The organism is Priestia sp. TGN 0903 (assembly GCF_050846855.1).
Classification (GTDB): domain Bacteria; phylum Bacillota; class Bacilli; order Bacillales; family Bacillaceae_H; genus Priestia; species Priestia zanthoxyli.
Genome location: NZ_JBOZGL010000003.1, coordinates 275,600 through 695,498, shown reverse-complemented (window position 1 = coordinate 695,498; position 419,899 = coordinate 275,600). Strand labels below are relative to the sequence as shown.

Annotated in this window: 430 protein-coding genes, 6 pseudogenes, 3 riboswitches and 5 other annotated features (1 of these 444 only partly in view); of the genes and pseudogenes, 109 read left to right on the top strand and 327 right to left on the bottom strand. The window is 37.8% G+C overall.

Features of this window, described 5'->3' with window-relative positions; genetic code table 11:
- Positions 1-60: 60 nt before the first annotated feature.
- The gene (locus ACRPLY_RS14485) at positions 61-321 is read right to left on the bottom strand and encodes a hypothetical protein (RefSeq protein ID WP_432231921.1); all 261 of its coding nucleotides are present in this window, start codon (positions 319-321) and stop codon (positions 61-63) included.
- 230 nt (positions 322-551) lie between these two features.
- Between ACRPLY_RS14485 and ACRPLY_RS14480 the strand changes: the two genes are divergently transcribed.
- A complete protein-coding gene (locus tag ACRPLY_RS14480) occupies positions 552-1,217 on the top strand; it encodes a cupin domain-containing protein (protein WP_116740393.1) in 666 nt (221 codons plus the stop codon).
- Between the two features lie 56 nt (positions 1,218-1,273).
- On the opposite strand, the gene ACRPLY_RS14475 is transcribed toward ACRPLY_RS14480, so the two are convergent.
- The 3 genes from ACRPLY_RS14475 to ACRPLY_RS14465 all read right to left on the bottom strand — a co-directional run bounded on the left by ACRPLY_RS14475 (position 1,274) and on the right by ACRPLY_RS14465 (position 2,942).
- Positions 1,274-1,510 carry a hypothetical protein gene (locus tag ACRPLY_RS14475; RefSeq protein WP_328141870.1) on the bottom strand — a complete coding sequence of 79 codons (237 nt, stop codon included), beginning with the start codon at positions 1,508-1,510 and terminating at the stop codon, positions 1,274-1,276.
- Between the two features lie 55 nt (positions 1,511-1,565).
- Positions 1,566-2,150 carry a hypothetical protein gene (locus ACRPLY_RS14470; RefSeq protein WP_432231920.1) on the bottom strand — a complete coding sequence of 195 codons (585 nt, stop codon included), beginning with the start codon at positions 2,148-2,150 and terminating at the stop codon, positions 1,566-1,568.
- Positions 2,151-2,234: 84 nt separating this feature from the next.
- The gene (locus tag ACRPLY_RS14465; protein ID WP_432231919.1) at positions 2,235-2,942 is read right to left on the bottom strand and encodes a Type 1 glutamine amidotransferase-like domain-containing protein; all 708 of its coding nucleotides are present in this window, start codon (positions 2,940-2,942) and stop codon (positions 2,235-2,237) included.
- Positions 2,943-3,050: 108 nt separating this feature from the next.
- Here ACRPLY_RS14465 and ACRPLY_RS14460 point away from each other — a divergent pair, with 108 nt between their 5' ends.
- Positions 3,051-3,560 (top strand): immunoglobulin-like domain-containing protein, encoded by a 510-nt coding sequence (locus tag ACRPLY_RS14460; protein ID WP_432231918.1) that lies wholly within the window; start codon positions 3,051-3,053, stop codon positions 3,558-3,560.
- A gap of 313 nt (positions 3,561-3,873) precedes the next feature.
- On the opposite strand, the gene ileS is transcribed toward ACRPLY_RS14460, so the two are convergent.
- From ileS to ACRPLY_RS14440, 4 genes are all read right to left on the bottom strand, one after another.
- Positions 3,874-6,972, bottom strand: coding sequence for an isoleucine--tRNA ligase (gene ileS, locus ACRPLY_RS14455; RefSeq protein WP_432231917.1), 3,099 nt, complete (start codon positions 6,970-6,972; stop codon positions 3,874-3,876).
- Positions 6,973-7,024: 52 nt separating this feature from the next.
- Positions 7,025-7,266 (bottom strand) — a binding site (T-box leader).
- 89 nt (positions 7,267-7,355) lie between these two features.
- On the bottom strand, positions 7,356-8,342 hold the full coding sequence (locus ACRPLY_RS14450; RefSeq protein ID WP_432231916.1) for a GIY-YIG nuclease family protein: 987 nt from the start codon (positions 8,340-8,342) through the stop codon (positions 7,356-7,358).
- A 102-nt stretch (positions 8,343-8,444) separates the two neighbouring features.
- Positions 8,445-9,326: a phosphorothioated DNA-binding restriction endonuclease gene (locus ACRPLY_RS14445; RefSeq protein ID WP_432231915.1), complete on the bottom strand. Its 882-nt coding sequence runs from the start codon at positions 9,324-9,326 to the stop codon at positions 8,445-8,447.
- Between the two features lie 335 nt (positions 9,327-9,661).
- Complete coding sequence (locus ACRPLY_RS14440; RefSeq protein ID WP_432231914.1) at positions 9,662-11,083, bottom strand: calcium-binding protein; 1,422 nt, start codon at positions 11,081-11,083, stop codon at positions 9,662-9,664.
- A gap of 509 nt (positions 11,084-11,592) precedes the next feature.
- On the opposite strand from ACRPLY_RS14440, the gene ACRPLY_RS14435 reads away from it, so the two are divergent.
- A complete protein-coding gene (locus ACRPLY_RS14435; protein ID WP_432231913.1) occupies positions 11,593-12,549 on the top strand; it encodes a patatin-like phospholipase family protein in 957 nt (318 codons plus the stop codon).
- A gap of 589 nt (positions 12,550-13,138) precedes the next feature.
- On the opposite strand, the gene ACRPLY_RS14430 is transcribed toward ACRPLY_RS14435, so the two are convergent.
- The 13 genes from ACRPLY_RS14430 to dgt all read right to left on the bottom strand — a co-directional run bounded on the left by ACRPLY_RS14430 (position 13,139) and on the right by dgt (position 36,803).
- Complete coding sequence (locus ACRPLY_RS14430; RefSeq protein WP_432231912.1) at positions 13,139-18,787, bottom strand: DEAD/DEAH box helicase; 5,649 nt, start codon at positions 18,785-18,787, stop codon at positions 13,139-13,141.
- Positions 18,780-21,560, bottom strand: a complete 2,781-nt coding sequence (locus ACRPLY_RS14425) for a hypothetical protein (protein ID WP_432231911.1) — start codon at positions 21,558-21,560, stop codon at positions 18,780-18,782. Before ACRPLY_RS14425 ends, ACRPLY_RS14430 begins: the two co-directional genes overlap by 8 nt.
- Before the next feature lie 322 nt (positions 21,561-21,882).
- Positions 21,883-22,629, bottom strand: coding sequence for a cold-shock protein (locus ACRPLY_RS14420; protein WP_432231910.1), 747 nt, complete (start codon positions 22,627-22,629; stop codon positions 21,883-21,885).
- Between the two features lie 407 nt (positions 22,630-23,036).
- Positions 23,037-24,041 carry a PmeII family type II restriction endonuclease gene (locus ACRPLY_RS14415; RefSeq protein ID WP_131887676.1) on the bottom strand — a complete coding sequence of 335 codons (1,005 nt, stop codon included), beginning with the start codon at positions 24,039-24,041 and terminating at the stop codon, positions 23,037-23,039.
- A 74-nt stretch (positions 24,042-24,115) separates the two neighbouring features.
- Positions 24,116-25,360 (bottom strand): DNA cytosine methyltransferase, encoded by a 1,245-nt coding sequence (locus tag ACRPLY_RS14410; protein WP_432231909.1) that lies wholly within the window; start codon positions 25,358-25,360, stop codon positions 24,116-24,118.
- A 274-nt stretch (positions 25,361-25,634) separates the two neighbouring features.
- The gene (locus tag ACRPLY_RS14405; RefSeq protein ID WP_432231908.1) at positions 25,635-27,611 is read right to left on the bottom strand and encodes a hypothetical protein; all 1,977 of its coding nucleotides are present in this window, start codon (positions 27,609-27,611) and stop codon (positions 25,635-25,637) included.
- 2 nt (positions 27,612-27,613) lie between these two features.
- Complete coding sequence (locus tag ACRPLY_RS14400; RefSeq protein ID WP_432231907.1) at positions 27,614-28,168, bottom strand: hypothetical protein; 555 nt, start codon at positions 28,166-28,168, stop codon at positions 27,614-27,616.
- A gap of 1,176 nt (positions 28,169-29,344) precedes the next feature.
- Complete coding sequence (locus tag ACRPLY_RS14395) at positions 29,345-30,025, bottom strand: hypothetical protein (RefSeq protein WP_432231906.1); 681 nt, start codon at positions 30,023-30,025, stop codon at positions 29,345-29,347.
- A 525-nt stretch (positions 30,026-30,550) separates the two neighbouring features.
- Positions 30,551-32,011: a 5-methylcytosine restriction system specificity protein McrC gene (locus ACRPLY_RS14390; RefSeq protein WP_432231905.1), complete on the bottom strand. Its 1,461-nt coding sequence runs from the start codon at positions 32,009-32,011 to the stop codon at positions 30,551-30,553.
- Complete coding sequence (locus tag ACRPLY_RS14385; protein WP_432231904.1) at positions 31,998-33,515, bottom strand: McrB family protein; 1,518 nt, start codon at positions 33,513-33,515, stop codon at positions 31,998-32,000. The genes ACRPLY_RS14390 and ACRPLY_RS14385 overlap by 14 nt, the downstream gene beginning before the upstream one ends.
- A gap of 456 nt (positions 33,516-33,971) precedes the next feature.
- Positions 33,972-34,157 carry a hypothetical protein gene (locus ACRPLY_RS14380; protein ID WP_432231903.1) on the bottom strand — a complete coding sequence of 62 codons (186 nt, stop codon included), beginning with the start codon at positions 34,155-34,157 and terminating at the stop codon, positions 33,972-33,974.
- A gap of 458 nt (positions 34,158-34,615) precedes the next feature.
- Positions 34,616-35,344, bottom strand: coding sequence for a hypothetical protein (locus ACRPLY_RS14375; protein ID WP_432231902.1), 729 nt, complete (start codon positions 35,342-35,344; stop codon positions 34,616-34,618).
- A 25-nt stretch (positions 35,345-35,369) separates the two neighbouring features.
- A complete protein-coding gene (gene dgt, locus ACRPLY_RS14370) occupies positions 35,370-36,803 on the bottom strand; it encodes a dGTP triphosphohydrolase (RefSeq protein WP_432231901.1) in 1,434 nt (477 codons plus the stop codon).
- A gap of 1,147 nt (positions 36,804-37,950) precedes the next feature.
- On the opposite strand from dgt, the gene ACRPLY_RS14365 reads away from it, so the two are divergent.
- The gene (locus tag ACRPLY_RS14365; protein ID WP_432231900.1) at positions 37,951-39,495 is read left to right on the top strand and encodes a DUF4041 domain-containing protein; all 1,545 of its coding nucleotides are present in this window, start codon (positions 37,951-37,953) and stop codon (positions 39,493-39,495) included.
- A gap of 108 nt (positions 39,496-39,603) precedes the next feature.
- Here ACRPLY_RS14365 and ACRPLY_RS14360 read toward each other — a convergent pair whose 3' ends face one another.
- The 11 genes from ACRPLY_RS14360 to ACRPLY_RS14310 form a co-directional block, all read right to left on the bottom strand.
- Positions 39,604-41,103 (bottom strand): hypothetical protein, encoded by a 1,500-nt coding sequence (locus ACRPLY_RS14360; protein WP_432231899.1) that lies wholly within the window; start codon positions 41,101-41,103, stop codon positions 39,604-39,606.
- Between the two features lie 14 nt (positions 41,104-41,117).
- A complete protein-coding gene (dndD, locus tag ACRPLY_RS14355) occupies positions 41,118-43,127 on the bottom strand; it encodes a DNA sulfur modification protein DndD (protein ID WP_432231898.1) in 2,010 nt (669 codons plus the stop codon).
- On the bottom strand, positions 43,127-43,354 hold the full coding sequence (locus tag ACRPLY_RS14350) for a hypothetical protein (RefSeq protein ID WP_168760919.1): 228 nt from the start codon (positions 43,352-43,354) through the stop codon (positions 43,127-43,129). Before ACRPLY_RS14350 ends, dndD begins: the two co-directional genes overlap by 1 nt.
- A 524-nt stretch (positions 43,355-43,878) precedes the next feature.
- Entirely contained in the window at positions 43,879-44,313 is a 435-nt protein-coding gene (locus ACRPLY_RS14345; protein ID WP_432231897.1) for an SMI1/KNR4 family protein, read from the bottom strand.
- Between the two features lie 3 nt (positions 44,314-44,316).
- Positions 44,317-46,455, bottom strand: a complete 2,139-nt coding sequence (locus ACRPLY_RS14340) for a T7SS effector LXG polymorphic toxin (protein WP_432231896.1) — start codon at positions 46,453-46,455, stop codon at positions 44,317-44,319.
- 621 nt (positions 46,456-47,076) lie between these two features.
- Complete coding sequence (locus tag ACRPLY_RS14335) at positions 47,077-48,789, bottom strand: TcaA NTF2-like domain-containing protein (protein ID WP_432231895.1); 1,713 nt, start codon at positions 48,787-48,789, stop codon at positions 47,077-47,079.
- 79 nt (positions 48,790-48,868) lie between these two features.
- Positions 48,869-49,777: a phosphotransferase gene (locus ACRPLY_RS14330; protein WP_182421817.1), complete on the bottom strand. Its 909-nt coding sequence runs from the start codon at positions 49,775-49,777 to the stop codon at positions 48,869-48,871.
- Positions 49,778-49,875: 98 nt separating this feature from the next.
- Positions 49,876-51,204, bottom strand: a complete 1,329-nt coding sequence (locus ACRPLY_RS14325) for a 6-phospho-beta-glucosidase (RefSeq protein WP_432231894.1) — start codon at positions 51,202-51,204, stop codon at positions 49,876-49,878.
- 39 nt (positions 51,205-51,243) lie between these two features.
- Entirely contained in the window at positions 51,244-52,596 is a 1,353-nt protein-coding gene (celB, locus tag ACRPLY_RS14320) for a PTS cellobiose transporter subunit IIC (protein WP_325077930.1), read from the bottom strand.
- Between the two features lie 11 nt (positions 52,597-52,607).
- Complete coding sequence (locus ACRPLY_RS14315) at positions 52,608-52,913, bottom strand: PTS sugar transporter subunit IIB (RefSeq protein WP_025751577.1); 306 nt, start codon at positions 52,911-52,913, stop codon at positions 52,608-52,610.
- Positions 52,914-53,523: 610 nt separating this feature from the next.
- Positions 53,524-54,456 carry an ADP-ribosylglycohydrolase family protein gene (locus tag ACRPLY_RS14310; protein WP_325077931.1) on the bottom strand — a complete coding sequence of 311 codons (933 nt, stop codon included), beginning with the start codon at positions 54,454-54,456 and terminating at the stop codon, positions 53,524-53,526.
- 167 nt (positions 54,457-54,623) lie between these two features.
- On the opposite strand from ACRPLY_RS14310, the gene ACRPLY_RS14305 reads away from it, so the two are divergent.
- Positions 54,624-55,190, top strand: coding sequence for a DUF6434 domain-containing protein (locus ACRPLY_RS14305; RefSeq protein WP_325077932.1), 567 nt, complete (start codon positions 54,624-54,626; stop codon positions 55,188-55,190).
- Positions 55,191-55,306: 116 nt separating this feature from the next.
- Here ACRPLY_RS14305 and ACRPLY_RS14300 read toward each other — a convergent pair whose 3' ends face one another.
- The 22 genes and pseudogenes from ACRPLY_RS14300 to ACRPLY_RS14195 form a co-directional block, all read right to left on the bottom strand.
- Positions 55,307-56,809, bottom strand: coding sequence for a malate:quinone oxidoreductase (locus tag ACRPLY_RS14300; RefSeq protein WP_013083523.1), 1,503 nt, complete (start codon positions 56,807-56,809; stop codon positions 55,307-55,309).
- An 810-nt stretch (positions 56,810-57,619) separates the two neighbouring features.
- Positions 57,620-58,135, bottom strand: a complete 516-nt coding sequence (locus ACRPLY_RS14295) for a SecY-interacting protein Syd (RefSeq protein WP_176551726.1) — start codon at positions 58,133-58,135, stop codon at positions 57,620-57,622.
- An 87-nt stretch (positions 58,136-58,222) separates the two neighbouring features.
- Entirely contained in the window at positions 58,223-58,666 is a 444-nt protein-coding gene (locus ACRPLY_RS14290; protein WP_221818147.1) for an SMI1/KNR4 family protein, read from the bottom strand.
- Positions 58,667-58,855: 189 nt separating this feature from the next.
- On the bottom strand, positions 58,856-59,278 hold the full coding sequence (locus tag ACRPLY_RS14285; RefSeq protein WP_260506539.1) for an SMI1/KNR4 family protein: 423 nt from the start codon (positions 59,276-59,278) through the stop codon (positions 58,856-58,858).
- A gap of 290 nt (positions 59,279-59,568) precedes the next feature.
- Complete coding sequence (locus tag ACRPLY_RS14280) at positions 59,569-60,015, bottom strand: hypothetical protein (RefSeq protein ID WP_098999526.1); 447 nt, start codon at positions 60,013-60,015, stop codon at positions 59,569-59,571.
- 394 nt (positions 60,016-60,409) lie between these two features.
- A complete protein-coding gene (cdiI, locus tag ACRPLY_RS14275) occupies positions 60,410-60,811 on the bottom strand; it encodes a ribonuclease toxin immunity protein CdiI (protein WP_098999525.1) in 402 nt (133 codons plus the stop codon).
- A gap of 27 nt (positions 60,812-60,838) precedes the next feature.
- Complete coding sequence (locus tag ACRPLY_RS14270; protein WP_098999524.1) at positions 60,839-61,231, bottom strand: immunity 50 family protein; 393 nt, start codon at positions 61,229-61,231, stop codon at positions 60,839-60,841.
- Positions 61,232-61,357: 126 nt separating this feature from the next.
- Positions 61,358-61,825 (bottom strand): annotated as a pseudogene (locus ACRPLY_RS14265) (DUF6985 domain-containing protein).
- Positions 61,826-62,723: 898 nt separating this feature from the next.
- Complete coding sequence (gene imm48, locus ACRPLY_RS14260; RefSeq protein WP_325077810.1) at positions 62,724-62,981, bottom strand: Imm48 family immunity protein; 258 nt, start codon at positions 62,979-62,981, stop codon at positions 62,724-62,726.
- Between the two features lie 373 nt (positions 62,982-63,354).
- Positions 63,355-63,834 carry an Imm30 family immunity protein gene (locus ACRPLY_RS14255; protein ID WP_098999522.1) on the bottom strand — a complete coding sequence of 160 codons (480 nt, stop codon included), beginning with the start codon at positions 63,832-63,834 and terminating at the stop codon, positions 63,355-63,357.
- Between the two features lie 410 nt (positions 63,835-64,244).
- Positions 64,245-64,634 carry a hypothetical protein gene (locus ACRPLY_RS14250; protein ID WP_098113107.1) on the bottom strand — a complete coding sequence of 130 codons (390 nt, stop codon included), beginning with the start codon at positions 64,632-64,634 and terminating at the stop codon, positions 64,245-64,247.
- Between the two features lie 380 nt (positions 64,635-65,014).
- Positions 65,015-65,482 carry a DUF6985 domain-containing protein gene (locus ACRPLY_RS14245; RefSeq protein ID WP_325077811.1) on the bottom strand — a complete coding sequence of 156 codons (468 nt, stop codon included), beginning with the start codon at positions 65,480-65,482 and terminating at the stop codon, positions 65,015-65,017.
- 430 nt (positions 65,483-65,912) lie between these two features.
- Positions 65,913-66,644 (bottom strand): PoNi-like cognate immunity protein, encoded by a 732-nt coding sequence (locus ACRPLY_RS14240; protein ID WP_325075341.1) that lies wholly within the window; start codon positions 66,642-66,644, stop codon positions 65,913-65,915.
- Between the two features lie 17 nt (positions 66,645-66,661).
- Positions 66,662-68,206 carry a pre-toxin TG domain-containing protein gene (locus ACRPLY_RS14235; RefSeq protein WP_432231893.1) on the bottom strand — a complete coding sequence of 515 codons (1,545 nt, stop codon included), beginning with the start codon at positions 68,204-68,206 and terminating at the stop codon, positions 66,662-66,664.
- Between the two features lie 553 nt (positions 68,207-68,759).
- A complete protein-coding gene (locus ACRPLY_RS14230; protein ID WP_098999518.1) occupies positions 68,760-69,227 on the bottom strand; it encodes a DUF2004 domain-containing protein in 468 nt (155 codons plus the stop codon).
- A 212-nt stretch (positions 69,228-69,439) separates the two neighbouring features.
- Positions 69,440-69,640: pseudogene (locus tag ACRPLY_RS14225) on the bottom strand (tetratricopeptide repeat protein); the annotation flags it as partial.
- Positions 69,641-69,775: 135 nt separating this feature from the next.
- Entirely contained in the window at positions 69,776-70,048 is a 273-nt protein-coding gene (locus ACRPLY_RS14220; protein WP_157774333.1) for a DUF4261 domain-containing protein, read from the bottom strand.
- A 153-nt stretch (positions 70,049-70,201) separates the two neighbouring features.
- Positions 70,202-70,513, bottom strand: a complete 312-nt coding sequence (locus ACRPLY_RS14215; protein WP_098999516.1) for a hypothetical protein — start codon at positions 70,511-70,513, stop codon at positions 70,202-70,204.
- 269 nt (positions 70,514-70,782) lie between these two features.
- Positions 70,783-71,184 (bottom strand): ribonuclease toxin immunity protein CdiI, encoded by a 402-nt coding sequence (cdiI, locus tag ACRPLY_RS14210; RefSeq protein ID WP_098999515.1) that lies wholly within the window; start codon positions 71,182-71,184, stop codon positions 70,783-70,785.
- Positions 71,185-71,196: 12 nt separating this feature from the next.
- Complete coding sequence (locus ACRPLY_RS14205) at positions 71,197-73,605, bottom strand: T7SS effector LXG polymorphic toxin (protein WP_432231892.1); 2,409 nt, start codon at positions 73,603-73,605, stop codon at positions 71,197-71,199.
- 200 nt (positions 73,606-73,805) lie between these two features.
- On the bottom strand, positions 73,806-74,078 hold the full coding sequence (locus tag ACRPLY_RS14200) for a DUF5344 family protein (protein WP_028412986.1): 273 nt from the start codon (positions 74,076-74,078) through the stop codon (positions 73,806-73,808).
- Positions 74,079-74,084: 6 nt separating this feature from the next.
- On the bottom strand, positions 74,085-74,438 hold the full coding sequence (locus tag ACRPLY_RS14195; protein WP_014459697.1) for a YwqH-like family protein: 354 nt from the start codon (positions 74,436-74,438) through the stop codon (positions 74,085-74,087).
- A gap of 336 nt (positions 74,439-74,774) precedes the next feature.
- Between ACRPLY_RS14195 and ACRPLY_RS14190 the strand changes: the two genes are divergently transcribed.
- The gene (locus ACRPLY_RS14190) at positions 74,775-76,907 is read left to right on the top strand and encodes a GDYXXLXY domain-containing protein (protein WP_432231891.1); all 2,133 of its coding nucleotides are present in this window, start codon (positions 74,775-74,777) and stop codon (positions 76,905-76,907) included.
- A 221-nt stretch (positions 76,908-77,128) separates the two neighbouring features.
- On the opposite strand, the gene abc-f is transcribed toward ACRPLY_RS14190, so the two are convergent.
- From abc-f to ACRPLY_RS14160, 6 genes are all read right to left on the bottom strand, one after another.
- Entirely contained in the window at positions 77,129-78,757 is a 1,629-nt protein-coding gene (abc-f, locus tag ACRPLY_RS14185; protein WP_325077815.1) for a ribosomal protection-like ABC-F family protein, read from the bottom strand.
- 370 nt (positions 78,758-79,127) lie between these two features.
- Positions 79,128-80,450 carry an alpha-glucosidase/alpha-galactosidase gene (locus ACRPLY_RS14180; RefSeq protein ID WP_014459694.1) on the bottom strand — a complete coding sequence of 441 codons (1,323 nt, stop codon included), beginning with the start codon at positions 80,448-80,450 and terminating at the stop codon, positions 79,128-79,130.
- A 26-nt stretch (positions 80,451-80,476) separates the two neighbouring features.
- A complete protein-coding gene (locus tag ACRPLY_RS14175) occupies positions 80,477-81,307 on the bottom strand; it encodes a carbohydrate ABC transporter permease (protein ID WP_028412981.1) in 831 nt (276 codons plus the stop codon).
- Entirely contained in the window at positions 81,307-82,239 is a 933-nt protein-coding gene (locus ACRPLY_RS14170; protein WP_325077816.1) for a carbohydrate ABC transporter permease, read from the bottom strand. Before ACRPLY_RS14170 ends, ACRPLY_RS14175 begins: the two co-directional genes overlap by 1 nt.
- Positions 82,240-82,328: 89 nt before the next feature.
- Entirely contained in the window at positions 82,329-83,588 is a 1,260-nt protein-coding gene (locus ACRPLY_RS14165) for an ABC transporter substrate-binding protein (protein WP_325077817.1), read from the bottom strand.
- Between the two features lie 304 nt (positions 83,589-83,892).
- Entirely contained in the window at positions 83,893-84,927 is a 1,035-nt protein-coding gene (locus ACRPLY_RS14160) for a LacI family DNA-binding transcriptional regulator (RefSeq protein ID WP_154992434.1), read from the bottom strand.
- Between the two features lie 333 nt (positions 84,928-85,260).
- Here ACRPLY_RS14160 and ACRPLY_RS14155 point away from each other — a divergent pair, with 333 nt between their 5' ends.
- Positions 85,261-86,016, top strand: coding sequence for a hypothetical protein (locus ACRPLY_RS14155; protein WP_432231890.1), 756 nt, complete (start codon positions 85,261-85,263; stop codon positions 86,014-86,016).
- A gap of 65 nt (positions 86,017-86,081) precedes the next feature.
- Positions 86,082-86,861 (top strand): class I SAM-dependent methyltransferase, encoded by a 780-nt coding sequence (locus ACRPLY_RS14150; RefSeq protein ID WP_432231889.1) that lies wholly within the window; start codon positions 86,082-86,084, stop codon positions 86,859-86,861.
- 75 nt (positions 86,862-86,936) lie between these two features.
- On the opposite strand, the gene ACRPLY_RS14145 is transcribed toward ACRPLY_RS14150, so the two are convergent.
- The 5 genes from ACRPLY_RS14145 to ACRPLY_RS14125 form a co-directional block, all read right to left on the bottom strand.
- Positions 86,937-87,830 carry an alpha/beta fold hydrolase gene (locus ACRPLY_RS14145; RefSeq protein ID WP_325077833.1) on the bottom strand — a complete coding sequence of 298 codons (894 nt, stop codon included), beginning with the start codon at positions 87,828-87,830 and terminating at the stop codon, positions 86,937-86,939.
- 324 nt (positions 87,831-88,154) lie between these two features.
- Entirely contained in the window at positions 88,155-89,291 is a 1,137-nt protein-coding gene (locus tag ACRPLY_RS14140) for a glycerate kinase (protein WP_325077821.1), read from the bottom strand.
- A 20-nt stretch (positions 89,292-89,311) separates the two neighbouring features.
- Positions 89,312-90,580 carry a GntP family permease gene (locus ACRPLY_RS14135; RefSeq protein WP_325077822.1) on the bottom strand — a complete coding sequence of 423 codons (1,269 nt, stop codon included), beginning with the start codon at positions 90,578-90,580 and terminating at the stop codon, positions 89,312-89,314.
- A 126-nt stretch (positions 90,581-90,706) separates the two neighbouring features.
- Positions 90,707-91,804: a sugar diacid recognition domain-containing protein gene (locus ACRPLY_RS14130; protein WP_325077823.1), complete on the bottom strand. Its 1,098-nt coding sequence runs from the start codon at positions 91,802-91,804 to the stop codon at positions 90,707-90,709.
- Positions 91,801-93,189 carry a sigma-54 interaction domain-containing protein gene (locus ACRPLY_RS14125; RefSeq protein ID WP_098999504.1) on the bottom strand — a complete coding sequence of 463 codons (1,389 nt, stop codon included), beginning with the start codon at positions 93,187-93,189 and terminating at the stop codon, positions 91,801-91,803. Before ACRPLY_RS14125 ends, ACRPLY_RS14130 begins: the two co-directional genes overlap by 4 nt.
- 321 nt (positions 93,190-93,510) lie before the next feature.
- Here ACRPLY_RS14125 and ahlS point away from each other — a divergent pair, with 321 nt between their 5' ends.
- Both ahlS and ACRPLY_RS14115 read left to right on the top strand, forming a co-directional pair.
- Positions 93,511-94,359 (top strand): AhlS family quorum-quenching N-acyl homoserine lactonase, encoded by an 849-nt coding sequence (gene ahlS / locus ACRPLY_RS14120; RefSeq protein ID WP_098999503.1) that lies wholly within the window; start codon positions 93,511-93,513, stop codon positions 94,357-94,359.
- Between the two features lie 54 nt (positions 94,360-94,413).
- Positions 94,414-95,598, top strand: coding sequence for an iron-containing alcohol dehydrogenase (locus tag ACRPLY_RS14115; protein WP_432231888.1), 1,185 nt, complete (start codon positions 94,414-94,416; stop codon positions 95,596-95,598).
- A 32-nt stretch (positions 95,599-95,630) separates the two neighbouring features.
- Here the strand turns inward: ACRPLY_RS14115 and ACRPLY_RS14110 are convergent, their stop codons facing one another.
- The 6 genes from ACRPLY_RS14110 to ACRPLY_RS14085 all read right to left on the bottom strand — a co-directional run bounded on the left by ACRPLY_RS14110 (position 95,631) and on the right by ACRPLY_RS14085 (position 100,655).
- Positions 95,631-95,978, bottom strand: coding sequence for a DUF805 domain-containing protein (locus tag ACRPLY_RS14110; protein WP_063247793.1), 348 nt, complete (start codon positions 95,976-95,978; stop codon positions 95,631-95,633).
- Positions 95,979-96,139: 161 nt separating this feature from the next.
- Positions 96,140-97,141, bottom strand: a complete 1,002-nt coding sequence (locus ACRPLY_RS14105) for a DUF3231 family protein (protein ID WP_325077826.1) — start codon at positions 97,139-97,141, stop codon at positions 96,140-96,142.
- A 252-nt stretch (positions 97,142-97,393) separates the two neighbouring features.
- Positions 97,394-97,672: a hypothetical protein gene (locus ACRPLY_RS14100; RefSeq protein ID WP_028412968.1), complete on the bottom strand. Its 279-nt coding sequence runs from the start codon at positions 97,670-97,672 to the stop codon at positions 97,394-97,396.
- A gap of 115 nt (positions 97,673-97,787) precedes the next feature.
- The gene (locus tag ACRPLY_RS14095; protein WP_325077827.1) at positions 97,788-98,699 is read right to left on the bottom strand and encodes an NAD(P)/FAD-dependent oxidoreductase; all 912 of its coding nucleotides are present in this window, start codon (positions 98,697-98,699) and stop codon (positions 97,788-97,790) included.
- A 180-nt stretch (positions 98,700-98,879) separates the two neighbouring features.
- Entirely contained in the window at positions 98,880-99,689 is an 810-nt protein-coding gene (locus tag ACRPLY_RS14090; protein WP_028412966.1) for a hypothetical protein, read from the bottom strand.
- A 153-nt stretch (positions 99,690-99,842) separates the two neighbouring features.
- Positions 99,843-100,655 (bottom strand): amino acid ABC transporter substrate-binding protein, encoded by an 813-nt coding sequence (locus tag ACRPLY_RS14085; RefSeq protein ID WP_033579330.1) that lies wholly within the window; start codon positions 100,653-100,655, stop codon positions 99,843-99,845.
- A gap of 320 nt (positions 100,656-100,975) precedes the next feature.
- Here ACRPLY_RS14085 and ACRPLY_RS14080 point away from each other — a divergent pair, with 320 nt between their 5' ends.
- On the top strand, positions 100,976-102,046 hold the full coding sequence (locus ACRPLY_RS14080) for an LLM class flavin-dependent oxidoreductase (protein WP_221816697.1): 1,071 nt from the start codon (positions 100,976-100,978) through the stop codon (positions 102,044-102,046).
- Positions 102,047-102,339: 293 nt separating this feature from the next.
- On the opposite strand, the gene ACRPLY_RS14075 is transcribed toward ACRPLY_RS14080, so the two are convergent.
- From ACRPLY_RS14075 to ACRPLY_RS13995, 17 genes are all read right to left on the bottom strand, one after another.
- Positions 102,340-102,696: a DUF805 domain-containing protein gene (locus ACRPLY_RS14075; protein ID WP_221816696.1), complete on the bottom strand. Its 357-nt coding sequence runs from the start codon at positions 102,694-102,696 to the stop codon at positions 102,340-102,342.
- Between the two features lie 51 nt (positions 102,697-102,747).
- Entirely contained in the window at positions 102,748-103,095 is a 348-nt protein-coding gene (locus ACRPLY_RS14070; protein WP_221816695.1) for a DUF805 domain-containing protein, read from the bottom strand.
- Between the two features lie 274 nt (positions 103,096-103,369).
- Complete coding sequence (locus ACRPLY_RS14065; RefSeq protein WP_308124272.1) at positions 103,370-103,444, bottom strand: DUF4275 family protein; 75 nt, start codon at positions 103,442-103,444, stop codon at positions 103,370-103,372.
- Positions 103,414-103,779 carry a DUF4275 family protein gene (locus ACRPLY_RS14060; protein WP_325077836.1) on the bottom strand — a complete coding sequence of 122 codons (366 nt, stop codon included), beginning with the start codon at positions 103,777-103,779 and terminating at the stop codon, positions 103,414-103,416. Before ACRPLY_RS14060 ends, ACRPLY_RS14065 begins: the two co-directional genes overlap by 31 nt.
- A gap of 84 nt (positions 103,780-103,863) precedes the next feature.
- A complete protein-coding gene (locus ACRPLY_RS14055; protein ID WP_325077830.1) occupies positions 103,864-105,093 on the bottom strand; it encodes an MFS transporter in 1,230 nt (409 codons plus the stop codon).
- A gap of 67 nt (positions 105,094-105,160) precedes the next feature.
- Positions 105,161-105,405: a binding site (T-box leader), on the bottom strand.
- A 42-nt stretch (positions 105,406-105,447) separates the two neighbouring features.
- A complete protein-coding gene (locus ACRPLY_RS14050; protein ID WP_013057473.1) occupies positions 105,448-106,062 on the bottom strand; it encodes an AmiS/UreI family transporter in 615 nt (204 codons plus the stop codon).
- Positions 106,063-106,210: 148 nt separating this feature from the next.
- Positions 106,211-107,392, bottom strand: a complete 1,182-nt coding sequence (locus ACRPLY_RS14045; protein WP_028412960.1) for a NupC/NupG family nucleoside CNT transporter — start codon at positions 107,390-107,392, stop codon at positions 106,211-106,213.
- Between the two features lie 19 nt (positions 107,393-107,411).
- Positions 107,412-107,810 (bottom strand): cytidine deaminase, encoded by a 399-nt coding sequence (locus ACRPLY_RS14040; protein ID WP_013057475.1) that lies wholly within the window; start codon positions 107,808-107,810, stop codon positions 107,412-107,414.
- Between the two features lie 59 nt (positions 107,811-107,869).
- The gene (deoC, locus tag ACRPLY_RS14035; RefSeq protein ID WP_014459662.1) at positions 107,870-108,544 is read right to left on the bottom strand and encodes a deoxyribose-phosphate aldolase; all 675 of its coding nucleotides are present in this window, start codon (positions 108,542-108,544) and stop codon (positions 107,870-107,872) included.
- 21 nt (positions 108,545-108,565) lie between these two features.
- On the bottom strand, positions 108,566-109,867 hold the full coding sequence (locus ACRPLY_RS14030; RefSeq protein ID WP_016764541.1) for a pyrimidine-nucleoside phosphorylase: 1,302 nt from the start codon (positions 109,865-109,867) through the stop codon (positions 108,566-108,568).
- A gap of 182 nt (positions 109,868-110,049) precedes the next feature.
- A complete protein-coding gene (locus ACRPLY_RS14025) occupies positions 110,050-110,373 on the bottom strand; it encodes a hypothetical protein (RefSeq protein WP_140451470.1) in 324 nt (107 codons plus the stop codon).
- Positions 110,374-110,378: 5 nt separating this feature from the next.
- Positions 110,379-111,323: a sugar-binding transcriptional regulator gene (locus ACRPLY_RS14020; protein WP_026106623.1), complete on the bottom strand. Its 945-nt coding sequence runs from the start codon at positions 111,321-111,323 to the stop codon at positions 110,379-110,381.
- 138 nt (positions 111,324-111,461) lie between these two features.
- The gene (locus ACRPLY_RS14015) at positions 111,462-111,836 is read right to left on the bottom strand and encodes an HNH endonuclease domain-containing protein (RefSeq protein WP_223546674.1); all 375 of its coding nucleotides are present in this window, start codon (positions 111,834-111,836) and stop codon (positions 111,462-111,464) included.
- A 71-nt stretch (positions 111,837-111,907) separates the two neighbouring features.
- On the bottom strand, positions 111,908-112,435 hold the full coding sequence (locus tag ACRPLY_RS14010; RefSeq protein WP_235907350.1) for a hypothetical protein: 528 nt from the start codon (positions 112,433-112,435) through the stop codon (positions 111,908-111,910).
- 38 nt (positions 112,436-112,473) lie between these two features.
- Entirely contained in the window at positions 112,474-112,800 is a 327-nt protein-coding gene (locus tag ACRPLY_RS14005) for a nucleoside triphosphate pyrophosphohydrolase (protein ID WP_155010074.1), read from the bottom strand.
- Positions 112,801-113,164: 364 nt separating this feature from the next.
- Positions 113,165-113,476, bottom strand: coding sequence for a hypothetical protein (locus tag ACRPLY_RS14000; RefSeq protein ID WP_028412954.1), 312 nt, complete (start codon positions 113,474-113,476; stop codon positions 113,165-113,167).
- Positions 113,477-113,782: 306 nt separating this feature from the next.
- On the bottom strand, positions 113,783-113,971 hold the full coding sequence (locus tag ACRPLY_RS13995; RefSeq protein ID WP_016764545.1) for a hypothetical protein: 189 nt from the start codon (positions 113,969-113,971) through the stop codon (positions 113,783-113,785).
- Positions 113,972-114,437: 466 nt separating this feature from the next.
- On the opposite strand from ACRPLY_RS13995, the gene plsY reads away from it, so the two are divergent.
- Together plsY and htpX are read left to right on the top strand one after the other, a co-directional pair.
- Positions 114,438-115,025 (top strand): glycerol-3-phosphate 1-O-acyltransferase PlsY, encoded by a 588-nt coding sequence (gene plsY, locus ACRPLY_RS13990; protein WP_028412953.1) that lies wholly within the window; start codon positions 114,438-114,440, stop codon positions 115,023-115,025.
- 296 nt (positions 115,026-115,321) lie between these two features.
- The gene (gene htpX / locus ACRPLY_RS13985; RefSeq protein WP_014459652.1) at positions 115,322-116,194 is read left to right on the top strand and encodes a protease HtpX; all 873 of its coding nucleotides are present in this window, start codon (positions 115,322-115,324) and stop codon (positions 116,192-116,194) included.
- A 42-nt stretch (positions 116,195-116,236) separates the two neighbouring features.
- Here htpX and ACRPLY_RS13980 read toward each other — a convergent pair whose 3' ends face one another.
- On the bottom strand, positions 116,237-117,223 hold the full coding sequence (locus ACRPLY_RS13980) for an MBL fold metallo-hydrolase (RefSeq protein ID WP_325077980.1): 987 nt from the start codon (positions 117,221-117,223) through the stop codon (positions 116,237-116,239).
- Between the two features lie 308 nt (positions 117,224-117,531).
- Here ACRPLY_RS13980 and ACRPLY_RS13975 point away from each other — a divergent pair, with 308 nt between their 5' ends.
- The gene (locus ACRPLY_RS13975) at positions 117,532-117,855 is read left to right on the top strand and encodes a YnfA family protein (protein ID WP_014459650.1); all 324 of its coding nucleotides are present in this window, start codon (positions 117,532-117,534) and stop codon (positions 117,853-117,855) included.
- Between the two features lie 64 nt (positions 117,856-117,919).
- Here the strand turns inward: ACRPLY_RS13975 and ACRPLY_RS13970 are convergent, their stop codons facing one another.
- The 6 genes from ACRPLY_RS13970 to ACRPLY_RS13945 all read right to left on the bottom strand — a co-directional run bounded on the left by ACRPLY_RS13970 (position 117,920) and on the right by ACRPLY_RS13945 (position 125,216).
- Positions 117,920-118,120: a hypothetical protein gene (locus ACRPLY_RS13970; RefSeq protein WP_325076378.1), complete on the bottom strand. Its 201-nt coding sequence runs from the start codon at positions 118,118-118,120 to the stop codon at positions 117,920-117,922.
- 134 nt (positions 118,121-118,254) lie between these two features.
- Positions 118,255-119,568 carry a suppressor of fused domain protein gene (locus ACRPLY_RS13965; protein WP_325076379.1) on the bottom strand — a complete coding sequence of 438 codons (1,314 nt, stop codon included), beginning with the start codon at positions 119,566-119,568 and terminating at the stop codon, positions 118,255-118,257.
- 11 nt (positions 119,569-119,579) lie between these two features.
- Entirely contained in the window at positions 119,580-121,853 is a 2,274-nt protein-coding gene (locus tag ACRPLY_RS13960) for a T7SS effector LXG polymorphic toxin (protein WP_325076380.1), read from the bottom strand.
- 219 nt (positions 121,854-122,072) lie between these two features.
- Positions 122,073-123,356 (bottom strand): ABC transporter substrate-binding protein, encoded by a 1,284-nt coding sequence (locus tag ACRPLY_RS13955; protein ID WP_028412948.1) that lies wholly within the window; start codon positions 123,354-123,356, stop codon positions 122,073-122,075.
- Positions 123,357-123,426: 70 nt separating this feature from the next.
- Complete coding sequence (locus ACRPLY_RS13950; RefSeq protein ID WP_013057493.1) at positions 123,427-124,254, bottom strand: carbohydrate ABC transporter permease; 828 nt, start codon at positions 124,252-124,254, stop codon at positions 123,427-123,429.
- Positions 124,254-125,216, bottom strand: coding sequence for a carbohydrate ABC transporter permease (locus ACRPLY_RS13945; protein WP_028412947.1), 963 nt, complete (start codon positions 125,214-125,216; stop codon positions 124,254-124,256). The genes ACRPLY_RS13950 and ACRPLY_RS13945 overlap by 1 nt, the downstream gene beginning before the upstream one ends.
- 230 nt (positions 125,217-125,446) lie before the next feature.
- On the opposite strand from ACRPLY_RS13945, the gene ACRPLY_RS13940 reads away from it, so the two are divergent.
- Positions 125,447-126,286, top strand: coding sequence for an SDR family oxidoreductase (locus tag ACRPLY_RS13940; protein ID WP_098999492.1), 840 nt, complete (start codon positions 125,447-125,449; stop codon positions 126,284-126,286).
- A 69-nt stretch (positions 126,287-126,355) separates the two neighbouring features.
- On the opposite strand, the gene ACRPLY_RS13935 is transcribed toward ACRPLY_RS13940, so the two are convergent.
- The 7 genes from ACRPLY_RS13935 to ACRPLY_RS13905 all read right to left on the bottom strand — a co-directional run bounded on the left by ACRPLY_RS13935 (position 126,356) and on the right by ACRPLY_RS13905 (position 132,888).
- Positions 126,356-127,687, bottom strand: a complete 1,332-nt coding sequence (locus ACRPLY_RS13935; protein ID WP_014459643.1) for a TIGR00366 family protein — start codon at positions 127,685-127,687, stop codon at positions 126,356-126,358.
- Positions 127,688-127,812: 125 nt separating this feature from the next.
- Entirely contained in the window at positions 127,813-128,298 is a 486-nt protein-coding gene (locus tag ACRPLY_RS13930; RefSeq protein ID WP_028412945.1) for a GNAT family N-acetyltransferase, read from the bottom strand.
- A 103-nt stretch (positions 128,299-128,401) separates the two neighbouring features.
- The gene (locus tag ACRPLY_RS13925) at positions 128,402-128,635 is read right to left on the bottom strand and encodes a hypothetical protein (protein WP_063247778.1); all 234 of its coding nucleotides are present in this window, start codon (positions 128,633-128,635) and stop codon (positions 128,402-128,404) included.
- 100 nt (positions 128,636-128,735) lie between these two features.
- On the bottom strand, positions 128,736-128,921 hold the full coding sequence (locus ACRPLY_RS13920) for a DUF4083 family protein (RefSeq protein ID WP_013057499.1): 186 nt from the start codon (positions 128,919-128,921) through the stop codon (positions 128,736-128,738).
- Positions 128,922-129,013: 92 nt separating this feature from the next.
- On the bottom strand, positions 129,014-130,120 hold the full coding sequence (locus ACRPLY_RS13915; RefSeq protein WP_014459640.1) for a CapA family protein: 1,107 nt from the start codon (positions 130,118-130,120) through the stop codon (positions 129,014-129,016).
- A gap of 313 nt (positions 130,121-130,433) precedes the next feature.
- Positions 130,434-131,678 carry a YeeE/YedE family protein gene (locus tag ACRPLY_RS13910; protein ID WP_165635317.1) on the bottom strand — a complete coding sequence of 415 codons (1,245 nt, stop codon included), beginning with the start codon at positions 131,676-131,678 and terminating at the stop codon, positions 130,434-130,436.
- A gap of 172 nt (positions 131,679-131,850) precedes the next feature.
- The gene (locus ACRPLY_RS13905) at positions 131,851-132,888 is read right to left on the bottom strand and encodes an EAL domain-containing protein (RefSeq protein ID WP_165635318.1); all 1,038 of its coding nucleotides are present in this window, start codon (positions 132,886-132,888) and stop codon (positions 131,851-131,853) included.
- 199 nt (positions 132,889-133,087) lie between these two features.
- Here ACRPLY_RS13905 and ACRPLY_RS13900 point away from each other — a divergent pair, with 199 nt between their 5' ends.
- On the top strand, positions 133,088-133,420 hold the full coding sequence (locus ACRPLY_RS13900; protein ID WP_033579345.1) for a hypothetical protein: 333 nt from the start codon (positions 133,088-133,090) through the stop codon (positions 133,418-133,420).
- A 36-nt stretch (positions 133,421-133,456) separates the two neighbouring features.
- Here the strand turns inward: ACRPLY_RS13900 and ACRPLY_RS13895 are convergent, their stop codons facing one another.
- Both ACRPLY_RS13895 and ACRPLY_RS13890 read right to left on the bottom strand, forming a co-directional pair.
- The gene (locus ACRPLY_RS13895; RefSeq protein WP_098113144.1) at positions 133,457-134,629 is read right to left on the bottom strand and encodes an iron-containing alcohol dehydrogenase; all 1,173 of its coding nucleotides are present in this window, start codon (positions 134,627-134,629) and stop codon (positions 133,457-133,459) included.
- A gap of 85 nt (positions 134,630-134,714) precedes the next feature.
- Positions 134,715-135,605: a LysR family transcriptional regulator gene (locus ACRPLY_RS13890; protein WP_034268834.1), complete on the bottom strand. Its 891-nt coding sequence runs from the start codon at positions 135,603-135,605 to the stop codon at positions 134,715-134,717.
- A 218-nt stretch (positions 135,606-135,823) separates the two neighbouring features.
- Between ACRPLY_RS13890 and ACRPLY_RS13885 the strand changes: the two genes are divergently transcribed.
- Positions 135,824-135,970, top strand: a complete 147-nt coding sequence (locus ACRPLY_RS13885; RefSeq protein WP_013057506.1) for a hypothetical protein — start codon at positions 135,824-135,826, stop codon at positions 135,968-135,970.
- Positions 135,971-136,137: 167 nt separating this feature from the next.
- Complete coding sequence (locus ACRPLY_RS13880) at positions 136,138-137,049, top strand: DMT family transporter (protein ID WP_325076381.1); 912 nt, start codon at positions 136,138-136,140, stop codon at positions 137,047-137,049.
- 186 nt (positions 137,050-137,235) lie between these two features.
- Here the strand turns inward: ACRPLY_RS13880 and ACRPLY_RS13875 are convergent, their stop codons facing one another.
- The 3 genes from ACRPLY_RS13875 to ACRPLY_RS13865 all read right to left on the bottom strand — a co-directional run bounded on the left by ACRPLY_RS13875 (position 137,236) and on the right by ACRPLY_RS13865 (position 139,737).
- Positions 137,236-137,973, bottom strand: a complete 738-nt coding sequence (locus tag ACRPLY_RS13875) for a hypothetical protein (RefSeq protein WP_182028923.1) — start codon at positions 137,971-137,973, stop codon at positions 137,236-137,238.
- An 85-nt stretch (positions 137,974-138,058) separates the two neighbouring features.
- Positions 138,059-138,508 carry a GNAT family N-acetyltransferase gene (locus ACRPLY_RS13870; protein WP_155010064.1) on the bottom strand — a complete coding sequence of 150 codons (450 nt, stop codon included), beginning with the start codon at positions 138,506-138,508 and terminating at the stop codon, positions 138,059-138,061.
- Complete coding sequence (locus ACRPLY_RS13865; RefSeq protein WP_432231887.1) at positions 138,505-139,737, bottom strand: MFS transporter; 1,233 nt, start codon at positions 139,735-139,737, stop codon at positions 138,505-138,507. The genes ACRPLY_RS13870 and ACRPLY_RS13865 overlap by 4 nt, the downstream gene beginning before the upstream one ends.
- A 128-nt stretch (positions 139,738-139,865) precedes the next feature.
- On the opposite strand from ACRPLY_RS13865, the gene ACRPLY_RS13860 reads away from it, so the two are divergent.
- Positions 139,866-140,270 carry a hypothetical protein gene (locus ACRPLY_RS13860; RefSeq protein ID WP_028412934.1) on the top strand — a complete coding sequence of 135 codons (405 nt, stop codon included), beginning with the start codon at positions 139,866-139,868 and terminating at the stop codon, positions 140,268-140,270.
- A 43-nt stretch (positions 140,271-140,313) separates the two neighbouring features.
- Positions 140,314-140,985 (top strand): VOC family protein, encoded by a 672-nt coding sequence (locus tag ACRPLY_RS13855; protein WP_155010062.1) that lies wholly within the window; start codon positions 140,314-140,316, stop codon positions 140,983-140,985.
- 77 nt (positions 140,986-141,062) lie between these two features.
- On the opposite strand, the gene ACRPLY_RS13850 is transcribed toward ACRPLY_RS13855, so the two are convergent.
- Positions 141,063-141,575, bottom strand: coding sequence for a topology modulation protein (locus ACRPLY_RS13850; RefSeq protein ID WP_028412932.1), 513 nt, complete (start codon positions 141,573-141,575; stop codon positions 141,063-141,065).
- Positions 141,576-141,828: 253 nt separating this feature from the next.
- Here ACRPLY_RS13850 and ACRPLY_RS13845 point away from each other — a divergent pair, with 253 nt between their 5' ends.
- The gene (locus ACRPLY_RS13845; RefSeq protein WP_033579352.1) at positions 141,829-142,059 is read left to right on the top strand and encodes a hypothetical protein; all 231 of its coding nucleotides are present in this window, start codon (positions 141,829-141,831) and stop codon (positions 142,057-142,059) included.
- 42 nt (positions 142,060-142,101) lie between these two features.
- Here ACRPLY_RS13845 and ACRPLY_RS13840 read toward each other — a convergent pair whose 3' ends face one another.
- The 4 genes from ACRPLY_RS13840 to ACRPLY_RS13825 form a co-directional block, all read right to left on the bottom strand.
- A complete protein-coding gene (locus tag ACRPLY_RS13840) occupies positions 142,102-142,461 on the bottom strand; it encodes a hypothetical protein (protein ID WP_155017333.1) in 360 nt (119 codons plus the stop codon).
- A gap of 62 nt (positions 142,462-142,523) precedes the next feature.
- Positions 142,524-143,285 carry a glucose 1-dehydrogenase gene (locus ACRPLY_RS13835; protein ID WP_013083640.1) on the bottom strand — a complete coding sequence of 254 codons (762 nt, stop codon included), beginning with the start codon at positions 143,283-143,285 and terminating at the stop codon, positions 142,524-142,526.
- On the bottom strand, positions 143,282-144,313 hold the full coding sequence (locus ACRPLY_RS13830) for a zinc-dependent alcohol dehydrogenase (RefSeq protein WP_205664127.1): 1,032 nt from the start codon (positions 144,311-144,313) through the stop codon (positions 143,282-143,284). The genes ACRPLY_RS13835 and ACRPLY_RS13830 overlap by 4 nt, the downstream gene beginning before the upstream one ends.
- Positions 144,314-144,394: 81 nt before the next feature.
- Positions 144,395-145,027 (bottom strand): GntR family transcriptional regulator, encoded by a 633-nt coding sequence (locus ACRPLY_RS13825; protein WP_223546119.1) that lies wholly within the window; start codon positions 145,025-145,027, stop codon positions 144,395-144,397.
- Positions 145,028-145,238: 211 nt separating this feature from the next.
- Here ACRPLY_RS13825 and ACRPLY_RS13820 point away from each other — a divergent pair, with 211 nt between their 5' ends.
- A complete protein-coding gene (locus ACRPLY_RS13820) occupies positions 145,239-145,697 on the top strand; it encodes a hypothetical protein (RefSeq protein ID WP_098113156.1) in 459 nt (152 codons plus the stop codon).
- Between the two features lie 29 nt (positions 145,698-145,726).
- Here ACRPLY_RS13820 and ACRPLY_RS13815 read toward each other — a convergent pair whose 3' ends face one another.
- Both ACRPLY_RS13815 and ACRPLY_RS13810 read right to left on the bottom strand, forming a co-directional pair.
- Positions 145,727-146,026: a M23 family metallopeptidase gene (locus ACRPLY_RS13815; protein WP_432231886.1), complete on the bottom strand. Its 300-nt coding sequence runs from the start codon at positions 146,024-146,026 to the stop codon at positions 145,727-145,729.
- Positions 145,977-146,609 (bottom strand): hypothetical protein, encoded by a 633-nt coding sequence (locus ACRPLY_RS13810; RefSeq protein ID WP_432231885.1) that lies wholly within the window; start codon positions 146,607-146,609, stop codon positions 145,977-145,979. Before ACRPLY_RS13810 ends, ACRPLY_RS13815 begins: the two co-directional genes overlap by 50 nt.
- A gap of 263 nt (positions 146,610-146,872) precedes the next feature.
- Here ACRPLY_RS13810 and ACRPLY_RS13805 point away from each other — a divergent pair, with 263 nt between their 5' ends.
- Positions 146,873-147,409 (top strand): histidine phosphatase family protein, encoded by a 537-nt coding sequence (locus ACRPLY_RS13805; RefSeq protein WP_325076384.1) that lies wholly within the window; start codon positions 146,873-146,875, stop codon positions 147,407-147,409.
- A gap of 47 nt (positions 147,410-147,456) precedes the next feature.
- On the opposite strand, the gene ACRPLY_RS13800 is transcribed toward ACRPLY_RS13805, so the two are convergent.
- On the bottom strand, positions 147,457-149,490 hold the full coding sequence (locus ACRPLY_RS13800; protein ID WP_028412925.1) for a Na+/H+ antiporter: 2,034 nt from the start codon (positions 149,488-149,490) through the stop codon (positions 147,457-147,459).
- 269 nt (positions 149,491-149,759) lie between these two features.
- On the opposite strand from ACRPLY_RS13800, the gene ACRPLY_RS13795 reads away from it, so the two are divergent.
- Positions 149,760-151,073 carry a hemolysin family protein gene (locus ACRPLY_RS13795; protein ID WP_028412924.1) on the top strand — a complete coding sequence of 438 codons (1,314 nt, stop codon included), beginning with the start codon at positions 149,760-149,762 and terminating at the stop codon, positions 151,071-151,073.
- Here ACRPLY_RS13795 and ACRPLY_RS13790 read toward each other — a convergent pair whose 3' ends face one another.
- Complete coding sequence (locus tag ACRPLY_RS13790) at positions 151,074-151,520, bottom strand: DUF4385 domain-containing protein (RefSeq protein ID WP_028412923.1); 447 nt, start codon at positions 151,518-151,520, stop codon at positions 151,074-151,076.
- Between the two features lie 173 nt (positions 151,521-151,693).
- Between ACRPLY_RS13790 and ACRPLY_RS13785 the strand changes: the two genes are divergently transcribed.
- A complete protein-coding gene (locus ACRPLY_RS13785) occupies positions 151,694-153,013 on the top strand; it encodes a DUF2254 domain-containing protein (protein ID WP_228307261.1) in 1,320 nt (439 codons plus the stop codon).
- 46 nt (positions 153,014-153,059) lie between these two features.
- Here the strand turns inward: ACRPLY_RS13785 and ACRPLY_RS13780 are convergent.
- Positions 153,060-153,161, bottom strand: a pseudogene (locus tag ACRPLY_RS13780) (DNA topology modulation protein FlaR); the annotation flags it as partial.
- 134 nt (positions 153,162-153,295) lie between these two features.
- Here ACRPLY_RS13780 and ACRPLY_RS13775 point away from each other — a divergent pair.
- Positions 153,296-153,592: a hypothetical protein gene (locus tag ACRPLY_RS13775; protein WP_028412920.1), complete on the top strand. Its 297-nt coding sequence runs from the start codon at positions 153,296-153,298 to the stop codon at positions 153,590-153,592.
- A 65-nt stretch (positions 153,593-153,657) separates the two neighbouring features.
- Here the strand turns inward: ACRPLY_RS13775 and ACRPLY_RS13770 are convergent, their stop codons facing one another.
- From ACRPLY_RS13770 to ACRPLY_RS13730, 9 genes are all read right to left on the bottom strand, one after another.
- Positions 153,658-154,428: an ABC transporter ATP-binding protein gene (locus ACRPLY_RS13770; RefSeq protein WP_325076386.1), complete on the bottom strand. Its 771-nt coding sequence runs from the start codon at positions 154,426-154,428 to the stop codon at positions 153,658-153,660.
- Between the two features lie 9 nt (positions 154,429-154,437).
- Positions 154,438-155,235, bottom strand: coding sequence for an ABC transporter ATP-binding protein (locus tag ACRPLY_RS13765; RefSeq protein ID WP_325076387.1), 798 nt, complete (start codon positions 155,233-155,235; stop codon positions 154,438-154,440).
- Between the two features lie 5 nt (positions 155,236-155,240).
- Positions 155,241-156,047: a nickel transporter permease gene (gene nikC / locus ACRPLY_RS13760; RefSeq protein WP_325076388.1), complete on the bottom strand. Its 807-nt coding sequence runs from the start codon at positions 156,045-156,047 to the stop codon at positions 155,241-155,243.
- Positions 156,044-156,985 carry a nickel ABC transporter permease gene (gene nikB / locus ACRPLY_RS13755; RefSeq protein ID WP_033579366.1) on the bottom strand — a complete coding sequence of 314 codons (942 nt, stop codon included), beginning with the start codon at positions 156,983-156,985 and terminating at the stop codon, positions 156,044-156,046. The genes nikC and nikB overlap by 4 nt, the downstream gene beginning before the upstream one ends.
- 2 nt (positions 156,986-156,987) lie before the next feature.
- Positions 156,988-158,511 (bottom strand): nickel ABC transporter substrate-binding protein, encoded by a 1,524-nt coding sequence (nikA, locus tag ACRPLY_RS13750; protein WP_325076389.1) that lies wholly within the window; start codon positions 158,509-158,511, stop codon positions 156,988-156,990.
- A gap of 244 nt (positions 158,512-158,755) precedes the next feature.
- Complete coding sequence (locus ACRPLY_RS13745; RefSeq protein WP_325076390.1) at positions 158,756-159,169, bottom strand: DUF4395 domain-containing protein; 414 nt, start codon at positions 159,167-159,169, stop codon at positions 158,756-158,758.
- A 312-nt stretch (positions 159,170-159,481) separates the two neighbouring features.
- Positions 159,482-160,312 (bottom strand): YitT family protein, encoded by an 831-nt coding sequence (locus ACRPLY_RS13740; protein ID WP_098113166.1) that lies wholly within the window; start codon positions 160,310-160,312, stop codon positions 159,482-159,484.
- 199 nt (positions 160,313-160,511) lie between these two features.
- Positions 160,512-161,072, bottom strand: a complete 561-nt coding sequence (locus ACRPLY_RS13735; protein WP_028412912.1) for a hypothetical protein — start codon at positions 161,070-161,072, stop codon at positions 160,512-160,514.
- A 197-nt stretch (positions 161,073-161,269) separates the two neighbouring features.
- Entirely contained in the window at positions 161,270-161,824 is a 555-nt protein-coding gene (locus tag ACRPLY_RS13730) for a GNAT family N-acetyltransferase (RefSeq protein WP_325076391.1), read from the bottom strand.
- A gap of 159 nt (positions 161,825-161,983) precedes the next feature.
- Here ACRPLY_RS13730 and ACRPLY_RS13725 point away from each other — a divergent pair, with 159 nt between their 5' ends.
- Positions 161,984-162,127, top strand: a complete 144-nt coding sequence (locus tag ACRPLY_RS13725; protein WP_181170502.1) for a hypothetical protein — start codon at positions 161,984-161,986, stop codon at positions 162,125-162,127.
- Positions 162,128-162,193: 66 nt separating this feature from the next.
- Here the strand turns inward: ACRPLY_RS13725 and ACRPLY_RS13720 are convergent, their stop codons facing one another.
- The 5 genes from ACRPLY_RS13720 to ACRPLY_RS13700 form a co-directional block, all read right to left on the bottom strand.
- A complete protein-coding gene (locus ACRPLY_RS13720) occupies positions 162,194-163,018 on the bottom strand; it encodes a thermonuclease family protein (RefSeq protein WP_028412910.1) in 825 nt (274 codons plus the stop codon).
- Between the two features lie 400 nt (positions 163,019-163,418).
- On the bottom strand, positions 163,419-164,078 hold the full coding sequence (locus ACRPLY_RS13715) for a 2OG-Fe(II) oxygenase (protein ID WP_033579371.1): 660 nt from the start codon (positions 164,076-164,078) through the stop codon (positions 163,419-163,421).
- Between the two features lie 251 nt (positions 164,079-164,329).
- Positions 164,330-165,832, bottom strand: a complete 1,503-nt coding sequence (locus ACRPLY_RS13710) for a malate:quinone oxidoreductase (RefSeq protein WP_034268903.1) — start codon at positions 165,830-165,832, stop codon at positions 164,330-164,332.
- A gap of 120 nt (positions 165,833-165,952) precedes the next feature.
- A complete protein-coding gene (locus ACRPLY_RS13705; protein WP_325076392.1) occupies positions 165,953-166,777 on the bottom strand; it encodes a pyruvate, water dikinase regulatory protein in 825 nt (274 codons plus the stop codon).
- Between the two features lie 504 nt (positions 166,778-167,281).
- On the bottom strand, positions 167,282-168,163 hold the full coding sequence (locus ACRPLY_RS13700) for an HAD family hydrolase (RefSeq protein WP_099331105.1): 882 nt from the start codon (positions 168,161-168,163) through the stop codon (positions 167,282-167,284).
- A 313-nt stretch (positions 168,164-168,476) separates the two neighbouring features.
- Between ACRPLY_RS13700 and ACRPLY_RS13695 the strand changes: the two genes are divergently transcribed.
- The 3 genes from ACRPLY_RS13695 (at position 168,477) to ACRPLY_RS13685 (ending at position 173,371) form a co-directional block, all read left to right on the top strand.
- Positions 168,477-169,940: a hypothetical protein gene (locus ACRPLY_RS13695; protein WP_013083667.1), complete on the top strand. Its 1,464-nt coding sequence runs from the start codon at positions 168,477-168,479 to the stop codon at positions 169,938-169,940.
- A 969-nt stretch (positions 169,941-170,909) separates the two neighbouring features.
- Positions 170,910-171,932: a hypothetical protein gene (locus tag ACRPLY_RS13690; protein ID WP_033579375.1), complete on the top strand. Its 1,023-nt coding sequence runs from the start codon at positions 170,910-170,912 to the stop codon at positions 171,930-171,932.
- Positions 171,933-172,774: 842 nt separating this feature from the next.
- Entirely contained in the window at positions 172,775-173,371 is a 597-nt protein-coding gene (locus tag ACRPLY_RS13685; protein ID WP_028412904.1) for a mechanosensitive ion channel family protein, read from the top strand.
- 2 nt (positions 173,372-173,373) lie between these two features.
- Here ACRPLY_RS13685 and ACRPLY_RS13680 read toward each other — a convergent pair whose 3' ends face one another.
- From ACRPLY_RS13680 to ACRPLY_RS13670, 3 genes are all read right to left on the bottom strand, one after another.
- A complete protein-coding gene (locus ACRPLY_RS13680; protein WP_325077504.1) occupies positions 173,374-173,952 on the bottom strand; it encodes an HAD-IA family hydrolase in 579 nt (192 codons plus the stop codon).
- A 127-nt stretch (positions 173,953-174,079) separates the two neighbouring features.
- Entirely contained in the window at positions 174,080-175,096 is a 1,017-nt protein-coding gene (locus tag ACRPLY_RS13675) for a hypothetical protein (RefSeq protein WP_325077505.1), read from the bottom strand.
- A 72-nt stretch (positions 175,097-175,168) separates the two neighbouring features.
- On the bottom strand, positions 175,169-175,588 hold the full coding sequence (locus ACRPLY_RS13670; protein ID WP_028412901.1) for a hypothetical protein: 420 nt from the start codon (positions 175,586-175,588) through the stop codon (positions 175,169-175,171).
- 407 nt (positions 175,589-175,995) lie between these two features.
- Between ACRPLY_RS13670 and ACRPLY_RS13665 the strand changes: the two genes are divergently transcribed.
- Positions 175,996-176,487 (top strand): hypothetical protein, encoded by a 492-nt coding sequence (locus ACRPLY_RS13665; protein WP_028409022.1) that lies wholly within the window; start codon positions 175,996-175,998, stop codon positions 176,485-176,487.
- 80 nt (positions 176,488-176,567) lie between these two features.
- Positions 176,568-176,702 (top strand): hypothetical protein, encoded by a 135-nt coding sequence (locus ACRPLY_RS13660; RefSeq protein WP_014459590.1) that lies wholly within the window; start codon positions 176,568-176,570, stop codon positions 176,700-176,702.
- Positions 176,703-176,731: 29 nt separating this feature from the next.
- Here ACRPLY_RS13660 and ACRPLY_RS13655 read toward each other — a convergent pair whose 3' ends face one another.
- The 8 genes from ACRPLY_RS13655 to ACRPLY_RS13620 form a co-directional block, all read right to left on the bottom strand.
- Positions 176,732-177,568 carry a hypothetical protein gene (locus ACRPLY_RS13655; RefSeq protein WP_325077506.1) on the bottom strand — a complete coding sequence of 279 codons (837 nt, stop codon included), beginning with the start codon at positions 177,566-177,568 and terminating at the stop codon, positions 176,732-176,734.
- A gap of 118 nt (positions 177,569-177,686) precedes the next feature.
- Entirely contained in the window at positions 177,687-178,919 is a 1,233-nt protein-coding gene (locus ACRPLY_RS13650) for an aminopeptidase (protein WP_033579379.1), read from the bottom strand.
- Between the two features lie 143 nt (positions 178,920-179,062).
- Positions 179,063-179,857: an IclR family transcriptional regulator gene (locus tag ACRPLY_RS13645; RefSeq protein WP_034268928.1), complete on the bottom strand. Its 795-nt coding sequence runs from the start codon at positions 179,855-179,857 to the stop codon at positions 179,063-179,065.
- Positions 179,858-179,909: 52 nt separating this feature from the next.
- The gene (locus tag ACRPLY_RS13640) at positions 179,910-180,686 is read right to left on the bottom strand and encodes a fumarylacetoacetate hydrolase family protein (protein ID WP_325077507.1); all 777 of its coding nucleotides are present in this window, start codon (positions 180,684-180,686) and stop codon (positions 179,910-179,912) included.
- 106 nt (positions 180,687-180,792) lie between these two features.
- Positions 180,793-182,970 carry a malate synthase G gene (locus tag ACRPLY_RS13635; RefSeq protein ID WP_325077508.1) on the bottom strand — a complete coding sequence of 726 codons (2,178 nt, stop codon included), beginning with the start codon at positions 182,968-182,970 and terminating at the stop codon, positions 180,793-180,795.
- Between the two features lie 171 nt (positions 182,971-183,141).
- Positions 183,142-184,593, bottom strand: coding sequence for an FAD-linked oxidase C-terminal domain-containing protein (locus ACRPLY_RS13630; protein ID WP_325077509.1), 1,452 nt, complete (start codon positions 184,591-184,593; stop codon positions 183,142-183,144).
- Positions 184,577-185,938, bottom strand: coding sequence for a (Fe-S)-binding protein (locus ACRPLY_RS13625; protein WP_154990394.1), 1,362 nt, complete (start codon positions 185,936-185,938; stop codon positions 184,577-184,579). The genes ACRPLY_RS13630 and ACRPLY_RS13625 overlap by 17 nt, the downstream gene beginning before the upstream one ends.
- Complete coding sequence (locus tag ACRPLY_RS13620) at positions 185,939-187,264, bottom strand: FAD-binding oxidoreductase (protein WP_325077510.1); 1,326 nt, start codon at positions 187,262-187,264, stop codon at positions 185,939-185,941. It abuts the gene before it with no gap.
- Positions 187,265-187,647: 383 nt separating this feature from the next.
- On the opposite strand from ACRPLY_RS13620, the gene ACRPLY_RS13615 reads away from it, so the two are divergent.
- Positions 187,648-189,348 (top strand): L-lactate permease, encoded by a 1,701-nt coding sequence (locus ACRPLY_RS13615; protein WP_325077511.1) that lies wholly within the window; start codon positions 187,648-187,650, stop codon positions 189,346-189,348.
- Between the two features lie 57 nt (positions 189,349-189,405).
- On the opposite strand, the gene ACRPLY_RS13610 is transcribed toward ACRPLY_RS13615, so the two are convergent.
- Positions 189,406-189,678: a hypothetical protein gene (locus ACRPLY_RS13610; RefSeq protein ID WP_325077512.1), complete on the bottom strand. Its 273-nt coding sequence runs from the start codon at positions 189,676-189,678 to the stop codon at positions 189,406-189,408.
- Between the two features lie 135 nt (positions 189,679-189,813).
- Positions 189,814-190,461 carry a VC0807 family protein gene (locus tag ACRPLY_RS13605; protein ID WP_013057564.1) on the bottom strand — a complete coding sequence of 216 codons (648 nt, stop codon included), beginning with the start codon at positions 190,459-190,461 and terminating at the stop codon, positions 189,814-189,816.
- Positions 190,462-190,712: 251 nt separating this feature from the next.
- Between ACRPLY_RS13605 and ACRPLY_RS13600 the strand changes: the two genes are divergently transcribed.
- The gene (locus ACRPLY_RS13600) at positions 190,713-190,859 is read left to right on the top strand and encodes a hypothetical protein (protein WP_014459567.1); all 147 of its coding nucleotides are present in this window, start codon (positions 190,713-190,715) and stop codon (positions 190,857-190,859) included.
- A gap of 108 nt (positions 190,860-190,967) precedes the next feature.
- Complete coding sequence (locus tag ACRPLY_RS13595; protein WP_063247755.1) at positions 190,968-191,771, top strand: lipid II flippase Amj family protein; 804 nt, start codon at positions 190,968-190,970, stop codon at positions 191,769-191,771.
- Positions 191,772-191,798: 27 nt separating this feature from the next.
- On the opposite strand, the gene ACRPLY_RS13590 is transcribed toward ACRPLY_RS13595, so the two are convergent.
- From ACRPLY_RS13590 to ACRPLY_RS13520, 15 genes are all read right to left on the bottom strand, one after another.
- Positions 191,799-192,575, bottom strand: coding sequence for an ABC transporter permease (locus tag ACRPLY_RS13590; protein ID WP_028412887.1), 777 nt, complete (start codon positions 192,573-192,575; stop codon positions 191,799-191,801).
- Positions 192,572-193,462 (bottom strand): ABC transporter ATP-binding protein, encoded by an 891-nt coding sequence (locus tag ACRPLY_RS13585; RefSeq protein ID WP_274862489.1) that lies wholly within the window; start codon positions 193,460-193,462, stop codon positions 192,572-192,574. Before ACRPLY_RS13585 ends, ACRPLY_RS13590 begins: the two co-directional genes overlap by 4 nt.
- A gap of 12 nt (positions 193,463-193,474) precedes the next feature.
- Positions 193,475-193,666: a PLD nuclease N-terminal domain-containing protein gene (locus ACRPLY_RS13580; protein WP_325077513.1), complete on the bottom strand. Its 192-nt coding sequence runs from the start codon at positions 193,664-193,666 to the stop codon at positions 193,475-193,477.
- Positions 193,667-193,867 (bottom strand): transcriptional regulator, encoded by a 201-nt coding sequence (locus tag ACRPLY_RS13575; RefSeq protein WP_325077514.1) that lies wholly within the window; start codon positions 193,865-193,867, stop codon positions 193,667-193,669. It abuts the gene before it with no gap.
- Positions 193,867-194,187: a YxlC family protein gene (locus tag ACRPLY_RS13570; protein ID WP_325077515.1), complete on the bottom strand. Its 321-nt coding sequence runs from the start codon at positions 194,185-194,187 to the stop codon at positions 193,867-193,869. The genes ACRPLY_RS13575 and ACRPLY_RS13570 overlap by 1 nt, the downstream gene beginning before the upstream one ends.
- Complete coding sequence (gene sigY, locus ACRPLY_RS13565) at positions 194,184-194,741, bottom strand: RNA polymerase sigma factor SigY (RefSeq protein WP_223260193.1); 558 nt, start codon at positions 194,739-194,741, stop codon at positions 194,184-194,186. The genes ACRPLY_RS13570 and sigY overlap by 4 nt, the downstream gene beginning before the upstream one ends.
- Before the next feature lie 70 nt (positions 194,742-194,811).
- Positions 194,812-195,153 carry a DUF1033 family protein gene (locus ACRPLY_RS13560; RefSeq protein WP_013057574.1) on the bottom strand — a complete coding sequence of 114 codons (342 nt, stop codon included), beginning with the start codon at positions 195,151-195,153 and terminating at the stop codon, positions 194,812-194,814.
- A gap of 155 nt (positions 195,154-195,308) precedes the next feature.
- A complete protein-coding gene (locus ACRPLY_RS13555) occupies positions 195,309-195,542 on the bottom strand; it encodes a hypothetical protein (RefSeq protein ID WP_155010041.1) in 234 nt (77 codons plus the stop codon).
- Positions 195,543-195,550: 8 nt separating this feature from the next.
- Entirely contained in the window at positions 195,551-195,769 is a 219-nt protein-coding gene (locus ACRPLY_RS13550; RefSeq protein ID WP_013083687.1) for a spore germination protein, read from the bottom strand.
- A gap of 109 nt (positions 195,770-195,878) precedes the next feature.
- Positions 195,879-196,400: a hypothetical protein gene (locus tag ACRPLY_RS13545; RefSeq protein ID WP_028412881.1), complete on the bottom strand. Its 522-nt coding sequence runs from the start codon at positions 196,398-196,400 to the stop codon at positions 195,879-195,881.
- 124 nt (positions 196,401-196,524) lie between these two features.
- Entirely contained in the window at positions 196,525-196,764 is a 240-nt protein-coding gene (locus ACRPLY_RS13540; RefSeq protein ID WP_013057577.1) for a YiaA/YiaB family inner membrane protein, read from the bottom strand.
- Between the two features lie 279 nt (positions 196,765-197,043).
- Positions 197,044-197,244 (bottom strand): DUF6501 family protein, encoded by a 201-nt coding sequence (locus tag ACRPLY_RS13535; protein WP_013057578.1) that lies wholly within the window; start codon positions 197,242-197,244, stop codon positions 197,044-197,046.
- Positions 197,245-197,323: 79 nt separating this feature from the next.
- Complete coding sequence (locus ACRPLY_RS13530; protein WP_325077516.1) at positions 197,324-198,097, bottom strand: alpha/beta hydrolase; 774 nt, start codon at positions 198,095-198,097, stop codon at positions 197,324-197,326.
- 121 nt (positions 198,098-198,218) lie between these two features.
- Positions 198,219-199,289 (bottom strand): FMNH2-dependent alkanesulfonate monooxygenase, encoded by a 1,071-nt coding sequence (gene ssuD, locus ACRPLY_RS13525; RefSeq protein WP_325077517.1) that lies wholly within the window; start codon positions 199,287-199,289, stop codon positions 198,219-198,221.
- 217 nt (positions 199,290-199,506) lie between these two features.
- Positions 199,507-200,382: an STAS domain-containing protein gene (locus ACRPLY_RS13520; RefSeq protein ID WP_049165233.1), complete on the bottom strand. Its 876-nt coding sequence runs from the start codon at positions 200,380-200,382 to the stop codon at positions 199,507-199,509.
- Between the two features lie 130 nt (positions 200,383-200,512).
- Between ACRPLY_RS13520 and corA the strand changes: the two genes are divergently transcribed.
- The 3 genes from corA (at position 200,513) to ACRPLY_RS13505 (ending at position 204,002) form a co-directional block, all read left to right on the top strand.
- A complete protein-coding gene (gene corA, locus ACRPLY_RS13515) occupies positions 200,513-201,475 on the top strand; it encodes a magnesium/cobalt transporter CorA (protein ID WP_028412877.1) in 963 nt (320 codons plus the stop codon).
- Between the two features lie 431 nt (positions 201,476-201,906).
- Positions 201,907-203,184, top strand: a complete 1,278-nt coding sequence (locus ACRPLY_RS13510) for a polyamine aminopropyltransferase (protein ID WP_028412876.1) — start codon at positions 201,907-201,909, stop codon at positions 203,182-203,184.
- An 83-nt stretch (positions 203,185-203,267) separates the two neighbouring features.
- Positions 203,268-204,002, top strand: a complete 735-nt coding sequence (locus ACRPLY_RS13505; RefSeq protein WP_099000462.1) for a polysaccharide deacetylase family protein — start codon at positions 203,268-203,270, stop codon at positions 204,000-204,002.
- Positions 204,003-204,030: 28 nt separating this feature from the next.
- Here ACRPLY_RS13505 and ACRPLY_RS13500 read toward each other — a convergent pair whose 3' ends face one another.
- The 8 genes from ACRPLY_RS13500 to ACRPLY_RS13465 form a co-directional block, all read right to left on the bottom strand.
- Complete coding sequence (locus ACRPLY_RS13500) at positions 204,031-204,702, bottom strand: DUF421 domain-containing protein (protein WP_028412875.1); 672 nt, start codon at positions 204,700-204,702, stop codon at positions 204,031-204,033.
- Positions 204,703-204,817: 115 nt separating this feature from the next.
- Positions 204,818-205,579 (bottom strand): M15 family metallopeptidase, encoded by a 762-nt coding sequence (locus ACRPLY_RS13495; protein ID WP_367077075.1) that lies wholly within the window; start codon positions 205,577-205,579, stop codon positions 204,818-204,820.
- A gap of 156 nt (positions 205,580-205,735) precedes the next feature.
- Positions 205,736-206,803 carry a TolB family protein gene (locus ACRPLY_RS13490; RefSeq protein ID WP_325077519.1) on the bottom strand — a complete coding sequence of 356 codons (1,068 nt, stop codon included), beginning with the start codon at positions 206,801-206,803 and terminating at the stop codon, positions 205,736-205,738.
- 25 nt (positions 206,804-206,828) lie between these two features.
- Positions 206,829-208,298, bottom strand: a complete 1,470-nt coding sequence (locus ACRPLY_RS13485) for a sensor histidine kinase (protein WP_028412872.1) — start codon at positions 208,296-208,298, stop codon at positions 206,829-206,831.
- The gene (locus ACRPLY_RS13480) at positions 208,295-208,987 is read right to left on the bottom strand and encodes a response regulator transcription factor (RefSeq protein WP_028412871.1); all 693 of its coding nucleotides are present in this window, start codon (positions 208,985-208,987) and stop codon (positions 208,295-208,297) included. The genes ACRPLY_RS13485 and ACRPLY_RS13480 overlap by 4 nt, the downstream gene beginning before the upstream one ends.
- A 121-nt stretch (positions 208,988-209,108) precedes the next feature.
- Complete coding sequence (locus ACRPLY_RS13475; protein WP_165573212.1) at positions 209,109-209,300, bottom strand: hypothetical protein; 192 nt, start codon at positions 209,298-209,300, stop codon at positions 209,109-209,111.
- Positions 209,301-209,448: 148 nt separating this feature from the next.
- A complete protein-coding gene (locus ACRPLY_RS13470) occupies positions 209,449-210,960 on the bottom strand; it encodes an FAD-dependent monooxygenase (protein ID WP_228123010.1) in 1,512 nt (503 codons plus the stop codon).
- Positions 210,961-210,995: 35 nt separating this feature from the next.
- Positions 210,996-212,171, bottom strand: coding sequence for a YhgE/Pip domain-containing protein (locus ACRPLY_RS13465; protein WP_028412869.1), 1,176 nt, complete (start codon positions 212,169-212,171; stop codon positions 210,996-210,998).
- A gap of 193 nt (positions 212,172-212,364) precedes the next feature.
- On the opposite strand from ACRPLY_RS13465, the gene ACRPLY_RS13460 reads away from it, so the two are divergent.
- Positions 212,365-212,973 carry a TetR/AcrR family transcriptional regulator gene (locus tag ACRPLY_RS13460; RefSeq protein ID WP_325077520.1) on the top strand — a complete coding sequence of 203 codons (609 nt, stop codon included), beginning with the start codon at positions 212,365-212,367 and terminating at the stop codon, positions 212,971-212,973.
- A gap of 41 nt (positions 212,974-213,014) precedes the next feature.
- Here ACRPLY_RS13460 and odhB read toward each other — a convergent pair whose 3' ends face one another.
- The 6 genes from odhB to ACRPLY_RS13430 form a co-directional block, all read right to left on the bottom strand.
- Entirely contained in the window at positions 213,015-214,310 is a 1,296-nt protein-coding gene (odhB, locus tag ACRPLY_RS13455; RefSeq protein ID WP_014459542.1) for a 2-oxoglutarate dehydrogenase complex dihydrolipoyllysine-residue succinyltransferase, read from the bottom strand.
- A gap of 16 nt (positions 214,311-214,326) precedes the next feature.
- Complete coding sequence (gene sucA, locus ACRPLY_RS13450) at positions 214,327-217,188, bottom strand: 2-oxoglutarate dehydrogenase E1 component (RefSeq protein WP_033579402.1); 2,862 nt, start codon at positions 217,186-217,188, stop codon at positions 214,327-214,329.
- A gap of 364 nt (positions 217,189-217,552) precedes the next feature.
- Positions 217,553-218,140, bottom strand: a complete 588-nt coding sequence (locus ACRPLY_RS13445; RefSeq protein ID WP_028412866.1) for a PadR family transcriptional regulator — start codon at positions 218,138-218,140, stop codon at positions 217,553-217,555.
- A 66-nt stretch (positions 218,141-218,206) separates the two neighbouring features.
- Positions 218,207-219,751 carry an MDR family MFS transporter gene (locus ACRPLY_RS13440; RefSeq protein WP_325077521.1) on the bottom strand — a complete coding sequence of 515 codons (1,545 nt, stop codon included), beginning with the start codon at positions 219,749-219,751 and terminating at the stop codon, positions 218,207-218,209.
- Between the two features lie 139 nt (positions 219,752-219,890).
- Complete coding sequence (locus ACRPLY_RS13435; RefSeq protein WP_325077522.1) at positions 219,891-220,337, bottom strand: OsmC family protein; 447 nt, start codon at positions 220,335-220,337, stop codon at positions 219,891-219,893.
- 121 nt (positions 220,338-220,458) lie between these two features.
- Positions 220,459-221,355 (bottom strand): NAD-dependent epimerase/dehydratase family protein, encoded by an 897-nt coding sequence (locus ACRPLY_RS13430; protein ID WP_028412863.1) that lies wholly within the window; start codon positions 221,353-221,355, stop codon positions 220,459-220,461.
- A 165-nt stretch (positions 221,356-221,520) separates the two neighbouring features.
- Between ACRPLY_RS13430 and ACRPLY_RS13425 the strand changes: the two genes are divergently transcribed.
- Positions 221,521-222,741 (top strand): DUF418 domain-containing protein, encoded by a 1,221-nt coding sequence (locus tag ACRPLY_RS13425; RefSeq protein WP_325077523.1) that lies wholly within the window; start codon positions 221,521-221,523, stop codon positions 222,739-222,741.
- Between the two features lie 41 nt (positions 222,742-222,782).
- Here the strand turns inward: ACRPLY_RS13425 and ACRPLY_RS13420 are convergent, their stop codons facing one another.
- The 3 genes from ACRPLY_RS13420 to ACRPLY_RS13410 all read right to left on the bottom strand — a co-directional run bounded on the left by ACRPLY_RS13420 (position 222,783) and on the right by ACRPLY_RS13410 (position 224,438).
- On the bottom strand, positions 222,783-223,241 hold the full coding sequence (locus tag ACRPLY_RS13420) for a hypothetical protein (protein WP_033579407.1): 459 nt from the start codon (positions 223,239-223,241) through the stop codon (positions 222,783-222,785).
- Positions 223,242-223,565: 324 nt separating this feature from the next.
- Positions 223,566-223,856 (bottom strand): hypothetical protein, encoded by a 291-nt coding sequence (locus ACRPLY_RS13415; protein ID WP_013057601.1) that lies wholly within the window; start codon positions 223,854-223,856, stop codon positions 223,566-223,568.
- Between the two features lie 93 nt (positions 223,857-223,949).
- Entirely contained in the window at positions 223,950-224,438 is a 489-nt protein-coding gene (locus ACRPLY_RS13410) for a GyrI-like domain-containing protein (protein ID WP_325077524.1), read from the bottom strand.
- 222 nt (positions 224,439-224,660) lie between these two features.
- On the opposite strand from ACRPLY_RS13410, the gene ACRPLY_RS13405 reads away from it, so the two are divergent.
- Positions 224,661-224,948, top strand: a complete 288-nt coding sequence (locus tag ACRPLY_RS13405) for a hypothetical protein (RefSeq protein ID WP_028412858.1) — start codon at positions 224,661-224,663, stop codon at positions 224,946-224,948.
- Between the two features lie 10 nt (positions 224,949-224,958).
- Here ACRPLY_RS13405 and ACRPLY_RS13400 read toward each other — a convergent pair whose 3' ends face one another.
- The 12 genes and pseudogenes from ACRPLY_RS13400 to ACRPLY_RS13345 form a co-directional block, all read right to left on the bottom strand.
- Complete coding sequence (locus ACRPLY_RS13400; protein WP_033579409.1) at positions 224,959-226,233, bottom strand: FtsW/RodA/SpoVE family cell cycle protein; 1,275 nt, start codon at positions 226,231-226,233, stop codon at positions 224,959-224,961.
- On the bottom strand, positions 226,230-226,628 hold the full coding sequence (locus ACRPLY_RS13395) for a PadR family transcriptional regulator (protein ID WP_325077525.1): 399 nt from the start codon (positions 226,626-226,628) through the stop codon (positions 226,230-226,232). The genes ACRPLY_RS13400 and ACRPLY_RS13395 overlap by 4 nt, the downstream gene beginning before the upstream one ends.
- Before the next feature lies 1 nt (position 226,629).
- Positions 226,630-227,166 carry a sigma-70 family RNA polymerase sigma factor gene (locus ACRPLY_RS13390; protein ID WP_325077526.1) on the bottom strand — a complete coding sequence of 179 codons (537 nt, stop codon included), beginning with the start codon at positions 227,164-227,166 and terminating at the stop codon, positions 226,630-226,632.
- A gap of 121 nt (positions 227,167-227,287) precedes the next feature.
- A complete protein-coding gene (locus ACRPLY_RS13385) occupies positions 227,288-228,385 on the bottom strand; it encodes an acyltransferase (protein WP_028412857.1) in 1,098 nt (365 codons plus the stop codon).
- Between the two features lie 216 nt (positions 228,386-228,601).
- Positions 228,602-229,282: a hypothetical protein gene (locus ACRPLY_RS13380; RefSeq protein WP_223546143.1), complete on the bottom strand. Its 681-nt coding sequence runs from the start codon at positions 229,280-229,282 to the stop codon at positions 228,602-228,604.
- A 527-nt stretch (positions 229,283-229,809) separates the two neighbouring features.
- Positions 229,810-229,998 (bottom strand): annotated as a pseudogene (locus ACRPLY_RS13375) (ABC transporter ATP-binding protein); the annotation flags it as partial.
- Positions 229,999-230,270: 272 nt separating this feature from the next.
- Entirely contained in the window at positions 230,271-230,633 is a 363-nt protein-coding gene (locus ACRPLY_RS13370) for a P-II family nitrogen regulator (protein ID WP_013057611.1), read from the bottom strand.
- 14 nt (positions 230,634-230,647) lie between these two features.
- Positions 230,648-231,874, bottom strand: a complete 1,227-nt coding sequence (locus ACRPLY_RS13365; RefSeq protein WP_028412855.1) for an ammonium transporter — start codon at positions 231,872-231,874, stop codon at positions 230,648-230,650.
- A gap of 266 nt (positions 231,875-232,140) precedes the next feature.
- The gene (locus ACRPLY_RS13360) at positions 232,141-233,679 is read right to left on the bottom strand and encodes an AbgT family transporter (protein WP_432231884.1); all 1,539 of its coding nucleotides are present in this window, start codon (positions 233,677-233,679) and stop codon (positions 232,141-232,143) included.
- A gap of 230 nt (positions 233,680-233,909) precedes the next feature.
- A complete protein-coding gene (locus ACRPLY_RS13355; protein WP_325077528.1) occupies positions 233,910-234,872 on the bottom strand; it encodes a class F sortase in 963 nt (320 codons plus the stop codon).
- 106 nt (positions 234,873-234,978) lie between these two features.
- Positions 234,979-236,322 (bottom strand): hypothetical protein, encoded by a 1,344-nt coding sequence (locus ACRPLY_RS13350; RefSeq protein ID WP_033579419.1) that lies wholly within the window; start codon positions 236,320-236,322, stop codon positions 234,979-234,981.
- A 422-nt stretch (positions 236,323-236,744) separates the two neighbouring features.
- Positions 236,745-237,608 (bottom strand): alpha/beta fold hydrolase, encoded by an 864-nt coding sequence (locus ACRPLY_RS13345; RefSeq protein ID WP_432231883.1) that lies wholly within the window; start codon positions 237,606-237,608, stop codon positions 236,745-236,747.
- A 149-nt stretch (positions 237,609-237,757) separates the two neighbouring features.
- On the opposite strand from ACRPLY_RS13345, the gene ACRPLY_RS13340 reads away from it, so the two are divergent.
- The gene (locus ACRPLY_RS13340; protein ID WP_080743170.1) at positions 237,758-237,910 is read left to right on the top strand and encodes a YflJ family protein; all 153 of its coding nucleotides are present in this window, start codon (positions 237,758-237,760) and stop codon (positions 237,908-237,910) included.
- Between the two features lie 128 nt (positions 237,911-238,038).
- Here ACRPLY_RS13340 and ACRPLY_RS13335 read toward each other — a convergent pair whose 3' ends face one another.
- The 3 genes from ACRPLY_RS13335 to ACRPLY_RS13325 all read right to left on the bottom strand — a co-directional run bounded on the left by ACRPLY_RS13335 (position 238,039) and on the right by ACRPLY_RS13325 (position 240,777).
- The gene (locus ACRPLY_RS13335) at positions 238,039-238,971 is read right to left on the bottom strand and encodes an alpha/beta hydrolase (protein ID WP_049165282.1); all 933 of its coding nucleotides are present in this window, start codon (positions 238,969-238,971) and stop codon (positions 238,039-238,041) included.
- Between the two features lie 15 nt (positions 238,972-238,986).
- Complete coding sequence (locus ACRPLY_RS13330; RefSeq protein WP_274862505.1) at positions 238,987-239,541, bottom strand: GrpB family protein; 555 nt, start codon at positions 239,539-239,541, stop codon at positions 238,987-238,989.
- Positions 239,542-239,631: 90 nt separating this feature from the next.
- Positions 239,632-240,777, bottom strand: coding sequence for an acyl-CoA dehydrogenase family protein (locus ACRPLY_RS13325; protein WP_274862506.1), 1,146 nt, complete (start codon positions 240,775-240,777; stop codon positions 239,632-239,634).
- Positions 240,778-240,975: 198 nt separating this feature from the next.
- On the opposite strand from ACRPLY_RS13325, the gene ACRPLY_RS13320 reads away from it, so the two are divergent.
- The 7 genes from ACRPLY_RS13320 to ACRPLY_RS13290 all read left to right on the top strand — a co-directional run bounded on the left by ACRPLY_RS13320 (position 240,976) and on the right by ACRPLY_RS13290 (position 245,812).
- Entirely contained in the window at positions 240,976-242,181 is a 1,206-nt protein-coding gene (locus ACRPLY_RS13320; RefSeq protein WP_274862507.1) for a TcaA 3rd/4th domain-containing protein, read from the top strand.
- A gap of 182 nt (positions 242,182-242,363) precedes the next feature.
- Positions 242,364-243,143: an STAS domain-containing protein gene (locus ACRPLY_RS13315; protein WP_028412846.1), complete on the top strand. Its 780-nt coding sequence runs from the start codon at positions 242,364-242,366 to the stop codon at positions 243,141-243,143.
- Positions 243,144-243,286: 143 nt separating this feature from the next.
- A complete protein-coding gene (locus ACRPLY_RS13310) occupies positions 243,287-243,529 on the top strand; it encodes a spore germination protein (RefSeq protein ID WP_013057625.1) in 243 nt (80 codons plus the stop codon).
- Positions 243,530-243,636: 107 nt separating this feature from the next.
- On the top strand, positions 243,637-243,879 hold the full coding sequence (locus ACRPLY_RS13305; protein ID WP_013057626.1) for a spore germination protein: 243 nt from the start codon (positions 243,637-243,639) through the stop codon (positions 243,877-243,879).
- A 51-nt stretch (positions 243,880-243,930) separates the two neighbouring features.
- Positions 243,931-244,434, top strand: a complete 504-nt coding sequence (locus ACRPLY_RS13300; RefSeq protein WP_028412845.1) for an Hsp20/alpha crystallin family protein — start codon at positions 243,931-243,933, stop codon at positions 244,432-244,434.
- An 89-nt stretch (positions 244,435-244,523) separates the two neighbouring features.
- Positions 244,524-244,949, top strand: a complete 426-nt coding sequence (locus ACRPLY_RS13295; RefSeq protein WP_028412844.1) for an Hsp20/alpha crystallin family protein — start codon at positions 244,524-244,526, stop codon at positions 244,947-244,949.
- Between the two features lie 44 nt (positions 244,950-244,993).
- A complete protein-coding gene (locus tag ACRPLY_RS13290; protein ID WP_028412843.1) occupies positions 244,994-245,812 on the top strand; it encodes a hypothetical protein in 819 nt (272 codons plus the stop codon).
- A gap of 17 nt (positions 245,813-245,829) precedes the next feature.
- Here ACRPLY_RS13290 and ACRPLY_RS13285 read toward each other — a convergent pair whose 3' ends face one another.
- From ACRPLY_RS13285 to ACRPLY_RS13275, 3 genes are all read right to left on the bottom strand, one after another.
- Complete coding sequence (locus ACRPLY_RS13285) at positions 245,830-247,113, bottom strand: ABC transporter ATP-binding protein (RefSeq protein ID WP_033579427.1); 1,284 nt, start codon at positions 247,111-247,113, stop codon at positions 245,830-245,832.
- Positions 247,110-248,168 (bottom strand): FecCD family ABC transporter permease, encoded by a 1,059-nt coding sequence (locus ACRPLY_RS13280; protein WP_028412841.1) that lies wholly within the window; start codon positions 248,166-248,168, stop codon positions 247,110-247,112. Before ACRPLY_RS13280 ends, ACRPLY_RS13285 begins: the two co-directional genes overlap by 4 nt.
- Before the next feature lie 205 nt (positions 248,169-248,373).
- The gene (locus ACRPLY_RS13275; protein WP_432231882.1) at positions 248,374-249,900 is read right to left on the bottom strand and encodes a cobyric acid synthase; all 1,527 of its coding nucleotides are present in this window, start codon (positions 249,898-249,900) and stop codon (positions 248,374-248,376) included.
- Positions 249,901-249,992: 92 nt separating this feature from the next.
- A riboswitch (cobalamin riboswitch) is annotated at positions 249,993-250,172 on the bottom strand.
- A 147-nt stretch (positions 250,173-250,319) separates the two neighbouring features.
- Between ACRPLY_RS13275 and ACRPLY_RS13270 the strand changes: the two genes are divergently transcribed.
- The gene (locus ACRPLY_RS13270; protein ID WP_028412839.1) at positions 250,320-250,883 is read left to right on the top strand and encodes a YdcF family protein; all 564 of its coding nucleotides are present in this window, start codon (positions 250,320-250,322) and stop codon (positions 250,881-250,883) included.
- Positions 250,884-250,941: 58 nt separating this feature from the next.
- Here the strand turns inward: ACRPLY_RS13270 and ACRPLY_RS13265 are convergent, their stop codons facing one another.
- From ACRPLY_RS13265 to ACRPLY_RS13180, 18 genes are all read right to left on the bottom strand, one after another.
- Positions 250,942-252,513 (bottom strand): APC family permease, encoded by a 1,572-nt coding sequence (locus ACRPLY_RS13265; RefSeq protein WP_028412838.1) that lies wholly within the window; start codon positions 252,511-252,513, stop codon positions 250,942-250,944.
- A 424-nt stretch (positions 252,514-252,937) separates the two neighbouring features.
- The gene (locus ACRPLY_RS13260) at positions 252,938-253,585 is read right to left on the bottom strand and encodes a nitroreductase family protein (RefSeq protein ID WP_154973687.1); all 648 of its coding nucleotides are present in this window, start codon (positions 253,583-253,585) and stop codon (positions 252,938-252,940) included.
- 200 nt (positions 253,586-253,785) lie between these two features.
- Positions 253,786-254,022, bottom strand: coding sequence for a hypothetical protein (locus tag ACRPLY_RS13255; RefSeq protein WP_325077530.1), 237 nt, complete (start codon positions 254,020-254,022; stop codon positions 253,786-253,788).
- 136 nt (positions 254,023-254,158) lie between these two features.
- A complete protein-coding gene (locus ACRPLY_RS13250; RefSeq protein ID WP_328170731.1) occupies positions 254,159-254,908 on the bottom strand; it encodes a glucose 1-dehydrogenase in 750 nt (249 codons plus the stop codon).
- A gap of 21 nt (positions 254,909-254,929) precedes the next feature.
- Positions 254,930-255,901 (bottom strand): DHH family phosphoesterase, encoded by a 972-nt coding sequence (locus tag ACRPLY_RS13245; RefSeq protein ID WP_098113318.1) that lies wholly within the window; start codon positions 255,899-255,901, stop codon positions 254,930-254,932.
- 336 nt (positions 255,902-256,237) lie between these two features.
- Complete coding sequence (hxlB, locus tag ACRPLY_RS13240; protein ID WP_154973691.1) at positions 256,238-256,786, bottom strand: 6-phospho-3-hexuloisomerase; 549 nt, start codon at positions 256,784-256,786, stop codon at positions 256,238-256,240.
- Positions 256,786-257,421 carry a 3-hexulose-6-phosphate synthase gene (hxlA, locus tag ACRPLY_RS13235; protein ID WP_328170730.1) on the bottom strand — a complete coding sequence of 212 codons (636 nt, stop codon included), beginning with the start codon at positions 257,419-257,421 and terminating at the stop codon, positions 256,786-256,788. The genes hxlB and hxlA overlap by 1 nt, the downstream gene beginning before the upstream one ends.
- 102 nt (positions 257,422-257,523) lie before the next feature.
- On the bottom strand, positions 257,524-258,534 hold the full coding sequence (locus ACRPLY_RS13230; RefSeq protein WP_034266759.1) for a LacI family DNA-binding transcriptional regulator: 1,011 nt from the start codon (positions 258,532-258,534) through the stop codon (positions 257,524-257,526).
- A gap of 101 nt (positions 258,535-258,635) precedes the next feature.
- A complete protein-coding gene (locus ACRPLY_RS13225) occupies positions 258,636-259,280 on the bottom strand; it encodes a bifunctional 4-hydroxy-2-oxoglutarate aldolase/2-dehydro-3-deoxy-phosphogluconate aldolase (protein WP_014459503.1) in 645 nt (214 codons plus the stop codon).
- Between the two features lie 26 nt (positions 259,281-259,306).
- A complete protein-coding gene (locus ACRPLY_RS13220; protein WP_367077069.1) occupies positions 259,307-260,587 on the bottom strand; it encodes an MFS transporter in 1,281 nt (426 codons plus the stop codon).
- Between the two features lie 2 nt (positions 260,588-260,589).
- Positions 260,590-261,549 (bottom strand): sugar kinase, encoded by a 960-nt coding sequence (locus ACRPLY_RS13215; RefSeq protein ID WP_367077068.1) that lies wholly within the window; start codon positions 261,547-261,549, stop codon positions 260,590-260,592.
- Positions 261,546-262,289 carry a sugar phosphate isomerase/epimerase family protein gene (locus ACRPLY_RS13210; protein WP_098113315.1) on the bottom strand — a complete coding sequence of 248 codons (744 nt, stop codon included), beginning with the start codon at positions 262,287-262,289 and terminating at the stop codon, positions 261,546-261,548. Before ACRPLY_RS13210 ends, ACRPLY_RS13215 begins: the two co-directional genes overlap by 4 nt.
- A 158-nt stretch (positions 262,290-262,447) precedes the next feature.
- Positions 262,448-263,176: a hypothetical protein gene (locus tag ACRPLY_RS13205; protein WP_367077067.1), complete on the bottom strand. Its 729-nt coding sequence runs from the start codon at positions 263,174-263,176 to the stop codon at positions 262,448-262,450.
- A 132-nt stretch (positions 263,177-263,308) separates the two neighbouring features.
- The gene (locus tag ACRPLY_RS13200) at positions 263,309-264,769 is read right to left on the bottom strand and encodes a phytoene desaturase family protein (protein WP_432231881.1); all 1,461 of its coding nucleotides are present in this window, start codon (positions 264,767-264,769) and stop codon (positions 263,309-263,311) included.
- Positions 264,766-265,872 carry a glycosyltransferase gene (locus ACRPLY_RS13195; RefSeq protein ID WP_432231880.1) on the bottom strand — a complete coding sequence of 369 codons (1,107 nt, stop codon included), beginning with the start codon at positions 265,870-265,872 and terminating at the stop codon, positions 264,766-264,768. The genes ACRPLY_RS13200 and ACRPLY_RS13195 overlap by 4 nt, the downstream gene beginning before the upstream one ends.
- Complete coding sequence (locus ACRPLY_RS13190) at positions 265,869-266,582, bottom strand: lysophospholipid acyltransferase family protein (protein ID WP_432231879.1); 714 nt, start codon at positions 266,580-266,582, stop codon at positions 265,869-265,871. Before ACRPLY_RS13190 ends, ACRPLY_RS13195 begins: the two co-directional genes overlap by 4 nt.
- On the bottom strand, positions 266,579-267,346 hold the full coding sequence (locus ACRPLY_RS13185) for a carotenoid biosynthesis protein (RefSeq protein ID WP_432231878.1): 768 nt from the start codon (positions 267,344-267,346) through the stop codon (positions 266,579-266,581). Before ACRPLY_RS13185 ends, ACRPLY_RS13190 begins: the two co-directional genes overlap by 4 nt.
- 232 nt (positions 267,347-267,578) lie before the next feature.
- The gene (locus tag ACRPLY_RS13180) at positions 267,579-268,040 is read right to left on the bottom strand and encodes a hypothetical protein (protein ID WP_028412824.1); all 462 of its coding nucleotides are present in this window, start codon (positions 268,038-268,040) and stop codon (positions 267,579-267,581) included.
- Positions 268,041-268,312: 272 nt separating this feature from the next.
- Here ACRPLY_RS13180 and ACRPLY_RS13175 point away from each other — a divergent pair, with 272 nt between their 5' ends.
- A complete protein-coding gene (locus tag ACRPLY_RS13175; protein ID WP_033579443.1) occupies positions 268,313-268,951 on the top strand; it encodes an urease accessory protein UreH in 639 nt (212 codons plus the stop codon).
- Between the two features lie 255 nt (positions 268,952-269,206).
- Here the strand turns inward: ACRPLY_RS13175 and ACRPLY_RS13170 are convergent, their stop codons facing one another.
- The 8 genes from ACRPLY_RS13170 to ACRPLY_RS13135 form a co-directional block, all read right to left on the bottom strand.
- On the bottom strand, positions 269,207-270,016 hold the full coding sequence (locus tag ACRPLY_RS13170; protein ID WP_432231877.1) for an urease accessory protein UreD: 810 nt from the start codon (positions 270,014-270,016) through the stop codon (positions 269,207-269,209).
- A complete protein-coding gene (ureG, locus tag ACRPLY_RS13165) occupies positions 270,013-270,627 on the bottom strand; it encodes an urease accessory protein UreG (protein ID WP_328170725.1) in 615 nt (204 codons plus the stop codon). The genes ACRPLY_RS13170 and ureG overlap by 4 nt, the downstream gene beginning before the upstream one ends.
- 38 nt (positions 270,628-270,665) lie before the next feature.
- Entirely contained in the window at positions 270,666-271,352 is a 687-nt protein-coding gene (locus ACRPLY_RS13160; protein ID WP_432231876.1) for an urease accessory protein UreF, read from the bottom strand.
- Positions 271,345-271,791 (bottom strand): urease accessory protein UreE, encoded by a 447-nt coding sequence (gene ureE / locus ACRPLY_RS13155; protein ID WP_325077535.1) that lies wholly within the window; start codon positions 271,789-271,791, stop codon positions 271,345-271,347. The genes ACRPLY_RS13160 and ureE overlap by 8 nt, the downstream gene beginning before the upstream one ends.
- A gap of 9 nt (positions 271,792-271,800) precedes the next feature.
- Positions 271,801-273,510, bottom strand: a complete 1,710-nt coding sequence (ureC, locus tag ACRPLY_RS13150; protein ID WP_028412818.1) for an urease subunit alpha — start codon at positions 273,508-273,510, stop codon at positions 271,801-271,803.
- Between the two features lies 1 nt (position 273,511).
- Positions 273,512-273,838: an urease subunit beta gene (locus tag ACRPLY_RS13145; protein WP_432231875.1), complete on the bottom strand. Its 327-nt coding sequence runs from the start codon at positions 273,836-273,838 to the stop codon at positions 273,512-273,514.
- 14 nt (positions 273,839-273,852) lie between these two features.
- Complete coding sequence (locus ACRPLY_RS13140; protein ID WP_013057659.1) at positions 273,853-274,155, bottom strand: urease subunit gamma; 303 nt, start codon at positions 274,153-274,155, stop codon at positions 273,853-273,855.
- Positions 274,156-274,307: 152 nt separating this feature from the next.
- Positions 274,308-275,357 carry an anthranilate phosphoribosyltransferase gene (locus ACRPLY_RS13135; RefSeq protein ID WP_154992080.1) on the bottom strand — a complete coding sequence of 350 codons (1,050 nt, stop codon included), beginning with the start codon at positions 275,355-275,357 and terminating at the stop codon, positions 274,308-274,310.
- Positions 275,358-275,551: 194 nt separating this feature from the next.
- Here ACRPLY_RS13135 and ACRPLY_RS13130 point away from each other — a divergent pair, with 194 nt between their 5' ends.
- On the top strand, positions 275,552-276,694 hold the full coding sequence (locus ACRPLY_RS13130) for a C40 family peptidase (RefSeq protein WP_028412815.1): 1,143 nt from the start codon (positions 275,552-275,554) through the stop codon (positions 276,692-276,694).
- Between the two features lie 80 nt (positions 276,695-276,774).
- On the opposite strand, the gene ACRPLY_RS13125 is transcribed toward ACRPLY_RS13130, so the two are convergent.
- The 6 genes from ACRPLY_RS13125 to ACRPLY_RS13100 all read right to left on the bottom strand — a co-directional run bounded on the left by ACRPLY_RS13125 (position 276,775) and on the right by ACRPLY_RS13100 (position 282,355).
- Positions 276,775-277,740 (bottom strand): 3D domain-containing protein, encoded by a 966-nt coding sequence (locus ACRPLY_RS13125; protein ID WP_080974263.1) that lies wholly within the window; start codon positions 277,738-277,740, stop codon positions 276,775-276,777.
- 430 nt (positions 277,741-278,170) lie between these two features.
- Entirely contained in the window at positions 278,171-278,920 is a 750-nt protein-coding gene (gene nfsA / locus ACRPLY_RS13120; protein ID WP_028412813.1) for an oxygen-insensitive NADPH nitroreductase, read from the bottom strand.
- Between the two features lie 92 nt (positions 278,921-279,012).
- A complete protein-coding gene (locus ACRPLY_RS13115; RefSeq protein ID WP_028412812.1) occupies positions 279,013-280,146 on the bottom strand; it encodes an MGDG synthase family glycosyltransferase in 1,134 nt (377 codons plus the stop codon).
- Positions 280,143-280,736, bottom strand: a complete 594-nt coding sequence (locus ACRPLY_RS13110; RefSeq protein WP_028412811.1) for a DedA family protein — start codon at positions 280,734-280,736, stop codon at positions 280,143-280,145. Before ACRPLY_RS13110 ends, ACRPLY_RS13115 begins: the two co-directional genes overlap by 4 nt.
- Positions 280,737-280,751: 15 nt before the next feature.
- Positions 280,752-281,462: a polysaccharide deacetylase family protein gene (locus ACRPLY_RS13105; RefSeq protein WP_034270087.1), complete on the bottom strand. Its 711-nt coding sequence runs from the start codon at positions 281,460-281,462 to the stop codon at positions 280,752-280,754.
- Between the two features lie 290 nt (positions 281,463-281,752).
- Positions 281,753-282,355 carry an alpha/beta hydrolase gene (locus ACRPLY_RS13100; RefSeq protein WP_274862517.1) on the bottom strand — a complete coding sequence of 201 codons (603 nt, stop codon included), beginning with the start codon at positions 282,353-282,355 and terminating at the stop codon, positions 281,753-281,755.
- A gap of 822 nt (positions 282,356-283,177) precedes the next feature.
- Here ACRPLY_RS13100 and ACRPLY_RS13095 point away from each other — a divergent pair.
- Positions 283,178-284,968: a transglycosylase domain-containing protein gene (locus ACRPLY_RS13095; RefSeq protein WP_325077724.1), complete on the top strand. Its 1,791-nt coding sequence runs from the start codon at positions 283,178-283,180 to the stop codon at positions 284,966-284,968.
- 35 nt (positions 284,969-285,003) lie between these two features.
- Here the strand turns inward: ACRPLY_RS13095 and ACRPLY_RS13090 are convergent, their stop codons facing one another.
- Together ACRPLY_RS13090 and ACRPLY_RS13085 are read right to left on the bottom strand one after the other, a co-directional pair.
- A complete protein-coding gene (locus ACRPLY_RS13090; RefSeq protein WP_013057669.1) occupies positions 285,004-286,335 on the bottom strand; it encodes a polysaccharide biosynthesis protein in 1,332 nt (443 codons plus the stop codon).
- Positions 286,336-286,629: 294 nt separating this feature from the next.
- Positions 286,630-287,547 (bottom strand): DMT family transporter, encoded by a 918-nt coding sequence (locus ACRPLY_RS13085; protein ID WP_325077725.1) that lies wholly within the window; start codon positions 287,545-287,547, stop codon positions 286,630-286,632.
- 150 nt (positions 287,548-287,697) lie between these two features.
- On the opposite strand from ACRPLY_RS13085, the gene ACRPLY_RS13080 reads away from it, so the two are divergent.
- Entirely contained in the window at positions 287,698-289,074 is a 1,377-nt protein-coding gene (locus ACRPLY_RS13080; protein ID WP_048019011.1) for a PLP-dependent aminotransferase family protein, read from the top strand.
- Positions 289,075-289,137: 63 nt separating this feature from the next.
- Here the strand turns inward: ACRPLY_RS13080 and ACRPLY_RS13075 are convergent, their stop codons facing one another.
- Positions 289,138-289,536, bottom strand: a complete 399-nt coding sequence (locus ACRPLY_RS13075; protein ID WP_028412805.1) for a FixH family protein — start codon at positions 289,534-289,536, stop codon at positions 289,138-289,140.
- Between the two features lie 150 nt (positions 289,537-289,686).
- Here ACRPLY_RS13075 and ACRPLY_RS13070 point away from each other — a divergent pair, with 150 nt between their 5' ends.
- Positions 289,687-290,265, top strand: coding sequence for a hypothetical protein (locus tag ACRPLY_RS13070; RefSeq protein ID WP_325077726.1), 579 nt, complete (start codon positions 289,687-289,689; stop codon positions 290,263-290,265).
- 97 nt (positions 290,266-290,362) lie between these two features.
- The gene (locus tag ACRPLY_RS13065; protein WP_325077727.1) at positions 290,363-291,028 is read left to right on the top strand and encodes a type 1 glutamine amidotransferase domain-containing protein; all 666 of its coding nucleotides are present in this window, start codon (positions 290,363-290,365) and stop codon (positions 291,026-291,028) included.
- 42 nt (positions 291,029-291,070) lie between these two features.
- Here ACRPLY_RS13065 and ACRPLY_RS13060 read toward each other — a convergent pair whose 3' ends face one another.
- Positions 291,071-292,798, bottom strand: a complete 1,728-nt coding sequence (locus ACRPLY_RS13060; protein WP_034270099.1) for an ABC transporter ATP-binding protein — start codon at positions 292,796-292,798, stop codon at positions 291,071-291,073.
- Between the two features lie 200 nt (positions 292,799-292,998).
- Here ACRPLY_RS13060 and ACRPLY_RS13055 point away from each other — a divergent pair, with 200 nt between their 5' ends.
- Entirely contained in the window at positions 292,999-293,181 is a 183-nt protein-coding gene (locus ACRPLY_RS13055) for a hypothetical protein (RefSeq protein WP_430079146.1), read from the top strand.
- A 31-nt stretch (positions 293,182-293,212) separates the two neighbouring features.
- Here ACRPLY_RS13055 and ACRPLY_RS13050 read toward each other — a convergent pair whose 3' ends face one another.
- The gene (locus tag ACRPLY_RS13050; protein ID WP_232217049.1) at positions 293,213-294,274 is read right to left on the bottom strand and encodes a copper resistance D family protein; all 1,062 of its coding nucleotides are present in this window, start codon (positions 294,272-294,274) and stop codon (positions 293,213-293,215) included.
- 4 nt (positions 294,275-294,278) lie between these two features.
- The gene (locus tag ACRPLY_RS13045; RefSeq protein WP_049165347.1) at positions 294,279-294,839 is read right to left on the bottom strand and encodes a copper resistance CopC family protein; all 561 of its coding nucleotides are present in this window, start codon (positions 294,837-294,839) and stop codon (positions 294,279-294,281) included.
- 287 nt (positions 294,840-295,126) lie between these two features.
- On the opposite strand from ACRPLY_RS13045, the gene ACRPLY_RS13040 reads away from it, so the two are divergent.
- Positions 295,127-295,396, top strand: coding sequence for a CPCC family cysteine-rich protein (locus ACRPLY_RS13040; protein WP_098113301.1), 270 nt, complete (start codon positions 295,127-295,129; stop codon positions 295,394-295,396).
- 51 nt (positions 295,397-295,447) lie between these two features.
- Here the strand turns inward: ACRPLY_RS13040 and ACRPLY_RS13035 are convergent, their stop codons facing one another.
- From ACRPLY_RS13035 to ACRPLY_RS13025, 3 genes are all read right to left on the bottom strand, one after another.
- On the bottom strand, positions 295,448-296,149 hold the full coding sequence (locus ACRPLY_RS13035) for a poly-gamma-glutamate hydrolase family protein (protein ID WP_098113300.1): 702 nt from the start codon (positions 296,147-296,149) through the stop codon (positions 295,448-295,450).
- A gap of 553 nt (positions 296,150-296,702) precedes the next feature.
- Positions 296,703-296,876, bottom strand: coding sequence for a hypothetical protein (locus ACRPLY_RS13030; RefSeq protein ID WP_013057683.1), 174 nt, complete (start codon positions 296,874-296,876; stop codon positions 296,703-296,705).
- A gap of 93 nt (positions 296,877-296,969) precedes the next feature.
- A complete protein-coding gene (locus ACRPLY_RS13025; RefSeq protein WP_013057684.1) occupies positions 296,970-297,251 on the bottom strand; it encodes a hypothetical protein in 282 nt (93 codons plus the stop codon).
- Between the two features lie 192 nt (positions 297,252-297,443).
- Between ACRPLY_RS13025 and ACRPLY_RS13020 the strand changes: the two genes are divergently transcribed.
- Positions 297,444-297,896, top strand: a complete 453-nt coding sequence (locus ACRPLY_RS13020; RefSeq protein ID WP_028412796.1) for a Dps family protein — start codon at positions 297,444-297,446, stop codon at positions 297,894-297,896.
- A gap of 23 nt (positions 297,897-297,919) precedes the next feature.
- On the opposite strand, the gene ACRPLY_RS13015 is transcribed toward ACRPLY_RS13020, so the two are convergent.
- Positions 297,920-298,471 carry a hypothetical protein gene (locus ACRPLY_RS13015; RefSeq protein WP_033579460.1) on the bottom strand — a complete coding sequence of 184 codons (552 nt, stop codon included), beginning with the start codon at positions 298,469-298,471 and terminating at the stop codon, positions 297,920-297,922.
- Between the two features lie 208 nt (positions 298,472-298,679).
- Between ACRPLY_RS13015 and ACRPLY_RS13010 the strand changes: the two genes are divergently transcribed.
- Positions 298,680-299,312, top strand: coding sequence for a spore coat protein (locus tag ACRPLY_RS13010; RefSeq protein ID WP_432231874.1), 633 nt, complete (start codon positions 298,680-298,682; stop codon positions 299,310-299,312).
- Positions 299,313-299,980: 668 nt separating this feature from the next.
- Positions 299,981-301,306 carry a hemolysin family protein gene (locus ACRPLY_RS13005; RefSeq protein WP_047750563.1) on the top strand — a complete coding sequence of 442 codons (1,326 nt, stop codon included), beginning with the start codon at positions 299,981-299,983 and terminating at the stop codon, positions 301,304-301,306.
- A gap of 29 nt (positions 301,307-301,335) precedes the next feature.
- Here the strand turns inward: ACRPLY_RS13005 and ACRPLY_RS13000 are convergent, their stop codons facing one another.
- From ACRPLY_RS13000 to ACRPLY_RS12980, 5 genes are all read right to left on the bottom strand, one after another.
- Positions 301,336-302,289, bottom strand: coding sequence for a sporulation protein (locus ACRPLY_RS13000; protein ID WP_274862519.1), 954 nt, complete (start codon positions 302,287-302,289; stop codon positions 301,336-301,338).
- 123 nt (positions 302,290-302,412) lie between these two features.
- Complete coding sequence (locus ACRPLY_RS12995; protein WP_432231873.1) at positions 302,413-302,748, bottom strand: hypothetical protein; 336 nt, start codon at positions 302,746-302,748, stop codon at positions 302,413-302,415.
- 262 nt (positions 302,749-303,010) lie between these two features.
- A complete protein-coding gene (locus ACRPLY_RS12990) occupies positions 303,011-303,430 on the bottom strand; it encodes a CBS domain-containing protein (protein ID WP_013057690.1) in 420 nt (139 codons plus the stop codon).
- A gap of 339 nt (positions 303,431-303,769) precedes the next feature.
- Complete coding sequence (locus tag ACRPLY_RS12985; RefSeq protein ID WP_016764703.1) at positions 303,770-304,741, bottom strand: extracellular catalytic domain type 1 short-chain-length polyhydroxyalkanoate depolymerase; 972 nt, start codon at positions 304,739-304,741, stop codon at positions 303,770-303,772.
- A 367-nt stretch (positions 304,742-305,108) separates the two neighbouring features.
- Entirely contained in the window at positions 305,109-305,267 is a 159-nt protein-coding gene (locus tag ACRPLY_RS12980; protein WP_155404191.1) for a hypothetical protein, read from the bottom strand.
- Between the two features lie 127 nt (positions 305,268-305,394).
- Here ACRPLY_RS12980 and ACRPLY_RS12975 point away from each other — a divergent pair, with 127 nt between their 5' ends.
- Positions 305,395-306,939, top strand: coding sequence for an FAD-dependent oxidoreductase (locus ACRPLY_RS12975; RefSeq protein ID WP_080754504.1), 1,545 nt, complete (start codon positions 305,395-305,397; stop codon positions 306,937-306,939).
- A gap of 42 nt (positions 306,940-306,981) precedes the next feature.
- Here the strand turns inward: ACRPLY_RS12975 and ACRPLY_RS12970 are convergent, their stop codons facing one another.
- From ACRPLY_RS12970 to allC, 11 genes are all read right to left on the bottom strand, one after another.
- Entirely contained in the window at positions 306,982-307,227 is a 246-nt protein-coding gene (locus ACRPLY_RS12970) for a hypothetical protein (RefSeq protein ID WP_013057694.1), read from the bottom strand.
- 141 nt (positions 307,228-307,368) lie between these two features.
- The gene (gene aroA, locus ACRPLY_RS12965; RefSeq protein ID WP_432231872.1) at positions 307,369-308,640 is read right to left on the bottom strand and encodes a 3-phosphoshikimate 1-carboxyvinyltransferase; all 1,272 of its coding nucleotides are present in this window, start codon (positions 308,638-308,640) and stop codon (positions 307,369-307,371) included.
- A 15-nt stretch (positions 308,641-308,655) separates the two neighbouring features.
- Positions 308,656-309,513, bottom strand: a complete 858-nt coding sequence (locus tag ACRPLY_RS12960; RefSeq protein ID WP_033580624.1) for a prephenate dehydrogenase — start codon at positions 309,511-309,513, stop codon at positions 308,656-308,658.
- Between the two features lie 20 nt (positions 309,514-309,533).
- Positions 309,534-310,700, bottom strand: coding sequence for a chorismate synthase (aroC, locus tag ACRPLY_RS12955; protein ID WP_028412787.1), 1,167 nt, complete (start codon positions 310,698-310,700; stop codon positions 309,534-309,536).
- Between the two features lie 48 nt (positions 310,701-310,748).
- Positions 310,749-310,949 (bottom strand) — a binding site (T-box leader).
- A gap of 6 nt (positions 310,950-310,955) precedes the next feature.
- Positions 310,956-312,029 (bottom strand): bifunctional 3-deoxy-7-phosphoheptulonate synthase/chorismate mutase, encoded by a 1,074-nt coding sequence (locus ACRPLY_RS12950; protein ID WP_013057698.1) that lies wholly within the window; start codon positions 312,027-312,029, stop codon positions 310,956-310,958.
- A gap of 126 nt (positions 312,030-312,155) precedes the next feature.
- Positions 312,156-312,362 (bottom strand) — a binding site (T-box leader).
- Between the two features lie 70 nt (positions 312,363-312,432).
- Positions 312,433-312,638, bottom strand: a binding site (T-box leader).
- A gap of 210 nt (positions 312,639-312,848) precedes the next feature.
- A complete protein-coding gene (locus tag ACRPLY_RS12945) occupies positions 312,849-313,307 on the bottom strand; it encodes a GNAT family N-acetyltransferase (RefSeq protein WP_116739006.1) in 459 nt (152 codons plus the stop codon).
- 59 nt (positions 313,308-313,366) lie between these two features.
- Positions 313,367-313,897 carry a chromate transporter gene (locus tag ACRPLY_RS12940; protein ID WP_115654274.1) on the bottom strand — a complete coding sequence of 177 codons (531 nt, stop codon included), beginning with the start codon at positions 313,895-313,897 and terminating at the stop codon, positions 313,367-313,369.
- Positions 313,894-314,478, bottom strand: coding sequence for a chromate transporter (locus ACRPLY_RS12935; RefSeq protein ID WP_028412785.1), 585 nt, complete (start codon positions 314,476-314,478; stop codon positions 313,894-313,896). The genes ACRPLY_RS12940 and ACRPLY_RS12935 overlap by 4 nt, the downstream gene beginning before the upstream one ends.
- A gap of 24 nt (positions 314,479-314,502) precedes the next feature.
- Entirely contained in the window at positions 314,503-316,113 is a 1,611-nt protein-coding gene (gene ggt / locus ACRPLY_RS12930; RefSeq protein WP_048019000.1) for a gamma-glutamyltransferase, read from the bottom strand.
- A gap of 41 nt (positions 316,114-316,154) precedes the next feature.
- Positions 316,155-317,405, bottom strand: coding sequence for a pyridoxal-phosphate-dependent aminotransferase family protein (locus ACRPLY_RS12925; protein ID WP_028412783.1), 1,251 nt, complete (start codon positions 317,403-317,405; stop codon positions 316,155-316,157).
- Between the two features lie 12 nt (positions 317,406-317,417).
- The gene (gene allC, locus ACRPLY_RS12920; protein ID WP_321201882.1) at positions 317,418-318,659 is read right to left on the bottom strand and encodes an allantoate deiminase; all 1,242 of its coding nucleotides are present in this window, start codon (positions 318,657-318,659) and stop codon (positions 317,418-317,420) included.
- Positions 318,660-318,965: 306 nt separating this feature from the next.
- On the opposite strand from allC, the gene ACRPLY_RS12915 reads away from it, so the two are divergent.
- Positions 318,966-320,549, top strand: a complete 1,584-nt coding sequence (locus ACRPLY_RS12915) for a PucR family transcriptional regulator (protein ID WP_432231871.1) — start codon at positions 318,966-318,968, stop codon at positions 320,547-320,549.
- A 64-nt stretch (positions 320,550-320,613) separates the two neighbouring features.
- On the opposite strand, the gene ACRPLY_RS12910 is transcribed toward ACRPLY_RS12915, so the two are convergent.
- Positions 320,614-320,928: an MTH1187 family thiamine-binding protein gene (locus ACRPLY_RS12910; RefSeq protein ID WP_013057706.1), complete on the bottom strand. Its 315-nt coding sequence runs from the start codon at positions 320,926-320,928 to the stop codon at positions 320,614-320,616.
- Positions 320,929-321,053: 125 nt separating this feature from the next.
- On the bottom strand, positions 321,054-322,235 hold the full coding sequence (locus ACRPLY_RS12905) for a peptidoglycan-binding protein (RefSeq protein ID WP_432231870.1): 1,182 nt from the start codon (positions 322,233-322,235) through the stop codon (positions 321,054-321,056).
- A gap of 453 nt (positions 322,236-322,688) precedes the next feature.
- Between ACRPLY_RS12905 and ACRPLY_RS12900 the strand changes: the two are divergent.
- Positions 322,689-324,213: pseudogene (locus ACRPLY_RS12900) on the top strand (catalase); the annotation flags it as partial.
- 217 nt (positions 324,214-324,430) lie between these two features.
- Here the strand turns inward: ACRPLY_RS12900 and ACRPLY_RS12895 are convergent.
- Positions 324,431-324,832 (bottom strand): hypothetical protein, encoded by a 402-nt coding sequence (locus ACRPLY_RS12895; protein ID WP_224980258.1) that lies wholly within the window; start codon positions 324,830-324,832, stop codon positions 324,431-324,433.
- Positions 324,833-325,136: 304 nt separating this feature from the next.
- On the bottom strand, positions 325,137-326,474 hold the full coding sequence (locus tag ACRPLY_RS12890) for a sodium-dependent transporter (RefSeq protein ID WP_028412777.1): 1,338 nt from the start codon (positions 326,472-326,474) through the stop codon (positions 325,137-325,139).
- 172 nt (positions 326,475-326,646) lie between these two features.
- Between ACRPLY_RS12890 and ACRPLY_RS12885 the strand changes: the two genes are divergently transcribed.
- A complete protein-coding gene (locus tag ACRPLY_RS12885; protein ID WP_028412776.1) occupies positions 326,647-327,099 on the top strand; it encodes a hypothetical protein in 453 nt (150 codons plus the stop codon).
- Positions 327,100-327,140: 41 nt separating this feature from the next.
- On the opposite strand, the gene ACRPLY_RS12880 is transcribed toward ACRPLY_RS12885, so the two are convergent.
- The gene (locus tag ACRPLY_RS12880; RefSeq protein ID WP_033580617.1) at positions 327,141-327,566 is read right to left on the bottom strand and encodes a DUF6843 domain-containing protein; all 426 of its coding nucleotides are present in this window, start codon (positions 327,564-327,566) and stop codon (positions 327,141-327,143) included.
- A gap of 189 nt (positions 327,567-327,755) precedes the next feature.
- On the opposite strand from ACRPLY_RS12880, the gene ACRPLY_RS12875 reads away from it, so the two are divergent.
- Complete coding sequence (locus tag ACRPLY_RS12875; protein ID WP_165351762.1) at positions 327,756-327,902, top strand: hypothetical protein; 147 nt, start codon at positions 327,756-327,758, stop codon at positions 327,900-327,902.
- A gap of 18 nt (positions 327,903-327,920) precedes the next feature.
- On the opposite strand, the gene ACRPLY_RS12870 is transcribed toward ACRPLY_RS12875, so the two are convergent.
- From ACRPLY_RS12870 to ACRPLY_RS12795, 16 genes are all read right to left on the bottom strand, one after another.
- The gene (locus ACRPLY_RS12870) at positions 327,921-328,337 is read right to left on the bottom strand and encodes a DUF350 domain-containing protein (RefSeq protein WP_034327662.1); all 417 of its coding nucleotides are present in this window, start codon (positions 328,335-328,337) and stop codon (positions 327,921-327,923) included.
- 15 nt (positions 328,338-328,352) lie between these two features.
- A complete protein-coding gene (locus tag ACRPLY_RS12865) occupies positions 328,353-329,612 on the bottom strand; it encodes a glutathionylspermidine synthase family protein (RefSeq protein ID WP_034270136.1) in 1,260 nt (419 codons plus the stop codon).
- A complete protein-coding gene (locus ACRPLY_RS12860; protein ID WP_028412772.1) occupies positions 329,612-329,932 on the bottom strand; it encodes a hypothetical protein in 321 nt (106 codons plus the stop codon). Before ACRPLY_RS12860 ends, ACRPLY_RS12865 begins: the two co-directional genes overlap by 1 nt.
- Positions 329,932-330,390, bottom strand: coding sequence for a hypothetical protein (locus ACRPLY_RS12855; RefSeq protein WP_165635384.1), 459 nt, complete (start codon positions 330,388-330,390; stop codon positions 329,932-329,934). Before ACRPLY_RS12855 ends, ACRPLY_RS12860 begins: the two co-directional genes overlap by 1 nt.
- Before the next feature lie 116 nt (positions 330,391-330,506).
- Positions 330,507-330,968: a hypothetical protein gene (locus tag ACRPLY_RS12850; protein WP_033580613.1), complete on the bottom strand. Its 462-nt coding sequence runs from the start codon at positions 330,966-330,968 to the stop codon at positions 330,507-330,509.
- A 461-nt stretch (positions 330,969-331,429) separates the two neighbouring features.
- Positions 331,430-332,317: a sulfite exporter TauE/SafE family protein gene (locus tag ACRPLY_RS12845; RefSeq protein WP_014459435.1), complete on the bottom strand. Its 888-nt coding sequence runs from the start codon at positions 332,315-332,317 to the stop codon at positions 331,430-331,432.
- Between the two features lie 246 nt (positions 332,318-332,563).
- On the bottom strand, positions 332,564-333,658 hold the full coding sequence (locus ACRPLY_RS12840) for an NADH-dependent flavin oxidoreductase (protein ID WP_182420930.1): 1,095 nt from the start codon (positions 333,656-333,658) through the stop codon (positions 332,564-332,566).
- Between the two features lie 90 nt (positions 333,659-333,748).
- The gene (lepB, locus tag ACRPLY_RS12835) at positions 333,749-334,303 is read right to left on the bottom strand and encodes a signal peptidase I (protein WP_014459433.1); all 555 of its coding nucleotides are present in this window, start codon (positions 334,301-334,303) and stop codon (positions 333,749-333,751) included.
- A gap of 254 nt (positions 334,304-334,557) precedes the next feature.
- Positions 334,558-334,992: a CBS domain-containing protein gene (locus ACRPLY_RS12830; RefSeq protein WP_014459432.1), complete on the bottom strand. Its 435-nt coding sequence runs from the start codon at positions 334,990-334,992 to the stop codon at positions 334,558-334,560.
- Between the two features lie 29 nt (positions 334,993-335,021).
- The gene (kdpDN, locus tag ACRPLY_RS12825; protein WP_432231869.1) at positions 335,022-336,170 is read right to left on the bottom strand and encodes a KdpD-like non-kinase potassium sensor; all 1,149 of its coding nucleotides are present in this window, start codon (positions 336,168-336,170) and stop codon (positions 335,022-335,024) included.
- Between the two features lie 53 nt (positions 336,171-336,223).
- The gene (gene kdpC, locus ACRPLY_RS12820) at positions 336,224-336,790 is read right to left on the bottom strand and encodes a potassium-transporting ATPase subunit KdpC (protein ID WP_430079173.1); all 567 of its coding nucleotides are present in this window, start codon (positions 336,788-336,790) and stop codon (positions 336,224-336,226) included.
- Positions 336,791-336,803: 13 nt separating this feature from the next.
- Positions 336,804-338,879: a potassium-transporting ATPase subunit KdpB gene (kdpB, locus tag ACRPLY_RS12815; RefSeq protein WP_432231868.1), complete on the bottom strand. Its 2,076-nt coding sequence runs from the start codon at positions 338,877-338,879 to the stop codon at positions 336,804-336,806.
- Positions 338,880-338,900: 21 nt separating this feature from the next.
- The gene (gene kdpA / locus ACRPLY_RS12810) at positions 338,901-340,562 is read right to left on the bottom strand and encodes a potassium-transporting ATPase subunit KdpA (protein WP_432231922.1); all 1,662 of its coding nucleotides are present in this window, start codon (positions 340,560-340,562) and stop codon (positions 338,901-338,903) included.
- A 24-nt stretch (positions 340,563-340,586) separates the two neighbouring features.
- Positions 340,587-340,667 (bottom strand): potassium-transporting ATPase subunit F, encoded by an 81-nt coding sequence (locus ACRPLY_RS12805; protein WP_080564759.1) that lies wholly within the window; start codon positions 340,665-340,667, stop codon positions 340,587-340,589.
- 297 nt (positions 340,668-340,964) lie between these two features.
- Positions 340,965-341,105: riboswitch (cyclic di-AMP (ydaO/yuaA leader) on the bottom strand.
- Between the two features lie 15 nt (positions 341,106-341,120).
- On the bottom strand, positions 341,121-341,258 hold the full coding sequence (locus tag ACRPLY_RS12800; RefSeq protein ID WP_014459426.1) for a hypothetical protein: 138 nt from the start codon (positions 341,256-341,258) through the stop codon (positions 341,121-341,123).
- A gap of 72 nt (positions 341,259-341,330) precedes the next feature.
- Positions 341,331-341,473: riboswitch (cyclic di-AMP (ydaO/yuaA leader) on the bottom strand.
- Between the two features lie 159 nt (positions 341,474-341,632).
- On the bottom strand, positions 341,633-342,700 hold the full coding sequence (locus tag ACRPLY_RS12795; protein ID WP_432231867.1) for an undecaprenyldiphospho-muramoylpentapeptide beta-N-acetylglucosaminyltransferase: 1,068 nt from the start codon (positions 342,698-342,700) through the stop codon (positions 341,633-341,635).
- Positions 342,701-342,877: 177 nt separating this feature from the next.
- Here ACRPLY_RS12795 and ACRPLY_RS12790 point away from each other — a divergent pair, with 177 nt between their 5' ends.
- On the top strand, positions 342,878-343,213 hold the full coding sequence (locus tag ACRPLY_RS12790; RefSeq protein ID WP_034270168.1) for a CHY zinc finger protein: 336 nt from the start codon (positions 342,878-342,880) through the stop codon (positions 343,211-343,213).
- 19 nt (positions 343,214-343,232) lie between these two features.
- On the opposite strand, the gene ACRPLY_RS12785 is transcribed toward ACRPLY_RS12790, so the two are convergent.
- Positions 343,233-343,547, bottom strand: a complete 315-nt coding sequence (locus ACRPLY_RS12785) for an ArsR/SmtB family transcription factor (protein ID WP_013083811.1) — start codon at positions 343,545-343,547, stop codon at positions 343,233-343,235.
- 204 nt (positions 343,548-343,751) lie between these two features.
- On the opposite strand from ACRPLY_RS12785, the gene ACRPLY_RS12780 reads away from it, so the two are divergent.
- From ACRPLY_RS12780 to ACRPLY_RS12765, 4 genes are all read left to right on the top strand, one after another.
- On the top strand, positions 343,752-344,036 hold the full coding sequence (locus ACRPLY_RS12780; RefSeq protein WP_013057729.1) for a putative quinol monooxygenase: 285 nt from the start codon (positions 343,752-343,754) through the stop codon (positions 344,034-344,036).
- Between the two features lie 29 nt (positions 344,037-344,065).
- Positions 344,066-344,803, top strand: a complete 738-nt coding sequence (gene nfsA / locus ACRPLY_RS12775; RefSeq protein ID WP_028412760.1) for an oxygen-insensitive NADPH nitroreductase — start codon at positions 344,066-344,068, stop codon at positions 344,801-344,803.
- Positions 344,804-344,896: 93 nt separating this feature from the next.
- A complete protein-coding gene (locus ACRPLY_RS12770; RefSeq protein WP_165635387.1) occupies positions 344,897-345,334 on the top strand; it encodes a hypothetical protein in 438 nt (145 codons plus the stop codon).
- A 115-nt stretch (positions 345,335-345,449) separates the two neighbouring features.
- Positions 345,450-346,130, top strand: a complete 681-nt coding sequence (locus ACRPLY_RS12765) for a DUF4397 domain-containing protein (protein WP_165635388.1) — start codon at positions 345,450-345,452, stop codon at positions 346,128-346,130.
- A gap of 35 nt (positions 346,131-346,165) precedes the next feature.
- On the opposite strand, the gene ACRPLY_RS12760 is transcribed toward ACRPLY_RS12765, so the two are convergent.
- On the bottom strand, positions 346,166-346,699 hold the full coding sequence (locus tag ACRPLY_RS12760; RefSeq protein WP_028412757.1) for a GrpB family protein: 534 nt from the start codon (positions 346,697-346,699) through the stop codon (positions 346,166-346,168).
- Between the two features lie 571 nt (positions 346,700-347,270).
- Here ACRPLY_RS12760 and ACRPLY_RS12755 point away from each other — a divergent pair.
- Positions 347,271-349,253 (top strand): SH3 domain-containing protein, encoded by a 1,983-nt coding sequence (locus ACRPLY_RS12755; RefSeq protein WP_432231866.1) that lies wholly within the window; start codon positions 347,271-347,273, stop codon positions 349,251-349,253.
- 29 nt (positions 349,254-349,282) lie between these two features.
- On the opposite strand, the gene rpsN is transcribed toward ACRPLY_RS12755, so the two are convergent.
- The gene (gene rpsN, locus ACRPLY_RS12750) at positions 349,283-349,552 is read right to left on the bottom strand and encodes a 30S ribosomal protein S14 (protein ID WP_028414364.1); all 270 of its coding nucleotides are present in this window, start codon (positions 349,550-349,552) and stop codon (positions 349,283-349,285) included.
- Positions 349,553-349,971: 419 nt separating this feature from the next.
- Here rpsN and ACRPLY_RS12745 point away from each other — a divergent pair, with 419 nt between their 5' ends.
- The 3 genes from ACRPLY_RS12745 to ACRPLY_RS12735 all read left to right on the top strand — a co-directional run bounded on the left by ACRPLY_RS12745 (position 349,972) and on the right by ACRPLY_RS12735 (position 351,784).
- Positions 349,972-350,247, top strand: coding sequence for an AbrB/MazE/SpoVT family DNA-binding domain-containing protein (locus tag ACRPLY_RS12745; RefSeq protein ID WP_013057736.1), 276 nt, complete (start codon positions 349,972-349,974; stop codon positions 350,245-350,247).
- A gap of 120 nt (positions 350,248-350,367) precedes the next feature.
- Complete coding sequence (locus ACRPLY_RS12740; protein ID WP_325077736.1) at positions 350,368-350,829, top strand: DinB family protein; 462 nt, start codon at positions 350,368-350,370, stop codon at positions 350,827-350,829.
- Positions 350,830-351,016: 187 nt separating this feature from the next.
- The gene (locus tag ACRPLY_RS12735) at positions 351,017-351,784 is read left to right on the top strand and encodes a class I SAM-dependent methyltransferase (RefSeq protein WP_028414366.1); all 768 of its coding nucleotides are present in this window, start codon (positions 351,017-351,019) and stop codon (positions 351,782-351,784) included.
- 15 nt (positions 351,785-351,799) lie between these two features.
- On the opposite strand, the gene ACRPLY_RS12730 is transcribed toward ACRPLY_RS12735, so the two are convergent.
- Positions 351,800-352,480, bottom strand: coding sequence for an FHA domain-containing protein (locus tag ACRPLY_RS12730; RefSeq protein WP_274862531.1), 681 nt, complete (start codon positions 352,478-352,480; stop codon positions 351,800-351,802).
- Positions 352,481-352,768: 288 nt separating this feature from the next.
- On the opposite strand from ACRPLY_RS12730, the gene ACRPLY_RS12725 reads away from it, so the two are divergent.
- The gene (locus ACRPLY_RS12725) at positions 352,769-352,933 is read left to right on the top strand and encodes a hypothetical protein (RefSeq protein ID WP_155017376.1); all 165 of its coding nucleotides are present in this window, start codon (positions 352,769-352,771) and stop codon (positions 352,931-352,933) included.
- 74 nt (positions 352,934-353,007) lie between these two features.
- Here the strand turns inward: ACRPLY_RS12725 and cobT are convergent, their stop codons facing one another.
- On the bottom strand, positions 353,008-354,045 hold the full coding sequence (gene cobT, locus ACRPLY_RS12720) for a nicotinate-nucleotide--dimethylbenzimidazole phosphoribosyltransferase (RefSeq protein ID WP_033580600.1): 1,038 nt from the start codon (positions 354,043-354,045) through the stop codon (positions 353,008-353,010).
- Positions 354,046-354,207: 162 nt separating this feature from the next.
- Here cobT and ACRPLY_RS12715 point away from each other — a divergent pair, with 162 nt between their 5' ends.
- Both ACRPLY_RS12715 and ACRPLY_RS12710 read left to right on the top strand, forming a co-directional pair.
- The gene (locus ACRPLY_RS12715; RefSeq protein WP_033580599.1) at positions 354,208-355,074 is read left to right on the top strand and encodes a YitT family protein; all 867 of its coding nucleotides are present in this window, start codon (positions 354,208-354,210) and stop codon (positions 355,072-355,074) included.
- Between the two features lie 66 nt (positions 355,075-355,140).
- The gene (locus tag ACRPLY_RS12710; RefSeq protein WP_033580598.1) at positions 355,141-355,497 is read left to right on the top strand and encodes a hypothetical protein; all 357 of its coding nucleotides are present in this window, start codon (positions 355,141-355,143) and stop codon (positions 355,495-355,497) included.
- Between the two features lie 328 nt (positions 355,498-355,825).
- Here the strand turns inward: ACRPLY_RS12710 and ACRPLY_RS12705 are convergent, their stop codons facing one another.
- Both ACRPLY_RS12705 and ACRPLY_RS12700 read right to left on the bottom strand, forming a co-directional pair.
- Positions 355,826-356,272, bottom strand: a complete 447-nt coding sequence (locus ACRPLY_RS12705) for a GNAT family N-acetyltransferase (protein WP_033580597.1) — start codon at positions 356,270-356,272, stop codon at positions 355,826-355,828.
- Between the two features lie 186 nt (positions 356,273-356,458).
- The gene (locus ACRPLY_RS12700) at positions 356,459-357,628 is read right to left on the bottom strand and encodes an MFS transporter (RefSeq protein ID WP_033580596.1); all 1,170 of its coding nucleotides are present in this window, start codon (positions 357,626-357,628) and stop codon (positions 356,459-356,461) included.
- A 360-nt stretch (positions 357,629-357,988) separates the two neighbouring features.
- On the opposite strand from ACRPLY_RS12700, the gene ACRPLY_RS12695 reads away from it, so the two are divergent.
- Positions 357,989-358,552, top strand: a complete 564-nt coding sequence (locus ACRPLY_RS12695) for a YitT family protein (protein WP_033580595.1) — start codon at positions 357,989-357,991, stop codon at positions 358,550-358,552.
- Between the two features lie 29 nt (positions 358,553-358,581).
- On the opposite strand, the gene ACRPLY_RS12690 is transcribed toward ACRPLY_RS12695, so the two are convergent.
- Positions 358,582-359,466, bottom strand: a complete 885-nt coding sequence (locus ACRPLY_RS12690; protein ID WP_028414373.1) for a diacylglycerol/lipid kinase family protein — start codon at positions 359,464-359,466, stop codon at positions 358,582-358,584.
- A gap of 188 nt (positions 359,467-359,654) precedes the next feature.
- On the opposite strand from ACRPLY_RS12690, the gene ACRPLY_RS12685 reads away from it, so the two are divergent.
- The gene (locus ACRPLY_RS12685) at positions 359,655-360,119 is read left to right on the top strand and encodes a DUF4306 domain-containing protein (RefSeq protein ID WP_223260182.1); all 465 of its coding nucleotides are present in this window, start codon (positions 359,655-359,657) and stop codon (positions 360,117-360,119) included.
- Between the two features lie 54 nt (positions 360,120-360,173).
- On the opposite strand, the gene ACRPLY_RS12680 is transcribed toward ACRPLY_RS12685, so the two are convergent.
- Complete coding sequence (locus ACRPLY_RS12680) at positions 360,174-361,277, bottom strand: citrate synthase/methylcitrate synthase (RefSeq protein ID WP_028414374.1); 1,104 nt, start codon at positions 361,275-361,277, stop codon at positions 360,174-360,176.
- A gap of 409 nt (positions 361,278-361,686) precedes the next feature.
- Here ACRPLY_RS12680 and ACRPLY_RS12675 point away from each other — a divergent pair, with 409 nt between their 5' ends.
- The gene (locus ACRPLY_RS12675; RefSeq protein WP_013083830.1) at positions 361,687-362,601 is read left to right on the top strand and encodes a LysR family transcriptional regulator; all 915 of its coding nucleotides are present in this window, start codon (positions 361,687-361,689) and stop codon (positions 362,599-362,601) included.
- Between the two features lie 239 nt (positions 362,602-362,840).
- Here ACRPLY_RS12675 and ACRPLY_RS12670 read toward each other — a convergent pair whose 3' ends face one another.
- From ACRPLY_RS12670 to ACRPLY_RS12660, 3 genes are all read right to left on the bottom strand, one after another.
- Entirely contained in the window at positions 362,841-363,665 is an 825-nt protein-coding gene (locus tag ACRPLY_RS12670; protein ID WP_029714452.1) for an STAS domain-containing protein, read from the bottom strand.
- Positions 363,652-364,317, bottom strand: a complete 666-nt coding sequence (locus tag ACRPLY_RS12665; RefSeq protein ID WP_028414375.1) for a cobalamin B12-binding domain-containing protein — start codon at positions 364,315-364,317, stop codon at positions 363,652-363,654. Before ACRPLY_RS12665 ends, ACRPLY_RS12670 begins: the two co-directional genes overlap by 14 nt.
- Before the next feature lie 352 nt (positions 364,318-364,669).
- The gene (locus ACRPLY_RS12660) at positions 364,670-364,933 is read right to left on the bottom strand and encodes a hypothetical protein (RefSeq protein ID WP_081732902.1); all 264 of its coding nucleotides are present in this window, start codon (positions 364,931-364,933) and stop codon (positions 364,670-364,672) included.
- 153 nt (positions 364,934-365,086) lie between these two features.
- Here ACRPLY_RS12660 and ACRPLY_RS12655 point away from each other — a divergent pair, with 153 nt between their 5' ends.
- Both ACRPLY_RS12655 and ACRPLY_RS12650 read left to right on the top strand, forming a co-directional pair.
- Positions 365,087-365,869: a PAS domain-containing protein gene (locus ACRPLY_RS12655; RefSeq protein ID WP_325077738.1), complete on the top strand. Its 783-nt coding sequence runs from the start codon at positions 365,087-365,089 to the stop codon at positions 365,867-365,869.
- Between the two features lie 238 nt (positions 365,870-366,107).
- A complete protein-coding gene (locus ACRPLY_RS12650) occupies positions 366,108-366,941 on the top strand; it encodes an STAS domain-containing protein (RefSeq protein ID WP_154973712.1) in 834 nt (277 codons plus the stop codon).
- Between the two features lie 36 nt (positions 366,942-366,977).
- Here the strand turns inward: ACRPLY_RS12650 and ACRPLY_RS12645 are convergent, their stop codons facing one another.
- The 3 genes from ACRPLY_RS12645 to ACRPLY_RS12635 form a co-directional block, all read right to left on the bottom strand.
- Positions 366,978-367,454, bottom strand: coding sequence for a hypothetical protein (locus tag ACRPLY_RS12645; protein ID WP_325077740.1), 477 nt, complete (start codon positions 367,452-367,454; stop codon positions 366,978-366,980).
- 138 nt (positions 367,455-367,592) lie between these two features.
- On the bottom strand, positions 367,593-368,069 hold the full coding sequence (locus tag ACRPLY_RS12640) for a hypothetical protein (protein WP_014459392.1): 477 nt from the start codon (positions 368,067-368,069) through the stop codon (positions 367,593-367,595).
- A 142-nt stretch (positions 368,070-368,211) separates the two neighbouring features.
- Positions 368,212-368,976, bottom strand: coding sequence for a GNAT family N-acetyltransferase (locus tag ACRPLY_RS12635; RefSeq protein ID WP_325077744.1), 765 nt, complete (start codon positions 368,974-368,976; stop codon positions 368,212-368,214).
- 196 nt (positions 368,977-369,172) lie between these two features.
- Here ACRPLY_RS12635 and ACRPLY_RS12630 point away from each other — a divergent pair, with 196 nt between their 5' ends.
- Positions 369,173-369,436 carry a GlsB/YeaQ/YmgE family stress response membrane protein gene (locus ACRPLY_RS12630; RefSeq protein ID WP_013083841.1) on the top strand — a complete coding sequence of 88 codons (264 nt, stop codon included), beginning with the start codon at positions 369,173-369,175 and terminating at the stop codon, positions 369,434-369,436.
- A gap of 157 nt (positions 369,437-369,593) precedes the next feature.
- Complete coding sequence (locus tag ACRPLY_RS12625; protein WP_028414380.1) at positions 369,594-369,779, top strand: aspartyl-phosphate phosphatase Spo0E family protein; 186 nt, start codon at positions 369,594-369,596, stop codon at positions 369,777-369,779.
- Positions 369,780-369,822: 43 nt separating this feature from the next.
- Here ACRPLY_RS12625 and ACRPLY_RS12620 read toward each other — a convergent pair whose 3' ends face one another.
- Positions 369,823-370,638, bottom strand: coding sequence for an STAS domain-containing protein (locus ACRPLY_RS12620; RefSeq protein ID WP_325077746.1), 816 nt, complete (start codon positions 370,636-370,638; stop codon positions 369,823-369,825).
- A gap of 350 nt (positions 370,639-370,988) precedes the next feature.
- On the opposite strand from ACRPLY_RS12620, the gene ACRPLY_RS12615 reads away from it, so the two are divergent.
- Entirely contained in the window at positions 370,989-371,258 is a 270-nt protein-coding gene (locus tag ACRPLY_RS12615) for a GlsB/YeaQ/YmgE family stress response membrane protein (protein WP_013083843.1), read from the top strand.
- A gap of 280 nt (positions 371,259-371,538) precedes the next feature.
- Here ACRPLY_RS12615 and ACRPLY_RS12610 read toward each other — a convergent pair whose 3' ends face one another.
- The 4 genes from ACRPLY_RS12610 to ACRPLY_RS12595 form a co-directional block, all read right to left on the bottom strand.
- Positions 371,539-371,955, bottom strand: a complete 417-nt coding sequence (locus ACRPLY_RS12610) for a hypothetical protein (protein WP_028414382.1) — start codon at positions 371,953-371,955, stop codon at positions 371,539-371,541.
- Between the two features lie 161 nt (positions 371,956-372,116).
- A complete protein-coding gene (locus tag ACRPLY_RS12605) occupies positions 372,117-372,281 on the bottom strand; it encodes a hypothetical protein (RefSeq protein WP_165573521.1) in 165 nt (54 codons plus the stop codon).
- Positions 372,282-372,293: 12 nt separating this feature from the next.
- A complete protein-coding gene (clpP, locus tag ACRPLY_RS12600; RefSeq protein WP_328172743.1) occupies positions 372,294-372,875 on the bottom strand; it encodes an ATP-dependent Clp endopeptidase proteolytic subunit ClpP in 582 nt (193 codons plus the stop codon).
- 427 nt (positions 372,876-373,302) lie between these two features.
- Complete coding sequence (locus tag ACRPLY_RS12595; RefSeq protein WP_028414384.1) at positions 373,303-373,725, bottom strand: MerR family transcriptional regulator; 423 nt, start codon at positions 373,723-373,725, stop codon at positions 373,303-373,305.
- 258 nt (positions 373,726-373,983) lie between these two features.
- Between ACRPLY_RS12595 and ACRPLY_RS12590 the strand changes: the two genes are divergently transcribed.
- Positions 373,984-374,340: an HIT family protein gene (locus tag ACRPLY_RS12590; protein WP_432231865.1), complete on the top strand. Its 357-nt coding sequence runs from the start codon at positions 373,984-373,986 to the stop codon at positions 374,338-374,340.
- A gap of 116 nt (positions 374,341-374,456) precedes the next feature.
- Here the strand turns inward: ACRPLY_RS12590 and aspA are convergent, their stop codons facing one another.
- Positions 374,457-375,887, bottom strand: a complete 1,431-nt coding sequence (gene aspA / locus ACRPLY_RS12585) for an aspartate ammonia-lyase (RefSeq protein ID WP_014459383.1) — start codon at positions 375,885-375,887, stop codon at positions 374,457-374,459.
- 20 nt (positions 375,888-375,907) lie between these two features.
- Entirely contained in the window at positions 375,908-376,891 is a 984-nt protein-coding gene (locus tag ACRPLY_RS12580) for an asparaginase (RefSeq protein ID WP_165636525.1), read from the bottom strand.
- 267 nt (positions 376,892-377,158) lie between these two features.
- On the opposite strand from ACRPLY_RS12580, the gene ACRPLY_RS12575 reads away from it, so the two are divergent.
- Positions 377,159-377,515: a helix-turn-helix domain-containing protein gene (locus ACRPLY_RS12575; protein WP_028414387.1), complete on the top strand. Its 357-nt coding sequence runs from the start codon at positions 377,159-377,161 to the stop codon at positions 377,513-377,515.
- A 23-nt stretch (positions 377,516-377,538) separates the two neighbouring features.
- Here the strand turns inward: ACRPLY_RS12575 and ACRPLY_RS12570 are convergent, their stop codons facing one another.
- The 3 genes from ACRPLY_RS12570 to ACRPLY_RS12560 all read right to left on the bottom strand — a co-directional run bounded on the left by ACRPLY_RS12570 (position 377,539) and on the right by ACRPLY_RS12560 (position 380,010).
- A complete protein-coding gene (locus ACRPLY_RS12570) occupies positions 377,539-377,931 on the bottom strand; it encodes a hypothetical protein (RefSeq protein WP_028414388.1) in 393 nt (130 codons plus the stop codon).
- 131 nt (positions 377,932-378,062) lie between these two features.
- The gene (locus ACRPLY_RS12565; protein ID WP_013083852.1) at positions 378,063-378,233 is read right to left on the bottom strand and encodes a hypothetical protein; all 171 of its coding nucleotides are present in this window, start codon (positions 378,231-378,233) and stop codon (positions 378,063-378,065) included.
- Between the two features lie 286 nt (positions 378,234-378,519).
- Positions 378,520-380,010, bottom strand: coding sequence for an MFS transporter (locus ACRPLY_RS12560; protein WP_028414389.1), 1,491 nt, complete (start codon positions 380,008-380,010; stop codon positions 378,520-378,522).
- A 295-nt stretch (positions 380,011-380,305) separates the two neighbouring features.
- On the opposite strand from ACRPLY_RS12560, the gene ACRPLY_RS12555 reads away from it, so the two are divergent.
- The 5 genes from ACRPLY_RS12555 (at position 380,306) to ACRPLY_RS12535 (ending at position 384,303) form a co-directional block, all read left to right on the top strand.
- Positions 380,306-380,620: an ArsR/SmtB family transcription factor gene (locus tag ACRPLY_RS12555; RefSeq protein WP_013083854.1), complete on the top strand. Its 315-nt coding sequence runs from the start codon at positions 380,306-380,308 to the stop codon at positions 380,618-380,620.
- 70 nt (positions 380,621-380,690) lie between these two features.
- Positions 380,691-381,119, top strand: a complete 429-nt coding sequence (locus tag ACRPLY_RS12550) for a DMT family transporter (RefSeq protein ID WP_028409192.1) — start codon at positions 380,691-380,693, stop codon at positions 381,117-381,119.
- A 12-nt stretch (positions 381,120-381,131) separates the two neighbouring features.
- Positions 381,132-381,584, top strand: a complete 453-nt coding sequence (locus ACRPLY_RS12545; protein ID WP_013057779.1) for a DMT family transporter — start codon at positions 381,132-381,134, stop codon at positions 381,582-381,584.
- A 239-nt stretch (positions 381,585-381,823) separates the two neighbouring features.
- On the top strand, positions 381,824-382,279 hold the full coding sequence (locus ACRPLY_RS12540; RefSeq protein WP_028414391.1) for a hypothetical protein: 456 nt from the start codon (positions 381,824-381,826) through the stop codon (positions 382,277-382,279).
- Positions 382,280-382,680: 401 nt separating this feature from the next.
- Positions 382,681-384,303: an APC family permease gene (locus ACRPLY_RS12535; RefSeq protein ID WP_028414392.1), complete on the top strand. Its 1,623-nt coding sequence runs from the start codon at positions 382,681-382,683 to the stop codon at positions 384,301-384,303.
- A gap of 30 nt (positions 384,304-384,333) precedes the next feature.
- Here ACRPLY_RS12535 and ACRPLY_RS12530 read toward each other — a convergent pair whose 3' ends face one another.
- The 6 genes from ACRPLY_RS12530 to ACRPLY_RS12505 all read right to left on the bottom strand — a co-directional run bounded on the left by ACRPLY_RS12530 (position 384,334) and on the right by ACRPLY_RS12505 (position 388,815).
- A complete protein-coding gene (locus ACRPLY_RS12530) occupies positions 384,334-384,753 on the bottom strand; it encodes an Rrf2 family transcriptional regulator (protein WP_028414393.1) in 420 nt (139 codons plus the stop codon).
- Between the two features lie 99 nt (positions 384,754-384,852).
- Positions 384,853-385,497 (bottom strand): hypothetical protein, encoded by a 645-nt coding sequence (locus tag ACRPLY_RS12525; protein WP_154973727.1) that lies wholly within the window; start codon positions 385,495-385,497, stop codon positions 384,853-384,855.
- Positions 385,498-385,686: 189 nt separating this feature from the next.
- Positions 385,687-386,052, bottom strand: coding sequence for a hypothetical protein (locus tag ACRPLY_RS12520; RefSeq protein ID WP_025751140.1), 366 nt, complete (start codon positions 386,050-386,052; stop codon positions 385,687-385,689).
- Positions 386,049-386,354, bottom strand: a complete 306-nt coding sequence (locus tag ACRPLY_RS12515; RefSeq protein WP_013057785.1) for an antibiotic biosynthesis monooxygenase family protein — start codon at positions 386,352-386,354, stop codon at positions 386,049-386,051. Before ACRPLY_RS12515 ends, ACRPLY_RS12520 begins: the two co-directional genes overlap by 4 nt.
- Positions 386,355-386,517: 163 nt before the next feature.
- Positions 386,518-387,750, bottom strand: coding sequence for an NAD(P)-dependent malic enzyme (locus ACRPLY_RS12510; protein WP_014459372.1), 1,233 nt, complete (start codon positions 387,748-387,750; stop codon positions 386,518-386,520).
- Between the two features lie 270 nt (positions 387,751-388,020).
- Entirely contained in the window at positions 388,021-388,815 is a 795-nt protein-coding gene (locus tag ACRPLY_RS12505) for an aminoglycoside N(3)-acetyltransferase (RefSeq protein ID WP_205664183.1), read from the bottom strand.
- Positions 388,816-389,132: 317 nt separating this feature from the next.
- On the opposite strand from ACRPLY_RS12505, the gene ACRPLY_RS12500 reads away from it, so the two are divergent.
- Positions 389,133-390,137, top strand: a complete 1,005-nt coding sequence (locus ACRPLY_RS12500; protein WP_034270240.1) for a DUF3231 family protein — start codon at positions 389,133-389,135, stop codon at positions 390,135-390,137.
- Between the two features lie 231 nt (positions 390,138-390,368).
- Positions 390,369-390,899, top strand: a complete 531-nt coding sequence (locus ACRPLY_RS12495; protein WP_154973730.1) for a GNAT family N-acetyltransferase — start codon at positions 390,369-390,371, stop codon at positions 390,897-390,899.
- Positions 390,900-390,940: 41 nt separating this feature from the next.
- On the opposite strand, the gene ACRPLY_RS12490 is transcribed toward ACRPLY_RS12495, so the two are convergent.
- Entirely contained in the window at positions 390,941-391,690 is a 750-nt protein-coding gene (locus ACRPLY_RS12490; RefSeq protein WP_205664185.1) for an SDR family NAD(P)-dependent oxidoreductase, read from the bottom strand.
- 199 nt (positions 391,691-391,889) lie between these two features.
- Between ACRPLY_RS12490 and ACRPLY_RS12485 the strand changes: the two genes are divergently transcribed.
- Positions 391,890-392,156, top strand: coding sequence for a hypothetical protein (locus ACRPLY_RS12485; RefSeq protein ID WP_033580575.1), 267 nt, complete (start codon positions 391,890-391,892; stop codon positions 392,154-392,156).
- A 49-nt stretch (positions 392,157-392,205) separates the two neighbouring features.
- On the opposite strand, the gene cysI is transcribed toward ACRPLY_RS12485, so the two are convergent.
- Entirely contained in the window at positions 392,206-393,927 is a 1,722-nt protein-coding gene (gene cysI, locus ACRPLY_RS12480; protein WP_028414400.1) for an assimilatory sulfite reductase (NADPH) hemoprotein subunit, read from the bottom strand.
- A gap of 22 nt (positions 393,928-393,949) precedes the next feature.
- Positions 393,950-395,758: an assimilatory sulfite reductase (NADPH) flavoprotein subunit gene (locus ACRPLY_RS12475; RefSeq protein WP_154990302.1), complete on the bottom strand. Its 1,809-nt coding sequence runs from the start codon at positions 395,756-395,758 to the stop codon at positions 393,950-393,952.
- Positions 395,759-396,372: 614 nt separating this feature from the next.
- Between ACRPLY_RS12475 and ACRPLY_RS12470 the strand changes: the two genes are divergently transcribed.
- Positions 396,373-396,555 carry a YolD-like family protein gene (locus ACRPLY_RS12470; protein ID WP_013083869.1) on the top strand — a complete coding sequence of 61 codons (183 nt, stop codon included), beginning with the start codon at positions 396,373-396,375 and terminating at the stop codon, positions 396,553-396,555.
- Between the two features lie 25 nt (positions 396,556-396,580).
- On the top strand, positions 396,581-396,733 hold the full coding sequence (locus ACRPLY_RS12465; protein ID WP_165573525.1) for a hypothetical protein: 153 nt from the start codon (positions 396,581-396,583) through the stop codon (positions 396,731-396,733).
- A 35-nt stretch (positions 396,734-396,768) separates the two neighbouring features.
- Here the strand turns inward: ACRPLY_RS12465 and ACRPLY_RS12460 are convergent, their stop codons facing one another.
- On the bottom strand, positions 396,769-398,376 hold the full coding sequence (locus ACRPLY_RS12460) for an MDR family MFS transporter (protein ID WP_155010020.1): 1,608 nt from the start codon (positions 398,374-398,376) through the stop codon (positions 396,769-396,771).
- 22 nt (positions 398,377-398,398) lie between these two features.
- Positions 398,399-398,851 carry a MarR family winged helix-turn-helix transcriptional regulator gene (locus ACRPLY_RS12455; protein WP_013057798.1) on the bottom strand — a complete coding sequence of 151 codons (453 nt, stop codon included), beginning with the start codon at positions 398,849-398,851 and terminating at the stop codon, positions 398,399-398,401.
- A gap of 158 nt (positions 398,852-399,009) precedes the next feature.
- Between ACRPLY_RS12455 and ACRPLY_RS12450 the strand changes: the two genes are divergently transcribed.
- Entirely contained in the window at positions 399,010-399,759 is a 750-nt protein-coding gene (locus ACRPLY_RS12450) for a MerR family transcriptional regulator (protein WP_165636519.1), read from the top strand.
- Positions 399,760-399,887: 128 nt separating this feature from the next.
- Here ACRPLY_RS12450 and ACRPLY_RS12445 read toward each other — a convergent pair whose 3' ends face one another.
- From ACRPLY_RS12445 to ACRPLY_RS12430, 4 genes are all read right to left on the bottom strand, one after another.
- Entirely contained in the window at positions 399,888-400,421 is a 534-nt protein-coding gene (locus ACRPLY_RS12445) for a GNAT family N-acetyltransferase (protein WP_048018958.1), read from the bottom strand.
- Between the two features lie 44 nt (positions 400,422-400,465).
- On the bottom strand, positions 400,466-400,837 hold the full coding sequence (locus ACRPLY_RS12440) for a hypothetical protein (RefSeq protein ID WP_013083874.1): 372 nt from the start codon (positions 400,835-400,837) through the stop codon (positions 400,466-400,468).
- 42 nt (positions 400,838-400,879) lie between these two features.
- Entirely contained in the window at positions 400,880-401,071 is a 192-nt protein-coding gene (locus ACRPLY_RS12435) for a hypothetical protein (protein WP_014459359.1), read from the bottom strand.
- An 84-nt stretch (positions 401,072-401,155) separates the two neighbouring features.
- Positions 401,156-401,428: a hypothetical protein gene (locus ACRPLY_RS12430; RefSeq protein ID WP_028414407.1), complete on the bottom strand. Its 273-nt coding sequence runs from the start codon at positions 401,426-401,428 to the stop codon at positions 401,156-401,158.
- Positions 401,429-401,650: 222 nt separating this feature from the next.
- Here ACRPLY_RS12430 and ACRPLY_RS12425 point away from each other — a divergent pair, with 222 nt between their 5' ends.
- Together ACRPLY_RS12425 and ACRPLY_RS12420 are read left to right on the top strand one after the other, a co-directional pair.
- Entirely contained in the window at positions 401,651-401,884 is a 234-nt protein-coding gene (locus tag ACRPLY_RS12425) for a hypothetical protein (protein ID WP_028414408.1), read from the top strand.
- 15 nt (positions 401,885-401,899) lie between these two features.
- Positions 401,900-403,009 carry a GerAB/ArcD/ProY family transporter gene (locus ACRPLY_RS12420; RefSeq protein ID WP_028414409.1) on the top strand — a complete coding sequence of 370 codons (1,110 nt, stop codon included), beginning with the start codon at positions 401,900-401,902 and terminating at the stop codon, positions 403,007-403,009.
- A gap of 149 nt (positions 403,010-403,158) precedes the next feature.
- On the opposite strand, the gene ACRPLY_RS12415 is transcribed toward ACRPLY_RS12420, so the two are convergent.
- Positions 403,159-403,875 carry a CPBP family intramembrane glutamic endopeptidase gene (locus ACRPLY_RS12415; RefSeq protein WP_028414410.1) on the bottom strand — a complete coding sequence of 239 codons (717 nt, stop codon included), beginning with the start codon at positions 403,873-403,875 and terminating at the stop codon, positions 403,159-403,161.
- A gap of 219 nt (positions 403,876-404,094) precedes the next feature.
- Between ACRPLY_RS12415 and ACRPLY_RS12410 the strand changes: the two genes are divergently transcribed.
- On the top strand, positions 404,095-405,282 hold the full coding sequence (locus ACRPLY_RS12410; RefSeq protein ID WP_049165460.1) for a macrolide family glycosyltransferase: 1,188 nt from the start codon (positions 404,095-404,097) through the stop codon (positions 405,280-405,282).
- A gap of 113 nt (positions 405,283-405,395) precedes the next feature.
- Here ACRPLY_RS12410 and ACRPLY_RS12405 read toward each other — a convergent pair whose 3' ends face one another.
- Complete coding sequence (locus ACRPLY_RS12405) at positions 405,396-405,527, bottom strand: hypothetical protein (protein ID WP_255287201.1); 132 nt, start codon at positions 405,525-405,527, stop codon at positions 405,396-405,398.
- An 80-nt stretch (positions 405,528-405,607) separates the two neighbouring features.
- Between ACRPLY_RS12405 and ACRPLY_RS12400 the strand changes: the two genes are divergently transcribed.
- Positions 405,608-405,886 (top strand): RNA polymerase sigma factor, encoded by a 279-nt coding sequence (locus ACRPLY_RS12400; protein WP_028414412.1) that lies wholly within the window; start codon positions 405,608-405,610, stop codon positions 405,884-405,886.
- Between the two features lie 21 nt (positions 405,887-405,907).
- Here the strand turns inward: ACRPLY_RS12400 and ACRPLY_RS12395 are convergent, their stop codons facing one another.
- Entirely contained in the window at positions 405,908-406,225 is a 318-nt protein-coding gene (locus ACRPLY_RS12395; protein WP_028414413.1) for a hypothetical protein, read from the bottom strand.
- Between the two features lie 206 nt (positions 406,226-406,431).
- On the opposite strand from ACRPLY_RS12395, the gene ACRPLY_RS12390 reads away from it, so the two are divergent.
- Together ACRPLY_RS12390 and ACRPLY_RS12385 are read left to right on the top strand one after the other, a co-directional pair.
- On the top strand, positions 406,432-406,551 hold the full coding sequence (locus ACRPLY_RS12390) for a DUF4023 domain-containing protein (protein WP_080754499.1): 120 nt from the start codon (positions 406,432-406,434) through the stop codon (positions 406,549-406,551).
- A gap of 173 nt (positions 406,552-406,724) precedes the next feature.
- Positions 406,725-407,765 (top strand): annotated as a pseudogene (locus ACRPLY_RS12385) (alkene reductase); the annotation flags it as partial.
- A 135-nt stretch (positions 407,766-407,900) separates the two neighbouring features.
- Here ACRPLY_RS12385 and ACRPLY_RS12380 read toward each other — a convergent pair.
- From ACRPLY_RS12380 to ACRPLY_RS12365, 4 genes are all read right to left on the bottom strand, one after another.
- Positions 407,901-408,623, bottom strand: coding sequence for a GDSL-type esterase/lipase family protein (locus ACRPLY_RS12380; protein ID WP_028414415.1), 723 nt, complete (start codon positions 408,621-408,623; stop codon positions 407,901-407,903).
- A 245-nt stretch (positions 408,624-408,868) separates the two neighbouring features.
- On the bottom strand, positions 408,869-411,907 hold the full coding sequence (locus ACRPLY_RS12375; RefSeq protein WP_028414416.1) for an efflux RND transporter permease subunit: 3,039 nt from the start codon (positions 411,905-411,907) through the stop codon (positions 408,869-408,871).
- 122 nt (positions 411,908-412,029) lie between these two features.
- Positions 412,030-412,479 carry a DUF6188 family protein gene (locus ACRPLY_RS12370; protein ID WP_028414417.1) on the bottom strand — a complete coding sequence of 150 codons (450 nt, stop codon included), beginning with the start codon at positions 412,477-412,479 and terminating at the stop codon, positions 412,030-412,032.
- Positions 412,480-412,512: 33 nt separating this feature from the next.
- Entirely contained in the window at positions 412,513-413,088 is a 576-nt protein-coding gene (locus tag ACRPLY_RS12365; RefSeq protein WP_028414418.1) for a TetR/AcrR family transcriptional regulator, read from the bottom strand.
- Positions 413,089-413,347: 259 nt separating this feature from the next.
- Here ACRPLY_RS12365 and ACRPLY_RS12360 point away from each other — a divergent pair, with 259 nt between their 5' ends.
- Entirely contained in the window at positions 413,348-413,641 is a 294-nt protein-coding gene (locus ACRPLY_RS12360; protein ID WP_013083888.1) for a DUF3817 domain-containing protein, read from the top strand.
- Positions 413,642-413,688: 47 nt separating this feature from the next.
- Here ACRPLY_RS12360 and ACRPLY_RS12355 read toward each other — a convergent pair whose 3' ends face one another.
- Together ACRPLY_RS12355 and hutI are read right to left on the bottom strand one after the other, a co-directional pair.
- On the bottom strand, positions 413,689-414,063 hold the full coding sequence (locus tag ACRPLY_RS12355) for a DUF7674 family protein (RefSeq protein ID WP_028414419.1): 375 nt from the start codon (positions 414,061-414,063) through the stop codon (positions 413,689-413,691).
- A gap of 75 nt (positions 414,064-414,138) precedes the next feature.
- Positions 414,139-415,416, bottom strand: coding sequence for an imidazolonepropionase (gene hutI, locus ACRPLY_RS12350; RefSeq protein WP_028414420.1), 1,278 nt, complete (start codon positions 415,414-415,416; stop codon positions 414,139-414,141).
- A 414-nt stretch (positions 415,417-415,830) separates the two neighbouring features.
- Between hutI and ACRPLY_RS12345 the strand changes: the two genes are divergently transcribed.
- Positions 415,831-416,094, top strand: a complete 264-nt coding sequence (locus tag ACRPLY_RS12345) for a hypothetical protein (protein ID WP_013057818.1) — start codon at positions 415,831-415,833, stop codon at positions 416,092-416,094.
- Positions 416,095-416,128: 34 nt separating this feature from the next.
- Here ACRPLY_RS12345 and ACRPLY_RS12340 read toward each other — a convergent pair whose 3' ends face one another.
- The 3 genes from ACRPLY_RS12340 to ACRPLY_RS12330 all read right to left on the bottom strand — a co-directional run bounded on the left by ACRPLY_RS12340 (position 416,129) and on the right by ACRPLY_RS12330 (position 418,147).
- Positions 416,129-416,956 (bottom strand): LCP family protein, encoded by an 828-nt coding sequence (locus ACRPLY_RS12340; RefSeq protein ID WP_028414421.1) that lies wholly within the window; start codon positions 416,954-416,956, stop codon positions 416,129-416,131.
- 133 nt (positions 416,957-417,089) lie between these two features.
- Entirely contained in the window at positions 417,090-417,632 is a 543-nt protein-coding gene (locus tag ACRPLY_RS12335) for a GNAT family N-acetyltransferase (protein WP_028414422.1), read from the bottom strand.
- Between the two features lie 101 nt (positions 417,633-417,733).
- The gene (locus ACRPLY_RS12330; RefSeq protein WP_033580565.1) at positions 417,734-418,147 is read right to left on the bottom strand and encodes a hypothetical protein; all 414 of its coding nucleotides are present in this window, start codon (positions 418,145-418,147) and stop codon (positions 417,734-417,736) included.
- A 181-nt stretch (positions 418,148-418,328) separates the two neighbouring features.
- Here ACRPLY_RS12330 and ACRPLY_RS12325 point away from each other — a divergent pair, with 181 nt between their 5' ends.
- Positions 418,329-419,108 (top strand): undecaprenyl-diphosphate phosphatase, encoded by a 780-nt coding sequence (locus ACRPLY_RS12325; RefSeq protein WP_325077159.1) that lies wholly within the window; start codon positions 418,329-418,331, stop codon positions 419,106-419,108.
- Between the two features lies 1 nt (position 419,109).
- Entirely contained in the window at positions 419,110-419,448 is a 339-nt protein-coding gene (locus ACRPLY_RS12320) for a hypothetical protein (RefSeq protein WP_028414424.1), read from the top strand.
- A gap of 29 nt (positions 419,449-419,477) precedes the next feature.
- Here the strand turns inward: ACRPLY_RS12320 and qoxD are convergent, their stop codons facing one another.
- Together qoxD and qoxC are read right to left on the bottom strand one after the other, a co-directional pair.
- Positions 419,478-419,786 (bottom strand): cytochrome aa3 quinol oxidase subunit IV, encoded by a 309-nt coding sequence (gene qoxD, locus ACRPLY_RS12315; protein ID WP_013057824.1) that lies wholly within the window; start codon positions 419,784-419,786, stop codon positions 419,478-419,480.
- 3 nt (positions 419,787-419,789) lie between these two features.
- Positions 419,790-419,899 carry the final stretch of a cytochrome aa3 quinol oxidase subunit III gene (gene qoxC / locus ACRPLY_RS12310; protein ID WP_013057825.1) on the bottom strand. The gene runs 499 nt beyond the window's last position, so only the last 110 of its 609 coding nucleotides appear in the window; the start codon falls outside the window, past its right edge; the stop codon is at positions 419,790-419,792.

Genomic DNA, 419,899 nt, shown 5'->3' with positions numbered 1-419,899 from the left:
TCATTTGATTCTTCATGTGAATAGTTCTATCGAATAAAATTCGATGTCTAACCTTTTAAGTTAGAAACGTGTCGCACAATCTTGGAATTCATTCATCCACGAATGGCGCTGAAAATATGGAGGGCCTGCAGGCATTTCCTGACTTGCCCCTCCTCCTGAGCCAAACACAAGCAAATGAGAAGACTCTTTTTTTAACCTGATTAAAAACTCAAACAGCACTCCGTTCCACTCGATTCCTACTAAAACGGGCTTATCAAACGGCAGCTGAAGTTCATCCAGCTTTTCATACGTACTAGTTATCTTTTCATATTGATCAAGCAACAGCTCTGCAACTCACTTTCCTTAAAATGATCTGTCGTATGCGTCTGACATTGATCATGGCTCTGTAAAAAAGAACCTGTTACAGTGTATGAAAATCAGTGGACAAATGTTTGTACACGTTATCAAAAATAGGCCTTACCTACAGATCCTCCTAGGCTTCTGTCACGAAATAAAACTCTTCACATACGATACAGCATCATAAAAAATTCAAGGATAGGAGCTGGAGACCCTTGTCAACGCCCTATATGGATTACAATAATCCAAACGTACAATACTTTTCTGATGTGAATAAAAACAGACTTAATACGCGAAACGATCAAAATTACATTAACCGATTAGGCCGGGATGTGCTCAACACATTAGGAAACGTATCATTACTTGATATTTACTTAAGCAAAAGCCGCGTAGTCGAACCGCACTATCACCAAAATGCCGCTGAGCTAGTCTACTGCATTTCAGGCTCAGCCGTCGTTTCATTAATCAATCCGTTTAACAATGAAGTGACAAATATTCCGATTACTCCCGGTCAAGTAGCTAATATCCCTCAAGGCTGGTGGCACTGGGAAATTGCGTCTGAAGACAATACGCATTTACTTGCCATTTTTGACGCTCCTTATCCGGAATACATTTTTGGATCTGATATTTTAAATAAAACGCCTATTGAAGTCCTTGCTCACACGTACTGCTTAGATCCGGAGCAGCTAAAGAAAACGCTGGCTCCGTTAAAAAATCAAACCATCGTAATTGGGCCAACGGACGAATGTGGAGAAAAAGAACACTATAAAAAGAAAAAACAAGCCGGACCCCCTCACCACGAGACTCCTCCTTATACGTATCCTCCGCCTCAAAATTCTTATTACTCTCCTCAAAATCCCTATCACTATCGATATTGGTAGAGACAAAAAACCCCGTTGCCAGTGCAACGGGGTTTTTTAACGAATACATAACGTTATTAATCTGTATATGTACTATGAAAGGCTGCTTCAATATATGCAACTTGGAAATGATAATGTCCAATTAAATATTTCACAATGTCCACTTGATCAATTTTGCCAGGCTTATCGACCATCGCTTCTTTCACCATTTTTTCAAATGTAGCTTGATCAAACTGTTCTTCATGAATAACAATTGTCTCAGAGTACGTTTCATTTTGTCCTTCTGAAATGCGGTAGTAATACAATTTTTTCACCTCAATTTATCTTAAATATATGTATACCCCTAACTAATAATCTTCAAACATTTTTTCAACGTTCTTTTTCCGCTTTACGATAGGCTGCGGCTTTTGCTTTTACAAGCAGCCTTGTAAACCAATACGCTACTAACGTTATCCCTATATCAATCAGAAAAATATAGAACAAGCTCATTCCTTTTCCTGAATCAATAAATTTAAAATGGTGTTCAAGAGGCGCCAGTCCAAATGAAAAAACAGCGCTCAGCAGAATCGTATACAGATAAAAATTCTTTTGGTGATTCGTACAATATTGATAAAGCAGCAGAAAGCCTACTGGCAAAATAGAAGCGGTAATATTTGTTGCGTTTGGAAGCTGCGGCGTTAAGAAAAACGTGTGTGTTAAATAACCGGTTCTTCCAAGTGCAGTATCTGTATATGCCCAAAGCACGTGAACTGTATAACCGAAGAAAAACACCTCAAAGATCCTCGTCCGATCTACGGTAAAATACAACAACACAAGAGGAAGAACGAGCGAAGCAAGCACCACCCAAAACTGCCAGTTTCCAAAATCTGAATACTGATGCCAATACGCCGATAATAACTCCTGCAGCTTATCGCTTTGTTCATGTATGTTTCCCCAGTATTGTTTATAACTCACTGAAGCACCCTCCTATATAGAATCTCTGCTTATGTATGTACGAATAAGCTCGATTTTATGCAGAGAAACATCGAAAGCGGCAATTTATTGCTTGCGATTACCTAAATAGGTCATCGGAAGCTCACGTTCAATTACTTCCTTCTCTTTTTGATTAACAGCATACGCTTTTGCTGTTGCCCTTGAGCTAACTGACGCGGATAGCTTCTCATCTTTAAAATGCAGGGCAACTCCGTCATCTACAGCATAGCCTTCTTTCATTTCACCGCTTGCCATTAACTCATGATACGAAGGTCTTCGATTGCTTTCTCCGTCGTAGTGAGGACAGTTGCTGCCCGTTAAAAACCCTAAACAGTCTATTTTAGACAGGTTGTCGTTCATTGAATCAGTGACGCCTTCTTCAAACCAGCAAATCGAACCTGCGCTTATTCCTGCTAAGATTGTTCCTTTTTTATAAGCTTCTTTTAAAATTGTATCAAGTCCCCATTCTTTCCATAAAGAAAGCATATTCCTTGTATTACCGCCGCCTACATACAAAATGTCGTGCTGCAGCACATATGCTTTTAAATCTATAAAGTTTGGTGAAAACAGCGATAAATGAGACGGTTTGCATACCAACTTCTCAAACGCTTCATAAAACCTTTCTATATAATTATCCGCATCTCCGCTGGCTGTAGGGATAAAACAGATTTTCGGCACATCTGTATGAGCTTGTGAAAGTATGTATTGATCCAGCAGCAAGTTATCCGGTTCCATCGAAAAACCTCCGCCTCCCATGGCTATAATTTGTCTCATTTCTATCCTTCCTTTCAAAAAGGTTATAGATAAAAGGTAAATTCATACTATTTCTCATAGATGAATTTCCGTATAATGGAAGAGTAATACAAAGGTGGTGCAAAGCTCTTGAAAATAGTACGAACACTTTTACTAATACTAGGCATTTTTATTATTTTGTTTTGTATCTTTGGCTATATCGATTATAACGGTCAAAAAATGGAACTAGGAGCCAAACAAGAAAAAAACATTCCTTCTTCCATTAACACTAACGGGGGAACTATTAAGCTATCTGCTGCAAGCGAAAAATACGATAAAACGCAGTTTGGCTTTTTTGTTATCCAAAACAATTCGACGCATACCTTAACAATTCCTTATGAAAATACGGCGGATCACTTAAAAGACGGCAAGTGGTACGAAGTTGTGCTAAACGGATTAGAGTTTCCTGATAAAACCGTCACGCTAAAGCCAGGGAAATCACTCAAACTAGATATCGCAACTCCTAACTACAAGGTAGGAAAATACCGTTTTGTACAGCACTTTAAAGATGAAAACGGAAAAGAGTATGTGTTAGCTGCTCCTTTTGAAATCGTTTGGCCGAGTCTTAAAAATGTTCTCGAACAGTTTGATCAAAGGTAAAAAGAGAGATTTAGAAATACCGAAATTCATCTCACCTAAAGATGAACAAATCGGGTGAATGATTAGTATGAATCACTTGTTACCCCGCTGTTGATTTCCGTGCAAGACCTCGCTTTCCGCGGGCGGGCGGTGAGCTTCCTCGTCGCTTTCGCTTCTGCGGGGCCTCACCTGTTCTGCTTTTCTCGCAGGAGTCTTCGTCTTGCCCTCCAATCCACAGCTAGAAGCAGCTACATTCACTATAAAAACAGAAAAAACGAACGGTTAACAAATAAACCGTTCGTACATTACTTCAACTTATCTTTGCCTCTCTTTATCAGCTCTGATTTAAAACACGAAGCACAACTTGCTTTGTTCCGACTTTTACCGTCTCTCCGTTTTTGATGGCTTCTTTCACACTGAGACTGTGCAGCAGAAGATTTTCTTGAAGCAGCGTTTCAAACTTCGCAACGGCTTCCTTCACTTCTTCGTCTCCGCTAAGCTCCAAATCGATACGTAAATTCACGGGTAAATCCAGCTTTTTGCGATAGTCTTGAACCGCTCGAATTACTTCACGAGCGACTCCTTCCTGCACGAGTTCTTCAGTTAAAGCCGTATCCAACATCGCAGTATACGTGCCGTTTGATGCAACCGCAAAACCTTCTTTTGGCACTTTTTCAACGAGTACGTCTGCCGTTTCAAGCGTTAGATTTTCTCCTGAAGCAAGCGTAACACTCAGCTTGCCTCGTTCAACAAACTCTTTTCCTTGCTCTTCTGAAAGGTTTTTCAGCGCTTGGTTGACCTCATTAACTTGTTTCCCGAACTTTGGTCCAGCCTGTTTAAAATCAAGTTTTAACACGTACGAAACAAGCTTGGCGTCGTCTTGCTCCACGTTAAAGTTCTTTACATTAAGCTCATCTTTGATGACATCATGGTATGCTTCCCACTCTACATCTTCTTCCGTTACCACAAGCGAAAGACTTTGCAGAGGCTGCTTTACTTTTAACGAATGCGTATTTCGGATGCTTCGACCTAGTTCAACTACTTGCAGTACCGCTGCCATTTCTTTTTCCAGATTTTCATTCACTTTGGTTTGATCATACACAGGATAGTCTGCTAAATGAACGCTTTTCCCTGTGAGATTTTCATGAACGTCATCCGCAACGAAAGGAGTAAACGGTGCTAACAGCTGACTAAGCGTGACTAACACTTTATGAAGCGTATCGTAAGCCGCTGCTTTTTCTCCGTCCATCCCTTCTGACCAAAAACGATCGCGGGAACGTCGTACATACCAGTTGCTTAGCTCTTCAATAAATGCTGCGATTTCACGAGCGGCGCTTGTAAATCCGTAATCTTCAAGATGTGCTGTTGCTCGCTTAACCGTGCTGTGCAAACGCGAAAGAATCCATTCATCCAATTTTGTTTTTTTCAATTCATACGTTTGCTCAGGGTCATAGCCGTCAAGCTTGGCGTACAGAACGTAAAAGCCGTACACGTTCACAAGCGTATCAATCACTTTTGATTTCGCTTCTTGCACGACCCGCTCTGAAAATTTCTTCGGGTTCCAAGGTGCACTGTCTGCTAAAAGCGCCCATCTAAGCGCATCGGCACCAAATGTATGAATAAGATCAACAGGGTCCAGCGCATTTCCTTTACTTTTAGACATCTTTTGACCGTTTTCATCTAAGACGTGGCCAAGAGACAGAACGCGCTTATACGGTGCTTTTCCTGTAAACAGCGTTGAAACTGCCATCAAGCTGTAAAACCAGCCGCGCGTTTGATCAATTCCTTCTGCGATAACGTCTGCTGGAAACTGCTTTTGAAACAGTTCGCTGTTTTCAAACGGATAGTGATACTGCGCAAACGGCATCGAGCCGCTGTCAAACCAAACGTCAATCACTTCCGGCGTTCGCTTCATTTCTCCGCTGCAGACCGGACACGTCAGCTGCACATCATCTACATAAGGCTTATGCAGTTCAATGCTGTCATCCACGGAATGAGACGCATGTTTCTGAAGCTCTTTGATGCTTTTTGGCGCTACTTGATGCTGGCATTCTCCGCATTCCCATACGTTCAGCGGCGTTCCCCAGTAGCGTTTTCTGCTGATGTTCCAGTCCACCATATTTTCTAAAAAGTTGCCAAAGCGGCCGTGCTTGATATGATCCGGATACCACGTCACGCTTTCATTATTTTTCAAAAACTGTTCTTTCAACGCCGTCGTTTGGATAAACCAGCTTTCATTTGCGTAATAAAGAAGCGGCGAGTCGCATCGCCAGCAAAACGGATAGCTGTGCTCATGCTTTTCTTTATGATACAGCACGCCTTCATTTGCTAAATAACGAACGATATCAACGTCGCAGTCTTTTACAAAACGCCCTTTAAACGGCGGCACTTCAGATGTGTACTGCCCTTTTTCATCCACCACGTTCACAAATGAAAAGCCGTTTTCTTTTACAACTCTATAATCATCTTCCCCGTAAGCAGGTGCTAAATGAACAACCCCCGTTCCGCTTTGGTCCGTTACGTAATCAGCCGTTACGACTTCATGCCCTTTTTTAACGTTCACAAAATCAAACGGCGGCTCATACGACATCCCTTTTAACTCATTTCCTTTATGTTGAGATAAAACCGTATACTCTCCTTTTAACACTTTGTCTGCGAGCGCTTCTGCCACTATATACACGCTATCACCTTGCTCAGCGCGAACGTAGTTCATCTCTTCATGCACCGCAAGCGCCACGTTTGACGGAAGCGTCCAAGGCGTTGTCGTCCAGCCTAAAAAATACTCATTATCGCGGTTTTTCACTTTAAATTTCACCGTTACCGTTAAATCTTTTACATCTTTATACCCTTGCGCCACTTCATGCGAACTCAGCGACGTTTGACAGCTCGGGCAGTAAGGTGATACGCGATGGCCTTTATAAAGAAGTCCTTTATCATGAATCGTGCCAAGCACGTTCCATACGCTTTCAATGTATGAATTCTCCAAGGTGATGTAAGGGTCTTCCATATCAACCCAATAGCCAAGCTGCTCCGTGAACGTGCGCCACTGCTTTTCATACACAAACACACTTTCCTTACACTTGTTGATAAAAGCTTCTACGCCGTATTTTTCAATGTCATGCTTCCCTGAAATTCCGAGCTGCTTTTCGACACCGAGCTCTACCGGTAGTCCGTGCGTATCCCAGCCTGCTTTTCGAATCACTTGATGCCCCGTCATCGTTTTATAACGAGCCACCACGTCTTTAATCGTCCGGCCTAGCGCGTGCCCAACGTGAGGCAAACCGTTTGCTGTTGGAGGCCCTTCATAAAATACAAACGACGGATGTCCTTCTCGATTTTGAACCGACTGCTGAAACACATTTCCCTTTTGCCACTGCTGCTGGATACGCTGTTCGCGCTCTTGCGAAGACTCCCTTACATTCACTTCTTTCATGTGATACCACTCCTTTTAAAGTTAAAAGCACACAAAGAAACCCGTCCCTATGACTAGGGACGGGTTTTAACCGCGGTACCACCCTGGCTTCTATTGATCCGTTCATCAATAGCACTCAGCAACGTACAATCATACGCGTTCTTTTTAACGGTAGACTACCGTTCAAACTTACTTATCGTTCAGTTTGACTTCTCAGAGAGGATATTCCCCTGCAGCTTGAACACCGGCTTTCAGCTATCACCAGCTCTCTGTGGAACAAACTTGCAGCGTACTGATTCTCTTCAACGAATTTGTGTGCTTTTATTAGTAGCTATTGTATGCGCTTTGGAAGGGAATGTCAATGTTTTAAAATCCTTATTGAAATCCAAAGGTTTAGATCTAAGTTATTTTGTTTCTGCACTTAACATTTGATCGATTTTATTACGCGCTGTTATCCCGTTCTTATCTTTCCATTCAGAAGTTCCACTGCTTCTTCGCTGTGTCACAAACACTGCCGCAGCTGAGATAGAAGAAAAAATTTGATCTTGTACCAGCACGTATCTACCATCTTTTATTTCTAGTACACCGTTTTCTAGAAAAGTATTAATATGGTCTTGCTGCCTTTTAAGTTTAGCTCCTTCTAGCTGTTGTTCGCTCGCAAGCAAAGCTCCTTTATAGACAAGAAATTCATCGCTAACATATTTCCCGGTCGCATACGCATCTCGGCGCTTACAATATAGAACGTCCTCTACTATTACTGATTTTATATCTTTTGACAAATGTGTCTCAACTTGAACAATCTCTTCTATCGCTTGCTCTGCTTCAATCTTTGGTATGTCACCAGACTGTACAGCTTCGCTTTCATATTCTATTCCATTTGAAGCATCCGCAAAAATTGAAAAGCCTAACCCACCAAGTAAAACTTTAATAACATTAAAAATATCTGTCAGGTCGTCTCTTCTAAATTCACGCACAAACGGTTTTGTGGGAACGGTTTGATTAATATCATATGTACCAGAGCGCATGGCTGCTAGATAAGAAATATGTTCTAAGTATTTTACATCAACTTTATCTAATTGATCTTGAGAAGCATTAGAGACAATTAACACGGCCACATCCCAAAAACTTTTACCTGTTGATGGACTAGCATGCTGTCTTAAACGTTCATATCCCACTTCTGCCTCTCCAATATATGCCTCTTTATCTTCTCCAAATAAAAAATAAATGCCGGGCTTTTCTACTTCGCTTTCACCCTTTAAATCTTTCAAACTATTTCTGGGAATGAATACAGCCTGTATCGTTGTATTCGGCACCTCAGATACTTTAATCCCATTTGGATCTTCATCGTAAAACCAAGTCTGTATTCGTTTCGCACCGCTTTTTCGTAGCATCTTTCTTCCTCCGTTTATATCTTCTTGAACGTATTTTAACTGACATTACAATATGTAAATCACTTCCTAATTATAGACGCAGCAATCTATCATTCACAAAAATTAATTTATATCACCTGCTTGATATCTAGCAGGTCCCCTAAATACTTCTCTAACATGCCACCCAAGAAAATCTTCGCTCGGTTGATATGCCGGATGAATAGGATCTCTAAGCTTTTGCCCGTGAAACTTCATAAGCCATTCTTCAAATCCATTCGTCCCGTGCGCTTGAGTTGCCACTAACAGCTCATTATGATCTGAAAAAGTAAAAACTCCTCGATCAAATAATTTATGATGCATTGAACATAACGCGATTCCGTTACTTTCAATATCTGGCCCTCCCGCTTGATGCCACTTAATATGAGCGGCCTCTACACCAACTAAATTATGTCCAAGACGAACGTTAAACCCACAAACAGCGCAGCTATATCCGTAAGCTTGCAGAATTTTCTCTCGAAACTTTGGATCTCTTCTTCGCTTTAACTGTGTTTCAAAATCCAAGCCTACGGCTCTTAATATATCTTCATGAATTGTATCTGGAAAATGCTCATTTAATAAAAATTGTGCTGCGTCTTGAAGAAGCGTAGGATCATTATCAAAAAGGTTATAAACATCCTGTCTAAAACCGCCTACTATATTTGTACTCAGTAAATATTTATCTGTAAAGCTACGCTTATCCACTGCTTCGCTTAGCTCCCATATTCCATCTCCTGTCAAACGAACAAAAGGATGCTCGGGATGATAGGAACTCCGAGAAGGTCCAAACTCCATAAGCAGCTCTTTTAAAGGGATTTTCACCTCGCTATACGGCAGGTGTATTTGCTGCTTGGCCTGCAGCTGACCTAGGGCATACAGTATCAACAATGGTTTGTGCGGAGCTCTTTGATCCCTTTTTTTCCAGATGTTTAAGTTCTTTATTTTTTGTAGTACTTCTTCTCTGTTCATAAGCTTGCTTTAACTCCCATCTATAAAACTATTTAAAACCTTAGAGCTAAGACCGTTTTTGAAAAAGTATTAATAAATGTAAGTATAATAGCTAATTCTATTATATGACAGCATCAGATGAGCAAGGGAACTTTATTTGCAGACTCGTTTACAAAACGCTACTTTAAGCTTTCTTATCCAAGTTGTTTTATTCAAAGAATTCTTTTTTCATATCTTCTCTGCTTTTAAAACTTACTCGTTCTGTGCCTTTAATACCTACATTAAATAATCTCTCACAAAGAAAAAAGCTCTCCAAGAAACATATAGGAGAGCTTTTAAAGGTTGCATACATTTTTTTATCGTTGGGATTTTCTATACCCAGCTGCCTGTGCATCCGCTTCTGAACAGAACCAAACAATATTATCTTGAGTTCTGTCATAATAAGCTCCGCCAGGTACGTGGTAAATTTTCGAGTTTTTGTTACCTTTGATTTGTCCCGAACAAGACATATTAGACTGTTGATCATCACTCGGATCATTTTCAAATGGCTTATAATTTCCACTGCTGCTAGTAGAACTGCTAGTTGTAGCCTGTTGACTAGCTGCTTGTTGAGCTTTACGCTCTGCTTCTTGTTTTGCCGCTTGCTCCTCAGCTTGTCGTTCCGCTTCTTCTTTTGCCGCTTGCTCTTGAGCTTTTCTTTCTGCCTCTTCTTTTGCTGCTTGCTCTTGAGCTTTTCTTTCTGCCTCTTCTTTTGCCGCTTGCTCCTGAGCTTTTTGTTCTGCCTTTTCTTTTGCCGCTTGCTCCTCAGCTTTTTGTTTTGCTTCTTCTTTTGCTGCTTGCTCTTGAGCTTTTCTTTCTGCCTCTTCTTTTGCCGCTTGCTCCTCAGCTTTTTGTTTTGCTTCTTCTTTTGCTGCTTGCTCTTCAGCTTTTTGTTTTTTCTCTTCTTTTACTGCTTTATCACTATCATTCTTTTCAACTTTTTGCTTGCTGCTATCAGCACCATCTTTTTTAGATGCAACAGTGACGCTGTTTTGCGAAGAACTTATTTGAGTTGAAGCAGGAGTAGATGTTGATTCTTCATCACTAAAGATTCCAACAATAAATAAACAACTAAGAATTAAATATAGATAAGAAAATAATACACGTTTTCTTGTTTTGACTTTAAATTTAGGCAATACCCATTTTGGCTTTATTAATCCAACAAGGAAACCTATGATGCTTAGAAGGAAAAGGAATAAAGATAGTCCCGTAATAAAATTATGAGTAGATGCTGGTAACAAAGCATTTAAAATAAATAAAAGAATTAATGTATAAACAGTCGAAGCCACAAACATTTTCCAACTTGTCTGTGAACGATATCCTAATACCTTAGTCCAGACAGGTCTTTTTACTACGTTAACTTCCATAGAAGAGTGGTTACGAATAACTTGCTCTACTTCCTTTCCTTTTCCTTCTATTGTGATATCCCTATTTTCACCATGACCTACAAATGTAAATACTGATTTTGTAACGCTATGGTCAATTGTAACACTAGAGAAATCAGCCCATTCATACTGCTCAATTAACATTAAATTTCGTTCAGCGTTGTTGTTAAATTCATAAAAATTCATGCCTTTATCGTCTACTGACGAGTAACATACATTTGAACTTTTTTTCCCGTAATTAGCTTTTGATACTAGCAACAGCTTATTCTGACTATTTGTATAATCGTTCTCTATATAAGCTTTTGCAATTGCTTCATTGGATGCTTTTTGGTTCTTATACCTTGTCTTAGACATTTTGATCTTTCCCTCACTCTTTCTTGATTCCTTACACTAATAATAGGTAAGTTAGTGTGAACCTACTAATATTCGATTCATATGCAACTAATCTATCTTACAATAAAATGTTGTATAAACGGGCACTATATTTCCTTTAATTTCTTTAAAAGGGCTATTTTAGATTTGGCCTGCACTTATAAAGGGAGCGAAAAGATTAAAAGAAGGAACGAAATGTTATGAGTATAATATTTTCAGCTTCATTTCCATTTTCGTACTCTTTCTTGTTCTTATTTTTGTAATTGAGCAAGGAAATGTTCCCTATTAACAACATCTACTCAAATAAAACCATCGGCTAAGATTTAGCCCATGGTTTGGTTCGTTGGAGTCTTTATTTATTCCTAAGAATGTTCATCTACATAACCTGGCTTCTAAAGGAGCGGTAAAAGAGATACTCATACCTCTGCAACACATCAAATAAACATATACAGAATGATACCTCTGATGGGATTCGAAAGGAGAAATCACCTTTGACAAAATATCGGATTATGACCTTTGATGGAGGCGGTACTTTAGGTGCTTTAAGTTTACAGCTTTTGAATAGATTGGCTTATCAAAATCCCAAGTTAATTAGTGAAACCAACGTTTTTTCAGGAAATTCGATCGGTTCATTCACTGCTCTTTCACTAGCAAGCGGAAGATCACCAGAGGAGACATTTCAGTTTTTCAAAGATCACATCTTACCGGCGTTCAGCGTTTCCCGACCGGGCGGACCTGTTTTTAACCAACAACTACCCTATTCTGGTTTTATTAAAGCCATACGAACGTTTTTCCCCCGAGACCTTCGCCTTAGAGACTTAAAGAAACGAATTGTTGTGCCATCCTTTCACTTATTTTCACCGGAGCTGAACCGTTGGAATCCTGTGTTATTTCATAACTTTCCTGGTTCTCCTTATCTTAATGAAAAAGCGAGTGACGTAATACTTAGGAGCAGCGCTGCTCCCGCAACGCAAAGAGCTTATCAAAACTACGTGGATGGGTATACAGTAGCAACTAACACCAGTACAGCTAGTATCGCGTTTGCAGTAGGGAAAGCAAAACAGCCGTTGGATCAAATTTCTGTATTATCCATTGGAACAGGTGAGCAGCCAACTCAATTAAGAAGAGATACGAAAGGATGGGGAATGGTAAGTGCGGATAACATACGTCCTGACGATATGGAGGATCTGCCGCCGAATTGGGGAGTACTTTTAGACCGATCGCCTAATGAACCGTTGCTGCCGTTTCTTCAGATTATCTCCGGTGGATCAAGCTACTATGAATCAATGGTCAGTTCTGAGCTTCTAGGCGATCAGTTTTTTAGATTAAATCCCCGGATCCCTAATTTCTCTAAAACAGACCCTTCTGTGGTTCCCGCTCTTATTTCAATTGCTAATAAAACTAACTTACGGCCTGTATTTCATTTTATTGAAAAAAACTGGAATTAATATGATTGTACTTTAGATTAATTTCTTGTTTCTATTGGAAGTGTTTAATGGAAGTATTTAAAATTTTATATAACAAGATATCCACGTTGGCAGCGTAGCGGTCAGAGGTTCACCCCTCTCTTTTCTATCTTCAAAGATTTATTTGAAGCAGCTTATTTCTTTTTAACACTATCTATATACAGCAATGCTGAAATACGAATTTGCGAAAACTGTGGCATCTCTTTGAAGTTACTCATAAGCGACAATGTTTCTGTTCTGTACTTCCTGGACGGAAAAGATTTAGTTGTGAAATGGCCTATACCAATCGGTTAAAAAAGAAAAGAAAATTGAACAGAAAAGAGATAAATAAACCATCTAATGAATATATTCTGCTTGCTCTTCTTTAAAATAAAAACAACCTTAATTCACTAAGGAATTAAGGTTGTTTTTATTTTAAAGATATTCATGACTTTTCTTTTTTTATTCCATATCTCAAAATTACAAATGTCTAATTTTTCTCCTTATTCGCCTTCAGAAATATAACATCAAGATAAATTACAGTTAAAGCATTTATAGCTAAGAGAGCTATAATAATAGTGCCAATTATCTTTTAAATCAACAAATTAAATGGATCAGTGTCATTTATTTTATTAGCTATATCTTGAATTAACCAGCTTGGTCTGCGTATTAGATCAAAAATATCATAGTCTGTTAGCACAGTATAGTTTTCCATACTATATTTCTCCACAGCCCGCTTCATTCTTGGCAATAATAAACCATTATCTTCTTTAGCCCACAATGGATGTCTCAATATAACACAAGTATTATTTGACATCTCGATAATAGGAATACCTTCATGCCACATTGCTTTTAATCCCTCACCAGCATAATTTGATGTTAAAGTACTTAACGCTCTAACAATCAAGTCTTTCCATTTGTTATCTAATTCAGGGATAAAAGATGAGTCATTTAATATACCAGCAACATCTAATGCAAGTCTCCAATCTAACAAACCGTGAAACGCCATGTTCTCATACCCTCTAAGACATGTATAGCAAGATGAATCACAATCATGTGTTTTTAAATTTGGCATAAAAGACAAGTCATTTCCCATGTCGTTCACTATATTCTGCAAGATACTTGCACGTCCTAAATATTTTACATAACCTGCCCCGTTTATAAGTTGATCAGCTATAAAAACCTGGCCTATTGTATTCCCCTTATTTACTTTTGACCTAATACCCACTTGAATTTCTTGTGCATCAATGTCCATTAGAGTAGCTGCAACTCTTCTTATTAAGTAACCAAAAGAAATTAAACCAGCACGTACGCCTAAATACATTGGATTTAAATTAACATATTCACTCACATGACTTGGTTCTAAAACAAGTACCTCAGTATTCTTGATTGAAGCAAGAGCTACAGTTACCTCTTTATCAGTTAACGCAGGCTTATAATCATCTAAATTTGTGTACTTTTTCTCAATCCAGCCCTCAAAGTTATTTTTTGCTTTCACAAAAGTAAATAATTCACTGTTATTATCGTTTAATGAGTATACATTTCCTTCTTGGACTTTGTATTTAGTATTATTTACAGTAGCCTCCTCTAGACTGTCCTTAATACTGTCTGCTAAACGTGGAATAGAGCTTCTAGAAGACCATTCAAAGTCTTCTCTATAATCTCTTTCTATCCAATCACTTCGAAATCCCTGTGGTTCAGCAATTGGTAAAGTAGCAAATGAGCCTCCGTTCCCATCATTAAGCTGACTCTTACATGAAGGACAATGTGATGGAAATTGTTCTTCATTATCATAAAGAATATGACAATTCTTGCAGAAAGCAATTGTCTTAATTTTTCCTAGCGGATTTTCTTCAGGAATAATATCATTTCCTTGAACCCAATAATGAGCTATTCCAACAGCTTTATGTTTTACCTTATCTTTAATAATCTCAGATCCAGGAGAATACTCACTAATAGCTATTTCTAAATCCCTATCAACTGTAGCAATATCTAACTTTGCAGCCCTCATACCATACTTTTTCTCCCCATGATGGAATTTTCGAGTTCTTGTTGGAAACCCGAACATAGGTAAAAGTCCTGCCGTTGCTAAGTTCTCGCTTAGTGCATTTGAAGAATATTTAGAATCCTTAGCAATATCTGAGATCTGCTCAATAATTTTTCTGTTAAAGAAACTTTGTCTTATTTCTATAACTTCCTTAGCTATCAAGTGTGAGTTGAAAGCCAAAGTTTTAATTGTATCTTCCAACCTTAAGACACCTTTTTCAGACTTAAAGTAATGATCAACCCTATCTTTTATATTTTCCCAGTCACGTTTTAGCCCAAACTCACCATGAACGCTCTCTCCACCACTAGTTTCTAAAGCCAATTCTGTATCTCGGAAAGCATAAAAAAGCATCTCTTTTAGAACCACACGTTTAAATATCTTACTTGACTTCAAATCAATGTATGGTTGTGGTGAAGGGTCGCCTGTCATCTTGTCAAGGTTATGGAAATACCAATCGTCATGACTTCTGCCTCTACATAATGTTAAACTTACGGACAAAGGAGATCCACGTCGCCCACATCGACCTACACGTTGCTGATAGTTAAAGCGTTGGGGGGGCATGTTTGACATAGCTACAATTTTCAGTGAACCTATATCTACGCCGGCTTCCATAGTTGTTGTTACACTAAGGATATCAATTTCATCTACAAGTGGTACATCAGTTTCATCAAATATCCCCTGAAAAAGTTGTTGTCTTTTAGATGCATCGTTCGCATCAGTTTGACCTGTCATTTCCTCTGAGTGAAATCTTCTATACGCACTTGGCTCTTGTGATAGGAACCTGTAGTAATCATTAATTTCCAATTCAGTTATTTGTTTCTGTTCAAGTCTTGCATAGCAGTCTGTGCATACATTACAGGATGGATGTAAATGGTGTCTGTTACACTTTACGCAAGTATATATATAGCTGTCAGCAGGGATTAGATATATGTTATCTGACTGGATCTTATATCCATTAATACTCTTAAAATTGTTGAATATTTCATTGGCATAATTAACAAAGTCTATTTCATTTATAGTATAAGACCTCGCTACAGCCTTCCAATAATCCTTTAGTTTAGCTGGTGGATCAGCTTGATGGCTTCTCCGTTCATTTTCCTCATATCTTCTCATTCCACCTAGTATCCTTATTGAACTGTCAACAAGCTGTCTCCATTCTTTCCCACTAATCCCCAAATAATCTTTGAAGTCTTTATCAATATCTATAGTCAACCTAGCTATAGATAAAGATTCTAAATCTCTTTTCCTCTGTGAGAATAAAACATTGACAATTACATTTTCCCTCAGCATCTCCTCTATTTTGCTACGTAGAACTTTTTCATTTTCATTATTAGGATTAAGCTCTATACGGGTTGGATTTTCAAGGTTAGACCAATCGTAGAGATCCTTCCAATGTGTATTTTTCTCAAGCATAACCCCTTTTTCTGGACCAGCAGAATTCATCCCTAACTTTATAAATGCCTTCTCAATATCCCACCATAGATCTCCTAAACGTACAGGTCTGTTAATATTATCTATGATTTTTGCTGCTTCTTCCAGCTTATGTGGAGGCAACCTACTATTAGAAAGATATGAGTCTAACAACATAGCTTTATCGTATTCCTCATTCCAAAATAATTCTGCAATTTCTTCTTCCTGAGGACTAAGCAGTTCATTCCTTAACTTCTTTAAAAATATACGAATAGAATGGTTTTTCCCATTTAAAGCTTTTACTACAATATGACGAAGTAAATGATAATAATGGTTCATTTCAATTTTAGCTGAGAGTTTTGCTGCATCTTGTCTACTATCCGAAAATAGTACAGCTTTTGGTTTTTCATTCTCAGGTAGTTCCCTCATTAATGCATCAAGCATAATTTGGGCAATCGTATCAAAGCCAGTGCGTTGTCCTCTAATAGGTGAACGAGTTCGTTTTATACTTTCTAATGGTTCATCTTTTACAAACCTACCACTTATCTCCCAATCATCTGCACAATGAGGGCAACGAATTGGAAATGCAGGCATCCTATTTTTCCGTTCTTCATCTCCTGTAACCATATATACATAAGCATTTGAGTTCTCAAAATTATCAACAGTAAGCTTCCCTAGCTTATGATCATATGTTCCTTTTATCCATTCAAATGTTAGTTTTTTGTCTTGATCCGGATAATCCAACTTCCTCTTCCACTTCTTTTTAATATCCTCATCAATATTTAAAGATGGCCAGAACAAAGCATAATGTCCATATTTTTTTACAGGCGGCAACTTGTCTGGTAGTTTCTCTAAATCATCATATTCTGCACTTAGATGATAACTATGCTTGAGTCCATCTTGATTCACAGACTTGTACCCACCTAAAAATAAATCTCCACAATTCTGACAATAATAAAGATCTAGCACTTTAGAACCGCAATTACATTGTATTTTTGGTTGCGAATAGAGTTTCCCCACAGTACGATCCTTAAACTGAAACCTTGGATCAACCTCGGTACAGCTCTTATTTGTACAAGCCCAGAGCCCTTGAAAGTTCCTAAAGAAAAGATGTGCACGGATAGGTACAACCACTTGATCATTTTTACGTGAATTAATAATTGCATGTAGTAAACCTGCTACTGTTTCAATATTTTCTACTGTTCCAAACATGCGTTTGCTCAACTCTAGTATCGAAACCGGCTTTTTAGTATATTTAATAAATGCGTGCATTGCTCCTGTTTCATATAAAAGATTATACAAAGATTCTTCCAAAGACTCTGAAGAAAACGGTTTTCTAAACGATTCACACAGCATTTTTGCAGCTTCAGTAAAGTCTTCTTTACTTTTTACATAGTATTCTGCAAATTCTCTTTTAAGAGAGTTAAAATGAATTTCCTCAGGGTAGATGCTTTCTGATTGGCGTTCTCCATTTATAATTTCAAACTTGTCAATAGGAACTCCGAAAAAGTCCTCTAGAAACTGTTTTCCAGTTTCATCTAATGAAGCAGATGTAGCTAATATTCTAAGTTGAGGACTATCTGGAGTAAGTCCCAAGCGGTTTAAGAGAGATTTAATTACATAGGATACTTCAGTTCCTGCTGTTCCACGATATGTATGAAGCTCATCCAATACAAGATAGAAGACATTTGATGAATCTTCTTGTAACCAATCTTTTGTTTTCTCAAATATATTTTGTTCAATGCTTCTGGTAAGTATTATATTAAGCATACTGAAGTTAGTAATTAATATGTCTGGGGGATATTCTTGCATATCCCATCTTGATATAAGTTCTGCACCATTAGTTTGCGATATAAAAGCTAATTTTTCTCCTAACCTTATTTGTAATTGTTCTTTAATTGCTTGTAGTTTTTCATTATCCCATGGTTCATTGTTAAGATAATCCAAACCTAGCTCGTCTTGTAATTCTAGTGTAATCTTTCTTTTGACTTCAAAAGAAAGATTATCATCCAAAGAAGTTATTAAATCTCCAAAGTACTCTTTAAGTCCCTCCTGCTTCTTATAGCAATCTCGAATAAATTCCTTCATCTTCTTCACTTTATTACCATTTGGATGGCCTGCAACCGGAGTTTTCCCTGTATACCTACCAAAATAAATTTGGTTGCCTCCTCTATTTTCTTTTAGCCAGTCTCGGGCAGAATCACTGTCCAATGCTTTTCTTAAGCGTACCAATTGATCTTCAACCAACGCATTTAATGGATATAATATTAACCCTCTTACCGCCGCTGTCCTCTTTTCACCTTCACGCTTACTATGCCATTGATTAGACGTGTCCCATACATTGATATCTGATACTTTTTCAGAGTCATTCCATTTTTTAGCTTCCTCTAAAATAGATGCAATTAAAGGTAAAAGAAAACTTTCTGTTTTTCCCGATCCCGTTCCAGAAGTAACCACCACATTCTTTTTTTGCTTTAAAACTTGCGTAAAAGCTTCGTATTGGTGTAAATGTAATTTATGATCAGGATGAAATAAACCTTTTCCAGCAAATTGACCAAAATCGCTGTCCCAATCTATTTCTTCACACATCTGAGTAACATTATAATTTGATGAAATATAAGATGGCAGTGCTTCAATATAAGGAAATTGATATATATTTCCTGTTTTTCTCAATAACTCTTCCCTTTCTTCAGTTAATTTCTTATGACCGAGTGCAAAGGGACTATCCATGTATTTAATAAACGTATCTAACAAACTATTAAATATCTTATAAACATCATTCATTTATTCTACCTCTCTTCAAATAGTTAAGGTTAAACCCCAGTCTTACAGAAACGATCAACGCGATATCATATGGTACATTTCTATATATTCTATAGCCTCTCTCAATAACTGGACACTGTCCTATACAAGATGCAAGAACTCTTTCATAGAGATCAGGTAAGTGATACTCTTTTCTAACCTCAAGTATATAATTGCTATATTTAAATATGCTTAACGCTGGTTTATATTTGGAAGCATAATAAAGCTTTCCTAATTCCTTATCTATCTCTATCTCTTGTGTAGAATTCACTAAGAGAAAACATCTCTCTTGACCAAACAGATTTTCATACTTATTTATTTTACCTATTTCTCCATTGATCCATCTATGAAACCTCAGATCCCAAGAAGATACTTTCCATTCTTTGTTAAATTTCTGTCTTTCTCTGGTCTCTAGAGAGTGAACCATCCCTGACAAACTGGGCAAACATTTAAGTAGATCATGAGCAAAGTAATCCTCATCAATATTAAACCTTATATTAATTGAATCTAAAAACTCCCCTAAACGATCCATATTATTATTAATTTTATCTATGAAAATTATAGATAGGGGTTCAAAATTGCTCTTAGGAATGGACATAAGCATCTCTGTATTTACAGGTACTTGATTCTTAATATCACCTAAAAACGTTCTCGTCCTACCTCCAGTTAGATAAACCATTGGAGTTTCACAAGGAATAATGGCAGCAGATGGAGGTACGACCTTCCAATTGTAGCTTTTACTAAAAGGATTTCTCCCAAATTCAACTAACCCTAATGAAGTCAAATTTTTTCTAATTTTATAAGCGGTCAGATGATAGTTATCTTCACCAAATATTAATTTTACAGCTTCTAAGAACACCTTCCAATTTCCCATCTGTCTAATAGATAGGTATTCAAATAAGATATCTATCTTTCTTTCCAATCCCTGAGCATAGCCTACTAAATCAAGGTCGAGCTTTTTATAGCCTCTTCCAGATTTGAAAGGGGGTGCCTCGATCAATTTATTCAAAGGAACATCAAATATTTTTCCATCCGATGACAAATTAGCTCTTTCTCTTCCTTTATACTCAATTAAAGGAGGATATTGCTCTAAATTTTCATATATATACGTGCCCATAATATTTGGGTTTCTGTTTTTACCCATATATTTTTCTGGAGTAAAATAATCAAATGATAGTCTGTTTTTATAATCGTTTCTAAGTAGACATTTACTCTTCGTAGTATTGACTTCAAATTCATAAATTGTAGGTTTTTTAATATATAATTCTCTAAGATCTAAGCTAATTGTGTTCTCCAAAGTAGACAACAATGGACTCCCATTTAGAAAAATAGTACTTCCCCTTTTAGATTGCACAATTAAATTAGGGGGATATTCAAACAACCATTCATCATTTTGGATCTTTAGTCCGTCGTTAAATATGATTTTATCCTTTTCTTTTATAACATTAAATTCTCTGCCTATCATATTCACATTTATCGGGATTTTTTCTTCAGGATTGAATACGTAGAAAAACCAAGTGTTTGGCTGATTAGTAAATTTAACTTCCTTAAATTTATAATGATTTAATTTTAACCATTTCTCTATACTTTTAGAGTTTCTTGTAAGAATGAGATGGTTTTGACTTAACTGTATGTCATCCCTCTCTATCCATCCATTAATCCCTTTATCCAAACCATTCCGCAATATATATGTACCCATTGCTTTGAACCTAGCTCGTATCCCGAGATTTTCGGACTCAAAATTAAAATCACTACTAATATTTGTAAAACTAACGTTACGTTTAATAGCTCCTTCTAAAACTTCACATCCATCTAAAGTTGTGTAGTTAATGTCACCCTTATTGAGGTGTTCTATAATTCCAAATAAACTCAAATTCACTTTCCTTTGTAGCGTTCCTTCAACATCTACCTTCAGAAAAAGGTTGTATGACCTTACTCGGTGCTCCCAAGATCCTCCCAGTGTCTTGTTATGAAGTGGCTCAACTGTTCCGTCCCATTTTTCTAACTCAAAGAGTAGGAGATTTATTAATGATTCCTTAACTTTCAATTCATTACTAAAAAAGAATCTGGATAAACGGTTACTTTTATTATATAAGTACATTTCTAGTTGTTCTTCAAGATGCTTAGCGGTTATAGAATCCATTGGTTTTAAGCCTGCCCAATAAAAAAAGTCGTAGAGTAACTCTCTTTCGTTATCTCTAATTAAACATTGAGATCTTGCATATCCAATATACTCTGTTCCAAATTTAAATATATTAAAATAACCATATTTACCCTTGAATTTTTTTTGCCATTTTACAAGCATCTCCCAAAGTTCATTACATTTCTCAAAGCCTCTTGGCTTACCGCTTCCTTCTAATTGTATAAGATCTCGTAAACGCCGATAATAATTATTACCATGAATTCCTTCTTCTAAATCTGTATTCATCTTACTAGCTGCAAGTACCGTTACTGCTAAAACTGATAAAAATGGTGGAAAACCTATCATACCTTGGCTAAACCACCTTCTCCCATATATATAAGCAATCTCAAAAATTCTATTTATATCATTTCCGGAATAACTGATAACGCTTTCACAAAAAGATTTTAGACTATTTTCTTTCTTTAATCGTAACTTCTCACCTAACTCTATAATTAGATCATCATTTACATGAAGATACATGGTTCTATTTCGATTATCTTCAGAAAAAAAGTATTCGCACAAAGTATTATTCCAAAGTGTATAGTCAACAGTATTTTTTTTAACTGTTCCCATAGACAAAGCTCCCTCTTGTATGTGTGTGCCTTAATTTTGTTTGTAATTTGTCCTTCTATAAAACCATTTATATAATTAAGTTGTTGTAAATAAACCAAATATAATAGCCTTTATATTATTACAAGTTACACATGATCTAACATAAAAAATTGTATTACATATAATCATGAAACCCCAGATAGCATACCTGGAGTTTCGTAATCACAAACTGCATAAGTTATTTTAAAAGTTTGTTAGTGTTCTTTTCTTTTTATTAGTTAGATAAGATATCTAATTTATTTATCCTTAAACCTACATTTTTAATGACCGTAAAACTCTTAACTTAATTATCTCTTTTCCATAATAGATAACTATTAAACATTCTGAGATCTAACGCATAACTATCTCGTGCATTTAATACATCGTCTTTTCTATTCATGTAGGGATGTAAATATAATCGATCAGACTCTACTAAATTTTTAATTTCAGAGAAAGGAATTTCCCAAACTCCTTCTAAAGGTTCAACAGATATATCTCTGAACTTTAAACTTTCCCAACGTACCCAGAAATAAATAACCGCTTTTGGATATTTTTCAAGGTAGCTTTCATAATCTTTTCTATTGAATGTTACTGTAAATCTTGGGTCATACCTGTTGTCTCTAGAATTAATAGTAAAAAAAGGTTCTCTTTGAGATTTTAAATCTGCTAACTCACCTGTTTCAGTATTCAGTAAATCAATATAAGATTTGTTATATTTCTTTTCCGGGTGAATGATAAGTTTTCTATCAATAAGAGGAGTAATTTCATCTATAAACTCCCTCTCCTTTTCTTCACCATCATTGTACCAATAAGATTTATCTTCTGTATTATGTCGAACTTCATTTCTTTCTACTAAAACTATATTTTTAGCATTCATTCCATATTGATTTTCATAAATTTCAAATTTTACAGTGTCTCCTACTTTAATAGTTTCTCCACTTCTAATGTTACTAGAATGCATCTTAATATCATTTTTAAAACCAATATTTTCACCAGATATGTATCCATATCCTTTTTCTTCATTGAAATATTTCACAAAGCTTTTCATCATATATTTTCCTCCAAAACAAAATATAGGTAAATTAACCTATGATAAATTTAACACTATTTTACTTTCCTTTCAAGATACTATTAAGAAGAGAGAGATCCTTATGCCTTTATATTAATAATCCCCCTTATCTAAATATGTGGATAAGCTAAGGTTCTATATTCAATAATTGGTCTCCCATTCATATCAGATACAAGTCTTTAATGATTATGGAAGGTTGCTATTATAAAAACAGAAATTAATTCACTTAACAATATTTTATAAATTAATAATATTATAATATATAAACAAACAGTACTGATCATAAGCTTGTTCCTTATAATCAGTACTGTTATTTAGCTATTTACTGTAATAATTTTATGAGGGTTGTTAGTTACTTAATCACAGAAATGATTTTTTAAAAATCCTTATTAAGAATCAAACAAATTTCTTTTCGCTTTCTTTACTTTAATAGTTACAGTTCTCGATTTCCCCAAGCAAAAAATTATAATCTTAGCAATAGTTCCTCCTATTGCATTCTCTTTTACTTGTACAATTCCATATTCATCAACATTTATAAATTCCTCTCCACTTTTAACTAAATAATCAACTTCAGGTGATTGTGTCATATCAACTTCCTCTTCATCAAACATAAAGGCTTTGACGGATAACTGAAGTTCTTCGTGAATATCCATTGTCTTTGAAATTGGTGTTACAATTAATTGTTTGCATGCTCTTCCACTATTGAATTTAACTATTTTCTCCCAATTAATTGCACCGTCCTCGTTACAGAAATCATTAATAAACTCTTTTGTAAACCTATTGACTGCAGCATCAAAAGCTTTCCGGTATTCAACGAGATGTTGCTGAGGTCTATCTCCCATTACAGAAATAATTTTCAAATAAAATTCTGAATCTCCAGTTAGTTCTTCCCAGAAAGCTTGTCCTGCAACTTCTCTAAATCCCTGTTTATTTATTGCAGTTTCTTTCCTCCCATAGCCATATCCAACAATAGCATCAAAAAATTTCTTTCTTTTAGCTACTCTTTTTCTTAGAGAGTTAAAGTTGTCCGCTTGTTTTTTTCTACTATCAGCATTAAAAACATTGGTTCCACTTTTAACTGCAAATGCTTTATAAACATGCTCATCTTCAACAATTACGTCTACACCTTCTGTTTCTGCTACATGTCCCTTTCCTATTCTTTCTGCGAGTGGTTCGAAGAAGGCATCTCCAAAAATCCCCTCGTCACTGCTGGACATATAGGCTGTTAATATTTCACTTACGATATCTGAGGCCTTTTCCACACCTACAGCCTTATATAAGTAAGGGTTTTTGCGAGCTAATGTGTTTTTTAGTTCTAGCTTACTAATCTTTTCAATTCTCCTCTTATAAAAGTCATTTAAAAGTTCTTCAATAATTACACTTAAGTCTTCCATCAAACTTCCCCCTGTAAACATTTAACTGACAAGTTAATTATTTCACAGAAAAGCAAAAAAGCATAGGTTTTTTCCTATGCTTTCACCATTTCTATTTTTTTAGAATTATTTTTTTCTAAATAAGATATTTTCTTTAGTTTTAATCCGAAACTGCGTCTTCCCACAGTCTTTTTTAAACCCTTGTGTTTTTTTGAACGGTATCTAGCCTTGTTATATCTATTTTTCTTAGTAACAATTGCCTTTAAGATAGAATTACCAATTGTTTTTCCTAATTTAACAGGCACTGCATTACCAATTTGTGTGTACTGTTGAGCTAGACTTCCTGCTACTTTATATCCTGGGGGAAACTCTTGAATAGCCAAATATTCCTCAATACTTAATGGACGATCTTCAAATGGATGTCCAATATTTGTACTTTTTTGCACTGGGGATGTTAACAATGTTGGTGACGGACGATCATGGTGAATTCGTCTGAAGAATCCTACTTTTCCTCCTCCACTTTCGAAAGCACCACCCATAGCTTCTCTTACTACATCAACTGGTAAGTCGCGCCAGTTCCCACCACCAGAAGGAATCATCTTCATATATTTCAAACGGTCTTTTGAATAATTCATATGGTGATGTTCTATTTCTGTTAATTTCCAAAGTACTTCACTTACTGGTATCCATTTTTCTGTGCCATGCAGGCCATCTTTAGAGTGAGTTTGTATAGGGAATCTATAAATTCTTCTTCTTAAATCTTTTCTGATCCCTACAAAGAAAACACGCTCTCGTTTTTGTGGAACTCCATAGTCTGCAGAATTTATTAGTCTATACTCAATATGATAACCTTTAAATCGTCTTAACAAATAAGAAACAGCACTCCCTGCTTGTTCCTCTGATTCAAGGGGAGGAAAATCTTTTCCTCTTTGATTCAGCGGCCGATGTTTTAAAGCAGCAGAGAGAAGTCCCTTAACATTCTCCAGTAAAAAAGCCTGAGGTCTTATTTCTGTAACTAAATCCGCAAAGTGCAGCATTGCTTGTCCTCGAGGATCTGAAAATGCTTGACGTTTTCCCGCTGTACTAAAACTTTGACAAGGACTTCCTCCTACCATTAAATCAACAGTACTAGAGGGGGATAAACCAGCTGCCTTGTAGACTTTAGTTTTATTAAATTTCATTATATCACCTTGAATTATATTTAACCCAGGATGATTCATTCTTAAAGTTTCACAATACACTTTCTCTATTTCAACAGAGAGTTTAATATCAAATCCAGCTTCTTGAAGGCCTATATCCAGTCCTCCGGCGCCAGAAAAAAACGAAATAGCCGTAGCCATAAAATGCACCTCATTGCTTATATAAATCCTATTTGATACAGTATAACATTATTTTAAGAGTTGGTCCACCGTTAATTTGAGGGAAAGTCATTTGTTTTAGCAACTCACAGATAAATTGTTTTCTTTGCTTTCCCTCTGATTTATTATCAGTATAGTTTAAGCTCTAAATGAATTCAAACATATGGAAAGTGTACGTCTTTATATCTCTGAGCTAGACCTCTTTCTGAGTAATTAAAGGAGTAAATACAGCTCAGATAGCTTCAGATTCCACTTTTTAAATGTTCAATTTAAGTATAAATCCTGACCCTGGTGTGAGATGTAAACTTATTTCTACTTCAATTTCTATAACTTTATAACCTAGTAAAACGTACTCTATAGCTTCCTCCTTTTCAAAGAAAACAGCTATATCATTTACAATATTAATTTTATATTGATTTTCATTATTTATAAATGTAGTTAATAGTTCCTCTACTTCTTTGTTTCGAAGACCTCGTATCTGTACATTAACATTACCTATTTTGCAGCTATTTAATTGCTTATCTAAACCAACAATTACCGGTTCTTTGCTTTTCTCTAAAAACTCCAGGCTCTCAAGATAGTTATTAAACATTTTAATTTTTCCCTCTTCTTCAGTATAGAAAAAACCAGAATTACTAGTTAATCCGTCAATCAGAGAATTTATAGAAAAATCATTATCCTTTTCAACCTCTTTTACTAAATTGAAAAACTTCTCAATTTTTTTAGTCTCTCTAAACCTAATATCTTCTTTTATAAATCCACTTGTTTCAATACTTTGGAGTAAAAAATTTGTTAACCTTCTAACAAATATATTATCAAATAATTTCATCTGCTGTTCATCTTCTAAAAAATAGGATGTAGGATATGTACCTTTTAAAATAGTAATCTTTTTTAAATCACTACTGATTTCTTTATTTAAACCTTTAAGAAAGCTAATATCTTCTGCATTCCCTTTTAAATGTTTATACAGATATTGCGATTTATTCGATTTGGATTCTATTTTCTTTGATTCCTGTCTAACTTTACTAATATGAATATTCTTATATCTCGCTAATAAATATTCCTTCAATAAACTAAGCTCATCTTTATCCTTTTCCTGTTGACTTGAATACCCAAATACACTTTTAAATTTACGGTAATCTTCTAATACTCCCTCTTTTAGATTATTATCGTTTAATAAACTGCTTAGCATTGTAAAGAGTTCAGCTTCATTAGACACATACTCGTCAAAACTTTTGATATTATACGAAACTTCAGTGGCAGTTAAGAACAAGAAAAATTCTCTAACTACTGAGTTCATCATAAGCCATTTAGCATTGTCTTCATCTACAAATTGTTCCCACTTACTTAACTCATTTTTAATTTCTTTATAATATACCCACGAACTCTCAACTTCGTAATCCAGCAGAGATTGTAAATTAAAGTTAAGTTCAAGTAATAGATTCTTATACTTTTGTTTTTTCTCATTTAAAAAATTCTCTTTTAAGCCCAGATAGTAGATATATATAGACGTAGTTAAAAACAACTTTTTCAAATCTAATTCTTTTGAGGAATAAGGTCGGCTTTTTAATTTTTTCGTTAAAAAAATAATTCTGCTAATATCTCCCTGGTCAATCATCGCTTTTAGCAAATATAAAACTATCTTTTCTGTAAGCTTTATTTTAGATTCATCCTGTCTTATTTCTGAATGAAATGGTAAAAAAATACAGTCGGAAATAAGACTTCTAATAATTTCTTCCTTTTCTTCTTCAGTAAGGTGCCTGTTGTGGAAAATAGTGTAGTAGTATCTTGCAAAATAACTTGGAACATCATTGTCTTGATAATAACTATTATAAGTTCCAGTATTTTTAAGTGCATTATATAATATAGACTGAAAAGAAAGATCTCTTATTTTATTAGGGTTATCCATTTCCTTTATTATTCTTAAAAATTTATATAATATTGAGTCTACATTTAAATTGTGTTTCTTATATTTGTTACTAATATTAAATATTGAGTTAACCATATCACTTGTTTTATCTAATAAATCCACATCTAATAACTTTTCGCCAAGTTTGTTTATATATCTAGTCCACTCTTTTTGAATATTTGACTTTTCCGGATTATTACTATTTCTCAATATTTGTTCATATACTAACCTGAAAACTTCAATGTTTTCATCCAATTTATCAAGCTCATTTTTTTGAATGCTTTCTATAGTGTGTGAAAATAAATTTTGCAATTCCTTTTCCATTTTTATTTTTCCTCTTCTTTCAATTGCTTGTTTTCTTCTTCAATGCCAATACGACATTGATTAAGTATGTAATCTTTGAGTTCCGAATCAACCTTTTCATCAAACAAAACTACCTTAATACTTGTATAAACCATATTGACTATTAATACAGTACCTATAAAAAATATAAAAGCCACAGAAGAAAGTGCTCCATATGCTACGAAGAAATAACTAACAAATAACAAGATAATACTCAAAACTATCACGTCATGATATTTAAGGAATTTTGGTTTGGTTATTAATACGTGTTGTAAGATTTTGATACCATATCTTTTTTCTTTGTTTAATCCTACTATCAAAGCCAATATTGCAATTGTTAAGGTAGTTACACCTGCTTGAACTTGCCATATTGTATTTATTAGGCTATCACTCTCTTTTTGCCTAATAGTTAGAACTTTAATTAGAAAACTCTCATGGACATTATTAAAATAAGAAGCCTGCAAGATGCCTATAAGGATTACTGATATTACAAAAAATATTATTTTATTAACAGAAAACATCCACTTATCTTTTTTCATTTCTTTCCTACCTTCCAGATTTGTTCCACAACTACTAGTGTATTATAATTTATTTTGATATAGGTTGGTTAAAAAACAGAGAGGTTAAATTCTTTTTCATATTATACTATAAACAGAATTAAGAAGGTACGAATTTCCTAATTATGAAATATAAACTTATAAGGTTTCCCTACAGTCGACTTATCTTACGTTACATATAAAATATACACTTATAACCCTTTTCTTATATGGATATTGGAGGGATAGCACGTATGCCTGATTTCACCCATATAGGGCTTTAGCTCAAATATATAAGGACACTGTTACTTATTATTAAAAGGTATATAAACCTCTAGGTCTAAGTATTAACTATAAAATATCTAGCCATCTTTAAGTATTCTGACAGAGGAATTTATTGCGGTGGATAAAACTTCGAAAGCAAAGAAAAATAATATTATGAATTTAATTAAGTTATACTCTTATCTAGAAAATTTAATAGCTAAAGCTCCCTAGAAATAAAAGTAAGTTTTAGAAAAGTTGGTAACTCTTTGTTAGCGACACCTGACATTGTAGTCTAAATATATATTCATATTTATAGACTCATTCTTTTGACATACTTGTGATACCTATGGATACATACCTAACTTAATCAGATAAACTAGAGAAGAATCAGGCTAGAGATAAGAGCTTATAATCTTAACTAAATTGGTAATACTTCAGATATTCTTAGGGTTTGGGAATATAAAATAAGAGAAAATCTCAAGTGAACAACGGAAGACATTGTAACTTTTATTAAAAAAGCTAAAATTGAGAATAGTAGAAAAAACCTCTATAAAGGCTAGTGAACTATCAAAGTAAGATTACTTTAATTTTCATTAAAGTATAGGTTGGGCTCCCTTAATCAGAAGATAGATTCTTGCTATTGGGGCTTGTTGAAAGGCTAAAAGGACATTAAGAAGACTTTAGAATTATATTTCATTTAAGAATTTAACCATTTGAGTGCCCATGCTATTGCTAAAAGGACACCTCTGCAACCTGTTTATATGTCAAAGTTAAAATAATAATCAAAAACTCAACACTACTAGGTTCAGTAATAAAATTGAGAAAGCGATTTAATAAAGCTTTGACTATCCAAAGCTTTATTAAATGTGTTAAAACCGTTAACCTACCGTGAAAAATCCTTCACCAGAGAAAATATTAAATATGAGTATCAATTGACCGTATTACTTTTCCTATTTCAATTTCTAACAAAGTATATATAATATCTGTTTTATCCCAAAATTGTGCACCTACAAGTTTTGGAATTGTACCACTATAAGTCCATTTACAATGACAGTCAATACATGCAACAAAGTATGCATTACTAAAAGCGGCTAATTCCTCATCCGATCTATGGGACTGTGATCCTGTTAATGTATCCTTCTTTGTTTTTAATTGTGAATAATAAGGTATTTTGGTAGTTTTATCAACTAAAATAACATCTATGCCTTTTAATTTTAATCCTAATTCTTTCTCTGGCGAAATAACATTACTAGACAATACCGCTATACTCTCCCATAAGTTACCTATTTTTGTTGATAAACTTCTCGTAATTTGATTTGCAGCCCCACCAATAGGAGCTTTATATTTTGTAAACAAATTAGATGACCCTAATAAAGCTCTAGACTTTAACTTCGGTATTTCTGCAATAAAATTCTCCTCAAAGTTTCTCAAGATACGGCCAATCTGAGAAGTATTATTAGTTTTGCCCGCTAATATCGTTGGAATTTGACTATTTATAACAGGTTCCCACATGGTAGATAAAACAATTGGATCAGTTATACTATCTGGATTTTTACTATGAAGAGTTATAAATTCGTTATATAGAATATCTTTCATATTTCACACCCTCTAATAGCTTATTAGATTATTATGTTCAATATTTCTGTAATTTGATCAAATATCTCCTAATCGTTACGCAATTATTAATTAAAAAAATTCCAGAAGTTCAAAAAATAATAAAGAACCTTTTTTAAAAATCCATACCTATTTTATGGTAACTTACAAAATAATCCCCTCCCTCTACATTCTTTATTTTCTGGAATTACATGTAAAAAAGTTAAATGGATGGTATAAAGCAAAAAACAAACCAGCTTTAATTCAAGGGTTTTAAGGGGAAGATGTAGATATAATTTAGGCGAAAAGAAGGCGTTAAGCAGGTGGTCAGAATACGATTAAGACGCTTATAAATTCCTATACCCTCTAATAATCTACCTGAGAACCGCCGTTGTATAGCTCTCTCCCTAAAAGTAACCCCTGTAGAGTCCCAGAATATGCGACTAGCAAATTGCTGAAATTAATTATTATTTACGCGAGAAGAAGGTAACCCTAAGTTAATTCTTTTGAGATACCTTCTTCTGGTTATTATAATTTTCCTAGCATTTCAAAAATTTCACTGAAAGTATATCTTACATTTAATTCAAAGTTTCTTTTCCACTTGCTAAATGTATCTTCTACTTTTGGCACATATAACGCAAAACAATAGAATCTATTTCGAGTATTATAGGGGCTTAAATCAAAAGCATGTTTTGAAAGTAGGCCCTGATTGGTAGGAAAAATTACTCCTGCTGCGACCGTATTAAAGGAAATCATATAATTGATTACTTGTAAATAATCATCATATACAGAGCTTAACGACCCCCTATTTTCTGCAACTTCATACCACTTCGGTTTAAATTTGGCATCTAGAATAAAGAAAGGTGATCTATCATTTCTTCTGAATACGAAATCAGGACGTATTTCTTTTCGAAAACTATTATCACCACTTTCTTTAAAAATCCTTATTTTGTTAGATATATGTACAACAAATTGTTCATCTGAAGAATACTTTTTATAACTATGCAATAAGAACTTCTCCCAAAGGTCTGGGATATAAAATAACAACCCGCTTACCAATTCTTCTGTTCCATCAAAAACAGAAACACCTAAGTTTCGCATAATTTTAATACAGGTTTTTCGCAGTGCCTCGTATTTACTATAAAATGGGTGGGAAAGAGGTGTTAAACTTCTGACCATAACTTTACTAATATTACTTGTATAAAAGGATGGTACGGCTTCCTTTAATTTTTTTATAATTGTTCGTATTTTATTATCACTATCCATATGCCAAAAGGATTCATTTGGAAAACTCTGCTTCAAGTGATGATAGGTATGGAGAATCAGATTGTTAATAGTATTATCCACCGTATGTTCTTTTGTACTGTAAGCTACCTTTCCATTAAATATCATATTTTCTTTAATGTGTCTCCCAATATCAATTGTCCCTTTCAGCCTATCATTATTTAGCTCCTGTCGCTGATAAGTTTTAAACATCCCCTGCTTAAATGCTTCTTGGAGCTGTTTTTTAAAAAGATATAGCAATAGAATTGTAAATAGACTCTCTTTATTCGACTCTGTTTGATAATCATCACTAAAGTTTGGATTTTCATATGACAACATATAGGAAAGAAAATAAGGCTTTTCCTCATCGAAGCGAGATGTAACCATAATCTTTACATCAAAAAGAATCGATTCGTCTTCCTCCACTTTTACTGGTATATCCTTAACTTGAACTACACCTACTAATCCTTTTGTTTCAAACATGCTTGTGGAGGCGATAGGATCAAAATCAATGAACTTTAATTTATCTCCATCGTTATAACCTGTTTCAGTTAGATTGGCTGTTAATTTTGAGGGCTTGATTTTCTCATTTACTGCTATTTCAAAAGCTTGAAATTCAGGACTGCCTTGTTCAATGGGAACCAACTTACCCTCAATAACAGCTTCCAGTTTTTTATAGAAAGTATAATCTTTAAAATGAAAAAGAAGCTGTTTATTCTTTGTCATCCCTATCTCCTATAAATGCTGTATTACATTTATTTATAAATTGGTTCGTATCATTATATCCTCTACAGTACTCTTTCAAAATCGGCTCAATTCGATATTCCCAGATTTCTTTTTTCGCTCTAAGCGTATCTTCTAATTTAGTTTTTAAATATGCTGGACCAATATGGTAGGCATCAGATAATCCGAACTTTTTGCCCTCTTCACCACTAATAATATCATTCAACGCTATTGCACTTTCCACTAGATTGATCACATCTATATTGTCATGTATTTCTTTGCTAGATTGCATTTCCTCTAAAGCCTCTTTCATAACGTCATTTGCTTTTACTTCAATCCACTGAAATCGCCGTCGAAGGGCAAAGTCAAAGGCTTCAACGGAACGATCGATATCATTCATCGTTCCAATAATATAAACGTTCTTAGGAATAAAAAAGCCTTCTTCAAACACATCTTTTTCCATCTGTGTTGCTTTATTATTCTTAATTTCATATGTTGGCAAGTTGCTGTATTGGGTATTAAATGGCTTGTCTCGATAATTCTCCTCAAGCCCATACATAAGCTCCCCAAAAACTCTTGATAAATCAGCACGATTAATCTCATCTATAATAAAAAAATAGGCTTTTCCTTCATCAGATGTTTCTAGATTCTTATTATTTTCAACAACTTTGCGACAAAAACGTTTAAAAACACCATCAAGTTTTACAAATTCAGTCTTTCCGCTCTCAACTTGAGCAGGGCGGATCCCTTCTACAAAATCGGTATAGTCATAAGACGAATGAAATTGCACAAACTCATATTTTCTACCCTTCCCAATTTCACCTGCTGTAGCAAACTCCTTAGCAAACTTCTGTGAGTAAAATGTCTTTCCTGTTCCAGGTGCACCGGTTAAAATAATTTGGCGAACATCATTTTTTAGAAGCTTTTTCAATTTATCATGTATTATACTTGATTTTTTTACAGAAATACCACTCACCTTCTCACCTTCACCAGATTCAAAAATCCTACGAAATTGATCATAACAATTGTTCAACCTCTCTAATCGATCTTGCCGAACCGTGCTATTTAAAAATGTGCTATTTTTAATCTTCCCAATTAAATCTTGAGAAAAATCGTCTATACTATCATCTAGGTTTACATCCTTTTGAATAAAACTTTTCATCTCATCAGACATTTTTCGACCATCTTTGGTTTCAACTTTGTCACCGAATAATAGATTACAATAAAGTCCATCTGCATTCTTGTAATTCCAAAATTTATTTCCATTTTGCCTAAAGTTATTTTTAAATGAATGTCTACTAGGTGCACGCTCCCCTTTTACCATAATATCAAGATGACTTGATCCTGGCTCTTCACTTCCAATCAAGACCATTAAAAAAGCATCAAAGGCAAACTTATTTTCTATCTCACTCCTTATTTTTATAATATCATTCAGAAGCCTTTCGCATCCTTTTTGATTGTATAACTCACGGAACTCTCTAACCGTCGTTTTGCTTGTATTAATCACCTATAATTCTCTCCTTATTAAGCTCATCTTGAGTTCCTCACTTTTTCATGATTTCAGTTTCGTTTACAACCCTTATCCCTAACTCCATTATCCATCTCATATATTCTGATAAATTCTATGAATATAAAATAAACACTTTATTATGTGACTCCCTTATGAACTTTGACACTGAATTTTCTGTTATACAACACTTCAACACTACATAAGATTTAGACTTTCCTATAATATATTAAAAATTGAAGTCTATAAAAGTTCAACTTTGAATGCATAACTATTATAATTTACTCCATAAATATTTCGAAACGCATTAAAAGGGATCGAAATATAGTAGGTAGCTTTCAAACGGGAGAAAAAATAGAAAATAATTTATTTAATAAAGAAGAAATCTTTAAACTTTTGAGACTCCTGCTGAAGAAACATTCCATAATCTAGATATATATTGAAAACAATAGATATTTAAGATGCTTTAACTACTTTTATAGGAATGAATAGCAATAAAGCTAAGATTTCATTTAAAAATTCATATACTTCTTCTTCTTCCGTATATTCTTGCCCTTGATGTGTTATGTCTTCAGTAATAAATAAACAATCAATTTTATCCTTAAAACGCTGATTTAAATAATCAAAGAAACCTATTCTCATAACATCTATATCTTATTTTTTATAAATCAAATATAAAGCTGATAAATGTAACCATTCCATTATAAATCCCTTCCATAAAACCAAATAGTTCCATATCACTGAGATAATAGTAACAGAGTGTATTATATTATTCAATATTATAAATCTTTTAAACAATTTATTATTAAGATTTCCTTGTTAATATTTCTTATGCCTTCTTAAACGAACCTGCTAATAGGAGATTAAGTGCAACCATTCAACATATGCCTTAACCTTTCAAATTATTTTCACTTTATTTTTTGATTCTAACACTAACAAATAATGTCTTCATAAGTTCAACCACTTAAATAATTAATAGAAAACCCACATTTAAAGTAAGGCTTTCTTTTTACAATTTGAAATTTAAATGGAAACTAAGCTATAGGATGCTCTTTCTTTTTAAGAATAAAAAAAGCCCCTGCACTTTTGCAGGAGGCATACTATTGTACAACAAGCATATTTTCTTCACGAGCGGATTGTAATTTTAAATCCCGAGTTTCTTTATTCCAATCTATATTAGCTTCATGATATCTTTTATGTTCAATAACCTTTAAACTATTTATGGCATCTACGTAGTTATCATGATGTTCTAGCCATTTCCGAAGATAAAGGTTTAATTCATCAGAGAACTTTAAATTATACTTTTGTTTAAATTTAAAAGCCCTAGTTATATTTAAATCAGGATAAGGGTTTTCTTGTAGAACAATGTCTAATACCTTTTGTTTAATTGTATTCTCATAAATTTCATCAAATAGATATCCAGTTGTTAAATTATAAAATAAAGCATCAATATTTAAAAAAACAGTCTTAGCTAAGTCATTGACATCTTCAAAATCAACTTTACTTTCTTTAAAAGCCCAAGTGTTTTTAATATGCCATACATCAAACTTTAATCCATCAATGTAGAATTTATATCCACCAAATTTATTTTTTCTAAGATTATACTCTTTTGTATTAAAATAGCTTAAGTCGATATTACTATTATTATTAATAATAATATCGAAATCTCTAGGCATTATCGAAAACTTGTGCTCAATATAATCCCTTACACAACCTCCGAACAATAAAAGTTCACCCTGTTTTTCTAACTCAGTAACAAATTTAGCTGCACGAGGACGACTTGATAGAATGTTAAAAAAGCCACTTCTTATTTCTGGTAAAAAGTTCATTCTATCCCACTCCTTTAAAGAATCTTTATGGCATCTTAACTCCTTTTAGCTTTTGATGTAAATCTAAAGCATAAGAATCAGTCATACCTGAAACAAAATCAGTAATTAATAATAACTTATCATATAACGATAAAGATTGCATCGTTTTTTTAGACTTTCCCTCTTCATCTAAAGAATAAACAAATCTAAAATTATCCGATATCATTCTAAACAATTTTCCTTCTCTAGGTTTATGATCTTCTTCTAAAATAATGTCGGTAAAGATAATCGCGTTTACAAATGTATTTAATAAATCATTGATTACTGAATCTCCCACTAATTCTAAAGACAAAACTTCCTTATTAGGATAACAATAACCAGAGACTAACCTTTTCAAAATCTTTTTAATTTCTTTAGCTTTTTCAGTTTTATTTAATAAGTCTCCCGTAAAATTACCTGTCATAATATCATCGTAATTATCTCTAAAAACATCTATACACTCTTTAATCATTTGTCCTTGTGCCCATACTTTAAAGTTTTGAGCACTTGTAAAACAGTAATCAGGAAATTTTAATTCTTGAGCATCAGCATATTTTTTTTCTAACTTTTTCATACTTTCTTCATAATATGGGCTTAAACTCTCAATGATGTTAGGAAATTCTTTCTCCCAAGGAATAACTCCTTTTTTTACACTATCTTCAACATCTGCACCCAAATAAGCTATATCATCAGATGCTTCAAGAAAATAAGTTAAGGGGTTTCTTTTTCCCATAAACTCTTCTCCCACCGTCTTCTTGATAATATCTTCTGCAATGTTTTTATCCTTTTGAAAATAACCAAACTTTTTCTTTTCTACTGCTACTTCATGTGATGAATCCCAAGGATACTTCATTAAAATAGACAATGTAGCATATGTAAAGTTGATTCCATATTGATTATTTAAAAACTGTAAACTTGTTAAAATTCTAATTCCTTGAGCATTCCCGTCAAAATGAAGAAAATCATTTATTTCTTCTTGCGTTATTCCTATTTTATAATTTGGATGTTCCTCAACTTTTTTCATTTCCGCCTTATTTGAAAACCACTTTGCAAACCAACATTTTATTACATCTTCTCCGTAATGACCAAATGGTGGATTTCCAATATCATGAACTAATCCAGCAACAGCTAAAATATTCGGTATTTTACGATAATCATCCGTGGTTAGCTCTTTTTTATCATTAATTAGCCATTGTTCTAACCATGTTCCAAATGAACGAGCTATGGCTGATACTTCCATAGAGTGAGTAAGACGAGTTCTGATAAAATCATTATCTTGTAAGGGATAAACTTGCGCCTTATCCTGAAGTCTTCGAAGTGATGAAGAGGCAACTATTCTATCATAGTCCTTTTCAAATTCATTTCGATGATCAGTTTTTTTTTCTTTCTTATTTCTTCTATCATCATTTAGCAAATTTGCCCATAACATCCTATTACTCATTTTTTTCCTCCTAAAAATCTGTATCTTTTATACTATAAATTGTACCTACCATCCCAAAATTAGGCAACTAAAAATTTATTTTTTAAAAGTTTATTTTAAGTTAACAATAAACAACGAAATCAGATTAAAATTATTATCTTTTTAAAAGCCGCGTAAACAAAGCAGCAACCTTCTAACAGATAAGATTCAAAATTGAAATTGACTTCGACTCAGCCAAGGTAAACTTCCATTTTATAAGTAATGAGCATTTAGTAATATAGATCACTAATTCCTTGTCACAAAACTTTTTCTTAAACAAAGTAGAGTAATTATAAGCTATACGCTTTTCTTAATTCATAATACGTAAAATATATAATGAACGCTGTTCCACAATTTGATATTTTAGGAATGTTTATTACTATTGATTACCACAGTCCTTGTTACCTATAGATTTATAAGCGACATTCATTAGAATCATAAAAATTTCTGACTTATTGACCATAATTAAAAGCTTTCACTCAGCAGTACTCTTTAAAATCAAATTATTAAGTCTTTAATCACTAATTGATCAACTCTTACTTTATTAACAAAAAGTTAAAACTCATACTTGCATTTAAACTCACAATTTTTGCAACTTCTTTTTATATCTATTATTTCAATACATCTGCTTTTATAATGTCATGAAGGTGAAGTTAAATCATACATAAATTTCTATGCACCTTAAAAAACTTCCGTTTAAGTCATAAATTGACTGGAAATGTTCATCTAAGAAGTATCCACGTCGTTTAGATTGGTTATTAATATTACTGAATTAAATACATAATGGTTTGTACTATGATAGTTATTTTCTATTTCCATCGGCTTAAGTTTGAATGATGCGTTATACTTTGTCTAATCATTTTCAAACTCGAAATCAGCTCCTGGATAATAAGTTGAACTATATCCTTTTATACATTGAAACTATCTTAAAAAGTATTATAATGAAATCTGTATCGTTACAAAAATTACTAATTGGGGGATTCATAATGTAAAAGACACCGCTGTAAAAAGAAGTTATTCTTTAGTAGGCTCTTCTATTAGAAAGATAAATTTAAAAGATTAGTATTAACGCAAAATATAGTATCAAGAAATCATATCTTTGCTTTAACTTATTATAGGGGGATTAATCATGTACAAAGAAAAGTGGTATCATTCACCTTGGGTCATTGGCCTGTTATTCGGATTTTGGTTTTTTGTTATCCCTTTAATTCTTGGAATTATACTTATTATTCAACGTCACAAAGCTTTGAAAGAAGCTCAAAATAAATGGAAAGATAACAATATTGATGAAATACTATCTCTTCAATATCCTATAAAAGAGTTGAAGAAAGAACTTATTCAACTAGAGGAGACTAAGAAAGAAAAGCTTAATGAATTAAATGAGTTAGAAGTCATCTCAAATTTAGTTGAATATAAAAAGCAATTAAATGAAAAAGTTGAGGAATTGAAATCACAAAAAAATAACCTATTAACTGAGGTTGAAGAAATCACATCCGTTGCAAATGCAGTTGAGGATAAGAAAAAAGTCATTCAATCTATTGAAGAGTTAAATTCTAAGAAACTGGATGTTATAAATGAGATATCATTGGTACAAGAGGAATTAATTCTATTAAAAGATGAGCAACTTATGCAATCGTTTGGCTTTTATGAACCTAAATATGGTTTCGAAACTTCAGAAGCTTATCAAGTAAAACTAACCGAGATTCGTAAACAGCAACAACAATTAGTAAAAGCAAAAGAAGCTACGGATCACTTTTTAGATTGGGCTATTGGCAATGACAAGAAAAAAGGAAAAGAATTCATATTAGATACGATTAAATTAACACTAAGGGCCTTTAATAATGAATGTGATAACGCTATTTCCAAAGTTAAATTTAACAATATAGAATCAAATGAAAAACGAATAAAGAAAGTTTATGAAGATTTAAATAAACTTACAGATATGCAGCAAGTGTCCATTAGAAGAGAATATTTAGAATTAAAAATCGAAGAATTATATTTAAAATATGAATTTGAACAAAAGAAACAAGAGGAGAAAGAAGAGCAACAAGCCATCAAAGAGCGGATGCGTGAAGAGGCAAAAGCCTTGAAAGAACTAGAAAAAGCGAAAGAAAAAGTTGAAAAAGAAGAAAAACACTTTGTGCAAGCTATTGAAAAGATGAACGAGCAACTTTCAAACTCTAGCGATAATGAAAAAGAAAAATTGATAGCTAAGCTCAGAGAGCTAGAAAAACAGCTTGAAGAAACAAAGAAAAATAAAGAAGATGTTCTATATCGTGTGCAAAATACAAGAGCTGGTTACGTTTATATAATCTCAAATATAGGATCTTTTGGTGAAGATGTGTACAAAATCGGAATGACTAGACGTCTGGAACCAATGGATCGTGTAAAAGAATTAGGCGATGCATCTGTTCCTTTCACATTTGATGTCCATGCTATGATTTTTAGTGAAGATGCTCCAACGCTTGAAAATGCTATTCACAGAGCTTTAGCACATAGAAAAGTAAATAAAGTAAACGATAGAAAAGAATTTTTTAGAGTCAACCTACAGGAAATAGAGAATCTTGTTAAAAGCAATCACAATAAAACAGTGGAGTTTACAAAATTAGCACAAGCTGAGGATTACAGAAAAACATTAACCTTAGAAAAAGAGCTGTTACAAGAGATTTCATAATGATGAACCTATTATAAATTCAAACTGATAAGGGAGGGATAAACCCTCTCTTATTTATTTTACGTCACATTATCAATTTTTTCATTCAGAAAATAGTTTTATGATATTTTAAACTTTATTCCGATAAAAGAATAGATTTCCATCAAACATAGTGAAATCCTTATCTGCAAGGCTTAAACTTCGGGTGTACACTCTTCCCATTTTTGCATGGGCTAGTTCCGTAACAAGGTCTGATGCTACGTGTCTCCCAACTGCTAAAGCCTTTTCTAAGCTGGCCCGCTGATTATCACTTTTTAATAAAAACGTAAAATTCATCTGAGAACTATAGTCAAATTCCTGTTCGAGGTCTCCATATCCTTGGGAGAGGAGGAAAATAGCTACCCCACGGCTCCTTAATTCTCGAATCATCTTTTCAAGTACTGGATGTTTAGTATTTAAATATGCATGAGCCTCATCGATTACCACAATGGTTCGTATCTCCCTTGAGCCGGTTGCTTCATCGAACATTGCATCTGGTAGCTCTAGGGCTTCCTGGTAAAGTCGTTGTAGAACAAAGAATGCAAGGAGTTCCTTAATTTTCATGTGTCCCTGTATTTTATGAAGATCCAGTACAAAGGTCTTATCTAATAACCTTTTATATGACTCCTTCCCACTCCTTGGGAGATGTTGAGAAACGTTTAATTTATGGAACAATTCGTATAGCATGTCATAAGCAATACCTTCTTCTTCATAGGTGTGTGTCATATGACGAAATACAATCTCAGCATCCACTTGATTTCCATGTAAATTGTAAAGAGCCTGTAAGTAATGGAAAAGCCGAAGCGATTGCTTAGGCCCCATTTGGGATTGGAGACATGTAATACAGTCCTTTAGTTCTTCTAGGCTTCTGTCTGAAGTATCTGAAAGGGAGAAAGGATTAAAAGGTAACCCCTCTTCATCAACTTTACATACTTCTGCACCTATCGCTTTAATATATTCATCATTCGCAGCCACATCGCCTTTCGCAAAGTCGAGAAAGATTATGTTAGTAAGCGGTGATTGCTCTTTTGTCTGAACAGTCAGCTCCATACCAAGCTGTGTCTTACCACTATTGGACTTCCCGCAAATAGCCACGTGCTGGTTGGTCTGATGGTTATTGAAATGAATAGTTACAGGTATTTTATCTTCAGTAACACCAATGGTCCAGTTTATAGCGGGTACATTTGAAGAAGTAACTAGCTTTTGTGGCTGCTTTCCAATAGGGGCTTCTCCTATGTAGTCCCATATTAGTGGAGCATTTCCCTCTTCCTGCCGTAGTAATTCAATACCAAACTCCATAGCCTTTAAATACCATTCTTTTTTGGCTACCTGTTCAAGAATAGGAATGTTCATTTTCTCCCTAACAGCAGCCTCCAAAATTGGGTGATCAAATGTTTCAATACGAATTGCCATTTTCTTTCCTGGTAGTTTCGGGACTTCATACTCTGCTGGCAATTCCATAATTCCTTTTGCAATGGCAAAACGATAAAGGGATTTAGGGGTAATTTGCTGATGAAAACGGCGAACCCTTAAGTAATGCAGATATTCCCATGTCTCATGATTTACTAAAAAACGTTGATGTTCGGCCATCGATTTTTCTCCTTTTACATAAAGTATCCTTCTATTACATCGACCTGGTCATGTGTAGGATTATCAATCAGCAAATAGCTTCTTGCAATCTTTGGATTTAACATTGCTTTTTGTTGCGATGTTATCTCCGAATCCGTACTTAATAATATTGTTTGCTTTGAAGAGTACGGAAGGTAAATACTATGTAAGTGCCGTCTATGCGTTTGATCTAGCCTTCCCTCAACCGTATCAATTACTACTCCAAACTCGCGATCTGACGCTCGAGTTAAAGCGGATAATACGCACATAGCATATATCTGCTTTTGTCCTGAACTTAACATGTCTTTATGGATGATTTCCCCATATGGATCCTCAAATGTAATTTCAAAAGTGTCCTCATGAATTGAGAAATTCCGATAATAACCATTGGCTTTGTTAATCATCTCACAGAAACTTTCTCGAAAGAAATCAAGTACTTCATTGGCTTTAGCACGTTTTAACATTGTTAAATAGGAGCTAACGATATTCTGAATTTTTTCGATTTTTTCGATTTGTACAGTTAGACGTTCATTTCCGCTCACTTCTTTCTTGAGCTGATTTTCTTCTTCCTGGAGTGTTTTTATTTCATCTTTACACTCCTGTACCAATCCATTGATTTCCTCCAACTTCTGTTGCAATGATCCGTGTTTTTCCAATAAATTTTCTAGGGCCTTTTCTTGTTGGGTAAGTTGTGTACCAGTTGGTAATCCTTTTAATATCCGTTTTATTTCTTCGATCCTTATTTGGTTTTCTATATATGACTTCTTGAGATGAGCTAAAAGCGGATTATTCTGCCGAGCCTTTTCTATCTCCTCACCAATTTCCTCCGTTAAGTATTGGCGATCCACGTGAGATAACACTTCATAGTGAAGAGAAATGATTTTCTCCGATACCTTCTTGTCACATAAAATATCCATCAGCAATGAAGAAAGACAAGATTTCTGTTCGGGTAGTAACGGAGGTATAATAGATGAATCGTCAAGTATTTTTAAGGCTTTATTTGCTTGTTCTAACTTGTCTTCTCGTACTTTCTCTGACTTGGCCCTTTCCTCCTCTTCTCCTAATCGCTTTTCAATCTTTTGAAGTATAGGCATTAGTATCATAAAAGGTAGATGTTCGGTAGTGTTTTCTAATGCTTCTAACTCATTCTCTTCCAATCTCGCTCGGCATTCTTCAAGTTCCTTTTCAAGGAGCGGTCGTTCTTTAGTAGAAGGGAGTCCATATTCTGAAACCCACCTTGTAGCTGATTTTATTTCCTTTAAAAGAGATTCGTTTTCTGCCAACAGTTTTTTTCGATCCTTTTCAAACCTTTGCAAGGCTGCCTTGGAACGATGTTGTTTTCCAGATAACTCTAACAAATCGGCCATAGATTTAGAGCTTGTTTCTTTAGCCATCTGTTCTTTAATGGTCTCTAACGTATCATGTAATTTTTTGTGAATGTTAATATTCAACACATCACCAATAGCTTCGCCCATTGCTTCATTCATGTTGGAAGCTTCTGCGAGTCTGCGAACTTTTTCTCCGTCAAAAATAAAAAATTTACTCACATCAACAGGTATCAATCGATTTATAAAGTTTTGAAATTCAATCGAATCTTTGTATTGCTCCTGTTCAAAACCGTTAATGGTAACAGTTATATTTTCATCCATCACTCTCCGTTGCTGAAAGTGCCATTCACGTTTCACTGTAAGGGTGTCATGTCCACCTTTTCTCTTAAATAGAAGAAATGAGACTTTAACCGAAGATTTACGCTTTCCTTCAAAAAAAGCCCGGTTATTTAAGCGTTTTCCAATTATTTCATGATATTGGTTACGATTCTTTAGAGATGGTGCGTACTTACCAAATAAGACTAGGTTAATGCCATCTAAAAATGTTGACTTGCCAGCACCATTCTCTCCTCCGATCAAAATGATGTTTCTTCCAGACTCAAAGTCGACGGCTAATGGTATTTTTACATCTCCATAAAAACTACCGAAGTTTTGAAACTCTATTTCCGTGTAATACACTATATCTCTCCTTTTTCATAAGATTCAATTACAGCTAGCATTGCCTTAAAAATGCCACTTCTAGAACTTTTCAGTGTGTAAGAATGCTCAATGTCTAGCAGTTCCTCATACAAAGAAGATTCGATCCCAGACTTTTCACACATACCTTGCAAAAATTCTTTTTCAAGCGATATACTTGGTGACTCCCGCTCAAACCAGTTTTCTTCATATATATCATTTTGAGCCAAATGAATCACTCCTTAAATTAAGATTTAATGGTTATAATATCCAAATAATTGTATTTAGATACAATATCTTTGTAATAATCACCAAAAATATCTAATAAAAAAATCTTCTATAACTTTCTTAAATAAACTTTTGAAATATTTCTACAAGCTAATCTCGTAAACTGATGCTAAAAAATATGAAACCAAACTCTTTTTCATGTCGAAACTTATTTTCTAAATGCATAAAAAAAGCCTAAGGAATCTTAAACCCTAGGCGAATTACTCTTTATAATTATTTTAAAGATACCATCAAATCCTAAATCTCTTCTATTTCACATGTCATTAACCCATGTTCAAAGACTAAATTGATAAACTTAAAAATACATAAAAACCATACTAAGACCGACCCTTCTTAACAATGTCTACCTAAACAAAAAAACATTGACTAAGGCTTAGCCAATGTTTTTTACTTGTTGGGTTCTTTATTTTACCTATCGTTCATTCTTTAATATAAATAAAGTCTTTAATATTCAATAAATATTGTATTATTCTAAATCGATATAATACTTATCATCTTCAATGATTTTCTTTAAAAATTCTTCTAAGGAATCCGCGATTTTTATATCGTCATAATAAATAGCATTATTTTGCTCTTCACTTATTTCTATTAGTAGCAATGCGCTTTCATTAGCTTCAAAAAATATTAATTTATCCTCCTCCAGATCTTCGTAAACTTCTATATCAGGATAAAATTCAAAATCATTAACTTTTAATCTAGCATCTCTGATAGAAGAAGGCCCCATAATACGATTGATATTATATTCTGATCTTTGAAGGAAGCCATAACCAACCTCTAAAAGAAACTTCTTTAATTCAAAAGGGAACTTTAACCCTAATGTTCCTTCTACCTCTTCAATATCATTTTTACTTACAGGATAAAATTGATTATCTTTTTGATTCTTAACAAAATCGTATCTCATAATTTAATTATCTCCTTTAAATAATTCATTAGCGGGTGATCCAGTACCATGAATACCAGACTGATGTTCATTTGGAAATTTTGCAGGGTGTATATTCCACCATTCATGTTCTCCACGAAAGCTGTTTTCAATTATATGATGTGCATCATATTTATCGCCTTTTCTTCTAACTGGTTCACCTGTATTATCTGAAATAATATCTTCACTGTAAGTGGGCCATTTTTGCCCCGTTTTTATCTCCCATTCCTCAATAAGTTTATCTTTAATTTTATTAAAGGCCCGTCGATGCTTCCGCGTTTCTATAGGAGAAAGTTTTTGGTATTCCTTATTTCTTAACGCCTCTTTAAGCTTCTCTATTTGATTTTTTGAAAGTTTTCTCGATGTTCTCATTTCAACATCTTTAATATACCTCTTTATTAAGTCAGAATTAATTTTGACTCCAGTACCGCTATATCTGTTAGTATTATTTTCTACTACCGAAATCAAATGTGTTGTTTTATCAATTTTTGAATCTTCTTTTAAAGATTCAACCTGGCTATTTTCCATCTTACTAACATGGGTCGGATCCTTCTTTATAAACCTTCCTCTAGCATCACGCCAACGTTTTCCGTCAAAGTAGTCTTTCCCCATAAAATGCATTGTATCTTTAGCCGTACTCTTCAACACATCCCGTACAGTTTGCTGCGCAAAGTCTACACTCACACCCACTGGTGCTTCCTGCGGTAAAAACCTCGGTACTTTCGCATCTAATACCGCATCATACATCTTTTTGGCTTTATCAATACCAGCTGCTGGCATTTTTCGCATCGCCTGCTGAATGTCTTTTCCATATTGAGTCACTTTACTTGTACGAACTACGTTGCGCATATCATTGAACTTTTTCGTGACTGCCTGTGCACCTTTTTCGACAAGCTGAGTGGATGCTTTTGCAGCAAGTAAACCGCCTGCTGCAATCCCCAAGGATTGAAACAAACTAGCCTGCTGCTCTTCTTTAGTAAGCTTATTTCCTAGTAAGTCCTTCCCCATTGTATACTCATACATGCCATTTGTTAAGACAAGTCCATACAATCCTTTTTCTGTTTGTTCAAGTACTTTAAAAGCTTTAGGCGTTTGGTAAAAAGCCATTGCATGATGCGCGGCACTCATACCTTTTGCGGTTTTGTAGACGACGCTGCCGCCTTTTACAGCTCGTCCGGCCCATCCTACGAACGGAATAAATCCAGCTGCTGCCATCGCTCCAGCTGTCACTCTTTGCGTAGCAGAAAGTTTTTTATGTGTAACCGGATCGACTCCTTCCACCGCTCGCTTATAGTCATAGTATCCGGTAAGTTCTCCTGCAATGTCTAGACCTTTTTCATACCAAGGTTTATTGGCTTGAATTTGTCTTTGCTTTTCAGCTTCAATCGCTTCTTTTTGAACTTTAATTTGCCGCTTTTGTTCTGCTTTTCCTTCTACATAACCTGAAGCGACTTTATCAATTTGCTGCTGTGTTTTGTATGCTTCGCTATTTTTGTAAGCTTTGGTATCAAAAGTGAGCTGATAAGCGCTGCCGCCTTGAGAAGTCAGCTGTTCCAAACCATTTACGCTATATTGAACGGATTCATAGAAAGAATTTAACATTTCATATTCATTTGAAAGTTGATTATCTAATTCCTCTACTGCGGTAATAGTTTCTGTTCTTTTTTTCTCAGCAGCGCTTAACTCATCTTCAAAGCCCTCTGTTGAAAACGGTGTAATATGTATAATATCTTCAATATTGCTTAAAATCGCTTCAAGTTCAGTGTGCTGCTGTTCGACCATTTGCTTGGAGCGATCATTAGCAACAGCCAGCTCTTGCTCTAAAAATGATACGTCTACAACCGTATCACCTTTTAATTTAGCTTGTTCAGCATAATCTGCAATACTATTAAAATAGGATTGATGTGACGATACAAGGCTTTTCCAATGCTTGACCATATCTACTTGTGATGCATAAAAGCCTTTTATGCTGTCGGCACCTTTCCCTTGAAATTCATGATCCAGTGTAGCCACGGCATGAAGGGATTTTTTTAATGCATCTAGCTGTTCATCAAATGCTTTGTACGCCTGCACCCTGTCTTTTGCATAAGCTAAAAGCGTACTGCCTTCATATACTTTTCCCATTACATACCCTCTTTTATTTTATGATTAATATATCTCTGGTTTGAGATTTTCCTCTATTATCCATTATAAAACTGCTAATACACTATCTAAATAGGATAATAATCCCTTTTATAAGCTTGTTGATTCATTAAAAAGGATATAAATTCAAAATAAAAGAGAATAGTCATAGGCACAAATATTTATTTCTAGTTTATATCACGTATAAAAACACTATGCTTCATGGTCAGACTACATTATTCCTAATTGCTTTCTTGTAATTCCACCTAAGTGGAAAGGTAACTTACGGCATACTATCACATCTTAAAATCATATCATTCTACAAAAGAAAAGCTGCATTCACCCAAAAAATAATGGTCACACCCTGGTCATATTTTGGTCATATACTATAGAAAATCAAGGGGAACTATAGTTCATTTAAATTTTAAAAATCTCCTTGAATCCTTGATATAGAGGTATTTCTGAACATAATAGAAAACTACAGGAAATTTCATTTTCCACGCTGGCAGCGTAGAGGTCATCCTACGCTCAAGTAATTCAACCAAACCTCTTCTCTCTCCCAACCACAACAACCGCTAGCCCCCAAAAGGAACTAGCGGTTATTCATAGTCTCTCAGAAACCATTCACTCTTCCACCGGCGTCTGTTCATCTGTTAACGTATCAATTTTAGTAATTTGAAGTTTGTCTTTGCCAGAAGCTTTCACATGATAAATTCGTTCTTTTTTAAACTGCGTGCTTGCGTCATATGAGTCGGTGAACGTGTATACTTCGTTTGTATAAATGCTGTAGGTTCCATCATCATGTGACTCTGTTTTTGTCACTAAAAATTGATCGTTAGCAAACGATACGTTTTTTCCGGCTAGGGATGTAATATAGCTTTTTAGCTGTTTATACACTGGCTGACCCGAGTCGATATAGGGTGCCATCCCACTAAAGTCGCCGCTGTTTAAGCTTGAAAAGTAAGCAGCTTTATAAGAGATAAAAAAGTTTTCAAGATCCGTTTGGCTTACAGCAGCTAATTTAGTCTCTTCATTTTTTAACGACTTCGTGCTGGTCGTTTCTTTTATATTTGAGCTTGTTTCTGCCGTTTGATTGTCACGATTCATATATACAATTGTCAGTAATAAGACAAGGACGATAGCGGCTCCTATTAAAATAGGAAAAGTGCGTCGTGATGATTGCTGCTTTTTGAGCACGGGAAAGTCTGCGTAGGATGGCAGTGTAACAGGTTCTATATCTACCTTTAACCGAGCTAACGGCTTTGGCATCTCCGTGCTTTTTATACTATTAAGCGGCTGAAGTGCTAATAATTCTTCGTATGTAACAATAAACTCTTTTACTGCTATTCCTTTATGCATGCCGTAAATTCGGTTCCATAGCTCTTGACACCGAGTATCCTTTATATCTTCACTCAGTTCGTTGAAAAATGGTCGTGATTTTTTAATAAAAGCCGCTAACCACGTTTGATGAGCGTCGACTTTGTGGACTGCATGTAGGTCGGTAAGTGATTGCTTTAACTTGGCGTGTTCATTTGCATCGTTTTGGCTAATGACTTCCATACTGCGTTGCGTTTCTTTCAGCACAGTAGAAAGACTCTTACTCATTTTTTCTTGTAGCGCATCAAACTGGCTGCAAACATCAGGCCAGTGCAGTTCGAGTAACTGTTTTTGTGCAGTTGTGGCTTTTCGAATGTTTTCATTTAGCTCATGCTGCTTTGTGCGAAAGGCGGTCGCTTTTTGTTTGGTCACTACTTTATTTTTGCTTAGCTGATGCCACTCTTGCTTCAAGCTCTTGTCTTCTTCGAGTACTGTGGCTATCGCTTGTTTTACATGCTCATGCTTTTTTTGAAAGTCAACGAACGCGGGCAAATAAGCATTCCAGCTTTCCTTGATTTCTTTTAGCAATGACGTGTTAGCATGTCTTTCTGTTAGTTGAAAAAAGTCGTTTCTAAACGCTACCATATCCGCTTCAGAAAAAAGTTCTTTTCCGAAAAACTCTGTCACATTCCTATGTATGTTTGTTAACTGTTCAATCTGTCTCATATTGCTTTGACGCTTTTTTATGTACTCCGGATAGTCGCTCGAAAGAAACGTCACCATTGTATATTCACTGTTGTTCATGTTGTACTCTGTCCGTTCTTTTTCTAGTTCGTCATACACTTTCTGCAGATGACGTTCTACTATAGAGAGAAATTTTTCTTTATCCATACCGTCTACTTCTTCTTTTAGCATGTTTAAAGATTCCGTTTCTTCAATAAGAAATGTTTTTTCTTTATATAGCTGTATCCACCTTTCTAGTAAATGTGCTGCTGATTCATTCCAGTGGCTTGTATTCATCGTTTGCTTCACCTGTTGTTTTTATTTTTATCCTTTCTTAACTATACAGGAATTGAACAGAAATTCTATTACAGTTTTATTACTCTTGAAAAATCAGGTTTAAGCTTTCTATAGCCGCTTCTAACGTTTGTTTATCTCCTTGATCGTAGCTGTGTGCCACAAGCACTACGGTTGTAAATACGGCTTTCCATTTTGCCAGTCTGTGCGTTTCCTCGTCTACTTTTCCGTATTCTTTAAAAAAACGCGCTCTTCCTTTAGAAGGCAAAAAGCTATAGGCAATCGCTAGGTCGACTGCTGGGTGACCTATATGAACATCTCCCCAGTCAATGATGCCCGAAACCATATTGGTTTGATCAACAATCATGTTTTTAATATGAAGATCTCCGTGAACTAGTACATGTTTTTCTTGATACTTAATTTCTTGTATGTCATTTACATAGTCTTCAAGAATCTCTTGTTTTGAATAAAGATTACGCTCCTTCATTTGCTTGATATACTTCTCTAGCGCAGGCTTTCGCTTCATCATATCAAGCCGATTTAGCTCATCAGACGGCACGCCGAGCTCTTGCGCTTTTAAATGAGGATAGTGATGTAGCGTACGAAGAAACCTTGCTAGTACAGAAGCAGATTGTATGCGCTCTTCTTCTGTTAATCTTGCAGGTGGAGTTCCTTGAACGTAGTGATAGCCCGTAAACGGCCAAGGATAGCCTGCATTCGGCTTACCGAAAAAAATGGGCTCTGCAATGGATAGCGGCAGCTGAGAAGCAAGGCTTGGTAAAAGCTGATTTTCTGTTTTTAATAGTCCTACTGCGAGTTCTCTTCTTGGAAACCTGAAAACAAAGCGGTCGTTTACTTGATAAACCGTATTGTCAAAGCCGTAGCCAAGCAGCGAAATTACAGCGGGCGCAAGTTCTGGAAACTGCGTCTCGATTAGCGTTTTGGCAAGCGGTGCTGATACGATTTGTTCTGCATCCCATGCATTTGGCACTGTGATCACCTTTCTTTAACGTTTAGTTTGTATGTAAAGTATACTACAAAAGTGAAAAAACCTCTGACTCGTTGTCAAAGGTTTTTTCACTATACGTATTAGACATTCACCGAGTTAAAAAACTGCGGTAAATGAGATTTATGCGCGTCTAACATTTCGTCCAGGAGCTGCTTGGCAATAGTATCAGACGGGACTAACGGATTGATTGTCATTGCAACAAGCGCGGTATTGTAATCTCCCGTAACCGCTGCTTCGGCTGCAACGCGTTCAAAAGATTTGATTTGCTGAACAAGTCCTCGAACAGCTACAGGTAAATCACCAACTACAATTGGCTTTGGCCCTTCTTTTGTAATCACGCAGCTCACTTCAACAGCAGAATCATTTGGAATGCTGGCAATTGCCCCATTGTTAATGGTATTTACAGGCTGAATATCGCCTTTATCATTATAGATAGATGAAATTAAGCTGCAGGCTGCATCGCTGTAGTACGCGCCTCCTCGCTTTTGAAGCTGAGGCGGTTTAATTGCAAGATTAGGATCTTTATAGAGCTCAAATAAGTCTTTTTCTAACGCGCGCACTACTTCAGCTCGTGTGCCTTCGAGCTCAGCTGCATTTTGTTCTTCTTGCAGCATTTCGTTTGTTTTATAATAATAGCGGTGATAGCCACATGGAATAACTCCTAGGCCTTTAATAAAGTCAGGATCCCATGAAACTCCTTTGATATTTCGCATAGACATCGCATTCGTCGGGTCTGCCATAGCGTCAATCACTTGATCTTTTACGCTCACTCCGTCTAAAAAGACATCTAATCCAAAGACCATATGATTTAATCCGGCAAAGCTAACTTGTACCCGGCTTTCGTCTACTTCTAGCGCTTTAGCAATCCCTATACGAATACCGATTGGCACGTTGCATAAGCCCACTACTTTTTTATGATTGCTATAGCGTAAAATGGCTTCTGTCACAATACCAGCTGGATTCGTAAAGTTTACAAGCCACGCATTTGGACATAGTTCTTCTATATCTTTCACAATACTTAAAATCACAGGAATTGTGCGCAGCCCTTTAAATAAGCCGCCCGGTCCATTTGTTTCTTGCCCAATCACGCCGTATTTTAACGGAATTCGTTCATCTTTCATTCTGGCGTCTAACAATCCTACACGAAATTGTGTAGTGACAAAGTCGGCATCTTTTAACGCTTTTCTTCGATCCAAGGTAAGATGAATATCAATTGGGACTCCTGCTTTTTCGACCATTCGTTTTGCCAGGTTTCCAACAATCTCTAGCTTTTCTTTTCCTTCTTCTACATCTACTAGCCAAAGCTCTCGTACAGGCAGCTCGTCATAGCGCTTAATAAATCCTTCGACAAGCTCCGGCGTGTAGCTTGAACCTCCGCCAATGGTTACAATTTTAATTCCTTTTGTCATTTGAATCCCTCCGCTATAATGAATGATTTAAAAAATACGTTATACAATACTTTGCTGTTCTTCTTTTACCGGTGAACGATCACGATCTATAGAAGCTCCGATTTCTTCTATAAGCTTTTGTTTGTCCCACATTTTAAAGAATGGAAAATAGACACCAAACGATACCACCATTAGCACAAGCTGCAGAACAGCCCCTGATATGCTTCCTGTAATTAAGTAGCCGCTAATCACCGGCGGCATTGTAAACGGCGTGACAATTCCTATTGGCTTTGCAACGAGGCCGATATCCATCGATACATACGTAATAATGACCGATAGAAGTGGTGCTAAAATAAACGGAATAATCATAATCGGATTTAATACGATAGGCATTCCAAAAATAACAGGTTCGTTAATATTAAAGAAGCCTGGTCCGATGCTTAATCTTCCTAGCTGCTTCATTTGCTGGCTTTTTGCAAACAGCACCATCGCCAGCACAAGAGAAAGCGTAGTGCCGGACCCTCCCACAAACACAATATCGTTAAATTCATTCGTTACAATATGCTTTACTGGCTCACCAGAAGCAAGAGCGGTTGCGTTTTCCGTTGTTAGCGTAAGCCATACAGGCGTCATGACAGAACCAACAATCGTAGCACCGTGTAGCCCTGTACTCCACATAAGAGTAATTAAGATAAAAATCAGAATCGTACCGACTAAGCTTGTACCAATATGAGTTAAAGGCTGCTGCAGTAAAACCGTCACGACATTATGTAAATTCCCGAAGTCTCCGACGTTTTCTACAAGCAAACGCAGCCCCCATATAACCATTACAGCGCCAAATCCCGGTATTAAAGCTGAAAATGAACGAGCGACAGCTGGCGGAACGGTTTCTGGAAGCTTAATCACAATATTTTTTTGAATAATCTTCCGGTAAACTTCTGTTGCAATAATAGCTATAACCATCCCCACAAAAAGACCTTTACTTGTAAACATAGCCGTTTGGTAAGCTGTTTCGACCATAGCCGTTCCATCTGCGTTTTCTCCAATCGTATACGAAACAAAAGGTGTACCGACAAAGAAAGCAGCTAAAGACACTGCACCTGAAGCAAGTGCATCCACTTTATATGATTCTGCTAAGCGATAGGCAATCCCGAACGTAGCTACTAAAGCCATAATTTCAAACGTTCCTCTGTACGGGTATAAAATGCTTGCTTTTAGCTTAGGATGTTCTGTTAAAAAATCTGTGTAGGCTTGAAAAGGTAAATTGGCTAAAATTAAGAAAAGTGAACCGATAATAATAAGCGGCATCGTCAGGACCATACCGTCTCGTAATGCTTGAAGATGACGCTGCTGAGCAGCTTTGCCAGCAAGCGGCATAATATATGTTTCAAGTACACGATTCATTTTGCTCAATTGATTCCCTCCTATTTCGAAACTAACTGCTCAGCAGATTTTAGCACTTCTTCTCCGTTACACATTCCGTAATGAACCGGATTAATAACCTCTACCGGAATTCCTTTTTCCTCTCCTAACTTTTTCATTTGAGGAAGCAAGTAGCGCACTTGCGGACCTAAAAGTAAAATATCTGCATCATCAATATGGTTTCTAACCGCGTCTCCTGGTACTGCCCAGATTTTGCACGTTGTCTCTTTTTCTTTTGCGCTTTTTTCCATTTTAGTCACTAACAAACTCGTAGACATCCCTGCTGCGCAGCATAGTAAAATATTCATTTCCAATTCCCCCTTGATCAGTGATTGATTAACATCCATAAGTGAGATAAGTATCTTGCTAAGATGTTTTCTTGTTACCTTAACTATATATTGAAAACGCTTTCAATTAAACGCAATATTTTTCCGTTACCAAAGGAAAAATATTGTTTGAATATTCTTTTAATTCAAAGAAAAAGAGATTGTAAATCAAACTGAATTGTGGTAGCTTTTCAAAAAATAATAAGCAGCTCACCCATCTAGGTAAGCTGCTTAGCGCACTTTATTATAACCCCGTAGAAATTGTCTCCTGATGTGAGATTCCTAGGTGGCGGTATGAGATGGTTACTTCCTGTATACTTATATTATCTGCAAGAGAAAGCGCATATATCTGATCACTTTCTTTTCCTTTGTGCGATCTTTCTAGCTGTTCGTCAGGGCCTGTATGCGGCTGCAACTTCACACTTTGCAAGTTCTTAAACGTATAGCCTTTTGTTTTTTCGCTAGTAAAGTCTCCAAGAAGGAACCCTTTTTTATCATTGCTTACTTGTATTTTTACATATTCGGGCGTTTTGTTTCCGTTAATACGGATTTGTTTTATTTCGTGAAATACAGCTTCTTTTCATTGTCTTTTTCATACACACGCATCCGCAAATTTCTTACAAGCTCCTATCAACTCTTCTTTTTTAGCAAGCTGACAAACCCACTCTTCAGGAATGCCCTCCAGCTGATAATATGCTCCTGCCATAGTACCGGTAATAAAGCCTATTGTATCTGTGTCTTCTCCTAAATTCACAGCGGTAAGTACAGCTTCTTTGTAGTCATCACTTTGCAGAAAAGACCAAAGAGATGCTTCTAGCGAGCTGACGACGTATCCGGTTGACCCGATTTCCTTTCTCGCTGCGTGCCGCAAGCTTAGGTTTAACACTCGTTCATACGCAGAAAACTCTGCTTCATACTCCGTACCTGTTAACTGCTTTTGACAGAGATTTACCGCGTTTTCATATGCTTCAAAAGGCTCGTTGCCGTCAAGAAGACGAATAAGCAGCTCCACGTATATAATGCAGCCAAGCGTAGAGCGCACATGGCGGTGCGTGACGTGCGCAATTCTTTCTATTTCTTCTTTTCTTTTTGTAAAGCTAGGTTCGTCACATAATGTAAAAGCAAGCGGGGCAATACGCATAAGCGCTCCGTTTCCGTTGTCGTATTCAGCGCTTCCTCCCCACTCTTCTTTAGGAAGTCCGCTTTTATAGCGGCGAATCGCTTCGCTTGTTGCGATGCCAATATCAAACATTTCTCCGTACGGCGTCCAGTAGCCATCCGACCAATAGCTCTCAAACTTTTGCATCAAATCATATTCATCTTGTTTTTCTAGTAAATTATCAATCAAGCACATCGTTAAAGATGTATCATCTGACCACGTTCCTTTAGGCTGGTTGTATGTACCGTAGCCGGTCATAGCCGTAATCCGAAATGAATCGCGTTTTTTAAACTCAACTGGAACGCCTAAAGCGTCTCCCACAGCTCCTCCTAGAATTGTAGAAAGGACTTTTTTATGTAGCGTCATGCAATCAACTCCTTTCTATTATTGTAATTGTTTGATTTTGGAATTTGCAAGAGATCTCTTGCCTAGATGCTTTTTCTTCTTTATAAAAGACATTCCTTCGTACTTCTCTAAAAACAATTGACCAATAAGAACAAACGTTCTATAGTAAATATATGGAGGTGAAAACGATGCGACCTGAACTTACAAAAAATTTATCTATCAATGACTTTACGAATTTTTACTGGCTCAAAACCGAGCTGCAGCAATTTTGTCGAGAAAACAACATGAGCCCGTCTGGATCTAAAATGGAACTTTCAAAAAGAATTGAAGTGTTTTTAACAACCGGTAACACTCAATACTCAGGAGCACCTTCTAAAAGACGCTCGTCCTCTAAAACACAAGCGCCGCTAACATTAGATACCGTCATTGGGGAAAATCACCGCTGCAGTCAAGAAGTACGGGCTTTTTTTAAGAAAGCCATTCATCCTACGTTTCATTTTTCCACATATATTCAAAACTACTTTAAAGAAAATGTAGGGAAAACCTATCGAGATGTGGTAAAAGCGTGGCATGAAGAAGAAAAACGAAAAAAGCAGCCTTCTTATCAAAAAGAAATTGCGCCTCAGTTTGAGTACAACCGCTTTATTCGCGATTTTTTTAAGGATCCGAAAAACAAAGGAAAAAGCCGCGATGATGCAATTGCGGCGTGGAAGCATTTGAAACTTCAGCCTGGAAGCAATCAATACCGCTCTTAAATCAAACTCTACATAAATAAAGACCATTAAAACACCACCTCAAGAAAAGGTGGTGTTTGTGCACGCCTGTAGATTTCTTCACATACGCATGTGCTGTTTATTGCGGCGTAAAATCTTTAGCTATAAACAGACTCTTTTTTAATTAAACCAAGCGTCTGTGAAGTAGACGCATGAATTTCGTTAAAGAAGTCTGGATGATCAACTAATGACATGCCATAGGAAGGAATCATTTCTTTTATTTTTGGCTCCCACTTGTTCATGTTTTCTGGGAAGCATTTTTCCAATACTTCAAGCATAACGTGAACCGCCGTTGATGCACCAGGCGAAGCGCCAAGAAGTGCAGCAACAGAACCATCAGCCGCACTTACAACTTCTGTGCCAAACTGAAGCGTTCCTTTTCCTCCGGCTTCCGTGTCTTTGATTACCTGAACACGCTGGCCTGCTACAACGATATCCCAGTCTTCGCTTTTCGCGTTCGGGATAAACTCACGCAGTTCTTCCACACGTTTTTCATTTGATAACAGCACTTGCTGAATTAAATATTTTGTTAACGCCATTTCTTTGACGCCTGCTGCTAGCATGGTTAAAATATTATTCGGCTTTACAGAACTGATTAAGTCCAGGTTTGAACCTGTTTTTAAGAACTTCGGTGAAAAGCCGGCAAACGGACCAAACAACAGCGTCTTTTTGTTGTCAATATAGCGTGTATCAAGGTGCGGAACTGACATTGGCGGAGCTCCGACTTTGGCTTTTCCGTATACTTTCCCGTGGTGCTGCGCAATCACTTCAGGGTTATTGCATACCATAAATAATCCGCTTACCGGGAAGCCTCCAATATGCTTGGATTCAGGAATACCTGTTTTTTGAAGTAAAGGCAAGCTTCCGCCTCCACCACCGATAAAGATGAACTTTGCCGTGTGGTACTCAACTTTGCCGCTGTCTACATCTGCGACTTTTACTTCCCACATACCGTCACTTTTACGTTTAATATCTTTTACACTTCGTTTGTAATGAACGTGAACCCCTTTATTCTTCAGATGATCAAACAACATGCGTGTTAAAGCACCGAAGTTTACGTCTGTCCCCGAATCAATTTTAGTTGCGGCAATTGGTTCATTTGACGTGCGCCCCTTCATGATTAGCGGAATCCATTCTTTTAGTTTGTCAGGACTGTCGGAATACTCCATTCCTTGAAACAACGGATTGTTTGACAGCGCTTCAAAACGCTTTTTCAGAAACGATACATTTTTTTCCCCTTGTACCAAACTCATATGCGGAATTGGCATGATAAAATCTTGCGGATTGCGAATCAACTTGCTGCTTACCAGATAAGACCAAAACTGTCTTGATAGCTGAAACTGCTCGTTAATTCGGATCGCTTTTGTTATATCTATAGATCCATCAGCTTTTTCTGATGTATAGTTTAGTTCGCACAGCGCAGAATGGCCCGTCCCTGCATTATTCCATTCGTTCGAGCTTTCTTCCCCTGCGTCTGCGAGTTTTTCAAATACTTTAATGTCCCATTCAGGTGCTAACTCTTTGAGTAATGATCCCAAAGTTGCGCTCATGACTCCGGCACCAATTAAGATAACGTCTGTTTTTTTCTGTACGTTGCTCATTATAACCTTCCTCATCCCCTATATTTGTAAAAAGATGTAGGCGCTCCTGCTTACGTAGTAAAAAAATTCAGGTGCGACCTAAGAACACACCTTTTTCTGTCTCACTTATAACTATATCACAGTATAATTGTCTGATGATTATAAACTATTCAAAAATGATAAAAAAGTGAGAAAATCGCCCACAAATTCCAAAAAACTTATTAAATTCCGTCTGCATTTTCTTTTATTAGTAAACTTTTATACCTACTTCTAAGTGGCAAAGCATCGATCAATAAAATAACAAACTATTCCAAAAATTCAGCTTAAAAACCAAAATAACTGCCTTGAAAGTTTCACCTACTATAACTATACTCATTTGAAAGAACAAACAGCACTATAATTAGAAATGCCTTCATTCTTTTGACTAGTTATACGTAGATGTATTCATATATGTATAGAGCACCAGCTTATCCAGGTGCATTTTTAGAAAAATAAGTATATATTGCAATGGCTAATTTCCAGCCCATATTGCAAGTTACAATATCTATGTCATATAACATACCATGAAATAAGTGAATAAGTAAATGATTATTCAGAAATTTATGTTATAAAACCTAACATGTATGTTGACTTTTACATAGACTATATTTGAATATTTAAAAGAAAACCCTCCAAATTTGGACGAGTGACATATTGTTATACGCTCGAGCATTTTTTCGATGAAGCATTTCCACAAAAATACCCCTTAGAGACTTTAGCAAATCAACGTGCACTTACAAAAAGCTTTTCAATCATGTAATTTACTTAAAAAATCCATAAAAGTATCTTTTGTTATCTTTGTAAACGCAGGCTAGAAATTAAATCTTCTAAGGAGTTTGCAATTTCTTTAAAGCAACCTCGTTCAAAATCTTCTAATTCTACTCTGCCGCTGAGGTTATCAATCACAACTACCAAACCATTGCCTTCTATACCTATAGGAACCTTATCAAGCTTATCGCGATTTTTTTTATATCCCTTTAAGTTCCTTTCAAACGTATCCAATTCAATATTTGGTAATACAGCTTCTAACGTGATGTAATGGCTATCCAGAAAACCATCTAACTCCGCAAACCAGTAGGAATTAAAATAGCAGTCAATTGAAGAATGAAATTCAATATGAAACCTTTCTTCAAGTGGTTTTATATCGCTATGATTATTTTTTTGAACAGGGTTCCATAAAATTTCTTCGTCTTCATCCACTTCCCCTTGATAAATCATTGATTGAACATTTTCGTTGTAGGATGTTTTAAATAGGAAATCCAAACCTTTTTCAAAATATTCTCTTCTTACCTTAAAATAGTTGCTCATAGCATCTTTCATTACCAATAACATCACCTTCACTTAAGACTTTTTCTAATCGTTCAGCATATGTTAGTTCTGTTTCTTCACGCCCTGTTATCTCGGATGAATTAATTCGTTTAAAAAATCCTTAAAACTATGGGCTACTTTATATGTATTTTCTTCTTCACGAGATTGGGGGAAAGAAAGAGAGTGGTCCCAGTAATACACACCGTGCCTTTCCGTATCAGTAATAAGTACAATAAGTCCCGAACCAGGATCATCTCCTATTACCAAACTACACGGCAGCATATCTTCTTCAAACTCTTCATAGCATTCAATTAAATCAAACGTTCTTGTTACACCTATCCCATACAAAACATCTAAAGGAATTTCTTGCTTTAATTCTTCAACAAAAAATTTACTATATCTTACTTTCGAAGTTCCTCCGTTATATTCACCTAAAAATTTTTTATAATCTTCGGGAAGTAAAAACCCCAAAAGTTCTTCTAATTTGCCAATTGATTCTTCCGTTGCTTGACCAAAAGCATTTACATTCATTTGATAACTATCTGGCAAGTTTACGTTGATCGTATCTTCTCTCTTTTTTATTTCATCAATACTGACTCCATCAGTCAAAAAGACAGAATCATTATATTCGTTTGTAACCTCTATGTTTTTTTCTTTTTTCATGTTACTTCTCCTTTCGTGTCACCTGTTACAACCGTTCTTTTTTTATATGTAAAATGATCAGTCCTCATATAAACAATTAAGAAAATCGTTGAAGCTATTTGACAAAAAATATATATTTTCCATTTCTTCAGTTTCCTCACCATGAGCCCAATGATAGACTTGTCCGAAATACTGGTTGCTGATCCCAATACATATTTGATTCCCGCTTGGGTCATCTGCTATTGGCATAAACCCCGCTTCTACAATCTCGTCGAAAAGATCAAACTTTTTCTCTAAATTGTCATACATGGTTCCAATTCCATAAAAAATGTTTACTATACTTTCACCCAGCTTTTCAGATATCTTATAAACACTTGGATTTGGATAACCACCGTTATATTCCAGTAAAAAATCTCTATACTCTCTTGGAATTGTAATAGAATGACTATGCTCAAATCGTTCTAAATCTTCAATGGATAAACTTTCATGCATTCTTTCCATTTTCACTAAAACTCACTCCTTATTGATTAGCTTCTTCACCATTTCATTGCTATTTCTACTATATAGATAGTTTAAAATAACATTTACTAATAGGTAACTGAACGTTTAAAGGACAACGTTTTTAACCTTGTCCTTTGATTACTGATTTATTTTATTAAACTAGTAATTTAGAAAAACCGGAGCCTTAAAACCAGCACTAACAGTTTTTCAACAATAGCTTGATTTGCTGAGTTTGAGTAGCATTCACCCATTGTGGTTTCAGGCTTTAGTACACTTCACACTTCTTATGGCTAAGTGATGGATTCCATTTTTTCCTCAATCCAATTCATAGCTATTTCTGCATCTTCTTGAGAAATGACTCTTTTTTGGCTTTTATACTTATATGTTTCATAAGCCCAAACCAATATGATTTTAACAAACTCAACTGTTTCTAATTTACATACTGGTTCAACCTCATCTTCCTCTTCGTCGTAAAATGGATCTTCAATGATAGTGAAATCTTTATAGGCTACTATGCTAGAAGCATTTCCTCCGTGTTTATAGTGAGGTATGTTCCCTTTTAATAAATCAATAAAATGTTCAATATCATTTTTTAACTCGCTTAACCTCCAAGGTATATCAGATCCTAAAGGATCATTTATCATATTAGCAAATTCTAGAGACTTTTCTTCATCAAAATCCATTACCACCACATTAAATTCCTCTATATACTTAAATCTATAGTTATATTTAATCATCGCTACCTTTCCATCCACCTCAATGTTTGTACGATTATTCATACCTTTATTAACCCAATCAATAACCCATAAAAGCTGTAGACCAAATTACCGTTTTCATCACCATGACTCTATTTTGTTTTAACAGCTTCTTTTATTTGCTCAACTACTTCATAGAGCCACTGAAGTGGTTCTAATCCAAGAGCAGGAAAGTACACATCAAGCCAATTTTTCTCCTCCTTTGGGGGATACAAGAAACAGGGATATTGAGTGGTTTTATAATATAAGCTCCGCAACTCATTTTTTCTATCGTTAGCATAATTTATCACGAAACAACTTATTATTTTAAAGTTACAAAGCAAGAATAAAAATTCCTCCCTCTGCTTATAATGGCCCGTAAAAAAGCCTTTTCGAATTATTCTAAAGGGCTGTTACTATGATTATATTTGTCTTTTATTTGCAATAATAATTCTTTAATAATCTTTTCCTTTTCAAGGTGTTTCCTTATGTAAAATTCACATGCAGCACTGATATACGGATACAACTCCTCATCATTCACAATATCATAGTCTTCATCACCATTTCCTGAATAAAATAAAACGTGATGTTGTCCAAAATACCCATCATCATCTTGTTCATATTCATCGGAATAAATTACTCCACTATACTCCCGACGCTCTCCTTCTTTATTTTTAAAATCTTCTAAGCGTTGTAAAAAATCATGTCCATTTACATATCTATTCAAAACATCAATAACTGCTTCTTTATTCAAGTTATTCTGTTTCATAACCTCAATAAATTCTTCATATACATTCATACCAATCCACCCACTCTACCATCGTTCTTATGGTGTACCTATTAAACCAGGATTTATTTTCTCAACCCTTGCCCAGTCAAATAAACACGCAATAGACATTTTATTACTACACTGAATTTTTATAGATCCCTCTTCCCCAATGTCTTCCATTGCGAACTGTTTTATTTCATTCATAGTTCCAAATGAATTGATTTCTAAGTCTCTTACACCAAAAAACGACATCTCAACATATACTATGTCCCATTCATTCCATCGTTTAGGCTTATTTTTGACCATCTCTTTAGTAGATAATTCAATGAATAGTGTTGGACCATCTCTTTTTATTTGGACATTTAATAATTCAGAACCATTAAACGTTAGCATCCTTCCAAAAATGCCAGTAATGGCTTGAGCATTCATTATCCTACTTGAATTAATCATGCATACACTCCTTTAAGTCACAAAAGGATACTATTGTGTTGTTTTTGTTTTGGATGTATCAAATTTTTAATGTTGCATCAAAGCTTGATTTAATAACCTTATCATCTATACTTTCAAGAGCCTACTTTAGATGGCAACATCTTGATAACCTACTTCTTCTACTTTTTCATCTATAAGACGAATTCCTAAACCATTTTCCTGATTCCATGAACAATCAAATGAGATTCCTATATCACGTCCATCGCGAAGGAATTCATAGGGAACCGAAATGCCTACTAGTGTTATATGTTCTATTAATTGATCAACGGTTTCAATTAATGGATAGTCTTGGCTAAATGAAACATCTTAACCGAGCTCATGCCTTTTTTGCTTATAGTACTTTAGAATTCGCTGCAATATATTATGTTGGACATTGTTCCAATTATCCATTAACGAGCTGTATGCCACGTATTGACCTTCATCGAAGCTTCCATCATCTTCTCCACCTATTAATAATGCTACCTTCGTATCCTTTCCTAAAAATTTTATAGTTCTATACCCTACCCATTTATACTGGTAGTCAAGTTCTCCAAAAACTTTATCGTTTATTGTCATTTTATAATCCCCCCATTTTTCACAAAAACCCCTGGCATTTCTTTCTGTTGACACAAATTGCGTAGTAACTACCTTATCTGACTCATACTGTGTTAATTTATTTTTCTATTTCTAGTATCAAAGGTTCCAATTTCAAAATATCTTTATTATTTTCATGATTTAACGCTTTTAATTCTTTAATATATAAATTCGTTTTATCTTATATTTATTTCTGTAAAAATAGCTTCTAACAAAACTTCTATTCCTTCATACTCTTCCACCAATTTGTATTCCGTATCTTTCTCCTTTGTTGGAAACAGGATAAAAACGTTCTAATTCTTTTCTTATGAGATATTAAATAATATAAAACGTTGATTCTTGTATACACCTTAGGGAGCCCTTGTTTTTAAAAGCCCACCTAAAAGCACTACCATTTGTTAATATGACAGAGCGTAAATTCTATCGGTATTAGTATCTAACACGAAGTCAACCTTAATATCCTTCGAATAGGGGATTTGCTCAAAGTTGTGGAGCCTGCAAAATACGTTAGAAAAGTCTTTTGACTCAATGGTTATCTCTTTGGCTTGAAGATACATTTGCTTCAATTGTTGTTTTGAACACTTTTTACCCGTAAGTAGAACTTGATGAAAGAAACCGTCAATTTCAATAATTATAATCATCACCACTGTTTGCTCATTAGTCTAAGCTCGGCACCTAGCCTTGGCATATAATAGCCATCTTCACTAAATTTAAAAGCATATCCCATTTTCATTTCCGTCTCATATTTTTATTTTTGATAAAGGGGAAAAAGTTTCACAAGTCCACTACCGAACAGCAAGACTGTACGCCCTTCTCTTTTAATAATGCAGCCTGAAATTTAACTTCAACAAAGCGTACGAACAGCTTTTTACGTTGACTATTATTTCTTGTAACAAAGTTTAGCATTATCAGACTCTAAAGAACACTTTAGTTTTTCATTTGCAACCTGAATCATAGCACCCTGTATCTCAACAGGTGTACTATTTTCTTCATGCCCCAACACATTAAACATTCCAAAAAGGTACGCACCCAAGATTTGCTTTTCTTGTTCATCATTGCTGTCTATTTTAAAAACCTTATCTATAGTAGTGTTTGTAATACTTATACATTCATTGAGGAAATCTTTATTTTCTTCCAAAAATTTCACTCCTTATCATATAATTTTTATATCTCTTTTAGGATATTCTCCAGTTCATCCACATGGAATATAATCATCTATTAATTATACTTTCTGTAAACATTTCTTCCGTAAACACCGATTGTAAAATAATGAGGTTTCATTTAAATCCCCCTTAGTATCAAAAAGAATGCAGATGATTTATTCTCAAGTTGTATTTCTCCTAGTTTCTCTTAACACCAATTAATCATAACAGCCGTATGATGCTCCTTATGTAAATCTACTCCTACATATAACCCCGCTACCTTAACATCTTCAAGATCTTGCTGCTTTTGTGCTGATGACAGGTCCGATATCAAGTAATATTTTAGTTGCTTTATGTACAGATTCTGTTTTATTGATTTTCATTTAATTTCTCTAAGATTGAATTAACTTTTTCTGAATATACATCTGGATTGTCCTCTCTTATCTCAAGAAGAATTCCTTTAATTATTTGTTTTGTTGAGCTATCTACATCTTCTAACGCGTTAATATAAGATGCTACTAAACCTTCCGAATTTAAAAGTCTCCGATGAATTCTTTCCGCCCAGAATTCTGCATGAGGTAACATTTTAGGAATACCAATAGCCAAGTTGTATAGTCCTTCCTCCGTCCCAGAACGGTCAGCAATATAAAATATCGTTTCAATAAGGTAATCGCCAGCTGATGGCTCAGCAATATCTTCCTCAAAAACTGTACAAAGGTCAGGGATTATATCATTTGTTCCTCTGTGCGATAATTCATTAAGAATATTTTCAAACTCTTCAATGTTATCTCCTTCATTATCTAGAAAACGCATTTTGTATAAAATAGAAATATCCTCTTGAAATTTCATGGTGCTTTTCTCCCTTTCTATCCATTGGTAATTTAACTTGCCAAATATCTTCAAACCATTATGCCCATACTATTTATAGGAATAAATATATTCTTTACCTCTTATGTAAGGTGATGTTTGTTCAAGCATGTGAATGGCTTGTAACTGTTCAACAGGCGTCATTATCTGAAGTCGCATTAGTTTTTCAAGACCTGTTTCCTTTAACAGACACTACTACGATTTATGTTTTCAAAATATGGTGCTTGATCGCTGTGCTTCAATTGCTTTACTATATATTCAGGGGATCGTTACCAGTTTATAAAAGCTAGATTTTTATCATATATCCAAAACTCAGTAGTGAGTTTACAACGCTTTGTCACTTAATTCCCCATTCAGGTGATAGAGTGCCTTTTTAGGTAATGATAAAAAAATTATATACATAAACTACGTTTCACTTCTGCCAATAAATCTATCAGCTCAGTTTTCTCTGGTTTTTTCTCCATTTCCTTATGTACATTTATATCTAAATAATCATAAAATGTTTTAAAATCTAAAAAAGCTATTTGTTCAATTTTAACAGCTGGATATCCCAACTCTATCAAAACATGTTTTTCATCTAGTAGTCTAGGCAGTTGCGCCATATCATATTCATCTAAATCAGACTGAAAAAGAGCAAAGACAATCTCTTGTCCATAACCTTTTCTTTCAGCAAAGCTTTTTAATGCTTTTTCTAGATATTTTCCATTTATGAAATTAAAATAGATTACCATCAATTTATCAATCTCTTCTTTACTTTCATTTACTTGATATTCTCTACTCATTTTCGCCCTCCCGTAACATTATATCTTTAATTAATAATAGGGAATTCTTCTTCATAGGGTGAGACAATCTCCACTATGTCTTCTGGTCATAAATCTTCTTCATTAACAAAAATTGATTCAATAAGGGCTGGACAGGGAACATTCCATTCTAGAATTTCTATATATTCACTTTTCAAAAAACTTTGAAAAGAGTATATCAAGTTTTTTGTAATCGTTCGTCTTCTTCCTTTACAAATTATCACCATCTTCATTGTGTCTATTCATCACCCAGTAAAATGTCATCTCACCTAAGCTCGTACTCCGTTTTTCTATTTTATCATTACACACAGTACTCCCTGACCGTACAACCATCATGAGTTTTTACTTTTTAACACCCTATTTCAAATTGCAACATCCTGGTAACCTACTTCAGCTACTTTTTCATTTAATAAACGAATCCCTAGCCCATTTTCTATATCCCATGTACAATTAAATGTAAGTCCAATATCCCGACCGTCAAAAGAACCTACATAGGGAACAACTATTCCATCTAAACGTATCATCTCTGCTATTTCATCAGTTGTTTCAACGAATGGATAGTGTTCATTTACTTCAATATCATAACCTAGATCCTGACGCTCTTGTTTGTAGTAGTCTAATATTGATTGCAAAAGGCTTTGTTGTAACTGTTCCCAATTTTGCATAAGTGAAATATATGCTGCATATTGTCCCTTATCAAACTTGCTATCCTCAGCACCCTTTACCATTAACGCTATCTCAACTTCATGGCCTAAAAAGACAATGCTAGTATCCTTAGACCACACCAAATCATATTCAAGCTCACCAAAAACCGCATCATTTATTTTCATCTTATTTCTCCTTTTTATTTATTAGCAAATCCTCCCGGCTTAAACGCTGCCACATTTATCTCTCCTACTCCACCACTAATTGTGATTTCCACAACGTACTTTAAACGAATAGCAAGTATTAAATTAAAACTCCTTAATGGTATTACTCATGAGCTCTCGCTTCTCAAACTAACCATTTTCTTATTGTCTCACTACATTGTAAACGAATACCTTCTCATCACATCCAACTTTATAAAAAAACCTTGAAAGGCATTTAGCCAATCAAGGTTATAAAATTCGTTAGAACTATATAATCATCTTTTGTGATATTGATGGAAACCTTTGTAATCAAACTTTCAATTAGCTGTTGCTATCTCTTTCTTCTATGAATTCTAAAAACAAATCTTGTAGTTCTCCTAATGTAAAAATTTATCACTGTGGCGTATTACATTTATTTTTCTTGGAAATGTACCATATCATAAGGGTAGTACGGAGTATCTTTTAAAGCTGAGTCATCTAATTTTAAGATTTTTGCGATTGCTCCACTTTCAAAGCTCCAGTAACCACTATAAATATCATGTTTGTTTTCATGCGCATCGTACCATGCTTCATCTGAATGGCCCTCATACCAATATTTATTTATATATTCTTCCAGTTTTTCTATGGAATTCTCTTGTGAAATTTTATTGTTTTCGATTACTTCTTTTAATTTTACATATGGATTTTTCACATAAAATTCACTCTGCTCATAAAAATCTGAGGCCTCACCATTTCGAAAAGCAATAAGATAATTAATCAAATAATCATTTAACCCTTCTTTCCTAATCATTGTTACAAGTCTATTAAATTCTTTATCTTCAATATTTAGCATCACTGCTATGGAGGTCATCCATAGCATACGTATATACCCACTTTCTTTATTCCATACTTTCTCCATAATACCTATTACTTCAGGTAGAAACTCACGAATGTTTTGAACAGAGAAACCCGCAGAGTACATAGCCCTTAATTTATTAAAATAATAGCCTTGCAATGCTATGTATCCATTCTTTAAACCTTTATCATCTTTCCCTCTTTCTTCAATAACTTTTTCAATTAATAATAAAAATTTTTCTATTCGTTTTTCCTCATAATGAATAAACTCATCGAAATATATATTAGTTTTAATTTTATCCCGTAGCATACTCTCTCTCCCACCTTTTATTCTTCAAGGATTTTCTTTACTACTTTTCCATTAGGCATAACCTGTATAACAATCCTTTGAACATTTTCTGGATTGAGCAACATTTCCGTCACAATTTCGTCTGCTTTTTCCTTTGACAAAGTGCTATCTAACCTTTCATTTCCAAGAATCCAATCTTCACTCATTTGCTTCCCATCGTTTGTTTTTCCTAACCTGGATGTATTATACTTAGCCTCCGCTATTACATACTTAGGTGGTGGAGATGCATTTTCATATACACCATCTATTCCTTTAACAATTTTTTGATTCAACGTTAATACACGATCATCACTAATTCTTGTATAGGTTTGACTTTCAAAGAAGTCATCCATTTTAATTTCACCATAGTTCCCTTTATGCTTTGTTGTTTTTAAGACTACTTCGCCACTTTCTACTGATTGTATTACCGTTCGTTGTTGTACTCTAGCGGCTTCCAGTGTTTCAGCTGATTTTCCAGATTTATTGGCTACTTCACCCGTATCCTTATTCCCAATACTTCTATCTGGTTCCTTCGCCTTCCCTCTCTCTTCTACCTTCTCCACAGCTTTCGATTCGCCCTTGGAAACATCTTTAACCTTATGCTTTGTTACGGTCTTTTCTGCTTTGTTTACGCGAAGTACGTATTCTGCTCCTTCGCTTCCGTATTTCACCACTTTCCCTGGCACTCTCGCAAAGCCGCCAAAGAAAATTCCTGCTCCAGAAACAGAACGGTCAAAACTAGATAGTTCATTCCCCGTAATAGGGTCGTATCCTACACTTGCTTCCCATCCACCTTTTACATTGGAAACCACTGGCACCATATCCGCTACAAAAGAAACAGCTGCTAGACCATCCTGTTGTTGCTTTTTGGCTTCCTCCTCATATACACTTCTTGCGATTTCAGGCTTTTTGTAATTCTCATATAGATACGGATACTTTTTCAACTCTTTTTCTAATTTTGCTTTAGAATGAGCAAGCGCCGCAAGATCTCGCTGAACCTTTGGACTGTTTTCCTTTTGAATATGTTTAAAAACTTCTTTAACATGGGGAGCTTTTTTTTCAAGCTGTTCGAGCTTCTTTTTTTGATCCAGTGGATGCATCATTTCCAGCTCTTTTAGCTGTTTTAGTCCAACTGTTTTAATAACTTGCTTTTCTTTTTGTTGAATAGTCAGCTTTTTAGGACTTGTAGCTTCTTTTTTAGCCCCGACACTCCTAATCTGCCCCTGACTCATTACAGACTGCATAAGCATTCCCTCAACGCCCGTAGCGTTTTGAAGAATCTGTTGAGACGCTAGCATGCCCACAGTTGAAGAATCGTTGAGCGCCTGCAGGTATGGGCTTTTTTCAAGTTCCACTGCTTGCTCTGCAGGTGACAGTTCCGCTAGTTTTTTCATGTTAGCAGGTGCTGTATCCTGCTGAATTTGTGTTAGCACTTCTCTTATGTAAGGCGAGGTTTTTTCAAGCCTATGAATTTCTTTTAACTGTTCAGTAGGCGTCATTGCCTGAAGTTGAATCAGTTTTTCAAGACCTACTTCCTTTATCACGTTCTCTTGTTTTTCTTTTCGTGTCAAGACTTTTCAAATATAGCCTTACCCCTCATTACCTACTGTCATTAATTCTTGATTACTATCTCTACTCTTCCTTGAATACCTTCTCATCACATGCAACTTTATAAAAAACCCTTGAAAGGCATTTAGCCAATCAAGGAATAAATAATATATTCGTTAAATTTCCAATCTACTAATAAATCAAGGTAATACTTATCATTTTCTTCTATTTTCTTCAAAAATCAGCAACCTTACCTATAAATTTAAAGCTAACATAGAAATTTAGAAAACATATGTACTTAAAGCACTTGATTGTCTACGGTAGGCAACACATGCTTTTATTATTAGATTACATACAATATAGGATATAAATTTCGTAACGTTATAAAAACAGGATGGCACCTTTTGTATATCGGCCATGTGTCTATATTCATCACCCAGTAAAATGTCATCTCGCCTAAGCTCGTACTCCGTTTTTCTATTCTATCATTACGCTCAGTACTCCCTGACGGTACAACCATCATGAGTTTTTACTTTTTAACAGCCTATTTCAAATTGCAACATCCTGGTAACCCACTTCAGTTACTTTTTCATTTAATAGACGAAGCCCTAGTCCATTTTCTGTGTCCCATGTACAATCGAAGGTTATCCCAATATCTCGATCTTCATTAATATCTCCATACGGAACAACAATTCCAACTAAAGTTATCATCTCAAGTAATTGATTAGTCGTTTCGATTTGCGGATAATTTTCATTAACTTCAATGTCATACCCTAGTTCTTGGCGCTCTAGTTTGTAATAGTCTAATATTGCTTGTAAAAAACCTTGCTGTAATTGTTCCCAATTTTGCACTAATGAGTTATAAGCACTATATTGTTCTTCATCAAACTTACCGTCTTCTTCACCTTTAACCCTTAATGCTATTCCAGCTTCTTTTCCACAAAATTCAATGGTAGTGTACTTAACCCATCCATAATTATATTCAAGCTCACCAAAAACCGCATCATTTATTTTCATCTTATCTCTCCTACTCCACCACTAATTGTCATTTCCACAACGTACTTTAAACAAATAGCAAGTATTATAAAACTGTCTCTTGTAAAAATACAAAACGTCACCTCTCCTATTCTTGCTCTTATTACATTAGTATTAAAATAGCATCTCTTAATGGCTTTCCTTAATGAGCTATTAATTCAAATTCAAGGATATCTTTAACTGTAAACCAGTCACTCATACTTAGAAAAATAAGTATCTCCTAATGCTGTATAAATCCATGTACTTGTTTCCAAATTGTTCTTCGGTAACGAAACTAAATCTAGAGCAGCTATATAGCTCTCTATTGCTTTATTATCTTTTCCTTTTTCAACAAAAGCATTTCCTTCACTACATAACTTTACAATTTGGTCATACACTTGATCATTGAGTGCCAATACAAATCCCTCCCAATAATTATTTACCATCCACCTCAAATTGATATGGTAATACCACTGAACCATTAGTAGTACACTCTACATCTCCGATTAACGCTTAAAGGACAAAGTTTTTCAACCTTGTTCTTTAAATGACTAGCTTATTTTATTTAAACGCCAAACCCCATAAGGGTTATAAAAAGGGTCATCACTTTCAAACAGCACACACGATTCTTCCCTTAATTGAAAAACCGGAGCTTTAGGATCAACACTAAATGTTTCTCCACTATTAAATACAGGATTTTCGATCAACGTATATAGGCAAAAGGTTTGAAACAACTCTACTGTTTCAGCTGGATTGGTATTAGATGTAGATGTTAGTAAATCTTTATAGCCAAAAATTATGCATACCACAGGTGTAAAACACATCTTCTTCTCTAGACATTTGAACGAAAGCAGCAAATGCTCTGTTCTCTGTACCATTGTTAACGTATTCTAACCAATTATCTTTGGTAGTGGCCTTTCCAGATGACTCAACGTTCACTGCTAAACCGCCCGATTGAAGGACTGCCTTCCCGACACTTATAATTTCAAAAACTTGCTCAAGTGATCACCTTCTGCAATAATATATGCCATACTACGGTGATTTTGAAGGGTTTCAATATCATCTTTAGTAAATGTCCCATTTCCACAAAGCTCAAACGCTTCAGCTACATGAGGAATATGTTCATTAACAAATTCCACTTGATAAAAATATTCAGGCGTCTGTAATTTGCCTATATGTTCCCCTAGGTATACAAACTCTTGTTGACTTTCGTTAAATTTGTCTTTAAATGCTTGTCTATCTTTCCATGTGCCCGGTATTCCCAAAATAATTTTCGGATTATTTTCCACGCTCTCACCCACTTATAATAAATTAATTTATTGCTAGCTGTTCTTCAAAAATAGCTCAATTCGCTTAATTTGAATAGCATGCATAGATTCTTCTTTGAGTTTTTCAAAATTTTTTTGTAATTTGTCTAATGGTTTTTATAGTTTTCAAGAAAAAAGCACTTCTGGATTTATTCAGAAGTGCTTTTACTATCCCTTATTTAATAAGCATATTTGCCTTTAGTTTTCATCAACAACTCTTCAATAATCTCTTTTTTAAAGAGAGGAATCAATTAACCTTTTATATTATATTTATCTTTTATCTTAAAAAGAAGTTCTTTCACGTTTTCAGTACGCTCAGGATGTTTTTTAATGTAAAATTGGCATGCAGTTTGAAGATATTTACATAACTCTTCATAATCTACAATATTTTCTATTTCTTCATCTACACCATAGTAGAATAGAACTCTATTTTCTCCAAAAAATTCTTCATCATCTCTATCAAATTCATCTGAATATACTACACCCATATAATCCCGTCTTTCGACATATTCCTCCAAAAAGCCTTCTAGTATCCTAACAAAGTCATACTCCATTACAAAATCACCAAGCACATCAATAACTGAACCTTTATGGAGCCCTTGCTCCTCATACATTCGAATCAACTTATTTTTATCATCAAAAACAGTACTCATTGTATTATCTCCTTAGTTCTGTCCAAATTTCAATACTGGATAAAAATTTTCTATTTCCCCGGTATCAGTATTTTTAAATCCTTCAAACTTCAATCCATTACTTGAAACTCCCCGAATCATTTGTTTATTTGTCTGGCCTTTTAATTGTTTAACTCTTGACGATTCAATACCTTCCTCCATTGCTTCATTCCCCAATCGAACAATTTCGTCACTGGATATTAAAGCAGGGTCATAAACCGTTTTCTTATGAGGAGGTTTATCTTCCTTTGGTACAAATTTAAATTCTCCGGTTCCTTGTCCTCTATAATCTTTTATCTCAACTTTTAATCTATACTCTATATCGTATACCCCTTTAACATCTGGATGCTCATCCTTCTTAACTTCATCTAATTTATATTGATCACTATTATCAAAGTATTTTTTAAATTCATCATAGTTATGTCCGCCACTTACACCGTGACGTTTTGTACACTTTTCTACTTTCCCAGTTAAATGCTCAATATAGTAGCCTTCTTTATATCTTATATTCCCCTTAACCACCGCATCCTGATCATAAACCCCTTCAACATCCGCTTTACCACCAGGTTTTTCCACTTTCTCCAACGCTTTGGACTGACCTTTCGAAACATTCCCCATCTTATACGTCGTTAATCCATTTAACGCTTCACCAACGGTCTTTCCAGGTAACGCCTCTCCTATTCCTACCAGTTGAGGTCGAGGACGTAAAGTAGGTATCTCAGCATCTAATAAAGGTTGAAGCTTCTTCTGAACAGGTTCATATACCTTCTTCGACCAATTGCTTGCTGCTTTTGGGCTGACGACATTTCGCATATTGCTTAATGTTTTGGTTGCTTTATGTGCAGGTACACGCGGAACGTTTGTTACTTTTGGAACGGATTTTACGGCTCCTGCGGGTTTCGCTCCTCCAATTACGCTCGCAAACAGAAACATGCTGTTTTCCCAGTGCTCTTTTGAAAGAGGTTTGTCCGGATTAAGTGCCTGCTGCCCTACATCTAAAAGTCCCATCGTTGCGTGATTGACGAAGTCATACGGTGAATCAAACGATTTTTCTCCTCGCTCAATTAAGCCTTCTTTGAAGGAAACAGCGCCATCAAATCCGCCCATCGTTATATAGTTTCCAAAGTCATACAAGGAGTTGTACCGTTTATCTGCTCTCTCTCCCATACCGGCCCAAACGTCTTGTACTACGCCTTTAGTACCCGTAACTGTACCTTTTGCTAAAGTTATAGCACCTTCTCCTACGTCCTTGACTACAGCTTTTATACCGGTTTCTTCTTTTTTAGCTTTAGGATTTTCACAGATTTCTGTAAAGTCAAAGGATTCAGCTGTTTTTTTAGTCCCGACACTCCTAATCTGCCCCTGACTCATCACCGACTGCATAAGCATTCCCTCAACGCCCGTAGCGTTTTGAAGAACCTGTTGAGACGTTAGCATGCCTACAGTTGAAGAATCGTTGAGTGCCTGCAGGTATGGGCTTTTTTCAAGTTCCACTGCTTGCTCTGCAGGTGACAGTTCCGCTAGTTTTTTCATGTTAGCAGGTGCTGTATCCTGCTGAATTTGCGTTAGCACTTCTCTTATGTAAGGCGAGTTTTTTTCAAGCTTGTGAATTTCTTTTAACTGCTCAGCAGGCGTCATTGCCTGAAGTTGAATCAGTTTTTTAAGGCCTACTTCCTTTATCACTTTCTCCTGTTTTTCTTTTCTTGTCAAGGTTGTTGGAATACCTTCTTCAAAAACCGAGACGCCTCCTGAATCGGTCATCGCTTTTTTCGCCAACGCGCTCAGCTCACTTACATTGCCTGGCTGAATGGAACCATTTTGAAACCCAGCTTTCACTTTAGAAAGCAGCGAGTTTAAAGACGTCAGCTGATCTTGAATCGCTGAAAGGCTTTGCGTTTGCTGTTCGTCAAAACGGACTAAATCGTTCATCGTTTTGTCCGCTTTGTTTTTTGCTTGTTCTACTTCTGTTAGAAAACCTTGGTCGTTAAGCGCTGAAACAGAAGCAAGATGACTGACTTTTTGAATTGCTGCATTCGCTTGATCGACAAGCGAAACGGTTGTATTTCTTGTTTGATTTAAATGCGCGGGAATAGTGTCTTGTAGAAACGGCTGCGTGATGTAGCCGTCTTCGCTCGGTTCAAATGAGCGCAGCGCATGTGTGATCTGAGTTAGTCGATTTTCATAGGAAGTGAGTAATGAATGATACAGCGTTAAAAAAGAAGCATGTCCCGTTTCGTAAAAAGACCGAATCGCTTCTCCTCCTTTTCCTTTAAACGCATCATCTAAGCTTGAAAATGCCTGAACCTGTGAAATCAGGCCCTGAATTTGTTCTTTTTGACTTTTAATAGAGTCTAAGATAGCTTGAATATTTTCGTGAAAAGCATCGACATCAAGTGTTTTCAATAACCTGTAACCTCCTAGCTGTATCGATGTAGAAAAACAACAAACGGTTAATGAACAATCGCCCGTCATTTTTCTAAACCTAAGCGGATGCTCCTCTTTACAAGGCTTGCATCATCCGCTAAATAAAACCTTTTTATTTGAATGCCGAATCTATGCTGGTTGAAAGGTTGTTTTTGATAGCTTTATATAAAATATGAACATTATTTAGCGGCGTTTGCAGCTTTTTCATCTGCTTCTTTTATGGACTGCACGGATTTTTTGGTGGCGTTCAAATCATCGAGGAGCGTTTGCTTGTAGTCCACAATTAACGTTTGCAGCTGCTGGTTCAGCTGGTTTAATTCATCGAGCACCTCTAGTTCTTGTCCGCTTCCGACGTGAAACGGAAAAAGCGGCTGAAACTGCTGCGCAGCAGCGCTTAGGTCACTAAGCGTTCTATTAATTTCACCATCTATTACTTTAATTTCGTCTGCCATATTGCATCACACCTTATCTTTTGCTTCGTCTTCTTGCATTTTAATGGCGCGTTCCATCCCTTGTATATCTGATTGAAGCGCCGTAATTTTTGCATCAATTGTCGTGATGGCATCCGTCAGCTGACGGGTCAGCAAATCATCGTATTCGTCTAACATAGCGGTGCGGATGTCTTCAAACCCAACAGCAAGGCTGCCTGACCAAGTGGCGGAAGTGAGCTCTGGTTCTTTTACCTTTTCCTTTGCACGTTCAAGCTCGCCTTTGACTTCCGTTAACGTGTTTTTACTAGCCGTAAGCTGCTGGATATCTTCATGTGCCTGCTTCACTTGGGTATACAGATGAGCAACAAACATCTCATTCATATGATGACACTTCCTTTATATCTATCTCTTGGTTTCTCTAACAGTAATTCCCTTTTATAGCTTATCAAATAAAGAAAGAGAGCACATCGGCATGTTTTCTTATATTTTTTGGGAATAATGTAGGTTTTTAGTTCAATACCCACTCTTCAGGATAAAATAACCAAAACTATCTTACCATTGACAATTTATCAAGATTTTCGGACTACTTTGCTTGTTATTTCCACGCCACTAAAAGGCCTTTTTACACAATTTTTTTGTTAAAACGCATTCATTCTTTCTATTTCCAAATATTTAAACATGCGCTAGTATATACATAATATAAAGAGGAGGTTGAGTATGAGAGAAAAGCTCGTAAGACTCGGTTATTTACTGGGGTTGGCTCTTGTTTTGTCCGGCATTTTATATTTCTTTGCATCGAACTGGCAAGGCTTTGACCGCTACATTAAAATTGCGCTGAGCGTGGGGCTGATGCTGCTGTTTTACGGAAGTGCGTTTGTAGTGCGAAAGCTGCTTCCTCAGCAGGCGTTTTTAAGTCACTGGACTCTTTTGGCCGGCGCTCTTTCATTTGGATTAAGCATCGCGCTTCTTTCTCAAATTTACAACACGCACGCTGAATCGTACTGGCTGTTTTTAATTTGGCTTGTGCCGGTTATTTTGTTTAGCTTTTTTACAAAGTATCAGCCGTTTTACGTGTTATCGTTTGTTTTATTTCAATTCACCATGGCTTTTTTCATTTCACCAACAGGCGCAGTTTCACAGCGAGGCGAACACGAGACGCTTTTACTTTACGCAGGAATGGCGTTTGTGAACTTGATTATTTTTTGGATCATAAAAAAGAAACGGCGCTCGTCTCCTGTGATCATGTATGCGGCGTTTTGTTTGTTTCACTACATTTTTTTAACTGTTTCCCTGCCGGATTTCACAGGGAGCTCTAGCTTACGGATTGGTCTGATTATTTTTTATTTGCTGTTTTTACTAAGCTCCTTTTTTTATTTTTCAAAAGTGGAGCCGCAAAGGTCGTTTTTAGGGATTTCCATCGTAGCATTTGCTTTATTTGTTATTGAACAGTTTTTCTCTTTTATTTTTAAACACTACGCTGAATGGTCACTGTTCTTAGCTTTAGGATTTGTGATTTTATTTATTGGTGCAAGCGTATGGTTTGTCAAATGGCTCACTGCTAACACGGCAGCACAAAAAACCTCGCTCCGCGTAATCAAACGAATAGCGGTGATTGGGATTACGGCCATTGCATCGGTCATCGGCAGCAGCTCTTTAGGAGGACTTGTCACACTTATTACAGGAACGTACCCAACAAATGGAATGCTTGTGATTGGCGTTTTACTGATTGTGGCATGTTATTGGATTAAAGCAGATATTCCAACGGTAAAATATACGCTTTTAATGATGGGCGTATTAATTAGCGGCGGCGCTTCTTTTTTTGTGAACGACATTCTGTTTTTTATCTACGTCATCGCACTTGTAGCGCTTTTAGTATTCACAAAGCATACGCCCGTTCGCCTGCTGCTTTTTGTGCTAGTGCAAGGGCTTCTGTTAATAAAGGTTCCGACTGCTTACTATGACACTATCAAAATAGATTATGTGCTGCTCGCTTTGTTTCTATTAAATGCCGCTGTGTACGCGATAAACGTACACCACGCGTTTAAAAAAGCAGCGCTTCTTCTTGCTTTTATCTTTTTACTGTCGCTGACTGAATTAAGCGAACCGTCTTTTTTAAATATTATTTACTGTACGATGTTTTTTGTAATTTCGACCGTCTTTTTATTTGTGACGGTACGAAAAGAGCCAAAATACGATTTTATGGTCGGCATGATTTTCTGGTTTGTTTTTTTAGCGATGAAATATTACGACTTTGTGTGGGATTTATTTAATAAGTCACTTGTACTCGTTATTTTAGGTCTTATCTTTCTTTTCCTAAGCAGGAAATGGGACCTGTCAATGCCTGATCAGCCGCAGCCATCGTTTCTTGACCGCAGACGAACCGCTGTATGGATCATCATTCTTGTTCAGCTCATTATGCTGGGCGGCATTTTCACTAAAAACGAAGTGCTTCTTCAAAACGGAAAAGAAATTAAGCTCGCTTTACAGCCGATCGATCCGCGCTCGCTGCTGCAAGGCGATTATGTTGAGCTTAATTACGACATTGCGCACGTTACCTTACCTCATGTGAAAGACGGAGAAAAAGTGAAGCTCGTTCTTCGCCCTGACAAACAAGGCGTGTATGAATACGCAAAAATCTACCAAGCGGATGATGACTGGAATAAGCCGTATACTTCTAAAGAAAAAGACGTTGTCATTACGGGCAGCTATCACGAATGGGGAATTCAGTACGGAATTGAGCATTATTTTATTCCAGAAGGAACCGGCAGCAAAGTGGAAAGCGAAGCTCGTTTTGCTACTGTACGAGTTGGAAAAAATGGAGATGCGATCGTTACAAAAGTAGGCAAATAAAAAAGCAGCCGCTTCAACATTGAAGCGGCTGCTTTTTGTTTTAATTGATAAATACGCTGATGATCATCGTTAGAATAAGAATCACAAAGAAAATAATGATTCCATAGCCAATCCATTTTATTCTTTTGGGCGTTCCTTTTACATTCATATCCGTCATTTTTCCTTCAATACGCTTTTGATGTTCAGTAACATCATTGTATTCATTGTTAGGTGAAGTGATATTACCCTTCCTTTCTATTTAATCGTTTTCTTTCTTCTAAAAGCTCTTCGTATCTTTTTTCAAGACGCTGCTTGTCTTTTCCTTCTGGCGTGATAGAAAGCTCGCTAATCACTTTTGTTAATTCTAGTTGAAGCGCAAGTTTCTCCGCTTCATTTTGCTGCTGTGACGCTTTTTTGCTTTTACCCGTATCTTCAATCGCCGCAAGCTCCGCTTTGGACTGTTTTAACGTCAAAACATGCGTCGCAAGCTTTTTAACAAAATAGCGGTCGTGCGTCACAAATAAAATCGTCCCTGGATAAGCTTTTAACACTTCTTGAAGCGCTTCTTTTGTATGAAGATCAAGATAGTTGGTCGGTTCATCTAAAAGAAGAACGTTATAGTTTCCTAAAAAGACTTTTGCTAATGCCGTTTTGACTCGTTCTCCTCCGCTTAGCATCTCTACTTTTTTATACACGTCTTCACGTTTAAAAAGTAAGCGCGATAGCACCGTACGAATAAACTGCTCGGTGTACGGACTGTCTTCTTTGATGTTTTCTAAAATGCTTTTAGCGGGATCTAGATTTTCAAGGCGCTGATGAAAAAACCCAAGTTTTACAGGCTTCGCAACCGTGATTCCTTCTGTTCGCTGCTCAATCATATTCAGCAGCGTAGATTTTCCGGCGCCGTTTTTGCCGACAATCGCTACTTTCGCTCCTGGCTTCACACCGCCTTTTAGGTTTTGAAACAAGATATGATTACCAGCTGATGCTGAGACTTTGTCAAAGCTTAGTACCTGCTTGCTGTGCACTTGGTGAAACTGCGATAGGTCAAAATGAATTTCTTCCATTTCTTTTGGCTTTTCTTTTTTCTCCAGCTTTTCAATTCTTGTTTCAATCGCTTTTGCGCTTCTGTCTAGCTTCGCTTTTTGTTTTCCGACCGCTCGTTTATGAAGCCTCGCTTCAGAGTTGCCCATGCGGCTCGGCGCTTTTTTAAGCGACTTTGATTTTTGGCTTTTTTCTTCAGACGCCAGTTCAAGCCGCTGCTTTTCTTTTACATACTGTTCATATTCAAACTGCTGTCTTTCAACCGCGTGTTTTTTTTGCGTCACATATTCTTGATAATTGCCTTCATAACAGTGAATTTTGCCGCCTTCTACTTCCCAAATAGACGTACAAAGGCGGTTTAATAATTCTCGGTCATGTGAAATCAGCAGCAGACTGCCTGTAAAAGACTTCATTTCTTCTTCAAATTTCTCTACGCCTTTTACATCTAAGTGGCTCGTTGGCTCATCGGCTGCAAGCAGTTCCGCCCCGGATGAAAGAGCAGCAGCAATTTTCTTTCTTGTTTCTTCTCCTCCGCTAAGAAAGTCCGCTTCAGTTGGCACACTCCACTGACTTTTCATCTCAGGAGAAACGTCTCCTGTAGCTTGAACATCAAGCTGCGGAATCAGTGAGGAACGGCCATATGTTTGCACAATCCCTTGATCTGGACTCATTTTTTTCATTAAAATATGAAGCAACGTCGATTTGCCTTCTCCGTTTTTCCCCACAATTCCAATTCGCTCTCCGCGATGTACTTGAAGCTTCTCTGCTTGAAACAGCAGGCGATCTCCATAGCTTTTTTCAATATTTATAGCTTCTAACAATAACATAAAAAAACCTCCCTAGGATTTCTAGAGAGGATTAGAGGTCATAATTAGGCATACGCAAATATGCACCCTTTTATAGAGTAAAAAAAGGGAGAAATCACTTCATATAAGACATATAGAAATGGCACCTAAAAATGTACAGACTAATCCTATCTAGACAAATGTTCATTTAAAATAAAGTTTTAAAAGAATGTCTAAAAAAATAGGATTACTTATCCATTGTCTACGGTACCTTTCCTTTCTTAGTATAAAATGACTTGCTTCTTACAGTGTATGATGAACATTTTTAAATGTCAATATCCATTTGGATGATATTCCCTTCTTTTCCTAAGTACAAAAGATCCTCAGCTGATCTCAGCCGAGGATTCTTTTCTTACACGTATTGGTTCACTTTCCCTGTAAAATCAGGCAGCCACTCGCCGTGGGCTTCAATTAAATCATCGCACATACGAATGATGTCATCCATGGATAATTCCGCATTTGTATGAGGATCTAGCATCGCAGCTTGATAGATGTGCTCTCTTTTTCTAGTGACCGCTGCTTCAATAGTTAATAATTGCGTATTAATATTCGTGCGATTTAACGCCGCAAGCTGCTCTGGTAAGTCTCCTACATAAGTCGGCATAATACCGCTTCGGTCTACAACACATGGAACTTCTACACACGCTTTTGTCGGCAGGTTACTAATTAAGCCTCCGGTATTTAATACGTTACCCGCAAATTTAAACGGCACGTTTGTCTCCATTGCTTCAATAATTCTAGAGCCGTACTCATGTGAACGCGTATGAGTTAACTGACTGTTGTTAACCATTTCTTCTCTCATTGATTCCCAATTGCTGATTTGCTCTTCGCATCGGCGCGGATATTCATCAAGAGGGATGTTAAACTGATCAACAAGATTTGGATATTTATGTTTAATAAAGTATGGATGATATTCTGCGTTATGCTCAGACGATTCGGTAATATAATAACCGAACTTATCCATTAGCTCAAAACGCACCATATCATGATGCTTTGTTCTTTGTTTTTCTTTTGCCAGACGCTTGATTTCTGGGTATAAGTCTTGTCCATCTCTTTTTACTTCTAGCAGCCATGCCATATGGTTAATGCCTGCGATTTTCTCTTGTATTCCTTCATGATCCATTCCGAGAGAATCAAATAAATCTTTTGTACATACTTGAACACTGTGACAAAGGCCTACCGTCTTTACATTTGTATAGCGCAGCATTGCACCCGTTAGTGTTGCCATTGGATTGGTGTAATTTAAAAACAGCGCATCCGGACATACTTCTTCAATATCTTTTGCAAAATCAAACAGCACTGGAATCGTGCGCAGTGATCTGAAGATTCCTCCAATTCCTACTGTATCTCCAATCGTCTGACGCAAGCCGTATTTTTTAGGAATTTCAAAATCAATGACGGTGCTTGGTTTGTATCCGCCTACTTGAATCGCGTTAATCACATACTTTGCTCCTGTTAAAGCTTCTCTGCGGTTCAAATAGGCTTTAACCGTAATATTCACTTTGTAGTTTTCTTTTAGATTGTTTAGCATATTTTCCGAATCTCTTAAACGCTCAGCATCTATATCGTAAAGTGCAAACTCAAAGCCAGCTAAAGCAGGCACAAACATGCAGTCTCCTAAAATATTTTTTGCAAAAACTGTACTTCCCGCTCCGATAAATGTGATTTTAGACATTGTCATCTTCCTTCCTCATATTGGTTTTATCCTTTTACAGATCCTGATGAAAGCCCTGCAATAAAGTATTTTTGTAGCACTAAAAATAAAATGGTCATTGGAAGCATCGCAATAATCGCAGCTGCTCCTACTAAGCTAAGATTATTTTGATTTTCGGCAAAAAAGCTTGCTAGCGTAACGGTTAATGTATGCATTTCCTTATCTTGAAGGAAGAAAATCGCAAACTGATAGTCGTTCCAAATATAGACGCTTGCAATAATTAAAATAGACGCAGTGACAGGCTTTAGCAGTGGAAATACGATTTTAAAGAAAATCGTTAACGTGCCGGCCCCGTCAATTCTTGCTGCTTCCTCGAGCTCTTTAGAAATAGTGGAGCGAATGAAGCTCGCATATAAAAAGATCGTTAGCGGCAAAAATGCTGCGACATTATTTAAAATAGCAATTTGATACGTGTTCATCATCCCCATATTCACAACCATTTTGTACAGCGGAACTAGCGCTGTTAAAGGCGGTATTACCATCACGGCGATAAAGATAAAATAGACGTACTTATTTAGTTTCGTTTGGCGTCGCGCTAAAGGATACGCAGCCATTGATCCTAAAAAAATAAGCAGAATCGCCGAAACGAACGTAATGATAAATGTATTAACAAAAGAATTTCCTAAGTTGGCTTGCTCCCAAGCCGCTGTGAAATTTTCAAGGTGTATGCTTTTTGGAAATACCCATTTTGAACTAAAATCCCCGGTTGCCTTTAAAGAAGTCGTAACTAGAATATAAAAAGGGACAATATGAACGAGCGTTATACAAAGCGCTAGAAAGGTAAAAAATCGTTTTTTCCGTTTATTTGTATAGTCCATCACGCTTCTGTCTCCTTTCGCTTAAAGTACACAAGTGCTGATAAGCTAATGACTAAAATAATGAGCGCCATGCACACACCTTGAGTTGCAGCATAGCCGGCGTCCTGTCTTCTAAAATATAAATCATACATAAAAGTAGACATTGACTGCGATGCATCTCCAGGCCCTCCTCCTGTCAGCGCAACAATGACGTCAAACAGTTTTAAACCTCCGATAATATTTAAAACGACGTTAATTGTAATCGAAGGCATGAGCAGTGGAAGCGTAATGTTTTTAAACTGCTGAAGAGTCGATGCTCCGTCAAGCTGCGCCGCTTCGTAATAATCTTTTGAAATACTTTGCAGCCCCGCTAAATAAATAATCATCGCAATTCCAACGAATTGATACGTATTGACGAACACAATAATCCAAGAGTTAAGCTCCGGAGTCCCCAAAGCATTAATCTTCTCAAAGCCTAAAAATACAAGAAGGTCATTTAAAGCGCCTCCTTGGTAGGCAAAAAAGAAGTACCAGATATACCCCATAATAATTGGGCTGATAATAACTGGAAGGTAGACAATTGTTCTTGTTACAGCTTTCAATTTAATGCTTTGATTGAGAAGCAAAGCATACAACAAGCCAATAATGTTTTGGAAAATTGTACTGCCTATTCCGTAGAGCAGCGTATTTTTTATCACAAGCCAAGTCGTTGGGTCTGCAAGCAAACGTTTATACTGCTGGAGCCCAATCCAATCGTATGTTTGTGAAAATCCATTCCAATTAGTAAAGGAAAGTCTAATTCCGTTAATAAAAGGATAGATAATAAAAACGGTGATAATTACTAAGCCGGGAAGGTACATCCACCATAAAGAAGACTCTGTTTTTAATTTTTTCTTTCGTTTTTCCGTATCTCTTACTACGGAAACCGACTCTTTCCTGACTATTTCATTCATCGTGTTCACTCCTATTTCAGCTTGTGTTGAAAAGAAGCAGAAGACTATCTCCCTGCTTCTTAGCGAACAAGGAACTTTTGCACACTATTTTATTGTTTACTGAGACGCTTGTACTCTTTTTCCATCTCTTTTGATAATTGCTTTGGCGTTAAACTTCCCGCTAGCAATTCTTGACCTGTAGAAGACATCACTGCCCACATACCGCTCGGTAAATACTTTCGGTCGAAGTATGGCTCAACTTTAATATCGCTATACTTATCGTAGTATTCAGAGTAGTAGTTTTGGGTTTTATTGTTTGTCAGAGCCGATGCTGAAGACGTTCCTTCGGCAATCTTTTTGGCAACTTCCGGCTGTGACACAAATTCAATAAATTTCTTAGCTTCTTTAAGGTGCTTAGAATCCTTCCACGCAGCAAGGGTAAAGCGCTCTCCGCCAATCCAGCTTTGCGTGCCCCCTTTATGAATAGCAGGCACCGGTACAGTTCCTACTTTTACTTCAGGATTTAATTCTGTTGCATCCGCTCCAAGAGATCCGCCCACAAATGTGAAAGCAATTTTATTTTGAGCCATTAATTCCGTTGCTTGAGATACTTTTGCGGTTAATACATCTTCATTCAGCAGCCCTTTTTTCTTCATTTCTGCCATTGTTTCCGCTAGAAGCGTATAGTTTGACCAATTGAATGTCCCTTTTTCCAACTGCTTAGCATAGTTCTTATTTTTTGCTGTAATAAGCTGAGGTGTAGCCAGCTGATCAAACACTTGAGCAATATTGCCATTTTCCCCTCCTGGGATCCATAGAGGCGCTACTTCTCCTTTGCTTTTCTTTTTTACTGTTTCTAACGCTGTTATAAATTCATCCATTGTGTTAGGAGGCTTTATTCCGTACTTTTTTAATAACGTCGCATTATAGCTAATTCCGTCTTTTGCTTGATTTAAAGGATACGCATACACTTTGCCGCTTTTATCTTTTAAAATTTGATTTAGCGCCGGATCCAAATGCTGAACCCAATCCATATCTTTTAAATCTGCTACATACTCCCCGTAGCGAAGCTGAGACCAGCCGTGCGTATCAAATAAATCCGGCATATCATTTGCACCCATTTTCACACGAAGCATATCTTCATAGCCGTTACCCGGAAAATTCGCATCAATTTTAATATCTGGATTTTGTTTTTCAAATTCTGTAATCGCGTTTTGAAGCGCTTTTCTCTCGCCTTTATTACTCATCGTAGAAAAAAGCGTTAACGTTGTTTTCCCATTTCCGCCTGTTGCCGCTTCTTTATTTCCGCAGCCCGCTGCCACAACAGAAAAGACTAGTAATAGAACAAAAAGATACGTAAGCTTTTTCATTTATCTTTTTTCCTCCTTATACTCTATCAAGACAAAAATAACTGAATATTCAGTTATTTGTACATAGACAAATTCATTGCACAACGAAATAAAGTCACTTATAATTTAATCCTATACTTTTACAAAGGTTCAAAGAGTCCTAAAAAGCTTTTTCATCTACATACTTATCTGCCAATAAGTATGTAGTTTCTAGGGCTTTTTAACCTGCCTTTTTTATGATTTTTTCTATTTTTCTTCCCCCTTATCACTCTTTATGTATGAATTCTGCTTTTCTATCACCCCCTTTCAAGTTATAACTTTTAGGTTACTGCTTCTTGAGCAAAGCTCCGCAGCTTTCACGGTAAATTAGTTTGGTCGGCACCATGACTTTTAAAGGAATGGACCTGCCGCTTAACCGATCTACTAGCATTTTAACAGCCTGCCTTCCCATTTCTTCGGTATATACTTTAACTGTGGTGAGCGGCGTGCTCGCAAATGCTGCGACATCCACATCATCAAAGCTTACGATCGCTACGTCTTCAGGAACCTTTATATTTGATTGCTGCAGGGCACGCATCGCTCCTATCGCCATTGCATCACTTGCGATAAAAAATGCCTCAGGAAGATTTCCTTGCTTAATCGCTTGTCCCATCAGCTCATATCCTTCATTCATTGAATATTCGCCGACATAAACTTTCTCAGAATCGAACAGGCCTTTTTCATGCATAACGCGTTCAAAAACCGTTTGACGCTGATCTTCAATAATAGAACTTCCATTGATATAATGTTCTCTTTCTGTCCCTCCGATATAGCCAATTCTTTTATAACCGAGGTCAAATAAATGATTTAATGCATGTTTAGTAGCTTTCTCAAAATCAATCATGACCGAATCGTACAAATCCTCATCCGCTTTGTGATTGATAAAAACAATAGTATCTAAATGATTGCTCACTTCTTGAACCGTTTCTGGACTAACTCTTCCCACTACAATTACTCCATCAAGATCCTGCAGCAGCTCTTCTTGCTTCATGCCTTTTAGTCTAAATGACTTTACTGTAAAAATTTCTTTTTCTGCGCATTCACTCTCTATTCCATGGCGAATAGAAGAGAAAAAAGGGTCTACTAACTCTTCTTCAAGGGATTGAGCAAAAATGATACCTATCCTTGGAGCTTCTATGTCTTTTCCATTTGCCGTTCCTTTTCGTATCTTCACGGGCGTATATTGCAGCTCCTTGGCTGCATGAAGAATGCGCTCACGAGTAACCTCAGATACAGAAAGCGTATGATCATTATTTAGTACTCTGGATACGGTTGAACTGGAAACATTAGCGTACGCCGCTATATCTTTTAAAGTTGCCATCTTTTTACCTCTCTATTATAATCTTCTATTTTTACTAAATATTTATCTCTTATATTGGAAGAATAGCACATTAATAAAACGCTTTCAATAAATAATTTTAAAATTTCAGTAAATTTATTAAAATATCCTCCAAAATTCTTCATTTCTTTTGCTAGTTCCGCCGTTAAAGTGACAAAAAAGCCGCTACCACTGCCTTATTTTTATCAAACCGCACTAAAACTTAAGTAAACTTTTAGTAAATATTAATTTTTATAAGAATTTGTTCATATTTGATATAAAACGGTTTGTTGGGGAAAATAAAAGAAGAAATACTGATAAGGAAAGAGAGCGCATATGATTAGCAAACATTCTTATTTTCAACAATGTCTGCCTGCCCTTCAACAATTGCATAACATGAATTTCACGAAAGAACAGCTGTTGCAAAAAGACTTTTTAATCGGTCAAGAAAAGGAACTAAGCATGTACTACTCACCCCATAACGATTACATAAATCCAGACGCTCATATTTTCATTGCCGGCATCACACCAGGCTGGTTTCAAATGAAAACCGCTTTTAAACAATGCCTTTCCAGCCTGTCCCATCATCATCCGCTTGAACAAGTACTGTACGAAACAAAAAAATCCGCTAGCTTTAGCGGAACGATGAGAGTAAATTTAATAGACATGTTAGACAGGTGCGGCGTTCAAAAAGCGATCGATATAGACAGTGCCGCTGAGTTATTTGCTTCACAGCGAGATATGCTGCATACCACGTCCGTATTAAAGTATCCTGTGTTTTACAAAGGAAAAAACTATACGGGTCATCAGCCGCCAATTGAACGATCAGCGCTTCTTTCACACTATGCTTTTGAAGTGTTTCCACAGGAATTGAACGAAATAAAGAATCCATGCTTAATCATTCCGCTAGGAAAAGCAGTTGAAAATGTTTTAAGAAAACTTTCAAGTGAACCTTCGTTTTCTCGGCATACGTATTTATTTGGCTTTCCTCATCCATCCGGAGCAAACGGACATCGAAAACGGATATTTGAAGAACACCTAGGTGGATTTACGGAAATTGTGGAGGGGTGGGCTGTAAAAAAAAAGAGCTGAAACTAGTTTCAGCTCTTTTTTTGCTATAATTATGTAAAAATATACCTACACGGAGGTCCGCTTTTATGTTAACAAATTTAGAAGAATATAATAACCCTCTTTTATACGACGATGAAAATGAGCAGTATACAGAAGACGTTGCTTTTTTACTAACAGAAGCAGCTAAGGAAAGCGGAATAATCCTTGACTTAGCTTGTGGTACAGGACGTGCGACCATTCCATTAGCAAAAGCGGGACATTCACTGATTGGAGTAGATATTCACCCACCCATGCTGCAAGAAGCACAAAAGAAAGCAGAGGCTTTAAAGCTATCTGTTAAATGGGTAGAACAAGACTGTACCAAACTCGACTTAAAAATAAAAAGCGACTTTATTTATATCGTAGGAAATTCATTTCAGCATTTTCTAACAAATGAGGAGCAGCACGCCTTTTTAAGCGGCGTTTATACGCATTTGAACGACGGTGGAATCTTTATTGTTGGAATACGTTTTCCTTCTATAGAAGAGCTAACATCAACAGAAGCAGAAGAATATTGGAAAAGCTACCAAGATTCCGACACCGGATATACAACAGACGTCTACATAATCAGCCACTATGATGCCATCAAACAAATTCAGCATAATCTCACAACTAGAAAGATAAGAGATCACGAAACAATCATAAAAGAAATAACATCGAAAATAGATTTACGCTATACGTTCCCGCAAGAAATGGAACATCTTTTAGCACGTATCGGATTTATGATTACGAACGTCTACGGAGATTGGAAAAAGAGCGCTTTGACCAACCAAAGCACTCAAATGATTTACGTTTGTAAAAAACAAAGAGTTCATCCTACCCCTTAATGGCGGCTGCAATTTTTTATTTGCAGTGTCATAAAAAAGGAGACCCCTGGTTCGGACTCCTTTTTCTTAAAACCTTTATTTCTTTGTACTTGAATTAATAGATGTATCTATAAAATCATTCACATGTTTGCTCATTTCTCTGTACTTCGTCCAGTGTAAATAGTGATGACCTTGTAAAACAACTAGTTTTTGCGACGATACGTGACTTAATTGATTTTGGTAAAACGTAATATTTGATTTTCCTTCTTTTGCTTCTTTATCTATTTTTCTAGTAAAAATCATTACGGGTATTTTTGAAGGAAACGACATATCGAGAGTTTTATTTATATTGTTGTTCAGTTCTTTTGCTTCATCAATGACGTTTTTGTTGTAGCCTTTCCAGCTGGAGATTGCTTTTGTCATTTTTAAATTTTTTGCTGTATACGTTCCTTCTTCGGCTAGCGGTAGATACTGATTAGGACTAGTAAGCAGGGCTAAGCGAGCCACTCCACTTGGCGCTAAAACACTCATCAAACTTGGTATATTCGGCCCTTCTTCTTTAAAATAATCCAGCGCTTTTGGCAACGTAGGGTCTATTCCAATAATTGCTTTTACTTCATCTGGATATTTATTAGCGTAATACATGCTGTACACGCCAGAAACTGAATGCGGCATTAATATATACGGACCCTTTATATTCGATTTTTGCAAAGCTTCTCTCATTTCGCTTACACTATTTTCTACCGTACGTTTTTTATTCGTAGTATCACTCCATCCGTATCCAAATGGTTCTACTACCACAACTTTATTATCCTTCGACAGTTCATTTACTAAAGGTTCAAAATCCAGTGCAGGCGCAGTCGTTCCTAGGCCGGTTAGTAGTACAATCGTATTTTCCCCTTTACCTTTTGTATATACATGAATATCTCTGCCATTAACCTCTACTAATTGACCAATAGGCGGGTACTTTTTCTTTTCCACTGCCGTCATTACTTGATTCGTTACACTCCATATGATGCATATCCCCAATATAGCTACTATCACGTTTCGTAGAATCCTCAAGAACCTAAACTTTTTTTGCACGTTTACTTCTCCTTTCCGTAAGTAGCAATTAACAAGCAGATGCCAACCCTAGTGACTCTTTGTGACTGCTTACTTACTATGACGCTTCAGAAAACATTTAGTTCTATTTCCTATATAAAATTTAAAAGAATGATAGCAGCTTACTTCAGCACTAAACGAAAAAAAGGCCTCTTCTTATGGAAGAGACCTTTTACTATTTATTAAAAAAGAACAATAAAAACTGTAACTCCTTCACTTGATGCCTAAGCGTATAACTGACGCTACGTTTTTAGCCGTTCTTTCAATATTTTCATCAGCTTTTTCTAGTGCTTCTGACAGATCAACCGCTCCGGGCACGACGCTGAATAACGCAGAAATACCATGTTCATACACAGCTTCACTTCCCGCTCCAATGCTCCCTGCTATTGCTATCACGGGAACGCTATGCTTTTTTGCTGTTTTCGCTACTCCAATGGGGGTTTTCCCGTAAATGGTTTGACCATCTATTCTTCCTTCACCGGTAATGACAAGATCAGCATTCTTAATATAGCTTTCTAGCTGAGTTGCTTTAATGACTATGTCTACACCTGGCTTTAACTCCGCAGATAAAAATGCCAGCAGGCCGCCTCCTAGTCCTCCTGCCGCCCCGGCACCAGGAATACTTTGAATATGAATACCCATTTCTTTTCCAACAATCGCTGCGTAATGAGCTAAATTACGGTCAAGGTGTTTAACCATATCAGGAGTTGCACCTTTTTGAGGACCAAACACAGCGGATGCTCCGGTTTCACCCGTTAACGGATTGTCTACGTCGCACGCCACTTCTACTTTAACTTCAGCAAGCCGAGAATCCAAGTTTGTCAGATCGATAGAGGCTAACTGATCTAAACTGCCTCCTCCTTCTTTAATTTCTGCTCCGTTAGCATCAAGAAGCTTTGCCCCTAAAGCCTTTGCCATACCGGCTCCTCCATCATTTGTAGCACTTCCTCCGATGCCAATAATGATATGCTTCACTTTATGATCTAACGTTTTAAGAATGAGCTCGCCCGTTCCTCGCGTTGTTGTGATAAGCGGGTTTCGTTTATCGACAGGAACATGATGAAGGCCTGAAGCGGCTGCCATTTCAATAACAGCCGTGTTGCCGTCTCCAAGAATTCCGTAAAAAGCTTCCACCTCTTTATCTAAAGGTCCGGTTACTTTAGCTTGTATAATTTGTCCGCCCGTCGCGTCCACAAGCGACTGAACGGTTCCTTCTCCACCGTCTGCCATAGGTACTTTACTAATCTCCGCGTCTGGAAAATGAGCTTTTATTCCTTTTTCAACCGCTTCACAAACATGCAAAGCCGTTAAGCTTTCTTTAAATGAATCCGGTGCAATCACAATTTTCATAGAAACACTCCTTTTTGTTTTTACCCGTATAGCTTTAATACACCAAATATAAGCGTGGATACAATTGCCATAATGAGTCCAATCAGCGATTCATAAGGGATTAATTTTAAACGTTCTTTTATTTTCATATTTACACTTCCGCCCGTTGCGTGGAAAAAGCTTCCGTGCGGAAGGTGATCAAGTACGGTTGCTCCGGCATGAACCATAGCAGCCCCGGCTAAAGCAGAAACGCCTAGCTCTAAAATCGTCGAGCCAAAAACTTGGCTTGCGACTGCTGTTCCTGCAGTTGTCGAAGCGGTTGCGGCTGACATAAAAATACCTGAAACCGGAGCTAAAACATAAGCTGGCAATCCAATGGCAGACAAGCCTTGAATAATCACGTCTTTTAACTGAGAGTTAGCAATGATTCCTGCTAATGTCCCCGTTCCAAACAGCATAATGGCTACACCTGACATTTTCCCTAACCCTGAAATAGCGTATGTATTAAGCTGTTTTCCTTTTTTCATCACAATGGCACCAACAATCCCTCCTGCGGGAAGAGCAACCATCGGATCAACATTAATATCAAAAAGCGGACGCAGCGCCAGCAGGACGATGGTAACGATTGGCGCTATGATGGCTGTTAAAAACAGCGGCAAGCTGCTTGCATCCACTGTATCTATTTCTTCAGCTTGAACCATTGTTCCTTTTTTCACTAATCGTTTGGCTACTACATAAGTAGCTGCTACGCCGAATATAGCGGGAATAATCCCTGCGGCCATTACGGATGTAAGCGGAATATTAAATGCATCTGAAGCAGCAATGGCGTTAGGATTAGGAGACATTAAATTCCCTGCCTTTCCTCCTCCGATCATTGCTAGTAAAATAGCAGGCTTTGACATACCCGTACGTTTCGCAATAGCTAAAGCAATAGGCGCCACTGTGATCACAGCCACATCAACAAACACGCCTACTGTGGTTAGAATAAGTGTGGCTAGCGCTAGAGCTAAAAGTGCTTTTGTTTCCCCGAGTTTTTTCACAATGGTTTCTGCTATAACCGCTGCAGCACCTGATTCTATTAATACGCCGGCTAATACCCCAGCTGCAAGAATCCGCAGCACTGCAGGAATGATGCCTTGCGCTCCTTCAATCATTAAAGTAACGGTATCAGCAATATTAACTCCGCCTATCAGTCCTCCTATTAAAGCTCCGGCTATCATTCCGTATGCAGGAGCCACTTTCTTTAAGATTAATATAATGGCAATTACTAATGCACAAATCGCGCCTAATGCGCTTACTTGAACATCCATAAAGCATCCCCTTTCTTATTTCTTCTATCCCCAGTGCTAATTGTAAGCGCTACCTTTAATTCTTTCATTAGTCATTTCAACAAAAAAAGACCTTGCTATCGCAAGATCTTTTATGCACGTGCACAATTATGAAATTTTAGATAGCAGCATGGCTACATATAGTTCAAGAAGGTCTTTTACTTTCCTTGGATCTTTTCCCGTAATATCTTGAATTTTATCTAAACGGTAGCTTAGCGTATTTCGATGAATAAAAAGCTTTTTAGCTGCCGTGCTTCCTTCGCCATTTTCTTCTATGTAGATCGTTAACGTTTCGATAAGCTCTTTTTTCTTATCATATTCCTTAAGCTTTTCATAGTATTGCAACAGATCATGATTTTCTTGAAAACCGGCGCGTTGACGTAACAGTACGGGAATTTGATAATCCGAATAGCAGTAGAAATCAGCTTCTGGATGAAGCTTTGAACCAACCGAAAGCGTATCTTTTGCCTGCTGATACGATACATGAAGGCCTTTAAAGTCAGCTTGAACAGATCCTGCAGATAATTTATAAGGACAACCAGACGCACGAAGCTGCTTTTCCAGCTGTTCAGCATAGCTGCTAGCGCTGCCCGCTTCTATAGATTTTAATATGACTACTCCGTCTGGAAGCATAGCGTATAGATCATTATTAGCTATGTATTTCTTTACAACCTTCATAACTTCATGGCGATTTTCAGCTTTAATAATTAGTGCCATTCTTGGAAGGTATAAGTTAATATTAAACCGATTCGCTCGTTCAAAAAATAAGGAATCCAGCGGCTCTTCTTGTTGAAGAAGCTGATGAACCACCTCTTCTTTTAATCGTTCATCCCACTGAATTTCCTCTATTAAAATCATTTCTTGAAAAATCATTTCAGCAGCCATACGCACAAGCTCTCCGTAATTACTAATCTGTTCTGGCAGTCCTGTTAATCCCACGACTCCAACAATTTCTCCGTTAAAGAAAATAGGCAAATTCACGCCCGGTTTGGCTCCGCGCAGCGTGTCAGCCTGCTTCTGAGTAATTTCGTAGGAACTGCCGTTTTTTAATACCATCAACGCTCCTTCGTGGATTTGATCCATTCGATTTTTGTCACCAGACCCAATAATCACTCCTTTTTCGTTCATTACGTTAATGTTGCAATCAATAATCTCCATTGTTCTATACACAATTTTCTGAGCTAATTCTTTTGTTACGTATCTCAAGCCTGCTCCTCTCTTTCTTTACATTCCCATCTTTTTAGTTTCTTTATTAAAGTAGAATGATCGATACCTAATTCTTTCGCTGCCTGCCGGAGTGATGGACAATGTTGAATAGTCTCTTTAACGAGTCGCTGTTCAAACTGCTCCACTTTCTTTTTTAGAGGTAAATAATCACATTTTTCATCTTCATGATAAGTATGAAAAGGTAAATGATGGGCTTCGATTGTTTCTCCAGGAATAGACACAATCATATTCTCCACCATATTTCGAAGCTCTCTTACATTTCCTGGCCATTGGTAAGCTTCTAATACTTGCTTCGCTTTATTTGATATGCGCTTTTGGACGTAATACAAGCTGCAAAAGTAGGAAACATAATGATCAACCAGTAAACTGATATCCTCTTTACGTTGAGATAGAGGCGGAAGGCTGATTTCGACTACCTTTAAACGGTAGTATAAATCTTCACGAAACCTCCCCTTTTTAATAAGCTCTCCTAGATGTTGATTTGTTGCCGAAATGATTCGTATATCGATACTTTTTGTTTTAGTTCCTCCAATTTTCTGTACCTGCTTTTCCTGTAACACTCGAAGCAGTTTCACTTGCAAGGAAATCGGCATTTCACCAATTTCATCAAGCATCAAGGTTCCGCCATCAGCGAGTTCTAACAGTCCTATTTTCCCTTCTGTTCGAGCGCCAGTAAAAGCTCCCTTTTCATAGCCGAACAACTCCGATTCTAGCAACGGCTCAGGAATGGCTCCGCAGTTCACTTTAATAAATGGCTGATTGTTTCTATCGCTTGAATCGTGAATAAGGTTAGCGACTACTTCTTTTCCGGATCCTGAGGGACCTGATAGAAGAATACTTGTAGGAAACGGAGCTACTCGTTTGGCTTGCTGATAAACCAAGTTCATCCTATTGCTTTGAAACACTAGGGGCTGTTCCGAGCCATTCACTTTCACAGCGTATTTATTTGCATTCATATGCGAAAACTCTTTTACCTTTAACAGCTCTTTTTTAACTGCGTTTAACTGTGTAATATCCTGTACAGTGGTCACAACGAGCTCTATTTCACCTTGTTTGTTAAACACTGGATTTCCTGTTACCATAACGTCTCTTTCGCTTGAAATGGTTTGCATAATAGAGCGCTGCTGTTTTTCTACTAACACAAGTAGGGAAACAGATTGATCAATATATCCTTCATCGATAACGGTTTGCATATGCTTTCCTAATACGTCTCGTTTATTTGTTCCCGTGATTTTTTCATAAGCTTCATTTACATATATCGTTATTCCCTTTTTATTTACTACATATATTCCGTCCGTAGAGAATTCAATGATGGCCTGTAACGTTTCGTTCGTCAAATCTTTTTTCCCTTTAAAAGAAGTCATTGTTTCGCATTCCTTTCTTATGGTGAATTCCCGCCAACATATGTTGAAACTTTTCACCACTAACCATTCAATGCACAATAGCCTTTTTCCTTCTAAAAGCGGTGAATTTTTTCAGCACTTGGTTATAAGAACCGAGGAAAACGGCGCTAATATTTACTTTTCAAATACTGGCATAAAAATTGCAGTTTAGTATGTTGAAAGAATAGGAAAGAGTCTATCCATTTTAAAAAGGATTATTCTCTCCAGCATATAGGGTAAATGTAGTATAAAGCTATTTTGAAAGCGCAAACAAAAATCCAACTACGTTTAGGAGGCTATTATATGTGTAATATTATCAAACCTAACCCAAAGCTTTATGTGATGGACAACGGCTCGATGCAAATGGATAAAAACTGGATGCTTGCAATGCATAACCCAGCAACTGTTAAGAACCCTCAGGCACCTACGGAATTTGTAGAGTTTCCAATTTATACTGTATTAATTGATCATCCTGAAGGGAAAATTCTGTTTGATACAGCCTGCAACCCTGAATCAATGGGACCACAAGGGCGTTGGACTGAAACAACTCAACAAATGTTTCCTTACTCCGCTACAGAAGAATGTTATTTACCAAATCGATTAGAACAATTAGGGGTTGACCCTAAAGAAATTAAATTTGTTGTTGCCTCCCACCTTCATCTTGATCATGCCGGCTGCTTAGAATTGTTCACTAACGCCACTGTTATCGTTCATGAAGATGAGTTAAACGGCACTCTTCAGTCTTATGCACGCAATCAAAAAGAAGGTGCTTACATTTGGGCTGACATTGACGCCTGGATAAAAAATGACCTTCGTTGGAAAACGATTAAACGAAACGAAGATACCATCAAACTGGCGGAAGGAATTAATGTCTTGAATTTTGGAAGCGGACATGCTTGGGGTATGCTTGGTCTTCATGTTCATTTGCCTGAAACAGGTGGCATTATCTTAGCATCCGATACAATCTATACAGCTGAGAGCTATGGTCCTCCTGTTAAACCACCCGGTATTATCTATGACTCTCTTGGATATGCAAACACGGTTGAACGTATACGCCGTCTAGCCTACGAAACTAATTCGCAAGTTTGGTTTGGTCACGATGCAAATCAATTTCAGCAGTTCCGCAAATCTACTGAAGGTTATTACGAATGAAATCAAGCAGCTGCTTAATATAAAAAAATTTTCTATAAATCGGAGGGCAAACAAATGACCATTTCAAAACTAGTTTTCACCCCTCACAGCTACACAGGATGGGGATCACTTCAGCAACTGCTTCCGGAAGTAAAAAAATATGACCCTGCTCATATTTTAATCGTCACAGATCCAGTGTTAAAAGACATTGGACTTGTAGATAAAGTGAGTGCTCCTCTTATCCAAAATGGATACGAAGTAGATGTATATGCAGATACGGCACCAGAGCCGCCCTTAGCGCTTGGTGAAAAACTCGTATCTTACGCAAAAAGCCGAAAATTTGATTTAGTCATTGGAGTTGGCGGCGGTAGCGCATTAGATTTAGCAAAACTTACGGCCGTTTTAGCCGTTCACGACGGAGCTGTAGAAGAATACTTGAACTTAACTGGCACAAAACAAATTACGGAAAAAGGGCTTCCGAAAATTTTAATTCCCACCACTTCTGGCACAGGTTCAGAAGTAACGAATATCTCTGTGCTGTCTCTTGAAAGCAGCAAAGACGTCGTGACCCACGACCATTTGCTTGCGGACGCCGCCATTGTAGATCCCGAGCTTACGCTGAGCGTTCCTTCTAAAGTAACGGCGGCTACAGGGATTGATGCATTAACTCATGCCGTTGAGGCTTATGTATCGGTAAATGCAAATCCAGTAACGGACGCCTTAGCCCTAAAGGCTATACGCATGATCAGCTCTTCTTTAAGAACAGCTGTAGAAAATGGCGAAGATAAAGAAGCGCGAACTCAGATGAGCTACGGAAGCTATTTAGCAGGTCTCGCTTTTTTTAACGCTGGTGTTGCTGGTGTTCATGCACTTGCATATCCATTAGGTGGACAGTTTCATATTTCTCACGGTGAATCAAACGCCGTACTGCTTCCATACGTTATGGGCTATATCCGCAGCAGCTGCGTGACAAAGATGCGGGATATTTTTGAAGCACTAGGCGGAAACGCTACTTCTTTATCAGAAGAGAAAGCTTCTTATCAGTGTGTAAAACAACTGCAGTCACTTGTTAAAGACGTCGGCATTCCTCAAACCCTTCGCGGATTTGATATTCCAGAAAGTGCCCTTCAAAGGCTGACAGAAGATGGCGTCCAGCAAAAACGAATTCTTGCTCGCAGTCCTTTACCTCTTCATGAAAAAGACATACGAGCCATTTACCAATCGGCTTATGATGGAGCTATAGTGGAATCTGTGCACTAAAAAACTCCCCCTTATATAAGGGGGAGTTCTATTTATGCTGCTTTGGCCGTTGTACCAAAACGATTTTCTTTTGGATCGCTAGGCTGGCAGAATAACACAATTAGCCAAATACCGCCGATAAGTGGAACCAATGTAATAAGCTGCCACCATCCGCTTTTTCCCGTATCGTGGAGTCTTCTTGCTCCTACCGCTAACGATGGGACTGCAATCAATAACGAGTAGATAACCGGCAGAAAAAGAGGCTTATCAATAACGAACTGTATGAAAGACAGAATAAATGAAATAACAAAGTTAACTAACACAAACATCCAGTATTCAGTTCGGCTTGCTCGACCAGAAAATACCCCGTAATTTTTTAACACCTTTATGTACCATTTCAACTACAACATCCTCCTTTTTTATCATATAATTGTAAATTTATAGTTTATATATCCTTTTTATTCAAAAAACAAACCGTTAAATGAACAAATAACGACATTTTTTATCCAAAAGAAAAAACTTCTTTAAAAAAAAGAAGTTTTCTTCATATATTATGCTTTTTCTATTTAATCAAATCATTTCGGTCTTCCATACTTGGCGGTTCCTCAAGCCATCCGTTTTTGGCCATGATTTCCCCCCCGTCTTGCCCGTATGTTAAAATGTCTTTGGCCGTACTGACAAGTGTAAGAGGAAGATCTCCACGCAAACTAAAGGCAGTGCCTAAAGCGTTGCTTCCCAGCCCGAAACTGCAGAATAAACTCACGCAGTACATCATTAGTTTATCTGAAAAAGGCGCTATTTTTGACTCGGTCGCTTTCGCACCCCACGTCGCAGGCGTCTGGATATCGCTCTCTAGAAGAATTTTGCTATAATCACTTACAACTTTTTTAGCCAGCTCTTTTCCTTTTACAAAGTACTTCTTCACTTCAGGTTCATTTGCTACTTGAGCGAACCCTGTAATCATTTGCATGCCAAGAACGTTGCTTTCAATTGCATAATAAATATGTGCTACCTCTACAGTATTTAATGCCCGTTTACTCGAAAACAAATGGATTCCATTCATATAATCTGTGCCTTCAGCAAACTTCGCTGTTTTAGGTACTGAAACAGCTGGAGGTCTTGGAAGCACGTTTTTTTCCTGAAGATAATCTACACATTTGTCATAGCCACTTTGCGTGAAAGCGGTAAGCTCTTTATATAGTGAAATCATGTCTTTTCTGTAGGACATGGTTAAATGAAGCGTATGTAGCCCCATGCTAATTTCTTTTAAAAGGCGAAGAAACATAATATCAAACATCTTATCATAAAGCTTAGGAACACCGACATTTACGTCTTTTTCTGTGTATCCTACCGGTATGGCTGCCCCTTCATTCTGTAAAATTTTTTTGATATCTTCAATGTAGTTCACCACTTGCATATGCGTATCTTGCATAATTTCTTTTGCCCCGTCATCTTCTGCGTGCGCAATAAAATATTCTAAAATTCTTCGGATCATTGTCTTTTGCTGATAGGTCATCCAAAGAGTAGCAATTTCACTTGAACTTAAGGGTATTTCTTGACTCATACACTAAACCTCCTGCTAGGGATACATAGAGCTCTATTTATTCAAAAGTCGGCATCTGTACAAGTGAAGATTGTATTCTACTTTAACGTTCATTCACGTAATCAGATACAAAACTCTGTCTCTTCCTCAATTAATTCTGCTTCATTTACTATGCGCAAACTGGAAGAATTCTATGTATTTCCCCTTGCTTTTAAATGGAGGAAACAAAAAAAGCCCCTTTCCATTCAAGGCGCTTTTTCAAAGAAAACGGTTTTATTCCGTCGTATCAGAAATTCTTTTGTAACTTCCGCACTTTTTTAGATATTGAATAATATCTTGATCTTTTACACGCTGGATAGCTGTTCCGAACAGTTCTGCTGCTACCTGCATGCGTTCATGTTTATGTTCAATGGTCATAATATATCGAAGCGCATCCACAACCGGTGCATTGTGACGTGTACGACGAGTTATGTACTCGTGAATGGCTTCATTTAACCCTTCCGATTCCGCTTGTTGAAACTCAGGTTTTCTTACTGCTTGACTATATACCACTTTTTTGCCACTCCTTCTTCTCATTTTTAATCATTTTTTATCTCTCTTTTATTTCCAGTTCCCTAACAAAAAGGAAACAAAACATGCAATCTTAACTTTTTTTATAAAAAAACAATTATTTTTCATAAAGCTCTAACAAGCGTTTGTGTATCCAAATAGCGGCTTGTAAACCTTCTCCCATCGCTACTGTCACTTGTTCAGAATGAGCCACAATGTCTCCTGCTGCCCACACACTTGAAACATTTGTTTCTTTTGTACGCGGATTTACGATAATGTGCTGATTTTCTAGAAGTTCTACTCCCAGCTCATGCGCTAATTCTGTTCGAACTTTATTTCCTCCGAACGCTAAAAAACCTCTTTCTCCATAAATAAATTCATTGTTTTCGAGGATGACTCCTTTTAACATTTCTGCTTCAGTTATGACTTTTTTTATTGCCCCTTCTTTATAGGTAATTCCCTTTTGCATCAAAGTATCTGCTAAAGATCCAATCTCTTTTTTGTCATGATTAATGTACGTAATTTCATTTGTCCAATATGTTAACGTAAGAGATAAACTGGCTCCTGTTTTTCCCGACCCTAGTACTAATACCCTTCTATTATTTACTTCGTACCCATCGCAGTCGGGACATACATATACCGTTTTTCCCATACAGTGATGTAGCTCTTGCTGAAGTTCAGAAGGAATCCGATCTACGACTCCGGTCGCAAACAATAAAGTAGCTGCTTCGTAATTAGCAGATTTTGTGATGACGTTAAACCCTTCTATTTCTTTTTGACACTGTATGACACGATCTTCTGTAAATTGAATGCCGTAGCTTGTTGCTTGCTGCCTTCCCATTTCTCTTAGAGTTTGCCCGCTTATTCCCTCAGGCCATCCCAATATATTTTGATAATTTTTGCAGAGATTGGAACGTCCATCGTTTGAATCAATAACCAATACACTGCGCTTATATCTTCCAAGCTGAATAGCGGCTTGAAGTCCTGCAATTCCTCCACCTATAATGACGCAGTCATACTTGTCTGCCACAGCACATCACCCCAGCTTTTACTATTTTCTAAACGAAAGCTTCAGTTTTTCATTATCTGTTTTTCTATTATTTTTATACGCTTTATTGTCTTTATTTTTTGAAGTCATTCTACATACAAAAAACCGCCTCGGCAGCTGGCCTGCCTAGAGACGGTTTTTTATAAAATGAAAAAGACGCTATTACTCATTTTTCTTTCCTGCTTCTTTTTCATTAATTTTAGTAATCAAATCTTCTTTATATACTTCACTATCTTTCCCGTAGCGTAGACGACTATGACAGTTGGGACATAGTGCCGCAGCGTCCTTTGGTTTAGCGAGTCCGCTCTCTGAAAGCTTTGAAAGATAGTACATTTGCAAAAAGGAGCTTCCATCTTTTGCGATAAACGGCGCGCTTTCTCCGCAGGCTTCACAAATACCCGCTGCGCGTTTGTGAACATATTGTCCAAGAGCTGCCGTTTGTTCATAAATACTTGTCTTTTTTTCTTTCCCTAACGCCATATGACGAAGCTGTTCAGTTGAATAAGCTGAAACATCCAGCTGTGCTGCTTTTTCCTCAATCACGGAATTTCGTTCAAGTTCAAAAATAATGGCTTCACGCAGCTCTCCGTCTGAATCCCACATAATTTCTAATTGATGATTGATATACGTCACTTCATCAACAAACTCGACCACTCCTGGCTCCACGTAGTGAAACAAATAAACGGCTTTTCCTGATAAAAAATGTTCACGAAGCGCTTTATTGCCTTTAATGAGCTGCATCGATCCTCTTTGGCCTTCCCCCGTATAGAAAAAAGCGGTTTTATCTTTGTTCCATCCGTGCCCTGTACCGTATTCACTTCCGCTTTCTTTTGTGAAAATAAAAATATATGGATGCGCTTTCGGCGTTGATATTTCGCTTTGTTCCTGTCCTTTATAAAGCTTATGAATTTGTTTTCTGCGATAACGATGTCCTTTTTGAAAGAAATCTCCGCGCTGTAAATCCGTAATCAATGAATGGCCTCCTACTGCGGTTCTGCTTTTATAGTACTTATAGCTCTACTATACACTAATTTTTGTTTTCTTTGCAGATCGTTTCTTCTATCTATTGGATTTATATCATGCAAAAAAAGCAGCTGTATGGACAGCTGCTTTTTTTTGCTATAGTCAATTTTGCACCGTGTAGTCTTCTCCTAGCCATTTTGTGCTGAGTTTTTTTAACGTCCCGTCTTTTTTCAGCTTTTTAATCGCTTGGTCAACTTCTGACTTTAACTTTTCGTCCTTTTTGTTAAACATAAAATACACTTTTGAATTAATCACAATATCTCCAACCGTTTTTTGCTGAAATTTTAGCGCTTGATTGCTAAAATCGATGGAAAATGGCGTCGCAAGCGTAGCATCTGCTCGGCCTGTTTTTAATTGAGTGGTAGCATCATCCGCACCTTGACCGGCGTAAACTACATCGATTTTATTGCCGTGTTTTTTATTATATTTGTCTAGATAGACAGCCGCATTGCTTGTAGCTCCTACAATCATTTTTTTCCCTTCTAAATCTTTTAATGAATGAATATCATTTCGAGTTTTAGGAACTGTTACATAAAGCGGAGAATAATTATATGTTTCATCATTAAATAAAAACTTTTTCTTTCGCTCAGCGTTCTGAGCCATGTTATGAGCAATCATATCAATTTTATTACTTTCTAAGCTAAGAAGCAGATTTGAAAATTCCATCGTTTTAAATTCAAATTTATAATCCTTTAACTCTTTGTCGATCGCTCTTACTACTTCTACATCATAACCGGTCAGTTTGCCTTTATCATCAATAAAGCAAATGTTAGGAAACTGAGTGCCCGTTCCAACAACAATCGTTTGAACATCTTTTTCTTTCTTTTCTCCCGCACTTGAAGATGCGTTTGTTCCGCATCCTGCCACGCTCACAGCTACTACAATTGAAAGTAAAAACAGCCAATATTTTTTCATACGTTCCTCCCCTGAATCCCTCTATTATGTAATAAAAAGAGGCTCTTGATAAAGCATCTGCTTCATCAAGAGCCTCTGGTTAACCAGTGGGCTTACTTCGTGTAAGATTATTCACATCATAATACTAGTTAACCGATAAATCAAGTAGGTTTTAGAAAAAAGATTATCTTGACAGCTCAGTGTCTACCGCTTAAGATACAACTAATAAAACAATAAAACTACATATCTACCAGTCAACTGGAGGCAAATGGACACGACAATATGTGTACGTTTGCTTTTTTTATTGTCGTCCAGCATTTTATCTTTTGGAGGTAAAACGTATGAAATTTGCTTTATTTAGTCTTATTCAAAATATCCCGAACCCGGTTACTGGAGAAACATTAACTGCTCAAGAAAAATTTCAGCATGTGTTAAATCAAGCAGTGCTGGCCGAAAAATTAGGTTTTGATGCTTACGGAGTCGGCGAAAGACACGGAGCTCCTTTTTTGTCTTCTTCTCCTCCCGTTGTTTTAAGTGCAATCGCTGCTAAAACGTCACACATTCGTCTTCTTACTACCGTTACCGTTCTAAGCATTTTAGATCCTGTACGAGTAGCTGAAGATTACGCAACGCTTGATCACCTGTCGGGTGGACGGCTTGAACTGATTATCGGAAAAGGCAATGACCCGCGTCATTATCCGCTTTTTGGCATTACAGAAGAAGAACAATGGGAGTCTCTTGCTGAAAGATACGCTCTTTTGAAACAGCTTTGGACAGAAGAAAATGTCACGTGGAGCGGCCGTTATCGTCCGCCTTTAACTAACGTTACGACTCAGCCTCGGCCGTTTCAGCTTTCTATTCCCGTTTGGCATGGAAGCGCGTCAAGCCCGCTGTCTACAGAACTTGCAGCTAAATACGGAGAGCCTCTATTTTCATCCAATTCTTTTCACCCTCAGGCTAAATATAAAGCGCTGATTGACCATTACCGCGAACGTTTTGCTTATTATGGCCATGACCCACGCAAAGCCATCGTCGGTTCAGGGGCAAGCAGCCTATATATTTCTAATACAACGGAAGAAGCGATTCGCCGCTATCGTCCATACTATAACGCATTTAGCAATACAGAAGCAGCGAAGCATAATCAATCGCCATTCACGTCACTAGAAGACATTGTTCAACACGGCCCTGCTTTAGTAGGAAGCCCAGAGCAAATCATTGAAAAAATAATAGACTATCACCATGCTTATGGAAACGAAGTGCTGAGCATCAGCGTAGACGGTCTAAGCGAAGCAGAGCAGCGCGAACAGCTAGAGCGCTTCGCAAGTGATATTGCACCTGTTCTTCGAAAAGAAATTCCCGGCAGCGTGTGGGAAAATGAAAAAAGAGGCCAAGGCCAAGATATAACGAAATGAATCCAACCTAAAGACGAACAAATGAGATAAATGAGCTGAACCGCTTATGACACCGCCGTTGATTTCCGTGCAAGGCTTCGCTTTCCGCGGGCGGCGCTAGAAGAACCTATACACATAAAATTCACGTTCACCATCACACTATGAAAAAATCCGAACTAATTGGATTCTCCATCAAGAATCTCAATTAGTTCGGATTTCCCTTCAACTAAATTACTTTTGTACCAACCTCTTTTTAATTAGAAACAATTCGCACGTTTAGTTTACTAACTTTTTAAACTAATAAACTACTCTGGTCAAGAAGCCTGCGTGTCTGTGTCGTAAATATTGGCTGTTACTTCGCTTCTTTGACAAAGTAAGATGAGCAGCCAAATGCCTCCGATAACTGGAACAAAGTTAATTAAATACCACCAGCCGCTTCTTCCCGTATCATGCAGGCGGCGAACAGTAACTGCAAGTGAAGGCAGAATCATTGCTGCTCCGTAAAGTAATACTAAAATAACTCCAAATACTGCAAGTGAATCGATAAAAACCAAGATATATGGAATGATCATAAAGATATAAGCAAATAATGCAAACATCCAATACTCCGTACGCGTTGCTCTTCCTCGAAACGTCGCATAATTTTTTAACGCTTTTATATACCAGTACATTTTTAAACCCTCTCTTTGTTTATTAAATTAAACTACCTAACCGTTTAAGTCCTACGCAACTTTATTAGGTACATCAAAACGATTTAACTGCGACTCACTTCGTAGACAAAGAAGAATTAATAGACAAATACTTCCGGCAATCGGAATAATAGTAATGAGCTGCCACCAACCGCTTCTTCCTATGTCATGCAGGCGGCGCGCTGTCACAGCAAGTGATGGAATGAAGACTGCAACAAGATAAACTATACGCAAAAACGGAGGCATATCTGTTATAAGTTCAATAACTGAAAGCACACACCATATAATAAAATTAAATAAGACAAACATCCAATACTCTTTACGTGTTGCTCTTCCTCGAAACGTTGCATAATTTTTTAGCACATGTAAATACCATTTCATACAAAAACCTCCTTTTTAAACCGAATTTTGTAAGATAAGCTTACTAGCAGTAATTACCTTAGCATACAAAAAATTATTTTTATATCCTATTTTTTGAAAAAATCCCAAATGGTAATATAGATATAGGGGATAGATGGATAATAATTAGTAATAAATACCCAAAAATCCCGAAACAAAAACCATTTTATACTTATAATTACTTTTAATTAATAAAATGTTCTTTTATAACAAAAAAAACTGCCGTGTCAATAAACACGGCAGACGCTATCTTTACTTATGTTCGGTAAAAGTAAGGTCCACATGAACTTTCATGCGTAATCACATAAGTCCACGTAAAATCTTTATCCACCACGTATATAAATACATATTTGTATTTCCACTCAAATCAGTGGTTGATAAATGCTTACATTTAGATAGATGCAGCACTCGTTCATCATGCTCAAATAACAAATAACAGTCGTTCTTAACTTGGTGCTCAAACGTTTGGATCGCTTGTTCTCCTTGCAAGCAAGGAAGCTTTTCATAGCTAAACGCATGCCACAAAAATTCATCCATATAAATTTTCTTTTTTTGCGATGCGCTTAAAGCACTTGCAAATTCATGTTCCCACTGCTTTCGGAAGAGCTCACCTTGATTCGGTAATTTTTTAACAAACATTCCTTTTTTCTTTAACGCATCTTTCATTTTCACTATGCTTTCTCATCCTTTATTCTGTATTCATTTCTTTTTATCGGCTTCTTAGCTTATTTGTCCATTAGTACCTATGCGTTAGATTCCTTGTTTTTTGACTAAACTTATTTTATAAAACGCCGGCTTTAACGTGCACAAAAACAGTACAACCGTACTTAAAAGCATAACCAGGCTTCCACCAATTACAGCTCCTTGAATTGAAACAATGTGTGCAGCCATTCCGCATAGGAAGGTCATCATAATAATTAGCAGTGACTCAAGCAGTCCATAGATACTTCCTACTCTCCCCATCATGTCAACGGGAATGCTGTTTTGATAAAAGGTTTGAAAACCAGCACTTGCAAAAGCTAACGCAAAGGATAAGCTAAAAAATCCCGCTCCAATAGTTTGAAAAGAAGACGAACACGCATACAGCAAATAGCCAAGCGATACTCCTACACTGCCGGCGCCTATGAGAAAGTTCGTCGACAGCTTCTGAGCAAACAGTGTATTCACAACTGCGCCAATCATAATGCCAGCACCTGCTACGCTTACTAAAAATCCGTATTCGCTTTCGGATAAATGAATGACTCTTGTTGCAAATGAAACTTCAAGAGAATCAATTGCCGTGGCCATGACCATTAAGAAACTGAACAATACATAAATGGTGATAATGTATCTGTTGGCTCTACTGAAACGAAACACCGCTTTCCAATCTTCTCGAATGGTGTTTACAGAGAGTTTATTTTCTTTAGTTTTTGTTTTTATATCTAAGTTAGGCATTAATAAAGTAACCATTCCTGACAACACGAGCGCTGCAGCATTGGCATAGATAGCAAACGCGGGCGTTCCAACCATAAATAACGCACCTGCTGCGGCCGGACCAAGAAGAAAGCCTCCTGAGTCAATCAAACTGCGCAGCGAATTAAATCTTTTTCGCTTTTCAGTTGGAATAAGCTTTGTAATATAGACCATCGATACCGGACGAAACATCGAACTTGCCATACTGATGATAAATACCAGCACATAAATGATCAGTATGGATGAGAAGAGCGGAAGGCAAGCAATGACCCCGGCGCGCATCCAATCTAAAAACATCATAAGCTTCCGTTTGTTCATGCGGTCAATTAAGCTTCCAGACCATATATTTGTACATAGCGCAGCAAGCGGCTTTATCATGTATAGCCCTGAAATCGCAAGCGGCGAATTCGTCATATCAAGCATCATGACATTTAAAGCGATCAAATAAATCCAGTCGCCGATATTGCTAGTGCCAATTCCAAACAGCAATAAACACGGGTATTTCCAAGACAACAGCTTACTTTTCATAAAAGAAAGGCCTCCGCTTCACTATTGATTTTTGTCAATAAAAAAATCCCACCCCCAAGACATGTGTCTTAGGGGCGAGATTATGAATCGCGGTGCCACCCTAGTTTGTTCATATGTCGCCATATAAACCTTGTCGAGTACGGCTCTCGCTTATACTCTAGCTTTGTAACGGAAGCAGCCGTCGCACTATCACGTTAGATCCAATGCGCTGCTCAGAGGCTTGCTTCAACAGCGTTTTTCTTGCTCCTTTTCAGCTTCCGGAGCTCTCTGCTAAGAATACGCGCTGTCTACTTTTCTCTTCACGGCATTTAATTTCTAACACCTTACCATTATTATCTATTTTTTGTAAATACTTTATTTCAAAATCATTTTTTTCGGCTGAGAAAAGAATAGTCGGTATCCTACGTATACAAAATAAATGATGGAAGCTACCAGCACGATTCCCCACATATTGTACATATCTTTATTTCCCCATACGCCCGTTAGCGAAAACAGCGCTGGAATTGTTAAGGTAACCCACGACTGTACAATCGCCACTTTCCCTACATATGCAGATACATCTTTTTTGCTCGTATTAAGCACATAAAATAAAAACCATAAAAACGACCAAAGAATCCATGTAATGGCGTTTACGACGTCATGATAGTGAACAAGAGAAACCGTCACGTACACTAAAGCGATAATCGATACCCAAAGTGAATAGTAGCCCAGCCCCGTTCCCTGCATTCCTTTTAATACCGTCACGCCTACATATAAATACGTAAGGCCAAATAAAAAGATTGCCGTTCTTTCATATAAAATCCAGTTGCTTTGGTCTGACGTAATAATTAAATAAAACGGAACAATAACTTGAAAAGCTCCAACAAATAAGTTAAATACGCCTACGTTTTTTTCATCTGCTTTTCCAAGCAGCATGAGTCCGTTTAAAAATAAAGCTGCTCCTGACAGCAATAGTCCAATTTGATCCATTTTTCAGTAAGAAAAGCCCCCAGCTTTTCTTGTCCTCCTCTGTGTCGATGTTTTTCTTTAGGATGTGCGGAGTTACGGTTTACATGTAAAAAAGAAAAAGCACTTCCTTTTGAAAAGGAAACTGCTTTTCTTTCTGTTTCTATTACATTTATAAAATGAAGCTGACAACAATCGCTGACAGTACGCTTACAAGCGTAGCTCCGTACAGTAAACGAAGACCAAAGCGCGCTACTGTATTTCCTTGCTTTTCACTTAAGCCTTTAACCGCTCCTGACACGATTCCAATTGATGAGAAGTTAGCAAATGATACTAAGAATACGGATACAATTCCAAGCGTTTTAGCACTGAATGTTGAAGCCATATCTGAAAGACTCATCATTGCCACAAATTCATTTGTTACAAGTTTTGTTGCCATAATTCCGCCAGCTGCTACTACTTCTGAAGCAGGAACACCCATGATAAATGCGAACGGTGCAAACACATAGCCAAGCAGATGCTGGAACGACAGACCAAATAACATTTCAAACACGTTATCAATCGCAGCCATCAGCGCAACGAAACCAATTAGCATCGCACCTACGATAATTGCTACTTTAAATCCATCCATAATATATTCGCCAAGCATTTCGAAGAACGTTTGCTTATGACCAGTTTGTACTTCTAAAATATCTTCTTGATCCGTTACTGTGTAAGGGTTAATGATAGAAGAAATAATAAATCCGCCAAATAAGTTAATCACAATTGCTGTTACCACGTATTTTGGTTCAATCATTGTCATATAAGCACCGACAATAGACATTGAAACAGTCGACATAGCTGATGCACAAAGCGTATATAAACGGTTTGGCGGCAGTTTGTCTAGTTGCTTTTTAACGGTAATAAATACTTCTGACTGACCTACAATTGCAGAAGCTACTGCGTTATAAGACTCTAATTTTCCCATTCCGTTAATCTTACTGAGAACCAACCCAATCCATTTCATAATGAACGGAAGAATTTTAAAGTGCTGCAAAATCCCGATTAAGACAGAGATAAAAACGATTGGAAGCAGCACGTTTAAGAAAAACGGCATTGATCCTTTATTCGCGATTCCGCCAAATACGAACTCTACGCCTTCATTTGCGTATGAAAGCAGCTTTCCAAAAACGCTGGCAATCGCATTAATAATAATCAAGCCAAACTTTGTGTTTAGAAGTAAAGCTGATAAAAGAAGCTGAATCACAACCATAATAACGATTGGTCTATATTTGATTTCTTTACGGTTATTACTTGCAAGATACGCTAATCCAAAGACAACGAGTAATCCTAAGATGCCAATTAAATATTTCATAGTATCCTCCACTGCTTACTTATTTTTGTAAGTCTTTTGATGAAAAATAGCCTGGTAAGATTTCGTTAATGTTTGTAATCACAAAATCTCCTTTTAGGTTTGCTAAGATAATTTGTGTGTGATCATCACAGAACTCAGCTAATACTTGTCTGCATGCGCCGCAAGGAGAAATTGGGCCGTCCGTATCTCCTACAACTGCAATAGCTGAAAACTGCTTGTCCCCTTCTGAAACAGCTTTAAAAATAGCCGTTCGCTCAGCACAGTTCGTCAATCCATAGGAAGCGTTTTCAATATTGCATCCACGATAAATCTTCCCATCGGTTGTTAAAAGAGCTGCACCAACATGGAAGTGAGAATACGGTACATGTGCTTGTTTGCTTGCTGCGATTGCTTCATCTATTAATTGTTTTGGCTCCACCGTCATCATCCTTTGCTTAGTTTACAGCAGGTTAGCTAGTACTAACCTGCTGTCATTTATTAATAATCAGAGTTGCTTAATTGACCTTTTGCAATTGATACGCCAGAGCTTGCACCAATACGTGTTGCACCTGCTTCAATCATTGCTTTTGCATCTTCTAAGCCGCGAACGCCGCCAGAAGCTTTTACACCTACATCCGGTCCAACCGTTTTTCTCATAAGCGCTACGTCTTCTACCGTTGCGCCTCCTGTTGAGAAGCCCGTTGACGTTTTAACAAAATCAGCTCCAGCTTTTACAGCTAGCTCAGAAACTTTTGCTTTTTCTTCGTCAGTTAAAAGAGCTGTTTCAATAATTACTTTTACTAGCGCTTTTCCTTTTGCAGCATCTACTACTGCTTGAATGTCGCTTTGCACTAAGTCATAGTTTTTATCTTTTAATGCGCCGATGTTGATCACCATATCTACTTCATCTGCACCGTTTTCGATTGCATTTGTTGTTTCGAATGCTTTTACTGCTGAAGTCGTAGCTCCAAGAGGGAAACCGATTACCGTACACACTTTTACTTCTGGAGCATCTTTTAATAACTCAGCTGCTTTTTTTACCCACGTTGGATTTACGCAAACTGAAGCGAATGAATATTCTTTTGCTTCTTGTGCTAAAACCGTAACTTGCTCTTCTGTTGCATCTGCTTTTAATAATGTATGATCAATAATACCCGTAATGTTTTGACTCATTTTGTTCTTCCTCTCTCTTTCTTAATGAATTTCTTTATAAATTAACGTTGGAGCTTCTACTTTTTCAGCGACCGTGCTGTAAGAATCATAAACGATATCCATCACTTCTTGTACATCTTCGCTGTTGCTGTGGATTGTAACAAGAGAGTCGCCTTTTTTCACTTGGTCTCCAACTTTTTTATTAAGCATGATACCAACTGCTAAGTCGATTTCAGATTCTTTTGTTGCACGTCCTGCACCTAGCTTCATTGCTGCTACGCCAATTTTTTCTGCAACGATTTCTGAAATGTAGCCATCTTCTTTTGCTGGCACTTCAATTTTGTGCGCTGCATCCGGTAATTTAGACGGATCGTCTGCCACAGAAGCGTCTCCGCCCTGTGCGCTTAAGAATGTTTTAAATGATTCTAATGCTTTTCCGTTCTTAATTACTTCTTGAAGCATTGCACGCGCTTCGTCTAAGCTGCTTGCTTTTTCAGCAAGTACAACCATATGACTTCCTAATGTTAAGCAAAGCTCCGTTAAATCTTCAGGGCCTTCGCCTTTTAACGTGTCGATTGCTTCTTTCACTTCAAGCGCATTACCAACCGCAAAACCTAGAGGCTGGCTCATATCTGAAATGATTGCTTTTGTGTTTCGGCCTACGCCTTTTCCGATTTCAACCATTGCTTTTGCTAATTCTTCAGCGTCTTCAAGCTTCTTCATGAATGCGCCGTTCCCCGTTTTCACGTCCAAGCAAATGGCATCTGCTCCAGCCGCAATTTTCTTACTCATAATTGAGCTTGCAATTAACGGAATCGAATCAACCGTTGCTGTTACATCACGAAGCGCATAAAGTTTTTTATCCGCTGGCGTTAAGTCTCCGCTTTGACCGATAACGGCAATTTTATTTGTATTTACTAAACGAATGAATTCTTCGTTTGTAATTTCAACGTGGAAGCCAGGCACTGCTTCTAGTTTATCAATCGTACCGCCAGTGTGTCCTAAGCCGCGGCCAGACATTTTGGCAACCGGTACATCAACCGCAGCTACTAAAGGTCCTAATACAAGTGTTGTTGTATCACCTACGCCGCCTGTGCTGTGTTTGTCTACTTTAATACCTTCAATTTTTGATAAGTCAATTTGATCGCCTGATTCAACCATTGCTTGCGTTAAATTTACGCGTTCTTCCTGCGTCATTCCTTGAAAGTAAATCGCCATCGCAAATGCCGATAGCTGATAATCAGGTAAATCCCCTTTTGTATAACCTTCGATAATAAAATCGATTTCTGCTTTATTTAATTCATGTCCATTACGTTTTTTTTCAATTAAGTCAACCATTCTCATGACGTTTTCCCCCTAAAAGTATCTGCATATTGTGCATCCACTAAAACGTTTTCAACAACTTACACCCTTACTATATAATAGCTTTGAACAATTGTAAACAGATATATTTACATTTGTTCAAAAATATTTATAGCCGCTGTTTTAGTGAATAAAAAAAGACTTCCGCACTCGGAAGTCTTCCCTTATTTTTCAGCTTTTATCACAAATGACAATACGATTCTGTACTTATTCTTTACCTTTTTATAAGGAATTAATACATATGGCTGATCAGGGGGTGTAAATTGTTCAATTCCTTTTTGATTAGCATCAGGAGAAAAATACATTCTTCCCCACCGTTTAATGATATAGCCCGTGGTTCCTTTGGCAATCACTCCGTCTTTTGAAACGTCCCCTTGAAAAGGATACCGGTTTCGCTGTGCCTGCAGAGACGACACGGAATAAGATACAATATCTTCTACTATTTCAATTCGATGAAGCTTTTGCTCTTGAAAAAACAGCGTCTTCATCTCCTTTACTCTTGTTTATCTAATAAAAAGCGCGCCGTGAACTGATCAGTAACGAGTACATTTGCAAATTTCCCTTGCAGCGCTCCGTAAATGCTGTCGATTTTCTGATCCCCGCCAGCTACTAAAATGGCGTACTCTTTCTTCTTCAGCTCCTCCAAATCAAGTCCAAGCGTCCGTTCATCCAGGCTTTCATTGCAAATTTGTCCATCCTTATCAAAAAAGCGTGAACAAATGTCTCCTACTGCTCGCGAGGAAATCATCTCTACATCTTGTTCGGAAAAGTAGCCAAGCTGAAAAAGCAGCGAATCCGTTTTAATGGGGCCCGTAGTAAACACGGCAATGTTGGCTTGCTTGCCTAAATCTAAAATGCGCTTAATATGACGGTCTGTTTCCATTGCTTTTTTGACTACCACATGATCAACAATCACAGGCAACGGAAGATGCATAGGAGGCGTATTGTATGCCTTTCCAAATAAGTACATAATTTCAGAAGCATATGTGCTCGTTTCCGAATGGCTTACGCCGCCTTTTAACTGCACAACCTGCACGTCATTCACATACTTTTGTTTTAAATCGATGGCCACTTGATAAAGAGTTGTTCCCCACGTCACCCCAATAATATCTCCATCTTTTACGATGTCATAGAGATAGTCAGCTGCTGCCACGCCTAGATGACTTTTAATAATGTGATTTTCATATTGAGGCACCGGTGTGACGATTGCTTTTTTTAGATTGAATTTTTGTTCAAGCTGAGAAGACAATTTTTCACTATTGATAGATGAATCCACAATTTTAATTTGAACAATGCCTTCTTCTTTTGCTGTCTGCAGCAATCGAGAAACCGTAGGCCTCGATACACCAAGTTTTTTTGCAATTTCACTTTGATTATAATCAAGAATATAATACATCCTTGCCGCTTCAATCACCTTATTAAATTTCTCTTGATCCATCTCCATCGACTTGTTCTCCCTTACCTCATGAATTTCTTATCCCAATTTTACCAAACTTATGTCTTTAGTTTACTTGTTTGGTGAACAAAATTTCAAGAGGGGATTTTGTAACTGAGATGAAAAGAGAAATACTCGGGTTTAAGGAGACCAGTTTTCTACGTATCCATTCATTCCAGCATACTCATAAAGAGCTTCTAACTTACGCTCCGAATAATAGTTAAAATCATTGTGAACTGCTGTTAATTTAAGATTCTCATTACGAACAAACATCTTCTCAAGATATAAGCTCTTAGCAAGTTTATTGCTCTTTTTTGTGTTGCAGCTTTGACAGCTTAGCACCAAATTCCACATATTATCTGATTGGATATAACTCCATGGAATAAAATAATCTACATGAGTAGCGATGCGTTTATCAGAAAGAACTTTCCCACAATAAAAACATTCTTTTGTTTCATATTTCCAAAGGATGTTATAGAATGCATGCAGCGATTCGCGTTTTGATATATTTTCCACTTTCAACAAGACATCTTCCAACTTATTTTTGTCATTATGCTTTTCTAAAAATTTCGCCAAATGATAATTGGTTAAATGAGTAACAATTTGTCTATATTTTTGTAAAAAAAATATAGACTGCTATTAAACTTTATGTATTCTGTTCTTTTATCAAACTCATAAACAGAACCTTCCATATCTCCATATAACGCCCCTACTACATACCTTGCCCCCACTTTTTTAGTTCTTTCTACTAACTGCAATTGAAGATTACTTGGTAAACGATCAAATACTACTTTATTGGGGACACCATGCATTAACTGAAATTCCTTTAACTCTTTTTGAATTCCAGCTTGTCTGTTGGACGTATTTAATTGATTTAAATCATGATGAATAACCAAGTTCCAATATATTTTAGCAAATGAAAAATACACTTGATCAAACGTGAGGACTAACCGATTGTCAACATTATATAGGTTTTCAATTAAAGCTTTCATCAATCCATATTTATATGTTGTGGTAAAGTGACCATTAGCGAAAAATTGATTAATGATCTTCCAAATTTCTTGTTCTGTTAAATAAGTTTTTTTTATTTCTCCTACTTTTAAATTGAAACTCACCTGCCACCGCTCGCTCCTTCCACTATTGCACCACCAAACTACGCTTCTTCTGTTTCCACTAAATAAATTCGACCATCAAACTTCCCGCGCTCCTCCGCCTTCTCCTCACGCACTTTCTCAAGCTGTTCTGGCGTGGCCCCGTGCACAGCTGCTAGCGCGTGCATCACTTCCAGTAAATCTGCGAGTTCTTCAATGGCATCTTGATGCGTTTGGGCTTCTATGTATTCTTGAAGCTCTTCTTTTGCCTTTTTCTTCAGCTCATTTTGATACTCATCTCGCTGCAGCACGCGTGGTTTGAAGGTGTTTCCACTTTTTTCAATAATTGTGGGAATTTTATCTCGCACTAGCTTGTTATAAGTAGGCATTATTTTTTCCTCCCTCTCTTACCTTTCTAGTAAACTAGTATTTTTCAAATTCTGCTTGGTTTCCGTTAAACACATTTAAATCAATAAACGTTTCTTTACCTTTATAGCCGCTGGCACTCATTGCATTTGGAATTACCCAGCCTATACTCCATAGTAGAAATATAAAACTTACAAGAGCGGCTAATATAACTCCTACGGCAAGAAATCTGTTCTTCTTTTGATTTTCTTTATCTATTGTGTTTACCCCCTTTTTTAGAAAATACTTCTAATATTCTAACATAAAAAGGATTTTTCAAAGCAAAAGAGCCTACCAGTCTTTATTTGGAAATATAAAAAAACCACCTAAAATCAGGCGGCTCTTCTTTTATGCTGCGTCTTCAGATGGTTCATTATCTTTGGCTGCTTCTATAAGTAAGAAAATAGCCGTTAAGATGTGCATGATCATGCCGACAATTGGAATCCACGCAATAGCAGAACAGACAATTCCCATGATATGCCCTGTCCGAACTTTGTTTGTTTTAATCGCAAATACTAAACCTACAATATGCAATGCGAGCATTAGAATAAGCGGCGTGTAGGCTAGGCCAATAACCAAGGTGCCGCCTAGAATTGGAATCCCCCAAAGAGCCTCTAATCCTCCGCTGACCCATTTCAATATACGACTTGTTTTTCCCAATGTATCCTCCCCCTTTGTCTTCAATGTATGCACAGAAGTTCTGTTTCTGAACGGTTGTATATGAAAAAAGTGGCAAAAATACGTGTACTAAAAATAAATCGATAGTCCCATATAAAGATACGTCTTTATACGGGACTAGTGTAATAGTGGAAAATGAATGAGAGGAAAAGGCGTTGTTTTACATGTAATAACGAGGAGCTCTTCGTCGAGAGAATGAAGTAAACATCAACAAAGAAGCCGAACTCAAAATGTAAGCTCGGCTTTTTCTTATATGATAAATAGAAGTATTATAAAATGTTTTTTGTATTAGTGTTCTCGACTCTTCTCAAATTTTTCAACAGCTTCAAAATCAAGCTCGGCTGATATCCAATCGCCTTTTTCCGGGAATTCTAAATTTCGAACGACTATTTTATTCGGCCCTTTTTTTTCTAAAATTTTCGCCTGGCAGTTTTTGTACATAACTACTTCTCGTTCTTTGATATCTGTCCACAACAAGTGCAGAACCCCTTTCAATTTTAAGAAGTTAATATTTCGAAACACTGTTTTACATTTTATTATATTTTTTTGGATTTGTTAATTTTTTTGTCTTGTTTTTCATAAAAAATGATCAAAACGCTTTTTTCCACTACAATATACCCAAAATATCTTTTAACCTTTAAATATTTATGGTATATTTTTAAAATTGTATTACAAGTTTTTTGTTTTTGCCTTTTCGTTTCTCCTCTTTTCTTCTTTTTACATATTCATAATAGACATCTCAATCTATACTAATACGTATCAAGGTTTAAAAGTTCAAAAATATCTTAACATACTAAAAAAGCATTGGGTTGTCCCACTAGAAAGCCAATCGAATTTACAAAAACTCCACCGAAAAAACTAGAAGCCTTTAGCCATACAAAAGACTACTTTTACCGCATTTATATTTTAATGAATACTAACAACACAATTTGAGGTGCCAACAATGAACGTATTGACAAACGCTATAATTATCTTATTAGCTTATTTAATTGGGTCAATTCCTTTTGCTTTAGTGATTGGAAAGGGCTTTTACAAAACCGATGTTCGTAAGCACGGAAGCGGTAACTTAGGAGCTACTAATACCTTTCGCACTTTAGGAAAGAAAGCAGGTATTATAGTATTGATCGGCGATATAGCAAAAGGCTCGCTAGCCGTCTGTTTACCGCTTATGATGAATAGTCACTTGCATATGCTTGTCCCTGGATTTATTGCTATTCTTGGACATAGCTATCCGATTTTTGCAAAGTTTAAAGGAGGAAAATCTGTAGCGACTGCCGCTGGTGTATTCCTTGCATTTTCACCGTTAGCTTTCATTCTAGGGATTCTTGCTTTTTTAATTTCTCTCAAAATTTCTAAATACGTATCCTTATCTTCACCTATTGGCGCATTGGTTGCCTTTTTAGCATCAATTTATGTAGGTGATGTTGTACTAATCGTATTTGCAGCCGTTATTTTTGTTTTCATTACATGGAAGCATATTAAAAACTTCAAACGAATTAAATTGGGTACAGAGCCTAAGGTTAATTTTTAAACGTCATGAAGTTATTGACTAGTAATCTTTAAATATGTTTACCAAAAAGGTGTTCATGAGTTGAACACCTTTTTTTATTATTTTAGTACGCCTTGTCTCAAGATAGACGTAAATTATGAAATTTATTTTTAAAAAACGCTCTGGATTATAGAGTAAACAATGCATTCCATTTGATATTTACAATTTAACTACTTAACATAGTAATCTTTTTAGTAAATTTGAATAAATAAATGAAACCTTTCCTCTCTACTAACCGTATACCTATCATGCACGTATTAGTTAAAGGAGGAAGACTTGTGCTAAAACGAATTTCACTGTTTATTTTCGTTAATATTCTAGTATTAATTACAATCACAACGATTACATCTTTATTAGGTGTTCAAAGCTATATGGGAAGCGGCGGTTACGGCGGCCTGCTGGCATTTAGCGTCATTGCCGGCTTCAGCGGCGCGATTATTTCTCTTATGATGTCACGCTTAATGGCAAAGTGGATGATGGGTGTTCAAGTTATTGATGAACGTTCCCCTCAAGGTGAATACGAACGATTTGTTTTAGAAGAAACGCACCGACTTGCATCTGTGGCAGGATTAAGAAAAATGCCTCAGGTCGGAATTTATCACTCAGCCGAAGTTAACGCGTTTGCAACGGGGCCAAGTAAAAGACGCTCGCTTGTTGCCGTTTCAAGCGGAATGCTTGAACGAATGGACCGCGATGCGATCAGCGGCGTTATCGCTCACGAAATAGCGCATATTAAAAGCGGTGATATGGTCACAACTACGCTACTGCAAGGAGTATTAAATACATTCGTTATTTTCTTCTCTCGTTTAGTAGCCAAAGCGGTGTCAAACTTTGTGCGAGAAGAGTTTGCGATGGTTGTTTATTTCCTTACATCGATTGTATTTGAGATTCTCTTTAGTATTTTAAGCAGCCCAATTATTTTCTGGCATTCAAGAAGACGTGAATTCAAAGCCGATGAGCTTGCAGCTAAACTCGGCGGCAAGGAAAAAATGATTTATGCGTTAGAATCGCTTCGTCATACTACTTCATTAGTAGATGACCGTCAAAAATCAATTGCCGCTTTTAAAATTAGCGGTAAAGAAAAATTCTCACGCTTATTTTCTACTCATCCACCGCTTGAAAAACGCATTGAGCGCTTGCATTCACTGTAAGCAGACAAAACCAGCTTCTTTAAAGAAGCTGGTTTTTTTATGTTATGACTGAGGAGCAAGCACACGTGTAGCTTCCCACAGCAAGACGCCGTCTTTATTTTTTGTTAATTCCACGTAGCCTTCTTTTTCTAGATACGTAAGCTGGCCGTACACTTCTGAGAAAATAAAGTCAGGTGCTTTTTGATACATATCCGGGAAAAATGCAGCGCTGACTTCAAGCGTTGTTTTCTTTCCTTCCCCCATCGCTTGTAACACGCGCAGCGCCCATTTATGCTGCTTTTGAATACGTTCCATAATTAAAGAATGAATGTCACTAAGCGGTTCACCATGACCGCTGTAAATCAAATCAATGTCATAGTTCAACGTTTTTTCTAGAGACGCTAAGTAGTCCAGTAGCGGCGTTGGCTTGGGATTTTGAATGGTTGGCTCTAAATACGGGTTTGACGGTACTTTTGGCAAAATATGATCTCCGCCAAACGCAACTTTTTCTTTGCGATTGTAAAACATCAGCTGACTTAACGAATGTCCCGGCGCTTCAATTACTTCCCACTCACTCGCATACGGAAGTGTATCTCCTTCTTTTAAATAACCCGTTAGCTTCTGCCCTTTAGGTGAATATACTTGAATTGCAGCCGTTGCTTTACGAAGCCATTCTTCCATTACATCATCACTGACTCCAAACTCCATAAGGAAATTACGATATAGCTCATTATGCTGCTGAACAAACTCTTCATCTTGGAAAATCCAAGGCTCCACAAGCTTATGGCCGTAAACCGGTATATCACTCGGCAGCCACTCTAAAAATCCAGTGTGATCCGGATGCTGATGAGTCAGAATAACTTGTTCAATATCTGTTACTTTATATCCTTCTTTACGAAGCGCCTCTTCAAAAACGCTCCACGCTTCTTTGGTTTTCATACCTGCATCAATTAACGTTAACTTGTCTGCTTTTAATAAAAACACATTCACTGGTCCAATTGGAAATGGCGTAGGCAGTTCAATGCGTATCACTTTATGATCTAAACTCATTTTACCAAACCCCTATATCTGCATTCTTTTTACTTTTTTATACTGTTAAACGTCTTATTCTTTTAATTAGTCAATTTCCTGCTAACGTCTACTTGTAAAAGTACTCTGAGCAGAAGTCATTACATAGCTCTTTGCACTCGTACAAACAGTCACATAAACTCATACTATTAATAGTTTAGCAGGTTTGAAGACAAATTGATAAAGGAATGCTTTCCAGTGTACTTATTTAAAACAAACGAACGGTTCATCAAACGAAAAAAGTAAGATAGAATAAAAGAGACGAAATGATGATATAAGGAGTATAGGTTATGATTAAAGCGATTTTTCTTTTTATCTTAGCAGGTCTTGCTGAAATTGGCGGAGGCTATTTGATTTGGCAGTGGCTGCGCGAAGGAGCATCAAGCTGGTTAGGACTTCTGGGCGGTATTGCTTTGGTGCTGTACGGCGTCATTGCTACGTGGCAGTCGTTCCCTGACTTTGGACGTGTATATGCAGCTTACGGCGGTATTTTTATTGTTTTAAGCCTGTTTTGGGCGTGGTGGGTTGATAAAAAAATGCCCGATACATACGATTGGATTGGCGGACTTGTGTGTCTGATTGGCGTAGCGGTTATGCTTTGGCCAAGAAGTTAAGTAACCACACAGGAAAGAGCGCGCTTTCTCCCCTTTTTGTAAGAAGAAGCAAAATAAAAAGAGGCTAGGACATAACGAGTTGAATCCAATCTAAAGACGAACAAATGAGAGACATGAGCTGAACCGTTTGAGACACCGCCGTTGATTTCCGTGCAAGACTTCGCTTTCCGCGGGCGGACGCTGAGCCTCCTCGTCGCTTACACTCCTGCGGGGTCTCATCTGTTCCGCTTTTCCCGCAGGAGTCTTCGTCTTGCCCTCCAATCAACGGCTAGAAGAATCTCAACAGGTGAAACCTACGTTTACCCTAACAAAAAAAACGAACCACTCATCAACATGGTTGATAAATGGTTCGTTTTTCACTTCGTCTAACATACTTTTGTCCCAGCCTCTTTTTATTTATCACTTATTAAATCTGCCGAAAAAGCCTTTTCTTTTTTCCTTAAACGTATTAGGTCTATGTAAATTAAATAAGTGTTCGATGCCATTTTCCATCATCTTTTCTAGCAAAGCTTCTTGTCCATGCTGGAAATAGTACTCCATTTCTTCTTCGTACAAAGGGAGAAGCGTATGGAAATAGACTGGCCACTCTCCGTGGGTTTCTTTTCCGTTTTCAAGATACGGCATCATAAATGCCTCTTGGCACTGCGGCAAAGGAGGCACGACCATAACACCACAAAAGCCGCTTTCTGGTGAATACGGTTGAACCTGTAATGGCAGCTTCACTTTTTCACCTGTTAACGTTCGTTCATAGGTATCCACGTAGCGATCCAGCTCTTGATTTGGAAACACCATCCACTGACCAATCCAATTCATATTGTTAACCGCAAAGCTTCCTACTTGATGCATGACTTGAGGAATCCAGCTGTACTTTTCATCTTCAAACGGATCTTGATCTGCATGCATCACCAGTTCAACGTACGCGCTGTCTAATCCAGGGGGTGCCGGCAGGCGAAGCGTACTATAACCATGTGTTGCGACCGTATAAAACGGCACTGATTCTGTAGGAGCCATTTCATAAAAACCTGCCTCTGTCACCTCAGCTGATTCTGCTTCAACACGGCGGATAATTGGCCCATAATATGCTTGTAAGTGAGCTTCCACATCCTCATCGAGCGATTCACGAACAAATGGATTTAACTCTTCAACTGAAGCTTCTGCTTCCTGTGATGACCATACTTCATAGAAAGTAAAACCGGTTAGCCCGTTCTCAAACACTACCTCTCGAAATGCATCAGAAACATAAATTTCTGGAGAGATAATAGGAAAATCTCCTAGACTATGTTCGGTATACTTTATTCGAAAAATTGGCTGTCTCTGTACCTTATCCTCTATAAAGGATAGCTTGTCAAACCCTCCAAAATCATCAGGTATTGATTCTGAATAATTCACACATTCGTTTATCACATTAACAATATTAACAGCGTAGCACTTGTATTCAGGGTGAGTAAGAGGAACAAATTCTACAAACTCAGAAATTAGTTTTTCTAAGCTCTGAACAGCATATCCATCGATAATTGGAGGAGTTGCAAAACCTTTATAAGTTAAAAGGTTATTTAACTCTCCTTTTTCATATGTTTCAACTGGAAGATTTGTTTTACTATGTAGATACTCTCCTTGCTGCAGCAGATTTCTAAATAGTGTTTCGTCATCTTCCTTGTTAGCAGCGGCTATTTGCTCACTTTCTAAACTTGTACTTAATTTCCATATTTTCATAAACAACACCTCTAGTTTCTATATAGGAAGTCTATTTTGCCTGTTAATAAGTCTTTTCTAGTTTTATCTAATAAATTAACTATAAGCTCCGTCTTTTGTTCATGAGGTATAGGAGCGTTGTCGATTCTCAGTATGCTGTCCTTCAAGTAGTCTTTATAGACTTTCCCATGTCCCCAAAAACTCTTTCCAGTTAGCCAATAATCTCCATACAAATGGTGTACAACTTGTCCTGGCCAAAATTTAAACTCTTTTGCGGTGATAAAAACTCCATTAGCAGCAGAATTAATATCTATACCATATTTCTCTAAATACTCTCTCATCCCTCCATCGTTTACAGGAACGATATGATGAGCTTGAGAATTTTTCGGCCGTATAATACCGGCATTCTTTAATTCATCGCTTAGTATTACAGAATCTTGTTTGGATTTACTATGTGTTTTCTGAATAGTCCAAGCTTGATTTTTCCTCACTTGATTAGCGTATTGTTCTGCTTTTTTAGCAGCCATTAACCTTAATCGCTGAATTCTATCAGCATTCACCTTACGTTTTACCGGTATTATCTTTAATATTTTTTCTTTGCTTAAACGTAAATTAATCGCTTGAAGCTCCCGGTTAGTTAGGTGTGTAACATCTTTACTAGGAGCTACTAAGCTACCTTTCCAGCTTGCTGGGTCAACTAAACCCTCTTTTACAGCCGCTGCTAATTTGGCCTTACTAGCTTGATTAAACTCTAGTTTGTTAATAATATCTAAGTTCTTTGATAAAGTTTCAGCAGATCTAGTTTCTGAGTTAACAGCCTCAAGACTTTTTGAAGATTGAGAGCCTCTTCCACTACCTTTCGATGGCACATTCCAATCAGAAGTAGTTTTATAAATATTGTTTTCTAGATGAGATGAAGACTTGGAATATAAGCTTGACTCAGACACTGCACTTTCTCCAGCAAAAGCTAAGTGTCTTTGAACGCCTGTAGTATTGGCTAAATTAGAGGTTTCTTTAAACGTATGCTTTGCTTGTTCACCTAGCACTTTTGCTCCTTGAATGACTTCTTTCGTATCTTTGGCGACTTTCTGAGTAATTACTGCACCAGCTCCGCTTCCAAATAGCCCTCCAAATGCTCCTATTAACGCGCTTTTACGCTCATCTTCATCTAGCTTATTTCCAAGTACATCTTTTCCTGTTACATATTCGTACGTCCCATTCGTACCTACAAGTCCGTAAAGACCTTTTTCGGTGTTCTGAAGAACATGAAACGATTTAGGATTTTTATATGCAAGCAGTGCATCGTGAGCCGCATTCATTCCTTTACCAGCTTTATATACACCTTTTACTCCTTTTGCTCCTTTACCAATCCATCCTACTACTGGAATAAAACCAGCTGCAGCCATTGCCGCTGCAGTTGCTCGCTGAGTGGCAGAGAGCTTTTTACCCGTCACAGGATCTACACCTTCGGTTGCTCGCTTATAATCATAATATCCAGTCGCTTCTCCTGTAAAGGTTGAAACGACTTCCCATGTTTTTTCATACCATGGTTTATTTGCTTCAATTTCTGCTTGTCTTTTATTTTCATAGTATGTTTTTTCTTCTTTTTTTGCTTTTAAATAACTTTTTGTATTTTGGCTAATTTTTTGCTGTACTTTGTATTTTTCACTATTATGATAGGCTTTAGTGTCAAAAACAACTTGATAAGCTCCACTTCCTTGAGAAGTTAACGCTTCTAGCTCATCAACACTGCTTTTTACAGATTGATAATTTTCATCTAAACTTGCATATTCAGTAGACCAATTATGATCTAGTTTTTCTACTGCAGTAATAGTACTAGCCCTCTTTTTATCTGCGCTCTTTAGCTTCGATTGAACATCCTTTGTTGAAAAAGCGTCCAACGGCAAAATATCATGTATATCGTTCAAGATATCTTTCAAATCTTTATGTTGTGCTTCAATCATTTGTGTTGACTGATTATTAGCTACTTCGAGTTCATGTTCTAAAAAAGATACATCAACAATCGTATGACCATCTAACTTTTCTTCGTGTGCACGTTCTGATAATACAGAAAAATAGGCGTAGTGAGCGGAAACTAATGCTTCCCAATAGCCAACCACGTCTACCTGCATTTGATAAAATTTTTTAATTTGGTCTGCACCTTTCCCTTGAAATTCGGTATCTAAGTTTGCTACACCTTGTAATGCTTTTTTCAGTTCACCTAATTCTTCATTAAGCTTTTTATATGTACTTACACGCTCTTTTGCATAAGCAAGCAGCGAACTTGCTTCATACACTTTACCCATTAAATTCCCTCTTTTATCACTTTAATTAGAAAACCATCAAACTTTTTGTATTTAATCTAACTTTTCCCTATATTATCCATTATAAAGTTTCAGCTAACCTATCTAAATAGGAATATCTAACCTTTTATACACAATTAATTTCTATAAAAAGGATAAAGATACAAAAATATCATATCTTTGATTCCACAAAAAAAGACAACCAAAAGGTTGTCTTTTCAATTACTTCAACTCAGCCCATCTTTTATCTAATGATTTTAACAGCTCATCTTCAGATGTTTGGCCGCCGATGTATTCTTGTACATCTGCTCCAAATTTTTGCGTTACGCCTTCAGGGAACTTTGTCCATTCCCAAGGAATCGTTTTTTGATCTTTAGAATATTTAAGAAGCTCGTCACCTAAAGGTCCGATGTCTTTTGCTTCGATTGACTTAAAGGCTGGAATGTACTTGAAGTCTTCTACTAGCGCTTTTTGACCTTCTTTAGATGTAACCATCCAGTTTAAGAAGTCTTTGGCTGCTTTTTTATCTGCCGCTGGTGCTTGTTTGTGAATAACCCAGTTGCTTGGAACGTCAATTGCAAGCTTGTCAGATACAGCTGCATCATCGCTTAACGGCATAGGTAGAATACCTACATCCATGTTCGGCGTAATTTTATCAAGCATTGGCTGAATCCAGTTTCCTTGCTGAATCATCGCTGCTTCACCGGTCGCAAATTTCGTTACTTGCGTGTTGTAGTCCGTCGTTAACGGATTTTTGTTTCCATATTTCACTGTTAAATCAAGCAGCTTTACATACTGTTTGAACTGCTCGTTTCCTGCGATTTTCGTACTGCCGTCATTTAATCCTTTAATAAATGCATCCGGATCTTTTTGACTGGCAAATGGAATGTTTAAGCCGTGGTTTCCAAGCACCCACCACTCTCCGTAGCCGATAGAAAATGGCGTAATGCCGGCTGCTTTTAGCTTTTTAGCCGCTGCTTCTAATTCTGAATACGTTTTTGGAAGTTCTTTGATGCCTGCTTTTTTGAACAGTTTTTTGTTATATGTAAATCCATAGCCTTCAAGACTGATTGGCTGTCCATATACTTTACCGTCCATCGTCATTGGTGTAAGTGTGTTTTCATATGCGTCATCAACCCAAGGCTGATCTGATAAATCTTCTAATTTATTTTTCCACGTTTTCGCCTCTTGATATCCGCCGTTTGTGAAAAGGTCGGGTGCATTGCCCGACGCAAACTGCGCTTTTAAGGCTGCTGCACCGTCAGCTCCTCCACCAACCGTTTGGATATTGAACTTCACGTTTGGATGTTCTTTTGTATATTGATCAGTTAGAGCTTTTAGCTGATCTGCAATTTCTACTTTTCCTTGAAATACGTCTACTACTACTTGATCTCCGCCGCTTTTTTTATTACCAGATGCGCTTTCGTTTGAACATGCGGTTGAAAATAAAAGCGTAGCCGATAAAACACCTACTGCTAAAGGCCATTTTTTCATTTTGAATGCCATTTTCTGTTCCTCCCTATTTGCTGCTGGTTTTGATGCCTCAGCCTCAAAACCAGCCCTGTTGCCGCTTCTATTATTTAATTGAACCGCTTGTAATTCCTTTAACAATGTGTTTTTGCATTGCAAAGAAGAAGATTAATAGCGGGATAATACTGATTACAAGTGCTGCTAGTGCTAAATCCCACTGCTTTGTATACTGACCAAAGAAGAAGAATGTCGCAAGCGGAATCGTTCTTAGCTCAGGATCTTGCAAAACAAGAGACGGAAGTAAGAAGTCATTCCAAATCCATAGGCTGTTTAAGATGACGACAGTTACTGTAATTGGCTTTAATAATGGGAACACAATTCTCCAAAATACGCCTAGACGTGAGCATCCGTCGATGATTGCCGCTTCTTCTAGCTCAACTGGAATTCCTTTAATAAATCCGTGGTATAAGAAAATCGTCATACCTGAACCGAAGCCTAAGTACATGATCACAATACCCCAAATGCTGTTTAACAGATTTAAGTTTCCTGCTACTTTTACAAGTGGAATCATGATGGATTGAAATGGAATAACCATTGCCGCTACGAATGCCATAAAGATAATGCTGCTGATTTTTTTCTTTGTTCGAACCAGCATGTAAGCTGCCATTGAACAGAAGATGACTAGAACTGCGTTACTGATGACTGTAATGATCAGCGAGTTGCTAAGCACTTTTAAGTAGTTCATTTGGTTAAATGCATTAACAAAGTTTTGAAACTGAATCGTTGTTGGCAGTGCCGATGTGTTTGATAAAATTTCTGCAAATGACTTCAGGGAGTTTGAAAGCACGTAATAAAAGGGAACCAAGAACACCAGTCCAAGCAGGACTGCTAAAATTTCAACAATAAAGGTTTTGCTCGTATATTTGTTTCCCATTACGATTCAACCTCCTTCTTCTTCGTGTATGTTACTTGAATAATCGTAATCGCTGCTACGACGATGAAGAAAATTAAGGCTTTTGCTTCACCTAGACCGTATCTGTTATTCACAAATGCTTCTGTATAAATGTTAAGCGCTAACATTTCTGTTGATTTGAATGGACCACCGTTTGTTAATGATAAGTTGACATCAAATACTTTAAATGACCATGATATCGTTAAGAATAAACAAACCGTTACTGCCGGCGCTACCATTGGAATTGTAATGTGACGAAGAATTTGCCATCTGCTTGCTCCGTCAATTTTTGCTGCTTCAATCAGCTCTTGCGGTACGTTTTGCAGTGCTGCTGTGTAAATAAGCATGATATAACCTGCTCCTTGCCATACACTTACAATCACGATGCCCCAAAATGCTGTTTTTGCGTCTCCCAACCAAGGAAGTTCAAAAAGCGAGATTCCCGTGATTTGTCCGATAGATGCAAATCCTTTTACGAAAATGAACTGCCATACAAATCCTAGTAAAAGTCCGCCAATTAAATTCGGCATAAAGAAAACCGTACGTAAAATATTTCGTGTTTTTAACATTTGAGTAACAAGGATTGCTAACACGAACCCAACCACATTCGTTAAGATAATCGCAACGACCGTATATTTTGTTGTGATCCAAAACGACTGCTGAAACTGCTTATCTTCGGTGAACAAGTACTTGAAGTTATCAAGCCCCACCCAGTTAATCGTGCCGTTTACTCCGTTCCAGTCTGTAAATGAGTAATAAATCCCTGTAAAAAATGGTATAAGTACAATCACACAAAACGCTAAAAGTGCGGGCCCTACAAATAGAGCAAATAAACCTGCATTTTTCAAATTTTTACGTTTTTTCGTATTAACTGATGGTTCTCTTTTAAGTTCTTGCTCTAAAGGAACATATTCTGTCTCCTGTAATTTACTTTGGCTATTCATCTTACTAGCACCTCCCTATGTCTTATTTTAGCGAAATCCGCTATTTATGAAACCGCTTTAATTGACGAGTAGGGTGTAAAATATTGACCTTTGTGCAACATTTTCTCCCCTGTGCACATTTTACATACTTTTCTAAAGCATGAAAGAAATATAAGAAAAAGCTAGAAGTGGACGACATATCTTCTTATCTTATACACTAGAAAAAAGATGTAGTTGGGAGGAACATACTCATGACAGCAAAACGAGCGCTAATTACAGGTGCCAATTCAGGAATGGGGCTGGCCACAACGATTGAACTAGCTAAAAAAGGATTCGAAGTCATTATGGTATGCCGAAATGAAGAAAGAGGAAATGCCGCTTTAGAAGAAGCGAAACGCCAAAGCGGATCGGATTCCATATCTCTTATGACCTGTGACCTAGGTTCTCTTGACAGTATCCGGGCTTTCAGTGAAGACTTTACGTCTCGCTACAGTGTACTTGATGTGCTGATTAATAACGCGGGCGTCGTGACAATTAAGCGGGAAACAACACAAGACGGATTTGAAATGATGCTTGGTGTCAATCATTTGGGTCACTTTTTATTAACTAATTTACTTTTAGATCCGCTGAAAAAATCTCAACAGGGACGCATTATAAACGTTGGATCCGGTGCTCATAAAGCGGGAAAAATAGACCTCAACAACCCTCACTTAACAACAGGATTCGGAATATGGCGAGGATACTCTCAGTCTAAATTAGCAAATAACTTATTTACGGTTCATTTAAGTAAAAAGTTAAAAGACACCTCTGTAACCGTAAATTGCCTTCACCCCGGAGCCGTTTCTACCGCTATCGGCGTTAATCGTCAAACAGGTTTTGGAAAAAGCATTCACGCCGTGCTTCGCCCTTTCTTTTTAACACCTCTTCAAGGTGCCGAAACAGCTATTTATTTAGCTGACAGTCCTGAAGTGACGCATATTAGCGGCGCTTATTTTTATAAAAAACGCGTGACTCCTCCTTCTTCAAGAGCAAAAAATGAACGGCTTGCAGAAGAATTTTGGGACTGGAGTGCGCGCGAAGTTGGTTTATAAAGTAGATAGATACGCTTGGGAAAGAAAAAAGTAATGAAAAAGGTCAGCTTTTCAGCTGACCTTTTCGTATTAAAAAAACGTTAGTCCTATAGCAAAAATAAAGCCTGATACAATTAAGGTCGTCACGCAGTAGCCCATTATATCGCGTGCTCCGAGCCCTGCGATAGCTAGTGCAGGTAGTGCCCAAAACGGCTGCGCCATATTCATCCATGCTTCTCCGTAAGCAATGGCCATCGCAGCGACTCCCGGATCTACGCCGAGCTGTTCAGCTGCCGGCATAATAAAAGGTCCTTGTACAACCCAGTGTCCTCCTCCCGAGGGAACGAAAAAGTTCACAACGCCGGAACTTAAAAACGCGAGAAACGGAAATGTCGTTTCATTTGAAATCGAGATAAAGGCGTTCGTTAGCTTCCCGCCTAAACCTGATAGCTCCATCATGCCTTGTATACCTGCATAAAACGGAAACTGAATCACAATCCCAGCGGTGCCTTTCGCCGCATTAGAAACGGCATTCATATAGGATAAAGGGGTACGGTGAAGTAAAATACCCGTCGTGAAAAATAATAAATTCACTGTGTTAATATCCATTTTAAAGCCGTTTGTAGCAAAATAATAAATTAAATATGAATACCCAAGAAGTGCAATTGTTAGACTTAAAAACCTGCTGTTTTCCATGCGTACAGCAAATGTTGGCTTAGAAGAAGTTGTCTCAACAACTGTAGCCGGAGCCATTTCATCTTCCGCCAACAGTCTTGGATCAATTTCTACCACTTCTTTTCCCGTCGGCATCATCAGTCTTGTCATAATAGGAAGGACAATTAATAATCCGAGGGTAATAAATAAGTTGTAGCCTGTAAAAATCGTGTCTGACAGCGGAATAAGTCCAGCCGTTTTTTCCATTGGGTTTCCAGGTGTAGCAGCAACAAGAGGAATCGAACCCGACAAACCTCCGTGCCATGTTAAAAACCCTATGTAAGCACAGGCAATTAAAAACCGGTAATCAGATCCCGGCACGCGTTTCGCTACTTCTTTCGCAAACAGCGCACCTACAATTAAGCCAAACCCCCAGTTAATCATACAGGCCATAGCTGCGCCGAGCGTGACCAGAATTACCCCTTGCGCCGGAGTTTTGGCTAACAGCGCTATGTTCACAAGCCACTTCTTTACAAGCGGCGAGCTGGCAAGCGCATGTCCCGTGACAAGCACTAAGCTCATTTGCATCGCAAATGCAAGAAGGTTCCAAAAGCCGCTTCCCCAAAACTGAACCATCTCAATCGGCCCGTGAGGAGTAAAAACAATACCTGATACAAATAAAATCAGCGTCAGGATTAAAGCAAATACAAACGGATCAGGTAAAAAGCGCTGAACAAGCGCCGTGAAGAAATTAGATAACGCTTTCATTTTACTCCTCCTTTACAGGAATGCTCCTGTGAATAAATGTCGACAAGCATCTTTAATTATACATAATTTGTTGAAAATTGTTAATATTTAGTTTAATAAAAACCCTTCTGCTTTCCAGAAGGGTTTTACACACTAAACGTTTGAATAAGAGTTGGCTCTCCGTCAAGTTCAATTTTCTTTTCTTGAAAGGAAATATGTAAGCTTTCATAAATATGTTTCCAAAATGAAATAGCCCGCTTGTTGCCTGCAAGCTCAATAATCATATACGTTCCTTTTCGATGAGAGAAAATGTCTTTTACCGTTTCAGAAGCAATACCCTGCTTTCGGTATTTGTTTAAGATAAAAAAATCATTGATGCAGTAATCTGCTTCTTGCTGAAGTGCGGGCTGTTCAAGAAGTAAAAAAAAGCCCGTCAGCTTATCATCTACTTTAATAAAGTATGGCGAGAGGCCTTCTACTTTCCAAAACAAGGGCAGCTCTTCAAAATGAAAAGCTCCATCTTCGCGAATATCTAAAGAAGGTGTATACGCAGATAAATCATGGAGATAAAGAGAATACAAATTTTGCAAAACGCCCGCTTGGCTTTTAGGTACTTTTTCAATCGTAAGCATTCTTAGTTCATCTCCTTCTTTTCCTATCATAAGGGTTTTTTGTGAAAGTTTACAGTAAAAATGTTTGAGGCAAAGTGAAGATGGATAGTCAAAAAGCTTTTTTTCATTTTGTAGATGTATGAAACGCAATAAAAAAACGATCATCTCCGGTACTGTACGCTCCGTCTGATAATCGTTTTTTATGTTTTGTATGCTGATGCTGAAGTTTTTCCTTCTTTGTTTTGGTTTTGCGCGTTTCCATGTCTGCAAATATAAACAGGCTGCGGTTTAATTCTGGATTTCGTTTTCCTTCACGCGTCATTTTATCACGCATTTTTTTTGCTTTTGACTTTGCCATGTAACTTCCTCCCTATATAAACGATGTATACATATCTTACTGCTTTTTTATAAAATGTCAAGTTTAGAAGCACTGATGTGTTAACAGTGCTTCTGTATAGTCATGACTCTTTATTTTTCAGCATATCATCTAATTTTTGCTCCATTCTCTGAAGCCTTTTTTCATTTGCCCCCTGCTTTTGAATCAACCTTTTTAAGCCTATAATAAATGCAATTATTACTCCTGCTATTCCTATCAGGATCAGCAGCATAAGAATTTGAAAAATAATATCACCTATATTAACCATAGTTCCACCTTTTATCTATTTTTTTACATTATATCATTTTTTTAGTTATTTCTGCTTTATTTTATAAAAAAAAGCTCTCAGTGCTGAGAGCTTCATTTACTATCTTCATCGTAGACCGTCCACTTTTCCTGTTTGATTTGATTGGAAACATCAATCAGTTTATTTTTTACCCGGTCCTTTTCTGCTCCTGTTAAAGGCGTAGGTCGGTAGTCGTTTCGCGCCGTTGTGGAAGAAATGCGGAATGGAATCACATTGATGTCTTTGTTTGTCGTTAGCTTTCCATCTTTAATCGTAAACGTCTGCTGAAATACAAATGTATCCTTATCACTTGGATTTTTGTTTCCGCCAAACATAAAGTTTCCTAAGCTATAGACAATAAATTTATTTTTGTATTCTTCAATTCCTTGAACAACGTGAGGGTGATGACCTAAAATCAAATCTGCTCCGTTATCAATTGTATACTTCGCCAGTGCCTGCTGCGCTGTATCAGGAACATAGTGTCGTTCAGATCCCCAGTGGAAATGCACAATAATAATTTTAGCGCCTTTTTCTTTTAAAGACTTAATTCCGTCTTTAATCTGACTTCTTACTTCTTTTGTGTCATCCCAGCCCGGATATCCAAGCAATCCTACTTTGACTCCCTTTACCGTTGTAATATATGTATCTTCATAGCCAAAATAGCCTATTCCGCTTTTCTTTAAGTTTTCTCGTGTATCATCATATCCTTGCTGTAAATAATCATGCGTATGATTATTAGCCAAGTTAACGGTTTCAATACTTCCTTGTTTTAAAATATTTACAAACGAAGGATCACCTTTAAAACGAAATGTTTTACTTGCTTTTTCCGTCGCAGTTGTCAGCGTTGTTTCTAAATTAACCGTTGTTAAGTCATCTTGCTCAAAGATCGATTTTACATTTTGCGTAAAATACGGCAGGCCATTTCTTGCTGCTACGTCGTTAAAAGTAGAATCGTACCCAAAGCTTTCATCGTTTCCTAAGGTAAAATCTCCTGCTGCGCTAACTTTAATGGTTGTATTGATTGCGTCTTTTTTCTCTTTTTTACTCGCTTCTTCTTTAGACTTTACTGTTTCTTCTTTTTTCTGCGGCTCAGAAGAGGTTTGTTCTCCTGCTCCTCCGCACGCTCCTAATAAAAAACACAAACTTCCATAAATAACAGCTTTTTTTAAATACTTGTTCATGTAACGTTAAAACCCCTTTTTACGTTTTAATAACTGTGTCTGGACTTGGTGTTTACTGCTTATTTCGCCAAATACATACAATTCTCCTGTTTTATCGGCAAAATAAGTGAAATTTTTATAAAAAAAGGAAGTTTTTATATTCTTTTTGGGTTAGAACAAGAGGATTTGGCTAAGAGAAAAGCAGCGGAAACGATGCGCAGAAAGCCGATGAGCTGTACTAAACTTCAAGTGATTCACAAAATAGCAGAGCGATTCCAAACATCACCTAAAATAAAAACCTCCTTTGCTCATGCAAAGAAGGTTTTATCTAAACTTAACAAATCGAATCATTAGATTTAGGATTTTTGAGTCCAAATAACGGGCGGATAAATAGTGCTAAGCCTGTGCCTAGCATCGCCATAACCATCCATACCCATCCGTGAAGACTAAATGAAGCAATGCCGCCAAAGTAAGCGCCAATATTACAGCCAAAAGCAAGACGCGCACCATATCCCATTAAAAGGCCTCCAACAACAGCTGCTCCTGCAACGCCAGGTTTAATCTTTCCTGGTTTGAACGTTCCTTGCGCAGTCGCTGAAATGAAAGCGCCTAGTATGATCCCAAAATTCAATACGCTGGTAGAGTCTGCTAGCACACTTTGCGTTAGCGCTTCTCCATTTGCACCTTGGAAAAAGCCCCAGCTTGATACATCTATTCCAGCTGCCATCATTGCTTTTCCGCCCCATAAAGCAAAGGCAGAAGTAATACCCCAAGGATTTCCTCTTACAGCCAGCGTTAATGCATTTAATACAGCCAGCACAATCGCTGCAGTGAATAGAGGCCAAGAGCCGCGAATGATCTTTTTCCACCCTTTTGTCGTAGGAAGCTGCTTCATCATAGGCGGATTTTTCTTTTTGGCAATTTGAATCGTAATCCAGTAAATCGCTACAAACGCGATAAGCTGTACAATCCAAGCGCCAAAATAACCAAGGCCTGTCGATTCAGCTAATGAAATAGGAGGAAGCGAAGGTTGTTTTTGCCAAAATGGCAAATGATACGCCCCGAACATAGAGCCTACAATAAAGGCTAAAAGCGTTAAAATCATGGAAGAAGAGCCGCCGCCTAACGAATACAGCGTTCCTGAGGCACATCCATTTCCTAGCTGCATGCCAATTCCAAACATAAACGAACCAACTATCACGCTGACTCCTACAGGTGAAACATATCCTTTTGGCGTTACCCCTGTAAAGCTAAAGCCTGTACTTAAAATAATAGCAAACAGCGTTGACGCAATCGCTAGCATAAGCATATGCGCTTGCAAGCCTTGAACGTTGCCGACAGATACGAGTCGGCGAAATGCTGATGTAAAGCCAAAACGTGCGTACAGAAGCGTCATTCCTAGTGCTAGACCGATAATAAATAACACACCTTGCGTCCAATCAGTCGTTAGCACAATCGCTAGAAGTAAAATAACCGCTGCTATAACCCCTCCTGCAAATAACGGCTTTTGCATAGGGCTTAATTCTGTTACAACAGTAGTTGGCTTTGATTTATATGATGAGTGCAACGTTTGTGCCAAATCATCCACTCCTTTTCTGATAGAAATACTAAGAATTAATATTTATCATCTTATAGCACTTCCCTTTCTCTGTAAACTATTTAGCAAAATGAAAGTGAATTGTTTATTTTTTGAGTATTCTTACTTTCGTTCATACAAAAAGCAGAAGTTTCTGTTCTTCTGCTTTTGGCTGCTAAACGTAAATAGAATGAATCTCTTTTAAAGGTTTAGGATTAGGCTTTGCAAAATAATACCCTTGAAACAAATCATAACCCATCTCTATCAGGCATTTTAAATCTTCTTCTGTTTCTACACCTTCTGCAAGAGCCTGCGCCCCCATTCTATGGGTGATAGCTAACATCTCTTGAGCCACTTTTTTCTGTTTCTCATTCTTACTGACTCCGTTTGTGAATTCAAATGCCAATTTCACGACGTCAGGCTCCACTTCTAAAAGCCGATTCAGCGTATTATAGCCAACTCCTACGTCATCTAGCGCATATTTAAATCCGTGGGAGCGATAATAATTCAAAATGTTTTTCAAATGCTCAATATCTTGAACATCCTCCGTTTCAATCACTTCAAACACTATTTGCTCGGGCTTTATATTCAATTCTTTAATTAATGTAAATGTAGATGCTAAGCAATGCTCAGGGTTATATATTGCTGTAGGAATAAAGTTAATAAAAATCAGCTGATGATCAATAATACTAGCATTTTTTACAGCTTCTAAGCGGCAGGCTCGGTCAAGAGCGAAGGTTTTATTTCTTATTTGAGCAGCTTCAAACATTTTAAAAGGAGGTATAATACTTCCGTCTTCTTCTAATCCTCTTGATAAAATTTCGTGGCCAACGATATGCACGCGTTCGTGATTAACCGATACAATCGGCTGATAATATGAGCAAATTCGCTTGTCTTCAATCAGCTCATCAATCCACAAGGCATCTTTCATTTTTTGGAAAGCGGTGATTGGCTCCATACGCGGCAGGTTTTCAAACGGGCTCCGCTGCTTGGCTTCTACAGCCCGCACATGCCGAGGGTCTAAACGCTGATGAACATAATCCATAAAACTCCAAAAGATATCTTCCCTCATCCAGACCATATCTTCTCCAAGAGCCTTCCATTGGTTTTGAGAAATATCTTTAAAGTATTTTTCCAATTTCTTCACATCGCTTGATTGCTGAAAAGAAACCGTATATCCTGTCCTAATTGGCAGACACGCGTCGCACCCCATAGCTCATCTTCTCCCTCATTTATCATCAGTTTTTTGTATGTATACTTGGATAGTTCTTAAGAACTATACCACTTTTAAGAAACTTGCAAACCCTATTTTTTCGCTAAAATAGAATGTACCAAAAAGTTTTGGTAAAATGATAGACGTGTTTTATTGTCTACATCATAAGACGCACTTGATAAAAGGAAGTGAACCATACATGAGCAAAAACCGTTTTACGAAGTGGTTTTTATTTTCTTTACTACTCTTTGCCTTGAGTACTGGAGCAATGTATTATACGCTCTATATATCGTACTGGGCGTATTCTATTAAGCTGTTTTTAATTGTGGTGCCGCTCTTTACATTATTATCGGTTGCTTTTGGTTCGTTGGTAATCGTTCATGAGCGCAAAAGAAAACGCGTATTTCAGCTACAAAATGAAGGAGGCATTCCCAAAAATACGTTTATTCAAGGCTTTTCCGAAATAACGGTAGGAGCAGGCTGCATCTTGCTGTGCTTTTTTCTTTTTCTTTATTTTCTAATGGATTATTAAGTACATATAAAAAAGACGAGCAGGCAGCTCGTCTTTTTATTTGGATCTTTCTAGAATATCTCGAACGCTTGCATAATCAAGCTCTTTATAAGTACCAACACCTGGTTTTACAAAGGTCTTTTCAACAATCGCATCAAATTCAGAGTCATCAATATCATAGTCACGCAAGCTGTTCGGGGCTCCTAAGTCATTCCAGAAAGTGCGAAGCGCTTTTGCACCTTCCATTGCTGTTTCTTCATCGCTTTTTCCTTCTGGGTTGATGCCAAATACGTTTACAGCCAGTTGTTTTACACGAGAAGGATCTTCTTTTAGCACATGCTCCAGCCAGTTAGGGAACAAGATAGCAAGGCCGCCTCCGTGGGGAATATCATACACGGCCGACAGAGCATGTTCAATACGATGAGTAGCCCAGTCTCCTCCATCCGTTCCGTTTGCTAAGCTTCCGTTAAAAGCCGTCGTGCTGATATACATCATTGTTTCACGATACTGATAAGAAGTCAGGTTTGTAAGAAGCTTAGGACCTTCTTGTACAGCTGTTCTTAGCAATGATTCAATAAAGCCGTCGATCATCGGCGTATTTTCTGTGCGGTGAAAATAGTGTTCAAGCGCATGCGACATACTATCAACAATTCCATAGACTGTTTGGTCGCGCGGCACTGAAAACGTGTACGCCGGATCTAAGATAGAAAAGACGGGAAATACATGAGAAGACGTCCAACCTAGCTTTTCTTTTGTTTCCCAATTTGTAATAACAGAAGTTGAATTCATTTCAGATCCTGTTGCCGCAAGTGTTAAGACCGTTCCAAAAGGAAGAGCACCTGTAATCTCTACTTTGCGTGTAATTAAGTCCCATGTATTCCCTTCATATACGGCTCCAGCTGCGATAGCTTTTGTACAATCGATCACGCTTCCTCCCCCAACGGCTAAGAGAAAATCAATGTTTTCTTTTTTACATATGTCAACGCCTTTAGCTACCGTAGTCAAACGAGGGTTCGGTTCTACCCCAGACAGCTCGTGAACGACTGCGTTAATAGACTGAAGTTCAGCTTTCACTTCGTCGTATACGCCATTTTGTTTGATGCTTCCTCCTCCGTATACTAACAGAACGTTTACTTGTTTATGATAAGAAGCAAGCTCTTGCGATAGCTTCGTAATTTGATTTTTTCCAAAGTATAATTTGGTAGGATTGTGCTGCAAAAATATATTCATGTTCTACACCTCTAGTTTTCTTTTCTTGTAAAAAGTGTATCACGAAAGCAGCTTCATCATTATTGAAGATTCTCTATATCTATTATCAATATTTTTGATAACCTTCTTGTACAAGTGAAATGAAGTGTTGAATGGGTGCCGTCAGCCATTTTTTCTTTTTGAATATGAGCTGTGAATAAAGATAAAATTCTTCATGGTCAAACGGGATTTTAATCAGTTTTCCATTTTCAATCTCTTGTTTTACCGCTATTTCTGGCACAAGAGCAATACCTAAATTATCCGCTACGCACTGTTTAATTGCTTCAAGACTGCTAAATGAAATCACCGATTGCATATGAATACCCCTGCTGCGCATCATCTCTTCTAAAAGCGTACGATAAGGGCAGCCACTCTCGGTTAAAATGATGGTTTCACCTTCAAACTCTTCCATTACAACGTTGTTTTTTTCACTAAAAAAATGCGAAGGCGAAGCAATCATAACCATGTTTTCTTTTCGAATAGGAATCACTTCTAAACTTGAAGAGGTTTGAAGGCGATCAAGCAAAACGGCTACGTCATACTTTCCGTCAATAATCCCTTGTGTTAAATTTGGACATAAACCCGCTTCTAGCATAATCTTTAGAGAAGGGTGCTGCTTTTTTAATTCACGAATATACGGTGTAATAAAATAAGCGGCCAGCGACTCCACGGTTCCTATTGAAACTGTTCCTCTAGCATCTTCATTCGTAGTAAGGCGCTCTTTTGCTTCATTTAATAACTCGGTTACTTGATTCACATAATAAAGCAATTCTTCACCAGGCTGAGTCAGCTTCATTTTTTGTCCTGTTCGTTCAAATAGTTTTTGACCGTAATGATCCTCTAATTTTTTTATATGAGTGGTAACGCTTGACTGAGCATACCCTAATTCCTCGCCCGTTCGTGTATAGCTCCCCCACTTCGCTACTTCTTTAAATGTATATAAATAGTTAATATCCATGTGCTGCTCCTTATGTACTGCTGTTTTGTTTCGTTATCCATATGCTAAAGCTGTTCTTAATCAGAACCTATACGTAAATAGAATCACAGTACAGTATAAGCGAACTTGTTTTGCCAAGCAATTTTATCAACCTTAAAAATTCTTTTTATATTAGGCAATTACGTCGTTTTTTGTTCATAGAATGAAAAACAAACTTATGAAAAGAAAGGGTGTATCTCGTGACAGCCTACAAAGAAGTGCTATATAAAGGAAAACGCTTTGTACTGATTCACGTATATGATTCAGGGTACTGTGAAATTCGACCGATTGATCATGCTTTTAAAGTCGAACTTGTGCGATTAGATGAGATAGAACAATGTGGATAACAGTCATGAACGCAGCCATTGCAGCTGCGTTTTTGTTTATATTATAAACAAGTGGATGAGATAAAAATACCTGAATTGGCTGGCCTTTTACATAATTTCTTCCTGTATACTTTGTAACTAAGGATATCCGCACTTATTTAGTTTCTATACTTACTCGAGGTGATGACATGAAAAAAGGCTGGCTGGAATGGATATTATTATCCGTGGCGTTAATTTGGGGAGCCAATTATACAATCGGAAAATTTGGAGTTGCTCATATGTCTTCCATTCAATTTAGCGCACTGCGTTTTATAATGGTTGCTCCTATTCTTTTACTTATTACAGGAATAATAGAGCGAGGCATTCGTATCGAAAAAAAAGACTGGGGTCGTTTAATAGCGGTCAGCATAGTAGGCGTTACGCTCTATCAAACGCTGTTTATGGTATCTGTTAAGTATACGACAGCTACAAATGCTTCTTTACTTATTTCCATGTCTCCTATTTTCACAGGAATCTTAGCTATATTATATAAGCATGAAGCTTTTTCATTAAAAACACAGCTAGGCTCTATGCTTGCTTTTTTCGGGGCTGCGTTTGTCCTGCTGTTTGGTCACTCTAGTCATGCGCTGTCGCAGCTTGCATGGTTCGGAAATATCATGGGGATTGTAGCGGCCATTGCGTGGGGCTGGTACCCGATTTTAGCAAAACCTTTAGTCGTAAAATATTCTGCCTTGCGCGTGACTGCCTGGTCTGCTTTGATTGGAGCTATTCCACTTACTGTCTACTGTCTTTTCACCTATCAAACACTTACCTGGCCAACAGATATAGGCAGCTGGAGCTCTTTGGCATACTCTGTTTTGTTCGTGACGGTGTACGGGCTGGTAATGTGGTACGTAGGAATTGGAAAAATTGGATCTACAAAAGTAATGGTTTACATGTATGTTATTCCTTTATTTGCCGTTGTTTTTGCTGCTGTAGCCATTGGAGAAACCATTAATTCCATGCAGCTGCTTGGAGGACTTATTATTTTTAGCGGTTTGTATATTGTTAAAAAAAGCCCTGCTCCTAAAACAGCTCTCAAACTTAAAAAAGCAAACTAAAAAGAGTAACGGGTTCGGTTGATGCAAAAAAACAAGCTAAAAGCCATGTAATTAAAAGCCTCATTAGCATCTATTTTAATAGTGAATTAGCAATATGAATGGTAACGAATAACGCTCAGATTTTGTCTGAGCGTTATTCGTATATTATTTTAATGTCCTAATTGAATTAAGCCCCCGTTGGTTTTATTAATAAACATTTAGTATGTTGATTAATTTTATGATTTTTTTATCCTCACCTGGGTCAACGTGAACCAGCTTTGCATTTCGAATAATATCCTCTGTGTAATTTTTCATAAAATCCTTATCTACCTGAGCAGAACTGGACCAATGTGAAGGAACGTTGTACACGTTAATTGTACCATTTCCGTTACTACTATAAGTCACTGAACCATCAACAGAACGAGAACCCTCTAATGTAACAACGTCTTTTGGATAGCTAGCACTAGTATCGTCATAAATATTGACTAATTCTCCGGCTGAAATGTGGCGAACATTTAGCTCATCTATCTCTTGATTTGGTCCTAGCTGTAACCAAATTCGAGCATATTCAATTTGTTTGCTCGAATAATTAGATAGTGTTTTTTTGTCTTCCTTCTTACTAACCTTTGAATTACTATTTCCAGACGAAATGCTATCGGAATTTTCATCAACAGCTTTTTCTGAAGAGGCGTCATTTTTATCAGCTTTGTCTGATTGCTTCGACTCACTGCTTGAGGAACTTTCATCTGTTTTACTCGCAGCTTCTTTTGTTGAGGGGCTTCCATCCGTTTTGCCTGTAGCTTCTTTTACTGAGGAATTTATATTCATTTCACTTGTGGTTTCTTCTATGGATTTTTCGTCCTTGTTTCCAGCACACCCTACTAACGTTCCCACCAGCATAAATATAGCAGCATGAAAATAAACACGCTCGGTTCGTTTTTTCATTCGTCAAATCATTCCTTTCGTTTATTTGTTAATTTAAGCGAATGACAATATTTTCGTTTTATATCCAAACCTGTATAAAAAGCAGCTAGACTCTTTTTAAACTGTATTCATGAGTAATTTTATATTGATTATATACGCGTTTAAAACCGGTTCGTTCATAAAATAACGTCGCTTCCTCAGTATCTGTATAAAGAACGAGGCTGTCGTAGTAGTTCTCTGCATAGTGAATAATTTCTTTTAAAAGTCGTTTACCTATACCCTTTCTCCGAAACTGAGCTGAAACATAAAACCTTCTTACTCTTCCAACGTTAGCACACTTACTGTAAGGATCTTGATTAAGGCCCGCTACGGCGATTAATTGGTTTTGTTCACCGTAAACTCCCCACAGTCTTTCGCCTGTTTTATTAAATACGTTTTGCCCGTTTTTATACTCAGCTATTAGCTTGGTAAGAAAGAAAAAGCCTTCCTCCTGGCTTTCTATTAACAGCTCTTTTATATCATGCTCCATAAGATACGTTAGCGTGATGATCTTCATATATTCTCTCCCCGTTCAACAGGTGATGTTGTTTCCACAGACTGCTTGTTATGAACTAATACTGCAATACCTATGAGAGACGTTACCAGCAATAGGAAGCTTGCAAATAGATATACAATCCTCACCCCAAAGAAGTCCGCTACTGTACCTACAAACGCGATAGAAAGAATAAACGCACCCTGTACAAGAGTTGATTTTGCCGCTATTACTTTAGAAAGAACCCCACTGCTGCAGGCATTTTGATAAATGGTTTCCTGCGCTGCGTCTCGAAGCTGATAGGCAGGACCCATCATTACCAAAAGTGCTAAAGCTAAATACGGGTTCGTTACTAAGCCGTAAAAACCGGTTAAAACAGCATAACCGATTGAGCCTGCGAACATAAGAAGCAAAAGCCTTCCTTTTACCATAGAAGACATTCGGTACACAATAATTCCTCCGACTATGCTTCCAAAATAATACGCACCGTTTATATATCCCCACCATACTTCCCCTTTTCCAAGCACTTCTTTCACAAAAGAAAGAGTAATAGCCCCAATCCAAATGGTTCCAACGAGTGATTCAGTTATGTCCATTATAACGAGTGCTCTGATGCGTTTATGTATCCATAAAAAACGCCATCCTTCCATTAGTTTTGCCACGCTTCGCTTTTCTGGTTGTTTATATGTGCGGGCTTCTTTTATAAACAGCAAGCAAACAAACGAGAACAATAAAAGACCTGCCGTTATATATAAAGAATAAGTGAATCCTGTTAAAGACAAAACGAAACCACCAAGGGACCACCCTGCAAATAGAAAGGTTTGGTCAATTGTTGAAAGCAAACTATTCGCCTGCATTCTTTGACTATCACTTACTAAGCTGCGGACAACCGACGTTTTAAAAATAGTAAAAAAACCGTTAAAAAAAGAAATGATCCCAACAATGACAAAACACATCGCTAGTACTGTGACTGTAAATTTTTGTGTGAGTAGCATATACAATCCAGCGAGCATTCCTATTTGCATAACCTGTACAGCCCGCATAATATGAATAGATTTATATGTATCGGCTAGTAAAGGTACGCTAAGACCACTAAGGAGGCGAGCAAGTAAGCTCGTCATCGTAATCATTGATGCAAGAGCTGTTGAACCGGTGTTTTGATTTATATAGGAAGTCAGGGCCATTGTATAAAGAACAAAACCTAAATTTGTGGTTACTTGACTTGCTGCTAAAAAATAAAAACGCTGAGTCAATTTTTTCTCCTTTCCGTTAGGCGTAACATACAAAGGGATAATATTTTTTGTTAATTTTTCCCTTTTTAAACTATAACACTATTTGACGAAATCCAAAACTATCTATAATTTAGTAGATGGAGGTTTTTATGTTTAAATATAGTTTTCTTATTGTTCTTATTGCTTTTTTACTTATTAACTTTAACGGCCAGGAAAATCAAATTGTAGGTGGGAGAATAAAAAAAGAGCGAAGTGAGGTTTTCTTTGGAGAATATGACAGCTTTACAGGCCGCTACTCTCGGAGCATTAAACTCAAAAAAGGCGTAACCTACGTTTTCAGGCTATCTAAAAACACTAAAAGTGGAGACCTTTCTCTATATGTAGAAGATCCAAGACGTACACGTTTCTTTGAGATGACTAATAACTCTCTTTATCTAACACCCGAAAGAACGAGAAGATATCGTATTAACTTTATAGGCTCTGAGCATAAAGGATCTTTTCAGCTTCACTGGAAAAGCAGCGTTCAAAGGGATGATAATGAAACATCTGTTTAATGCCATGTGATTTAGACAACGTTTAAACGAGGAGGAATGGTTTATGATGATTAATCAAGCTGTCCTGTACACTCATCTACTGGACGAAATGAAGGCTTTTTATGTGAATTCCCTCAATTTCCCATTAACCGCCGCTTCACCGCGTTCTTTTTCCGTTGGAGTTGGTGAAAGTGAGCTAACCTTTAAAGAGACTTCTGTACATACAAAGCCCTTTTACCATTTTGCTTTTAATGTTCCAGCAAACCGCTTTATGGAAGCAAAGAAATGGGCTACTCAGAGAGTCTTCCTCAATACAGAAGAGAAGAAAGATGAGATTTATTTTGAAGCATTTGATGCTCATTCGTTTTATTTTAAAGATCCTGCTCATAATATTGTTGAATACATTTCAAGACATTCAGACTGCCCGCCATCCAACGACCCCTTTTCTTCTAAGTCGCTTTTAAGCATAGGAGAAATCAACTTGACAACGCCTCATGTCCGCTCTGTAGGGACACAGCTTATTAACTCGGGTATCAACGTGCGCAACAACAGGCCATTAAACGAGAACTTTAACTTTTTAGGAAGCGGCAGTGCGTTTTTTCTTGTAGGGGCGCCTAAAAGACGGTGGTTTTTTTCGGACCGAGACTCTGAAGTTCATCCATTAACGGTGAAGGTTAATCATTCTCTAGCAGTTGCGTTAGATAAAAAAGGAATGCTGAAGATTACGCAAGAATGATTGTTTTTTCAATAAAGCCATGTAACAAACGAACTTGTTACATGGCTGTTTTTGTTCAAAATTCAGCTCTACTCCACCTATAGGTTTTGTATATAGTTCTCGATGTCCTTTCTGTTCATCAGCATAAAAACCTTGCAATCCTCATCGTTTCTAAGCTTTTCAAACCGTTTTCTCATCTTTTTTTGCCGCTCTCTGTACGTCGTAAGAATAAATGTAAAAAATGACCAATCTACTTTTTCAGGACATCCTTTTGCCATATCTTCACGCGTTTTTCTTGCATATACAATCCTCCGCTTTATCACTCGGTACACACAAACGATTAGAGGAAGCTCTAAATAAATAATGGTATCTGCACGCTTCACTCGCAGGTCATACGAATTGCTGTAGTTCCCGTCGATAATCCAGCTGTCTTTTTTTACAATGTGCTCCTGCAATTCTCTAAAACTATCATTGTCTCTTTCCGTCCAGCCCGGCTGCCAATACAGGCTGTCTAAATGATGTACTTCTAGATCAAGCTTTTTCCCTAATTTCTTGGCAAATGTGGACTTTCCTACTCCTGGAGAAACGCCCATTACCAGCACTCTTTTCATCTCATCACCTTACCTTTTTAGAAAATAAAGCTAATTGAAGAGAAGGCAACTGTTTATACTGACTCGGTGTACTAAAAGCAGACTGCTGTATAAAGAAGCTTCATGTTAGCAGTTTTATTCGCATAATTTTCAGATAACATATAAACATTCATCATAAATTTCTGTATTCCTTCTTGCTTTGTAGTAAATAGGTTGCTTTTATTAATCGTTTCCTTTACCTTAAATGTGAGTATATAAAAGTAAGGTGAAAAAAATGAATGCATCTATGCTAAAGAGATTTTTACGAAACCTCGGGATTTTTATTTATATTGTCATCGCAGCTATTAATATTTACTTAACGAGAAATGACTTGAGCGATATGCTTACTCGCCTTGTGCTGCTGACTATTTTACTTCCTTTGTTTTTTAGTTTTGTGTATGCGTTAGGAAAATCACATTTTAAAAGACAAGAAGAGCTCGCTCAACAAGAGAAGAAAAAAGAGTAAAAAAAGCCTTTTATAGAGGGGATTCCCCTTTCTAAAAGGCTTTTACTTTTTTTCATATAACTGAACATTAACTACATCAGGATTAACGTGATACTGCTTGGCAAGTTGATTTACGACTTGCTGAATCTCCTTCTTTTTATAGAAAGAAAGTTGTTCGGCGGGCAGAAGAACGAGAACTTGAGCTTCCGCATAGTCATTCAGCACTCTAACCTCTTGAAAACCATACTGCGTCAAAGCTGATTTTAACTCTTTTTCAAAGTCGCTGCTTTCTTTTGGGACGGCTATGGAGAACCGATTGTAAGAAACTAGCGAAACCTCTTTCTCTTCAGGCTTTGTATACACCGCCCAAGCAGTTGTCAGTACTGTGACAGCAATACCAACATTCAATACCCACACTTTCATACCATGAACGCCCCTTTTAATCGAGTTTGTTCATGATATGAAAAAATTTATTGGTTCATGCGTTATCTTCCTAGCCATCCTCCGTCTACGGCAAGCAAGTGCCCGTGAATATAAGCAGACGCATCAGATGCTAAAAAGACGACCGCTCCCTTAAAATCATCTGCTTGTCCCCATCTTCCTGCGGGAATACGTTCAATAATTTGTCTGCTGCGCGTTTCATCGTTAATAAGTGCTTCATTCATATCAGTAGCAATGTACCCTGGTACAATTCCATTAACATTTACGCCTTTTGCTGCCCATTCATTAGATAAAGCCTTTGTAAGCTGAGCAACTCCGCCTTTTGCTGCGGCATAAGCTGGAACGGTAATACCTCCTTGGTAAGAAAGCAAAGATGCCATATTAATGATTTTTCCGCTTCCTTGTTTAAGCATTTGGCGGCCCGCCTGCTGACATAACAACCATACGGTTTTTAAATTAACGTTCATAACAGCGTCCCAATCTTCTTCTGCAAAGTCTACAGCGGGTGAACGTCTTTGAATGCCCGCGTTGTTCACTAAAATATCGAGCTTGCCAAAATAAGCAACAACCGATGAGATCGCTTCGCTTACTTCAGAAGCGTTTTCTAGATCACAATTAACAATAAAACATTTTCTTCCCAGACGTTCAATTTCTTCTTTTACTCCAAGAAATTCCTTTGATCTCTGCAGCAGAGCGATATCCGAACCTGCTTCTGCCAAAGCAATCGCCATTGATCTTCCAATTCCTCTTGTTGCTCCTGTAATCGCTGCCACTTTACCATCTAAAGAAAACAAATCTACTGTCATTGTTCATTCTCCTCTCCGTTTGGTGCAAATAAAACCTTAAGTGATTCATCAGGCCGCTGCATAAACTCAAACCCCGCTTGAATATCTTCAAGCTGCAGTTTATGAGAAATTAAAGAATCTGCTTCTATTTCACCGTTTGCCAGTAAATCAATAGCCGTCTGAAAATCTTCCCTTGTATAACATCTCGTTGTAGTTAATGAAATTTCTTTAAAGTGCATCGCTGCTAAATCTACTTCTGGAGCGCTTTTGTATACGCTCACCACTACAATCTCTCCTTGAATACGGCTTGTTTCAACCATTTGTTTTGCTGTAATTTGATTTCCGGCTACTTCAAATACAACGTCTGCACCGACTTCATTCGTAAGCAAACGCACTTCTTTTACTACGTCTCTTTTCGCTGCATCAATTGGTATAAAGCCAAGTTCTTTCGCTTTAGTTAAGCGATAAGAACTAATATCTGAGATCATTACTTTTTTTGCTCCTGCTCGTTTCGCAATCATCCCGATTAGCAGTCCAATAGGTCCTGCCCCTAAAATGACAGCTTGGTCTCCTACTTTCAAACGCGAGCGTCGCACTGTATGTACGGCAACCGCTACAGGTTCTGCAAGGGCTGCATGCTCGCTAGACAGTTTCTCTGGCAAGAGGTGAAGGCGGTTCACAGGAACAGCCACGTACTGCGCAAAACCTCCATCTTGATCAATGCCGATTAGTTTTAACTTTTTACAAACGTGAAACTGTCCTTTTACACAAGCTTCGCACGTTCCGCAGCTAAGCGTAGGCTCAACTGCTACGCGGTCACCTAAAGAAAATTCCGTTTCTCCTCGGATCTCCTCTATCACTCCGCTGAATTCATGTCCCATAGTGAGTGGCGCCTGTGCTCTAGGGTGTTTTCCAAAATAAATCATCATATCCGTTCCGCAAATTCCAGCATGAGATACCTTTACAAGCGCTTCTCCTTTTTTTATAACCGGTTTCGCTTTTTGCTGCATAACGGCTTTTGTTTCTGAAACGTAGACACCTGCTTTCATTTCTCCATCCCCTTTTGTATACTTGTCGACAAGTTGAAGAGAAAAATATTCAAAAATATTTCCAATATTTCATCCCTTTTTTTATGCTTCATTCAAAAGTGAAGCTGTTATGGTATTTCGCGTGTCTTCAAAGTGACGCTTCACTTCATCTTGAATGCGTTCTGTATTTTGAGACTTTAATGCCTTAATCATTTCATGATGCTGCTTAATCAGTGGGAGCACAGCTGCTTTATCATCTCGAAATCTTTTTTCAGTCGTAATTAAAAGAGCAGCTAAAATAATTTCACGGATGCTTTCCCACAATTTTAATATCCGCTTGTGGTCTGCTTCGATAATCACGAGCTCATGAAACCGCAAATCTTGATAAGCAAACTCTACATAGTCATCGTATTTAGCTGCCATCTTCATTTGATCAATGCTTTGCTCCAGCTTTTTAATAAGCGAATCATGGTTGACTTCAGATAAACGTTCTAAGACAAAGTGTTCTAAAAGCAGACGAACATCGTACAGCTCGTTTAAATCCCTAGTTGTTAAACCAATAACAACTGCTCCCATTCGCTGTAAATCAATGAGCCCTTCGTTTGAAAGGATCCGCAGCGCTTCTCTGATAGGAGATCGACTCATTCCAAACTCTGACGAGAGCTGATTTTCTGATAGTATGGTTCCTTTTTTCAGCTCGCCGCTCATAATTTGAATTCTTAATTTGTTTACCACTTGTTCTCCCAGCGAGGCTCCGCGAAGCCATCTTTCCGGGTAGGTTACTCTTTTAATGTGTCATCACTTCCTCAACCAACTTGTATACAAGTATTCAAGATTTAGTATATAGATAAGAAACCTGACTGTAAACGTTTTCTTTGCGAAATGTATATTTTTACAATTCTTTCTTACACTAAGAACTACTGATAAATAAAAGGTGGGAAGATGGATGAATCAAATTATATTATGGGGAATTCTTGTTATTCCATGGTTTTTACTGCTACTGCTTGATAAACAGCGGGTTAAACGATTTTTTACTGTAGGGTTGTTTGCTGCATTAATGATGACAATCGCCTATCAAGTAGCGGAAAAAATGCACTGGTGGACGGTTCAAGAAAACGTATTTTTTCTTACTAGCATGGGAGCAACGATTTATTGCCTTCATATTGTGATTACGATCTTTGTCTTTTACCTTACGTATCCCGGGTTTATCTTGTACATAATGGTTAACATTATTTTGGATTTGATTCATGGTTATGTTATTGTTCCTTTTCTCGCTAAAATCGGACTTTATAATTTGTATGATATCAGTCATTTTGGACTTTTCCTTGTCATGACTACCGTAGCTATTATCCTTTACTTGTTTCAACGGCTGCTTGACTTTATATTTGAGGAAATCCCTGCATAAAAAGCCACAGCAAACGCTATGGCTTTTAATCAATAGAAAAATGGAATAACTGTATCTCCGCGAATCGGTTCAATAGCCGCATGAAACTGAATTCGTAAACTTTTTGACGTTTCGATGTCAGAGGCATCCATGACGTGAAAATGAATGTGAGGTTCGGATGAATTCCCGGAATTTCCACATCTTCCAAGCAGCGTTCCTTTACGAACCACGTCTCCTTTTTTCACAGAAACCGACCCTTTCTTCAAATGTGCAAGCACACTGTATTCTTTCCCTTCATGTTCAATGATAACGTGATTTCCTAAAGGGATTTTCTTTATTCGTGTGCCCAATTTCATTGTCTTCTTGGCCGTCAGCTGCTGAAACGACAACTCCTTTTAGCGGTGCTACAACCTTTTTTCCATAGGCATAGTAATCTTCGTTTTTCATTCCATCATTTTTATAGCTTTTCTTTCCTTTTCGCACGACTAAATCATATGCATACCCTTGGCTTTCGACTGGATGGTGATAGTTTAACACCTCATGCTTTCCTCCCCAATAGACAAACCATTCACTTTGAATCGGCATCGTATATTTGTTTGCACTCCATCTCTCTCTCTCTGAAAATGATTCTATAGGAGCAAGCACAAGTGCTTGTATAATGTTATGTTCATCAAATATAACGCTGATGGCTTTTGTCTGGGTAGAATTTATCCAAATAAACTGCTCAATTTGAGGAGTTAAATAAAGATTTGTTTCTAGTCTGTAGAACTGTTCTCCTTGATTAAACAATTTGCTCTGCTCCAAAAATTGCTGAAGCGAAACTTGACGTTTAAATTCTTCGCTTACACAATCATAAAGCTTCTGAAAATCCCCTTGTGCAAATAAAGTTCCAAACTTTTCTCTGATATTTACTTTTCTCTCTGTCTCCATCATTGTAATCCACCCTTTTATATGTATTTCAATTTGTTTGAATTATCTATAAGTAATACGTTTTATCTTATAAAAAGGTTTCATTTTCCAATTATTCTATCTAAAAATCTTCTTCTATGCCGTATTTACAATTTTCTCAATCCATTTTATACTTATTTTACAAATATTTGAAAGGGGGTGCAGCATGATGAAAATAACGTTAAATAAAAAAATCAAGCTGCGCCGAGTAAGTATTTTTGGCGCTTAAATTTTAAGGAGATTTCACAATGAAAGTAGCATTAGTACGTCATTACAAAGTAAACAAAGGGCTTCCAGAAAACCACCGTTTATCCACCGATGAACTAGTGGCTTGGTTTCAGGAATATGATGAATCAGATATTACGTATGGGGAGACTGATTTAAATAATATTGAATGGAAACGCTGTTTTTCAAGCGATATGCCGCGAGCACACAAAACGGCAAAGCATATTTATAAACAAGAGATCACTCTCCTTCCGGAACTTAGAGAAATACCTATGCCTATTATTCCAGTAAAATTCAAACTTCCTTTTATTCTCTGGGCATTACTGTTTCGCATGTCCGGACTCAGCAACAAACAAGCTCGTAAAGATATGGCTGAGACTAAGAGAAAAGTAGCAGCAGTGCTAGATCGCGCTATTTCCGAGTCAGAAGATGATTTGCTGATTGTCAGCCACGGAGGCATTATGAAGTTTATGCGTAAAGAACTTATAAAACGCGGCTTTAAAGGGCCTCGGTTTGATATTGCTGTTAACGGAAAGCTTTATCTTTTTGAAAAGCAATAGAATGAAGCTTACTAGAAAAAGTCGCAGAGACTACTCTCTGCGACTTTTTAATAACCATTTTCTTCAATTGTTAATGCTTCACGCAAAGCGATATCTTTTCGGATATTATGAGCGATTTCACGCGTGATTTCTCCTTTTTCATAAAGTTCTTGCACCGTTTCCCGCTCGGTATGAAACGCTTTATAACATAAATCTCTCGTTGCTTTTTTACGTTTGCCTGAATTATACTCCGTACTCTCTTTTCTAAGTCTTGCCATGGATCTATGGTATTCACTAATGATAGCAAGTGAAATCATTCGATTTTCTTCGTTCATGTTTTCTTTAATGACCTTTATCGCTTCTTCAATCATTTGAATACGTACTTTGTTCACTTTACTTCTTCTGCGCAGGCTTTGTTTTCTTAAAGCCTGCTTATTCGGTGAAAAAATTCGGACTAGTAATAGCAAAACTTTTTTAAACCTCATCCAGCTCACCAATAATTTGTACCTTACACGATTGGTTACAGCCATTTCAAGCTTGTGCGTATGTTCCAAACAAATATACGCTGTCTCACGGTCTATTTTTTCCTCTTTTAATAGCTTTTCCACCAATTTCCCCTTGGCCTGAAGAGCCAGCAATCGAATTTCTTCTTCATACTGTTTGTTTTCAGAGGCTTCTAAAGGATGCGTTTTAACAATGATGTTATTAATCGTTGTATTATACGTTGAAATTAACGAAAGCGCTGCTCCACGATTTTCCTCGGTCATTTCTCTTTTTAACCGCTGAATAGCAGCTTTGTGCACTTTAATACGTGCTTTAACCTCTTTTGTATTGCGCTCAGGCTTCTTCGGCGCCTTTTCTGTTTTCGCAATAACAGGTAAAAGAATGCTTGCCGCAACTAAGGTTAACAATATAACGCCTGCTGCTAGAAAAATAATCAGAGAGCGTTCCGGGAAATCACTGCCGTTATCAAGCGTATAAGGAATCGAAAACGCTCCGGCTAACGTAACAGCTCCTCGTACACCTGAAACCGTAATAATACCAATAGACCGAGGCTCAGGTTTTAGATGCTTATTGTTTTTGTAATACCAGCCTACTGACCATGATACCATCACCCAAATAAATCGTAGTACAAGCAAAAAGACAGTAATAATCAAAATATAAAGAAGCACTTGTCCATTATTAAAGTTTGGATCTTGAATAATTGCTTTCGCCACTTTTGGTATTTGCAGACCAAGCAGCACAAAAACCAAGCCATTTAACAAATATAAAATCACCGTCCAAGTACTTTTTGATACCACTTTAAGCTGCTGGTTAGGTGATTCCTCTCGGTCGCGCTCAATCGCATGCACAATGCCGCCTGCTACAACTGCCAAGATTCCCGATAAATGAAAGTGTTCAGCAATGTAGAAGACAACAAATGGAGTTAGAATTTGTATTAACATATGAATCGTAATATCTTCCATTCCTAAACGTCGAACAAGTACACGCAGTCTGATAATCAGAAAAGCGATAAATGCTCCTACAAACAAACCGCCCAACGCTACCCAAAGGAACTGAAATGTAGCATCTACGATTGAAAAAACGCCCGTTACGGTAGCAGCTACTGCTACTTGAAACGCTACAAGACCAGAGGCATCATTCATCAGTCCTTCCCCTTCAAGCAAATGCATAATTCGCTTAGGCAGCTTTACTCGGCTCGCCATAGCTCCAACTGCCACTACATCTGTTGGTGACAAAATAGCGGCTAGTGCAAATGCCGCCGGTAACGGAATGGAAGGGATAAGCCAATTGATTAGATATCCCCCTACTGCCACCGTTACAAAAACCAGTCCCAGCGCTAGTAATAAAATAGGTGTACGAAGCTTCCAAAGAGCAGCTCTTGACACGTTTTTCCCATCATTAAATAATAGCGGGGCAATAAATAAAATAAAAAATAATTCAGGTTCCAAATGGACATCTCCGCCAAATGGCAATATAGCAAGCCCTGCTCCCAAAGCTATTTGAACTAACGGAACAGGAATAAATGGCACAAAATGATTAATGATATTAGATAGACCAATCAAAGCCAATAAGACTAATATCGTCAGAAAAAATTCCATAAAAACAATCGACTCCTACTTCTATTTACATCTCTTTAAAGGTATCACGTTGTCTCTTTTCGTTCATTTTATAATGTTTAGTTTACGCTTTTTCTGCCAAAAAATGTTGCGGGTTATTAAAAAGTGTTCTTTCTTTTCGATAAGTTTATTTCTACGGAGATTAAGGGAACAGTATACATGATATTCTTTATTTACCATATAAATCAGCTCATCAAACTTTTATAAAGGAGGTGTTCCCTTATCCGTTTCAACGGGGTAAGGAGATAAATTTGGAAACAGTAAATGTCATCTTATTCATCGTATTAATCATATTAACAGCCTTTTTTGTTGCAACGGAATTTGCCGTCATTAGGGTACGGTCGACTAGAATCGATCAGTTAATTGAAGAAGGAAACCGGAACGCTTTAGCAGCAAAAAAAGTAGTATCAAATTTAGATGGTTATCTTTCAGCCACACAGCTGGGCATTACGGTTACCGCATTGGGTCTAGGCTGGATAGGTGAACCTACTGTAGGTCATTTATTAGAGCCGCTTATTGACATGCTGCCTTTTGCTACATCACTTTCGCATGTTATATCTTTTGTTCTTGCTTTTTCGATTGTCACATTTTTAAATGTGGTAGCTGGAGAACTTGCGCCCAAAACGGTGGCGATTCAAAAAGCCGAACAAGTGACGCTGTTATTTTCCCGTCCTCTTATTCTTTTTTCTAAGTTACTTTATCCGTTTATTTGGCTTTTAAACCACTCAGCAAGAGGCGTTGTCGGATTATTCGGCCTGAAGCCAGCTTCTGAAAATGAAGTAGCTCATAGTGAAGAAGAACTTAGAATTATTTTATCTGAAAGCTATCAGAGCGGTGAAATTAATCAATCGGAATTTAAGTTCATGAATAATATCTTTGAGTTTGATAATCGTACGGCTAAAGAAATCATGGTGCCTCGTACAGAAATTGTTAGCGTATCAGCAGATGAAACGATAGAAGAATTCTTAAAAATGGCTAGAGTAGAGCAATATACTCGCTATCCAGTAGTTATAGATGGAAACAAAGATCAAGTGGTGGGATTAGTTAATATTAAAGAAATATTAGCGGATTACATAAAAGAAGATGATATCAAACCACGTCCCGTGCAAACGTATATGAAACCCATCATTCAAGTCATTGATTCCATCGCCATTTACGACTTATTGCTTAAAATTCAAAGGGACAGAATTCACATGGCCATCTTAATAGACGAGTATGGAGGAACAACCGGGCTTGTAACGGTAGAAGACATTTTAGAAGAAATTGTTGGTGAAATTCGTGATGAATTTGATGATGATGAAATACCGGACGTACACAAAATTAATGAAAATCACTACGTACTAGATGCGAAGGTGTTGATTGAAGAAGTAAATGATTTACTCGGAACAACTATTGAACAAGAAGACGTTGATACCATTGGCGGCTGGATGCTGACCGAAAAGTTTGATCTTGCTAAAGGTGATAGCATCAAAAACGAAGGTTTTTCATTTAAAGTCATTGATATTGAACATCACCATATTAAACGAATTGAAATAACAAAGGAAAAAAGTACGGATCCCAGCTGATTATCCGTACTTTTTTTGATGCTCTTTTTTCATTTTCAAGTACTCTTTATTCTCTCGTACCTCTTTCCATTTTTCCATAAAAATAGATGCCGATTCTGCTTTTTGTTCATCAATTTGCCGTTCGTTACGCTCGCCGTCTTTGTTGTATTTCTTTCCGCCTTTGTAGTTCGCGTAGCGCCTCGATCGCGTGTATCCCATTTGGAGAAATTTCCGGGCCATGTCCATTCCAACAAAATCGCTTTTTTCTTTGTAGGTTAAAAAAAGCTGATAGATGGCGGCGGCGGATTCCTCAGCAATGTCAGGTGTACGAAAACGCCAGTGAGGAAGAATTTCACTTTTGTATGGCTCAACAAGGAGAACTCCTTGTTCTCCTTTTCCTACTCTATACTTTTCAGGATGCTTTCTAAAATCGATATGTTCAAAGTCAAGTGAATAATCAAATGCCACGGTTCTTCCCTCCTTTTTGATCTCTACCCTTTACAAATGAATGATAAAACTTTTCTTAAAGAAGTTTTTCACATGCAGGTGAGGGTAATAATAGGTGGATAAGTATGGTTAACTTTTTTCTTCATACTAAAAGAAGTCCGAACTTATTAAATCATGATACGGGAGAGTTCGCTATGTCAATAAAGCTACAGCAAAATCGAATAAAAGCTAATTTTTGGATTACTCCTTCTATATACGGAATTGTTGCTTTTGTTTTAGCCACTATTAGTACATTTTTAGATCGATATTTGACAGCTCACAAACAGTGGTTAAAGTTAGTTCCTTCCGTGTTTCTAACGGATAAAGAGCTTGCTCATACTATTTTAAGTTCAGTATCAAATTCCTTATTAACGATGACGACAATTACGTTTTCTTCTGTGTTAGTGGTACTGACTACGTTTGTAGGTCAGTTTTCTCCTAGAACGATTCAGAACTTTAATACAGATGCCAAAACTCAGCGCGTGCTTGGCACTTTTATCGGTGGATACGTATACGTGCTTGTACTGCTCATTCAAGTTCGCAGCAACCAAGTCAGCAATACTTTTATTGTTCCTTCATTAGCCATCGTGGTAGCATTCATTTGCTTAGGGATGTTTGTGTTTTTGATTCACCACGTCATCAACTGGATTAAAGTCGGAAATTTAATTTCAAACATTGCAAAAAAAACGATGCTTACCATTGAAGAGAGACGGCTAGAACAACAAAAGCACCCCGAATCAAAGAATGAAATACAGGTTGATTTTGATAGTGAAAACACACTGCAAATTAAAAGTAATAGACAAGGATATATTCAATATATAGAACTCAACCATTTAACAGCACTAGCATCTAAATTAAATGTCATTGTTAAACTCGAAAAAGCACCCGGAGAGTATGTAGAAGCAGACACACCGTTATTAACTGTAATCACTCACAATCAATCGTTAGAACGTGAAAAATTTCTTCATTGCTTGTTTATTACAAATGACCAAGAATCGATCCAAGACGTAAAATTAGGTATTCAAAAACTAAGTGAAATTGCATTAAGAGCTATTTCACCAGCTATTAATGACCCTGAAACAGCTATTAACTGCATTGAACAGCTCACGCAAGTGTTTATCAAACTCGGACAAAGCTATTCTTCCTCTCCTTATTATTGCGATGAAGAAGGACGTATTCGAGTGCTGCTAGAAAAACCTTCTTTTACGGATTATTTGTACAAAGCGTTCTATCAAATTCGCCATTATGGAAAAGAAGATGTTTCCGTGATGTCTGCTGTCATTAAGGCATTAACTGTAATCGCTGAAACAAATCGCTCTGCCATCAAAAACGACGTGTGGGTTTTTTCTTCCTATATCGTAGAAGGACTGCAAAAGGAAGAGTGGCTTAAAATGGACAAAGAGTTTCTTAATCAGCTTCTCAAAAACCTTGCAAAAGCTTGTGAAAAAAAATGCGGGTCTATGTTGATAGAATAAAAACCAAAAAAAGCCGCTCATCAACTGAGCGGCTTTTTCTTACGATGTGAGGAACTTCTAATCTATGGGATAACAAACGGGCTAGAGTCGTTTTTCCACTTCCAACGGATCCAACGATATGTATTTTTTTACATGAAGCGCTTTGAATACTTCATCTCCTCCTACTTCAAACCTGTTCTTTTACACATATTGTATCATTCAAGTTCTTTTTCTCTAATGCAAACCAAAACGTTTTATGCTAGTATTTTATGGTACTTGACTGACAAAAGGAGTGAAAACACAGTGCCTAAAACCCTTTTTGGAAAACTTACGCTGTTTTGGATTGGACTATTTTTATTAATTACAGGTCTATTTTTTTATTATAAATATACAAACCAAGGGTTTACAGCTGCAGATTTATTCTTTCGCGCCTCTCCTCCTTTAGCTACTATTGGCTTTCTTTTAAGCGCAGCCGGACTATATGAAGAACGAGGAAAAAACAAGCTAATTCCTCTCGTTGTACTCACCATTAGTTTTATCATGCTCTGCCAAGCAGGCTATCACTTTATCCATATGCATACTCCACCGCCGCGTCCCTGACTTTGTCTCATTCTCATTTATAAAAAAGCTCTTCGTTTAGTATATTAAACGAAGAGCTTTATTTTCTATTCAAATAAATGCACAAGCTTTTTTGTATAGGGATGCCTGTTTTTATCAAATAGCTTTGCACGGTCAAATTGATCGATAACCTCGCCTTGCTGCATAACCATCATGCGACTGCTCATAAATTTTACTGCTGCTAAATCATGCGAAATGAAAAGATAAGACAGCTGAAAAGTCTCCTGCAAATCTTTTAATAAATTTAAAATCTTTGCTTGTACCGTAACATCAAGGCTCGCTGTTGGTTCGTCTAACAGTATCAGAGACGGACCTACACTAATGGCACGCGCAATCGCTACACGCTGAAGCTGTCCTCCGCTGAGTTCATGAGGATAACTCAGGGCATATTCCGAGCTGAGTCCGACTTTTTCTAACAAATAAAAAGCGATTTCTTTTTCATTTCTGCTCACATGAGATAAAAATGAAGGAACGGTTCGCTGCTGTCGCAAAGGCTCGAGCAAAGAATCGATGATTTTTACTTTCGGATTAAAAGAAGCCCCGGGATTTTGAAAGACAACTTGCAGGCCTAGACGAGCTTGCTGCAGTTTTTTCCCTTTTAACCGGTGAAGAGGTTTCTCTGCAAACCATACTTCTCCCTGCTGAGTCTCTGTTAACCTTAGCACGCTTTTTACAAGCGTACTTTTTCCGCTTCCACTTTCTCCGACAATCCCTACACATTCCCCTTTATCGATATGCAGGGAAACATTATTTAGCGCTTTAACGTCTTTATACTGTTTCACAAGCTGCGTGACGCGTAATATATTTTTTTCTTTCATATCTCACTCCTATATCAACACTTTTTTCTGCGTATCTAACAATCGATCAGGCGTTTTCCGTAAAGAAGGAATGGCGTTAAACAGTTTTTTTGTGTAAAAATGACGCGGAGTGTGAAGCAGAGATTCGATACTGTTTTCTTCCACGATTTCTCCTGCTAGCATAATGGCTGCGCGGTCCGCATATTTCCGCACATGACGCAAATCATGAGTAATAAACAGAATGGCACAGCCAGCTTCTTCTTTCAGCTTATACAGCAGCTGAAGAACTTCAGCTGCTGCCACGCTATCTAAAGCCGTAGTTGGTTCATCTGCGATAATCAAGGCAGGCTTCATCACCAGCGCTAAAGCAATCGCTGCTCGCTGAAGCTGTCCTCCGCTCAGCTGAGCAGCATAGCTTTTATACACGCGTTCATTAGGTAAATTCACCGCTTTTAAAGCCTGAAAAATGGCGGCTTTCCTGTCTTTTTTAGACAGCTCACTATGAGTACGAACCGTTTCATCAAACTGCTTTCCAATTGTTAAAAAAGGCGTAAAAGCGCTTCGATAATCTTGAAAGATATACGAAATATCTTTTCCAAGGATAGGAGCCTCTCCTTTCTGTTTAAAGGTGATAGAGCCTTCTTTAAGCGTTACACCTGAAGGCAGCAGTCCTCCTATCGAAGAAGCAGTGATGCTTTTCCCGCTTCCGCTTTCTCCAATGAGCGCCATCCACTGTCCTTGCTCGATTGTAAAAGAAACGTCTTTTATGATTTGTTTTGTTTTATTATGAATGGCTAGATGCTTTACTTCTAAAACGATGACGATCACCTCTTTTATCGATTAACTTGATATTTTCCTCGAATATATTCACCTAAAGCTGTAAACGTCAGCACAAATAAAATAATGGTCACACCTGGTATCAACATTAGCTGCGGAGCATTGTAAAAGTAAGCCCTGCCTTCATTTAGCATCGTTCCCCATTCCGGAGTAGGCGGCTGAGTCCCTAGTCCAATATAGGATAATGAGGCCATCATTAAAATGATTTTCCCTATATCCAGCGTAGCAAGAACAAGAATATGTCCCCCGACGTGAGGAAGAAAGTGGCGAAGGATTAAAGGCAGTGTTCCCACTCCGTTTAATTTAGCAATCAGCACATATTCTTTTGACTTTTCTTGAAGCACAATACTCCGCACTACCCTTGCATAACTAACCCACTTTACAATAACCATCGCAGCAATTAAGTTAAATAATCCAGGCCCTAACAGTCCGCTTAGGACAATGGCTGCAATATAATCAGGAAAAGCTAAAAAAGCATCTACAATTCTCATTAAAAAGCGATCTATCTTTCCTCCAATATACCCTGAAACTAAACCAACCGGGACTCCAATCAAAAGAGAGAGCGCTAAGACAAGACAACTAGTTCCAATCGTAGTCTGAGCTCCAGCTATGATTCGTGAAAAAAGATCTCTGCCTAAGTGATCAGTCCCTAGCCAGTGATCACTGTTGGCTTTTTGAAGCCGGTCTTGCATATTGACTTGTGTGGGGTCCATTGGTATTAGCTGACTTCCAAACAGACAAAATAAAATAAGCACAATACCACACATGCTTATTACTACAAAAAGAAGCTGCGGCTTTTTCACGTTTTATCCCCTCCCTTTACATAGAGCTGGGGATTTACATATTTGTAGCTCAAATCCACAAGTGAATTGATTAAAACAACAAACAGGCCCATCCACAAAATATACCCTTGAATCACAGGATAATCACGATTCATAATCGCATCAATAACTAGTTTTCCGATTCCAGGATAAGCAAAAAGCACTTCAATAATAACCGTTCCTCCAAGTAAACTCCCTAAGCTTGTCCCTAAAATGGTAAGAATGGGTGTTAAGCTATACCGAAACGCATGGAAAATAAAAATGCGGCTTTCACTTATTCCTCTTGCTCGAGCAGATCGTACAAAATCTTGTTTCAATCCTTCTAGCAGACTAGCTCTAATCATTCGCATATACACAGCGGACATGGCAAAACCAAGTGTTAAAGAAGGCAGCACAAGATGGGCTGCTGTGCCTGTACCCATTGAAGGAAGCCATTGAAGACGTACAGAGAACAGCTGTATAAACAAAAGACCGAGCCAAAAGCTTGGAATAGACGCTCCAATTAAAGAAATACTTCTGCTGAGATAATCAATCCACTTATTTGGATATAGTGCTGACAGCGTTCCGAGTGGCACAGCTATTAAAAGCATCACAACCAAAGATGCAACCGTCAAGCGCAGCGTAGCCGGAAACTTCTCAACTAATTCGTCGATGACAGGCTCTTTTGTCATATATGAAGATCCTAAATCAAACTGAAAAAAACGCTTCAGCCACTTTACATATTGAATATATACGGGTTCGTTAAACCCTAGCTCTGTTCGCAAACTATTTATTTGTTCCTCAGACACTGCCACGTCATCTACGCGAAGCATTTGCTTAACTGGGTCTCCTGGAGCCAGCTTCATTAAAACAAAGCTGAGAAACGATAGGATAACTAAAAAAATGAGTAATTCTATTATTCTTTTACCAATTAATTTCATATCTATTTCACATCTAAATCCTTTGTTATCACATAGTATTCACTTTTGGCTGTAACCCAATTTTTTACATTGTCTCTATAGGCTACAAAATTGTTCGGGTGAACAATCGAAGAATGCAGCGTTTCCTTTTCTGCTATTTCTCCGGCTTGTCTTGCTAACTTATTGCGCTGTTTTTGATCAACGGTTTTATTAAGCTCATCAATAATGGAAGCTAATGCTGGTTCATGAAAATGTCCAACATTAAATGCCCCTCCCTCCGTATAAAGAGCATTAAAGAAATATCCTGCATCTCCTCGCGGCGCGGTTACTAGGCTGTATGTAACGATTCCCCAATCATCTTTTGTTGTCATATACTCATCCATATTTTCCACTTGTTGAATGTTTATTTTTACACCAATCTTTTTGGCTTCTGACTGAAGCATTTGTGACATTAAAGGCAGTTCTGGACGATAAGGGTATGTAACAAGCTTAAAAGAAAGTTGTTTTCCATTTTTTATTGCTTTTCCATCCTTGAGTATATAACCGGCTTTTTCTAAATGTTTTTGAGCCTCACTTGGTCCGTAGGTTTTCGTTTTTTGATCGTTCGAAAAATCCAAACTATCTAAAAATGGACCTGCTGCTGGTGAACCTTGACCTGCGAGCGCTGTGTTGACAACATCCGTGGGATTTAATAATACATCAAACGCTTTTCTCACATTTTTATCTTTAAACGCTTCTTGCCTTGAATTATAGAAAAGCATTTGATTTCTGAGGCTCGGCTGTATATCTACTACAATAGATGAATCTTGTTTTAAAGTATTTAAGCTTTCAATTGCCGGACGATATACAATATCAGCTTCACCTGATTGTAAAGCAGACGTGCGTGCATTTTCATCATCATTAAATGTTAACACAACTTCATCCAATTTTGGTTCCCCGTCCCAGTATTCTTTATATTTTTTTACTTTCATTTCACTATCCGGTTTAAACGAAGCTACTTTAAATGGTCCCGTTCCCACTGGTTTACTTTTTATATCTGAAGTATCTACATCAATAATTGCCGTGTTTGGATGAACAAGTTCAGAAGGCAGCGTAGCAAGCGGCTCTGTTGTTGTAATGATCAAGATTTGGCCACTGGCTTTCATTTCTTTAATTTTAAGTGCACTTTTCATTGCTTCACTTTCTTTTATCGTTCTTTCTAACGAATGTTTCACGGCTTCAGCATTCAAATCCTTGCCATTTTGAAACGTAATTCCGTCTCTAATCTCAAATATCCAGGTCGTCCCATTATCTTCTGTTTTCCATTTCTTTGCGAGCCACGGTTCAATCTGTAATTGCTCATTCACTTTGACTAGTGTTTCCGCAATGCCGGCTCTTACAGTGGTGTAATTTAACTGTGGATCGAGCGTGTCACTTGGAAAATTCGATACAAAAGTAAGTGATTTTGTTTCCCTCTCTTGTCCGGTACTCGCGGATTTACTCGAACATGCCGCTAGCATACCTATCGTAGCAAGCGTTAAGCATAGCAGACTTATCTTTTTTCTCATATAAACCCTTCCTTTATTAAAAGCTATCCTTTTTTATGTACTGTCTCTAACTATAATTCCCCTCCTTTAAATCGTAACGATTATTATTATCATAAAAAGTTTAATTTGTTTACCTTACTTTGTCAACAAAGGTTTTTAAAGGATACAGGTGCTCTAACATCTGTTTTCATCCGTTATGATGATTAAATTTATTGATAACGTATACAAATGAGCAAAAAAAAACAAAGCCTTCTCGAGGCTTTGTTTATGCAGGGTATTTTTTTCTTTTATATTTCCACATCATATATCGATAACGAATCGTGCAGCCTATACAATACCCCATCAGCGCTACACCTGCAGCAAGAATCACCATTATACTAAATAAATAGCCGACAAGCGTATAACCCATTAAAAAGGAAATGAAAGCAACTCCCACACATATCGTTGCAATCCATTGGTTAAAAAGCTGCTGATCCCGGTCTTCCATTTGATAAGAAGAAATAGGTTTCTTGAGAAGCTTTTTACCTGCCATAATTACAGGATTACGCTTTGTTACAAGTGTGACTACTCCAACGAGAAAAGGCAAAAGTAAAAGCCACTTTGCCGCAAGTAAAGCGAGCAAAACCGTTATAACGATAAAGAGTTGATTAAGCTGAACTAATGGTTTGGGAATGCTCATGGAACTCCTCCTTCTTAAAACCTATTATACAAATTGGTTTACTAATTTAAAAGAAAAAGCACTCCAAATGAGCGATAAGACTCATATAAAAAAGTTACATAATTTCACTAACGTACTTTAAAATCAGTATCGTAAATAAAATCAAGACAACGTATCGTAAAGAACGGATTCGACGTTGAAGAAGACGTTTTACATGCCTTTTATTACGCATATGGGTTCTTCCTTTCGTATATTGAATTGTCTTTAGACACACTTATATCATACTTTTTCGGAAAACACCAACGTCAGAAAAAATTGCCAAGAACCACAGCTTTATGCGCTTAAAAAGCCTTTTCCAATTACGTCTCGTACATCGTGTACAATCACAAATGCTTCATCATCAATTTTTTTAATTAACTTTTTAAGTTTAAGAAGCTCTTGTTTATTAATGACAACGTACAAAATTTCTTTTGATTCTTTTGTATAGTTCCCTCGACCGTTTAGAATCGTTACCCCGCGATCAAGCTGTTCATTGATTTGGTCCGCTACCTCGTTTTTGTTGCTTGAAATAACGGTAACGGCCTTTTTGGCATCAAATCCTTCAATAACGAAGTCAATTACTTTTGTTGTAATGTAAAGCATGACGATCGTAAATAGTAACTTTTCGATTCCAATAATAAAATAAGAAGCCAATACCACTAGTAAATCAACAATTAAAAGTGCATGACTGACTTTCCAGTTTAAAAACTTATTTAGAATTCGAGCAATAATGGCTGACCCTGCTGTTGTTCCACCAACTCGCAAAATCATCCCAATTCCAACGCCTAGCAGTACACCGGCAAAAACCATGCCAATGAGCTCTTCGTGAAGATGAAGACCCCAGCCTTCAGTTACGTGAAGAAAAATAGATGTAGTAATAATCGTAATCATTGTATAGACGATAGTTTTTTTCTCTAAAAATTTATACCCTACGATAAGCAAGATACCGTTTAGAATAAAGTTAGTGACGCCTGTTGAAAGATGCGTTGTATAATATAAAATAATGGATATACCCGTAACGCCGCCTTCACCCAGTCCTATTGGAATGACGAACATGTTAACTGCAAGTGAAAATACAAACGAACCTATTAATAAAAAGATGACATCTTTTACTATTTTACTCATCGATTAAACCCTCCTCGGCATAAAAATTCACATAAAAAAGCCCCTTCTCCAAAAGAGAAGAGACGCTTATGTTTAGTTTTTATATTACGTATTCTTAAATTGCCATGTATGACTATAATATGTTCACATACGTTTGTCAAACGGAAAGTTTATGCATTATGTGTAACCAAGGCTATGAGTCATTTATCTTTTATGTATACTAGGAATGTTTTAATTTATTTAAGCAAAGACGGATGCAGGAATTAGTCGACTCAATTAATTCTTTATCGCCTTTTTTCAATCGAATTTCTAACGCGCGTTGAAAATAGTGATGTGCTCTGGAAACAACCCGCTGATCAAGTAAACATTTTCCATAATGCTGATAGACAAAGTCTTCATATATGTGAAGGTCTTCATCTGCTTTTAATTGTTCGATGAGTAGCTGAAACGTTTCATTCGCCTTATCCCACTGTTCTTGCCAGTGATATGTATGTCCAAGTCGGATTGTATTCAAAAATTCACCTATTGTATCAGCATGTCGGTCATATAGATAAATGGCCAGCTGCAAGTGTCTTTCACTGCTCGTTAATTCTCCAAGTATGCGCTCATATACACCAATATGTCCATATGTTTTAGCAGCGGCACACTCATCCTCTTCTTCAAGAGCTCGTTTCTTTAAATAGATAATTCCCTGCTTCATTTGGTGTGGGTTAACCGGAACTTCTCGAAGCTGTTCATTAAATCGATAACTCATATTAAACGGAAGATCTCTGATGTTCATGCACGCTCCTTTCATGTGGCACATCAGCAAACATACTTTCATGACCGCTTGCTTATGGTCCATTGGATGTAGGATTCTTTCCATTTTGATACGTTTACGCGATTTACAGGAAAGCTCAGCAAAAGTGCTGAGCTGTTGGTTCTTACTATTTTACTTATATATCCATTTTATCACAAAAAATACTACCGTAAAGATGATCAGGCAGTCTTCATATAAAAAAATGGTTTTTTATCAATAAAAATGGTTTTATGCTCTTGAAAGCCTATACGCTGATACAATTTTTTGGCTTCTACGTTATTGTATTCAACGTTTAACGATAAAAACATCTTACGCTTTTTGGCTTCTTGCTTGGCTACATTTAAAAGAGCCGTTCCTATCCCTTTTCCGCGGTAATCTTCGTCTACACATAGAGAATCAATATAATAATCTCCATGTTCAGTTTCTATATCAATTTCCCACGCTGGATTATTAAGTTTCGCACGCACAAAACGCTTAACTGGTTCATAAAGCGTTTGTAACATACTTCCTTCGTAGCAAAGCATAAGTCCAACTACCTTCTCATTGACTTCTGCGACTGTAATATGATGATAGCTATAGCGATTCTTCTCAGACAGAATAAACGCTTTAAGTCTTAAAAGCGCTTCTTCATTCGTTGTAGCCGCCGTGTGAGAGCGCGCAATACTGCCAAGCATGTCATAAAGTAATTCCGTTACAGCAGAAGCATCTTCTTTTCTTGCTTTCCTTATTTTCACGATTTTCAAACTCCCTTTATTCTCTTCGCTTGCGTTATTTGTAGCAAATCTTCTTACCTATCTACTTTAACACGAAAAAGAAAAGAAAGAAAAAATTAGCTCCTAACCTTCCTTTCATTGTATAATTAATGTATATTTTCAAATGAATGGATGATGACTATGAAAAAACCCCGTCAGCAGAAAGATAATACGATGAGCGGGAGAGAACTTATAGCGGAGGTTCTTTTACAAGTGCCTCAGTTGCTCATATGGCCCGTGCGTCTTCTTATACGAATTGGTCGTTCTTTGTTGGACGGTATTTAGCCAATCCTATACACATACTTACGGAACTCACAAAAAAAGAAACTCAGCAGCTACTGAATTTCTTTGTTAGTTTTTTGCTTTTTTGTATCCTGCTTCTTGTGCATCTTTTTCAGTACAGAACCAAATGACGTTGTTCATTGTTTGATTGTAGTGTGCCCCTGTTGGCACGTGATAAATTTTAGAGTTTTGATTTCCTTTTATTTTACCTTCGCAGCTTGTGGCAGATTGAGTATCTTTTTGATTAGAAGAGGACTGATTTTTTACAGCATCCGTATTATATCCTTTTTCTTGGGCATAGTTTTCAATACTCCAGATGCCTTTTTCGCTTTTTCGAGCCTGCTCCTGTATTTTCTTAAATTCGTCTACGTACTTTGTGTTAGGAGGAAATACCGCTACGCGGGCTAGCCCTTTTGCTAGCAGCTCTTCATTGTATAGCTCATTGTCTATCCATATATACGCAAGTAACCGTCCATATTGATCACGTTCTTGCACATCAAATTCAAGAGTGATTTCCTGCCCTTCTAGCCTTTTTTTCGTGTAAGCAGATGCTTCTGGACCAAAGGGCTGTACGCCTAGTTTGGGATGCTTTGTTTCTGGGGTATCGACAAGAAGTAGTCGTACGCGATCCGTCTTTCCGTTCAGCATTTTTACTTTAAGCGTATCGCCATCCACCACTCTTTCTACCGTAGCTGCCTCACCTACTACATCTTCACGACTTGCTTTAGAAGGACTATGGTCTTCTTCTTGATCTGATGAACCTTCTACTTGAACTTCTTGTTTTGTATCCGTAGAAGGTGTGCTTGAATGACTTGCCTGCTCATCACTGCATCCAGTAAGAAGCAGCATAAACATCGCGATCATGATGTAAATAATTGCTTTTATTTCTTTCAAAACCCGGGTCCTCCTTTAACACATTCCCTATCTACTATATAAAAGTAAAATGATTTTATAAATAGTGTAAATCACCTAAAAACAAAAACTCGTGAAAATACCTTTCACGAGTTTTTCGCGCAGCTTGTTTTAAAGTCATTATTTTAAATAGCATTTATTTTATTTTTATTTCACAAACACATTTTTCGTTTTTGTGTATCCAGATTTTTAATCATGAGGATATTTTACACTACAAATACATTTATCGTCTACCGGCTTATAAAAATAAGGAATAGCCGCACAAATAGAATAAGTGTGAATATTTCAATATCATAACTGACTACCATAATGACTATTTTTTTGTAACATAAATAAGAGCCCTTACTAACAATAGCTAATAGGGCTCTTCAAACCTTTGTTTTTACGATCGAATTTTTTGTTTGCGCATCCACTGGGTAGCGACCCACTTTTCTCCTTTTATAACAGGAGCTCCCCCGTGGAGAGTACGGTCATTAAGTTCAGCATCACTATAAAAATATTCAAAGTACACGGCCATTCCCTTTGTCGGAGATACGGAAAGACCCAGCTTAGGAAAATAAGTTTCTCCTCCTTCTTCCACATCATTTAAGTACATAACCAATGTACTAATACGGTTATTTTTAGATGCTTTACTTGCAGAAGTGAAATAGTCGTGATGCGCTTTGTATTCTTGATCAGGCAAGTATTTTAAAACTTGAAGGCCTTCAGCATATTCAATAGACGGTCCCATTATCTTAGAAAGTCTCTTTTCAATTTGATGTACAAGCTCGTTTTCACTTTCTTCAAAAAACATGCCGCTGCTCGTTCGAATACTGTTTACTTCACGTTCAGCTCCAATTTTTGATCGCTGCATTTTATCTTTGGATAGCTGTATAAGTTCGTCACATTCTTCGGTACTTAGGACATTTCCTAAAACTAGAACAAGAGGCTCTTCAAATCGAGCAACAATATTAATCTCTCTGTCTTCTAATTTAATTTTATTCCCTGAATGGCTAAAAATCGTTTGTTCTTTCGTTAGTAAAGATGTATTAGTTGTAATCATCTTTTATCGGCTCCTCAAAATAGCTATTTTCCAATTCTTCACTCCATTATATGTAAACGCTTACTAATAAGAATTATATCATGCATACGAAGTAAATTCTGCTAGCAAAGGAAATAAATAAAAAGAAGCCCGCAATATAACGGAGCTTCTTCATTTTTTCTTATAGATTTCACTTATATTTTAAACACTTTATAAAGTAGCCTAAAAAAATTCTTTTAATCTAAAGCATACGTGCCAAAGGCCGCCTAAAATCAGCGGTACGCAAGTTCTTTTTTACTTAAATTCAGCGTTTGTGCTGTAGAAGCATGAATTTCGTTAAAAAGCGCTGGATTTTTTACCAGTGACAAGCCGTAAGAAGGAATCATTTCTTTTATTTTTGGTTCCCAGTTCTTCATATGCTGCGGGAAACATTTTTCTAGCACTTCAAGCATAACATGAACGGCAGTCGAAGCACCTGGCGAAGCCCCGAGCAATGCAGCAACGGAACCATCCGCTGAACTCACAACTTCTGTACCAAATTGAAGAGTTCCTTTACCTCCGGCTTCCGTATCTTTGATTACCTGTACACGCTGACCCGCTACGACGATATCCCAGTCTTCGCTTTTTGCGTTTGGAATAAATTCGCGAAGTTCTTCCATACGCTTTTCATTTGACAATAGCACCTGTTGAATCAAGTATTTCGTTAAGCCCATCTCTTTGACGCCTGCTGCTAACATCGTTAAGATATTATTCGGTTTTACAGAATTGATTAAATCCAAATTTGAACCCGTTTTTAAGAACTTTGGTGAAAATCCGGCAAAAGGTCCAAACAGCAGTGTTTTGTTGCGGTCGATATAGCGTGTATCAAGATGTGGAACCGACATCGGCGGAGCGCCAACCTTTGCTTTTCCGTACACTTTCCCGTGATGCTGCGCTACAACTTCGGGATTATTGCATACCATAAATAATCCGCTTACCGGGAACCCTCCAATATGTTTGGACTCAGGAATACCCGTTTTTTGGAGTAAAGACAGACTTCCGCCTCCTCCTCCGATAAAAACAAAGTTCGCCGTGTGATATTCCTGTTTGCCGCTATGAATATCATGTACTTTTACTTCCCACGAGCCGTCTGCGGTACGTGTCAGATTTTCAACGCTGTGGTTATAGTTTATTTCTACGCTTTTACTTTTTAAATGTGTAAACAACATACGAGTTAAAGCTCCAAAGTTCACGTCCGTTCCTGAGTCAATTTTGGTTGCCGCAATTGCTTCAGTCGATGTACGGCCTTTCATAACAAGCGGCATCCATTCTTTTAACTTTTCAGGACGATCCGAATACTCCATCCCTTGAAACAACGGATTATTTGATAGCGCTTCAAAACGTTTTTTCAAAAAGGATACGTTCTTTTCTCCTTGTACGAAACTCATATGAGGGATTGGCATAATAAACTCTTGCGGAGGATGAATTAAATTACTGCTTACAAGATACGACCAAAATTGCCTTGAAAGCTGAAACTGTTCATTAATTCGCACTGCTTTCGTAATATCTATAGATCCGTCAGCTTGTTCAGATGTATAGTTCAACTCGCACAGGGCAGCATGCCCAGTCCCTGCATTATTCCATTCATTGGAGCTTTCTTCTCCTGCATCTGCGAGTTTCTCAAATACTTTGATTTCCCATTCCGGCACTAACTCTTTTAGTAAAGATCCCAGCGTTGCGCTCATCACTCCGGCCCCAATTAAGATAACGTCTGTTTTTTTATATACATTGCTCATCACAATCTTCCTTATCTTTTATATTTTAAAAAAGCACCTTTTAGCAACACGCCTGTTCTACTTGACTCTCTATAAATTAAGTATGTCTGACAAGTTGTCTGTCTTACATAATGGGAGTTTTTATACATACCCTTTCATCTTGTCCTTTTTTAACATGCTCAATATCACTTCAGCGGTTTCTTCAACTGCTTTACCTGAGACATTAACAATAGGACAACCAATGCGCTTCATAATTTTCTCAGCATAGTCCAGCTCTTCAAGGATTCGATCTACATTGGCATAATTGGCTTGAGACGCTAAACCTAAATTTTTTAATCGTTCTTTTCGGATTTCATTGAGCTTATCCGGTGTAATAACTAAACCAATACATTTATTTTTTGGAATAGTAAAAAGTTCATCAGGAGGCGTCACTTCTGGAACTAACGGTATATTCGCTACTTTAAGACTTTTATGAGCTAAATACATAGAAAGTGGCGTCTTAGATGTTCTCGAAACACCAATCAACACTAGATCAGCTTGCTTGATGCCTCTGAAGTCTTGTCCATCATCATATTTAACAGCGAATTCAACTGCTTCTACTCTTCGAAAATAGTTATCGTCTAATTTTCTTGTTAATCTCGGTTGAAGATTAGGTTCTTTATTAAAGGTTTGGCTAAAGGCACTCATAAGAGGGGTCATCAAATCAACAGCTACAATTCCTTCTTCTTGTGCCGTTTGGTCAAGATACTGTTTTAAAGGTGGGATGACGATAGTATACGCAATGATGGCTTCGTTACACCTTGCTTCGGCAATGATATTATCAATATTTTCCTCATTTTCTACGTAAGAAGTATTTTGAATTTCAATATCTTCTCCACTAAATTGAGTTAAAACTGCTTTTACCATCAGCTCAGCCGTTTCACCTACTGAGTCGGAAACTATATAGACAATTTTTCTTTTATTCACATTAAATCTTCCTATTCTTTGATTTTGATAGTTTAATAACGCTAATATTTTTATTTAGCAGCTTACAAGATACACAATTTAATAGTAATGAATAGATAAACATGCTGGTCACTGTGATTATAAACACTTTAACAAAACAATTAAATTAAGAATTTATGTCATACTAATTATGAAATAAAGATAAATATGTTATACTATTTTCATTAAATGTTATATTAGCATTAAATATACGGAGATACAATCCCTTTTCTGCGCATTTTATAAAAAGTTTGAAGAAAGAAAAAGTTTAGATTTTAAAATGTTTTATGCTTTGGCATGGTGGTACTCATCAGGGCTGAGAGGTGTTTTGCAGGGATAGGTACGAGGATAGTTATATAATTATGTTGTTTATAAATAAAAATAATGAACGGTTTACTTTTCACCTTATGTATACTAAAAACATCGCCTAAAAGACGATGTTTTGAAGAGCTGGTTATAATGCATTGTCGTGAAATAGATTCATTTTTATAAAACGGGATTACTTCTAGTAGATTTTTGTAATAAAAATTTAGAAAGATAATGAGATACGCCGTTTTCGTCACAGTTAAATTCCGTTATGTCATCGACAATTTCTTTAATATGATCCGGCGCGTTTTTCATCGCTACAGCGTAGCTGGCAAACTGAAACATTGGTAAATCATTGTTGCTGTCGCCAATTGCTAGAATGTCTTGCTCGGGCAAATTAAAATGTTTTAGCATTTGCTGAATTCCCGTTGCTTTATTTACGTTTGCCACCATCACTTCGACATTGTGTTTAGATGAAGTAGAAGTTGTAAAGTCTGTTTCTTGCTTGAGTTTTTCAAGCTCTTCTTTCCATTTATCGATATGCTCGTGCGTTCTTGCAAAGAAATAGAACTTTGAAAATTCACTTCCTTCTACGGAATCTTTCCAGTCAATTTCTTCTTTAATTGCTTGTTTACGAGAAAGCCATTCGTTAATTTCCACACTGTCTGGCTTTGGCTCTTTAATTTCATTTTCAACATACGGCTGATCTTGTTTTAACGTCACGCGAGGTGTGCCATACGGGAAAAGCTCGTAGTATACCTTGTTCGCTCTTGCTTTTTCAATAATAGTTTCCACCAATTGAAGTGAAAGCGAATGCTGAAAGACTGATTCTTTTCCTACGTATCCTGCCATACCATTTGATGTGATAAATCCATCTACTTGAAAGCCTTCAGGAACTAACTCTTCTATTTCATCAAACGCTCTTCCCGTAGCAATAAAAACAAAAATTCCCTGTTTTCGTAATTCGTCAATGGTTTCTTTTGTTTGAATACTTACTTTGTTGGAGCGATTTAATATCGTACCGTCCATATCTAAAAAAATTGCTTTAGGTTTTAACAACATATTTATTCCCCCTATTTGTAAAAAGAGTGTACTTGGCAAGTATAAACTTTTCCATTTTCAAACTCAATGAATGTACTTTGCTTTTCTCTTTTATAAAGCTACTATAATACTCTCCTTACATCTAAAATTGTACAAGCGCTATAAAGAAAGAATTTTATATTTGCAATAAGCCTTTATATACTAATAGCTGGTTAGGCTAATTTGATATAAAACAGCATTCACAAAAACGAATTTTCCTTTTAGCCTTTAGAGTATCGTTCAAAAAAGATATAATAAGAGTGTTACAGATTAAATACATACAGAGGAGGTCAACATGAACGAACCATCCAATTTTTCTCCTTACCTTATTAAACAAATCAGCGATGCGATCGATGACAATATCAAAGCAAAGTGCATAGACTTTTTATATGATTCTCATTCGTTTTTTTCGAATGAAAAAGATTTTATAGAAGACTACATTTTAAATATATTGCAAGATACGTTTGTTTTAGAGAATAAATTAATAAATCCTAAGGAAATACGAAACCCAGCCTACAAAAGAAGACAATCAAATAAGAAAAACTGGCTGCAAACATTAAAAAAAGATATTAAAGCAGAAAAGCCTAATCCTATTTTTGAAGACATTGAATTAGCCAAAAAAGTGATGGATAAAAAAGTGGATACCGAACACTTAAAAAAGCTGTTTGGCGTGGAAAAACCTGAAGATATTTTAAAGATAAAGTTAAAAGAAGTAGAGGCATGGGCTAAAAGTAAAAAAACAAATATTACCGATTTTCCTTATCTAGATTCAAAGATGAATTATCAAATAGAGAAAGCATTTCACACAGACTTTACTTTTTTAATTGCTGAAATCATACTGGAAAAATACAATGGAAATTTGAGTAACTGGATTGATAAAAGATTAAATTCGTGGGTAGAGGCCCCTATCTTCTCAAATGAAAGTCATTCTCTTAAAACCAATATGGAAGTTAAAACAAACTCCCAAGAAGTCGTTTTATATAATGACTATAAAGTTGATGAAGAATATTTCATTCGCACCATTATCCCTGTGAATGATAATCAAACGGTTCTTTCCAAACGAAATATGGTTTTAGACCCAAAAGATTCCCAAATTATCCAGTTTGCTCTTTCACAGCGCGACGAGATGTTTTATAAAGAAAAAACGGTGACTCTTGATTTAGCGGATATCGTGAAAGAAATTTATAATTCAAAAGGTGTAAAAAACTATGAAGCCGTTGAAGCCCGCATTATGAAAATTGCCAGATATCACGTAGAAGGTGTAGCAAAGAAGAAAAATTCCAGAGATACAAAATTTGCGATCAACTTCTTTCAAAAGGCTGTTATTGAAACCGATGAAGTAACGGGCAGACGATATGCAACGATTGTATTTAGCGATGATACGCATCAAGGCTTTTTAAATCAGCAGTTTGTACAAATTTACAGTGATGTTATTAAAAAGTTTAAAGATAACTCGCTGTCTTCTTTACTGCTTTATGCATTTCAAAAAGAGCGTTTAGACTGTTATTTACAAGAAAAGTCTTACACTCATTTTTACCCGTATCAATATTTTGCTTCAAAAGTTCGTTTTCGTTCAAAGAAAATTGATGTAAACCTAAAATTAATTAATGAATCTCTAGCAGAATTTGTTAGCAATCAAGTACTGATCCAAAGTTATCAGCAAAAACTTCAAGGATTTGAAATCTCTTTTATTCCTCTTCAAAATTATGAAATTCAAGATTATTTTGGAGGAGAACATAGAGAAACATTGGAAGGGTAAATCATTCCCTTCCTTTTTTATTTGACATTTTGCCATTTTCGTCTTTTTGATACAAAATCTCCCTCTATTTTCATTTCATAGTTTGGAAGTTTTGTCATTTTTAACGTACTACACAAAAGCTTTTGCCGTTTTTGACGTACTCCTCCGCTACTTTTGCCGTTTTCTGCGTACTAATTACTGTCTTTTGCTGTTTTTGACGTACTAATTACTGTCTTTTGCTGTTTTTGACGTACTAAATTCATTTTATTTACTCGTCATCACTTATTAAGTGTTAATTATTCTCTTTTTTTCGTAAAACAATCCTACCTTTTGCCATTTTTGACGTACTCCTTCACTACTTTTGCCGTTTTCTGCGTACTAAACATTGCTTTTCCCTTTGTTATGTCCTTTTCAAACCCTATTTTTTATTTTTTTCGCAGCATATATAAAGCTTTTGCCATTTTTGACGTACCAAACGATAACTTTTGCTGTTTTTAGCGTACTACCAGGTCGTTTTTGACGTTTTTCACGTACTAAAAATAGCTTTTGCCATTTTTGACGTACTATTGAAATTCATTGTGTTATTTACAGCGATCAGAGAAGTGATTTTTTTCCCTTTTTTTAGGTGAATCGAGATCACTTTTGCTGTTTTTGGCGTACCACTCTTCACTTTTGCTATTTTCGGCGTACTATATTGAGCCTTTTGCCGTTTTTTACGTACTAAAACGCATAAAGTTTTTTTTGATTTTTACTGATCGTAACAAACACTGTTCTACCGGCGCTTGCTTGCTTTTGCCGTTTTTGTCGTACTAAAAAACCTATACGCTGAACCCCTTGATATGACAGCATTCTTTGAACCTTTTGCCGTTTTTAGCGTACTACTCGTTCGTTTGCGATTCTGTTTCTTATTGATATAATTTTCACAAGGTATTCTTTGTTATTTTACCCTAATAAATTATTGTTGATATGAAATAGATTGGAGGGATTCTCATGATAAAAAAAGAATTTGCGAAAATTGGAAAACAAATTATTCGCCAATTGTCTAGCACCGTAGAAAAATATAAAGATATTGAAGATCACATGGACCTAGACGCTCATGGGAACCCTACAATCAAAACAGTGGCAGAACATCACCGTTTATCTAAATCTCAAATTTCACAATTAATTTTTTATCACTTCCTTCACGTTGATGAAAGAGGTATTATTTGTGATGTTTCTGAAAAAGAGATTGCAGCCGCTTTGAATTGTACAGTTCGAACAGTTCGCAACAACAATGTAGTATTAGCAGAAACAGAATTAATTTCCTACTCTCGCAGCGGCAAAGGAATCAATATTTGTATTGTTCCCTACCCTCAATATTTTGAAGAACACGGCTTTGGGTTTATGGAATTAGAATATACTCGCTTTGAAGAACTTATTCTAATTGAAAACGTAAATGCCCTTCGCTTAGAGCTGCGCAAAGAATTGGTTTATGACAACGATACGATTAAGCGTCAGTTTAATCCTGGAGAAAACACTTCAAAAATTAGCTTTAATGACTATAAAATTTTTACGCCGAAATATACTCACTACAAGGGTATGATGCAAAAAATAGCTGAAACGCAGGCGAGCGCATTTAAAACCGTTGTCCAAGGATCTACTATTTTCTTTGTTTTAAAAGACGGAGCTAAAAATGGCAAGATGTCAAAACAAGAAAAGAGAGATCAATACGATGCGGCGATTCGACGTACTATTGAAGAGACTTTTGTAAAATTATCTGGACACAGCACAGATTCTACAGGAATTGTTATGTCTTCATTCCAAAACGAAGACATCGCTGATTTGGTTCAGCTTTCTTTTGAATATGGTATTGAACGAGTGAAGTCTGCCCTTTATACATTGATTGAACAGGCCTTCTTCAGCCATGATGCTCAAGTCGTTGAAAATTACGGTGGGAAAATCCGTACGCTCATTCGAAAAGAGCTTTCAAAAAATCTTCAAGATCAAGTCCCTGCCGAACTTACAGCTTCATAAGGGGCTTCTTTGGCATGCCTTTTTTTTATTTTCTATCCCTTCTCCTCTCTTTTTGATACAAATAGTACAAACAAACACCCATTTTTTCAGCTCTCAAATTTCATTATCCTATCTATATAAACGTAATGAGTTTAAATAAATGATATTTCTTGTGTATAACTATGGAATATTACTAAAAAACACCTTCATACTTATCCACAAAAGAAAGAAAACATATTCAATGACTGTTATATCATCCTCTTTATTAATAAAAACATCCCTTTTATTTTTTTATTAACGATAATTTCCAGGTTATTTACTCTTTAACATAACTACTTTTATCCACAGTGGAAATAATTCATACTTTTAACAGCAATCTTCATACTATTGATTTTAAAATCCATCTATTGTAGAAGAAAAAACATAGTAAATAAAATAGATTCCATATCTACTACGATAAAAAACATCCTTTAGCCAAAGGATGCTGTTCACAAAAAAGGGCTATTTTCCACACAGTTATTTATTGAAAAGCTATTTTCTTTCTAAACCTTGATATCATTGGGTTTTTAGAGGATTTTTCTTTCTTTAATATCTATATATAATGTTTGCTAATAAGATCTATACTAATCTCTGCTATAAGATTTTATTTAATATTTGTATAAAGAAATGTTTTAAAAATATCTATACCTGAGGATTTTCACTTTTTCTAAATTAAGGAGTTTTCATTACATATACCAAATACAAATAAATTAAAATAAAACAATAGTTCAAACGCCTCTTAATAAATTCTAGTAGTATATTTTTTAAAATAAATTATACTATTCAGTAGAGAAAATTTTATAAAGCAAGAAAGGGACTTAGTCATGAAATACATACAGTGGGTACAGCAAACTTTATTTAATACCGGTAGGTGGATTGACATTAGTGAAGTAATCATAAAGATTATCCTCATTTTTATCATTGCTCAAATTGTCATCCGGTTTGCTCGCAGTGTCATTAATAAAATCTTTGATTTCAGATTTAAAACTAAACTGCTGAGGTACAACGAACGAAAAGAAATAACGCTGAAAAAACTTTGTCTGAGCATTGTCATGTACGTTGTGTATTTTATTGCACTTATTACGTCTTTAGAGGCAATCGGAATTAATATGAAAGCACTTTTAGCTGGTATTAGCGTAGCAGGGTTTATTACAGGCTTAGGTGCACAGAATTTGATTAAAGATATTTTAAATGGGTTTTTTATTCTATTTGAAGATCAATTCTCAGTAGGAGATCACGTATCTATAAATGATACGAAAGGAACTGTTGAAGAAATTGGATTGCGCACGACAAAAATTCGCGGAGTCGACGGAGAGTTTTATTTTTTTGCTAATAGTAACATTACAAAAGTAGCGAACTACACGCTCGGTGAAATCCCCGAAATACATACACCTGAACAAATAAAAACTCGTGAAGAATAGCTTCACGAGTTTTTATTTACGACCGTTGTAAAGAATTGATCATATGATGTAAGGTGATAATCTGCTTCAATATCGTTATTTTGAAATGCACATGTTTTAATTCCCAGTTCACGGGCAGGTTTTAAGTCGAGTTCGCGATCCCCAATTACTAAATCGAGCTGATACTTATCGTGAAGATAGGCATAAGCTCCGCTATCAGGCTTTCGTTTGTAGCCATCATCCTTTGTAATAATCTCCGTGAAGTAGTGCTCCATATTAAAAAATGCCAGGATATCAAGCGTAGATTGTCTAGACTTGTGCGTAACAATTACATTTGTATCCGCAAAGCTCAGTACGTCTTCTACGTGAGAAAAAGCAGACTTATCTTTAGGATTGATTTTTTGTTCGAGCACATGGAAGTGTTTATCAAACAAAGACTTTTCAATATCAAAATGCTTGATTGCTACGTCAGAAGATATTTTCATTTGTTTTAAAATATCATCTTCTGAAATCGTTTGATCTGTTAGTAATTCTTTGAATGCTTTCACGATAGTCGGATAGGTATCAAAGATGGTTCCATCAAAGTCCCATAAAATATTCATTTTCGCTGTCTCTCCTTTTTAAAAACGTAACGATTATACCAAATTTTTCACTGCTTGTCAGTGAATCATTTTGTCGTCGTTGCATTTAAAGTAAAAAAACTCGTATAAAACGAGTTTTTTTACTTTATTAGCTGCTGCTGCACCCGCTCCCGCAGCTAGAGCTTGAACAGCTTGAGCTGCTGCAGTTTGAACTCGAACAGCTGCTGCCGCTGTCATGATGGTGATGACCTCCATCGTTGTGGTGATGGTGGCGGTTATCTTCCCAGGGGCTTGAACAGCTATACCCACTGTAAGAGGCTGTCTCTCCCGCATACATCGTCTTTTTATATAGCAACAGTTCATTCATATGGCTTGAAAAGTTGGTGGCTTTGTAGAGAGAATAAAAAACAAAGCCTTGAAGAAGAAGTTCGTTTGATACATTTCCTTTTTTAGCCGCTTTTTTAAAATAAGTTGATCCGCCCGTTTTTTTTCTTTTTCGTGCAGCAGTGACTTCTTCTTTTAATGTTTGAATCAAATGCCTCTGTTGTGTTTCCCATTTGCCGTTTCTTAAAAAATAGCGATCTAGTAATTCATCTTCTGATAACCTTTGAAAATCTTGAAGCGTACTTTTATCAAGCGGATGCTGAAAAAACTTCCCCCAAAGCAGTCGGCTGTTACCCGTTATGTCAAACAAATGAGCATACATCCAATCGAAGAACGCTCGCTTATCCGGCTGTGGGGATGGAGCTGTTTCTACATTTGGCTGGTGATGCAAAAAGCGGTTGAAAAAACGGTCTGTAAAACGTTCATAATCTACTGTAAACATAATCATTTCATGCCATACTTCATCCACTTTTGCACTAAACATCGGTACGTCTTTGATGACTGCATTTAATAAAAAGTAGCGCTTCATCTCAAAAAACGTCCATTCCACTTCATCGTCTTTTGTATTTTTTCCTTTCATGCGCTGTTTCACTTGCTGAACATAGGCTGCCGGTAAAGAATCTTCTAGTGAATGAACAATATCTTCAAACCCTTGATTTTTATGTATTCCGAGATCATCTGGAAGCTCCTCTTTATACAAGCGAAATCTTCTCGACTTTACAATCCCTTTAATAATCAAAGCTAAAAGAATTACCGCTCCTACTATAATGGCTGCTATCATCTTCTTCCCCCTGTATCGTATCTATATATTCAATATTTTACCACATTCGTAAAACACAAAAAAAGAGCTCAATTAACTTGAGCTCTCGTCATCATCGGGTATCTCGTCTACCTTTTCTACTTTGACTAGACCTTTCGTGCTATATTCAAGATCAAAGTATGCTTTGACAATATCCCCTTTTTTCAAATTGCTTGGAATCGGTTCATTTAAATTTTTATCGGAAAATTTAATGCCTGTTCCTTCTTTTGTTGTTCCGCTGTATGTACCATTTTCGATTTTTTCAATAGTAATATAATACACTCGATATTTGTGCGCTTCCTCGTCGCCTTTCGCTTTTTCTTTAACGGTTTCTTGTTCAGGAAGCTTACTCAGTGTTTCTTGGGCCTGTCCAGAAGTCGGCTCTGCTGATCGATTTATGAATTGCATCACAACTAACACTAAACATATAACTACTAAAACTAATAATAATATCTTTTTTGCTGATAAAGACAATGAACTGTGCCTCCTTACACCTTTATGTATATCATGCTGCACACAAGAGATTATACACGATAAAGGATTAGAAATTGGGATAAATTCTATAAAAATAGTAAAAATATGAGAAAGTACCTAGAATTTTTTACGCTTTTCTGCACTTTTTTGAGATAGAAAAGAAATTTGGTACCTTATCCTTAAATTGTAACTGATTCACTTCATTTTCGGAAAGAGTTTTGCCCATTTTGTCGTAAAAAAGTCATAATAAGAAGGAATATCACACCATATTGTCGAACGTATGTATATACTTATAATGAACTGCCGAACTGCTTTTCTCTATCCTCATTGTTGAGGCAATATGGCAACTGAAACAGCTTGCTGTTAAATTCAGATTACACATCTATACTCAGGAGGTGGAATGCAAAATGATGTTTGCACTTATTGTTGTGGTTGGTATCGTAGCACTTGGCGTAGCTAGCTTCTACGTCATTAAGCGACCTCAAGGCGCTGTTGATCCTGAGGATCGCAAACCGCTTGTTTCTGTAAACGGGCATGTTAAATTTGCAGAAGGAATTAATCAAATTTCCATATCTAAAATTGACATGTACGATCAGCGTCTTGTTATCAATCAAGTAGCTATTATTCCATTTAACCGTATTCAACGAGCAGAATTTTCAAAGGTTGTCAAAAATGAAAAAGGCCTTCACGGAGCTCCTGTTCAACGCTATTTCGGTGAGTTAACCATTCATTTCACAGACAAGAACGGGCAAGAAACCTACATTCGCTGTGAAACACCGAAAAAAAATCAATTTCACCTCATCTACCAGTACGATTTAATGAAAAGACAATTAAATAAGCGTCTTGGTCTTGAAGATCAGCAGCCTTACCTTACTCTTCAAGAACCATACGAACTATAAGAGAAAACCTCCCTTTTTCACATATTATTTCACTTCCCTGTACATACTAGAAGCGAAACTGAAAATGGGAGGTCATTCCAATGGATTTCGTCCGTTTTTTGCAATATTTTTGTTCAATCGCCGGCGCTCTATGCTTGGGGTTTACCTACTATCACATGTTCAAGCGTGACGCTCCGGTAAAAAAAGAAGAATCACAGCAAGGTGGAACTGAGTGAAGTTCGCCTGCCGTGATTCTTCTTTTTATTTATATATTATTTATTTTTAGCCCAACAATAATTTTTGGTAAGTAAATTTTTAATAATATTCCGTAGCATACAAATAGAATTGTAGGAATAATAATGAATTTTGAAAAAAGTAAAAATGCAGTAATAGACAAAGTTATAAAAATAATAAGAAAAATAACTAAGTGTTTCATGCTAGACACCTTTTGGTTATTAATAATATCAGCGATACCAACTAATATCATTAAGAAACATATGTAATCTATTACACCTTGTATCAAATAATATTGTTTGACAACAGATTCAACAGTTGACATAGCAGACGTGAGATATAATAGCATAAATGAAACCACTACAGTTAATAAAGTCAACAAGAAAGGTATAAGCACAGGTGAAAGCATTGTTCTAAATAAGTGACCAAATGACCGAGATATACTTCTTTCATTTAAATAAGAGAAAGCATTAGGTTGGTTATATTTAAGGTTAGTTCTCTCTGTACTCAATTTTTCGACGAATTCCTCGACTTTTTTCTTTTCTATTCCAGTACTGAAGCTTCCAACCTCCTTACTTAGATCATAAGATAAATACGGATAAGCAGCCTTTAAATTCTCTTCTAATTGAGTAAACTCTACTTCATTTATTAAGAATCTATTTAGTGCATACTCCAATTCTAATAAAATTGTTAATACCTCACTGTACTTTTCTCTTTTATAGTTTTCACTATTTAGTAATTGAGTTCTGAACTCTTTGTACAACCATGTTCCAATTAATGCTATTAATAAATAAGTAATCAATTGCACATAATTTTTGCCAAATAATTGGTCTACGCTATTTAAAACAATTTTTACTAATTCATTCATTTAACGTATTACTCTCCTCTTTACATTAAAAAAACTTATAGCCACTTCTATAAATCGAGAAGTGGCTATAAGTTTATTACCTTGATTATTGTAGAGACTTCATAGATTAAACTGTTTATTAAAACGCCCAGTTCCCTTTTCTAAACACAGGCTCGCTTGTACCGTCAGCTTTGATGCCGTCGATGTCCATTTCAGCTGAGCCAATCATGAAGTCAACGTGGGTGATGCTGTCGTTTGCTCCGTTTTGTGATAGCTCTTCTTTAGACATCGTTTTTCCACCTTCTAAACAGAAGGAATACGAGCTGCCGATGGCTAAGTGGTTGGATGCATTTTCGTCAAACAGCGTGTTGTAGAAAATGATGTTTGACTGAGAAATTGGCGATTGATGCGGTACTAAGGCTACTTCTCCTAAGTATTTGGCACCTTCATCTGTTTCAATTAAGTGCTTTAACGTTTCTTCGCCTTCTTCTGCTTTTACATCAACAATTTTTCCGTTTTCAAATGTTAGCGTGAAGTTTTCAATTAAGTTTCCTGCGTAGCTAAGCGGTTTTGTGCTTGTTACTTGACCATTTACGCCGTCTTTTTTTGGAAGTGTAAATACTTCTTCTGTTGGCATATTGGCCATGAACGAGTTGCCGTCTTCATTAACACTGCCTGCGCCCACCCAAATATGTTTGTCAGGAAGTTCAATTGTTAAATCTGTTCCTGGCGCTTTATAGTGAAGCTTAGAAAATCTCTTTTCATTTAAAATGTCTACTTTTGTATGTAATGAAGCATTATGCTCTTCCCATGCGGCCACTGGATCTTCTTGGTCTACGCGCACAGATTTAAAAATAGCTTCCCATAGTTTTTCTTGCTGCTGTTCTTCTGGAACGTCAGGAAATACTTTAGCTGCCCAGTCTTTCGAAGGAACAGCTACGATGGACCAGCTGATTTTATCAGATTGGATCGCTTCACGGAATTTTTTCATTGCTTTTCCGCTTACTTTTTGGAACGCAGCAATACGTTTGCCGTCTACTCCTTTTAGTAAGTCAGGACCGCTTGAAATTACAGATAAAACAGCGCCTCCGTTTTTCACAAGCTCTTCTCTTGCCTGAGCTTTCCAAGCAGGAAATTCATTAAATACAGATTCATCCGCTTTTTCATATTTCAAACGAACTAAATGATCGTCATGCCAGTCTACATCAACAGACTTTGCTCCGGCTTCATACGCTTTTTTCGCAATTTCACGAACAAAATCAGCGGAAGAAATATCAGCATTAATGTTTAATACTTGCCCTTTTTGAATGTTTACACCGACTTTTACAGCTAGCTCGGCGTACTTTTCAATATTGCGCTCAAACTGTTCCATAATTTATCTCCTTTACGTATATATTCTAACAACTTTATTGTATCATGAATAAAACATCAATTAAAAATCCTAGCCTATAGTTTACATAATATAATTACGTTATTTTACAGATTATTATATAGAAAAAGTTTGTTCTCTAAGAATCAGAACAAACTTTTGTCTTTCACAGATTCCGTTTTGTAGCCGAGCCGCTCCGAAATGTTCTTGCCTATATCAACCATGCGTTCTTGAAGGTACGTTAATCGCTCATTGGTCATACGCATCGTAGCACCGGAAATGCTGACTGCAGCAACGACTTGACCAAGGTGATCAAAAATAGGGGCTGCGATGCAAGTAATTCCGTATTCATTTTCTTCTAAATCCAGCGCATATCCCTTTTGCTTCACTTCTGAAAGTTCCCGGAGAAAGCTTTCTTCATCTGTAATGGTGTGATCGGTATGAGCTGGTAAGCCTTTTCTTTCAAGAATGCTTGTTACCGTGTTAAGCGGTAAAAAAGCTAGGATAGCTTTACCGACAGACGTACAGTGCATAGGCGCTCTTTTCCCCACTTTTGAGTGCATGCGCAGCGTCTGATTTCCTTCTAGCTTTTCAATATACACTACTTCACCTTGATCGTAGACAACAAGATGAATAACTTCATTTGTCTCACTTTCAAGTTCTTGCAAAAACGGCTTTGCTTCCGTTCGTAGATCAATAGAATCTAAAAGCTTTGAACTTACTTCTAAAAACTTATACCCAAGCTTGTACCGCCCGCTTTCTTGATCTTGTTCAATATAGCCATACTGAGCAAGAGTAGTTAGAATACGGTATACGGAGCTTTTATTAATGTCCATTTGCTTTGCAATTTCTGTGACCCCTACCCCTTCTCTTTCCATGCTGACAATTGTGACAATGTCCAATGCCCGGCTTACAGACTTAACCATATTTTCTCGCTCCATTTTTCCTCTCTCCTCTATGTGTCATTTTACTGCCGGGCATTTTTTATCACTTTTATACGTTTACACGTTCTTTCTCTGCAACAAACGGATTTTGGAGAGTTCCAATTTCTCGGATGGTGCATGCAATAACATCGTTTGCGCTCACCAGCTCCGCGCCGACCGGACTTCCTGTTAAAACCACATCTCCCGGCTTAAGGGTCATAACAGTAGATAGGTAAGCAATCATTTCTCCAACCGAAATAATCATTAAATCTGTCGAGCTGTTTTGTTTTTCAACGCCATTTAAAAACGCTTTTACATGAATGGACTTAAGATCAAGCTCTGTTTCGATTACGGGGCCAAGAGGCGTAAATGAATCAAAGGATTTTCCAATGGTCCAGTGCCCGTCTTTATGAAAATAATCCGGAGCCGTTACATCGTTTCCAATTGTATACCCAAATATATAGTCCTGTACGTCTTCTACTGCGATGTTCTTCGCTTCTTTTCCAATAACAACTGCAAGCTCAGATTCAAACTTAACGTGCTTAATGGCAGTTGGAATGACAATGTCTTCGTTTGGACCAATCACAGAGGATGTGGGCTTAAAAAAGAAGACAGGAATAGAAGGCATTTCTTTTGGCAGCTCCGACTTTGCAGCTGCATAATTTGCGCCTATTCCAATAATTTGATTCGGCTCTAAAGGAGCCAAAAGCTTTACTTCATTTACTAAAAAAGTCTGCCCTGTATAGTCCCACTTCTCAAATATATTTCCTTCAATAACGCTGATCGTATCCTCTTTTAGTACACCTGTATGACGACTATCTTGTATAGCAAACCTTACAAATTTCATGACATAACTCCTTTTCCCATTTGCTTTGTTTTAATAAGGATCCTAGGTAGTCAGGTTCTTAAGATGTAAGTACAGCCTGCCATCTCTATGCTGACAGGCCGTTTTTTTACTGTTTTATAGCTGCTTTTGCCTTTGCTTCGATACGACGGCGGTGTAAAATGGGCTCCGTATAGCCGTTTGGCTGATCATAGCCTTGAAATACTAAATCGCAGGCTGCCTGAAAAGCAATGGATGCGCTGTAGTTCGATGACATTGGCTGATACAGAGGATCATTTTCATTTTGTTGATCCACTACTTTTGCCATTCGCTTTAGCGTTTCCGTTACTTGTTCTTTTGTACAAATCCCATGATGAAGCCAGTTGGCTACGTGCTGACTGGAAATACGAAGCGTTGCCCGGTCTTCCATTAGCCCTACATTATTAATATCCGGTACTTTTGAGCACCCTACTCCTTGGTCGACCCATCTTACTACATAGCCGAGTATTCCTTGAGCGTTGTTGTCTAGCTCCTGCTGGATTTCATCTTTGCTCCAATTTGGTTTTTCGGCCACAGGAATTTGCAAAATGTCATCTTGTAAATCAGTGGACTTAGTAAGCAATTCGTTTTGAACATCTCTTACATCAATTTGATGATAGTGAAGAGCATGAAGCGTTGCTGCGGTTGGTGAAGGCACCCATGCCGTATTCGCTCCTGCTTTTAAATGCCCCACTTTTTGTTTCAGCATTTCGGCCATCATATCCGGCATTGCCCACATTCCTTTTCCGATTTGAGCGCGGCCTTGGAACCCGCTTGCTAACCCTACATTTACATTAGACTGCTCGTAGCCTTGAAGCCATTTAGACGCCTTCATATCATTTTTACGAATAACAGCGCCTGCTTCCATAGAAGTGTGAATTTCGTCACCTGTTCGATCCAAGAATCCAGTATTAATAAACGCCACTCGGTCTTTTACTTCTTTGATGCACGCTTTTAAATTAAGCGTTGTGCGGCGCTCTTCGTCCATTACGCCAATTTTAATCGTATGACGCTCAAGCCCTAGCATATCTTCAATTGAATTAAATAACGTGTTGGCAAAAGCCACTTCTTTGGAGCCGTGCATTTTCGGTTTAACGATATAGATAGAGCTCTTTTTAGAATTTTGATACGTACCGTTTTTAAGCAAGGTGTGTTTGGCAATTAAACTAGTAATCACGCTATCTAAAATACCTTCATAGATTTCGTTGCCATTTCGATCTAAAACAGCGCTGTTTGTCATTAAATGCCCAACGTTTCGAACAAACATAAGCGAACGGCCAGACAGTGAAATCTTTTCCTTGTGGGGAGAAATATAGGTACGGTCTGGATTTAAACGCCTTGTCATGTTTTGACTTCCTTTTTTAAAAGTAGACGTCAAATCACCTTTCATTAATCCCAGCCAGTTGCGGTAAACGTCTACTTTGTCTTCTGCGTCTACTGCCGCTACTGAATCTTCACAGTCCATAATCGTCGTAAGAGCTGCTTCCATTAAAATATCTTTTACACCCGCATCGTCTGTTTTACCAATCGAATCCGTACGATCAATTTGAACTTCAAAATACAGGCCGTTGTTTTTGAATAAAAGAGCATCAGGGCTTTCTTCTTCTCCTTGATACCCTACAAATTTATCTTCTTCCTGTAACTCTGTTAAACTGCCATCGTTTAATTGAGCAACAAGCTTTCCATTTTCAAGACTGTACTGAACCACTTCTGCATGAGAAGACTGAACGAGCGGAATAACTTCATCAAGAAAATTCTTTGCAAACGCAATAACTTTTTCTCCTCGAATTGGATTATAAGAACTCGTGCGCGAAGCTCCATTTTCTTCACTGATTGCATCAGTGCCGTAAAGTGCATCATAGAGACTACCCCAGCGTGCATTAGCAGCGTTAATAGCATACCGAGCGTTATTCACTGGTACCACAAGCTGTGGTCCCGCTTGATAGGCAATTTCGCTGTCTACTCCTTCTGTACCAATAAGAAAATCTTCTGCCTTGTCTTCTAAATAGCCAATTCTCGTTAAAAACGATTTGTATTCGTTAAAGTCACCGTCAGGATTTTCTTGATGCCATGCATTAATTTGAGCTTGAAGCTGATCACGCTTTTCTAACAAACGTTTATTTACGGGTGTTAACTCAGTTACTAACGCTTCAAAATCAGACCAAAAATTTTCTGTACTTAGGCCGCTGCCCGGGAGAGCTTCCTCATTAATAAATTGATAGAGAACTGGAGCTACTTTCAGATTTCCAACTTGTTTGTAGTTTGTCACCGTCTGTTTCCTCCTCTTACTTCTTTACATTTTTAAATTTGGACGCGCTTTCAATTCTTTTTGCCAAAATGGTTAAGACGAACATATGCGGTACTGTTTCTTATTACAAAACAGCGTTTTATTTTTGTTAAAAAAATCATATCATCGAGCGAATGTATTTTCAAGAATTTTCTAAAAATAACCCACTTTTTTCTTTTCTTTTTTGACTTCAGCGCAGCGGCTGGGACTTGGAAAAAGCTTTCCTGCATTTAATAGATTTTTAGGATTAAATACTTCTCGTATATTCGTTTGTGCTTGAATTTCATCTTCATTAAAAACAAATCGCATTTCTTCTTTTTTTTCAATGCCCACGCCGTGTTCGCCGGTAATCGTTCCTCCTACTTCTGCACATACTTGCAAACATGCGCTTCCGGCTTCGAGTGCTTTTTCAGTTTCCCCCGGCTTTCTAGCATCAAATAATACAAGCGGATGCAAGTTCCCGTCTCCAGCGTGAAAAATATTGGCAATGCGAAGGCCAGATTCTTCGCTAATTTTGTTGATTCGCTTCAGCACTTGAGGCAGTTTACTTCTTGGAATAACGCCGTCTTGTACGAGGTAGTCAGGGGATATAGCTCCCATCGCTCCAAATCCTGTTTTGCGATTTGCCCACCACCTGGCGCGCTCTTCTTCACTTTCAGCTACTTTCACTTCCCGTACGTTCTGTTTTTTGCATATGTCTAAAATACGTATGATTTGCTCTTCGATACCGGCTGAAATGCCGTCTACTTCAATTAATAAAAGAGCTTCAATATCTCTGGGGTGTCCGACTGGAAACGCAGCAGCTTCCACTCCTTCAATGGCGGTTTTATCCATCATTTCAAGCGCAGCGGGCACAATGCCGGCTGATATAATGTCGGATACCGCTTGACTGCCGTCTTCTACGCGGTCGAAATAGGCAAGTACCGTTTGTTTGGCTTCGGGGTTTTTCAAAATGCGCACCGTAATTTTTGTAACGATTCCTAACGTCCCTTCTGATCCTGTTAAAAGTCCTAATAAATCATATCCCGGTTCATCTGGAATACCTTGCTTGCCAAGTTCAATCACATCTCCATTTGGAAGCACCACCTCTAGCCCTAAAATATGGTTGGTAGTTACGCCATATTTTAGACAGTGTGCCCCTCCCGCGTTTTCCGCTACATTTCCACCAATGGTGCAGCAATACTGACTCGAAGGATCGGGTGCATAATAATATCCTTTTTCAGAGATTGAATTAGTTAACTTAAGATTAATAAATCCGGGCTCTACAACGGCACGTCTGTTTTCATAGTCGACGCTAAGCAGCCGCTTCATTTTTACTAAACTAATAATCACTTCGTTATTAAGCGGAATCGCTCCTCCGCTCAGTCCTGTGCCTGCTCCTCTTGCAAGAAAAGGCAAGTCATGTTCACTGCAGTATTTAACAATGCTAGAAACTTCTTTCGTATTTTTAGGAAATAACACCGCTTTAGGCAAGTGTCTGTGAATAGTAAACCCATCGCAGTCGTACGCAAGTAAATCTTCTTTGTGATACAAAATAGAATGAGCATCTACTAGTTGAGAAAGATTTTTCACGTGAAGATCTTTTATTCTATTTTTCTTCAACACGATGCGCTTCCTCCTCTTCTTTTTGATAGGCCCACTCCAAAAGCTGTACCGTGTGAACAATTTGCTGACTTCGTCCATATTTTTTCACTCCTACTGCCATCTGCAGCATACATCCTGGGTTTCCCATTGAAATCATTTCTACGTCAGGGGGCACATTTTCCATTTTATTTTGAAGCACGGCTCCCGCCATGTCAGGGTTTGTTAAATTATAAATTCCTGCGCTTCCACAGCATCTGTCTGCGTTAGCCATATGAACCATTTCAACTCCCGGAATAGAAAGCAAAATATCTCTTGGTTCTTCTCTAACTCCTTGACCATGAGCTAAATGACAAGCGTCGTGATACGTAATGCGCGTATGCAGCTTCGCCTGCGGAGGGCGATATCCCGTATCGTGAAGGTATTTTGAAATATCCTGGACTTTTTTAGCAAAGACTTCGGCTTTTTCAAGCCACTCTTGCTCTTCTTCTCTAAATAGTTCAGGATACTCTTTTAACATGCAGCCGCATCCCGCAGCGTTTACAATAATGGTATCGGCATGCTGAAACGCCTCTATATTTTTTTTGGCAAGCTGCCTTCCCATGTCTCGGTCTCCTGCATGAACGTGCAAAGCACCACAGCACGTCTGAGAATGAGGAATAACAACGTCGTTTCCGTTTCTTCTTAATACATTAAGAGTCGCTTCGTTAATATCACTGAACATGACGTCCATAATGCAGCCCGTTAAAAAAGCAACTTCGGCTTTTCTTTCGGCTTTTGCTTTTAGAACGCGTTCTTTTTTATATTTTTTTCGAACAGAACGGGTAATTTTAGGCATTACATGTTCCATTTCTGCTAGATGTGTTGGCATCATATTTAACATGCCTGTTGTGCGAACCATTTTTTGCATCCCGCTTTTTTGATACAACTTTAATAGACTTCCTGCAGCTTCTAAGCGATGGGAATGAGGAAAAAGTTCCTTTAGAAAAAACTTGCTGATCATTCCTTTCCATCCCGTCAAAGGCATCGCCTGACGAATTTGGCCGCGAGCTTCTTCAATGAGTCCGCCAACGTCTACATTTGCAGGACAAGCAGTTGTACAGGCACGGCAGTCCAAACAAGCAAATACAGGATCTGTAAACTGTTCATTCACGCTTATCTTTCCTTCTGCTACCGATTTGATAAGGTGCACGCGTCCTCTTGGTGAATGCTGTTCTTGCCCCGTTATTTCGTAAGTAGGACAAGACTCCAAGCACATTCCGCAGTGTACACAATCCGCCCATTTTTTTTCGTCTGGCGCGTCTTTCCACAAATAATTGCTAACGCTTTGACATGGAGCATCTTTGATATCCGCTTTCGCTGAATTCACTTAGATTCCTCCTATAAATCGTTTATAGTTAAGCACATTTTTAGCGTCCACCTTTGCTTTAATTCCTGCTAGTAACGGAAAATGAGAAGGTTTTTCCCCCCACACATTTACTTTTTGACGCAGTATAAAAGGCAAATGTTTAACGACCACATATCCTCCGTACGTTTTAGCCGTTTCAGTAAATGAAGTGATAACGGAAAGAATGGCTTCTTCTGAGCCCTTTATGTAGACTGAGCAAAGACCGTGTCCAACTCCTCCATGTGCTTTTACCAGCATGGGAAGGGATGTTTTTAAAGCAGTACTTTTGTTTATCACGTCAAGTACATTCATATTTGGTACACCGACTTTTAAAGTGGCTTCCGTTTCCTCTTCGGAAGAACCGCATGCACCATTTGGACTAATGTTACTAAAAAATCCCCAAAATACTTCGGCTTCTTTTTCATGAAGCACTTTTAAAATCGTATCAGACGGCTGAATGCTTTTGATGTAATTCTCTTGATAATGAACGGAACTTTCCACATCTTCAAAGCTGATTACAAGCGTAAACAGATGCTGCCCTATTACATCTTCAGCTAGAGAAGGATTTAATAATTCCAAGGAAACGGGCTCTATCATGGAGTCTAAGACTTTGCTAACAAACGCATGAACTTCTTCGATATTGCCTGTTGAAAAAGAAAGAAAAAGAACGCTTTGATACTTGGGCAGCGGACGCAGCTTTAACGTTATTTCGGATATAACGCCGAGCGTTCCCATTGAACCAATAAACAGCTTATTCATATCATAGCCAGCCACGTTCTTGACGACTTTTCCCCCTGAACGAACAATGGTTCCATCTGAATATACAACTCTCATACCGATTACTGCATCTCGAGCTGATCCATAAGACAAGCGCTTTGGGCCACTTTCATTCGCTGCAATAACTCCGCCGATTGTAGCGTAGTCTCCTAGAGCTGGATCAAGTGAAACTTGCTGATTGTACGTTTTTAAATACGTTTGCAGCTCTCCAAACGGCGTACCAGCTTTTACAGTAACCGTCATATCGCCTACTGTATGTTCAACAATTCCGCTGTATTCAGTCAGCGAAAGCAAAAGATCTGCTGTGTCTATAAGCCCGCCAAAGCCTTTTTTGGTACCGTTCCCTTCAATGACGACTTTTTTTCCGTGTTCCGCCGCATACCTTAAAACGGCTGCTATTTCTTGTTCTGAAGTTGGCTTAACATGCACGGACCCGTTATTTCCAAGGAAGTGATTCATATGCTGTTCTTCAAGTGTGGAAGGATGAGATAAAATGGATTTTAAATGACCTGGAAGTTCTAACGTACTCAATAAATTGACTCCTCTCGTTTTGTAATAGCAAACAACGTTTCACTAATAACATACAGAAGTGCCATGTATAATACGACTGAAAGTAGTAGATTAATAAGAAGAATAATTAGTAGAATAGATGAAAAGATATATTTTAAGCGCTTACAATCATTTAATCACCTATTCTTGGGATTTTCAACCAGTATTTTCTTCTTATCAACAAAAAAAATGTCCGTTCTTTAGAAAAAAAGTTTCTTTTAGTACTTGCCTATCACGAAAGTATTAGAATATAATGTAAGCGAATTCATTTTTACATAAGTCATCAGATGACCTTATCATCGTAGTTTTAATGGTTTCGTTTTACTAAATTCGTAGTTCACTAATTTGAAAATGAGGTGTTAGTTATGACATGGACACAGCAGTTCACTCCTGTAGGAAACAGCGTCATTTGGTCTTCATTAATCGCTTTGATTCCTATTCTTTACTTCTTTTGGGCTCTGGCTATTAAACGAATGAAAGGTTATATGGCTGGGATTACAACCTTACTGGTCGCACTTGCCGTTGCGATGCTTGCCTATAAAATGCCGGCTAGCATGGCTTTTATGTCAGCTAGTCAAGGAGCTGTATACGGTATACTGCCGATTGGATGGATTATCATTACATCCGTTTTTCTTTACAAACTAACTGTAAAAACCGGTCAGTTTGATATTATTCGTACCTCTGTCGTATCTATTACAGAAGATCGCAGACTTCAAGCTTTGTTGGTTGCTTTTTCGTTTGGGGCTTTTCTTGAAGGTGCTGCTGGTTTTGGTGCACCTGTTGCGATTTCAGCAGCTTTGCTTGTAGGACTAGGTTTTAATCCGCTGTATGCCGCTGGCTTATGTTTATTAGCAAATACAGCACCCGTTGCTTTTGGTGCAATCGGTATTCCTATCACGGCTATGGAGGGTCCTACTGGAGTAGCGGCAATGGAAATCTCTAAAATGGTAGGCCGCCAGCTTCCTTTTATTTCTGTATTTATTCCGCTATATTTGGTTTTTGTAATGGCTGGATTTAAGAAAACAGTAGAAGTACTCCCTGCTATTTTAGTATCCGGCGTCTCTTTTGCTCTTACACAGTTTGTCAGCTCTAACTTTTTAGGACCTGAACTTCCCGATATTTTATCGGCACTCGTTTCACTTTTTGCGCTCGCTATTTTCTTAAAATTCTGGAAACCGAAAACAACGTTTCGCTTTCAATCTGAAAAAGCAGCACATGAAGTAGCTTCCGCTTCGGCTGAGCCAAGAGAAACTCAAGGTCAGCCCGCATTCACGGGGGCTCAAATTGCAAAGGCGTGGTCACCTTTTTTAATTTTAACGATCTTTATTTCCATATGGGGAATTCCTCAAATTAAAACCGCTCTGACGGGACATTATGAAGGAACTAACGCTTTTTTGAGCGCTATCAATTCCGTCGGACATTATTTAACGTTTATGCCAGAAGTACCTTGGTTAAATAATTTAATTTTAAATGGAAATGGAGAACCAATTGCGGCAGTGTATAAGTTAGAATTACTAGGCGCTGCGGGCACAGCTATCCTGTTGTCTGCTGTTGTCACAAAATTTATCGTCAACATCTCTTGGAAAGAATGGTTTATTACGTTTAACGAGACGTGCAAAGAATTAGCGTTGCCGCTGCTTACCATTATGTCCGTTGTAGCATTTGCTTACGTGACAAATGCTTCTGGAATGAGTACAACCTTAGGACTGCTGCTAGCTAAAACAGGCGCGTTATTTCCCTTTTTCTCTCCTGTACTCGGCTGGCTTGGTGTTTTTATTACAGGATCAGATACATCAGCCAACTTATTGTTCGGCAACTTGCAAAAAATCACGGCTACGTCTATTGGAATGAATCCGCTTCTTGCGCTTGCAGCAAACTCTTCTGGTGGAGTAACCGGTAAAATGATTTCACCGCAGTCCATCGCTGTTGCCTGTGCTGCGGTTGGGTTGGCTGGAAAAGAGTCCGATTTGCTTCGTTTTACGGTGAAGCACAGCTTATTTTTACTGCTGATTGTCTGCGTATTAACATTTTTACAATCTAGTGTATTATCGTGGATGATTCCTTAATCAAAAAAGCTTCCGCAGCTAGAGGTGAACCTCTGCACGGAAGCATTTTTCTTTTAGTTAAGATCGATTGATGGCATATACAACAAATAAAACTATATCTAGCAAAATCATGACAACACCGACAAGTAGCCAGATGTTTCCTTGAGTCTTTTTCTCTCCTTCTTGCATTTCAAGCGCTCGAATAGCAAATACAATTCCAAGCGTAAACACAAGGAAAAAAAGCTGACGGTAATCAAAAAACGACAGTACGACAAAAATTAAGGTAAAAAACACCATAATCATTTCTAAAATTCGATAAGGCTGCTTTTGACATGCTAATAATAGTTTCATTTCTTGACCTACTTTCATCCCGTTTCTAATAGCGTTATTTTACTATTAATTTTAAATGAGATGTTAGTGTTTCGGGCACTGTTCACTGTTTTGTAACAAAAAAAGCGTACGTTAGCTAAACGCACGCTTCTCCTTTTATTCATTTACATTTGGATTCATTGGATTATCCATCCCTGTTTTATCTTGAATTTTTTTATAGATAAAATACGTGTAGACGGCAATTAAAATGGAGAATGCCCACGTAACGGCTTGACGGAATACAATCATGTTCCCGTACCCTTCTACTCCGTACTTTTGAATCAATACGTATTTTACAATTGCTAAAAATACATAGCGACCTGCGAACAGTACTGTAAGCCAGTTCATCATTTTGAATAAATCAGGCTGGTGGAAGAGCTTAAGAGAATCTTCTCGCTTATAGCCCATTAAGTACGCCGTATCTACAAAAAAGTACAAACCAATTGGCTTTTTTATCACAATGGTAAAAAGGACAACTACAGCCAGTCCAATCATAAAGTATACTTGATTGTTTAACATCGTCGCTGCGTTTCCTGAAATTAAATCAATAATGGTACGTGCCAGCAGCGTAATGACAATAAACAATCCTGTTACGTTAAACTGGCGATCTTTAATAAATGTATAAATGGTATACACAAACGCTGGTGCTGTTGAAAGCAAAATGGCATAGTAATCACCAATAATGTCTTTTCCCTGATTCCATATTAGGTAAGGAATAGCGATATAAAAAAGTAAATCAAACCATACTCGTTTTGTATTGTTCATATATAACTCCTTTAAAAACGTTGTTCCTGCTATTATATGGGATACTACGCAAGAAAAAAAGGCTTTTACCTGGAATGTTATGAAATTTTAATCATTTATGTTTAGATCCAAAGCGACAGGGAAAACGATTTCTAGAAAGACTTCAAGAATTATAAACATCGAAACACTTGAGCAGCAATACATGTGCCACAAGTGAAAAATGCTGAAAGGATTGATTCATTATCGCACTTCACCTAACGTACACGTCAGAAATGGAAAAGGCCATGCAGCTTTCTCACGGCGTGGGGTATGCTGAATATAGCCGTAAACTAGACAAACGTCTACAGGTGGAAAAAGAACGGGAAAAAGATTATCAGGCTAGCAAAGATATACTTCGTGATATTAACCAGCATCGATAATAAAAAGCCGCTTGCTACTCTTGGTAGCAAGCGGCTTTTTATTTACAAATGAACCAAAATTATACATAATAAGGAAGTGCGTGTATCAAAGAAAGGAACTTACTTATTATGATGGAAAAATTACTGATTATTTGTGTATTTGTAGGAATTATTCACATGATTGAAACACTAGCCTACTCTGTGAGACTCGCGGGCTTGAAAACTGGAAAACTAGTCGTAGCCCTATCTCTTTTTAATATTATTGTCATCGTTTCAAGAACAGCTAATATGGTGCAAGCTCCGCTGACCGGCAAATTAGGAGATGCGGTCCAGTCTAAAGAAGATTTGCCCCTTCTGCTTCATCAGCTTCAAACCATTTTGCTCGCGGCCTCTATTGGGACAATCGCAGGTGCTCTTTTAATTCCTAGCTTTGTATCAATCTTCTCTCGCATGATTTCACACTTAGAAGTAGCAGGATCTGTACCCAAAATGATGAAAAACATTACTTCCATACATACCCTTGAGAAAGCAAAAAAACACGTGAAGCGTCCTAGGTGGATTATGCTGTCTCAGCTGCGAATAGGCGGAGTGCCCAAGCGATTGCTTCTTTTAAATTTAATGGCTACGACCATTTATACAGTAGGTGTTCTTTCCACTCTTTATGCTTCTACGCTCGAGCCTACTCTTTCTAAATCGATTCTGATGTCTTCTGGTCTTATTAACGGACTAGCGATGATTACCCTTGCAGTGTTTGTAGATCCGCAAGTAGCCATTCTAACTGAAAAGGTAATGAAAGGTGAATCGACCAAGCAATCTATGAATAAAATGGTTGGTACACTCGTCATCTCTCGTTTATGCGGGACAGTATGTGCCCAGATTCTCTTAGTCCCCGCTGCTCTTTATATTGCGTGGATTTGCAAATTAATTCCCTAGAAAAAAGACTTCGTTTCAGAAGTCTTTTTATACATATTCTACTTTTTTGTATCTATAAACAGCAGCAATTAAAAGAAGAAAACAGCTCACTAATGTAACAACTACGGTATAGGTGACACTTTGTGACCAGTGCAATTGTTCAAGTATACGGCCGGCGTATTGTGACAGCGCTGCAGGACTCCACTTTAATTGATTCGTAAACAAAGTACTTAAAAATGAAAGTGACGCAATAATCAAAATGCTTACTCCAGCAATTCCTCCGCTTTGTAAAAGAAAGGTTCCAGCTGCCACTAGCACGGACAAGATAAAAATCAGCCACAGGCTGTATAAAAGAAAGCTAACTATCATATGAGTCCAATCCACATGTGAAAATAAAAGATTTGTATAATACCACGCTGCTATATAGCTTATAAACATTGAGCCAATAACCAGTACGATTTGCGCAGCCCATTTACTCATAATGTATTGAATGACACTCACCGGTCTCATCATAACAAGTACAGCCGCATGATTTTGTCGTTCATTTGAAATCATATTCATGCTTGCTAGTACAATCAATAAGATTCCTATTGTGCTGTATTGTGAAAGGACACCTTGCAATACTTCTTGACCGGTGGGCGTAGGAAGTTGAATAATTGCTCCTTTTGGCAAATTTCCTGCCATGTCAATGATTTGTGGCATATAATAATTCGTTAAAGGCTGTGTGATGCCTAGCAAAATTAGGGAGATGGGCAGCCAAATTGCTTTGCCGTTCGCAAATAATTCATGCAGCTCCTTTTTAAATAAGACTCCAAATATATTCATTTATTCATCACCTCTAGATACACGTCTTCAAGAGAATGCTGTTTTCGTTTAAATAAAACAAGATTTGCTTGTTGATCAACAAGCAGTTGAAGCAGCTGCTGCTGCTGAGATGTATCTTTTACACTTACAGTGGCTTTATAAGGAGAATGAAACAGCACCTGTTCACTTGGCAGACTGCTAAATGATGCAGGGAGCCTTTCTTCTGTTTCAATCGTAAAAGCAGGATCCGCAAACTCTTGGCGCAGCGAACTCTTTGTTCCATTCCATTTCATACGTCCGTTTTTAATCATGATCATGTTATCGCATATTTGTTCTGCATCATGCAAAATGTGAGTTGAAAAAAGGATGGTCGTATCTTTTTTTAATGTTTCGATAATCATTAGGACATCTTTTCTGCCTTCAGGATCCAAAGCCGAAACGGGTTCATCTAAAATTAGCAGTTCAGGTTTATGTAACAAGGCTTGTGCTAAGCCCAAACGTTGTTTCATTCCTCCAGAAAAGCCTGCAATTTTCTGCTTTTCCTTTCCTTTTAAACCTACCGTTTCAAGTACTTCATCTATTCGTTGAGAAAGCACATTTTTTGAAATGTTAGATAAAAGGCCTAAAAAAGTTAAATACTGCTGAGGCGTCATCCAATTAAAAAACGTAGGATGCTGCGGCAGAAAGCCAATAAATGATCGTACGTCTTGATGCTGTTTATCTTCAAAAGAAATTTCCCCTTTATTAGGTGCAGTAAGACCTGCAATCATATGCAAAGTAGTCGTCTTACCTGCACCATTAGGGCCTAACAATGCTGCACATTTTCCTTTATCGAGATTAAATGAAAGGTTATCTACAACGGTTATATTACGGTACGTTTTTGTCAGTCCTTCTACTTGCATAAACATCTTCGCTCCACCTCACTGTTTTTTACGTCCTAAAACAAAATATAAAACGGGGCCAACTGTACTTACACATAAAATGATGAGTCCCCATAGCCATTTTGGTCCGTTTGTCTCTTCTTGCTTTATGCAGCTTATTAACGCTGGAATCATTAAAAATAATTGTAAGAATAGAATTGGAGCAATTAACAACCAGTTAATGTCCTTCATTTACATCCCCCTTTTTCTTCGTGCTGGAAGCCAAATAATAAAAAACCCATAAAACAGCGTTGGCATTGGAATTTGAATCAGCCCCCATATTCCCCAAAACCATGGATGAGCGCCGCGTTTTTTTGCATTGATAAAAAGTAGAAAGCTTTGAAGAAGGAGAAATGGTGAAATAAACAGCACAATAATCCATTTTTCATTCATTATAAAAACATCTCCTTTTTTCGTTTATAGTGAAAAACGATAAAAGAAAGAGGCGCAACAATGATGCCAATTACCTCAATGGCGATAAATAAGGCAGGTATTTGTAAAATAGCCGTCGCCATTACTGTTAAAATAACAAGTGCTGTTAATGTAAATAAGCATAACTCTTTCCGAAAAGCCTTTTTCTGCTTTTGTTTTTCAATAAGAAGTTGCTCTTTAATGACACGAAGAGAAATATGTTCATGACTTGCTAAACTCTCTAGCTGCTCCCAATCTTTTTTTAAAGAATGCAAGGACTGATTGTCATTTTCTTCTCTCATTCTTTCCACTCCTTTCTCAGTATGTTTACTCCTTTGTTTACTCTTGATTTGACCGTTCCTGCTCGCATATTCAGCATATGGGCAATCTCATCGTATGTATATCCGTAATAATGTCGAAGCAAGACAGGAATTCGAAAGCGTGAATCGAGTTCATTAAAATCGGAAAACATCTCGCTCCATTCCACTCCTTTGTATTTAGCTTTCCACTGAAGCTGATGCGATAAAGACTGCTTTATTCGCTGAAGACTGCTTTTTTCACGTTTTTGCTTGCGCAAATAGTCCATGTACAGTCTTGAAGCAATGGATATCATCCAAGTCGAAAACTTTGCTTCATTTTTGTATGAAGAAAGATTCACGTAACACTTCATCATTGCTTCCTGACACAATTCACTGCATAAGTCCTCATCTAATGTCAGCTTTAAAAGGTATTTATATAAAAATGAATGATAGCGCTGAAATAATAATGAAAAGGCATCATCATCACCTTGTAATGCTTTTTGGACAAGGATGAAATCATCTTGTTCCAAAGCGGTCACCCCTCCTTTTTGTTTCATCACCTATATGACGCTTGAGCGATTGAAATCGTTCATTTTTTATATAAAAAAAACGCCCCGCAGGACGTTTTTATTTAGTACGAAGCATTTTTAATCCTTCTTCATCTTCTTCTAATGAATAGACTTCATCGTTTTTAGCGAATAAAACACCGTGGAAGATTTGAAGGTCATCATCACAGGCCTCGCAAAATTCCTTTTCGCCTTCGTTCCAAAAGCTAAAGAGCGCTAGTTCATCACTTCGCACGCTTGCGTATTTTTGATGAAATTCATAAATCATCATCGCGTAGTAGCGAAGCGCTTCTTCTTTTTTTTCAAATTCAATGGTTTCAATAATATCTTTTTCCCAGCCTTCTAAAAACAGCCAAGGTTCACAATCACTTTTTATTTTATGAACTCTCCATTTATCTGTCATGATTGAACATCTCCTTACTTACAGCTTACTTCTAAAAATTCTCTTTTCCTTATTATTCAGCAAAAATAACTTTGAATCAAGTAAAACGGAAAAAAACGCCTATTTTTAGGAAATAGGCGCTAACAAGTTGGCTTAATCTGAACTTCTTTTTTATATTAGTAATAGGCCCTTAAACTATAAGGAACTAAACTGCCCGTATAATACTGGGTAACAGGAGGGAAAACGCCGGCTGAAGGCGTGATTTTCCCCCACCAAGATGGTTTTTTGCCCCACCAGTTATCCATCGCTCCATCAGGTGACACGACAAATCCAATTGGACGTGCAAAAGAAGGCATAAAATACGGATAAAACGAATACTGAAAAGGCGTGTAGAAAGAAGAGTAAAACATCTCTTTCCTTATCCGTTTCCGAAGCCGTTTTGGTCAGAACCATCCGGATCGAGCGTATTTGTATTAGAAAGTCCCGAATTTGTATTTACACAAATTCCTGTATTTGAAGACCCTGAACCTTGCGCAGTTTTACTGTTACTTTTTGGAGAAACATAGTACGTGTCGCCAAATGTAACGACTCCTCCTGTAACATTTGGAATCACTACATGATTAATAACAATCGGCATTATCCTCACCCTTTTTATTTTCATCGTGATGTAATATATGAATAATTTATCAAAAGGGTTATAAATTAATGGATATAAATAAAAAATCCCCCTGCAGAGTGGGGTATTTTTACGCTTTTACCTCTTTTTTAGAATGACTTAATTCATCTCGAAGAATATCAAAATCTCGTTCTGCTACTTCTTCAATTTTAGTATACAACTCATTCTCTGTTAAAAGTCCTTTTTCTTCAAGTATTTCGACAAGAGCCTTAAACTTTATTCTAGATAAAAGCATTTCGTTGACCGTGCTCTCTGTTGGACGTTCATTTTTCACTTGTTCTTTTTCTTTAACAGGTTCTTGCTGCAGCTTCACTCTGAAAACAATATTTGTATGATCTGTAATTTCAGGTGACTGATAAAATGTGCTATGCGAAATGTTTTTTAGTGTTAGCGTTTCTTTTGTCTCCATATTTGTTACTTCAAAGTACGGATCCTCAAAAAATGCATCATATTTATCATAAGCTGCTTTGCCTACAACCGAAAAAGAAAAGTTTAGCCTTTTCAACTCTTCACCTGTATTCGCATCAGTAATCATTTTTTCTTCAAACATATCAACGTGAAAATTTACGTTATTAATCATTAGTTGTGTCAATTCAATCGCCTCCTTCTTTATTAATACGACATGGAGTGACAAGTTCCCTGTTTTTTTATATAAAAAAACATCTCCCAAAAATGGGGATGTTTTTCAAAGAGCTAGAAAAATGCTTTTTTTAGCTCTACAATTCTTCTTCTGCTTTGTCATATTTGCGTTCGTGCGCCGTATCTTCTTCGTTATCACGAATGGTTTTTTGAAGCACAAAAGCGGACATCGTTAAGTATAATGTTCCAACAGCATAATAACCTTTTACCGGTAATGATGCATCTAAGGTATAAATTCCTATAAACATAGCTAATAGTGCTGTAATAAAAGCTGTCCATGCTAAAAATGTAAAAGCTGCTGTATTACGCTTTTTCATCGTATGACCTCCTCTTTTCCTTTTTCTGTTAAGCGTCGCTTTCATTTTACATTGTAAAATAATTGTTGTCATGGGTATTTATAGTCAGTTACCCTTTTAATCAGAACAAGAAACGGAAGAATTTAGGTCTTACATCCTATTTTTATCATAAAGCTTTTTTTCGAAATGATGAGATATATGGAATTTCTCTTTAAAAGAATGTTCATTCGTTTTCATTAAGGAAAGCTCCATTTAATTATTGCAATAAAAAAATCATCGCCGAGACGATGATTTTTTTGTTTAGCCTTCAAAGTATTCTTTATAAAAGCCGCCGACTTGGCCAGTGTTATCAACAACAAAATAAAATTCTTCTGTTTCGTTTTTTACATCATATGTTTTTCCTGCTGTTAAAACATTTTCAACCACGAATTTTTTTGCATCTGTATGTATGCATTTTACTTGTTTAATTGTTGGACGATCGTTCCATTCTAAATGAATCATGTATGTACACTCCTTTGTTTTCATTCAAGATTCATTTTATCTTACTTGAAGTAAAAAAGAAACGGAGCGAATTTAAAAATTAAAAAATTCGCTCATGCACTTTTTTTTTGGCAACTGTTGCTTGTACAAACTGTGCCGTTTGTGCAACAATTGTGTCTTTATCAAAATCCATCGACGCAACATGGTAAGAGTTTCGAAGCATGTACTGTCTTTTTTCTGCTGATTGAATATGGTTTAAGATATAAGCTGAATTCTCAGGCGGTACTACGTTATCAACGGTTGATGTTAGTACTAAAGCCGGGCATGTTACATAAGATAAGCGTTCTTTTGTTTCGTCCATTAAAGAAAGCAGCTCACGCATAGAGCGCACTGGTACTTTGTCGTACGTAATTTCATGTACGTTTGGATCCTTAATATCAGGATGATCTTCTTTTAAATAACGAGGCGTATGACGAGAGCGGTAAGGTTCCATTGAAGGAATGGACGTCATAGCCGGATTGATTGCAATAACTCCGTCAAGATCTAATCCTTGGCTTGCTGTATGAAAGGTGAGAGTGCCTCCCATGGACTGACCTAAGATAAATACATGACGGCATTCTTGCTTCAAACGCTGATACCCATTTAAAAAGTCCTGCTTCCATTCCTCGTACGTTGTTTGTTCAATATCATAGTAGTGAGTACCATGTCCCGTTAGTCGAAAACCGTACACAGTAAAACCTTTTTTAGCTAATTCTTTTCCGATATATTCCATACTTTGAGGAGTCCCCATAAATCCATGAGAAACAAGTATACCAATGTCGTTGCCTTTATAATAAAAAGATTCTGCGCCTTGAATTACGTCATAACGTTCCATTTTCTTCACCCTTTATCACAAATTTTCTGACTAAATGAACTACCTTTATAATACACCTATAATTCCTATAAGTCAACTGGGTTATTTATTTTTTTACGATTCAAAAAGAACGAAGCAAGAATTATCTCTTGCTTCGTTCTTTTTGAATATGTGGAAATACTAGCTCAGCAAACGTATATGCTTCTTCTAGATGCGGGTATCCCGATAAAATAAACGTATCAATTCCTAGCTCTTTGTACTCTTTTAAACGATCCGCTACAATTTCAGGACTTCCAACAAGAGCGGTTCCAGCTCCTTCTCGTGCTAAGCCGATTCCAGCCCATAGATTCGGAGCAATCTCCAGCGCACCTCGATCTTTTGTGCCGCTGTGCAAACTTGACTGTGTTTTTTGGGCAGTGGAGTCAAATGACGCAAACTTATCTTGAAACGCTTTGATCGTATCATCATTAACATGTTTAATTAATTTATCTGCAGATTCCCACGCTTCGTCTTCCGATTCTCTTACAATAACGTGCAGTCGAATACCAAAGCGAATGTCCCTGCCTTCATTTGCAGCTTTTTCTTTCATCTCATCAATTTTCGTCTTGATCACTGCAGGAGGTTCTCCCCATAACAAATATACATCTGCATGCTTTGCGCCTACTTCTTTGCCCGCTGGAGAAGACCCGCCAAAGTACAGCGGAGGATACGGTTTTTGGACAAGAGGCGACGGAATGTACGCACCTGTTACATCAAGATGTTCTCCTTTATAGTCCACTTTTTTTCCTTCCATTACATCTCGCCAAATCGTTAAAAATTCATCTGTTAACTCGTAGCGTTTATCATGGCTTAAATAGTTACCGTACGTTGCTTGCTCCACGGGATCTCCTCCCGTCACAATATTTAACATAAGTCGGCCGTTTGATATTTGATCGAATGTCGAAGCCATCCGTGCTGAAAGTGTGGGAGACATGACACCCGGGCGAAGTGCAATCAAAAACTTCAGTCGGTTTGTAACGGAAGCAAGTGCCGATGCAATCACCCACGAATCTTCACAATTTGAACCAGTAGGCAACAAAGCACCGTCATATCCTAGATAATCCAGCCCGTGTGCGATTTGCTTTAAGTAGTGAATATCACTTGTTCTACTTCCTTCGGTTGTGCCTAGATAATGTCCGTCGCCTGCTGTAGGGAAAAACCATAAGATGTTCATTTCCATTTCCTCCTAAATATTCTCGTATTCTATATAAAGCGTTTTCATATTATTTGTTCAATTCTTGTCCGCTAATTACAGAGATGCATTTGTATATTAGCGTATGTAATACGACTCTTTTTATTTATTAAATTAGTAAAATCATAATACCTGTTTAACCTATATGTCAAGTATGAATTGAAATAAAAAAACAAGAATTAAAAATAATTCTTGTTTTTTATTTCCTCATACGTGAAGCCATCGCATTAGCAAGAGTTGATTTTGTTGATATATTTTCAAACGATAAACCTAAATGAGAAGCGGTAATCGCGATTTCAGGACGTACCCCAGAGATAGTTGATTCTACGCCTATTAATTTTAAGGCATCAATCAGCTGGAAAATCTGATGAGCAACCATCGTATCAACAATAACTACTCCTGAAATATCAATATAAAGGTGATTCACTTGCTGTTCAGCACAGCGAGTTAACGTATTCTCTAAAATTCGTCGCGCTCTTGCCGTGTCGATATCCCCAACAAGCGGAAGAATCGCAATATGATCGCTCAATGGAATAACTGGGGAACTCAGTTCGTTAATCAGCTCTTTGTGTGCTTCAAGCAACCGTCTTGAATGCTGATGGTGCTCTTCAACAAATTTATAAACGGTGATATCAAACACGCGTACAATCAATTCGTTCCATTCGTCTAGTTCTTCTTGCGTAATATCTTGGTCATACGCTTCTACAAATTGATTTAAATATGTTAAATACTGTTTTCTAACTCGGAAAAATTCTCGAATAATATAATGAATAGGCGTTCTTACATGCTCTCCGTCTTCCGCAATCTTTAAAATCCACGTTTCAAATGAATCAAAAAATTCTTTTTCACTTTTTATAAATACATCGGCTATGTATAAATGAAATTCATTATTTTGACCTTTTAATACTGAAATGACTTCCGGATGAGTAGATGCATAAACCGATTCTGGGTCATTGTCTTCAAGGCTTTCATACCATTCTTCCGTTAGTTGATCTGCATGTTTTAAGAAAAACATTCGAAGTGCTTCATTTTTATTCAAAACAATTCCCCTTTCCATACGAGCTACTACTATCATTATAATTCAACTTTTTCCCCCTTACTAGTTTTATAAAAAGAGGAGAAAGAAAATTTTTTAAAAAATACGTTTAGTTTATTGATTTTATGCTACATTGAAAATGGCTATAAAAACACGAAGGAGTTTTCAAATGATACGAACGTTAGCTCTTATGAACGATAACAAACTTGTGAAACATATACAATTAGATCAGATTCACGACCCCTCTATTCAGTACTATTGGATTGACTTTAACTGCCCTTCTGAAGAAGAAGCGCTGCTGCTTCAATCATCCTTTCACTTTCATCCGTTAGCGATTGAAGATTGCTTTCATTTTCTGCAGCGTCCAAAACTCGATTATTATGAAGGATACAGTTTTTTTGTCCTTCATTCGTTAAATCGGCAAACGTTAGAAGCTGAAGAAGTTGATCTTTTTATCGGCGATAATTATATGGTTACTTTTCATTTTCACCCGTCAGCTGCAATTGATAAAGTATGGGAAAAGCTGCTTCATACACCTTCGATTCAAGAAAAAGGAATAAGCTACCTTGCGTATTCTGTGATGGATAAAGTGGTAGATGAATATTTTCCCACTGTATATCAAATTGAAGATGAGCTGAATGATATAGAAAACATAGACGCAAAAAAATCCATCTCTGTTTTAATGGAAGATGTATTTAAACTTCGAAGTGATTTGCTAAAAATCAGAAGAACCATTTTGCCTATGCGCGATTTATTGTACCGTGTTATAAATTCTGAACGCTTAGATGTTCATCCTGAACAAAAAAGGTATTTTAAAGATGTCTATGACCACTTATTAAAATTAGCCGATATGATTGAATCAAACCGGGAAATGACGTCTGATATGCGCGATAATTATCTTTCTCTTAATTCAAACCGGATGAATTCAATTATGATGACACTGACTGTTATTTCATCTATCTTTATTCCCCTTACCTTTATCGTTGGCGTATACGGAATGAATTTTGAAAATATGCCTGAGCTAAAGTGGCACTATGGCTATTTCTTTGTGCTTGGCTTCATGGGATTGATAACGCTTGGTTTAATTCTATGGTTCAAGCGAAAAGGCTGGTTTAATGCTGATAAAGAGTAGAAAGATTGAGACATACCGAAATCAATCCAATGTAAAGATGAATAAATTGGATAAGTGAGCTAGTGCTATCAATTTCCGCGGGCGGCCGATGAGTCTCCTCGTCGCTTACGCTCCTGTGGGGTCTCCCCTGTTCCGCTTTTCCTGCAGGAGTCTTCGCCTTGCTCTCCAATCAACCGCTAGAAATCCTGCATACATGAAGCCTACGTTCATCCTATCAATGAAAAAATTCGAAAGGTTTCGATTTCTACTAAGAGTATGGATTGATTGTTCGGCTCTTCCTTCAACGAAAATATGTTTGCCTAAACCGCCTTTCTATGTGATGATAACTAGTTATTTCCCGAAAATATTTATAAACTAACGTGCTTGCGTTTCCTTTTTCTGAAAAATTTCATAAGATAGTGAAAATAATGCTCAGAAAGGAGGCTGAAGTAGTGGATATTAAAGGCGAACACTTGCTAATGGATGCGTTCGAATGCGATGAAGTGATATTAAATGATCCCTCACTTTTAAGGCAAATTCTTATTGAAGCTGCACTAGATGCAGAGATGGAAGTTTTGCACTGTTATTTTCACCAGTTTACGCCCCACGGCATTACAGGCATTCTCGTATTAGCTACCTCTCACTTGTCTATTCATACTTGGCCGGAGGAAAACTACGCTTCATTAGATTTTTATACGTGCGGAGACAAAGAAATAATTGAAATTGGTTATGCGTTGCTGAAGCAATTAGCTTCAAAAAAAGCTGTTGTATATTCAATTTCTCGCGGAATTCAACACGTCGAAACGCCAACAAAAAATCGTCAGCATGCTGAAAGCACTCGTCTTCTCGATCGTGGAGATGACTCAGATCACGTTAGTCTACAGCAGATCTTATCAGGCCAGCATGACATTTTGTTTCATCAGAAAAACAGTATTCAAGATATTCAGCTGATTAAAGCATCTGATATTCGAATGTATTTGGATGAACAGCTGCAATTTAGTTCATTGGATGAACATGCGTACCATGAAGCTCTTGTACACCCTATCTTTGCAGCTTCCTTAAGTCCTCGCCGCATTCTTATTCTGGGCGGTGGAGATGGTTTAGCTTTACGAGAAGTCCTTAAATATAAGAAAGTTAAAGAAATAGACCTTGTGGAAATAGATGCTGACGTTGTAAATGCTGCGATGAATATAAAAGAATTAAAGAAGTTAAATCAACGCTCATTTGAAGATTCTCGTGTCACCGTTCATATTCAAGATGCTGTTGACTACCTCTCTTTGAATTCAGCGTTTTATGATATTATCATTGTCGACTTTCCAGATCCTACTAACAAAAAAATAAGTGCTCTTTATACAAAAGAATTTTACGAACTTCTCCAACGTTCACTATCGCGCAGCGGCTTGGTCGTGTGTCAGTCAAATTCTCCTAGAGACACACCTATCGTTTTTTGGAGCATTAATAAGACGATGAAAGCTTCTCAGTTTTATACGTTGAGCTACCACACCATTATTCCCTCTTTTGGAGATTGGGGTTTTCACATCGGCTCGAAAACATCTTTGTCTGCCCCTATACTCTCTACTGATGTTTCATCTACTACGCTGCCATCAGACTTTACTAAGTTAATGCGTTTTTCTCCTCATTCTCTTTCTAAAAAACAGTTTGCCGTTGTGAACTCTGCTGAGCACTTGGTTCTGCATAAAATATTTAAAAAAGAAGGCTTATATTTGTAAAAAAGAAAGCTTGGCTTATACATTCCTTTTCTTTTGACATACTAAGATAGTCTCGTCATCACTGCGCGTTAGAAAGGATTGTTATGAGAAAAATTTCGGTTTTTGTTATCTTATTGCTAACTGTTATTTTCCCTTCCCCCGCTTTTAGCCAAGTGAAAGTACCTATACTGATTTACCACTCTATTGATTCCTACACAGGCCACGGGGAAAAAGAACTGTATGTGACACCTGAAAATTTTGAGAAACAGCTTCTTTATCTTAAAAAGCAAGGATATACGCCGCTAACATTTGAAAAATGGCAGGAGCTGAAGCGTGTAAAAAAGCCTATATTTATCACATTTGACGATGGATATAAAAATAATCTTACTATCTTGCCTATTTTTCAAAGAGCAGCCAGCCCTCAGTTTCATCCAGCGGCTACAATTTTTGTGATTTCAGATTTTATTGGCCGTCCCAACCGTTTGTCTCCAGCGGATCTAAAAAAATTTGTTGATTCAGGATTTTTTTCTATTCAGTCTCATACCGCTACTCATCCGGATTTAACTAAGACGAAAAATTTATCCTATGAGCTAGCTGAATCAAAGCTGAAAATTGAAGCCATCACGAGCCAGCCCGTTATTGCTCTTGCTTACCCTTACGGAAAGGTCAATAGCCGCGTAGTCGAAGAAACAAAAAAGAATTATACATTTGGTCTTTCAACGATTCCAAAATTTTTTACTGAAAGTGGACAAAAAAATGAAAACTATCTTATTCCCCGTCTGTACGTCACGTATTCTACAACGATTGAGGATTTTGCTAAGCTATTAAAAGAAAGCTAAAAACCCTTTCCTTAAAAGGAAAGGGTTTTTAGAATTTTGTTATTTCTAGTCCTCGCTCTTGCTGCCATTCAGCATAAAAAACTTCGCTGTATTCCTTTATTTTCTTGATTGCCAGCTGTTTTTTTAACCACTTTTCATCTACGTTTGCTTCTTTCAAATTGCCAGGCACTACTTTTCCATCCATGATTAAAGCAATAGGTAAATTAGTTTGAGAATAAGGGATGTTTAAATCATTTTTCGTCGGAGGGCCGAATTCATGTTTAGGAGCGACGCTCACCTCTCCATTCGTTTCTAAAATGACATATTCTGCTTCATACAGTGAAAAATACCCTTGCTGTCTCATTAGATGCTGAAGCTGATTCAAATCCAAGTTGTTTTTCTTAAGCTCTTTATAATGAATTTTCCCTTTATAAATAATCATTGAAGGCTTGCCTTCAAGAACTCCCCTAAATCCTGTAAAGGTTTGAGATAGCTTTGTCACTGCGTAAATCAGAAGCCCCCAAATCAAAACACTATAAAGAATTTCAGTTAATTCTACTCCTTTTTCAAGAGCTGCATCCCCCACAATATTTCCCAGGACAAGCGTTGTAATAAAGTCAAACGGAGTAATTTGAGCAAACTGTGTCTTACCTAAAAGCTTCAGCATAATAAATAGCGCTAAAAATCCACATATCAGTTCAATCGCAATATCTTTATACATCGATACCCTTCCTCTATAGCAAGCATGTTATAGTATCAGTTTGTATCATATGTGAGAGTGATAAACCTGACTTTTCATTTTTCTTTCCTTCGTTTTCCAACTATAGAACTTTTGATTAAGCTTTTGTCTTACTTGCATAGGTTTCTAACGTTATATATTGATTAAAAATGGATGCGGCTGCTTTTTTTCCTACATATCTAAGGTGCCATGGTTCGTATTTATAACCGGTAACTTCTTCTTCACCTTGAGGATATCGAATAACGAATCCGTATTGATACGCATGTTTTGAAAGCCAATGAGCTTCTAGTGTATCAGCAAAGCAGTCTGCCGCAGCACATATTCCCTTTCCTCCTGTGACATCGATTGCTAGTCCCGTTTCGTGTTCACTCGTTCCTGGGTAGGCGCTATAAGTGCGTGCTTGTTCTTCACCGTCTCGCTTTGCGTAAAATGCAAAAAGCTCTTTTTGCCGCTCGTGAGATCGATAACCAGATACGCCAAGTAAGCTGATCCCCTCTTTTTCCGCGTCTCGAAAAAGTTCTTCAAGCGCTTGTGCCGCAGGCTTTCTAAGCATTCGTTTTTCTATTTTTTCGTTAAAGATAAACGGAACGTCGGCATAGACTAAATCGGAAGGCTGGTAAGATTCAGGAAGCTGATGCTTTTTATTAACTAAAGCCGTAACCGATTCTGGATTGGCTATTACCACTGTTTCGTCTACATTAGATTTCATTAAAGATGAAGAAGCTGATGAGCTTTCTAGTTTTTGAGCCTGTCCATTTTTTGTGAATTCTCCGGCAGGCTTTGATGAAGAATTGCTTGTGCCGCACCCTGTTATCATCAGCGCAAAAGCTAAAGAACAAATAAATAAAAAGTATTTCATGATGTCTTACTCCTTTCACATGGCTTTTGATACGCTATAAAAGCCTGTAAAGAAAGAATAAAACATAAATGTTTCTGTCTTTTATTCAGTTGTTTCAAACTTGTAAACACTCTTAAAGAAGTTTAGTATGCGTAAAAAAAAGACTGCCTAAGCAGTCTATTTCAAAAAGATAATATACGTATGAACTTGATTTTGCGTAAAGCTCGATGCAACTAGTTTATTTCCTGATTGACTCCAGGCAAGCTGATCAGCGGCATAGTCTAAATTTACGTTTAAGTGTGTAACATCTCCTGTTAATCCATCTGCTATGAATATCCCTTTATCTCCCTCTTTTTCAGAAATGAAATTATAAGCTAATTTCGAACCGTCGGGAGACCAGCTGACACCAAAAATTTGAGTGGACAGAGCAAGCTGAAAGGCCTCTGATCCTTTTAAATCTGTGATAGACAGCGTTCTCGTTTGAGCATCTTTTTGCTGAACGAGCGCTAATTGCTTTCCATTTGGAGACGGGATAATAGAAACCACATTATCTCGGATTTTTTCAGGGTCCGTCTGTTCGTTATGAAGAAAAAAAAGCTGGTTGTTTACACCAATATAATAAATGCCACCTATCCCTTTAACTGCATCTAAGATTCGATCGTCTCTGTGCAATAGAGGTTCTGCTTTTCCTTTTACATTTGCTTTAGAAAGCTTTCCTTCCATTGTAATAAACATTACTTCTGAATTATTAAGCCACTCTCCGCTTGATGGGTAGAGAAGAACATTCTTGATTTCAACTGTTTTTTTTGTTTGAACGTTCATTATATAACCAAATGTATCTTCGCCTTTTGCAACTTTATAAAAAAGATATTTGCCATTTGGAGAAAGCTTCGCCGCATGTTGAATTTCATTGCTTGGATGCAACACAAAAGTAGACTTTTTTTTTAGATTATAAGTAGCTAAATTCTGCGCATATACCTCTTTGGGACCGAAATCGTGCGACCGAAATTGTTTATTTTCTTGACTAACAATCACTGTGTTTTCATTCAAAAATTGAAACGCTCTTACTCCGTTAATATCTTGAACGTCTTTCACTTCTATTTTTCCATCTTGATCTACGTGGTCCAATACAGTAATTTTCTTGTCTGGTTTTTCAACCGTTTCTCTATGACCTTCTCCTTGGCCGCATGATGCTAAAATAAGAAAAGTGCTTGCGATATATATCATTAATCTATACCGTTTCAATAACGGTTCACTCCTTTTAGCTAACTCAGTTCTCGTTTTTTAAAGGAAACGACACTTTAAAAGTTGTCCATGTAGAGTCAGAATGATGCAGCTTGATAACACCGTTTTGTTTTTCAGTTAAATCTTTGGCTAATGCTAAGCCAAGACCTGTTCCTCCGGATAAACGCGACCGATCTTTATTTACGGTGAAAAATGGTTGGAATAATTTCTCTTCTGCTTCGGGTGGAATTCCTATTCCGGTGTTGGCTACATCTACAATGATAGAATTCTCTAAAGTATAAGATGCTACTTCCACTTTTCCTCCGGGTTCATTATATTTAATAGCATTGTCAATTAAATTAATAAAAATGTGTATTAAGCTTTCGCGATCAGCCCAAACAACCGCTTCTTTTATATTTGTATGAAGAGTCAAATCAAATTTAGCAGCTTTTCCTTTCATACGATCGCATATGTCTTCTAGAAGCCGTTTCAATTCAACTTGCTCTGGTCGCTGCTCGAAATCATATTTCTCAAGTGCTGAAAGCTTTAAGATTTTATCCACCATTTCATGGAGGCGATTCGTTTCTTTACGAATGTTTTGCACACCGTCTTCCATAAGCTGAGGATCATCTCGATACATATCAAGTAAGTCAACATAAGCTTTGATCGATGTTAAAGGCGTCTTAAATTCGTGGCTGATGTTACCGATAAACTGCTTTTGCTGCTGTTCGAGAGACTGCAGTTTCGAAATGGCGAACTCAAGCTTTCTTTTTTCTTTATTCATTTGATCGATGTTTTTTTCAATCGACGTACTCATAAAAAACAAGCCTTGACTGAGCTCTCCGAGTTCATCGCGCCGTTTGAAGGGCACATCAGTTAAATAATGGCCTTTTCGAATCTGCTGTGAAGTTTTTTGAAGCGTAGCGATGAGAGAAGCAATGCGATAAAAATAAGCATAGCCAATTAAAAAAGCTGCTGCCGCTGCAATCGTTCCCCCCATACGAAATAAGTGCCTAATGTCAGCTATAAACTGCTGATTATTTTTTAGGGAATGGTCAAAACGAAGGACTCCAATAAATTGATTCTCGATTGACACAGGTGCAAAGTAAATAAGGGAAGAACCCGAGATTTGATAGGCTATTTTTCCTTTCAAAGCATAGCTAAGCGTATCAGAAACATCCACATCTTTTTGGCCGATGGGAATAGAGCTTCCTGCTTCCTGTCCTTTTTGATTATATAGGACTGTTTGCATTCCGCTTTGTGATGCAATTGAAGATGCAAGGCGCTGTCCTTTTTGCTGAAGAAAGGAATCTGTATTCAGAGACGGGTCACCTGTTACATAACTTTGATGAATCGTTTGCTCCGCTGCTTTGCTTTTTTGAATAAGTTCACTTTCTAGCTGATCACGCTGATTGGTCTCAATTCCTTTTAATACAAGTACGCTCAGTACGGTTACTGTTAAAATAATTAAAAAAGCAAGAACGAGTCCCATCTTAGCTTTTAGGCTGATTTTCATTCATTGATTCCTGCAGTCGCTTTATATCCAACCCCGTATACCGTTTGAAGCAAATAAGGCTCTGCTTCTCCTACTTTTTTTCGAAGGCGCTGCATGTGAATATCTACCGTACGTGTACCGCCTGCATAATCCATTCCCCAGACAAGATCTAGTAAATCTTCTCGTGTGTACACTCTCTCTAAATTGGCAAGCAATAAAGCAATAAGATCAAACTCCTTTGGTGTAAGCTTAACTAACTCATTGGCAACATGTAACGTGCGCTGAATTAAGTTCACTTTCACTTTTCCCACCGTGATTTCTCCCACAGCTTCAGGCGCTTCATTTTTTTCTATTCGCCGAACAAGTGCTTTAGCTCTAGCTACAAGTTCTCTTACATCAAATGGCTTGGTCATGTAATCATCAGCGCCTAACTCTAAACCTAGAACTTTATCGACGATATCATTTTTAACCGTTAACAAGATAATCCCCATTCCTCTTCGATTCTCAAGTTTTCGGCATACTTCATAGCCGGTTAGTTTTGGCATCATCACATCTAATATCATCACGTCAGGTCGAAAGCTTTTTACTTTTTCAAGTGCTTCTTCACCGTCAGATGCTGTGTCTACAATATATCCTTCGCGCTTGAAAGCGTAAGATACCGCTGTGGCAATACTTTTTTCATCATCTACTACTAAAATCCTTTTATTCAATGTATCACGTACTTTCATTTGATATTTCTCTTCGTCTATCTTATCAAACAGCTTTAGCAAAAACATCTCCAAGTTGTTTCGAAATTGTAAACAAAAATAAAGAGATTGAGACATAACAAAATCAATTCAATCTAAAGACGCACAAATGAGATAAAGGAGGCTTAGTATGGAGCGCTTTTGACACCGCGGTTGATTTCCGTGCAAGGCTTCGCTTTCCGCGGGCGGCCGCTGAGCCTCCTCGTCGCTTGCGCTCCTGCGGGGTCTCACCTGTTCTGCTTTTCCTGCAGGAGTCTGCGCCTTGCCCTCCAATCAACCGCTTGAGTAAACTAAACAGATGAAATCTACGTTTACATGACCATAAAAAAATCCGAATAAAGTTGATTTTCCTTGAAGAGTCTCGATTCATCGATCCAATTTTCTTTCAGCTAAAATCATGTTGTCTTAGCTTTTTATTAGCGTTATTATTCATTTGTAAAAGGAAGGATTTTATGAGTATTCAAATATTGATAAAGAAGCTCTATACGCTGTTCGCTGCTAATAAAACCGATATACCCGTCCGGTCTAATAACATACAGTGCATCTTTTTGAAGCCCTGCTTTCTTCATATAGGGGTTCCAAGAAAACTCATGCAAAGAGAAGCCTTTTTCTCTCATGCTCTTTTTTAGCTTCTGTGCTGCTGTTCCATAGACGTGTATTTGCCAGTTTAAGGACCGTAAAGATTCAAAATTCCCTTCCACATAAGGTAACCGATCACCACTTTGCACATTTGTCCCTTGTCCGCTGCTTAGGTTACTATTTCGATATTTAATGCGGATTTGAGATAAAATTGTAAATGCTTTGTGACGGGGATAAGGAAAGCGAAATAAAAAGGATAGTACAGGCGGAAAGATATGCTTTCTAAAAAATTGACTCGTTTTATCTCTTGCCACCATTCGCTTGAAAGCGCGATCAGTTGTATTTACAAGCAGCTCTGCAAAAGGTAACCTTTCTTCTTCGTATGTATCTAATATGGAAAGTGCCGCTTTGTGTTGAAGGACAGCTGCTAATTTCCATGAAAGGTTGATTGCATCTCCAATTCCTGTGTTCATTCCTTGGCCGCCTGCAGGACTATGAATATGGGCTGCATCTCCACTTAGAAAAATACGCCCTTGTCGGAAACGACTTGCTACTCTGTGATGGATATTGTATGTTGAGAACCAATTTATATTTTCAATCTCAGCACCAAATGTTTGTTGAAGAAAAGTTTGAATATTTTCAGCTTTTATATCGTTTTGATCCAAAAGAGCTGAAGGAATAATGCCGATCATTCGATACGTTCCTTTACTTCTAACAGGCATACAAATCAAAAATTCTTCATTGCTAAATGAAATACTGATTTTTTGATCCTTCATCACTTCACCAGAGCCGTGAACATCCATCACATAAAAATGCTGTTTATATTTTTCTCCTTTAAACTCTATATTCATTTGTTTACGAACTGTACTGTGTGCTCCGTCACATCCACAAATATACTTAAAATAAGCGGTTTCCTCTTGCTGGGCTTTTAATAAAGTTTTTATCCCTTCTCCGTGTTCAGCTAGAGATAGTAACTCCGTCTTCCATTCTACTTCAATCCCAAGATTTTTTAATTTTTCAAGCAGAAACCGCTCGTGGTCGTCCTGTGGAAATGTAAGAACAAAAGGAAAAGGACTTAATCCTTCTCCTAAAGATCCTAGATGAACTTTTGCTTTTATTTTATTCTTTACTCGGACGTATACATCTTCCATCTTAATCCCGCGGTCTATGACTTCATCTGCAAAACCGAACTGCTGATAAAATTCAAGGGTTCGCGGTAAAATAGCCATTGCCCGGGAGGCTTGCCCAGGCCCTTCGTTTCTATCAATAATTCGAAAAGAAATGTTATGTCTTGCTAAATTATAGGCCATCACAAGGCCAGTAGGTCCGGCACCAACGATTAGGATTTGTGGCTTCATCATTATCTCTCCTTCTCATTCAGTTGCAGTATCTTTTATATTGAGCGAGACTTCTCTTTTTTTACAGAAGATGCAGGTAAAGCAGAAGCAAACAGAGCACACAAACTTATTAAAGAGATAAGAGCTAGAGCAGATACAGAATGATTCCATGTCAGATGTTCTCCAAAGAAAAATAGTTCTCTTACGCCATCTACCATAAACCTCATTGGCAGCCATGGATAAATCCACTCTCGATAAAAATCAGGCATAATTTCTGGGGCCATTGGAAGCAGCGGTGCGCCAAAAAATAGAATAATAACGAAAATCGGAAGTCCCTTTAGTCCTAACCATGAAAGTGCGGCTGATATCAAGGTGAAAAAACTGAAGTAAGCAATAGCTAAGAATAGTGCTGTATCCAAAAATGAAGGAACGCTTATTCCAACTACTTCAGCTAGCCACGCTAGCCCGAAACCTGCAGCTAAAGCAAGTGTAGCACCAATGATTACGAACCCTACTTGATTAACAATTTTCTCTTTGCGAGAAGAAAACGTGATTTTGTGGATGCTGAGGAAGACAACTGCTGCCCCTGCTATGCTTGCCATCCACAGCGGCTGAAATAATGAAACGGGGGCATTTCCGTTGACACTATGAGTCCCTGTTTTATTGACGTTTATCACTGTCTTTTGAATCGGTACAGCGAGTGCTAATGCTTGGTTTGCACTTAGTTGCGTTCCGCTTTGTTCAAATCTTTTCACTAGCTGCAAGCGCATATTTTCATTCATCTGATCAACTGCTCCGTTTAGCACCTGACTGGCTAGTGTTGAAGCAGCTGTATTCATTCCTTGATTCACTAACAATCTAATAGCAGGTGCCTCAGGCTGAGCCGTCTGAAGAGTCACCTGTTTTTTGGTGAAATCTTTTGGAATGATAAGCGCTCCGTAGTATTTTTGATTATTTAACCCTTTTTCAACTTCTTTAGTAGTTGATACAAAAATCCATTTAACCGAAGACTGTTCAGCGCTTGAACTCTTCATATTTTGTTTTATATGATCTCCTATATTTACCTTACCCTTTGCTGGAACTGTCATTCCTTCGTCGGCATTTACAAATGCGATTGGCAAATTCTTAGGTGCTTGGCTTACTGAAGGAATTAACGTTAGGGTAAAAATGAAAATAACTGCTACCACTATAATTGGTGAAAGATATATAAGCTTTTGATTACTTAATTTCATATAGATATCCCCTTCTTTAAGCATATACACGTTGACGGAAAGATAATGTACATGCTGTTGATTAGTGATCACTATGTAAATTATAATAAATTTACCTGCATTCTCAATATGCAATAATCATGGGAATGTCGCTTACTTAACACAAAACACATAACTGTTCATTATTAAAGAAAAAAGTAGGTGTTTAAAAACTGTGGGGAATTCAAAAACAGATCGTAGAATTATTCGAACGAAGAAATTTATCCGAGATGCTTTAACAGAATTAATGGAAGAGAAAGGATTTGAAGGCGTAACGGTCAGAGATCTGACGAAAAAAGCCGATATTAATCGAGGAACTTTTTATTTACACTACCAAGACAAATACGATTTGCTTGAAAAAAGTGAAAATGAAGTCATTCAAGAGATAAAAGAATTTATCAAAAAAGCAAATCCAAATGAGATTGTATCTGCTAATTTGAAAGAACAGCCTTTGCCGTTTATTATTGCGCTTTTTGAATATATTCAAGAGAATGCGCGTTTTATGCAGGTTATGCTTGGTCCAAAAGGCAACCCTGGCTTTCATCTTAAAATTAAAGAAGTTATGAAAACCAATATACTGGAAAAATTAGGGCTCATGGATAGTAAAACGCCTCCGCTTGTTCCACTTGAACATTTAATGTCTTATGTAACGTCAGCCCATCTTGGCGTCATTCAGCACTGGCTAGAACAAGATATGAAGCAGTCACCTAGAGAAATGGCTCTGACACTCGCTAGCATGACTTTTTTGGGTCCTGCTTATGTTGCAGGCATTAAGCGAACATAAAAGAACCTGCTATTCTCTCGGAGAATAGCAGGTTCTTTTTATTAACCTTCTAGTAATAAAGATTCTGGATCTTCTAATAGTTCTTTAACAGTAGCTAGGAAGCTTACGGCTTCTTTGCCGTCAACGATACGGTGATCATAAGAAAGTGCAATGTACATCATCGGACGATTTTCGATACGCTCTTCATCAATTGCTACCGGACGAAGCTGAACTTTGTGCATTCCTAAAATACCAACTTGAGGCCCGTTTAAAATTGGTGTAGACATTAATGAACCGAATACACCGCCGTTTGTAATTGTGAACGTTCCACCTTGTAAATCTTTTAATGCTAATTTGTTGTCGCGCGCTTTTTTCGCTAAATCAACGATAGATCCTTCGATACCAGCGAATGTTTTACGGTCAGCATCACGTACAACTGGAACAACAAGACCGTCTGGAGCTGACACAGCAATACCAATATCATAGAATTTTTTAATTAATAACTCGTTGCCTTGAATTTCAGCATTTAATAATGGGTATTTTTTAAGTGCTGCTACTACTGCTTTTGTGAAGAATGACATAAAGCCAAGTCTTACGTCGTGCTGTTCAAAGAATTTGTCTTTGCGTCGTTTGCGAAGAGCCATAACAGCCGTCATGTCTACTTCGTTAAACGTTGTCAACATAGCCGCTGTTTGCTGAACTTCAACAAGACGTTTGGCAATTGTTTGACGACGACGTGACATACGTTCGCGTTCAACAGGTTTGTCGCTATTTTCACTTGCCGCTGGAGACGGAGATACCGGGTTAGCTGGCTTACTTGCTTGTGCCTGCTGTTTTTGCTCATTTGATTTTTGATCTGCATATGAATCAATATCATGTTTACGCACACGGCCAAGAGGATCAGTAGTTGGTACTTGATCTAGCTTGATTCCACGTTCTCTTGCTGCTTTGCGAGCTGCAGGAGAAGCAATCAGCCATTGTTTTTGATTTCCTTGTTGAGGCGCTTCAGCTGCTGGCGCTACTTCTTCAACTGTTTTTTGCTGAGCTGGAGCAGCTTCTTGTTTTGGTGCTTCTTCTGCTGGTTTTTCTTCAGCTTTTGGTGCTGCTGGTGCTGAAGCTCCTTCTTTCGCTTCAAGACGTGCAATTGTTTCACCAACTTGCACTGTGTCGCCTTCGCCAGCAAGAAGTTCTGTTAGCACACCAGAGTCTTCAGCTGTAATTTCAACGTTAACTTTATCTGTTTCAAGTTCAACGATATAATCGCCTTTTTCAACGAAATCTCCTACTTGTTTTAGCCACTGTGCAACTGTTCCTTCAGAAATTGATTCTGCTAATTCCGGTACTTTAATCTCTCCCATGGTTCATTCCCCTTCCTTATCGTGTAACAACGTCGTTAGCAATTTCATTTTTAGTTAATGCATCTTGTAAAATACGTTCTTGTTCTTGTCTGTGAACTGTTGGATCTCCTTCAGCTGGACTTGAGCGTCTTGTGCGGCCGATGTAGTCAACAGTAGCTCCTTCTGGTGCTACTTCACGCAGTCGATCTTCTACATAGTTCCATGCGCCCATGTTTTCAGGCTCTTCTTGTAACCAGACAATCTCTTTTAAATTTTTATAGCGAGCAAAGATTTCAGCAATTACGCGTCTTGGGAACGGATAAATTTGTTCTAGACGAAGAACGTGTAGCCAATCTTTATCATCTTCTGCTTTGTTTAAGCGTTCCGTTAACTCACTGCTGATTTTTCCGCTGCACAGAACGATTCGTTCAACTGCATCTTCTTTTTTGCCTAATCCAGGCTGTTCTACTACTAAGCGGAAAGAGCCCTTTGTAAACTCTTCAAGGTTTGACACACTAAAAGCATTACGAAGCAAACTTTTTGGTGTCATAACTACTAGCGGTCTCACTTCTTCGCGCTGTAAAATGGCAGCTTGTCGTCGAAGTAAGTGGAAATATTGCGCAGCGCTTGTTACGTTTGCGATTGTCCAGTTGTTTTCTCCAGCTAGCTGTAAATAACGTTCTAGACGAGCGCTTGAGTGTTCTGGCCCTTGACCTTCATGGCCGTGTGGCAGCAATAAGACCATTCCAGATTTTTGTCCCCACTTAGCACGACCTGCTGCAATAAACTGGTCAATAATAACTTGACCTGCATTGGCAAAATCACCGAATTGTGCTTCCCAAAGAACAAGCGTTTCAGGAGCAAATACATTATAGCCGTATTCAAATCCAAGCACTGAACCTTCAGATAATGGACTGTTACGAATATCAAAGGAAGCGCTTACGTTCTTCATTGCGTGTAGTGGTGAGTAAACATCCCCTGTCTTATGATCATGAAGAACAAGATGTCTATGTGCAAACGTACCACGTTCAGAATCTTGGCCTGTAATACGAATTGGCGTGCCGTCTCTTAAAATCGTAGCAAATGCAAATGCCTCACCCAATGACCAATCTACGCTTTCATTTTCTTCAAACGCTTTGGCACGTTTAGATAAGATGCGATCAAGTTTTGGAAATACGTTAAATCCTTCAGGGTATTTCACTAGCTCTTGATTCACTTCAAACAGCTCTTCTTTTGTAACAGATGTATCAATATCTGAAATTCCTTTGAAGACTGCTTGTGGCATTTCCATAATTCTATGTTGTTTTTCAGCTTTTGGTGGTACTTTCTCATAAGCTGCTTTTAACTTCGCTTGTAACTCTTCATTAATTTGATCTGCTTGACCGCTTTGAATAACGTTTTGTTCTTCGAGCTGCTTTGCATACATAGCACGAACGGTTGGACGTTTTGTCACAATTTCATACATCTTCGGCTGCGTTACAGACGGTTCATCCATTTCATTGTGGCCAAATCGACGGTATCCAATTAAATCAATCAAGAAATCTTTGTTAAAACGTCTGCGATACTCATAAGCAAAGTAAGCAGCAGCTAGACAGGCTTCCGGATCATCCGCATTTACGTGAACGATTGGAATTTCAAACCCTTTTGCTAAGTCACTTGCATATTTTGTTGAACGAGAATCGACGCTTTCTGTTGTAAATCCAATCATATTGTTAGCAATAATGTGGATTGTTCCACCTGTTTGATAACCAGTCAATTGATTTAAGTTCAGCGTTTCTTGTACAATACCTTCACCAGGGAACGCAGCATCTCCGTGAATTAAAATCGCGAACGATTTTTTTACATCTTGTTTCGGGTATCCATTCACATCACGCTCATCTTGAGCCGCTCTTGTAAACCCTTCCACAACCGGATTAACAAACTCCAAGTGACTAGGGTTACTAGCCAATGTCAAACGAGCTCGAACTGTGTTCTCTGCTTTAATTTGTTTGTCGGCACCCAGGTGATATTTTACGTCTCCCGTCCAGCCGTAGTTGATACCGATTGAACCTTCTGAAGGAACTAATTCCTTGTTAGGCGCATGCTGGAATTCCGCAAAAATCATTTCATACGGCTTGCCTAATACGTGTGCTAATACATTTAAACGTCCACGGTGAGCCATACCGATATTAACCGTTTTTGGGCTTGTTTCCACTGAGCGTGCAATCAGTTCATCTACAAGTGGAATTAACATATCTACGCCTTCAATAGAAAAGCGTTTTTGTCCGACAAATGTACGATGTAAAAATTGTTCAAAGCCTTCTACTTCTGTTAAACGCTTTAATACAGAAGTTCTTTTCTCATTTGAAAGAGGTTGGAAAATAGCACCTGACTCGACCATATCAGTCAGCCACTTATTCTCTTCCATGTTATGTACGTGATGGAATTCAAACGCAATGGTTTTTGTGTAGACATCTGTTAAATAGTTAATTGCGTCTAAACCATTTTTGACGTGTGATGGCGCATTCGTACATAAAATATCAACCGGAATTGATTTTAAATCTTCTTGCGTTAAATTGTAATCTTCCAAGTGAAGCAAGACAGGATCTTTCTTCTCGCTTTCAAGAGGCTTAATTGACGCGTATAGATGACCATAAGCACGGATGTTTTCCGCTAGCTTAATAGCCGATGCAATTTTAGATGTGTTAGCTGAAGGTGCAGCCTGTGCGTATTCAGCTTGCTGAACCTGCTCACTTTCGTTTAATGGAGGAGCACCCCAATAATCAAATAATTCTTTTAAGTCTGGATCTACTAGATCTGACTGCTCTTCATATAACTCATACTGTTCTAATACATAGCCGTAGTTCGGACCCAAAAATCCTTGCCAAGGCTCCCCTCTATTCGACGTTTCGTTACCCATGATAAAACCCCCAACGAGTTATAATAATTGTCGTACTCAACAATCTTTCCATTTTGAATGTCGATTACCTTATCGTCTGACATCTTTACAACGAGTGATAAATCTCACTGCGTGTGTATCTGATATCTGCTTATATTTTACCACTCTTTTACTCGTCAATCAAAATGAAATCGCTATATTTCTTTAATTTTTTTTACTTTTTTAATAGTCTTACTACTTTTTGAAAGCGTTTTATAAGTAAAGCTGATTAAAGGTCGAATCAGGTGTTAATTAATTGTTATTGACCTAGCTTTTGGCAAAATTAAATTGCTTGAAATATATTTTATGACTATTTAAAAAAAGAAGCAGTGTTTTGCTTCTTTTTTTAAAACTCATCTACGATTTTTTCAACGTCTTTAAAATAACCATCATCTACTTCTGTAAGCTTGCTGCTTTTCGCCGCTTCGAGTAAATGAGTGAACCAAGTTAGTTCTACTTTCAAATGCATAATGGTGCGCATAATGATCGACAGATTTGCAATGGAATGATCCACCTTTTTAACTTGGTACAAATTTTGCATTTTTTCTAAATAAGCTGCCGTTTCCTCAATCTTTTTTTCTAAAGCAGAAGCCACTTTTTTTTGATCCACGTAAGAAGTAAATGAAAGAGCAGCATAAACAGGTCTATGCATATGCTCTTTTTTTAACAGCTGTTCAAAATAAAGGCGTTCAAATTCTTCTCTTCCTGCATCCGTGATAGAATAAACGGTCTTTTCAGGTCTGTTCGTCTCTCGAATCACATCGACTACTTTCACCAACTGATCTTTTTCGAGCGTATCAAAAGCGTAATATAAAGAACCGCTTGCAAGTTTAATATAGTGCTTCATTTGTCTTTCATTAATGGTTTGCTGAATTTCATAAGGGTGCTTATTTCCTTCCATTAATAAGCCCAGTATGACTAATTTAACACTCATAACACCTTTCACCTCTTGACATGCATCTTATTTAGTAAAAAAAGCACGAATAAATTCGTGCCTTTTCTATTTTTGAGCTGCCGGTTCCTTAGCTTCTACCCGCTTTTTAGGGGGAACTTCCACTCGTTCATTTCCCATTAAAAAGACAGTAATAATAGCTACTGCAATTGGAATAAGAGCAAGCATAAATGCATACGTGATCGATGTAGACATAGCATCAACAATCTTATCTAATATTTGAGGCGGAATGCTGTTTCGGGCACTTGATTGAAAAACTGCACTCGGATCTCCTATTTGAGAAAATGCTCCTTGTGATCCATTTCCCATACCTTGAAAATTGCGCTGCAGCTCATTTGTAAATGTATTGCTTTGAATCGTTCCAAAAATCGTAACTCCCAGCGTCATTCCTAAAGAACGAGCAAATGAGTTTGTTGAGTTGGCAGAACCTCTAAACTGTGGATCTAGCTTATGAGTTGACGACGTTGGTAAAAGAGAAAAGCTAAACCCTACGCCAAATCCAGTCAAAATCATAAATACCGTGAGCATCCAACGAGGTGTATCAGGTTCCATTGTTCCTAACAAGAACATTCCTACTGCAAATGAAAAAACGGACATAATCATCAAGTTTCGGAAGCTTGTTTTTGTGAGAAAAATCCCGCCGATCGCACTTCCTGCTACTGAGCCTAACATCATCGGAGTTAAAATTAAACCTGCATTTGTAGCAGAACCTCCGTAGACAGCTTGAACGAAAATAGGAATAAATACCGTTAAAATAATAAACGTTGCTCCGTATAAGAAAGCGAGAATTTGTGATGTTGCAAATAAACGGCGCTTGAACATCCAAAATGAAATAATCGGCTCTTGCGCGCGCTTTTCCACAAAAAAGAAGAGTGACAGCGCCACAGCAAAGATAGCAAAAAGAGATAAAATTTGCGGAGAAGACCACTCATACTCTTTTCCTCCAAGTTCAAGAGCAAACATTAAACTTACTACTGAAATGACAAGAGTGGCTGCACCAGCCCAGTCAATTTTTTGCTTTTTATGACTTTTTGACTCTTTATAAAAGCGCATAATAAAAAATAACGATAAAAGTCCAATTGGCACGTTCACGTAAAACACCCAGTGCCAGTTGATGTATTCCGTAATGTAAGCACCGAGAAGTGGACCAAATACGCTTGCTGAGCCAAAAACGGCACCTAATAATCCCGTCATTTTCCCTCGTTTTTCAGGAGGGAAAATATCAAATACGATGGTAAAAGCAATCGGAAGAAGCGCTCCTCCTCCAATTCCTTGAATCGCTCGGTAAATACTTAGCTGCACAATGCTTTGTGCTAAACCACACAATGCAGATCCAAGTAAGAATACGGTTAACCCAAAAATAAAAAACCGTTTACGGCCGTACATATCAGATAGTTTACCAAATATCGGCATACCTGCCATCACGGCAACCATATAAGCGGACGTAACCCAAACAAACTTATCTAATCCGCCTAGATCAGAAATGATTTTCCCCATAGCCGTCGCTACGATGGTATTATCCATGGCTGACATAAAAATACCGAGCAGCAATCCTGCTACGATAAAACGAATATGTTTTTCTGATGAAACCATTTCAGTTCCTCCTTTCGCGTCATCTTTTTGATGAACAGAAATGATAGCTACTTAAATTATTATATTCAAATTTGAGTATTTTACAATCTTAAATGTGCTATTTTTTAGAAATAAACATAACAAAAGCGTAATGGATTCATTACGCTTTTACTGTGAGCTGAGGTTCTAATTCGATCTCTACATTTCCTTGAATGGCTCTTGAAATCATACAGGACGTTTCTGCTTTTTTTATAAGTCGATTGATTTTCTCTTCTTGGGCCGCAAATTCAGGTGTGACGATCACGTGAGGTTTATGAATGATTTTTTCGTACGTAAACACACCATTCGTTACGTCCACGATAGCTTCTGATTCCATCGTTAAAGCCTCCTGATGGATTCCACTTCTTTCTAGCATCGCTGCAAGCGTGATAATGTAGCAGGTGGCTGCTGCTCCTAGCAGCATTTCATCTGGATTTGTCCCGGCTCCTGGCCCGTCCATTTCTGGTGGAATAGAAATGTTTGTTTTTAATTGCTCTGCTTCAATTGTTCCCACTTCATTTCGGCCTCCTGGCCAATTTGCTTGCAAATGAAAGTGATGTTTTGCCATAGTGTATCCTTCTTTCTTCTATATAATGATGTATACTTAGCGTACCTTTTTTGCTCATAAAATAAAAATGTTCTGCTTGTAACAGCAAAAAGACTGCTAAACGTGCAGTCTTTGTTGTTCTCTAACTTAAAGGTACTTTCTTTTCGCTTTCAACGACAGTTTTGATTAATGAAGGCAGCCAGTCCTGCAGGTTCGTAAATGAATATCCCCAAAAGCTAGCTTTTTCATTGCTCATCGTCCAAGAATGATCTACTCCGTACGGAGAACTATTTTCATCCGTTAAACGAGAGGTTGTTCTTGCTGTTTTATCCGCTGCTTGTTCAATATATGAAAATAAATTTTTGAGTGAAATGGTACCATTTGAACAAGCGTTAATCGGCCCTTTTAGCTTCTGTTCTGCACACCAAACTAAAAATTCACCTGCTTCTTCCTGTGAAATGAAGTTCATTTCTGCTTCAATAGCCGGTACACCAATTTCTTCTCCATGCATAATTTTTTCTATGTGAAAACGCAAGCGGTCCGTATAATCATCTTTTCCCATAACAATTGGAAAACGGACAGCTGTTACCGAAAACGGTGCTTTTTGAAAGAATACTGCCTCGGCTTGGCGTTTTCCTTCTTGATAGGAAATATTTTCACGGCGTGTATATGAAATAGGATACTTGTATGGATCAAAATCTTCTTCATAACACGTTTTTTCTAAAGAACCATATACTGAAAGAGTCGAGGTAAGTACATAGTGACTCGTACTATGACGAAAAGCTTCAACAGCAACAGCTGCGCCGTGTGAAGAATAGCATATTTGATCGAAGATAACATCCCATTTTCTTCCTCTTGTTGTTTCGATTACAGAATCTTTTTCTACACGATCAAGAAAAATTCGCTCAACTCGGTCGCCGAAATCATCCGGTGTTTTACCTCGCGTTGCTAACGTAACCTGTACTCCTTTAGAAAGCAATGTCTGAACTAAATTTTTTCCGAAAAAACGCGTTCCACCTAACACAAGTGCTGTTTTCATCTTTTTCTCCACCTTTCATATTTGATATGGGTGACCATACCATTATTATCCAACTTTTTCATCCATAAAGCTATGAATCTTTCCGCTTATTTTTTTGTACTTCCACCTATTTTTTCGCCACTGTCGTGTTAAGATGTACATATCTAACCAAAAGGAGCGACAGCGATGAATCCTTCTCCACTTCCCCTTAACGAACGTCTTGTTATTCTTGATATTATTCGGGGCATTGCTTTGCTGGGCATTTTTTTAGTGAATATACCGGCTTTTACTTCTCCGATATTTATTTTCCAGCTGTACAATGTTTCTTATAAGTATGAAGGAATAGATGCTTATATTGATTTATTCTTGCAGCTATTTGTCCAAGGGAAGTTTTTTACCATCTTTTCTTTTTTGTTTGGACTTGGATGCGGAATTTTTTTGCATAGAGCTGAAGAAAAGCAGTACTTTGCCGCTGCTTTATGGGCAAGAAGAATGGCTTCTTTGCTATTAATCGGGCTTTTTCATCTTGTCTTTTTCTGGTATGGAGACATTTTGCATGTGTATGCTATTGGCGGTTTTTTATTATTCTTTTTTTACAATCGAAAAGCTAAGACGATTTTGCTGTGGGCAATAGGCTTGCTATGCTTTTTTTATCTTTTGGCTTGTATGCAGTTTTTTACTCCAGCACACGTCTTGCAGGAGGCTCAGTGGGAGTATAAAGCTTTACATGAACATGTCTTAACCCAATATTTATCCACATACAGGCAAGCAGACTATTTATCTTGGCTGTTTTATCGTTTGAATGTTGAAGTGGTGCCTATGCTATTAAATCTACCGTTTTCTATCTTTCCCGTATTTTCTATGTTGTTATTTGGCTTATATACGGCTAAAAAAGGATCGGTACATAATATCGAACAAAATCGTTCTTTTTTCAAGAAAATTCAGTCAATAACAGGCGCAGCAGGTTTCACTTTAACTATTATTCTGGCCATGCTAAAAACAGAGATTTTAAGATACGAACTCTATCAGCAGGCGGCCATTCACCTTTTTACAAGTTTGAGCGGCATTTTTCTATGTTTTTTTTATCTTACCACCTTACTGTTATTCCTGCAATTTTCTCCTTACGCTTCAATGCTGGGTCTTTTTAAGTATAGTGGAACAATGGCATTAACAACTTACCTTAGCCAAACTTTAATTTGCCTGTGGATGGTTCGAGTCTTTGGTTTATACGGAACTCTTACCTTAATGGAAAGCACGGTTATTTGTCTCATCATCTATACACTCCAGCTTTTTCTTAATAAGTGGTGGCTTTATTATTTCTATTACGGTCCGTGTGAATGGTTATGGCGGAGCTTTACATACCGATCTCTCCCGCCTCTCAGGCGGAATAGAAAAGCTTCAGCTTAACAGCAAATCGGCCTTCAAGGTTGAAAGCCGATTTGTCTCCTTTACTGCAAAGGCGGTATAGTTATTCGTTTAATTCCATTTGTCTCAAACTCTCGTATATAATCCATTTCTCGATGAAAAATTTGCATAAAAACTTCATTTTTTATTTCTTTAGTGGGTCCTATTTGCTCTATCACATCTCGTTTAGCCATGCGATAGGCTAGCGCTTCCCAAAACACTTCGTTATCGTATTCTCCAATAATATCTTGAAGAGAATCTTCATGTTCTTCTGTAAACATAACCTCACTGTTTAGCGTGTGAAAAGGTCCTTTTTCAAGGAAAGGCTCTGCGTGTGAAAACATTTGTTTTTCTACATCCGTATATTCCTGTGCATGCTCATCTTCCACTCCAGAACATGCTGTGACCATCCAGTTACCTAAATAAATTAAATCAAGCAGTTGAAAAAAGTGCGTTTCAGATAGTTGAAGTTCAATATCGTTTTTTACAGGAGCTTTTGACATAAGCGCGGATCTCTCCTTTAATTTTGAGGGTAGTTGCTACTAAATAAAATAGCTAAAAGGGTTAATATGCAGGCTAGCAGGAAAACTGAAGAAATGGCTTCACCTCTTTTCTGTAGTGTAAAAATAGAGGTACTGACATCCAAAGAAGTGAATACGAAGGGTGTAAACTTATCATAATCGAAATAAAGACAAGATACAAGACTTTTTTACTAAATTTTCTGACTATTTTCGTCATAAATACCTATTTTTGTTTTGTTTATACTAGAAAGGTCCGAAATTTGTGTGCTGAGCTGTTCAAAATAAAAAAGCGCTGAACCAGGCGCTTTAACGGTGTAAAAAAATAGATAAACCAATAAAAAAAGCAGCTAAAATAAAATCAAAAATCCATTGCCACTTCTCACGTTTTAACAATACGTGCTCTACCCCTGATAACAGCGAACTTATACTAACCAAAACAAAAATAAAGCTTAATTGGTTAAACGAAAATTTAGTGACAAAATTTGATACAAGTATGACTGCTACGGTGATGAACAGTGCCATTTGACTTATAAGTACCCATTTAATTCTCTGTTTATATCCGTCTTTTAAAGCTTGTAATAAATCGTTGCTGATCACTCTCACTAAACCCCTTTTGTATTCCTATCGTCAAAAGTAAGAACGCAGCAAAAAACGCTTATCTGCATCTTAACTACTTAGCAAAACTAGCTATTAAATCGAAACATAAATATCAACTTGACTGCACTCAGGATCAATACAGCGTTCATCATATAATTCAAAGTCTATTTTATAGGCACGATGATTTTTTCTAGCCCACTCGCGAATATAAGCCCAAGCCTCTACTACTACCTGTCTAGCTGGCCCAACAGCTGTTGTAAACACCATATATTCACCTTCTGGGATGATGAACTCTCTCATATCATCTTTGAGTTCGCCGCCAGGTAAAACTTCATATCCTAGAGCAAATGTAAAATCCATTTTTTGATTATATTCAAATTCTGTATAAAGAGCAAATGTATTACCATTTACTTTATTGGCGATTTTATTAGCTAACTGTTGTTTATAAAAAGTCTGCCAGTGCTCAGGAATAAGACCTGTGCCCGTTTCTTCCACAGGTTCATCTGTTCGAATAGGCACTCCTACAACAGTAAATTCATTTACCTTGACTACTTTTTGACTTACGACTAAGTCAGTCAACATATTGAGCCCCCTTAATTCTTCTTTTTCTGTAGTTACAATGAGGGAAATACTTCTTAATATGCATTTTATTTGTATTCAAAGAAAACGTCAACCTTTTATGCAAATCCCTTAACGAAGGGGCTGAAGATCATTCTTCTAAACTATAAAAAAAACGATTCTATTTTCTTTGTACACATCATACGTATAAGATACCCCTAATTTACAATAGAGTGAGGTAAAAAAATGAAGATCATTGAACTTGCCGAATTCATTAAAACAAGTAAAAAAACAACTAAACTTGCTCTCTCCTCTTCTACAGTACAGTATACATTAGAAACAGATGATTTGAAAATTGAATTAAAAACAGGCGGCACGAATAAGCGAATCGTGTTTTTTCGCATCTTCTTAAAAGGAACGTACAAGGATTGGATTTGTTATCACCGGAACGAACATCATATTTACGAATTGTATCAAAATATTCCTTTATCTCCTAAAATGCAAAAGCAGCTTTTGTATGCTATTGCATCATAAAAGAGCTGGCTTAGTTAGCCAGCTCTTTTATCGGTATATCTTTTGTTTTATATATACTAAGCACAATGCCAATGAACACCGCATTTGCAATTGTGGGACCCATACCATAACTTATAAATGGCAACCATACACCCATAATTGGGAGGAGATTAAACGACATACCTAAATTATAAAGCAACTGAAATGCATACACGCTTACGCTTCCGGAAACAAGCATTTTTCCAAACGGATCGCGAATCTGTTTAATTAACAGTATCATTTTTACTAATAAAGCACTCAACACTAGCATAATAAAAATTGAAATTCCCCAGCCGTAGGCATAGGTCAAACCTGCATATACAAATTCTGTGTCGATTCCACCTATTCGGTATCCCTCTGATGGATTAGCTTGAGGAAGCCACTCAGCTTGATGGAACAGGCGAGAAAGATGTACAGGGACGTAGCCTGCCCCTGCTGGATCTTTCCCTAGATGCAACACAATTGATAGACGACTTAAGTAATAAGAGCTTCCTGAAAGGAGCAGCATAACGGCTATAATTATAAACAGTGTGAGCAGAAACAACAAAGTGATCTTTTTAGCATGTTTACGAGCACTAAATATAAACATAGAAGCGATCATGATGATGTACATCATCACATTAGGAATACTAGTTAAACGCCCGTATAAGACTATGGTTAAAATAAATAGTACTGCCATAATGGGAACGTTACATGACCTACGTTGTAAAATATATCCCCAACCTATTAAATAAAATATTAAAATGAAATTTAAATCTAGGCTAAAAAAAGATAGGTTTACTACGGTTGTACCTTGAACGTTTGGTTGAATCCTTTCTGGCAATATATGCAGATTAAATACTACAAGGAGGAGTGTAGGAGCTATAAATGCTACCCACCCCCACTCTCTCCACTTGCGGTAGTTTTGAAAAGCACATACTGCTGTCAGGGCTAGTCCAATTAATGCAGTAATAAGTTTGGTTTCCATTGATATAGATGAACCTAGCTTAATTGTCAACATTCCTAAGCCTAACGCTGCAACAAATAATGAAACTAAGATCCAATCAATCTTTGTGCGGTATAGCTTTTGAAAGCGTCTGCTTAGTTCCGCTGAACTGCCCATTTGTTCAACAGCTTTTTTTTCAGCTTCCTCTTGAGAAACACCGCGCTGAATAGATTCTCGTTCTAAGTTTTTAATATGGGTATCAAGCTCTTGATACACTGCTTCTTTTGCTTCTTTATGTTTTATTTCTTGAGTAATTGACTGTAAAAATTCTTCTTTTTTCATTGTCCTCCTCCTAATAACCCTTGAAGGACAAAAGCTGATCGTTGACTTCCATTTTCTAAGCTTTTCATTACCTTTTTACCTTTACTATTCAGCTGATAGTATTTCTTCTGATCATCTTTCCAGCGGCTTGTTACGTATGATTTTTGCTCAAGCTGATGCAGCAGAATGTACACAAACCCTTCTTGTTCATCAAACTCTTGAATTCCTCTACTCCGTAGTTTTTGAACAAGTTCTATTCCATTTTTTTCAACTGACAGAAGCTGTAGCGCTGGCAGTAAAATGTTTTCTTGTTTTATTTTTCGCTTAATAGCTTGCTTGTGCTTGTCAGTAAACTGCAGGTTTTGGAATACAGATTGCTTCATTGAGCCTTTTAGATGACGTAATCTTTCATCCATATTAGCCCTCCTCTATCATTTGTTTTAACAATTCTTTTCCACGCCGTAATCGTGTTTTAATCGTATTAGAATTAATAGATAAAAGCTCAGCTATTTCTTTAATTGTGTATTCTTCGAAATAATGCAGATAAATGAGTTCTCTATACTTTAATGGAAGACTCATTACAGTTTGAACCAATTCTTCAGACTCCTCTTTTTTTACCATTTCTTCTTCGATCATTTCTTTGCTTGATTCAAAAATCGTATGTATATGTTCTGTAAATTGCATTTTTCGCACGTACCAACTTTTTAAATAATCTTTGCAGTGATTAATAGCAATGCGCCATAACCAAGTTTTCAAACTAGATTGCTTAGAATACGTAGAAAGAGAATTATAAAACTTCACAAAAATTTCTTGTGTCAAATCCTCACTAACAGTAGAATTTCGCACGTAAGAATATACAAGCTCCAAGATGGATTGACCATATTCATTCATAGCCTCTTCTAAAAGAATTTCATACTCTTCTTGCTCTACTAATGCAAATAGCAAATCGTTCACTTCACTCACCTCTTTTTCAATACATTAGACGAAGCTCAAGCTAATTAGGTTTTAAATTACTCATTTTTTATCAAAAAAACACCGGAAGCTTTGGGGTCAGTCCCTTGCTCCGGTGCTTTTCTTATTTATGCTGTAGCTTTGTAAACGAATGTTTGTGCGGCTTTGCATGTAATTTTCCCTTTGTCCATTGAATCCCTCTGTATAAATAGTACGAGCACCAAAAAACTGCTGGGACGATAAGTACATATGCGACGATACTATTTGTAAAGAAAGAAGAATCTATGGAACGAAGCAATCGATAGGTCTCATTTAATATACATATATGCACGACATAAATGCCAACTGAATTTTTCCCAACCTTTGAGAAAAACGAGTTTTTGCCAAGGCTTGGACTGCTTAATACGAATAAAAACAATGATGCTGATAAAAAGATCGTAGAAATAAAATAGTCTCCGGGCTTGCTGTGCTGGATATTAACCAACCAGTAGCGCTCGGCGATCTCTAACGCTGAAAACACAAAAAAGCTGGCTAAATAAATCATGGGCCTTACGTTTAATACTGACAGAATTTGCTTACCATAAAGGGCAAACATAGCTCCTAATACTGTATAGAACAAACCAAAGAACAAGGCATCTCTTGTTTGAAAAGAAAGTGGAAAAAATAAAGAATAAGACTGTCCAAATAACCCAGTTACATATAATACGGTGCTGATAAGCATTAATAAACCGATCTTTTTCCATCTTTGAAATAAGAAAACGATAACAACAGCCCAAATTAACGCAATCAAGTACCAAAGCTGAAATCCACTTGTGTCACTTCCATAATAAAAGATATCTTTGAATGTGATGGATGATGTTAAATAATCAGCTACTGCATCTTTTCGCTCTGCTAATGTTCCGTGGTTTTGAAATAAGCGCAGAACTACACCAAACAATAAATAAAAGATGAACCAACATGCATAAAGCTTTGAAATATTCCACGTGTATTTTTTTAAGTATACAGAAGGTTTTGGATGTTTTTGAATTTTATTCGTAAACAAATACCCTGATACAATAAAGAAAAAAGGAACCGCGAATCGTGCAAATGTGTCAACAATGACATCTAGCACATTTTCCTGGTTCCCTAAAAAGAAATCGTCATGTGATGGATTAACATGAATACAAACCACAAACACTGTAGCAAAAAACTTAATAAAATCAATTGAATAATTACGTTCCATCTTGTTGTCAGCTCCTTAAAATAAACTCGAGCTCTATTTTAGCATAATTATCCAAACGAAAAAGACATTTTGGTAAAATTAACCTTATAGTCATGGAAAAATTTTCTTAACTTCCAATATTCTAGTCTTGTTTACTTGTATGATGTCTTTCAATATTCCAAATAAATGATTCTAAAGAACTACAAAACAAAAAACAGATTACCGGTAACCTGTTTTTTAAATTAACATTTTCCATGCAAACTTATTATCTTGTTTAATATCGATTTCTTTTTCATGCAAAGCCTGCACATGCTGTTTAATTTGTTTGAGAAACAGCATTACTTCTCCGCTTGATACGGCAGCTGAGTTGAGAGATAACGAATGTTTTTTAGCAATTTTTAATTCCTCTGTTTCCACTGAAATACTTACGTGGCGAAATAAGTGCCAAGGGTAATAAACTGTTTTAAAAGATTTTGAGAAATAAATTCCTTTAGAACAAACGGTAATCCCCTCGGTTTTTTGAAGAGGATATGTATTTAAATGAGCTACAATTTTTTCTTTTGCAGGTAAATAGAGCCTGTTTCGCATCTCTTTTTCAACTTCTTCACATAGTTGTCCTGCTACCGACAACACATCTTTTGGATCAGGTGTTTGATGAATTTGAAAAGATGAACAAATAGAAGTTAATTCTTTTGAGGATACACATGGATATATATAGTCTTGACACATATATTCATGGGAATGAGTGCGAATAAATTTCTTGATTTTTTTTAATAGAGATACTAGCTTTCTAGCTGAGTAATCGTTTTGATTGACTTGAAATTTCTCCACGTCATTAAAACAAATCATTTCTTCTTTTCGAATGGTAATGGATTGAATGTTAGCGAAATCTTCCCATAACATTTTTCCTTTTTTCATCCCCCTGCTTTTCCAGTAAATCCCCTTATTTGTAAAGCAAATTCCCCTTTTATCTAGGCCCGCTATAAAAGAGCTGTGTAAATACGCAATTATTTTTTCTTGGGGCTGAAACTGAAAGTATTTGCTAGCCATTTTTTTGTAGAAACTAGGTATTTGCATTACATAAAATTGACTTTCTCTATAGATTAAGCATAAGTCAGTCAAATAATTAGTTTTCAGCGTCGCCACGCTCTCACTTCCTTTTTGAGTGTAAATAACCGTACCCATTTTTTTCTATTACTTTATAAACGTTTTTTGATGAAAAAAGTTTCAACTTTTTTTGTTTTTTATGAAAAAGCTTTAAATTGAAGCATTCCTTTCATCTAGGAGGTTATCTAATTACTCACTTATTCAATAATCTTATTTTAAACGTTCCCTACTTAATTAAGAAACTAAACCAGATAATAGCAATGCTTCCCTGCTTTATCCAAATCATCCCCTGTGAACAAAAATAAACCGCAGCGTTAAAACGCGATGCGGTTTGTTTTTTAAGCTAAATAAGTTTCTTTTATTTTTTCATTGTGAATTAATTCTGGTCCTTTTCCTTGCAGAATAATTTCTCCAGTTTGAATCACGTAGCCTCGGTGCGCGATTTGCAGTGCTTGATAAGCGTTTTGTTCAACGAGCAAAATGGTCATTCCGCTTTTATTTAATTCCATAATAATCTCGAATATCTTTGTAAAAAATGTTATTTCTGGAAACGATGAAAAAGATTACTGTTTATGTACCCCTTTTTTCTCGCAATCTTTCATAATAGATTCAATCTCATATACAAAGAGAAGCTGAAAAAATAAAAATATAGTTATTTTCTACAATATACTCTTTGGCTGTATATATAACAAAAAAGCATGTCACCATAAGGAAACATGCCTTGTAACTACTCAACCTAAAAAAAAGGTGCATATTATGCACCTTTTTATGACCCTTTGTTTTCCGCTTCTCCCCGAGTTTAACTATTGTTTCGTAATGCCTGTGATCCCTCTTCCCCTGTTCGGATCTTAATCGCATTTTTTAATTCATAGATAAATATTTTCCCATCTCCAGGCTGACCTGTATTTAGTACTTTTCTTGCTTTATCAACAACGTCGGATACGGGAACTTCGCATACAACAATTTCCACTTTAATTCGGGCGTGCATATTGTCTTGTTTTTTGACCCCCCTGTAAAGTTCCGTAATGCCTTTTTGCAATCCGCATCCTAACGCATCTGTAACCGTAATACCGCTCACGCCAATTTTTGCTAGTTCTTGCTTAAGCTCTTCAAACTTTGAAGGGCGCGTAATAATTTCAATTTTTGTTAAAACATCACTCACTGTGCCCACCCCTTTTACATATTCGATTCGTGATACGCTCTTTCACCGTGTAGCGTAATATCAAGCCCGAGCGTTTCTTCTTCTTGTGTTGCGCGTAGAGATACTACCAACCCAACCACTTTAACAATAATGAAGGTAGCGATGCCGACAAATAGATACGTTGCTACGATAGCCACCAGCTGTTTCCATAGTAGACTTGGGTCTCCGTAGAATAAACCATTTGCGCCGGCATCATTTACAGAAGTTGTGGCAAATAAACCCGTTGCGATACCTCCCCATGTTCCCCCAATACCGTGAAGACCAAATGCATCTAACGCATCGTCGTAACCGATTTTCTTTTTAAGCGAGAAGATACCCCAGAAACAAACTGCTCCGCCGATAAAACCAATTACAATAGAAGCAAACGGTGTAACGAATCCACAAGCTGGTGTAATAGCTACAAGTCCAGCAATCGCTCCCGAAACGGCTCCAAGCAGCGTAGGCTTTTTATTAATAATCCACTCTACTACAAGCCAGCCGATAATTCCTGTTGCTGCCGCTGTATTCGTGTTAATGAAAGCCGTCATTGCAACGCTGTTAATAGTTAAGGAACTTCCAACGTTAAATCCAAACCACCCGAACCAAATCAGCATTCCGCCTAAAAGAGTTAGCGGTAAATTGTGAGGTGCTGCAGCATCGGCATTTTTTCGTTTTCCAACAACAAGAGCTAGAATTAATCCTGCTACACCTGATGAAATGTGAACGACGTTTCCGCCAGCAAAGTCAATAGCTCCTAGTTCACGAAGCCATCCGCCAACTCCCCAAACCCAGTGTGCAACGGGTGCATATACAAATAATGACCATAGGATAGCAAATAAGATAAATGCTGAAAACTTCATGCGCTCTGCAAAAGCACCCGAGATAATAGCTACTGTTAACACAGCAAATGTTAGTTGAAACATCATAAACATGTTATGCGGGATCGTTGCGCTGTAGTCCCCGTTTGGAGTGAATCCAACGCCTTTTAATCCCACCCAGTCCAAGTTTCCAATAAAAGCATTGCCACCGGTCGAAAATGCTAACGAATAGCCAGCTACTATCCAAAGAACAGATATGACAGCTAATGAACCTACGCTATACATCGCGGTACTTAACATGTTTTTACTTCGAACCATGCCTCCGTAAAACAATGCAATAGCTGGTGTCATAATCCAAACCAATAATGCTGAAAAAAACATAAATACTGAATCGCCCATTTGCATGATGATTTCCCCCTTAAGTACGAATAAATAACCCCTAAATTTAATGTTAGATTATATAACATGTTTTGTTATGTTTACTATCATATTTGATTTATATGTATTTAGCAACTACTTTTTGCAAATTTATTCAGAAAATTTTTGTTTTTTTATCCTCTTTTCTTTTTGTTATTTATTCTCCTATGTACACATAAGCTGAAATATCATTTATAAGTGTTAGAATTTCTAACATAAAAAATCCTCTTCTTGGAGTAGAAGAGGATTTTTCTTTACAAATACATATATACACCTGGTCCTAGAGGAATACCGAATACAGCAAAAACAATCAACATTATAATCCAAATTCCTAAGAAGGCTAAAGTATAAGGAAGCATAAGTGAAATGATGGTTCCAAGCCCTGCTTTTGGCTCGTATTCTTTCATAAAGGCTAAAATGACAATCATGTATGGATTTAAAGGAGTGATTACATTGGTAGACGAATCTGCTATTCGGTAAGCTGCTTGAATAAATCCAGGGTTGTACCCTAACAGCATGAACAATGGAATAAAAATAGGTGCTTCTAGTGCCCATTGAGCAGAGCCGCTGAAAATAAGAAGATTCAGCAGAGCTGTTAAAAATACAAAACCAATTACAACGGGAAAGCCTGTTAGATGTAATGCATTCAATATATCCGCTCCTTCTACTGCGATCCACGTTCCAAGATTCGTCCAATTAAAGTAGGCAATAAATTGAGCAGCCGCAAAAATAAGGACGATGTAGCTTGCCATATCTTTCATCGAATCGGTCATATAACCAGGTACATCTCTAGAACTTTTGATTTTCCCTACTGTTATTCCATAAACGGAGCCAACTACCACAAAAAACAGCAGCGTAATCGGAATGATACCATCTAAAAAAGGAGATGGAACAATTCCACCGTCTTCATTTCGTAGAGGAGAGTTGGGCCAAAATAAGAAAACAGCTAGTACAACGACATAAATACATGCAGCAACGATACTGTTTTTTAATCCTCTTGCTTCTACCTCACTAATTTCACCAAAATCATTGCGTTTTTTTCCTTTATAATTACCCAGTCTAGGTTCTACAATCTTTTCAGTGACGATCGCTCCTATAATAGTTAAAACAAATACAGAAGCCGCCATGAAGTACCAGTTCGCTGCAGGACTGACAGCAGCGCTTGGGTCAATTGTTTTAGCAGCTTCAGTAGAAATGCCCGATAACAATCCATCGGTTCCGGATATGATAAGATTCGCTGTAAAGCCTGATCCCACCCCAGCAAATCCTGCCGCTAATCCAGCAAGCGGGTGCCTTCCTACTGTATAAAATATCATTGCTGCAAGCGGAGGAACGATGACAAAAGCAGCATCTGCCGCTAAGTTGGCCATAATTCCTGTAAAAACGATGGCGTATGTAATAAGAGCTTTTGGAGCATTTAAAATCGTTTTCTTTATGGCCACTTCAAGCAGACCTACTTTTTCTGCAAGTCCGACTCCAAGCATCATAGCAAGTACAAGTCCTAGGGGCTTAAATTCAGTGAAATTGGTCAGCATCGATGTTAAGATATACTGAATACCTTCATGCGACAACAAACTGTTAATTGGAAGAGTCTTATTAGTACCAGGATGGACCACTGTTACTCCCATACTATTAATAGCAACAGACGCTAATACGATAATAAGCGCTAAGCATACAAACAAAATAAAAGGATCAGGTAGTTTGTTTCCGAATGCTTCTACTCTTCCTAATAGTTTGTCTAGAAAGGTTGTTGGATGTGGTTTTTGCTCTGTTTGCAAATTAGGTTGTGCCATACTTTCTCTCCCTTTTCTTTTAGATTCTTTTTGTTTTTTTCCTTTTAATTACCAAAAAGACTATTAGTACATAATAATCTGAATATTTATATTATTCAAGTATTATTTTTAAGGAATTTTTATTTATCTATTAAAACTAATAGCATTTAGATAAATAGAAAGCCAGAAGAGATCTTTTGAATCGACAATCAAAAATAACAAAAAGCTCTCCGTTTGAAGAGAGCTTTTTGTTATTTCGCTATACTAGATGGGGCAGACTCTTTTCCTGACTCGTTAACAGCTGTTACATAATAACGAGACTGAGATGCGTCGGAGTCGGCAAAGCTTTTTCGCTCAAATTCCGAAACGCTGCCAATATGGACAAATGTTCCGCCTGGGTTCTTTTTATAAATTCGGTAACCGATAATATTGCCTTCTCGTACCGCGTACCACGTAAGCAAATTACCGCTCATCTTTACATGTGTGGGAGGTTGTGGTGCAGTTGCTTCACGCTCCAATTCTTTTGCTTGGTCAGCTTTTAGTTCTGTATATACAACTAACCTCTCTTGATGGGTTCCTTCCCCACGGTCAAACGTGCCTGTACACGTAATTAGATTTAAATTACGTTTGTTGCTGTACCCAAAAATTTCGTTTAAAGGTGCCTTATCTCGCGGATAGCTTTTTGTACGTTTAACAACAAAGGTAAGCGTGGTCCCCTGTGCATCTCTTACGGTAATTTCATCGTCTTTTTTTAAGTTTTTTAGATTGTAAAAGACGGCAGGACCGGTTTTACTGTCTACGTGTCCTGCTAGTACAGCATTTCCTTTTACGCCAGGTTTAGCTCCTGGTTCAAACCAAGCAACTCCATTTTCTGTAGATGGCGCTGCCATTTCACCGCTGTCTAATAATCCTACTTGTTCAATTGAAGCCTCCACATGAATAGCTGGAATGGACACTTTTGCAGGAATGATTCCTTTGAATTCTTTGTTTAACTGTTTGGCTTCTGTTTTATGCTTTTTTAATACAGCAAATTCTTCTTCAAGCGTTACCCGGCTTTTTAAATCCTTTGATTGTGCTTCTTTTTCTTTTTGCTTAGCTGCATTCTGTTGCTTCATTTCTTTTGCTTCTACCATTTGTTCTTTAAAATATAGTCCGCCGCTAACAAGCAGGACTAAACTTAATATACAGTAGGCGAGAACAATCGCTTTTTTCACATCGTCACCTCGTTTCACAGCTGTTTATAAAAAAGAAGAGAGAACAACCTCTCTTCTTTTTTTAGGACTCTTGACTTGTAATTCATAAGGAAAAGGAGAAAAAATATTATTTGCTTACTGGTTTCTTGCGTAAAATAACTCCAGCTGTTAATACAGCTAACGAACCTAGTGCAATATAGATCGCTGTTAGTGGGTTCATCGTTGATTCAGATGCCCCGCCCATACCTGTTTTCGGCATATCTGTTGGCATAGCTGTCTCAGCAAACTTATCGGGATTTTGTTTTACAATCGCTTCACCTAAAGCTTGGCCGACACCAAACATTAATTTATACCCTTCACGGTACGTATCATAACTTCCAGCGTAGTCGCCGGATGCATATTGCTCAAATGTTTTAATAACCGTATCTTCATGTGCTTTTATAGCTGCCTGTGCGTCTGCAGTTGGAAGGTTTCCATCTGTTGCTGTTCCTAAGAATGTACCAAATTCTTGCGCGAATTTATGGAGCTTGTCTTTAGCAGCTTTTTCTCCTGCTTCATCCCCTTTTACTTGTGCACTTACTAGTTCAGCTTGGGCATTGATGTGATCTCCTTGCCAAATTTTTTCGAATTGTGCAGCCCCTTCATCGCCATATACTGAACCGATTGCAGCTTTAAAATCTGCTGTGTTAGCATTTTCTAACCAGCTAACATAGTCGTAATCTTTTGAACCGTTGAACCCTTTTTCCATTCCCATTGTTGCTAAAGCAAAATGTTCTGCTGCTAAGCTGTTTAATGAAGAACGTAAATCTGCTGCTGGTGTATCTACTTTGGTATTGTCGAATTTATCGGGCATTTGCGTTACGATTGCATTTGATAACGCTTTACTAATGGCAAACATTTGCTGATATCCTTCGCGGTATGTTTTAGCGGCCGCTTCGTAATCACCTGCTACATAATCTTCAAATGTTTCTTTTACTTGGTCTTCATGTACGCGAAGCGCTTCTTTTGCTGCATCTTCAGGTAGTTTGCCTTCCGTAGCAGTACTTAAGAACTTAGCAAATTCATTTACGAATTGATTTACTTCTTTATCTACTTCAGCCATGGCTTCTTTGTCATTTTCTTTTGTTGCTTTTACAAAATCATCTGTGTAATTGTTATGTTCTCTGAAAATTCTTTCAAATTCAGCTGCTCCTTTATCACCATAGACAGACGCAATAGCAGGCTCCATGTCAACGGCATTTTGGTCCAATGCTTTAAACGCAGCGTCAGCGTCTTTAGAACCGTCATAGGCTGTTGTCATAGCGGCAACGGCAAGCGTAAAGTGTTCAGATAATAAGTAGTCTAAGTTCGCTCGTAAATCTGCAGCTTTTGTTACTGCCGTTGGTTGTGCTTCCTCTGCGTTTGCAATTGTGGGCATCAATAGTGAAGCTCCTAGTACAGGGATCATTAACTTTTTGCTTAATTTCATCATTTTCCACTCTCCTCATTTTTAGTTGATGTACGCTACTTTTTTCATTCTTACTACATCTTAAATCGTTAAATAGATTGAACATTTTGAATATTATTTATATTTTACCTTCATGTTCTCCCGTATTTAATGACTCTTTTTAGGAAGTATTCTCTTTCTATCTACTAAACGATTGGCGAATGACCTTGGATCACTTTTTTAAGATGTCATTTTCGTCAAGAATTCCTTCCCTTTCTACTTATCTAACGAACGCTTTGTTCAGCTAGATCACTTTTTTTGAAAAAGTTTTTAACCGCTTTTTTCAAGAAGTACTTCCTTTTCTACTTACCTAACGATCACCTTATTCTGTTGGATCACTTTTTTTAAAATTATTTTAAATTCAAAAGAAAAAGAAAGGTTTCTAAAGGAAACCTTTCTTTTTCTCTTTACTTATTTAAAAAATTCCACATCACGTTGTTTACTTCTTGAGGCTTTTCATGCTGAGGGGCATGAGATGCTTCAGCTAATCGGTGAACAGATATGTTTGGCACATATTCTTCAATACCATCTAAGTTTTCAGGCATAAAAGTAGGATCTTGATTTCCCCAAATAATTTGTACCGGGATGTTTAACACTTCTTCTTCTAACGGAAACAAAGATTTTCTTCGAAGGTCTTCTTCCGTGAAAATCTTTAAATTGCGGTAATAACTTAGCATGGACAGCACAGAGCCATTTTCCCAAGAGTTCATGTATGCTTGAACATCATCAGCTGTTAGGTATCCTTTTTTTACACCTGGCTCGATCACAAGCTTACGCAAACCTGAGAAGTTGTCTCGTTCCATATAGTCCTGTGCTTCTTGTTTTTGAAACCATTTCATATACTCGCTTGCTTTTTGCTGATTTTTATTTGTTCTAAGCTCACGCATAAATGTATAAGGGTGCGGACCGTTAAAAGCAATTAATTTTTGTACATATTCCGGGTAGCGATAAGCGAATGTCCATCCGATTCCTGCTCCCCAGTCGTGTACAACTAGCGTGCAGGAGCTATATCCTAGGCCTTCAATCACTTGGCGAATATCTTCTACTAATACATCAATCTCGTATGATTTTAGTCCGCTTGGCTTTTCAGATAAGTTATATCCTCTTAAGTCCAGAGCAACTGTGTGAAAATCATTAGAAAATTCATCTATCTGGTGTCGCCAAATATGCGAAAAGTCAGGAAACCCATGAAGAAATAGCATAAGCTCTCCTTGTCCCTTGCTTATGTAGTGCAAATTAACGCCATTTACGTTTATATACTGTTTGCTCATTGTTCATTTCCTCCTTTTATGTAGCTGTAGAGCAGTATAACGCTGTAAAAAATGAACGTCAATTCATTTGCTTCGTTCACTTCTTTTTAGTTCTTTTTATGAATATAGTTACTTATTTAGAGTGGATTTTTTTGAAGGAGTGATTAACAATGGCTCATATCTATTCAAAGGGCTGGTTTGTTCAGCAGTTAAAAGCGGCCAATATATCTAAAATCGATGGAAGAAAGCTAGAAAGTTATAAAACCTACATTCTTCGTAATTTACATGCTGAGCTTATAGAACAAGGTAAAATCAACGGCTAAAAGAGGTTGAGACATAACGAAATGAAACCTACGTTTGTCCTAATAAAAAAACGAACCACTAATCAAAATTCTTGATTAATGGTTCGTTTTTCATTTCGTCTAACATATTTTTGTCCCATCCACTTTTTTTACAGCGATTGCTCAATAAAAGATAATACGCGCTTTACATATTCTTTTTTGTATACATGATAATTTTGAACGTGTTCTGCTTTATCAGTTTTCCAGAAGGAAAAAGCATCCGGGTGTGTTTTAGCCATTTTTTCACTTTCAGTGTAAGGGATTTTTGTATCTCCTGTGCTGTGTATAAATAAAATTGGTCGAGGGTAAATATGCTCGACTGCTTTAATAGGACTAGCTTCAGCAGGATTTACATCTGCAATAACAGGAAGAATAGCAATGGTTAGCGGTGTAAATGGGAAATTTGGTAAATGAGACCATACAGATAGATTTTCTTTTAAATAAGAGGTTAAATCACTAAAAGGACTATCGGCTACCACTGCTTTTACGTCGTCATCTTGAGAGGCTGCTAATAAAGAAGTGGCTGCTCCCATTGAAATGCCGTAGAGCACAATTGGCTCTTTTGTTGTTTCTTTCATTTTCTGAATAACGCCTAATAAATCGAGCTGTTCTTTTACACCAATCGTCGTTTGATTTCCTTCTGAGTCTCCTGAATCTCGAAAGTCAAACATGACTACTCGATATCCCGCTTTTACAAATTCTTTGCTCAGCGGCAGAAAGCCAGCTCCTTGTGCTTCACGGTTATTTCCGTATCCATGTGACATAATAATGGTCGCTTTTGGCTGTTCCGTTGGTTCAATCATCCATCCTTTTAAATGGGTTATTCCGTCTTTGCTCAAAAATACTTGATTGCTATAGTGCATGCCGTAATCACTAGGATTTTTCACAGCAGGATTTTTATCTAGTTTTGTCAGGCTTATGCCTACATAAAGAGAAATGGCCGTACAAAGTACAAAACAAAGAATAACAAAGGATATCAGGCTGATCCATATTGTTTTTTTCTTTTTACCTGTATTTGTCTGTCGATTTAGAACTGGAGTCAAGCTCGTTCCTCCTTTTTATCTAAGATCATCTTTCCTATTCTTATTGCTGCTTCCCTTTGTCCACTTTAAAGCTAGCCCATCTATTTTATGAATAAAATTCGTTTTATTTTCCACATATTTTTCCGGTTCAAAGCGATAGCGATGCGCTAGTTCTGTTTTCAACGTTTCGTATTCTTTTGCTGCATCAGGGTGAGTACGCAGATAATCTCGAAACCATATATGCCGATTAATTTCTGGGTGGCCTTTTTCATAAATATGAACGTGGTGGGTTCTTTCATTTCCACCTTTTTGGAAGTATCGTCTTCCTTTTATGCCGTTTTCACCTTTTGCTTCATATCCAAGCTGTTCCATCTTTTGATTATATGTATCTACTTTTTTTATATCTTTCACTTCAATAAGTAAATCAATAATCGGTTTTGCGCTTAAGCCGGGAACAGCAGTGCTTCCGATATGATGAACCTCTAAAACTTGAGCTGACATTATAGTTGTTAAGGTGGCAGCTTCTTTTGAAAATTCCTTTTCCCACGCGATATTATGAGGTGTCAGCTGAATTTCTCTTACGGACTTCATCTTCAATTCCTCCTTTTGTAACGAAAAAACTGCTTACTATAGAATAGCCTATAATAAGCAGTTTTTCATCATTTAACATGTTATTAAGTTTTATCTAGCAAACGCCTGCTTCGCTAAGTTAATAATCGTCATATCATCCATTGGAGGGTTGTGGAGCCCAGCACGCACGTCTCTATAATAGCGCTGCAGCGGATTACTGCGCTGCAAGCTACGCGCTCCTACTATGCGCATGGCTTTGTCAACAACCGTACAGGCACTATTGGTCACTACGTGTTTGACAGCTGCTAATTCTCCCGCTAATGCTGCTCGGTCGCTTGTTTCATCCCATTTGTTTGCCACGCTGTACATAAAGTGACGCGCCTGCATGAGTTCAAGTTCCATCTCTCCGACTAAACGCTGCACATTTGGCAACTCGCTAATCGTTCCTTCAATACTATTAGGCGAATATTCTGTAGCAAATGCGACAGCATAATCTCTTGCTGCGATGGCTGTACCCATGTAGCAAGCTGGTATATGAAGCAACCAGCCGCTTGGCTCATTCTTTTTAAAGCCACCTAGGCGTTCAACAAGAAAGTCTTGTTCAATATCGACATTTTCTAGCACAAGATCGTGACTTCCTGTCCCGCGCATTGCAATCATATCCCATGTTTCTTCTATTGAAAGTCCGCTTGTTTCACGAGGAATTAAAAATAAACCGATCTCTTCTTCACCTTCAATGCTTGCTTTTACTAAGAAGTAATTTAACACTGGAGACATCGTGGTGAATGTTTTTCGGCCATTGATTCGCCAGCCTTTTTTTGTTTTTACAGCTAGCGTTTCCGGTTTGCCTCCTCGAGTAGGACTTCCTGTCTTAGGTTCAGTAGCAGCGGTATTAATAAGTGCACCTTTTTCTATTTCTTTAAAAATAAAATCGAGCATTTGCTGACTCCAAGGCTGTTTTTCACGCAAGTCCATTGTAATCCCCATATGCCATCCAATACTAAGAGCCGTAGAAGCGTCCCCTTGAGCAATTAATTCTTGAAATAATAAAAAATCATAAAGGCGTAATTCATCTCCTCCATAGTTGCTTTCTAGAGAAAGACGTGTGTAGCCAGCTTCTTTTAACTCTTGAATATTTTCAAACGGAAACGTACCTTCTTCATCTATTTTAAAAGCTCGTTTCTTAAATTTTTCGACTAGAGGTAGCAGTTTTTCGTACGTAGACTTTTGATTTTTATTTACAAATGAAACACTCATTTGCTTCATCTCCTTTTTGTATGACAGAGTGTCCCTATCGGATTAATATATAGTTCTTATCATAGCATACCTCATCTTTTCTGTGCATGTTTGGTGTGTTTATCTTTCTCGTTAAATCTATTCTTTTTCCAATTTAATGGTCTGTTTTACCTACACGTTCCATACATTTAATGGAATAAAAAGAAGGGAATGGTGTGAATGAATCAATGTCCAAAATGCGGTGCCAGTGCAAGCACAGATCAATTATTTTGCAATAACTGCGGCTTTTCTTTCACCGTGTCGCCAGCTGCAGCTAAGCATAAAAAGAGCTGGTATATTGGCGGGGGTATTGTGCTTATACTTCTTTTAACTTTTGTATTTTATTTCTTTTTCTCTGGTTCAGAAGAAAAAACGGCTGACCGCTTTATTGAGGCATTGGAATCGAAAGATACAGCTGTGTTAAGAGAGTTATTAGACTCTTCGCAGTCTACTATAGTTATTAATGACACATCTATTCAAGCACTGTTGGATGCAACTTCCGATGGTTCTATTTTACGAGACGTTGAAAATGATTTGAAAAATAAATCGAGTATCTACTTTACAATAAAAGAACAGAAACATTCACTACTCTTCAAAAAACAGTACGTGGTTGTGCCGTCATCATATTATATCTCCCTCACCACGCCAGAGGATGCAACAGTTACAGTCAATGATACAAAACAATCCATATCCAAAAATCAAACGCAAAAAATAGGGCCTTTTATGATTGGAAATTACCCGCTTACAGCTTCTTATGAAAGCTCTTACGGAAAGCTTACAGACCAAACCACTGTAAATTTTCACCGTCAAAAAGAAGAAAATATATCTGTTGTATTTAAAGGGGCTTATGTTACAATCTCATCGAATAGAGATGACGCTATTTTATTCGTAAACGGAAAAAGCACGGGGCTTCAGGTGAATAGCTCATCACAAATAGGGCCTGTTGCCACGGATGGAAGCGTCACTGTTCATGCAGAAGTGCAAAAAGGCAGCACCACGTTCAAAAGCAGTCCTTACACCATTCAAAATGAAGAAAGTATTATATTAAATATACAAACGCCGCCCGTTGAAAAGGAAAAAACCGTCATAAAAGAACGAGAAGTAATCGTGCCTGGGCCGCGCTCTTATGCTACTTCAAGCTCTTATATTCTTCCGGGTTCGGATTCTTACAAATTAAGTTATGGTGATATTAGCAGTTTGAGCTCGAGTGAACGAAGGCTAGCTCGAAATGAAATCTATGCGCGGCATGGGTATGTATTTAAATCGAAAGATCTTCAAGCCTATTTTTATGAAAAGTCATGGTATACACCTGATTCATCATTTAGAGACTCCTACTTATCAAGCGTTGAAAAATATAACATTGATTTTATTAAATCATATGAATAAAGTGAACTCCCCTTTACCCAGGGGAGTTTTTTGATTGAAGCGAGTGCTTACTCCTACGTTTTTTTACATACCATGATCCCTACATACGTTAATAAATTTTTTATAGCCTTCTTCATTCTTTTCACTGTAAAATATAAAGTAGATGTACATAAACTTACTACACGCATAAGGAGAGATGGAGAATGAATGGAATTGGACGACTTCCACAAAAGCTTAATGGACATTTGATTTTAGAAAATATTCAAGAAACCATGATTATTGCGGATCAAGACTATCGTGTGCAGTGGATGAATGCAAGAGCAATTGAAACACTTCAGCCAGTACTCCCAATCTACCAGTTATCTCATATCGAAGAGTTAATTGGAAAGCATATGGACTTCTTTCATTCCAATTCTGAAGAAGCGGAAAATTTACTCACCTCTCTTCATACAACCTACAGAACGCGTATAACGATTGGCAGTCAATACGTAGCAGAAGCTGTGATTCACCCCATTGATACAAAAGACGGCGAGCGTTATGGCTACTTGCTTATGCTATTAGACTTTACAGATCAAGCCGAAGCAGAGCTTGAAAAAGAACGGTTAATTGAGGATTTGTCCACTCCTTTATTAAAGATATGGGACGAGGTTTTAGCTGTGCCCATTACCGGTAAGATGGATATAGAACGTGGAAAGAAGCTAACTGAAACGGTATTGGAGGCAGTTGTAAAAGAACAGGCGCGCTATTTGCTTATTGATTTATCTTCCCTTCATTCATTAGATGAAGAACACGGTTATTATATTAACACGCTCCACGATGCTTTGCGTTTGATTGGTACCACTTGCCTTATTGTTGGTCTTTCTTCAAAAATGGCTCTGTCGCTTGTAGATTCTCAGTTTAATTGGCGAACATTTTCCACTGTCCAACAAAGCATCTCTTACATTTTAGAAAAAAAGAATTGTCGTATTGCACCCATTTCATAAGCCCATCATATCATTAAGTAATCCTCTCTCAATCGCTTTTTCCTTCAATCGGAAAAGGCGATTTTAGTTATGAGGAATTGTGAACGTTTAGGCACTTATCATCATAGGATACATTAATCAACCATAGAAAAGGGTGAGAGCCTATGCCAAGTGTTATTAACATTTATAATTTAAAGATCAACAGTATCTCAAGCAACGGTTCTGTCAACATTGGCGAAGCACTCCATAACAGTCACACGGCTCATTCAAAATCCACTGGTACGAACTCTTCTTATGGCGATGTCTCACCTGCTTCCTCGAAAATGCGAAACATTTATATCGATCCTGATACAAATGACCAAACAGATATTGCAAACGTTGATCATGTCAATGGTTATCAGCAGTGATATAGGGCAATGCTTGTCAACAGCATGACGACAAACGGTGAATACATTCTCTCTGAACGCAATAGGCCGTTGGAGTAGAATGAATAAAAACAGTAAGGAGTCTCTTTATGCCTCTTCAAATTAACGTTTTTAATATCGTAACAAACGGTGTCACACAAAACGCAAATATTGATTTCGGTTCCACCATTCAAAACAGTCACACGGCGAACTCAAAGTTTAACGGCGCAAATTTCTCTTTAGGTAACTTCTCTCCTACTTGCTCTCAAATGAATACGGGCGTGTTAGATCCTGACGTAAGCGATCAAGATCAAATTGCAAACCCTTCAGCTCCAATTGGAAATCAAATTTAGATTTAACGATTTTGTCGTTTTACTTGGCACATTACAAGGAGGTGTGTAAATATGTTTCCATTTGGAAAGTCTCCGTTTAAAGGAATGATGGAAAATATCCCAAAAGGAATGGCATCTAAAGACATGAATAAATATATTCAGCAAATGATTTCTTCTACGATGTCCCATTCTTTTCCGGATTTTATGCAAGGAAATGAATTCTTTAAGCAGGCCCAAGACATGATGAAAGAACAGCAGGATGTGGGAAATGAAGGTCATGGACAACAGCTAAGAAGATTTGATTCAAACGTCATTAATACATTAGACGAATGCATTGTTCAGTTAAAAATTCCTAACCGCGATATTGTATCAAGCATTAAAGTCTATCATACTCCATACGTGTGTACGATTGAAGGAATAGATGGAGAAGAATCCTTCAAAGAAGAAATTCAGCTTCCTTGTTCGGTTCGCAAAAAAGGTACACGCGCCGTATATCGTTCCGGGGTGTTGGAAATCCGGATGCCTAAACATGTTAATATTCCTATGTCTCAAATAGACGTCCACGATTTAGATTAAAGTGGACGTTTTTTTCTGTTTTCATGCATACATATAAAATAGAAAGCGGCAAAAGGCCTTGTTTTATTTTTTTAAAGAAGGTGACAAATATGAATCATGGAAAGTTTAAAAAGTGGGCAGAAACGTTACAAGAAGAAAACCATACAAAATTTTGGGAAAAGATTTTTGACGATGATCCTGAAGAAAAGAATGATACGGAAGCAGATGCTTCTCCTCAAATTGTAAATGAGTATCGAGATTATCCTTTAATTGATGTATACGAATGGGCAAATCAACTGTTAGTTGTGATTGAAATACCCGGTGCTAAACGAACAGACGTCGAATTGACCATGCATGAAAATACTTTACACATATCCGGTTCATCTCTTTTAACGATGAAGGATGCAAATGTTCTTCACAAAGAAAGACGTGAAGGAACGTTTCAACGATCAATCATCCTTCCACCTGCTGTAGGGGAAGCGCCGTGTCACGCATCATTTAAAGATGGTCTATTGCACGTGAAATTTGATTTGTAATTTATTGTGCAGAACTATACGTAGCATGAAAGGCAGGGAATTTCATGTTTTCTAAGTGGTTTAAACAATCGCCTAAAATTGAAACAGTCCGCAAAATAAATCCGTCTTCCCTTCCAACCAAAAAAAAAGTAAGTCCCATAGACCAAAGCTCTAATCAAAAGCGGAAAGAATTACCCGAAAAGATGAAAACTAAAAAACAGTCTAATCTAAAGAAACCCCCTCAGCAGCCAAAGAAGTTGCCGAGCCAAACGGAGCCTAAGACATCTGATGAAGTTGAATTCACAAAACCTGTTCATTCGTCAGATTCAGCGCTGAACCTGCAGGGAATTATTGATCAAGTGACGCGTTTAACCGACGCGATTCCTAAAATAGAAGAGCTTCATCAGCAATTACATGAATCAGCTCATCTTATTCAATCATTGTCTCAACTGCACGAGCAAACAGCTCATTTACTTTCGGCTATGCAGTCAGCTCCTAATTTCGAAGACATTCAAAATCAGCTCTCTGCGTTAAAGGAAGAATCGTCCAATACAGCTTTATATGAGATGGTGAAAACTCTTGACAAAAAGATTGATGAAGTAACTCAGCCAAAGCAGTCCATTGTTGTTGAAAAAATTATGGTGGAAAAAGTATTGTTAGACAAAATTGACCTTAGTAATAATTTTGGCCAGCTAGGAATTAAAGATTTGACCGGCCACTTAAACATTGGTACAACTTACAGCGCTGACTCTGATCAAGTGGATGAAGAAGTCAAAGACTTATTCTCTGTTAAGCTAAAAGAAAAAAAGATTGATGAACATACAACTGAGACAACGATGAGTTCAGGAGGTGAAACAGAAAAGCCTGATCACTCCGAAGAATAAAAAATGACCGCTACTGCTTATTTAAAGCAATTGTCGGTCATTTTTGTTTCCATAAATAGTTGTAATTCTTTCTGTAGGCGTTCCATTAAGAACGCTGAAATTTCTTCTTGATTTTCTTCTTTATGATGAGATGATGCTACAACAATACGGCCTGTTTTTCCTAAGAAAGCCCGGTATTCAATTACCTTCATCGCAGCATGAAGTAGGTTCGCGTCCGAAAGCGGTGTATTTGTTAGTAGAACAATATTCATTTCATTCTCTTTTTGTCCATGTGTCAGTACAGTCAGCCACGAGTAACCTTTATCGTCTTTTAAGCGAACTTCATGACTAGATAAAGACGCAGATTTCCACGCCGTGTTAGAACTGCTTTGCTGTTGAACAATTTCTTGACACCAGTCTAGACCTGTTTCATTGGAACCCAGTGAAAGAGTTCTCAAAGGACGAGCAAAGGATAAACATAGCTTGCCCGGTTCCTTTTGCAACTGATACAACTCATGGAAGTCCGTCTCTGGATATTGATACGGCGGCACAAAAGCAATTTGCCGCTTGTTCACAGCGGGATGGTGAAATACATGCAAATCAACGCCATATACTCTTTTTAACGTAGCTGCATCCTGAAAAATGGCATCCATCCCCGTTTCTTCTACTCTTCCATCTTTCAATAATACGGCATTATCTGCAAACAGCGAGGCAATGTTGAGATCATGCAAAATGGCCAGAACCGTCAAGCTCATTTCCTGCTGTAACGTTTTTAACAGCTGAAGCAGTTCCATCGTATGTTTTACATCTAAGTGATTCGTTGGTTCATCAAGAAGTAAGTAGTCAGGTTCTTGCGCCAGTGCTTTAGCAAGTAAAACCCGCTGTTTTTCTCCACCGCTCAGCGATTGAAAGGTATGATTTCGATAGTGCCAGACGTTTGTTAATTTCATCACGCTTTCTACCACTTCTTCATCCTGTGCTGATACAGTGCTAAACAAACCTTTTGCCTGATAAGGATAACGTCCAAGTGAAACAATTTCTTGAACCGTAAATTCTAATCCAATTTGATTTTCTTGCGTCATGACTGCAACTTTTTGCGCCAGTTGTTTTGGTGAATAAGCCTTCACTGACTTCCCTTCTACCTTCACTTCTCCTGATTGAGTGGTTAATACATTCATAATTAAGCGAATAAGCGTTGTTTTTCCGCTTCCATTTGGTCCTAGTAAAGCAACAAAAGAACCTTTGTCTACGGTGAACGTGATGTCACGAACGGTCGGTTTCTGTTTATCGTATCCTCCCGTCACATTATATAGTTCAATCATGATATTCCTCTTTTCCGCATACGTTCTTTTACAAGCAGCAGCGTAAAAATTGGCGAACCAATTAAGGCGGTTACGACTCCAATCGGCAGTTCACGAGGTTCTAATATCGTTCTTGCTAATAAATCGGCTAAAACCAAATAACTTCCTCCGATTAAAATAGAAAGCGGCAGTACATGCTTATGATTAGCTCCCGCTACGAGACGCACTACGTGGGGAATAACTAAGCCAACAAATCCAATTGCCCCAGATACTGATACCGCAGCCCCGGTTAATACGGATGCACCTATTAAAATCATTCTTTTTTTCTTCTTTACGTCTATCCCCATAAATTGAGCGGATTGATCGCCAAATGCTAAGCCGTTCAGCTCTTTCACATGTAACAGCAGCATAATCGTACCGACTAAAAAGAACGGCCCTAAAATTTGAATATGCGACCATCCTCTCATTGATACGCTTCCCATTAGCCAATATAAAACCTGCCTTACATCTTCTTCAGGAGAAAGAGCTACAATTAATGAAATAAGCGCGCTCATAAAGGATGATAAAATAATCCCCGCTAAGATGATGGTTTCATTGGCCAAATTGCCGCTTGCGAGTTTCGTAATACCAAAAACTAAAAGAAGAGTAATAAAACCAGATACGATGCCGACTACAGGCAGCGTGAAGATAGACAAACCAAAAATACTCCAGTGAAAATAAATTGCCATGACAGAGCCAAGGGTTGCACCTGAGGAAACTCCGATCGTGTAAGGATCTGCAAGAGAGTTTCTTAATAGCCCTTGAAAGGCAGCTCCTGCTATTGAAAGCGAAGCTCCTACTAAAAATGCCACCAGTACTCTTGGAAAACGAATTTGCCAAATGATTAAATCCATGTTTTCCGGACCGTGATATAAGGATAGTCCGGTAAGGTGGCCAATAATAATTTTGATTGTATCTCCTACGGTTAACGAAACTGTACCAATAAATACTCCCATAATCACCGAAGTACATACAATAAATAAACTGACTATGTATAAAATAGATGCTTTGTTTAAAAAAATACGTTTAAAAATCAATACTTTCAGCTCCTCTAGGAAACGAGGCGTGATGTTTTACATTACATTAACCATTCATTTTCCTGTCCATAAACCATGTTTCCATCCTACATAGTATTGGAAACAATCATCTTTTATTTGTTACGAGTGCTAGACTGTTGAACTAGGCAACGTAGAATAGCGTACTAAAGTTCTCGGTGAAAAAACAAGCGAAAACCTCTACAAGCTACACTTTTTGTGCTTGCTCCGGGCTTTTATAGTTGTCTATTAAATGATACAGCTTTTCCATATCTACAGCTTCTCTCACATATGCTGCTGCTTTTGAAAAAGACTCCTCTTTTTGCAGGCGACTGTTGAATGTATCCGTAATAGGCGGCAATTTTTTAAGTTTACGAATTTGATTAAGCAAAGCTCTGCGCAAAGCATCGTTATGAAACACATCATGAACATACGTGCCAATGATGTTGTCTTTAACCGTTCCTTCTTTTTGATCATCTACCACCGCAAAGGCTTCCGTTATGCTTTTAGAAACCGTCTTTCCCATATGAATTTCATAGCCTTCAATCGAAACCTTCTCACTCTCTAACTGAACATATCCAGAAACTCTTTCTGTTTTTTTGCTGGTTGTCATAACGGTTTCCACTGGAAGCAAACCCAGCCCTTTAATAGATTCAATCCGGGACTCTACTGCATCGGGGTCCGTAATTGTCTCGCCTAACATTTGATATCCCCCGCAGATGCCAATAACGTGAGCGTTTGTTGCGTTCAAGACTTGATTAATGGCTAGAGCCAGGCCGCTTTCTTGTAAAAACTGCGCATCTTCAATCGTATTTTTGCTTCCTGGTAAAACAATTAAATCAGGCGTACCTAGTTGTGATGGCTTGGTTACAAGTCTCACATGACAGTCTTCTTCTAAGCTTAGAGGATCAATGTCCGTAAAATTTGAGATGCGAGGATACGAGATAACCGCAATATCGATTTCTTTTAACGGATTCACAAGCGTTGAGTAATTTCTGAGTGATAGCGAATCTTCAGCGTCAATTTCCACGTCGTGCATATAAGGAATCACTCCTAGTACCGGAACTCCCGTGTATTCTTCAAACCACTTCAACCCCGGTTTTAAAAGCTCTAAGTCTCCTCGGAATTTATTGATTAACACTCCAATTACTCTAGGTTTATGTTCATCTGGAAGCAATTGAAGAGTACCCACCAGACTCGCAAAAACCCCTCCTTTATCAATGTCTCCTACTAACACAACAGGGGCTTGGGCTATCTTTGCTACGCGCATATTTACCAGTTCCCGATCGTTCAAATTCACTTCAGCAGGACTTCCAGCACCTTCAATCACAATTCGATCATAATGATTGGCAAGCTCTTTATAAGACTCCGTGATAACGTTCAAACCTTCATTAAAAAATTCTTGCCGATACTGAAAAGCAAACATATTACGAAGCGGCTTTCCATGAACGACAATTTGAGATTCATGATCACGAGTTGGTTTAATTAAAATAGGATTCATATTGGTTGTTGCTTCTACTCCAGCCGCTTCAGCTTGAATTCCTTGCGCTCTTCCAATTTCTTTTCCATCCATTGTAATGTATGAATTAAGCGCCATATTTTGCGATTTAAACGGTGCAGTTTGATAGCCGTCTTCTTTAAAAATACGGCAAAACGCTGTAGCAATCATGCTTTTTCCAGCGTCTGAGTGCGTTCCTTGAATCATAAGAGGTTTTCCTTTTTTCACTTTTTCCACTCCCTATCACATAAAAAAACCTTAACTGTAAAAGTCAAGGTTTGGTCATGCGCTCATTAACACATTGTCTTGACTTATTTCTCCCACCGAAAAATAAGGGGTTTTTAAAAGCAGGTCTCCTGGCTTATGCTTCATTTTACTTCTGCATCCTTCCTAGTTTGACTAGTGGGTCTTTGCAGGTTCATCCACATTTACAGTAGCGGGGGCTGCACCGGATTTACACCGATTTCCCTATTATCCTCCTTAGAGGCACTTTTAAAATCATTTATTCTTTATTGTAACGAATTTTATAACCATTCACAATAACGATTTTCTTCTATTATTATATATTACTGTGTTTATACTTATTTGGGTCTCGTATGCTATAATAACAATTATTTTCCAAACATCTTATGAAATAGCTAGGAAGGTGCTCGTAGTTGAAGAAAAAAATCATTTATATCTTTATTAGTTTGCTTGTTCTTTATGCTGTAATCATGTCTTTTTGTATGTATCAAACCGCTCATCAGCCTGTTCCGCAAAAAGCAGATTATGTGCTCATTTTAGGTTCGAAAGTAGACGGAGATCAAATGTCTCCTAGTTTAAAAGAACGAGCAAAAACGGCTTTATCTTATTTAAAGACTCATAAACAAACAAAAGTTATCGTAACGGGTGGAAAAGGATCCGATGAAGAAATTTCTGAAGCAGAAGCAGCCTATCGTTTTCTACGAAAAGAAGGAATTAAAAAGAATCGAATGATAAAAGAGGATCAGTCAACTTCTACTTTTGAGAATTTCACTTTCACTAAAAAGAAAGTTGATATTCAACACAAAAAAGTCGTGCTTGTTAGCAGTGATTTTCATTTATTTCGCGCCTCTATTATTGCCAAGCGTCAAGGTTTTGACGTTTATCCTTTAGGTGCAAAGACACCAAATTCAATTAAACTTCAAGCCTACTTTCGTGAGTATGCTGCTATCTTAAAAACGTGGCTGTTTGATAAATAAATAGAGTACGCCCCTATACAAACGAAAAACACGGCATGAATTCATGCCGTGTTTTTTATTAATCATCCGTATCGATAACTGCTTTTGGCAAACCCGTGTATTTCGCCCAGTAGAAAATACCGATTGAAACAAGAGCAATTAAAATTAAGTCAAGCGGGTTGCTTAGCACACCTTGTCCTCCACCAAATGAGCCTAGGTAAGAGATAACAAGCATAATAATATAATAAGCAACTAGCCACCAAGCAGATTTAAGCTGCTGTGCAAATTTTACAACGTCAGTTGGTACGTATTTCTTAAATGCTACGTAGATAACAACCATTAGAAGCTGTGATCCTAGAAGCCAAGAAATTGTCGTCCATCCTGACCAATATACGATGTATGAACAGAAGATAAATGACACAGGAGCAATAACGCTCATGCCTTTTAATTTGAAAGGCTTTTTAAGGTCTTTTGCATTTACTCTGAATGCAGCAGCTGAAATTGGCGCAATCGCATAAGACAGAATAAGTGCTACTGAACATACGTTTACTAGCGCTTCCCAAGAAGGAAATGGCAGTGTCCAGAATACGGACATTCCAAACGATAGCCATAGTGACGCACGTGGAATTCCTGTTTTCTTATCTACTTTTGAGAAACGTTTAAATAGTGTTCCATTACGAGACCAAGCATAAACTAAACGAGAAGTTGTATTCATGAAGATGTTCCCGTTACCGCCTGGTGATAAAATAGCATCAAAAATAACAAGCGTTACTAACCAGCCAAGGCCTAAAATAAGTGCAATATCTTTAAATGGTAAAGAGAATTGCTCTTGAATTGTTCCCCATCCTCCTGATAGCATATCAGCCGGAATGTTACCAATGAACAATACTTGCAGTGCTGTGTAAATAATCGCTGAAAGTACAATACAGATAATGAGCGCGATTGGAATATTACGCTGCGGGTTTTTAACTTCACTGGCTACAGAAACAATAGGGTGAAGTCCTAGGTAAGCAAACATAACGCCACCTGTTGAAATGGCTGCTTGAATACCATTAAAACCAAACGGAGTAAAATCGCCAGTTGTAAAGTTAGCTGATTTAAAGTGATAAGCTAACACGACGATAATTGTAAGAGGAACCGCATATTTGAACACAGATATAATAACATTTGACTTAGCAAATGCTTTTACACTTACGTAGTTAATGATAAAAAATAGCGTTAATAACGCGAACTGAAATAACCAGCCGATTGTAGTAGGCGATTCAGAACCATGTTTAGTTAGACCAGGAAGCCAAAACGCAACATACTGACGTACAGCCGTTACCTCGATGGCAATCAAACTTGTGTAAGCAATAATGGTAATGAATGAAATTAAGTAACCCACTAAATGACCATGTGAGTAAACCGGATAACGGATAATTCCACCGGTACGCGGCAGCGCTGCTCCAAGTTCAGCATACACTAAACCGATAAGTAAAATAATGACTCCGCCAATCAGCCACGAAAAACTTCCGGCTGGACCAGCCTTTGACGCTACGTTACTAACCGCAAATAACCAGGCGGAACCAAAAATAGCTCCCATCCCAATTAACGTTAGGTCAAGTAACGATATTGATTTTTTAAACTTTCCTTGATTTCCTTGATCAGACATAATATCCTCCTTTAAAATTTCCACTCCACATATCTACGCCCTTGCGTCCGATATGGGATTCTTTACATCATCCTCCTCTTACTAAGACCTCACAAGTGGATATGTTAACAAATATTCTCTAAAAAACCAAGTTAAAAACTTTTTTTTTTGTAAAACATCGTTGAATTGCTTATGTATAGCGCATAAATTCCACAGAAGATTTGAGGACTACTCCTCTTATTTAACCGCATTTTTCTTAGGTTAAACATAAAAGAATATTCAAACTATTTACCGTAAAAAAGGGTCTGAGATATAACAAAATCAACCGCTAGAAGCAGCTACATACGCAACGCCTACGCTTGCCATACCAATAAAAAAATCCGAACGATGAATCGTTCGGATTTTGCTTCAACTAAAATAATTTTGTCCGTACCTCTTTTTTTGCTTATTTAAATACTTTTACACGTTCACTTAGTGGTTGAAATTCTTTTTCACCCGCTGGCGCCACAGGATTACCAAATGGCATTTGGGCAATTAATTTCCATGAACTCGGAATATTCCAAGCTGCTTTTACTTCATCGTCAATCAATGGATTGTAATGCTGCAATGTTGCTCCTAGGCCTTCGAGCTCAAGCGCTGTCCAAATCACATGCTGCAGCATGCCTGATGATTGGTTAGACCAAACCGGGAAATTTTCGCTGTAAGATGCGAACTGCTTTTGCAGCCCTTCAACTACTTCTTGATCTTCAAAGAAAAGAACTGTTCCATAGCCGCTTCCGAATAAGTTCATTTTTTGATCCGTATCTGAAAAATTTTCAGCTGGAACAATTTTACGAAGCGTTTCTCTCGTAATATTCCACACTTTATCATGCTGTTCGCCAAATAAAACGACTACGCGTGCGCTTTGGGAATTAAATGCTGAAGGAGTATGTTTCACCGCAAAGTTAATAATTTCTTCAATTTTTTCTTCTGACATTTTTACATTTTTATCAATTGCATAAATAGAACGTCGGTTTTTAATTGCTTCATAAAAATCTTTTCCAACCTGTTGTTGATCACTTGATTTATCAAATAATTTATCTAAAAAACCCATTTTCCACACTCCTAATTGTTTGTTTTTTTAAGCTTAAATTGCATGTTTATACCCTTCCCCCTGATAAAAGGAGATAAACAAGATATAATGAATTCTTATATCTCTAATTCGAGATATTAAACTAAAAAAATATTAATTGAAATTTAATTACTTTATGTAACTTACTTTACAATGATTATTATTACCTGTCAACAGAAAAATTATTTTTTTTTGTTGATCATCAAAAGAGGTTGAGACATAACGAAATGAATCCAATCTAAAATAAACAAATGGGATATATGAGCTGAACCGCTTTTGATACCGCAGTTGATTTCCGTGCACGACTTCGCTTTCCGCGGGCGGCCGCTGAGCCTCCTCGTCACTTGCGTTCCTGCGGCCTGCGGGGTCTCATCTGTTCCGCTTTTTCCGCAGGAGTCTTCGTCGTGCCCTTCAATCAACTGCTAGAAGGAATGAAACAGGTGAAACCTACGTTCACCGTAATAAAAAAACGAACCGCTAATCAAAAATTTTGATCAAGGGTTCATTTTTTCACTTCGTCTAAAATATTTTTATCTCAGCCTTTTTTATAGATACTTAATGTTCATAAATCATCTTTCGCGTCATTCCCCCGTCTACTACGAGGTTAGCTCCTGTTACAAAATCATTTTCGACGTTTGTTAAGTACATACACGCTCTTGAGATATCCGCTGGCGTTCCTACCCGATTAGACGGATGCTGCGTATGATCGATTTCACGAAGGCCATCGTAGTCAGATGTCTCAATCCATCCTGGAGAAATAGCATTTACCGTGATGTTGTCATCACCAAGCGAAACGGCAAGTGCATGAGTTAAAGCAACGATTCCTCCTTTTGTAGCAGCATAGGCTTCTGTATCTGGTTCAGACATTGAAGCTCTTGTAGAAGCTAAGTTTACAATGGAGCCTCCGCTTTCGTTTTTCCTCATCACTTTAGCTGCTTCGCGAGAACATAGAAACACGCTGCGCAGGTTCGTATTGATAATGTCATCCCATTCATCAATGGTTAGCTCATACGGTGATTTCCAGCGAGAAACGCCTGCATTATTAATCAAAATATGTATCGTTCCATACGTACTGACCGTTTTTTCAACGAGATGTAAAATGTCGCTTTCTTTTCGGACGTCTGTTTTTACAAAAATGGCTTCTCCGCCTTGTCTTTGAATAGCTTCTGCGTGACGCTCGCCTTCGGTTTCGTCCACATCTGCCAATACCACTTTTGCTCCTTGTTTTGCGTATGCGCGTGATACATCTTTTCCTATTCCATTCGCAGCTCCCGTAACAACAACAACTAAATCTTTAAATGACATATCATCTCCTCCTTATACGCTTTATTCACTTTTTTCTTCGTCTTTAAACAAGTGATCCGTGACGAAAAGAGCAAATGTTTCAGCCGTTAACTTGCATCCAGAAGCTTTTGGATGACCCCCTCCTCCAAGGTGCCCAACAATTTCGGCTAAGTTGATTTCGTCTTTTACTGCACGGAAGCCAATCTTTTGGCGTCCCATGTCCACCATAACGGAAAAGTCGATATCTTCGTTTTCTAGACACAGTGCATTTCCTAGCTCAGACTGATATGTATCTGCAAATACAATGCCTACGTTGTACGCTGTTTTAGCAATTTCAACACTTTCTTTTATGATTTGTTTTTGCTTGTCGTAAATATATTTTTCAATCTTTTTTTCTTCTGCTTCTAGTAAAATTTCGTGTTTGTCCGTAAACGTAAATTCTTGATTTTCAGTATGGTACGATTCACGAAGCGTTTCTAGAATGGTCTCTTTAAATTCTTCATGCGGGATTAGATAATATAGGTGATTGAGGCGCTTTGCTTTCAAATTATTTTCATGAAACCAGTCCCACGTATCAAATAAGCGCACAAGTTCTACATATTCATCAAGCAACTCCGTTTTTTGAAGCATGTTGTTGCGCACTAAGTAGTCGTAGAAAAGAGATGTAGCTGCTGTCTTTTTACCGTTTTCGTCTTCTGCAATAACATGAACCCAATCGTATTTCTCAGCTAGTGGAAGAGCAGAGATATGATGGTCAATAAGAGTGATTTTTTGTCCTTTTTTTACCAGTTCATTTAATTTTTCCGCTACTTCATCGTTTACGCTAATATCCGTTATGTATAAAGCTGTGTCTCCATCGTTTTCTTCTTCAATAAAATGCGTCACTGTGTCATTGATGCGGCCAATGCTTACCGTGCTGTAATCAAAGTTGTCGTCGCCAAACGCTAACCGACCCAACAGTGCTGGACTTACCCCGTCTAAATCGTTATGTGAAATTAATTTTATTTTTGTCATCAATCAAAACTCCTTTATTTTCAGTCGCCTTAGTATATGTACCGGCTTGTATATTATAGCAATTTCAACATAAAAATGCTGTTATTTACTTTGAAGAGAAGGAATATCTTCGCAATAAACAAAAGTGAAGTAAACGTTTAGACTTACCTGTATCAAAAGAGAGTGAGACATAACTACATCGATCCAATCAACAGCTAGAAGCAACTACACACATGAAACCTACGCTCACCAATACCAATAAAAAAATCCGAACGAATGTGATTCTCCATCAAGAATCTCGACTCATCGTTCGGATTTTCTTTTAACCAACCTACTTTTGTTTCAGCCTATTTCCACTTACTCTAAATTGCTGTGCTGTTTAAACGCCTGTTCATGATCCGTTTGGTTCAAATTCCCGTATTCTAAGCAAATCGTATCAAACACAACATGAGCACATTGATCAAACAATGAACCAAGCGGCTGAATAGAAGCGGCTTCATTTTCGCTTCGGTATTTGGTTGCAGCGGGAATGTGCAGCAGCTCATCAGTATGAGCAGTTAATGGTGATTCTGTACTAGCTGAAATGCCGATAACTGAACATCCTACTTCTTTGGCTTTTTTAGCTACGCTCACCACTTGCTGTGTTTTTCCTGAGCCTGATACAGCCACCAATACGTCACCTGCTGCAATCGAAGGAGTAATAGTCTCTCCTACAACGTATACTGTTGCACCTAAATGCATCAGTCTCATCGCAAATGATTTGCCCATTAACCCGGAGCGACCTTCGCCTATAACAAAAATTCGTTTCGCTTGGTAAAGTGAAAACGCTACTTCTTCTATTTGCGGTTCTTTTATGTGATTCATTACGGCTGTAATTTCATGTAAAATCGTTTGTGTTTTTGTCATTATACGTTCCCCCTGCTCATAAATAAGCCTTGAAATTCAGCAGATGCCTTTGCCACATCCGCACTTTTTGTAATTGCTGATCCAATAATCGCGACGTCCGCTTTCATTTGAAGTAATGATGCTGATGAGGCTGGATTAATTCCTCCTGCTACTGCTATTTGCGCATCTGAATGAAAATACTGCCGCAAATTTATTTGACTCAGCGATTTTCCTTCTTTTTCTTGCTCGTCTTTGCTGATATGATGGCAAAAAATAGCGCTTCTATAAATACTTACTTGCTTTTGCGAGCTGCTTGACGTGTTTAATAAATCAACCATCATTTTTTTATTCCATTTTTCGCTGACATTTGCACACGTCTCTATCGTGGGTAAAGGTGATACGCCCATTACTGTTGCTATATCTGCTCCTGCTTGATAGCACATGGTAAACTCATACTCTGCGTTATCGATCGTTTTGATATCTGCTACAATCGTTTTGTGCGGAAATGCCTGTTTGATTTTATAAATGCTTTCAATTCCATACTCTTTTATAAGAGATGTACCTACTTCAATCCAATCAACATAGGGTTCTGCCAGCTTGGCAAGGATAATAGCTTCTTCAATTGTGACGCGATCTAATGCTAATTGTATCTTCATCTTTCTTCTCCTCACTTTCTACTAAACCGGTTTAGTAACAGCGTAAAAAAAACGAATATTTTGATGAGCTAAAAAGAGCACGCCATAGGCGCTCTTTTTAGCTTAATGCGACAACGTTGTTTCTCGAATAATTAATTCACATTCATACTGGTACTCTTCATAAGCTATCTTTTCTTTCAAAATTTGTTTAATAAGTAAATCTGCTGCTTTTGTTCCCATGTCAAAAGCAGGCTGCGAAATCGTGGTAACGGCAGGCGTTGCTACATCTGCGTAAGGAATATTATCATAAACAATTAAAGATAAATCATTCGGGATATTAAATCCGTGTTGTTTAATAAATTTCTGCACTTCAATGAACACTAAATCGTTTCCAGCCAGCAGCGCTGTCGGCGGATTATCGGCTGCAAATAGCTTCTCCAGCGCTTTTTGCATGTCCGCTTTTTTGCAGTTAATAATCATAAATTCATTTACAGGCATATTGGCTGATGTTAACGCTTCTTTGTACCCTTCTACACGTTCAATCCGGGGTGTAATAGTTAATGGTTCTGTAATGATCGCTATATGCTTATGTCCAAGCTCGAGCAGATGCAAAATAGCCTGTTTTGTGGCTTCTTGGTTGTTCGCCACTACGGATGGAATTTTTCCTTTTACATCATGAATTTTACGATCCATAATAACAACCGGATATTCTTCTTTGATCATCTGCTCATAAAGAGAAGTATTGGCACCCGTTGGAAATAAAATAAGGCCATCTACTTGCTTTGCTTTTAACATATTAATATATTTCTTTTCTTTATCAGGGTCATCATCTGCGTTGCAAATGATGGCATGTATATCTTGCGAATGGCAATAGTCTTCAATGGCACGAATGACTTCAGTAGAAAATCTGTGCATAATATTTGCGACAATAATCCCGATCATCGACGTTCGCTTTTGTTTTAAGCTCCGTGCTAGATAGTTGGGCTGATAGCCCAGTGTATCAATCGCTTCTTTAATTTTCTTTCGCGTTTCTTCGCCCATATATTCGTATCGCTTGTTAATGTATTGTGATACGGTGCTTTTGGAGACATTTGCTGCTTTTGCAACGTCCAGCATAGTAACTTTTTGCATCATGATCCGTCCTTTTCATTCAATCCCTAAAATTATGCTACTCCTAGTGTAAACGAAAAAAACGAAAAAGGAAAAGCCTTCTTGCTAGCAGAAGGCTTTATTTATTAAGCGTACGCAAGCCTAGCTTCTTGAATTTCATGAGTAAAACGTTTCGCTTCCCTTGTTACTTGAAGTAAGTATTCGGGAGTTGGAAGCTGCTTTCCATCCACTAATGTGCTTCCTGCCCCAATAGCAGCTGCTCCAGCTTTAATATAAGCGCCCGCATTCTCAGCCGTAACGCCGCCTGTTGGCATTAACGGAATATGAGGAAGCGGTCCTGCTATATTTTTAAAATAAGCGGGGCCTACTACGCTTGCCGGGAAGACTTTAATCATATCTGCGCCGCATTCATAGGCTGTTAAAATTTCAGTAGGTGTAAAAGCACCCGGAACGCTAATGACTCCGTATCTTTTAGCCGTTTTAATTGTTCGTTCGTTCACCGTAGGGGAAAAAATAAATGACGCTCCTGCCATAATGGCAATTCGTGCTGTTTCTTCGTCTAGAACAGTTCCTGCTCCAATAAACATCGAATCGTCAAATTCATTTTTCAATTCTTTAATAACCTCTACGGCAGCAGGGTTTTCCATTGTGATTTCTAGATTTGTTACTCCGCCTTCTTTTAACGCGTAGGCAAGCGGAATAATTCGCTCAGCGCTTGCTCCTCGAATGACCGCTACAATACCGCTACTTGTAATTTTCTCAATATGCATCTCAATTCTCCTTTTCTATCATTACATTAAGCCGTTGTTTCAACTGGCTTCACACTCTGAACTTCTCTTGGCTTTTTCGTTGCGACAATGGTTAAAACTGCCGCAAGGAATAATGATCCAGCCATAAAGATATAGGAAGCGCCAAACCCTCCTGTTGATCCATTTAAAAATCCTACAATATAAGAACCGGCAAATGAACCAAGTGCCCCCATGCTATTAATTAAAGCCATCGCTCCTCCGGCAACATTACGCGGTAAAATTTCAGGAATAATCGCAAAGAACGGTCCGTACGGAGCATACATCGTTCCTCCGGCGATAACGAGTAAAGTAAAAGAAATCCAGAAGTTGCTTGTGCCAACTAAATAAGATCCGTAAAAGGCAAGAGCTCCTACTAATAAGAACGGCCATACAAATGCGCTTCGTTTTAAAAACTTATCTGACAGATATGAAACCGTTAACATTAATACGACTGCTAATACGTAAGGAACGGACGCTAGCCAGCCGGTCTTTACTATACTCATGTTAGGCGCTGCTTTAATAATAGACGGCAGCCACATAACAAATCCGTAGACGCCAATACTCCATAAAGCATATTGAATGCTTAATAAAATGACCGTACGATTTTTGAAAGCTTCTTTATAGCCTTTAACAGGTTTAATTCCTTCTTGTTCTTTTTGCAGCGCATCGTGTAAATCTGCTTTTTCTTTTTTCGACAGCCAGCCTGCATCTTTTGGCTCATCGTTTACTAGTTTCCACCATAAAAACGCCCAAATAACAGCTGGAAAACCTTCTAAAATAAACATCCATCTCCAGCCAAATGATTCTAGCAAATATCCAGAAACAATTGACATCCAAAGGACCGTTGCCGGGTTTCCTAAAATTAAGAACGTGTTGGCTCTAGAACGTTCTGCTTTTGTAAACCAGTGGCTTAAAAAAACGAGCATAGCAGGCATAACGGCACTTTCCACTACTCCTAAAGCAAATCGAATAACAAACAAAAATCCGACGTGGCTTACCATACCCGTAGCTGTAGCAAGTGCTCCCCATAAAATCAGAGACCAAAAAATCAGCTTTTTGGCGCTTTTATTTTCAGCATAGTGAGCGCCAGGAATTTGGAAAAAGAAATAACCTAAGAAAAAGAGCGATCCTAATAAAGACGAAATACCTGGCGTAATATGAAGATCTTCTGCCAGCCCTGCCGCTGCTCCAAACCCGTAGTTTGCACGGTCTAAATATGCAAGGCTATACGTAATAAATACGATAGGAATTAACCGAAGCCATCTTTTTTTTGCTAGCTGCTGTTTCATTATCACTTCACTCCTTGTTTTTGGAATTCCATATATTTTTGCAACTGCTGTTCAGTTGGATATCCGTCGTTATCTCCAGGGCTTTGTACAGCTAATGACCCAATGGCATTTGCTCTCATGACAGATTGAGTAAGAGAATCATGTTGAAGAAGTCCGCTTAACAGCCCTACTGCAAAGCCGTCTCCTGCACCGACTGTATCCACTATTTGTTTGACTTTTATTCCTTCAACCATACCTTCCTCTTTAGCCGTCTTAAAAAAGGCTCCTTGTTCACCTAGTTTAATAACGACAAGCTCTACGCCTGCATCTAAATAGTAAGAAGCGATGTCTTCTGGGTTTTCGTATCCGGTTAAAATTTTCCCTTCTTCAATGCCTGGCAGAACGTAGTTTGCTTGTTTAGCAGCTTCGTTGATTGTAAAAATCATTTCCTCTTTTGATGTCCAAAGAGTCGGTCGCAGGTTCGGGTCAAAGGAAACCGTTCTGCCAGCTGCTTTCATCGAGGTAAGCGCGTGTAGAGCAAATTCACGCATGCTTGCTGACACAGCAAGCGGTATTCCTGTCATATGCATGTGTTTTGCCGCTAAAAAATAGTTTCGATTAAAATCGCTTGGGTGCAAGTGACTGGCTGCCGAATTTTTTCGGAAGTAACAAACTTCCGGATCTCCCACTTCCACTTTTGATTTAATTTGAAAGCCTGTTGAATGTTCGCTATCTACTAGTACACAATCGGTGTTGACCGACTCCTCTTGTAGCCGTTTCATAATAAACGTACCGAAAGGATCATTGCCTACTTTGCTCACCCACCCTGCGCGCAGACCGAGACGAGCGAGACCAATTGCTACATTTGTTTCTGCTCCGGCTAGCTCTTTTGTATAATGCTTAATCTCATACAGCGGTCCTGGTTGTTCTGCCATGAACATCGCCATTGCTTCTCCGAAGGTAATAACGTCTAATGAATTCATTGCACTTCCTCCTGTTCTGCTGCTTGCACCAATGAAATGAAGCGGGGGATTTGTTCCGGTTCATCGATTGGAAACTCTAAAGCTTTAAAAATCGAATGAGAAAACCCTTTCAAAATATCTTTCCACATTTCATTTGAATCGTTTGATATAGAGGTTGTTACTAGCTTTCCGCTATTTTTTATTACGTGTTTAATATGAATATAGCCTACAAAGGACCTTAGCTTTTTGATTGCTTCCTGGGGTCGTTCCTGTACATAAAGCCAGTTACCAATATCAAACGTCATGGAAACAGGAATTTCGTAAGCGTTATCAAAAAATGCGTGCAAAGATGCTATGTTGCCTCCATAACTGGTTTGATCGTTTTCCACAAATAGATGTAAAGCTGGAAATGCCTGCAATAGCTCCTGCAATTCCCCTATAGGTGATTGTGGCTGATAAAAACCAAGAGAAACTTTTACCCACTGAGCGCCAAGTGATACGGCTTCTTCAAGAATAGATTTTAATTCTTGTTTGTTTAACTCTCCACTTTCTTTCCACAGTTCGATTGGAGCCGAATATACTGTAAAAAGCGGATATCTTTTTAATTCTTCGGCAATAAGCTCAATCTCTTGATCTACTTTTTTCATTAACTCTCTTCGAATTTCCACTCCATGTACTTGCTGTTCATATATTCTCCCAATCATGGTGTGCTGAGAGTTTGTCGTTTCAAATGCATTTAAAGGAATAATGATATGATTCATAAATCGACCTACCTTTCTTATTATACTAGCTAACCACTTACTAAACCGGTTTAGTAAATCGATTTATCTAAATTATAAGACTATTGAAAGCGCTTTTCAAGCTTTTTTTATAAATTATAAAAAAAAAGAAACAACACGGCGTTATGCCGTGTTGTTTCTTAGTGATCTTCTGTGCTTTTTACTAAATTGCGATCTTGTTGATAAATATCATAGATTAAGAAACTAAAACCATAGTACAAGACCATGATTACAACTGACTTTGTCATGATAAATAAAGCGCCTAGCCCGATACCAACTAACAGCGTCTGGACACTCAAACGGTCACGCTGAAAAGCTAGCTGTGATAGGAAATAACCAATACCAATTAAAATAGCCAACACCCATGTATTTTGAATGGCTAATACATAGTGACTATATAAATAAAAGCTAGGAAAATAGACGGTGCTTTCTACGAAGCTGGAAATACCGCTGTATGCAAGCCACCACTTTTGCTCTCTTTCTGTTTTAGGAACGGTTGCCTCAATTGACGTGGGCATCTCCTGTTCCACAAAAACCGTTTCTCCATGATCTTTCATCCATTGGATCATAATGGAAATAATAATAAAACCTGCAAAGATTAAAAGCAGCAGATATTCAATCCACGCTGGATACGGAGCCGTCCGGTGAATCGTATCTAGATATACTCCCTGCAATCCTAACAGAGAAAGTGGAACCGCATGGTATACCATCACCGCAATATAAAATAGTAAAATTAGCACATAAAAAAAGAACTGTTCTTTGTAGTAGCGAATTTTTTTGCCTTCTGAAGCAATTCGCTTAACAGTCACGCTCTCCAAGTACGGACGAATAATGCTTATGATAATAATAAGACACGTAAATACAATCATATAGTTATGTAATCACCTTTTCAACTTCATTATGTAACATTTTTTTCCATCCGCGAGAACAGGTGGTTAACAGCCTCTGTCCTTTCTTATAGTACCAAAAAACTAAACTTTTTGACAATCCTGATTTATCAATTAGGAAGATGAAATAAGCGTAGCTACATTAATACCGCTAATTGTGACCATAGGAGATCCCCCGCCTGGGTGAGTCGTTCCTCCTACAAAATATAAGTTTTTAACATCTTTTGAGACGTTGCTTGGACGAAGAAAACTATCCATTTTCCGATTTGAACTCACTCCATACAAAGCGCCTTTAAATGCACCAAAGGTTTGTTCAATTTCACATGGAGTAACAATTCGTTCATGTACAAGCGAGGGCTCAATATCTAAACCAAACTGAGAAAGCTTGCGATAGACAACCTCTCTGTAAGCTTTCATTTTTTCTTGATTCTCTTCTTTTACAGCAGGGGCATTCACTAAAATAAATAAATTATCACCCGGAGCTATCGTGTTATCGGTATACGAAGAATTACAAACGTAAATGGTAGGGTCGGTTGGAAGCGTTTTTTGCTGAAATAGTTCATAGAATTCCTGCTTGTAATCCTGAGAAAAGTACACTTGATGATGAATCAGCTGAGAAAAGCGCTTCTTAACTGCTGCCATAATTACATAGGCTGATATGGAAGGCTCAAACTCAGCTGCTTTTTTGTTTTTAAAATGAGGTCTATCCTGCTCTTTTACGAGTGCCGGATAGGCTTTTAGCAAGTCCCCGTTTACAATAACGATATCCGCGTCTATCTTTTCTTCTCCATTCACTTCCACTCCGACAGCCCGCTTGTTTTTTACTACTATTTCAGTGACGCTGCAGTTTGTATACAGCTTTCCGCCGACTTTTTGGAACACATGCCCCAGCCCTTTTGCAATTCTAGTATTTCCTCCTTTTACATAGTACACCCCGTCATTCATTTCTAAGTGTCCAATCAGTGAAAAGGTAGCGGGCGATGTATAAGGTGAAGATCCAATATAGGTTGCGTATCGATTAAATGCATTTCGAATGTTTTCATTTCGAAAAAAGCGCTGATGAAACGTATCTACTGTTTCAAACGGCCTTACTTGCAGCAGTGCTTTTAATAGAGAAGGGTTTGTGTAATCTTTCCATGACGAAAATGTCCGGTAGAAAAATTGACTTTTTGCAATGTCATATATTCTTTTTACTTCTTTTAAATAGGCCGGGTATTGTTTAGCAGCAAAGGGGTCGAGACGTTCAAGCTGCTCAATCATTTTTCGTTCGTCGATAGACATGGAAAATTGTGAACCGTCGGTGAAGAAATTATTCGTATGATGCGTTAGTTTGACAAGAGGCATATAGTCTTCTGCACGTTCGCCCGCTTGCTCAAATAACCACTGAAAAACTTCTGGCATTGTAATGGTATTAGGCCCGAAATCAAAAGAATATTCTCCTAGCTGCACAGGCATCATTTTTCCGCCTACGTGCTCGTTTTTTTCAACGATTGTCACATCGAACCCTTTTGTTTGAAGAAGAACTCCTGCAGCTAATCCGCCTAATCCTGCCCCGACAATTAGTACTTTTTTCATTGATAATGCCTTCCTTTCCATTCATATCCCTGCTTTTTTCGTTCACGCTTCATAGAATGGTTCATGAGCAGCATCAGCACAATTGCCGACGCCGGCATAGTAAGAAACAAAAGCCCTTTTTGCTGAGCCGACCGGTCAATTAAAAACCGCTGAAAAAGCATAATGCAAAAAGGAAGAATCCAAAGTATGTTGCCTGTAAGAATTCCTGCTATAAACAAAGGAAGCGGCAGCACATAGTAACAGGCAAAAAAAACGCTCAGTATCCAAACTGCTTTAGCGGATCGGCCTAGACCAACAAAGATATTTTTAGCAAACCCATTCCATACTTCTTCAGTTGTTTCATACATATAACAGCTAACGTGAGACGTAATATTGGCTAAAATAACGCGCTGTTTCTTTTTCTTAAAAAGCTGAGCTAGATGCACATCTTCTACTAGTGAAGTTTTAACAGCTTCATGTCCTCCTGCGATCTCATAAGCTTCTTTTTTTATAAACATAAAAGCACCGTGAGCTGCTGAAGCTTTGCTCAGCTTGTTACGGTTCGCTACCTCAACCGGTAAATAGCTAAAAACAACAACATGCTGAAGCGGAACAACCAATGCTTCTAACCACGTTTTTACGGGAAAACGTGGAAATCCTGTTAAAAGAGCGGCTTTTGTCGCTTGTGCGGTGGCTAAAGTATGTTCTAGCGTGCGTTCTTTGAGCTGTACATCGGCATCTACAAACAATAAATAGTCTCCATTTGCAGCTTGCGACAGCTGGTGACAGGCATGAACTTTTCCTACCCACCCTTCTTTCAGCTCTTTTCCTTCTATGATGGTAAACCTTGAATCTCCGTGAATTTCTTTCAAAAGCTTTGTTCGTGTTTCATCTGTGGACTGATCGTCTAGTATGACACATTCTAGATTGCTGTACGTTAATCCTTTAACAGAAGAAATGATTCGCTTTACATTTCGTTCTTCGTTTCGCATTGGAATCAAAATAGAAATGAGAGGCTGAGGTGTTTTTGAATTCAACTTGTATCTATTTAATTTAGGCATTGCTTGAATATTTACAATGGTCAGAAGCAGCATCAAAATAAATAAAAGCATATAGTAAATCATTCTTTCACCTTCGCTTTCCACCACGTTAACCACTCGCTAAGCGTCTTTCGTCCTTTTAATAAAACCGTAAATTCCTCATCGTTTTCTTGAATGATTTTTTGTTTTTGATGATCGAGCTGAGCAGTGACTGCACCGGCTAGCGTTTTGGTTATATCTTCTCTTGCATTGGCTAAGTCGTAAAAAACAGCTTGCCCTACCCAGATAAAAAGCTCCGGTCGCTGATCATGGCGAAACGTATAATAATATGTAATGGGAATAACTTCAACGTTAGATTGCTTTTTTAGAAGAAAAGCAGGTCCTTCAGAAAAAGCTAACGGTCTTTTCTCAAGATGTTCTTCTTTTCCTTGAGGAAAAATAAGCACCGCTTTTTTATCCGCTAACAGCCTACTGGCAAACCTTAACGATTCCACCGTATGCTTCGGAGAAGCTGCATTTACTGAAAAAGCCCCGATTCGTTGAAAAAAAGGAAAATCCTTCATCCCTTGTTCAGACATCATAGCGTATAGATCTGTTTTCAATACTGCGTTATTTAAATAAAATGTCACTAAACCGTCCCACCAGCTGGAATGATTAGCAATTAATAACATTTTTTTATCTTTTGGGAGCTCTTCTATATGTAAATGAATACGATAAAACTGTTTTTTGAGCTGATATGTGACAAACAGTTGAAAAAAGCGCTCAAATAGTGAGTTTTTCTTCGGATAAATCATAAGCGAGTCTCCTTTTTATACACAATATAAAGAATAAGAAAAGGAATCATCGTCAGCCATACCACAAGCCACAGGCCATTTACTAATGCTACAATTACAAACATCATGACGACTGCACTATACAAAAACACCATTCTTCTTTCCCATACCGGCTCTTCTTCTTTAGGAACCTTAGCTAAAAAGAAATATACGACCAGCTGAATGAAGAAAGACAGTAAAAACCAGCCGGAGAAATTGGATAAAGGAATATTATAATAAAAGCTGTCCCCTTCCCACACCCAATATTGTTTAACAATATAGGCAACGGGATCAATAGCCAAATCCATAATAACAGCAAATAGCGAACTAATGACCGCATAGGCAATTCCATGGACAATAAACGGCAGCTCCATGCGCTTCATAATTCCGAGAGCTAATATTCTGCTTGTGATTACGACCATAAACCAAGCCGATCCAATGGTCAGAGGAACTCCTAAGATTTTGGCGCCAAAATCTTTTTCATAATCGTAGGTTCCAAACAAAAACCCATGTTTAACACCTAGACTTTCGACATAAATAGATGCGCCTGTCACAAATACTGCAACGACCAGTGCCCTCCTTGCTCCATAGGCCTTAGCTAGATAAATAAGAGCAAGAAGACTGCTCAAGTGTAAAAAAACAGCATTTGCCCATTCTAACCATGAAGGCAGCAAATCAAATGAAAGCAAAACGACTCCGCATACGTACCAAATAAGAAAAAAACGATAAATACCATTTGTTATCATCGATTCACCTTCTCTCCAGCTTCTTTTTATCAAATTGTTATTATATAAGCTTGTACACATTCTCTCCATTTTCAATGTGCTCTTTTCTATGAGTAGAACACACTCTCTTAAGATTATGTGAAAATAGCCACTGTTAGTACGTTCCCTAAATAAGAGACTTTATTACTTATTTATAAACAAAAATAAAATAAACGTCCATTAAAATCTACGGATGTATAGATTGAAATGACGTTTATTTTTTCTTATGTATATACACTTCTAATAGCTTTTTGGCAATGAGTCCAATAACCAGTCCCGGTACAACAAACAGCATAGGGAGCCAAATTGGGCCTATAAAAACACCGTTGATGGTTGTCACTGAGGAATACATAATGCCTACTGTAACAAAATAAGCACAGGAGACAAAAGGAATAAATGTAAATCTAGATGCGCCGTTTTCTGCTTCTTTAACAGCATCCCAAATTGCAAAAAAATATAAACATGGATAAAACATTAACCACTGCATGTTCATTACCTCGAGGGATTGCTTTGTTTCCCCCAAAAAGCTTAAGCGAATGCCTTCATTAAAATTTGCGCCCATATTAATGAGAAATTCAAGTACAATAAACAAAATTCCTTTTATATGTTTTTTGTTTAGTAATTGTCCAAAGCCTGGCAACGCAATGCTCCATAAAAGAGCTTCTAGTCTAGTCACGTTCTATCCCAACATTTTGACGTATAAAAGAACTCCACAGCATGATATCAGTAGAAATTTTGTCCATAGTTATCAACCTCACAATAATTTACTTATAGTTTTTGTAAATGTAAAATTTTTATACTACATCTCCTTTAATATTTGTAACTTATTGTAAATTGATAAATGTTTTAGCTATTCAACCAGACATTTTCGTTTAGAATTTTCTGTTTATTAAAACAAAAGCGTGCGATATACTAGTTTTATACGTACGAAAGGATGAGAAAGCTGACATGGAAACAAGTTTTTTTTCAATTTTAATACTAGGATTTTTTTTAGGAATCAAGCATGCTTTAGAACCAGATCACATTATCGCTGTATCAACCATTGCCTCAAAAAGTAAAAAGCTGTGGCGCTCTTCGCTTGCAGGAGTATACTGGGGGATTGGTCATACGCTTACGCTGTTTATTTTTGGCATGATTTTAATAGTGTTAAAAAGCAGTATTTCTGAACGTATGAGCATGTCACTTGAATTTTTAGTGGGCATTATGCTCGTTTATCTCGGTTTTACATCGTTTCTGTCTTACAAAAAACAAGTGCATACGCATCACGAAAAAACGTCTTACTTAAAGTCATTAGGCATTGGCTTTGTTCATGGACTGGCCGGAAGCGCAGCGATGGTTGTAGTAACGATGAGCACCGTTACTCACGTATGGCAAGGTGCGCTGTACATTATCATTTTTGGAATCGGCACTTGTCTTGGCATGCTGTTATTTACGACGGTTATTGGAATTCCATTCGTTACAACTAAAAAGCAAGTGACGTTAAACCGCTGTTTGATGCAGGTAACAGGTGCTGTCAGCATTATATTTGGCCTCTATTATATGTATAATTTAGGTGTAAGCGACGGATTATTTAGTCTGTGGTTCTAACAGAGAATGAAACATAATGAAAATAATTCAATCTAAAGACGAATAAGTAGGATAAATGATCTGGACTGCTTGTTCCACAGCTGTTGATTTCTGTGCAAGACTTCGCTTTGTCCTCTAATCAACGGCTAGAACGAACTACATACGGGAAACCTACGTTCACCCTACCAATAAAAAAATCCGAACGAATTTGATTCTCTATCAAGAGTTCAGCTCGTTCGGATTTTTCTTTAACTACTATACTTTTGTACAGGCACTTTAATACTTACGCAAAAGTGATACTTCAGCTTTTAATAACTCCTGCCGGAACAATCCGTATACTTTGACGATTATCTCTTCCACTTCTTGTGTACTAGCAGCTAGTATTCGAATAGCACATCCGGAAATCGGAAGTGCGGAAGCTCCTGCTTTACAGCCTGCCTCTTCGCACAGCTGATGTACTTTCGCTATAAATGCGTCGTCGGCGTTTGGATGAACAATAATAATCGATCCAAAATGAGTATACCCTTCCATTTTCATCAGGCCGCGCAGATGGTTTTCTGGCTTCAAGTATAAGTGATCGTATACCTTCAGCTGCTTGTTTACATACAGTTTCAGCTTGGAACGCATAGAGGTATATTGAAACAGCTGCCCATCCGGCGACCACCCCGGGGTGATGCTGTCACACATAAACAAAGCAGCGTGTTCTGCCATATGAACCGTTATTTCTTGGACAAATGCAGCATTTTCATACAAAATAAGCGGGTCTGGTATATATTCCATGATGGATTGTTCTTCAAGGGTTATGCACGTTTCTTGTAAAACAGCTGCGTTCGGTGTTTTGTACACCTTTGTCGCAGATTGAGTAGTAGCAGTCAGCTGAGCATTTTTCTCGACCGTTATCATCGTTTTGTATTTGTCTCCGCTCACGTATCCCCCGCCTACGTGAAGCATATAAACAAAAGGTGATTCAGGAGTCATGTAAATAGGTCTGGCAACTTTGAAAGCCCCGTAATGATAAGTATCTTTAATAACCGTTCGCTCACTGTTTCTTTCTGCACGAAGCTCTAAATAACCCGTGTAGCTCATGATTCAAGGCCGATTAAAAAGGCCTCTTTTTTGATCCATTCTATCACTTGATTGAGCCCTTTATCTTCTTTTAAATTGGTGAAAACAAAAGGCTTGTGCCCTCTCGCTTGGATTGTATCTTTTTCCATTACTTCTAAACTGGCTCCTACATATGGGGCTAAATCTGTTTTGTTGATAATGAATAAATCAGATTTAATCATTCCTTGACCGCCTTTACGCGGGATTTTTTCTCCTTGTGCTACATCGATGATATAAATTGAAAAATCAACGAGCTCTGGGCTAAACGTTGCGGCTAAATTATCTCCTCCGCTTTCTACAAAAATAAGTTCAACATCGGGGTGACGTTCCACTAACTCATCAATTGCAGCAAAGTTCATGGATGCATCTTCTCGAATAGCTGTATGAGGACATCCTCCTGTTTCTACTCCTACGATACGATTTTCCGGTAAAATACTGTTTTTTACTAGAAATTGCGCGTCTTCTTTTGTATAAATATCGTTTGTAACGACCGCCATGCTTAGCTGTCCTTCTAGTGCACGCGTTAATCGTTCTACTAACATTGTTTTCCCTGCACCAACAGGTCCACCAATTCCAATTTTAATTGCATTCATTTTTACGCCTTCATCGTTAGAAGGCTTTCCCTCCTTTTTTATGACATGAACAATCGAACATGCAACTGTTCATGCTGCATTTGAGCAATTTCTAACCCTGGTGTCACCGCACCAAATTCCTCTTGATCTGCTTGCAAAATATGCTGAAGCGCTTGCTGCAGCAGCGGCTGAAAAAGAACGAGCGTTTTTTGCCCATCGGTTTGGCCGATTGGTATGCCGCGAACAGCATTTTGAATTAATGAAGAGATGCTAGCGTACAAATGACTTAAAATTGCCTCTTCTTTTGTAATGTTTAACTGCAGGCTGGCTAATGCAAATACAACAGCAGGATGTCCGTACGCCTTCTTTGCTTTTACTTCACTCATATACTTTTCTAAATAAGAGCCTTGAAATAACTCTAAGCAAAGCTTTAACATGCGCTGGCCCACCCGTCTTGTCCCTTCTCTTGTTTCTTTTGACAAAGCAAGAGCGTATAGTTCATGATCAATTCTCATAATTTCGTTAAACTGGTCACGAACAGCATACTCATAAGCCAGCCTGCATGCTAAGCCGTCCGTATACGTCAGCTGAACATCAAGGTATGTACGAAGCGCTTCTTGAAAGGTTTCTGTGTCGTGAATTTGATTTCGCTGAATATACGTTTCAAAACCAAACGAATGCGAAAATGCACCCGATGGGAAATTTGAATCACATAGTTGAATCAGCGAAAGCAATGAATTAGTCATGACTATGTCCGATATGCTTAAAAGCTTGTTTTACTTTTCTTTTTTCGCGCTTATAGGGAATGTTGAGCTGCTGAAGCAATTCTTCGACTAAATAATCGTACTGTACAAGCATGTCTCCACTTTCAAACTGCGCCGGCAAATGGCGGTTCCCAAGCTGATGAGCAATTTCTCCCATCTGCTGAATATCAATCGGCTGAATGGTCAAAATATCGTCTGCCAGAACTTGCACAACAATCATATTGCTTTCATCCATAAATAGTACATCGCCATCAACTAACTCGCGGTTTTCTTTCAGACGAATTCCGAGTTCCTTACCGTGATCTGTTACAACGCGCTGAACGCGTTTTACTAAGTGATCACTTTCGATATATACCTTTTCTATATGTGGAGCTCGTTTTTCTAATGTTGCTATATTTCCGATAATTTTTTCGATTACCATTTTTTCACCTCAAAATAAAAAGTATCGCTGCGCCATAGGCACAACTTCTGCCGCTTCACATGTAATCATTTGTCCATCTATTTTTACTTCGTACGTTTGGGGATCAACTTCAATCTTAGGCATTTCTCCATTTAACTTCATATCTGTTTTTTTTAACTGACGAATATCTTTTACTGGTTTAAGCAGCTTTTGTAACCCTAGTTTTTCGCCCACTTTGTTCTCATACGCTGCTTTTGACACAAACGTAACGGAGGTTTTAGCTCTTGCTTTTCCATAAGAAGCAAACATCGGACGATATAAGACCGGCTGTGGGGTTGGAATTGAAGCGTTAGGGTCTCCCATTAAGCTGTGAGCAATTAAACCGCCTTTTACAATCAAGTCAGGCTTTATTCCAAAAAACGCTGGCTCCCATAGGACTAAGTCAGCTATTTTCCCTGTTTCTACCGATCCTACGTATTCGGAAATTCCATGAGCGATAGCTGGATTAATCGTATATTTAGCTACATAGCGTTTGACACGTGCGTTATCGCCGACTTCGCTGTCACCATCAATTTTTCCTCGCTGCTTTTTCATCTTATCAGCTGTTTGCCACGTTCGTGTAATCACTTCTCCTACACGTCCCATTGCTTGAGAATCTGAAGAAATCATACTGAATACACCTAAATCGTGTAAAATATCTTCAGCTGCAATCGTTTCTTTGCGAATGCGGGAATCAGCAAAAGCGATGTCTTCTGGTACAGCAGGATCAAGATGATGACATACCATGAGCATATCTAAATGCTCTTCAAGCGTGTTGACCGTATAGGGTCTTGTTGGATTAGTTGATGATGGAAGCACGTTTGGAAAGCTTGCCATTTCCATAATATCAGGTGCATGCCCGCCTCCAGCTCCTTCAGTATGGTAGGTATGAATGACTCGATCACCAATTGCTGCAATCGTATCTTCAACAAAGCCGCCTTCATTTAAAGTATCTGTATGAATCGCAATTTGAACATCGTACTCGTCTGCTACTTGCAGGCTTGTGTCAATGGCAGATGCCGTGGTTCCCCAGTCTTCGTGAAGCTTTAGTCCAATTGCTCCTGCTTTAATTTGTTCAATTAAAGGCTCTTTCGCACTTGCATTTCCTTTTCCTAAAAAGCCAATATTCATCGGAAATGCTTCAGCGGCTTCAAGCATTCGTTCGATATGCCACGCTCCGGGTGTACAAGTGGTAGCCTTTGTTCCTGTAGCAGGTCCTGTTCCTCCTCCAATCATCGTTGTCACGCCAGAGGCAAGGGCGGTTTCAATTTGCTGCGGACAAATGAAATGAATATGCGCATCAATACCGCCGGCGGTTACAATTTTCCCTTCAGCTGCAATTACTTCCGTACTCGCACCAATGATGATGTCTACTTCATCCATCAACAGCGGATTACCCGCTTTTCCAATAGTTTGAATGAGTCCATCTTTTATTCCAATATCTGCTTTATATATGCCTGTATAATCAACGATAATGGCATTTGTCAACACTAAGTCCGCTGCTTCACTTCGCGTTGCAAGAGGGTGCTGCCCCATTCCGTCACGAATCACTTTTCCTCCGCCAAACTTTACTTCATCTCCGTAGGTTGTGAAATCTTTTTCAATTTCAATAAATAGCTCTGTGTCTGCTAAACGAACAGCATCTCCAACGGTTGGTCCAAACATATCTGCATACTGACGTCGCGACATTTGAAAACTCATCTTATGCATCTTCCTTTCTATCAGAAAGCGATCTGTTTGTTTTATTGTTCAGACCGTAAATTTCTCTTGTTCCGGAGAAAGCAACCAGCTCTACTTCTTTTGCATCACCTGGCTCAAAGCGAACGGCTGTACCGGCAGGAATATTTAAATGGTAGCCAAGTGCATCTTCGCGGGGGAATTCGAGCGCCGCATTCACTTCAAAAAAATGAAAGTGTGAGCCTACTTGAACAGGTCGATCGCCTCTGTTGATTACAGTCACGCTAATCGATTTCTTTCCCTTATTACATGTGATTGGGTCTTTGTTTAAAAAATATTCCCCTGGAATCATATTTTCCCCTCCTCTTAACGAATTGGATCGTGCACAGTGACGAGCTTGGTTCCGTCTGGAAAGGTAGCTTCTACTTGAATATCATGAATCATTTCCGGAATACCTTCCATTACATCTTCTCGTTTTAAAATCTTGGTGCCTTCTCGCATTAGCTGTGCTACCGTCTTGCCATCACGAGCTCCTTCCATAATTTCATATGTAATGATAGCTACTGCTTCGGGATAGTTAAGTTTTAATCCTCTTGTCTGACGGCGTCTCGCTAAGTCTGCAGCTACGACAATCATTAATTTCTCTTGTTCTCTCGACGTAAGTTTCAATGAAAGCTTCCTTTCTGCTAATCTATTTTCTTATTAACATCAAATGTGATATTTTCTAACACAAATACACAACTAATTATATTAAATTTTCTGATAAAAAACAAAGGATTTATATCTTTCGATAAAAAAAGATGAGCATATTTGCTCACCTTTTACTCTTCTGAAATCACTTGTGTTTTCCATTTCTGCAGGTGTTTCCAACCCAGACCTTCAGCTAGCTGACGTTTTGCATAGTCTACTCCTTTTTCAATAGAAGTTTCATAGCCAAATAAATAATAGCGCAAGCCGGCGTTTAATACTACTTGATTATAGACATAAGTCAGTTCGGAAGAAGATTCACCCTCCAAAATGCGCGTCACATATGCCGCTTGTTTTTCAACACTTATTTTCTTTTCAAAGTGTTCTTCTTCCACAAACAGTCCGTATTCTTTTGGATTGACAATAAACGACTCCATCTCTCCTTCTGAGATAGTAAAAACAAAGCTGCTTCTATGTACAGGTACATCTTCAGATCCTTCTATACCTTGCACCACGTATACATGTTTAAACGGGAGCGAAGCAAAAATGGGCACAATTTTGTTAATGGCCGTGCGGTGAAAAGCGCCCATCATTAAAGAAGAAGCATTTGATAAATTTAATAGTTTTTCAACCGTATTAATTAGTGTTCTTACGCCAATTTCATGACGAATTTGTTTGATGCGACTAAGAGGATAAGAGATTGTTTCAGCATTTACAAAGCCAATTTTTAATGTTTCTAACGTATGACCGATGTCTTCAATCGTTTGAGCTTGAGGGATCTGTAATGAATGAAGTACATCTTCAATCGTTGTTCCAAACTTTGGAGGAAGCGCTTCTGTACAGTGTAAAAAAGCTGGCACACCTCTTTCAGCTAATAAAATCGATACAGGAATGGTCGCAAAAAATGAATTTCTCCCTGCATAAGGGCTTGCAAAATCAATTGATTTATCTTTTAACGGCTGAGACAGCGGTATCTCTTTTGTTTTTTCACGAAAAGCATGAACGAATCCCAATAGTTCATCTGCATTTTCGGTTTTAATACGTTCCGCAATAAAAAAAGCAGCGACCTGAGCATCCGTAGCTTGTCCAGAAGCGATTAAGCGAGCTGCTTCTTTTGCTTGTTCATACGTTAAGTCAGTTGATCCTCTTTTTCCGCGCGCTATTTCTTTGATAAATTGTTGCATATCGTACACTTCCTTTTTAACTGAATATTTGTACATTGTATCACATATTTCCTTTGCTCCTTAGATTATCTTCTATCAGGTACGCAAACTGCTAAAAAATATGAAATTAAAGGAAAAGTACTAGTTCTTTTATAACCTAATATAGTATAATCTATCTGCTATACTATTATTTGGATATTTGGGGGACTTTACAAATGAAAAAAGAGAAACTACTTGTACCATTTATAGCAGCATCCGTTTTAGTAGGAGCATCGGTGACAACGCCTGTTTTTAGCCACTCTGCTTATGCTGCTTCTTCTGTGAGCGTTTATCAAAAAGACGTTAATTCGCTAGCAGATTATTACGCACCATTTTATAAAACCGTAGAAAAAAAGCTAAAAGAAATTGAAGGAATAAAAGATGACGAAAAAGCGTTAGCGGCATATGATCAGCTTGCGGATCAAATTGACCAGTTTCTAACAAAGACTGATAAAAATTACGCGATGAATCATCTTAATTCAGAAGCTGATCAGCTTCAAGGGTATTTATATGACAGCTTAATTGCTCTTTACAATTACATTGTAGATCTTGAAGACTATGCGTATGGAGATGTAAGTGACGCGGAATTTAATAAGATCTCTGCAAATTTTGAAAAAGAAATCAACGCATACAATACGCAATTTCAGCAAAAAGCGAAGAGCTATAAAACGAAGCGAAAAGTAACGTTTAGCGCAAATATGAGTTATTTGCTTGATGAAGATATTCAACCTTCACCAACAGCTCCATCTACACCGGCTGATAACAATGGCACCTACACGGTGAAAAAGGGAGACACGCTGACAGCAGTCGCTAAAAAGTACGGCATGACGGTAGCTGAATTAAAAAAATTAAACAATTTAAAAACAGATGCGCTAAAAGTTGGACAAGTGCTGAAAGTGAAAAGTACAAGCGCACCTGCGCCGGCTCCAGCACCCCAAACTTCTGTTAGTGCAAAACAGCAGCAAATCGTATCGTATGCCAAAACGCTAATTGGAAAGCCATATAAATATGGAGGCACGACACCAAAAGGTTTTGATGTATCAGGGTACACACAGTATGTATATAAAAACGCGGGTTCAACTATTTCTATCCCCCGTACAGTAGCAGATCAGTATAAAAGCGGAACGGACGTAAAGCAAAACAGTCTGCAGGCTGGAGATTTAGTTTTCTTTAAAAACGGCAAATCCGTTTCAGTCGTAGGAATTTACCTAGACAAACAAGAATTCATTTATGTCAGCAGCAAAGGCGTTAAAACGCAATCACTTTCAACAGCGTACTGGAAAAACAGCTATGCGGGCGCAAAGCGTATTATAAAGTAAAAAGAGGTGCCATAAGGCACCTCTTTTGTTTTACTAGCTATGTATTTCTATACTAGACTAGCAATTTTATAAAGAACTTCTTAGTTCATAACCGTGATTTTAACAGATTTTCTTCCGAACTGTTGAGCATCACCTTCAGAAGGAACGAATACATCGATTCGATTGCCTTTAATTGCTCCACCTGTATCGGCAGCTACAGCTTCACCATAGCCTTCTACATAAACTTTCGAACCTAACGGAATAACACTAGGATCAACAGCGATTACTTTTTGGTTTGGATTTGCTTTTAAATCCACTCCTGTAGCAGTTGTACCGCTACATCCAGCACAATTAGCCGTATAGGCAGTTGCTTCAACTGTCATTGATTTGCCGCTGGCTTGTTGTGACGATTCAGCAGGTTGTTGTTGTTTTTGAGCTTGTTCAGCTTGAGCTTGCTGCTGTTCTTTTTGAGCTTGTTCAGCTTGAGCTTGCTGCTGTTCTTTTTGAGCTTGTTCAGCTTGAGCTTGCTGCTGCTCTTTTTGAGCTTGTTCAGCTTGAGCTTGCTGCTGCTCTTTTTGAGCTTGTTCAGCTTGAGCTTGCTGCTGTTCTTCTTGAGTTTGTTCAGCCGGCGCTTGAGCTTGCTGAGTTTCTGGAGCAGCTTGGGCTACTGAAGGGCTTGATTGCTGAGCTTGGCCGTTTGGAGACTGAATTTTTAGTTGTTCGCCAGGATAAATTAAATCTGACTTCAGTCCGTTCCATTCTTTAATTTGATCTACCGTCACGCCGTATTGCTGACTGATGGACCATAATGTATTTCCTTGCTGAACTTTGTGCGTCATTTCTTTTATAGTAGCTACGTTTAATTCTTGATTTGGATAAATAATATTAGATGTTAAGTTATTTGCATCTTTTAGCTCGTCTACGCTCACGCTGTGCTTTTGAGCGACTTTCCATAACGTATCACCTTTTTCTACGTGATACGTTCCGCTTGTAGAAGCAGAAGCTGCACCTACAAATCCCGCTGAAAGGATTGCTGTTGTTCCTAGAGTAAATATAAATTTTTTCATTACGAATACCTCCTTATTTACTCAATGATTGAATGATATCATCCTCACATTTCACAGCCGTTACAGAGCCATGCTACTTTTATTACAAAACTTAACAAAAAGGAACGTTTAAACGTAATATTTCTGATAATTTGGCTATATGATGAAACGTTTCTACTTTTTACTGCTTTTTATTGTTGTTTTAACCAAAATAGTTAAATTTCTCTATCATTGCTGGCTAAGCCTCTTCTTTTTTATTGACCCTTTAACGGGTATATTAAGTTTTTTTTCGCAACAAAAAAGAGGTTGGAAATGAATCCAGTCAACTGCTAGAAGGAACTACATAAATGAAACCTATGTTCACCATAACAAAAAAAGCGAACCGCTCATCAAAGATTCTGATGAGCGGTTCGCTTTTCAATTCGGCTAAACTACTTTTGTCCCAGCCTTTTTATTTCTTATTAAATCCTTGCTTTTCAACAAATTCTTTCATATACATACGCTTAGGATTGGAAAGCATTTCAGCCATTTGACCAGTCCATGTGTCTTGGCGTTTGCCATTTGTTCGTTCGTTGTAATAAGCAGAAATTTCTTCGTTATACGTCGTTAATTCTTTTTTCGTCTGCTCATGGTTTGGCTCATATGTTTCTTCATGATACACATGTTTAAATGGTAAGCGCGGCTTTTTATCCGTCATACCCGCTGGATGTCCAACCGTTAGACCAAATAACGGGATTACATGATGAGGCAGTTTTAACAATTTGCTTACTTCTTCTAATTCGTTACGCAAACCGCCAATATAACAAGCTCCAAGTCCCATTGATTCAGCAGCAAGCGTTGCATTTTGCGCAGCAAGGGCAACGTCAATAATAGCTACCATGAACTGCTCTGTGCTTTCGAGCGCTGTCGATAAATCTTTTTTCTCCATTTCTGCAATGACATCATGACGATGAAAGTCAGCGCAAAATACAAAGAAGTGTCCATTTGTTTCTACGTAAGGCTGATTTCCTGCTAATTGGGCAAGCTTTCGCTTCGTTTCTTTATCTTTTACTCCAATAATGGAGTACGCTTGAATATAGCTTGATGTGGAAGCTGCCTGTGCGCTTTCGACAATCGTCTGAATTTGCTCTTCCGACAATGGTTTGTCTTCATATTTGCGAATAGAACGATGATTTAAAATCGTTTCAATAACTGAGTTCATATTATAATCTCCTTTTACTTCATTTAACCTTCTACAGATGTTATATCTACAGTTAGTTTATCGAATGTAAAAAGAAATAACCAATGTTCTGCTTAAAATTGATTTTGACTTGTCTCATATCGATACAGCTTAAAGTGATCTGCAAGCACGCGATCTACTTTTACTTCTAAGCTGTCTACATATTCGTCCATTCGTTTTATCAACCGGTTTCGTTTCACATCATTTTCTAAAATGTTCTTAAGCTGCTGTTCAAAGGCTTCAGCATCATTAAGCGGTATCAGCAGCTCTTTTTCTTTTAGATATTCAATGTTAATTTGTTCTTGACCGGGAAGAGATGAATGAATAAAAATAGGTAGTCTCTTATGAAGGGCTTCGCTAATTGTAACGCCTCCTGCTTTTGTGACAATGGCATCTGCTCCTTCATATAAATCATTCATTTTCTCTCTTGATTTTACATACGGGACTGCTTTAACTTTCGGGTGGTTTAGTTTCACTAGTTCTTGATACAACTTTTTATTTTTTCCACACAGCACATAATACATATACGTACAGTTTTGCGGAAGCTGCTGAAGCATTTTGCGTACATTCCCAAGGCCCGAATTTCCGCCGGCAATCAGGATATGCTTCTGTGGCATGAGATGGTCAATCCGTCTTTTTAAAAACGCTTTATGAACGGGAATGCCCGTTACATAAATAGAAGACTCTTTTACACCGTGAACGTTTTGTAGAAATGCTTTCGTATCCTGATCAGGCACGCAGTGAAGCTCGATTCCATTTTTACCCCATACGTCGCTTACTAAGAAGTCGGTGTATACGTTTATAATAGGAAGATCAATGATTCCTTTTTCTTTTAAGCCGCTTAATACACAGGAAGGAAAGCTGTGTGTGCAAACAATGACGTCGGGCTGCTCTGCATCAATTAATTTCTTCATATGATATTCGATAATCGGCCACTTTTTCACGACAAAATCATCCATCGTATGGTCGTTTTTTTTGTATACATGCCCGTAATAAAATTTTTCAAACTGCTTTGGAAAAACAGAAATCCATTTCATGTATATCGATGAAATCATTTGTTCAAGCGGTTTGCTCCAATAGCTTAAACAATCAATTTTTTGACAAATAACGTGAGAAAAACGTTCCATGATGGCATCCATAACGGCGTCTGCTACTTGGTGATGACCAGATGGCATCTGAAAAAGCGGCAAGAACAGAACCTTCCTCATTGACCATCCCTCCTCTCAAGACGTTTTCGGTTTCTTTTTCTTTTTATAAGTAAATAAATAACAAAAAAAGCTACAGCTCCCATAATGATATACGAAATATGAATCCGGTCTCCTACATAGTAACCTAGAACGAGAAAAGAAAGGACCCATACTAGACTGCCTACCACCGATAACAGCAAATAAAGCAAAAACGGATAGCGACTTATTCCTGCCATATATGGGCTGATTTGACGTAAGCCTGGAATATATAAACCAAATAAAATGGTCCATATCCCATATTTATGGTAGCTGCCGCTTGCCGCTTCAATTTTCTCTTTGGTTAACCCTACGTATTTTCCGTATTTATCAAAAAATGGGGTTCCCGCATACCTTCCTAGCCCGTAAGCAGTAAGCATTCCAGTTATAACACCTAAAAAAGCAAAAAGAGATGATTCGTATAAGTTCAGCTGATGTTTGGCAATAAACATGCCTAATAATATTAAAAATGATTCTTCAGGCGCTGGAATTCCAACGATCCCACAAAAAAGTACAAGTAAAATAACAATATAACCATAGGAATGTATATACTGAGAAATAATTGTTAAGTCCACTGCTCGCTCCTCTATTTACGATTGATTCATCAATTGCTGCATGGTTATACTTTCATACCCTTGCTGTTTTAAGTAAGGTAAAAATTCTTCTAACGCCGCAATCGTCATTTCAGGTGCTTTTTCATCTGCTCCCGGGGTATCTCCATTATCGTGTAAAACAAAAATGGCTCCATCTTCTACTTTACGCATTAGTTTTTGAACTAATGCCGTTTTCGTTGTTTTTAGTGTCCAATCCTGAAAGATTCCTGTCCAGATCACGAGGTGATATGGCTTGGCCATTAATAAACTGCTCATATTTAAATGTCCCCACGGCGGACGATAAAAAAGCGGCTTTTGATTTGTTACTTTCTCTATAACCTGTGCACATTGATGAATTTGTCTTTTTAATTGCCAAGGTGTTTGCGTCCATGCACTCACGTGACGATGATGATGTATAGCTACTTCATGTCCTTCATCAATCATCCTGTTTAAAATAGACGGGTGTTTTTCCCCTAGTTCTCCCACAATAAAAAAAGTAGCTTTCATTTCATGCAGTTTGAACAAGTCCAAAATTTTTGGCGTATAAACAGGATGAGGCCCATCGTCAAATGTTATAGCTATTTTATGCTTTTTTGCCCCTTTTATTATGACTGATGAATGATAGCGACGGTAAAGGGTTTGCGAAATAATGGTATATACACATATAACCATTAGAACGAAAAGTAAAACAATAAAAAAACGAGTCATATGCTTTTAACCATCCTTTTGAATTTAAATCCTGCATTTATTATAACGGTTTACTCAGACTTTGGTTTCATTTTTTTGTGATAGAAGCCAGGAATTTTAAAATAATTTGATACTTTACCTAAAAATAGCTGTTCTGCAAGGATATACCGGAAATAAAATGATATCATAAAATTTCCCTTCATTCAGTAAAAAAAGTACTTTTTACCATTTATATCTATCTTTTGTATGATAACTGTCTTTATTTTTTGAAAATAAAAAAACTTCCCGCACGAGTGCGGAAAGTTTTGAAATTAAAATTTTGACCGATACCATTTTTCAGCTGCTTCAATTTCTGTTCGTGTTAACTGATGTCCAAATGATTCCCAATGGACCTGTACGTCCGCTCCGGCTTTTTCTAAAAGAGCAGAAAGTTCTTCCATTTCTGATGCTGGGCAAATAGGATCGTTTGTACCCGCGCCGATAAAGATAGAGGCGTCGGTCTTAGGCACTTCAATTCCTCTTCTTGGAACCATCGGATGAAGAAGAGCCGCCCCTTTTAAAGAATTCTCGTAATGAAACAGCAAACTTCCTGCAATATTGGCACCATTTGAGTAACCTACAGCTACGATGTTGTGTCGGTCAAATGAATATGTTTCAGCCGCTTCATCTAAAAATTGATGAAGTTCTTTTGTACGTTCAATTAAATCTTCTATATCAAATATTCCTTCTTGTAAACGTCTAAAGAAACGGGGCATTCCGTTTTCTAGTACATTTCCTCTTACAGATAATACGGAGCAAGAGGAATCAATCATATCTGCAACAGGGAGCAGATCTTGTTCTGTACCTCCTGTACCATGCAACAGCAATAAAGTCGGTTTCGTCTCGTCCGTTCCTTTTTTAAAAATATGTTTCACGTATATCCACTCCTTTTAAATATCTCGAATTAAAGATAATTTTATTATAAGAACTTTCGAAGCATTTGTAAAGGAACTACTGTCAAAGAAATACCTGTATGTTTTGCTGGCAGTATCACATAATACTGAATAACTTCATATGACCATTACTCATATGCAGCTAGGTATTTAATTCGTTTGACTTACAGCGGGTAAAGAAATATTCCACTTTTATCTAAGTGCTCCCGTCAAAAGGTGGATAATGATTAAAACTCGCCCGTCCTCCTTCGTATAAAAAGTGCCCTAGTCTGATAAATTAGTTAATTTTTTCTTTATTTCGTTACTTTCAACAGATATCAGCATTTATACCCGAGCGTACTAAATCGTATTTCTTATACGTGTTATAACAACTTTTTTCTATGAGAAACAGAACGTAAAATACCCCCTTGGTTTTTCATAAAGGGGAACAAAGCCCCGAATGGTGCTTTATACGACTTTATTTGACAAACACAAATTTATGGGTAAACTAAGTTCAGATGATTGTATTTCACTTTGTTTCAGTTTAATAAAAAAACGAAGCATCTGCGAGTAAGCAAAAAATAACTGCGTAAAGAGCTATTTATGTCAATCATCTTATACCCTAAAAACTTACCTGCACTTGAATAATAGCCTTTATTAAACTTAGCGCGTCAGCTTTTAAACGTTAATACTTTATCACCCATCTCTTTCTTAAAAGATTGAATGGGTCAACAAACTTCAGCATTCTTTACATAACGACCTTGTAAAGACGAAGAATGTAGCTATGTGTGAACATGGAATTATTACTTAGTGGAGTGAACCAACATGAGGAAATTTATTTTAGCCTTTTTAGTCGTTGTTTTAATTGTAATGCTAGGAGTTACCTATGTATTAAAGCAATTTCAGCAAACGGCTGATTTATCTTACTCGAAACTGCAGTCGGTTCAAAGTACGGTAGTCTATGACAAAAATGACCGTAAGATTGACGAATTGTATAAAACCGTTCCCCGTCAAAATGTTTCGAGCAATGAAATTCCCGATTATGTAAAAATGGCGTTTGTTGCAACGGAAGACCGTCGCTTTTACAAGCATTTTGGGATTGATTTACAAGGTATTGGCCGCGCCCTTTTTAAGAACATTGTAACAATGAGTAAAGCTGAAGGCGCAAGTACCATTACGCAGCAGTTAGCAAGAAATCTTTACTTATCTAGTGATAAGACCATTAAACGTAAAGTAGATGAAATGTTTCTATCACTAGGCTTAGAAAGACAATTTACAAAAGATCAAATTTTGGAATTATATTTAAATCAAATTTATTTCGGAAGCGGTGTATACGGTATTGGTGCAGCTTCTCAGATTTATTTTAATAAGCCTGTATCAGATTTAACCGTAGGCGAAGCTGCGCTTTTAGCAGGACTCCCAAAAGCGCCGAGTACGTATTCACCAAGCAATAGTACAGAAAAAGCAACAGCCCGACGAAACGTTGTATTGAAACTGATGCATGACCAAAACGTTATTAGCGATACTCAGTATCAGCAAGCGTTAAACGAACGCGTAGTCGAGCCTAGTATTCCGGTTAAAAAACCGAACTCAAATCAAGCATTTATTGATTATGTAATTAAAGAAGCTGCTCAACAATATGGCGTATCTGCTGATGACCTTTATAAGGGTGGTTATGCCATCTATACAGATTTAGATCCTAATTTACAGGAATCGATTAATAACTCTGTAGCAAATCATACGTTCCGAGATGATGACATCAACAGCAAAGTAGAGGTTGGGATTTCAGCTGTCAACCCTAAAACAGGCGGGATTTCAGCGATGTATGGAGGACGCAGCTATGAGCGAAACGGCTTAAACCGTGCTACAAGCGGCTATCAGCTTGGTTCAGCTATTAAGCCTTTAGCCGTATACGGTCCAGCATTAGAAACTGGAGATTATACACCAACTTCACTCTTAAGTGACGAACGACAAGACTTTGGCGGTGGATATAGCCCTAAAAACGCAGAAGGTGAATATCAAAAGCATGTGACAATGCGTGAAGCACTTACTCGTTCACTTAACGTTCCAGCTGTTTGGCTTTTAAAACAAATTGGTATTGATACAAGCGCAAAATTCATGGAAAAAGCTGGACTTCCTCTTGAAGATGACGATAAGTCAAAATTAGGACTTGCTCTTGGAGGAACGACGACAACGTTCTCTCCCCTTCAGTTAGCACAAGGATATACAACCTTCGCTAACAAAGGCGTCATGACTAAGCCGTACGCAATTCGAAAAATTGAGATGCGCGACGGTGAAGTGAAAAAGCCAGACATTCAGACAGAGCGAGTAATGAGTGAAGAAAATGCGGATACAATGACATCCATGCTGCAAGACGTAATTGAAAAAAGCTATGGAACAGGTGTTAACGCTCGTTCTTCACGAGATGCTGCAGGTAAAACCGGTACAACCAACGACGTCAAAGATGCTTGGTTCGTCGGGTATACCGATGATGCAGTCGTTTCTATCCACGCTGGCTTTGATAATGCTAATTCTACGCAAACAACGAAATACTTATCAGGCGGCGGCGGACAAGACCCTGCTACACTGTTTAGCTCAATTATGAATAACTGGTAACCAAAAAACCTCCAACTTCACTGTTGGAGGTTTTTTTAAGATAAATGCGTTTTATGCTTAAGTGAAAAAAAGGAAACGTTAATGACTTTGCAAATCGTTACATAATGCAGAACGGTCAAAACAACCACACCACAGTTCATCCCGATAATAATTCCCTGCATGCCAATATTTGTTTGTGATCCTAAGAAAAACATCAGGGAAAAAGAGACAATATGAGACCAAATCGTATGATAAAAAGCATCTTTTACATAGCCGAGTCCAATTAAATAAGCTTGAAGCGGGACGGCAAAGAAGTGAAAAAGAAAATACGGCCATAAAGCCTTTAGATAGTACACGGCTTCTGTAGAATGAAAAAACAAGTTAGTAAGCGGCTCAGCAAAGAAATACATCGCCACTATAGACGGAATCCCATATAAAAATGTCATTTGCATACTTTGAGTCAAAAGTCTTTGAAGCTGTTCTTCCTGATTTTTCGCATGAGCTTCAGATACAGCAGGTATGAGTGCTACTAAAAGAGAGTGAGCAAAGAAAGCCGGAAAAAAGCCGATCGACATCGCTACCCCTGTTAGCATACCAAAATGCTGCGTTGCCCCGGTTAACGTCATGCCCGATAAAACGAGCGCGTGTTTGATTAAAAACGGCTGAATAGCATTACATACCGCATTAAATAAACGCAGTCCCGTGGTCGGAAGTGAGACGCCTAACAGCTTTTTCCGAATCTCACTTGGAGAAAGCAGAGGCCTGTGCCCTCTTGATAAAACACTTAACTGAGTAACATACGTGATAAAAAAATAAAGCAAAATAACAGCTTCGGTTCCAATCAGTGTACAAATCGCAATAAACAGAGACATTTTAACATCTGTGAAAGCGAACATTTGAAAAACAACAAATAAAATAGTTAGCTGAAAGGCTTTGCGAATAAAATTAGACACAGCGATGGTCGTCATATTATTTTTACCCGTAAAATATCCACGAAGCACCGCTGAAAATGAAACAACCGGAATGAAACATAGTACAACCCATTTCAAGTAAGGATGATAGTGACTGAAAAATGGAAAGGCTGCTAATACGGCCAGTGTAATAAAAAAGATCCCCAAGCTCACAGCAGTCGCAAAAATGGTGGCATGCTTCATCATATGCTGATGTTCTTTGCGATGATGTTCAGCAAGAAATTTAGAAATAGAAATAGGCAGTTCTAAGTTGGCTACGGTGGCAATAAGAAAAATGATAGGAAGAACAGTCATGTACATGCCCATGCCTTCCCTTCCTAATTCTCTAGCAAGTACCATATTTACAAGAAATTCAATTAACTCTCCTGCAAAGGCAGCACCTGCTAGAATAAACGTTCCTTTCAAAAAAGTGTTCATCTCGTTATCTCCTCTATCTCCCGTCCTTTTTCATCACTACCTCTTCTCTCTATGTATATGACAAGCCCAATACGAATTATTTGTCTAATTGTATTTTTTCGGTGTACAAGTTCTTGTATAATGTTCAACCTATGTGAAAAAAAACCGTTATATACCTTTTTTACACAGGAAATTCATTCATTTCTTATCTTTTGGCTCTTGAAACTTACATAGAAAAACAGGAGACTGAATGAACCTGCCGATTGCTAACGGAAATAGAGCATGCTGTTTTAATGTAACAAATTCACATATTAGTTAAGCATCTTTATTCATCATTTTCTGGGGATGCACTTCTTTTTTTGATACCGAGGCGTTTTTGCCTAGTACAACCGAAAAGACAACAATTATTGCTATAGCAAGAGTAAAAAGTGTAATTGATTCGCCTAGAAATAGAGCTGCAAACAGAATCATTAAAAATGGCTGCAAATATTGAACCTGGCTAACTCTGGCTATTCCCCCCATAGCCATTCCGCTGTACCAAGCAACGTATGCTAAAAATTGACTCACGACTGATAGATAAATCAAACTAACCCACGCTTTTAAAGGCGCATGAAGCATTTCAGCTGTAATGCTTAGTCCCACTGGAATCATAAAAAATGGCGCACCGATGATAATGGCCCAAGCAATTACCTGCCAGCTGCCTAATTCTCTTGCTAACACCCCTCCTTCTGCGTAGCTCAGTCCAAGTATCAGCACCGCTGCTAGTAGAGCGGCATCGGCAAACTGCAGTTGACCAAATCCGAGGTGAAGAGCATACACGATAACAGCTGCAGAACCAATCATGCTTGATATCCAGAATTTGAAAGAAGGACGTTCACCTCCTCTAAACATCGCAAAACCGGCTGTGGCTAATGGTAAAAGAGCGAGTTCAACCGCTCCGTGAGAAACAGGCAATGATTTCATTGCCCAGGAAGTGAGCAGAGGAAACCCTAAAACTGCGCCTAAAGCAACGATCAGCAGACTTTTAAATTGGCGAAGAGAAGGAAATTTTTCTTTTCGTACAATCAATATCACAGCTACTAAGATAGCAGCTATAGCTGTTCTTCCTAAACCGGCGACTGTCGTTCCGAAATACTCGACTGCAACACTTGTAGAAGGAAGGGTTAAGCTAAAACAGATAACGCCTACTACCCCTAACAATAAGCCGATTTTATCTCTCGTTTCTTTTTGCATCTTACCCTACCCCTGTCTTTTTATTTTTCAGAACTGTACCATTTTTCTAAAAAAAGTTCTGATATAATTAAAAGGATAGCGCAGGACAACTAGTAAAATAAATCATTCTTTTACCTAACTGTACGGGTACAAATTAAAGGAGTAGGACCTATGAGTTTGAAATATCTAAAAATCATGGAAGAAATTAAGCTTGGCCTAGCAAATGGATCGCTTATTGCAGGTGGTAAACTCCCTTCTGTTCGCCGACTCTCCCACCATTTTTCGTGCAGCAAGAATACCGTTATTAAAGCGTACAGCGAATTAGAAAAAGAGCATTTAATTTATTCTGTTCCTAAAAGCGGCTACTACGTTGTGGCAGAATTTCAACATAGGACGAATGAAAATGAAGTGATTGATTTCTTGTCTGCTGGTCCAGATAAAAACGTTATGCCTTATCTTGAATTTCAGCATTGTATAAACCAAGCAATTGAACACTACAAAGAAGAGCTTTTTACATACTCTGATCAACAAGGCTCTTACTCATTGCGGGTACAGTTAGTGAAACACTTGCAGAGCCTACAGGTGTTCACTCAAGCTGAAAGGTTAGTTGTTGTATCTGGGTCTCAGCAAGCTCTTCACTTATTAGTTTCTATGCCATTTCCAAATGGAAAAAATAATATCCTGATTGAACAGCCCACTTATTTCGGTTTTATCGAGTCTCTTACCCTGCACCAAACTACTACTTTTGGGATTGAGCTATCGATGGAAGGGATTGATCTTGATCGTTTGGAGTACATTTTTCGAAATAATGACATAAAATTTTTCTATATTATTCCAAGATTCCATAATCCTCTTGGACATTGTTATACAAATTTCGAGAAGAAAAAAATCGTGGAACTGGCCGAAAAATACGATGTATATATAGTCGAGGATGACTTTTTGGGCGACCTTGATCCCGATGCAAAATCAGATCCTTTATTTTCTTTTAATCCTTCTGGACGAGTCATTTATATTAAAAGCTTTTCGAAAATTTTTCTTCCTGGGTTACGCATTGCTGCTATCGTGCTTCCTTCTTTAATGAATAGCAACTTTTTACGATATAAATTCAGTTCAGATTTTAATAGTTCAGCGCTTTCCCAAGGTGCTCTTGAAATTTATTTAAAAAGCGGCATGTTTACTAGTCATCTTAAAAAGATAAAAGAGGTATACCATACCAAAATGCAAACTCTTGTAGAAGCATGTGATTCACTGCTGCCCGCTCATACACATTTTTCTAAGCCACCTTCAGGATTCTATTTATCCATTAGTTTGCCTGAGCATGTGAAAGCAAAACAGATTGTCCACATGCTAAACGAGCAGCACATATATGTTGATGATGCTTCTAGATTTTTTTTACCAGAATATAAACGAGACACGCTTCTCCGATTAAGCATCTCACAAGTAAATAAGAATACGATCAAACGAGGGATTGAACAGCTGGCTCAGTGTATTACTTTAATTGATGATAGAAAACATCATCCTATTCCAAATAACCTTTTCCCCTTGTAGAATGGGAATTTAACGGACATACTAAACGAAAAGAAGCCAAGGAATTAGCATCCTTGACTTCTTTTATTTAACCGTAACGGTTATAAGAGGCATGTTATGCGTCCCTTTTGCAGAAACATGTGACTGTACGGTATATGTGCCAGGCTCAGAGAAAGATGTTTGTATCTCATATACACCTTTTCCTATTTGTTTAGGCTTTAACATCTTCCCTTTCCCTTCGCCATCTTTTTTCTCTATTTCAAATTCAATCATTTCAACGTCATCATTTTTTACTTTTTCGTCTCCATATGTAACTTCGGCTTTGTAGATACCGCTTTCATTTTTCTGTAACGCCTCTGGGCCTTGAAGGTTTACGTCCAACGGTTTTGGCTGCTCAGCATTTGTGCTTTGAGCAGGTTCCTGACCACAGGCTGTTAAAAGTAAACAAAGACTGATTATAGATATACTTATTCTTTTTTTCATGTATTCATCTCCTTTTTAAACCCTTTGTTTAACTATAACGCGTATTGCAAAGAAAAAAATGAATTTTTTTAAAAAAGAAGGATTTTTAAAGATTTTTTAAGAAAAAAAGTTCATACTGATACTAACTAGTTTTTTCCAAGGAGGAAGAAAATGAATTCCGCTAAATCTCCAGCTAAAAAATCATGGCTACAGACGTTAATCAAAAATAAAAGTGAGCGTAAAAAAGTGATCTTTATCTTTACTATATCTTTTTTACTAGTTGTAGCAGGGCTTATTTACGTCCCTATTTATAAACATTCCCTTCCGCTTGATTCTAAAATATACGAAGGGAATTTTAAAGAGCTTGGTTCTATCGCACGAATTGGTTTCTTTGCAGCTTTAGCTATTTATCCTATCTTTTTATTATTAAAATGGAAACCGATATCGCAAATTAAAAAAGGAAAGTTTGAGTTAAAACCGCTCATTCAGTTTTTAGCCAAGTACGTTCGTCAGTGGCACGTTCCCGTTGCCCTTATATCAACTGCTTTGATTATTTTACATGGTTATATGGCTTTGATAAAAGGATTTCAAGCAAATTTTACGTACTTTTCAGGAATTATCACGATGGCTGTTCTAGCTTGTCTGCTCGTGATGGGCGTGAAGCGCTATCAGCGTACAGATAAAAAGTGGCATCTTAAATTTGCTATCTCTTTTTTGGTTTTGTTTATGATTCACGCTACCTTTTCATAACTTGCCATTGTTTAAAGTTTTTTTATATAGGGTACAGTTCACAATGAATACATGATATATATCACTATACGTTTTACATCATTTAGGAGGTATAAACATGGCAAGAGTGTTAGCTGTATTATCAAGCGGATACGAAGAGAAAGATTATCACACAGGTTGGTGGGCAGAAGAATTATTTGCTCCGCTGCAAAAGCTTGAGAACGCAGGACACACCGTTGACTTAGCCTCACCTTTTGGAGGTAAGCCGGAACTAGACGTTCGAAGTATTTCAGAAGACTTTGATCCAGACGGAACGTATAAGAAATTATATGAGTCAGGAAGAGCGGATCAGACAATGAAACTTGAAGAAGTAGATGCTGAGAACTATGACGTTATCTTAGTAGTAGGCGGCCACGGCGCTATGTTTGACTTAGCAAAAAATGTGGACTTGCATGCACTTATGAACAAAGTGTACGACAACGGAGGTATTTTAGCAGCTGAGTGTCACGGACCTTCTGTGTTTGCTTTCTTGAAAGGATCCGATGATGAACTGTTAATTAAAGGACTAGACGTAACCGGTTATCCTGATGAAATTGAACCGGAAGAAGTACTTCCCTTTTTACCATACAGTTTAGAACAAGAACTTCGTGAAGTGGCTAATTACATCCCTGAGATGGATAAAAAAGTATATGCTGTTTGGTCAAATGATCAAATTGTCACAAGCCGAGATCCTTTTTCTTCTGAGTTAATGGGTGATGAATTAGTTAAAAAGCTAAATAAATAAACTAAAAAAAGACTGCTCGAAAGCAGTCTTTTTTTGTTTGTTCTATAAGGATGTTTGAAACTGCTGCTCTACCAAACGCCGGTAAAAAGAATGAGAGGCTAACAGCTCTTTATGCGTTCCGCTTCCTGTAACTTGCCCTTCTTCTATTACAACAATTTGGTCCGCATTAATGACCGTAGATAGACGATGGGCAATGACGAGTGATGTGCGTTCTTTCATTACTGTCTCCAATGACTCTTGCACAAGCTTTTCTGATTCGGAGTCCAAGCTAGCTGTCGCTTCGTCCAGTAATAAAAACTGAGGATTGCGTAACAGCGCCCGGGCAATTGCAATACGCTGTCGCTGTCCTCCTGAGAGATTAATACCTCTTTCTCCAATCATTGTTTCATATTGAGCTTCAAAGGACTGAATGAAATGATGAGCATTCGCTAACTTTGCTGCTTCTTCTATTTCTTCATCCGTCACATGCCGCTCTAATCCGTAAATGAGATTTTCTCGAATTGTTCCTGCTAAAATCGGAGAATCTTGCTGAACATAGCTAAACAGGTGACGCCACGAACGTAAGTTGACGTTTTGACTGTCTGTTCCATCCAAGAATATGTGACCCGATGAAGGCTCATAAAAGCGTTCGATAAGAGAAAAAACAGTAGATTTTCCAGCTCCGCTAGGTCCAACAAAAGCGGTAACTTCTCCTTTTTTAGCAGAAAATGAAACTTCCTGCAATACGGGTTTATCTTCATATTGAAAAGCAACTTTATCGAACCTTAAACTCCCTACCTGTTCAAGCACTTCTCCATTTTCATAGTTCTCTTCTTTCTCAGCTAATATATCAAAGATTCTTTCTGAAGCTCCTTTAGTTTGCTGAAAGCTCGTAACAAATCGGGTAAGTGAACCAACCGGAACCATAATTTGAAAAAGGTAAAGAACAAAAGCCACCAGCTCTCCTGCAGTGATAAATCCCTCACTCACCCGGTATGCGCCAAACCCGACGATGGCAATCATAACAGCGGTCATCACCGTGCTAATAATCGGTGTAATGATAGCTTCAATTTTAGCTCTCTTTACACCGAAGAGGTAGAGTGACTGAAACGATTGTAAGCCGGAATCAACTTCTTTTTTCTCTGAACCGGATACTTTAATCAAGCGGATTTCACTCAGCATTTGAGCTAAAAAAGCTGTAAGCTTGGACATTTTATCCTGCTGCTCACGTGAAATTTTATGTATTTTTCTCGCTAGCGGCATAACCAGTACAAACATAACGGGAATAACCGCTAATAAAATGAGCGTCATGGGTACATCAAGCGTAAATAAAATAACAATGGCAACGATAATAGATAAAATATTTTTAACAAAGTCAATCATTTCTGTTGACAATAAATTCATCACAATGGTTGTATCATTTGTAATGCGGCTTACCATTTCACCGGAACGATTTTGGTCGTAAAATGAAACCGGAAGCTTTATGAGCTTGTTCCACACTTTATGTCTGAGTTCTTTTACAACACCTTGGCCTACTTGAGCAAGGAGATAAAGAGATACTGCGCTTGTTGCCATTTGAGCAGCAAATAAACCAAGGAGTCCTGCTATAAGCTGCGGTGAGACGCCTACTGCAATTTTCTCCATCACTTCTTTAATGACAAGAGGAATAGAAAGCGACGCTCCGGTATTAATTAAGGCCAGTATAAACGAAATGAGTAGCTTTCCTGTCGGAGGGTTCGTTAGCAACCATAATTTTTTAAATGAAAAATGAATTCCTTTTTGCGTATTCATCTTAGTTCCTTTCTACTTCTTTTAATAGGTGATATCAACACTTTACCTTCAAAGTTCTATCTTATTTTACACCATTTCCTTTCTCAACCTGAACTTCTAAGCTTTTACCTATTTTTTAAACTCGTCTATACAAAAATGACAAGCTGGTCATATACTTATGGTACACTGAGTTCTTTTACTAGATGAGAGGTTGAATAAGGATGTCTGTTTATATTAAATCTATTTCGATTGGCACCATTTCTGGCGGGATCGTTATTTTTGGAAACGCAGGAAATATATCGCCTTCAAGCGGCTCTACATCCGGCTCCGGTTCTAGTTCCCAAATGCCGATGCCCCCTTCTCCGAGAAATGGCCCGAGAGATAACACAGCTTTTAATGGCTAACAAAAAAACAGTGAGATAGTTCTCACTGTTTTTAGACTTGAATGCTTGTCATCATCGCAATATAAAAAGCAAAAACAAACAAACCGGCACTTAATACGCTAAGCCATACTGTCTTTTTGTAAAAACAAACAAGTAAATACACAAAAAACAGCAGTGCAACAAATAAGAATAGGATTCCTACAATCGTTACGTGAAACGTTAGAGGCAGCGTCACTTGTTTCCCATAGATAAAAGGAAGAATCGATGAATCCATTGCCATATGACTTATATTAGTTGGCGGCGATTGCGTTACCATGATAGCTGTAAATAAAAAAATGATAAGCAAAATAATGCTTTCTGCTCGAATCCACATCACGGGCTTATATTCTGGATGTTTTATCGCTTTTTTCATAAGAAAGCCATTGATGACGGCAAATGCAAGCAGCGGAATAATCGTAATATGCTTTAACAAAAGAGATTGCCCGTAATCTGTAGCCCATGAATTTACATAGTTGGACAGCCCCATGATAATAACCATCGAAATGAACCCACTTAATGAAAGAAGCACAAAACAAGCGATCGCAAAAGGAGTAAACCAGCTTAAGAAACTTTTCCAATTGGAGGTTTCTTTTGAAAAAGCGGCAACAATCAGAACCACTCCTCCCCACAGTCCAACTGCTAAAATATGAAGGGAATGAGACAACATGCCGCTAAGCACAGAAGCGGATGCTGCGTGACTTGCGTAGGCGATTCCTCCCACTAAGGCTACAGTCAGTAATGTATACATATGGGGGTGGCTCTCTATTGAAACAGCAACCATACATAAAATAGCAATCAGTACAACAAAGATCCAGGCGTGTCCCGTTCGTGTTTCCAATAATACAAGACGAACTGTTTCACCTAACCCTCTTATTTTTGAAAAAGATAAAATAATCTCAAGCGAATTTCCAACCGAAAAAAGAGCGACAGCCGCTGCACTTGCAAGTAGCCATCGCTTTGATAATAAAATTGTTGGCTTTTTTGTAAGGGGTACATATTGCAGTACGGCAAATCCTAATAATAAGGAAAGAGCTACGTATGTGAACCACTCAAAAACAGGCAACAAAACACTCATCTTTTTAAGCCTTTTTCTTTCTGAAGATTAAGAGTAATGCTCCAACCACCACTACAATAGCAATAATCACGATAACAAAAAACGATGAAGAATCATTGTTCTCCGTTTTTTCATCATTTGCTGCTGCACTTTTTTGGTGCTGTTCGGATTGCGTGGCGCCCTGCTTTTTTTCACTATCTTTTCCGGCTGCTTGAGTATTCTCTTCTTTTGCTTCATCTTTCACATCTACTTTAAAAGCAATCGAATCTTTTATTACGTGCCCATCTTCCCCTACAATTTCCCAGTTTACTGCGTAAGATCCGTTTTCAAGAGGCTGATCAACAGAAGCTATTAAATCATGACCCTCTACTTTTTGCGATGCAAGTGAAATGTTTTGTCCATCTTTTGCAACGGTCATTGTACTAATTTTCTCAATCGGTGTTTCAAAGGTTAATTTAATTTCTTTTAGAGGAGCTGTAACAGTTGCACCATTTTCCGGTACTGTTGTTTGCACATGTGTATGAGCAAAACTAACTGTCGGGACAGCTAAAAAGCATGCTAAAAGTAAACCTATTATTTTTTTCATATTTATGACTCCCTATCTCTTTTTTCTTTTTTCATTCATCATATCCAAAAATGTTTTTATGTAGACGTTTCCGAACACGATCTATTTTCCTAGTAAGTGTACTCCTTTTTCACTCAATCTCACAAGAACTATCACCAATTCGTTATAAAATGTTCACAAATCCTAGGTAAGGTGCTGCTGTAATTTTTTGAATATTCTTTCAGACTATCCTTGAATATAGTAAAATAGTTAAATAAGATGGCTGACTTTTTTCTAGCTTAAAATCCCATACAGAAAGGATAGGAACAATGAAAAAGTATACGTGCCCTTGCTGCGGTTATCAATCGTTAGACAGTGATGGTGACTATGATATTTGTGAGATATGTTTTTGGGAAGACGATCCGTATCAAAAGCTGAATGCCAATGAACTAGGAGCTAACTCTATTTCTTTAATAGAAGCTCAGCAAAATTTTACAGTTTATGGAGCATGTAATAAAGAAAGCTTACAGCACGTGAGAAAGCCTTCTGTTCAAGATGTAAAAGATTTTAACTGGAAACCTATTATAAGTCACGAATAGCAAAACTAGTTTATAAAAAAAGAATGCTTGCGAAAGCATTCTTTTTTGGATTCAGTAAGAAGTGGAAACAAATGTAGAAAGCACATTTGTAAACTTATAAAAAGTTTGAGTTTTAGACGAATCTCTTCCTTGTGAAGTGAATGAATGAAACATAGCACTTCGCAGCGGTTGGCTAATCTCTAATTGAATACTTTTGCCGGTACGATTTTTATTTGCAATATTTTTAGAGTTAATGCCTGCAATCTCATCGTGCCCTTTTGTAATCAGTTCCGCGGGAAATCCATTTTGATTTAATAATTGCGTTAATTTTTTTGCACGTTCCCGATCAGTTCCCCCCACAAAAATATGTTTTTTATTCCCGGAATATCCGTGAAGAGATAAAACATTATCATACATGCTTACCATCTTACGCGCTGTGGGCTCATCAAAATGAGTGCTTGTGAGGTGCAGATCTCGCGAGCCTTTCGATTTTAACGATTCGAATAGGTAAAGAGCATTTTGTTTGCTAAGCTCTTTGGCAATTTCGCTTGTCCCGCCTTCAATTCCTCCACCGTGTGGAGCAAAGATAAGGACAGGGCTTTTCGCTTCTTTAGTCGTCACTTTATAGCTAGCTGAAGACTCGTGCTGTGAGAGCTGCTTGAAATTTTGATATTTATCAGTTGATGCACTAGATGTGTCTTGAAAAGGTGAAATGAATAAAACGAATAGACAGATACATAAGGTAGAGAAACTTACTAAACGATAGCTTTTCAATTTGTACTCCCGCTTTCTATTATGTAATAAGACCTAAAACATTAGAATCCTAAAAAATCCAAAAATAATATTTTAGTAGTCTTATTTACTTATCGTTTGAAAATACAATTTATTCAATAGTTCTTAATACCTATTTATACTATTTAAAAAAACTTCAGCGCATATCCACTGAAGTTTTTTACTTTTTTGTTTTTATTTATTTAAAGCAAGCGCCAAACTAATTTTATCCAGCCAAAGAAGGCGATCCATAAAGGTATGCTCAAAGATGTTCCCCACGCTAAACCAATTAAGAAGTTTCCTCTTTCAATCATACAAACCACTCCTTATGAACATTGTAGGTGAACAAGTACAATTCTATACCTTTACTATAACAGAAAGCGCTTTCATTTAACAGTCACTTACACGTTTTTAGTGCTATATTCATACAGAAAACCGAATTTCAAATAGATAAAGGGCGATATATAAGAAAATGAATAATTACAAGGTGTAAAAGTATAATAATCTACTAAAAAAAAAAGAAACCTTCTTTGAAGGCTTCTTTTCTAGGTGTTTTTTATTGTTCGCCGCTGCGCTGCAAGCGATTCTCAATAAATAGGCGCTCAACAAATTTATTTAGCTGGGCTTGATACAAACGGCGCTCATCTAGCGTTTTTGCGTCTTGTATTTGCTGTTTAAAGCGTTTGATTTGCTGTCTTTGTTCAACCGTTACATGATGAGAAAGAAGCATAGGTCCCCCTCCATTTCACTAACGTTTGAATTAAGTAAACCAAGGTTTACCAAAACAAACAACAAACCTGTTAGCTTCTCTTACATAAATTTTTTACTCAGCTTCTTTAGCTCCAACTAACGCTAAACCTGGGCCGTACGGCGTTGTATGGACATCTAACATTAATTCATTTGTATAAGGCACAATAGAAGCTTCCATTGCTACTTGTACTCCGTCGACTTCATACATTTCATCATTTTCAAAAGGCTCTTCAAAAGCTAACCCAATGTTAGGGATTTCACAGCTAATTCCTTTGAAATACAAGCGAATTCCTGTTATCTCCTGCTCTTCAAGTATATTGTTAATTAATTGTTTTGCTTCTGGTGTAATATGCATGACTACCCCTTCTTCCTTTCAATACTCTTGCTCTATCCTATCATATCTTTAGAGTTTTTAAAGAGAATAACTGCAATTTAAAAACATTCTGATTATTATTTAATAATAATTATAAATAAGTATTGATTTTAATTTGATATTTGATATAATATAAACATAAGATAACAACAACTCATTAGGAGGCTATTAACTATGAATTTAGAAAACGTATTGAACCAACAAATTGCCGATTTTAACGTATTATATACAAAGCTACATCGCTTTCACTGGTATGTAAAAGGGCCTCAATTTTTTACGCTTCATGAAAAATTTGAAGAATTCTATAATGAGACGGCGGACTATATAGATGAATATGCAGAACGATTACTAGCCATTGGAGGAAGCCCAATTGCTACGATGAAGCAATTTTTACAAGCAGCTACTCTTTCTGAAGATGGGAATGAGCAAACGAGTGAAGAAATGGTAGAAACCTTAATTAATGACTATACGCTACTTGTTAAAAACCTAAAAAATGCAGTTGAAAAAGCTGAAGCAGCACATGATCACGTAACAGCTGACTTATTCATTGGAACAATTGGCAACATTGAAAAACATATTTGGATGCTAAAAGCTGCTTTACCTGTAAAAACATCCGTACATGCATAAAAAGAGCCCAATCGGCTCTTTTTTTACGTTTGTTGATTTCCTTTTTTTTGTTTTTGCAGCCACATAAAAAAAGACATATCATCGTAAATGTCATCTTCTAGCACAGCCTTATAGACATGATCACTCGTATAGTAGCGATTATATCCGCTTTGCTGCTTGAAAAATAAAATACATTCCCGCTTCTTTTCAGTGAGAAGTGATTTTAATAATACTTGTTTCTCAACTTTGCCCTTCACGATATTTTCTGGAAGCACGGAAATATCAAGCTTCCACTCTTCACCCTTCTGAATCATATACACACTCCACTGATACTTACCTTTTTCATTAGCAAATATCATCTTATAAGGTTGAAAACGCTTTGTAAGCTGATACCCCATGTGAAAAATAGATTCTTCATCCATTTCATCATTTCCTACGTAAAAATTAATGATGCGATTTGTCATGACATTTAACTCAAAACTCTCCCCTGAGAGCGGGCAACCGTACTCTCTTAACAAATTAAATAAACGGTTGGATACCACCAGTTGATTTGCTTCATGTTTTAATTCACTTGAGTATGACAGCAGCTCATTCATGTTTTTTGATTCCCCTATCTATAGATCGTGAATTGTTATTGATATTCGCTTTTTTTTTATAAAACCCTTTCACTTTTACCCTTTAATTAACTAACTAGAGGTAAATTAAGTTATGTAGAGCAACATTTTATGAATAAATCAAGTTTGAGTATAAAACTTGAAGAAGTTTAAAGACTATAGTCGATACCGATTTTAAGGAGGACTTAGTATGAATAATCACGAACTTCCTACAAACATGCAAAGTGGAGCTGTCCCCCCTCAATTGAACCATGGAGGGCATGAGCTATTTGACGTTCATGAAACACTTGCCGGCTCGATCAATGTAATGGATCAGTTTATGATGTTTAGGCAATATGTAAAAGAACAAGAGCTGCTTGATATTATTGATCGGCAATATCAGTTTATTTTAAATGAATATAATTTAATCGTAGAAGCTTTTTCTACTGGCCAAAAGCCGGCCGGTTCTACACATGTATATAACATGAAGCAGTCTCATACCTTTGTTTATGGCTTAAAGCCTTCGCAGCCTAAAAAGCCGAATCAGTCCGTTGAGGAAATTAATGAAAAAGGAATTTCAGGTCATATGCTGGGTCTAGTCAAGTCTCAAGCATCTCTTTTAACTATGACAGCTTTAGAAATAACTAATCCTGTTGTTCGCCGAATATTCGGAGACAGTGTTCCTAATTGGATTGAAATGGCTTATGAAATTTCTCTTTATCAAAACAAACATCATTATTATCAAGTGCCGCAGCTTGCAAAAGAAGATATGCAGCAAATGATCACAAGTTTCGCAAAAGCTACTGCCTCTCCTCAGATGCCTAATAACCATAAGCTGCATTAATTACAAAGAGGCTGGGGCAAACGTATTTTAATTAAAGGAAGATCCGAACGATTCATCGTTCGGATCTTTTCATTAGTATGATGAATATAGGTTATGTTTAGAGTTGATTCTAGCTGTTGATTGGAGGGAAAGGCGAAGACTTCTGCGGGAAGTGAAGTCATGCACGGAAATCAACAGCGGTGGAACAAGCGATCCATACTCGACCATTTATCCAATTTGTTCCCCTTTAGATTCGATTGATATAGTTGTGTCTCAATCTCTTTTGCGCATATATTTCAGAAAATGACAAAAAACTATGCATTTTGGATTATTTTCTGAATATTTGTAGTATTTTGATTAATTATGTATTATAATACAGTTAACTAATAGAGAGGAGTGAGAGATGCATCATATATACTCGGATTACAGTTAAAGGAGGTGTCATAACACGCTCGCAATACGTTTGCTAAAAGTCAGTTGAACTGTAGAACCGATATGTGATAGACCATGATGGTAAAGTTAAGATTAATTCCCCTAAATGAACATGTAACATAATAAACTGCTTCTTTTTCTTTTTAAAGATAGAAGCAGTTTTTTTATGTGCGTTTTTCTTTTCCCGATTTAATACATGTTTTCTCCACTTTGGCTAACACTTAAGATATACATTTACGTACAAGGTGGTGACTTTGATGATCGCCGTAAAATTACTATTAGTCGCAGTTTTGATTGCATTAACTGCTTTTTTTGTAGCGACAGAATTCGCTATTGTAAAAGTAAGGAGTTCAAAAATCAACCAGCTTCTAGAAGAAGGAAACAAAAAAGCCGTATCTGCCAAACACGTTATTACGCATCTAGATGAATATCTATCGGCTTGTCAGCTTGGTATCACCATCACGGCTCTCGGGCTTGGTTGGCTTGGTGAACCGACGCTAGATCGGTTGCTTCATCCTCTTTTTACTACCTTCCATACGAACGAGCCGCTTGCTGGTATTTTATCTTTTGTCATTGCATTTGTTGTTATTACCTTTTTACATGTTGTCTTAGGAGAATTAGCTCCTAAAACGTTTGCTATTCAAATGGCTGAACAAATTACGCTGAACTTTGCAAAACCGATTATCGTGTTTTACAAACTTATGTATCCGTTCATTAAAATATTAAACGGCTCAGCTCGTATGTTGACCAAGATGTTTGGTATAACGATGATTTCGGAAAATGAAGCTGCTCATAGTGAAGAAGAACTTCGCATTTTGTTATCTGAAAGCTTTGAAGGCGGTGAAATTAATCAGTCCGAATATCGATATATGAGCAAAATTTTTGATTTTGATGACCGTTTAGCTAAAGAAGTAATGGTCCCACGAACGGAAATTGTAAGTGCTTCTAAAGATGACGTGGTAGAGGTTTTTTTGCAAATTGCAAATGTCGAAAAATATACCCGCTATCCAATTGTTGAAGATGGAGATAAAGATAAGATAATTGGTCTCGTTAATATTAAAGAAATTTATAACGACATTGTATTTAACGAAAAAGACGGAACTAATACGTTAGAATCATATGTCAAGCCTATTTTTAAAGTAATTGAAACCGTACCTATTCATGACTTGCTCGTAAAGATGCAAAAAGAACGCATTCAAATGGCTATTCTTTTTGATGAGTATGGTGGAACGGCGGGGCTTGTCACAGTAGAAGACATTATTGAAGAAATTGTGGGAGAAATTCGAGATGAGTTTGATACGGACGAAATTCCTTATGTACAAAAAATCAAAGACGATCATTATATTCTTGACGGAAAAATGCTCATTAGCCAAGTAAATGATTTACTCGGCACGGATATTAGCGACGAAGAAGTAGATACCATTGCCGGGTGGGTGTTAACCGAAAAGTTTGATGTGACCAAAAATGATATCATTCAGCATGAGCAATTTTACTTTAAAGTGTTGATTATAGAAGATTTTCACATTAAGTATATAGAAGTAAAAAAAAGAAAGAAGAAAGAAAAAAAGGATGATCATCATTAATCATCCTTTTTAGTTATTCAAAACTCCTTTTACCAATCGTCTCCTCCATCAAAAAAATCTCCATCCAACAGATCCTCCCCGGCTTCTTCAATATCTTCTCCAATTTCACCAAGAGCCGAGTCTTCAAACATATCATCCATCAAATTCTCAATGAGCAGCCCGCCTAACATACCTGCTGCAAAGCCTCCCATTGCTCCTCCTAACCCGCTCATACGTGGATGATGTGAATGCTGATCATAGTGAGAAGGCTTATAATATTCATAGTCTCGAGGATTTTCCATCATCTCTTCCATCGCTTCTTCCAGCAAACGAGCGATAGTGGATGGATGGCTTAGTTCATCATTTGTAAAAAAGAGTTCGTTTTTTATTTCCCTCTCCCGGCCGAAAGAAGGCAAATCTAGCTCCAATAACACTCGTATACCTTCTCGTTCAATGGCTACCTCAAACTCAACCTCATTTACATATCCCTTTAAGAAGTCTGTAGGAAAAAATGCAAATTCTTGTTTGTATCCGTTAAATTTTCCTGAATGGTGTTTTTCTCTAAACCCAAGTGCTTCAAAGCCCTCTACTAGCTGATATAAGCTTTTTGGTGCTTTAATGCGCACAGGGTCCCGGTCTGTTGAGTCAACTCCCCCTTCAATATCTAAGTGTGTCTTAAAGAAATAGCTAACGTTGCTCGCAGAGATTGGAAGATCCAAAGGTAAATGATATGTAAATGGAATTTCCTTTTTCTCACCTTCATTAATTGTAAATGAAGAAGCTGCGCGCAGGCTTTCCACACGATGTGTATGCATTTGACCGCTTTTCATTTGAACTTCAAGCCAAAATTCAACATCAATTAAATTAATATGTTGCTGAACGTTTCCGCCTTGGATGACAATAGCTCCTTCAATGACATGACCGAGCGTATAGGCTGTTTCATTTAATCGTAAATCTACTTTGGCAGCTCCAACTCCCATTTTAGCAAACATTTTTTTAAACATTTTTTTCCTCCTCCAAAATGCTCTTACTATATATACGAAGTATACCGCTTATAAGTTTCAACTTACAAAAAAAAGAACTCAATTTCTTGAGTTCTTTCTGCTAAATCAACGCTTCATTTTAATTCAATTATTTATTAAATTAAAACACCCAGCCCCAACAGCAGCGACGTCTTTTACAACCGCCGTGGTTACCGCCATGACAACCGCCATGGTTACCGCCGTGACCTCCGCCATGACTGCCGCCGTGACCTCCGCCATGGTTACCGCCGTGACCTCCGCCATGACAACCGCCATGGTTACCGCCGTGACCTCCGCCGTGATTACCGCCATGGTTACCGTCGTGACCTCCGCCATGGTTGCCACCATGATGACATTTTTTATGACCTGAACGATGATCATCATCATGTTTAGGACAATGATCGTTATGCTTATAATCGTTATGACAGCATTTTCCTTCATGGCTACTTCTTGGATCATAACCAGAAGTTTTGTAATAATACTGATTAGAACACCAGCAACAGTTCTTTTTGTTGTTGTAACTCACATAAACCATCCTTATCTATAAATAAGATTTATATAGGCAATTTTATACCTATATATAAATAGATTATGTAAACTAGTACAAGGAAGTGCATTGCTGTGGGCCATGACCTAAGCCTGTTTTTAGGAGTATGTACGGGGAAGATAAGACAAGAAAAAAAGCCATCTCTAGATGGCTTTTTTATATTTGATTTTTCACTTTACTTGCGCTTTCTGCATAAAACTCTAAAATTTCTCTTCTTCTCACAATTCCAATAAATACGCCTTGGTCATCCGTTACAGGAACAAAATTTTGGTCAATTGCCTTTGAAAGGATGTTTTGAACTTCATCATATATAGCAACTGGGTTATAATCTTGATAGCGATCAATCTCTGTTAATTTAATATTTTCCGTATCTTGAAAGCGATAGTCTCCTAGGCTTTTTAACTTCCAAAGAAGATCTCCTTCAGTAAGAACGCCCACATATTTACCATCATCGTCAACCAGTGGAACTGTAGAATAGCGATGATACTCCATTTTTTCAAGAGCCTGTCTTAATGTGGATTGAATATTTAATGTTACAACATCACTTTTTGGTACTAAGAAAAATGCAATATTCATTTTTTAATCTCCTTTTCCTTACCCGCTCATCTTACAATTTCTATTTATTTGTTCAGTTTTCGGCTTATTTTAATGTTTTAATCATACAAAATGCAGCTCGCAGTTATCTTACATTTACAACTAGAAGCTGTCAATCCTAAGCTATGTAATTTCGGCTTCATATTTCTTTATTACAGTACCCGTTTTCTAAATAATCAAATCCTAATTTTTAGAAAAAACCGTCTAGTTAAAATGATTGCTCCTGCAGCTGCTGCTTTATACTAATAAGGGCCGGAAGAGCTACTTTCAGCTCTTCTTCTCTGCGATAAGAACGCAACTGAACCTCATTATATGCTCTGTTTATACTTTTTGACTCATGAAAAAGTCCCACATGATTCGGCTAGCATTGGGGCCTTTAGGATCCGTATAGCTGCCCGCTGAATTCCCTCCTGACCATGCATGCCCCATTCCATTGATAATATATTTATCAATAGCCAATTCTCCCTTACTGCTTTCGTAGCGATACGTTGTATAATCCCGTCCAAAGAGGATTTTTTCTTCTCTCGTTTTAACCGGGCTATCTTGAATCCATCCATCTATTCTTCCGTTATAAGCAAGATTATTCGTTGTAATCCACTGGTGAACCACTTGATCTGCATTGGCTACATTTACCGTAGAATCAGCGTTACCATGAAATACAATGAGCGGCAGTGGCTTTGCCCGTTTTCCCATTTGTTGATAAGCAATTCTCCCTTGTTTAACGGGGGAAGGACCTTTACTGGCCATGACAGAATACGCATTAAATACGTTAAGAGCCGCCTGATATTCGATACCTGCTGACACACCTATTCCAGCAAATAGTTCTGGATACGTTACCCCCATAACGATGCTCATGGCTCCTCCTGCCGACAGACCGGCAATAAACACTTTATTTTTCTGAATAAAGTGCATGTTTTGGACTTTTTTTACAATTCCTGCGATAATAGCTGGTTCGCCAAACCCTCTAATTTGATGGAGCGGTTCAAACCAGTTCCAGCATTTATTCATATTTGAGTTAGAAGACTGCTGTGGGTATACGACAATAAATTCCTTTTCATCGGCGAGCTCATTCATTTGCGTGCCTATCGCAAAATCATCTGCATTTTGTGTACATCCATGCAGCATAACCATTAGTGGGTAAGATTTTAAAATATGATAAGATTTAGGTAAATAGACCTTGAATTTTTTTCCTTTATGAGTATATGTTTTAAATGATTCAGATGACGCTTCTTGTTGTTCACTTGAAGACACAAGCGTTGACGTATTTATAACATTAGGTAGTGAACCCAACATGGTACCCCTCCTCTTTTTGTCAACGTTTTCATTTTTCTTCCCAATTACGTCCTGTATTACAATACTACATATTATTTCGTTTTTTTGCACGTTCTACATACTCTGAGAGTACAACTTGTTTTGGTTTTAAGCCGTTTTTTATATTCTTGAAATTTGGGATTTTTTTGCTATATATATACTTTATTACTATATATGAAAATTGTCACTATAATCATGAAAAAAGGACAAACATGCCGTTTGCCCTTTTATTTGGACCTTGATGTTTACATACCTTTTGCCGAATTAAGCATCTATACTTTTATTATATGATGCTCCCTATCATTTATATGAATTTATTGCTCTGCATGTTTCAATCTGTAGCCTTTTATTATTTCATGCTCTGCTTTTTATTCACCAATTCTATAGGAGCAAATGGCAAGGTGCAGGTGTGGAAGCCACGTTGAAAAAGAAGCATCTTGAATAGCAAATGTTTTGGATTAACCTCTTCTTTGTTCGCAACATTCATACAAAGGCTGATTGTAATCACTCTTTTCCCCTCCTTTTCTTTAAATAGGTATAGCCAAGAGGTGCTATTAGAGTAGATTCCTTTATTTTGCATACATTTTTTAGAAAACTATGGTAAAAATAAGACTTATCATATGGAGGTGAATAAATTGGCAAATATCCCAAAGGATACTGAGCCCTACTGGCGCGATCATTTAAAGTTTCCAACATACCCATCTCTTTCAGAAAATCGAAAAGTTGATGTTGTAGTAGTAGGAGGCGGTATTAGCGGTATTACAACGGCTTATTTATTACAAAAAGAAGGACTGAACGTGGCGTTAATTGAAGCTGATAATATTTTAAATGGTACAACCGGTCACACAACAGCAAAGATTACAGCTCAACATGACGTTATCTACGATGAACTGCTTTCACACATTGGCGAAGAAAAAACGCTGCTGTATTATAAAGCAAACGAACAAGCTCTGCAGTTTATGAAAAACTTAATTCAAACGGAAAACATTGACTGTGATTTTTCAGTACAAGATGCTTACTTATACGGAGAAACGCTGGAGTTTGACCATCGAGTTCGTAAAGAATTTCGAGCCTATCAGCGATTACATATTCCATGTGAATTTGCAACAGAGATTCCTTTTAGTTTTGATATTAGAGCAGCAGCTATTATGAAAGATCAAGCTCAGTTTCATCCGTTAAAATATCTGCTTCATTTAGTAAAAAAATTCACAGAAAGCGGCGGATTGATTTTTGAAAACACCGTAGCAACGGATGTAGAAGAAAGCACGTCGCCCACCGTTGTCACAAGAGACGGACATCGCATTTCTTGCAAATATGTAGTGGCGTGTTCACACTTTCCATTTTATGATGGAGCGGGATTTTACTATACGCGCATGTATGCCAAACGTTCGTATGTGTTAGCAGCAAAAGTTGAACAAGCTTACCCTGGAGGCATGTATTTAAGTGCTGATCAGCCTACTCATTCGCTGCGTTCAACAAAAGTTGACGGAGAAGAACTCATCTTAATTGGCGGAGAAGGCCACAAAGCTGGACAAGGAATTAATACTATGTTTCACTATGAGTCCCTTCAGAGGTTCGCCGAAGAAAATTTTACTGTCCAACATTTTCGTTATAAATGGTCTGCACAAGATTTATTTACGCTTGATAAAATTCCATATATCGGGCCCCTTAAAGAAAGCAAGCCAAATATCTTTATTGCTACCGGATTTAAAAAATGGGGCATGACTCATAGCACCATTGCAGCACATATTATCCGGGATGCAATAACCGGGAAAGACAACCCATATGCAGAGTTGTATAATCCGTCTCGTTTTTATGCGGACCCTAGCCTTAAGCATTTCTTTCGTCAAAATCTTGATGTGGCTGAACACTTTATTACCGGTAAGTTTTCAATGCCTGAAAAAGGACTCGATCAGCTTCAAAATGATGAAGGGTCGGTCGTATATGTAAACAGCAAACGTACGGGGGCGTATAAAGATCCTCAAGGGAAGCTTCACTGCGTCGATACTACATGCACGCACTTAGGATGTGAAGTAAATTGGAACGCCGGTGACCGCACGTGGGACTGTCCTTGTCACGGTTCTCGTTTTTCTTACGACGGATCTGTGGTAGAAGGCCCTGCTAAAAAGCCGCTTACACCAGTGGATGTCAATTCAAGCGATAAAAAAAGCACGCCGTAGGGCATGCTTTTTTTATCATTATCAATGGATTCACATTTGAATTTACTCTTTACATCCTTCTTTTCTAAAGTATCGATTATACACTAAAACCATTGCATAAATGACTAAAAAAGAAAACGTAAAGATAATTAACCTTCCAGATTCAGGGACATGATCAAGATAGTCTGTTTCAAAAAACATAACAAACATCAAAAATGGCAATAGAAACAAAAACCAAATAAAATCTCGATCCATAAACATTTTTATAAAAAATAAAATGGCCCCGATGTAGACAATCATCAAAAACATAATCATTCACCAAATTCTATTTAATACTAGAGGTGTTGTAATGATTATATCGGATTTCTCCGGCGAAATATAGAGTCATTGGTTTTAATTTTATAAATTCCTTACAACTTTCAAACTGCTATTTTAACATAATAAGGGAATTTACTGCTGTAAAGACTCTAAGTGAGCAAAAAACTGCGGGTATGAAACGGATACCGCGTCACGATTTTCAATAATTGTTTCCCCTTCTGCAATACAAGAGGCAACAGCAAGCATCATACCGATACGGTGATCTCCGTGGCTGTTTACATTTGCTCCATGAAGTTTTGTACCTCCGTGAATAATCATTCCATCTTCCGTTGCTTCAATGTTAGCTCCCATTTTGGTTAACTCATTCACTACCGTATCAATACGGTTTGTTTCTTTGACTTTTAACTCTGCAGCATCTTTAATAACGGTAATCCCTTCTGCCTGTGTGGCAGCTAGTGCAATAATTGGGATTTCGTCAATTAGACGCGGAATTAAGTCTCCGCCTACTTCCGTACCTTTTAAGTGAGAAGCTTCTACAACTAAATCTGCATAGGGTTCCGCCGTTTCTTTTGTTTCTTTGACTGTCTCGATCGAAGCCCCCATATTTGAAAGCACCTCTAAAATACCCGTTCGAGTCGGATTCATCCCAACTTTTTGAATTTCAATGCGACTGTTTGCAATAATAGCCCCCGCTACTAAAAAGAATGCAGCTGACGAAATATCACCAGGCACTTCTACATGCGTTCCTCTTAACGTTTGACCGCCTTCAATTGAAACGGTTAATCCTTCTTCTTTCACTTTAACTCCAAACGCCTCTAGCATACGTTCTGTATGATCACGCGATTTCGCCGGTTCCGTTACAGAAGTTGTTCCTTTCGCCTGCAGTCCAGCAAGTAAAATAGCTGATTTTACTTGTGCGCTTGCAACAGGAGATGTATAGTGTATACCTTTTGCTTTCCCACCTCGAATAACAAGCGGTGTAAAATTAGCGTCTTTTCGGCCGTCTAAATGAATATTCATATCACGAAGCGGACCAGTCACACGCTTCATAGGGCGTTTGGCAATAGATTCGTCTCCAATTAACGTTGAATGAAAGGGTGTATTTGCTAAAATCCCCATCATGAGGCGAATCGTGGTGCCCGAATTTCCGACATCTAAAATATCAGATGGCTCTTTTAGCGCTTGTAGACCTTTTCCTTTTACCACAACGCTTTGTTCATCAATCATTTGAATATCTACACCTAGTTTTTGAAAGCAGGAAATGGTGCTAAGGCAATCATCTCCCGGCAAAAATCCGTTAATTGTTGTTGTTCCTTCTGCAATTGAACCAAACATGACGGAACGGTGAGAAATGGATTTATCTCCTGGAATTTGAATCGTTCCTCGTAAAGCTTTTACTGTCACAATCTGTCTCTCCTTTTATGCGTGAAGCGAATCACGAAATTCTTTAGCATCTGAAAAGTAATCAAATAACTCGTGTCCGTCACCTTTTTCTACTAATAGTTTTACTTGTTCCATTTCTTTCATCCAGTCATCGAGCAATGTTAAAAGCATAGAACGGTTTTGCTTTAATATGTCTCTCCACATATGAGGGTTGCTTGAAGCAATTCTCGTAATATCTCGAAAACCGCCTGCCGCCATTTCTGTAACAAGATGATTATTTGCTGAATAGCCTTTGACTTGTCTTACTAGACTGGTTGCAATCACATGTGGTAAATGACTGACAACTCCGGTGATTTGGTCATGAGTAGCTGCATCAAGCGGTACAAATTGTGCACCTGTAGGCTCTAGCAAATGCATAAGCGCATCTATTTTTTCTTTTTGCTCATTTTCAAACGGCGTTAAAATATAGCGCGCCGAACAAAATAAATCCGCTCGTGCATTGACTGCACCGCTCGTATGAGAACCAGCCATCGGATGCCCCCCAATAAATGAAATACGTTTTTTATTCAGCGCTTGGGCTGCTTTCATAATTTCACCTTTTGTACTTCCGACATCCGTTACGATAACCGTTTCTTTAAGCTTCCAAGTAGAAAGGTCGTGTATCCATGCTGTCGTATACTCTACTGGAGTAGCAAGCACGATATAATCTGCTTGGGCTGCTTCTGTTTTTATATCTTCAGCTACATAATCAATGATACCTAGCTGGTTGGCTACTTGTACTTCATTTGTGTTGATATCAGCTCCAACGACTGTTACGTGACGATGCTTCTTCATAGCTAGCGCTAATGATCCTCCAATAAGGCCAACGCCAATAAGTAATACACGTGTTTTCACCTTTCATTCTCCTCTATTCTTTAAAATTGCTTTGCGTATTCTTCGTGTTTTTTTACATTTTCTTGAATTAACTGAATTCGATCTGCCCCAAATTGATCGATAATAGCAGATGCTAGTTCCCAAGCAATCACGGATTCTGCTACAACCGCCGCCGCCGGTACTGCACAGCTGTCTGATCGTTCAATACTTGCAGCAAACGCCTCTTTTGTATCAATATCTATACTTTGCAGCGGCTTGTATAAGGTAGGAATAGGTTTCATGACGCCTCGCACCACAATCGGCATCCCTGTTGTCATGCCTCCTTCTAAACCTCCTGCATTATTCGTTTTACGCGTATAGCCGTTTTGTTCATCCCATAGAATTTCATCATGGACTTCACTTCCCGGTCTGCGAGCTGCTTCAAAGCCTACGCCGATTTCAACGCCTTTAAACGCGTTAATGCTCATAATAGCAGCAGCTAGCTTTGAATCTAACTTACGATCATAGTGCACGTAACTGCCTACTGCAGTAGGCATTCCTTCTACTACTACTTCCACTACGCCACCAATGCTGTCTCCATTTTCTTTTGCATCATCGATTGCTTTCATCATTTTCTGTCCCGCTTCTTCATCTAAGCAGCGAACAGGTGACGCTTCAGTTTTTTCCTGAAGTTCTGTTAGCGACTCATATGCCGTTTTTTCAGCTTTCACACCGCCGATTTCAAGTACGTGACATGCAATATTTACACCTACAGCTTTTAATACTTGTTTGGCAACTGCGCCTGTGGCTACTCGTACCGTCGTTTCACGAGCAGATGAACGTTCTAATACGTTTCGCATATCTCTGTGGCCGTATTTAATCGCTCCATTTAAATCCGCGTGACCTGGACGAGGTTTTGTAATTTGTCTCTTTACTTCTTCATCATGATCAACTGGATCAGCACCCATAATATTTCTCCAGTGCGTAAAATCTTTGTTTTCAACGACTAAAGCAATTGGTGAACCAAGCGTCTCACCGTGGCGAACACCGCCTTTAATCTGAACTTGGTCTTTTTCAATCTGCATGCGGCGTCCGCGCCCATGTCCCTTTTGTCTTCTTGCTAAGTCTTCATTAATATGTTCGGCTGTTAACTCAAGTCCTGCTGGTACTCCTTCAATAATCGCTGTTAATTGAGGTCCGTGCGATTCTCCTGCTGTTAAATATCTCATATTATCGATTCCTTTCTGTTATAAAAAATAAAAAACTCGCCCCTACGTCATAGGGACGAGTTTTTCTCGCGATACCACCCTAGTTGCAAACATTACTTGCCACCTCGAATTGTTAACGATCCGCTGACCGCTCTGTAAAAGAGTACTCAAAGAGTGTAATTCGCTCACATTTTTGTACTGACTTCCACCAACCGTCAGCTCTCTGAGACAGGGAAATGTTTGCTACTAGTTTCTTATCACTGTATCACTATAAAATTAAGATAATTTTACTGCTGCACCTTTTAATTCTTCCATGAATTTGTGGAATTCAGGAATGTTCATTTGCTGTGCTGAATCTGATAGTGCTACTGCTGGGTCTGGATGAACTTCTGCCATTACAGCATCTGCGCCGATAGCAATCGCTGCTTTTGCACATGGTAATAGTAAGTCTTTGCGTCCTGTCGAATGCGTTACGTCTACTACAACTGGTAAATGCGTTTCTTTTTTCAAGATTGGAACAGCTGAGATATCTAATGTGTTGCGTGTTGCACGCTCGTATGTGCGGATACCGCGTTCACAAAGAATAATGTTTCCATTTCCGCGAGACATAATGTATTCAGCAGCGTTAATGAATTCTTCAATTGTTGCTGCCAATCCACGTTTTAAAAGAATTGGTTTGTCTACAGAACCTGCAGCTTTTAATAGCTCGAAGTTTTGCATGTTACGTGCACCAATTTGAATCACATCTACGTAGTCTAGAGCCGTTTCAATATCTTGAGGAGAAACAATTTCACTGATAATTGATAGACCTAGCTCATCTCCTACTTGACGTAAGATTTTTAATCCTTCCACTCCAAGACCTTGGAAATCATAAGGTGATGTACGTGGTTTGAACGCTCCGCCGCGCATTAATGTAATGCCTTGTTCTTTAAGCGCTAAGCCCACTTCTTTTACTTGTTCGTAGCTTTCTACTGCACATGGTCCCATTACGAATTCTAAGTTTCCAGGTCCTACTTTTGTGCCGTTGATGTCAACGATTGTATCTTCTGATTTCTTTTTACGAGATACAAGAAGTGCTTTACGGTGATCGTCTTCTTGAAGTTCTAAGCTTGCTTTGAAAATTTCTTTGAAAATATGCTGAATTGTTGAAGCTTCGAATGGACCATTATGGTTAGCTAAGATTTGATCTAATGATTTACGTTCACGAACTGGATCAAAGCGATTCACACCTTGTGTACCTTTTACTTTTCCAATTTCTTGTGCGATTTCACCGCGTTTATTTAATAATTCTAAAATTTCTAAATTTATTTCGTCGATTTGGCCTCGTAATTGTTCTAGTGATTTTGTCATTTTAAAAATCCTCCTTTGATTTTACAACCTTGAACGGATCTTTTCGTTTAGTTTGTATTTAAAAATCCGTTTTACACCTACACAGCCGCTTATGCGGATATACAAAAAGTCCCTACTGATTGTATCAGTAGGGACGAATTGATCGCGGTACCACCCTAATTGCAAGCATTGCTTGCCTCTTCATTAAGATAACGGCTATTGCCGCTTTTGACTATTGCCAAAAGAAAGCTCCAAGAATGTAATTCGCAATCTCTTTTGTACTGATTCGCACCAACCATCAGCTCTCTGAATACAGGGAAGATTTTGCTACTATGCTCTTTTCATCGCTTGTAATGGATATAAAATTATAATGGACCGAAATACAAAAAGTCCCTACTCACCCTTAAGATTGTTCTTAAGAGTCAGTAGGGACGAAAATTCGCGGTACCACCCTAGTTGCAAGCATTTTGCTTGCCTCTTCATTAAAATAACGGCCAGGCCGTCTTTTCCTGCTCGGAAAAGATGCTCAAGGAATGTACTTCGAAAAAATTTGTGTTCTGACTCGCAGCAACCGTCAGCTCTCTGTTACAGGGAAATTTTTTCTACTAGTGCTCCTATCAACGCTCAGTATTGACTATGTATGTGTACTTGGATAATCAGTTCCGATCGTTTGAAACTGTTTGTCGCTTCCAAGTTGTGTGTAATGTTGTGTGATGTTGTGTGATGTTGATTTGTATTATGAATGGTTTTTTTATCTTCGTCAACACTTTTTATTAATTTTTTTTATTTTCTTAAAACCATAGCTCCTTCAAACCCATCTCTATCAAGAGTTTTGCTACTCTAATTTTTTTTAAACACGTATTCCATTTCAGATTCACATTCAATGAATCCATGTTTTTGATACAAGCTTTTTCCAGCGGAAGAAGCATTTAACCATATTCGATTTACACCACTTTTTTGGCAGTACTGCATCAAATGCTTTAAAATAGCTGAAGAATAGCCATGCTTTCGGTGATCAAAAGCTGTATACATGTTCATAACATATGCTTCTTTTCCTTGGAGGTTACTCGGTGAAGGCGGACGTATAAAAAAGACGATGCTTCCTGCCGATACAATTTCTCCATCCGCTTTTAAAATAGCCGTATAGCTATTTGGATTATTTATATTTGCAGTAAAATATTCTTCTGTAGCTTTTTGAAACAGCTCCTCGTTCCCGTTTAATTCTCCCAGTTCTTTCATGAGCAACATTCGCAGTTTAACCAAATCCTGAACGTTTTCTAGCGCCGCTTTTTCAACCATGAATTCCCCTCTTTTCGTCTCTTTTACACAAAAAAACTCTCATTATTTGAGAGCTTCATTTAAGCAAGAAAAACAGCTCCGTATACGAGTGCTCCGACAATAACGAACGCTGGATGCACACGCAATTTTTCCAATAAAAGAAAGCTGGCTGCTACTAAAAATAAAGTTTGCCATATACCTGAATCACTGTATGAATTCATAAAAAATTCATACGCCATCAAACCCAGTAAAATGGCGATAACGGGACGAATGTAGTTCGTCATTTTCTTAACATTTGGCGAATCTTTATACTTAAATAATATTCGAAGTAAAATAACTAAAAGTAAAACCGATGGAGCAATCGTTGCAAAAAGAGCAATCACAGAGCCTAAAATCCCTGCCTGCTGATATCCGATAAACCCCGCCATTTTTGTTGCAATTGGACCAGGAAGCGCATTTCCAATTGCCAGCATTTCACTAAACTCTTTGACCGTAAGCCAATGATAGCGATCTACGACTTCTTTTTGAATAAGCGGAATCGACGCAGGTCCTCCTCCATAGCCTAAAATATTTGAAACAAAAAACGCCATAAATAGCTGAATATAAATCATACCGATTCCCTCTTTTGCTTGTGCTCATCACTTTCGCCTTTTTTTCCTTTTCGTTTTAGCGGAATCCAAGCTGCTGCCATAAGTACAATAATAATAACTGCTGGATGAATATGGGCAAATTCCATCAGTCCTAAACTAATAATGAGTAAGATAATAGCTGGCGTCCAGCCTAAACCAGACGTTGATTTTTTGAAAAAATCCCATGTCATAACCGCGAGCATCACTCCCACTACAGGAACGACTGCTTTGGTCATCCCCATAACCCAGGGCTGATCTTTAAATTGCGTTAAAGTGGTCAACAGTAATACCATTAAAAAAACGGTTGGAATAACGGCTGCAAATAAAGCTGTACCGAGACCTAAGATACCGCCGACTCGATAGCCGATGTATCCAGCCAGCTTTGTCGCAATAGGCCCAGGCAGCGTATTGGCAATTGCTAACAAATCGCCAAATTCATCGTCATCCATCCACTTGTACGTATCGACTACTTCTTTTTTTACAAGTGGAATAGCTGAAGGTCCTCCTCCGTAGCCGAGCATACCTGAGCGAAAAAAAGCTATAAAAATATCCAATTGTCGCATTTCTCGCGCTCCTTTCTCTGTGATCTAATAAGCAACGACGGCTCCGTCTGTTCGCGCTTCTGTGCCGCCGTATAATACACCGGTTTGTTCATCTCTTAAAATAATCTGTCCTCTTCCAAACGTATGTCTGCTCGTAGCCACATGAATATCATGCCCTTTGCGTTCTAATGCTTCTACAATATGTGAAGGCATTTCTTTTTCCACAAGAACCTTTTTATGTTCAATCCACTGCCATCTTGGTGCATCTAAAGCTGCCTGAGGATTTAGATGAAAATCAATCATATTCATGATGACTTGCACATGTCCTTGCGGCTGCATAAATTTACCCATTACACCGAATGAACCTACAGCACTTTTATTCTTTGTTAAAAATCCAGGAATAATGGTATGATAGGTTCGTTTTCCAGGCTCTAATCGGTTATGGTGCTGTGGGTCTAACGAAAAATTGTGCCCGCGGTTTTGCAGGCATATGCCCGTATTAGGTACGACAAGTCCTGAGCCAAAATCCATGTAATTACTTTGAATGAATGATACCATGTTTCCTTCTCCATCAGCTGTAGCCAAATAGATCGTGCCGCTATGAGACGGCTGTCCGGCTTCGGGAATAAGCGCTTTTTCACCAATCAGCCCTCTGCGCTTGTTTGCATAAGAATCATTCAACAAATCTTCAACTGCTACTGTCATTTTATCAGCATCTGTAATAAATTTTTGTCCATCTGCAAACGCTAGCTTCATAGCTTCAATTTGCTTGTGGTATGTATCGACAGAATCTTTGGCATCAAAAGAAAAACCTTTTAGCGTATTTAAAGCTAAAAGCGCAATAAGGCCTTGGCCGTTGGGCGGTATTTCCCACACATCGTATCCTCGGTAAGAAGTTGAAATCGGCTTTACCCACTCTGCTTTAAAAGCTGCTAAATCCTCTTTTGCTAAAAATCCGCCGTGTTTTTTCGAAAAAGCTGCTATTTTATCAGCTAAATCCCCTCTGTAAAAAGATTCTCCATTCGTTTCGGCAATTTCAAGCAGTGTAGCAGCATGGTCTGGTGATCGCCACATTTCCCCTACCTTAGGAGCAGATCCATTGTTAGTAAATGTCTCAAACCAGTGTTTATATTCTTCACCTTTTAACGCGTGTGTAAATCGTTCAAACGCTCGTTCCCAATTGTACCCTAAAATTGGGGAGATTGGGAACCCTTCTTGCGCATAAGAAATAGCCGGCTGCAGCACTTCTTTTAACGGTAGCCGGCCAAAGCGTTTTGACAGCTCCACCCACGCACTCGGGGCACCTGGGACCGTAACAGGAACAAAACCGCGAGCCGGCATCTCTTTTATCCCCATGGCGCGCAGAGCCTCAATAGAGATAGAAGCAGGAGCAGGACCGCTCGCGTTGAGTCCATATAGTTCTTCATTTATCCACACAAGAGCAAATGCGTCTCCGCCAATTCCATTTGAAGTAGGTTCTACCACCGTTAAACAAGCTGCGGAGGCAATAGCAGCATCTACTGCATTGCCTCCTTTTTTCAACATTTCAAGACCCGCCTGAGCGGCAAGAGGCTGACTAGTTGCTACCATTCCGTTTTTTCCAAACGTGCACGTACGCTGCGATGCATATGGGTGTGTGAAAAAGTATTCGCTCATAGAAAATCTCCTCATTTCTTTATATGGTGAATAACGAATCTTTACAGACTAGACAACGCTACTTCTTCCTCATAAACTTCTAAAGCTGCTTGCAGAGCAGAACCAGCATTTACGCTTGCCCCGTTTCGAATAAGCACTGCTTCAAGACCGGCTAATGTAAAGAGAACGTTGTCTTTACGGCAGCTGTATCCCATTGTACCGATACGCCATATTTTTCCGTGCATCGGCCCAAAAGAACTTGCGATTTCAATTCCAAATTGTTCAAGAAGCGTAGAACGAACTGCTTCCCCGTCAATTCCTAATGGAATTAAGACGCACGTAACGGTTGGAACTTTTGAGTGCTCATCGCCAAATAAAGATAATCCCATTGCTTTAATTCCGGCTACAAGTGCTTTTTCGTGGAGACGATGTCTTGCAAATCTTTCTTCTAACCCTTCTTCTAAAATAACGCGCAGCCCTTCTCTCAAAGCATAGAGCATGGACGTTGCTTCCGTGTGATGATTTAGCCTGCGCTCACTCCAATAGTCTTGAAGCTGACTCAAATCAAAATAGTTGCTGATAATATTTGGACGCAGACGAACAGTTTGAGCATCTGCTTTTGTCGCAATTCCTTTTTCAACTTTTTTACGTTCCATGATAATTTTTTCAATACGATCATTGTACGTAATAGGTGCCATACCCGACGGAACAGATAAACACTTTTGTGTACCTGCAATCAATGCGTCAATGTTCCACTCGTCTACTTTTACATCCGTACCGCCGATAGTAGCTACTGCGTCGACGATAAATAAAACATCTTGGTCGCGACATGCAGCACCAATTTCTTTAAGAGGCTGCATTCTCCCTGTAGACGTTTCGCCATGAACCATTGCAACGATTTTTGGGTTTACTTTTTTTATTTCCTGGATTACGGTCTCAGGGTCAAACACTTCTCCCCATTCGCATTCAATATTGTGTACCTCAGCTCCGTAGCGCTCGGCAATTTCCGTTAATAAATAGCCGAAGCGGCCGAAAATCGGGACGAATACTTTATCGCCCGGTTCAACTACACTTGCAAGAACTGCTTCAATCCCAGCTCTAGACGTTCCATCAACGGGAAAAGCCCATTTGTTTTTGGTTTGAAATAGCTCACGAAGCATTTCCATCGTTTCGTTCATAATGCGCGTAAATGCGGGGTCGAACTGACCTAAAATAGGTGTTCCTAATGCTCTTAATACGCGTGGATCTGCTTCTACGGGGCCTGGTGTCATAATCGTACGCGGCGGTGTATGAAGCTGTTTTGTTATAGTCATGTCAAATTCCTCCTAGTAGGCAAGTTTATATAATAGTTCTATTAAGACCTTTACTCCTTTTTCTAACTGTTCTCCTTTGGTGAATTCCTTTGGGGAATGGCTGATTCCATCTTGGCTCGGGACGAATAACAAACATGTGGGAACTCTTCGCCCGAATACCTGCGAGTCGTGTCCTGCACCGCTTACTAATTCTCGGGAGGAGATATTCTTTTCCGAGGAAATAATTTTGGAAAGTTCAGATAATTTTTCGCTCATGGCAACAGGTTTTTCATCCATCCAGCAGTTGAGATTCACTTCTAAATCCCCTGCTGTTCGCCTGATAATTTCCTTCATTTCTCGTTCTGCTTCTTGTAAAACCTTATACTCATGATGTCTTATATCGACCGTGAATTCTACATATCCTGGTATTACATTCGGTGCATTTGGAGAAAGTGTAATTTTTCCAACCGTTACGTATAAAGCGTTATGATATTTTTCGCTCAATTCAATAAATGCCTTAGCGAGTTTGCAGCTCACATAAAATGCATCTTTTCGGATGTTCATCGGGGTTGTGCCCGCATGGTTACTTTCACCTTTAACAGATACTGTAAATCGTTTCTGCCCGACGATACTAGAAACAATTCCGATATCGCAATGAGACATTTCAAGCTGCTTTCCTTGCTCGATATGCAGTTCAATAAAAGAAGCGATGTCTGTGCGGTATGGCTCGCTGTGGAGGCCTTCTCCGAAATTGAGCTGTTTCATTGCGTCATCCAGCTTAACCCCTTCTTTATTTATAACATGTTTTGCATCACTTTTGCTGTGTAATCCATTCATATTACCTGATCCCCAATACGTAAGAGGAAATCTGCTACCTTCTTCTTCACAAAGTGATACGACCTCTAAGGTTTTTGTAGGGGAGCCATAATGCGCATATAGGTACTGCAGAGCAATGATACCTGCCACAACACCAAAAGCCCCGTCATATTTTCCTCCGTTTATCACGGTGTCGATATGGGATCCTGTTAAAATAACTTGTTGTTCTGGACCCGTTCCTTGCAACCGTCCAAATAAATTTCCTACATCATCGTAATACGTTTTGAGGTGAAGTCCCTTCATTTTTTCTTCCAATGCCTTTTGAGCTGCATTCCACTGTTCCGTATATAAAAGCCTCGTGACACCTTCTTTTTCATCTAACCCAAACTGTGACAACCAGCTAATGTTTTCTTCGATTTGCTGACAAAGCTTAGATTTTCCCGTCATATCTGCAACCATTGCTATCCCTCCTGCTATCTTCATTTTAAGAAAATGATTGATTGTTTTCATTAACACTTCCTACAATGATTTAGTGTTTTTTTGGCTATTATCACTAAATACACAAAGTCTTATATACGTCACTTTTTCTAACGTTATATGTTATTTATTTTATCTTACAGAATTAAATAAACTTCTTCATTAACAATTTATACATTTTTTTCTGAAAATTTTATTTATTTTAACTAAACTTTCTTATAAAATAGAAGGTAGATAAAAATACGCGCAGGGAAATGTGAGAATTTTTAACAAAAGGAGTAATGAATAATGGAACTACAAACTCTTTTACGCATCCCGATTTATGAGAAAGCATCTGTAGTAGCCGGACAAAAAGGGGTCACCCGCAAAGTACATAACGTCAATATGATGGACGCACCCGATATTTTATCTTTTTTAAAAGAAGGAGAATTTTTAATTACAACGGGTTATCACTTCAAAGAACATGAAGAAAGCTTAGCAAAACTTGTAGAAGGAATGGCTAAAAAGAAATGTGCAGGATTGGCCATAAAAACGAAGCGTTTTTTCGAACACGTGCCTGTTTCTATTTGTCAGCTAGCTGATGAACTTCACTTTCCAATCATTGATTTCCAAACGGACGAAACGTTAGGCGCGGTTATTAATGAATCTCTCAGCTTTATTTTAGATAAAAAAATAGCCGAGCTTCAGCAAGCGATGGTCACACATCAGCTATTTTCCTCCTACATCTTACAAGGAAAAGGCATTGAGAAAATTATGCAATCCATTCAAACGTTATGCAATGCTCACGTTGCCCTTTTTGATACCCATGGCCATGAACTCTTTTACACAAACAAACGCGAACCTTTTTCGCTCCCAATGGAAGAAGCGGTAGCGGGCGCTAAGCAGCTGTTTTTACGAACGTCAAAATATACAACCTTTTCCTTTTTGAACACAAAAAAAACCGTTACGCTTTTTCCGATTGCTACTCATACAAGAAAGTACAGTTATTTATTTATTGAACACCAAGTTTCTTTATCCGATTCAGCGCTCCTAACGATTGAACAAGCGACAAACGTTTTATCCTTCGAAATGATGAGACAGCAGGCTTTGTATGAAGCTGAACGGCGACGAAAAAACGATTTTTTCAATCAGCTTGTTAACAATTATTATAAAACGCCTGAGGATGCTTCCTTTCAAGCACAGATGATGGGCTTATCAGCAGGAAACAGCTATATTTGCGCCGTTGGGAAAATTCATTCTACATTCACGCCTTACAGCGATGATGATATGATCTATGAGCTCCTTCAATATGAGTTATCAGCAGGTCCTACAGAGGCCGTTTTGTTTTTCTATGACAATCTTTACATTCTCTTGTTTACACCTCATTCTCAACCTATGATTATAGAATGCTTGCATCGCTTGCAGGAAGCTGTTTACCGTCACTACGATAAGCGAATGTCATTTGGAATTGGAAACCAAAGCCAATCCCTACTTACAATCGCTGACTCATATAAAGAAGCTGTTGAAGCTCTTGAAACCATCCATTTTAAAGATCAGTCAAAGCTTATTCAATTTTATCAGCCAAAACAGTTCAAAGAGCTGCTGAGGTTGCTTCCAGCAAACGATTTACAGGATTACTATTCTCAAACATTAGAAGGTTTGCTGCAGTACGATAAGAAAGATCGCTCCATCTTACTTGACACGCTCGAAACATATCTAAATTCCAATTGCCAAATCTCAGAGACTGCTAAGCAGTTATTCGTTCACCGGAACACGGTAATCTATCGAATCGAAAAATGCGAAGAGTTACTAAAAAGACCTATTCACACGTCAGAGGAAACCCTTCGGCTGCGCGTAGCTTTTCAAATTTTTTCTCTTGTGCATGCCAATTAAGTATAACTACAATAAAAAACGCCTGAGTAGATACTCAAGCGTTTTTTATTGTAGTGCATATTATTTATTTCGCTTTTAATTTAGACTGTACTGATTGTAATTTCCCAGCCATCGTATGATTTTCTTTATCACGGCGATCATCAATTCGTAAATTTGTACACACGCGCTGAATACCATTTTCAAAAGGTACTTCATGCATCTCTTGAACAATTTTTAGCAGCGTGCTTAATTCCCCTTCAATCAATGTATTCATAGGGGTTAATTGATATGTAATTTCATCTTCATGCTTGGCCAGCACTTTTTGAATATCAGCTACGTACTGACTCACGCTTGGCGTTTCCGTACCTACCGGAATAATGGTTACATCTACAATAGCCATGTTATACACTCCTTTTGTTTATTCTCCAATTATCATACCAAACGACACAAAAATTTCCTACTTTTACGTTTACGGTGCATAGAAAAAAAGGAATAGTTATGCAACTACTCCTTTTTGTTACACTCTTATAGGTAACGCTTTGCTCCTAAGTAACGTTTTGACCAGTAAGAGTTGCTTAATGATGTGATTGTTACGCCTGTTGAAGAACCTGCATGCATGAATTGACCGTTTCCGATATAAATTCCAGCATGGCTAGCTCCTGGTTGGTACGTTTCAAAGAAAACGATATCTCCAGGCTGAGGTGAACTTACACGCGTACCAGTTTGATAGATACTAGCAACTGTACGAGGAAGACTTACACCTACTGCATTGCGATATACATAGTTAAGGTAACCACTGCAATCAAATCCTCCAGGCGCAGCTCCGCCCCAAACATAAGGTGTTCCCATAAAACGTTTACCGTATGAAATAACTTTTGAAGCTGAGCTTGAGCTTGAGCTTGTGCTGCTTCCTGTTGATGTTGAAGGCTTTGAGCTGCTTGAGCTGCTTGAGTTTAATTTATTTAGCGTATCCGGACCCGCTTCTCCGTCTACTAATAAACCATTTGCACGTTGAAATGATTTTACTGCACTTGTTGTAATTGAGCCAAAGTATCCTGTTACACCAGCTGAGAAGTAACCTTTATTTTTTAGTTTTTGCTGAAGGCTGCTTACTGCTGAACCTTTCATACCTTGACGTAAAATAGTTGAGCTGCTAGAGCTAGAACCGCCAGTTGAAGCGCTAGAACCCCCATTTTTTAATTTACTTAACGTAGCTGGACCCGCAATTCCATCCACAGACAGTCCATTTGCACGTTGAAATGCCATTACTGCATTCTTTGTAATTGAACCGAAGTATTGAGTTGTAGTTCCTTTAAAATAGCCTTTATTCTTTAGCTGTTGCTGTAAAGATTGTACGTTTGGTCCTGTTGAACCAACGCGCAGCAATGAGCTTGAGCTAACTGATGAACTTGATGAGCTTCCGCTTCCTAGCAGTTTATTAAATGTAGCTTGACCTGCAATACCATCTGCTGATAAACCATTTGCGCGCTGAAACGATTTTACTGCGCTAGTCGTGATTGAACCGTAATAGTTTGTTGTTGTACCGTATGTAAAATAACCTTTGTTTTTTAATTTTTGCTGTAATTCTTTCACATCTGAATTACTTGTTCCTGGGTGCAGCGTAGCATCTCCTAAAGCAGCTTCACTAATTGTAGGTACTACTGTTAAAGATCCACATAACGCTAACGAATATATCAACTTTTTCATAAAAAAAGGTTCCTCCAATGCCATAATCTACTAATCTATAAGACGTTTACATTGTAACAACACATTATTACAAAATAACATCACTAATATTACATTTATGTTACAGGAAACGACAGTAGCGCAGCCGTATGGTGTATATTGTCGTAGTTTATTGTCGTTTAACACTTAATAAGTTCGACAAAAAAGCTAATATATTCCAATATTATTCCTTTTCCTACACTAATAATAGGTAAAAAATCACCCGTAACATTATCTTTATATTTCAAAAAAAACAATTTATTTTTTTTTGAAATGTGAAACTTTTTTTAAAATTATTCGTTTAGTGGATTTGTTCCCCTCTTCAGCAAAACAGCTTTTCTTCTAAAAATTTATATTATTTCCATATTAATGAATAAAAAAGCGCGTGCTGAAAAAAATAGTCTTGGTTATGTTTTAAATAAGGAGGATTATTTTATGAGCCATAAAGGCATTCATGGTACAAATGTTAGCGGATCAGGTGACTCGGAAGACAAACGCTATGCAAACGGAGAGAACGAGCAGACGCTTACGACGCGTCAAGGTCACCCCATTCGTGATAACCAAAATTCTCGAACGGTAGGCAACAGAGGACCTGCTACTCTTGAAAATTACCAGCTGATTGAAAAACTTTCGCATTTTGATCGTGAACGTATACCGGAACGTGTTGTTCATGCCCGAGGAACGGGAGCTCATGGATATTTTGAAACGTACGGAAAGCTTGGGGACGAGCCCGTTGAAAAATACACCCGCGCAAAAGTTTTTTCAGGAGCAGGCAAACAGACGCCCGTTTTTGTCAGATTTTCTACCGTAACTCATGGAAAGGACTCTCCAGAAACGATGCGAGACCCAAGGGGATTTGCTGTAAAGTTCTATACAGAAGACGGGAACTGGGACTTAGTAGGAAATAACCTTAAAATATTTTTTATCCGCGATGCTATTAAATTCCCTGATTTGATTCATGCTTTTAAGCCCGATCCTGTGACAAACCGTCAAGATACCGAGCGTATTTTTGATTTTATTTCTCATACACCTGAGGCTATGCATATGATTACTTTTTTATTTTCACCTTGGGGAATACCTGCTAACTATCGGCAAATGCAAGGTTCCGGTGTTAATACATATAAGTGGGTCAACAAAGGTGGCGATGCCTTTCTTGTTAAATACCATTGGGAACCAAAACAAGGAATTAAAAATTTGACCCAAAAACAAGCAGAGGAAATTCAGGCTAAAAATATCAGTCACGCTACTCAAGACTTGTATGAAGCGATTGAGAGCGGCAACTACCCTGAGTGGGAACTTTGTATGCAAGTCATGGAAGACGGAGAGCATTCCGAACTAGATTTCGATCCGCTTGATGACACGAAAATTTGGCCGGAAGACCAGTTTCCATTTCTTCCAGTAGGTAAAATGGTCCTAGATAAAAATCCAAGCAACGTATTTGCTGAAACGGAGCAAGTCGCATTTGGTACGGGTGTGCTTGTGGATGGGCTAGATTTTTCTGATGATAAAATGCTGCAAGGAAGAACGTTTTCTTATTCCGACACGCAGCGTCACCGCGTGGGAACAAACTACTTGCAACTGCCTATTAACGCGCCGAAAAAACATGTAGCAACAAATCAACGAGATGGTCAAATGGCCTATCATGTAGATGCAGCTCCTGGTCAGAACCCGCATGTGAATTATGAGCCATCTTCTCTTGGAGGTCTTCAAGAAGCGCATGATCATCCAAAACCTCATCAGCCTTATGTTGAAGGGAATGTAAAAAAAGAAAAAATTGACCGTACAAATGACTTTAAGCAAGCTGGTGAACGCTATCGTTTATTAGAAGACTGGGAACGTGATGAGCTTATTCAAAACTTAGTAGACGGTTTAAAGTGCTGTCACCATACCGTTCAAACAAAGATGATTGAGCTTTTAACTCAATGTGATTTTGACTACGGCAATCGAGTAGCTAATGGTATCGGTCTTCTCATGCATGATGATGGTTCTTTAGAAATTGAAATGGGAGCAGAAATGACTCCTACATATGGGAAATTGCCAAAAGAAGGCGGTTCACCGTTAGGAAGCAACAAAGCTGCTGATGCGGTAGAAGAAGCTAATGAAAAAGGAAAAGACGCCCATCCTTATTAACAAAAAACATCCTGCAGCGACAGCAGGATGTTTTTTGGGTTAAACGCTTATGACCAAGTAACGGCAAACACGTGGTAGTCATTTTTTAACTGTGGCGCATCAATGGGTGTCCCGTGCTGATATCCTTGTGTAACTCTTTTAGGATGTAAGGGTTGAACCCATTCTTTCACTTGCTGGTTTGTACCATTTGCTAAAATATATACACAATCAGAAAATGCCCCGTCATTGTTTGGACTATCAACTTTTAGTACTTCCACTAACACATCTTGGACACACGTTTTTCTCTGAATACATGTAAGCGTATGGTAGATGATATCAGCGGACACATCGTTATTTAAACGAAAGCCCACCTTTTTTTGTTCAAAAAAAGACGAGAATGAGACGATTGGTAATGTCTTTTTTTGTTCATACGCTTGAGATAAAATCTTGACAAGAACTTCTCCACTCAAGATGATCCCTCTTTCTAAAAAACGCTTCATCACAACATATGTGAGCATTGGTTATGCTCATAGGATAATATATTATCATAGTTTAATTCTGTGGTGTTAGTCTTTTTTGAGGTTTTTACACTGGGAATTATACCCGCCTATTTCTTGCGTTTCCCCGACGTTCTCGCTACTAGCAAAAGAACGAATAATAAAATAAATACCCCTGCTCCTACAAACATATCGTACAAGAAATCCAGCATCATACTCCTCCTTTTCCTCCAAAAAAAACGCTGTTAAAACCAAGCGTTTTAACAGCGTTTTTTCGTTAGATAAAGCCTAGCATATTAATAAATACAATGATAATTAAAACAGGTGCGATGTATCGAATAGCAAGAAGCCATAAAGAGAACCAGCGCTTCACATTCGTCGAACCATGCTTAAACTCTTCAATTAACACATCTTTTTTCATCTTCCAAGGAACAAAGATGGCAATTAAAAGAGCACCGAGAGGCATAAGGATATTACTTACAAGAAAATCAAAAGCGTCAAAGATGCTTTTTCCAAAGATCGATACGTCACTTAATAAACCATACGATAGAGCTGAAGGTATTCCTACCACAAAGATTAGTAAGCCCGAAATCCAAGATAGCTTTATGCGTTTATGCTGCTCTCCTTTGGCTAATGAAGCAACAATAATTTCTAACATCGAAAACGCAGATGTTAAAGTAGCAAATAAAAACAGCGCCAAAAAGAAAGTTTGAAACACAATTCCGAACGGAAGCTGTTCAAAAATAGAAGGCAATACAATAAATAAAAGACCTGGTCCTTCCGTCGGCTTTACGCCCATTGAAAAGACTGCAGGGAAAATTGCCAAACCTGCTAGTAAAGAAATCAAAATATTTAACGCTGAAATTGAAATAGCCGATTTTGGCAAGTTTTGCTGTTTGGACAGATACGAACTGTACGTAACCATAACCGAAACGCCTACGCTAAGCGAAAAGAATGCTTGTCCCATTGCAAACAAAATGGTTTGGGAGGTAAGCTTTGAAAAATCTGGATACAAAAAGAAAGATACGCCTTCCATCGCTCCGTCTAATGTTAAAGAACGAATAATAATAATAATAAATAAAATAAAGAGAGCAGGCATTAAAATTTTGTTTGCTTTTTCAATACCATTTTGAATACCTCTTGCTACTACAACAATTGTTAAAAGAAGAAAAACAAATTGAGAGATAACAGCATTTGTTGGATTAGCAATGGTGGAGTTAAATAAACTCCCGTAGTCACTTACTCCATTGAGCTGACCCGTGACGCTTGCAAAAATATATTGTAAAATCCATCCTCCTACTACACTATAGAAAGATAATAAAATGAAGCATGTAATCACGCCTAAATACCCGATTCCTTTCCAAAGAGAACCGGGAGCAACTGCATCATAAGCACGAATTGCTTCTTTTTGTGTATGTCTACCTAGTACAAATTCAGCAAGCAAAAGCGGCAAACCAATAATTGCTGTAAACAAGATAAACAGTAAAAAAAAGGCCCCTCCTCCGCTTGTTCCGGCTACATAAGGAAGTTTCCAAATGGCTCCGATTCCAATTGCTGAACCGGCGGATGCCAAGATAAAGCCGAGTTTTGATGTCCATTGTTCGTTTTGACTCATGTTTTCTCACCATTTTTCTTTATTTATTCTGATTTGTCATACTATATCACACAACCCTGCTGTCGAAAAGGGTTTTTGTTGTTTTAACCCCCATCATGTGTTATGAATAGTATGTAGGTTTCATGATTTATTTTCGTAACTAAAAAAAGTTTGACAGTTAGAGGTACAAAAAATGACAAATCAACAAGTAATACAGCAGCAATTTTTAGATAAGTTCCTTGACTTTATCTTAGTAAAATGTCCAAACTGCGAACTATGTGCGCGAGTTGTAAAACTGGATAAAAAATTGAGCGGGTCAACGCACTCATGCACGTGTCCTCACTGTGGTTATCTAGACGTCATCAGCGCTGAGGGCCAAGGACCGTTAGAACTTTCTGAAGCAGTAGATCCTTTTTTTCAGCTTCCGCTTTACTTGGAAACAATCTGCCCTGAACGTCGACTTTGGGCTTATAACTTAGATCACCTTCAATATATTGAATCTTATATTGAAGTTAAAACATGCGGGGCTTGTTTCGACGAGCTGTCGGTTGAACACTCATTGCCAGATTGGGTAATTCATAAGCAGGAAGAAGCACTAAACGAAATTCAACGTTTAAAAGACACCGTCTTTTGCACATTCAAATGAAGATAGAAAAGAAACGTTGCCAAAGAGGCAGCGTTTCTTTTTTACGAAGAACTTTCTTCGGTAAGTTTTCTTCGATAGTCCCCGGCCTTGTCGAACTCTTTTGCGGTGCCGACGAAAAAGTAGGTTACCGTATGATTTTTGTTACCTTGAGTCGTGCCATGAATCATCTTCCCTTGCTTCAATTGCTTTCGCTCTCCATTTTTATTTACATAGAAATATTTATTTCTTGCCCAGCCGCCGCCGCTTAAAAGCGTTTTGGTTTTCCCGACTCCCTGCTCGTTTACTTTAAATACAGTGTAGTCTCCTTCTGTCTTGCTAGGATTTCCGTTATCTTTATCATATTCGACCATAACCCATCCTTTGTACCCTTCTGGTATAAGGAAAATGCTCGGTTGAGACGTTTCATCTGGACGTCCACATCCAGATGCGATTACGATCAATAAAAACAAAATGAGCCACCTTTTCACTTTTCCCAACTCCTTTCTTAATAAAAGACGTGTCTCTATACTGCTTTTAGTTTTTGTTGAAGGTAAGATTATATTCTTTTTGCACCCCTCAATTTTTCCCAGTTTATCCAGTCAAATATGCTATATTTACGTATTGTTTGTCACACACTATTAGCAGGCGTTTACAATTTATATGGGAGGATAACAAAAATGAGCTATGTTTTTTTATTTATTTTGCTCTTTGTCATTCCGCTTTACACACAGCAAAAAATTGTTCGTGCCGACCGTGAAAATACACGTATATTATTACTAAGTGAACACGAGCAATCTGGACATAAAAAAAGCGATTCCCCGTAAAACAGGAATCGCCTCCTTTTAATATGTTAAGCTTCCAGCGACAATAAGGCCAACGGCTATCGATGCTGCAAAAAGAGTTACTCCAACCGCTACATTTCCTTCTTCTACTTTTTTGGCTAGGCTCGTTTTAGGCGTCATAATAAATTCAATAATCCAATATGTCACTACTTGAGTAATGATACCTACTACTCCCCAAAGAGTTGCATCTACCAAATTTAAGCTGTTGCTCCACACAGTGAAAATGACAATAGCAAGCCCAATTCCTTTTCCCCATAACTTCAAAGCGACTGCGACATTTCCTTTTTTTATGAGTTCACGATCATTAAATTTTGTTGTTAATTCAAATACGATTACTCCGATAAATAATAGCACTAATCCTACCGCTACGTGAGATAAAAAACTCCCTATACTAGCCCAATCAATCCATTGTGTCATTTTTAGTTCCCCTTTTCATTTTAATCCAATCGGCAAATAATACGATTCGTTATCTGTAATTTGATTTCCAGCTCGAATTCCTACTGCACTTGCTTTTCCATTTAATAAAAAGCACCCGTACATGATATGAGCCTCTACTGTTTTCGTTTGCGTCTTCATTTTTGCAGTTGGCAAAGGAATAAACTGTTGATATACAGCCGTGTATTCTTGATATGTCTTATGCTGATCTTCGTCTATTTTGATTCCGTCTTCATTATAAATTTCAACGGTATCTCCCTCACGACCAAACGATGGTTTCTTCACAAATGCTTGTTTTCTTTCAATAAATGGATCTTCTTCTAAATACGTTGGTAAAAAGTATGTTTCAATAATGTGATGCTCTTCTTTAGTGAAGAAAGGATGATGTTGTTCATACAAAGCCCAAATGAGTGCTTGCACGGCTTTAGACTGCAGTAAAAATGCAGAAGGCGGATTGATTATGGCTACTTGTTTTTGCTGTGCCAATGTTAAAAGCATGTGTCCGACTTTTTCATGCGTACTCGGATCTTCATCTTCAATTAAATGTTCAAGCGGATAAGTTTGGCGATAGAGTACGTCTATTTTTTGTCCATGTTGATCATACACGCCCGCTTCTATATGTTCACCTTCTTCAACTGTAGAGGCAGGGACAATTCGAAGCTGCGATAACGGAACGTATGTAGCATCTACATCGGCTAGCTTCATTAAATAAAGAGTCGTTAGCTTATCTTCTTCATGTGTATCATGAGAAGAAAAAACGACGTTTGGATAGTTCGTTCTATCGAGCTCGTTATAAGCTTCAAAAATGGCGTGTTTTAATGCTAAAGCAAGCTTTTTTTCTTCAAGCTTATTAGGGTTTTGAACCTGAAAATGCCGACAGACTAACTCATTTACATGAAATAATTCTTTGATGAATGTAGGCGTATCCGCATTTAGTTCTAAAAGCTTGATTTGATCAGCCGTAACAGCAAAATCAAGGCGTGAAATAACACTTTCTGTTTCCATCGTTTTCAGCCGCAGGTACGGTAAACTGGCTTTTGGAAATCCTAAAGAAAGAAGCGTCTGATCATCTAATGAACGAAGTAAAGGTGCCGTTTTAAAAAATAGTTCCCCGATTTGATTTGCTGCTTCTTTAATAGAATGAATGATGTGAGAAGACTCCATATGTACGTCATAAAGAGCATACTCTGTTCCATATAAGTCGTACCAAAAATCTTGAATTTCTTTATAAAACATTTCTCGCTTTTCTTTATGCATTACCCGCCAAAACCGCCTTTAGAGCCGCTCCCAATTCCAGATTTATACGAGCTGCTTGATTTAAATGATTTATAGGACGATGATGAGGTCAGCTGTTTTTTAGACCCGTAGTAGCGCCCTCCGTGATAATATGAACCGCTGTGCGAAGAAGAAGAATCTGAACAGTAGTACGTTTTCGTATCTTCATCCCATTTCCACTTGTCGCACGATTTATCTTTCGGTTTAGCTGGTCTTGCCTGATCAGTTGAACCACAGGCAACGAGCGATGTCATTAAAGCAGTGGTCAAAACCCCCGCCATCATTTTTTTTGTTTTTGACATTAAGCCTTTCCCCTTTCATACGTTACGCCTGTTTTTGTTACATATAAACTGTACACGCTGCGGTCTTCATCAATTTCCGCAGAGTCTCTTTCCCATTCCAATCCATTATAGTACGTATAAACAGTTCCGATATAGCTTAATACGTCCAAATGCGTATAAAATGAAGAGGCGAATAAAATCGGATGTCCTTGAAGAGAATTCAGTTTGCGGACTTCTAACGTAATCTCTCTGTGATCACCTTCTGCTTGCTCTTTCGGTCCATGTTCATGTTCTTTCACATAAATAATATGTATATCATCTTCGACTGCAGATGAAGTTTGTTTATACGTTATTCCTTCTTTAACAAAAAATTCGCATTCTCTTCTTGCTAAAATTTGTTCAAGTTCAATAGACTGATAGTGATAAATAGATACAAACGTATCATCAGGCTTTAGCAGTCGGTATTCTAATTTTGCCATTGTGCAACTCCTTTTGTGACTTTTTTGTGAACGCTCTTTAGTAAATACGCACAGATTTTCAAAAAGTTTCAATTTTTTCTCATATAAAAAGGCTTAGCTTTAAATAAGCTAAACCTTTATTTTTTTATCACATCTGTCACAACTTCATAACCGCCTGTGTATGGGTCGAATACATATTCAAGCATGCCGTTTCCACGATGAACTTTGAATAGATACCTGTATTTTTTAGGGCTGTCTTTTGCTGGATATACGTATTTTCCTTTTTGGAACTGACTTAGCAAGAGCTGTTCTCTTTGCGCAAGCATTTTTTTTGCTTCATTATAACCATACAGCGGGAGATTTTTGGCATAGAGAACCGGTACGAATACAAGTACAACGACTGAAATCGTAATAAGCCCTTGTTTAAACCACCGCATAAACCTCTTTGGATTTCGCGAAAGTAACATTGTTATGACAATTACTATTAACAAAGGAACAATATATACTTGCACATACGGAATGTTTGCAAATACAGGTCGATTAATCAACAAGACAATTACTTCGATAGCTGCTACTAATACTAAAATAAAATAGACCACTTACTCTTCACACCTCGACGATTCAATGAATTTTATATGTGTTAGAAAGTATTCCCACTCATGAATGAACTCGTCTATTGTATCATAAGACGCAAAAAAAATATCTACGCTCGTCTATTTTACGGTATTCAGATACTAAAAGAGATTGAGACATAACAAAATCATCCCAATCTAAAGACGAGCATGAGATAAATACGCTAGTATGCTCCCTTGTTACACCGTTGTTGACTTCCGTGTAAGGCTTCGTTTTCCGAGGGCGACCACTTTTGCCGGGTCTCACCTGTTCCGCTTTTTACGCGTAAGTCCTCGCCTTGCCCTCCGGCCAACAGCTAGAGGCCATTACATACATGAAACTGCCTTCACTCTAACCATAAAAAAATCTGAACACATTTGATTCTCTATACAGAATCAAACACGTTCAGATCTTTCTTTAACTAAGCTATTTTTATTCCATCCTTCTATTACGAAACTTCTACGTTTCGATTTTGATTATATTTTTTCCCTTGTAACAGTGAGTAAATGATCGCTGCTGCCCATACAATAAGTATGAATGCATATACAGCTATCTGAGTTGAGCTGCTTGATACCCATGTGTTTAAGAGTGTACGAGCATTTGTTAAAATGATAAACCCACCAACAAGCGAACCAAGCAAGTGAGCCGGGATGATACGAACAAACCATGCAGCAATCGGAGCCGCGATAATTCCGCCAATCATAAGGGCGCCTACCCAGAACCAGTTTACTTGCTCCCAGCCAAGAGAAATTAAAAAGCCAAGTGTAGCCGAGACGGCAATAGCAAATTCACTCGTATCTACGGTTCCAACGACTTTTCGTGCTGTTGTGCCTTTTTTAGCTAGCAATACAGGCGTTGCAATCGGCCCCCAGCCGCCTCCTCCTGTAGCATCCGCAAATCCAGCGATTAATCCTAACGGAATGGACTGCTTCGTTGATAAAGGTTTAGTGTTCTTTTCTTCATTTGTCTTAAACGTAAATAAAAAACGAAATAACACATAAACTCCTAGGAGCAATAAGAATGTTGAGACGTAAGGCCTTACTGCATCTCCGGGTAAATTACTTAGAAAGCAGGCTCCTACAAAAGCCCCGATGGAACCAGGGATAATCAGTTTTAAAACCATCGCTTTATCTACGTTTCCGAATTTAATATGCGAAACACCAGACGCTGCTGTTGTTACAACTTCTGCTAAGTGAACAGATGCCGAAGCCACAGCTGGTGCAATTCCAAAGGTTAAAAGTAGCGTAGTTGATGTTACGCCGTATGCCATTCCGAGTGATCCATCAATTAACTGAGCTAAAAAGCCAATAAGTGCAAACGTAATTAACTTTTTCATGTTGTCCCTCCACTTTCATCTTCTGTTAGAAAGCACAAAAAGGCCTCCAACAGTTGTTTGCTAGAAGCCTTCGGTATGTCCGATCAGCTGTCCGTTTTATGAATAAGTTGTTTATATTGTAATCCTAACTATTCCTAGAAGTCAACTGTGTTTTTAGTTTTTCTTTTAGTCTATGCGTGCTGCTTGGTTATAGTATCAGTAAAATAAAACTCTTCTTGTTAAATCAACAACATAAAAACGACCGTCTTAATAATGGCGGTCGTTTTTATGAAGATCTTTCCAGTGAACTAGTACTTCAGGTGGCAAACTCACATCTTTATCTAATGACGTCACATCCATAGAAGCGGGTTCATCGCTATTTATCACTTTTTCTACCCAATCTGGCTGTACAACTAATGCTTGTTCAATCGTAATTAAAGCCAGCCCTTGCTCAAAAGCTTCTGCTACTTCTGTTGCCGTAAGTCCTCCTGTACCCACAAGAGGGACCCGGTGATTGACGTGCTTAATAATTGAAGAAAGCAGTGAGCGATTTTCTTCACTACTTAAGGTAGGTTCATGCAAAGCACTAATATGTAAATAATCAATTTCTGTATAAACAAGACGGTCAATCCATTCAAATGTATCTTCCACTTTATTTCCTAAATAGCCTTTTTCTTTGGGCGCTAATGTATACCCCACAATAAATGGTTTGCCCGCATGTGCTGCTCGACGCGTCACTTCACGAATAACTTCAAGTGCAAAAGTGAAGCGGTTTTCTGCGCTTCCACCATAAGAATCACTTCGTTCATTGGCTTGCCTTGATATAAACTGCTGCAGTAAACATTCATTTCCTCCGTCAATTTCTACTCCATCAAACCCTGCTTCCATAGCTCTTGTGGTAGCTTCGCCAAACGCTTGAACCATATAAGTTATATCGCGCTCGGTCATTTGAACAGGCTTTTTGCCCTTACGTTTGTGAGGCTTTTCACTCGGGCTAATGGCTTCCCATTTATTTTCCATTTCTACACACTTTCTTCCCCCGTGCGATAGTTGAAGAATCGCTTTAGCTCCTCTTCTATGAATCATTTGAGTTAGTTGATGAAGCTTTCGTATGACCTGATCACGATGAATTCCGATTTGACCAGGTGCTACTTGGCCATTTTCTGTGATAAACGCGGGGCCGATAATTACCGTACTGACGCCCCCTACTCGTTTTTCGTAAAAAGTCAGATCGATATCGGATATTTCCCCGTTTTCCCGTGAAGCGTATGTGAGGATAGGTCCCATTGCTAATCGGTTCTTCATCTCAAGAGCATCAACAAATTTAAAATGTTTAAATAACTTTTCATAGGCTGTCTTCAATTAATTCACACCTTTTTTCCTTAGCTTGCCCATCTAGAAGCCGAGTAGACATAGGCACAAAAAAAGAAATACCTTCGCCGGCATTTCTTTTTACGTCGTTTTTCTTATTTTTTTGACGGGGTAAAATACAAATTCGCTTTTTCCGACAATCCGTTTTTCATCAATGAGACCTAGACCGTTGCGGCTATCCATACTGTACAGACGGTTATCACCCATTACAAATACTTCGTTTTTGGGTATTTGAACGGGTTCAAAATCTCCTGTTAGCTCCATATCCATGTTATTGGCAATTTGACGATTGGTTTTTAAATAAGGTTCACTTACTTTTTTATCATCAATATAAAGCTGATCTTTTTTCATTTCGATTTTTTCACCTGGCAGACCGATTACTCTTTTTACATAATGCTTATTCTTAGCCTCATCTTTAATAATCACAATATCTCCGCGGCGAAGATCATGGAGCGAATACGACAGTTTATTCACAAACAAACGCTCTCCGTTATGCAGCGTTGGGTTCATTGAAGCGCCTTCTACAATATACGGAGAAAATAAAAATGCGCGAATCATAAATACTAGAGCGATAGCGAAGATAATAGTTTTGAATATGCTGCGTAATTGATCGCTTTTTGTTTTTTCCGTAGTCAATATACTTTGTCTCCTTTGTACAGCTCACTTTTCTTATGTAAAAAAGCAAGAAACCTCTTACTTTAACACTTATTCTAACTTAACCATAGAAAGAACTGAAATCAAATGTTTTATGTTATGTAAAAAAAGAACCTCTAACAAATGTTAGAGGCTTACATTACGCAAGTTTCGTCTTTACATCTCTTATTATAACATTAATTATATAAAAAGAGACTACCTTTTATGTAAAAATTATGTTTTTTACGCAAACTTAACTAAATCTTCACATTTAAAGGGGCTTCTTCATGTATAAAAAATTGGGAGATGCAATACTCTATAATCTCTCTTCGCCGCACGAGTCCAATAAAAATGTTTTGATCATCTACAACCGGCACAAAATTTTGTTCAGACGCGCGTGATAAAATACTTTCCATTTCATCATTAATTGTAATAGCTTCATAATCGCGATGCCTTGGGACTTCTTCAATTCGTAGATGTTCTAGCTCATGGAGTTCTATATGCTCTAGGCTTTTTAGCTTCCATAGCAAGTCTCCTTCTGTCAAAGTCCCTACATATTCTCCTTTTTGATTAATAAGCGGTACAGAAGAGTAGCGATGATACTCCATTTTCTCCAATGCTTGACGGATTGTTGACCGTGTCGATAGGGTAACCACTTCTTTTTTAGGAAGTAAAAAGAACGCAATATTCACTCATATTCTCCTTTTGTTATATATGCATTTTATTTTTGTTGTTTTGCTGAATCTGAAACAATATGAATATCGATGTCATGAGTCTGTCGCATAATTGTATTTACAATAGAGCCTTTTCGAATCTCTTCCCATCTTGTCCTCGCTGATTGCCCTAGTAAGATTTGAGTAACGCGATACTGCTTGGCTACGTTCACAATCACTGCGGCTTGTTTTTGCTTTTTAGCTTCTTCTACAATTAACGATGCGTGAAAGCGGTCAGCGAATGCCTGCCACTGTTTGATTTGTGTTTTCTGCCTCTCAGTCTGATCGCCTTTAAAAACATGGAGCAGCAGCAAATCTGCTTTCAATCGGTTCGCCATTCTCCAGCCTCTTCGAATCAGTTTTTCAGCTGTTTCACTGTATTGAATGCACACTAAAATACGTTCGCAAATACCTGTTACACCAATTTCATGGGAATGAATGAGCTTGCCGTCCACTTCATCCGCTATTTCTCTGAGCGTTAATTCACGAAGGGCATGGAGATTTGCTAGCTTAAAAAAAGACTGCAGGCTTTGTTCAATTTTATGGACTTCGTATATTTTGCCTTCACGAAGACGCTTTTGCAGCTGTTCCGGTGTAACGTCGACAAGCTGAATTTCATCTGCTTGCTGAATAAATAAATCCGGCACCGTTTCACGAACTTTTACCTGGGTAACAGCATATACGAGGTCATGTAAGCTTTCCATATGCTGAATGTTCATTGCTGACATAACTGAAATACCTTGGTTGAGCAGGTAAGAAACATCTTCAAAACGTTTTTTATGGCGGCTTGTCGGTACATTTGTATGAGCGAGTTCATCGATAAGGACAACTTTTGGTCGCCTTCTTACAATCGCCAGTAAATCAAGCTCTTGTAATTCTTTTCCTTTATAAAAAACGGTTTCTCTTTGGATCACTTCTAGATTTCCGATCATTTCCTTAGTCTCATTCCTGCCGTGTGTTTCTACATATCCAATTACGACATCTACGCCTTCTTTGACTAAGTCATGGGCATCTTGAAGCATTTTATAAGTCTTTCCTACTCCCGGTGCGGCACCGATGTAGAGTTTAAGCTTTCCACGCTTATGATCATGAAGTTCACGCAATAGTTCTTCCGGAGTTTTTCTTCGAAAATATGGATGAGCTTCTTTTTCTTTCATTGTTCGGGCTCCTTTATCACACTCGCTTCAGTGCATGAAGCGAGTGCGTGTAATTAGCGTTCTCGTTGAACAGCTAAATTTAGCTCTACTACATTTACGCGTTTTGCACCAAAAGCCCCTTGCTGAGTATGTTTTTTGATTAGCTCTTTTAGCGTCTGGGTTTTAATATGGGCTGCTTTTGCCACGCGCTCTACTTGTGCATATGCAGCTTGTGGCGTAATATCCGGATCGAGTCCAGAAGCCGAATTCGTGACGGCATCAATTGGAATCCCTTCCTTTGGTACCTCGTTTTCTTTTTTCCAAACCGCTACGGATTTCTCGATACGATTCGTAAGATCTTTATTTGAAGGTGCTAAATTCAACGAGCCAGACCCTGCTCCGTTATAATCAATACTAGAGACTCTGCCGTGAAAAAATGCATTGCTTGTAAACTGCTGCCCAACCAGCTTAGAACCGATAACTTGATGATTGTTTGAATAGATTAGGCTGCCGTTTGCTTTACTTGGAACAGCTGTTTGAGCAATACCTGTCATCACAACAGGATAAATAAGACCACAAAGTATCATCATCATAATCGTTAAGCGAACAATAATGCGTCCCGTTCGTTCTGTTTGTATCATCGTTTCTTCTCCTCTACATTACAAATGAAAGTATAAAGTCAATCCCTTTAATCCCAATGAATGGAACCAATACGCCACCTAACCCGTAAATGAACAAATTTTTTCGCAGCAGGGCGTTCGAACTCATCGGCTTATACGCAATACCCTTCATGGCTAAGGGAATTAGAAGCGGGATAATGACCGCATTAAAAATGAGCGCTGACAACACGGCAGATAGAGGTGAATGAAGCTTCATTACGTTAAGAGCCTCCATTTGCGGAATCGCCAGGGTAAACATCGCTGGAATAATCGCGAAATACTTAGCAATATCGTTTGCGATGCTGAATGTAGTTAAGGCACCCCTTGTCATTAATAGCTGTTTTCCAATTGAAACGACTTCAATGATTTTAGTGGGATCAGAATCCAAGTCGACCATATTTGCTGCTTCTTTAGCAGCTGAGGTTCCGCTGTTCATTGCTAAGCCAACATCAGCTTGAGCAAGTGCAGGAGCATCGTTTGTCCCGTCACCTGTCATGGCAACTAGCTTTCCTTGCTGCTGTTCGTATTTAATCACTTGAATCTTGTCTTCTGGCTTGCATTCCGCAATAAATTCATCTACTCCCGCTTCTTTTGCAATGGTTGCTGCGGTTAACGGATTATCTCCTGTACACATGACTGTTTTAATGCCCATTTTACGAAGTTCATCAAAGCGTTCTTTCATTCCTGGTTTTACCGTGTCTTTTAAATAAATCAAGCCATAAATTTTATCATCAGCGGCGACGGCAAGCGGCGTGCCACCAGCTCCTGCAATTTCATTTGCTTTTTGCTGTAAATCAGAGGGAACCATCCCGCCCTTTGACTCTACCCATGCCGTGACGGCGTCCACTGCCCCTTTTCGTACAGATACATTCTGTAAGTCAATGCCGCTCATTCGCGTTTCCGCTTTGAATTCAACAAACGTTCCTTCGGTTTTTCTAAGATCTTCTACTCCCATGCGATTTTGAATAAAATCAACAACTGAGCGCCCTTCTGGTGTTTCGTCATAAAGAGAAGAAACAAACGCCCATTTGTAAAGGTCACGTTCGTCTATGCCTTCTACAGTCGTTAATTGATGAGCCATTCGGTTTCCAAACGTAATGGTACCGGTTTTATCTAAAATAATTGTGTTAATGTCACCTGCTGCTTCTACTGCTTTTCCTGACATAGCAATCACGTTAAACTGCGTGACTCGGTCCATCCCAGCAATTCCAATGGCCGATAATAAGCCTCCAATTGTTGTAGGGATGAGACAGACGAGCAGTGAAATTAAAATGGCCGTGTCGAGCTTAAAGTGTAGGTAGTTTGTAAAGACAGGAAGCGTCACAACTACTAGTAAGAAAATAATCGTCAGACTTGTCAAAACCGTATTTAGCGCAATTTCATTTGGTGTTTTTTGACGCTGTGCTCCTTCAACAAGCGAAATCATTTTATCTAAAAACGATTCACCTTGCTCACACGTAATTTTAATTGTAATTTCATCACTGACAACTCTTGTACCTCCAGTTACAGAGTTAAAGTCCCCGCCTGCTTCTTTCATAACAGGTGCCGATTCACCCGTAATAGCCGATTCATCAACAGACGCCAGTCCTTTAATAATTTCTCCATCTCCAGGAATCATTTCACCTTGTGAAACGACGACGATGTCTCCTTTTTTTAGTTGCGATGCCGAAACTTGTATCATCTGCCCGTTTTGAAGCTGATTAGCTGTAATATCGCCTTTAGATTTCTTCAATGAGTTTGCCTGTGCCTTTCCTCGTCCTTCTGCTAATGCTTCTGCAAAATTAGCAAAAGCAATGGTGAAAAATAACACGAGAGATACGGCAACATTAAATCCTGTGCTTACTGTACTTTCTCCGAAAAGGTCCGGAACAACGGCTAAAAAAAGCGTAATTATAAACCCGATTTCTACTACGAACATGATAGGGTTTTTTATCATCGTTCTTGGGCTGAGCTTGATAAACGCCTGCTTTACTGATTGAATAAAAATCGATGAAGCTTGTTTATCTACAGAACCTTGAATATGACTGTTGCGATCCAATTCAATATTATTTGCAAAATTCCGTTTATTCATTATGATCCTCCGCTTTCTTGATTACAGTGTTAAATACTCAGCAACCGGCCCAAGCACAAGCACTGGGAAAAACGTAAGTGCTCCTACAATAACGGTAGTTCCAATTAAAATGCCGCTAAATAAAGACGTATCCGTTTTAAATGTTCCAGGTGTTTCGGGAACAAGCTGCTTAGATGCTAGTGAGCTCGATACCGCCAGCATTGTAATTAGTCCGAAGTAGCGTCCAATATACATAACAATTCCCGTAGAAATGTTCCAAAACGGCGTTGCGTCACCGAGTCCTTCAAAACCGGACCCATTGTTTGCTGCTGACGACGTAAATTCATACAGTGCCTGACTTAACCCGTGAAAGCCTGGATTTGATATACCTTCCATTCCTAAATGAGTGGTAAGTGCTACAGCTGTTCCTCCTAAAATTAGCAGCGGCTGCAGGATAAGCGTCACGGCGATTAGTTTCATTTCTTTTCCTTCAATTTTTTTACCTACGTATTCTGGTGTTCTTCCAACCATTAAACCTGATAAAAATACGGCGATGATGACGTACATCATGACATTCATAAATCCTGCTCCGACACCGCCAAATACGGTATTTAACATCATATTTCCAAGCGTTAACAACCCGGTAAGAGGCGTCAGGGTATCGTGCATCGCGTTCACCGCGCCTGTTTCACTTGCTGTCGTCACGATGGCGTACAGCGTTGACATACCGACACCAAACCGGACTTCTTTCCCTTCCATATAACCGCTCGCTTCATTTAGATGAAAAGCATCAAGTCTAGGGTTACCGCCCCACTCTGTTACAAACGCTGTGCTTAAGATAACGATAAACAGCATACTCATCGATACAAACAAGATGCGACCTTGTTTACGCTGTCCGATCATTTTTCCGTATGTGAAAGGAAGTGCGGTTGGTAATAAAAGCATAAGGACAATCTGTAACACATTGCTCCACGCATTGGGATTTTCAAATGGATGGGCTGAGTTGACACCAAAAAATCCCCCTCCGTTGTTGCCTAGCTCTTTGATTGAAAGAAAAGAAGCAACTGGTCCCCTTGCAATTTGCTGTGTTGCCCCTTCTAATGTATGGGCAGTCACCGTTCCGCTTAACGTTTGAGGGACACCTAAAAACGTAAATAAAATACCTGTTATAAAAGCAATAGGAAGTAAAATACGCGTAATTGATTTTACAAAATCAACAAAAAAGTTTCCCATTTCTTTCCCTGCTAGCCCGCGAATAAAAGCGATTGCTACTGCAAGTGCTGTTGCTGGTGCAGCAAACATCATAAATACAATGGCGGCCATCTGTGAGAAATAGGACAAACCTGACTCACCGCTGTAGTGCTGCAAGTTCGTATTTGTCATAAAACTAATGGCTGTGTTAAAAGCAAGGGCCGGATCCATTCCTTTTATGTGGCTTGGGTTTAGCGGCAGTACCCCTTGGAATCGGAAGATAAGGTACACCACAAAAATCATAAACGTATTCGCCAACACGAGAGCCAATGCATATTGCTTCCACGTTTGATTAAGCCCTTTAATTCCTGCTGCTTTAAACATCACTGTTTCTATCTTTCCTATCAAGCTAGTGTTTTTATCGTTTGAAAATACATTCGCTATATAAATACCTACGGGCTTTGCAATAAGCGCTACAAAAATAAGCAGCAGCGCAACTGATAGTAGAAAAATCCCCACGTTTTATTCCTCCGCTTATTAAAATTGTTCTGGATTTAACAGTACATATACTAAATAAATTAAAACGGTAATTGAAATACCTAACAAAATGAACGACATGTTCACTTCTCCTCTCTGTCGTCTACTACATGAGACGACCAGCGAATAATTCCGTACATAGCAGTCGCTAATAAGGCAAGCGTTCCAAGCATCATCATATCCAAGTTGCTTCCTCCTAACTGTTTCCTGACAAAAATGATAGCTTCTAAGTTTAGTGACGGTTTCTTTTCATAAAGCATCAGGTCCAAAAAAGCTAACCGCGAGACGTGATGCTATTTTTTTCCACTAAAAAACCGCAGAAGAGAGTTCTCTTCCGCGGTTTAATGCACGACAAATAAGCCGTGATTGACACGAATTTTTTACTCCCAAAACGCTTACGGAGTTAGCTGTCGGATTCGGGTTATGGAAGTAACCCTACTCAGTTAAGAGATTCACCCCTAGTACATACGTACAAAATATTGGGTCCCCCGCTCATAATTGATTAAGCGTATATTTGTTATTTAATTTTTAGACTTAATGATGACTTTTACTGCTGCGTTTAAAACTTTGATTAGCCAACGTAGACAAATAGCGGTTTGCTAGATCAAAAGATTGCTGGTCGCACATTGCCCGATATTCAATCATTTGAATCATTTGCTTAGATAAATGCATCTGGACGCTCCTTTCACCTATATTTTGAAAGGAGCGTACTATCCGCTGTTATAGAAAACGACCACGATTACACCATCCTCTCTCTTAACGCTTACGAAGTTAGCTGACGGGTTCGGGTCAAGAAAGTAACCCTACTCAGTTAAGAGATTCACCCCTAATAATTGGGTCCTCCGCTCTTTCCCTCTCTTTCAGGAAAGACTCAGCGTTTCACTGTGGAACGTTTCATGAGAGTAATCTTACTCCTGTTAAAATTTACTGTCAACAACATTTTTTGAAATTTTAAAAGCTTTATTTTTCTATATTTATTCATTATTTTAAAATAATAATTTCAGAAGAAAAAAAGCGTTCTTATCGAGGAGATAAGAACGCTTTTTTTAGCTCATTTTCTCAATTTCATTTACAAGAATTGAAATAGCATCCGTTTTTGTTGCTTCACGCATTGTACGCTTCATTGTACTTGCCTGCTGCTGAAGCTCACTTACTTCACGTAAAAACAATTCTTTTGTTAACTGTTCTTCTTCTACAACCATACAGTAGCCTTTTTTCTTAAAAGATTGTGCATTTAAAATTTGATCTCCGCGACTCTGTGCTTTTGATAAAGGAATAATCATCATCGGTTTATGAAGAGCTAAAAACTCAAAAATGGCATTGGATCCACCGCGTGTAATCACATAATCAGTTGCCGCTAGAACATCAGGAAGCTGTTCGTTTACGTATTCTAACTGACGGTATCCTGACTCTTTTTCAAGGCTTGTATCAATATTGCCTTTTCCGCAAAGGTGTACAACTTGGAATTTCTTTTGCAGTTCAGGCAAAGACTCTCGAACGATTTCATTAATACGGCGTGCTCCTAAACTTCCGCCCATAATCGTTAAAATGGGGCGCTTATCATAAAAGCGTAGCCAGCTTTCCCCGTTCGCTGCGCTTCCGCTAAATAGCTCTTTTCGAATAGGTGAACCAACAACCTGCACTTTTTCTTTTGGAAAGTAGTTTGCGGCTTCATCAAAAGAAGTAAAAATTTTAGTGGCAAATTTCTGCGCAATTTTATTTGCCAGTCCCGGTGTTAAATCACTTTCATGAATGAACACGGGAATGTTTAAAGATTTAGCAGCCATTACCACAGGAACTGTGACGAAACCGCCTTTTGAAAAAACAAGAGAAGGCTTTAGTTTTTTCAGCACGCGACGTGCATCGCCAACCCCTTTTGCTACTCGAAATACATCTTTTACATTTTCCATATCTACATATCGACGCAGCTTCCCGCTTGAAATCGCATGATATGGAACGTTTAATTTTGTAATTAATTCTTTCTCAATACCATTGTGAGAACCGACATAATGGATATCCCATTTTTCACTGTCTAATTCTTTCATGATGGCAATGTTTGGCGTTACGTGCCCCGCTGTTCCGCCTCCGGTAAAAACGATAACTTGCTTACTCATTTTTTCTTCCTCTCTTTGCATCACTTAATCGATCTGTTTTGACATCAATTTTTATCTAATCTTTTTAGCATGCAATCTGACATGTAAAACGATGGTTTTATTATAGCATTTTTCTTTTTACATATGTATGATAAGGCGTATAAAAGCATGCTATACTTTTCATAAGGAGTGATGATAATGAACAAATCTGTACCTGCAGTAAAAGGTGACACAGTGGATTCCGAAACGCGCTGTACGCACTATCATACGGATAAAGATATTATTGCAATAAAATTTTATTGCTGTCATACATATTATCCATGCTATCAATGTCATAACGCACATGCGGATCACGACATTAAAAGATGGCCAAAATCTATGTTTAATGAAAAAGCTATTCTTTGCGGAGTATGTAAACATGAGCTCTCAATTAATGAATACTTAACCTGTAACTCGACTTGCCCTCACTGTCGTTCTTCTTTTAATCCCGGATGCAGCCTGCATGGACACATTTATTTTGAACAAAAAAGCTGAACAAAACATCGTTCAGCTTTTAAAATAATTGCTCATCTATATTTATAATGGAAGGAAGCAGACCTGGGAACAGTTCCTCAAGTTCTTCTAAACGCAAGGAATAATAGTGCTGCGTACCTTCTATACGTAGTTTGATAATTCCAGCTTCGCGAAGTACTTTAATATGATGTGATAGCGTTGATTTTGATACATTTAATTTTTGATAATACGAACAGGTCTGCTCCTTTCTTGTCGCTAAACACTGTACAATTCGCAGCCGGTTAGGATCACTCAATGCATGTAAAATAGGCGTTAATTTAATTTCAGATTTCGGTGGTTGATAAGGTTTTCTCATGCTTAAAATATAACACAGCTTCTTTTGTGTATCAATGTTCGATAACTTTCGAACTAAATTCCTTGCACTGTTATTTAATCGGTGTTATAGTTTCATTGTTCGATGATATTCGAACTTATCTTCATTTTAATCGTAAATTGAATGAAAGATTAAAAACAAAACAAATAATATAAAGCACCATCATTATTAAAGGAGGAATCACCCATGATTCATTTACAAGCTTCAATGAAAGTTAACCCAGCAAAAAGAGAAGAATTTTTAGAAAACGTACAAGAACTAATTAAGCATTCTTTACAAGAAGAAGGAAACAGCAACTATCAACTATTTGAAGATGCTTTTACACCTAACACATTTATGATGATTGAAGAGTGGAAAAGCGAAGAAGCAATTCAAGCACACAATAAATCAGCTCATTTCCAAAGTTTTGTAGCATTTGCTCAAACTGGCGTACTTGTAGCACCTTTAGATGTAAAAACATTACAAGGCTAAAAATAACTTCTTTGAAAGGATGACGCATCATGAATGAAGCAATTCGTACAATTCAAGATCATCGTTCTATCCGTCAATATACAGACGAAGCAGTAAGCGACGAGCATTTAGATACAATTATTCAATCTGCTCAGTCAGCCGCTTCTTCTATTAACGGACAGCAAGTAACTATTATTAGCGTCCAAGATAAAGAAAAGAAGAAAAAGCTTTCAGAGCTTGCGGGCAACCAAGCGTGGATTGACCAAGCTCCTCTATTTTTAATCTTTTGTGCAGATTTTAATCGTGCTAAGATTGCAGCTGAGCTTAACGATGCGCCTCTTGGCGTAACCGATGGGCTTGAGTCAATTTTAGTGGGGGCAACCGATGCTGGAATTTCTTTAGAAGCAGCAACAGTTGCAGCAGAGTCACTCGGTTTAGGTACAGTACCAATCGGCGGAATTCGCAGAAAGCCACTAGAAGTCATTGAACTCCTAGATTTACCGGAATACGTATTCCCAGTAAGCGGTCTTGTCATTGGACATCCGGCAGATCATTCTGCGAAAAAGCCTCGATTACCACAAGCTGCTGTGCACCATCGTGAAAGCTATAATCATGACTTAAAGTCATTGATTCAAGACTATGATGCTGAAATGGCAGAGTATATGAAAAAGAGAACAAACGGTGCAGATGACCGCAACTGGTCACAAACTGTATCCGCTATTTACAAAACCATTTATTATCCAGAAGTTCGAGCGATGCTTGAAAAACAAGGATTTAAATTCGAATGATCAAAAGCTGCGATGTTCATCGCAGCTTTTTTTATCTACTTTAACAGCGTCTTGAATAGACTAAAAGTAATACTCGATAAATGAGGTGTTTGGATGGAGTTTATTTTAATTTGTAATTTTCTTTTAGGTGCAACGGCAGCGTTTTTATTGATACCGGCTTTTACAAAAAAGAACACCCTTCACGTGACTTTGCTGTCTCTCCTTTTCCTCCTTTCAATTGTTCCAACCTTTCTTCTCGCTAATCCACATATCGGCGTTTTACCTTGGGCTATTCGAGACGGTCTTCTATTGTTTTCCGCTTTCCTTTTCTTTTATCTAACCTTCACTTTAAGCAGATGGAAAACACTTTTGTTTTTTCTTCTCCTTTTACTGTCAATTGCTCCTCTTGCCTACGTCGTATATGATAACTTCACGCATACGTATATAGATGCCAATATCGGACTTGGCCTAGGCTTTTTATTGACGTGGCTCTTAACAACCTTGTACAATATTTTGGCTATTCTTCGATTTTTCCGTCAGAAATCTCAGTAAACACGTTAAAAGTTAACAAACAAACGAATAGTTGATTTTATTTAGTATACGCTAACAACTGCACAGTCCTTCTCTTTACATAAAGCTGTGTATACTAAAAAAGGAGTGATACTTGATGAAACGACTATTCGTAATGGTAGCAGTGATTGCCTTCTTGGCACTTAGCCGCATGTTAGTATTTGCCGCTGAAACACCTCCTGCTGCAGATGAGCGACCAGCTCAAAATGCAGAAGTTCGTATCGTTCATGCTTCACCGGATGCTCCAGCTGTAGACATTTTTGTGGATGACAAAGCTTTAGTAGAAGGAGCAAAGTTTAAAGATGTCTCCAACTCCCTGCCTTTGTCAGCTGGTTCTCATAAAGTAGAAGTATACGAAGCGAAGACAAAAGGAACAAAAGATTCCATCATCGAAGCTACCCTTGTTGTAGACGGTGGAAAATCGTATACAGTAGCCGCTGTAAATAAAGCCGAAAATCTTGAACTGCAGGCTTTCACGAATAATAAGCAAGGGATGGATGGAAAAGCAAGCTTACGTGTTGCTCATTTATCTCCTGATGCTCCTGCGGTAAACGTAGGTCCTAAAGGGGCTGCTCCTTTATTTAAAGATCTGTCTTTTAAAAGCATTTCAGGTTATCAAGTAGTAAATCCGGGTTCGTATGATTTATCTGTTTCCACAGCAGACGGAAAAGAAATACTAAGTCTTCCTGGAACAAATCTTCAAAGCGGTAAAAACTATACGGTGCTCGCAGTAAATACTGCTGATAAGCTTGGGACCATTGTTTTACAAGATAATTAATTAAAAAAACGTCATTTCAATTGAAATGACGTTTTTTATAGACTGCGCTGAATGAATTCTTCTTTTTTGTACTCATAGGTAGAAATATCGTTCCACAATCGTTTTGAAAGCTCGTATTTCATACCTTCATATTTTTTTCTAGCACGTTCGCTCGAGCGTAACTGCTCCCTGAAATTAATTCGTTCATTCCAATAAGGTGATTCACTGACCGTTACGTACACATGACTTCTTCTAGCATCATGTGGAATGAGCTTACGGGCATTTTTAGCTGTCATAATTGGAGGGTAGTGTGCAGCTGGAACGCCTTCTTTTAATAAGACGAACATCTCCTTTTCCGCTACGTATACGTGAGATTTATTTTTTAATATAGCGCGCACTTCATTTATGTCTTCTTCGCGTTTGACGCCGATTAAAATATCAACGATTGGTGAACCTGCCAATCCTGGAACGGACGTGCTTCCAATATGTTCGATGTCTACTGAAAAATCTTTTAGTGTATTAAGTAACGCTTCTTTTTCCATTTGATACAAAAGCGACCACTTTGTTTCATACTGAACAATCTTTCGCATATCAGTTTCCACCCTTTCACTTTTTTATACTGTACCATGTTTCAAAGTAAAAAGAAAGAATTTTCTAACTATTTACTTTTGGTTTATGCTACGAGCTTTTCCATCGATATAGACAGGCTTTATATTATTTTATATATTTTTGTTATTTTTATTCTGAATGTTTCATAATTGTGGATGTTTCCTCCTCCAAAAGATAGATACTCTTTTATTTGCTGTCTCTTCTCTATCATATTCACATTCAGCTGCTTTATACTATTTTACATTTTTTCTAGTATAAAACATGTCCTCAAAACATCGGTGAACAAAGGGCTAAAGACCTTTATATGCCCTTGACATCCCTACATTTCACCTTTGATATAATTATATTTTACATTAATGTAAAATTTTATCGTTAAGGATGGCAGATAGTTCAAATTCATTATACAATTGAAATTCGACATATAGTATGATGGATAATATCGGCATTATGAGATAATAGTAGATTTAACTCAAAATTTTGGGCTATTTGCCGATATATGCTTTGTATACTAATTAACTTATGTTGAAATTTGTAATTTGCAAGGAGGAAAAAATGAATAAAAAACATGTCATGTACACAGCCGTTTCTTCTGTTCTTTTAAGCTCTTCATTGCTTTTGCATTCGATTGACGCAGATGCAGCTGAATCGGCCAAAGTAACTGCTACATCGTTAAATGTACGTGCAACGCCTAGTACAAGCGGCGCTATCGTTGGAAAAGTAACGAAGGGAAACACCGTTAATATAGTAGATGAAAGCAAGGGATGGGCTAAAATTACGTATAACGGTAAAGAAGCTTGGATTTCATCTCAATACATAAACAAAACACAAACAAACAGTACGTCTACGGCAAATTCGACATCCAAGTCAGCCGTTGTTAACGCCAGTTCATTAAATGTTCGCTCTTCTGCGAGCACAAGCGCGTCTATCGTGACGAACTTATCCCGAGGTTCCAAAGTAACGGTGGTAAAAGAAAGCGGATCTTGGTCACAGATTAAAACGGCAGCGGGTCAAACAGGCTGGGTAGCGAGTCAGTACCTACAAGCAGGCTCCGGTTCTTCTACACCGACTAGTAACTCGAGTTCTACGACATCCAAGTCAGCTGTTGTTAACGCTAGCTCATTAAACGTTCGCTCTTCTGCAAGCACAAGCGCGTCTATCGTGACGAACTTATCCCGGGGTTCCAAAGTAACGGTGGTAAAAGAGAGCGGATCCTGGTCACAGATTAAAACAGCATCAGGTCAAACGGGCTGGGTAGCGAGTCAGTACCTACAAGCAGGCTCTGCTTCTTCTACACCGACTAGTAACTCGGGTTCTACAACATCCAAGTCAGCTGTTGTTAACGCTAGCTCATTAAATGTTCGCTCTTCTGCGAGCACAAGCGCGTCTATCGTGACGAACTTATCCCGGGGTTCCAAAGTAACGGTGGTAAAAGAGAGCGGATCTTGGTCACAGATTAAAACAGCAAGTGGTCAAACGGGCTGGGTGGCAAGTCAGTACCTACAAGCAGGCTCCGGTTCTTCTACACCGACTAGTAACTCGGGTTCTACAACATCCAAGTCAGCTGTTGTTAACGCTAGCTCATTAAACGTTCGCTCTTCTGCAAGCACAAGCGCGTCTATCGTGACGAACTTATCCCGGGGTTCCAAAGTAATGGTGGTAAAAGAGAGCGGATCCTGGTCACAGATTAAAACAGCATCAGGTCAAACAGGCTGGGTAGCAAGTCAGTATTTACAAGCTGATTCCGGACAGTCTTCACAAACAGCCCAGTCGATTCAAATTACAAAAGCTTCAAATTTGCGCAGTCAGCCGAGCTTAAGTGCGGGAATTATTCGTGTAGCAAAAGCAGGTGAACGATTCAAAAAAATAGGCGAAACGAATGACTGGGTGCAAATTCAGTACTCTGCAAGTCAAACAGCATGGGTGTCAAAAGGGTTAACAGCTGCGGCTGGTTCTACAACTTCAGCTAGTTTGCCTTCCCCATCTGCTGCTTTAAAAGATAAAATTATTGTGGTAGACGCTGGGCACGGCGGATATGACCCTGGCACTTCAGGCAAGTCATCGATTGAGAAAAACCTAGCGTTAACAACCGCAAAACTTGTGGCAAGCCGCTTAGCTAATGCCGGAGCAAATGTATTTATGACGCGTTCAAACGATACTTTTATTTCACTGAGCGGACGTGTGAACGTTAGTGAAGCAAAGCATGCAGATGCATTTATCAGCGTTCACTATAACGCTTCTACTTCATCTTCTGCAAACGGCATCGCATCATTTTATTACAGTGAAGCTAAAGATAAAGAATTAGCAAAATACATTCAAGAAAGCATGGCTGAAAATGCGCCTTCTATGAAGGATATGGGGGTTCGTTTTGGAGATTATTATGTTACTCGAGAAAACAACCAGCGTGCTGTACTTCTTGAATTAGGCTTTTTATCAAATGCTCACGATGAGCAAATTGTTTCTTCTAATGCGTATCAGCAGCAAATATCTACAGGTATTTATCAAGGAATTGCTCGATACTTTGCAGCTAATAAATAATAAAAGCCCTCATTATGAGGGCTTTTATACTACCAGCTTGCTTTTTTAACACCTGGGATTTGTCCTTTGTAGGCCAATTCCCTAAAAGCAATGCGTGACATTTCAAATTTTCTAAGATAGCCTCGAGGGCGACCGGTAACGCGGCAGCGATTATTTAAGCGCGTTGGTGAAGAATCTCTAGGCAATTTTTTTAACGCTTCGTAATCTCCTTTTTCCTTCAACTCTTGGCGCAATTGCGCATATTTCGCTACTATCTCTTGGCGCTTTTGTTCTTTTACAACTTTTGATTTTTTAGCCAAACTCTTTGTCATCCTTTCGCTTTATCAATTTTTTATTTGAAATACGTAATCATTACGATTTAATTATTTTGAGCAAGTTACTTTTTAAATTTAATCATATTTTCTTTATTCTTTCAACTTATTTACTCCTGCGCTTACATGTAGCCTCCCCTTACCCCCGGATTGCTGTATAAACATAAATAAAATTGTATGTCAAATGTAATTAATTCCTTCATCTCCTATATCATACAAAGAGCCCTACATATTCCATTTTGTAGGAGGATTTGTATTTACAGATAATATTTCAATAATATTACAGTTCATTTACATATTAATAACTTCGACAAATTTAGCGGTTATCTAGTATATAATCATCTTAGAAATTCCAAAAATAATATTTTGTGTACTCAATAAAATATAAAAGTAAAGGTGATTAAAAAATGAAATCGACTGGTATTGTAAGAAAAGTAGATGATTTAGGTCGTATCGTAATTCCTAAAGAGTTAAGACGTGTTCTTGAAATAGATGTAAAAGATCCTGTTGAAATTTTTGTCGAAACAGATCGAATTATTTTAAAGAAATATGAGCCGAACGGTGCTTGTGCGATTACTGGCGAAGTATCTTCTGACAATGTAACAATCGCAGATGGCAAATTAACTTTAAGCCGCGAAGGTATGGAGTTATTACTTGAAGAGTTAAAACAACGTAATTTCTAATAAAAGGAAAAGCAGCTGCTCACGTGCAGCTGTTTTTCTTTTTATTAAAGTTTTTTCTTCGCTTTCTGATTTTCAGATGCTATACTCAGAAGCGAATACATAATAAAGGAGCCTTTCATCATGACAGTTGAACAAATGACTCATCACTTTTTAGCACATCGAAACGTAACTAATGAATTAATCAACAAAATTGAAGCAGGTCACTACGAATACAAGCCTACCCCGACATCTATGTCAGCTTTTGACTTATCTACGCATATTTTAACATCCTTTTATGCATTTGCATCAGTGGTAAAATCCGGTGATTTATCTCCACTTGGTCAAAAAGCTGATTTTGGCGGTAAGTCATTATCGGACCTTGCAGCTGAATATACGAACAAAACAGTAGACGTATTACGCTCACTTAGCGAAGATGACTTAAACAAGACCATTGACGCAACTGCAGCGTTTGGAAGAAAGCTTCCTGGAAGACAGCTTTTACAAATGGCCATTGACCATGAAATTCATCATAAAGGAAATTTATACGTCTACGTACGTGAGATGGGTCATACAGATCTTCCTCTATTTGTTCAGTTCGGTTAATGGTTATAAAATAGTTCGACTTGTAAGCGCCCAAGCTAGAAGTTTGGTGCGCTTTTTCTTTGGAGTTTTCGGCATAATAAGTAAGATATATGGTATAATTCTATCAATAACTTCATATCTACTATTCAAAGCTTGTTTCTTCTTATAAAACGATCGTCATCATCTTTTACAAAGGAGGAATCACTTCATGAGTCAAACTGTTAATCAACAAAAAATTGCTCAAGTGTATCATCTTCCGTTTGTTTCTTCATTTGGAGGAAGTGCTATGAACCTTCTTTCTCCTCAAGCTGGCGAACATATTTTAGATATTGGCTGTGGCACTGGCGAATTTATTTCGCAGCTCAATAAGCTTCATGTCCGTGCAACGGGCATCGATTGCTCTGAAAATATGATTGAACAGGCTCGTCATCAGTACCCGACTCTATCCTTTGAACAGTTAAACGCCCTTAACCTTCCTTATTACGAACAATTTGACGCAGTTTTTTCCAATGCAACTTTACACGACATCCGTCCCCCTCACCTTGTCATTAAAAACATTTACAATGCTTTAAAACCAAATGGCCGATTTGTAGCAGAATTTTGGGGGAAAGGAAACATGGACGAAATTTTCACAGAAATCATTCGTCAATTTAAAACGTTTGATATCCCTTATAACGATGTAGATTTCCCATGGTACTTCCCTTCTGTAGCTGAATATTCTTCTCTTTTGGAATCACAGAATTTTCAAGTCACCACGGCCATACACTACAGCCGGCCCCTCTTGTTAAAAGGGGAAAACGGCTTGCGTAATTGGCTGGAAACAAATGCAGCCCCTCTTTTTGCTCACGTGACGACAGAAACTAAAAATGTCCTCATTACGCGCTTAGAAAATCGAATGCAAGACAAACTATTTCAAAACGGATCTTGGCTAGCAGAAGCTAAACATATACGTGTACATGCTGTAAAACGAGATTAAAAAATGGACGTGATTCTATTCACGTCCATTTTCGTTAAAGTGCAGCCAATATCCTTTTCCTCGAATCACTTCGATTTCTAAATATGTTCCTATTTTTTTGCGAACCCGGTAAATCAGCGCATTCAGCTCTTCCGCTGCTACCAGAATTTCTCCATTTGACTCTACTCGTTCAGGCCAAACGCTTTTTTTTAATGCTTCTTTTGAAACAAATTGATTGTTATATTCTAGAAGGTAAGCTAAGCACGCGTATTCTTTATCTGACAGAATATACGTTTCCTCTTTTACTTTTACTTTCTGCAAAATTGGATCTAATGTGTAAAATGGCTTATTTATTTGTTTTAGCAAAGGTCCTAAATCGAGGGTTGCATCCATATCATCATTTCTAAATACTAAAGCTGCCTCCTCATTTGCTAAGGTAATGACATCCTGCTCTTTCAAGAAACGAGGGGTTCCAGGCTGTAACTCTTCTCCGTTTACTTTTGTCCCGTGTTTACTAAACAAGTCTGTAATGAAGAATGAGTTGCTTTCGTACGTTACTTCAAAATGCTTGCGTGAAATGTAAGCACTTTGAAAGGCCAGATAAGGCTCCCATTCTTCACTGCTTCGTCCGATAATACAAGCTTTATCTTTTGGAATAGGCACGGAAGCTCCTTCATAAAAAGGAGCACCGTTCCGAATAATCAACATACCGTTCATTGTTTGCTCACACTCTTTTTTAAAATTTTCTGACTCTTATCATGTAATTATAACACTCACATTTATTGAGATTTCTTCCAACTTTGGATAACATCATAGTATAGTCAGTTATATGATAAAGGTTGTTGCCATGTAAGTAAACCTTTAGAGCAGTCCTTTTCTAACTGAAAAAATACGTATTCTTTGCCCTGCTGTAACGTGGATACAATTTTTTTGTAAAATAATTTGTTTTTTAGTAACTTTGACATATGTTCTCTCTTTTTAAAGCGGAGTAAAATAGGAAAATACGTGAAATATTTACATAATGGAGGAAGACCAATGGGACGTTTGCCAAAAGATAGAGAAATTCAAGCGATTAAACGACGCGTTGCACTGGTATTGTTAATTATTGGATCATTTATTTTAACAGGTGCTAGCTTTAGCGTTTATTGGTTTATGATGTTAAAAATATAAGATTTTTTTATAAAATAAAGAAAAAAGACATGGTTTTGTTCCCATGTCTTTTTTAGGTTTATTTTTTTCTAAGTTTATTCTTTCTCAGACACTCCCGCAGATTGAAACGTAGCCATATTAGCAATCATCAGCGAAGCCGAGTGCAGCAGCGGAAATGTAACAGCAGCTCCACTTCCTTCACCTAACCGAAGATTGAGGTTGAGAAGCGGTTTCTTGCCAAGAAGCTTCATTGCACACGCATGACCTTGTTCAACAGATTCGTGACTAGCAAACATATAGTCTCTTGCTTGTGTATTGATTTCTGTCGCTAGAAGAGCTGCAACTGTACAAATAAAACCATCTACTAAAATAGGAATACGGTGAGCAGCTGCCGCCAGCATAGCACCTGTCATACCTGCAATTTCAAGCCCCCCTATTTTACTAATAATATCAATCGGATCCTGAGGGTTGATGTGCCTGTTTTGCAGCGCTTCTTCAATTACCTTCACTTTGTGGCGCAGTTGTTCGTCAGAAATCCCTGTTCCCATTCCTGCAAGCTTAGAGACTTTTTCTCCTGTCAATACAGCTAAAATAGCCGTGCTTGACGTAGTGTTTCCGATGCCCATTTCTCCCACAATCAAACATTTAATTCCTTGGGCAATAAGCTCTTCAGCTTCTTCATATCCGACTTGAACAGCCAATTCTGCCTCACTGCGCGTCATCGCGTCTTCTTTATAAAAACTTGCTGTGCCCAGCTTCACTTTGCGTTGTACAAGATCCTTGTGGGAAAGGTCAGAAGCAATGCCGATGTCAATCAGTTTGAACTGGGCATCTATTTGCCCACTAAACACGTTAATAGCTGCTCCTCCCTGCAAAAAATTTAGCGCCATTTGTGCCGTTACGTCTTGAGGATAAGCTGAAACTCCTTCTTTTACAATTCCATGATCGCCTGCAAAAACGAGGACTCCTGGCGGCGTGACTGTCGGAAAAGCTTCCCCTGTCATGGCCGCTAATTCAACTGCTATTTCTTCGAGCCTTCCAAGGCTTCCTATCGGTTTGGTTAATGTATCAATATAGCGTGCCGCTTTTTCGCCAGCGCTTGTTTGAAGCGGTGGAATATAAACGTTTATCATATGTACAGCTCCTTTATTTCAGCAAATGTCTACCGTTTAATTTAACAGGATTTTGTTTATTCTGGCTAGTCTTTTTTAAAGTAGATAATTGGATAGAGTTCCCAAGACTTAGTTATACTAGTAAGAGTTGCGTATAGGCAGTATGTTGAAAGGAAAGATTTTATGACAACGAAACAGCACAAAAAGGAAAAGGCAGGTCGGCTCATTTATCGCTACATTATGATGTTAATTGGAGCTTCCTTGGCTGCCGTTTCTATCGAATTATTTTTAGTCCCAAATTCCGTAATTGACGGCGGTATTATCGGTATTTCTCTAATTTTAGTTTACTTAACGAAATTGCCGTTCAGTCTACTTATCATCATCTTTAATCTCCCTTTTTTATATAGTGGATACAAACAAATTGGTCGTAGCTTCTGCTTTTCATCTATGTTTGCAGTTGTTGCTTTATCCATTGTAGAATCTCAATTGCACCATGTTCCAGCTGTAACATCTGAACCGCTTCTTGCTACCGTATTTGGCGGGCTCCTTTTAGGAGCAGGTGTAGGAACGGTCATTCGTCACGGTGGAGCGTTAGATGGAACTGAGATTTTAGGTATTTTATTAACAAAAAAAATCCCGTTTTCTGTGGGTGAATTTGTGATGTTTTTAAATATCTTCATTTTCGCTTGGGCAGGGTTCGTGCTAGGTTGGGAACAGGCCATGTACTCGATCCTTACGTACTATATTGCGTCTAAGACAATCGATGCGATCATTCAAGGGCTTGATGAAACAAAAGCAGCTTTTATTGTGTCAAATCACTATGAAGAGCTATCAGACGCTATTACGCATCGTCTAGGCCGCGGCGTGACGAAACTGTATGGTAAAGGCGGATTTGAAGGTACAGAAAAAGAAGTCATATACGTAGTTGTGACGCGTTTAGAAATTACCAAGCTTAAAACCATTATTTCTGAAATTGATCCACAGGCATTTACAACCATTATGGATACCCAAGAAGCGCAGGGCGGCAAATTCAAATCAGCCATTCACTAACTATACATAAGCGTGAATTTCTCTGAGCATGCTAATAGCTGACTACCCGTAAAGGAGATCACCACAATGAAAGAACAAATGTCCAACTTATTTAACCAATTAAAACAGTCGGTTTCGGATGTATCTGATAAGTTATATGACAAAGTACATACGCTGCAATCTTCACCAGGAGTGAGTGTTTTTGAACTGTATGAATGGATTAAAGAAAATCCAAGCGCAAGCGTACAAAAGCAAACGCTGCTCGGGATTTCGTACTCTTTCTATGCACTCCACGAAGACGGCGTTTTTTTCTATATGGAAACGAAATATGATTATTTACTTTACATGACTATTTATAGTCCAACACGTCATTATTTCACCTATCATTCTTACCGAGATTCTTTATCAACAGTGACTCCCTTGACGTTTCCTATTACTAAATAATAAAAAGCTCCTCAATCGAGGAGCTTTTTTTATATGGTTATCTTCCTTTTCGGACTTTAAAGATAAACAGCGCAAGTAAAAAACCGCTCGTCGCAGTTACTATTTTCCACGCGTTTAAGATTGGATTTTTTTTCAAGGTCCTGCTCCTTCCTTGCGGCTATACTAAAAATAGGATGGCCGCCTTTCAAACAGCTAGTCCAACTTCCCCCTACTATTCATACCATCATCTAACATATAGCCCACCGACATTTTCATCAATTTCACTTTTCATACTATAACATATTTTTGCCATTTAGTAGAAGTCTTAAAAGTAAAAGCTGTACTTCTCTTAAAAAAAACGGTATTGAACCCCTGCATTTTCTTTACCGTTCATTTTTTGATAAAGGTTTTGAGCAACTTTATTTTCACTGCTGCACTCAGCGGTCATTCCTGCAAACTCATACTTTTGAGAATAGGCAAGGCAAATCTTAAACAAACGTTCACCAATTTTATTTCCTCTGTTTAAAGGAGATACGTACAAATCTTTTAAGACGCCTGTTTCTTTAAAATAATGGGTGCTCCACGATACGTACACCGTCGCAAAACCTACTAGTTTCCCTTCCAATTCAGCAACAAACTGGATACCGTAGGAAGGATTATTCAATAGACGCTTAATATGTAAAGTTAAAGCTTTCCGGGAAGGGTCAGGCTGCTCGCAGAATTTCACTATATATTCTTGCATTAACGTAGCCAGTCGCTCTCGATCAGTTTCAACCGCCTGTCGAATGACAACCATTTAATCACTCCTTTTAGCTCAACGCTCTTAACATAATTCGATAGCTATACTTTTTTTCCTTTCGTTTTCGTGAAAAGCTCCCTACTTTTACACAAGGGGATATTTAAAGCAAACAACCTTATACGGCTTATGGTTGAGGAGAGAAAATACGCTGTTTTAAAAAAAGGTTGCAAACAGCAACCTTTTTTAGTTAGCAAGCGCATAATTTCGTAAGAATAAACCTACGCAGCCGCTGATTACAATCAGTCCTCCTGCCGTTAGAAACGCCGCCGTCACATTTAGCGAAGCAACAGCGCCAAGCAGCAGCACCGAAAGTCCAAACGTCACATATGAAACGCTCAGCGTAGCGGAAAGCACCTTAGGAAGCTTTTCTAAAGGAACGGCCGTTTGTGTAAGCGTGTAAGAACACGTAGCGCTTATTTGAAGGGCAATGCCAATAGTAAAACTAAGTAAAAGGGAAAGAAACGGCACAGATATCACTCCGAACAATAATGTAAAGAAACCTGAAAAAAGACTGCCTAGTATTACGATATGATAAAGACTTCTCTCTTGCTCAACTGAAATCTTCAGCAAAACGAAACCACCAAGAACCGTTCCAACAAAAAAACTGCTGTTAATATATCCCCACCAAGCTTCATTTTTATTTAATATTTCTTTCACAAACACGTAGACAATAGCTGATGCCCAAACGCCGGCAGCCATCCCTTCTAAAACCTCCATGACTAATAAAACCCGCAGGCGCGGATAATGCCAAATTAGCTTCCATCCCTCTTTTAACCCTTGTTTTTGCTTCGTTTTAGAAGAATGAACGTTCATGCGAATGGCCTGCATGAATACGAGTGACAAACTAAATAACGAAAATGACAGCCATAAAAGGCCGGTAGCATCCCAGCTAATAATCAGAAAGCTTCCAAGCGGATAGGCTGCAATTTGAATCGTTTGATCCGTGACATTAAACATACTGTTCCATTTTAACAGCTTCTCTTTATCTACTAAATGAGGAAGCATAGAGCTTTGAACCGGAGCTGCCCACCCATCGAAAAAAGCAATAAGCGCCACGCAGCACAGCATGCTGATAAGCGACATATGCCACAAGAAAAACATAGACAAAACACTGGTTTTTAACAGCTGAGACACCACAAGAATACGCTTAGCTCTGTAGCGATCTATAAGAAAAGGCACCGTAAAACTGCTCAAAAACTTAGCAGCCGTAATGGTAAACGGAATGCATGAAAGCAGCACAGGAGAACTATTTTGAGCGTAAAGAATGCTTATTAACGCAACAATATATAATACATCTGCTAAATTAGCTTGGCTTTGACCAAACCATAAAAAAAGTACGGAACGATTTTTCACGACAATCCCTCTTTCTTTTTAGTATGACTGAAAAGAAAGAGAATCCTACACGTAATCAACCCCTTTATATAACGGCTTGCTTTTATCGACTTATTACAATCGTATGCTTTTTACAGAACACAACTTTTTTATATATTAAAAAATACAAACAGTTAAACAGTATGGTAAAAAATCAAGAAATTGTCGTGAAAACGAAGTTAGATTAACTATAGAATATCAGAGTTATAGAATCAATACTTTTTACATAATTTTCTTTTTTCTTCTTCTTTACTTCTAAATAACCTAAGCTTGTCATATACATAGATGGACGAGTACTCCCATTAAAATTTAACGTATAGGGTGAGGAATATTTTTTCGAGAGTGGTTTCGATTTGCTGTGGCAGCTTATTAATTGGACTAGGGCTAAACGGATTTATTGCTCCGTATCACTTACTAGACGGTGGACTTATAGGATTTGGGCTTATCGTATATTATGTGTTTGGAACTCCTATCGGAATGTCCATTTTCTTTTTGAACGTACCTGTCTATTTATATGCTTTTTTTCGTCATCGCCAAAACTTTTTTTATGGAAGTATAGGTTTGTTTGTTTCTTTTTTTATGACAGAATGGCTGTCTATTCTCGAAGGCACGCTGGAGCTTCCTTTGCTCTTTAGCTCATTGCTTGGAGGCACACTCGTAGGAATGGGAATAGGACTGATGCTTCGCTACGGCATCAGTTCGGACGGTCTGGATTTAATCGCTATTATTGTATCAAAAAAATGGAAAATTAATATAGGAATAACCATTTTTATCTTAGACAGTACGATTATGATAGTGGGCTTACATATTATCGGATTTACAGCTTTTTGCTACTCCATGCTTGTTATTACGATGAGCAGCATAATGATTATGCTCTTCACTTCTCCGCGATGGCTGTCTTCATAAAAAAAACGCTTGAAGTTTCAGCGTTTTTTTTATTTGTTTCCTACTATCATATTTATGTGATTGTGGAGAACCGTAATCGTTGAAGGTGTTGTCGTTTCTTTTTCTCCATCACAATCTACCGTTTTTTCAGGAGTGGTTTCAATATGGACTTCTTTTGTCCGAAAATGCATAAGGTTGCTTTCAGGGTCAAGCTGTTCCTCATCAGGAGTTGTTTGTAACCATGCCATAACCGGCTCGATTCCCATTTCTTTAATAACGAATACATCTAATAATCCGTCTTGAAATGAGCTGTTTCCTAGCATAGCGCGAGTTCCTCCTAAAAAAGGACCGTTCCCAATTAACACCATAACTGCTTCTCCTTCATAGGAAGCTTTTTCGCTCGTCATTTTTAATTGAAAAGGCTCTGCTTGATTTAACGTTCTACCTACGCTCATGTAGTAAGAGAGCTTACCAAATTTCTCTTTATTTTCTTCTAAAATATTTTCAGATACATCAGCTACGAGACCGATTCCCCAAAAGTTTAAAAAATAATCTTCGCCATGTTTTCCAACATCCACTGCTTCCGTCTGCTTTTCAATAATTTGCTCCACTGCTTTTAAAGGATTTTGATTCATTCCGATTGCACGCGAAAAGTCGTTGCACGTTCCTCCGGGTAAAATAGCAAATACAGGGCGTTGCTTCAGCGGAGCAAGAGCGTTGATCAACTCATAAATCGTCCCGTCTCCTCCTGCTCCAATAATGACATCCGCTTCGCCTTCCAATTTTCTTACCAGCTCGGCACCATCTCCAGGTTGCTCTGTTTTATATAAAGTAACCGCCTCAAATGCTGTGTTTAACCGATCACATATAAAGTCAATTTCATTTACTAATTTTTTGTTTCCTGCGTTTGGATTCAAAATCACTGCTGCCTTCATCTTTCTCTCTCCTCTATTCATATCTTCCGTTTCACCTTTTTTCCCTTTCTTTTGAAAAAACAAACCTTTTGAAATATGAACGTTTTATGAAACCATTCCAATAGTGCTTTTTTTACTTTCAAAACCTGCTATAATAATTTTCGGACTTGTATTAACAAAAGATGGTTATTGAGAGGAGCTTTCTATACGTGTCAATAAAATGTATGACGCAGCTATTTGCAAGTTGTTTTGTTTTTTTACTTTCCTCAGTCGCTACTTGGTATAACGGCTCTTCGATGCTTGAAGGACCTTTATCAGCTAGTTTGACCGGAGGGCTAACAAAGTCCTCGGCGGTTCATCACTATTCTCACATCGATTATTTGTTATATACAATTAAATTCCACCCTCAGTTTCCAATTATGATGATGGTGAGCGGGATTTATTTGATTGTATTACTATCTATTATTGGGTTCAAAAAGCGGTATGGATTGATTAGCTCCTGCTGTTTATGTATCACAGCTCTCTTATGCTACAGCAGCTATAAACTTTCACATACCCCGACCGAAGGTGAACACGCCATGATTACCTCTAGCTTAGCTGCAGCAAGTTTATGCTTAGCAGTCGGATTATTCTATTTATTAAAGCGATTTTATTCTCAAAAAGAATATATTTAACCATATGAAAAAAACGTCGGATCTACCGACGTTTTTTATGTGAAATCCGGTTTATTATTGATTTTGCTCAACTGGCGTATAACCGATATATGCAGACTGAGGTCGGTAAATACGATTATTTTCTGACTGTTCTACGACATGAGCTGTCCAGCCAACCACACGACTTGCTGTGAAGGTCGGAGTGAATAGTTCAGACGGAAGCTCAACCGCTTTCATAACCGCTGCAGCGAAATATTCTACGTTGGTATAAATGCCTCTCCCCGGCTTGTATTCATTGAGTAACTCAATGGTTTTATCTTCAATTTTAACAATTAAATCGAATAGCCCGTTGTCTCCTGAAATTTGTTTCGATACTTCTTTTAATGCTTCTGCTCTCGGGTCATGTGTACGATAAACGCGATGACCAAATCCCATGATTTTCTCTTTATTATCTAATTTTTTACGAACCCAAGGCTCAATATTCTCTTCACTTCCAATTTCATCAAACATGGTAATAACACCAGAAGGAGCTCCTCCGTGAAGCGGACCTTTCATCGCGCCAATTGCTCCGCATATAGCTGAAACCATGTCAGATTCGGTAGATGAAATAACGCGTGATGAGAAGGTTGAGGCATTCATTCCATGCTCAATTGTCAAAACAAAATAGGCGTTTAGCGCCGTAACCAAACTTTGATCTGGAATTTCTCCGTTAATCATGTATAAATAGTTTGCTACATGATCCAAATGCTCGTTAGGCTCTACTACTTCTAAATCATTCATTTTACGATACCAATAGGCAATAATGGTAGGTGTTACCGCTGTAATCGCAAGCGCCTGCTCTTTTGTCGGAGGCCAGCTGTATGAAGGGTCTCCTAACGCCGAGATACATGTGCGAAGCGCGCTCATCACTTCTGTGTCTTTTGGCAAACAGTCCATTAACGCAACAATATTAGCCGGAAGCGTACGATGAGTCACCATCTCTTGTTTAAATGCTTTTAACTCATCATGATTTGGCAGCGTACCGTTCCAAATTAAATAAGAAACTTCTTCAAAAGAATAATTGATGGCCAAATCTTTTGCCCAATATCCGCGATAAATCAGCTGACCTTTCTCTCCATCAACATGCCCTACTTTTGTTTCAGCTGCAACGATTCCTTCTAGTCCTTTAACATATGTCATCTCAACCACTCCCCCAATTATTTTTAACAAACCGGCCCTTTTTTTTATGTACGGCTCGTTTGCAGAATGAATAGACTCACCTTAGTGGTGCACTATACCATTTTATTCCTCTTTCTTAATTGTCAGAACAGTATACAAAATGAACATTTCAACACGTGTTATTTCTGCGCTCGCGGCTGTGTTTTACGGGAGAAAAAAATATTTTTTTAGGATTTTCTTCGAGGGTACTTTTTTGTTAACGCTTACAAATATGCGGGTTTCTAACGTATTTAGAGGAATTTGATGTGCTATTTTTAGATGAATCACTATTCACTTCCTTATGTAAGAGTTTACATTTATTTGAATCATAAGTAAAATAGATAAATAGAATAAATAGTATGAAAACTAAGAATACTAGTGAGGAGAATTTATGGATATTCGAGAACTGCAACATTTCATGGAAGTAGTCAATCAAAAAAGTTTCACGAAAGCAGCAGCTGCAATTCACTTGTCTCAGCCAGCATTAAGTAAAATTGTAAAGAAACTAGAAGAAGAACTCGGCGTAGACCTTTTTGATCGCTCTACTCGAAAGCTGACATTAACCGATGCAGGACAGATTGTGTACGGGCAAAGCCAAAAGCTGGTATCCACTCTTCACGAGCTGCATGCTCTGTTAGATGATTTACGAAATCTGCCTACAGGAGATATTAAAGTAGGAATTCCTCCTTTAGTAGGGACTGTCGTTTTCCCGATGATTGCAAAAAACTTTACATCAAAACATCCTCAGGTGAAATTAGAGCTTGTGGAGCTTGGCGCAAAGCGAATTGTCGAACTTGTAGAAAACGAACAAGTAGACCTTGGCATTATCGTATTGCCTATTCAAAACCCTCTTTTTCACGTCTATCCGTTTATTGAAGAAGAGTTTAATTTATACATTCATCATGAGCATCCGCTGGCAGCCAAATCAATCGTTGCTTTGAGCGAGCTTAGAGAAGAGCCGTTTGTCCTGTTCAGCAAAGATTTCTCTCTTCATGATCGCATTATTCATGAGTGCATTCAAGCGGGTTTTCATCCAAAAATAGCGTACGAAAGTTCTCAATGGGATTTGATTATTGAACTAGTCGCTTCTGAATTAGGTATTGCCATTTTACCAAAGTCCGTGTTTCCGAAGATCAATAACCCTTTTATTAAAAGTATTCCAATTGCTGCACCTACTCCAATGTGGGAGCTCGGCATCATTTTGAAAAAAGATCGCTATATGTCATATGCTACACGAGAACTTTTATCCTTCCTAGTAGACCAAGACATCATTTTGCCGTCTCATACGATGTCAGCAAACTCTTAACAAAAAAGCCTCTTCTTTCATTAGAAAGAGGCTTTTAGTCATCTTTGATATCTTCTTCAATCTTTTTTGTGATCCGATTGACTAAAAAAAAGCATCCCCCTAGCAGAACTAGCAGCGCAATCCATTCTTCTATGATCACCTTACCCCTCCGAATATGATTTAATAAATGTTTAATTGTAACAAAAGAAGTGTATACAGAAAGAGGAGAAGAAAGTTATTCTTTCTTCTCCTCCACCCTTTTAACTCACATTTTTATTCACAGCAATAATTTCACTCAGGTTATTCATATAAATAATTTGTTCACCAAACGTTCTATTTTTCAAAGCAGCCGTATGGTGCGGTTTCATGCCAATAATATAGCATGTGATCCCCATAAGATAGAAGGACTGCATAAAGCCTGCAAAAGCTTGAATTCCTTCGGTTGTTAATATATCTAGGCCCCCAAAGTCAAATAGAAGCGTGGTGTAATTTCCTTCATGTGCAAAGTTTTGCAAAATGGACGTATTTTCAGCTACAAGAGCTGTGTCTAAGTCTCCAAAAAGAGGTATAAGCCCTACTTTAGAGGATAATTTAATAAAAGAAGCGGACAATTGCTTAATTTTTTGTAATGATTTTTCGAGACGTTCTTTTTGTTCAAGCAGTTCAAAATCTGTATCTGCTAATCGTTTCCGATGGTCTTGAACAAGATTCGTTAGCTCTTGTATACGTTCATCTTGGCGAATACAAACTAAATGACCTATATCACTATCCCATTGAATTAAGCATTCAAACAGTGAATACGGCGAATCATTGGTTTGCATCACAAGCTCTACTTTCTGAATAGCCTGGCCTCGGCTTTGGACAAGCGTTTGCTCATCATGGGGTTCGTCTACAGACAATTCTCGAGAATCTTTTTGGCGCAAGCTTAAAAACTTTCTCGCCTTTTCTTGACTAAATACGTCTACAAGATCTAAAAAATTAGCTGAAGGCTTAAATAAATGACCTGATTGTTGCGACCATTCCAAAATATTAAATTCAGTATCCACTAGAAAGTAAGGAATTGGAACATATTCAAGCATCGACATTAACTTCCACTCCTTTGTGATAACTGATTAACCAGTTATTTAGTTGGTAAAGATCCGGAATTAGGCGTGTATGCTCAGAACAGTAAGAACGGAAATCAATTTGAGAAACTAAACGCCCTCCTACCATTACTGTTGGTCTTGATTCTAATTTGTCCAAAGTTTTGGTATATTCAGCAAGCCTCTCAATATGATAAGGAATGCTGACAGATAATCCTACCATGTGCGGCTTCCATTCTATAGCCATTTTCTCAGCGTATTCCAGAGGTAGATTGGCCCCTAAAAAGCGAGTATTCCAACCATGTTCCTCAAACAATAAAGCCACCATCTTTAAACCAATGAAGTGCTGTTCTTGTTCCAAGCATAGAAGCAGTGCCCTTGGAGCAGTGTCTGAAGCGTGTCCCTGAATTTTTTTATAAAAGCGATAGCGAGTTAGCACATAATCACACGTCGTAGTTGCAACATGCTCATCAGCTACAGAAATGATATTTTCTTCCCACATATCTCCAGTTACTCGCATTGCGGTTGTAATTAAATTTTCATAAATATCTAGGCTGTTCTTTCCCTGTTGGATTTCTTCCAGCACAACTTCCCAAGCGCTGTCTTGATCACCAGCTAATAAATAGCCTACAAATTTTTGTACTTGAGATTTCATTGTTTCACCTCAGTAAACGTAAAGCTTTTAAGAAACTTGAATAAAAGCTTCTCGTCTCTCTTTTTCAAGATCGCCTAAAATGTATACCACTTTTAGACTAACACATGTTGCCAATAGCAACAATATAAAAATACAATAATAACTTTTTATTTTACTACACTCAGTAAAACATGACTAGTATTTCTTTAAATATTCTCCTTTCCCTTTTATTTACGAAAAACACCTCGGCATTTTTTACCGAGGTGTTTTTCCAGTTGTCATCATTTCGGCTCAAAGAATGTAAGTTCGTCTCGTTCTCTTTTAAGCATTTCTACTTATCTTCCACTTTCAATAGACTTTCAAACATATGTATTTATGACTCTTCTGTTCCCACCATAATACTGATAAGATAGAGCGCTGTCATAACTGAGCCGATTGTATTGCATATCAAATGAATATATTGGCTGGTCGCCATAAACAAGTATAAACTTAGCAACAGCAGCACCGTTCCGAACAAAAAAGACCATTTAAAGAATGACAGTGGCCGCTTAAACTTTATACGCAAACAAAAAATGAGAATAAAGCCTACTAGCGCCATCACAAAGAAACTAACGTTAAATAAATTGATAGTTATCACATTTGTTCACACTCCCTTTGCCCCCCAAAACTATTATAACATATTTTTCCTTATCTTCATTCTTTCTCTAGAAGCAAACGCGTCGAAAATTGTTTTTTAAACGTGTTTATGTCACAATATTTTTATAAAAATTCCAAGGAATGAGGGAATGCATTGACTACACCTGAAGCTCAAGATTCAAAATGGTCCATTTTAAATAAAGCCCTTCATAGTTCGCAATCTGGTATTATCGTGACGGATCCTTCTTTACCTGATAATCCAATTATTTACCTCAACCAAGGGTTTTCCCTTATGACCGGCTATAAGGAAGAAGAAGTATTAGGGGAAAATTGCCGTTTTCTACAAGGGCCTCTTACAAGCTCGCACCACGTTGATGAAATTCGCAGCGCTATCAGCCGCAATCAGTCAGTTTCTGTTACGCTTGTGAATTATCGAAAAGACGGCTCTTTCTTTCATAATCAGCTAACAATTGACCCGACATATGTAGAGGAAGAAGATAAATACTACTTTATTGGTGTTCAAAAAGACGTAACAATAGAGATTACAGCCCAGGAACAGCTTCAGCAAGCTTTAGAAGAAGTGGAAAGGCTATCCACGCCTATCGTGCCAATAGAAGAAGGAATCTCTGTTCTTCCATTAATCGGAACTTTAAACGAGCGGCGTATAGAAATGCTATTTAATAGCTTCACCTCGCGTAACACAAGCAGCAAAGATCGTTACTTAATCGTAGACGTCTCAGGGCTAGCTGGATTTAACGATTCATTCGGCCGTGATATTCTTAATATTTACAATTGGCTGAAGCTAATGGGAACTCAGCTCGTTTTAACCGGAATTTCCCCTAACATGGCCATACATATGAGCACTATAGAAGATGATATGTCCTTTATTTTAGTCTATCAAAGCATTAAAGATGCCTTACCGAAGCTAAAGCTATAAGCGCAAGAAGTGATGCCTTATGAAAAAGAGTTAAAATGCATGAAGATGTTAGTTAAAAAATGTTTATTTTTTAATAAATTGGGTTTGAGAGTTTACAGTTGGGGAAAACAAGGCGTATAGGAAAATAAATGCGCTTCATAATGGATTTATTTATAAGCATCCGCACTCTATGTCAGTGGATGCTTTTATGCCTTTATTTATAAAACAATTAGACTATACATATGTAAGGAGAGTCTTCATGCATAGAAATCAGGACCTATATCATTTTTTTAAAGAACATTCTCTTCAATTAACTGAAGACTGGTACAATCAGCTCGACGATGAAAACGAGTTCTCCGTGTATTCGAGTAAAAATCCAGTAATTGTGAAAGAACTGAAGCAGCAAAATCAAGATTATTTTCAGCATTTATTTGACGTATTTATAAAAGATGAGGAATACTTTTTTTCCGATTTCCAGCAGTGGTCGGTCGAACTTGCACGTGATCCAAAGCATTTAAGTACGCCTCTTCACTTTATCGTTCGAGAATATTTTAATTCACAAAAAATTGTCGTTAATTACTTAAAGAAGTTTATCTCTTTGCACCCAGAAGAGGTAAGCGTGGATAAGATATTTATGTGGTATGACATTATTGTTAAAGCCTTTGATCTATCTATTTATATCTTTATTCAAGAATATCATAAGAATACGCAAGAACAGCTGAACGCTCAGAAAGAGTTAATTAATGAATTAAGTTCTCCTGTTATCATGCTTCAAAACAAAGTTGCCCTTCTGCCTCTTGTGGGGGATATTGGAACGGTCAAAAGTCAGTTTATTTTAGAAAACACGCTTCAGCAATGCTCGGAAAAAGGCGTTGAACATTTATGTATTGACCTGCTCGGTGTAGCTACGATTGACACGATGATGGCACAAGAGATTTTTAATTTGGTAAAAGCTCTTCGTTTAATTGGGGTGGAAACCATTTTATCTGGAATTCGACCGGAAATTTCTCAAACTGCAATTCGCTTAGGGCTTTCATTTGAACAGGTCAAGACTACTTCTTCTCTTGCACAGGCGCTTAATTCTATTAGTTAAACATAGGGCTCTCTATTACAGCATAGAGAGCCCTATCTATGGCGTTTCAAATTTTACTGGAGTATAGTAGACGCGCCCGATTAACTTTTCACCGTTGTTATCTTTCCAGTCCGCTACGAGTATATACCGATCACTGCGAGAGGTAGAATCTACTGTAATAGCAGCTGTTTTTTTTATGTCCTTTTTTTCTACTGTGTTTTCATAAATAGACTGATTGCGAATTTGTTTGTAATAAAGCGCATTAGGTTTTTTACCATCTATTTCAATGGACACTTGACCATCTTGAGAGACGGGAATACTATCTTTCATAACAATTTGTCTGAAATTTTTTCGTTCGCCAAAATCAGCTTCACATTCGGTCCAGCAAAAAAATAAAGGCTTGATGATGGCTTCTTTGCCTTCGGCTATTATTTTTATAGCGGGTGGATAAGGATCTTCAAGCGTTTCAGCTGTAGGAACCTGACATGCGGCTAATGAAAATAAACTAAATAGGATAACCACCACTTTTTTCATACTATGTCCTCCCTTTTTTGTGAACGTGGTGCACGTAAGTGAGTGGGTGCATAGTATACTCTTTCGCCTGCAAGCAAAAGATTCCTTTTATAATCAACAAAAAAACAGCTGCCCATTTGTTTAGACAGCTGTTTTGTTCTATTTACTTAGCATGCTTATTTCTTTTTTCATATCTTTTTCTACATATTCCATTAAATCAGATACGTAGGTTTGAAGCGGTTTTGTTGCGTCTTTGTGATCATTCATCGTTAATTCATAAATGCTATCGATATTATCAATCATCAGTTCCATATCATCGATGACGCCCGTATGCTTATACATCGTTTTCATCGTAGGATCAAGGGAAGCTAATTCATTATATTCATAGTTTATCGTATTTGAAATATCATCGAGTTCATTGATAAATTGCTTTTTGGTTTTTTTTTCGGCCATAAGCTGATTATACTCTTTAAAAGCAGTTTGAAGGTTTTTCTGAGAGGCAGTCAATACTTTCAGCTGTTCTCGTCCTAAATAATAATCATAAATACTAGTAACAGTAAAATATCCACCAAATGTGAGCGCGATTCCGACAACTAAACCTATCCAAAACGTGCTCGTTTTAAAAAAATGTTTCATAATGACTCCTTTTATCTGTGTTCTATGTACAACACTAGCTCATGCTGCTACTTTTTCCTAGGATACACCAAAAACGAAGTGGAAGCTACACTTTTTTAAAATTTTGTCGAATTTTGTCTCTTGTTTCACAAGCTTCAGCACATTATTTTCCATCTCTATTTCTCCATCTGTATACATCAAATTCGTTAACCGCTGTAAAACCAAGTTTTTCATAGGCTGGCTTTCCTGCACTTGTAGCATGCAAAATACACGTATCTGCCTGTTTTTTTGCTTCAGTAAGAACTTCCTTCAAATAGGCGGTAGCCAGGCCTTTTCTCCTCATATGTCTAGCTGTAGTGATACAGTACAAACCCGCTGTACCGTCATAAAAAAAGAGAGACCCAGCTACAGCTGGCCGGTTATGATAAAGACCCAAATATAAGTGATATTGGTCAGTGTGCTGCATAAGCTCCCTAAACCTTTCAAGAAAGTCAGCTTGATATTCTTTTGGTTTTTGATAGCCATCTATGTATACCGTAATCCATTCTTTCAATTCAGCTTCTGTGTGCACTCGCTTACATTGAAACTCTTCTACTCCTGTGTGTACGTATTCTTTTTCTTGAATGTGCTGAATCATTCCGATCCATTTTTCATAAGGAACAAATCCATTTTTATGAAGAACTGGCCCAAGGTTATCATATGAAGATGGACCAACAATCCATAGAGGTTCTTCCCCTTCCGAAGAGCACATCCCTAACGCAGTCTCAATATGACGGGTTCCTGCATATATGCAGCGATTATAAGGAGATGCAGAAATCCATTTCATTTCTGGTGTATCCACCTTCACAGATTTCTTCGTATGCTGAAAATACATCCAGTGCTGAATCAAGTGTTGTTCTACTATATCGCTTTGATTTTTTATTTTCACTTCATGTCTCCTTTCTCTTCTAAACTATGTTCCTTTTTCTATTATATACTAGTTAGTCTATTTTCTATGACTCTATCCCAGTTCTTAAGTCCTTTTCCAAGTTTTTTTATTTTTTTGTTATTCTATGAATAGTTTTCTTTTAAGTGGGGTACTAACCTATATAAGCAATACATCATTAAAAAGGAGGATGATATTTATGTCATTTTTATGGGCACTTATTGTAGGTGGTATTATTGGGTGGCTTGCCGGATTAATTACGGGAAGAGACGTTCCAGGAGGTATTATTGGTAACATTATTGCCGGTTTCATCGGTTCTTGGTTAGGTTCAGCTATCTTTGGAAGCTTCGGACCAGTTGTAGGTGGATTTGCTATTATTCCTGCTATTATCGGATCGATCATTTTAGTGTTAATCGTAAGTTTCATCATGAGAAAAATGCGTGGTAGTCATAAACATGCATAATGAATTATTATATTAGAAAAAGAACCTCTGTTGAAAAAGAGGTTCTTTTTTCATATGAAAAATTCTTAAAATTTACTATTTTTAATTTCATAATATTGAAAAATAAACCTATTAATGTTAATTTAACCATAATCACTATAAAAAAAGAGGAATCAACATGCTGCTTTCAACCCATCAAAAAGACAAATCTATGTACCAAATACTAATAGAAGAAATCGAACAGACACGAACGTTGATGATTCAAACGGCTGTCCGTGAAGGAATGACAAGTCCTAACACACTTCAAGTTAGTCAATCATTAGATGCTTTATTAAATAAACTTCAAATTTTCTTCTATCAATAGAAGCCCATGAGTATGTAACCATATCATGGGCTTTTGTTTTATATTAGTCCGCTTGATTAACATATTCCACTGCTTGGTGAAGGCTACTGAAAGTTGTAATATCAGCCAAATCTAACCCTAAGTTCACCATCGTCTGAGCAATTTCAGCACGGATACCGCTTAAAACTACTTGAATTCCTAATAATTTTAAAGCACCAATTACTTTAAAAATTTGGTCCGCTACCATCGTATCAATAATTGGAACGGCGTACAAATCAATAATCAACCAATTTAGCTTATAGTCACTGCCGTGCTGTAGCGCATTTTCCATTAAAATTTGAGCACGATTTGTATCTAAGTCCCCAACAAGAGGAATCACGCCAATTTCTTTCGTAATGCGTACTACAGGAATTGATAGTTCATCAATTGCATAGCGCGCGGATTGGATTTTATTTGCAAAGTCGGTCATATATGATTTACTAACCCAGTGCACAGCCTTGTCCACTACTAAGTTGAAACGAGAAATAACTTGATAGAAGGCATCAAACGTAAATGTTTCAGCTTTTGCTTCTTCTTTAATAATTTCCCCGATAATATTTCGGTAATAGCTGATTTCTTCTAATGCTACATCCAGCGGAAGCTGAAGGACAACAAGTAGATTTGCTACTTCTCTTCCCCATTCCTCAAGCACTTCAAAGTTTTTCGTATCATTTGTTGAGACAGAATCAGCGTATATTTGAATTAAATGAACGCGCCACGGTTCTAACTGTTGTTGAATATCTTTGTCTTCATCTTGTTTTTGTTTTGAGAACTCTTCTTTTTTTTCTAGAATTAAATTCGTAATGTGTTTAAGCTTTTTATCTAATAATAATGACTCCATATTGTTCTCCCGTTAAGAATTTGTTTACTTAAAATGATATCACATATACCGTTAAAAAAAGTAAAACCAAGGGAAAAAGCTTTTAAAAATGAACCAGATGTCCCCTTTTGCGAATAGAATGAGCTAAATTGAATCTAAAACGTACATAAGCTGAACTTCTCTCCTTTATTTTATCGTTACATTCACGGTGAATTCTCATACATAACTCTTCAATTTAATGTTGGGCTATCTTAGCATATATGATAAATAGATGAAAAAATGTAAAAGGGTTTGCAGCAAGCATGTCGCATGACAAAATGTGTTTTAGGAAAGACTGAAAAGGAATTCCCTATAAAAAGGAGGTTAGGTATATGTCATTTATTTGGACGCTTATTGTTGGAGGACTTATCGGCTGGCTTGCTGGTGTGTTAACAGGACGAGATGTTCCAGGTGGAATTATCGGAAACATCATCGCTGGGTTCATTGGAGCATGGTTAGGCTCTCTAATTTTTGGAGATTTCGGTCCAGAGATCGGCGGATTCGCAATTGTTCCTGCAATTATTGGTGCTGTTATTTTAGTTTTAATTGTGAGTTTTGTTTTACGCAAAATGCGCGGAAATAATAATCATCGACACGCCTAAATAAAAAAGAGAAATCAGCGTCTTGATTTCTCTTTTTCCCTTACTTCTTATAGCAAAATGTTTTAATAATGGACCTACCTGTAAGTGTAATTCTTTATGGCTACATTTAATAATTGCTGCTTGTCACCTCTGACATTTAATATTTCTACATCCTCATATCAAGCGCGTTAGTAATGAGTAGCTCTGTCCCTTCAAGATCCTCAAGCATATCGGTGAAGATAGCTTCAATATGAACAAATGCAGTTTTAGCTTTCATTGGACATTGGTTTATAGCTGCTTTCTATTTCGGTTCTACTAGTTCAATAAATGACCTTGCTTGTTTGCCCTTTAACTGTGCGTAGTGTGTATCTGTAGCTAATTCAACGGTTTCGTTGTCTAAGTTGACCCACATCCGATAAGATTGTACCTTTATATCCTTTTTGGTTTCTACCGGTTCAAAGTGAAGAATGTAGTTAGGTTTTCGAATCATTTCAGCTTTTTCTTCTCTCCAGGATACATCTTTTAACCACTGCTGCACTTTCTGCACTTGATTTTGGTCTTTCATTTTAACCGCATGGCCATATTGATTATCGGCTATGTATTTTTCGATTACGAGCTTTTGTTCAACAGTACCGCTTGAAGCACTGCTTTGCTGACATCCTGTTATCACCCAACAAATAGCAATGAGAACTACTAATCCAGACCATACTTTTTTCATTTACATCTACCTTTCTTTTTGTAATTGAAATGAGATGTTCTTGCTGAATGATGCTACCAGCTGCTCGTTTTTAAATCTCTTTTTGCATTCTCTTTTCTTCCTATAAATCCCTGCTTCATTTGCTCAAAAAAACTGAATCCCCGAAAGGATCCAGTTTTTCGTTACGATTCGACATCTTCTATGACATGAACAGCGCGAATAGCGGCGTTTACTTTTGTATGTTGAACGTATTCTTTTGCTTCGTGTATCGTCATTGCTTCTACTTCTTGGTAATAAATCACGTTTCCCCATTCATATTCTACTGAGTAACGATTTGACTTTTCCACATGGTATCCTCCTTATTGATGAACTAAAATTTGATCAATCAAGCCATATTCTTTTGCTTCATCCGCTGTAAAGAATGTATCTCGATCAGTGTCTTTATTAATCGTTGACAGCGATTGTCCTGTTCGTTCAGACAGAAGTTCATTTAGGTGGTCTTTTAAGCGCAAAATACGCTTCGCTCGAATTTCAATTTCAGCTGCTTGTCCTTTTGCTCCTCCTAGCGGCTGATGAATCATCACTTCGCTGTTAGGAAGAGCAAAACGTTTCCCTTTTTGACCGCCCGCTAGTAAAACTGAACCCATAGATGCTGCTAGCCCTATACACAATGTACTTACATCTGCACGTATAAGCTGCATCGTATCAAAAATAGCCATGCCCGCTGTAATGGACCCTCCCGGTGAATTAATATAAATGCTAATATCTTTTTCTGAGTTTTCTGCATCTAAAAATAAAAGCTGAGCGATAATGCTAGTAGCCACCTCATCCGTAACTTCACCTGTGAGCATAATCACTCGGTCGAGCAACAGCCTTGAATAAATGTCATAGGCACGCTCTCCTTTACTTGTTTGTTCTACTACATAGGGAGTTAAGTTCATGTGACCGCCTCTTTCCACTGAATTAATACGAGCAAATTTTTTTACTTTTGCACTGACTTCTTGATTTAAAAATGAATCCCCTATCAAATCTTCATCGGTAAATTTAATCATTAGAGAATGTCTTTCTTGCTGTATATGCAAGTGTTCATCGCGGTAAGTCACCGCAACTGCAATCTCTGCCTGTGGATATAAAACGGTCTCTTCCGTGTAGAGCTCTATTAATAAAGGTTCATCGTCAATATGTTTTACTTCGATTTGTCCTTGTGGGTTTTCACAGTACCCATTTAAGTTTCTTGTTTTGAACAAACCTTCGGGCAGCTGAATATCAATCGTGATGTTTTTAACTTTTATTTGCGATCGTTCAAATGTAATACATAGGTGGTTCATTCCTTCTTCTTTTTCCATTACTGATTTTGCCACCGCTAATTTAATCATGCGATGAATGCTCCTTTAAAATCTGAGTAACAGACTCAATTACTTTTTGCCGTACGTCTGCTGATAACTTCCGATTCATAGCGACAAACACATCTTCATTGACTTGATGCATTTCTTGATTTTGAATTTGTTTGCTTTGGTAAAGAGGGAGCTGCGCACCTATACTTTTCACTTCTTCCACACTCATTGAACGCAGCGTTTCTTGAATGGAAGCTAGTGACTCCCCTGCTTTTGATAATGTTAAAGCGGCTCGAAAGTAATGAACATGCTGATCTGTATAGACGCGCTTATTTCCCACTAGCTCCAGCGGAGGAACAATTTCTATTTGCGTGTAATACCGCACCGTACGCAGGTTCAAGTCCGCACCTTCATTGTTTAATAATTCCGTAATTTGCTTGCCTGTATATGTTTTCAAACAATCCCCCCCTTTTCAGTTACAGTTAACTGTTACACTGTCATTATACTGTAAAGATATTTATTTTACAATTAAAACCATAGTAAATTTTAGATAAATCAGCAAAGCCTATAAATAAAAAGAACGAACCAAAGAGCCCAGGTCATATACCCGGGCTCTCTTTACTAAGCGAAAAAACAACTGTGTATATTTCAATCTATTCCTCCTGACACTTCTCATGCTACACTTTAGTTATCTTAAAAAAGGAGAGAACATATGATGGGGAATCCAAGTATAGATTGCTTAGGGTGTCGATTAGCAAATGACCAGGAGAAATCGCATATGATATTTGAAGATTCGTTTGTGACGTGCCTGCTAGACCACAAGCCGTTTAACGAAGGCCACCTCTTAATTCTTCCTAAAACACATATAGTGGAAATCGACGAATTTGATACTGAACACATACTAGCCGTGATGAATGCAGCGAAGCTAATGACAAAAGCAGTGAAGACACTCTTTTTTCCAGACGGAGTTACTCTCTCTCAAAACGGGGGAATGTTTAACGAGTTAACTCACTTTCATATGCACGTCGTTCCGAGATATAAAGAGGAGTGTTTCGGAGATTTTTATACGTAAATTCCCCGATATGCTGAAAAAGATGACGTTTTGGCTGCAACAGCTCAGAAAATACGCCGCCTCATTCAGCAAATGTCTTTATAAAAAAAACGGCCTCCTTATGGAAGCCGTTCTCTTTATTGACGATCAAATAATGAACTTCCTGCAATACCAGGGTTCGTCATTTCAAATGGATTTAAAATGAGATCTAATTCCTCTTCTGTTAACACATCGTATTGAAGGCAAAGCTCACGAATTGGTTTTCCTGTTAAAATCGCTTCACGCGCAATACGCGATACGACTTCATAGCCTAAGTGAGGGTTAACAGCTGTAATGATCCCTACGCTTTTTTCTACATATTCTTTCATGCGCGTTTCGTTTGCTTCAATACCTGCTAAACAGTGATCCGTAAAGCTTCTGAAACCGTTGTTCATGATGCTGATTGATTGAAGCAAGTTAAATACAAGCACAGGTTCCATAACGTTAAGCTCCATCTGACCTGCTTCTGAAGCAAGAGAGATCGTTTGGTCATTTCCCATTACTTGAAACGCAATTTGATTGATTAATTCAGCCATAACCGGGTTTACTTTTCCTGGCATGATTGAAGAACCAGGCTGACGAGCAGGAAGGCTGATTTCTCCTAGACCTGCACGAGGACCTGATGCCATTAAACGCAGGTCATTTGCAATTTTAGACATATTCGTCATACAGATTTTAAGCGCTGCAGATACTTCTGTATAAGCATCTGTATTTTGAGTAGCATCCACTAAATGCTCTGCATGCACAAGCGGCAGACCGCTGATATCAGCTAAGTGTTTGACTACATTTTCAATATAGCGAGGATCTGCATTTAAACCTGTTCCAACAGCTGTCGCCCCCATATTTACTTCATGCAAGTGGTCACGCGTTGCGCTGATACGCTTAATGTCGCGCGCTAACACGCGGCTGTATGCTTCAAACTCTTGACCAAGACGAACGGGTACAGCATCTTGAAGATGCGTACGGCCCATTTTAATTACATGATCAAATTCTTGCGCTTTTCGTTTAAATACATCATGCATATCATTCATTGTAACAAGAAGTTTATTTAATAAGTTCAGCGTTGAAATATGGATAGCCGTTGGAAATACATCATTTGTTGACTGAGACATATTCACATGGCTGTTAGGACTTAATTTACCGTATTCGCCTTTATTGTCTCCCATAATTTCAAGGGCACGGTTTGCAATCACTTCATTAGCATTCATATTCATTGACGTTCCTGCTCCGCCTTGAATAGGATCCACAATAAAGTATTCATGCCACTGACCTGCTAAGATTTCATCAGCTGCTTGCACAATCGCATTTCCAATACCTTCATATAAGCGCTTTGTATCCATATTTGCAAGCGCTGCCGCTTTTTTTACGATAGCAAGCGCTTTAATCATTTCTTCATGTACTTTATAACCCGTAATCGGGAAATTTTCTACGGCACGTGCGGTTTGTACACCGTAGTATACGTCTGCTGGAATTTGTTTTTCTCCTAGAAAATCAGCTTCTGTACGATATCCTGCTGTTTCTTGTTTCATAGCTGTACCTGCTTTCTTTTTTAATTAATATCTTCTGCAATCGACGTTTCCATTATCTTTTTCACTTGGTGAGGGTCTTTGGTTTGTCCGAGCACCCACATTAATTTAGGAACAATGGCTTCTGTGTTCATGTTTTTTGAGCGAACGACGCTGTCATGATTAATCATTCGGCCTACTTCATAAATGCCCATGTCTTCTCCTTCTTCAAGGCACTGAGTAGTAATGACAACGGATACACCGTGATTTGTCAATTCAATAAGCTTGGCTAAAATATTGCGAACTTGAAATGGAATTCCTCCACTTCCATAGCTTTCAACAACAACGCCTTGATATACATCTTTTAATCCATCGAAAAATTCAGGCTTAATGCCGGGAAACAGTTTGACAACTGCCACATCCGTACAAAGAGATGTATTAACCGTCAACTCTTCTTTACTAGAGCCAACCGATTTTGTATATTCCACCGTATTATCATGGATAGACGCCACGTATGGATAGTTAATGCTTTCAAATGCATCATAACTTTTTGTACGAAGCTTAATTGCTCTTGTGCCTTGAATCACACGACCGTCAAAGACTACATAGACTCCGCCTGTTTCCTCACATGCAAAGCGAATCGCATCTGCAATATTGCGCTTCGCGTCCGTTTTACTAAATGAAATAGGAATTTGAGATCCTGTAATCGCAATTGGTTTTTTAGAATGCTGAAGCATGTAAGAAAGAGCTGCCGATGTGTAGGCCATTGTATCTGTTCCATGGGTAATAACAAAACCATCGTATTCATTATAATGCTCTTCAATCGCTTTTGCCATCTCTATCCAACATTCAGGCTGCATATTTGTACTATCAAGATTCATAAGAGATTTGCTGTCAATTTGACAATGTTCATTTAAATCAGGTATGTAGCTTAGTAATTGATCTGGCTCCATTCCAGGAACAAGTCCATTTTCACCTTCAAGTGAAGCGACCGTTCCGCCAGTTGATAACAATAATAGTTTTTTCAAAACCGACATCCCCTTTGCTTAATTTCTGTAAAAAAACCTGACAATCTATCAAATAAATTATATTCATTTCGCGTACTTCACCTGTAATTATAGTAACCCAAATTCAATAAATCAAGAGAAAAATTATTCGTTTCGCGTACACTTTTCTCTACGGCAATGATATAATGAATAAAAATGTAAATTAGCTCACGGTTTGATTCCAAAGATCTGCGCGCGAGCTGAATGCCTCGGTTTTTTACATACTACACCTACAAAGGAGCGTCATGAATGTTAAGCAGATTAGCTCAACTCAGGAAAGAAAAAAAATGGTCTCTTCAATATACAGCTGACCAGCTTGAAATTGCTAAAAGCACCTACGCAGGATACGAATCTGGCTATCGTCGTCCTTCTCTTGAAGCACTCGTTACAATCGCAGAACTATTTGATACATCAACAGACTACTTGCTAGGTAAGGAAAAGGAACCTCATTCTCCTTCAGATGCACCCATCGAATTAACATCGCCTCAGACTCATAGAATTACGGTCGACGGTGCGGAACTATCTCAAGAAGAAATTCAGCAGCTGACGGCCTTTATTCGTGCTAAAAGACAAATTGAAAAAGAAACTGCACCTTCTTCAATTTAAAGAAGATTAGAAGCAGGTTGCTTCTAATCTTCTAGCTGCATGTCTAAATAGGCTACTACTTCTTTTGTTATTTCCTCTTCTGTTTCTTCCATCAGCTCTCCGGTTATCTTGCTACCTGGGAGCTTCTTCGAAGAACGAATGCCCAAAAATGTGCGTACACAGTGCCAGATAGGAATAAAAAGACCATCTAAAAACTCATCTTTTTCTAAAATACCCACTTGAATAGTGGCGTGATAACCAGGGTGAAAAGGATTTTCCCCTTCACGGATCACATCTACAGAGATCTCCATCCCCTTTTTTTCAAAAGCTTCTTTATATTGTTCATATATGGATTTAAGAAGTTCTTGCATAGACCTTTCAACCTTATGTATATGCTTTTCTAACTGCGGCGTAAATTGTTTTGCGGTGTATTCCATCTATTTCCCCCTTCTTTCGGTTCCCTATCTATTATTTTATTGTATCATAAGAAAAGCGTTCGTCTGTCTAGCAGAAAACCCCGCTTTTTTGTAGAAAAGCGGGGTTCATACATACCTTTATTAGCAATAGCCTACATTGCTTTATCTTGTTTAGAAGATGATTTTAATTTTTTATTTTTAGTTGGATCTGGCTCATTAGAAGACATGATGATGTTTCCTTCGCCGTTGCACACTTTGCACTTTATCAATCCAAATTTCTTACCGGCTCCTTGGCATTGTGGACAAACATATCGAATTGGCATAAACTGTACCTTCCTTTTTTCTAATTTATACCTGCGCCTTGAAAGCGCCTGTGGTTAGTTTATAGTTTCATTATAAATTGTACAATCCACCCTATCAAGACGTGCCAAATTGCACATCTTTGATGGCAAGAAATTCTTCCTTTCTAAAATTCACCTAAAAAATGAGTCGATAGGCAGGAGAATTTCTATTGTTGTTAAAAGGCAATACGTCAGAGGAAGTTTCTTATTGGATATAATTAGCGAATCCTCGCGCTAAAAATTTTACTTTTTTTCGTGAATCTAAAGGCTAAACAACCGTTTTATCTCGAATTTCTTTTGAAATGGTTACGTCTTTCCAAAGCTGTTCGTATTTATAGCCCGTTAAACTTTCACAAACCGCTTTCGCTTCAGGAGTAACGGCGGTCGCCGGGCCCCCCTTTTTTCTCCTTTCAATTTCAGCTAATAAAATTTTGTGATTTTTCGGACTTATTTTAAACCATATGGTTGCTATAATTCCCATGAGAATTAAAATAGCAGGTACAATCATGAACAGCTTTTGTAAGCCGGCTAGCGTAGACGCTGACTGCTCGGCATTTGGTACATAGCCAATATTCTTTAAGGCAATACCAACAAGAAAAATCGCAAGCGCCTGAGACGATTTTCGAATAAATGACATCAGCCCTGCATACACGCCTTCTCGTCTTTTTGTCGTAATCATCTCATCTACATCTGATACAAATGGAAGTACATTCCATGGAATCATGATCGCTCCCGAATGACCGCTTCCTAAAAAAAATGCCGCTAAGTAAATAAGAACTAACGAGCTATCTGTTGTTAGGAAACTGAATAAAATAATGCCCGTTCCCCAAATGACCATGCTGAAGTTATAGGTTAATTTATTTCCTAACTTAATGGCTATGTACGTAACAAGAGGAATAAATAGCACTTGTGTAATTTGCACAAAGCTCAGGGTATCTGCATAGATCGCTTCGCGCAGCATGTAATAGGCAATAAAATAAAAGAAAAGAGCATTAAATACATCCATTGCAATGTAAGATGCTAAATACATGGCAAGGTACACGTTAAACGACTTGTTTTTAAATGCACTTCCAAAACTGATAAACAGCTGCTTAAATTCTAACCAAAATCCGTTTTTCTTTTTTCGTTCCACTACTTCTCCGCTATCCCATGTTCCCTTGTAGACAAAAATCCATGGAAGAGCAAAAAGAAGACCAAAGATAATGCCCATGATTAAATATCCTTGTCCACCTGGAAACGCATCAATGATTCGTTTCGGGAAAAAAGCACCTAAAAATGAAGCCCCTTGTGAAAAGACCATGCGTATTCCCGTCATTTTCGAACGAATACTATAATCTGTCGTCATTTCTGCTGCTAGCGTGTTGTAAGGAACCATCACCATACCAAACGCCGTGTTGAATAAAAGATAGGCTAAGATAAAATAGGAGTATTTAAACATATGTGAGCCTTCAATAGGAATCCACAGCATACTGAACGTGATGGCAACTGGAATGATTCCAAAAAGAAAAAAGACTCTTCTTCGTCCTTTTTTTGTCTGAAGATGATCAGATATGTACCCAATGGTTGGATCTAACAAAGCATCCCACACTTTTCCAAGAGCTACAATCGTTCCTGCTTCTACAGGAGAAAGCCCGACTACATCCGTTAAAAAAACCATAAATAATGTGCCGATAATAAAAAAGGATCCTCCGCCAAATAAATCCCCAAATCCATACGCTACCATATTACGAAAGCGCACTTGTTTTGTTTTCCCTTGCATATGCAGCCCTCCCCCTGAGCAAATAGACTAGCTTCTTTTGTTATTCACTTTTTTCTATTTTACTAAACTATCCCTTAAAAAATAAGGGATATGTCATCTGTTCTACTCACAAAAATAAGATACTTTCTACTTATATAAATAGAAAAGCAGCTGGATAAAACGTTCTTCTTTATACCCTATTATAAGTTGACTTTTTGTTCACAGCTGTTATAATTCAACCCATTGCTAGTTATTTAGCTATAAAATGCAAACTTGAACATTTGACATCTGAGCTGTGACGAATAAAATAATAAGTATGAAACCTATTGATATCTTTAAAGCATTATCTAATGAAACTCGATTAAATATATTAGAGTGGTTAAAAGAACCTGAAAAGCATTTTAAAGACAAACAAGCACATTTGCCTAAGGAGGTCAGCAGCAGAGGCGGTGTTTGCGTGGGAGATATTCAAGAAAAAGCTCAGCTGTCTCAGTCAACAGTATCCAGCTATCTTTCCATGATGCAAAAAGCAGGTTTGTTAGAGTCAATTCGGCACGGTCAATGGACATACTATCGCCGAAACGAAGAGACGCTTCAAGAGCTTTCTTCATTCTTACGAAAAAAACTTTAACGAGTTTTTTTCACTCATTATATCTATTTTTCTAGATATACAAATATAAAGAAATATTGGAGTGGTAAACGTGAAGTTGTTGGTTTATTTAGTTGCGGTTTTAGGCGGCGCTGCTTTAAGTATGGAAGGCGCCATTGCCGGAGAACTCGGAAAAACAGTTGGAAAACTTGAAAGCAGTTATTATATTTTTATCATGGGAACGCTCATTTTAGGTCTGACCACTTTATTTGCTGGAAAGGGAGATTTACCTTACGTCTTAAAAGCGCCTAAGTGGAATTTAACCGGTGGATTATTAGGTACGGTTTATTTAACGATTCTAGTGATTAGTATCCCCTTTATCGGAATTGGCGTTTCAATGGTTGCGGTTATTGTGGGCCAAATGATTACAAGCATGATCATTGAGCATTTTGGTTGGCTTGGCAGCAGCAAAATTAAAATTAACAAAGAACGCGTAATGGCTATTGTATGTATGGGAATTGCGCTTGTACTTATTTTCTAGGAGGGTTTTACAATGAGTTTATTGATGGTGATACTTACCTTAATAGGAGGATTAACGCTAAGCGCTCAGTCTTCTATTAACGGTACTTTAAGTAAAAAAACAGGTACGTTTGAAACAGCTTTTTTAACCTTTGCAACAGGTGCCATGATTTTAACGATTGTCGTGGTCTTCTTTGGACAAGGAAACATTCTCTCTGTTTTTGATGTCCCTAAATGGCAGCTTACTTGCGCTTTATTCGGAGCATCTTATTTGTTTCTCACCGTTTTAGCCGTTCCTAAAATTGGCGTAACAGCAGCTAATATTTCAACTGTTATCGGTCAGTTATTTGCAAGTATGATTATCGACCATTTTGGCTGGTTTGGAAGCAAAGAAGTACCCTTTGATCTATCCCGCTGGATTGGTGTGGCATTTATGTTATTGGCTCTTTATTTTATTTTCAAAGGCAATAAGAAAACAGCAGCATAAGATGTTCATGAAAATAGCCAAGTGTCCTTATGTAAAGGCGCACTTGGCTATTTTTTGTCCATAAACGCGTTCGAATTTTCAATCAATTATTTAGAACATATTTTATTTAAACTAAATTGATTTTTAATAAGGTAAATTCCACAAAAAAATTGTGCATACCTTCCTGCTTTTGTTCAAAAGATAAAGAGGCAGATCTAGAAAATCAGCTACATAAACGAACAGGTAAGGTGGGTTTTTTCGTGGGAAAATTTTTATTTTTAGCAGCCTTTGTCTTTTTTTGTTTTACGCTTTCCATTTCCGCAGAAGAAAATATACCAGAAGAAAATATAGAATCACATGTAAGTCAGCCTGTTGTAAAAGATTTTATTTATCAATCTCTTGAACCTTGGGTACATCAAGATATTACTTCTCATTATGAGAAGGTGTACGGTAAACAGCATAAAAAAGTAAAAGTTCGCCCGATTAAAAAAGATGATATCGGAATACAAATGGGTGAAATACAGCCAGGTAAAGGCGGTAAGTTCACTCATATTGTGCGGGTAAAAATCTTAAACTTGAAAGTAAAACCTGAGGGAGAAGATGAATTCTTTGCAACGGATACGCTTATTTACAAAGTGAATATCAACGACCTTTCTGCTGAAAATGATGTAGAAAACGTCGTAAAATTACTCGAGTATAAACATCAAGAAAGATAAAGGCTCAAAAAGCCAATTCTTACCCCTTTTGAAGGTATTTATTCCGCTATTCAAAAGGGGCTTTATTATGAAGTGTGTTTTCTCTTCACAATTTTAGGGAATATAACTACCACTTATCCCCTAATTTTTTCATATTGCTAGTGCATAAGATACGAACTTGATAACTTTTTGTCGGTTTTTATCTATTTCTGTAGGGTTTCTTGTAGGATGAAAAAGAAAGTAAAGCGCTTTAATTGCTATGACAGAAAGGTTGAGGATAGCTGTCCTGCATAACTGGAAATCAATAGGTATTAAGAACTGCATGTAACGACAAAAGTTGACAGCGAAAGATTTCAGAATAATAATAATAAAGCAACAACGTTTAAACGAAAGACTTATTTTACATGAAAGGTGTTAGTCAGATGAACAATTTACATCGAAGAATGGGAACATTCGCGTTAACCATGACGGGACTTGGATCAATTATTGGTTCCGGCTGGTTATTTGGAGCGTGGCGAGCAGCTCAAATTGCAGGGCCGGCAGCGATTTTATCATGGGTCATTGGAATGGTCGTTATTTTATTTATTGCACTTTCTTACAGTGAACTAGGATCCATGTTTCCCGAAGCCGGCGGGATGGTCAAGTATACGCAGTACTCACACGGTTCGTTTATTGGTTTTATTGCTGCTTGGGCAAACTGGATTGCGATTGTATCCGTTATTCCAGTCGAAGCAGTAGCTTCTGTACAGTATATGAGTTCGTGGCCTTGGAAGTGGGCACAGTGGACAAGCCACCTCGTAGAAAAAGGAACGTTAACTGGCGAAGGATTAGCTATCGCTACTGTGCTATTGATTATTTATTTTTTACTGAATTATTGGACAGTTGGACTATTTTCCAAAGCCAACTCGTTAATTACTATTTTTAAAATTGTTATACCAGGACTTACAATCGGAGCACTTTTATTTGTAGGCTTTCACGGCGAGAACTTCACTTCTGGAAGCAGCATCGCACCAAACGGCTGGGCTAGCGTGCTTACAGCAGTTGCTACGTCTGGGATTGTGTTTGCTTTTAACGGTTTTCAAAGCCCTATTAATATGGCGGGAGAAGCGAAAAATCCGGGCCGCTCTATTCCGATTGCGGTAGTAGGCTCAATTTTAGTTGCTACAGTCATTTATTTGCTTCTACAAATTGCATTTATCGGGGCTGTAAATCCTTCTGATATTGCGAAGGGATGGAGTCATTTAAACTTTAACTCTCCGTTTGCAGATTTAGCCATTGCCCTTAACATTAACTGGCTTGTCATTGTCCTGTATGCAGATGCGTTTGTTTCACCATCTGGAACAGGTATTACGTATACAGCTACTACTGCTCGAATGATTTATGGTATGGAACAAAATAAATATTTGCCAAGTGTCCTAGGACGCCTTCATCCGATTTATGGTGTTCCGCGTCAAGCCATGTTTTTTAACTTAGCTGTTGCTCTTGTCTTTTTGTTTTTATTTCGGGGCTGGGGCGTGCTTGCTGAAATTATTTCAGTCGCTACGCTTATCTCTTACATTACAGGTCCTGTTACGGTTATGACGCTAAGACGAACTGGCAGCGATTTATATCGTCCCCTTCGTTTAAAGGGATTAAGCATCATTGCGCCGCTTGGTTTTATTTTTGCTTCTTTAACCTTATATTGGGCGCGCTGGCCGCTAACTGGACAAGTTTTGTTTATTATTTTAATCGGCCTTCCTATTTATTTTTATTATCAAGCAAAGGCTAAATGGAAAGGCTTTCGACAGAACTTCAAAGGCGGCGTATGGATGGTTGTATACTTACTTTGTATGATGACTATCTCATGGCTTGGAAGCGAAAAGTTTGGAGGCCTTAATGTTATTAAATATGGATGGGATATGGGAATTATTGTTGTTGTTTCTCTTCTCTTCTACACATGGGCTTTAAAAAGCGGCTTCAAAACAGAGTATTTAGAGAATGGAAGAAAAGTAAATGACGACTTAAAAGCAGCAGTGAATGAAACAGCAGCTTCTAAAGAGTCATAACAAAAGCACCTTGCATAAGCAAGGTGCTTCTTAGTGAGCAGTTCTAACTTTTTTCAGCACGTCTTCGATCGTAATTTGATCTAGATGCCTGATTACGCTTTGCTCACTTTCCGTGAAAATGTCGTCCATCACTGTTTGAATGTTTGATTTCACAATACAGTCAGCGTCAGGGTCGCCGCTGCACCAGTGAGGCTTCAACGTTCCTGTCGATATAACTCGGTAAATCAGCCCAAGACTTATTTCAGCAGGGCTGCAGCCTAAAGTATAACCGCCGCCTAGCCCTTCTTTTGTCCGAACCAAGTTGTTTTTTCTGAGTGTACTCATTGTTTTCCGAACCCGTGCGGGATTGGTACAGATGTTATAAGCAATCGATTCACTGCTTGCCCGGTGATCTGGTAAATTTGCTAGGAACACTAAGCTGTGCACGGCAATGGTAAATTCACTGTTCATCTTCCATAAACCACCTTTTTTCTTTCTCTACTGTAACGTTAAGTGACACAGTTCAAAAAGTCAAGAGAGCAAGGAAGGAAAGAAGAACTGTAGCTTTATTTATTCACGGTCTTCTTTTTCTATACTTTCTACTTCGTTAGCTGAGTTGATTTCAAGGTATACCGTCTTTTCTTTTAAACTGCCTTTTTCTTCTTTTTCAAAGTCAGTGCTTTTTTGATACGTTTTTTTGCCGTTTGGAACTTTTACCGTTATATGTTTGTTACTTTCTTCTATAAAAATACCCACAACTTTACGTTCGTTTCCATCTTGTTCGTACACGCCATCTTTATCTGCTTTTGCTTTTGGAGTTAATTCAATACTAATTGCTTCTTGTGTAGCTGCGTCAATCTCAGCTTCTACTTCTTTATTAAGCATATTTTTTAGCTGTGAGCCTTCCACTTCCATCCCAGAGCTCTTTGGTACTTTAACAAGTTGATCATCAATACTCAGCGTCATTTCTTTTTCAGCGTCTTTTTTTAACGTACCGATCAAGTCAAAATCTTCTTCTTTCCCCTTTTTAATGTCTGGGTCATTGGAATACTGCTGTAGCTTTATCAATTCTTGACGGTCTTCAATTGGTTTTTCCTCTGCTTTATGATTGTCTGATTTTGTCTTGTTAGCCGGTTCACCTGAACAGGCTGCCGCACTTCCAATCATACAGAGAGTGACTAAGGACAGGATTCCTTTTGTTAGCTGTTTTTGCATATGTATTCTCCTTTTTCTTTTTTATTTCCACCTTTATACATATGTAAAACAAAAAATGAAACATAACGACATCCAGGAAACCTACGTTCACCCTACCAATGAAAAAATCCGAACGGGTTGAATTCTTTATCAAGAATCAAACGCGTTCGGATTTTCTTTCAACTAAAACACTTTGGTCCTAGCTTCTTTTTAAAGCTGCTGTTGCTTCAATATATGATTCGCTTCTTCTAAGTAAGTCACATACGCCTGTACTTGTTTATCACCGTAATTATCTAGTTCAAACAGCGCTTCTTGTATAAAATTAAAATTATCAATAATATGCTGTGTTTTCATGCCTCGGCTTGTGAGTAAATTGTTTAACCATAAGGCATAGTCCGTAAAAATTTGTAGATTGTCTAACTTATATGTTGTCTCGAGATACTTCATATGATAATGATTATCTTCATGGCATCTTTCTTTGCCGCGCTCTCCGAATTTTTCGAGCAAAGAAGGTTCTAACTCGTAGATTTTCTCCGTTACTCTTTCGACGATCTTATTAACGGGAAGTGAACTCATCGTGCCACCACTTTGTACTGAGAAACTTTTGGGATGACGGCTGCCAGTTCTTGATCAGGGTACTTTTTCTCTAAATCATGAATACGCTTGAAATCTTCGCTTCGTACCCAGCTTAAATAATTCTCTTTCGTATCAAATGTAAGCTGAACGGTGAGCTCCCCTGCTCGCTTATCGTTTTGAAGAAGTAGAAAGTCTACAAATCCTGGAGCCTCGTCGACTGATTTTGAACGATTTTTATAAATTCCAATCACTTCTTCAGCTTTTTCATCCGGTACATTAAATGTTGAAAATACGGTGTACATCTTGGTTCCTCCCTTTATGATACAAAACCTGGGTTCTTTTCTCTTTATTGTACATCATATAGGAGATGAAATGGTGTTACGTTTAGATTTCACTGGGGTTACAGCAGGTCTTTAACCTAAAAGCCCTTTGAAACAGCGTTTCAAAGGGCTTTTTTATCCGTTATTAGTTTTCGATTTTTGTTAATTGTTCTGTATGTGTTTTTACACGTGCTGGATCAATTGTAATACGGGCAACGCCTGAATCCATTGCTGCTTTTGCTACAGACTCTGCTACAGCTGGCGCTACGCGAGGATCAAATGGTCCAGGGATCACGTAATCTGCGTTTAGCTCTTCTTCTGTAATAAGGGCTGCAATTGCTTCAACAGCAGCTTTTTTCATTTCTTCGTTAATATGAGTAGCGCGAACGTCTAACGCACCGCGGAAAATTCCAGGGAATGCAAGAACGTTATTTACTTGGTTAGGGAAGTCTGAACGACCTGTTCCAATAACAGCCGCTCCTGCTTCTTTTGCAGCGTCTGGCTTGATTTCGGGATTAGGATTTGCCATCGCAAAGATAATTGCATCTTCATTCATTGATTTAACCATCTCTTGAGATAATGCATCTGCTGCAGATACGCCGATAAATACATCTGCGCCTTTAATTACATCGCTTAGCGTACCGCTTTCTTTGTTTACATTTGTATAAGAAGCCACTTCAGCTTTCACTTTGTTCATACCTTGAGGGCGGCCTTCATAAATAGCACCTCTTGTATCACACATGATCATGTCACGTACGCCGTAAGAATAAAGAAGTTTTGTAATAGCAATGCCGGCAGCTCCTGCTCCGTTTAAGACGATTTTTAAGTCTTCCATTGATTTGTTTACAATTTTTAATGCATTTACAAGTCCTGCTACCGTTACGATTGCTGTACCGTGCTGATCATCATGGAACACAGGAATATCTACTTCTTTTTTCAGGCGCTCTTCAATTTCAAAGCACTGTGGAGCTGCGATATCTTCTAAGTTAATGCCTCCGAATGTATGAGCCATTAATTTCACAGTTTCAACAATTTTATCTGTATCTGTTGTATCAAGTGCAATTGGGAATGCATCTACGCCTGCAAAGCTTTTAAATAAAATTGCTTTTCCTTCCATAACGGGAAGTGAAGCCGCAGGTCCGATGTTTCCAAGACCAAGAACAGCCGTACCATTTGTCACAACGCCGACCATGTTTCCTTTCATTGTGTAATCATACACCGTTTCTGGATGTTCATGAATTTCTTTACAAGGTTCTGCTACTCCCGGAGAGTAAGCTAAGCTTAAATCTTGAGCGTTTTGAACTTCAACTTTTGATTTAACTTCTAACTTACCTTGTTTTTCTTGATGCATATGTAGTGCTTGATCACGTAGTGACATAATTGTATTCTCTCCTTTTTTTCTATACATTTAAATTTTTTAATGAATTTATTTAACACTTGCTTTTTATCTCCATAATTGTAAGACAACCTGACTGAATAAATTCACAGACAAGTGCCATTATGAAACAAGAAACATAAAAAGTAAACTATCTTGCTTAAACCACTGCTGCGCTTTGTTAATATAAAGTCTAGACGTGTCAGCAACTCTTGTTTGTCTCACTTCAAGTTGTCTGATATACAGACAACTTAGAAAACATACAACCGCTCACTATAGCGCTTTCAAATACGTTTCAGCAAAATCGACGGCTTTAGGCATTGAAAAGAAGTATGCACGTGCTGAACCAATTTTTTCAGCTTTTATTCCTTTTGCTTCAATAAACGCTTCACCTATCTCTTCAAACAGCCCTTCTCGAAACTCTAATTCTTTATACGTCTTCCATACTCGCTTTCCTGAATCTATAACTGGAGATCCTTTTTGAATCACGTTTCGATATGGAATCCGATATTCTGCTAGATGAAAAGAAGTATTATTCCCAAACCCGACACCTAATAATAAAACAAAGGCATGTTTTTTGTAAAGCCTTTCAAGAGGAGAATTTTCGCCTAAACTAAATTCAAGGGGATGATCTCTTAAGATGTCTTCGCTGTCCTTTCCCCAAGCGGCGAATGAATACATTGGATGGCTGCTTCTTCTTACGCCAGGATATGTTCGAAAAGTTTCCACGATTTGTCCCATCCCGCTTGTTGGCGTGTGGGCTGAATCATATGCAGGCATCGTTTCCCGAATAGTTTCCCACCACTCTTTTGGCACAGCGGGATTGCCCCATTCTGATGGATCCGAAAGATCGACCGACTGTGACGGCATAACGATCGTTCCTTCCTCTGTCACTGTCTCCATTAAAGCTTGAACAACGGCTACTGAACCTCCGTTTACCCACCCTAATGAAGATAGCGAAGAATGAACCATGATAGTCATCCCTTGTGTGATGCCTAACCTGCGTAAATCTTCTTTTAACGTCTCTTTCGTTCTAGGATGATCTGTTGCTTGGACAATGTGCTTCATCGTAAGCTCCTTACTTATAGTGCTGCTAGAATGTGTTGCTGAACTCTAGCAATATATGTAAAACTTATGTTTCCATAATAGTAAGAATAACACCAATTGTCAAATTATTTAAAGTAATAGAAAAACTTAGTTTTATTCATATCAGTTATCATACAACTGACTTGTTGGTAAGTTTTATTTCCTTCAACTATCTTACTATAATAACAGCTACTGAGGTCTTTCAATAAATTAAAAAGAAGAATATTCCTATAAATAAAAGAAATACTAAGGAAGCTATACATATTTACTTATCACTATTTTCAGGAGGAATGTGTACAATGAGCACATCAAAACTTCCGCCGCTCACGTCCTCGGAGCTCGCTAACTTATGGATGACTTATCAAGAAAAAACGATGATTTCGAGGTTTTTAGAATATTGTCTTGAAGGTAAAGAAGATCATAAAGAGCTTTTTGAGCTGTATTATAGCCGCTCATTAAATATTACAGAGCAAATCAAAGAAATTTTAGAGAACGAAGGTGCGGTTATTCCTTTAGGATTTACTAAACATGATGTAAACCTAGGAGTGCCGAAACTGTTCGACTCCATGTTTGAAATCATGTACGTACGCTTAATGTCTCAGATTGAAACAGGCCTATTTGCTTTGCATTCAACGATGTCCTACCGGGAAGATATACGGAGTTTTTTTGTAAATGCAACATCAGAATCGCAGAACATATACAATCAATCCACTCAGATATTATTAGAAACCGGCGTCATTGCAAAGCCTCCTTACGTTTCGATGCCAAAAGAAGTTCGGTTTGTCCACGAACAAAATTATATCGGAGGGCTAAGCTGGCTTAGCGAAAAAAGATCTCTTAATACAATTGAAGTGTCGCTTATTCAACATGCCGTTGATACAAACCTTGTCGGAATGCAGCTGATGATTGGCTTTGCTCAAGCAGCTGGCAACAAAGAGGCGCAGCAGCATTTTGTCAGCGGGATGAAGCTATCAAAAAAAATTGAAACAGAACTCGGAGATATTTTACGTCATAGCTATATAGAGCCTCCTGCTACCCATGCCGGAAAAGCAACAAGCTCAACTGTTTCTCCTTTTTCAGATAAATTAATGATGTACAACACCAGTCTTCTAAGCACCTTTGGCCTAGGAAGCAATGCTTTAGGGGGTGCTTTTAGCTTAAGAAGTGATTTGCCGCTCAAAATGCTGCAGCTGGCTAAAGACATTTACTTTTTTGCAAAAGAAGGTGGGAAAATTATGATTCAAAACGGATGGCTTGAAGAGCCTCCTCAAATTGAAGATCGCAATCAGTTAACGAAAAAATAGGTTCTTGCAAATGGGAAAGCTAGCTGCTAAACGTGCAGCTAGTCCTATTTGTTTTTTTAGTATACTGTTTTTAGTGCTAGTACGTAACAAATGTTTGCGTTATTTAGAAGCTGTTCCTATGTTTTTCTTAGTCGTTTAGCTCATATTTCTACTTAATTTATAACAGAAAAATAAAAGGTATTTTCTCTGAGCTGACGAAATCTTTCTATATAAAATAGAAAGGAGAAACGTATGTTTCCTATTCTTCGTACACCTCGCACTACACTGCGTGAAATAACAGAAGCGGATGCAGATACTATTTTCGACTGCTTCTCTCAGGAAGAAGTTATCAAATATTACGGGCAAGAAAAATTCACAACTTTCCAAGAAGCTTTGGTGCTGATTGATATTTTTGCTGAAAACTACAGAAATCAAAAAGGTTTGCGCTGGGGAATCGAACGGCTCGATACGGGGGAACTAATCGGGACAGTTGGATTGAATCAGTGGAACCAAAAGCATAAGCGCGCGGAAATTGGCTATGAGCTACACCCTCAGCACTGGAGTCACGGCTATGCTTCGGAAGCTGCTTCGGCTGTTATGGCTTATGGATTTGATACCCTTCAGCTAGTGCGAATTGGAGCTGTTGTGTTTCTTGAAAACAAGGCATCTCAGCACGTGCTTGAAAAGCTCGGGTTTCAGCAAGAAGGAGTGTTAAAAAACTATATGTATCAAAACGGAAAAGCTTACGATACGCTTGTTTATAGCTCCCTGCCTCCTACATAATAAAAAAAGGATTCTTTTTAAGAAAAGAATCCTTTTTCGTTTTATTTAAACGCCGCATACCCATCATCAGCCATTATGACACTGCCGTTTACAGCTCCCGCTTCTTCTAAGGACAGCAAATAAACCATATCTGCAATTTGTTTTGGATTAGTGAGCTCTCTGCTCATTGTTTTCGCTTTCATTCCTTCAATCATACCGTTGTCTTTATAGCCTTGAATAATAGGCGTATCAACAAATCCTGGCGCAACGGCGACGACGCGAATACCGTATTTAGCGAGATCTAGCGCAGCTGATTTTGTCATCATCACAACAGCTCCTTTTGTTGCATGATAAGCATACGTTCCGGGTGAGGCTAAGAAGCTAAAAATAGAGGCCGTATTGATAATGACGCCTTTAATACCTAACTCTCTCATTTTCCTGCCTGCTGCCATAATCCCATATGTAACGCCGTGCTGATTCACATTAATAATACGGTGATATTCTTCTAAGTCTTGATCTAAAATAGATGTAGGACGTCCAATCCCTGCATTGTTAAACATCACATCAATTCGTCCAAATGTGTTCACCGTTTTCTCAATCAGTGCTTCCACTTCTTCAAACTTGGTGACGTCCGTTTGCACAAATAAAGCGTGGCCTCCAGCTTCTTCAATTTTTTGAAGAGTCTCTTTTCCTTTTCCTTCATCATAATCAGCAATGATCACTGCGTCTCCTTTTTGCGCGAACTTTAAGGCAGTTTCTTTGCCAATCCCGCTTGCTCCCCCTGTAATAACCGCTACTCGTTTTTGCTCCATGTTTCTCCCTCCTTGATAAAAATTCCTTTCTTTTACATTATAGCATTCTTTTTTTCTACCAGCCGTTTCTATTCATCACCTCATTGCTATGAAATTGGTTAAGTTAGGCATATCCAAACGCCTTTTTTACTAAAAATCAGCGTGTGTACAAGCAGTCTGTGATTTTTTGCATTTACTATAGGGTAAGGAGGTGATGGCTATGCATGAACACACAGGTAATGTATCTATTCCGCGTCCTCCGGATGTGGTGACAATTCTGTGGGAGCGAAATCCTTTGGATAGACAAGCTCCTCGTACCATCGTAGAAGCAACGGTAATTGGCCGCGCAAATCCTTGCGGACGTTTGTTAGCTCAAGGTCAGCGCTACCGCACTGCAGCTCATTGTTTACTTGACAACGGCTTTGAACAAATTACTGCTGAAAGATTAGGGGTATTTGGAGTAGCTGTATTTGTTAGAGAATACTAAAATAGAAAAAGGGACTTTTCTGTAAGTTAGAAAAGTCCCTTCATACGTATTATGCGTGGAAATTCGTGCCGTCTGTTACAGCTTCGATTACACCAGCGCGGATGACAAAGTCACCAAAGTGCTCGCCTTCTTCTCTTTCTTTTGCATAGCGAGGAAGTAAGACGCGCAGTTCATTTAAAATTTCTTCTTCACTGATATTTTCACGGTACATTTTGCTTAAGCGGCTGCCGTCAAATGCTGCTCCAAGATACATATTGTATTTGCCCGGTGCTTTACCGATAAAAGCAATTTCACCTAAAGCAGGACGCGCACAGCCGTTAGGACAGCCCGTCATACGAATCGTGATTTCTTTATCGCGAAGGCCGTTTTCATCTACAATTGCTTCAATCTTCTCAACAAGAACTGGAAGATAACGCTCAGCTTCTGCCATCGCAAGCCCGCAAGTCGGAAGCGATACGCAAGCTAATGAGCTGCGGCGAAGAGCCGAATAATGCTTGCCGTCTGTTAATCCATACTGTTCAATCAAGTCACTAATTTGCTTTTTCTTTTGAGTGGATACGTTCGCGATAATTAAATTTTGATTGGCCGTTAAACGGAAATCACCGCTATGAACTTTTGCAATTTCACGAAGACCCGTCATAAGCTTATAGTCTTCAAAGTCAGCAATACGTCCACCTTGAACAAAAAGAGTAAAGTGCCATTTTCCTTTCACACCTTTTTCCCAGCCGTAGCGGTCTCCGTTATGATCAAAGTGATAAGATTTTGCTTCGTCTAAGCTCCAGCCCAGACGGTTTTCAAGCTCTTCTTTTACCGTTTCTAATCCAAGACGATCAACCGTGTATTTAAAACGCGCGTTTTTACGCACAGAGCGGTTTCCGTAATCACGTTGAATCGTAATGACTTTTTCCGCTACTTCTAGAATTTGGTCAGGTCGGCAGAAGCCAATCACTTTTGCAAGCTGAGGGTAAGTTGTTTTATCCCCGTGCGTCATACCCATACCGCCGCCGATTGCTACGTTAAATCCAACAAGCTTCTCGTCTTCTAAAATGGCAATAAAACCAAGGTCTTGTGAATACACGTCAATATCGTTAGAAGGTGGCACAGCTACGCCAATTTTGAACTTTCTTGGCAAATAGAGCGGACCATACATTGGTTCCACTTCTTCTTCCACTTCCGGTGTGCTAATTACTTTCTCTTCATCTAGCCAAAGTTCGTGGTACGCTCTTGTACGAGGCAATAAATAATCACTTAATTTTTTTGACCATTCGAATACTTCAGCGTGCACTTCTGACTGATATGGATTCGGATTGCACATTACGTTACGGTTTACATCTCCGCAAGCTGCAATTGTGTCTAATAAAGAAGCATGAATTTCTTGAATCGTTTTCTTCATGTTCCACTTTAAAATTCCGTGCATTTGGAACGCCTGACGAGTTGTCAGCTTTAACGTTCCATTTCCGTATTTTTGTGCTAAATCATCCATCACTAGCCACTGTTCTGGTGTTGAAACACCGCCTGGCGTACGAACGCGAAGCATGAATTGGTAAGCTGGCTCTAGCTTTTGTTTTTGACGTTCATTACGAAGATCTCGATCATCTTGTAAGTAGCTTCCGTGGAACTTCATCAAACGATTATCGTCTTCAGAAATACCTGAGCTGATGCGGTCTAGCATTGTTTCTCCTAATGTACCGCGTAAATAATTACTTTCATCTTTTATGCGCTCAACGTCACTTGGAGGACCTTCGGGCGCTTTTAAAATTTTGTTTACCATGTTGAAAATCTCCTTTCAATCCTCAGTATACATCACGCTGATAACGTTTTTGTTTCTTCATTTCAGCAAGGTAAGCTTCCGCCTCTTCGCGGCTCATCTTGCCTTCTGTTTCAACAATTTCAACTAGCGTGTTGTGCACGTCGCGTGCCATATTTGTTTTATCTCCGCACACATAAAAAGATGCGCCTTCTTCTAACCACTGGAATAATTCTTTACTATGTTCAAGCATACGGTTTTGTACGTATACTTTTTCTTCAGTATCGCGTGAAAACGCCACGTCCATTTTCGTTAGCACGCCGTCTTTTAACCACTTTTGCCACTCTGTTTGGTAAAGGAAGTCTGTTACAAAGTGCTGATCTCCAAAGAACATCCATGACTTACCTTTTGCTCCTGTTTCTTCACGCTCTTGCATAAATGAGCGGAACGGAGCCACACCTGTACCAGGTCCCACCATAATAATCGGCGTTTCTTGGTTTTGAGGAAGCTTAAAGTTTTTATTGCTTTGAAGGTATACAGGAATCGTATCACCTGGCTGCAAACGTTCTGAACATAGGACTGAACAAACACCTTTACGCTCGCGTCCGTGCGCTTCGTAGCGTACCGCTCCGATTGTTAGATGAACTTCATCAGGGTTTGCTGATAAGCTGCTTGCAATCGAGTAAAGGCGCGCTGGCATTTTACGTAAAATGGCTACAAACTCTTGTGCTGATACGTTCCATGGGCCGAAGTCACGAACTAAGTCAATCACATCACGGCCTTGTGTGTATGCTTTTAATTCCTCGCGATTTTCTACAAGCGCTTTTAACTTATCGTTTCCAGTGAGCTCAGCTGCTTGCTTTAAAAGCGGTTTTGTTAACACCGTAATTTCAAAATTAGAGGTTAGTGCTTCTCTAAGAGGACGCGTTTCTCCTTCTTTATTAACCGTTACACTTTCACTTGCATCCCACTTGAATTCGTTAAGAAGAAGATCAACAAGCTCAGGATCATTTTCAGGATAAATACCTAAACTGTCTCCTGGTTCATACGTCAACCCTGAACCTTCTAGAGATAGTTCTAAGTGTCGCGTTTCTTTATTTGATCCGCGGCCGTTCAAGTTTAAGTTCTCAAGCACTTCTGCTTTAAAAGGATTTGTTCTTGAGTACGGCGAAGTTCCTGCAGGAGCTTCCGCCGGAACAGCTGCCGAAGCGCTGTGTCCTTTCGCTTCGCTTAATCCGTCAATAACACCTTTAAGCCATTTATTTGCGGGCTCTTCAAAATCTAAATCACAGTCAACGCGCGGATACAGTCTTTCACCGCCAAGTTCTGCTAAGCGCACATCAAATTCTTTCCCTGTTTGACAGAAAAATTCGTATGAGCTGTCTCCAAGCGACAAGACAGAAAAACGGAAATTCTCAAGCTTTGGCGCTCGACGGCCGTGAAGAAATTCGTGGAAAGATAGCGCGTTATCAGGCGGCTCTCCTTCCCCATGTGTACTTACAACAATTAATAAATTTTCAAGTTTCTTTAAATTATTTGGTTTGAAATCATTCATAGAAGATACAGTTACATTAAAACCTTTTGCTTCAAGCGTTTTGCCTGTATTTTCAGCAAGTCCTTGAGCATTTCCTGTCTGTGATCCGTAAAGAATCGTTACGTCTTTTGAAATCGTCTGCTCCGCTTGAGCAGGCGCTGCTGTAGAAACGTCTGGCGTTCCTTCGGCAGACGTAGATTGAGATGCTGTTAAATAACCACTCAACCACATTTTTTGTGCTTCTGTTAATGTCGGCAGAAGGCGATTAAGCAAATCTGCTTGTTCTTGATTAAAAGGGCTGTTTACTACCTTAAGTTGCAACACTGTCCACCTCACAAAAATATATAATTTAAATATGTATGCTTTTACGAATCATCTTCAACAACATGTAATACCTGTGTCTAATTAATCAATGATGTTTCCCTTCATACATTATTATTCCTATAGATTATATCAAATTTAATTATATAAATCATTAGAAAATTCTTATCAAATTCGTCTACCTGCATTTTATCGGAGAAGAATAAATTAGTAAAATACATATAATTGATAGCTAGTATTAAGATCATTAATAATTGAAGCTGTCGTTACGTCTTTTTGTAAATGCAGTTACTTCCATATCTGCTCATTCTACATCCTTCACACGAATATGAATATTTTGTAATTTTTAGAGAAGTTTTGTAGAAAAGGTTTTCTTTCTCATCAGAATGTTACATAATAAATGTAACATTAATCCTTTTAAAAAACACTATACGTAAAAGACAGTATATTCTGAAATTTAGGACAGTTTATAGGTGAGCTAGCAACCTTTTATCTATTCATACACGGTGAAGAATATAAAGGGAAGCTTGCAGTACATACCATTCCCTTTTGCTCATCTCAAATGAAAGGACTGGCTTTTAAATCAGGTAATCTTTTTTAAGGAGGCTTCTTGAATGTTTTTACGAGAATTAACGAAAAGTGGGACGATAACTGTTTCTTACTATAAAGATGGAACGTTGCAAACGTGCAAAGGCCGCGTGCACAACTTAAATCTCCATCAGCAAATTCTATCCGTAAAAGACGAAAATGAAGCCGTTGTTTCCCTTTTGCTTTCTGATATTAAATCCATTCATTAGTATGTAAAATTAAGGAGGAATTACTATGTGGAAAGATAATAAGCAAGCGCTTACAGATTTTGTGACGGAAGATCGGTTTGAACTGAACTTATATTTATCGTATTTGCTTGATCAAATTTCGTATGACACGTCTAAACAATCCCCTTTTCTTCGCAAGCCTAATGAAACAACTAGTTAATATAGAAAAAAAGCGCACAAATTTGTGCGCTTTTTTTAATGTGATGGCTCTACTTCAGCAATGCCTTCTTCTGGTTTTTCTTCGGCTTTTTTATTTGAAAGCTTGATCTGTCTTAAGAACAATGTGCATACCGCTCCTAAAATAATAAAAGCTAAGCCCATGAAAAAGACGCTGTGCAATGCGCTCATTAGCGAGGTCTTCAAAATAGGCACAATGCTGTCTGAAAGCGCAGCTGGAATACTCTTTAGCGCCTCAGGACTAAACAGCATCTGCAGCACACTTTCAGGATTCGTATCAATCGCTTTTTTGAACCCGTCGGCAAAAGCGCTTGCTTGAGCAGGCAATGAGTTTAAATATGGAACGAGTTTGTCAGTAAGAAGCGTACCTGATTTGGCGTTCATTATCGCTCCTAAAATGGTAATACCGAACGTTCCTCCAATTGAACGGAAAAATTGACTTGATGATGTAACAACACCGAGCTCTTCTTTTGAAAAGCTTTCTTGAAGAGCAAGCGTTAAAATTGGCATTACAAGACCCATTCCTAAACCGATTATGGCCATATAAGAAGTAGCAACAAGCTTGCTAGTATGAAGGTCTAATGTTGTTAACAAGAAGAACCCTCCTGCCATAATGAGCATACCCGTAACGATTTGAGGCTTGATACCAACTTTATAAACAAGCTGACCTCCAATAATACTCGTTACAATCATTGAAATCATCATTGGTGTCATAATGGTACCTGATTCTGAGGCGCTGACTCCAACGATTCCTTGCATAAAGAACGGAACAAATGTAATAGCTCCGAACATACCAATGCTCATAAAAAAGCCAATGATATTTAAAAGCGTAAACGTTCGGTTCTTAAATAAATACATCGGAAGAATCGGTTCTTTAGCTTTCGTTTCCACAATAATAAAGCTTATGATCCCAGCAACAGCAAGTGCAAACAAACTAATAATCTGCCAAGAGTTCCAGTCGTAGTCTTTTCCTCCAAAGCTCAGGGCCAGAAGCAAGCTTACTACTCCGATAACCATTGTGAACATACCAGCTACATCGAATTTAACAGGTCCTGTATGTTTTTTTCCTTGAAGTCCGAGCGCAATAAAAACGGTAGCGAGTATCCCTACCGGCAAGTTAATGTAAAACACCCATTTCCAGTTCAATGAATCAACAATCCATCCGCCAATTTGCGGACCGATGACAGAAGCAAGACCATAAATTCCTCCGAATACTCCTTGAAACTTTGCTCGTGCTTTTCCTGTAAATAAATCACCGATTACAATCATTGCCATCGGCATCATAACGCCGCCGCCAATTCCTTGTAATGCACGGAATAAAATAAGCTCTGTCATATTATTTGCCATCCCGCATAAAGCAGAAGCCACCATAAAAATAATAAGTCCTGTAACATAAATTACTCTGCGTCCTACTAAATCAGCGAGCTTTCCTGCAATCGGAACAACCGTTGTTGACGTTAATAAATAGGCTGTTGTCAGCCATGTCATCATGCTTAAACCACCAAGATCTCCTACGATTCTTGGCATAGCTGTTCCGACAATGGTTCCATCAAGTGCAGAAAAGAACATCGCAATAATTAACCCAATTAATAAAAGCGTGCGCTTTGAATTTTTTTGATTTTCCATCGTGTGTCTCTCCTCTTTTTTGTTACTGCTGCTTATCTTTATAAGAAGCAGCTGATGTTGCAAGCTTTTTCGTAATAGAAGCCATCATGGAAAGCTCTTCTTCTGTTAGATGCAAAAGGTAGCGGTCCATAATGGCTTTTCGACCATTTAGCACGTCTTCAAGTTTGCGATGCCCAAACTCCGTTAAGGTAATGTCAACAACTCTTCTGTCTTCTTTATTGTGTTCTCTTACCACAAAATTGTGCTGTTCAAGACGATCCACTAAAAGAGTCACGGCGCTCGGTTTTACATCCATTAGCTCTGCAATTTGAGAAACCTTACTGCTCCCTACTTTCTTTAAATAAGAAAGAACAAATAATTGCGTAGGAGTCATCTCATGCTCATTTAGGCTCTCCATCATTTCGGGCTGCATTTTTTCAAATAGCACTTGAAGCGATGAACGAATCTCCCCAAGATACTGATTGCTTTTTGTCACATCTATTCCTCCAGGCTTGCTTATTTATTTCATGTTATAAATAGTTAATGCTAATTAACTATAAATGCATATAAACTAAAAGTCAATTATTTCTTTTTTAGTATTGACCCTTACGCTGCGTTATATTTTATAGTAGATTTCAGAAGGGAGATGAAAGAATGAACAGAAAAGTAAAAGAAGTGGCTGACTTAGTAGGAATCAGCGTCCGCACGCTGCATCACTATGATGAAATCGGGCTATTAAAACCTGATGCTGTCAGTGAATCCGGCTACCGGCTTTATTCACCGGCCAATCTTGATATGCTTCAGCAAATATTATTTTTTAAAGAACTTGGCTTCCCTTTAAAACAAATTCACGAGATTATAACAGACCCAACATTTAACCGCACAGAAGCGTTAATACTGCAAAAAAACATGCTGATTGAAAAACGCAGTCGGCTCGATCAAATGATTGCAACCATTAATAAAACGATTCAATATGAAAAAGGAGCGATTGAAATGAACGAAAAAGAGCGGTTTAAAGGGCTGGATTTTTCGCATAACCCATACGAAGAAGAAGCCCGGAAGCGCTGGGGAAATCAGCGGGTAGATGAAGCGAATGAAAAAGTACAAAGCTTTTCACATGAAGAACAGCAGCGCATGTCAAACGAATGGAAAAGTATCTACACTCACTTAGCTTCTCTGCGTGATCTGTCACCATCCTCTACAGAAGCTCAAAAAGCCATTGAGCAATGGTATCAATTTTTAAATGAGAACTTTGGAACGTATTCGTTAGAAGCCTTTAAAGGTCTTGGAGAGATGTATGTACAAGATGAGCGATTTACAACCAACATCGATCGCTACGGAAAAGGATTAGCGAAATTCATGAACGAGGCGATGAGTACATTTGCTGATGCTAAAAAACAATAAATCAAAAGAGAGTGAGATATAACTACATCAATTATATGAAGCCTACGTTCATCACCACAATGGAAAAATCCGAACGATGAATCGTTCGGATTTTCATTCACTTAACATACTTTTGTCTCAGCCTCTTTTTATAAGTGAAGACCCATAAGCATTGTATTGTAGTAGACGCCATTTATATAGGTGTCTTTTTCTTTTAATCCTTCTGTTTGAAACCCTAGCTGTTTGTATAAAGAAATAGCTCTTTGATTATCTTCTCGCGTTACAAGTTCGATTTTTTTTGTTTGTTTATTCATACGTGCCCATTCAATCAGCTCAATCATTAGCTGTCTTCCTAGCCCTAGCCCGCTATAAGCATTCTCTACCACGATACCAAGGGTACCCACATGCTTATTACGCGGGTTTTGAGACGAGGTGATGGATGCAATACTAATGATTTTCTCTTCTTTTTCAGTCACGACTATAAGAGAGTTTTGCTCTTGTTTTACAGAAGCTAAAAACACTTCATACTCTGAAACTGGTCTAAGAAACTCCCCTTCTCCAAATGAAAGAAAATCACTTTCTCCTCCCACTCGATTGTAAAAAGCAATCATTTTCTCTGCGTCTTTTGATTCTGCTTCTCGAATGGTGACGCCTATACCATTCTTTAATGTACGTAAACTCATATATCTATCTTCCTTTTAGTTATTCTTGTTTGCCTATATGGGTTTTAGCGCTGTTTTTCTCTCCACTGACCTAACCACATGCGATTTCCTAAAGCCGTAAAATCATTTTCGTCGGCGTAGCGTTCAATGACGGAAAGCGCGTTGTCCTCAAGCATTGGTGAATAGCTCATAATTTCTAAAATATGATGTGCAGCCCATAGGTCAATTCGATAAGTAGGATTCGTCAGCAGTGTTGAAAATTCAAAGAGCATGCCTGGATAGTATAAATGAATGAGCTGCGCAATTTTTTTCATATCTTCTGCAGCTCGGTTTCCTTTTTTTACAGATTTTTTATCTCGATAATCGATTTCATAATGAATTTTTGCGCTTTTTTGATAAAGATCAACTAGTGTTTCGTACGTACGATGTTTCTGCATTTCTCATCTTCCTTTGCTTCTAGATTTCCTCGTTTGAAGATGCTATAGTTCATTTTTAGGTTTCATATATTCAAATAAATGCAGCAAAAATATGATGCTTCCGCCAATGCACATCACAAAACTTAACGTAGCAGGATACTGAATAAAGAAACCGACAACACCAAAAATCAGCATAGCAAGCGCTCCTATCATCATAAACAGATGATAAGCCGGTGTATTTTCTTCATTATTCATACATAACTCCTTTTCACTATTTTTTAAGTTATTAAAAAGATATGACACTTCTTTTGGACTATGATCTTTTATTTTGCTGCCGCTTTATTTCTTTAGCTTAGCACGCAGTAACGTGAGAAGGCCTCCTCCAAACATGACGCCACCCACAATTTGATACAGGTGTATGTAGCTTTTTACCGTTTCAACATACAGATCTGTGTCTACATTCCCTTTACTTTCTAGCCATTTTTGGCCCATTGCCTGACCCGTTGCAACGCTTTTTAACAAAACGACCAGGCCTCCGAGCATGACAACGGCGGCGATCATAAGCTGTACCTTTTCTTTGTCATCTAGCATTTTTTTGAATTCGTCTGCCATCTATCTCTCTCCCATCCTTACCTTGTTATGTATCTACTTGTTTGTAATCATGCTGTTTTTTCTCTATTATAACGCTCAACTTGGTCATTATAACACGGTTTTGCACTGCCTTTAGTCTTACTTTTCATAAATGAAGCCATTTTGGGTGATACTATTTTTGAAACACAGGCGTCTTTAACATCCCTTCATTATTTTTGAAGGGTTACTAATTGAGGTTGATACATGCTTATATTTTTAGGGATTTTTTTACTTTGTGCAGCTGTTTGTTTAGTGGAAATACCTTATTTAAAAAAAGTGAACAGTCAAAGAGAAAAGCGAATTTTTTGGAGTTTGTTCACAGTAAGTATTTTAATTGTTAGTTTAAAATATGGCGGTGTGGAAATCCCTAACCCTGGAGACGGCATTGCTTTTTTATTAAAACCTTTTAGTGATTTTTTGTTCAGTCTGTTGAAGTAAAAGGAAGTGAACAACGTGCATAGTCAGATAAAATTATCCGCAGCACAGTTTCGAATACTCGTAATTTTTTATAGTTTAGGCGATACTATTTTAGTCGTACCTGGAAGCTTAACGGCTGATTCTAAACAAGAGGCATGGATTCCAGCCATTTTAGGCGTAGGTGTAGGCGTTTTTCTTGTATGGATGTATATCAAACTTTCTAGCCTTTATCCGAATAAAACCCTTGTAGAACTAAACGAAGCCATTTTAGGCAAGTGGCTAGGAAAGTTTGTCTCTCTTTTATTTGTCGCTTCTACTCTTCTTTTTTGCAGTCAAGTTTTGTTTTACGTGGGCTCATTTCTAACAACTCGCATTATTATTCAAACGCCTATGCTTGCTGTTCATATTTTGTTTATGGGAATTGTGATTGTCGGCGTTCGTCTTGGCATTGAAACGATTGCCCGCTGTGCTGAAATTCTCTTTCCTTGGTTTGTTATTCCGTTTTTAATCTTAGTTTTTTCGATCTTCCCTCAAATTCATTATGAGAATTTGCAGCCTTTGTTAGAGGTAGGCGTTAAGCCTATTATTAGATCTATTCTGGTCTTTACAAGTATTACGTCTCTCACTTTTATTGTATTGCTGACCGTTTTCCCTGCTCACGTAGGGGAACCTGATCAGCGAAACCGCGCTTTTTTTACAGGAAGCTTAATCGGTGGAGGCATTATGATTATTATTTTATTACTTGGCATTCTTGTACTTGGAAATACGTATACACGTATCGCTTTATATCCAAGCTATGAGCTTGCAAGGCGTATCGAAGTTGCCGATTTTCTGAAAAATATTGAAGTAATCATGGCCATTATGTGGTTTTTATCTCTTTATTTCAAAACGTCTCTCTACTATTATGCGACCGTTTCCGGACTCGCTCAAATTCTTGAATTAAAAAACTACCGAATTTTAACTCTTCCGCTAGGCATTATTGCCGTTACATTTTCACTTATCGTGTATCCAAGCATTCCCTATGAACAAACGTGGGACAGAGATACGTGGATTCCGTACAGTCTGTTATTTGGACTATTTTACCCTCTTGGGTTATTAATAGTTGGGAAAATTCGCGTAAAGCATTCGGCGTCTTTATCGAAATAAAAAGAAATTGAGACATAACGAAATCCATCCAATCAACAGCTAGAAGGAAGCTACATGCATGGAACTTAGATTCATCCTACCAATAAAAAAATCCGAACGATGAATTGTTCGGATTTTCCCTCAACGAAACTACTTTGTTTTACCCTCTTTTAAAAGAACACGGTTATACTCACTAATCCATTCCACAGCATATGTAAAATCATAGATGGGAAAATAGATTTTGTTCGATAATAAATAATGGCGAAAACAAGTCCCATGACGGTAGCTGTAATCGGAAAGCCAATATGTAAAAGACCGAATACAAGAGCGGAAACGAAAATGCCCACAAGCACGTGATGGCGTTTGGTTAAGAAACCACATAAAACACCTCTATAAAGCAGCTCTTCTTTAATAGGCGTGATAACTGCTACACTTATAAAAAATATCCAGCTTGAAAGCAGCGTTTGATTAAAACTGCCTTGATTTAAATCTTTTTGCTGCTGATCTGCGCTTTCTACGTTTAAAAATGAAAGCATCACGTACTGCACCGCGGCTACAATTAAAAAGCCTACCACAATATATACATACGTTTTCCCTTCTTTTAATACCGAGACGTTCCACATAGGTTTTAAAAATCTACGCACAGGTCTATAAAGCACCGCAACCCCTAGAAAAAATGCCGCGTCTACAAGCAGAGCATATGGGCCTTCTAATAAAATTCCTGTCATATTTGAACCCATAACTTCATCGTAAATAGCTACTCCAATTCCGGCTAGGATTTGCAGTCCAAAGCCCAACACGATAAATAGAAGCAATGTGAAGTAAGTAAACTCTTTTTTCTTTTTAGGCTTTAAAACCGGTTCTGAATTTGTTGATAACGTACTCAAAATAGCAACCTCCAAAAATGATTCTTTCTCTCTAGTGCTCTCAAAATTCTATCATAAACTCAGTTTAATTATGTTATTTTTTAGGAAAAAAGTTATATTTTTTCACATTTTATACACAAAGGCAGGGCTTCAAAAAATAAATGCGCTAACCAAATTAGTTGTCAACTTCCTTATATTTGATTACGCTTGAAGAAATCTTACCGAAAGTGAAGTGAAAAAATGGCAAACATTTTAATGATCAACTTTCCCGCTGAAGGTCACGTAAACCCAACGCTTGGAATGGTAAAAGCTTTTTCAGACCGAGGTGATACAGTTCATTACATTACGGCCGAGCGTTTTAAAGAGCGCCTTGAAAACGCCGGGGCTATCGTACACATTCACCCAGACTTATTAAGTGGTGTATCCATCAAGCCTGAAACTCCTCAAGGAATCAACGCTTTTTTAAACATCCACATCCAAACGTCTTTAGATACGCTGAAGCTTGTTCATATATTATCAAAAAAAATTGAATTTGATTTTGTGTTTTACGACAAGTTTGGAGCAGGCGAATTAGTGCGTGATTATTTGCGGATCCCTGGCATTGTATCATCTGCTTCTTTTTTAATGCCGAAAGACCGCTTAGCAATGATGCCTCTTCATCCTGATTCAGACGTTCCATTTCAGCCGGATGAACAAGCTCAGTACGGGCTCAGCCTGCTTAAAAATCAGTTTGGCATAGAGCCTAAAAATCTGCTTCAATTTATGAACAATGAAGGCGAATTAACGGTCGTGTACACAAGCCGCTTTTTCCAGCCGCTTCATGAACATTTTGATGACTCGTGTTTATTTATTGGGCCAAGCTTTCCAAAGCGTCACCGCTCTCATGATTTTCCGTTAGAAAAGCTGAAAGACGAAAAAGTTCTTTATATTTCAATGGGAACGGTACTTCATGACGTAGAAGGCTTTTTCAACCTTTGCATCGACGCATTTAGCGATTTTGATGGAAAAGTTGTGATTGCAGCAGGAGACCGGGCCGATTTTAAAAGAATTAAAAAAGCGCCAGAGCATTTTATTATTTTGCCCTATGTTCCTCAGCTTGACGTGTTAAAAGAAGCGGACGTTTTTATCACGCACGGAGGCATGAACAGCGTAAACGAAGCTATTCATTTTAACGTACCGTTAGTCGTTTTACCTCATGGCAAAGATCAGCCGATCGTTGCTCAAAGGCTCGTGGAACTAAACGCTGGTTATCGCTTAGCAAAAGAAACGGTAAATGCCTCTCTTTTAAGAAGTGCCGTTGACGAAGTTGTCCGCGACGATTCCTATAAAAAAGGAATTAAAGAAATCAACGTAAGTTTCCAGCAGGCATCTGGACCGGCTGCAGCAGCCGAGCAAATTATCAATCACGTAGTGAAGCAACATTCATAAAGAAAAGGTGCACTGATGTGCACCTTTTCTTTATAAAAACAGCCATGTACAAACTGTATATATGCCGATGATTAGTAAACTGACGACTGTAAGGAAAATCAATGCACATCCAGCTACAATAAGTTTATCAGCTCATTTGGATACGTAACGAGCAAAGCGTGCAGGTTGTCTCTCACTTCCCCAAGTTCTCTTCTTTGATATCTCGTTGAGTATTTTGCCTTGTTTTTTGATACTACATAGCTCATAAGCCTCTCCTTTTTAGGTGTTTATGCTCATTTTAACAAGGGTACAATGAACTATAATTGATTTTCGAAGGGGCTCGTTTATGAACAATGATCTTTTACTCATTCAAGAGATAAAAAACCGAAAGAAAGAAGCACTTCATCAGCTTTACAATCGATATGAAACGCTTTTGTATCGTCTTGTCTATTCAGCAGTAAAAGATCCACATGCTTGCGAAAGCATCTTAACAGAGCTATTCAAAGAAATTTGGCATTCCCCTGATCTTTTGGTCAAAGAACGTACTCTTTCTCTTTCCTTGTGCAAGCAGTGTGTAAAAAATATAAAAAAGCACAGCCAGAACTCAGAGAAGATTTCGTCGTAAATCATTTTTTTGCTGTACATACTATGAATACAAATCCATATGACTGAAATAATCGAAAATATGATGTAAATCTGTAATCTTTATGCTATGAGTGCTGTAAGCAACGATTATTTCAGCCAGCATAAGAACAAATAAAATGGCCAATAGCACCTTAACAAGCGGAAATTGTCGGAACTGAGGAGAAAAAAGCAGCTTACTGACTGTATACAAAAACAGCAGGATAAAGTAAATCATCATGGCATTGGTCGCCTGAAGGGGCACATTCCAGACAAATATGTACACGCTGAATGTCAAAATTAAAATAAACGACATTTCTTTCCCGCTAAAAAAATCACTCATTGCGTAACACCTTTTCTTGTTCATGAATGAATAAGAAATTATAAACTCACGAAACATTAACGTTATTTTTACAACAGTATACACGATTTTCCTGTTAATTTCTATATACCGGTGTATATATGGAGCTGCTTTTAGCGGATTGGCGTCATGTTTTTGAATGCAATGGGTTATAGTAACAGGGAAAGCTCATAAAGGAGGTATGGATAATGGAAAACACAAATCAATTTGTTCAAAAGCTGAACGACAATCAAGAAAAGCAGCGTAAAAATAAGCAGGGTCAAGCTACTGGCCACCCGGAGAAAAAACTTCCTAACAAACAGCATTAATATTGTAAAAGCTGGCTGTCAAAACAGCCGGCTTTTTTTGTAATCATTTTTCGGAAGTCGAAATGTTTGAAGATAAAACAAATCCCCTGTTACAATAAACTGAACCCGCTGCAAAAACGTTCGCAGCTATACTTTCCTCTTAAGGAGCTGAATATAAAATGAGTAAATTTGAAAAATTATTCCAACCAACAAACATTGAAGCATTTGATTTACACACTCGTACAGCAATGGCACCGATGACACGATGCTTTGCTGATCCAGAGACAGGCGTAGTCGGTCAAGACGTTGTAGACTACTACCGCCGCCGCGCAAAGGATGGTATTGGCTTAATTATTAGTGAAGGAATTGTTATCAGCGAACGCGCAAAAGGAAATCCTGGCGTTCCCGGTATCTATACACAGGAACAAATTGATTCATGGAAGCCTGTAACAGAAGCTGTTCATGAAGAAGGCGGCACGATTATTGCTCAAATTTGGCACGTTGGCCGCTTGAGTCATCCTGAGTTAATCAATGGACATAAACCTCAGGCACCTTCTGCTATTGCAGCACAAGGTCAAGTGCCTCGTTTCCGCAAGCCGTACGAAGAGCCTGAAGAAATGTCAAAAGAAGATATTAAAGAAGTTGTAGGACAGTACGCTCAAGCAGCTAAAAATGCCATTGAAGCAGGCTTTGACGGCGTTGAAATTCACGGTGCTCACGGCTATTTAATTGATCAATTTAATTCAGACTGGTCTAACAAACGCACGGATGAATACGGAGGCGACCTTGCACAGCGATTAACGTTTATGAAAGAAGTGATTTCTGCTGTTATTGACGCTATCGGAAAAGAACGCGTTGTGATTCGCTTCTCTCCTCATAAGCTTGATAAACCAGACTATCGCTGGGATGATACCGAAAAAGCCATTCAAACGTATACAGAAGCTTTTAAAGAAACAGGCATTGAGATTATTCACCCGTCTATGCTTGATTTTTACGAAGATGTCCAAAACGGCCAAAACCTTTATGAAATCACGCGTAAGTACTGGGATGGACCAATTATCGGCGTGGGTGATTTAACGCCTGAATCAGCTGAAAAAGCGCTTCAAGCCGGCTGGATCGACGTAGCTGCTATTGGCCGCCCGCTAATTTCAAATCCTGATTATTTACAGCGTATTAAAAACGATGATGCTCTTGTCGAATACGATGCTAAAAAACATTTACCAGAGCTTATCTAAAAAAAGCTGAAACAAAAATATTTTAGCTCAAATGAAAAACGAACCACTGATCAGCATGTTTAATCAGTGGTTCGTTTTTTTGTTATGGTGAATGTAGTTTCATCTGTTTCGTTACGCTACGTCTCAACCTCTTTTTTATTCATTAACGTATGACTGAACTTCTTGTTTCCAAACAGCATAGCCTTGGCCTTTTAAATGAAGACCATCCACCGTGAAACTACTTTTTAACTGATTGTTTTTGGATACTTTCGAATACAGGTCAATGTAAGAATCATTATGTTTCTTAGCGAGACGCTCTAAATAGTTGTTTAATGCGATAACATCTTTATTGTCCACTGCGTCGCCGCATTTTTTATTGTTGACGGGCAGTACACTTTGAATATAGACTTTTGTATCCGGTGATTCTTTATGAATACGCTCAAGAATTTCAGCGTAATTGGCTTTGGTTTTTTTTACAGATTTTTGCTCATTTAAATCGTTAATGCCAATCATTAAGAAAATCTTTTTTGGTTTAGCATCTGTAATGCTTTTTAAACGATGCAATACCCCTTCAGTTGTATCATCGGCTACGCCTCGATTGACAATCTGCTTATTATGAAAAAGTTCGCTCCACTCAGAGCGCTGGGTAATGCTATCACCGAGAAATACGATGGACTCTTTAGGAATACTTAATTGCTTGAACAAAGTAGTACGTTCAATGTAATAAGGATTGTCTCTATAGCTTTGCTTAGACGAACCCTTAGATGACAGCGGATTTTTCATCGCGCTGCTGCTTGTTGCATAAAAAGCAAAAACACCTATGAAAAGGACATTTAAAATAATGGAACTGATAAATACAACTTTCTTTGTTGAACTCACGAAAACGACACTCCTGTACTTTGTATGGTTTTTAGATAACTCTACGATGATATAGTAAAGCTTCCTGTTAACACTCTTTCCCTCCATACAAGACATTTAATCATTTTTTGTAAATAATGATTTTACATAAAAAAGAAGCGGCGCTCGAAAGCGCCGCTTCTTTTTCTATAATATAAGGGGTTAAAACGTACTTTTATTATAACATATAGTCTATGGTCATATTTTCCTCTATTAGAAAATAGTTCTTATGTCGTTTCTTTTTCCAGCTGTTTTTCTCTTTTTACTTGCCTTGCGAAGAAGAGTTCGTATACAACTGGAATAATAATTAAAGTAAGAAGAGTAGATGACGTAAGTCCTCCAATTACCGTGATGGCTAAGCCTTTTGAAATCAGCGTTCCGCTTGACGTAGTAAGCGCCAGCGGGATTAAAGCAGCAATGGTAGCAAACGCCGTCATTAAAATTGGACGCAATCGCGTTTTCCCAGCTTCAATAAGGGCTTCGCGGATTGTCATGCCTTTTTGTTCACGATTTTGGGTAATTCGATCTACAAGCACAATCGCGTTTGTTGTAACGATTCCAATCAGCATTAAGAATCCAATCATGACGCTGACAGACAGCGGTTCTTTTGCAATGACAAGACCAACTAACGAACCGATTGGCACAAAAATGAGTGACGATAAAATGATAAATGGAATACGCGCTTTTCCAAACGTAACGAGCATTGTTAAATACACAAGGCCGATTGCTGTTAAAATGGCTAGACCTAGAGATTGGAAGACTTCTACTGTCTCGTCGCTTCCGCCTCCTCCATCCAAGCTCACATCTTTCGGCAAGTCTAGCTTTTTCACTCCATCTACAACATCTTTGGTCACAGCTTGAACATCATCGCCTTTGATGTCTGCTTCTACTCGCGCAAATACTTTACCGTCGAGCTTTTGAATAGAAGTGAACGTATCAATTGTACGAACGTCAGCGATATCTTTTACTAACACAGGCCCTCTCTCTGTAAACACTTGCAGGTCTTTAATTTCTTTTACTGAGGCAAGGTCTTTATCGTACGAAAGCTGAACCGCTCGTTTTGTATTATCCAATTTTAAGTCTCCAACCGATACCGGTTTGGTTTGATCAGAGATTGTACCGAGCAGCTGAAATCCAGATACCCCGTACTCTGCGGCTTTATCAGGATCTACTTCTACTACAAGCTGCTTTTGCTTATCTGAGAAGTTATTTGTTACATATTTAAGACGTTTGTCTTTGTTTAAGTGGTTTTCCACTTGCTTAGCTGCCTTTTGCAAGTCATCTAAATTAGAAGAATATAAATCAACCGTCACGTTATTATTTGTAGGCGGCCCTCCTGTTGATGCTTCTTGCACATTAACTGTTGCTTTCGGTGATTCTTCTTTCGTGATGCTTTCCATTTTCTTTTGAACTTTATCAATAAACGTATCGACATTCACGCCTTCTTTTACATTCAAGAAATAGCCAACTTGGTTCGGACGTTTTACACCTGTTGAAAAGTCACGTGATCCAACTTCCGTTGTCACGTCTGAAATTTCGTTTTGGTCCGCAAACATCTTTTCAATTTTTAAGGATACATCGTTTGTTTTTTCAAGGGACGTAGATGCCGGTAATTGAACGTTGGCTTGAAGCATTTTTTGTTCTTCATTTGGAATAAACGTAAAGCCAAGTGAAGGAACAAGCGCAAATGATCCAAACAGTAAAATAAAGGATAAAATCAAAATTTTGATTTTATGATTAAGCGACCATGCAATCGCTTTTGCATACCCGCGCTGCAGCTTTCCTTCTTTTTCTTCAGGCGGTACTTTTTTAAATGCAAACTTTGCGAGAATCGGCACGATTGTAATCGCTACAAGAAGAGATGCTAACAGTGAAAAAACAACTGTTAAGGCAAACGGCAAGAAGAACTCTCCTGTAATTCCTCCTACAAAGCCGATTGGCAAGAATACGACAACCGTTGTAATCGTAGACGAGGTAATCGCTTTTAAAATCTCTTTTGTGGACGATTCGACAAGCTCATTGCTCATGCCTTCTTCTGAACGGCGAACGCGTCTGAAAATGTTCTCAATCACAACAATACTGTCATCTACTACGCGCCCAACGGCTACAGCCATTCCACCTAGTGTCATAATATTAAGCGAAATATCAAGCTGGTTTAAGAAAATAGCTGATACTAACAGCGATAATGGAATCGATATAATCGCAATGATTGTCGCACGGAAGTTACGCAAGAAAATCAGCACGGCGAGTGACGCAAATAATGCCCCGAGCAATCCTTCGCGTACTAATGTTTCAACAGACTTTTCAATGCCATCAGCTGAGTCAAAGCCAATTGCGTAGTCTAACTGATCGTCATATTTTTTCAAAATCTTCATCGTTTCGTTGGCCACTTCAACCGTATTAGCGTCTTGCTTTTTTGTGATGGCCATCGACAGCGCATCTTTGCCGTCATAGCGTGTATATTCGCCTTGTTCTGTTACGGCTTCGACTTTGGCAATATCGCCAAGTTTCACAGGCTGTGCTTCAGGGTTCATCGTGGATTTCAGCTGGATTTTCTTTAATGCATCGATCGTGGCAACTTTTTCTTCTACTCGCACTGGAATTTGAAGCTCTTTTCCGTTTAATGTTCCTGCTGGGAAGGAAACGGCTTTTTGATTAATTTGTTCTTTCATCCCATCAAGCGTTAAACCAGCTTGAGCTGCTTTTTCTTTATCGACCGTAATTTGTAAAAGGTCCTCTTTCACACCGCCAACTGAGACGGAGTTAATACCTTGAATTTTATTCAATTCAGGAATCACTTCATCGTTTAATACTTTTTCAAGATTTGCATCATCTTTTGCAAACAGTGAAATGTTGAAAATAGGGAAGGAACCAAATGAAAAACGGTTTACGTCTACATTTGATGACTCTGGCAAATCTAATTCTTTTATCGACGAGTTAATTTGTTGTTCAACTTTATCTAAATCCGTATTAAACGGGAATTCTAAATTAATAATACCGACGTTTTCATATGATACGCTTTGTACGCTTTTAACGCCTTCAATTCCTTTTACTTGGTCTTCGATTTTCGACGTGACACTTTCATTTACGTCATCAGGAGAAGCCCCAGGATACGTTGCTTCAATGGACAGCTGCGGAAATTCGATATTCGGCAGTAAATCAATTTTTAGTTTTGAAAATGAATATAGCCCCGCTAAAATAAGTAAAAATGAAACGATAAACACAGCTACCGCATTTTTTAAACTAAATCTCGTCAAAAAATTCATCTTTTTCCTCCGTTACGTAACTAAGTTATTTGAGAAGCCTTCATCCTTTAATAGCTGCAGACCCGTTTTATTTTTTTAAACAATTTTAGAGTACCCATGGGTCAGTTTTTCGTAAAAAAAACTCACCTCCTTTCATGTGCTGATGAACTGTCTATACAAACTGAAATTTGATGGTCGCACGCTCCCCCTGGAAGCGAGATAAAGGAAAAGCCGTCTTGACCATATAAATCCCAGCCTTCAAAAAACGAGCTGTCATGAAACATATCTAGCGCATACCCGTTAGAAAACGCAATTCGAAGTATACCGATATCTTCATACCACTGTATAGAGAGAATGCGCTGGCCAAGCAGCAGCGCTTCGACTTGCTGACGCTGCTCAGCGGAATGTAGCGATTTCCAGTCTGCTTGACCAAGCAAGATGCTGCGTTTGTTTTTTAGTCTCCATGGACATTCTGCCACAAGTCCGCCTTTACTAAATCCAAGAGAAAACGGCAGGGTGTTGTCTGTGTTTACCTTGGTAACGGTTTGTTCTTGAAAATATGAAAAATTAATTACTGTGCTGCTGTTATTCATCATATCCCTCCATTATCAACCAGTACCGACGAGTCATTTTTGGGTCTCAAAATAGCAACCTTCAATGTATAAGTTCACAATGAACTCCGCATAGTTCATGATATCTTCTTCTGTTATATCATCATCGGAAACGATATCCATCCTATACCCATTTAACATGCTGCAAAACGCTTTTGAGTGTAAAAAAGCGTTTTTTATTTTTTGCTCTTCAATCAATTTAGCAACAAGCCCGTGATAATCCTCAAAAAATTGATGAAGACGACCCATCATTTCTGGCATTTGGTGAGGGGCTTGCCAAAAAGAGTCCGGATATTTTTTAGTTTCGTAAAAAAAGAGCAGGTGATGTTTCGCAACTGAATAGAGCTTTTCGTGAAACGTTTGGCATTTATCTGTTCTTCGCTTTGCATGATACAAAAACTCATCAAACGAACGATTATTAACAGCGATATAAAGCGACTCTTTAGACGAAAAGTACAAGTAAAGCGTTCCTTTAGATACACCCGCTAGTTTAGCAATATCAATCATTTTTGCTTCATAGTAACCTTTGGATCCGAACACTTCAAAAGCAGCATCTAAAATTTTCTCCCGCTGCTGTTTTCGGTTTGTCATGATAAAAATCCTCTCATACGTTTTCGATACTATACATATAAAATAATTAAAATAACTTGTCAACACGTAGTGTGCTTCTTTATACATTGCATCACAAGAGTATGTCAGTTTTTTAAACACAACACTTCTATAGCGCAAATTAAAGCGTTTTCGACTTTTTTGTGACAGATACAAATGATGCTTGTATATGAAGAGCTTGCTATGGTACATTTTTGTCATCGATACAGAAATTTATTCCGTCGTTACGGGAGGAGAAAACATGGTTCTTACATCACCAATCGGTCGCCTGCGCTTAGTAGGAATTTTAGAAGGAATTTCATTTTTACTGCTGCTGGGCATTGCTATGCCGCTAAAATATGCAGCAGGCATACCCGAAGCTGTATCAGTTGTAGGCGCAGCACACGGTGCACTTTTTGTGCTGTATGCTCTTGCAGTCGTTCATGTAAAATTCGCTCATAAATGGTCAATCGGCCGCTCTTTATTTGCATTTCTTATGTCGGTTATTCCGTTTGGTCCTTTTATTTTAGAGCGCCAGCTGAAAAAAGAACAGTAAAAGAAAAGAACGTCACGGACATCATGTTTCCATGACGTTCTTTTTCCTTACTGTTCCGCACTATTTTCGCTAAAGTGGTCAATCGTTTTCCACCACTTCAGTGAGTGAGGTTTTAATAGCATTCCAATTTCTTCTGGACTAATTTGCTGATCTATAATCATTTCATGCATTGCTTGAAAGAGTCCCGTTGTAACAGCTTCTTTCACATCAGATTCACCTTCTATATACAGCTGTTCAATCGCTTCAAACACATCCGGTTCACGTTCGAGCTGGCCGTTATATTCAAGAGAGATCAAATGACCCGCTACTCGGCTTAATTCATGCTGCAGCTCTTCTTTATCGTTGAAGTTGATTTCTTCGCTTGGCTCAAAAGATGGGCAAGCTTCTTTTAGTAATGGAATAACATTTTGTTTTGTAATCATATCTAAATTCCCTGCCTTTGCATGTGTGACAAATTCTCTATTCTTTACCCTTTTCTCTTTTTCTATAAACTTGTTTTACAAAACTTTACCGTTTTCTACAACTACTTCTCCTTTTTTCACTACGCTATCAATATGATTCAAGCCATACTGATATTGAAGGGTTCGATAACTAGAGACATTAAAAATCGCTAAGTCAGCTTGTTTTCCGGCTTCAATACTCCCAATCTTATCTCCTTGATTAATAGCATGAGCTGCGTTAATAGTTGTGGCTACAAGCACTTCTTCAGGACTCATGTTCATATTCATACATGCCAGATTCATCACAAATTGCTGTGAAGTCGTTGGAGATGAGCCTGGATTGCAGTCTGTAGAAAGAGTAACTGGAACGCCTAAATCGATCATTTTTCTAGCATCTGGCCATTTCATTCCAACAAATAAGGAATTCCCCGGTAAAAGTGTGGCTACGATCCGTTTTTCAGCCAGTTTCTTTAACCCTTCATCAGAAGCATACAAAAGATAATCTGCTGATATCGCTCCTACCTCTGCTGCGAGCTCTGCTCCTCTGCAGTATTCAAAGGGGTCGGCATGTATTTTAGGAAGCATGCCATGGCTTTTCCCGGCTTCGAGTATTTCTTGACATTGTTGGAATGAAAAAGCATTTGGAAGACATACAGCATCATTAAATGCTGCGAGCTTATAAGAAGAAATTTGAGGAATCATTTCGTGAATAAGTAAATTGACGTATTTCTGCGTATCTCTTTTATATGCTAAAGGTACGACGTGTGCTCCTAAGAAGGTGCTTATGACATCAACTGGGTGTGTATCATTCAGCATTTTAGCGATTTGCAGCTGCTTCAGTTCTGTTTCTAGTTCTAAGCCGTACCCGCTTTTGACTTCTACAGTCGTGACTCCGTGAGCTAGAAAAGACGTAAGACGCTCATAGCTCTGCTGATAAATCCGGTACGCATATTCTTCCTGTGTTTGAACGACAGTGGAGTGAATACCTCCACCTTCTTCTAATAAATCCAAGTAAGAAGTTGGTCTTTCAAATCGCCTATAAAATTCTTCTTCACGAGAGCCAGCGTACACAGCGTGTGTATGAGGATCAATCAGACCCGGAGTCACAATTTTATGAGAAGCATCAATAATGGTTGCGTCATTCCTTTCCCTTTCATATTTTTGTTCTAGCTCTTTTGTTGTACCTACGGTCACAATTTGATCTCCTTCTATCCAGACTGAGCCATTTTCAATCACCGTCAAGTTTCTCATTTCTTTTCCAGCTAAAGGACCTTTATTTTCTTTGGCCGTTACAACTTGCGAAGCATTTTTAATCCATAGCGCTTTTTTGGACATCGTTGAATTTCCCCCTTTTCTAGCGTGTACCACGTTTTGGGGCTCCATGTTTACCGTAAACTCATTTAGATTCATCTACACATTTCGCACCTCTGCCTTCTTTCTTGTAGGTAGAAATTCGAAAAAGCATGTCCATGGTCTGAAAAGCGTGTTTTTAAGTCTTTAAAGCTAGATAACTTATATTTTTTTCAATTATATACGCTTTTAGACCCTTTTTTTTCTCCGTTTTCTTACTTATTGACTGTTGTTTTATACAGATATATCCTTATATACTAAATCTTTTATCACATGTATTTTATAAACATCACGGCGAGGTCCCCTCAATAGGATAAATAATAGATTTCTAGGAAGAGAACGTTTATAATATTCTTTGAAGTTTTACTTTTAGAAAGATTCACTAATGGAGGAAGAAATATGATTGTCAACTATAAAAACCAAGCAACCGGCCATCGCATGAATAACGGCTGGAATCTTTTCTATGCGTCAAACTTAACGATGTGGCGCAAAGATGAAAAGTATTTGCTTTTAGATGAAAACCAAGATGTAGTGATGATCTTTGGCTTTAAAAAAGACGAAATCATTCTAGATAAATTGCAAACGTGGGGCTATACATTTGGTGTCCATCCAGAGAAAAAACAAATTTCCTGCTTGCAGCGTCAAGAAGAAATTGGTGAATAAAAAGAGGGCTGAAAAAATTCAGCCCTCTTTTTTATTAATGGGTTTGTTGAAACATAGCGCTCAGCTGCTTTTTTTCAGATGGTTTTACAACATAATACCATGTACCATCTACCATTTGTCCTTCTCCTTTTACCGTTACCGTTTCGAAATCAGGCCGTCCATTCTTAATGACGTTATACATCGTAAATGCATCGCTGACATCAATATTCGTTTGGATATGCTTTTTTGCGAGCGTGAGAAGACTTGGGATATTTTTCACCGTTGACATGTTCATTCCTTTATCTAATAGAGCTTCCACCACTTGACGCTGGCGATTGTTTCTTCCTAAATCACCTTTTGGGTCTTCATGTCTCATCCGTACATAGGCAAGAGCTTTTTCACCGTTCAACGCATTTTCTCCTTCAGGAAAGATAAATGAATCAAAGACAAAAGGAAACGGGTTATTCACGTTCACGCCGCCAAGTTCATCGACTACATCTTTGAACCCCTCCATATTTACTTTCACATAGTAGTCAACGTCAATATTTAAAAAATTCTCAACCGTGCGCACGGTTAAAGGAATGCCTCCGTATCGATAAGCATGGTTAATTTTCTCATCCGTCCCTTTTCCATCAATGTGCACGCGCGTATCTCTAGGGATCGGCATAACCTTTGCTTTATTATGGCTTTTATCTAAATTGACCACCATTAATACATCTGAGCGGCCCGTATCGCCTGGCCTTTCATCTACGCCCATAACGAGTACATTAAACGAATGAGGCTGCTCTTTAGCAGATGTTTGATGCTGATAGACAATTCCAAACCCAGCGGTTCCTAAAAGCAACATACATGCCGCTAAGACGCCTACTTTGTATTTTTTCATTCATACGGCCTCCTTTACACATCACTTACTCTCTATATGCCTTAATGAATGAAAATTTATACCTTCTTGAGGAAATTTAAGCACACGTCAAAAAAGCCCGCTTGTTGGGAAGCTGGCTTTTCACTAGTAGATGTTAGCTTGATTTTTGATGCACATCACGCTGTGCCCATTCACTTTCTAGCATACTCATTTCAATTAAGCTCCAGTACTGTCCATCTACAAGCCGGACATCTCGAAGAAGGCCTTCGCGTGTAAAGCCAATTCGTTCATAAGACTGAATCGCCCGCTCGTTAAAATCAAAGACGCCGAGCGAAATTCGGTGAAGGCCCAGTTCTTCAAAACCGAAAGCTAACACTTTTTCAAACATGTGCGCGCAAAACCCTTTTCCTCTATACTTTTCACCAAGCAGCACTCGGCCAATTCTTCCTGTTTTATGATAATAATCAATATGAGCCAAGGAAATATGCCCAATAAGCTGTTCATTGTCATCTATGACAGAAAAAGCATAGGTAGAGGCACCATCTTCATTTGCATATCGAATGTAGTGTTTTAACTGTCTAGGAGTAAGCGGAAAAGAAAAGCTAGAGCCGCTCCATTGCACCATAAATGACTCGGAGGGAATCCAATCCATTAGCTGTTTAAAGTCTTTTTTGGAGAACGGTCGTAGAGCTATCACATAATTCTCCCCCTTATTATTTCTGACTTTTCTAAATATATTACATTTATCATAATAAACTGTCAACTGTCTATGTAAAAAAAAGCCATCATTTCGATGACTTATAGCTGTAATGCTTTTCTGAGAAGAGTTAAATCATGAGTAAATTCAAAAAAATAGGTTCTATTTTCATTGTCAAATACCATCATGATTGGTTTTTGGTTCGGTTCAAGAACAAAAATAACTTCACTTGCCAGCGTGTTGACCGCACTATTTTCAATTTTCACGGCTGGATCAAGAGGTACTTTAACAAGATAGCCTTTTTTAGGAAGCGGACTTGCCTTTTTATATAAACCAGTAATGGACGCAATACTTTTTTCGGCTTCTTTTTGAACATTTGGAGGTTTGGGCGTTGAACGAACGACTCTGCCCGTTTCAATTTGAAACACCTCTACTTTTGGCTGTTCAGCACTTACTGCTTGTGGAAAAATAAAAGCAGCGAATACGACGCATACAGCAACCCATTTTCGTATCATTTTAAGCACCTCTTTCCATAGTGGATGAGATGGAGATAAGAATGGTCGTCTCTTCTTATACTATGACCTATTTTTACGTATTTATTTCACTAAATGAATGCCTATACTTCCATGTTTTTGTCATGTTCTCAGAACTTCCTCTATACACTACTAATAAGGACACGCTGTATGAGGTGATAAGATGTCGTGGTTTGAAGCATTTATTTTGGGAATCATTCAGGGGCTTACAGAGTTTTTACCGATAAGCAGCACGGGGCATTTGTATTTAGGGCGCCACTTATTTGGCTTAGACGATGCAGGATTGTATTTAGATACGATGCTGCACATGGGCACTCTGCTTGCTGTGTTTGTCTTTTATAAGCGTGAGCTATGGCATATTATTCGGCATCCGTTTAGCAAGCTTACAGGGCTTTTAGTGATAGGAACGATCCCTGCAGTTGCGATTGGTCTTTTGTTTAAAGACTATTTTGACAGCATTTCTAAATCAGGCTTAACGATCGGCTGGGAATTTCTTGCGACGGGACTGCTGTTATGGTTTGGTGATTCCGTAAAAAATGGCTATAAAAAAATGGATCATATTTCATACGGAGATGCTTTTTTTATCGGCTCGTTTCAAGCAGCTGCGATATTCCCTGCTGTATCCAGGTCTGGCTTAACGATGGTAGCTGCGTTAATGCGAAAATTAGACCGTGAAACAGCCGCTTATTTTTCCTTTTTATTGTCGACTCCGGCCATTTGCGGAGCAGTGTTACTTCAGTTAAAAGATGTAGTCACAGGTGAAGTCGAGCAGCTCTCCGTTTTCTTTTTATTCGTCGCTACCCTTTCATCTGCTTTATTCGGTTATGTAGCGGTAAAATGGATGGTCAATTATTTAAAGCATCATTCGTTAAAAACGTTTGCGATTTACGTTTGGATATTAGGTGCAGTCGTGCTTGTTTGTCAGTTTACGGGGGTGTTTTAAGATGAAGATAAAAGTCCGGACGCTTTTTTTAGTATTGTTTTTTGCCGGCATTTTAGTCGTGACAAGCTATGTTGATAACAATTCCCAGCAGTCGTTTGACAGCTTATCTCACCTTTCACTTGATGGAGGAGCTGTTGAAACTTCTGCTGATGAAGACGCTGCGGAACAATTAAATATGTCGGTCAAAGAAGTTCATGTTAAAACAGAAAAAAGAGGCGGATACCGAATTGAAGTATACGAACAAGTAAATGTTTATAGAGATGATAAAGGAAAAGTAGTAAAAAAAGTGGCTACGGGAGAATATCAAACGTTGAAATATAAACTGAATGAAAAAAAATAAACCACTTACCGAAGTAAGTGGTTTTATTTTTAATGGTTAAAGTGAGCTGCAAGAATCCACAGTGTACCAACAACGATACAAAGTGCAATAAAGAAACTGTAAAGAATATTTGCAACCTGTACTTTACCATTTTCACTTTCAGTCATGTGCATGAACATTACTAGCTGCATTGCTGCTTGTAATAACGCTAGGATCATGATAAGAGTCATCGTAATGCTTCTTGATAGATCAGCTAGCACTACTAAACCAAGCGCTGCGAATGTTAAGGCTAGTGAAAGGATAAGCCCAAATACATGACTAAGCGGAAAACCTGCTTTTTGGCCTTGTTTATTTTCCATGTCTTATCCCACCAATCCGTTCAAGTATACAAGCGTGAAGATGAAGATCCATACAACATCAAGGAAATGCCAGTATAAACCGATAATAAATACTTTACGAGCAGTAACTGGTG

Coding starts and splice junctions, on each gene's coding strand:
- ACRPLY_RS12640 (WP_014459392.1), bottom strand. CDS start 368,069: ATGAAACATTTTTTTAAAACGAGCACGTTTTGGATAGGTTTAGTTGTC.
- ACRPLY_RS14360 (WP_432231899.1), bottom strand. CDS start 41,103: ATGGCCGAACATCAACGTTTTTTAGTAAATCATGAGACATGGGAATAT.
- ACRPLY_RS12650 (WP_154973712.1), top strand. CDS start 366,108: ATGCATAGAAATCAGGACCTATATCATTTTTTTAAAGAACATTCTCTT.
- ACRPLY_RS12875 (WP_165351762.1), top strand. CDS start 327,756: ATGAGCTATGTTTTTTTATTTATTTTGCTCTTTGTCATTCCGCTTTAC.
- ACRPLY_RS13650 (WP_033579379.1), bottom strand. CDS start 178,919: ATGGAACAGTTTGAGCGCAATATTGAAAAGTACGCCGAGCTAGCTGTA.
- ACRPLY_RS13820 (WP_098113156.1), top strand. CDS start 145,239: ATGAATCAAATTATATTATGGGGAATTCTTGTTATTCCATGGTTTTTA.
- ACRPLY_RS12445 (WP_048018958.1), bottom strand. CDS start 400,421: ATGAGTTTACGTACATTAAAGAATGGTATAGGCGTCACCATTCGAGAA.
- ACRPLY_RS13570 (WP_325077515.1), bottom strand. CDS start 194,187: ATGAGAGAAGAAAATGACAATCAGTCCTTGCATTCTTTAAAAAAAGAT.
- ACRPLY_RS13925 (WP_063247778.1), bottom strand. CDS start 128,635: ATGGCAAAGTCAAAAGCAAAAAAAATGCGTGATAAAATGACGCGTGAA.
- ACRPLY_RS13365 (WP_028412855.1), bottom strand. CDS start 231,874: ATGCAAATGGGCGATTCAGTATTTATGTTTTTTTCAGCATTATTGGTT.
- ahlS (WP_098999503.1), top strand. CDS start 93,511: ATGTGTAATATTATCAAACCTAACCCAAAGCTTTATGTGATGGACAAC.
- hxlB (WP_154973691.1), bottom strand. CDS start 256,786: ATGACAAAAACACAAACGATTTTACATGAAATTACAGCCGTAATGAAT.
- ACRPLY_RS13465 (WP_028412869.1), bottom strand. CDS start 212,171: ATGAAATTAAGTAATCAAAAGCTTATATATCTTTCACCAATTATAGTG.
- ACRPLY_RS13230 (WP_034266759.1), bottom strand. CDS start 258,534: ATGATGCAAAAAGTTACTATGCTGGACGTTGCAAAAGCAGCAAATGTC.
- ACRPLY_RS14325 (WP_432231894.1), bottom strand. CDS start 51,204: ATGACAAAAGGAATTAAAATTGTAACCATTGGCGGAGGTTCAAGCTAC.
- ACRPLY_RS12565 (WP_013083852.1), bottom strand. CDS start 378,233: ATGCCAATTCGATATGTTTGTCCACAATGCCAAGGAGCCGGTAAGAAA.
- ACRPLY_RS12435 (WP_014459359.1), bottom strand. CDS start 401,071: ATGAATAATGAAGAAAATACACCGGCTTATCATCTGTTTATGATGATA.
- ACRPLY_RS13860 (WP_028412934.1), top strand. CDS start 139,866: ATGTTTAAATATAGTTTTCTTATTGTTCTTATTGCTTTTTTACTTATT.
- ACRPLY_RS14380 (WP_432231903.1), bottom strand. CDS start 34,157: ATGAGAATAGGTTTCTTTGATTATTTAAATCAGCGTTTTAAGGATAAA.
- ACRPLY_RS13940 (WP_098999492.1), top strand. CDS start 125,447: ATGACAGCAAAACGAGCGCTAATTACAGGTGCCAATTCAGGAATGGGG.
- ACRPLY_RS14070 (WP_221816695.1), bottom strand. CDS start 103,095: ATGAAATGGTATTTACATGTGCTAAAAAATTATGCAACGTTTCGAGGA.
- ACRPLY_RS13010 (WP_432231874.1), top strand. CDS start 298,680: ATGAATAATCACGAACTTCCTACAAACATGCAAAGTGGAGCTGTCCCC.
- ACRPLY_RS13470 (WP_228123010.1), bottom strand. CDS start 210,960: ATGAAGCCACAAATCCTAATCGTTGGTGCCGGACCTACTGGCCTTGTG.
- ACRPLY_RS12855 (WP_165635384.1), bottom strand. CDS start 330,390: ATGGCAAAATTAGAATACCGACTGCTAAAGCCTGATGATACGTTTGTA.
- ACRPLY_RS12625 (WP_028414380.1), top strand. CDS start 369,594: ATGCTGCTTTCAACCCATCAAAAAGACAAATCTATGTACCAAATACTA.
- ACRPLY_RS13980 (WP_325077980.1), bottom strand. CDS start 117,223: ATGAGTTTAGATCATAAAGTGATACGCATTGAACTGCCTACGCCATTT.
- ACRPLY_RS14245 (WP_325077811.1), bottom strand. CDS start 65,482: ATGAAAATAAATGATGCGGTTTTTGGTGAGCTTGAATATGATTTGGTG.
- ACRPLY_RS12515 (WP_013057785.1), bottom strand. CDS start 386,354: ATGTACACCGTATTTTCAACATTTAATGTACCGGATGAAAAAGCTGAA.
- ACRPLY_RS14140 (WP_325077821.1), bottom strand. CDS start 89,291: ATGAAAATTGTGATTGCACCGGATTCATTTAAAGAAAGCTTAACGGCT.
- ACRPLY_RS12645 (WP_325077740.1), bottom strand. CDS start 367,454: ATGAAAAAAGTGGTGGTTATCCTATTTAGTTTATTTTCATTAGCCGCA.
- ACRPLY_RS13585 (WP_274862489.1), bottom strand. CDS start 193,462: ATGTTTATGCAAGTAGAAGGACTGACAAAAACGTACCGTAATATAACC.
- ACRPLY_RS13850 (WP_028412932.1), bottom strand. CDS start 141,575: ATGAAAAGAGTGCTGGTAATGGGCGTTTCTCCAGGAGTAGGAAAGTCC.
- ACRPLY_RS12345 (WP_013057818.1), top strand. CDS start 415,831: ATGATTGTCAACTATAAAAACCAAGCAACCGGCCATCGCATGAATAAC.
- ACRPLY_RS14125 (WP_098999504.1), bottom strand. CDS start 93,189: ATGACTTCTTTTAAAGGGAAAAAAGATTTGACGAACGAAACGTTACAG.
- ACRPLY_RS12365 (WP_028414418.1), bottom strand. CDS start 413,088: ATGACAAACCGAAAACAGCAGCGGGAGAAAATTTTAGATGCTGCTTTT.
- ACRPLY_RS13560 (WP_013057574.1), bottom strand. CDS start 195,153: ATGACAGATAAATGGAGAGTTCATAAAATAAAAAGTGATTGTGAACCT.
- ACRPLY_RS12915 (WP_432231871.1), top strand. CDS start 318,966: ATGGAACTACAAACTCTTTTACGCATCCCGATTTATGAGAAAGCATCT.
- hxlA (WP_328170730.1), bottom strand. CDS start 257,421: ATGAAGATACAATTAGCATTAGATCGCGTCACAATTGAAGAAGCTATT.
- ACRPLY_RS14160 (WP_154992434.1), bottom strand. CDS start 84,927: ATGGCAACTTTAAAAGATATAGCGGCGTACGCTAATGTTTCCAGTTCA.
- ssuD (WP_325077517.1), bottom strand. CDS start 199,289: ATGAACATCTTATGGTTTTTCCCTACAGCAGGCGACGGACATTATCTA.
- ACRPLY_RS14270 (WP_098999524.1), bottom strand. CDS start 61,231: ATGATTAATTCAAGTAGGATAATGAATGCTCAAGCCATTACTGGCATT.
- ACRPLY_RS13955 (WP_028412948.1), bottom strand. CDS start 123,356: ATGGCATTCAAAATGAAAAAATGGCCTTTAGCAGTAGGTGTTTTATCG.
- ACRPLY_RS13380 (WP_223546143.1), bottom strand. CDS start 229,282: ATGAAAAAAGGAAAAATGTTATGGGAAGATTTCGCTAACATTCAATCC.
- ACRPLY_RS14230 (WP_098999518.1), bottom strand. CDS start 69,227: ATGAAAATAAATGATGCGGTTTTTGGTGAGCTTGAATATAATTATGGA.
- ACRPLY_RS14190 (WP_432231891.1), top strand. CDS start 74,775: ATGAGAGAAAAGCTCGTAAGACTCGGTTATTTACTGGGGTTGGCTCTT.
- ACRPLY_RS13160 (WP_432231876.1), bottom strand. CDS start 271,352: ATGACTAATTCATTGCTTTCGCTGATTCAACTATGTGATTCAAATTTC.
- ACRPLY_RS14430 (WP_432231912.1), bottom strand. CDS start 18,787: ATGAATGATGTTTATAAGATATTTAATAGTTTGTTAGATACGTTTATT.
- ACRPLY_RS13085 (WP_325077725.1), bottom strand. CDS start 287,547: ATGCAAAAAGAAACGAGAGATAAAATCGGCTTATTGTTAGGGGTAGTA.
- ACRPLY_RS12465 (WP_165573525.1), top strand. CDS start 396,581: ATGTGGAAAGATAATAAGCAAGCGCTTACAGATTTTGTGACGGAAGAT.
- ACRPLY_RS14115 (WP_432231888.1), top strand. CDS start 94,414: ATGACCATTTCAAAACTAGTTTTCACCCCTCACAGCTACACAGGATGG.
- ACRPLY_RS12525 (WP_154973727.1), bottom strand. CDS start 385,497: ATGCAAAAACAGCTAACAAAAGGAATCCTGTCCTTAGTCACTCTCTGT.
- ACRPLY_RS13845 (WP_033579352.1), top strand. CDS start 141,829: ATGAATGCATCTATGCTAAAGAGATTTTTACGAAACCTCGGGATTTTT.
- nikB (WP_033579366.1), bottom strand. CDS start 156,985: ATGAAATTAATTGGTAAAAGAATAATAGAATTACTCATTTTTTTAGTT.
- ACRPLY_RS12865 (WP_034270136.1), bottom strand. CDS start 329,612: ATGCATAAAGAAAAGCGAGAAATGTTTTATAAAGAAATTCAAGATTTT.
- ACRPLY_RS14025 (WP_140451470.1), bottom strand. CDS start 110,373: ATGAAGACGCTGTTTTTTCAAGAGCAAAAGCTTCATCGAATTGAAATA.
- ACRPLY_RS13420 (WP_033579407.1), bottom strand. CDS start 223,241: ATGTCAAAAGCTCCTGTAAAAAACGATATTGAACTTCAACTATCTGAA.
- ACRPLY_RS14155 (WP_432231890.1), top strand. CDS start 85,261: ATGATTAGCAAACATTCTTATTTTCAACAATGTCTGCCTGCCCTTCAA.
- ACRPLY_RS12545 (WP_013057779.1), top strand. CDS start 381,132: ATGAGTTTATTGATGGTGATACTTACCTTAATAGGAGGATTAACGCTA.
- ACRPLY_RS12500 (WP_034270240.1), top strand. CDS start 389,133: ATGAGCACATCAAAACTTCCGCCGCTCACGTCCTCGGAGCTCGCTAAC.
- ACRPLY_RS14405 (WP_432231908.1), bottom strand. CDS start 27,611: ATGGAAAAGGAATTGCAAAATTTATTTTCACACACTATAGAAAGCATT.
- ACRPLY_RS13430 (WP_028412863.1), bottom strand. CDS start 221,355: ATGAAAACAGCACTTGTGTTAGGTGGAACGCGTTTTTTCGGAAAAAAT.
- ACRPLY_RS14145 (WP_325077833.1), bottom strand. CDS start 87,830: ATGACGGCAGTGGAAAAGAAAAAGTACCCGCCTATTGGTCAATTAGTA.
- ACRPLY_RS13810 (WP_432231885.1), bottom strand. CDS start 146,609: ATGATGGAGACAGAGAGAAAAGTAAATATCAGAGAAAAGTTTGGAACT.
- ACRPLY_RS13685 (WP_028412904.1), top strand. CDS start 172,775: ATGAAATACATACAGTGGGTACAGCAAACTTTATTTAATACCGGTAGG.
- ACRPLY_RS12560 (WP_028414389.1), bottom strand. CDS start 380,010: ATGCAAGGGAAAACAAAACAAGTGCGCTTTCGTAATATGGTAGCGTAT.
- ACRPLY_RS13905 (WP_165635318.1), bottom strand. CDS start 132,888: ATGGGGTGCGACGCGTGTCTGCCAATTAGGACAGGATATACGGTTTCT.
- ACRPLY_RS12780 (WP_013057729.1), top strand. CDS start 343,752: ATGATTCATTTACAAGCTTCAATGAAAGTTAACCCAGCAAAAAGAGAA.
- ACRPLY_RS12360 (WP_013083888.1), top strand. CDS start 413,348: ATGGTTCTTACATCACCAATCGGTCGCCTGCGCTTAGTAGGAATTTTA.
- ACRPLY_RS12705 (WP_033580597.1), bottom strand. CDS start 356,272: ATGGTTGTCATTCGACAGGCGGTTGAAACTGATCGAGAGCGACTGGCT.
- ACRPLY_RS12505 (WP_205664183.1), bottom strand. CDS start 388,815: ATGAAGCACATTGTCCAAGCAACAGATCATCCTAGAACGAAAGAGACG.
- ACRPLY_RS12460 (WP_155010020.1), bottom strand. CDS start 398,376: ATGGAAAATCAAAAAAATTCAAAGCGCACGCTTTTATTAATTGGGTTA.
- ACRPLY_RS12470 (WP_013083869.1), top strand. CDS start 396,373: ATGTTTTTACGAGAATTAACGAAAAGTGGGACGATAACTGTTTCTTAC.
- plsY (WP_028412953.1), top strand. CDS start 114,438: ATGAACGTATTGACAAACGCTATAATTATCTTATTAGCTTATTTAATT.
- ACRPLY_RS14280 (WP_098999526.1), bottom strand. CDS start 60,015: ATGATTAAATATAACTATAGATTTAAGTATATAGAGGAATTTAATGTG.
- ACRPLY_RS12510 (WP_014459372.1), bottom strand. CDS start 387,750: ATGTCACTACGTGATCAAGCACTACATATGCATCAAGAAAAACAAGGT.
- ACRPLY_RS13855 (WP_155010062.1), top strand. CDS start 140,314: ATGATGATTAATCAAGCTGTCCTGTACACTCATCTACTGGACGAAATG.
- sigY (WP_223260193.1), bottom strand. CDS start 194,741: ATGAAACAAAAAGGAGGGGTGACCGCTTTGGAACAAGATGATTTCATC.
- ACRPLY_RS13615 (WP_325077511.1), top strand. CDS start 187,648: ATGACATGGACACAGCAGTTCACTCCTGTAGGAAACAGCGTCATTTGG.
- kdpC (WP_430079173.1), bottom strand. CDS start 336,790: ATGATACAAACAGAACGAACGGGACGCATTATTGTTCGCTTAACGATT.
- sucA (WP_033579402.1), bottom strand. CDS start 217,188: ATGGGTAACGAAACGTCGAATAGAGGGGAGCCTTGGCAAGGATTTTTG.
- ACRPLY_RS13690 (WP_033579375.1), top strand. CDS start 170,910: ATGATAAAAAAAGAATTTGCGAAAATTGGAAAACAAATTATTCGCCAA.
- ACRPLY_RS14445 (WP_432231915.1), bottom strand. CDS start 9,326: ATGAACAGAGAAGAAGTACTACAAAAAATAAAGAACTTAAACATCTGG.
- ACRPLY_RS14395 (WP_432231906.1), bottom strand. CDS start 30,025: ATGAAAGATATTCTATATAACGAATTTATAACTCTTCATAGTAAAAAT.
- ACRPLY_RS13805 (WP_325076384.1), top strand. CDS start 146,873: ATGAAAGTAGCATTAGTACGTCATTACAAAGTAAACAAAGGGCTTCCA.
- ACRPLY_RS12785 (WP_013083811.1), bottom strand. CDS start 343,547: ATGAGAAAACCTTATCAACCACCGAAATCTGAAATTAAATTAACGCCT.
- ACRPLY_RS13595 (WP_063247755.1), top strand. CDS start 190,968: ATGATGGAAAAATTACTGATTATTTGTGTATTTGTAGGAATTATTCAC.
- ACRPLY_RS14075 (WP_221816696.1), bottom strand. CDS start 102,696: ATGTACTGGTATATAAAAGCGTTAAAAAATTATGCGACGTTTCGAGGA.
- nikA (WP_325076389.1), bottom strand. CDS start 158,511: ATGAGAAAAAAGATAAGTCTGCTATGCTTAACGCTTGCTACGATAGGT.
- ACRPLY_RS12675 (WP_013083830.1), top strand. CDS start 361,687: ATGGATATTCGAGAACTGCAACATTTCATGGAAGTAGTCAATCAAAAA.
- ACRPLY_RS13245 (WP_098113318.1), bottom strand. CDS start 255,901: ATGACAAAAATAAAATTAATTTCACATAACGATTTAGACGGGGTAAGT.
- ACRPLY_RS12410 (WP_049165460.1), top strand. CDS start 404,095: ATGGCAAACATTTTAATGATCAACTTTCCCGCTGAAGGTCACGTAAAC.
- ACRPLY_RS13125 (WP_080974263.1), bottom strand. CDS start 277,740: ATGAAAAAATTTATATTTACTCTAGGAACAACAGCAATCCTTTCAGCG.
- ACRPLY_RS12735 (WP_028414366.1), top strand. CDS start 351,017: ATGAGTCAAACTGTTAATCAACAAAAAATTGCTCAAGTGTATCATCTT.
- ACRPLY_RS13745 (WP_325076390.1), bottom strand. CDS start 159,169: ATGAGCATTCCCAAACCATTAGTTCAGCTTAATCAACTCTTTATCGTT.
- ACRPLY_RS14465 (WP_432231919.1), bottom strand. CDS start 2,942: ATGAGACAAATTATAGCCATGGGAGGCGGAGGTTTTTCGATGGAACCG.
- ACRPLY_RS13675 (WP_325077505.1), bottom strand. CDS start 175,096: ATGATAGCAGCCATTATAGTAGGAGCGGTAATTCTTTTAGCTTTGATT.
- ACRPLY_RS12555 (WP_013083854.1), top strand. CDS start 380,306: ATGAAACCTATTGATATCTTTAAAGCATTATCTAATGAAACTCGATTA.
- ACRPLY_RS12805 (WP_080564759.1), bottom strand. CDS start 340,667: ATGTCGTTCATTTTGTTAGGTATTTCAATTACCGTTTTAATTTATTTA.
- ureG (WP_328170725.1), bottom strand. CDS start 270,627: ATGAATGCAATTAAAATTGGAATTGGTGGACCTGTTGGTGCAGGGAAA.
- cysI (WP_028414400.1), bottom strand. CDS start 393,927: ATGGTAAACAAAATTTTAAAAGCGCCCGAAGGTCCTCCAAGTGACGTT.
- ACRPLY_RS12845 (WP_014459435.1), bottom strand. CDS start 332,317: ATGAAAAAGTTAATTACGTTTGCACTTATTGGCTTTTTAGCTCAGTTA.
- ACRPLY_RS12745 (WP_013057736.1), top strand. CDS start 349,972: ATGAAATCGACTGGTATTGTAAGAAAAGTAGATGATTTAGGTCGTATC.
- ACRPLY_RS13105 (WP_034270087.1), bottom strand. CDS start 281,462: ATGACTCGTTTTTTTATTGTTTTACTTTTCGTTCTAATGGTTATATGT.
- ACRPLY_RS13195 (WP_432231880.1), bottom strand. CDS start 265,872: ATGATTTACTATATGCTTTTATTTATTTTGATGCTGCTTCTGACCATT.
- ACRPLY_RS12355 (WP_028414419.1), bottom strand. CDS start 414,063: ATGATTACAAAACAAAATGTTATTCCATTACTAAAAGAAGCTTGCCCA.
- ACRPLY_RS14055 (WP_325077830.1), bottom strand. CDS start 105,093: ATGAAAAGTAAGCTGTTGTCTTGGAAATACCCGTGTTTATTGCTGTTT.
- ileS (WP_432231917.1), bottom strand. CDS start 6,972: ATGAAAGAAGTGAATGTAAGGGAGTCTTCGCAAGAGCGCGAACAGCGT.
- ACRPLY_RS13130 (WP_028412815.1), top strand. CDS start 275,552: ATGAAAAAAGAGAAACTACTTGTACCATTTATAGCAGCATCCGTTTTA.
- ACRPLY_RS13040 (WP_098113301.1), top strand. CDS start 295,127: ATGAAAAAGTATACGTGCCCTTGCTGCGGTTATCAATCGTTAGACAGT.
- ACRPLY_RS13935 (WP_014459643.1), bottom strand. CDS start 127,687: ATGAAAGCGTTATCTAATTTCTTCACGGCGCTTGTTCAGCGCTTTTTA.
- ACRPLY_RS12375 (WP_028414416.1), bottom strand. CDS start 411,907: ATGAATTTTTTGACGAGATTTAGTTTAAAAAATGCGGTAGCTGTGTTT.
- ACRPLY_RS13200 (WP_432231881.1), bottom strand. CDS start 264,769: ATGAAAAAAGTACTAATTGTCGGGGCAGGATTAGGCGGATTAGCTGCA.
- ACRPLY_RS13305 (WP_013057626.1), top strand. CDS start 243,637: ATGCCTCTTCAAATTAACGTTTTTAATATCGTAACAAACGGTGTCACA.
- ACRPLY_RS14165 (WP_325077817.1), bottom strand. CDS start 83,588: ATGAAAAAGCTTACGTATCTTTTTGTTCTATTACTAGTCTTTTCTGTT.
- ACRPLY_RS13145 (WP_432231875.1), bottom strand. CDS start 273,838: ATGATTCCAGGGGAATATTTTTTAAACAAAGACCCAATCACATGTAAT.
- ACRPLY_RS13725 (WP_181170502.1), top strand. CDS start 161,984: ATGAAAAAACCCCGTCAGCAGAAAGATAATACGATGAGCGGGAGAGAA.
- ACRPLY_RS14440 (WP_432231914.1), bottom strand. CDS start 11,083: ATGTCTAAGACAAGGTATAAGAACCAAAAAGCATCCAATGAAGCAATT.
- ACRPLY_RS13075 (WP_028412805.1), bottom strand. CDS start 289,536: ATGAAAAAAAGAATAAGTATATCTATAATCAGTCTTTGTTTACTTTTA.
- ACRPLY_RS13485 (WP_028412872.1), bottom strand. CDS start 208,298: ATGAAAATCAGCCTAAAAGCTAAGATGGGACTCGTTCTTGCTTTTTTA.
- ACRPLY_RS14250 (WP_098113107.1), bottom strand. CDS start 64,634: ATGAGTAGAGAATATCAAGTAAATGAAAGTAAAGAAGAGATTGATAAA.
- ACRPLY_RS13800 (WP_028412925.1), bottom strand. CDS start 149,490: ATGGAATTTTTTCTGACGATATTAGTCTTATTGGCTTTGATTGGTCTA.
- ACRPLY_RS13005 (WP_047750563.1), top strand. CDS start 299,981: ATGATCGCCGTAAAATTACTATTAGTCGCAGTTTTGATTGCATTAACT.
- ACRPLY_RS13400 (WP_033579409.1), bottom strand. CDS start 226,233: ATGAAAAAAGAAGAATTTTTACAGTCAATTACTCAAGAAATAAAACAT.
- ACRPLY_RS13890 (WP_034268834.1), bottom strand. CDS start 135,605: ATGGATATTAACTATTTATATACATTTAAAGAAGTAGCGAAGTGGGGG.
- ACRPLY_RS14050 (WP_013057473.1), bottom strand. CDS start 106,062: ATGGATCAAATTGGACTATTGCTGTCAGGAGCAGCTTTATTTTTAAAC.
- ACRPLY_RS14375 (WP_432231902.1), bottom strand. CDS start 35,344: ATGAACTTTTTACCAGAAATAAGAAGTGGCTTTTTTAACATTCTATCA.
- ACRPLY_RS13875 (WP_182028923.1), bottom strand. CDS start 137,973: ATGAAAAAACGAACCGAGCGTGTTTATTTTCATGCTGCTATATTTATG.
- ACRPLY_RS12950 (WP_013057698.1), bottom strand. CDS start 312,029: ATGACAAAATCACTAGAACAATTACGAGGCCAAATCGACGAAATAAAT.
- ACRPLY_RS13555 (WP_155010041.1), bottom strand. CDS start 195,542: ATGTTTTACTCTTCTTTCTACACGCCTTTTCAGTATTCGTTTTATCCG.
- ACRPLY_RS13715 (WP_033579371.1), bottom strand. CDS start 164,078: ATGATTACAACTAATACATCTTTACTAACGAAAGAACAAACGATTTTT.
- ACRPLY_RS13700 (WP_099331105.1), bottom strand. CDS start 168,163: ATGTTGTTAAAACCTAAAGCAATTTTTTTAGATATGGACGGTACGATA.
- ACRPLY_RS12430 (WP_028414407.1), bottom strand. CDS start 401,428: ATGGCAGACGAATTCAAAAAAATGCTAGATGACAAAGAAAAGGTACAG.
- ACRPLY_RS14195 (WP_014459697.1), bottom strand. CDS start 74,438: ATGAATGAGATGTTTGTTGCTCATCTGTATACCCAAGTGAAGCAGGCA.
- ACRPLY_RS13500 (WP_028412875.1), bottom strand. CDS start 204,702: ATGTATAAAGATATTGCGATTGAACTGATATGTGGATTTTTAGCGCTA.
- ACRPLY_RS12450 (WP_165636519.1), top strand. CDS start 399,010: ATGAACAGAAAAGTAAAAGAAGTGGCTGACTTAGTAGGAATCAGCGTC.
- ureC (WP_028412818.1), bottom strand. CDS start 273,510: ATGAGTTTTCAAATGTCGCGACGTCAGTATGCAGATATGTTTGGACCA.
- ACRPLY_RS12615 (WP_013083843.1), top strand. CDS start 370,989: ATGTCATTTATTTGGACGCTTATTGTTGGAGGACTTATCGGCTGGCTT.
- ACRPLY_RS12985 (WP_016764703.1), bottom strand. CDS start 304,741: ATGTTGGGTTCACTACCTAATGTTATAAATACGTCAACGCTTGTGTCT.
- ACRPLY_RS12710 (WP_033580598.1), top strand. CDS start 355,141: ATGAAAGAACAAATGTCCAACTTATTTAACCAATTAAAACAGTCGGTT.
- ACRPLY_RS13645 (WP_034268928.1), bottom strand. CDS start 179,857: ATGGAGCGAGAAAATATGGTTAAGTCTGTAAGCCGGGCATTGGACATT.
- ACRPLY_RS12870 (WP_034327662.1), bottom strand. CDS start 328,337: ATGACACAATGGATTGATTGGGCTAGTATAGGGAGTTTTTTATCTCAC.
- ACRPLY_RS14365 (WP_432231900.1), top strand. CDS start 37,951: ATGTACAAAGAAAAGTGGTATCATTCACCTTGGGTCATTGGCCTGTTA.
- ACRPLY_RS14415 (WP_131887676.1), bottom strand. CDS start 24,041: ATGGAAGACTTAAGTGTAATTATTGAAGAACTTTTAAATGACTTTTAT.
- ACRPLY_RS12800 (WP_014459426.1), bottom strand. CDS start 341,258: ATGCATTTATCTAAGCAAATGATTCAAATGATTGAATATCGGGCAATG.
- ACRPLY_RS13330 (WP_274862505.1), bottom strand. CDS start 239,541: ATGAAGTCCGTAAGAGAAATTCAGCTGACACCTCATAATATCGCGTGG.
- ACRPLY_RS14340 (WP_432231896.1), bottom strand. CDS start 46,455: ATGGGAAAAGTATATGAAGGCAGTACGCTTTTAGCTTATGCAAAAGAC.
- ACRPLY_RS13070 (WP_325077726.1), top strand. CDS start 289,687: ATGAATTCCGCTAAATCTCCAGCTAAAAAATCATGGCTACAGACGTTA.
- ACRPLY_RS14170 (WP_325077816.1), bottom strand. CDS start 82,239: ATGAATGAAATAGTCAGGAAAGAGTCGGTTTCCGTAGTAAGAGATACG.
- ACRPLY_RS13920 (WP_013057499.1), bottom strand. CDS start 128,921: ATGGTTAATATAGGTGATATTATTTTTCAAATTCTTATGCTGCTGATC.
- ACRPLY_RS13440 (WP_325077521.1), bottom strand. CDS start 219,751: ATGGTTTCATCAGAAAAACATATTCGTTTTATCGTAGCAGGATTGCTG.
- ACRPLY_RS13340 (WP_080743170.1), top strand. CDS start 237,758: ATGGCTCATATCTATTCAAAGGGCTGGTTTGTTCAGCAGTTAAAAGCG.
- ACRPLY_RS13000 (WP_274862519.1), bottom strand. CDS start 302,289: ATGTTTAAAAAAATGTTTGCTAAAATGGGAGTTGGAGCTGCCAAAGTA.
- ACRPLY_RS14180 (WP_014459694.1), bottom strand. CDS start 80,450: ATGTCTAAAATCACATTTATCGGAGCGGGAAGTACAGTTTTTGCAAAA.
- ACRPLY_RS13205 (WP_367077067.1), bottom strand. CDS start 263,176: ATGATTGTATTTACGTGTCTTATTATTATCATAAGCATTATTCGTCCG.
- ACRPLY_RS12665 (WP_028414375.1), bottom strand. CDS start 364,317: ATGAAATCTCAAGTACAAAAATTTGTAGGCTATTTATTAGCTGGTGAT.
- ACRPLY_RS13535 (WP_013057578.1), bottom strand. CDS start 197,244: ATGATTCATTTAGAATGGAACGATCGTCCAACAATTAAACAAGTAAAA.
- ACRPLY_RS13295 (WP_028412844.1), top strand. CDS start 244,524: ATGAATCATGGAAAGTTTAAAAAGTGGGCAGAAACGTTACAAGAAGAA.
- ACRPLY_RS13495 (WP_367077075.1), bottom strand. CDS start 205,579: ATGAAATACTTTTTATTTATTTGTTCTTTAGCTTTTGCGCTGATGATA.
- ACRPLY_RS12370 (WP_028414417.1), bottom strand. CDS start 412,479: ATGAATAACAGCAGCACAGTAATTAATTTTTCATATTTTCAAGAACAA.
- ACRPLY_RS12755 (WP_432231866.1), top strand. CDS start 347,271: ATGAATAAAAAACATGTCATGTACACAGCCGTTTCTTCTGTTCTTTTA.
- ACRPLY_RS14175 (WP_028412981.1), bottom strand. CDS start 81,307: ATGGACTATACAAATAAACGGAAAAAACGATTTTTTACCTTTCTAGCG.
- ACRPLY_RS12490 (WP_205664185.1), bottom strand. CDS start 391,690: ATGGAGCAAAAACGAGTAGCGGTTATTACAGGGGGAGCAAGCGGGATT.
- ACRPLY_RS13175 (WP_033579443.1), top strand. CDS start 268,313: ATGGAAACAAGTTTTTTTTCAATTTTAATACTAGGATTTTTTTTAGGA.
- ACRPLY_RS13770 (WP_325076386.1), bottom strand. CDS start 154,428: ATGAAAGAAAAAAATATATTACGCGTCACGCAGCTTGTGAAACAGTAT.
- ACRPLY_RS13640 (WP_325077507.1), bottom strand. CDS start 180,686: ATGAAATTTGTAAGGTTTGCTATACAAGATAGTCGTCATACAGGTGTA.
- ACRPLY_RS12390 (WP_080754499.1), top strand. CDS start 406,432: ATGGAAAACACAAATCAATTTGTTCAAAAGCTGAACGACAATCAAGAA.
- ACRPLY_RS13060 (WP_034270099.1), bottom strand. CDS start 292,798: ATGAATACGCAAAAAGGAATTCATTTTTCATTTAAAAAATTATGGTTG.
- ACRPLY_RS12905 (WP_432231870.1), bottom strand. CDS start 322,235: ATGAAAAAGTTGATATATTCGTTAGCGTTATGTGGATCTTTAACAGTA.
- ACRPLY_RS14425 (WP_432231911.1), bottom strand. CDS start 21,560: ATGGGAACAGTTAAAAAAAATACTGTTGACTATACACTTTGGAATAAT.
- ACRPLY_RS14310 (WP_325077931.1), bottom strand. CDS start 54,456: ATGACGCTACATAAAAAAGTCCTTTCTACAATTCTAGGAGGAGCTGTG.
- ACRPLY_RS13260 (WP_154973687.1), bottom strand. CDS start 253,585: ATGGGTTTTTTAGATAAATTATTTGATAAATCAAGTGATCAACAACAG.
- ACRPLY_RS13600 (WP_014459567.1), top strand. CDS start 190,713: ATGGAAAAGGCCATGCAGCTTTCTCACGGCGTGGGGTATGCTGAATAT.
- ACRPLY_RS12395 (WP_028414413.1), bottom strand. CDS start 406,225: ATGAGTGATTTTTTTAGCGGGAAAGAAATGTCGTTTATTTTAATTTTG.
- allC (WP_321201882.1), bottom strand. CDS start 318,659: ATGGTTGCAGATATGACGGGAAAATCTAAGCTTTGTCAGCAAATCGAA.
- ACRPLY_RS13300 (WP_028412845.1), top strand. CDS start 243,931: ATGTTTCCATTTGGAAAGTCTCCGTTTAAAGGAATGATGGAAAATATC.
- ACRPLY_RS13695 (WP_013083667.1), top strand. CDS start 168,477: ATGAACGAACCATCCAATTTTTCTCCTTACCTTATTAAACAAATCAGC.
- ggt (WP_048019000.1), bottom strand. CDS start 316,113: ATGAGCGAATACTTTTTCACACACCCATATGCATCGCAGCGTACGTGC.
- ACRPLY_RS14045 (WP_028412960.1), bottom strand. CDS start 107,392: ATGAAATATTTAATTGGCATCTTAGGATTACTCGTTGTCTTTGGATTA.
- ACRPLY_RS13080 (WP_048019011.1), top strand. CDS start 287,698: ATGAGTTTGAAATATCTAAAAATCATGGAAGAAATTAAGCTTGGCCTA.
- ACRPLY_RS13900 (WP_033579345.1), top strand. CDS start 133,088: ATGAGCAAAAACCGTTTTACGAAGTGGTTTTTATTTTCTTTACTACTC.
- ACRPLY_RS13880 (WP_325076381.1), top strand. CDS start 136,138: ATGAAAAAAGGCTGGCTGGAATGGATATTATTATCCGTGGCGTTAATT.
- aroC (WP_028412787.1), bottom strand. CDS start 310,700: ATGAGATATTTAACAGCAGGAGAATCGCACGGACCTCAATTAACAGCG.
- ACRPLY_RS13930 (WP_028412945.1), bottom strand. CDS start 128,298: ATGCTTACGATTGAAAAAGTACCTAAAAGCCAAGCGGGCGTTTTGCAA.
- ACRPLY_RS13190 (WP_432231879.1), bottom strand. CDS start 266,582: ATGATTTATCCGAAGAAAAACTCACTATTTGAGCGCTTTTTTCAACTG.
- ACRPLY_RS14135 (WP_325077822.1), bottom strand. CDS start 90,580: ATGGATGTTCAAGTAAGCGCATTAGGCGCGATTTGTGCATTAGTAATT.
- ACRPLY_RS12770 (WP_165635387.1), top strand. CDS start 344,897: ATGGAGTTTATTTTAATTTGTAATTTTCTTTTAGGTGCAACGGCAGCG.
- ACRPLY_RS12570 (WP_028414388.1), bottom strand. CDS start 377,931: ATGGAATACACCGCAAAACAATTTACGCCGCAGTTAGAAAAGCATATA.
- ACRPLY_RS13115 (WP_028412812.1), bottom strand. CDS start 280,146: ATGAGGAAGGTTCTGTTCTTGCCGCTTTTTCAGATGCCATCTGGTCAT.
- ACRPLY_RS13835 (WP_013083640.1), bottom strand. CDS start 143,285: ATGACAGTAGATTTGTTTTCTTTAGATGGTAAAGTGGCAGCGATTACA.
- ACRPLY_RS13090 (WP_013057669.1), bottom strand. CDS start 286,335: ATGAACACTTTTTTGAAAGGAACGTTTATTCTAGCAGGTGCTGCCTTT.
- ACRPLY_RS13975 (WP_014459650.1), top strand. CDS start 117,532: ATGATTAAAGCGATTTTTCTTTTTATCTTAGCAGGTCTTGCTGAAATT.
- ACRPLY_RS13350 (WP_033579419.1), bottom strand. CDS start 236,322: ATGATGAAATTAAGCAAAAAGTTAATGATCCCTGTACTAGGAGCTTCA.
- ureE (WP_325077535.1), bottom strand. CDS start 271,791: ATGGTAATCGAAAAAATTATCGGAAATATAGCAACATTAGAAAAACGA.
- ACRPLY_RS12330 (WP_033580565.1), bottom strand. CDS start 418,147: ATGATACGAAAATGGGTTGCTGTATGCGTCGTATTCGCTGCTTTTATT.
- nfsA (WP_028412760.1), top strand. CDS start 344,066: ATGAATGAAGCAATTCGTACAATTCAAGATCATCGTTCTATCCGTCAA.
- ACRPLY_RS14005 (WP_155010074.1), bottom strand. CDS start 112,800: ATGCCTACTTATAACAAGCTAGTGCGAGATAAAATTCCCACAATTATT.
- deoC (WP_014459662.1), bottom strand. CDS start 108,544: ATGAGTCAAAACATTACGGGTATTATTGATCATACATTATTAAAAGCA.
- ACRPLY_RS13185 (WP_432231878.1), bottom strand. CDS start 267,346: ATGATAACAAATGGTATTTATCGTTTTTTTCTTATTTGGTACGTATGC.
- ACRPLY_RS14345 (WP_432231897.1), bottom strand. CDS start 44,313: ATGAGATACGATTTTGTTAAGAATCAAAAAGATAATCAATTTTATCCT.
- ACRPLY_RS13870 (WP_155010064.1), bottom strand. CDS start 138,508: ATGAAGATCATCACGCTAACGTATCTTATGGAGCATGATATAAAAGAG.
- ACRPLY_RS13435 (WP_325077522.1), bottom strand. CDS start 220,337: ATGGCAAAACATCACTTTCATTTGCAAGCAAATTGGCCAGGAGGCCGA.
- kdpB (WP_432231868.1), bottom strand. CDS start 338,879: ATGAATAAACGGAATTTTGCAAATAATATTGAATTGGATCGCAACAGT.
- ACRPLY_RS12910 (WP_013057706.1), bottom strand. CDS start 320,928: ATGGCTATTGTAGATGTAACCATTATTCCGGTAGGTACGGAAACGCCA.
- ACRPLY_RS12630 (WP_013083841.1), top strand. CDS start 369,173: ATGTCATTTTTATGGGCACTTATTGTAGGTGGTATTATTGGGTGGCTT.
- ACRPLY_RS13735 (WP_028412912.1), bottom strand. CDS start 161,072: ATGAACATCAGAGATCTTCCGTTTAATATGAGTTATCGATTTAATGAA.
- ACRPLY_RS14080 (WP_221816697.1), top strand. CDS start 100,976: ATGAAATTTGCTTTATTTAGTCTTATTCAAAATATCCCGAACCCGGTT.
- ACRPLY_RS12990 (WP_013057690.1), bottom strand. CDS start 303,430: ATGAATATTGCATTTTTCTTAGTACCAAAAAGTGATGTTGTAACATTA.
- ACRPLY_RS14030 (WP_016764541.1), bottom strand. CDS start 109,867: ATGAGAATGGTTGACTTAATTGAAAAAAAACGTAATGGACATGAATTA.
- ACRPLY_RS13250 (WP_328170731.1), bottom strand. CDS start 254,908: ATGTCATTTAAAGATTTAGTTGTTGTTGTTACGGGAGCTGCGAATGGA.
- ACRPLY_RS12790 (WP_034270168.1), top strand. CDS start 342,878: ATGAACAAATCTGTACCTGCAGTAAAAGGTGACACAGTGGATTCCGAA.
- ACRPLY_RS14390 (WP_432231905.1), bottom strand. CDS start 32,011: ATGACAAAGAATAAACAGCTTCTTTTTCATTTTAAAGATTATACTTTC.
- ACRPLY_RS13960 (WP_325076380.1), bottom strand. CDS start 121,853: ATGGGTAAAGTGTATGAAGCAAGTTCGCTGCTTGCTTATGCAAAAGAG.
- ACRPLY_RS14300 (WP_013083523.1), bottom strand. CDS start 56,809: ATGAGCAACGTACAGAAAAAAACAGACGTTATCTTAATTGGTGCCGGA.
- ACRPLY_RS12530 (WP_028414393.1), bottom strand. CDS start 384,753: ATGAACAGTGAATTTACCATTGCCGTGCACAGCTTAGTGTTCCTAGCA.
- ACRPLY_RS13345 (WP_432231883.1), bottom strand. CDS start 237,608: ATGAGCAAACAGTATATAAACGTAAATGGCGTTAATTTGCACTACATA.
- ACRPLY_RS13170 (WP_432231877.1), bottom strand. CDS start 270,016: ATGAGCTACACGGGTTATTTAGAGCTTCGTGCAGAAAGAAACAGTGAG.
- ACRPLY_RS13665 (WP_028409022.1), top strand. CDS start 175,996: ATGATGTTTGCACTTATTGTTGTGGTTGGTATCGTAGCACTTGGCGTA.
- cobT (WP_033580600.1), bottom strand. CDS start 354,045: ATGATAAACGTTTATATTCCACCGCTTCAAACAAGCGCTGGCGAAAAA.
- ACRPLY_RS12320 (WP_028414424.1), top strand. CDS start 419,110: ATGAAGATAAAAGTCCGGACGCTTTTTTTAGTATTGTTTTTTGCCGGC.
- ACRPLY_RS12400 (WP_028414412.1), top strand. CDS start 405,608: ATGAACAATGATCTTTTACTCATTCAAGAGATAAAAAACCGAAAGAAA.
- ACRPLY_RS14290 (WP_221818147.1), bottom strand. CDS start 58,666: ATGAATGTAAATGCTTTTGGTCAAGCAACGGAAGAATCAATTGGCAAA.
- ACRPLY_RS12425 (WP_028414408.1), top strand. CDS start 401,651: ATGCTTATATTTTTAGGGATTTTTTTACTTTGTGCAGCTGTTTGTTTA.
- corA (WP_028412877.1), top strand. CDS start 200,513: ATGATACGAACGTTAGCTCTTATGAACGATAACAAACTTGTGAAACAT.
- ACRPLY_RS12945 (WP_116739006.1), bottom strand. CDS start 313,307: ATGGTTGAAAAAGCGGCGCTAGAAAACGTTCAGGATTTGGTTAAACTG.
- ACRPLY_RS13550 (WP_013083687.1), bottom strand. CDS start 195,769: ATGCCGATTGTTATTAATCATGTAGTGATTCCAAATGTTACAGGAGGA.
- ACRPLY_RS13395 (WP_325077525.1), bottom strand. CDS start 226,628: ATGGATGAAAGATTACGTCATCTAAAAGGCTCAATGAAGCAATCTGTA.
- cdiI (WP_098999525.1), bottom strand. CDS start 60,811: ATGAATGTATATGAAGAATTTATTGAGGTTATGAAACAGAATAACTTG.
- ACRPLY_RS14335 (WP_432231895.1), bottom strand. CDS start 48,789: ATGAATACAAGCCACTGGAATGAATCAGCAGCACATTTACTAGAAAGG.
- ACRPLY_RS13385 (WP_028412857.1), bottom strand. CDS start 228,385: ATGGAACGTAATTATTCAATTGATTTTATTAAGTTTTTTGCTACAGTG.
- ACRPLY_RS13030 (WP_013057683.1), bottom strand. CDS start 296,876: ATGCTTCTTTCTCATCATGTAACGGTTGAACAAAGACAGCAAATCAAA.
- ACRPLY_RS13830 (WP_205664127.1), bottom strand. CDS start 144,313: ATGAAAGCAGGTGTCTACGTTTCAGAAACAAAAGCCGTTATGCAGCAA.
- ACRPLY_RS13320 (WP_274862507.1), top strand. CDS start 240,976: ATGAATCAATGTCCAAAATGCGGTGCCAGTGCAAGCACAGATCAATTA.
- ACRPLY_RS13610 (WP_325077512.1), bottom strand. CDS start 189,678: ATGAAACTATTATTAGCATGTCAAAAGCAGCCTTATCGAATTTTAGAA.
- ACRPLY_RS12485 (WP_033580575.1), top strand. CDS start 391,890: ATGCATGAACACACAGGTAATGTATCTATTCCGCGTCCTCCGGATGTG.
- ACRPLY_RS12590 (WP_432231865.1), top strand. CDS start 373,984: ATGGGGAATCCAAGTATAGATTGCTTAGGGTGTCGATTAGCAAATGAC.
- ACRPLY_RS12325 (WP_325077159.1), top strand. CDS start 418,329: ATGTCGTGGTTTGAAGCATTTATTTTGGGAATCATTCAGGGGCTTACA.
- ACRPLY_RS14285 (WP_260506539.1), bottom strand. CDS start 59,278: ATGGAAAGAATGCATGAAAGTTTATCCATTGAAGATTTAGAACGATTT.
- ACRPLY_RS13210 (WP_098113315.1), bottom strand. CDS start 262,289: ATGAATCATATCATTATTCCTTTAAATGCATTTGAAACGACAAACTCT.
- ACRPLY_RS12995 (WP_432231873.1), bottom strand. CDS start 302,748: ATGAAGGAAAATGCTGTCATAACGATTATAAGCATAACGATCATTGTC.
- ACRPLY_RS13315 (WP_028412846.1), top strand. CDS start 242,364: ATGAATGGAATTGGACGACTTCCACAAAAGCTTAATGGACATTTGATT.
- ACRPLY_RS12440 (WP_013083874.1), bottom strand. CDS start 400,837: ATGCAGAAACATCGTACGTACGAAACACTAGTTGATCTTTATCAAAAA.
- ACRPLY_RS12610 (WP_028414382.1), bottom strand. CDS start 371,955: ATGAAAAAAGTATGGTCTGGATTAGTAGTTCTCATTGCTATTTGTTGG.
- cdiI (WP_098999515.1), bottom strand. CDS start 71,184: ATGAGTACTGTTTTTGATGATAAAAATAAGTTGATTCGAATGTATGAG.
- ACRPLY_RS13575 (WP_325077514.1), bottom strand. CDS start 193,867: ATGAATGAAAAATGGATTATTGTGCTGTTTATTTCACCATTTCTCCTT.
- ACRPLY_RS13025 (WP_013057684.1), bottom strand. CDS start 297,251: ATGCATATTACACCAGAAGCAAAACAATTAATTAACAATATACTTGAA.
- ACRPLY_RS13135 (WP_154992080.1), bottom strand. CDS start 275,357: ATGCAACAATTTATCAAAGAAATAGCGCGCGGAAAAAGAGGATCAACT.
- ACRPLY_RS14400 (WP_432231907.1), bottom strand. CDS start 28,168: ATGAAAAAAGATAAGTGGATGTTTTCTGTTAATAAAATAATATTTTTT.
- ACRPLY_RS14295 (WP_176551726.1), bottom strand. CDS start 58,135: ATGAGCAACTATTTTAAGGTAAGAAGAGAATATTTTGAAAAAGGTTTG.
- ACRPLY_RS13660 (WP_014459590.1), top strand. CDS start 176,568: ATGGATTTCGTCCGTTTTTTGCAATATTTTTGTTCAATCGCCGGCGCT.
- ACRPLY_RS12935 (WP_028412785.1), bottom strand. CDS start 314,478: ATGCGACAATTGGATATTTTTATAGCTTTTTTTCGCTCAGGTATGCTC.
- ACRPLY_RS13740 (WP_098113166.1), bottom strand. CDS start 160,312: ATGAGTAAAATAGTAAAAGATGTCATCTTTTTATTAATAGGTTCGTTT.
- ACRPLY_RS13530 (WP_325077516.1), bottom strand. CDS start 198,097: ATGGAACGTTATGACGTAATTCAAGGCGCAGAATCTTTTTATTATAAA.
- ACRPLY_RS14255 (WP_098999522.1), bottom strand. CDS start 63,834: ATGAAATTTCAAGAGGATATTTCTATTTTATACAAAATGCGTTTTCTA.
- ACRPLY_RS13285 (WP_033579427.1), bottom strand. CDS start 247,113: ATGATTGAACTATATAATGTGACGGGAGGATACGATAAACAGAAACCG.
- ACRPLY_RS13915 (WP_014459640.1), bottom strand. CDS start 130,120: ATGAACAAGTATTTAAAAAAAGCTGTTATTTATGGAAGTTTGTGTTTT.
- ACRPLY_RS13215 (WP_367077068.1), bottom strand. CDS start 261,549: ATGAATTCATTAGACGTTATTACCTTCGGAGAAGCAATGGCGATGTTC.
- ACRPLY_RS13965 (WP_325076379.1), bottom strand. CDS start 119,568: ATGAAAATATGGAAATTAAGTACAAGTTTAGAAAGTGAGCAAATAGCC.
- ACRPLY_RS12730 (WP_274862531.1), bottom strand. CDS start 352,480: ATGAACGGTATGTTGATTATTCGGAACGGTGCTCCTTTTTATGAAGGA.
- ACRPLY_RS14410 (WP_432231909.1), bottom strand. CDS start 25,360: ATGGCTACGGCTATTTCGTTTTTTTCTGGCGCCGGAGGACTGGATATA.
- ACRPLY_RS13605 (WP_013057564.1), bottom strand. CDS start 190,461: ATGAACAATACAAAACGAGTATGGTTTGATTTACTTTTTTATATCGCT.
- ACRPLY_RS12575 (WP_028414387.1), top strand. CDS start 377,159: ATGTTAAGCAGATTAGCTCAACTCAGGAAAGAAAAAAAATGGTCTCTT.
- nfsA (WP_028412813.1), bottom strand. CDS start 278,920: ATGAACTCAGTTATTGAAACGATTTTAAATCATCGTTCTATTCGCAAA.
- ACRPLY_RS14220 (WP_157774333.1), bottom strand. CDS start 70,048: ATGTGTTTTACACCTGTGGTATGCATAATTTTTGGCTATAAAGATTTA.
- ACRPLY_RS13655 (WP_325077506.1), bottom strand. CDS start 177,568: ATGAATGAATTAGTAAAAATTGTTTTAAATAGCGTAGACCAATTATTT.
- ACRPLY_RS12860 (WP_028412772.1), bottom strand. CDS start 329,932: ATGTCAAAAACAAAAAAAATGATGGCGGGGGTTTTGACCACTGCTTTA.
- ACRPLY_RS13895 (WP_098113144.1), bottom strand. CDS start 134,629: ATGAATATATTTTTGCAGCACAATCCTACCAAATTATACTTTGGAAAA.
- ACRPLY_RS12405 (WP_255287201.1), bottom strand. CDS start 405,527: ATGAGCTATGTAGTATCAAAAAACAAGGCAAAATACTCAACGAGATAT.
- ACRPLY_RS14240 (WP_325075341.1), bottom strand. CDS start 66,644: ATGCTACGGGATAAAATTAAAACTAATATATATTTCGATGAGTTTATT.
- ACRPLY_RS13505 (WP_099000462.1), top strand. CDS start 203,268: ATGAGAAAAATTTCGGTTTTTGTTATCTTATTGCTAACTGTTATTTTC.
- ACRPLY_RS13945 (WP_028412947.1), bottom strand. CDS start 125,216: ATGAATAGCCAAAGTAAATTACAGGAGACAGAATATGTTCCTTTAGAG.
- ACRPLY_RS12760 (WP_028412757.1), bottom strand. CDS start 346,699: ATGCGAAAGATTGTTCAGTATGAAACAAAGTGGTCGCTTTTGTATCAA.
- ACRPLY_RS13840 (WP_155017333.1), bottom strand. CDS start 142,461: ATGAAAGTGTGGGTATTGAATGTTGGTATTGCTGTCACAGTACTGACA.
- ACRPLY_RS13225 (WP_014459503.1), bottom strand. CDS start 259,280: ATGCATATTGAGAAAATTACAAGTAGCGGTATTGTAGCGGTCATTCGA.
- ACRPLY_RS12680 (WP_028414374.1), bottom strand. CDS start 361,277: ATGACATATGTTAAAGGACTAGAAGGAATCGTTGCAGCTGAAACAAAA.
- ACRPLY_RS12740 (WP_325077736.1), top strand. CDS start 350,368: ATGACAGTTGAACAAATGACTCATCACTTTTTAGCACATCGAAACGTA.
- ACRPLY_RS12765 (WP_165635388.1), top strand. CDS start 345,450: ATGAAACGACTATTCGTAATGGTAGCAGTGATTGCCTTCTTGGCACTT.
- ACRPLY_RS13710 (WP_034268903.1), bottom strand. CDS start 165,832: ATGAGCAATGTATATAAAAAAACAGACGTTATCTTAATTGGGGCCGGA.
- hutI (WP_028414420.1), bottom strand. CDS start 415,416: ATGTCCAAAAAAGCGCTATGGATTAAAAATGCTTCGCAAGTTGTAACG.
- ACRPLY_RS13095 (WP_325077724.1), top strand. CDS start 283,178: ATGAGGAAATTTATTTTAGCCTTTTTAGTCGTTGTTTTAATTGTAATG.
- ACRPLY_RS12885 (WP_028412776.1), top strand. CDS start 326,647: ATGACAAATCAACAAGTAATACAGCAGCAATTTTTAGATAAGTTCCTT.
- ACRPLY_RS13950 (WP_013057493.1), bottom strand. CDS start 124,254: ATGGGAAACAAATATACGAGCAAAACCTTTATTGTTGAAATTTTAGCA.
- ACRPLY_RS13015 (WP_033579460.1), bottom strand. CDS start 298,471: ATGAATGAGCTGCTGTCATACTCAAGTGAATTAAAACATGAAGCAAAT.
- ACRPLY_RS14200 (WP_028412986.1), bottom strand. CDS start 74,078: ATGGCAGACGAAATTAAAGTAATAGATGGTGAAATTAATAGAACGCTT.
- ACRPLY_RS12620 (WP_325077746.1), bottom strand. CDS start 370,638: ATGGAGTCATTATTATTAGATAAAAAGCTTAAACACATTACGAATTTA.
- ACRPLY_RS12340 (WP_028414421.1), bottom strand. CDS start 416,956: ATGAAAAAATACAAAGTAGGCGTCTTAGCGGCATGTATGTTGCTTTTA.
- ACRPLY_RS14020 (WP_026106623.1), bottom strand. CDS start 111,323: ATGGATCAAGAGAAATTTAATAAGGTGATTGAAGCGGCAAGGATGTAT.
- odhB (WP_014459542.1), bottom strand. CDS start 214,310: ATGGGAGAGATTAAAGTACCGGAATTAGCAGAATCAATTTCTGAAGGA.
- ACRPLY_RS14060 (WP_325077836.1), bottom strand. CDS start 103,779: ATGAAAGATGCGTTAAAGAAAAAAGGAATGTTTGTTAAAAAATTACCG.
- ACRPLY_RS14315 (WP_025751577.1), bottom strand. CDS start 52,913: ATGAATATTTTACTATGCTGCGCAGCAGGGATGTCTACGAGTTTGTTA.
- ACRPLY_RS13785 (WP_228307261.1), top strand. CDS start 151,694: ATGTCAATAAAGCTACAGCAAAATCGAATAAAAGCTAATTTTTGGATT.
- aspA (WP_014459383.1), bottom strand. CDS start 375,887: ATGAAACAAGAAACAGCAGGATATCGTACAGAAGCTGATTTTCTAGGA.
- ACRPLY_RS13050 (WP_232217049.1), bottom strand. CDS start 294,274: ATGAGTGTTTTGTTGCCTGTTTTTGAGTGGTTCACATACGTAGCTCTT.
- ACRPLY_RS13405 (WP_028412858.1), top strand. CDS start 224,661: ATGAAGATCATTGAACTTGCCGAATTCATTAAAACAAGTAAAAAAACA.
- ACRPLY_RS13265 (WP_028412838.1), bottom strand. CDS start 252,513: ATGTCTGATCAAGGAAATCAAGGAAAGTTTAAAAAATCAATATCGTTA.
- ACRPLY_RS13020 (WP_028412796.1), top strand. CDS start 297,444: ATGAATTTAGAAAACGTATTGAACCAACAAATTGCCGATTTTAACGTA.
- kdpDN (WP_432231869.1), bottom strand. CDS start 336,170: ATGAAAGAAAAAGAAGCTCATCCATATTTTCGAAGAAAAACTCCGGAA.
- ACRPLY_RS13220 (WP_367077069.1), bottom strand. CDS start 260,587: ATGAAACAGCAGCTAGCAAAAAAAAGATGGCTTCGGTTAATTCCTATC.
- ACRPLY_RS13045 (WP_049165347.1), bottom strand. CDS start 294,839: ATGAAAAAAATAATAGGTTTACTTTTAGCATGCTTTTTAGCTGTCCCG.
- ACRPLY_RS13065 (WP_325077727.1), top strand. CDS start 290,363: ATGGCAAGAGTGTTAGCTGTATTATCAAGCGGATACGAAGAGAAAGAT.
- qoxD (WP_013057824.1), bottom strand. CDS start 419,786: ATGGAAAATAAACAAGGCCAAAAAGCAGGTTTTCCGCTTAGTCATGTA.
- ACRPLY_RS13290 (WP_028412843.1), top strand. CDS start 244,994: ATGTTTTCTAAGTGGTTTAAACAATCGCCTAAAATTGAAACAGTCCGC.
- ACRPLY_RS14420 (WP_432231910.1), bottom strand. CDS start 22,629: ATGATGAAAAGCTTTGTGAAATATTTCAATGAAGAAAAAGGATATGGA.
- ACRPLY_RS13520 (WP_049165233.1), bottom strand. CDS start 200,382: ATGATAGTAGTAGCTCGTATGGAAAGGGGAATTGTTTTGAATAAAAAT.
- ACRPLY_RS12670 (WP_029714452.1), bottom strand. CDS start 363,665: ATGTCGATGCTTGAATATGTTCCAATTCCTTACTTTCTAGTGGATACT.
- ACRPLY_RS14305 (WP_325077932.1), top strand. CDS start 54,624: ATGCGACCTGAACTTACAAAAAATTTATCTATCAATGACTTTACGAAT.
- ACRPLY_RS12535 (WP_028414392.1), top strand. CDS start 382,681: ATGAACAATTTACATCGAAGAATGGGAACATTCGCGTTAACCATGACG.
- ACRPLY_RS13445 (WP_028412866.1), bottom strand. CDS start 218,140: ATGAGTGTTAAATTAGTCATACTGGGCTTATTAATGGAAGGAAATAAG.
- ACRPLY_RS13680 (WP_325077504.1), bottom strand. CDS start 173,952: ATGAATATTTTATGGGACTTTGATGGAACCATCTTTGATACCTATCCG.
- ACRPLY_RS12495 (WP_154973730.1), top strand. CDS start 390,369: ATGTTTCCTATTCTTCGTACACCTCGCACTACACTGCGTGAAATAACA.
- ACRPLY_RS12940 (WP_115654274.1), bottom strand. CDS start 313,897: ATGATTTATATTCAGCTATTTATGGCGTTTTTTGTTTCAAATATTTTA.
- ACRPLY_RS12795 (WP_432231867.1), bottom strand. CDS start 342,700: ATGAGTAAGCAAGTTATCGTTTTTACCGGAGGCGGAACAGCGGGGCAC.
- ACRPLY_RS13410 (WP_325077524.1), bottom strand. CDS start 224,438: ATGTTGACTGACTTAGTCGTAAGTCAAAAAGTAGTCAAGGTAAATGAA.
- ACRPLY_RS12970 (WP_013057694.1), bottom strand. CDS start 307,227: ATGTTTTTGATGATTGTCTACATCGGGGCCATTTTATTTTTTATAAAA.
- ACRPLY_RS14085 (WP_033579330.1), bottom strand. CDS start 100,655: ATGAAAAAATATTGGCTGTTTTTACTTTCAATTGTAGTAGCTGTGAGC.
- ACRPLY_RS13055 (WP_430079146.1), top strand. CDS start 292,999: ATGTCTGTTTATATTAAATCTATTTCGATTGGCACCATTTCTGGCGGG.
- dgt (WP_432231901.1), bottom strand. CDS start 36,803: ATGAGTAATAGGATGTTATGGGCAAATTTGCTAAATGATGATAGAAGA.
- ACRPLY_RS14450 (WP_432231916.1), bottom strand. CDS start 8,342: ATGCTACGAAAAAGCGGTGCGAAACGAATACAGACTTGGTTTTACGAT.
- abc-f (WP_325077815.1), bottom strand. CDS start 78,757: ATGTTATTGTTAGAAGCTATAAATATTGAAAAAAGCTATGGAGATCGC.
- clpP (WP_328172743.1), bottom strand. CDS start 372,875: ATGAACTTAACTCCCTATGTAGTAGAACAAACAAGTAAAGGAGAGCGT.
- ACRPLY_RS12690 (WP_028414373.1), bottom strand. CDS start 359,466: ATGAAGGCAGCAGTGATTTTGAATCCAAACGCAGGAAACAAAAAATTA.
- ACRPLY_RS12890 (WP_028412777.1), bottom strand. CDS start 326,474: ATGAGTCAAAACGAACAATGGACATCAAAACTCGGCTTTATCTTGGCA.
- ACRPLY_RS13590 (WP_028412887.1), bottom strand. CDS start 192,575: ATGAATATATTTGGAGTCTTATTTAAAAAGGAGCTGCATGAATTATTT.
- ACRPLY_RS14105 (WP_325077826.1), bottom strand. CDS start 97,141: ATGAGTCAAGAAATACCCTTAAGTTCAAGTGAAATTGCTACTCTTTGG.
- ACRPLY_RS12520 (WP_025751140.1), bottom strand. CDS start 386,052: ATGAGTTCACTTCCCGTTAATAAGATCGTCGAAAGAGTAACGGAGAAA.
- ACRPLY_RS13425 (WP_325077523.1), top strand. CDS start 221,521: ATGAATCCTTCTCCACTTCCCCTTAACGAACGTCTTGTTATTCTTGAT.
- ACRPLY_RS13360 (WP_432231884.1), bottom strand. CDS start 233,679: ATGGCACAACCTAATTTGCAAACAGAGCAAAAACCACATCCAACAACC.
- ACRPLY_RS12925 (WP_028412783.1), bottom strand. CDS start 317,405: ATGACTATAACAAAACAGCTTCATACACCGCCGCGTACGATTATGACA.
- ACRPLY_RS13310 (WP_013057625.1), top strand. CDS start 243,287: ATGCCAAGTGTTATTAACATTTATAATTTAAAGATCAACAGTATCTCA.
- ACRPLY_RS14150 (WP_432231889.1), top strand. CDS start 86,082: ATGTTAACAAATTTAGAAGAATATAATAACCCTCTTTTATACGACGAT.
- ACRPLY_RS13580 (WP_325077513.1), bottom strand. CDS start 193,666: ATGAAGGACATTAACTGGTTGTTAATTGCTCCAATTCTATTCTTACAA.
- ACRPLY_RS13540 (WP_013057577.1), bottom strand. CDS start 196,764: ATGAAAAAGCGTAATACAGCAGCTTTTACATTTTTAGCATGGACAGCT.
- ACRPLY_RS12715 (WP_033580599.1), top strand. CDS start 354,208: ATGACAACGAAACAGCACAAAAAGGAAAAGGCAGGTCGGCTCATTTAT.
- ACRPLY_RS13325 (WP_274862506.1), bottom strand. CDS start 240,777: ATGAGTGTTTCATTTGTAAATAAAAATCAAAAGTCTACGTACGAAAAA.